The organism is Massilia agrisoli (assembly GCF_020831365.1).
GTDB lineage: Bacteria > Pseudomonadota > Gammaproteobacteria > Burkholderiales > Burkholderiaceae_D > Telluria_A > Telluria_A agrisoli.
This window is the reverse complement of sequence record NZ_JAJHPV010000013.1, coordinates 227,974-678,344: the sequence shown is the minus strand read 5'-3', so window position 1 is coordinate 678,344 and position 450,371 is coordinate 227,974. Positions and strand designations below refer to the sequence as shown.

The following is a 450,371-nucleotide window of genomic DNA, read 5'->3' as shown; positions in this document are numbered from 1 at the left end:
ATGGCCGATCGCCATGCGGGCTGATTCGGCGGAGGCGCGCAAGCGCTTGTCCGCCCTACCTACCGCCGGGGCTGCAGAATGGACGCCGCAACCGGATAACTTCCTACGAGAACAAGTCAAGCTGCCCGGTGGCGTTTCCGTTTTGCTTTCCGACGCTGGCGGGCACGACCAGCGGGCGGCGGAACCTGGACGTGTCGAGCTCAGCAAAACGCCCGCTCGTCAGGTTCATGCCCAGCCGCCTCACGGCTTTTTCAAAACGCTGCCGGATCAGGTCGGCCCAGACGCCTTCGCCGTGCATGCGCTGGCTGAAGTCGCTGTCGTAGTCTTTACCGCCGCGCATCTCGCGCACCCGGTTCATGACGCGCTGGGCACGGTCGGGAAAGTGCGCTTGCAGCCATTCCTGGAATAAGGGGTTGACCTCCCAGGGCAAGCGCAGCACTACGTAATGCGCACTGAGCGCGCCCGCTTCGCGCGCCGCCTCCAGCACGCGCTCCAGTTCAGGCTCGGTGACAAACGGGATGACCGGCGCCACGCTGACGCGCACCGGAATGCCGGCCTCAGCCAGCGTGCGGATCGTACGCAAGCGGCGTGCAGGCGCTGCCGCCCGCGGTTCGAGCGTGCGCGAAATCTCCGGGTCAAGGGTGGTCAGCGTAATGGCCGCGATCGCCTGGTTGCGCTCGGCCATTGGCGCGAGCAGGTCGATGTCGCGCTCGATCAACGAATTTTTGGTGATCATCGCCGCCGGGTGCTGGCACTCGTTCAGCACCTCCAGCACGCGACGTGTAATCTTGAACTCGCGCTCGCAGGGCTGGTAGGCGTCCGTGTTGACGCCAATTGCAATTGACTCCGGCACATACGACGGCCTGGATAGCTCGCGGCGCAGCAAGTCCGGCGCGTTGACCTTGGCGAAGATGCGGCTTTCGAAATCCAACCCCGGCGACAGCCCGAGGTAACTGTGGGTGGGACGCGCAAAGCAATAGATGCAGCCGTGCTCGCACCCGCGATACGGGTTTAACGAGACATTGAAGGGGATGTCTGGCGAGGCATTGCGGCTGAGGATGGTTTTTGCGAACTCGTCCGTAACGTGGGTCTTGAACGGTGCGGGCTCGCCGTCTTCATCCTCGTGCGTCCAGCCGTCGTCAAACGATTCCCGGCCGTTGACCTCGTACCGGCCCTGGATGTTCGAGACGGCGCCCCGCCCCTTGCGCGCCGCCAGCGGACGCGGAGGGAGCATGACGTGCTCTTCGCAATTTTCGTCGGGACCGCTCATCGAAACCTCGATACTGTACATTCATACAGTATTCTACGCCTGTGCCAATGTGTATTCAAGCGTGCGCGGAGAGTGTGGCGTATCGGTCCACAAAGGCGTCGAAACCGTCCAGGATCGGCTGGAAATGTTCAACATTGCCTTCGATTTGCATCAGGGCGTAAGCGGCCGCTTCCAGCGTCGACAGCTGGTCGGGCGCGTGCGCCTTGCGGATGCGGTACAGCGACGGCGGCGCCTGGGTAAGCGGAAGGCGGGGAATCTCCTGCAGCGGACGGTTCAGGTACAGCATCTTGCGGCTCTTGCGCCAGGTGCCGTCGAGCACCACCAGGCGCAGCCGCGCGGGGTCGAGGTGGCGCACCGTGTCGAACGAAGGCGGCGGCGCCATGCCAAGCGAACGCTCGCCGGGCAGGTTGGGATAGAGCAGCACAGGCTGCCTGCCGCCGCCGTGTAAAAGCGCGCGCAGCGCAGCGGCATCGAACACCTCGCCGGTCGCCATCGCGCTCCCGGGCAAGCTCAGGTGCAGCAGGCGCGCGCTTCCCTTGGCATTGGCCACCTCCAGCGGGTGCTGGAGGATGAGCACCTCAACGCGGGAGGCAACCGGCGCAGCCAGCTGGCAGATACAGGTTCTTGCAGGCCGCAGGCAGGCCGGGCACATCTGGCGTTTGGTCGGGGTAATATCGGGCATTGGTGTGGGCCGGCATGTCCGCCGGCGTGGCAGGTGCCCGGATTATATCAACCGCCCTGTGCGCCAGCTTCCTGCCGTTCCCTGACGGTTTTCAGCGCGCCGCTCCACGAAACGACTTCATCGAGCATCGCCGTTACCGACTTCTCGTGGTGCGCGCCGGGCTTGAAGGTGGTGTAGTTTTCGAAGTCTGAAAACAGCGACAGCATCACCTGCGAGCGCACGTCCGCAATCTTGATCTCGCCCATGACCAGTCTCAGGCTTTCGACCGCCCGCACCCCGCCCGCGCTGCCGTAGCCGACAAAGCCTGCGGCCTTGTTGTTCCACTCGGCAAACAGGAAGTCGATCGCGTTTTTCAGCGCGCCGGAAATGCCGTGGTTGTACTCCGGCGTGACAAAGACGAAGCCATCGTAAGACGCAATTTTTTCCGCCCATACCTTGGTATGCGGCTTGGAATACTGGCCCATGGAAGGCGGCACCGGCTCGTCGAGCAGGGGCAGGTTGAAATCCTGGATGTCGACCAGTTCGTAGGCGGCATCGTTGCGCAGGGTGGCAATTTCCATCACCCACTTCGCAACGTCCAGCGCCTTCCGGCCAGGCCGTGTGCTTCCGACAATCACTCCAATCCTGATCATGATCCCTCTCCTTTGGCACGCCTTGGTCGTTTGCCAAGTGTAGAAGAAACACGCCGTGCGGCGCGCCGCGTTGCCTCGTTTGCAGCGTTGCCAGACGAGCACTGCCAGGGTCGCAACAATTCGCCGTCAATTCGAAAAATATCGGAAATCCGTGCCTGAAATTATCAATCGTGTATTGCTCCGGGAAAATCGCATGCCTAGAATCATTACATTCCAATTGGCAATCCAATGCACCGGGAGCCTGAGATCGTTACCGCCACGCTTCGTTTTCGTCACGCCGCACGCAGGCTTGCAACAGTCGCCGTCACATGCTTCGCGCTGACGCCGCTTTTAGCAATCGAGCAAGAGCTTCCGCTGGATTACCGCCTTAATGAGCAGGTCATCATGGTGCCGGCCGGACCGCAGGGCGAGGCGCTGCTGCAGACCACGGTGTTCCGTCCCAACGGCGATGGTCCGTTCCCGCTGTTGATCATCAACCACGGCAAGGACCCGGGCGACCCGCGCAACCAGGCGCGCGACCGCTTCATCTTCATGGCCACGGCCTTCGTCAAGCGCGGCTACGCCGTGATGGTGCCGATGCGGCGCGGCTTCTCCAATTCCACCGGCGGCTATGTCGACCATGGCTGCGACATGCGCGCCAACGGCTACGGCCAGGCCAACGACATCAAGGCGGCCATCGCCTACGCGCGCACGCAGAAGTGGATCGACGACGAACGCATCGTGGTGGCGGGCCAGTCCTACGGCGGGCTGGCGACCGTGGCGCTGGGGACCGAAGCCATCGACGGCGTGCGCGGGCTGATCAACATCGCCGGCGGCCTGCGCGACGACGGCGCCGGCTGCGACTGGCGCGCGGAACTGGTCAATGCCTTCGCCAACTACGGCGCCAACAACAAGATCGCCAGCCTGTGGATGTATGGCTTTAACGATTCGCTGTTCGGGCCAAACCTGGCGGCGCGCATGCATGACGCGTTCGTGCGTTCCGGCGGACAGGCGCGCCTGATCGCCTTCGGCCCCTTCAAGCGCGATTCGCACGGAATGATCGCCAGCCGCGATGGTGAAAAAGTATGGTGGCCCGATACCGAGCGCTTCCTGCAGGAGATCGGCATGCCGACCGAGGAAGTATTCAGCATCCTCGACGCGCCAACGGTGCCGAAGACCGACTATGCGGCGGTCGATGATATCGAAGCTGTTCCCTACCTGACGGAGGCGGGACGCGCAGCGTATCGCGAGTACCTGGGCAAGATGACGCCGCGCGCGTTTGCGGTATCTTCCAACGGCGCGTGGTGCTGGGCCGAGGAAGGCGAGGCGCCCGAGAAGCGCGCGCTGGCCACTTGCGCCAAGACCAGCGGCCAGGATTGCAAGCTGTATTCAGTGGATGATTACGTGGTGTGGCAAGGGCCGCGTGTGCCGCCAGGCGGGATCGATGGCGGGCAGCTGGCGTCAACGGCGACCGGCGGCGCCGGGATTGGCGACGCCGACGACCAGGGGCCGCAGTAAGCTGCCAAGCCGGCGGCTGCTATCCGCCGAATACTTCGCCCCACTTTTGCAGCTGCTGCACGGTTGCGGTCACGCCGCCACACACGATGACCAGCACCTTGCTGTACTGGCCCAGCGACCTTGCCGCGTCATACGCCACCGCCAGCGAGGCGCCGCATGCCGGCTCCACCACCACCCGGTGATCATCCATGAACCTGAGGCAGGCCTGCACCGCCTCGGCATCCGACACCACAACGCTGCGCAACGGGTGCTGCTGCGCCAGCGCGAAGGCTTGTTCGGCCACCCTGCGCGCGCCAAGTGAGGTTGCGATGCTCGAAATGCCGGGCAGCTCGATGCGTTCGCCCGCCGCCAGCGACTGGGCAAACGAATCGGCGCCCACTGTCTCCACCGCCACCACCGGCACATCGCTCCAGCCATTGCGGCGCAGGCCTTCGACCACGCCGCACAGCAGTCCGCCGCCGCCTACCGACAGCAGCACCGCATCGGGCTTGAAGCGCGCCGCAGCTACTTCGTCGATCATGCTGGCATGCCCCTGCCAAAGGAGCGGGTCGTCAAACGGATGGATGAATGCGTCAGTACCAGTGACCATCGACTGCGCCAGCGCGTTCGCTTCCTGGAATGAGGCGCCATGCACGATCACCTGCGCATTCTCGCGGGCGATCAACTCCTTCGCGCGTTCGGTCGTGGTCTCGGGTACGACCACCACCACCGGCACACCCAGCCTGCGCCCCGCATAAGCGGCGGCGATGCCGGCGTTCCCGCCGGACGACGAGATAAAGCGCGTGGCGCCGCGCCGGACATACTCTTCGCATGCAAAGCCGATACCGCGGATCTTGAATGAGCCGGGCGGCTGCATGGCCTCCATTTTCAGCCAGACCGACTGGCCATCGCGGGCGGACATCGCGCCCGATTCGAATAACGGTGTGTGCAGGTGCAGCGGCATGGTTCAGGCGTATCTCGGAAGCTGGCCGCAATGGCGGCGCCGACTGCGTCAATAAAGCGCGCGGGCTCGTCGACGTACAGCGCCAGCATTGCCTGGCCGGGCCTGAAAGCATACCCGAAACGCTCGGCCTCGACCACGGCGCCGGCGCGCAGCGCGAGCAGCACGTTGGGCTTGTCGAACGCCGACACGACATAGGCGTCCGCACTGCTGGCCGCAAGCGGCGCGCACGTCGCCATGGGCAAATCATGCGGGTATTAACCAATTGGAAACATTACACTCCTTGCTGCTGCCAATTTGGCAACCACCCCGCGCAATATCAGGAAAATCAACGTGATACGGATTGCAAACTTGCGTCAATGCCAGAGCTTTCAAGTAAAATCCACTTTCCGCAATTTTGCATTTCGGACGCGCGACGTGCTTCCCTCACCGACATGACCCTGGCCGCAACTTCAGAAACGAACGCTTACGACCTGTCCACATGCGACAGGGAACCCATCCGCACTCCGGGCAGCATCCAGCCGCACGGTTTCGCGCTGACGCTGGCAGGCGACCTGGTCGTGCTGCAGGCGAGCGAGAACCTGGAGCAGCATGTCGGCATCGCCCCCACTGGCGCGCTAGGCCAGCCACTGGCGCGCGTGATCGGCGATGCGGCAGCCACGCTGCTGGCGACCGAGCTTGGCGCCACCCGCATCGCCGAACGCCCGCTGTACCTTGGTACCGTCTGCATCCACAACGCATGCTATTTCGACGTGCTGGCGCACCGCTATGACAGTGTGCTGATGCTCGAATTCGAAAGCGTCGAACGGCGCGCGTCGGCCGACTTCCGCAACCTCTACCCGCTGGTTGGCGAGTTCCTGCTCAAGCTGAACGACACCAATACCACCGAAGCGATGAGCGCCCTTGCCGCCGACGAAATCCGCGCAGTGACCGGCTACGGCCGCGTGATGGTCTATCACTTCGACCACGACGGCCACGGCCACGTGATCGCGGAGAGCCTGGCCGACGGCTACCACTCGTACTTTGGCCAGCGCTTCCCGGCAACCGACATTCCGCGCCAGGCCCGCGAGCTCTATACGCTCAACCGCATCCGCCTGATCCATGACGCCAACTACACGCCGGCGCGGCTTGTCCCGGCGCTTAACCCGGTCACTGGCGCCCCCAACGACCTGTCGTTTGCGGCACTGCGCAGCGTGTCGCCGGTCCACCTGCAGTACATGCGCAACATGAACACGCTGGCGTCGATGTCGGTGTCGCTGGTCGTCAAGGGCAAGCTGTGGGGACTGATCTCCTGCCATAACGAGACGCCCTGCCCGGTGGCCTTCGAACAGCGCACCGCCTGCGAGCAGCTGGGCCAGATCCTGGCGCTGTCGATCGAATCGCGCGAGGACGCCAACGAACTCGAGTTCCGGCTCGACCTGCGCCGCATCATGGTATCGATGCTGGGCGGCCTGACACAGGGCGCCAACTTCATCGACAACATGAGCAGCGTGTTCCCTGCCCTGCTCAAGTTCGAACGCGCGGGCGGCGTGGCGATCATCGTCGACGAGCACTTGCTGACGTACGGCGATACGCCGCCGGACGCCCAAATCCGCGAGCTGGTTGGCTGGCTGTCGACCAAGGCGCACGGCGACATTTTCCACACCGACCAGCTGTCCAAAGTGTACGCCCACGGCGCACAGATGACGCGCAACGCCAGCGGCATCCTTGCGCTGCCGATCTCGCGCATCCACAAGCACTATCTGATCTGGTTCAGGCCCGAGGTGATCCACACCATCGACTGGGCCGGCAACCCGCATGCGAAAGAAGGCGCCGGCCCGCTCGGCCAACTGACGCCGCGCACCAGTTTTTCAACCTGGCGCGAGACGATCCACGGCACCAGCATCCCATGGCATAACGGCGAACTGGAACTGGCGCTGGAATTTCGTACCGCCCTGCTGGGCATTGCGCTCGAACGTGCCGAGCAGATGGCCGAACTGGCCGAAGAGCTTGGCCGCGCAAACAAGGAACTCGAAGCGTTTTCGTACTCGGTATCGCACGACCTGCGCGCGCCGCTGCGCCACATCGTCGGCTTCTCCGACCTGCTGCTTGAATCGGCCGGCAACGACGACGTCGAAAAGCGCCACCGCTTCCTGAAGAACATCAAGGAATCGGCACGCCTGGCGGGCAAGCTGGTCGACGACCTGCTGAGCTTCTCGCAAATGGGCCGCGCGGCGCTGCGGCCAACCAACATCAGCATGAACGAGCTGGTACGCGGCTGCATCGAGAAGCTCGCGGGCGATACGCGCGGCCGCGACGTGCGCTGGGAAGTCGAAGACCTGCCCGAAGTGCGCGCCGACGCGACCTTCATCCAGCTTGCGCTGTACAACCTGATGGCCAACGCGGTGAAGTTCACCAGCCAGAAGGACAGCGCGGTGATCCGCATCAGCGCCGAGCGCCACGAACACGAGAACGTGTTCCACGTCGCCGACAACGGCGCAGGATTCAACATGGAGTACGTTCACAAGCTGTTCGGCGTGTTCCAGCGCCTGCACCGCATGGAGGACTTCCAGGGAACCGGCATCGGCCTGGCCAACGTGCGCCGCATCGTCGAGCGCCACGGCGGCCGTGTGTGGGCAAATTCGATACCCGGCGAAGGCGCCACTTTCTCGTTCAGCATTCCTAAAGAACTACCTGTTTAAGGCAAGACCATGTTAAAGCCCATCCTTCTGGTCGAAGACAATCCGAACGACCTCGAACTGACGCTGATTGCGCTTGAAAAAAGCCAGTTGGCCAATGAAGTGATTATTGTGCGCGACGGCGCCGACGCCCTCGACTACCTGATGTGCCGCGGCGAATACGCCAAGCGCCAGGCTGGCAACCCGGCCGTCGTGCTGCTCGACCTCAAGCTGCCGAAGGTCGACGGCCTTGAAGTGCTGCGCGAGATCCGCACCACCGCCGGCCTGAAAAGCACGCCAGTGGTCATGCTGACTTCGTCGAAAGAGGAGCAGGACCTGCTGCGCAGCTATGAGCTGGGCGTGAACGCATATGTCGTCAAGCCGGTCGACTTTACCGAATTTGTCCGCGCGATCGCGGACCTGGGCATCTTCTGGGCGGTGCTCAACGAACCGCCTCCTGGCTCCTACCGCTACACCAAGCCGCGCGATTAAGCGGGGCTGGAAGGCTGGTCCGCGGCCGCAAACTGCTGCCTGCGACGGCGCAGCAAGTGGCGGATGCGTGAACTCAGCACATCGGCGCTGTAAGGCTTCTGCAGCAGGTTCACGCCCGGATCGAGCTTGCCTTCGTGCGTCAGCACGCCTTCCGCATAGCCTGATGTGAACAGCACCTGCGCGCGCGGCAAGCGCGCCAGCACCGCTTCGCCCATTTCCAGCGCACTGACCTTGCCCGGCATGATCACGTCGGAGAACACCAGGTCCACCTGCGCGCCCGCATCAACCAGCGCGATCGCGCTTTCGGCGTCCTCCGCCTGCAGCACCTGGTAGCCAAGCGCGGACAGCAGTTCGAAGGTGCTGTTGCGTACGTCCGCTTCGTCCTCCACCACCAGGATCGTCTCGACGCCGCCGACCAGCGGCGCCGGCGGGCACTCCTCGTCAAGCACCGGCTCGGTCGCGCTCTTGAGCAGGAAAATCTTCACGCTGGTGCCCTCCCCTGGCTCGCTCTTGAGCAGGATCTCGCCGCCCGATTGCTTGACGAAGCCATACGCCATCGACAGCCCGAGGCCGGTGCCCTGGCCGGTCGGCTTGGTGGTGAAGAAAGGTTCAAAGGCGCGCTGCAGCACGCCCGGCGGCATGCCGCGGCCGGTGTCGGACACTTCGATCATCACGTAATCGGCATTGCCTACCTCGGACAGCTCGGGCGACCCGGCGCAGAGGTTGGCGGCGCGGATGGTCAGGGTGCCGCCGTCGATCATGGCGTCGCGCGCATTGATGGCCAGGTTCAGGATCACATTGGTCAGCTGGCTCGGATCGACCGTGGTGCTCCACAAGCCGGTCTGGATATCGGTGACGATGTTCGAGCGCGGGCCGAGCACGCGCCGCATCATCTCGTCCATGCCGTTCAAAACCGAGCCCGGATTGACCACTACCGCTTGCAGCGGCTGGCGCCGCGCGAACGCCAGCAAGTGCGCCGACAGCTTGGCGCCGCGTTCCACGCCAGCGAGGGCAATGTCGATGCGCGCGCGCGCGTTTTCGCTGACGCCGCCCAGCAGCTTTAGCAGCTGCAGGTTACCGCCGATGATCTGCAAGACGTTGTTGAAGTCATGGGCGACGCCGCCGGTCAGCTGGCCGATCGCTTCCATCTTCTGGGCCTGGTGCAGCGCGGACTGGCTGGCGGCCAGCTCCTCCTGGCTGCGGCGCAGCGAGACGAAGGCTTCGTCGCGCTGGCGGCGCGCGATGAACGCAGCGCTGTGATAGCGCACGCGCGCCATCAGCTCGCGCGGGTCGGGCCACTTGACCAGGTAGTCATTGGCCCCGGTGGCAAAGGCTTTCGCCTTGATGTCGGCATCCTCTTCGGAAGACAGCAGGATTACTGGCAGGTGTTCGGTATCGGGATTAGCGCGCAGCAGGGTAATGACGTCGAATCCATCGGTCCCCGGCATCCGCAGGTCGACCAGCACCACGGTGGCGTTCACTTCGCGGGCGAGTTCAACCGCGCACTCGGCGCGCGAGTCGTAACGCAGCGCGACGTCGGAGCATCCCTCAAGACAATGACCAATAAAGTCCTGCGCATAAGGTTGGTCGTCGATCAGCAGGATCGAGCAGGAACAAGATTCATCAATCATTGCAGTCTTATTTTCGAATTCGGTGCAACTTAATATTGTTGCACAATGTGAATTCTACATCACGGGAATTTTTCAAGTGCAAGCAATCGTGCGCGCGGCCAGCGCCATCCGGCGCCCATGTTGAATAACGCACAGACGGGGTCGGCTAGCAGGGCCAAAGTCAGCTTTCGAAACACAACTTGCCAAATTTCCAGGAGTAATCATGCGCACTAACTCGACTACGACCAAAGCAGGCAGCAAACAGATTCCCACCTCCACCGAGATGGACGCGATCGCTCTCTTGACGGAAGACCACGCAAAGGTCAAAGCGATGTTTGAACAATACGAGGGCCTGGGCGACCGCGCCCACGCCACCAAGCAAAAGCTGGCGATGCAGATTTGCACCGAACTGACCAAGCACGCCACCGCGGAAGAAGAAATTTTCTATCCGGCAGTGCGCGAAGCGAACAAGGACAACGAAGACCTGGTCGATGAAGCCACGGTGGAACACGCCTCCGCCAAGGACCTGATCGCGCAGATCATGTCGATGGATTCCAGCGACGAGCTGTTCGACGCGAAAGTGAAAGTGCTCGGCGAGCAGATCGAACACCACGTCGAGGAAGAAGAAGGCGAGATGTTCCCGAAAGCCCGCACGGCTGGCCTCGACCTGGTGGCCCTCGGCGAGGAAATCCAGGCGCGCAAAGACGAGATCGAGATTCCGCAGCGCATGAATTAAATTCCTGCAGCGCTAGCAAGGCAAAGCCAAGGCCACGCTGCATGCGTGGCTTTTTTTGGCCCGTCGTTCCGGCGCCGGCAATCACGCCAGCTCGACCAGCACCGGCTGGTGGTCGGGCCCGTCGATGGCGTCGCATACCGCCATCGCGCGAACCCGGTCGGCCAGGTCGGCACTGGCGAAGACGAAATCGAAAGTGAAGGGTTGGGGGTCCCGCACGCAAACAGTCGGCGCGTGCGCAACGCCAGCGTTAGCCACCTCCCACGCGTCGCAGAATGGGGCGACGCTGTCGCCGAACGGCGCCAGCATCAGGCCGTGGTCGCTGGAGCCCGGCACAAAGTTAAAGTCGCCCGCCAGCAGGACAGGCGCGGGCCGCGGCACCGGGCTGAACGGCCCGTCGCCAGCGCTGCCGCCTGGCATTGCGCGCGCCTGCAGGCTGGCCTCGAGGTGCAGATCGCGCAAGCGCTCAACCTGCGCGGTGCGCTGCGCTGGCGAGAAGTATTCGAGGTGGGTGGTCGCAAGCCGCAATGGACCGAGCGGCGTATCAAGCGTGGCCTCGAGCGCAATGCGCTGCATGCTCATCACGCCGGGGTGCGCGGGCCAGGGCAAGGCATGGCGAAATACCTGCCGTACCGGATAGCGCGAAAAAATCATGTTGCCGAACAAGCGGCGCCCGCCCCCATCTTCATCCAGCACATCGGTGGCCAGCCCCGCCACCGGCGTGTACCCGGGCAGGCGCTGGGCCAGGCCGGCGAACTGGTTGCGGCCGTCGCAGCCAGCCAGGTCGCTGAAGCCGCTGGAAACCTCCTGGAAACAGAGGACGTCGGCGTCGGCAATGCAGCGCAGGTCGGACACGACGCGGTCGAGGCTGCATGCCTGGCCAGGTCCGCGGCCGCGCTGGATGTTCCAGGTAATGAGTTTCATGCGCCGCCTCCGCCAGGTTATCTGCAAAAACGATAACCGAGCATCCTGCGGCAAGACTGACGCACATCAGCCAAACGCAAAAGGGGCCACATTGCTGTGGCCCCTTGCATATTCTGGCTCCCCGACCTGGACTCGAACCAGGGACCTGCGGATTAACAGTCCGTCGCTCTACCGACTGAGCTATCAGGGAAAAGAGGCCGCATTATAGCTGGCCTGTAGAAAATTGGCGAGAGTAAATCTGCAAAATATGCGAATCGGCTACACCTGGGCCGAGGTGCAATCTTGCATCGTATAATCAACCAGTGTCGAAACGAACCGAATCGGCAGTCTTAGCGAAGAGACAATAATGGACGACGCCATCCGGCGCATCTTGGGATCCAGGCACAGCCGTGACGCCGGAAGGTTTGGACCGGCAGTGCTGCTGGTGCTTGTCTTCATCATCGACTGGAACACCCCGCTTGGCTTCGCCGTGTGCATTGCCTATGCGCCGGCTGTCCTGCTGGCGGCGCTGACCCGCCAGCGCATCCACGTGGCCGCGGTCGCGCTGGCCGCCATGCTGCTGACACTGGCCGGCATTTTCCTCTCTCCCCCTGCCCTGCCCGGCACCCCGGGCATCTTCATCGTCGTCCACCGCGCCCTGGCATTGGCCGCCATCGCCACCAGCGCGTTGCTGGCGATCTTCGTGATCCGCCTGGTCAACCGGTTCGCCGCGGCCAACCGCATGCTCGACATGGCCAGCACCCTGGGCAAACTGGGCGGGTGGCGGGTCGACCTTGAGGCCGGGCAGGTGCACTGGTCGAATGAAGTGGCGCGCATCCACGGGGAGCCGGCGGGCTATTCGCCGAGCCTTGAGGAAGGAATCAATTACTATGCGCCCGAACACCAGGTTCTGATCCGGCAGCGCGTCGGCGCCTGCATCGAGCAGGGCACGCCCTTTGCGGAGGAGATGCAGATCGTCACCCGTGGCGGGGAGCGGCGCTGGGTGCGCTGCGTCGGCCGCGCCGTGCGCGACGAACGCGAAGCCATTATCGCGATCCAGGGCGCCTTCCAGGACATTGGCGAACACAAGTCCATCGAAACGCAATTGCGCCAGAGCCTGGCATCGTGGCACAGCCTGGCCGAAGCGATGCCGATGACAGTCTGGACCGCGAACGAGGACGGCACACTCGACTATTTCAACCAGTCGATGTCCGACTACTCCGGCCTGTCCCGGCAAGAACTTTTGCCCAACGGCTGGATGGAACTCGTCCACCCGGACGACGGCGCGGCCACGCTGGCCACCTGGCGGCGCGCGATGCAAGACCTGACGCCTTACGAAGCCCAGTTCCGGCTGCGGCGCCACGACGGCGCATACCGCTGGCACATCTCGCGTGCAGCCCATGTGCCCGACAGCGTGACCGGGGCGGCCAGATGGTATGGCAGCGCCGTCGATATCGACGACCAGATGCGCCTGCAACACGAGGCGCGCACCCTCGCCGACCGCCTGACCGCAACCATGGAAAGCGTCGGCGACGCCATTCTCGCCCTCGACAGCCAGTGGCGCGCGGTGTACATCAACCAGCATGCCGAGATCTTGCTCAACACCAAACGCGAAGAACTGATTGGCGAACACATCTGGTCAAAGTTCCCGGAAGCAGTCGGCTCGACCTTCGAAAAGGAATACCGCCGCTGCGTCGAACAGCAGGTCGCGGTGCGGTTCGAGGAGTATTTCGCGCCCTTGCAAAAGCACTTCGAGATCAACGCCTACCCGGCGCCGGATGGGCTGACGGTGTACTTCCGCGATATTACCCAGCAGCGCATGCTGGCCGAGCAGATGATCCAGGCGCAAAAACTGGAATCGCTGGGCCGACTGACGGGCGGCGTTGCCCATGACTTCAATAATTTGCTAACAGTTATCTTGGGCAATGCTGAGATGCTGGTCGAGCAGGCCGCACCCGGCGCGACCGAGCACGTGCTTGCGGAGATGATCTTCGACGCCGCCCAGCGCGGGGCCGCCATGACGCAGCGCCTGCTCGCCTTTGCGCGCAAGCAGGCGTTGGAACCGGCCCCATCCGACCTGAACCGCCTGGTCGCCAGCACCGACCGGCTGCTGCGCCATACCCTGGGGGGCCACATCGAGATCGAGATGCTGCAAGCCGGCGGCTTGTGGCTGACCCTGGTCGATCCGGGGCAACTCGAAAGCGCCCTGCTCAACCTGGCGATCAACGCCAGGGATGCGATGCCCGACGGCGGCCGCCTGACCATCGAAACCGGCAACGCCGACCTGGACGAGGCATACGCCAGCCAGCACAGCGGCGTGGCGCCGGGCGAGTACGTGATGCTGGCGGTAACGGACAGCGGCAACGGCATCGCGCCCGAACTGCTGGCGCGGGTATTCGAACCGTTCTATACGACCAAACAGATGGGCAAGGGAACCGGACTCGGCCTTGCAATGGTGTATGGTTTCGTCATGCAATCAAAAGGCCACATCGCCATCTACAGTGAGCTCGGGCATGGCACCACGGTGAAGATCTACCTGCCCCGGCTGGTCAATGCGGAGCTACCCGGCGCCCCTGCAAGTGCGGCTGAACTCGTCCAATGTGGCAGCAATCAACTCATCCTCCTGACCGAAGACGACGCCATGGTACGCGCTTACGCGCGCGGCCAGCTGCTTGAGCTGGGCTACCGCGTGATCGAAGCGGCCAGTGCCGCGGAAGCGCTTGAATTGCTGCACGAACAGGACGATATCGACCTCTTGCTCACCGACGTGGTCATGCCAGGCGGCATGAGCGGACGCCAGCTGGCCGACGCCGTCCAGGCCTTCCGGCCCACCCTGCCGATCCTGTTCACCTCGGGCTACACTGAAGGCGCGATGATTCATCATGGCAGGCTCGAGCCGGGAGTCATGCTGCTGAACAAACCCTACCGCCGCGCGGAACTTGCGCACAAGGTAGCGGCCGCCCTGGCCCCGGCCAGGATGGAGGCGCAATGAACGGGTGCCGCCTGCTGATACTGGACGACGACGAATCGATTGCGCGCACCGTCGCGCTGATCGCAGCGTCGGGCGGCGCGCAAAGCCGCATTTGCACCAGCGCCCACGAGTTCCTGGACCTGGCGGCCGCGTGGGAGCCGACCCACTTGTTCGTCGACCTGCAAATGCCCGATATGGACGGCTTGCAAGTGTTGAGCGAGCTGGCCAAACGCGGCTGCCGTGCCAGGATCATCATCAGCAGCGGGGTCGGCGCCCGGGTGCTGGAAGCTGCCGTGCTGTCCGCCAACGAACTCGGGCTCGATGTCTGCGGCATGTTGGCCAAGCCGTTCCGCCTGAACGAATTGCGCGCACTACTGTTCGAGGCCAATGGTGAGCCCACCAGGTTGGCGGAGGCCGCCAGGCCCTTGCCGGCGCCGGCATTCAAGCCAGGCGTTGCCGACCTGCAAACCGCGCTCGACCAGAAACACTTGTTTGTGGTCTACCAGCCCAAAATCCACTGCTCCACCGGCCGCCTGAGCGGGCTGGAAGCCCTGGTGCGCTGGCAGCATCCGGACCATGGCATTATCACGCCCGACCGCTTCATCCCCCTGGCCGAAGAAGCCGGACTGATCGACGCCATTACGCTTGCCGTGCTCAATGACGCCTTGCCGTGGTTTGCCAAGTGGTCGCTTGACTATGAGAAACTGGGTGAACTGACCCTGTCGATCAACATTTCCGCGCGCAGCCTGGGCCGGCCCGAACTGATCGATTCCATCGTCAACCTGTGTACGCACAGCGGGGTCAGCCCTTCAAAGCTGATCTTCGAACTGACCGAGACCGCCGCCATGGACGAACCGGTGGCGGCGCTGACCTTGCTTACCCGCCTGCGGGTGCACGGCTTCCTGCTGTCGCTCGACGACTTTGGCACCGGCTACTCGTCGATGCTGCAACTGGTACGCCTGCCGTTCTCGGAGCTGAAGATCGACCGTTCCTTCGTCGCCAGCGCGGCCACGTCGCAAGAGTCGCGCGCGGTGATCCGCTGCATTACCGACCTGGGCCGCAGCCTGGGGATGAAGACCACCGCGGAAGGCGTCGAAGACAGCGCTACCCACGCCTACCTGCAGGAAATTGGCTGCGACCTGGCGCAAGGCTATCTGTTCTCGCGCCCGCTGACGCCAATGTTGCTGGCGAACTGGATGGACAAGCACCTGGAGCGGTTTGGGGCGGACTAATGTGCCCGTCGTTCCCGCGCAGGCGGGAATCCATAGGGACGGCGTCGACGTTACAGCGTGCAACGCCATAGTGCCGCGGAAGTCTGGGTTCCCGCCTGCGCGGGAACGACGCGTTGTGGCCGCACATGCGCGCTTTACGGCCGCACATGCAAAAAAGGCCACGTTTTTCAACGTGGCCTTCTAAATTCTGGCTCCCCGACCTGGACTCGAACCAGGGACCTGCGGATTAACAGTCCGTCGCTCTACCGACTGAGCTATCAGGGAAAAGAGGCAACATTATGTACTTCTCAAGCAGCGCTGTCAATGCTTGGCATTTCCCGCACTCACCCTTCGTCGTACTTTCCGAAGCCTATCGGATCGTGCTTACGCCCAACCCGAAAGAAGCAAGAGTTTAGAGCACTTTCGCGATTGCGTCAATCACGCGATCAATATTTTTCGAGTTCAGCGCGGCGACGCAAATACGGCCGGTGTCGACTGCGTAGATCGAATGCTCCTTGCGCAGGTGCTCGACCTGTTCCTTGGTCAGGCCCGAGTACGAGAACATGCCAACCTGTTCCCGAACAAATTCAAAGTCCTTGCCCGGCGCTTTTTCTTTCAGCTTCTCGACGAATTCGTTGCGCATCTCGCGGATACGCACGCGCATGCCTTCGAGCTCCTGCTCCCACAGCGCGCGCAGTTCCGGCGTGGTCAGCACGGTGGCGACCACTTTGCCGCCGTGGATCTGCGGGCTCGAATAGTTGGTGCGCACGACGCGCTTGAGTTGCGACAGCACGCGGGCAGCTTCTTCGGCCGACGCGGCGACGACGCTCAGCGCGCCAACGCGTTCGCCGTACAGCGAGAACGACTTCGAGAACGAGTTCGACACCAGCAGCGGGCCGCCTGCGGCCGCAAAGCGCGACACCACGGCGCCGTCCTGGGCGATGCCCGCGCCGAAGCCCTGGTAGGCCATGTCGAGGAAAGGAATCAGGCCGCCTTCGGTAACCGCCTTGATCACGTCGCCCCACTGGTCGGCGGTGAGGTCCGCGCCGGTCGGGTTATGGCAGCAGGCGTGCAGCACGACCACCGAACCGCGCGGCATCGCGTGCAGCGACGCCATCATGCCGGCGAAGTTGACGCCGCGCGTGGCCGGATCGTAGTAGGTGTAGTTGTCGACGGTGAAGCCGGCGCCTTCGAACAGGGCGCGGTGGTTCTCCCAGCTTGGATCGCTGATGTAGACCTGCGCGCCCGGCGCAAAGCGCTCAAGGAAGTCGGCGCCGATTTTCAGCGCGCCGGTGCCGCCGATGGCTTGCACGGTGACCGCGCGCTTCTCTTGAATAATCGGGCTGTCGGCACCAAATACCAGCTCCTGAACCGCCTTGTCGTACGCAGCCAGTCCCTCGATCGGCAGATAGGTACGCGGCGCCAGTTGTTCCGCAAGCAGGGCTTCGGCCTTGCGTACGCACTCCAGCAGCGGCACTTTGCCGTTATCGTCATAATAGACGCCTACGCCCAGGTTGATTTTGCCTGGGTTGGTGTCGGCATTGAACGCCTCGGTGATACCCAAAATAGGGTCGCGCGGGGCCATGGCGATGGCGCTGAAGATACTGGCGGAAGCTGGTGAAGTCATCGTGATAAACTTGAGTGTCGGCTGGGTTGTATAGACAGCGGCCCTTATATTCATTGGGTCGCGAGCGGAGTCCCATTCTAACAAAGGTCTGATCGTATGGCAGAATTATCCGTCGCAACTACCCCGGAACCGACCGTCGTCACGTTCCCCGACTCCCCTTTCAAACTGCACCAGCCCTTCCCTCCGGCGGGCGACCAGCCGACCGCGATCGAGGGCCTGATCGAAGGGATCAACGACGGCCTGTCGTTCCAGACCCTGCTCGGCGTGACCGGCTCGGGCAAGACCTACACGATGGCCAACGTCATCGCGCGCGCCGGCCGTCCGGCGATCGTCTTTGCGCCGAACAAGACGCTGGCAGCGCAGCTGTATTCGGAGTTCCGCGAGTTCTTCCCGCAGAATGCGGTCGAATACTTCGTCAGCTACTACGACTACTACCAGCCGGAAGCCTACGTGCCGCAGCGCGACCTGTTCATCGAAAAGGACTCGTCGATCAACGAGCATATCGAGCAGATGCGCCTGTCGTGCACCAAGTCGCTGATGGAGCGGCGCGACGTGGTGATCGTGGCGACCGTATCGGCCATTTACGGTATCGGCAACCCGAACGAGTACCACCAGATGATCCTGACCTTGCGCGCCAAGGACAAGGTCGCGCAGCGCGACGTTATCGCGCGCCTGATCCAGATGCAGTACACGCGCAACGAAATGGACTTCGGCCGCGGCACCTTCCGCGTGCGCGGCGACACCATCGACATCTTCCCGGCGGAGCACGCCGAGCTGGCGATCCGCGTCGAGATGTTCGACGACGAAATCGAATCGCTGCAGCTGTTTGATCCGCTTACCGGGCGCGTGCGCCAGAAGATCCCGCGCTTTACCGTCTATCCGGGCTCGCACTATGTGACGCCGCGTTCGACGGTGCTGCGCGCCGTGGAAAGCATCAAGGCCGAACTGCGCGACCGCCTTGAGTTCTTCCGCAACGAGAACAAGCTGATTGAAGAACAGCGGCTCGAACAGCGCACCCGCTTCGACCTGGAGATGATGGCCGAAATCGGCTTCACCAAGGGCATCGAGAACTACTCGCGCCACCTGTCGGGCGCGATGCCGGGCGAGCCGCCCCCTACCCTGGTCGACTACCTGCCGAAGGACGCCATCATGTTCCTCGACGAGTCGCACGTGCTGGTCGGGCAGCTCAACGCGATGTACAACGGCGACCGTTCGCGCAAGACCAACCTGGTGGACTTCGGGTTCCGCCTGCCGTCGGCGCTGGACAACCGTCCGCTCAAGTTCGAAGAGTTCGAGGGCAAGATGCGGCAGACGATTTTCGTCTCCGCGACGCCGGCCGACTACGAAAAGACGCACGCCGACAACGTGGTGGAACAGGTGGTCCGGCCAACGGGCCTGGTCGACCCGCTGGTGATCGTCAAGCCCGCGCGCACCCAGGTCGACGACCTGATGTCGGAGATTAACGACCGCATCGCCAAGGACGAGCGCGTGCTGGTGACGACGCTGACCAAGCGCATGGCCGAGCAGTTGACGGAGTACCTGGGCGACCACGGCATCAAGGTGCGCTACCTGCACAGCGATATCGAGACGGTGGAAAGGGTCGAGATCTTGCGCGACCTGCGCCTTGGCACCTTCGATGTGCTGGTCGGGATCAACCTGCTGCGCGAGGGCCTCGACCTGCCGGAGGTGTCGCTGGTGGCGGTGCTGGACGCCGACAAGGAAGGCTTCCTGCGTTCCGAGCGAAGCCTGATCCAGACCATTGGTCGCGCGGCGCGTAACCTCAACGGCGTGGCGATCCTGTACGCCGACAAGATCACCGATTCGATGAAGATGGCGATCGACGAGACCGAGCGCCGCCGCGCCAAGCAGATCGCGTTCAACGAGGCCAACGGCATCACGCCGCGCGGCATCAAGAAGCAGATCAAGGAGCTGATCGACGGCGTCTACAGCCCGCAGCAGGCGCGCGAAACGCTCGACGCGGAAAAGGAAACCGCGAAGATCGAGTCGATGAGCGAGAAGCAGATCAGCAAGGAGATCAAGCGACTGGAGAAGCTGATGGTCGACCACGCGAAGAACCTCGAATTCGAGAAGGCGGCCCAGGTGCGCGACCAGCTGCATGTGCTCAAGCAGCAGGCCTTTGGTGCGCCGGGCACCGACAACATCGTGTCGATACTCGGCAAATAATCACGGCAGCTGGCGCGCGAAGATCTCCACGATCCGGCGCGCCAGTTCTTCGCGCCGGTACGGCTTGCTGAGCAGCTGGACGCCGGCATCGAGGCGTCCGCCGGTGGTCAGCGCATTGCGCGTATAGCCCGACGTGTACAGCACCCGCACACCAGGAAGCAGCTCCTTCGCCCTCTGCGCCAGCGCGGTACTCGACACCGGCCCCGGCATCACCACATCGGTGAACACCAGGTCCACCTGCACGCCGCCTTCGAGCATCGTGACGGCGCTTTGCCCGTCATGGGCGTGCAGCACCGTGTAGCCAAGCTCCTGCAACTGGCTGATCGCCGTTTCGCGAACCTCGTCGTCGTCCTCCACCACCAGGATTGTTTCGCCGCCGCCCACCAGGTCGCAGACCGGCGCGATTTCCGCTTCGGTCTCGGCCTTTTCGGAACGCGGCAAATGGATCACGACCGACGTGCCGCTGCCGGGCATGCTGAGCAGCTGGATGTGGCCGCCGCTTTGCTTCACGAAGCCGTAAGCCATGCTCAGCCCCAGCCCGGTACCCTTGCCGACCGGTTTGGTCGTGAAGAATGGCTCGAACGCCAATGCCTGGACTTCGGGACTCATGCCCGTACCGGTGTCGGACACGGTCAGCCTGACGTACTGGCCGGCTGCGAGGTCGGGCGCCGCGTCAGGCCCGTCGCCGCTGATCGTGCTGTTGTCGAGCGCGATGGTGACAGTGCCGCCTTCAGGCATCGCATCGCGCGCGTTGATGACCAGGTTGAGGATCACGTTTTCCAGCTGTCCCGGATCGACCAGGGTGTTCCACAGCCCGTCGTCCGCGCGGATCGCAAGCTGGACCGACTCGCCCAGCGCGCGGCGCAACAGGTCATCCATATTGACCATCACCCGGGTCAGGTCGAGCACCAGCGGCTGCAAAGGCTGGCGCCGCGCAAACGCCAGCAGTTGCGAAGAAAGCTTGGCGCCGCGGTCCACCGCCGATTGCATGCTGGCGAGGCGTTTCTGCAGGCGCTCGTCGCCTTTACAGAGTAGTTGCAACAGTTGAACATTACCGCCGATTACATGCAGCACGTTGTTGAAGTCGTGCGCGATACCGCCCGTCAGTTTTCCCACGGCTTCCAGCTTCTGGGCATGCTGGAGGGCCGCGCGGGCCTCGTCCAGCGCCTTGCCGCGCTCGACTTCCAGCCGCTCGGCCGCCTTGCGCAGGGAAATGTCGCGGATGAACGCACTGGCGGCATGCCCATTCGCCGTCGGCAGCCCGGCGATCGCCAGCTCAACGGGAATACCAAGGCCGCTCCTGTGCATGGCAGTCACTTCCATTACGTTGCGGATCAGGGTGGCGCCGCCGGACTCGGTAAAGCGCCGGAACCCGCGCTCGTGGGCGTCGCGCTCGGCGACGGGAATAATCAGCTCGGTCAACTGACGCCCGACCGCTTCAGCCGCGCTCCACCCGAACATGCTTTCGGCTTTTGCATTCCAGTCGGTGACATGGCCGGTGGAATCGACCGCGACAAACGCGTCGTGCGAATGGTCGAGGATGACCCTGATGCGTTGCTGCTCGGCGGCAAGTTGCCCGTTGGCGTCGCGCAGCGTGCTCTCATCCATCTTGGCGCGCGTGATATCGGTATGCGTGCCGATGGTGCGCAAAGGGCGCAGCTGCTCGTCGCGCGTGACGGCCATGGCGCGCGCCAGCATCCAGCGCCAGCTGCCGTCCTTGCAGCGCATCCGGAACTCGACGGAATAGAGGGAATCCGTGCTGCCGAGATAGCGGTCGAGTTCGGCCATCGCCGTTGCCTTGTCGTCCGGATGCAGCAAGCGCGCCCATTCATCGAGGTTATCGGCCAGCTCACTTTCCGCGTAGCCCAGCATTTCCTTCCAGCGCTTGGAATAGACCACGGCGTTGGTCTTGCAGTTCCAGTCCCAGACGCCGTCGCCGGCCCCTTCCAGCGCATATTTCCAGCGAAACTCGCTGTCACGCAGCTGGCCCGTCATTTCATTGGCCAGCCGCGCCGCGCGCCGCTGGCCGGACGCCAGCGCCCATACGAGCAGGCCGAGCAGCGCGCTCAGGGCGGTGCCGACCACGGCGATCACGCGTGGCTCGTCCGATTCGAGGCGCGTCTCGAAGGCAGGGGCTGAACGCAGGTCCATGGTCCACGGCCTGCCGCCGATCATCATGCTTTTGGTTGCACGAAACTGCGACGGCTGCGACTGGGACGCCAGCGGGTGCGACTGGAACAGCAGCGCGCCCTGGTCCACCTCGGTGCCGTCGTAGATCGACATGATCAGGTCCTTCGAGCGCTCGCCGCCGATTCCCGCCATCAGGTCGTTGATGCGGAATGGCGCGCCGACCCAGCCGATCAGGTTGCGGCGGCGCTCGTCGACGCTGGCGGTGCTGGCGCCGCGGCGGTAGACCGGGAGGTACATGACGGTGCCGGCCTGCACATCCTGGCCGTTCTCCTGGATCAGCCGCACCTTGGCCGATGCCGACTGCTGGCCGGTGTCGCGCGCACGCTCCATCGCCTTTCTGCGGTTCGGCTCGGTCAACATGTCGAAGCCGAGCGCGCGCAGGTTCAGTCCGCTGAACGGCTCGATATGTGAAATCAGCGAGTAGACTTCGCGCGGGCCGGCCGGATGGACACCGTAGGACAGGCCCTCGGTGCGGATGCTGGCGACATGCTGCTCGAGCTGGCCGGGGGCGACCAGCCGCACCACTGCCAGGCCCTGGATGCCGGGATACTTTTCATCCAGCCTCAGCGAGCGGACGAACAAGCGGAAGTCGTCACGGTCGACATCCATCGAGCCCAGCAGGAAAGCCACCACGCCGCGCTGTACCTGCGCGTACGTCTCCATCCGCACTTCGATGCGCCTGGCCGCCTGGCGCACCTGGAAATCGAACTCGCTTTGCCGGGCGCGCTGCAGCTGATGGATTGCAATGTCCCACGCGCTGTACGTCGCCGCGAGCGACAGCGCGAACACCGCGAGCCCCAGCATCAGGGGAACGTGCTTGCGCAGGAATCGGAGCGAAGGAGTCTCGTCAGTGCGGCGGCTGGCGGAAAGTGACATGAAGGAAGATCCTGGAATGATGCCGGTCAATTAAGTTTATGGACCGTTTAACATTGCAGTGTAACAAGAACAGCGGCGCGCACAAAAACAAGACGAAAAAAAAGCCCGCTGGTGCGGGCTTCGTTCCAATGTATTACCAATAATTTAATCGCGAACCAGAGCCCATGCTATCTGCGTGGTGCCCGGAAGTTTGGACGCCCATGCTATCTGCATGGTGCCTCCAATGTGTAAATCGACTAGCGTATCCGGAATTACAAGTCCCCGGTTCTTCAAGCCACGGCTCAAGGACATTACACCTGTCAGAGCCAGCAGCAAACCTGGAACGCGCTTGAACTTGTGAACAAACTCAACCGCTGAACGCAGTGTAGCACATCTTTTTGTGCGGCGCACAAATTATTTTAGGCTGCAGGCAGCGCACCGAAGATCAGCGACTGGTGCGCCGCCACCCCGGCCATGGCGCCATCGGCCACGGCCAGCGCCACGCTGCCGGCGATACGGGCGGCGTCACCGCAGCAAAACACGCCCGCCACGGTGCTGGCCTGGCGCGCGTCGGTGCGCACGTACATGCCCAGCGGTCCCTCCTCCAGGGCGCAGCCCAACGCTTCGGCCAGCGGGCTATTGTGAGTGCGGCTCATGACGAACAGGCCGGCCATCGGGAAGCTGCGGCCGTCGCGCAGCACCACGTCGGCCTTGCCCGCGATGCGCGCGACCGGCGTGCGCTCGACTGCCACACCGCGTTCGGCCAGCGCCGCCAGTTGCCCCTCGTCCGGCTCCAGCATCTCGTTGAGGAAGAGCGTCACCTTGCCCCAGTCCGGCAGCATCATCGCGTGGTGCAGCGACATCGGCCCTGTCGCCAGTACGCCGATGTCGCCCTGCTCCAGTTCATAACCGTGGCAGTACGGGCAGTGGAACACGCTGCTGCCCCACCGGTCGGCCAGGCCTTCAACAGGTGGCAGGACATCGACGACGCCCGTGGCCAGCACCAGGCGGCGCGCCTGGAATGCGTGGCCATCCTGCAGCGCCACATCGAAGCCGTCGCCGTTTGCCACGGCACTGGCGGCAGTCCCTTCCTGCCAGGTGACGTTTGGATAAGCCATTAGCTGCGACCTGCCTTCGGCTGCGATGGCGGAGGCCTCGCGGCCGTCCTGCGTCAGGAAGCCGTGCGAGTGGCTGGCGTAGCGGTTGCGGCGCTGGCCGGCGTCGATGACCAGCACGCGGCGGCGCGCACGCGCCAGCTGCATCGCCGCCGACAAGCCGGCGTAGCTGCCGCCGACGACAATCGCGTCGAACTCACTGCTTGTGTGACTCGTGTCCATGGATTTCTCCTTTGTGTTTTGCATACAGATGGTTGAACTGGCTGGACAGGTCGGCGAGCGTCACATCCTTGAAGCGCTCGATCAGCAAGGCCTCGGCTTCTTCAAAAGTGCTGGCGAGCGACTGGTTGACGACCTTCTCGACCAGGCAGCTGGGGTGATCGACCCGGTTCCCCATCGCGAACACCGTCGGCGAGCCGACAGCCTCGTAGATATCGCGCAGCGTGACCTTGCTCAGGTCGCAGGTGATGGACCAGCCGCCGCCATGCCCCTTGCCTGAGCTGACGTAGCCGCGTTCGCGCAGGCCGGCCAGCACGCGCCGCACCAGTACGGGATTGGTGCGCAGGTAACCCGACAGTTGTTCGGATGTCAGGGGCGCCTCGCTGTGCGCCATGTGCAGCAGCACGTGCAGGATGGATGAAAGTTTGCTGTCTCGTCTCATGTAACTAATGATAGTACATAATTGAGAACGGTGCTGGCGCGCGGCGAAAAAAAACGCACGTCGCTAGTTGATGCGGGGATGGCTGCTAAGCGTTGAAGCTGCCATATGCGGGGCGTTCGAAGTATGCGCCGATCAAGAGCGGCAGGCCCGAGGCCAGCACTGCGGCCAGGGGCATCTGCCACTGCGGTCGCTGGCGGTCATGGTCGTGAGGTGCACCTCGGTCGCCACTGACTGCTGCAGCCATCCATTAGCCATCGCCCTCGGCTTTGCTGTGCGAGGAGACGGTAAAGCCGATCAGGCGCGCGACCACCGCGGCAAGGTACATCAGGCCGACGAGCATCTCGACGCTGGCCAGTGCGCGGGCCTGCGATGTCAGTGGAATCACATCGCCGATGCCGGTGCTCGATAACAGCGCGAAGCTGAGGTAGTTCAGCTCAGTCCAGGTGCGCGCATCGGAGGCGTTGACCGCCGCGGCGAACGTCCCAGGGTGCATCGCTTGCAGCAGCACGAACAGGTGCGTGAAGGCCCAGGCCAGCAGGGTGAAGGTGGCGGCTGCGGCAAACAGCTCGTCGGGCGTGGTGCGCCGGTCTTCCATCATGTAGCCGACCAGGCTGAGGGCCGCGTAAAAGTAGAACAGCGCTTCGAGCGCGGACGACCACGGCAGCAGGTGTTCCATCCCGAAGAGCGTTTGAAGCGCCAGCAGGATGATGATCGGTACTGCGATGGAACCGCTGATCCACGCATGGCCCGGCGTGCGGCGCACCATCAGGACAGTCATTGACAGGACGAGAACGCCGAACGCATTGAACACGACCTGGCCACCGCGGGTATCTTCGATTACCGGGTACAGCAGCATGCCGCAGAGTTGGACGAGCAGCAACACAGCCGACGGATGGCGTTTTGTGTGCAGTAACAGGTTAAGCGTATTCATCTTGGCGTGTCAGGTGCTTATAGTGTTTTCACGAATTCGCGGATGCCGCCCAACAGCATCTCGACCGACATTGCCGTCAGGATCAACCCCATCAGGCGTTCGAAGGCCGTCATTACCTGCGGGCCAAGCGCCTCCTGCAGCTTTTCGGCGCTGAGGAAAACAGCAAGCCATACGACACCCACCGAAGCGAGTGCCGCGACGTTGACTGCGATCTCAGTCATGGTGTTTGCCGAAAACAGCAGCACGGTTGCAAGCGCCGACGGGCCGGCCAGCGCAGGGATCGCCAAGGGCACGATGAACGGTTCGCCGCCATCGGTTTTGCCGAGAACACCGTCCGGATGCGGAAAGATCATGCGGATCGCGATCAAGAGCAGGATGACGGCGCCCCCGATGCGCAATGCCACTTCGGACAAGTGCAGCGCGTTCAGGAAGTGCCGGCCGAAGAACATGAAGACTAGCAGGACAGCGAAGGCAATGGCGCACTCCCGCACCACAATACGCGCCCTTCTCGCTTTCTCGACCGGAGCCAGTGCACTAGCGAATAAAGGAACGTTGCCGAAGGGGTCGGTGACGAGGATGAGCAGAATGAAAGTTTGGAAAAAGCTTTGGGTCATGATGGAATTTTGGCAAGAGGTACCGAATGATAACGCTAACCAAGCGAGCTGGACGATAACAGTCGAGCATTGCGCGGCAACTGAATCTTGACTGATCGCAATATGCTCGGCCGCAACTGGTTCAACGTAGTCGCTTCGCACGGCTCAAACGGAGTCGGCTATGTCGGAGAAGCGCGCAATGACACTGAACACGCTTGCCATGGAATTGACAGGTTTAACCGGGAAGAACCGCCCTATTCGACTACGCATGTGGAACGAGAATGGTGTGCATGACGACTCGCTGCTGATCAGGCATGTCCGCGGTGTCGAAACCATGTGCGGCGGCCTCGAATACGTTCTGCTATGCGTTTCCACCAAAGCCGGGCTGCCGCTTAAACAATTCATAGCAAACGCTGTCGAGTTGCAGTTCGTAACAGATTCCGGCGGCTTGCGCGCCGTGTGCGGATTGGTCGCAAGCGCGGTGGAGGGCCAGAGCGATGGAGGTCTCGCGCTATATCAACTAGTCATCCGCGACGCTCTGTCGCTGATGGAGAAAACCTGCAACACCCGGGTTTTTCGGAATGCCAGCGAAGTCGATATCACGAATGTGATGCTCCGCGAATGGCGTGAAACCAACCCGATTGTCGCCCGCGCGTTCGATTTCGACCTGGTGCACTTGAAGCGTTACCCGCAGCGTGAGTTCACGATGCAGTACAACGAGTCGAACGCGGCATTCCTGCGGCGCCTGTGGAAACGACGCGGGATTGCATGGTTCATCAAACCGGGTATCGCTTCTGAGCGCGACAGCAGCGGCACCCCACTGCACACCTTGGTGCTGTTCGACGATCCCACATCGCTTGAGGAGAATGCGGCGGGCGAAATTCGCTATCACCGGGACGATGGTACTGAACAGCGCGACTCAATCACCGCGTGGCAAGCCGTGCGCAACCTGAGCCCAGGCAGCACCACGCGCCGCAGTTGGGACTATGCCCAGGCCTGGTCGATGGGCAGCGAACTGTTGAGCAACCAGGACCAGGGCCCGCTGGGAAACCAGTTCGCTTCGAGTCTTGACGACTACCTGATCGACCCTCCACACGCGGGCGACGACGGTAACGACTACCGCAGCCTGGGATCGCTCCGCATGCAACGCCATGAGTATGAAGCCAAATTTTTCCAGGGCGAAGGCAGCGACCGGCAAATGTGCTGCGGAGAGTGGAACACGATATCCGGACATCCAGAAATCGATTCCCACCCTGTAAAAGAGCGCCAGTTCGTCGTCACTGAACTACGCATTGAGGCAGCGAACAACCTGCCTAAAACACTGGATGAGCGCGTCCGGCGGTTATGTGACCTGAACCGTTGGGCCAGCGAAAGTGGGGCCCTCACTCACGCTAGTGAGGAACGAGGGGTTCGCTATTCCAATCGATTTACCTGCGTGCGACGTGGCATCCCTATCGTGCCCGCTTACGACCCGCGGATCGATCTGCCCCGCACGGACGTACTGACCGTGACCGTCGTCGGTCCTGAGAATGAAGAGATTTATTGTGATGCGTTCGGGCGTGTCAAAGTGCGCTTTCCGGCCTGCCGGGTGAATGACCACAAGCACGCGCACGGAGCAGGCGCGTCCAACAGTGACCGGGATTCCGCATGGATTCGTGTATCGAGCGGCTGGGCCAGCGGGCGGTATGGGACGGTATCCCTGCCCCGGGCGGGTGACGAGGTTGTCCTGGTGTTTCTCGGTGGGGATCCGGATAAACCTCTGATTATCGGCCGCGTGCATGGGGCGAAGACGATGCCGCCCTCCTTTAGCCATAGCAGCGCCCTTCCGGGCGACAAGTACCTATCCGGAATCAAGAGCAAGGAAGTGAATGGCCAACGTTCAAATCAACTGCGCATGGACGACACGCCCGGGCAGATCAGCGCACAGCTGGAAAGCGAACATGGTCACAGCCAGCTGAATCTTGGCTATCTGACTCATCCAAGGCGCAATGGCAAAGGTGAATCGCGTGGCGAGGGTGCAGAACTGCGCAGCGACAAGTCGGTGGCGATCCGCGGCGGAAAGGGTGTGCTCATCAGCGCGGATGCGCGCTTGCGCGCAGTCGGCCGCCAACTGGAGCGCGATGGATTGAACGGCCTCGCGGAGGCGCTAACGACCGTACAGCAGCAACTGGCCGAATTGGCTGAAACGCACAAGGTGGGAGGATCGGACGGCAAGCCCTTGTCGCAACTGGTCAGGGATGTAAAAGAGTGGGATGAGGGAGGCACTAACGGCGCAAAGCAGAGTGGGGACGATGGGCGGCCTGTCATCGCGATCGAGGCACCCGGCGGCATGCTGTTGGGGAGTCAGGCAAACGTATCTATTGGCGCGCAGACGCATGTCGACGTCGTCAGCATCGGCAACACTCAACTATCGACTGGCCGCAAGTTACTCATGCATGCAATGCAAAGCATCAGCCTGTTCGCACACAAGATGGGCATGAAATTTACCGCAGCCAGCGGCAAGGTGGAAATTCAAGCGCACGACGACAACATTGAACTCACGTCCGCCAAACGCATTGTACTTGTCGCGTCTGAAGAAATTGTGATCCAGGCGCCAAAGCTGACCATTGTCACGCAAGGAGCTCAAGCGGAGTACGCCGGCGGAAAGATCACCCATCAATGCGCCGGGGCCTACGCCGTTAAATCGGCAAACGTTGCGTTCACTGGCGGGGAAGACGGCAGTGTGCCGTCCTTAAGTTTACCGGAAAGCATTGCCAAGCACGATCAACGTGTACGTCTCACCGACTACAACACTGCAGCGCCACTCGCCAATCAGCGTTACCGGGCAACGCTCGAGGATGGTCAGGTAATCGAGGGCATTACGAATGCGGAAGGATTGACCGAGGTGTTTAACACGACTATTCCCTTCGGCAGCTACACAATTGAAGCAATTTTCGACTAAAACCCCACTGCACCTGCAGAAATTTTATCCGAGCGACCTATGGCAAATGAACCGCATTTCCCTGGATTCAAACTCCCAACCCATCCAACACTAAAAAAAAGCCGCGAGACGCAAGGCTTCTTCACGCCGGTTGAAGATCTCATTGCGCAAGTACACAGCGTTCTTCCAATGCGGGTGCTCCCGATTATATTCTTGCCGGGAATAATGGGCTCGAACCTGAGAATGACTGCCGAACGGCAAAAGCAGATGGGGAGGAAAGCAAATATCGCATGGCGACCGGACAGTATAGCGGAGGCGGAGAGACTCTTACGTGGCAATGCAGCAATGCGGCAGACACAGCTTGACCCTCAGACAACCGAGGTTGATGTGTACGATCCGTTGAGAAATCCCACAGGCGACGTCAACGAGACAGCAGATACGCGACACGACGTCATCAAAGTAAAACACAACCTGCCACTAGAAGTGGGAATAAATTCTCCACTCTTGATGGATGACCCGATCACAGCCAGGCCGCGCAAATCCAAAGCACAGAAGGCGCGCGAGCGCGGCTGGGGCGAAGTTTTCTACAAGAGCTATCAGACGATTCTGGAGATGTGCGAGCAGCGACTTAACACTGCGTTCTCGGGAGGGAAATTAGATAGTTGGTGGACGAATATAGTGAATGTGCCGCCAATCGAGTGGCAAGCGCACTCGCAACCAAACCTCTCTCCGCTGGACGAGTCGGCCCTACGAAAAGCTGTCACAAATTGCTGGTTTCCCGTGCATGCAATGGGATACAACTGGCTGGAGTCCAACCGGAGGTCAGGTATACGCGTGGCAGAACGAATCAACCATTTGATTCGACAGTATCAGGATCAAGGTTTTCGGTGCGAGAAGGTAATTATAGTCACCCACTCGATGGGGGGCTTGGTCGCACGCGCGTTAATTCATCCAAAAATCGGAAATATGAATGAGAAAGTCCTAGGGGTAGTGCACGGAGTCATGCCAGCGATTGGCGCTGGCGCTGCGTACAAACGAATGCGCTGTGGCTTTGAAGATCCTGGACTTGTTAGCTTATCTCCGATTGCGAGCGTAACAGCGAAAGTGCTGGGCAACTTCGGGCCCGAGGTCACGGCTGTACTTGGCAACGCACCTGGTGGGCTGGAGTTGCTCCCGAGCCAGGCGTATGGGAATAATTGGTTACGGGTAACGCACAGAGGGAAAACGCTCAAGAGTTTGCCAAAAAACGCAGACCCCTATGAGGAAATTTATAAATTACGCGGAAAATGGTTTGGGCTGCTCCGCGAGGAGTGGATAAACCCAGCAGAGACTGAGTTCGGCTCAAGCTTCGAAAACACCTGTGCGCACCTCGACCAGGCCAAAGCATTTCACAACGAAATTGCTTGCACGTATCACGATAATAGCTTTGCCCATTATGGCGCGGACCTAAAGCGAGCCGCTTGGCACAAAGTAGTCTGGGATATAGCGGGGGACGCAGAAATAGCCAACGTAGAAGCACTAAAGATTGTCTCTGACGACGGTCAGGGCAGCTTATGCCTCATCGCCCCGGGCGTCCAACCGTCTTCCTGCGCTGCTGGTCCGAAATTTATGGCCCGTATGCAAGGGCCGTGCGACGCGGGTGACCAGACGGTGCCGCTACACTCAGCCGAACATCAATTGCAGAGTGGGAAATTCAGGGGCGTCTTCAGGCAGTCGGGTTACGAACACCAAGACAGCTATAAGGATGATCGAGCACTACGATCGACCCTATATAGTTTGGTGCAGATTGCTCAAAGAATGACATGGGCCGAATGATGGGCACGAATAGCTCTTGTTTACACTATTTTTTCTCTGTCGTCACATCAACAGTATTCCTGTGCGCGTGTGACGCTACTCCCAAATCTTTGGAGAGGCCGTATATGACAGCATTTCCTTCACGACTACAAGCGCTGTTTAACGAGACGAAGACCGTCTGTTTCAGTCATTTCACCGTGGACATCCCCTCCAGCGCAACTTTGGTATATGGTCCTGCGAGTATTGAGGCCCCAATTCAATATTATCCCGGTGAGGCTTCCAAAATTGAACAGCATGTTGCCAATCAATTGGTCGCAATCGAAAAAGATAGAATGTTTTTCACAGAAAACGATTTTGGAAAGTTTCCGAAGTTTGGAAAAGTCATCAGCGGTCCAGCCGAGGGACATAGACTAGCTTTCGGCTCCAAGGATCAGGTTGGATACAATATCTATTCATTTTTTCCCGTTGGTGGAGACCTATTCGTTCAGAGTCTTAACGGTGTCCTTCACGAAGACGCGGCAATACGAGCCCTGACGTCGGTCGCGACCCATCTGCGACTGCGCGCTGACGACGAGATTCCGAGCGAAGCGGGTTCCTGCATCGACGGTGCTTTCATCCCGATTCCTTTAAAATATGAGAAAGTCACGCTTGGCGTACGTTTGCGAGAATTCCCTGACGTCCATTTTTCCATACAGGTTCACAAAAATCAGAACCGCATACCGGAGTTCAGCGATCTGGAAACACGACTAAAGGGGGCGGAACGAGATGGGGGAAGCTGGTATTCGCGCGTAAAATTCTTCCGCCGTGGCTCCCGTCAGATAGGCGATTGGAAAGGCTCCGAAGCTCTGGCATTGAAACCAGCACAAGAGGACCAAAAAGAAGCGCACGAGTTTCATTTCATTAGCCTCGGGGCTCCGAACGACCCGCTTCAACCGCAACTCGACATTCAGCTTGATACCGGCGCTAACGAGCGCCAAATGGGCGCGGTCAAGCCAAGTCTCACCGACGAGGAAGCTGTAGCGCTGTGGGACAAGCTTACTGGATCAATCCGTTTGCGACCAATTGGCGGCAAGGTGCCATCAAAAACCCCGTTGACAAGCGCCGTCGCTACCGGCGGGATCTGTCCCGAATCAGGGTGGTGGCAATGCGACGACGATGGAGTGATCGAGGCCGACCGGCGCAAGCGCGTCGTGGCCGGTGAGACCATGCCGCATGCAACCAAGCTTGGCGAGCAAGGCTTATGGCAGAAACTTAAGGGGAATCGGCCAACATATCAAGCAGCAACTGTATGGAAGTTGGCCGAATATGACGAAGCCCCTGTTCCGCCAGGGAGCGATCATGCCTGACATCGTCCGTTTAAACGATCCAACCACTCACGGCGGTACGGTCACTAATGTTTCGGCCACTCATTTCACCGTTGGCGGCATTCCAGTCGCCTGTGTCGGCGACACGTGCTCTTGTCCCGTACACGGCGTTGGCACCATCATCGAAGGCGATCCACATCACAAAATCGGCGGCATTCCGGTCGCTTATGATGGGCACAAGACAAGTTGCGGTGCGACCGTGAAATCGACTCTCACGAACTTCAAATGCGGCTAATCGAGGCCATCAGGCCGATCCCGAGACAGACGTAAAAAAGCCAGGGTGTCCTTCGCATCGCGAAAAACACCCTGGCTCATTTCAACCCAGCAGCTTACGCCTGCTTATCGAACTTCTTCAACCAAGCCGACAGCTGATGCGGGCGCAGGCCGTCGTAGTCTTCGAACGGCTGGTGAATCCACGGGTTGTGCGGCAGGTCTTCCAGGTAGTAATCCGGACGAATCGCCGACGTACCCTTGACCCAGATGACAGCGGATTTCACCTCAGTCACTTCCGTGAAATTTTCTTTCAGGTGCTTGGTGACCTTGTCCAGCGTAACGCCCGAGTCTGCCAGGTCATCGACCAGCAGGATCTTGCCCTTCAGCGGGCCCTTGGTCATCGTCATGTACTTGGCGATGTCCAGGTCGCCCTGCTTGGTGCCGGCTTCTTCACGGTACGAGCTGGTCGACAGGATCGCCAGCGGCACGTCGAAGATGCGCGAGAACACGTCGCCCGGGCGAACGCCGCCGCGCGCCAGGCACAGCACCTGGTCGAACTTCCAGCCCGATTCGTACACCTTGAGCGCCAGGCGCTCGATCAGGCGGTGGTACTCGTCCCAGGATACCCAGAGGTCTTTATCGGTCGATGGTGGGGTGGTCATGAAAGCTCCTCTTCTAATTATTATTCGAACGGGTGACGCAGGACGATGGTCTCTACGCGGTCAGGACCAGTCGATACCATATCGATCGGCACGCCGACCAGCTCTTCGATGCGCTTGATGTAAGCACGTGCGGCCGCCGGCAGTTCAGCCAGCGACTTGGCGCCAACCGTGCTCTCGGTCCAGCCGGCCATCTCTTCGTACACCGGCACGCAGCGCGCCGCGTCTTCAGCGCCAACCGGGAAGATGTCGACAGCGCGGCCGTCGATGGTGTAGCCGGTGCACAGCTTGAGCGACTCGAGGCCGTCCAGCACGTCCAGCTTGGTCAGGCACATGCCCGACACGCCGTTGATCTGCACCGAGCGGCGCAGCAGCGCGGCGTCGAACCAGCCGCAGCGGCGTGCGCGGCCAGTGACGGTGCCGAACTCGTGGCCGATGCGCGACAGGTGCTCGCCCACGCCTGCATCGGTTGGCAGCTCCGACGGGAACGGGCCGGAGCCGACGCGCGTCGTGTATGCCTTGGTGATGCCAAGGATGTAGTGCAGCATGCCTGGGCCAACGCCCGCGCCTGCGGCGGCGTTACCAGCCACGCAGTTCGACGAGGTGACGAACGGATAGGTGCCGTGGTCGACGTCGAGCAGCGAGCCCTGTGCGCCTTCGAACAGCAGGTTGCCACCGGCCTTGTGCGCCGCATACAGCGCGGACGATACGTCGCCGACCATCGGGCGCAGGCGCGGTACCAGCGCCATCGCGTCGTCGAAGGTCTTCTGGAAGTCGACTGCGTCGGCCTTCAGGTAGTTCGTCAGCACGAAGTTATGGTAGTCGAGGTTTTCGCGGAGCTTTTCGGCGAAGCGCTCTTCGTTGAGCATGTCGGCGATGCGGATCGCGCGGCGCGCCACCTTGTCTTCGTATGCAGGACCGATGCCCTTGCCGGTCGTGCCGATCTTGTTCACGCCGCGCGCCGCTTCGCGTGCGACGTCGATGGCGACGTGATACGGCAGGATCGCCGGGCAGGCTTCCGAGATCTTCAGGCGCGAGGCGACTTCAATGCCGGCCTTTTCGAGCTTGTCGATTTCACGCATTACGTCAGGTACCGACACCACCACACCGTTGCCGATGTAGCAGGCGACGCCTGCGCGCATGATGCCCGATGGGATCAGCTGCAGCGCGGTCTTCTGGCCGTCGATGACGAGCGTATGGCCCGCATTGTGGCCGCCCTGGAAGCGCACCACGCCTTGCGCGTTGTCCGTCAACCAGTCGACGATCTTACCTTTGCCCTCATCGCCCCACTGGGTACCGATGACAACGACGTTCTTTGCCACGTTTTTCTTTGACATCACACTTAACCTAAGTTTTTGAGAATCCAGTTACTGTCTTCGAGGACGAGTACGCGGTCGCACTCGAACTCGTCCTGCTCATCGTCATGACCCGGCATACTCTGGATCACAACCTCGCCTGCCTTGCGCAGTTGAGCGATTTGTTCGCGCAGCTCGGGGGCGTTGCCCCACGGTGCGCGGATGGAGTGTTTGCGCTCGGCGGTCGGCAAGAGCCGCGCCAGTTCGCGCAGGTCGAGCGAGAAGCCGGTGGCGGGACGGGCCCGGCCAAACGCTTCGCCGACATGGTCGTAGCGGCCGCCGCGCGCAACCGCGTTAGGCAGGCCGGGGACATACAGCGCGAACATCGCGCCGCTTTCGTATTGGTAGCCGCGCAGGTCGGCCAGGTCGATCGCCACTTCGGCGCGGCCCAGCGCACTGCCGGCCAGCGCCGCCAGTTCGGCCAGCGCCTTCGTCACGCCAGACAGCGCAGGCAGCACGTCGCGCGCACGCGTGAGCACGTCGATGTCGCCGTACAGGTTCGGCAGCGCCATCAGGGCGGCGCGCGTGGCTTCGCTGTAGTTGGCCGTGCGTTCGGCCAGGCCCGGGCAGTCCTTGGCGCGCAGCAGCGCCGACAGCGCCGCTTCGTCCTTTTTGGCGGCTTCGTCTTCCGCGATAATCGCGCGCAGCACGCCGACATGCGACATGTCGAGGCGTACATCGGGGAAGCCTGCCATGGCCAGCGACGCCAGCGCCAGTTCCTGGATCTCGGCGTCGGCTTCAAGTCCGGCGTGGCCGTAAATTTCGGCGCCGATCTGCAGCGGCTCGCGCGTCGCGTGCAGGCCAGACGGATGCGTGTGCAGCACGCTGCCCGCGTAGCACAGGCGCGTGACGGAATCGCGGTTCAGCAGGTGGGCGTCGATGCGCGCCACTTGCGTCGTCATGTCCGGGCGCAGGCCCAGCATGCGGCCCGACATCGGGTCGATCAGCTTGTAGGTGCGCTGCTCGGTGTCCTTGCCCGCGCCGGTCAGCAGCGACTCGACGTATTCAAGCAGCGGCGGCATCACGAGCTCGTATCCGTACAGGCGGAAGTTATCGAGCATCAGGCGACGCAGCTCCTCGATCTTGCGCGCTTCAGACGGCAAGACGTCGGCAATGTTTTCAGGCAAAAGCCAATTCGGCATGAGCAGGGACAATTTGGGAGATTATTAAAAGACGAACAACGCGCAGCATAAGGCGTGCGAAAAATAGCGCCGAATCGGTAATTTTACCCGAAATTGGGTGTATTGCGGGAGAAAACCGGTGTCGCTACTTGTCACTGTTGCAGCAAAAACGTCGTTCCCGCGAAGGCGGGAACCTATACCATCTAGCTAAGTATAGATTCCCGCGTGCGCGGGAACGACGTTAGTTGGATTACTTCGTGCCCGGATTACGGAAGTACTTGAAGAACTCCGAATTCGAGTCGATGACCATCACGTCGTTGCGGTCCTTGAAGCTGGCGCGGTAGGCTTCCAGCGAGCGGTAGAACTTGTAGAACTCAGGGTTCTTGCCGAAGGCCTGGGCGTAGATCTGCGATGCCTTGGCGTCGCCCTCACCCTTAATCTTCTCGGCTTCGCGGAACGCTTCAGCCAGGATCACGGTGCGCTGGCGGTCGGCGTCCGCGCGGATTTTCTCCGAGTCTGCCTGGCCGGTCGAACGCAGTTCATTGGCCACGCGGGCGCGCTCTGCCTTCATGCGCTCGTACACCGAGTTATTGATCTGCTCGACGTAATCGACGCGCTTGAGGCGCACGTCGACGATCTGCACGCCGATCTGCTTGGCCTCGGCCACAACCTTGGCCTGGATCGACTGCATTACCTTGCCACGCTCGCCGGAGATCACTTCACGCACGGTGCGCTTGGTGATCTCGTCGTTCAGCGCTGCCTTGACGATCTGCGACATGCGGTCACGCGCACGCGTTTCGTCGCCGCCGAAGCTGACGTAGTACAGGCGCGGCTCGGTGATGCGCCACTTGATGAAGGCATCGACCAGGATGTTCTTCTTCTCGGCCGTGATGAAGCGGTCGGCGTCAGGCGTGTCGAGCGTCAGGATGCGCTTGTCCAGGTACAGCACGTTCTGGAACGGCGGCGGCAGCTTGAAGTGCAGGCCAGGCTCGCTGATCACTTCACGCACTTCACCGAGTGCGAACACAATCGCGAAGCGGCGCTGGTCGACTACGAACACGGTCGACGACAGGATCATCAAGCCAATGAAGCCCGCGACAAAAATGGATACAAGGCGGTTCATTAACGGCTCTCCCGATCACGTGAAGATTCGCGACTACGGCTGTCGCGCTGGATTACCTGGTCAAGCGGCGCCGCAGCTTCCGCAGGAACCGGCATCGTTACCGGGCCGGACTTGCTGCCTACCGACGCCGCATTGCTCGCGCTTTGCGCGATCAGCTTGTCGAGCGGGAGGTACAGCAGGTTGCTGTTCGATTTAGCGTCGACCATCACTTTGCTTGCGCTGGTGAAGATCTGCTGCATGGTGTCGAGGTACAGGCGGTCGCGGGTTACGCCAGGCGCCTTCTGGTATTCAGCCAGCACCTGGTTGAAGCGCGACGCGTTACCGGTTGCGTTCTCGGTGACCATCGAACGGTACGCTTCGGCTTCCTGCAGCAGGCGCGAAGCGTTACCGCGGGCACGCGGGATCACGTCGTTGGCGTAGGCCTGGCCTTCGTTCTTGGCGCGTTCGCGGTCCTGCCCTGCCTTGACTGCGTCGTCGAAGGAGCTTTGTACCTGCTCCGGCGGCTGCACGCCCTGCATCGTCACGTTGGTGATGACGGCGCCCAGCGCATAGCGGTCGACGATCGTCTGCATCAGCATCTGGACGTCGTTGGCGACCTTCTCGCGGCCTTCGTACAAGACGAAGTCCATCTTGCTCTTGCCGACCACTTCGCGGATCGCCGTTTCGGCAACCTGGCGAACGGTTTCGTCCTGGTCGCGGTTGTTAAACAGCCAGTCGACCGGGTTTTTCAAGGTGTACTGCACGGCGAACTGGATGTCGATGATGTTCTCGTCATCGGTCAGCATCAGCGCTTCTTGCGGGCGCTTGTTCTTGACGTTCGAGCGGTAGCCGATTTCGGCGGTGCGCACCTGCGAGACGTTGACCGTCTCGTGGGCCTGGAACGGATACGGCCAGCGCCAGTTGAAACCGGCGCCGGTGGTGCGGCTCAGCTTACCGAAGGTGGTCACCACGCCGGCCTGGCCTTCCTGCACGATGAAGGCGCCGCTGGCGAGCCAGATGAAGAGGATGATGGCGGCGACCACGCCGGCAGTAGCGCCAGCGCCTTTCATATCGCCGCCGTAGCCCGGGCCGCCGTTATCGCCGCCGCCGCCCTTGTTCTTCTGGCCGAACAGGCGGTTCAGGCGCGCATTGAAGTCGCGCCACATCTGTTCGAGGTCGGGAGGGCCTTCGCCCGGGCGTTTGCCTTCCTGGGCTTTGTTGTCGCCTTCGGGCTTGCGGCCCCAGCGCGGGTCGTTCAGCGTCAGCTTGATGCCGGCGCGTTTAAGGATTGAGACAAGCATGCTATCGTGGTCCGACGTTGGTGGAGGTTAGAATACTTTCGGATTGAGGGCCGTCGGCCGTTTCGGCGTCAGGCATCTCAGGTCCGGCATCGTCCTGCTCTTTGTTTGCATATTGATAGGTCAGACCTGGCGCAGACTTGGCTGATTCGACGATCGCGTCGCGCAGCAAATCCAGGCCCGCGCCGCTTCTGGCGCTGATAAAAACGCGGCTGATCTTACCATATTCATCACGCTCGACCGCAGGCTCAAGCCTGGCTGCATCGATCTTGTTCCAGACCAGGATCTGGGGAATATGGTCGGCGCCGATTTCTTTCAGCACCAGGTTGACCTGTTCAATCTGTTCCATCCGCACCGGGCTGGCGCCGTCGACCACGTGCAGCAGCAGGTCGGCGTGGATGGTTTCTTCAAGCGTGGCGCGGAACGCGGCCACCAGCTGGTGCGGCAGCTCGCGTACGAAGCCGACCGTGTCGGAGATGACGACATTGCCCACTTCTTCGCCCAGGTAGACGCGGCGCGAGGTCGTGTCCAGCGTGGCGAACAGCTGGTTCGCGACATACACGCCCGCCTTGGTCATCGCGTTGAACAAGGTCGACTTGCCGGCGTTGGTGTAGCCGACCAAGGACACCGAGAAGGTGCCGGTGCGCCCGCGCGAACGGCGCTGGGTCTCGTGCTGCTTGCGCAGCTTGGCCAGGCGCGCGCGCAGGGCCTTGACGCGCTCGCCGATCAGGCGGCGGTCGGTCTCGAGCTGGGTCTCACCCGGGCCGCGCAGGCCGATACCGCCCTTCTGGCGTTCAAGGTGGGTCCAGCCGCGAATCAGGCGCGTGGACAGGTGCTGGAGCTGGGCCAGTTCGACCTGCAGCTTACCCTCGTGGCTCTGGGCGCGTTGCGCGAAGATGTCGAGGATCAGGCTGGTGCGGTCGAGCACCCGGACGTTCAGGCGCTTTTCGAGGTTGCGCTGCTGGGCAGGCGACAGCGCGTGATTGAAGATGACGATTTCGACCTGCTCGGCCACGCAGGCCTGCGCCACTTCGTCGGCCTTGCCGCTGCCGATGAAGTAGGCGGAGTCAGGGCTGGATCGCTTGGCGGTGATGGTCGTGATCGGCTCGGCGCCCGCCGAATGGGCGAGCAGCGCCAATTCTTCGAGGCTGGCGTCGAAATCGCCAGCGCCGAAGTCGACGCCGACTAAGGCCGCGCGCATTGGGTACCCGGGCAGAGGTCGGCGCGGCGCGAGACAGGCGTTTCGCCCATCTGCTTATTCAGCTTCGGAGTCAAGGTTGAGGTTGACAGCGCGTGCCGGTACGACGGTGGAAATTGCATGCTTGTAGACCATCTGGGTGACCGTGTTACGCAGCAGTACGACGTACTGGTCGAACGACTCGATGTGGCCTTGCAGCTTGATCCCGTTGACCAGGTAGATCGAGACTGGGACGTGCTCTTTGCGCAATGCATTGAGGAATGGGTCTTGTAACAATTGCCCTTTGTTGCTCATAAAAGCTCCGTGTGTTGTTGTAGTAAAGAATTGGAGGCGCCTAGCGCTTTTTTCAAGAGACACCATTCTATAAAAAAGCGAATGATGTCTCCAAGCTACTGTAAACGGTTTTGCCAGTTTGTGTCGGACGACCGGCGTTATTTCTGCGTTCGGGCAAAAGGATTCTTTCCGGTACGCAATTCAATCCGCAGCGGGGTGCCCACCAGGTTGAATGTGTCGCGGAAATGCTTTTCCAGGTAACGCTTGTACGGCTCGGTGATCGCTTCCAGCGAATTGCCGTGGATGACGATGATCGGCGGATTCTGGCCGCCCTGGTGCGCGTAGCGCATCTTCGGACGGGTCGATCCCTTGCGCTTCGGCTCCTGCTTCTCGACCGCCTCGATCAGGGCGCGGGTCAGGCGCGGCGTCGACAGGTCGGCGGTGGCGGCGGCATAGGCGGCGTCCACGGACTTCATCAGCGGGCCGATGCCGGTGGCCTTCAGCGCCGAGATAAAGTGCATCTTGGCGAACGACAGGAAGTCCAGCTTGCGGTCGAGGTCGATCTTGATCTCGTCGCGGTCGCTCGACTGCAGGCCGTCCCACTTGTTGACGGCGACCACCAGCGCGCGGCCCGACTCCAGGATGAAGCCCGCGATGTGGGCGTCCTGCTCCGAGATGTCCTGCTGCGCGTCGAGCAGCAGGATAACCACGTGGGCTTCCGAGATCGACTGCAAAGTTTTCACGACCGAGAACTTCTCGATCGCCTCAAACACCTTGCCGCGGCGGCGGATGCCGGCCGTGTCGATCAGGGTGTAGTGCCTGCCCTCGCGCTCGAACGGAATCTCGATCGAGTCGCGGGTGGTGCCCGGCATGTCGAACGCGATCACCCGCTGCTCGCCGATCAGGGTGTTCACCAGGGTCGACTTGCCCACGTTCGGGCGGCCCACGATGGCGATCTTGATGCCGCGTTCGGCCGGCTCGAGTTCTTCCTGGTCGGCCGGACGCTGCGCAAACGCCGCGTCGATGGCTTCTTCGACCAGGTCGGCCACGCCGTCGCCGTGGGCGGCGGAGATCACGTACGGGTCGCCCATGCCGAGTTCATAAAAGTCGGCCACCACGGAGGTGTACTTCATGCCCTCGGCCTTGTTCACCACCAGCATGACCTTGCGGCCAGACTTGCGCAGGAAGTCGGTGATGGTCTTGTCGTGCGGCGTCAGTCCCTGGCGGCCGTCGACGATGAACACCACGACGTCGGCTTCGGCCACGGCCTGCTTGGTCTGCAGCGCCATTTGATGGACGATGCCTTCCTTGGCTACGGGCTCGAAACCGCCGGTGTCGATGACCAGGAACGGACGCTCGCCGACGCGGCCTTCGCCGTAGTGGCGGTCGCGCGTCAGGCCTGGCAGGTCCGCTACCAGCGCATCGCGCGAGCGGGTGAGGCGATTGAATAAGGTCGATTTCCCGACGTTGGGTCGACCAACTAGTGCTATTACCGGCTTCATTTTATTCGACCGCGATTGCGGTCACGGTCCCAGATTGTGTTTGAAAAATCAGATTCGAGCCTGCGACCTGGGGAACCGAGATCACCGGGCTTCCGTCAGTTGCGGCACGTGCTAAAAAGCTGCCATCTTCCCGCGACAGGAAGTGGATGTAACCCTGGTAGTCGCCCACCGCCACGGCGCGGCCGTAGGAGATCGGCGTGGACAGGCGGCGGTAGCCGAGCTTGTCGTTCTTCCAGACGCTGGCGCCGCTTTCGCGGTCGAAGGCCGATACCGCGCCCTTGTCGTCGACGGCGAACACGAAGCGCTGGTCAACCGACACGCCCACCTCAGACGACAGTTCCTTGTTCCAGCGCGCCTGGCCGGTGGCGGCGTCGAAGCAGCCCACGCGGCCCTGGTACGCGGCGGCGCATACCTGGCCTTCGAACAGCACCGGCGTGCCGCCGATGTCGGTCACGCGTTCCAGTTCGGTGGCGCCGCGCGCCTCGCCGACCGCCACTTCCCAGCGCGGCGCGCCGGTCGCCAGCACCAGCGAAATCAGTTTGCCGCCCGGCTGGGCGATGATGACGTCCTTGTCCACCACGATCATGCCCGGCGCATTGCGCAGGGTAAGCGGCGGCGAGGTGCGCTGGACTGTCCATTTCTGCTCGCCGCTCCTGGCGTCCAGGCCGACGATGCGGTTGTCGATCGAGCGCACCACCACCACGCCCTGCCCTACCACTGGCGAGGACAGTACTTCGGACGATGCCTGGTACTTCCACATCGCCTTGCCGTCCATGTCGAATGCCAGCACGGTGCCCTTGTGGCCGCCGAACACCAGCATGTTGCCGTCCGAGCCCACACCCGCCGTCAGCGGGGTCTCGGACTTGACGCGCCACAGCTGGCGGCCGGTCGCCGATTCAACGCGCGCGATGGCGCCGTCGGCGCTGGCCGCGATCACCGTGTTGCCGACGATGGCGGGCGTGAAGACGAAGTCCTGCGCCTTGCCGATGTCGAGCTTCCATGCGGTGCGCACGGCCATCGAGCCTTTCAGCTCGACCAGCGGCGCCGGCTGGTTGCCCTTCGCCTTGGAAGCGAAAGGATTGATCGAATTGAGCGTGGAACAACCGGCCACCAGGGCCAGGACACCTGCACCGACAAGCTTCTGGGTAATACGCATATTCATATACCTTGTACTTTTTTGTTCATTGCCGCCAGAGGGCGCAAAGCCCGCGCGCACCCGCAGAGGGCACGCGCGGGCTGCCAGGACCGGGAATTACGCAGCCGCTTTCGGGGTCGCTACAGTACCGCCAATCGCTTCAAGCTTGAGCTGCACCAGCTGGCGAGCCGGGTCATTCTTTGCCATCGCGTCGAGTGCAGCCTGGTAGGCGCTGCGCGCCTCGGCCACCTTGTTCTGCGCTACCAGTACGTCGCCCTTGCGGTCGGCTACAGCCGAAGCGAACTGCGGCAGCACTTCGCCGCCCAGGGTCTTGAGCGCTTCATCGTACGCTTTTTCGTCCAGCAGCACGCCGGCCAGGCGCAGGCGCGCCACCGACTGGTACTCGTCGCTGCCATGCTCGACAACCCACTGCAGGCGCGCCTTGGCGGTCTTCATGTCGTTGGCGTCGAAGGCGCTCTTGGCCGCGGCCAGCGCGCTCATCTGCGCATACGCGCTGCGCGCGTACTTCGACTCGATATCGGCGGCGATGCGCTGTACCTTGGCGTTGTCCCTGGCGGCGAGCGACTTCTGCATTTCTTCGTACAGGCCCGATGCTTCGGCAGCGGTATTGCGCTGGTAGTAGTTCCAGTAGTTATACGCAGCGTAGCTACCCAGGACGATGATCGCCAGCCAGGTAATCAGGTTGCCAAACTTGTTCCAGAAAGCCTTCAGCGACGCTATCTGCTCTTGTTCTTCGAGATCGTATGCCATGTGTTTATAGGTATAGTGAGTGGATCAAAAATGGTATCAGCGCTGCTTATCAGTGATGATAATGCACGTGGTCGTGATCGTGGTCGTGGCCGCAGCCGACGATCTGGTCGACCAGGTAGTCGACCACTTCCAGGAACGGCACGGATGCCTGCTGCTGGTCCGCGTCGCCTTCGCGCAGCGCCTTGACGGCGGCCATTTCGTTGGCCAGTTCGTCCTCGCCGATGATGACCGCAAACGCAGCGCCGCTGCCGTCCGCCTTCTTCATCTGGCTCTTGAAGCTGCCCGCACCCGCGGCAGTGGCGCAATGTAGCACAACATCGAGGCCGGCATCGCGAATGCGCTCGGCCAAAATGAATGCCTGGGTCTGGGCCGCCTCGCCCTGGTGCACCATGTAGACGTCGCACAGCGCTGGCGCGGCAGGCTCGCCGGCCAGCTTCATCAGCTCGACCAGGCGCTCGATGCCCATCGCGAAACCGACCGCAGGGGTTGGCTTGCCGCCGAAGGTTTCGATCAGCGGGTCGTAACGGCCGCCGGCGCACACGGTGCCCTGCGCGCCCAGTTCGTCGGTAACCCATTCGAACACGGTGCGGTTGTAGTAGTCCAGGCCGCGCACCAGGCGCGGGTTGACCGTGTACTGGATGTTGTTGGCGTCAAGGATGCGCTTGACGCCTTCGAAGTGGGCGACCGATTCGCCTTCGAGGTAGTCGAGCAGCTTCGGCGCGTTGTTGACCAGGTCCTGCATCGCCGGGTTCTTGGTGTCGAGGATGCGCAGCGGGTTGGCGTGCAGGCGGCGCTTGGCTTCGGCGTCGAGCAGCGACTCGTTGGCTTCGAAATAGGCGATCAGGTCGGCGCGGTGGCGGTTGCGCTCGGCCGCGTCGCCGATCGAGTTCAGCTCGAGGCGGATGTTTTCCAGGCCCAGGTCATCCCACAGGCGGCGGCACAGCATGATCAGTTCGGCGTCGATGTCCGGGCCGGTGAAGCCGACCGCTTCAGCGCCGATCTGGAAGAACTGGCGGTAGCGGCCGCGCTGCGGACGCTCGTGGCGGAACATCGGGCCCTTGTACCACAGGCGCTTCGGGCCTTCGTAGACCAGGTTGTGCTCGACTACCGCGCGCACCACGCTGGCCGTGCCTTCAGGGCGCAGGGTCAGCGCGTCGCCGTTCATCGAATCGGTGAACGAGTACATTTCCTTTTCCACGATATCGGTCACGGCGCCGATGGCGCGCGCGAACAGCGCGGTGTCTTCGACGATCGGGGTGACGATCTTCTGGAAGCCATAGCTTTGCAGGACCGACTGGGCGGTGTTCTCGAACAGCTCCCACAGCGGCGCGTCGGCCGGCAGGATGTCGTTCATGCCCTTAACGGCAAGAAGTTTTTCGGGTTTAGACATTTATTCTTCCACAATCATTTTTCACGTCGTTCCCGCGGATGCGGGAACCCATACTCAGCATGGGTCCCCGCATTCGCGAGGACGACTTAACTTGATGCCGCGGTCTCGCGACCGTAATTCTTCTTTACATAATCGAGCACAATTTGCTGGAACTCCTCGACGATGCGCTCGCCGCGCAGGGTGGCAAACTTCTGGCCGTCGACGAAGACCGGCGCGGCCGGCGATTCGCCGGTGCCCGGCAGGCTGATGCCGATGTTGGCGTGCTTCGATTCGCCCGGGCCATTGACGATGCAGCCCATGACGGCCACGTTCATCGCTTCGACACCCGGATAGGTCTTTTTCCACTCCGGCATCTGCTCGCGCAGGTAGGTCTGGATGTTGTCGGCCAGTTCCTGGAACGTGGTCGAGGTGGTGCGGCCGCAGCCAGGGCAGGCAATCACCATCGGCGAGAATTTGCGCAGGCCCATGGTCTGCAGGATCTCCTGCGCCACCACGATTTCCTTGGTGCGGTCGCCGCCCGGTTCCGGGGTCAGCGAAATACGGATGGTGTCGCCGATGCCTTCCTGCAGCAGCACCGACAGCGCGGCCGTCGAGGCCACGATGCCCTTGCTGCCCATGCCCGCCTCGGTCAGGCCGAGGTGCAGCGGGTAGTCGCAGCGGCGCGCCAGTTCGCGGTACACCGCGATCAGGTCCTGCACGCCCGAGACCTTGCACGACAAGATGATCTTGTCGCGGCCCAGGCCCAGTTCTTCGGCACGCACCGCGTTCTCGATCGCGGAGGTGATCAAGGCTTCGTACATCACCGCCTGCGCGCTCCACGGCTCGGCGCGTTGGGCGTTTTCATCCATGATGCGGGCCAGCAGCGACTGGTCGAGGCTGCCCCAGTTGACGCCGATGCGCACCGGCTTGTCGTACTGTGCCGCCACTTCGATCATCTGCGCAAACTGGGTGTCGCGCTTGGCGCCCTGCCCCACGTTGCCCGGATTGATGCGGTACTTCGACAGCGCGCGCGCGCACTCGGGGAAGTCGCGCAGCAGGGTGTGGCCGTTGTAGTGGAAGTCGCCCACCAGCGGCACGTCGATTTCCATGCGGTCGAGCTGTTCGCGGATCAGCGGCACGGCGGCCGCCGCTTCCGGCTTGTCGACCGTGATGCGGACCATTTCGGAACCGGCGCGCGCCAGCTCCTTGACCTGGATCGCGGTGCCGATCACGTCTGCCGTATCGGTATTGGTCATCGACTGCACGACGACGGGCGCGTCGCCGCCGACCCAGATCTTGCGCTCGCCGTGCGATACCAGCACGGCGCGGCTGACGCGGCGGGCCATTGGACCGGAAGGAATTGCAGAATTCGAGAATGCCATGTTTTACTGAACTTTGACTCGTGAAATGGTGCTGCCCTGCAGTGCCGGCAGCGCAATCGGCGCGCCGCGCAAGGTGGCCGTGACGGCGTCAGGCTTGCCGACGATGACTGTGGATGGGCCGGAGATCTCGACGCTGGCCGTTTCGCCGGCCTTGACCATGCGGCGCACCAGCGCCTTGCCCTGGGCATCGCGTACTTCGACCCATGAATCTTCGCGCACGTTGAGCACCAGCGGATTGGCGCCGGCTGCAGCCACGGTGGCGGCAGGCGTTGCCGGCGCGGCGACCGCGGCTGGCGGCGGCGTACCGACACCCTGGACCGGGCCGGCAACGGCTGGCGTGGCTGGCGCCGCATCGGTTGCGGCGGCCGGCGGCGGTACCGAAATCAGCGGCACCGACGGGTCCTGCACCAGCGGGGTCGAAGGCGACAGGGCCGGAACAGGCTGGGTCAGCACGGCGGTTTCGCCAGCCGGCGCGTCGGCGCCGAACAGTTTGCCAGGCACCAGGCCCAGCTGCCATGCGCCGATGCCGGCGGCAGCCACCAGCAGCACCGCCAGGATCGGCACCAGCGGCAGCTTGCTGCGCTTGCCGTGGCTCGGGAAGCGCACTTCCGAGAACGTCGCCGGGCGCTCGCGGCGGATGCTGCCGGCGATGCCCGCCTCTGGCGCATCGAGGGCGATCTGGGCCACCAGCGGCGCCGGGTCGAGGCGGACCACCTTGGCGTAGGCGCGTACGAAACCGCGCACCACGGCCGGTCCCGGCAGCGCGGCGTAGTCGCCCGCTTCCAGCGCCACTACCTGGCGCACGGCCATCTTCAACTGGTCGGCAATCTGCTCGACCGACCAACCCATCGCTTCACGCGCGGCGGCCAGGGTTTTTCCCGGAACACCATGATTGTCTGCCGCCGGCTGGTCTACCCACTCTCCGCTCATTGTTTTTCCTGTCTCACTCATTAAATGCACCGCGCTGGTATTCTGCATATTCTGGCGACGCGGGGAACCGGCGCCGCAACTGCGCCACCATGCTCGCCTCGGACGACTTGTCGCCGAGCTTGCGGTCGATGCGGATCGCAAGCCACAGCGTTTCAGCCGGGAGGGTGTCTATTTTCGCAGCTTCTCGCAGGCGGTTTAGAAAAAATCCGGCACGCTGGATGTCGTGCCGCTCGAAATAGACTTGCGCCAGGTTGCCATTGGTGGCCGGCAGGTCGGCGTCGTAACGCAGCGCTTCGAGCAAATAGCGCTCCGCCGCGTCGAGCTTGCCGGCGCGCAGGCTGCACGAGCCGGCGTTCAGCAAGGCGTTGACCGGCGACTGGTAGGCCGGGTTCTTCAGCGCCGATTCAAACAGCGCGATGCCCTGCTCCGCCTTGCCGTTCTGGCACAGGAAGGAGCCGTAATTGTTGGCCAGCTCCGGGTTGCGCGGCGCCAGTTGCAGCGCGCGCTGGAAGCTCTGGCCGGCCAGCGCGGTTTCGCCCATCGCCGAATAGATCAGGGCGCGCACGCCGTGGGCGTCGGCTGAATCGGGGTCGGCCGCGATGGCCTTCTTGATTTCGTCCAGCGCCACTTCGTACTTGCGGTCCTGGTAGTAACCGATCGCCAGCTGCAGGCGGATATTGGCGCGCTTTTCTTCCAAGGTCTGGTCGGATGCGGTCTTCAGGTCGCCGCTGCTGGTGATGGCCGGGTTGCCGCTGCCGCCAGCGCAGGCGGACAAGGCCGCGGCCGCACACAGCGCCAGCGGAGCCAGCCATTGCCGCGCCGCAGCCGGCTTCAAGAAGGAATCTCCACGATACGCCCGAAGTTGGGCCCGAACTTCTGCTGGTATTCGGCCATTTTTTCCATCCGTTGCTGTACGCGGGTACGGTCCTGCACTTCGCCGGCCAGCTGGCCGCAGGCGGCGTCGATGTCGTCGCCGCGGGTCTTGCGGATCGTGGTCACGATGCCGGCATTCATCAGCACCTCCGAAAACGCCTTGATGCGCGGGTTCTTCGAGCGCAGCAGGCCCGATTCCGGGAACGGGTTGAACGGAATCAGGTTGAACTTGCACGACACACCGACCACCGGGTCGTTGACCAGCGCCACCAGTTCGCGCGCGTGCTCGTCAGTGTCATTGACGCCGTCGAGCATGCAGTATTCGAAGGTGACGAAGTCGCGCGGGGCGAATTCGAGGTAACGCTTGCACGCGGCCATCAGCTCGCGCAGCGGGTACTTTTTGTTCAGGGGCACCAGGCCGTCGCGCAGCGCATCGTTGGACGCGTGCAGCGACACCGCCAGCGCCACCGGCACTTCTTGCGACAGCTTGTCCATCATCGGCACCACGCCCGAGGTCGACAGGGTCACGCGGCGGCGCGACAGGCCGTAGGCGTTGTCGTCGAGCATCAGCTTGAGCGCGGTCGCGGTCGGCTCAAAGTTGAGCAGCGGCTCGCCCATGCCCATCATCACCACATTGGTGATCTGGCGCTCGCCCTTCGGGCCGGGCTCGATGCCCTTGGTCTTGCGCAGCTCGAACTCGGCCATCCACAGCTGGCCGATGATCTCGCCCACGGTCAGGTTGCGGTTGAAGCCCTGTTTGCCGGTCGAGCAGAAGCGGCAGTTGACGGCGCAGCCGGCCTGGGTCGAGATGCACAGGGTGCCGCGGTTTTCTTCCGGGATGAACACGGTTTCCACGGCATTGCCATTGCCCACGTCCACCAGCCACTTGCGGGTGCCATCGGTCGAGGTATGGTCGCTGATGATGCCAGGGGCGCGGATTTCGGCGCGCGTCTTGAGCTTGTCGCGCAGCGATTTGGCCAGGTCGGTCATGCTGTCGAAGTCGCTGGCGCCGAACTGGTGGATCCAGCGCTGCAATTGCTTGGCGCGGAACGGCTTCTCACCCAATTCGCCGCAATAAGCGACGAGTTGCGCGGGATCGAAGTCCAGCAGGTTGGTGAGTGTCGTCATTTTCATTTATTCCAAAAAACCGTTCCCGCGCGCGGGTGGTGCTGCGACAGGGAACGGCGAGGCAAAGCCCTTGTTACGAATTACTTCAGTTCTGGGAAGAAGTAGGCGATTTCTACTTTTGCAGCTTCAACAGCGTCCGAGCCGTGCACGGCGTTAGCGTCGATCGAATCGGCGAAATCGGCGCGGATGGTGCCCTTTTCAGCTTTCTTTGGATCGGTTGCGCCCATCAGGTCGCGGTGTGCCAGGACAGCGTTTTCGCCTTCCAGGGCCTGGATCATGACAGGGCCGGACACCATGAAGTCAACCAGGTCCTTGAAGAAGCCGCGCTCCTTGTGGGCTGCGTAGAAGCCTTCAGCCTGCTCGCGCGACAGCTGGGTCATGCGGGCGGCGACGATCTTCAGGCCAGCGTTTTCAAAACGGGTGTAGATCTGGCCGATGACGTTCTTGGCGACTGCGTCTGGTTTGATGATCGAGAGGGTGCGTTCGATTGCCATGTAAAACTCCAATAAAAAGAAAGGTTTAATAATGCGTTGTAAGACTTCAATCAACCTTTGATTTTACCATATTCCACCCCACTTGATGGATATTGCACGGCCGGGCCCAGCAGTGATAGAGTGGCGCCGGAAAAGCGCGCTGCACAAAGGCGATTGTCCGCCGATTCGCACAGCCGTGCTATGCTGTTCACATATTTTTACCTTATCCAACGACCGGAGGCCTTATGACCCCAATGATGCATAACAGTTACGACATGTCGGCAAGCGGCCAGGCGGTTCGCAACCGCGTGCTGCGCAACACCTATTGGCTGCTGGCGCTGTCGATGATCCCAACCATGCTGGGCGCCTTCGTCGGCGTCTCGCTGCAGGTACCGATTTTCAGCGGCTTCATGGGCTTCATGATCTTTATGGCCATCGCTTTTGGTTTCTTCTGGGCTATTGAAAAGAACAAGAACTCGGGCGTCGGCGTTGCACTCTTGCTCGGCTTCACCTTCTTCATGGGCCTGATGATGACCCCGTTGCTGACCCGCACCCTGGGTTACTCCAACGGCGGCCAGCTGATCATGACCGCGTTTGGCGGCACCGCCACCATCCTGGCAGTGATGGCGACTATCGCCTCGACCAGCAAGCGTGACTTCTCGATGATGGGCAAGTGGCTGACTGCCGGCGTGATCGTCGTGCTGCTGGCTGCGGTTGCCAACATCTTCCTGGGCATGCCTGCGCTGTCGATCGCGATTTCGGTGATGGTCATCGGCATCTTCTCCGCCTTCATCCTGTACGACGTGCAGCGCATCGTCAACGGCGGCGAAACCAACTACGTCACCGCAACCCTGGCGCTGTACCTGAACGTGTACAACATCTTCACCTCCCTGCTGCACCTGCTGGGCCTGGGCGGCAACAACGACTGATCGTTGCAAAAGCAATAAAAAACCGGCTTAGGCCGGTTTTTTTTGGCTATATCACCGTTCAGTGTGGAAGCGCTACACCCTCGTCGTTCCCGCGCACGCGGGAACCCATACTGAAGACGATCAGTAATAAAGCGATTCGACCTCCAGCGAATACATGGTATGGGTTCCCGCTTTCGCGGGAAGTCGGGTCCGCCAGTGACGGGCACGACGTGCTCAATTCCATACCTAACGGTGACATAGCCTTTTTTTGGCTGCGGCACCGCCGGGGCGCCTGGGACTACGGCCGCGCGGCGGCCTCGTCGACCAGCGCCAGCACCTCTTCCATCCTCACCGGCTTGACCAGGTGGCGGTCGAAGCCCGCCGCCAGCGCGCGCGCCTTGTCGTCAGGCTGGCCGTAGCCAGTGACCGCCACCAGCATCGCCCCTGCCGTCTCGGGCATCGCGCGCAGCTTGCGCGCCAGCGCGTAGCCGTCGATATCGGGCAGGCCGATGTCGAGGAACAGCAGCGCGGGACGGCAGCGCTGCGCCTCGTCAATTGCTTCAGACGCGTCATAGGAGACGGCAACCCGGTGGCCGACTGCTTCGAGCAGCATCGACAGGGTCTGCGCCGCATCCCGGTTGTCGTCGACCACCATCAGCTGCAAGCCGTCGCCCGCAGGCACGGCCTGGCCCTGGCGCGCCGATGCCGCCGGATCGGCCGCGGAGGCATCCACCAGCGGCAGGCGCACGGTGAAGCGGCTGCCCTTGCCGGGCCCGCCGCTTTCGGCCCACACCGCGCCGCCGTGCAGCTCCACCAGGCTCTTCACCAGCGCCAGCCCCAGCCCCAGGCCGCCCTGCGAGCGGTCGGGCGAGCGCTCGGCCTGGGTGAACAGGTCGAAGATGTAGGGCAACAGCGGCGCCGCGATGCCAATGCCGTTGTCCTCGACACGGATCTCGGCCTGCCCTTCCACCGCCCGCAGGCGCAAGGTGATGCGGCCATTGGCCGGGGTGTACTTGGCCGCGTTGTTGAGCAGGTTCGAAAACACCTGGATCAGGCGGGTACGGTCGCCCCGGATACCCAGGCTTTCCCCCGGTGCATCGATAGTGAAGTGATGGTGCTTGTCCTCCAGCAGCGAGTGCACCTGTTCGACCGCGTCGGCCACCAGGCTGCCCACGACCAGCGGTTCTTCCTGCAAGGTGACCAGCCCGCGCGTCACGCGCGAGACGTCCAGCAGGTCGTCGACCAGCTTGGTCATGTGCGCCACCTGGCGCCCGATGATGTTGCTGGTCTGGCGCACCCGGTGCTCGTCGAGCGCGGTCAGCTTGAGCAGTTCGGCGGCCGTGCTGATCGGCGCCAGCGGATTGCGCAGCTCGTGGGCCAGCATGGCCAGGAATTCGTCCTTGCGCCGGTTGGCCGCGCGCAGCTCGCTCTGCGCCGTTTCGATGGCGGTGACGTCGGTGTCGGTGCCGAACCATTGCACGATGGTGCCCGTGCTGTCGTGCAAGGGCGCGGCGCGGATGAAGTAGGTGCGGTACTCGCCCTGGGCCGAGCGGATGCGCGCCTTGACCTCGTAGGGCTCGCCGCTGGCGTGGCCGCGGGCCCGTTCGGCCACCAGCAGCGCCCGGTCGTCCGGGTGGATGAAGTCGAGCCAGCGGCCCTCTTCCAGCTGCTCGGGCGTCGAGCCGGTGTAGTCGAACCAGCGGTCGTTGTACCAGTGCAACTGGCCGCCGGCATCGGCCATCCAGGCCATGTGCGGGATGGTGTTGGCGAGGTCGCGCAGGCGTTGCTCGTTCTCGCGCAGCGCGCGGTTGGCCAGCACGGCGTCGGTCACGTCGCTGCCCTCGACAAAGATGCCCGACACCTGGCCCAGGTGGTCGCGGGTGGGCTGGTACACAAAATTGAGGTAGCGCTGCTCGACGGCGCCGTCGGACGAGCGCTTGAGCATGATCGGTATTTCACGGCCGATGAACGGTTCGCCGCTCGCGTACACCCGGTCGAGCAGGTCGAAGAACACCTGCCCTTCGACGTCGGGCAGTACCTCGCGCGCCGGCTTGCCGATGATGTCGCCGCGCTCGCCGATCAGCTCAAGGTAGGCTTCATTGGCGATCTCGAAGACATGGTTGGCGTCGCGCAGGACGGCGATGATGCCGGGCGCCTGGTAGAACAACTGGCGCAAGCGGTCGAGTTCGTGGAGGCGGTGGGTTTCGGCCAGCACCTGCTCGGTGGTTTCGGTACAGGCGCAGTACACGCCGGACACGTTGCCGGCCTCGTCGCGCATCGGCGCGTACGAGAAGGTGAACCAGGTCTGCTCCAGGAAGCCCTTGCGCAGCATCGCCAGCGGCAGGTTCTTGTGGTAGGTCGATTGCCCCGCCATCGCCAGTTCGATGATCGGATAGATGTCGTCCCAGATCTCGGACCAGATGTCGTGGAAGGGCCGTCCCATCGCGTCCGGGTGCTTGCCGCCGAGCACTTCGACGTAAGCGTCGTTGTACAGGAAGCTCAGCTGCGGCCCCCAGGCGACAAACATCGGGAACGAGGTGTTGAGCATCAGGCCGACCACCGCGGAGAGCGATTGCGGCCAGTGCGCGGGCGGACCGAGGGCCGAGCGCGACCAGTCGAGCGAGCGCATCAATGCACCAGTCTGGCCGCCCCCGGTCAGGAAAGCTGGCATCGGTGCAATATCTTCGCGCATCAGACAGAACCTTTTCTACTCTTCAAGTTGTTTGAGTATAAAGGATAGCTGCGCGGCGTGCCGCGCGCATGTTCAGCGACATCAGGCCAGGTCGAACACCGCCATCGATTCCACGTGCGACGTGTGCGGGAACATGTTGACCACGCCGGCCTTGCTCAGCACATAACCGGCCTCGTGCACCAGCACGCCGGCATCGCGCGCCAGCGTCGACGGGCTGCACGAGACGTAGACTATGCGCTTGGGCATCATTTCCGGGTGGCTGGCGCGCAGGCCGGCAAGCGCGGCCGACAAAGCGGCGGCGCCGTCGCGCGGCGGGTCGATCAGCATGCGGTCAAAACGGCCGAGGGCGACCAGGTCTGCCGTGGTCACGTCGAACAGGTTGCGCGTGAAGAAAGAGGTCTTTTCCGACAAGCCGTTGGCGCGGGCGTTGGCGAGCGCGCGCTCGGTCAGGGCCGTGCTGCCCTCGATGCCGACCACCTCGCGCGCCTGGGTCGCCAGCGGCAGGGTAAAGTTGCCGAGGCCGCAGAACAGGTCGGCCACGCGCTCGTCCGGCTGCACTTCCAGCAACAGCAAGGCCTTGTGCACCAGCACCCGGTTGATGTGGTGGTTGACCTGGGTGAAGTCGGTCGGCTTGAACGGCATCCGGACATTGAACTCAGGCAGGCTGTAGTACAGCTCCTTGCCGACCGGGTAAAACGGCGCGGCCGTGTCCGGCCCGCCCGGCTGCAGCCACCACTGGATATTCCATTTGTCGGCAAAAGCCTTCATCAGGGCTTCATCCTGCGCGCTCAGGGCCTCCATGTTACGCATCACCATGGCGGTGAGGTCTTCGCCGATCGCCACTTCGATCTGCGGCACCTTGTTGTAGATCGACATGGCCCCGATCAGCTCGCGCATCGGCACCAGCATGTCCGACACATGGGGCGGCAGCACATGGCACTCGGTGATGTCGGCAACAAACCCCGAGCCGCGCTCGTTGAATCCGACCAGCACCGTTTCGCGCTTGGCCACATAGCGCGCCGACAGGCGCGCGCGATAGCGGTAGCCCCAGGTCGGGCCGTACATCGGGCGCATGATGGTGCCGGCCTTGACCTTGCTGATGTGCCACAGGTTATCTTCCAGCACGCGCTGCTTGACGGCGACCTGGGCCGACGGCTCCAGGTGCTGCATCGAGCAGCCGCCGCAGACACCGAAGTGCGGGCAGCGCGGCTTGACCCGCATCGACGACTCGCGGTGCAGCACGGTCATGCGCCCGGCTTCCCAGTTTTTCTTTTTCTTGGTGGTCTCGAAGCTGACCCGCTCGCCCGGCAACGCGCCTTCGACAAAGATCACCTTGCCTGGCGAGCCGTCCTCATTGTCGAGGTGGCCGACGCCGCGCGCGTCCATGTCGAAGGATTTGATGTCGATGATCTTGTCTTGCATAGCGATGGGGAAGAAAAATGGGGTTGTTGTCGCAGCCAGGGGCGCCCACACCCCGAACGTCGTTCCCGCGAAGGCGGGAACCGGTCAGGCTGATGATTAACCCGGAAGCGATTGCATGACTGAGCTACCGATGCATGGATTCCCGTTTGCACGGGAATGACGCGCCTGCCGGGCGACTTAGCCGGTGCGCATCATAGCAAGGAATCGCGCACGACGCCACGGGCGGCCATGGCCCGCTTCAGCTTGACCAGCGCTTCCTGCTGGATCTGGCGCACCCGCTCGCGCGTCACGCCCATCTCCTCGGCCAGGGTTTCCAGGGTGGCCGGGTCGTCGTTGTCGAGCCCGAAACGGCGCATGATCACGATGCGCTGCTTGTCCGGCAGCCGGCTCAGCCAGTCGCGCACCAGCACCGTCATTTCATGGTGTTCGGCGCGCGAGTCGGGGCTGTCGTCGGCGTCGCCGGGCAGCATGTCCATCAGGCTGGACTGGGGATCGTTGTCGAGCGGGGCGTCGAGCGAGGTGGCGTGTTCGGACAGCGCCAGGATGTCCTGCACTTCCTCGACCGGGCGCCCGACCAGGTGGGCGATGTCCTCGGCGGTGGCGTCCTTGCCGTCGTGGTGCTGGGCTTCGAGGTGGTACTTGGCGCGCAGGATCTGGTTCAGTTCGCGCACCATGTGCACCGGCAGGCGCACCGTGCGGGCCTGGTTCATGATGGCGCGCTCGATGCTCTGGCGGATCCACCAGGTGGCGTAGGTGGAAAAGCGGAAGCCGCGCTCCGGCTCGAACTTGTCGATCGCGCGCATCAGGCCAATGTTGCCTTCCTCGATCATGTCGAGCAGCACCACGCCGCGGTTGATGTAGTGCTTGGCGATCGACACCACCAGCCGCAGGTTGTGCTCGATCATCGCCTGGCGCGCCTCGAAGTCGCCAGCCTTGGCCAGGGTGGCGAAATGGACTTCCTGGGGAGCGGTCAGCAGCGCCCGGGTGCCGATCTGGTTCAGGTAGTGCTGGGTGGTGTCGGTGGACAGCTCGGCGGCCAGCACCTTCTTGAGTTCGTCGACGGTTTCGATCACCACGCCCGCTTCGCCGGGGATGGCGGAGGGCTCGCCGCCCTCCTCGTCGTCGTCCATCGCCTCGTCCGGGAAATCATCCGGCGAGGGGTCGTCTTCAAGTTGGCGCGGCGAGTGGGACATTGGCTACTCTCCGTCAGGAGTGTTTAGCGGATCGGCAAGAACTTCGAGGGGTCGACCGGCTTACCTTGCTGGCGGATCTCGAAGTGCAGCTTCACCGAGTCGGCGTCGGAATCGCCCATTTCGGCGATGACCTGGCCCTTGTTCACGTTCTGGCCTTCCTTGACCACGATGCTGCGGTTGTGGGCGTAGGCGGACAGCAGGCTGTTGCTATGCTTAACAATGACGAGATTACCATATCCGCGGATGCCGCTGCCAGCATACATTACCTTTCCCGCGCCGGCAGCCATGACGTGCTGGCCCGCGCGGCCTGCGATGTCGATGCCCTTGTTCTTGCCTTCATCGAAAGTGGCGACGATGCGGCCGTCCGACGGCCACATCCACGACAGCTTTTCGTCGTCGGTGGCGGTGACGGTGGCGCCCGGCACGATGACAGGCGTGGCCGGCGCCGGTGCCGGCGCTGGAGCCGCGGCGATCGGCGCGGCCGGTTCGGGACGCTCCACAGGCTTCTGCTCGGCGCGGCCATTGCCGCCTTCGCTCTTTTGCGCGTCGGCCATGGCGGTCTCGGTGTACGGGCGCTTGTCGGCGCGCGGCGCGCTCTTGCGCGGCGCTGCCGGCTGGCGCGGTTCGGGCGTTGCGGCCGGCGCGGCCTGCGCCAGCTGCGCAGGCAGCGAGACGCGCAGCACCTGGCCGTACTTGATGTCGTTCGGGTCCTTCAGGTTGTTCCATACGACCAGGTCGCGGTAGTTCTGGCCGAAATCGAGCGCAATGCCCAGCAGGGTGTCGCCCTTCTGGACGGTGTAGTAGTTACGGTCTTCCTTGACTGGCTGGGGCGCGGGCGCTGCCGGGCGAACCTGGGCAGGCGGGGTGCGTTCGACTACCGGGGCCTTGCGGGTGGTGCTGGTACAGGCGGAAAGCAGCCCGATGGTGATGGACAGCAGTATATAGTGGGTTTTTTGTTTCATTCTCATATTCTGTAGGTCGACAATCATGGCATCAGGTCAGACGACGCCTGGGCGCAGCGGCACGAAGTGGCACGCTTCCAGCGTCTCGCTGGTCCATTCTGCCTTGCCAGTGCGGGTAATCAGTTGCAGGTGCTGGACCTGCGCGCCCACCGGGGCAACCAGGCGTCCGCCGATTGACAGTTGCTCAAGCAGCGCCTGAGGCACTGCAAGACCGGCAGCCGCGAGGATGATACCGTCGAACGGGGCAGCCTGCGGCAGGCCAAGCATACCATCTCCGTAGTGCAAGCGCAGGTTTGCTATGCGCAATGGCCGCAAATTGGACTTGGCGAGCTCATGCAGTGGCTTGATGCGCTCGATCGAGTACACATTGCGCGCCACGCAGGACAGTACCGCGGCCTGGTAGCCGCAGCCGGTGCCGATTTCCAGCACGTTGTTCAGTTGTCCACCATTGCGCATCACTTCGATCATGCGCGCAACGATGTACGGTTGGGAAATTGTCTGGTGGTGGCCGATCGGCAGCGAGGCGTCGATGTACGCCTGGGCCGACAGCGCCGGCTCGATAAAGCCGTGGCGCGGCACCGTGTTGAGCGCGCCCAGCACCAGCTGGTCCTGCACGCCCTGGCGCGCGACCCGCTGCACCATCTGGTTGCGGATGGCGTCGGAAATCATCATGTCGGCGCGCGGGGCGCTGGCGGGAACCGGCTGCAGGCGCTGGCCGAAACCCTGGGCCGCGGCGCCGGCCGACCGTGCAGGTGAAGGCGACGGCGAGAACGCCCCCTGCACGGCGGTGTGCGCAGCATTGCGGGTTGCCGTCTGCGGCGTCGCCACGCGGATCGGCTGGCTTGCCGGCAGGCTGCCCGGCTTGGCGTTGCCGCCCGTGACGGAAGACAGTGGCAAAGGGAAATTGCTGCGCTTATCGTTCATGCAAGTCCCTTGGCCAGCAAATCGAGCTGGAGCTTGTGGGTGAGGTCGATTTGCAAGGGCGTGATCGAGACCTGCCCCTGGGTGGTCGCGTGGAAGTCGGTGCCCTCGCCGGCGTCGCGGGTGGCGCCAGGCGGCCCGATCCAGAAGATCTCGCGCCCGCGCGGATCGTGCGCGCGGATCACTGGTTCGGCCTGGTGGCGGCGCCCGAGGCGGGTCGCCGCGATCGTGGTCAGCTGCTCATAGGGCAAATTCGGGATGTTGACGTTCAGTAGATAGGGCGACGGCAACTCGTCGAAGCGGCGCAGCACCAGGTCGCGCGCGACCCTGGCGGCCGAATCGATATGGGCCCAGCCGTATTCAACCTGCGAGAAGGCGATGGCCGGGATGCCGAACAGGAAGCCTTCCGTCGCGGCGGCGACGGTGCCGGAATACAGCGTGTCGTCGCCCATGTTCTGGCCGTTGTTGATGCCAGAGACAATCAGGTCGGGCCGGTAGTCGAGCATGCCGGTCAGCGCGATGTGCACGCAGTCGGTCGGCGTGCCGTTGACGAAATAGAATCCGTTGGCGGCCCGCGTCACCGACAGCGGACGGTCGAGGGACAGCGAGTTGGACGCGCCCGAGCGGTTGCTGTCGGGCGCCACCACCACAATATCGGCAACCGATGCGAGCGCATCGGCCAGTGCATTGATACCGGGGGCGAGATAGCCGTCGTCGTTACTGATTAGAATTCGCATCCCGCGATTTTACCTGAAGCAACGGTTCTGTCGTTCGTTCAGCTACAACATTTCCGTTGCCTCCCAACACTTACTCGGCAGCCACCGCCCTCCCCCCGGCAGCCTGGTTCAGGTGGGCGTCCAGCAAGGCCACTTCATCTTGCACGAACGACAGCAAGGCGTCCTTGTCGCCGTCGCGCGTGTAGACCTTGCGGATCATCGCCACCCCGCGCTTCCTGAGCGGATGGGCGACGCTGGGCCGCAGCACCGACTTGCGCAGGCTGTCGGCCAGCTCGCGCGCCTCGCCGTCGCTGCGGCTGTCGATCAGCTGCTGCAGCTGCTCCAGCTTTTCATCCAGCGACTGCATCAGGTGCTGACCGGCACTGTCGCGCTCCTGCGGTCCGGCCGGGGCGTAATGCAGCAGCCCATGCGACTCATGCGGACCGGACACCATGCCGCGCGGCGCCAGCTGGCGGTCGGCCGGATGGGCCACCGCTTCCTCCAGCCGGCGCGCGTCCAGGGTGTGCCCCTGCTCGCTGAGTGTTTTGGCCAGCATCTTTTTGCTGTACAAGGTCTGGGGACTGTCGGCCCCGTACATGCGCTCCTGGGTTTCGACCACGCGCTGCTGGAGCACGCAGGCCGCGTCGAGCTCGCCCTGCATGCCCAGGGTGGTGGCCAGGCTCAGCTGGATGCTGAGGGTTTCCGGGTGCTCGGAACCAAGGTTGCGCTCGCGGGTGCGGGCCAGTTCTTCCTGCAGCGCCCGCACCGCCGGGATATCGCCCAGCCCGGCCAGGATTTCGGCCAGCGTTTCGCGCGCCAGCACCGTGGCCGGATGGTCCGGCCCGGCATGGCGTTCCCGCGCGGCGACCACGCCCTGCTGGAGCTTTTTGGCGTTGGCCATATCGCCCAGGTCGGACAGCACGATGGCCAGTTGCTGGGCGCAGCGCAAGGTGTCCCCGTGCTCGTTGCCCAGCAGCCGCTGGCGGCCGTCGAGCACCAGTTCATACAGCATGCGCGCACGGCTGAACTCGCGCTGGCGCGCCAGGGTCTGCGCCTGCCCGGCATAGCTGTTGAGGGTCAGGATATGGTCGTTGCCGAAACGGTCTTCGCAGGTGCGCGTGATGCCCGCGTGCAGGTCGAGCGCCTGCGCGAACTCGCCCAGCTGGGCCAGGGTGGCGGCGAGGCCCGAGCGGGCGGCCAGCGTTTCCGGGTCGGCCTCGCCGAGCAGCCGGCTGCAGTCGCGCACCAGCAGCTCGTAGAGCTCGCGGGCGTCATCGAGCTTGCCGGAATCGCGCATCAGCGCGGCCAGCTTGGCGCAGCCCGAGCGCGTGTCCGGATGGTCGTTGCCCAGCATGCGCTGGCGGATCGACAGGCTTTCGTGGAAACAGGTACTGGCCTCCACTTCGCGGCCGTTGTCACGGTACAGGTCGCCCAGGCCCGCGAGGTCGCGCGCCAGCGGCAGCAAGGACGGGCCGGACAAGTTGTCGCCGGCTTGCGCACGCGCCGCCGAGATCGTGCGCAGCAGTTCGATTTCGCTGCGCGACTGCCACGGGAAACGGTCGTGCTCCATCCATCCGAGCAAGGTCTCGAAGGTGCGCTCCAGCGAGAAGCGGTCGGCGCCGTGGCCGCGGGTGTGCGACAGCGGCGCGCCGCCCGACATGGCGGCCGTTTGCTGCAGCTGGATCTCGTCCAGGTAGCTGTCGAGCGAGAGCTGCGACAGGCCGTACGACTGCGCCAGCAGCCGCTCGAGCACCGGCTGGTAGCCGGTGGTGCCGCGCACCGGATCGCCGCGGCGCCATTGCACGCGGCGCTCGCAGTCGGCACTGTCGACCAGCGCCGGCAGCGGATACACCATCAGCGGGCGCTGCGCTTCCTCGTGGCTGCAGCGGTACTCGATGGCGCGGTTGACCACGCCGGCCAATCCTTCGAGGCTGCGCTGGTTGGGGGTAAACAAGCCGACCAGCTTGCGCGGCAGCAGCGCGGTGCAGATGCTGACGGCGGCCGAGCGGCCGCTGCGCGCATCGATCAGCACATGGCGGAACTTGCTGGCCATGAAGTCGCCGAAGGTACGGAACAAGGCCGGGCAGGCGGCAAACAGGCTGTCCCAGTCCATCGCGTGGGCGCGTTCGCCATAGCTGTCGTCGAACCGCCCGGCGCGCATCAGGTACAGCGGCCGGCTTTCGTCGACCCGCTCGACATACAGTTCCCAGTCGATCGATTCAAGCACATGGCGGGCCAGCGCTTCATCGTCGGCGCCGCTGGTGCCGGCCAGCAGGCGCAGGTGGTCACGGCAGGCCTGGAAATATTCGAGCAAACCCAGCTTTTCTTCGCGCTGGTCGAAAAAATGGTGCAGTCCGGGCGATTCAGTATCCCAATCGATCATCAGCACGGGCACTGCGGCGTTCTGGCGCCCCGCCAGCAGTACGGCCATGTTCGACAGCGCAACGCTGCGCGCCGTTCCGCTCTCGAAGGAATAAAACGTGGTCACCTCGCCGGGAGCGGTTATCGGCGGAAGCGTAATTCGGTTGAGTTCCATTAGTGCTCCTCATATTTTTGGGAAAGTTATATCCGGAATGTCGCGCCATGCAGGTGGGACATCGGGGAGCACAAATTGGTTGCAATTATGGCTCGCCGGCATATGCTTTTTTTGATACTCGTAGTGCATGGCAATGCGATCCACGATTTTCTTTATGTCGGGGAGAAATTCCGGGTTGGCCATCAAGTCGCCGGTGGCCATCGTGAAGTTCGAAAAGTCGACATACATGTTCGACTCGGCCACCTGGGGCGGCAGGTGGCCGGGGTGCTTGGTCATGATGACCGGAATGATCAGCCGGCTCGGCAGCTCGTACCACTTGCTGCGCTCCTGCTCCAGCAGCTGCATGGCGGCAAATTCGCGCCGCGTGTAGGCATGCGATTCGTACTTCGGCGTATAAATCATGATCATCGCCACGCTCTCGCACATGGCGCGCGCGATGCGGCGGTCGATGTCGTCGCCCCCGCCCAGCTGCTCGGTATCGATGAACAGCTCGTTCTCATTGTCGAAGTAGGGTTCGAGATAGCAGCGGATCGCATCCGACAAGGCAGTCTTGAACCGGTTCATCAACTCATAGCGGCCATGGGCATAACTGAAGAAACAGCCATAACGGATCGCCATTGCAGCCTCCTCTTTCCATATTGCCAACGGGCGCGCTCCCATCCACGACTCTAACAAGCTCGACTTTTGTCACTTTGTGCACGCGCAAGCGCTCCGGAGGCGCCGGCGAGCCAGCGCCGACGCGCACAAATTGGGGCATAATCAAAAGCAAACGACCGTACTTTTTTTGCGAACCGACAACGGAGACAACATGAAAGCAGTGGTGTGCAAAGCGTGGGGAATGCCCGACAGCCTGGCCGTGGAAGAGTTGCCTGAGCTGGCGCCGGGACCGGGTGAAGTGGTGGTCGACGTCAGGGCCGCGGGGGTCAATTTCCCCGACGTGCTGATCGTGCAGGGCAAGTACCAGTTCAAGCCGGCGCTGCCGTTCACGCCGGGCAACGAGTTGTCGGGTGTGGTGCGCGCCGTCGGGCCGGACGTGGCCGGGTACGGCATCGGCGACAAGGTGATCGGGTTTATCCCGATCGGTGCGTTTGCGCAGCAGGCGCTGGTGCCGGCCAGGGCCTTGATGCCAATGCCGCCCGGGATGGACTTCGACACGGCCGCTGCGATTACCCTCACCTACGGAACCTCGCATCATGCCGTCGTCGACCGCGCCGGGCTGAAGGCGGGCGAAACGATGCTGGTGCTGGGCGCGGCGGGAGGGGTCGGGCTGGCCGCCATCGAGATCGGCAAGGCGCTGGGGGCCCGCGTGATCGCGGCCGCTTCGTCCGACGACAAGCTGGCGGTATGCCGTGAACATGGCGCCGACGCCACCATCAATTATTCCACCGAGGATTTGCGCGAGGCGATCAGGCTTGCCACCGGGGGCAAGGGACCGGATGTCATTTATGACCCGGTGGGCGGACAGTATGCAGAGCCGGCGTTCCGCTCGATTGCGTGGCGCGGGCGTTACCTGGTGGTGGGGTTTGCCAATGGCGAGATTCCGAAGCTGCCGCTGAACCTGGCGCTGCTCAAGGGCGCGTCGCTGGTGGGCGTGTTCTGGGGCGAGTTCGCCAAGCGCGAGCCGAAGGCGAACATGGCGGCGATGCGGCAGATGATGGGGTGGCTGGCCGAAGGCAAGATCAGGCCGCACATTTCAGGCAGGTACAGGCTGGAGGAAACGGCGCAGGCCTTGAATGACATGGCCGCGCGCAAGGTGACAGGCAAGATCGTGATCAACCCTTGACCCGTCGTTCCCGCGCAGGCGGGAACCCATGCCGAGTTTGCACAGTCGGCGTATGGGTTCCCGCCTTCGCGGGAACGACGTTATTTCGGCTTGAAGAACTCGATGACTTCGGCCTGCACCCGCGTACGCTTGAACGGCGGCAGGCTCTGCCACACCCTGCGCCCGTACGACTTGGTGATGATGCGCGGATCGCAAATCATCAGCACGCCACGGTCGGTCTCGTCGCGGATCAGGCGCCCCGCGCCCTGCTTCAGGTTGATGATCGCCTCCGGCAGCGTGTGGTGCATGAAGCCGTTCATCCCCTGCTTCTCCATCACGTCGATGCGCGCGGCCAGCACCGGGTCGTCGGGCGGCGCGAACGGCATCTTGTCGATGATGACCAGCGACAGCGCGTCGCCGCGCACGTCCACGCCTTCCCAGAAACTCTGGCTGCCCACCAGCACCGCATTGCCGGCAGTGCGGAAGGAATCGAGCAACTCGGTGCGCCCGCGCTCGCCCTGCACGAACAGCGGGAAGTCCAGCCCGCGCGCGGCAAACTCGGTGCGCAGCCTTTCAGCCACATGTTTCACCGCGCGAATTGTGGTGCACAGGAAGAAGGTGCGCCCGCCCGCCGCTTCGATGACCGGCAACGCGCAGTCGACCACCGCATCGGTATAGCCAAACGCGTTCGGCTCCGGCAGGCCGCTCGGCACGTACAGCAAGCCCTGCTGCTCGTAGTTGAACGGGCTCGGCCAGTTTTTTGCTTCTTCGCCCTCCAGCCCCATCTGGGCTGAGAAGTGCTTGAAGTCGTTCTTCACCGCCAGCGTCGCCGAGGTAAAGATCCAGCTGCGCGGCGTGCCTTCGCGCTGGTTCGAAAAGATCGGCGCGATCGACAGCGGCGTCTTGTGCAGCTGCAGCGAGGACGAAAACGCCTCGACCCACAGCACCGCCTGGTCGCCTTCGACGACCTTGCCTTTGGTCTCAGGCTTCCATGCATCCAGCCCGGCGGCCAGTTCCACTGCGCGCACCCGGCATTGCTCGATGCTCTCGGCGCGTGCCGCCTGGTCTTCCAGGACGTCGATCATTGCCGCAATCTGTTCCTTCAAGGTCTCAAGCGCCGGGAAAAAGCCGGACGACGGAACGATCTGGGCCAGCGCCATGCGCATGCTGTCTTGCGGGAAGGTCAGGCGCAGGTCGCGTGCCGCCTTTTCCACCGCGGTGACGACCTTGGCCCAGTCCGGCCCGCCGCGCGCATGCGCCAGGCCTTCGGCCAGCACGTCGCGGCACAGTTCCAGGATCTGCGAGGTCGACACGGTCTGGCCGAAGAACAAGGTGGCCGTATCGGGCAGCTGGTGCGCTTCGTCGAAGATGATGGTATTGGCCGACGGCAGCAGCTCGGCCACGCCGGTATCCTTCAATGCCACGTCGGCAAAGAACAGGTGGTGGTTGACCACGACCACGTCAGCCTGCTGCGCCTCGCGGCGCGCCTTCATCACGAAGCAGTCCTGGTAGTACTGGCACTCGGCGCCCATGCAGGTGTCGCGGGTCGAGGTGACCAGGTTCCAGATGGTGGCGTTCTCGGGCACCTTGGTCAGCTCGGCCTTGTCGCCGGAGCTGGTCATCTTGATGAAGCGCGAGATTTCACGCAGGTGGCCGACATCGTCGCGCGAGGTCATGCGCCCGTTGTTGAGCGTGCGTTCGAGGTGGTAGTGGCAGACGTAGTTCGAGCGGCCCTTGAGCAGCGCCACCGAGACCGGCGCGCGCAAGGCGGTGCGCACGGTCGGGATATCGCGCAGGAACAACTGGTCCTGCAGGTTCTTGGTGCCGGTCGAGACGATGGTCTTGCCGCCCCACAGCAGCGCGGGGACGAGGTAGGCGAAGGTCTTGCCGGTGCCGGTGCCCGCTTCGGCGATCAGGGTTTTCTGGTCGGCGATCGCCTGCGCGATCGACTTGGCCATCTCCGTCTGCGAGCGGCGCGGGCTGAACGCGCCGACCGAGGGCGCAAGCGGGCCGCCCGCGGAAAACAGGCGGTCGATCTCGGCGTCGTACTTGCCGGCCGGGGCGGCCTGGTCTGGCGCGCCTTCGGCAGGCAGCTCGCCGGGCGTGCCCGGGGCTGGTGTTTGCTCGGTCAAAGTGGGTGTCAGGTATTGCGAAGACAAATCAGGCCGGGACGTCCGGCACCAATTGCATTTTCAGCAGGGTGATATGGTCTTTCAGCTGCAGTTTACGCTTTTTCAGGCGGCGCAGCTGGAGCTGGTCGTTGTGGCCGTCGTCGGTCAGCTTGTTTATGACCGCGTCCAGGTCGCGATGTTCCACGTCGAGTTCGACGAGGCGGCGCTGGATTTCGTTTACGTCAGTCATTATCGCTTTCCCAACCTTGTTTCAGTGCTGCTAACAGGCGCCGTGCGGCGTGCATACAATTGGATACAAAAGTTTCGCGGAGGCAACCGTAACTGCTTGCAACTTTAGTGCTTCCCGGTGCATAGTTTAATCTACGACGACGTTGCCGCCAATACAGATCGAGCCGCGAGCTGCGATTGCAGTGCTAACGCAGCCAGGAAACAACTGACAACATGAGTTCATACAAGATCGAAGCGGGCACCGCGCAGCATATCGGCAGCCGGGCGCAGCAGAATGACCGCGCCGCCCTGTTCACTGGCGCGCGCGCGCCTGGCTATGTGCTGGCCGTGCTGGCCGATGGCCAGGCCGGCGGCCCGATCGCGCCCGAGCAGGTGCTGCACACGGCCAAACTGGTCTTCGACGAGTTCAAGCCGGGCGACAGCACCACCATCGAGCGCATGGCCGACCTGCTGCGCGCGATCGTGCACGAGACCCACCTGGTCATCAAGATGAATGGCGTCACCACCGGCACCGAACCGCTGGCCAGTTTTGTCGGCTTGCTGATCAGCCCGCAGGGACAGGCGGTGTGGGCCCACGTTGGCGACTCGCGCCTGTACCGCTTTGCCGCCGGCCAGTGCCGCGCACGCACCACTGACGCCAGCTATATCGAGCATCTGGTCGGCAATGACAAATTGTCCCCCGAGGCCGCCAAGATCCACCGCCAGTCGCCGCTGCTGCTCAACGTGCTGGGCAATATACACAAGGAGCCCTTCGTCACCATCGGCAGCCATGAAGGGCTGGCCGCGGACGATGCCTTCATGCTGTGCTCGGATGGGCTGTGGGCCTACTTCACCGACACTGAACTGGGCTCGGTGCTGAACAAGAACGCGCCGCGCCAGGCGTCCGAGATGCTGATCAACAAGGCGATCGAACGGGCCGACGGCAAGGGCGACAACTGCACCATGGCCATGATCAAGCTGGTGCGGCCACCGAAGGAAGTGCCCAACTACACCGTACAGAAGATGCGCCGGGCAATCTGAGGCATTTGCTCATCTGCGCAACATAGCAGGTTTGGATCAACCGGCCCCTGTCAGTTCGGGCGCCGGCGGACCTGCGCAAAATGATGTCGCTGAAGATTTTTGTCGACACCGCTCCGGACGTCCGCTTCATTCGCCGGATGCAAAGGGATATTACCGAACGCGGCCGCTCGGTCGATAGCATCATTGGCCAATACCTGGAAACAGTACGCCCGATGCACAAGCAATTCATCGAGCCGACCAAGCGCCACGCCGACGTCATTTTGCCGCACGGCGCAAATGGCCCGGCAGTCGATGTGATCACCACCAAGGTAGCGAGCGTCATCGGCAAGTTGAAGCGGGGTTAATCGGTAGCGACCCTGCCCTCAGCGCTTCGAGCCGGCAACCAGCACGGCGGCGCCAGCCACGATCGCGGCAATGCTCGCCCACAGCGGGATATTGACCTTCTTCTCTTCAGCTACTGACAGGTTGATCGGACCCAGGCTGGCTTTATGGGTCTCTTTGGTGAAGCTGAAGCCGCCCAGGCTTACGCCGAGCAGGCCTGCGACGATGAGCGCGATGCCGATCATTTTGGTGCTGTTCATTTTAGTTCCTTTATTTTTATGGATCGCCACCGCGGCGAATGGAACCCATCATGCTCTGCTGTTTGCATAAGTTCTGTACGCAACCGTACAGTCGAGCTGCCGCAGTATGGGAGACGCCAAGGACGAAAGTTTGACCGGGCTATGCGCGGTACCGAACTGATCTGCGCCGCTGGAACCTTGATAGTGGGTCACGGAACAAGTGCCGGGAACAACGGCCCTGTCCTGACATTTCCTTGCATATTCCATGCTAAGAAGTCAGAAATGTTCCAGTAGAGAGTATCGATATGCGCCTGGCACACGGCTACACAAGAGCAGTAAGGTTCTGTTCCGCCCGATGGCTGAACCCCTTTTCAACGCCCGCCGCGGTGATGGCGGCAACCAGGATGACGTCCTTGTTGTGGGCGTTCCAGGTACATGGATGGCCGTGCTGCATCCCGGGTATCGCAGCGTTTGTACAGAAGGTGTGCGGCGTCCGCTTGACGAGGATTGCCCAATCCTCCCGGCGCCCGGCGCTTGCCGGAAGTCCCAGTTTTTCTCCGCACCGCGCTCGGCCTGGCACCGGTCCGGCTCCGTCTACACGGTGCCGCGCCATCTGAACTCTATTGTCCCGCACATTGTCGTGCGGTCAGGCATTCGCTCTTAAAGCTTGCCAGGGTACCGCAGGCCTTATTGCAGGCCGACCCCAGCTCCGAATGATTCGAACAGCGTTCCCGGATACACAACTTACGTTCGATGCCGTTGCTACAGCTGCACACCAGCAGGCTTGCCGGAACGGTAACCGGTACTATTTTTTCGATTTGATTCAGCAAAACCTCTTTCTGCCGCTCCGGCAGCATCGCCAGTGCGCGATATCCGTCAAACAAGTCCAGGCGTGCCGATGGAGATGCATCGGCCAACTGCCTGAGCAAATCCAGCCTCTCACGCTCGGTTAGCGGCGATAGCAAGGACAGGGCCCGCAGTTTCGCTAGCCGCACCGACTCTTCCGCCGAGACGGCAGGGGATTTGTCCGCTGTTGCCAGCGGCGCAGCGCCCCGGCTTGTCAGTGCCGAACTGTCTGCAGTCATTGCTCGTGTCCCAGACGATTTCTCTGGCATGGTCGACGTCAGTAACGGCGCGGAAGCCTCCTGACGGCGGGAAGTTCCCTCTCCCCCACAGCCAACCAGCATCAGGGCCAGGAGCGACGCCTGGCAGGCATTAAGAACATGCCCGGCGCGCTTTGACAGACACCACCAGCATTCGAACCGATTCGCTTTCCGCATAATGGCAAGCTCCCATAGTGATGAAAGTTACTATTACTTTCATTAAAAGGCCGAATGTGTCGACGCGAAGTCATCCTGTAAGTCACTTCATTTTCGTACGGACGAGGAATCAAAAAAACACATCACGCTCTATTTGACTTCCGGCGAACGGCTATTAGAATCAGTATAAACCAAAAACCAAAAGGATAAATTGCAAGCCACCAAAAATTATACAAGTGCAGTTTTTACAGTGTGCATAATATTCCTAAACAGGAATCTCAATGCCAACTACGGGCACCGCCCGGACATCAGGCCTCTGGCTAATGCCGCGACCGGCTTTAGCAGGCATGATCGCCACGTTATATGCTGCGTCTACACAAGGCATTAACAACGCGCACATTAATAATGTGCGCGCGAAGAAATTTTTATTAATTAAATTATTAGCAAGCCGAAAGGAGGGTTATCCGATGTGACAAGCTAAAATCGTCTGACAATAAAATCTATTTATTGGGAGAACAAGATGAAAAACGCAGCGTTTTTAACCTTGGCCGCAGCGTTTGCGGCTTCGGCGGCGTGGGCCACCACAACCTACAATGGGGCGAATGCGCCCAGCGGGACCCATGTACAAAGTGGCACTCCGTCCTGCCAGGTCAACGGCTTCGTTGTGACCTGCAGCTCATATGACCTCGCTGGCGTCGGCAACACGAACGCGACCGCTGAGCTGTCGGCAACCTATAGTGGAACAGTGATGTGCAAAAATCCGGCAGGGAATATCGCTCCCGGCCAAACACAGAACCCGACGATCGCAACGTCAACAGGACAGTTAATGCCGAAAAACGGAAGGCTGACCGTACCGTCGCTGACTTCGGCAACCCAGGCGAGTATTGAATTAGCGTTGAGGCAAAATACCACTTGCCCGAACCAAAAATGGGAAAAATTGGTGCAATCAGGTTCCATCGCCCTTGTGGGATACACCTATACGCTCACCTTCGCAGGGTATAACGGGCCATATATCACAATTACCGACTAATAACGCAAGCGACATAAGCACAGCGCATTAGCCACAAAAAATGCCTTACTGCGTTTTGGCACCAATGGCGAAATGCGCTGCTTTAAGTTTCCATAAGCAAGCGTAGGCGGCTGGCTGAAAAGCTCCTATCACTGCAATAGATTCTCGCGTGTTGAAGCGATAACAACCCCGGCTGTTTTCAACCGTTCAACCCGCGCGCACTTCGTTCGCCTAAGGTATTACAAAGAACGAATAAAATAAACGGTCGACCCGCGCCAGCCTAGTCTTTCTCGGCCTCGCGTTCGGCCTGGCGTTTCGCGCGCTCGGCCTGGCGCCGTACCGACTCCTGGCGTTTCTTTTCGAAGCGCGCAGCATTCTCCGCGCGCTTGCCTGCTTCCGCGGCCTCTTTCTCAGCAATGCGCTTGAGCTTGGCCGCGTTGGCCGCCTCGCGGTTCACCTGCGCCGCAATCGGCTTTGGCGGCGGCGCCGGTTCTTCCACGCGCTCCGGCCGGGGATTGGCTGCGCGCTGCGCGGCCTCGGCCTCAAACTCTTTTTGCGCTTCCGCCAGTGCGCGGTCGCGCGCATTGGCCTTTTCGCGGCGCTGGAAAAGCTCGGCCTCGACTTCGACCGCGCGTACCACCGCCAGGCCTTCGCGACGCTTCTCGCGCGCCTTTTCAAGGCAGCTGTTGACGAAGAACTTTTTGTAGCAGGCTTGCTCGCTGGACGCGAATTCCGCCTCGATGGCGGCGCGGCGCTCCCTGGCCTCGGCCAGCTTGCGGTCCGCTTCCGCCAGCGACGTCGACGGCGGCGCAACGTGCTGCACATTCGGCGGCAGCAGCACGTAAGAACATGCGGAAAGGGCCGCGCACGCCAGCACCATGGCGGCGTTGCGAAGCGTTGGATATGCGAACGGAATTGCCATTGTTATTGTCCTTGTCGGGTCTGTCAGGCCAGTGCGTCGGCCGCGTCGCGCCGTTGTGCATCCATGTATTCGCGCGACTGCATCTCGATGATACGCGAGACCGTGCGATGGAACTCGTTTGCCATCTGCCCCTGCGTGTACAGCGCTTCGGGCTCGACCTCGGCCGACATCAGCAGCTTGACCTTGTGGTCGTAGAACACATCGATCAGCCAGGTGAAGCGGCGCGCCTCGGACGACTGCGACGCCGACATCGCCGGCACGCCAGACAGGATCACGGTATGGAAGCGGCTGGCGATCTCCAGGTAGTCGTTCTGCGAGCGCGGTCCGCCGCACAGGGTGTGGAAGTCAAACCAGATGATGCCGCCGGCCCGGCGCAGCGAACGGATCTCGCGATGCTCGATGTGGACGATCGGGTCTTCGTCGGCGGTCTCCGCCACGGCGGTGTAAGCGTCGCGCAGCGCCTTGTCGGCGGCCGCGCCCAGCGGCGTGTAGTAAGCCTGCACCTGCTCGAGCGCGCGCTTGCGGTAGTCGATGCCGGCGTCGACGTTCAGCACGTCGAGTTTTTCCTTGATCAGCGCGATGGTCGGCAGCATGCGGTCGCGGTGCAGCCCGTCCGGGTACAGCTTGTCCGGATCGTAGTTCGAGGTCATCACGAACGACACGCCGTTGTTGAACAGCGCCGTCAGCAGGTTATACAGGATCATCGCATCGGCGATGTCCGAGACGTGGAATTCGTCGAAGCAGATCAGGCGGTACTTTTTGGCGATGCGGCGCGCCACTTCGTCGAGCGGATCGGCCACGCCCTTGAGGTCATCGAGCTGGCGGTGCACGCCGCGCATGAATTCGTGGAAGTGCAGGCGCGTCTTGCGCACCACCGGCACCACCGAGTAAAAACTGTCCATCAAAAACGACTTGCCCCGTCCTACCCCGCCCCACAGGTACACGCCGCGCGGCACGTCCGGACGGTTGATCAGGCGCTTGAAGCTCGACGATCGCTGGGACTTGAAATGCACCCACTCTTCGTAGGCGAGCTGCAGGCGGTCAACCGCGCGCTGCTGCGCATCGTCAGGCTTGAAACCACGCTGGGACAGCGCGTGCTGGTAAAACTCTTGGACGTTCATGGGAGGGCGATACGAGGAGCCGGACAGGCGCGAAGCCCGCCCGGCGTGGTGCAGATTAGAAGTTCAGCGAACGCTTGTCGACTGCGAGCGCGGCTTCCTTGGTGGCTTCCGACAGCGATGGGTGTGCGTGGCAGATGCGCGCGATGTCTTCCGACGACGCACGGAACTCCATCGCGACCACGGCTTCCGAGATCAGCTCGGAGGCCATCGGCCCCACGATGTGGACGCCCAGGATTTCATCGGTCGTCGCATCGGCCAGGAACTTGACCATGCCCGAGGTGTCGCCCAGCGCGCGTGCGCGGCCGTTCGCCATGAACGGGAAGGTGCCGGCCTTGTAGGCCACGCCGTCCGCCTTTAGCTGTTGCTCGGTGCGGCCAACCCACGCGATTTCCGGCGAGGTGTAGATCACCCATGGAATCGTGTTGAAGTTGACGTGGCCGTGCTGGCCGGCGATACGCTCGGCGACCGCAACGCCCTCTTCTTCCGCCTTGTGCGCCAGCATCGGCCCGCGCACGACGTCGCCCACTGCCCAGACGTTCGGCAGGTTGGTCTTGCACTCGTCGTCGACGGCGATGAAGCCGCGCTCGTCGAGCGCCAGGCCAACCGATTCAGCACCGAGGCCGATGGTGTTCGGCACGCGGCCGATCGAGATGATCAGCTTGTCGAATACCGCGGTCTGCGCCGCGCCGGTCGCGTCGGCGTATTCCACGGTGACGTTGTTCTCGCCCTTGGTGATCGCGCCGATCTTGCAACCGAGGCTGATCTTCAGGCCCTGCTTGGTGAACAGCTTGTGCGCTTCCTTGGCGATCTGCTCGTCGACCGCGCCGAGGAAGGTCGGCAGGCCTTCGAGGACGGTAACGTCAGCGCCGACACGGCGCCATACGCTGCCCATCTCCAGGCCGATGACGCCTGCGCCGATCACGCCCAGTTTCGCTGGCACCGCATCGATGGCGAGTGCGCCTGTGTTCGACAGGATCAGCTTTTCGTCGAACTCCGCGCCCGGCAGCTGGCGTGCGTTGGAGCCGGTGGCGATGACGACGTGCTTGGCCTGCAGCGTTTCGGTGGCTGGACCGGTAACGTTGATGGTGTAGCCGCCGTCAGCAGCAGCGGCAAACGCGCCGCGGCCGTGGAAGAAGCTGACCTTGTTCTTCTTGAACAGGAACAGGATGCCGTCGTTGTTCTGCTTGACGATGGTCTCTTTACGCTTGAGCATCTGCGGCAGGTTCAGCGACAGGCCCGAGACTTCGATGCCGTGTTCCTTGAATGCGTGGCCGGCATGCTCGAAATGCTCGGACGACTGCAGCAGCGCCTTCGATGGGATGCAACCGACGTTGGTGCAGGTGCCGCCAGGAGCAGGACCGCCCTTGGCGTTGGCCCACTCGTCGACGCAGGCGACATTAAAGCCCAGCTGCGCAGCACGGATTGCGGCGATGTAGCCGCCAGGACCGCCGCCGATCACGACGACATCGAATTGTTTTGGAGTGCTCATTGATTATTCCTTGATTATTCTTCGGGGACGAAAATCCACAGCAGCAGGTAGATCACGAGGCCGAAACCGAACGAGATGGTGAACAGCGCAAAGACCAGGCGCCAGATCCAGGCATCCATGCCCGAAGCCTTGGCAAGGCCGCCGCAGACGCCACCGATCCAGCGATCGGTGCGCGAGCGGCGCAGGCGCGAAAACTCGTCGCCCAGGCTGCCGTTGCCGCTGGATGAATAGCCCGGCTTGTTCAGGTCGGCGGACGCCGACAGCAGCCTGGCCTTGGCCTGTTCGAATTCGGCATCGGTCAGTGCGCCGGCCTGGTGCAGTTCGTGCAAACGCTTGATTTCATCGGAGATGTTCACGTGCTACCTCGCTCAACGCAAATAGGGATTACCTGCTGAAGAACCGTCGTTCCCGCGAAGGCCTCGGCGGCCCCGCGGTAACCCATGCTGAGCTTTTCGTGACCGCGACATGTGCGATGCTGAACGCTGTGAATGGGTCCCCGCTTTCGCGGGGACGACGGGCTAACTGTGCTTACAGGTCCAGCAGCAGGCGCGATGGATCTTCCAGCGTTTCCTTCATCGTGACCAGGCCCAGGACGGCTTCGCGGCCGTCGATGATGCGGTGGTCGTACGACATCGCCAGGTAGTTCATCGGACGGACCACAACCTGGCCGTTTTCGACGACAGCGCGGTCCTTGGTCGCGTGAACGCCCAGGATGGCCGACTGCGGCGGGTTGATGATCGGGGTCGACAGCATCGAACCGAAGGTGCCGCCATTCGAGATCGAGAAGGTACCGCCGGTCAGGTCTTCCAGGGTCAGCTTGCCTTCTTTCGCCTTGGCGCCGAATTCACCGATCTTCTTTTCGATCTCGGCGATCGACATCTGGTCGGCGTTGCGCAGGATAGGCACTACCAGGCCGCGCGGCGAACCGACTGCGATACCGATGTCGAAGTAGCCGTGGTAGACGATGTCGTTCCCGTCTACCGATGCGTTGATGATCGGGTACTTCTTCAGTGCCGCGACCGCTGCCTTGACGAAGAAGGACATGAAGCCCAGCTTGACGCCGTGCTCTTTCTCGAACTTGTCCTTGTACTTGTTGCGCAGGTCGATGACCGGCTGCATATTGACTTCGTTGAAGGTGGTCAGGATCGCGTTGGTCGATTGCGACTGGATCAGGCGCTCGGCGATACGCGCGCGCAGGCGGCTCATTGGCACGCGCTCTTCCGGACGGTCGCCCAGGTTGGCTGGTGCTGGCGCTGCAACCTGCTGCAGTGCAGGCTTGGCTGCTGCGGCTGCCAGTGGCGCAGGCGCTGCAGGCTTGACGCCCGATGCTACCGCTGCCAGGGCGTCGCCCTTGGTGACGCGGCCGTCTTTGCCGCTGCCGGCAACGTCGGTGGCGCTCATGCTGTTATCGGCCAAAATCTTCGATGCCGCTGGCATTGCCACGCCGGCCATCGACTGCGATGCCGCTGGCGCCGCCGCAGCAGGAGCTGCCGCCGCTGCCGCTGCAGGCGCAGGTGCGTTTGATACTTCAATCGGGCTGACCTTGGCCGAGCCTTCGGTATCGATGATCGCGATGACTTCGCCCGCTACCACGGTGCCGCCGTCGCCCTTGATGATCTGGGTGATCACGCCCGATGCCGGCGCTGGCAGTTCAAGGACCACCTTGTCGGTTTCGATGTCGATCATGTTCTCGTCGCGGGTGACCGCTTCGCCGAGCTTCTTGTGCCATGCCAGCAGGGTAGCTTCAGCGACCGATTCCGACAGTTGTGGAACCTTGACTTCAATTTGTGCCATGTATAACTCCGTATTCTGTTTTTATGCGCCCGCCGCCCGGCGGGCACCTTGTCATCACTGTTTGTTCAACACAAAGCCCTTGAGCTTCGAGAATGCCGTTTCCAGCAGGTCCTTCTGCTGCGCGTAGTGCTTGTCGTAGTAACCGACTGCAGGCGCGGCCGAAGCTGGGCGTCCGGCATATGCAAGGCGCTGTCCCGACTCCATGTTCTCGAACAGGTTGTGCTGGATCTGGAACCATGCGCCCTGGTTTTGCGGCTCGTCCTGCGCCCATACCAGCTCGGTCGCGTTCGGGAACTTCTTCAGCTCCGCGGCGAACGACTTGTGCGGGAACGGATACAGCTGCTCGACACGGATGATGGCAGTGTCAGTCTGGCCGCGCGTCTTGCGTGCGTTGACCAAGTCGTAGTACACCTTGCCCGAGCAAGCCACAACGCGCTTGACCTTCTTGGCGTCGATCTTGTCGTCTGTCTCGCCGATCACGGTCTGGAAGCTGCCCTTGGCCAGTTCGGTCAGCGCCGAACCTGCGTCCTTGTTACGCAGCAGCGACTTTGGCGTCATGATGACCAGCGGCTTCCTGAACTGGCGCACCATCTGGCGGCGCAGCAGGTGGAAGATCTGGGCGGCGGTGGTCGGCTGCACCACTTGCATGTTGTTCTCTGCGCACAGCTGGAGGAAGCGCTCAGGACGCGCGGATGAGTGCTCAGGACCCTGGCCTTCGTAACCGTGCGGCAGCATCATGACCAGGCCGGAGGCGCGGCCCCACTTGACTTCGCCCGAGCTGATGAACTGGTCGATGACGACCTGCGCGCCGTTGGCGAAGTCGCCGAACTGCGCTTCCCAGATGGTCAGCGTGTTTGGTTCCGCGGTCGAATAGCCGTACTCGAATGCCAGCACCGCTTCTTCCGACAGCACCGAGTCGATGACGGTGAACGGCGCCTGGCTGTCCGATACGTTGCACAGCGGGACATAGGTACCTGCATCCCAGCGTTCGCGGTTCTGGTCGTGCAGCACGGCGTGACGGTGCACGAAGGTGCCGCGGCCGGCGTCCTGGCCGGTCAGGCGCACTGCGTAGCCCGATGCCACCAGCGATGCGTAGGCCAGGTGTTCGCCCATGCCCCAGTCGAGGTTGATGTCGCCATTGCCCATCGCGGCGCGGTCGCCCAGTACCTTCTCGACCAGCGAGTGCGGCTTGAAGCCTTCCGGCACGGTGGTGATGCGGCTTGCGAGGCGCTTCAGTTCCGTCATCGGCACCGCGGTGTCGGCGCTGTCGGTCCACTTCTTGTTCAGGAACGGCAGCCAGTCGACTGCGTACTTGTTCTTGAAGTCGGTAATGACAGGATCGACCGTGTGCTTGCCCGCGTCCATCGCGTCGCGGAAGGCGGCGACCATCTTGTCGCCTTCGTCCGCAGCGATGACGCCTTGCGCAACCAGCTTGTCCGCATACAGCTTGCGGGTGCCCGGGTGCTTGGCGATCTTCTTGTACATCAGCGGCTGGGTCAGTGCAGGCGTGTCCTGCTCGTTGTGGCCCAATTTGCGGTAGCAGATGATGTCGAGGACGACGTCCTTCTTGAACTGCATGCGGTAGTCGAGCGCGATCTGGGTCGCCAGCACGACGGCTTCAGGATCGTCGCCGTTGATGTGCAGGACCGGTGCTTCGATCATCTTGACGACGTCCGAGCAGTAGGTGGTCGAACGCGCGTCGCGCGGATCCGAAGTGGTGAAGCCGATCTGGTTGTTGATCACGATGTGCACCGTGCCGCCGGTGCCGTAGCCACGGGTCTGCGCAAGGTTCAGCGTTTCCATGACCACGCCCTGGCCGGCGAATGCAGCGTCGCCGTGCACCAGGATCGGCAGCACTTGCGCGCCTTCCTTGTCGCCGCGGCGGTCCATGCGCGCCTTGACCGAGCCTTCAACAACCGGGTTGACGATCTCGAGGTGCGATGGGTTGAATGCCAGCGACAGGTGGACCGGCCCACCGGCGGTCGAGATGTCGCTCGAGAAGCCCTGGTGGTACTTGACGTCGCCCGATGGCAGTTCGTCGCCGTGCTTGCCTTCGAATTCTTCGAACAGGTCCTGCGGCGATTTGCCCAGGGTATTAACCAGCACGTTCAGGCGGCCGCGGTGCGCCATGCCGATAACGATCTCCTGCACGCCCTTTTCGCCGGCGCGCTGGATGGTCTCGTCGATCGACGGGATAAACGATTCGGAGCCTTCGAGCGAGAAGCGCTTCTGGCCGACGTAGCGGGTGTGGAGATAGCGTTCCAGGCCTTCGGCCGCGGTCAGGCGGTCGAGGATGTGGCGCTTTTCGTCCTTGCCGAAGGCCGGGGTCGAGCGGATCGATTCGAGGCGTTCCTGCAGCCAGCGCTTTTCGGCCGGGTCGCTGATGTACATGAACTCAGCGCCGACCGAACGGCAGTAGGTGTCACGCAGGAAGTTGAGCAGGTCGCGCAGGGACGCGGTCTCTTGCCCGAAGTAGGTGTTGCTGATGTTGAAAACGGTGTCCAGGTCGGCGTCGGAGAAGCCGTAGAACGACGGCTCCAGCTCAGGGATAGGCGGACGTTCCTGGCGCATCAGCGGGTCGAGGTTGGCCCAGCGCGCGCCCAGGTAGCGGTAGGCAGCGATCATCTGGGTGACGGCGACGCGCTTGCGGCCCATCTCGACGTCGGTCGATGCGGTCACGACGCGGATCGGGCCCTGCTTGGCGCGTTCGGCGAACGACGCGATGACGGAAGCGTGCGCGACGTCAGGCTTGTTGGAACCATCGACCGCAGGCACATGCTGCATGGAGTCGAAGTAGGAGCGCCAGTTGTCTGGCACCGAGCCCGGGTTGTCGAGGTAGGCCTCGTACAACTCCTCTACGTAGGGCGCATTACCGCCGAACAAATAGGAGTTGGCGGTGTTTTCTTTCATCATCTTGCTCACCTTTCTTCGCGCTTCGCGAGGTTGGCGGGTTAATCTAACCTTCCGCGACACGGCCTGACCGTTTAGCGGATTGCACATCAAGTTGTGGGGAAGGACTTTAAAGCCGGAGTATTCTTTCCAGGGTGCGTCAGAATAGCACGCGATATTGTATCGCAACATCCCACAGGGAGAAAAAGTGTCCGGGAATGTTGCGATTTAGAAGGTTTGGTGAATGAACATTATCATTGCGATAATTTCCAGCTTGCGCCGGAATGGCGAGGAGGCCTGGCGCCAATGAGGCGTTGACGATCTAAATGAGAATCGTTATTATTCGCAATAACAATTCTTAATAATGATTCAATGCCCACTCCCTCCCCATCCGGCCTGCCCGGCGCCGGCCGCGCCGTCTGGCTCAAGACACTGCATCAATGGCACTGGATCAGCGCTTCGCTGTGCCTGCTCGGCATGCTGATGTTCAGCGTGACCGGCTTTACCCTCAACCACGCCACCCAGATCGAAGCGAAGCCACAGGTCAGTAACCGCAAGGCCACCCTGCCCGCGCCGCTGCAAGCGCGCATGGCCAGCAGTGCCGAACGACACGCCGACGGCAGCGCCCCGCTGCCCCCGGCGGTGGAAGGCTGGGTGCGCACCACCTTCGGCATCGACGTCGCAGGCATCGATGCCGAGTGGAGCCCTGAGGATGCCTACGTCCCGCTGCCGCGTCCCGGCGGCGATGCGTGGCTGCGCATCGGCATTGACGGCGCCGCCGAATACGAGCTTACCTCGCGCGGCGCGGTCTCCTGGCTGAACGACCTCCATAAAGGCCGCAATACCGGCCCGGTGTGGAGCTGGTTCATCGACATCTTCGCGATTGCCAGCCTGGTGTTCTCGGTCACTGGCTTCCTGATCCTCAAGCTACACGCCGCCAACCGCCCAGCCACCTGGCCGGTGGTCGGCTTCGGCATCGTCGCCCCCGTTCTGATCGCACTCCTATTCATCCACTAAACCTCGTCCAATGAAACTACAACACACGCTGGCCCTTACCCTTCCGATGCTCAGTAGCTGGGCGGTCGCGGCCGACCTCACCGTCAAATTCGAGATCCCGCAGCTCAACGTGGCCGAGTACCACCGTCCTTACGTCGCCATCTGGCTCGAGCGCGCGGACCAGACGATCGCTTCCAACCTGGCGGTCCTGTACGACGTCAAGAAGAAGGACAACGGCGGCACCAAGTGGGTCAAGGACCTGCGCACATGGTGGCGTAAGGCGGGCCGCGACCTCGAACTGCCGATGGACGGCGTCAGCGGCGCCACCCGCGCCACCGGTGTGCAGGCCATGAGCTTCGGTCCGGCGCGGACAGGGATCGACAAGCTGCCGGCAGGCGACTACAAGCTGGTCATCGAAGCCGCGCGCGAAGCGGGCGGGCGCGAGCTGGTACGCATTCCGTTCACGCTGCCGGCCAAGCCAGGCCAGGTATTGCGCGCAAGCGGCAAGGAAGAACTGGGCGCGGTCAGCCTCCAGGTCGGCAAATAAACGGAGCCACCAATGAACAACACGAAAAATATCTTGCTGGCCGCCGCACTGGCCACCCTGTCGCTTGGCGCGAGCGCACACCGCCCGTGGCTGATGCCTTCCCTGACCCAGGTCGACGGCAAGGAGCCGGTCGTGATCATCGACGGCGCCGTGTCGGAAGACCTGTTCGAGTACGACCACATGGCGCTCAAGATGGATGGCGCCGTGGTGACCGACCCCGATGGCAATGTGTCGCCAGCGCCGCAGGCCGCCAGCCTCAAGTCGCGCAGCAGTTTCGAACTCAGGCTGGCCAAGCCAGGCACCTGGAAAGTCAGCATGGCCAGCAAGAACCTGATGGCAAGCTGGAAGGAAGGCAGCGAGACCCGCCGCTGGCGCGGCCCGGAAGAAGCCTTCGCCAAGCAAGTGCCGGCCAACGCGCAGGAGCTCCAGACCACCATCACCCAGACGCGCATGGAGACCTTCATCACGTCGAACAAGCCAAGCACCGGTGCGCTCAAGCCTGCCGGCAGCGGACTTGAAATGGTGCCGGTCACGCACCCGAATGAACTGCGCGCCGGTGAAACCGCCAAATGGCGCTTTGTCCTCGACGGCAAGCCGCTGGCGAACTTCCCGTTCTCGCTGGTGCCGGGCGGCGTGCGCCATCGCGGCGTACTGGGCGAGATCCGCCTCGTCACCGATGCCAACGGCGAAGCCACCGTGCAGCTGCCAGCCGGCGGCATGTACTGGATGAGCGCAAGCTACCCGGCAGGCCTGGCCAAGGGCGAGTCGCCCAAAGGCCCGAACCCGCGCCGCTATTCGTACTCCGCGACGCTTGAAGTGCTGCCGGAATAAAGGTGCGCCGCGTTTTAGTACCGCTCACCCTCAGCGGGGGTGAGCCGCCCAAAGGCCGCATCGCCACCATCAGCGGCGCGTCGATGGGCACGACCTGGTCGGCGAAAGCGGTGCTGCCCGATGGATTCGATACCGCGCTGGCGCAGCGGCTCCAGCACGCGCTCGACGATGTCGTTGCGCAGATGAGCCATTGGGAAGCCACGTCGAACCTCGGCATCTACAACCGCTCGGCCGCAGGCAGCTGGCACCTGCTGCCGGAAGCGTTCGCGCGCGTGATGGACTACGCGTTGTGGGTACGCTCCGCAAGCGGGGGCGCCTACGATCCATGCGCCGGGGCGCTGGTGAACCTGTGGGGCTTTGGCGCCCGGCGTCGCTATGACCAGCCCGGATTCCAGGCGCCCTGCGATTCGGCGGTGCGCGCCGTGCAGGCCCGCGCCGATGGCGCAAGGGTGAGGTTCGACCCGGTGACGCGCCGCATGCTGCAGCCGGGCGCGGTGGAGCTCGACCTGTCCGCCGTGGCCAAAGGCTTCGCGGTGGACCAGCTGGCGCGCACGCTCGAAGCGAACGGCGTATGCGACTACCTCGCCGAAGCGGGCGGCGAATTGCGCGGCGCTGGCGTCAAGCCCGACGGCCAGCCCTGGTGGGTGGCGCTGGAGGGCGTTCCCGGCGAAGACAGCGGGGCGCCCGTGGTGGTCGCGCTGCACGGCCTGTCGGTCGCCACCTCGGGCGACTACCGGCGCCACTACAGCCATGGCGGCGTGCGCGCCTCGCACACCCTCGATCCGCGCACTGGCTACCCGATCGCCAACCGGATCGCCTCGGTCACCGTGATCGATCGCGAGTGCATGGCGGCCGATGCGCTGTCGACCGCGCTGTCTGTGCTTGGGCCCGGCGAAGGCCTGGCCTTCGCGGAACGGCACCAGCTGGCCGCGCGCTTCCTGCTGCGCGGGCCGAACCAGCTGGAAGAAATGACCTCAAGCGCGTTTCGCGCCATGCTGCAATGATCACCATCGATCCCGGACGCATCGCGGCCGCCGCCCTTCTCTTGTCCGCCTACGCGGGCATGTGCGCCGCCATCGTGCGTTCTGTGCGCCGCCGCAGCGCAGGCGCGACCGGCGGCGGCGACTGGCTGGTCGCCTACGCCAGCCAGACCGGCACCGGCGAATACCTGGCCGGCCAGACCGCCGCCACCTTGCGCGCTGCAGGACTGGCGGCAAGCAGCGCCAGCATCGATACGCTGGCGCCCGGGGTGCTGTCGAGCGGCCGCCGCATCCTGTTCATTGCCAGCACCTACGGCGAAGGCGATGCGCCTGACAGCGCCGCGCGCTTCGCCAGCAAGCTCGCCGCCGGCGGCTCGCGGCTCGACCAGCTGCACTACGCGGTGCTTGCGCTGGGCGACAGCAGCTACGCCAATTACTGCGGGTTTGGCCGCTGGCTCGACGAGACCCTGGCCTCGCGTGGCGCCCAGCCGCTGTTCGGGCGAATCGAGATCGACCGCGGCGCCGGCATCGAGGCCTGGCAGCACCAGCTCAGCCACCTGGCCGGCACCGCCGATGCTCCCGACTGGAGCGCCCCGCCGTTCCAGCCGTGGCGCATCCACGGCCGGCAGCTGCTCAATCCGGGCAGCGCCGGCGCGCCGGTGTACCTGCTGTCGCTCGCGCCTGCGGAGGGCGGCATGCCCGCCTGGGAGGCGGGCGACCTGGTGCAAGTCAGTCCGCCGTCCGACCCCGGCCAGCCGCGCGAGTATTCGATCGCCTCGATTCCGGGCGACGGCCGCCTTGAACTGCTGGTGCGCCTGCATGTCCACGCCGACGGCAGCCGCGGCGCGGCGTCGGGCTGGCTGTGCGAAGGCGCGGGCAGCGGCGACACCGTCGCCCTGCGCGTTCGCCAGCACAGCCGCTTCCGGCTTGGCGCCAACGCCGCAAGGCCCTTGATCTTGATCGGAAACGGCACCGGCATCGCGGGACTGCGCGCCCACCTGCGCGCCCGCATCGCCGCCGGTGACAAGCGCAACTGGCTGCTGTTCGGCGAGCGCAATGCCGCCAGCGACAATTTCTTCGGGGCCGAGATCGCCGGGTGGCATCGCGATGGGCTGGTCGCCCAGGCCGATTTGGCATTCTCACGCGATGGCGCCGGGCCACGCTACGTGCAGGACGCCCTGGCGTTGCGTGGCAGCCAGGTCCGCGCATGGGTAGCCCAGGGAGCAGCGATCTACGTATGCGGCAGCCTGCAAGGCATGGCCGCGGGCGTCCATGCCACCCTCACCGACCTGCTTGGCGCCGGCGCGCTGGAGCTTCTGGCCGCCGAAGGCCGCTACCAGCGCGACGTCTATTAAGCACAACATCCTGAATGATAACGATTCTCATTTACATATTCTGGATGTTTGATTACAATCCTGCCATCGCAAGCCATCAGTAGCCGCCCTCTTCAGAGTTCGCGCTGTTCAGTAGCCAGCGCCATATAACTCAAGAAAAGAACCCATGGCCACGATCAAAAGCCGCAAGCACGCGAACAGTTTCAACCTCCACATCAACGCAACCCTGGCCGCCATGCTGCTGCCGGTTGCAGCCCACGCCGGCAACCCGCCCGACAGCGCGCACCAGCACCCGAACCACGCCCGCGCGATGCCGGAAGTGACGGTCAACGGCGCCGCGGAAAACGACTTCAAGGCGGACAAGGCATCGTCGCCGAAGTACACCGAGGAGCTGGTCAACACCGCGCAGACCATCACCGTCATCAGGAAGGAACTGATCCAGCAGCAAGGCGCGGTGACCCTGACGGAAGCGCTGCGCAATACCCCGGGCGTCGGCACCTTCTTCCTCGGCGAGAACGGCAACACCACGACCGGCGACGCGATCTACATGCGCGGCTTCGACTCGTCGACCAGCATCTACGTCGACGGCGTACGCGACATCGGTTCGGTGTCGCGCGATGTGTTCAACATCGAACAGGTCGATGTGCTGAAAGGCCCGGCCGGCACCGACAATGGCCGCGCCGCGCCAACCGGCTCGGTCAACCTGGTCAGCAAGCAGGCGTCGGTGGAAGACGCCTTCAGCGGCACGGTCACGGCCGGCACCGGCAGCGTCAAGCGCGCCACCGCGGACGTCAACCGCGTCATCAACGCACAAAGCGGCACCGCCTTCCGCCTCAACGTGATGGCGCAAGACAGCGGCAACCCGGCCCGCGACATCGTCAACAACAAGCGCTGGGCGGTCGCGCCATCATTCGCCTTCGGCCTGAACGGCCGCACCCGCGCCTACCTGAACTTCCTGCACGTCGACCAGGACAATACCCCCGACGGCGGCGTGCCGACCATCGGCCTGCCGGGCTACAGCAGCCCTGACCCGAAGCGCCCGTTCCTGGCCAGCGCCGCGCCGGTCGACCCGAAAGGCTTCTACGGCTCCGCCACCGACTACGACAAGGTCAAGGCGGACATGCTGACCTTTAAGGTCGAGCACGACTTCGCACGCGGCGCGAGGTTGCAGAACACCTCCCGCTACGGAAAAACCGCACAGGACTACCTGCTGACCGCCTTCATGGGAAATACCGCCAACCTGGTGACGCCGGACCAGGCCAACCCGGCCGGCTGGACCCTGGCGCGCACGCTTCGCACGGTGAAGGACCAGTCCAATGAGATCCTGACCAACCAGACCGCGCTGACGCTCGACTTCGACACCGGCGCCGTCAGCCACACGGTGGTAGCCGGCCTTGAGCTGACCCGCGAAAAGCAGAAGACCTACGGCTACGATGGCCTCGGCTCGCTGGCGCCGGCACCGCTGTATGCGCCCGATCCGTTCCTGCCGGTCGCCGGGCTGAACCCGGTACGCAACGGCGTGCACTCCGACGCCAGGGTCGACACGCAAAGCCTGTATCTGTTCGACACCCTGCGTGTCGGCGACAAGTGGATCTTCAACGCCGGCGTGCGGGCGGACCATTTCGATATCGACTACAACAGCATGACGCTGTCGACAGCGCGCTCCCACCCTGCCCTGCCGGTTGGCACCCTGGTGGCGACGGCGCTCGACACGGCCGACACGCTGGTCAACGGCAAGGTATCGGCACTCTACAAGCCAACGCCGGAGAGCAGCGTGTACGCGCTGCTTGCGACTTCCAGGCAGCCGCCCGGTACCAACCTGGTGCTGTCGAATTCGGCCAACAGCGCTTCCAACCCGCGTTTCGAGCCGCAGGATTCGACCACCGCCGAAATTGGCGCCAAATGGGACCTGTTAAAGCGTAAGCTGTCGCTGTCCGCGGCGCTCTACCAGACCACCGTGAAGAAAGAAGTCGAACAGGACCCGGTCGACCTGCAGTACTACCAGACCGGCCGCAAGCGCGTACAGGGCGTGGAGATCGGCGTAACCGGCGAAGTGGCGCGCAACTGGCTGGCCAGCGCGGGCTATACCCGGATGGATACCGAAGTTGAAGTGGGCAAAGTGGTGACCGCCAGCGGCATCAACAACCTGAGCTACACGCCAAAGCAGGCCTTCACCGCGTGGACCTCGTACACCCTGCCGATTGGCCTAAAGCTGGGCGGCGGCGCGCGCTTCGTCGACAAGCTCCTGCGCGGCAGCGACGGCGCTGTCGGCACCCCGGCGTATGCCGATTCGTACTGGGTGTTCGATGCGATGGCGTCGTATAACCTGAGCAAGAACGTGGAACTCCAGCTGAACGTGTACAACCTTGGCGACGAGCAGTACATTGCTGCGATCAACAAGAGCGGCTACCGCTACACCCCAGGCGCGCCCCGTTCGGCCAGCCTGACCGCCAACATCCGCTTCTAGGAACCTGCCCCGCCATGATGCTCCACATCCCAGCCGTACTTACGCGCGACCAGGTCGCATCGATGCGCGCGCAGCTCGACCAGTCCGGCTGGGTGGACGGCCGCGCGACGGTGGGGCAGCAAGGCGCGCAGGTCAAGCGTAACCGCCAGCTGCCCGAAGCATCGCCGCTGTCGCGCGAGCTCGGGCAGCTGGTGCTGGCGGCACTGGCGGCGAACCCGATGTTCTTCGCGGCGGCCCTGCCGCTGCGCATCGTGCCGCCGCTGTTCAACCGCTACGGCGTGGGCGAGGAATATGGCGCCCACGTGGACGGTGCGGTCCGCCAGGTTCCCGGCACTCCCGTGCCACTGCGCACCGATGTGTCGGCCACCCTGTTTCTGTCCGAACCGGATGAGTACGATGGCGGCGAACTGACGGTGATGGATACCTACGGCGCGCACGAGGTCAAGCTGGCCGCGGGCGACCTGGTGGTGTACCCATCATCCAGCGTGCACAAGGTGGCGCCGGTCACGCGCGGGGACCGCATCTGCGCGTTCTTCTGGCTGCAAAGCATGGTGCGCGACGACGCCCGCCGGAGCATGCTGCTCGACCTCGACCAGAACATCCAACGCCTGCGCGCGCGCCTTGGCGACTGCGAAGAGCTGGTTGGGCTCACTTCGCACTACCACAACCTGCTGCGCCAATGGGCCGAGACCTGAGCCAGGCCCCGCGCCGCTTCACCTGGCGTTTCTTAGTGCGCGTGCGCGCCAGCGCCCGTGCTTGCGCCCTGTCCCGGCTGCGCCATGCCAGCCATGCGGCGGCACTCGTCGGCACAGCGGCGGCAAGCCTGCGCGCACTCCTGGCAGTGGGCCATCTGGTGCTTTGCGCATTCATCGGCGCAACTGTCGCACACGTCGGCGCACATCTGGCATACCGCCGCCGCAAACTCGCTGGAACGCGCCATGTAGGAGGCCGCCAGGCGGCAGATCTGGGCGCAGTCCATGTCCAGCGCAATGCAACGCGCCATCATCTTGACGTCCTGCTCTTGCAGGCAAGAGGCAGCGCAAAGGTCACAGGCATCCGCGCACGCATTGCACGCATCGATACAGGCTTGGTATTGTTGTTGTGCCACGTTATCACTCCTTATTGGATGGGATCGGTGACGCCCGACTGCCGCTTGGCCAACTAGCGTAAGTCGGCACCTTGCCTGCGCTTCTCAGCCGAACAGCTGCACTGGGCGAAATCTTTGCTCATTTACGGCAACACCCGGCATACATGTTGCTTCATAGGGATACTCGCGCCGGTCCAATCGCGTGCCGTTTAGATATGACCCGCGCACCACCGTTCGAGTTCGATGCATTTGCACCCGTCCGCGGCCGCGCTCTCTAGACATTTTCGTCTAGATCATTTATTCTAGGTTCATCCCTACTCCTGTCCCTGCCATGACCAGCCCTGCCAACGTACCGAAGCCAACCGCCTCCGAGCTGGAGATGCTGCGGCTGCTGTGGCAGCTTGGGCCGGCTACGGCGCGCCAGGTGCACGAGGCCGCAGTCGCCGTCCGCCCGGACATGGCGTATGCGAACGTGCTGCGCCTGCTGCAGATGATGCACACCAAGGGCCTGCTGCTGCGCGACGAGAGCCAGCGCGCCCATGTGTATTCGCCGGCACAGCCGCAGGACACCTGGCAAACCAGCCTGATCAAAGACCTTATCAACAAGGCGTTTGCCGGCTCCGGCAAGGACCTGATTCTTGCGGCGCTGCGTGGCGGCCATGTCAGCGAACGCGAACGGGCCGAGATCCAGGCCATCCTTGACCGCGACAAGTGAAGCCCAAGCCCGCGCCGCCGGCGCAGTCCCCCGATCCGCGTCCCCGCCCGCCGCACCAGCCCGCGCTGGAAGACTGCTGCCTGGGCGGTTGCTCGCCGTGCATTTTCGACCTGTACGAGGACGCCATGGAACGCTACCGCATCAAGCTGGCCGAATGGCAGTTGCGCCACCCTGGGCCCCGCGCGCACGACTGACTTGCGGTGTTGGCGCGTTTATTTACGATATGTAAAGATAACGCTATACAGTTCAGGCAGATGTTGCGGGGGAATCACATGTTCGACATGGAATATCCGTGGTGGGAATTTGTCGTGCGCGGCACGGTTGTCTACCTGGTGCTGCTGGTCATGGTGCGGGTGTCAGGGCGCCGTACGGTCGGGCAGTTCACGCCCTTCGACCTGCTGGTGGTCATGCTGCTGAGCGAATCGGTCTCCAACGCGCTCAACGGCGGCGACCAGTCGATTGGGGGCGGCCTGATCGTGGCCGCGGTGCTGGTGGCGCTGAACATGCTCATGGCGTTCCTGTCGTCGCACAGCGAGAAGATGTCGAAGGTGCTCGACGGTACCGCCGTACTGCTGGGCCGCGACGGCGCGCTGTACGAGGAAGTCATCAAAAAATGCCGCCTGTCCGACGAGGAAGTGCAGGAGTCGATGCGCGAATGCGATTGCAAGCTCGACGAGATGGAATACATGTTCCTCGAGGCCGACGGCCGCATCACGGTGCAGAAGAAGCGCACGTCCTGAGGCGCGCTGGCTCATCCAGGGAAATTTGCTACGGAAAAATGTAAGTCGGAAAGCGATCCACCCGCGCGCCGCCGCACCGGCTTCGGTGCTTAAATCAAGGCGCAGTTCATCTAACGGGTATCGCATGATCCGCACTTTGACACTAACCGGAGCAAAAAAAATGAAACGGTTTATCTCACTACTTGCGCTTGCGCTAGCAATGGTCGCCACCCCGGCCGCCTTCGCTGACACCTTGTACTATCGCGCCACCATGAGCGGTCCGGCGGAAGCTCCGCCGAATGCATCGCCTGGCTATGGCGTCGCCTTCTTCATCGTCGACGACGTCGCGCTCACGATGAGCATGAATGTCCCGTTCTTCGACCTGCTGGGCACTACCACCGCCGCGCACATCCACTGCTGCACGGCGGACCCGCTGATGGGCACGGCAGGTGTCGCCACCGCCACGCCGAGCTTTCCCGAGTTTCCGAGCGGGGTGACTACCGGACTGTACGAACGCACCTTCAGCCTGGCTGACGCATCGTTCTACAACCCGGCTTACATCACGGCAAATGGCGGCACCGTGGATGCGGCCCGCGCCGCACTGCTGAGCGGGCTGGCAAGCAACCAGGGCTATTTCAACATCCATACCTCCCAGTATCCCGGCGGCGAAATCCGCGGCTTCCTGGTGGCGGCGCCCATTCCTGAGCCGTCGACCTGGGGCATGCTGGTGCTCGGTATCGGGGCGCTTGGATTATGGGGCCGGCGCAGGCGCACCTAGACGGGCGCCTGGCGCTACACCGCGCCGCGTTGCCTTAGCAGCGCATCCCATGCCGGTATGGCTGCCTGCCAGAACTGGCTGACGCTTGCCGCCTGCATCGGTGGCAGGCCGAGGAAGGTGGCCGCTTGCCGCAGCACGGCCAGCGCCGCCTGCTCGTCGCCCGGGGTCACCGCCACGGCGCCGGTTTGCTTGGACAGCTTTTCGCCCTGCGCGTTGCGCACCACTGGCACGTGCAGGTAGCGCGGGGTGGGCACGCCCAGCAGCCGTTGCAGGTAGATCTGGCGCGCGGTCGAGTCGATCAGGTCGGTGCCACGCACAACGTCGGTGACGCGCTGGTCGGCGTCGTCGACGACCACGGCCAGCTGGTAGGCCCAGAAGCCGTCGGCGCGCTTGAGCACAAAGTCGCCCGATTCGCTGGCCAGGTGCTGGGTGACAGTGCCGGCAAAGCGGTCGGTGAACGAGATCGTCTCGCCTTCTTCGCCCGGGCCTGGGACGCGCACGCGCACACTGCGCGCGCTGCGCCCGGCCGCCAGGCCATCGCGGCAGGTGCCGGGGTAAATTGCCGAGCCGTCGGGTGCGAGGCCCAGGCGCGAATCGGCGATTTCGCGGCGGTTGCAGCCGCAGCCGAAGGTGTGGGCGGCGATGCTGTCGGCGGCCGCCTGGTACAGCGCCTTGCGCGCGCTTTGCCAGACCACCTCGCCGTCATGCTGCATGCCCAGCGCGGCGAGCACTTGCAGGATGCCTTCGGCGGCGCCAGGTACGGTGCGGCCTTCATCGATGTCTTCGATGCGCACCAGCCAGCGACCGTGGTGGGCGCGCGCATCCAGGTAGCTGGCGACCGCCGCCACCACCGAGCCGGCGTGTAGCGGCCCGGTCGGCGATGGGGCGAAGCGACCTGTGTAAGTGCTGTGCATCGTTGCTGCCCTGGTCGCCTGCGCCTTATTTGGCGCGCGCGCCGGCTTCGTGGTCCTTGATGGTTTTCGTGACCTTGTCGGCCACCTCGTTCGGCACGGCGATCGACAGCTGGTAATGCTGGATCTCGAATCCCTTGCCGCTCTTGCGGATCACCCCGCTTGCCTGGCACACGCCCATCTGCGTATCGAGCAGCTCGTCGAACCAGATGAATTGCTGGTCTTCGGACATGTAGACATTGCGCTTGGTGGCCTTGAAGGCCCACGCCGACTTGCGCTCGAAGAAGCGCTTGGCCCAGGCCTTGAACTGGTCGCGGTTCCACAGTTCGGTCTTGTCGGTGCCGATGTAGATCCCGTCCTTTGCCATCTTGTCGAAGTAGGCAAGGCGCGCGTTGGCGGCATCGTCATGCCACTCATCGATGAAGGCATTGACCTGGGCGCGCGTATCGGCAGGCGTAGCGGGCGCCGCAAAGGCGGACAAGGCAAGCAAGGCCATGCAGGCCGACAGAATAAAGTTCTTCATATTTTCCCGTGGTGGTGAGGCGCCGCGCGCCGGCAAAACTGCGCTGCCGATTGTACACAATGCAGGACGGCCGCCTGCACCCGTTTTTTGGCCGGCCCAATAAAAAAGGCTATGTCACCGTTAGGTATGGAATTGAGCACGTCGTGCCCGCCACTGGCGGATCCGACTTCCCGCGAAATCGGGAACCCATACTATGTATGCGCTGGAGGTCGAATCGCTTTATTACTGATCGTCTTCAGTATGGGTTCCCGCGTGCGCGGGAACGACGAGGGTGTAGCGCTTCCACACTTAACGGTGACATAGCCATAAAAAAAGGCTGCCGAAGCAGCCTTCCCTGATGCGCATGAAGCTTAGTTGTTGCAGCCCATGGTAGCGATGCGGTTATAAGCGGCCTTCGCTTTGACCAGACCATAACCATACTTGTCGTCACGGCCTGCAGCGCCGAGGTCCTGTGCGGACTTCGCCAGCGTGCTGCGGATCTGTGCAGCCGTGCAGCCTGGGAAGTAGCTCCACACCAGGCCCGCAACCGCTGCGACGTGCGGCGTTGCCATCGAGGTGCCGTTGAAGTAAGCGTAGTTGCCGACCTTGACCGACACCGTCGCAGCCTGGCCCAGCTGCCCCATCATGGCCGCGCCTTCAGCCTGCGATGCCGCCACCGAAGGGATCGTGGTGACCGTGGTGCCGAGGGTTGGATTCAGGCTACCCGCAACATTGTTGTACAGGATCGCGCCGACGCCGCCGCTCGCTTCGCAGTTCGCCACTTTCACGCCGAACGCCAGCCCGGCGCCGCGCGAAATCAGGCAGACCTTGCCCGCCATCGCCGGATCGATGGTGCCGCCGAAGCCGAAGTCGGCCACTGGCGCGGTAACGGTTGCACGTGGCGAGCCGGTGACCGAACCGACCGCATAGCTGGTCGCACCGACGGTCAGCGACGACACCAGCGCGGTGCCCATCGGAACGGTCGACAGCACGCGGACGCCTGGCGCCGACAGTTCAACTTTCGGGTTGTAGTTCGAGAAGGTCGCCCAGTTCTTGTCGCTGTCGAGCGCGCCGACCGAGACCACGCTCTGGTAGCCCGCTGGCCAGCGCGACGCGGTGGTGCCGGCGTTGCTCGAAGCGGCCACCGACAGGATTCCCTTGGCCGCCAGCGCGTCGAACGCGGCCTGCTCGGTGGCGCTAGGTTCAGGACCGCTCAGCGACATGCTGATGATGTTCGCGCCGGCGTCGCCGCACTTGTTGGCCGCGTCGGCCAGTTCGGACGAATAGGCCCAGCCGTCAGCGCCGAATACCTTGACGATATGCAGGCGCAGCTGGCGGCTCGGGATCACGCCGACGACGCCAACACCGCTGTTATTGACGGCGGCGATGGTGCCGGCCACGTGGGTGCCGTGGCTGTTCTCATCGGTATGCCACCAGCCGGTGCCTGGATCGTATTCGCCGGTGACGTTGCCGTTGTTGTTCAGGTCTTCGTGGTTGCGGTCGTAGCCCGAATCGATGATGCAGATCTTGCGGTTGCCGGCCTTGGAACCGCCGCTTGGCAGCTGGTCCGCTTCGGTCATGCCGATGCCGTAAGGGACGACCTGGCCGAGGTAGAAGTTTTTACCCGATGCAGGGTTGGCCGCCGCGCTTTGCTCGGTGCCGCTGGCGTACTCGGCGCTCATCTCCATTGTAGGAAGGTAGCGTGGCGGATCGATCTCGACATAGGACACGTTCTTGTCGGCGCGCAGGGTGTCGACTTGCTCTCCAGGCAATTCGACGGCCATGGCGTTCATGCCACGGATTTTGCGTTTGACGTTGCCGCGCGCGCGGATGACCGCGGCGCTGGCGTCGTTGTCGGCGCCGGCCTTGTAGCCGACGATGTAGCGGACCGGCGGCGCGGCGCTGGCCGCGCTGGAAGCCAGGCCGAGCACTGCGACGGAGCACAGCATTGCGAGGGTGCGTACTGGGAGTGCGGTAACTTTTTGCTTCATGTCTCTTTTTCCAATCTCGTTATAGGTATGAAGTAACTTGATGCGCGCCGGCCCGGCGGACACCCGATCAGCGTAGCGAGCTCAGCGCCAAACGATGCTAAGCGTGCCGAATGGCATCGTCAACAACATTTAGCGCGGTTTCCGATGATTTTTATGAAAGTTGATACGTCCGCAAAAAAGATTGACAGCAACGCCAAAACACGGCCTTTTCAATCAACCCGCCCCCTCTCGCCGGGAGTTGCCAAACTGATTTGATTGCCGACTATAATTGCGGGTCTACTTTATTGCTGAGTTAATGCGTACTCTCCATTTCTTGCCGCTGCTCGGACTGTTACTGGCCGCCGGCAGCGCCCTGGCCGAATGCGCGCCGCTGCGGCTCGGGTATGTCGACCAGCACCGGCCGCCGTATTTCCTCGGCAGCGGAAACGCCGAAGCCTCCCCTGCGGGCGCCGCCGTCGACCTGATCCGCGAGGCGGCAGCGGTTGCCGGCTGCAAGGTCATCACCATGCGCCTGCCGCCGGCGCGCCTGCGCAGTGCGTTGAAAGCCGGCGCCATCGATGTGATGTCGATGGAAGCGGTCGAGGCCGACAAAGGCCTGTACGCTTTGCCGCTGGATGCGGCCGGCAAGCTTGACGTCGCCAAGGCGCTGCGCGTGCATACGGTGGTCTTCGTGCGCGCCGGCGATACGGCACTGGGCAGCAACGATCCAGCGCGCGAGTTCGGCCAGCGCTGGCTCGGCAGCAATTACGCCGCGCCCCTGGTGGCGCAGTTGCGCAAGCAAGGCTTCCGGGTCGACGACGGCGCGCTGGACACCGAGCGCAATTTGGAAAAGCTGGTGCGCCACCGGATCGATGGGTACGCGATTTCCGTCGCCGCTCCCGGGGACATGGATAACTGGGTCGCGGCTAAATACGGCAATGCGGTCGTGCGGCTCGAACGGCCAATCCAGACCAACAATATCTGGCTTGCGATGAGCAAGGATTATCAGGCGCGCCATCCGGCGCAGGTCGCCGCGATGTGGGACTGGGTGGCGGAACATGGCCGCCAGCGGTTCGCGAAGCTGGTCAGGAAGTATGACAAGCACCTGTCGGCGGCGCCTGGCGGATAACAACATTTGCTTTGGGCGGCGCGGATTCGGCGGATGCGCCCTTTGGGCTTATCCGCCCTACTTGCTTATCCCGGCAATCCGTGAAGAACCAAAAAAAAAGCGAGCCGTAGCTCGCTTTTTTTTGGCCGCGCAATCGATTACTTGCGCTTGTCCATTGCTGGCACGTCGCGTGCCGGCGAACCGATGAACAGCTGGCGCGGACGGCCGATCTTCTGTTCCGGGTCGGCGATCATTTCGTTCCACTGGGCGATCCAGCCGATCGTGCGGGCCATCGCGAAGATGCCGGTGAACAGCGAGACAGGAATGCCCAGCGCCGATTGCACGATGCCCGAGTAGAAGTCGACGTTCGGGTACAGCTTGCGCGATACGAAGTATTCGTCTTCCAGCGCGATCTTTTCCAGCGCCATCGCCAGCTTGAACAGCGGGTCGTCCTGCAGGCCCAGCTCTTCCAGCACTTCGTGGCAGGTTTCGCGCATCAGCTTCGCACGTGGGTCGAAGTTCTTGTAGACGCGGTGACCGAAGCCCATCAGCTTGACGCCGGAGTTCTTGTCCTTCACCTTTTCGATGAACGCAGGGATGTTTTCGACGGTGCCGATTTCCTTCAGCATGTTCAGCGCCGCTTCGTTCGCGCCGCCGTGGGCAGGGCCCCACAGGCAGGCGATACCGGCTGCGATACAGGCGAACGGGTTCGCGCCCGACGAGCCGGCCAGGCGGACGGTCGAGGTCGATGCGTTCTGCTCGTGGTCTGCGTGCAGGATCAGGATGCGGTCAAGCGCGCGTACCAGCACGTCGTTGACGACGTACTCTTCGCACGGGTTGCCGAACATCATGCGCATGAAGTTGGCGCTGTACGACAGGTCGTTGCGTGGGTACACGAACGGCTGGCCGATCGAGTATTTGTAGGCCATCGCGACCAGGGTCGGCATCTTGGCGATCAGGCGGATTGCCGATACTTCGCGGTGGTGCGGGTCGTTGATGTCGAGCGAGTCGTGGTAGAACGAGGCCAGCGCGCCAACGGTGCCGACCAGGACCGACATCGGGTGCGCGTCGCGGCGGAAGCCGCGGAAGAAGAATTGCATCTGCTCGTGGACCATGGTGTGCTTGGTCACGGTGTCCGAGAACTTCTTGTTCTGTTCCGCGTTCGGCAGTTCGCCGTTCAGCAGCAGGTAGCAGGTTTCGAGGAAGTCGCAGTTGACCGCCAGCTGCTCGATCGGGTAGCCGCGGTACAGCAGCTCGCCCTTGTCGCCGTCGATGTAGGTGATCGACGAGTTGCAGGCGGCGGTCGACATGAAGCCAGGGTCGTAGGTGAACTTGCCGGTCTGGCCGTACAGCTTGCGGATGTCGATGACGTCCGGGCCTACCGTACCTTTGTAGATCGGCATGTCGATGGCGGGGCTGCCATCGGAAAACGACAGGGTGGCTTTGTTATCAGAGATGTTCATGGCACTTCCTTCTTGGGAGGTGAGTCTACAAAATAAAATATAACGAAACTTCTTCGCGTGCCGGCACGCTATGCCTGGCGCAGGCGCGCCAGCAGCGCGCGTACTTGCGGCAGGTCGAGCTCGCCTTCGGGTTCTTTCCGCGCCAGCAGCAGGTCCAGCAGCGGGTTGTCCGCCAGGTCCAGCAGCCGGGTCAGCGCATCGACGTCGTCGTCGCTGAGCGTTTCCTCATGGGCGTCGAGGAAGCGCGTGAGCACCAGGTCGTTCTCGAGCAGGCCGCGGCGGCTGCGCCAGCGCAGGCGGGCACGGTTGGCAGGATCTGATTGATGCGTTGTCACACTAGAGTCTGTCATTGGGTCAACACTATACTCCGCCCACCGGGATTCGGCAGTACGGTACTTCTACTGTATTGCTGAGCAACGTCGTTCCCGCGCAGGCGGGAACCCATAGGGCGCCAAACAGATTGGCTAAATATGGGTTCCCGCTTTCGCGGGAACGACGGCGGCGCATTTATACGGCGCGGCGCACCATCAGTTCCTTGATCTTGCCGATTGCCTTGTTCGGGTTCAGGCCCTTCGGGCAAACGTCGACGCAGTTCATGATCGAGTGGCAGCGGAACAGGCGGTACGGGTCTTCCAGGTTGTCCAGGCGCTCGCCGGTGGCTTCGTCGCGGCTGTCGGCGATGAAGCGGTAGGCTTGCAGCAGGCCGGCCGGGCCGACGAACTTGTCCGGGTTCCACCAGAACGATGGGCACGAGGTCGAGCAGCAGGCGCACAGGATGCACTCGTACAGGCCGTCGAGCTCTTCGCGCTCGGTCGGGGTCTGCAGGCGCTCTTTTTCCGGCGGAATCGAGTCGTTGATCAGGAACGGCTTGATCGAGTCGTATTGCTTGAAGAACTGGGTCATGTCGACGATCAGGTCGCGGATGACCGGCAGGCCAGGCAGCGGACGCAGCACGATCGGCTGGGTCAGCTCGTTCAGGTTGGTGGTGCAGGCCAGGCCGTTCTTGCCGTTGATGTTCATCGCGTCCGAACCGCAGACGCCTTCGCGGCACGAGCGGCGCAGGCTGAGCGTGTCGTCGACGTCCGACTTGATGCGCTGCAGTGCGTCGAGCAGCATCTTGTCGGTGTCTTGCAGTTCCACCGTGACGTCCTGCATGTACGGCTTGGTATCCTTGTCCGGATCGTAACGGTAGATCTTGAGTTGTACTGTGCGTGTCATGTTTGTTGCCTTAGAAAGTACGTGCTTTTGGCTTGAAGGTGTCGACCGTCAACGGCTTGGTGACCACGGCCTTGTACTCGAGGCGGTTGCCTTCCGAGTGCCACAAGGTGTGCTTCATCCACACTTCGTCATCGCGCTGCTGGTAGTCGCTGTGCGCGTGGGCGCCGCGCGATTCCTTGCGCGCCTGGGCCGAGACGATGGTCGCCTTGGCCGTTTCGATCAGGTTGTCCAGTTCGAGCGCTTCGACGCGCGCGGTGTTGAACACCTTCGACTTGTCCTTGAACGAGACGTGCTTGCGGCGCTCGTCCAGCACCATGATCTCTTTCACGCCCTGGGTCAGCAGTTCGTCGGTACGGAACACGCCGCAGTACTTCTGCATGGTGGCGCGGATGTCGTTGGCGACGCCCTGCACTTTTTCCGAGCCGGTCGAGGTTTCGAGGCGGTTCATGCGTTCCATCGCGAAGTCGGCTGCGTCTTTCGGCAGCGCCTTGTTCGAGCGCGCCTTCAGGTTCGACTGCACCACGTGGTTGCCGGCCGCGCGGCCGAATACCACCAGGTCGAGCAGCGAGTTGGTGCCGAGGCGGTTGGCGCCGTGCACCGACACGCAGGCGCATTCGCCGATCGCGTACAGGCCATTGACGATCTTCTGCGAACCGTCGCCGGCCGGCGTGACAACCTGGCCGTAGATGTTGGTCGGGATGCCGCCCATCTGGTAGTGGATCGTCGGCACGACAGGAATCGGTTCCTTGGTCGCGTCGACGTTGGCGAACTTGTGGCCGATCTCGAGGATCGACGGCAGGCGCTTGGCGATGGTTTCGGCGCCGATGTGGCGCAGGTCCAGCAGCACGTGGTCCTTGTTCGGACCGCAGCCGCGGCCTTCCTTGATTTCCTGGTCCATCGAGCGCGACACGAAGTCGCGCGGCGCCAGGTCTTTCAGGGTTGGCGCATAGCGCTCCATGAAGCGTTCGCCGTTGCTGTTGATGAGGATACCGCCCTCGCCGCGCACGCCTTCGGTGATCAATACGCCCGCGCCGGACACGCCGGTCGGGTGGAACTGCCAGAACTCCATGTCCTGCAGCGGCAGGCCGGCGCGCGCCGCCATGCCCATGCCGTCGCCGGTGTTGATGAAGGCGTTGGTCGATGCTGCAAAGATGCGGCCTGCGCCGCCGGTGGCGAAGATGGTGGTCTTCGCTTCCAGGATCATGCACTCGCCGGTTTCCATTTCAAGCGCAACCACGCCAACCACGTCGCCTTCAGCGTCGCGGATGATGTCGATTGCCATCCACTCGACGAAGAAGTGGGTGCGGGCGCGCACGTTGCGCTGGTACAGGGTGTGCAGCAGCGCGTGGCCGGTACGGTCAGCCGCCGCGCAGGCGCGCTGGACTGGCTTCTCGCCGAAGTTGGCGGTGTGGCCGCCGAACGGGCGCTGATAGATGGTGCCGTCCGGATTGCGGTCGAACGGCATGCCGAAGTGTTCCAGCTCGTAGACGACCTTTGGCGCTTCGCGGCACATGAATTCGATCGCATCCTGGTCGCCCAGGTAGTCGCCACCCTTGACGGTGTCGAACATGTGCCAGTACCAGTCGTCCTCGCTCATGTTGCCGAGGGAGGCGCCGATGCCGCCCTGCGCTGCCACGGTGTGCGAGCGGGTCGGGAAGACTTTCGACAGCACGGCCACGTTCAGGCCGGCTTCAGCCAGTTGCAGCGATGCGCGCATGCCGGAACCGCCGGCGCCGACGATAACCGCGTCGAAGCGGCGGGTAGGGATTGCAGTTTTAATTGCTGCCACGATTACACACTCCAGAGAATTTGAACGGCCCAGGCCGCGCAGGCAACCAGCCACAGGATGGTGGCGATTTGCAGTGCCAGGCGGATACCGACCGGCTTGACGTAGTCCATCCAGATGTCGCGCATGCCGACCCACGCGTGATAGAACAGCGCGGCAAAGGTCACCAGCGAGAACAGCTTGAACCACTGCTGGGCGAACAGGCCGGCCCAGCCTTCATAGGTGAAATTCTGGCCGGTCAGGAAAGTGACCAGCAGGATCACCGTGTAGACCGCCATGACGATCGCGGTCACGCGCTGCGCCATCCAGTCTTTCCAGCCGTAGCCGGCGCCGACGACGAGGCGCTTAGGTCCGACGTTATTCTTTGCCATCAAAATACTCCAAACAATTTAAGACCGGCGATTGCGGTCAGCACCAGGCTGACGGCGAGGACGCTGACAGCGGACTGGCGCGACGAATCTTTTTCGATACCAACGTGGAAATCCATGAACAGGTGGCGTACGCCGGCGCAGAAGTGGTGCATATAGCCCCAGATCAGGCCCAGCAGGACCAGCTTGGCAAGGGGATGTTCGAGGATGCCGGCGAAACGCGCGAACGTCATTTCGGAGCTGATCGACAGCTGCAGCAGGTACAGCACGAACGGCAGCAGCAGGAACATGACCGCGCCGCTGACGCGGTGCAGGATCGACACGTACGCCGACGGCGTCATGCGGTAATTCATCAAATCAGTAACATGGATATTACTGAATTGCGGCCGCTCTTTTCTTGGAACTTCTTTCACGGCTTCGGACATAACAAGACCTCCCCTTAAAACAAACTTAATAAGTAACCCGCAATTTTCGCCTATTTCCCTGACCGGACCAATATCTAAATACCAAGATGCGGTAAAAGCAACGAGAAAACCGGGTCAATCCCTGCCAATTTCTACATAACAACGTATCTTAACCGCAACGCATAAGGTCTGCAGCAAGGGTCCCTGGTTTGCCAATGCCGCCTGCCTGATCCGTCGTTCCCGCGCAGGCGGGAGCCCATGCAAGCCAGCCCTCACACACCGCATGGATTCCCGCCTGCGCGGGAATGACGGTAAGGGTGGCGGCTGCCGCCCCGCGCTTACGACAGATCATTCTGGTAGTGGTGGTTGGTGGTCAGGTACAGGCCACGGCGCAGCTCCACCGCCTTGTCTCCATAGGTGTACGACACCCGCTCGGCGCACAGCAGCGGCGTGCCTTCCAGCACATGCAGGTAGCCGGCCGCGGTGGCGTCGGCCGCGACGGCGCGAATCTTTTCAGTGGCGCGGATCATGCGCGTGCCAAATTCCGACTCGAACAGCCCATACATTGGACCCTTGTATTCAACCAGGCGTTCAGCGGTCAACCCCCTGAACAGCAGGCCAGGCAGCCACAGCTCTTCCAGGATGGTCGGCTCGCCCTCGAACGACTGCACGCGCTTGATGTACACCACCGCGTCGCCGCTCTTCATATCGAGCAGGCGCGCCACTTCCGCGGGCGCGCGCATGCGCTTGACTTCGATGATCTTGTTGTCGGGATGATGGGGCACGCCCTCGTCGGGCATCAGCCGCAGGAAGCGGAAATGGGCGCGCGCCTCGTGGTGGGTGGACACAAACGTGCCCTTGCCCTGGCGCCGCATGACCAGGTTTTCGGCCGCCAGCTCGTCAATCGCCTTGCGCACCGTGCCCTGGCTGACCTTGAAGCGGGCAGCCAGCTCGACTTCGCTGGGAATGAGTTCGCCCGGCTTCCACTCGCCCGATTGCAGGCTTTGGGTGATCAGGGCCTTGATCTGCTGGTACAGCGGACTGAAGGTGGGTGAACCGCCCGTTCCATTGCCGGCGCCGCCTGCGCCAGATGGGGCGCCATTGTTGTTCGAATTCGACGAGACAGGGTTCATAGACCAAGATTTCACCACAAAAGCACATGTCCGTCCAGCATTAAGGGGGCTACTATTCTGTCTTATATAAGACATAAGATATGAATTGACAGAACTACCCTGCCCGCCTACACTCGCGATCGATTCCGGCTTGCGCGCGCGTGGGCAACATAAACACGCCCTGCGCCTGGCCGGGTTGATGGTGCGCGCTTTTGGTATCATTGCACTTTTGCTGAACCGGCGTATCCTCAGCTTCGACCGTTTTCTTTCTCACTTTGGAGATTCACCATGGCTAAGACCCCAATGCGCGTTGCCGTCACCGGCGCCGCCGGCCAGATCGGCTATTCCCTGCTGTTCCGCATCGCCAACGGCGACATGCTGGGCAAGGACCAGCCGGTCATCCTGCAACTGCTGGAAATCGCTGACGAAAAAGCACAAAAAGCGCTGAAGGGCGTCATGATGGAAATCGATGACTGCGCATTCCCGCTGCTGGCCGGCATGACCGCCCACTCGGACCCGATGACCGCTTTCAAGGATGCGGACTTCGCCCTGCTGGTCGGCGCGCGTCCACGCGGCCCTGGCATGGAGCGCAAGGACCTGCTGGAAGCGAACGCACAGATCTTCACCGTGCAGGGCAAGGCGCTCGACGCCGTCGCTTCGCGCAACGTCAAGGTACTGGTGGTCGGCAACCCAGCCAACACCAACGCCTACATCGCCATGAAATCGGCGCCATCGCTGCCGGCCAAGAACTTCACCGCCATGCTGCGCCTGGACCACAACCGCGCCCTGTCGCAGGTTGCTGCCAAGACCGGCAAGCCGGTATCGTCGATCGAAAAGCTGGCAGTCTGGGGCAACCACTCGCCAACGATGTACGCCGACTACCGCTTCGCGACCATCGACGGCCAGTCGGTCAAGGACATGATCAACGACGACGCATGGAACCGCGACACCTTCCTGCCAACCGTCGGCAAGCGCGGCGCAGCGATCATCGAAGCGCGCGGCCTGTCGTCGGCAGCGTCGGCAGCCAATGCGGCGATCGACCACATGCACGACTGGCACCTCGGCACCAACGGCAAGTGGACCACGATGGGTATCCCGTCGGACGGTTCGTACGGCATCCCGCAGGACACCATGTTCGGTTTCCCTGTAACCGTTGAAAACGGCGAGTACAAGATCGTCCAGGGCCTGGCCATCGACGAGTTCTCGCAAGAGCGCATCAACCTCACGCTCAAGGAACTGACCGAAGAGCGCGAAGGCGTTGCCCACCTGCTGAAGGCTTAAGCTTAAACCTTAGCCCGCAACACCCGCATCGTCGTTCCCGCGCACGCGGGAACCTATGCTGAGCGGATTCAGTCAGCTCGGTATGGGTTCCCGCCTTCGCGGGAACGACGGCGAAGTAAGAGAAGAAATACCATGCATCCATCCGAGGTTTTATTCCAGGGTAAACGCCAGCCACTGCTGCTCCCGGCCTGCGACCATTATTGCGGCACCGAGAAGCTGATGCTCAAGTCGATGGCCCTGCAACAAGAGCTTGGCCCCCTGTTCGACATCACGTTCGACTGCGAAGACGGCGCCGCCGCCGGCGACGAGCCTGCGCACGCCCAGCTGGTCGTCCGCCTGCTCAATGACGAAGGCAACCGCCACAACCGCATCGGCGTGCGCGTGCACGACGTCTCCAGCCCGTTCTTTGAAGCCGACATCGCCGTGATCGTCGGCGGCGCCGCCGCGCGCCTGGCATACGTGGTGCTGCCAAAAGTCGACAGCACCGCCGACGTGATGCGCGCGATCGACCTGATCAACCAGCACGCCGCCAAGGCTGGCCGCACTGACCTGCCGGTGCACGTGCTGATCGAAACCCACGGCGCCCTGCGCGACGCCTACAACATCGCCGCCCTGCCCCAGGTGGAATGCCTGTCGTTCGGGATCATGGACTTCGTTTCGGCCCACTACGGCGCGATTCCCGGCGCCGCGATGCGTACGCCGGGCCAGTTCACCCACCCGCTGGTGGTGCGCGCCAAGCTGGAGATGGTTGCGGCATGTCATGCGCACGGCAAGGTCCCGTCGCATAATGTGACCACCGAAATCCGCGACACCGCCGTCGTGGCCAACGACGCCCAGCGCGCGGCCGCCGAATTCGGGTTCACCCGCATGTGGAGCATCCACCCTGACCAGATCAAGCCGATCATCAAGGCATTCACGCCCCGCCTGTCCGAGGTAAACGAAGCGACCAACATCCTGACCGAAGCGATCAACGCAAATTGGGGACCAATTGCGCAACACGGGCGCTTGCATGACCGAGCCAGCTACCGATACTATTGGACAGTTCTCCAGCGGGCCCGCCTCGCTGGACTCGGCCTGCCCGACGCAGCCGCCGCCCTTCTCGGCCAAGACCCTCACACGGAAGCTACCTGATGCCAAAACTTATTCGCGAACTGCTCGTTGCCTGCGGCCTGGCCCTCGCAACCGCCACCCTGTGCGTTCCTGCCATGGCCGCCGAACCGGCCAAAAAGCCGGTCAAGGCCAAGGCCAAGAAGGCCAAGGAAAAGCACCCGAAAGCCGTCGACGTCCTGCCCGATGAACCGGAACCGGACATCACCGACAGCACGACCACCGACTACGCCTGTGAACTGAATAACAAGGTCACGATCTACCACAATGACAATGATCCGGCCCACATCGCGCTGCGCTGGAAAAAGCGCCTGCACCGCCTTGACCGCGTCGGCACCACCACCGGCGCTCTGCGCTTCGAGAACGTGCGCTACGGCCTGGTGTGGATTGGCATTCCGTCCAAGGGCATGCTGCTCGACTCCAAGCTGAACCGCCAGCTGGCCAACGAATGCAAGAACGACGAGCAGGCTGCACAAGACCTGGTCGAGGCAGAAGAAGCAAAAACAACATCAGCGCAGTAAACCGTCGTACCGATCAAGCAATAACAAAATACCCCACTGAAGGAGAGGACATGTCCCGCAACACACTGAACACGCTCAAGGATTTCAAACTGTCGGCAGGCCAGAAAGGTAAGTTCTACTCGCTGCCGGCACTGGAGAAAAGCCTGGGCGTGAATATTTCGCGCCTGCCGGTGTCGATCCGTATCGTTCTCGAGTCCGTGCTGCGCAACTGCGACGGCAAAAAAGTGACCGAAGAACACGTCAAGCAATTGGCGAACTGGGCACCGACCGCAGACCGCACGGACGAAATTCCGTTCGTGGTCGCGCGCGTAGTGCTGCAGGACTTCACCGGCGTTCCACTGCTGGCCGACCTGGCCGCGATGCGCAACGTCGCCAGCAAGATGGGCCTGAACCCAAAGAACATCGAGCCGCTGGTGCCGGTGGACCTGGTGGTTGACCACTCCGTCACCATCGACCACTACCGCGAGCCAAAGGCGCTGGACCTGAACATGAAGCTGGAATTCGAGCGCAACAACGAGCGCTACCAGTTCATGAAGTGGGGCATGCAGGCATTCGACACCTTCGGCGTCGTGCCACCGGGCTTCGGCATCGTCCACCAGGTCAACCTCGAGTACCTGGCGCGCGGCGTGCACAAGGCAGAAGACGTGTTCTACCCTGACACCCTGGTCGGCACCGACTCGCACACCACCATGATCAACGGTATCGGCGTCGTCGGCTGGGGCGTGGGCGGCATCGAAGCGGAAGCGGGCATGCTGGGCCAGCCGGTCTACTTCCTGACCCCGGACGTCATCGGCGTCAACCTGACCGGCGCGCTGCGCGAAGGCTGCACCGCAACCGACCTGGTACTGACCATCACCGAAATGCTGCGCCGCGAAAAAGTGGTCGGCAAGTTCGTCGAATTCTTCGGCGCCGGCACCGAGACGCTGTCGCTGACCGACCGCGCCACCATCGCCAACATGGCGCCTGAATACGGCGCGACCATGGGCTTCTTCCCGGTTGACGACGCCACCGTCGAATACTTCGAAGGCACCGGCCGCACCCAGGACGAGATCACCGCGTTCCAGAACTACTTCAAGGCGCAGAACCTGTACGGCGTGCCGAAAGAAGGCGAAATCGACTACACCCGCGTGGTATCGCTCGACCTGTCGACCGTCACCCCGTCGCTGGCTGGTCCAAAGCGTCCGCAGGACCGTATCGAGATCGGCAACGTCAAGAACAACTTCATCGAACTGTTCTCGAAGCCGACCACCGAAAACGGCTTCAACAAGAACCCTGTTGAACTGACCACGCACTACACGACCAGCAACAACGTCAACGTGCGTAACGGCGACGTGCTTATCGCCGCGATCACCTCGTGCACCAACACCTCGAACCCGAGCGTGCTGCTGGCTGCCGGCCTGCTGGCCAAGAAGGCTGTCGAAGCCGGCCTGACCGTTGCCCCGCACATCAAGACCTCGCTGGCTCCTGGCTCGCGCGTCGTCACCGAGTACCTGACCGCTGCCGGCCTGCTGCCGTATCTGGAAAAGCTCGGCTTCGGCGTCACCGCTTACGGCTGCACGACCTGCATCGGCAACGCCGGCGACCTGACTCCTGAACTGAACCAGACCATCACCGAGAACGACATCGTCGCCTCGGCCGTCCTGTCGGGCAACCGTAACTTCGAAGCGCGTATTCACCCGAACATCCGCTCGAACTTCCTGGCCTCGCCACCGCTGGTCGTCGCATACGCGATCGCAGGCAACATGACGCGCGACCTGATGACCGAGCCAGTCGGCAAGGGCACGGGCGGCAAGGAGATCTACCTGGGCGACATCTGGCCAACTTCGAAAGAGATCGCTGCGCTGATGAAGTTCGCGATGAACTCGGAAGTCTTCAAGGCCAACTACGCGCAAGTCAAAGGCGCGCCAGGCAAGCTGTGGGAAAAGGTCTCGACGGTCAAGGGCCAGGTCTACAACTGGCCAGAGTCGACCTACATCGCGGAACCGCCGTTCTTCGCGGACTTCGAGATGACCCCGAAGGCGGCTGCGACCGGCATCTCCGGCGCGCGCGCACTGGGCGTGTTTGGCGACTCGATCACCACCGACCACATCTCGCCGGCAGGCTCGATCCAGGAAAGCGGCCCGGCGGGCAAGTGGCTGAAGGATCACGGCGTGATGAAGGCCGACTTCAACTCGTACGGCTCGCGCCGCGGCAACCACGAGATCATGATGCGCGGTACCTTCGCCAACGTGCGAATCAAGAACCGCATGATCCCTGCCAAGGCAGACGGCTCGGCGGTTGAAGGCGGTATCACGATTCACCAGCCAAGCGGCCAGCAAATGTCGATCTACGACGCAGCGATGAAGTACGTTGCTGACGGCGTGCCGACGATGGTGTTCGGCGGCGAAGAGTACGGCACCGGCTCGTCGCGCGACTGGGCTGCGAAAGGCACCCAGCTGCTGGGCGTGAAGGCAGTGATCACCCGCTCGTTCGAGCGCATCCACCGCTCGAACCTGGTCGGCATGGGCGTTCTGCCGCTGCAGTTCATCGGCGAAGACAGCGTACAGACCCTCGGCATCACCGGCGAAGAAACCTTCGACCTGAAAGGCCTGGAAGGCGAGATCAAGCCACAGCAACTGGCGACCCTCGTCATCCACCGCAAGAACGGCGACGTGCAAGAAGTGACCGTGCTGCTGCGTATCGACACCCCGATCGAAGTTGACTACTACAAGCACGGCGGCATCCTGCCGTTCGTCCTGCGCCAGCTGTTGGCACAGTAAGCACAACTACCCTTGCACCAGTGCAAGGATTAGTCCAAAAACGCCGGATTCGTCCGGCGTTTTTTTATCGTCGTTCCCGCGAAAGCGGGAACCCATGCTGAACACGCACCGGCCGCTGCAAGGTTGCGTAGGGCGGAAAAGCGCGCAGCGCGTCATCCGCCGAACACAATCCCATCTTGGAAACTTACCAACACCCTTAGGGCGGATAAGCGCAAAGCGCGCATCCGCCGCCCTTGCGCCAGCCCCGCCACCAGTAACAATCTGCACCATTCTTGCGCAGTGTTCATCCCCCCACCCCGAATCAACTACAATACGGAGATAAGGGTTTATCATTGTTCATAGATCAATCGAACCGTTCACTTCACTTACAAGAGACTCTTAGCGTTATGCGTCGACCATCCAAAGATCCATCGAACAAACTGTCGGCCGAAAGCCAGCGACTGGTCAGCATTTCCCAATCAATCGTCCAGGCCGGAAGCCGCCTGGAAGAACGTTTATTTGAACGTCAGCTCGATACCCAGCTTCAGAAACTCCTCAAGACCGGCCACCAGGACACCGTCGACTCGACCCTGAACGTGCTGTTCAAGGACGACCTCAACGCGTATGACGTGCTGATGGAAGGCGTCGAAGCGATCAGCGAATCGTCGACGATGACTGACATGGTCGACGGCGTCGAGACCACCTACCAGGCGCTGCTGGTCGCCGCGCCGGTGCTGGCATGGACCCGCTTCTCAATCGCCTCGGGCAGCATTCCGGGCGAGCTGCTGACGGTCCTGTCGGCCCACTTCGCCGCGCACCTGCTGGCGGACGGCACGCAGATGTCGATGGCCCCTACCCTGTTCGCGATCGACCAGTTGCCGCGCACGCACGCCGAAACGTATGCGATGACGCACAAGCTGGCGCAAGCCGCGCACAAAGGCACCAGCGTCAAGCCGCTGGCGCGCCCCGCCGACACCGCGCCGTTTTTGGCCGACACGCGCTACCTGCTGGTGGCAGTCGTCGCCCCGCTCGGCGCGCCGCTGTTCCGCTGGCAGGAAGCCCAGCACCTGAACAACTTCACCGCCGAACGCGAAGCCGCGCTGGAACAATGGCGCACGCAAGCTACGCCGACCATCGCGCGCCTGCTGCCAGGCTGCGGCATCGAGATGCTGCTGCCGGAAGCATATTACGTGGCGTGCCGCGAGGCTGACAAGCTGATTCGCCCGGTGTCGATCCGCGCTGCGGTTCATTACCTGACCAATACCTTGGGTGTGGAAGCATCGGACCTGCGCGCGGTGATCGCGGCGTTTGGCGAGGAGACCACCGACGGCCAGATCGACGAGTACCGCGTGTCGTTCACGATGCGGCAGGAAGCGGACGTCATTTACGGCATCGTGTGGCCGCTGTACGGGCAAGAGGACGAAGAAGGTACGCCGCTGGAAGGGCTGACGCATGCTGGGTTCGTGTCAGGTACGATCCAGCGTCCGATCGACGAGATCGTCGCGCACCTGAACGATTGTGGCATCACGCATATCAAGCGCCATAACGAGCGCTTCGTTGTGGAGTACTGCGATGATTGCGGTGCGCCGCTGTTTGCTGATCCGACCGGGGAACTGGTGCATGCAGAGATGCCGGAGGATGCGCCGCAGGGCGGCGAGCATTTTCACTAAATCGAACGCCCGAGTATCGGGCGGTTTCGAGAATGGTCCTCTGGTGGTGCGACTTAAGCTACCGAAGCCAATGTCGGCATTAGCCTCCAGTTTCGAAAGACTTCTCCAAGGCTAGTTCTTAGCATATTTCTCTTGGTTCGTGCCTAGTAACGCTCGAAGCAGAAGCGCGGAACGCATCGCGGCAGCACGTTGAACCCCGTCACCCTTCGCAGCGCTACCAAAATCACAGACGCCCTTCATTACGATTCGTTGACATTCATGTGAATTGAATTCGGCCGCTGCGTAAATTGCATATGCTTCCATTTCGAGCCCAAGCATTTTTCGATGCTGTGCCTTCACCTCTTGCATCACTGTCGCAGAGGCCACTACACTCAATCCCGACACAATGGGACCAAAATGAACTTTCCAAACTGAATCCGTGTCTTGCGGGTAATATTGCCGCGTGACGTCCTTCGAAAAATCAGCATTCAATGTTAATGCATGTAGATCAGTAATTAACGTCCGCGAACCCCGATAAGGTTCAGGCGCGGCAAGTAAATGCGGTCCTTCCGCAGAATCTTTAATTTTACCGCCCTGCCATTCCCAACTTTGGGTTGCGACAATGACATCGCCAAGTGAAATGTCATTTTCGAAGCCCGCGCAGATTCCGGTCATCGCGATCAACCGAGGATGGAATGCGCTAATGAACTTGTCGGCAAGTATCGCTGCAGCGGTTAGACCCATCTGCCATGAATACCCTGCAACGATACGCAATGACCTTCCCTCCACCAAAACTTCTCCCTCCCAGTACAGAGTTTTACCATCAAGTGACCGCGGGCCGCGCAGCTCGGGGAACACTTTAAGTATGGACGTAAACTCAGGATCTTCAAGCGCCGTAAGAATAACGACGTCCGCAGCGAGCTGTTCCGTAAACTCCGCGGACATAAAACGAACATGCTTGATAAAGTATGAGAGCGAATCGGCCCAAGCCTGATCAGTCGGGGAGTACTTAAGCAGAACCCATCCGTGTCTGTGGAGTAGCTTAGACGCCTTCGCGTAGAGATCCTCGACGCCAGAAATTCCTACAACATATCTCGGCCGGTGATACTCATCGTCGACAAAAAGCTGCTCCAGTAACAACATTCCCGCTGTGTCGTCCGCCACCTCACCGACTCGAATTGGGAGGCGAATATCCAATATCATCAAATCAAACGCCTGAGCAGCCAAGGCGCAACGCGCATCGACAAGGCTTGAGGCGGTATGTAATGTGAGTGAGTTTGTCGTGTCCGCTAAAGTTTGACGCAACACAGACGTAATTCGGTCACGCTTCGAAACATCGTCCTCAACTATTAAAATTTTCATGGCTCAGCCCGCGCTTTTCATCAAACTATCAATATCCATTTTCCAGTTATCATTGTCGGTTAGATAACGAATTAACCCTAGGAACTGGGGTCCAAATTCCAATGACAAAAGCCGCTGCAAAGTATCAATATCAACAACAGTCGAGCCTTCGCTCAATGCCTCGAATTGAGTGACGACAATCACTTGCGTGCCTTTCGCTACGAAACTCAGGTATCGAAAAACAGCCAAGCCACCTAGTCCTTGCGCGCCATCCGCACCCTCGTCATGATTCGGGATGGCCATATCCAGCAAGACCAAATCGAAACTAGATTTATCGATCTCATCAATTGCTCCCGATACTGACACCGCAACCCGCAGCAGTGCACACCAGGATTGCCTATTGACGAAATCAATTATTTTCTCGCGCTTAAACTCATCATCTTCAACTAAAAGTATGCGCTTCATAATGAATTCTCACCCTCATCAGCGGTAAAACCGAATCCCATCCAAATATCGACGGCGAAACGCCGCGACTCGGAAATCGAAAACTCAATATACCCCGGTCGATTACCCCTAGTTGCCAGCCACGCCAATTTAATCAGCCCGCTTCTCCCCTCACTTACAAGCGCACTACGATGCTCCGAGGACCTCATCTTTTCACGAACTTCCGACAAACGACGCTCAATCTCAGATATATCCCTTTCCACATTAATTTCGCTCGTCGCAGAAATATGCACGCTCCCGGAGTTGTTAGTGTCTTGTATCCATTCAAATATTAAATCCACTTTCGCATACGCGTCGAAACCAGAATGCTTGTAAACATTATCAAAAATAATAAACAGCGCATCCGTAACTCGACTAATGTTAGATCCGGAAAACGATAGATTTTGCGGTACAGCTAGAGGTGAAAACTCAATGACGAAATTCGGTCGGATTTTCTTGAAAAGCCGAGTTGCCAATTCCAAAATCTGACGTGCTGTCAACTTTGTGTCACTAACCGGATCGCTAGTTACTTCAAACCATTTTTTAACGGATCTTGTAGCTTCTTGGAGCGCTCGACCGCCTTCGTTGATAGCAGAAATAACTGTAGCGCGGTCGGTATCTGCTAAGCCACTAGTCCCGACCAATCGCCGCAGATCAACCAACAACGACTCACACCGGTTCAGGATCTTTACGTCAATCGCACTCGACACGTATTTCAACGAATCCTCAAGTGAGGTCTGAAAAGCTTTCCAAACGCGATCAAAGAACTCGTCAAAACTGCGCGCCGCCTCCCATTCATTATGGTACACATCCCACAGCGCTTTATGAAGTCCTGGAACAAACAGTCCCGCAGGTTTTGATTCCGTTTGAATCTGCAATAGATCGTTTCGGAAGTGTTCGACCAAGACATCAAATTCCGCTTGAAAGGCAGCGAGCGCTACCAAGTAGTTCTCGACGGCAACAGACGAAGACTTATGGAGTGCGGCGATCCAAAATTCCGACCTGGCGTCGCTCAAATTCGTTCCACTACCTAACAATTTTGACTGTTCTAATGGCGCTCGCAGATATCCCGCGAACGACCCGTGCCGAATTCGAAGACTAAGAAAATGGTCAAGGCCGTCATCCTCTTTCCAGAAACACTTCTTGAAAATCATTTTACCCATGCTAAAAATTGGATCCTTGAGATTCGCAATCAGTGTGGATCCAATTTCTGTTGGATTCTCGTAAATTTGCTGACGCACATTGCTTTCAATTTCTTCGATAGTCAATGCCATCTTCGTGGTGCGAGACTTCTTGGCGTGCAAGAACTCCTCTCGGTACGATTTAACAGCCCATCTCTTAATTCCCTCACGATCAACATTTATGCGTGAACTTTCAACATCACGCTCTGCCTTTCTAATATCCTGCAGCTGCAAAATTTCTACCGTTTCGCCGATGTACCGGTCGCTATAGTCTTTGTCGACGTCGAGTAAAGCGGAGCAGATCTCGATACGGAAGCGTTCTAACTGCTCGGTTGTTTTGAGTTGTCCAACTAGGCGCAAATTTTTCGGGAGAAGAATCTCGCGAAGAATAAATATAACCCGCGCATCATTCATAGAGTATTGGGATAAAATCATTACCACCCAGTCGTCTTTTAGTATCCCGAGCAATTTCTTGCAGGCGAATTCGAGGAGGAATCTTTTTCTCGACTCTCGATCTCCGAAGGACGTGAAATATAAACCAATAACCGTGTCAAGCATATCGAACCCACTGAAGTCATCCCACTCATCTCGGCCATCAAAAACGTCAGCAAACGGCAAAAATCCACTGCTTCCAGTAATGTTAATTGCGATCTGCACACAATATTTTAGGGTTTGAGCCTGATTCTTTTGCTGCACAAACGTGGCAATTAGAGCCAGATATGAACCATAAGAAACCGGGTGCTCGAAGCTCAATTGAGCATGATCAGGTGAGGATACGGTGTCAGTTATAAGCCGTAGGCTATGAGAACAATATTCTTCCTTCAGCCAAGGGCTTGGTTGATATATCACACTCCATGGGAGCATTTCGATGAGTGAGTGGAGGTCGGAAGTTCCGGTTGATCGAATGTTGCAGCTTGAATAGTAAAGCAGGTATGTCAAGTCTCCTGCGACCGGAAGGAATATCCCGTCAGCCCATGCTTGAGCAGATTGACTCCACGGGAGAAATCGAAATTTCGCGATCAATGTATGTAGCTGTTCGTAAGTGGAAATTAGCTCGGCCCGTTTTTCTTTAAACGGCAAAAGCGCTTCTAGCAAACTCATCTCTAAGGGACCAAAGTTTGTCGAATCCACGCCAATTTCGTCAGCCTTCGGACGGGATGCCAACGCAAGAATGCCTATAGCGTCAAGGTCCGGAGAGAACGCTGGATCGGTTTCGTTTAATGTCCTATCAGCAGTCCATTCCCGCCCTGGTGAAATTTGAGACGCTAGTACAGCTCCGAAGGTTTCGATGCGTATGTCACCCAACCCACGTAACGACTCAATACTCTGGAGAATTTGCGTGTAACCGTCTTTCGCGCCGCCCGATAGAAAATATCGAGGGAGGATGTTGAGTAGCCCCTCGTAGGAGTCTATTAGACTAAACCATGAGTTGATTCTTACGAAATCGCTCAAAGCTTCAAGACTCGAATTATCCGTGCCAGCCTTGACTGCAAGGAAATTTCGCATATCAGCGCGCTGCAAATTCTTAAGGCGGGCAGTCATACGCCTTTGAAAACCGCCGAGTGAAGTGTCCTCGTCGAACAAATCGATAAACACTTGCGCCAGAAAATCTGGTACCGAACCGTATCGTTTCGTGCGCAAAGCTGCATATTGCTCCAACGCCTCGTCATTGTCGAGCAAACTAAGAATGCCGATCTTGGCCTCAATTCCCCAAAGAGTTTCGCCAAATCTGATGAAATGATGCTCCACAACCTCTAACGCATCTAATAGCTCCGACTTATTTACGTGGAGTGTGAGCTGCCTAGCCATGGCGACATGCTCACCCAACGTCATTTTTTGACCGATGAGCTGAGAGCTAGACCATGAAATCTCCCGTTCCAAAGGAAGTGTAGCTAGCAATGGCGGTGGTGGTAATTTACTAAGGTGATCGGTTCTTGAATTGATTAACGTGTTGCGGCCGTGAGGCCGGATCCGCCTGATCTTTGAGAAAAGCTGAGTATAGCCAGCCGGACTTAATCGGCACCGGATTCGATCGACTTCGTCGAAGAAGCGACGGTCATTTTTTGCCGCGCTACGCAGCGCCACCAACATTGGATCACTCAATCTAATTTCCTAAGAAAAACTATCTGACATGCTAATCAGGGCCATACGGGAATCTTCAGGCCTTACTCTAGACACTCATCGCGTTGCCGCGAGCTGTCAGGCGACATTAATGTCGTGCAGTGCTTCCAGCATTGAGCGGACTTCGTCGCGTCATGGCCGCGATCACCCGCTCCGCAAACTCCGCCGAGTTACCGGAATGCCAACGCCAGACGACCACCAAGTCGTGATCCGGCGAGACCGTAATCGTATTGCTTCCAGCTCCCAGCGCTGCAAATGCATTCGACGGCAGCCCCGGCAGATTCTTCCCCTTCGTATTCAGCCACCACAGGTAGCCGTAATCCGGCCCGTGCTCGCTCGGCGTCAGCGCCGCCTTCACATACGACGGTTGCAGCAGCTGTTTGCCGCCCCACTGCCCGCCGCGCAGCCACAGGTAGCCAAAGCGCGCCATGTCCCATGAATTGATCCACATGCCGCCGCCCCAGCGCGTGCCACCGCTGACCGACGGCATGCGCTTGCCTTCATGCTCGACATAGCTGTTCGCATAAGGCACCCACTTCCACGACGACGACGCGCCGATCGGGTCCATCACCTCCTGCTGGAAGGCGTCAGGCATGCTTTTGTCCATCACGCGCAGCAGCGACAGCGCGAAGCGGTTGATGCGCACATCGTTGTATTCGTAGAAGCCGCCCGGCTGCTTCAGTTCGCGCGGCTTGCGCTCGCCCTTACCATAGTGCGCGGCGCCGATGAAGTCATCCTTCTTGCCCCACATCTCGCCCTGCCACTCTGACTCCTGCTGCAAGTGCATCTTCCACGTCACCGCTGCATTGCGCGGCGACGCATAGCCGCCGTCCTTGACGGTGGCTGCAACCGGCTGGTCGACTGAGGCGATGCGCCCGTCGCGAAGTGCGACGCCGGCCACGGTGGCCAGCATGCTCTTCGCCACTGAGTAGGTCGGGTCAACTGCGGAGGTATCGCCAAATTCCGCAACGACGTAGCCTTTGTAGATCACCACGCCGTTGGTCTTTGCGCGCCGCGTTGGCATTGAACCTAACAAGGAACCGAACACCTGCTCCTGGTCCGAGAGGTCAAGCGGACGTTCGGTCTCGTGCTGTTGTGCGTAGCTGACGGCTTCCGCCAGCTTGGCTGGATCCATGCCCAGTTCAGCAGGCGACTTCTTGGCCCATGTGCCGGCCGGCGGGAAGTAAGGAGTGGATTGCGCGAAGGCGCTGATCGCGGTCGATGCAGCAAGCGCAACGCACAGGCGCAGCGCGGTACGGCGGGATGAAATCATGTTCGGCCTTGAAAAGGTAAGGACTATGTCAATGCTGATGTTATACGTCGTTCCCGCGCAGGCGGGAACCCATAGAAGGCGTCACTTAGCGGTCGCGGTATGGGTTCCCGCCTGCGCGGGAACGACGAGCTACCACTGCGAGAACGGCAGGCGGATCAGGCTGGAGTTGTAATAGCGCGGGTCATCGGTAACTTCGTCACCAATCCACGACGGCTTGTCGAACTGCTGGTCTTCGGATTCGAGTTCCACCTCAGCGAACATCAAGCCCTGGTTCGCGCCGAGGAATTCATCCACCTCCCAGGTCAGCCCCGCGAACGGAATGCGGCGACGGTACTTTTCGATGATGGGCTTTTCGCACAGCTGATCGAGAAGCTCGTTGGCATCGGCCAGCGGAATCTCATACTCCCACTCGCCGCGCGTCGCCCCGCTACTGCGGCCCTTGATCGTCATGGTGGCGCGCTCGCCTTCGATGCGCACGCGCACCACGCGGTCCGGCTGCGACGACAGGTAGCCCTGGCGCAGCAACACAGGCTCGCCCAGGCTACGCCACTCGTCGCCCGCAAGCAGGAACTTGCGTTCGATTTCGACGCCCACGATCAGTCCAGCGATTGCAGGATCGGCTGCAGGATCGCCGCGCCCAGCTCGGAGCTGCGCGCGCCGTTCCAGCCGGTGTACGGGTCAGGCAGGTCAGCGTTGTCCTTGAACGGCATTTCCAGCGTCAGCGACAGGCACTTGAAGGTGTGGCCGATGTACTTGGAGGCGAGCGTCAGCAGCTCCTCGTTGTACTTGGAGGCGGCATACCCGTAGACGTTCTGGAAGTCCGGGCTGGCGGCCATGTACTGGTCCACAAAAGCCTTCTGGCGCGCCGCGCGTTCCGGCGTGAAGTCGGCCAGCATCTCGTTACCAGCCACGAAGTTGTACGGCAGCGCTTCGTCGCCGTGGATGTCGAAGAACATGTCGACGCCGGTTTCGTGGATCTTGTTTTTCACGCACAGCACTTCAGGGCTGCGCTCCAGGGTCGGGTTCATCCACTCGCGGTTCAGGTTTGCGCCGGCCGCGTTGGTGCGCAGGTTGCCGCGGGCCGAGCCGTCCGGGTTCATGTTCGGCACAATGTAGAACACCGCGCGCTGCAGCAGCTTGCGCGAGATCGGGTTGGCGTTGTCGAGCAGCGCGTCCATCATGCCTTCGACGAACCATTCGGCCATCGTCTCGCCAGGGTGCTGGCGCGCGATGACCCAGATCTTCTTTTCCGCAGCCGGGTTGCCGATGACGACCAGGTTCATGTCGCGGCCATCGACGGTGGTGCCGATGTCGTGCACGCGCGCGATCGGGTTTTCCGCCACTTCGCCCAGCAGGCGCAGGTGGCGCTCCCACGAATACGGCTCGAAGTAGGCGTAGTAGACGCTGTCAAGTTCAGGGGTGTGGGTGACGGTCATGACCTGGCCGTCGAAGGTGGTCGGCACGCGGAACCAGTTTTCGGTGTCGTAGCTGGCGCAGACCTTGTAGTCTTCGAAGCCCGGGGCGTAGGTCGCCTTGCCGGCATTCAGGAAGCGGATCGTGCACGGCTGGTTGCGCGCACCCTGCAGGCGGAAGTGGAACCACTGGTGGATGTCCGCGTGCGAGTCGCTGCGCAGGTTCAGGTCGATCTGGCTTGCGCTGTCCGCCTGCACCACCTCGATGGCGCCGGAGTCGAAATGCTGGCTGATTTTGATGGGCATGGCTGCGTCCTTTTGTTGAGCTTCAAAAGAACAGAATGATAACCCAGCCCCGCCCCGCTGTGGCTCCCTGCGGAGCCAGTCCGCGGGAGACGGCGCTTATTCGGCGTCGAGGTCGATCAGGTCTTTGCTGTATGCAACCATCATCTGGCGCATCAGTTCGACATTCGAGCGGTTCAGCAACACCATCAGGTCCGGGCCGCGGTCCAGCGCGAACTGCATGCGGATGGCGTCCGCAAACTGCTTGCAGTTGACCGTAAACGCGCGCGGGGTGTTGGGATTGTCCCAGTCATACTGTTCGATACGCGGCACCATGGCGGGCGGCGTCAGGCGCGGGTCCTGGTTGACCGGCAGGTGCTTGAGCAGCCAGAAAACGATCGATGCAGGCACGAAAATACAGGTTTCTTTCCCGCCCTGCGGCAGGAACTTGACCAGCAACAGGTTGCCGATCCGGTCGCACGACATGTTGAGGCTTTTTACTTCACGGATAACCGGGGTTTTCACGAAATCGTTTCCTTGTGGGATGAAAAAAGGCGCGACGATTCTACCGCATCCTTTCAGCGTTTTGGTGAATTGGAAAACAAAATGGGGAGCTTTCGCTCCCCACGGTTATTCCGCTGTTGATTGCTTAGCGGTTGCCGGACTTGCTGCCGCTGCGGCTGCCACTCTGGCTGCCGCTTTGCTTGCTGCCCGACTTGTTGTCGGACTGCTTGCTGCCCTGCTTGCCGCTTTGCTTGCTGTCGGACTGGCTGCTGTCCGATTGCTGGCCACCTTGCTTGTTGCCGCCTTGCTTGCTGCCCGAACTGGCGTTGGCGGACTGGCGATTTCCGTGGCTCATGCTGCCGGCACGGCGTGCTTCCTCGGAGGTGAACTCGTGTGCGGTTCCCTTCTGGTGTGCTGCCTTGCCGCCTTCGCTGGCGATTTCACGTTGGCGCTGCGGATCCATCGATGCAAATCCGCGGTTACTGGTGCCACTGCCCGACTGCTTGTTGCCCTGATTGTTTGTAGCCATGGTGAATCTCCTTAGACTGGAAAACCCCCGCCGATGCGTAGGGCCATTGCTCCGACCGCCGGCGGTATGCCGATGAGTAATCGAGCAAATCCATCATAGGCAGCGTTAACACAAGCAGGTATAGGAGAGCGGTGACAGACTTTGTAGGACTAGATGAGATAGAAATTGCGATTTAAAAAGAGAAAATTCCAGAGGTAAAACAGCTAGGAGCGAGTCCTACAGCCATGCGGACTGTGTGCCGATACGGCCATGCAATTTTTACGAGCATCATGGGAACCCTAGCAAGGCCGCGGCGGACTGGACGGTTAGCCACCTCCCCCGCCAAATGCGGTTACCTAATTGCTTCCCATACACTCGAAAGGAATCGACATGAACTCGAACCAACGCAGCCAGGGCAATAACCAATCGAATAACGGTGGCAACGAGAAATTTGAATCGTCGTCCCGCGGCGGCAAGAACGACGAGAGCAATGCACGCCAGGAGTCGCTGTCGCAGCAGTCCCAGCAATCTGCAAGCCAGCAGTCGGGCAAGCGCGACAGTGAAATGGGCAAGGACCGCCCACAGCAGAACCAAGAAGATCCATCGTGGGGCCGTGAGGGCAAGGCACAGCCGACCGGCGCTGACCAGATGGGCAATCCAGGCAACCGCCAGACGGGTCAGTCGGACTCGCAGCAGCAGGGCAAGCAGCAGCCAGGTTCGCAGCAGCAGGGTAACCAGCAGCAAGGTAACCAACAGCAAGGTAACCAACAGCAAGGTAACCAGCAGCAAGGCAAGCAGCAGGGTTCTCAGCAGCAGGGAATTCCGCGGCAAGGTTCTCAGCAGCAAGGCATGCCTAGCACCGACCGTACCGGGTCGCAGACTGGCAACCAGCAAGGCGCCAGCCCGCACAGTGGCCACATGGCTGCCGACCAGAAAATGGACGAGGACACGGGCCTGTCGAACACCGCCAATCGCCAGTCGGCGGAACATGAACAGGACAACCGCCAATCGCAGCAGAGCAATGTTGGCCGCCGCAGCGATATGACGGCTGACTAAATGTAGTTCGCGCGGAAAGCCCCGCTTTCCGCGCTCCAGCCCCCGGGAACGCATCATCCGGGAGCTAATAGCAGGCATCGCTTGTCCAATCCGTTATGGAACAGGACAAGCCCCGGCAAATCGAACGGCACGGCGTAGCGGCCGAGCTGTGGCAAATCGTTTCCGATTTTCGCTGGCGCATTCTCGCTTCCCTGCTTTTCCTCATCACCGCAAAAATTGCCACGGTTGCTGTACCGCTGGTGCTCAAACGCATCATCGACGCATTCGCCGCACCCGGCAAGCTGGCGATGCTCCCCATCTACTTGCTGGCTGGCTACGCCATCCTGCGTTTCCTCAGCACGCTGTTCAACGAGCTACGCGACCTGCTGTTCGCGCGCGTAACGCTGCGCACCGTCTCTGCGTACGCGCAGAAAATCTTTTCGCACCTGCACGCCCTCAGCCCCGCTTTCCACGCGCGGCGCCAGATTGGCGCCCTGCTGCCCGACATCGACCGGGGCACCAACGGCATCGCCTTCCTGCTCAACGTCGCGCTGTTCACCATCGTGCCCACGCTCATCGAAATTGGCCTGGTGCTGGCGGTCATGCTCGACCGCTACAGCCTGGGTTTTGCCGCCATCATCACGGTGATGTTCCTGCTGTATGCCGGTTTTACGCTGGTGTTTACCAACCGCCGCGTGATGTACCAGCGCCGCGTCAACAAGCTCGACTCAGGCGCGAAGGGCCAGCTGGCCGATAGCCTGATCAACTACGACACCATCAAGTACTTCGCCAACGAAAACATCGAGGCGGCCCGCTTCCACGACACCATGGGCAAGTGGCAGGAGGCCGGCATGGGCAACCAGAAGGCGCTGTTTACCCTGCACGTGGGGCAAAGCGCAGTGATCGGCGTGGGCGTTGGCGCCATCATGCTGCTGGCTGGCGATGCCGTGTGGCGCGGCGAAATGCGCGTGGGCGACCTGGTACTGATCAACGCCTACGCACTACAGGTTTGCCTGCCGCTCAACGCGCTCGGCTTCGTGTACCGCGAGGCACGTGACGCCTGGGTCAATGCTGAACGCCTGTTCGACCTGTTGCGGGAAAAGCCCGACATCAAAGACTCGCCGCGCCTGCCCCGCCTGCACGCCGACAAGGGCGAGGTCGTCTTTGATCGTGTCTCGTTCCACTATGACCCGGCCCGCCCGGTGCTGTCGGACGTCAGCTTTCGCATTCCACCTGGGAAGACCGTCGCCGTCGTGGGACGCAGCGGATCGGGCAAATCCACCCTCGCGCGGCTCTTGCTGCGGTTTTACGACCCGGTCAACGGCCGCATCCTGATCGACGGCGATGACATCAGCGAAGTAAGCCCCGGCAGCGTGCGCGAAGCCATCGGCGTGGTGCCGCAAGATACTGCCCTGTTCAACGACACCATCGGCTACAACATCGGATACGGCCGCATCGGCTGCTCGCGGGCCGACATCATTGCCGCCGCACAGGCCGCGCACATCCACGACCTCATCGATTCCCTGCCGGAAAAATACGACACCGAAGTCGGAGAGCGGGGCGTCAAGATTTCGGGCGGCGAAAAGCAGCGCATCGCCATCGCCCGCGCCATCCTGAAGGCGCCACCTATCCTGATTTTTGACGAAGCAACGTCAGCACTTGATTCAGATTCAGAGCACGCCATTCAGCAGGAACTGGAGCGCTTATCGCTGAATCGAACCACTCTCATCATCGCGCATCGGCTGTCCACGATTGTCGGTGCGCATTACATCCTGGTGATGGACAAGGGGCGCATTGTCGAGCGCGGCTCGCATCGCGAACTGTTGGAGCGCAACGGCATGTACGCACGCCTGTGGCTCTTGCAGCAGCGAATGGATGAGACCGGAGCAATGCAACGGGAAACGTCGTAGAGGTTAAAAACATGCACGCAACGCGAGAAATGTCCGAACAACCTGTCCCTGAGGTATCGGTCGTCATCCCCAGCTGCGGCAGGGTCGACTTGCTTGACCGCTGCCTGGACGCGATCATGCGCCAGACCCTGGAGGGCCGCCGTGTCGAAGTTATCGTGGTCGACGACAACCCGCGCCACAACACGCGCCAGCTCGTTGCCGTCTGGCGCGCCAGTGCCGGCGAGCGCGGGCCCGACCTGAAGTACTTGCCCAACAATGGGCCAGGCGGCCCGGCTGCCGTGCGCAACCTTGGCTGGCGCAGTGCCCGCGCCCCCATCGTGGCGTTTACCGAGGACGACACGGTGCCCTCTCCCAGCTGGCTCAAGCACGGCCTCGATGCATTCACCGACAACGTAGACGCAGTATCCGGCCGCGTCGAGATGCCGCCGACCGGCGCGCTCACCGATTACCAGCGCGAGGCGCGCCGCCTTGAGCAGGCAGAATTCGCCATTGCAAACTGTTTCTGCCGCAAGTCGATCCTGGAAAAGCTGGGCGGCTTCGATGAACGCTTCCACGCGGGCTGGCCGGAAGACTTCCACTTCAGGCTCATCAACATGCACGCCACCATCGCGAGCACGCAGCATGCGCTGGTTGTACGCCCGCTGCGGCCCGCGGCATGGGGCAGCAGCGTGTGGCAGCTAAAAAACCTTATTTTCGACGCGCTGCTCTTTAAAACGCACCCCCAGCTGTACCGGCAAAAAATCCGGGCCACGCCGGCCTGGGACCATTACGCCACGGTCGCAGCGCTGGCTACGTGTGCGGCCGGCATCGGCGCAGGCAGCACGGCGGTCGTCCTGCCCAGCGCCGCGACCTGGACGGTCATGACGGTACTGCTATGCCGCAAGCGATTGCGCGGCACGTCCCGCTCACCGTCCCATGTTGCGGAAATGATCGTCACATCCGCCCTGATCCCGCCCGCAGCCGTGTTCTGGCGCCTGGCGGGCGCCATCAGATTCCGCGTCCGGTTTACGTGAGGCTGCCATGTGCCCCTTGAAAATCCTTACCTGGAACACCCACGGCAGTTACCTGTATTACCTCAGCCAGGCGCCGCACGAGTTCTACGTGTTGTCCAAGCCTGGCCGTCCGGCCGGTTATGGGGGCCGCTGCGGTCCGATTCCGTGGGGGGCCAACGTGCACGACCTGCCCGCCGACCGCGTGCGTAGCCAGCAGTTCGACTGCATCGTGTTCCAGGATGACGACCAGTACGAAAAAGACCAGTACGAACTGCTGAGCGCAACCCAGCGCTCGCTGCCGCGCATCTACATCGAACACGACCCGCCGCGCGAGCATCCAACGGACACCATCCACCCCGTGGACGACCCCAACGTACTGCTGGTGCACGTTACCCACTTTAACAAGCTGATGTGGGACAACGGCAGCACGCCGACCACCGTGATCGAGCATGGCGTGCGGCTGCCGAAAGGCGTGGCTTACGGCGGCGAACTTGCGCGCGGCCTGTCGATCATCAACAACCTGCGCCAGCGCGGGCGACGGCTTGGCGCGGACATCTACACCCGCGCCAGCGAAACAGTGCCGCTCGACCTCATCGGCATGGACTCAAGTTCGATGGGCGGCGTAGGCGAAATCGCCCATCCCGACCTGCCTGCCTTTGCCGCGCGTTACCGCTTTCTGTTCAACCCGATCCGCTACACCAGCCTTGGCCTCTCCGTCATCGAAGCGATGATGATCGGCTTGCCGGTAGTCGCCCTTGCCACGACGGAAATGGTCACCGTCATCGAGAACGGCGAAAACGGCTTTATCGACACCAATGCCGAAGCGCTGAACATGTACATGCAAGAACTCGTGCGCAACCCGGCGCTCGCCCGGCACCTTGGCGCCAACGCGCAACGCCGCGCGCGCGAACGCTTTGGCATTGAGCGCTTCGCCGCGGACTGGAACGCCGCCTTCCGCCAGGTAGCCGGAATCGGCGCCCCCGGCCATGGTCCACGCCCCATCTAACCCGAGGAGCCCGCATGCCACTGGAACAAACAAATATGGCTGTGCGCGCACCCGGCCGGGGCGTCAGGCAGGTTGCGATCATCAGCGAACACGCCTCGCCGCTGGCTTCGCCGGGCAGCATTGACTGTGGCGGCCAGAACGTCTACGTGGCCAGCCTGGCGCGCGAACTGGCGCTGGCCGGCTACCTGGTCGACATCTTCACCCGGCGTGACGCCTTCGGACAAAAGCAGGTGGTGCGCTGGGGCGACAACATCAGGGTCATCCACGTACCGGCCGGTCCCGCGCATTACGTTCCCAAGGAACAGATGCTCCCCTACATGGATACCTTTTCTCGCTTCGTCACCCGCTTCGCGCGACGGCAAGCCCAGCTGTATGACATCGTGCACGCCAACTTCTTCATGTCGGGCATTGTTGCCAAACACCTCAAACAAGCGCTCGGCATCCCCTTCGTCATCACCTTCCACGCGTTGGGACATGTTCGGCGCATCGCGCAGGGCGCCGCCGATACCTTCCCGCCGGCACGCCTGCGCATCGAATATGACCTGATGCGCAACGCCGACTGCATCATCGCCGAATGCCCGCAGGACAAGCTCGACATGGAACGCCTGTATGGCGCCCCGAGTGACCGCATCGACATTGCACCCTGCGGCTTCGACCCGCAGGAACTATGGCCGGTGCCCGAACGGCACGCCCGCGCCCGGCTGGGCCTGTCGCACGAAAAGTTCATTGTGCTGCAACTTGGCCGCATGGTGCCGCGCAAGGGTGTCGATACCGTGATCCAGGGACTTGCGCTGCTGCGCCAGCGCCACGGCATCGATGCCGAGCTGCTCGTCGTCGGTGGCGAGGAGCAGCGGCGCGACGGCCGCGAGTCGCCAGAGCTGCTGCGCCTGCGCGCGCTGGCCGCTGAACTCGGTGTTGGCCACCACGTCAGGTTCACCGGCCGCAAAGACCGGTCCGAGCTGCGCTACTACTACAGTGCCGCAAATGTCTTTGTCACCACGCCCTGGTATGAGCCCTTCGGCATCACGCCGGTCGAAGCGATGGCATGCGCCCGCCCTGTCATTGGCGCGGAGGTCGGCGGCATCAAGAGCACCGTGGTCGATGGCGAGAGCGGCTTCCTGGTGCCCTCGCGTGACCCGCGGGCACTTGCCGAACGCCTCGCCGTACTGCACAACAATCCGGAACTCGCACAAGGCATGGGCGACGAAGGACTTCGCAGGGCATACCAGCACTACACCTGGCGCACAGTCGCGCGCAAGGCCGCCTCAATCTACGCAACCGTGGTCGAGGGCGCGGCCGTACTGCCCGTCCCGTCCTATTCCGAACTCTAGGAGCACGCATGCACAAACAAGAAGCCAACCCGCTCACCGGCAAGACGGTGTTCATTACCGGGGGAGCCAGCGGACTGGGCGCTGCGCTGGGCCAGGCGCTGGCAGAGGCCGGGGCCAATATTGTCATCGGCGACATCCGCCGGCACCTCGCCGAACAGGGCGCGGAGGCCCTGCGCGACCACGGCGTGCGCGCCCATTCGATCGGGTTTGATGTCGGCGATCCTGAGAGTTGCCGCCATGCTGTTGACGCCGTTGTGGCCGAGTTCGGCCGCCTCGATGTGCTTGTCAACAACGCTGGCACGGACGTCACCTTGCCGATGGAAGAGATGTCGAATGAGGACTGGCAACGCGTCATCAATACCAACCTCAGCGGACCATTCATGCTTGCCAGGCACGCCGCCGCCTACATGCGCAAGGCCGGGCACGGACACATCATCAACGTGGCCTCGACTGCCGCCAAGCGGGCATGGCCAAATGCCAGCGCCTACCACGCCAGCAAATGGGGACTGCTCGGCTTGTCGCACGCCATGCATGCGGAGCTGCGGCCGCACGCGATCAAGGTGACCGCCGTCATCGCCGGCGGCATGCGCACGCCCTTCCTGCTCGACCGCTTCCCCGACATCGATGTCGCCACACTGCAAGACCCGGCCAACGTCGCGCAGGCCATCAAATCGGTACTCCTGCTGCCACCGGAAACCGTGATCGCGGAAATTACCGTGTTGCCGATGCGCGAGAGTTCCTGGCCTTAGATGATGAAAGCCATCTTCCTCGACAAGGACGGCACACTGATCGACGACCTGCCGTACAACGTAGAGCAACGGCGCATCACCCTGTGCCCCGGCGTCGGGTCGGGGCTGCGGCTGCTTGCCCGGCTCGACTACAAACTGTTCGTCGTGTCCAACCAGGACGGCGTGGCGCATGGCTATTTCTGCGAACAGGATGTCGAAGGTGTCGCCCACCGGCTGACGGAACTGCTGTTTCGCGAACGGCTGAACCTCGAAGGCTTTTATTACTGCCCACATCACCCCGACGGCTCGGTCGCCGCTTACGCGCGAGAATGCAATTGCCGCAAGCCCAAGCCGGGCATGCTGCTGCAGGCCGCGCACGACCACGGTATCGACCTGCGCGCATCGTGGATGATCGGCGACATCCTGCATGACGTGGAGGCCGGCAACCGCGCCGGTTGCCGCACCCTGCTGATCGACAATGGCAACGAAACGGAGTGGCGGCTGGGTCCCAGGCGCATCCCGACCCGCATGGCTCCCGACCTGTACGCGGCGGCGGTGCTGATCGCGGAAGAAGACAAGGTGCCGCGATGACCAGCGCCGGCTGGCACGACGCCCGCAGCGTCCTCTGCGTGCGGCTCGACTCGCTTGGCGACGTGCTGATGTGCACGCCGGCGATACGGGCGATCAAACAGTCGCGCCCGGGCCGTTGCGTCACCCTGCTCAGCTCGCGCAGCGGCGCAGCCGCCGCCCCCTTCATCCCCGAGCTCGACGCCGTGCTCGAATACCCGGCGCCGTGGATGAAAAGCAGCGCGCCGCACCTGCCCGCTGTCGACATGGCGTTCATCGACACCCTCGCCGCGCGCCGCTTCGATGCAGCAGCGATCTTCACGTCGTATAGCCAGAGCGCGCTTCCGGCGGCGCTGGTGTGCTACCTCGCGGGCATTCCCCTGCGGCTTGCGCATTGCCGCGAGAACCCTTACCAGATGCTGTCCGACTGGCTGCCCGATCCGGAGCCGGAAAAACTGGTCAAGCACGAAGTTCGCCGCCAGCTCGACCTCGTCGCCTCGGTCGGCTGTACGGCGCCAGGCACCGGCTTGTCATTTGCGGTGCGCGACAACGACATCGAGTCGGTCCGCAACCGGCTTGCGGTGCGGGGAGTCAACGCTGCCAGGCAATGGGTCCTGCTCCACCCGGGCGCCAGCGCGCCATCGCGCCGCTATCCGCCCGAACAGTGGGCCTGCGTGATCCGCGACCTTGCCGGGCGTACCGGTCTTCCGATGGTGCTGACCGGCGACGCGGCCGAAGGCGCGCTCATCGAGCAGATCGCTGAAGCCAGCGGCGGAAACGCCATCTCACTGGCAGGGCTGCTCGATCTCGGCGAACTGGGCGCGGCCATCAAGCTGGCCAGCCTCGTCGTCTCGAATAACACCGGCCCGGCCCACCTCGCGGCGGCGGTCGGCACGCCGCTGGTCGACGTGTACGCGCTGACCAACCCGCAGCACACGCCGTGGCAAGCCGAATGCAGGGTGCTGTTCCACGATGTGCCTTGCCGGTTCTGCCAGAAAAGTGTTTGCCCGGAGGGGCACAATGACTGCCTGCGCGGCATTACGCCAGAACGGATCGTAGACGCCGCTTGTGGGCTGCTCGCGCTGAGTGCGCGGGAAACGTTGAGAACCTTGTTGAATCGCCCGGCAGAGTAAAGCCGGGGACTTTTTGTGTGCCAGGCCGGACCGCCGCAGGTGCGGCGTGCATCCGTCCTGGCCGGACTAGACGGTGAAGAAACGGTTAGAAGCGGTAGCCGACGCCCACCGATACCAGCGTCGGATCGACTTTGACCGCACTGATTTTTGCACCGGCAGCCATCACATCGCTGCGGATGTTCACACGCTTTACGTCGAGGTTGATGGACCACTGGTTGTCGATCTTGTAGTCGACGCCTGCCTGCAGTGCAAGCCCAACGCTGTTGCTTTCGAGGTCTCCGGTGCCGCCCAGCAGTTTCACGCTCGACAGCCGGGTGAAGTTGACACCCGCGCCGACATAAGGCGAGAACTGGTTGTCGGGCAGGAAATGGTACTGCGCCAGCAGGGTCGGTGGCAGGTGCTTGAAGGTGCCGATTGCTTTGCCGTCCAGGTAGACCGCATGCTTCTGCGGATAGGTCAGCACCAGTTCGGCGGCCACGTTGGGGGTGAAGAAATAGCTGATGTCGAGTTCGGGAATGGTACGGCTCTCGACGCTGATGCGGTCCGATGCGCCGATGCCGCCGACCGGAGCCGACTTATCGGCCGGGTTCAGGTGGGTGGCGCGGGCGCGGACCAGCCAGGAGCCTTCCTCGGCCTGCGCAGGCGCGCCTGCAAAAGCGAAACCAAGGGCTGCGAAAATAATTGCTGGGGTAATGCTCTTCATCGTGCTTCCTTCATCAGTTGTTGTTCGTCTGAGATGAAGGTTATTGTTTCGGCTCAACAATTTCTTTGATATGAATCAAAATTTTTCAATAGTGAAAAAATTCCGTATCATATCCAGCGTCCACAACCAGTTCACGCAAGCGGCAAACTGACCAGCACGCAGGTTCCCTGGCCATCCGCCCTCGGCTGCAGGTCGATCTTGCCGTGATGTTGGTTGACGATCTCTTTGACGATCGCCAGTCCAAGCCCGTGCCCTCCCGGCAGGGCTTCGGGTAAGCGGTAATAGGGGGTGAACAAGTGCGCCAACTCGCTCTCGGGAATGGTCGCGCCGTCATTGCACACAGACAGCAAGGCGACGCCCTGCCCCGCATCGAGCGCGACCTGGATGTCCCCGCGCGGGGCGCCGTGCAATGACGCGTTATCGATCAGGTTCTGCAACATGCGCTGCAGCTGGGACGGGTCGCCCCACACACAGCAGTCCTTTGGCGCATCGAGCCCGATGCTCTGGCCGCGGCGGTCGAGCAAAGGTTCCACGGTCGCGATGGCTTCGCAGCAGAGTTCGGTCATCGAGACGCGCTGCTGGTGGATCACGTCGGCCCCGGCGCTGATCCTTCCCAGCGCCAGCAGTTGCTCGGCCAGCTTGCTGGTGCGGCGCGCACCGGCCATGGCCGATTCCAGCGAGGCGCGCCGCTGCTCTTCGCTGCCGGCCGACATCGCGTTCTCCATGTGCAGTTGCACCGCGGCGATCGGGGTGCGGATTTCGTGCGCTGCCGCGTTCAGGAAGCGCTGTTCGCGCTCGAACGCCGCGCGTATGCGTTCCAACAATTGATTCAATTCAGTCACGATTGGCGCCAGTTCGAGCGGCGTTTCCGGTAGCTCGATCACGTCGAGCGATTCAGGCTCGCGCGCCGCGATGCGCGCCGCCAGCAAGGCCAGCGGTCGCATGTTGCGCATCAGGAGGAAGTTCATCGCCACCAGCATCAACAGCCCGCCTGCAACCAGCGGCGTCAGGATGGACATGCCGATGTCATGCGACATCTCCTGGCGCACTTCATCCTTTTCCGCCGTCAGTATCCAGATATCGCCGGAGCGCAGTCCGAATACCTGCCACAGCTCCCCTGCGATCGTATGCTCGGAAAACCCGGCCTTCAGCAAGGCAAGGCCGCCGTCGGGAGCCGAGTCCGACCTGGCAAGCAGCACGCCGTCATCGCGCCATACCTGGAACGCAATCTTGGTCTCGTAGCGATGGCCATAGTCCTCCGGCTCGTCGCTGGTGGTGGTTTCAAGTTCTGGCGGGAGTGCAATCACCAGGGGTTTGGAAATGGTCGCCGATGCGAACTGATGGGCAACCAGGGCTTCAAGCACGCGCGCCGACGTCGCCAGGCGCGCGCTGAACAGCTCGTCCGATTCATGCCGCGCAACACTATGCGCGCCAAAGCTGATGCCGCCGAAAATCACCAGCATGCACAGCAAGGTGGCAATCACCATGCGCCGCCGGCCGGAGTACAGGCGCGTACTCATGACGCGAGGTCGCCGATGCGGTAGCCGACGCCGCGGATGGTCTTGATGACGCCAGCAGCGATCTTTTTGCGCAAGTGGTGGACGTGGACGTCGATGGAATTGCTTTCCACCCCCTCGCCCCAGCCATACAGCGATTCTTCGAGTTGCGCGCGATTAAATACCCGCTGGGGGTTTTCGGCCAGCTGCAGCAACAGCAAAAATTCCAGCCGTTGCAGCTGGACAGGCTGGCCCTGCCAGCTCGCGCTCAGGCTCTCCGGGATGAGCGTGAGTTCGCCAAGGGTAACCTGGTTCACCTGGCGCCCATGACGCCGCCGCGCCAGCACGCGCAGGCGCGCCAGCAGCTCATCGAGTTCGAACGGTTTGACCAGGTAATCGTCGGCGCCCAGGTCGAGCCCGAGGATCCGGTCGCGGGTCGCGTCGCGCGCCGACAGGATCAGCACGGGCAAGGGCTTGCCCATGGCCCGCAAGGACTTCAGCACTTCGGTGCCGTCGAGCGCGGGCAGGCCCAGGTCAAGCACCATCAGCCCGAAGTCGTTATGCGCCAGCGCGGCAACCGCCGCGCGCCCGTCCGCCACATGCTCGACGGTATAGCCGGCCCGCCGGAGCGCCTCCAGCAAGCCGCTGGCGAGCAGCGGGTCGTCTTCTACGAGCAGTATTCTCAAATGGCGCCTTTCCTGACCCTGCGATTATTTACGCTTTGCCGCTATTTTGTCCAGCAACTGCGCAATCTCACCGCGCCGGCCCTCGTCCGCCAACTTGCGCGACGGCCGCGGCGGCGCCTGCAACGCCTTGTTCAGCACGCGCGTGGCCTCGTCATACTCACCCTTGCGGAACAGGTAGTCGCCATAAAAATAGTTCGGGTCGATGCCGTCCGGATTGATTGCCAGCCCCTTCTTCAGCAATTCCAGCGCCTTCTTGTCGTCGCCGAAACCGATCGGCCAGCCGGGCACCTGGTAGTACAGCGAACCGAGGCTGGTGTAGGCAGACCCGGACAGCGCTTCAGGATTGATGGCGATGGCCTGCTCGAGCGTCTTCTTGGCGTTCTTGACATTCGCCAGCGCCCCAAGACCGCCCTTGCTGCCCGCGTAGGTCGACTCGATGATCGCATACCAGATCAACACATCGGCACTGCGCGGATACTGGGCCGCCGTACGCTCGGCGTCAGCCAGCAGCCGCTCAAACTGCTGCTCCTGGGCTTCCTTCGGCGCCTTGTAGCGGACCTGCTCCCAGTTTTGCTGCAATCTTGCGACCTCATCCGGCACGCTGGCGAACGCGGCGCCCAGGGGAATCAGCGCGGCGGCCAGCAGCGCAAGGGCATAGCGGAAATACTTTTTCATGGTGAACCTCTCTTCAATAAATGGTTATCTCGGCAGGTGCTTGCGGATCACCTGCAATTGTTTGCGGATCGCGCCGTCGGGCAACGCGGGGACCAGCTTGTTAAGCAGCACGAAAAAGCTTTCCTTGCCGCCCAGCGTCTTCTGCCACGCATCGCCACCCAAAAATGCGACGAAGGCGGCGGCGACCGCTTCGGGGCTATCCTGCGCAGTGTTCAGCTCGTCATTCATCGCATTGACCGCGGCGCTGTTGATGCCGGTGCTGGTGGCGCGCGGGGCAAAATGGCGTACCTCGACGGCGGTGTCTGACAGCTCGCGCCGCAACGCCTGGGAAAACCCCTTAAGGCCGGACTTGCTGGCGCCGTAAGCGGCGAAACCCGGGAACCCGAGCAGGCCGAAGATCGATCCGACATTGACAACCTGTGCCGACGGCGCCTGTCGCAGCAGCGGCAGCAACTGACGGGTCAGCAACATCGGCGCCAGCAGGTTGGTGTCGACCATCGAACGGATAGCCTCGGGCGACTGGGTCTCAAAGCTGTGGAACTCGCTCACCCCGGCGTTGTTGACGAGCAGGTTCAGTCCGCCAGACTGGCGCGCGGCCGCCTCGACCGCGGCAAGTGTGCCCGGCTCGGCCAGGTCGCCGCAGACCAATTGCACCGGCACCTTCAACTCGGCGCGCAACAATTGCAGGGGCGCCGCCCTGCGCCCGACCAGGATCAGCGAATCGGACAGCGGCGCCAGCTGGCGCGCGATCGCTGCGCCGATGCCGCCGCCGGCGCCGGTAATCACCGCGCGGTAACGCGGACGCATGGTTTTACCCATGCCTGGCCACCCCGGCAAACAGCGCGTCGCCGCGCGGCAGGCTGCGGAATACGTCGCCGTACAAGCCGTACATCATCCGCGCCACATGCAGCACCGCGTGCTGGTCGTCGGGCGAGGTCAGGCGGTTGACCAGGGTTTCGAAAAACGCCACGTGTTCAAGGTCAAGGCTGCCATGCGAACTCAGGTAGGTGAACGCCTGCGGCGGCAGGCCCAGGGCGCCGCGCATCGTTTCCGCCGCATGGGTGGCCAGCGCAGTGCTGGTACCCTCCAGCACATGCACCATGCCAAAGAATCCGACCGGGTTGCAGCGATCCACCTGGTGGTAGGCGTAGGCGACCATCAGTTCGGTGCTGGCATGCGGGCGCGACTTGCGCACGGCCTCGGCATCGGCGCCGCAGGCCGCGATATCGGACAGGATCCACTCCTGGTGGCCGACCTCCTCGGAAATATATTCTGCGATCGCTTCGCGCAGCCACTCATGCTCGCTGCCGAGGCGGCTGCCGCACGCCATCAGCAGCGGAACAGTATGCTTGACGTGGTGGTAAGCCTGGGTGAGGAAGGCAATGTACTGGGAGGTGGTGACTTGGCCGCGCAGCGCATCCTGGATGATCGGGATGGCAAACAGTTGCTGGCGTTCCGCTTCTGATCCTGCCTGGAGGGTTCCAAAAAACTTCATGCGATGTGCTCCGTTGTGTCGTAAAGGGATGCGATCTGTTGCGCGTAATGCTGCTGGATAAGCTGGCGGCGCGGGCGGCCGTTGGCGGTGGCGTGGCCGTTGGCCGGCGTAAATGGGGCAACCAGGATCCAGCGTCGAATCTGTGCGTAATCGGGCAGGTCGCGGTTCGCCAGGCCGACCGCGGCGGCAATCTGTGCGGCATCGATGGCAGCAGTCGCAGGCACGATCAACGCGCTCAGGAACGGCATGCCGTCGCCGACGACCACCGCCTGGGCGACGGCGCCGGTGCCCAGCAGTGCCGTTTCGGGCCATTCGGGCGATACATTGCGGCCGAAGCCGGTAATCAGGATGTCCTTCTTGCGGCCTTCGATGTACAGGAAGCCATCAGCGTCGATATGGCCGAGGTCGCCAGTGGCGAGCCAGGCGTCGGGGGCCGGCGCCTCCCCAAGGTAATGCCCCAGGTTTCCGCGCACTTCGATTTCTCCGTCCCCGGCGATACGCACTGAGCGGTGCGGCAACACGCGCCCCACGCTGCCGATGCGCTCGGCGCCAGGCAGGTTCAGCGCGACAACTGAACTACACTCGGACAAGCCATAGCCTTCGAACACGGGCAAGCCGTGCATGCGTGCAAGCTCGATCAGGCGAGGCGGCGTGCGGGCCCCGCCCACCGCAACGAAACGCAAGCAGGCGAGGCGCGCATCGCCGGGTTTGGTGGCAGCAACCAGCGCCTGCAGCATCTGGGGCAACAAGATAATGCTCTGGGCCTGGTAGCGCTCGATCGCGGCCAGGCACACCTGCGGATCGAATCCGCTTGCCCCTTGCAACCCGGTTTCGGCCAGCGGTGGACAAATCATCGTCGCGCCACTCAGAAGCGCCGTGTAAGCGCCGGCAATATTCTCAAGAAGAACCGCAAACGGCAGCAAGCACAGGTGGCGTTTGATGCCCAGGCCGCTGACACCGCGGTGCAAGGCATGCGCCACCTCCCACTGCTGCTCGGAAGTAAGGCATACCCCCTTCGGCACCGAGGTTGTACCCGACGTAAACGTAATCTTTCGTGCGCCGGGCAGCGGCAGCGGCCCGCCGCGAGCGGGCGCCTCGCACAGCAGCAACCCGCCGCCATAATCGGTCATCGCGGAAAAGCCCAGCGCCGCGCCCTGCTGGGGTTGCGCGCAGAACAGCGCCGTGGCCCCGCTTTGGGCCAGCACATGCACCCACTGCGCAGGGGTAAAAAACAGCGGCAACGGCACCAGGGTCAAGCCGAGTTGCGCGGTTGCCAGGTCGACCGCCAGCCAGTCGGGACTGTTATCGGCAAGAATGGCCACGGCGCCGTGGGGATTGCGCCTGGTCGTCAGGGCGGTACGCACGCGCGCGATACGCTCCTGCAGCGCGTCGCGGTCGAACGTCTGAGTACCGTCGCTGGCTACCGGAAAGTCCGGTGAATAAGAACTAAGCAAGTTGTCCATAGCCGTAGCGGATGTCGCCAAACATCACCTTGGGTTGAGTGTCGTAATAGCTGCCCCAGCTGCGGCCGGCATCGGCCAGCCGGCCCGGATCGGCAACAGCCAGCACCTCCGGTTGCAGCCGCAGGCGGGTGAAGGAATTGAGCAAGCTGGCGGTTGCGGTGAAGGCGACCCAGCGCAAGCCGAGGCCGTGCAGCAGGCGGGTGGTGCTGACGATCAGCGCGCGCGCCGCGCCGGGGTGGGTGGACGCAAGGTTGCCCACTTCCACGATCTCATCACGTGGCACCGGGCGGCCGATGCGTGCGCCCAGCGCGACCTCGACGGGCGCATCCAGGTATTGCTCGAGGAAGTTCTCGCCGCTGGCGGCCAGCGTGTAGCCGAGGGCCGCGATCCACTCGCCGTGGCCGTCGCGGCAGCCGAGCAGCACGTCGCAGAAGTGGCTGACCTCGGCTCCGTAGGAGTCCATGAAAGCGCGGGCGATAAAGGATTCCAGGTCAGCGCGGCCAGTGTCACCGGCACAAAACTGCTCGACTTGAAACTCATTGCCGCGCCGCACGCGACCGGCGACCAGGGCGGGCTGAAAGGCAGGCAAGGCTAAGGTAGAAGTCACGGGCTATCGCTCTGTTCGTCAAGTTGGCTCGACTGTATGCAACGAACATTAGCCCCAGATTAACCGTGCCGGGCCGTGACAATCTTCCTTGGGCCCGAAGAGCGCGGGCCTCAGCAATAGTTTTACTGCTGATCCCATAAGACCCGACCAACGATTGCGTTCCTGCAAGTGGCCTCTCGCTTCTGAGTTGCACTATGAGACGTCCCATACAGCAGGAGCGCATCTTGAAACCTCCCATCGCGCTGGCCCTCGTGGCCACAATCACCAACCTCTCCCACGCGCAGCCCATCAATGCACCTGGCCGCCTGTCAGGAAGCTAGGCGGTCGAGCGATGGATCGGTCCGTCGAAGTTCGACCGAACCGCGCAGCAGCAGTATGACCTGCAGTACGTGGACGGTTACCTTGCGGGCGTTGCTGACGCGACCGAAGGAAAAGAATGGTGTGACACGCATAAGGTCAAAGCCCACGAAATCGACGCGTATCTAGTGTGGGCGCTAAAGGACATGCCGCCAGAACAGTTGCAGCGGACCGCAGCCGCCAAGCTGATGGTCGCTTTACTCGCCAAACGTTTTCCATGCACTGAAGGAATGCTATACCCGGTCGAATCCCCATATAAGAACGGTCGTCACAAGGGGGCGTTGATCGAACCTGCCCAAGCAAAGCGTTCGAACGTCCTGTCACGTCCCGGGTACTCCGGAGAGCCTGAAAAGTTCAAACCGTTTGAAGCTCACGATGGCATCGGCATGCGCAAAGGGATGGCGAAAGAGTCTGGGTCTGGCCGCTGAACAGAAAATGAAAAAGACCTACGTAGAAAATCTACGTAGGTCTTTGCTTTTAAAACAAATTCTTGGTCGGGGCGAGAAGATTCGAACTTCCGACCCCTTGCACCCCATGCAAGTACGCTACCAGGCTGCGCTACGCCCCGACGAGTTGCGAATTATATCAGAGCATTTTGGGTTTTTGACAGCCCCGGCGAGCCCCGCCGCCCTTGTCCGCCCCATGTTTGCGCAAACGCAAACCCAGCCGCCGGATGCACCCTTCGCCCTAACGAACGTCACGCGTTTTGCCATTCATATAATATTGTCAGCAACTCCTTATGGCTGGCAAATTCAACCAGCGCACCTTGCATGGAAATCCAAAACAGCGACCTCACGCGCTTCCTGTCCACCGGCGTCGCCGGCCTCGATACCATCCTCGGGGGCGGACTCACAAGCGACCGCTTGTTCCTCATCGAAGGGGAGCCGGGCACTGGCAAGACCACCCTCGCCCTCCAGTTCCTGCAAGAAGGCGTAAGGCGCGGCGAATCCGTCATCTACATCACGCTGGCCGAGACGCGCGTCGAACTTGAATCGGTGGCGCAGTCGCACGGCTGGTCGATGGATGGCATCCACGTAGAGGACATCATTCCGAGTGAGAACATCCTCCACCCGGACCAGCAGTTCACGATTTTCCATCCGTCCGAAATCGAGATGGGCATGACCACCCAGCGCATCCTCGATACCATCGAAAAGCACAAGCCGAGCCGTGTCGTACTCGACTCGCTGTCAGAACTCCAGCTGCTCGCGGAAAGCCCCTTGCGCTACCGCCGCCAGGTACTTGCACTCAAGCAGTACCTCGCCGGCAAAGGTTGCACTACCCTCTTCCTCGATGACCGCACGGCGCTGTCGGGCGACCTGCAGGTGCGCAGCGTGGCGCATGGCGTGATTACGCTCGAACTGATCAACCAATCCTACGGTTGCGAACGGCGCCGGGTGCGCGTGGTCAAGTACCGCGGCATCGCTTTCCGCGGCGGTTCGCACGACTATAAAATCGTCACCGGCGGCCTGGTCGTTTACCCACGCCTGGTCGCGGCGCAAACCCGCACCCAGGGCGAACACAAGCAACTCTCCAGCGGCATTGCCAAACTCGACGCGCTTACCGGCGGCGGCCTCAACGAGGGCACCAGCACGCTGATTTCCGGCCCGCCAGGCACCGGCAAGTCGTCGCTGTGCAGCCAGTACGTCTACGCAGCAACGCAGCGCGGCGAAAAGGCCGCCATGTTCCTGTTCGAGGAGGCCGAAGGCAACCTGCTGATCCGCTCCGAAGGCTTGGGCATCGACCTGAAGGGCGCGATCGAGGACGGCCTGCTGACCATCCAGCAGATCGATCCTGCCGAGCTGTCGCCCGGCGAATTCATGCACACCGTCGTGGGCGCCCAACGCGGCGGCGCGCGCATCATCGTCATCGATAGCCTGAACGGTTACCTGAAGGCGATGCCGGACGAACGTTTCCTCGCCACCCACCTGCACGAACTGCTCACCTACCTTGGCCAGCATGGGGTCGCCACCATCATCGTTGGCGGCCACCCATCGCCGGGCAACCCCGGCAGCGGATCGATCGACGCCAGCTATGTGGCCGACAGCATCATCATGCTGCGCTACTTCGAGGCGCGCGGAAAGGTGCGCCAGGCAATCTCGGTATTCAAGAAGCGGGTCGGACCGCATGAGCGCGCCATCCGGTTGTTCAGCATGGGCAGCGATGGCCTGCATGTCGGCGACGTGCTCGCCGACTTCCATGGCATCCTCACGGGCGCCCCATCGTTCGATGAAGAACAGTGCCAGTTGCTGTTCGGCGACGAGAGCGCATAGACCATGGAAAAGCGCGTACTCATCTATGCCCCGAGCGGGCAGGACGCTGCCTTGGCGTCGAAAATCCTCTCCATGGCAGGGGTCGATAACCTGATCGTCGCCACCGCCAACGACCTTGCCGAGCAACTGCTGGTCGGCGTCGGCGCGGTGCTGACCGTTGAGGAGGCCCTGCCGACTGGCGCCCTTCGCACCCTGGGCGAATTTGTCAAATGCCAGCCCAACTGGTCGGACCTGCCGATCGTGCTGCTGACCCACCGCGGCGCCGATTCTCCCGGCGTGCGCCAAGCGATCTCCAGCCTTGGCAACGTCACCCTGCTCGAACGCCCGGTCCGCACGCTCACCCTGATCACTTCGCTCCAGTCCGTGCTGCGCGCAAGGGACAAGCAATACCAGGTGCGCGAGACGGACCGCCGCAAGGATGAGTTCCTCGCCAGCCTGGGACACGAGCTGCGCAACCCGCTCGCTCCGATCCGCACCTCGATGGGCCTGCTCAAACACCAGTTCCCCGGGCAGCCCGCCGTGGCCAAGGTGAGCGATGTCGTCGAGCGCCAGGTCACCCACCTCACCCGCCTGGTGGACGACCTGCTCGATGTCGCGCGCATCAACAGCGGCAAGATCGCGCTCCAGCGCGCCAATACCACCTTCGCCTCCATCATCGGCCACGTGACCGAATTGTGCTCGACCGCTGCCGCGGCCAAGCGCGTCACCATCGACTACGACCTGCCGCAAGAAGAAGTGGTGCTGTATGCCGACTATGCGCGGGTGGTACAGATCGTCGCCAACATCCTGTCGAACGCCATCAAGTTCACGCCAGCGCAAGGCCGCATCGAAGTGCGCGCCTTCGTCGAGGACTGTAACCTCGAAATCCACGTCAGGGATTCAGGCATCGGGCTGGAACCGGCGGCGGTTGGACGCATCTTCGAGATGTTCGAGCAAAGCCGCCAGCCGACCGGCCAAATCGCCAGCGGCCTTGGCATCGGCCTGTCGCTGTCGCGCCAGTTCGCCGAGATGCACGGCGGGCGCGTCTGGGCCAGCAGCGAAGGCCTCGGCAAAGGCAGCGAATTTGTCGTTGCGCTGCCGGTCCTGCGCGACGGTTGCGTCGAGCATGCGCACGAGGACAACTCGACCATTGGCGAAGCGGACCATCGGCCAAAGGTGCTGGTCGTCGATGACAACCGCGATGCTGCCGACACGCTGCAGGCGCTGTTTGAAATGGAGAACTGCAATGTAGCCACCGCCTATGACGGTTTCGAGGCTGTCAGCGCGGCGCAGCGGTCGCGGCCCGACATGATCGTGATGGACCTGGGCATGCCGAGCATGGATGGCTACGAAGCGGCGCGCCTCATCCGCAGCCAGCCCGGTTCGCAGTCGATCCTGATGATCGCGCTCACCGGCTGGGGCCAGAGCGATGCGCGCCAGCGCACCTTCGAGGCCGGGTTCGACCACCACCTGATCAAGCCGGTCAACTTTGACGAGATCAAGAAGCTGGCCCATGGCCGCTTTTCAGGCAGCCACTAAGGCGACAGCCTTTAACGCCAGTCCCCGCGCAAGGCGCTCACCTGCTGGTACAGGTATTCCGGGCTGGCCTCCTGCGGCGGCACCGGAACGCCGACCGCCAGCGCCAGCCGCGAACGCGGTCCGCGCGTGAACGAGCGTTCAAACAGGTTGCCCGGATCGCGGGTCAGCAGGCTGCCCCACAGGCCGCGCAGCGCCATCGGTATCACCGGCACCGGGCTGCGTTCGATGATCTTGGCGATCCCGCCGCGGAACTCATTGATCTCGCCGGTCGAGGTCAGCTTCCCTTCCGGGAAAATGCAAACCAGCTCGCCATCGTGCAGCGCCTTGGCGATGTCCACGTAAGCCTTCTCCATCACCCACTGGTCTTCCTTTGCCGCTGCGATGGGAATCGCTTTCGCAGTGCGGAAGATCCAGCCCAGGATCGGCGTGTTGAAGATGCGGTGGTCCATCACGAAGCGGATCGGACGCGGGCTGGCAGCGCCAATCACAATCGCATCGACATAGCTGACATGGTTGCAGACTAAAACAGCAGGCCCCTCTTCGGGGATGCGCTCGACGTCGACGGTCGTCACGCGGTGGATCGTGTGGATCAGCAGCCAGGCGAGGAAGCGCATCAGGAATTCAGGCACCAGCGAGAAGATATACACCGCAACAAGGGCGTTCAGCAGCGCCGTGGCCAGGAACATCTCGAGAATCGTGAAACCCTGCGCATGCATCAGCATCGCCAGGCCGGCGGCGGCCACCATGAACAGCGCGTTCAGGATGTTCATGCCGCCAATCGTGCGCGACAGGTGTGCCGGGTCGCAGCGGGTCTGGATCAGCGCGAACAGCGGCACGATATAAAAGCCCCCAAACACGCCCAGCATCAGGATGTCGCCGAGGATGCGCAGTGAACCCGGCTGCGCCAGCAGGCCGGCCATGTCGACGGTCGTCGCGCCTGTGTAGCCAAGGCTCGCAAAATAGAGGTCGATCCCGAACAGCGACAGGCCGATCGAGCCAAACGGTACCAGCCCAATTTCCACCTTGTGTCCCGACAGCCGTTCGCACAGCAGCGAGCCGGCGCCGACACCCACCGAGAACACCGTCAGCAGCATGACGAACACGCTGTAGTCGCCATGCAGGTAGTCTTTGGCGAACACCGGGAACTGCGACAGCACCAGCGCGCCGTAGAACCAGAACCACGAATTACCCAGCATCGACAGGAACACCGTGCGGTTCTGGCGCGAGAACGCGATATTGCGCACCGATTCAGCCAGCGGATTGCGGCTGATTTTCAACCCCGGCACAGGTGCGGGCGAATGCGGTATGCGGTAGCTGGCCACCAGCCCAATGACGGCGAACAGCAGCGTGGCCCCTGCCACCAGTTCGATCCCGAACGGCTTTACCTGCACCATCGCGGCGCCCAGCACCTGCCCGAGCAAAATGCCGACAAAGGTTCCCATTTCCACCAGCCCGTTGCCGCCAACGAGTTCTTCCGGCTTCAGGTGCTGCGGCATGTACGCGTACTTCACGGGCCCGAACAGGGTCGAGTGCACGCCCATGCCGACCACCGCGGCAATCAGGATCCACAGGCTGTGCGTCATCCAGCCGATGCCGGCGACCAGCATGATGCCTATCTCGATCAGCTTGACGAAGCGCGCCAGCCGCCCCTTCTCGACCTTGTCCGCAATCTGGCCGGCAGTGGCCGAGAACACCACGTACGGAAGGATGAACAGGCCCGGGATCAGGCTGTTGAGCATGGCCGGCGCCATGTCGGTCCAGCTCAGCGCATCGTAGGTCAGCACCACCAGCAAGGCGGTCTTGAACACATTGTCGTTAAACGCGCCGAAGAACTGGGTCCAGAAAAACGGACCGAAACGGCGCTGCGTCAGTAGGGAGAACTGGCTCTGTTGTTTCATGACGATTGCTCGCTAGGTGAGGGTTGGCGCAGCAGCGCCTGGAACGCGTGCGGCACCCACGGGCGCGCCGCGAGCATGAAGCTCATCGCCTGCTTCTGGTCCAGCGGCACGCGCGCGTCAATCTGGTGCTGCTGGGCGATGTCGGCGGCGACCTGCTTAAGCCGTTCGATCAGCGCGGCGCTGGACTGCTTCGACAGCATCACGTTCACCAGGCCCAGTACCTCGCCCGCGCCGTCGAAGCGCGCATTCAGGTAGTCCGCCGCTGCCTCGCTGCGGAAGTAGGACTGGATCGGGCCGTTTGCAATCCAGCTGAAGGTCCGCGCGATCAGCAGCTTGACCCGGTTATTCGGCAGCAGTTCGAGGAAGCCGATTTTATCGAGGCGCAGCAGGCAGGCAGTGACCTGCGCTTCGCTCAGGGTGTAGGTGCGTACGATGTCGTCGAAGCCGATATGGTTCATCGCCGATACGGCAACCACCAGCAGCTGCGGATCGCCGATGATTTCCTTTTCCTGCGCGAGGGTCAGTTGCGCGACCAGCTTCGGGCCGCCCTGCGCCGCGTTCAGTTCATCGAAACCGATGCCCGCCGCGTCCAGGATCTGGTCCAGCCGCTGCAGGGTGAAATTCTTTTGAGAGAACATCCGTTTAACGCTCGCCTCCGACATCCCGATCCGCGCCGCCAGTTCGCCGTAGGTTATCCCGCGGCTTTTGAGCAGGCGCTTTAATGTGTCGACGAGTGTAATCGCTTGCGGCATGGGTGATTCCCGATAGTAATCTGGTAGCAGATACTAATACTTCTTAGCTGCAAAAGCGATACCAGAACATTGACCAAGCTCACCTAGTAGGGCGGATAAGGCAAAGCCGCATCCGCCGAATCGGCGCCACGGAGACGCCAACCCGGCGGATGCGGCTTCGCCTTATCCGCCCTACATGTGGAAAGTCGCTCTTTCCGGTTAGCTCAGCGACTCCAGCCTGATCCTCACCACCTGTCCCACCACCGTCGCGAGCTGCTCGATCTTCGCGATCGCGTCGTTGATGTTCTTCTCCTGCGTCTGGTGCGTCAGCATGACGATATCGAGGCGCGTCGCGTTCTCCGCCGGTTCCTTCTGCAACACCGCGTCGATCGAGATGCGCGCGTCCGCCAGGATGCGCGTCAGGTCGGCCATCACGCCCAGGCGGTTCTTGACGTACACGCGCAGGTAGTAGCTGGTGGTGATCTCGTCCATCGGCAGGATCGCCACGTCGGTCATCTGGTTCGGCTGGAACGCCAGGTGCGGCACGCGGTTGCCCGGGTCGGCCGTGGCCAGGCGCGTGATGTCGACCAGGTCGGCAATCACCGACGATGCGGTCGGCTCGGCTCCCGCGCCCTTGCCGTAGTAGAGCGATGCGCCGACAGCGTCAGCCTGCACCAGCACCGCGTTCATCGCGCCTTCGACATTGGCGATCAGGCGCTTGGCCGGAATCAGGGTCGGATGCACGCGCAGCTCGATGCCTTCAACGCCATTGATCACGGCGCGGCGGGTGATACCCAGCAGCTTGATGCGGTAGCCCAGCTGCTCGGCATAGCGGATATCGACCGCCTGCAGCTTGCTGATGCCCTCGACATAGGCCTTCTCGAACTGCACCGGAATGCCGAACGCGATCGCCGACATGATGGTCAGCTTGTGCGCGGCGTCCACGCCTTCGATGTCGAAGGTCGGATCGGCTTCGGCGTAGCCAAGGGCCTGCGCCTGCTTGAGCACCGTCTCGAAGTCGAGGCCCTTGTCGCGCATTTCGGACAGGATGAAATTGGTGGTGCCGTTGATGATGCCCGCCACCGATTCGATACGGTTTGCGGTCAGGCCTTCGCGCAGCGCCTTGATGATTGGGATGCCGCCCGCCACCGCCGCCTCGAACGCGACCATCACGCCCTTCTCCTGCGCGGCGGCGAAAATCTCGTTGCCGTGCAGCGCCAGCAGCGCCTTGTTTGCGGTGACCACGTGCTTGCCGTTGGCGATCGCCTTGAGCACCAGTTCGCGCGCGGTGTCGCAGCCGCCGATCAGTTCGACGACGATCTCGATGTCCGGGTCGTTGACGACCAGGTTGGCGTCGGTGACGACTTTCACGCCCTCGCCCACGATGCCTTCGGCGCGCGCGGTGTTACGCACGGCGACCATCGAAATCTCGATGGCGCGGCCGGCGCGGCGCCGGATCTCTTCGCTGTTACGCTGCAAGACGGTGTAGGTTCCGGCGCCGACGACGCCGAGGCCGATCAGGCCTACTTTGATGGGTTTCATATTCTTCGTATCAGATTAGAGGTCAGCCACGCCCGTGGCGACGGCGGTAGCCGTCCAGGAAGCGCGCAATGCGGCCGCAGGCGTCGCCAAGGTCGTCCGAGTTGGGCAGGAACACCAGCCGGAAGTGGTCCGGCGCGATCCAGTTAAAGCCCGTCCCCTGGACGATCAGCACTTTTTCCTCGGACAGCAGCTCGCAGGCGAACTGCTGGTCATCCGCAATCGGGTACATCACGGGGTCGAGGCGCGGGAACATGTACAGCGCAGCTTTTGGCTTGACGCAGGTAACGCCCGGAATATCGGTCAGCAGCTTGTGCGCGAGGTCGCGCTGCTTGAGCAGGCGCCCGCCAGGGCCGACCAGGTCATTGATGCTCTGGTAGCCGCCCAGCGCGGTCTGGATCGCGAACTGGCCCGGCGCATTGGCGCACAGGCGCATCGAGGCGAGCATGTTCAGCCCATCGATGTAGTCCTTGGCGTGGCGCTTCTCGCCCGACACCACCATCCAGCCGGCCCGGTAGCCGCACGAGCGGTAGTTCTTCGACAGGCCGTTCAGGGTGATGAACAGCACGTCGTCGGCCAGCGACGCCATCGAGATATGTTCTTCGCCGTCGTACAGGGTCTTGTCGTAGATTTCATCGGCCAGCACGATCAGCTGGTGCTGGCGCGCCAGCTCGATTATGTCGAGCAGGACCTCTTTCGGATACAGCGCGCCGGTTGGGTTGTTCGGGTTGATGACGACGATCGCCTTGGTGTTCGAGGTGATCTTGCGGCGCATGTCTTCGACGTCGGGCATCCAGCCGGCCTGCTCGTCGCAGACGTAGTGCACCGGGTTGCCGCCCGAAAGGCTGACCGCGGCGGTCCACAGCGGGTAGTCGGGCGCGGGCACCAGCACTTCGTCGCCGTTGTTCAGCAGGCCGTTCATCGCCATCACGATCAGCTCGGAGGCGCCGTTGCCGAGGTAGATGTCCTCGATCGTCACGCCCGCGATGTTCTTCTCCTGCGTGTAGTGCATCACCGCCTTGCGCGGCGCGAACATGCCTTTGGAGTCGGTATAGCCGGCCGCGCCGTGCATGTTGCGGATCATGTCGTGCACGATCTCGTCGGGCGGATCGAACCCGAACACGGCCAGGTTACCAATGTTCAGTTTGATGATCTTGTGGCCCTCCTCCTCCATCTGGCGGGCCTTTTCCATGGCTGGGCCACGAATTTCGTAGCAGACGTCGTCAAGCTTGTTCGATTTCAGGATCGGTCGCAAAATCATTCCCTGTTTGGTGGCGCGTATGTTGCAGTGCGAAAAATACCCATTCTGCCGAAAGCGCTCCATTTAATCAACTTATCGCGAAAATTAGCGCTTTATAACTGTTTGTGGCATGCTATGCCCCACGCAGGCAAAGCCCTGCAACAACCACGCGCCCTACCAATGAAGCTTCACGCCAGCACCACCAAACAATACCAGACCGTTACCGGCTATGACGATAGCGGGGTGGAAATCAACGCCGAGCATTTCGACTTCAGCCTGATCGTCATGCCGGAAACCGCGCCGCGCCCCTGGCCTGTGCCCGACTTCGAGAGCCTGGCCGCCGAACATTTCGAGCAGATCGAAGCCGACCAGCCCGACGTGGTCATCCTCGGCACCGGCGCGCGCCAGCGTTTCGTGCACCCGCGCCTGGTGGCCAGCCTGTCGGCGCGCCGCATCGGCGTCGAATGCATGGACAGCCAGGCCGCCTGCCGCACCTATAACATCCTGATGGGCGAAGGCCGCAAGGTCACGCTCGCCCTGATTATCGAGCGCTGAGCAGCCGACAACTTGATTGCGGGGCCAGCGCCCCCATATTTGCCAGGTTGTCCATATTGCCCTCCCCCTGCCGCGCTGATTGGGGGCACGAAAATCAGCGCCGACCATCTCAGGAGAGACCTGTGGCCGACAGCCCATCCGCAGCACCCGTAACGAACTTTTCCGCGCCGATGACCAGCGAAAAGACTTTCGAACTGGCGGGCCGCCCTGCCCGTTACACCGTGCTCTACTTCTACCCGAAGGACAATACCCCCGGCTGCACGACAGAAAGCATCAACTTCCGCGAGCTGTACCCGGAATTTGAAAAGGCGCAGACCGAAATTTACGGCATCAGCCGCGATTCGCTGCGCTCGCACGAAGGCTTCAAGTCCAAGCTGGGCCTGCCTTTTGAACTCATTTCCGACCCGGAAGAAGCGGTCTGCAACCAGTTCAATGTCATGAAGATGAAGAATATGTATGGTAAGCAAGTTCGCGGGGTCGAGCGCAGTACGTTTATCATTGACGCTAATGGTAATTTGGTGAAAGAATGGCGTGGCGTGAAGGTTCCAAATCACGCGGACGAGGTGCTGGAATTTGTACGTAGCCAGCCCTGACTCGCCCGGCTAATTTGTTGATCAACCTGCTGTACAACCTGATTGCACCAGCCCATTTTGAGTCAACGCTTTATACCGTTTGCATCATTCCAATCTGGCGGCCTGCCGGCCCGGTCATCTTCCGGGCTCGAACAGCGCCCACGTAATTCGCCCCAGCCGTTCTTCAACTACGCCGCCGCAGGCCTCGCTTGCGTGCACGCTGCTGGCTATCCCCGGACATTTTTAGATTGAGACACTGATGCCACTACCAAAAATACCAACCAAGCCGGCCACACTGCTGCCGGTCGCAGACTACCCGAAAGCGGAAGCTGGCAAAACCGGCGCGCGTGCCGTCGCCGCCGCCAAGCCGAAACTGGCCGCCGTGCCTGAGCCGGTCAATGACGAAGTGATCGCCAAGCCGGCCAAAGGCCGCAAGACCGCCCGCCTGCTGACCGCGCCAGCGGCGGCGCCAGCGGCCGCGCCTGCTGCTGTGCCGCAAGCTGCCGCGCCAGTGGCCAAGGCCGAGCCGGCCGTCAAGCCAGCGCGCGGCAAGGCCCGCCAGCCATCCGAAAACGAGCTGCCGCACCCGGCCAAGCACAAGCCGGTGGAAATGCCGGTCAAATCCACTGCCAGCCGCCTGGCGGACCAGACCGGCCTGACCAAGATGTTCGTGCTCGACACCAACGTGCTGATGCATGACCCGACATCGCTGTTCCGTTTCGAAGAGCACGACGTCTACCTGCCGATGATGACGCTGGAAGAGCTCGACGACCACAAGAAAGGCATGTCCGAAGTGGCGCGCAATGCACGCCAGGTGTCACGCACGCTGGACGCGCTGGTCGGCAGCATCGACGACGACGCCATCGAGGCGGGCATTCCGCTGGCCAAGCTGGGCAACAAGGACGCCAAGGGCCGCCTGTTCTTCCAGACCCGCCTGCAAGCCGGTCCTGGCCTGCCGGAAGGCCTGCCACAGGGCAAGGCCGACAACCAGATCCTCGGCGTGGTGCGCAACCTCGAAGCGGAACTGCCGGGCCGCGCCATCGTGCTGGTGTCGAAGGACATCAACATGCGCATCAAGGCGCGCGCGCTGGGCCTGCCTGCGGAAGACTACTTCAACGACCATGTGCTGGAAGACACCGACCTGCTGTATTCGGGCATCGTCCAGCTGCCGGACGATTTCTGGAACAAGCACGGCAAGGACATGGAGTCGTGGCAGGAGAACAAGAACGGCTACTCGGCCACGTTCTACCGCATGACCGGCCCGGTCATTCCCACGCTGCTGGTCAACCAGTTCGTGTTCCTCGAGCCGAAAAGCGGCGAAGCGCCGTTCTACGGCCAGGTCAAGCAGATCAACGGCAAGACCGCCGTCATCCAGACCCTGCGCGACTTCAGCCACAACAAGAACAACGTGTGGGGCGTCACTGCCCGCAACCGCGAGCAGAACTTTGCGCTGAACCTGTTGATGAATCCGGAATGCGACTTCGTCACCCTGCTCGGCCAGGCCGGTACCGGCAAGACCCTGCTGGCACTGGCCGCCGGCCTGGCGCAGGTGCTCGAGACCAAGCTGTACAACGAGATCATCGTCACCCGCGTCACCGTGCCGGTCGGCGAGGACATCGGCTTCCTGCCAGGTACCGAGGAAGAGAAGATGTCGCCGTGGATGGGCGCTTTCGACGATAACCTCGAAGTGCTGAACAAGTCCGATGGCGAAGGCGGCGAATGGGGCCGCGCGGCGACCCAGGACCTGATCCGTTCACGCATCAAGATCAAGTCGCTCAACTTCATGCGCGGGCGTACCTTCGTCAACAAGTTCCTGATCATCGACGAGGCGCAGAACCTGACGCCGAAGCAGATCAAGACCCTGGTCACCCGCGCCGGCCCTGGCACCAAGATCCTCTGCCTGGGTAATATCGCGCAGATCGACACGCCGTACCTGACCGAAGGCTCCAGCGGCCTGACCTACGTGGTCGACCGCTTCAAGGGCTGGTCGCACAGCGGCCACGTCACGCTGGCGCGCGGCGAGCGTTCACGCCTGGCGGACCACGCGAGCGAAGTGCTGTAAGACTTCAATCGCATAATAAAAAACCCTGTACACCGCGAGGTGTACAGGGTTTTTTTATGCGCGCAGCTTTATCAGCGCACTTCGCAGTCCACTGCTTCCGCCCTCTGGGGGGCGGCCGCGGCGTTGCCAGAAACGTCCGTGGTGTTGAAGACAGGCGGCGGCGTGAACTTCAGCCCTGGGTTGTTCGGCACGATGACCGGCGGCGCAACGTTACTGCGGACGAAACCAAACTGGCCGGCCGCGAAGTTTTGCGAACCGCCCGTGTTGGATAACACGATCAAGCCATCGATGACATGCACGTGCAGGCCTGGCGGCATCCCCGTTCCAGGCGTGGGCATGCTTGCAGGCCCCGCAGTTACGGGCGGCGCGCCGACATACTGCGCAACGAAGGTGGTGCCGCGGATACCGATGGTGGCAGTCGGCGTCTTCAGCGAGAACTTTTCCTTGTTGCGCTTGCCGAGCAGGCCGGTGACCGAACGCAGGCCGCCCTTGACCAGCTTGAAGCTGGCGCTGTCGGCGTCGGGCTTGGCCTCGTCGTAGGCGAACGCTTCGATCTTGAAGGTCGTCTCGGGCCGCAGCGTGACTTCGCTGTTGTCGATGAAGCGGATCTGCGCATAGGTGCCCTTCTCCGCCACCAGCGTGTCGCCCTGCTCCACTTCCGACTTGCGCGCCAGGATCTTGACCGAGCCGTCAGCTTTTTTCGCCAGCAGCGGGCCGCTCAGGTGGACGACTGTGCCGGCAACCTGGCCTGCCCACGTCAGCGCTGTCACCGCGACCATCGCGGAAAACAGCAGGACATTAATTACAGTACGTTTTTTTACGAGGGCTCTCATCTTTGGCTCCACTTGGTGGTTCTTTGTCGGCCAGGCGCGCCTGGTCGTCCTTGTCTTTTGCTTCGGTCTTCTTCTCTTCCGCTGGCTGGGTCGGAGGCGCTGGCGGCGCGGCCGCCGTCACGGACTGCTGACCAAGGCCAACCTGCTGCTGCAAGGTCGTCGCCAATGTGTTCTCGCCTGGCGTCTGGGTCGGTACCGGCCGGACCACGACGCAGCCAGGCGCCGTCGGATTCGCGACGCAGGACGACACCGTCGGCAGGATCGCGGAGCATTCCTGCAGGGTAGGACTGGCAACGCACTGCGCCAGCGTCGGCAGCACAACCGCGCAGCCCGGCGTCGATGGCGCAATCGTGCACTGGCTCAGCGAAGGCAACACCGACGAGCAGCCTGGCGTGCCAGGCGCTGTGACGCATTGGTCGATGGTCGGTCCCTGCGGCGTTGGATCGACCGGTGGCACGACCACCGGCGGCGTAACGACCGGCGGCACGGGTGGCGTCACCGGTGGCGTCACAGGGGGCGTTACCGGCGGCGTGACCGGCGGGGTCACCGGTGGGATGACCGGCGGGGTCACCGGCGGGGTAACCGGCGGGGTAACCGGCGGCTGCACCGGAGGTTGCACAGGCGGCCGAACCGGCGGTGCTGCGGTTTCGCTGGTGCTCACCTTGCCGGCCGGCGCCGTCACCGACCCGGTGTTCGTGACACGCTTGGCCTTGAGCGAAACATCCCCGGTGGTGGAGCTCACGGTGCCGGTCGCACTAATCTTGAGCACTGCATCGGCGCCCGCCTCTAGCGCGATACTGCCCGATTCCGATTCAACGCTGCCGTCGATCGTCATCGCGCCAGTGCTGGACAGGCGGACAGCGCCCGCACCTGACCGTACCCGCGCGCGCGCATCCGGCTCGAATGGATCGAATTGCGGGATGCTCAGCGTACCTGCGCTCTTGATGGTGATCGAATCGGTGCTGTCCGCGCTGGACTGCAGCACGCGGCCCAGTACCAGGTTGCCGGCCGAGCCAAAATGGAAGGCGCCGCTGCTGGCGCTGCCCGCAATCGCGTTGACTACGTTGGCCTGCCCCAGGTCGACCAGGCTGCCGCGCGCATCAAGCGACGGCGCGGTGATGATGCCATCGGCGCTTTGCGCTACCTCGTTGAACGATACAAGTGTCAATTGGGAGCTTGTCTTCAGCGCCCCGTTGATGTCCACGTTACCCTCGCCAGCATCGAGCACGACCTTGCCGGCGCCTTCGAGGTTGGCGGTGCCCACCACTGACAGCCGGCCCGACTGGCCATCGTTGCCGCCGATCGTCAGCGATCCTGAACTCAGCTTGCCCAGCTCCGTGTTGGACAGGCCGAGCATGCCCGTTTCGTCATAAGCGGTGCCGCCCAGCGAAATCATGGTGGCCGCGTTGTGCGGCATGATGGTGATATTCCCGGCGGCGCCGGCATCGAGTTCGCCGCCGAGAACCAGTTTGTCCGAGCGCGCGACGATCGAAGCGGACTTGATGGCGCTTGTCTCGATCACCTCGATGCCGCCGCTGGACACGCCATAGCGGCCAAGCACCGCGTGGCTGTCCGGATGGTGGGTCGACAGGTCGATAATGCCCTGGACGCGAATGCTGCCGCTCGTCTCCAGCACCAGGTTCGGCGTCTTGCCTGCCGCTGCCGTGTAGTTGGCGCCTACCGTGATATCACCGGAACTGGCGCTGCTGCCGATATTGATGCCGAAGCCCGTGATCTGGTTCAGCTCAGTGGGCGACAGCGTCAGTTCGCCGGTGGCCTTGGTGCTCGAAATACGCATGGGGCGATCGGCGGAGAACGGCGTGAACGACACGTTCGGGCGTGTGGCCAGGGTGCCGATGGTACCGTTAAGGACGATATTGTCGGTCTTGATGTCGATATAGCCGGTGCTGTCCAGCGACGCCCCGCCCGCGAGCGTAAAGCTGTTCCCGGCGCGGAAGTCGAGGTCGCCGCCGTTGGCCGAAATCGTGGCATTAACGCTGATCGCGTTGCCCGCCTCTGCCCGCAACGAGCCCGCACCCGACGCGATCGTTACCGCGCTGTTGAAGTCGATGTTATTGGTCGCCTGCAGGATCACCTTGGTCGTCGCGCTGTTGATCAGCGATGGCGCGATGCGAGTCGTCTGGTCGGGGTTTTTGCTGAATGTGTCGGCGTCGGAGAGCGGCTGGTCGCCGCCGGAATCGACGATGATGTTGAGCGGGTCGAGCAGCCAGGTACCGCTGTCGCCTTTGCCAGCACCGGCATCGACGCGCGCACCGCTCACGTCGAGGTAGTGGCCCGAGGTTTCGACCATGCCGCCGTTTCCGCCGGCCGATCCGCCGCGCGCGGAGATAGTGCCGAAAGCGCGGGTTGCGTCATCGGACCAGACGATCACCTTGCCGCCATTACCCGCGCCGCTTGCGTCTGCCCGAATGCTGGCGTCCTTGCCAACCCACGCCTGGCGCGCGTTCTGCACTGCCGGGTTCTTGCCCTGGAAGTCGCCGCCGACCAGCACCGTACCGCCGCCTTCGGCGCCGCTGGCGTCGATACGCGCGTCGCCGGTCAGCGCAACGCGCTGCCCCAGGACGCTGACATTGCCGCCCGTGCCCGCGCCAGTCGCGCTGGTGCTGCTGCCTGCTTCGAGCAGCGTGTCGCCGCTGGCCTTCAACACGATTTTGCCGTTCGCGCCGCGCACCGCGCTGTTGGCGTTGACGACGCCGCGCTGGCGTACCAGCGCGCCGTAGATACCAATTTTGCCGCCCTGCGATACCACCTGCCCCAGGTTGACCGCTTCGCCGGAAGGCGCGTCGACCACCACGCGCAGGTCGGGGTTGGCGCTGTCGACCAGCTGGACCGAGTGGCCCGCGGCCAGCACGACTTCGCCATTCGGCGCGTTGATGATGCCGCTGTTCTCCACGCTGGCCGCAATCAGGAACACCTTGCCGCCGTGCGGCGTGGTGATCGATCCCTGGTTCGAGACCTTGCCCGCCACCGCGCCGGCGCTGAAGTTGCGGCGCCCTGCCAGGAAGTCCGCGTCGGACAGGCCGAGGGTGGACGCCGTCAGGCCGTTCACGTCGATGCGCGCATCGCGTCCGAACATGACGCCATTCGGATTAAGCAGGAACACATGGCCGTTCGATTGCAGCGCGCCGAGGATCTGGCTGGGGTCCTGGCCGGTGATGCGGTTCAGTACCGCACTGTCCGCGTTCTGCTGTACGAAGCGGGTCACTTCGCCCGAACTCACCGAGAACGACTGCCAGTTGATGATCGCGTTCGGCGTGTTCGTAATCGTGAACACATTGCCCTGCTGGCCGAAGGTGGCCTGCCCGCTCACCACGGTCGGGAGAGTTGGCGCTGCCTGGGCGGCGCCGAAACAGCCCGCCACCAGCACGGTAATGAATTTGAGCTTCGTATTGTTGTTCATGGTCTGATCCTTACCTTAGTAGGCGATACCTACGCGGACGTGAAGCTTGTTACTGCTCGTGGTGTCGATAGCGCCCGGCCGCACCACATGGCCGTAGTCCAACTGCATATTCATGCTGGTTCCCATCGCGATACGCAGGCCAAGGCCGGCGCCGGCGATGGCCGTGCTCCTCAGCTCACCTGGCAGCTCCTTGTTACGCTCGCCGTAGGCGGCGTCATAGAACGCCACCGCGCGGCACTGCCAGCGGCTGTTGGTGCAAAAGCTCGGCGAATACAGCTCGAAGTTGGCGAAGGCTCCCGAGTCGGTCGACAGCGCGCGCTCGTCGAAACCGCGCACCGAGGCGTTGCCGCCGGCGCCGAACTGCTCGCCCGACACCAGCGCATCGTCGGTCCACTGGCCGTTGAGCAGCACGCGCAGCTGCCATTCCTGTGCGACCATGCGCGAATACGCGCCCGACACGCGCAGCATGGAATAACTATCGTCGGCGCCGGCGCGCGCGCGCTCGAAGTCGGCCCGCCCGCCGCGGCTGCCGCCGGGGATGTTCTGGACCGCCGCCAACGAGAAGCTGGCCTGCGCGGTCTCGCCCAGCGCCACATTGCCGAGCCAGGCCACGCTGGCCGGGCGGACGGTGACGTCGCTGCCGAAGTTCTGGCTGGCGAACAGCACGTCGTTCTTGTAAGCCTTGATGTCGAGGCCATACACCAGGCGCGGCTCCAGCGTGCCGCGGCGCGCCAGCACATGGTTGTAGCGGGCGCCGAAGGTCGCACCCTTGCCGCTGACGCCCAGGTCGAACAGGCCGGCGCTGACCACGCCCGAGTCCACGTTCGAGTAGCTGGCGAACAGGTCGACCGAGTCGCCCAGCGCGTACAAGGGAATGTGGTAACCAAGGCCGTACACGCTGACCTGGTCCGGCTTTTCGGCCGTGGTGGTGTACTGGAAGCTGCCCAAATGGTCGCGGCCCCACAGGTTAGCGTGCTGCAACACCACGCCGGCCTGCGTCTTGCCGGTCTGGCGGGTGCCGGAATTATCGAGGTTGAGCATGGCGCGCCACGCTTTTTCGTCGACCACGTTTAGGCTGGCGTCGACCACGTCGTCGCTCTCGCCGCTTTGCAGCTGCAGGTTGATCTTGCGCGACGGGTGCTCGTTGGCGAGCTTCAGGTTGGCCGAGACCTCGTCAAGGTTTGGCGTGGCGCCGCTGGCCAGCGCCGGCATGCTGCGCCTCACATTGGCCTCGTCGAACACCCTGTTGCCTCGGATCTTGACCTGGCCGATCTTCGGCTCCGTCACGTCCAGGCGCACCACGCCGCCGCCCAGTTCCTGCTCCGGCAGGTTCACCGTGACCACCTTGTAGCCGCGCGCATGGAAAGCCGCTTCCAGCGCCTCAAGCGCGCGCTGGACGTCGCCGAAGTCGCGGTTCCTGCCGCTGAACGGCGCCACCGCGGCGTCGACTTCGGACGCGGGCAACAGGCTGTTGCCGCTGACGGCAAAGCGGCTGATCTCGAAGCGGATGGGTGCTTCTGCCTCCTGCCCGGCAGCCCAGGCGGCACTGACGGCTGCTGCAAGGACCGAACCGGCAAACAGGCGCGCAAATCGTAAACTCATGTGGTGGCTCAAAAAAGGTGGGGTGGCCTTGGTCCGGACAAGCTCCGGCGAGACTTCTTCACCTTTCAGTTTATCTCCTTTATGTTGCAATGGAGAAAATTTCTGATGCCATGTACAACATCGTCCATCTAGCGCAAGACACGATGTTGCCCGCAAACAACATTATGTTGCCATCGATACTACTTTGTCTCGAAGTTGGTCACGCCGTCCCAGTCGGCGCCGGGCGGATTGAGCCGGAACTGTGCAATCCGGTCGAGGTAGAGGCGGTACAGGGGGCGGTCGGCCCGGCTTGCGCGCAGCGCCTCGATGGCGGCCTGCGCCGCGTCCCATTCGCGCGCGCGCATCGTGGCCAGTGCCTCGCTCCACTCGGCCAGTTCCTGCGCAAGCCCGGCGTCGACCGCATCGCGGTGGCCAACCGGCTCAAAAATGGCGACCGGCTCGTTCTTGCCCTTGACCCGCACGCGGTCAAGTTCGCGGTACAGGAATTCAGGGGCGGCGGCGCGCGTGGCCGCGCCCACCGCGATACCGGCGCCGTACACCTTGGTGATGCCTTCCAGCCGTGCGGCGAGGTTGACCGCATCGCCCATCACCGTGTATGCGCGGCGGATCTTCGAGCCCATGTCGCCAACGTGCATCAGGCCCGTGTTCACGCCGATCCCGATCTGCAGCGCGGGCCAGCCGCGGGCGCGGAATTCCTGGTCCAGCCGCGCCGCGCTGGCCTGCATCAGTAACGCGGTTGCCACCGCGCGGCTGGCGTGGTCCGGGAAGTGCACCGGCGCGCCCCAGAACGCCATCACCGCGTCGCCGATATATTTGTCGAGCGTGCCGCGGTGGCTGTCGCGGATGTCTTCCGACATCGCGGTCAGGTACAGGTTGATGTATTCGCGCAGCTCCTTCGGCGCCAGCCCTTCGGAGATGGTGGTAAAGCCGCGCACATCGACGAACATCACGCTCAGTTCGCGGCTGTCGCCATCCATGTTGTATTTGCCCGGATCGTCCGCCATCTCGGCCACCAGCTCGGGCGCGACGTACTCGCCGAACCGCGATACCAGCGCCTGCCCTTTGCGCACTTCGAAGAAGTAGCCCCACGCCACATTCACCACGAACAGCGCGAGGATCAGCAGCGTCACCGCGGCGCCGTTGAGCACGATGTCCTGGGAAGCGTACATCCAGTAGTTAAACAGCGCGGCGCCGGCCAGTGCGGCGCCGGCCAGCACGATCGACTTGAGCGGCGACAGCACGGCCAGCGCAAACGTCAGCGCCAGCCCGATGCCCAGCACCTGCAAGAACTCGACCGCCAGCGCAAAGTCGGGGCGCGACTTGAAGCGGCCGTCGAGGATCGACTTGATCAGGTTGGCGTGCACCTCGACACCCGGGTATTCGGCATTGACCGGGGTGACCCGGATATCCTTGAGCCCCGGCGCGGTGGTGCCGACCAGGACGATGGCGCCTTTGAGCACGGCCGGATCGGCAGCGCCGGTCAGGACATCGACGGCCGGCACGTAGCGGAAAGCGCCGCCTTCCGGCCCGCCCGTCCCGCGGAACTGCACCGTCGTCACCAGTCCGTAGCCGACCGGGATCGGAATCGCGCGCTGCGGCGTGAACATCACGATCTTGTCGAGGCCGCCGTTGTCCAGTTCGGCCTGCGACAGCGTATCGGCCGTCTCCTCGAAGTGCGGGAAGATGGCGCGCGCTTTCAGGTAGACGGCGGCGGTGGCCAGCGACAGCGACGGGTAGTAGCCGTCGCCGATCCGCTGCAGCAGCGTCGACGAGCGGATCACGCCGTCGGCGTCGGTCAGCGCGGTAAAGATGCCGGCGCCGCTCGCCGCCTGCTGCAGGCGCGCGATATTCGCTTCGTAGCCATCGGGTTCATAGGCCGCCACTTCGCGGCCGTTGAGCTGCGCGGCCGTGAATGCAGGCGCCGGCAGCATGCCCTTGGCCTGGCGCTCGGATACGCTATACCCCAGCACCACCGGCTGCCCTTCCATCGCCCTGGCGAACAGGCCGTCGTAATCCATGCGCGATTCGAGCGCAGCGAGCTGCGACTTCAGGCCGGGAACATCCTTCAGCTCCTCGCGCGACAGCTTTTCAAGCACCTTGTAGCCGGACGAATTGTCCGCCTCGGGGAACGAGATATCGAAGCCGACCGCGCCCACCTTGTAGTGCCTGGTGAGCCGGGTGACCAGGTCGGCCTGGATGTCGCGGCTCCACGGGAAGCGGCCTACCTGCGCCAGGCTCTTTTCGTCGATGTCGACGATGACGATGCGCGGGTCGAGCACCGGCTTTTCCACCCGCATGCGCAGGCCCGACAGGAAGCCGTCGAGGCGCTCGACCGCATCGCTGTCGAACAGCGCCCACACGTGCAGCACCGCCGCCAGCGTCAGCACCAGGCCGAGCGCCCAGCGCGCGCCGTACTTCGGCAGCCAGCGGCTGCGCAGGCGGCTCATGGCTTGTAACCCGGGATGCTCGCTTCGTCCACCTCGTCGATTTGCGACGGATCCATGTTCTTGTGCGCGAATGCCAGGTAGGTTTTGCTGCGCACGAAAATGTCGAACAGGTCGGGGTCGATATGCCCGTTCAGCGCGAATTTGCCAAGGATGTGCAGCGACTCCGACAGGCGCTTGCCCCTCTTGTAGGGACGGTCGCGCGCGGTCAGCGCTTCGAAAATGTCGGCGATCGCCATCACCCGGGCCTGCACCGACATCTGGTCGCGCGTCAGGCCGCGCGGGTAGCCTTTGCCGTCCATGCGTTCATGGTGGCCGCCGGCATATTCCGGCACGTTCTTCAGGTGCTTCGGCCAGGGCAGCGACTCGAGCATCCGGATCGTCACCGTGATGTGGTTGTTGATGATGTCACGCTCGCTGTCGAGCAGGGTGCCGAAGCGCACGCTCAGGTTCTCGACCTCGCCCGCGTCCAGCAAGTCGCGCCCGGCGCCGTCCGGCCCTGTGTAACGGTAGGCGGCGATGCGGCGCACCCGCTCCTGGTCGGCCGCAGCCATGCCCTCCCCGCCCACGTTCGCCGCGCGCAGGAAGTCGCGGTCGGCGCGCAGGGCAGCCTGTTCCTGCGCCAGGCGCGCGTCGATCGCGGCGTGGTCGGCGCCGGCAACGCACTTTTCTTTCAGCGCGCGGATCTCGCAGTCGCGCAGCAGCACCTCGAAGCGGGTATCGACCAGATGGATGCGGTCGAAAATGGTTTCCAGCTTGGTGCCCTTGTCGACGATGTGCACGGGTGTGGTTATTTTGCCGCAGTCGTGCAGCAGGCCGGCCAGCCACAGCTCCTTGCGGTCCGCGTCCGTCATGCGGAAACCTGCCATCGGGCCGCTGTCGGTGGCATGCACCGCTTCGGCCAGCATCATCGTCAGCTCCGGCACGAACTGGCAGTGGCGGCCGGTGTACGGCGACTTTTCGTCGATGCCGATGTTGATCAGGTTGACCAGCCCTTCCAGCAGTTCGCCCAGCTGCACGATCAGCTGGCCATTGGTGAGGGCCACCGCGGCCTGGGCTGCCAGCGCCTCGATGAAGCGCTGGTCGGTACCGGTGAACGGGCGGATCTCGCCGGTGTCCGGGTCCTTGGCGTTAATCAGCTGGAGCACGCCGACCAGCCCGCCTTCGTGGTCGAGCATCGGCACCGTCAGTATCGACTGGGTACGGTAGCCGAAGGCGGTATCGAAGGAGCGCATTGCCGAAAAATTGAAGCCGGTCGCCTGGTACACGTCCTCGATGTTGACCGGCTGGCCGCTGTGGGCAGCCCACGCGGCCACCGAGGCGTTGTTGGGGCGGCCCTCGCCGTCGGCCAGCGGCACCGCCGGCATCTCGACCAGGTTGCCGCTGATGCCGCCCTGGTACAGCCCGAGCGTGTCATTGAGCGAGATGGCAAACTCCAGGCTGCGGCGCTCGGCGCACGGGCGGTACAGGGTGCCGCCGTCGGCGTCGGTCAGGTGCTTGGCCACGCGCAGGATGCGGTCGAGCAGCGGGACGATATCCGGGCTGCTGCCGAGCGCAACACTCAATTCTGTCAGCTGGTCGAGCCGCTGCGCGATCTGTGTGTGGTTTAGCTCATGCATAGTCTCGACTGCCAGGAATTGTTTCGGGAGTGCTAAGGGCATGAAAAATAATTGCCCAGGTGGAACCTTGCAGTGTAGCGCTAGCGCAAGCGGCTGTACATCCCGGCGCGAAATTTAGGGCGGAGGCGTCCTAAAACAGCTATCATCGGTCTAAATTGCAACTTTATGCAAGGCGCGTACGCGCGCCTGGGCATCGCAGCCGACGGGACGGCCCGATCGGCGACATTTGCGAGACCGAAACATATCGGTCGGTTCTGTTCGGGAGTCCTACATGAAATTCCGCTTCTGGGGGGTGCGCGGTTCGATACCGTCGCCGGGTCCGCGTACTGTCAGGTATGGTGGCAACACGACGTGCATTGAAGTATGCACCGATGACGGCACCCTGATCATCCTCGACGGCGGCACCGGTCTGTTTGCCCTGGCCCAGAACCTGCTCACGCGCCTGCCCGTCCAGGCCAACATCTTCATCACGCACAGCCACTGGGACCACATCCACGGCCTGCCCTTCTTCGCGCCGCTGTTCATCCGCGGTAACCGCGTGCGCCTGCACGGCGCGGTCGACCCGGTCACCGGCAACGGCATCGAGCACGTGATGGGCGTGCAGCTGCAGAACAGCTACTTCCCGGTCAGCGAAACCCAGATGGACGCGACCATCGAATACCGCACCCTCACCGCCGGCATGCCGATCGGGGTGGGCGACGCGGTGGTCGGCAACGTCGTCATGAACCATCCGGTCACCAACCTGGGCTACCGCATCAGCTGCAATGGCAAATCGGTATTCTTCACCGGCGACCATGAGCCGTTCTACAACGAGTATCCTGAAGACGACCCGCGCCACGCCCCGCACCAGGCGTGGATGGAACAGCGCCAGCGCGAGATCGACCTGGCCATGCAGGACGTCGACGCCCTGATCATGGACTGTTCGTACACCATCGCCGAATACCCGGCCAAGCGCGGCTGGGGCCACGGCACCTTCGACGCGGCGCTGGCGACCGCCAAGCGGGTCGGCGCGCGCACGCTTTACTGCACCCACCATGAACCGACCCGCAGCGACGACGAGCTGGAGGCGGCCTTTGCCGACGCGCTTGCGCGCCACGCACCGCTGCCTGAAGGCCTGAACGTCGTCCTCGCTTACGAGGGCCTCGAAGTCGAAGTGACCGCGCGCGAAGCCGTCGTATAGGCGTCACGCCGCTTCGGCAGCCGAAAAAAAAGGCTCTGTCACCGTTAGGTATGGAATTGAGCACGTCGTGCCCGCCACTGGCGGACCCGACTTCCCGCGAAATCGGGAACCCATACTATGTATGCGCTGGAGGTCGAATCGCTTTATTACTGATCGTCTTCAGTATGGGTTCCCGCGTGCGCGGGAACGACGAGGGTGTAGCGCTTTCACACTTAACGGTGACATACCCAAAAAAAAACCGCCCGAAAGGGCGGTTTTCGTTTGCATCCGCAGACGCTTACATAATCTTCGTGCCGATCCACCACGCCACCGCCGCCATGAAGGCCGACGCCGGAATGGTGAAGACCCATGCCCAGACGATGTTGCCAGCCACGCCCCAGCGCACCGCCGACATCTTCTGCGACGCGCCCACGCCGACGATCGCGCCGGTGATGGTGTGGGTGGTCGATACCGGCACGCCCCAGAAGCTCGACATCAGCAAGGTGATCGCGCCGCCCGTTTCGGCGCAGAAGCCGCCGACCGGTTTGAGCTTGGTGATCTTCTGGCCCATGGTCTTGACGATGCGCCAGCCGCCGAACAGGGTACCGAAGCTGATCGCCGCGTAGCAGGCGATGATCGCCCAGCGCGGCGGCTCGGCTGCGTCGGCCGCCAGGTTGCCCGATGCGATCAGGAGCATCCAGATGATGCCCAGGGTCTTCTGCGCGTCGTTGCCGCCGTGGCCCAGGCTGTAGGCTGCCGCGGACGCCAGCTGCAGGCGGCGGAACCAGGTGTCGACCTTGCGCGGCGTCGATTTGACGAACAGCCAGGACACGATCAGCATGATGATCGAGCCGAGCGCGAAGCCGAGCATCGGCGCCACCACGATGAAGATCACCGTCTTGATCAGGCCACCGGCGATCAAGGCGCCGGTGCCCGCCTTGGCCACTGCAGCGCCAACCAGGCCGCCGATCAGCGCGTGCGAGGACGACGACGGAATGCCGTAGTACCAGGTGATCAGGTTCCAGACGATGGCCCCGACCAGGGCCCCGAATATGACGTAGTGGTCGACCACCATGGGGTCGATGGTCCCCTTGCCGATCGCGCTGGCGACCTTCAGGCCGACCACGAAAATGGCGATGAAGTTGAAGAAGGCTGCCATTGCGACCGCGGTCTGCGGCTTCAGGACACCGGTCGACACGACGGTGGCGATTGCATTCGCCGCGTCGTGGAAGCCGTTCATGAAGTCGAACACCAGTGCCAGCGCAATCAACATGCCAAGCACGTAAATGCTGATTTCTACATTACTCATGTTTTATCTTTTTCTCGGGACGTTGACGCGTCTTATGCGTTTTCGACGATGATGCCTTCGATGATGTTGGCCACGTCTTCGCAACGGTCGGTCACCGTCTCGAGGATTTCGTAGATCGCCTTCAGCTTGATCAGGTTGCGCACGTCCGGCTCGTCGCGGAACAGCTTGGACATCGCCGCGCGCATCACGTGGTCGGCGTCCGATTCCAGGCGGTCGATCTCTTCGCAGATGGCGACGATCTTGTGCGAGTTGTCCATGTTATGCAGCAGCCCGACCGCGGCCTGCACTTTTTCGCAGCATGCCAGCGACAGTTCGGCCAGGCGCTTGGCTTCCGGGGTGACCGCCTTCAGGTCGTACAGCGAGACGGTCTGGGCAGCGTCTTCCATCAGGTCGAGGATGTCGTCCATGCGGGTGATCAGCTTGTGGATGTCGTCGCGGTCGATCGGGGTGATGAAGGTCTTGTGCAGCATGTCGACGCAAGCGTAGGTGACCTTGTCGGCTTCCTTTTCGATCCCTTCGATCGCGTGGGTACGCATTTCGAGGTCGTCGAAGTTGGTCATCAGGCCGACCATTTCGTGTGCACCCTTCACGCACAATGCTGCGTGCTGGTTGAACAGGTCAAAGAACTTGCCCTCGGTGGGCATTAAACGTCCGAACATAGATTTCTCCGTTAAATCGTAGATGCTTCTCATGATGCCGCTGCGGCGGGCGGCTTGTGATAGTTTTAGTCGCCCTGGTAGAGGGCGAGGTTTCCGCTGTAGTTACCAAATTTGGTGTACTGGCCGATCCAGGTCAGGCGCACCGCGCCGATCGGGCCGTTACGCTGCTTGCCGATGATGATCTCGGCGGTGCCTTTATCGGGCGAATCCGGGTTGTAGACTTCGTCGCGGTACAGGAAGATGATGACGTCGGCGTCCTGCTCGATCGCGCCCGATTCGCGCAAGTCGGACATCACCGGACGCTTGTTGGGGCGCTGTTCCAGCGAGCGGTTCAGCTGCGACAGCGCGATCACCGGGCAGTGCAGCTCTTTGGCCAGGCCCTTCAGGCTTCGCGAAATCTCCGAGATCTCGGAGGCGCGGTTGTCGCCCTGGGTCGAGCCGGTCATCAGCTGCAGGTAGTCGACGATGATCAGGCCAAGCTTGCCGCACTGGCGCGACAGGCGGCGCGAGCGCGCGCGCATCTCGATCGGGTTCAGCGCCGGCGTCTCGTCGATGTAGAGCTGGGCCTCGTTCATTTTCTGGATCGCGTGCGTCAGGCGCGGCCAGTCTTCGTCGTTCAGGCGGCCGGTACGCAGGCGGTGCTGGTCAAGCTGGCCGACCGAGCCAAGCATACGCATGGCCAGCTGGGCGCCGCCCATCTCCATCGAGAAGATCGCCACCGGCAGGCCGGCTTCGATCGCGACGTTCTCGCCGATGTTGACCGAGAACGCGGTCTTGCCCATCGACGGACGGCCGGCGACGATCACCAGGTCGCCCGGCTGCAGCCCGGAGGTCATGCGGTCAAGGTCGATGAAGCCGGTCGGCACGCCGGTGATCTCGCTCTGGTTGTCGCGGCTGTACAGCTCGTCGATGCGCTCGACCACCTGGGTCAAGAGCGGCTGCACCGGCACCCAGCCGGCGCTGCCGCGCGAACCCTGTTCGGCGATCGCGAAGATCTTCGACTCGGCTTCGTCAAGCATCTGCTTGACTTCCTTGCCCTGCGGGTTGAACGCCTGGCCCTGGATTTCATCGGCCACGGTGATCAGCTTGCGCAGGATGCCGCGGTCGCGCACGATCTCGGCATAGCGGCGGATATTGGCCGCCGACGGCGTGTTCTGCGCCATCGCATTGAGGTACTGCAGCCCGCCCACTTCTTCGGCCTTGCCGATGGTGGTCAGGGCCTCGAACACGGTGATGACGTCGGCCGGGCGCGAGCCGTTGATCAGCTTGACGACCTGCTCGAAGATAATGCGGTGATCGTAACGGTAGAAGTCATCCGCATGCATCATGTCGGCAATGCGGTCGAACGCAGCGTTATCGCGCAACAAGCCACCGATGACAGATTGCTCTGCCTCGATCGAGTGCGGCGGGATGCGGAGGGATTCTAGTTGCGGATCGGAAGGGACATTCATGGCGCGCATTATACCTGCTTCGCATGAACAGGCTGCAAGAATTGGCCGGGTTCAGGCGATAAAAAAGCCGGGCAAGCCCGGCTTTTTATATGGTAGGAAAGGCATCAGCCTTCCCCGCCGTTTCTTACTGCTTAGGCAGCTTCGCCAACAACAGCGATCGTGATTTCAACAACCACGTCGGTGTGCAGCTGCACTGCTACTGGGTGTTCGCCAGTGGTCTTGAGCGGGCCGGTAGGCATGCGCACTTGCGCCTTTTCTACAGCGAAACCTTGCTTGGTCAGCGCTTCAGCGATGTCGAAGTTGGTAACCGAACCGAACAGACGGCCATCGACGCCCGCTTTTTGCGAGATCGAGATGGTCATGCCGTTCAGCTTGTCGCCCTGGGCCTGGGAAGCGGCCAGCTTTGCAGCTGCTGCTTTTTCCAGTTCGGCGCGCTTGACTTCGAATTCAGCAACAGCTGCAGCGGTAGCGCGGCGAGCCATACGTTGCGGGATCAGGAAGTTACGTGCGTAACCGTCTTTAACTTTGACCACGTCGCCCAGGTTGCCGACGTTAACAACTTTTTCCAACAGAATGATTTGCATAGTTCTCTCCAGTTATTCTGCCAGCGATTAAGCGTGGTGCAGATCGGTGTATGGCAGCAGCGCGAGGTAACGCGCGCGCTTGATGGCGGTGTCCACCTGGCGCTGGTAGTGCGCCTTGGTGCCGGTCAGGCGTGCTGGCATGATCTTGCCGTTTTCCTGGACGAAGTCTTTCAGCGTGTCGACGTCTTTGTAGTCGACCTGTTCAACGTTAGCTGCGGTGAAGCGGCAGAATTTCTTACGCTTGAACAGTGGGTTTTGCTGTTTACGCTTTTCTTTAAGCTTTGCTTTGTTCTTGTCGAATTTTTTACCGAATGCCATTTGAGGCTCCTGTATCTAAAATGTGCTCCGCTTAGGCGGTGGCACTGAAATCAATGATGTGAAACACCAGGCTTTTGCTATTGCGGTTCTTCTTGGCGAGGAAACCTGTGAACTGATGGACAGCGCCTAATTCCGCCTGGCTGAAGCGGCCTGAAATTTCGCCCGCGGCTAGCGCGGCAATTTCAAACTCGACCAGCCTGGCCACCCCTGCTTCCATCTGCTGCGAACTGTGCAGCAAGGTGGCGGACACGATCGGCACGCCGGCCGGGGTATAGCGCAATACGTCGCGCTCGCAAATCTGGGCTACTACCTGAAGTTGATTCACCTACGTGCAATCAAGTTCGCGTTCACGTTTTCCGTGCAAAGAATCAGGCCGCTGCGGCAGGCGCTGCTGCAGGAGCAGCTGCTGGCGCTTCAGCGCGGTGGCTCTTGGCTGCGTCTTCACGTTGTACCGACTTCATCATCGGCGACGGCGCGGTTTCAGCCTTCTTCATCTTAACGGTGAGGTGACGCAGCACGGCATCATTGAATTTGAACGCGGTTTCGAGTTCCACCAGGGTCTCGTTGTCGCATTCGATGTTCATGCAGATGTAGTGCGCTTTTGGCAGCTTCTGGATCGAGTAAGCCATCTGGCGACGGCCCCAGTCTTCGACGCGATGAATGTTACCGCCGCGTGCGGTGACGCTGGCCTTGTAACGTTCGATCATCGCCGGGACTTGCTCGCTTTGGTCCGGGTGGACGATAAAAACGATTTCATAATGACGCATGCATAACTCCTTAAGGACGTTTAAACAAATGCCCACCTCGGCGTCAAGACGAGTGTGGGAAGGGAAATAGCCGGCTATTATAAACCGTGAATGGTGGTAAGGGCAATCCCCTTGTTTGCGCAGGCCGGTGCACGTCAGGGCAGGAAGTCTTTGTCCAGCAGTTGCTCGACCGCGTATGGGCATGTAGTTGGGAAATCGGAAGCAGGTCGCCGGGTTTGGAGCGAAGCGGTTTCCACCGCGCGCGTATAGCGAGAGTCCATGTAACCCTGCAGCTCGCGCCTCAAGCTGGGACTATCCTCGATCCGATCGGCAATTTTGTTTCGCTGCTCATCGAGAGTCAACAGCCAGCTGCGCGACCTCCGCGGCGGCTGGAACTGGTGCTTTAGCAAATGAACCAGTACAAGTTCAACGCGACTGCGTAGCCCCCTGCGTTCATGTCGCACCATTCCCTCCAGTTCTTCCAGCAGGTTCTCGAGGTCCAACGATTCAAACTTGTGCGCACGCAGTAGCCCTATCTGGTTTTCCATCCACGCCACCAGGTCGTCCTCATACCCGGGTGCGGCGACCACCGGGGACGGAATTTTCGGGTCATTCATCACGCCTCCTGATCCTTTAGAGTGCTTTTCGCCCCGAAAATTCAACTTTTGCTTGCATTAGGCGAAATACTGTACAAAAATACAGGCTGATCATCCACCCAGCCCCGACCGCCATGCTTAAGCTCACACCCCGGCAAGAACAAATCCTTAACCTGATCAAGGACGCGATCGAAAACACGGGCTTCCCTCCGACCCGCGCCGAGATCGCCAATGAACTGGGTTTCAAGTCCGCCAACGCGGCCGAGGAACACCTGCAGGCACTGGCGCGCAAGGGCGCCATCGAAATTTCGCCCGGCACCTCGCGCGGCATCCGCCTGGTCGGCGCCAGTGCCGACACCCTGCCGGCCGTGCCTGCCGCGCTGATGATGGCGCTGCCGCTGGTCGGCCGCGTCGCCGCGGGCTCGCCCATCCTGGCGCAGGAACACGTCGAGGCGACCTACAGCGTCGACCCGGCCATGTTCTCGGCCAAGCCTGACTTCTTGCTGAAAGTGCGCGGCGAGTCGATGCGCGACGCCGGCATCATGGACGGCGACCTGCTGGCGGTAAAGAAGATCGACAGTGCGAAGAATGGCCAGATCGTCGTGGCCCGCCTGGGTCAGGAAGTCACGGTCAAGCGCTACAAGAAGACCGGCGACCTGATCGAGCTGTTCCCGGAAAATCCTGACTTCAAGGTGATCCGGGTCGATCCGTCGGAAGATGAGTTTGCGCTGGAAGGCCTGGCAGTTGGCCTGATGCGCAGCTGGCACTAAACAGTGCGGCGCCATTCCCGCGCGGCGGGAATGGCCGGCGTCAACCCGGGCTTACTTGCCCTTCGATGCCTTGATCATCTGGTTATACTCGCTCACATACTTGTCGGTGGCGTCGCGCCACACGGCAAAGTCGGCCAGCAGCAGTTTCGAGGACACCCGCGCCTCTTCCGCGAGGTTCGCATGCACCTGCGCCAGGTGCTTGGCCGCCTGTTCATGTTCATCCTTCGTCAGCAGGTCGGCGATGTCTTTCGGGATCAGCTTCGTCAACGGTGACGAGTCGTTCAGGTTCTGCACGAATGCGTTAAAGCATTCCTGCCACGCGCTCACCTTGGCGCCGACTGCTTCGATCTCATCGTTTTGTTTCGACATCGCAGGAATGCGCGGCGCGACGCAACGGTATTTACCCGACTTGAGTTCCGCGCCATCGTATTTCGAGGTCCAGTATTCGATGTCGGCGCGGCGCGCTTCGCGCCGCTTCATCATCTCCAGCGCACCGATTGCCGTCTTGTTGCCCTTGGCGGCCGATTTCTTGAACCAGGCCTCGGCCTTCGCCAGGTCGACCGCCCCCGCTTCGCCGTACAGGTGCATCTCGCCAAGGTGCAGCTGCGCCTCGGCATTGCCGGCATTTGCGAGTTTGGTGTAAGCCTGCATTGCCTGCGGATAGGCCTTCTTGGCGAACAGTGCATTGGCGTCGGCGATCGGATCCGCAAAAGCGGCGCCCGAGACCAGGAGGGAGAGGACGAACAGGTATTTCTTCATTGTCGCGCTTGGATGGTCGTAGATGATTCCAGATCATAACTGGAATTTCCACAACCATCCATCTGCATGGCGCCGTCTGGCTGGCGCCGCGCGGATTACACGCCAGGGCGTGGTGGTGGCGGCGGTGGTGGCGGCGCCGGTGGATTGGCCTGGGCCGGGCGTCCGGCGCGCTGGTGCATCTCAAGCTCAAGCTGCGCTTTCTGCATGTCTTTGCGGACGGCGGCTTGCTTGTTGGACTCGCTGGCAAATGCGACAGTCGCCTTCTCCCAAGCGCCGTGCTGCGCAACCAGCGCGCTGGCATTCGCCTGCTCCTTGTCGGCCACGCTGGCATACACGCGGTCCAGGTGGGCACGGGCCTGTTCGATCTCGGCGTCGCTCATCAGCTCGACGATGTCGCCGGGCACGCGCTTACCGGCGGGCATGGCATCGCCAAGGTTGGCGATGAAGCCGTTGTAGCAAGTGGCCCAGGCGTTGTAGGCCGAGTTGGTGGCGGCAATGTCGTTGTTGGACTTCGATATGGCCGGGATGACGGGACGCTCGCAGCGGTATTTGCCCGACGTCAGGTCGGCGCCGTCGTACTTTTCTGTCCAGTACGCGATATCGGCGCCGCGTTCGGCGCGGCGCGCGCTGCGCTTCAATGCCTTGTTCGCCTCTGCGACGCCGCCCGCTGCAGCCTGCGCAAACAAGGCATCGCCCTTTGCGCGGTCGGCCGGCACACCCTGGCCATACCAGTACATCTCGCCCAGGCGGAAACGCGCCTCGGCGTTACCGGCGGCGGCAAGCTTGCTGAACAACTGTAAGGCCTGCGGATAGGATTTTGTGGCCAGCGCCTTGTTGGCGTCGGCAAGGTCGTCCGCGAAGGCGGCGCCTGACACAGAGAGGGCAACAGCGAGAACAAGGGCACGCATGATCGTCTCCATCAAAAGTTGAACTCCTGATCATACGCCGCGTTTCGCGTTGTGGAACATCACCTAACAAAAATACTAGGTTGCCAAGTATTTACAGCGCGCCCTTGAAGTCGGCCAGCAGGTCTGCCGTGTCTTCGATGCCCACCGACACCCGGATCAGCGACTCGGCGATGCCCATGCTGGCGCGGCGCTCGGCGCCCATCTCGAAGAAGATCGTGTGCGCGACCGGGATCACCAGCGTGCGCGTGTCGCCCAGGTTGCTGGCCGAGACGGCGATCGTCATCCGGTCCAGGAAATCGAAGCAGTCGATGTTCTCTTTCAGTTCAAAGCTGAACAGCGAACCGTAAGACTTGAACAGTTCCGTGGCCACGCCATGCTGGGGATGCGACGCGAGGCCGGGATAGTAGACCGCGGCGACGCGCTCATCGGCTTCGAGCATCTGCGCCAGCGCCAGCGCATTGGCGCAGGTGCGCTCCATGCGCAGCGCCAGCGTCTCGGCGCCCACGGCGATGTGGTGGGCCGCTTCCGGCCCCAGCGAAGCGCCGAAGTCGCGCAGCGCTTTCGCACGCAGCTGCGCCAGCCCCCACTGCGCCGGTGCGGCGCGCTTGTAGTTGGCGGCGATGTTCGGATAGTTGTTCCAGTCGTAGGCGCCGGTAACGGTCAGGCTGCCGCCCAGCGCGTTGCCGTGGCCGCCGATCGACTTGGTCAGCGAGTTGACCACCAGGCCAGCGCCCACCGACTTCGGGCGGAACAGGTAAGGCGTGGTCATCGTATTGTCGACCACGTACAGGATGCCGCGCTCGGCGCACAGCTTGCCGATGCGGGCCAGGTCCGCCACCTGGGTGCGCGGGTTGGCGATGGTCTCGACGAACACCACGCGGGTGGCGGGTGTCAGCGCCGCTTCGACATTGGCCACCTCGGTCGCATCGACGAAATCGACCGCGACGCCCTGCCCTGCCACGGTCTGCCACAGGCTGTTGGTATTGCCGAACAAGAAGGACGACGACACTACGTGGTCTCCCGCTCGCAGCAGCGCCTGGAACACCGCCCCGATCGCGCCCATGCCGGTGGCGAAGCACAAGGTGCCGACACCATCTTCCATGCGGGTGATCTTGTCTTCCAGCGCCGCGATGGTCGGATTGCCCTGGCGGCCGTAGCGGAAGCCCGGTTCCTTGCCCTGGAAGACCGACGCCAGCTGGCGCGCATCGTTGTAGCCGAAGGTAACCGACGTGTGCACCGGCTTGTGCAGCGATCCGTGCTCGATCGCCTTGCGGCGGTCGCTGTGCAGGATGGTAGTGGTAAAGCCGTAGTTCTTCTTGTCGCTCATGATGGCTGGAGTGAAGCCCGGCGACGCTTGCGGCCGCCGGGATGCAACGCGTTTACTCGCTGGTCGCGAGGTTCAGGTTCAAGCGCGTGCGGGCCGCGTCCTCCTCGACAGCGGCCTTCGGGTTGTGGCGTGCGAACTCGAGGCGGTCGAGGTACTCGGGGGTCACGTCGCCGGTCACATACACGCCATCGAAGCACGAAGCCTCGAAGTTCTGCAGCGCCGGATTGACGTCCGAGATCGACCGCTTGAGCGCGTCGACATCCTGGTACACCAGGGCGTCGGCGGTGATCTCGCGGCAGATCTCTTCGTTGCTGCGGCCGTAGGCGATCAGTTCGTCGCGGGTCGGCATGTCGATGCCATACACGTTCGGGAACAGCACCGGTGGCGCGGCCGAAGCGAAGTACACATTGCGGGCGCCCGCTTCGCGCGCCATCTGGACGATTTCGCGGCTGGTGGTGCCGCGCACGATCGAGTCGTCCACCAGCAGCACGTTCTTGCCCTTGAATTCGGCAGTGATCGCGTTGAGCTTCTGGCGCACCGACTTGCGGCGGATCGCCTGTCCCGGCATCAGGAAGGTACGGCCGATGTAGCGGTTCTTGATGAAGCCTTCGCGGTACTCGACGCCGAGCTTGAGCGCCAGCTGGATGGCGGCCGGGCGCGACGAATCGGGAATCGGCATGACCACATCGATGTCGCCGGCCTTGAACCGGGCGCGCACCTTGTCGGCCAGGTACTCGCCCATCTTGAGGCGGGTAGCGTAGACCGAAGCGCCGTCGAGGATCGAGTCCGGGCGCGCCAGGTACACGTATTCGAACGCGCACGGGTTCAGCGACGGGTTGTCCGCGCACTGGCGCTCGTGCAGCTTGCCATCCATGTCGATGAACATCGCTTCGCCCGGCGCCACATCGCGCAGGAAGGTGAAGCCCATGCCTTCGAGCGCGACCGACTCGCTGGCGACCAGGTACTCGGTGCCGTTGTCGGTTTCGTTAATGCCGATGCACAGCGGGCGGATGCCGAACGGATCGCGGAAGGCCAGCAGGCCGTGGCCCGCGATCTGCGCCACCACGGCGTAGGCGCCACGCACGCGGCGGTGCACCGCGGCGACTGCCTTGAATACCGAATCAGGATCGAGCGCCAGGCCAGTGGTGCTTTCCTGGATTTCATGCGCCAGCACGTTAAGCAGCACTTCCGAATCGGAGTCGGTGTTGATGTGGCGGCGGTCATTGCGGAACATCTCGGACTTGAGCTGCTCCTGGTTGGTCAGGTTGCCGTTATGCGCCAGGGTGATGCCGAACGGCGCGTTGACGTAGAACGGCTGCGCTTCCTCTTCGCTCGACGAGCCGGCGGTCGGATAGCGGCAGTGGCCGATACCGGAATTGCCCTGCAGCGAACGCATGTTGCGCGTACGGAAAACGTCACGCACGAGGCCGTTGGCCTTGTGCATGGAGAACATGCTGCTGTGATTGGTTGCGATGCCCGCTGCGTCCTGGCCGCGGTGCTGCAAAAGCAGCAATGCGTCATACAACAGCTGGTTGACGGGGTTATTCGAGACGACGCCGACGATGCCACACATGGTGCGCTCCTAAGACTGGTACTGCTGGATTTTAAAGATATTCAAAACTTTACGTATTGTGCGAGTGTGCCTGGCAGGAAAGGCTTGATGGTACGCGCGCCGGTCTCGACCATTGGGCTGAGCAAGGCTTCCTTCCAGAAAGCCTGCTGGGGAATGGATGTCATCCCACACAATATGACGCCGGCCAACACAATCACAATACCCCGCGCCAGGCCGAACAGGCCACCCAGGCCGCGGTCGGCAATGGTCAGGCCGCCGGCCTTGACCAGCGCATCGACCGCCAGGGTGAACAGGCCCATCAGGATGCGCACGCCGAGGAACAGCGCCACGAACGCCACCATCAGGCGCACGGCTTCCCCGGGGATCATCGACGGCAGCATCGGCGCCAGCTGGGCGCCATACGCGTTGGCGACCACAAAGGCGGTCACCCAGCTGACCAGCGACAGGATTTCCTTCACCAGGCCGCGCATGGTGCTGATGACAACCGAGGCAACCAGCACGAACAATACTAAATAATCAAAAAGCGTCACGCCGCGCCGCTTCCGTCATCGACACGCACTTGCATCAGGCCGGAACCACGCTGCCGCCGAGGCCAAGCTTGCCCAGCCTGGCGCGGGTCTTGTCGGCTTCCTCGCGGCTTAGCGGGCCTACGCGCACGCGAATCAGTTCGCCCTCTTTGGCTTTCACCTTCTGGGTGTACGAATTGATGCCTTCGGCGCGCAGCTTGGCGCGCAATTCGTCGACCTTCTCCTGGCTGGCCAGGGATGCAACCTGCACCACGAACTTCTGGCCCGCCGCATCGGCCGGCTTGTCTTCGAGGATGGCAATCGCGCGGGCGGCGTCGGCCTTCACGGCAGGCTTTTCTTCCGCTTTTTTGGCCACCGCTTTTTCAACCGGCTTCTCCAGCGGCTTGGGCGGCGCCGCCGCCACCTTCGCTTCCGCCGGCTTGTCTTCCTTCGGCAGAATCTTCATCTCAGGTTTGGCCGGAGCGGCATCGACCCGCGCGACTTCCCGTCCGGCCGGGGCGGCGGGCGCGTCGACGATCTCTTCGCGCGCGTCGAGCGCATCGGCCGCATCGACAGCAGGCGCGGGCGCTTGGGCCACCGCCGGTGCGGGACGGTCTTTCGACGGGATACGGATATCGATATCGGACGACAGCGGCTTCGGCTCGGAATCGAGCAGCATCGGCAACCCGACCGCGACGGCCAGCGCCAGCGCGATGGCGCCTACCAGGCGGCGGCGCGCGCGCTTTTTCTCGGGGAGGATGGGGTCGGCGCCCGCTTTCGCGCGGGCGCGCCGCGGCGCTGGTGCACCGGCGCTGGACGCGCGCTTGGAACGCGCTTCGGCGCTGGCGACGTCGTCTGGCGAGGTATAAAAACCACTATCTTCAGCAGTGGTCTCTTGCTTGTTTTTACTGGAATTCGAGAACAAGCCCATGCGATTATTTGTCAGTGATTGAGGATTTTCGGGCTGCCATCACGCCGGCGACGGTGTAAAAGGAGCCAAAGACCACAATTCTATCATTCTCCCCGGCCCGACTCATCGCATTTGCAAACGCCTGGGCCGGGTCGGGGAAGGCGCTGACCGAATATTCGCCCTCCTTGGCGCTCGCCGGCCGCAGGGCCGCCAGCTTTTCCGCCAGCTTGCCCGACGACGCCGAGCGCGGCGACGGCAGGTCCGCCACGCACCAGTGGTCGACAAATTCCGCCATCGGCGCAATCACGCCGTCGATGTCCTTGTCTTCCATGATGCCGAACACCGCATAGGTAAACGGATGAAAGCCCATGTTGCCGAGGTTCTGGGCCAGCGCCGACGCCGCGTGCGGGTTGTGCGCCACGTCGAGGATCACGGTCGGGCGGCCCGGCAGCACCTGGAAGCGCCCCGGCAGCTCGACCAGCACCAGGCCGGTGCGCACTTCCTGCGCGCCCACCGGCAGTTCGAGGCGCAGCACTTCCAGTGCGGCCAGCGCGGCCGATGCGTTGAGCAGCTGGTTGGCGCCGCGCAGGCTCGGATAGCCCAGCGAATTGCGGCGCTGGTTGCGTCCGCCGTAGTTCCACTGCTGCTTGTCGCCCGAGTAGTTGAAGTCGCGCCCCAGCAGCCACAGGTCGGCGCCGATTTCTTCGGCATGCGCGACCAGGGAAGCCGGCGGTACCGGGTCGCTGCAGATCGCCGCTTTACCCGGGCGGAAGATGCCCGCCTTTTCAAAGCCGATCTTTTCGCGGGTGTCGCCCAGGTAGTCGGTGTGGTCGATGTCAACCGAGGTCACGATGGCGACGTCGGCGTCGATCACATTGACCGCGTCGAGGCGCCCGCCAAGGCCCACTTCCAGGATCGCGACATCGATGCCGGCCCCTGCCAGCAGGTGCATGATGGCCAGTGTGGTGAACTCGAAATACGTCAGCGGCACATCGCCGCGCTGCGCTTCGACCGCGTTGAAGCTGGCCACCAGGGCTTCGTCGGTGGCCAGCTCGCCGCCAATGCGGGCGCGCTCGTTAAAATCGAGGAAGTGCGGCTTGATGTACAGCCCCACCTTGTAGCCGGCGCGCAGCAGGATCGATTCGAGCATTGCGCAGGTCGAGCCCTTGCCGTTGGTGCCCGCGACCATGATCACCGGGCAGTCGAACTTGAGCCCCATACGTTCCTTGACCGCGCGAACCCGGTCCAGGCCCATGTCGATGTGGACTTCGGCGTGGCGCGACTCGAGCAGCGCTAACCAGGCAGGCAATGTGGTCGGGAGGTTTGGCATGGGATGTACTTCGGTGGCGACGCGCGCGCGATACCCGCGCGCGCGCCTGGGGGACGATGTTTATTCTGCGATGACTTCGACAGCCTGGCCCTGGAGCAGCGCGAGCAGGTGGGCGATTTCTTCACGCATCTGGCGGCGGTCGACGATCATGTCGACGGCGCCTTTGGTGACCAGGAACTCGGCGCGCTGGAAGCCTTCAGGCAGCTTCTCGCGCACGGTGTTCTCGATGACGCGCGGGCCGGCAAAGCCGATCAGCGCTTTCGGTTCGGCGATCACGACGTCGCCCATGAAGGCGAACGACGCGGACACGCCGCCCATGGTCGGATCGGTCAGCACGCTGATGAACGGCAGCTTCTTTTCCGACAGCTTGGTCAGCATCGAGGTGGTTTTCGCCATCTGCATCAGCGACAGCAAGCCTTCCTGCATGCGTGCGCCGCCGGTGGCGGTAATGCAGATGAACGGCACCTTCTGCTCAAGCGCGATCTGGGCGCCGCGCACGAAGCGTTCGCCGACCACGGAGCCCATCGAGCCACCCATGAATTCGAATTCGAAGCAGGCCACGACCACCGGCAGGCTCATGATGGAGCCGCCGAGGACGATCAGCGCATCGGTCTCGCCGGTCGCTTCCATCGCCGCCTTCAGGCGGTCAGGGTATTTTTTGCTGTCTTTGAACTTGAGCGTATCGACCGGCAGGGTTTCCTGGCCGATTTCGTAGCGGCCGCCCTCGTCAAGCAGCGCATCGAGGCGCTCGCGCGCGCGGATGCGCATGTGGTGGCTGCACTTCGGGCACACGTGAAGGTTCGATTCCAGGTCGGTGCGGTAGAGAACCGCTTCGCACGACGGACACTTTACCCAGAGGCCTTCCGGCATGGTTTTACGCGCAGCCGCATCGGAGCGCTGGATCCGCGGGGGCAGCAGTTTTTCTAACCAACTCATGTGTTCTCCTTCAACAGCGATCGTAAGTGGTCGGTAGTGTAGCCGTTTGGGATGCAGATGTCGAATTGTGCAATTCTGTCATCACCCTCAGCACAAGATGCTACCGGGGTCAATCGCGCGCAGGAACTGTTGTGTTTATTTTACCAAAATATGCGGATTCGATTATTTTTTCATTATCTCTTTGCCGCCCGGTGGTATATTTACTAGCATAATTAAATCGGATGGTCATGCGCGAGCGCAGGCAATCCTGTCATTAAATACACGACGCATATTCACACTCCGGGCACACGAACTTATTTCCACAGCTGATTACCCTGTGGGGAATTAAAAATCAAGCGTCCCGGGGTGTGTGATCCATCAGAGGCAACTTGCCCTGACACTGGCATTAGGGGGCCATGTGAACATTGTCGGCTGGCGCGGCGCGTCCCATCGGGACGACGCCGATGAGATAGCGCTGATCGCAAAGATGAGGCTGATACTCGCCAGCGCGACGTTACTAACTGTGATAATTGACCCAGACGGAATGGGCCAGCCCCATCCATTCACAGCGATCATCTTCTATTTATATACTGCGCAGAGTTTTGTTCTGTACATTCTCTCCGAAAGTAACGGCGCGGTACGCCAATCGAAACTGGTTCACTGGCTCGATGTTTTCTGGTTCACCCTGCTGCTCGCGTTAACAGGGCCGCTTTCCGGATTTTTCTTCCTCCTGTTTTTCGCTATTTCCACGGCTGCCTTCCGTTGGGGCTACGACGAGGGCGCCCGGGTGACACTGGCGTGCGCGGCGCTGTACACGCTGGCAGGCCTGAGCTCACCGAACCAACCGGTGCTCGCACAGGTAATGCTGCGCACCGCTTTCCTGCTTGGCCTCGGCTATATGGTGTCGCACTGGGCCAACGTACTGTTGACCCATAAACGCCAGATCGCCCTGCTGCGCGACGTCAGCCGCCTGTCGAACCCACGCTTTGGCGTCGATGAGACGATTAACTGTGTGCTCGAGCAAACGAGGGAGTTCTTTCAGGCAACAAGCTGCGTGATGATTACTCGCGACAACCAGGCCAATGGCTGGCGTATGCGGTCGGCCAGTTTCAACCCGGACCCATTTGCCACTGCCCAGTCGCTGCTCGACGACGAAGCTGCCGCCCCGCTGCTGTCGCTGCCCACCGGCTTCAGCGGGGTGTTTTGCGGTCCGCCCTTCGCCTGGCTGCCGTGGCCGGGACGGTTTCATACGCGAAGCGCAGTCTGCTCGCACTGGCAACGCTCGTCTGCGCAAGAAGGCCGCCGCCTGGCCGATCTGCTCGGCGCGCGCAGTTTTATCTGCGTGCCGATCCCGCTGCGCGGCGAAGAAGGACGTATTTACGTGATTGCGCCTGACGCCAGCCTTACCAAGGCCGACGCCAATTTCCTCGCACAAGTGTCCGCCCAGGCATTCCCGGTCATCGAGAATATCGAACTGCTCGACCGCATGGCTTCTGATGCAGCACGGCGCGAGCGCCAAAAGTTCTCGAACGACCTGCACGACACCACCATGCAGCCATATATCGGCCTGTCGCATGCGCTGCGGGGACTCATTGGCAGGACCACGCCTGACAACCCGCTGGCTGGGGAGCTGCGCCAGGTGGCCGACATGGCGGACAATTTCGTGCGCGACTTGCGCCATTTCGCCCGCACGATCAGCAATACCTCGCCCGGTGCAGTCGAGCCGGCGTTCGTGATGGCGCTGCGCGCGCATGCGGCGCAGGTCAAGGATTACTTCAACCTCGACATCGTGGTCAGTGCGCACGAGGCCATCGGCATCAACGACCGGCTTGGGGCCGAGGTATTCCAGCTGGTCAGCGAAGGCATGAGCAACATACGCCGCCATACGCTGGCGACCCGTGGCGCGGTGAAGATGTGCCGCAAGCATGGATGGCTTCACATCAGCATTGAGAACGAATGCCCATCCGGCCCGGCCGACCCGTTCGTGCCACGCTCCATCTCTGAACGGGCAGCCTCCCTGGGCGGTTATGCGTACGTCGGCAGCGGCAGCGACGGCGCCACCGCCGTGAACATTGACATCCCGGTGTAGTTCCGATGATGCCCGTGCCATCGAGCCCCATCAGCGTAATGCTGGTCGACGACCACAAGACCATGTTGTGGGGCCTTGAACGCCTGATCGGCGGCGAGCGCACCGGCATGCAGGTCGTCGCCTGCGCCAGCAACCGTGAGGAAGCGTTGGCGCAGGCGGCGCGCTTCTCTCCAAACGTGATCCTGCTCGATATCGACCTGAATGGCGATTGTTCGCTCGACTTCCTGCCGGCGCTGCTGGTTAGCGGGGTGTCGCGGGCACTGGTGTTCAGTGGCATGCGCGACCAGGCCACGCTCGACCGCGCGATCCTGGCCGGCGCCAGGGGCGTCTTGCGCAAGGACGCACCGGCAGAAGTGGTGCTGCGCGCCATCGAGAAAGTGCACCAGGGCGAACTCTGGATAGACCACGAAATGATGGCGCGCGTGTTCGGCGCGTTTACGAACCAGCGCGCCGCGACGAAAAAAAATCCTGAGCTTGAAAAGCTGGCCTCATTGACGGCGAAGGAACGCAAGATCGTCGATGCGATCATTGCCGGTAACGGCATGACCAACAAAGCCCTCGCCCAGAGCCTGTTCATTTCCGAGCACACCCTGCGCAACTACCTCGTGTCGATCTACAAAAAGCTCGGGGTGAACAACCGTCTCGAACTGTACGTCTACGCTGTAAGACACCATATCTCAGCTGTTGCCGGCTAAGCGCAGGACAGCTGCACTCCCTGATGCTGTGACACTTGTCACGGTTCACACCCCAAAAATCAGCACAAATGTCGCACCCAAAAAAGTGCGTTTGTGAGATGCCCCGTTTCGCGTCCGCGCCTACAGTTAGACATCAGCGCCGGAGTTGAACGCCGGACGAAATCCCGATCGATGTGTAGCAGAACCGTGGAAAGCCACCATGTACTTCCCCGATTTCCTGCCACCCGCGCTCGTCGATTTTTTGAATGGTAAGGCCGGGGGCTCCATGTATGAACACGCCCTTGCGTGGGCACTCGTGGCAGTCATCTGCGTCCTCGCGGTCATCGCGTTCACGTAGTGGCCCGGCCAGCGATCCGATCCAGCGCTGAAATTTAATAAACCATCCATCGACCTAAACCTGAAGGGAAAAATCATGAAATTCATCAAGAACTTTATGCAGGAAGAAGACGGCGTGACGGCAATCGAATATGGCCTGATTGCGGCGCTGATTGCCGTCGCGATCATTGTCACCGTAACCCAGGTCGGGGTCGACCTCAATTCGGTGTTCACGAAAGTATCGACCAAGCTGTCGGCCGCGGTCGCATCGGCACCTTAAGCCAGCCGAGCCCGGTGCTCATGCTTGCGCACCGGGCGTGCCGAAACCTGTGAGCCACATCATGCCGAATTTCATCCATATCGTCCAAGGCAATGTCGAGTTTTTCGGCAGTTACACGCTCGAATTTCATATCGCAATTCTGATGGCTATTATCGTTATGGCGACCACGTTCGATATTCGCGAACATCGCATACCAAACTGGCTGGTCGCACTCGGCCTGCTATTCGCCATCACGCACCATGTGCTATCGCCTTTCGGCCAGGGCGTTGCCTTCACCCTCTTCGGGCTGGCGGTTGGCATCGCCGCGCTGTTGCCGCTTTACGCGATGCGGACGATGGGCGCCGGCGACGTGAAGCTGATGGGAATGGTCGGGGCTTTCCTCGGCCCTGGGGCCGGATTCAGCGCGGTGCTGGCCACCATGATCGCGGGTGGCATCCTCGCACTCGCCGCCAGCGCCTACAAGCGCGCACTGCCGCAGCTGGTCGGCAACCTGCGCACCATGCTGATCCAACGGGACATCCGACGCATGGGCGGCGCCGGTTCAGAAGCGCTTCCCGCGCCGCCATCGGTCGGCAAACTGCCCTATGCGGTCGCCATCGCCGCAGGAACTGCCGTACAGATTTTCATGCTGCGTCCTTGACGCCTCCCTTTCCCATGGATGACACGGATATGCTGACCGAATCAAGAGCCGAACGTATGGAGACGTTTGCTGCGGCCGCCGCGGCAGCCGCCCCGTTCACACCGCGCCCGCCGCGCACGGTCAATGAAACCGGCCTGCCGTTCGTATTCCTGGTCGAGCTGGCGGTCAAGGTATTGTTCCTGCGCGGGCTCGTGCGGCTGGTCGAACTGGCCAGTCATCTGAAACTGAGCGTCAGCGTGCTCGACCCCATGATCACCTTCATGCGCGCCGAAAAGCTCTGCGAAGTCACCCGCATCGGCAGCACCGGCACCGACGCCGACATCTCCTACAAGCTGACCGATCTCGGACGCACCCGCGGCGTCGAATACCTGAACCGCTGCGGCTACGCAGGACCGGCCCCGGTGACGCTCGAAGCCTACAGCACCGAGATCCGCGCACGCAGCGTCGCGTCGATGCGCATATCGCGCGCCGCCATGCTGGCCGAGTTCGGCGACATCGTGGTTAGCGCCGGCGTGCTCGACCAGCTGGGCGCGGCGATGAACTCGGGCCGCGCCATGTTTATCCACGGTCCTGCAGGCAGCGGCAAAACCTACCTGGCCGAGCGCCTGGCCGGGCTGCTGTGCGGTGCGACCAGCGTCCCGCACGCCCTGTACGTTGGCGGCGAAGTCATCCAGATGTACGACCCGGTGGTGCACCGCGAACCCGAAGGCAGCGGCACGCCTGACGACGTGTTCCACAGCCGCCTGGCCAAGGATGCGCGCTGGATCGCCTGCCGCCGCCCCGCCGTGCTGACCGGCGGCGAACTGACGCTCGACATGCTCGACCTGAAGTTCGACGAGACCACCCGCTACTACCAGGCGCCGCCGCACCTGAAAGCCAACAATGGCATCTTCATCGTCGACGACCTTGGACGCCAGCGCTGCTCCCCGACCGACCTGCTGAACCGCTGGATCGTGCCGATGGACCGCAAGGTCGATTTCCTGTCGCTCCATACCGGGTACAAGTTCCAGGTGCCGTTCGACGTCATCGTCGTGTTCTCGTCAAACCTGCCGCCGGCGGAGCTGGGCGACGGCGCGTTCCTGCGCCGCATCGGCTACAAGATCCACGTCGGCCCGATGGTGGAGAACGACTATCGCAGCATCTTCATGCGCGCATGCGAGGCTTATGGCATCGCGTGGTGCGGCGAGACCTTCGACTACCTCGTGCGCGAACATCACCTGCGCGAGGACCGCCCCCTGCTGGCCTGCTATCCGCGCGACCTGCTGTCCCAGGTGCGCGACAAGGGCGCATACGAGGGCGAAGTCCCCCTGCTGACGCCTGCGTCGATCCGCTGGGCATGGAACAACTACTTTACCGGCGCCCAGCATACGGCGCCCGGCACCCCCGACCGCTCGTCGCAAACCCAAGGTGACTGAAATGAAGAACACACGTGGACTCATCATGCTCGCACTGGCACTGGTGCTCGCCGTCGGCGCCGTTTTCGCCGCGGCACGCTGGATTAACGCCAGGGCAACCGGCAACACCTCGAAGGCCGCGGTGGCGATGGTCGACATCGGCCTCGGCTCGCGCATCACGCCCGAGATGATCCGTATGGTGGACTGGCCGGCATCGGCCATGCCGCCGGGCGCCTTTACCGATCCGAAGCTGCTCGACTCGCGGGTCGCCCGTTCGACCATCCAGCGCGGCGAACCGATCATGGAAGCAAAACTCGCGCCGCCCGGCACGCAAGGCGGACTGTCGGCAGTCGTCGCAAACGGCAAGCGCGCGATGACGGTGCGCGTCAACGATGTGGTGGGCGTGGCAGGCTTTGCGCTGCCAGGCAATTTCGTCGACATTCTCGTCAACACCCAAGAGGAATCGGCCAGGAAGGATGGTGCGCGGGAGGTCTCGATTTCGAAGATCGTCCTCGAACGCATCCTGGTGCTGGCCATCGCGCAGGACCCGAACCGCGACGACACCAAGCCAAAAGTCGTCAATGCAGTGACGCTGGAACTGTCGCCGGAGCAGACCGAGAAGCTGGACCTCGCCCGCAGCGTCGGCACGCTGTCGCTGGTGCTGCGCAACCAGATCGACCCGGACCCCGTGAAGACCGACGGCGCTACCAAGAACGCGCTGCTCGGTGTCACACGTCCCGTTGTCCTGCGCCCCCGGCCTGTGGTGCGGAAGGTCACGATGATGCGTCCGGCCCACCAGGTCGATGTCATCAAGGGCCTTGAACGCACGGTCCAAAAATTCTAATAAAAACGGGAGAAGCGCGATGCGCACATTATTGACTCAGGCAGGAACCAAGGGCACGCTGGCGTTGCTGTTCATATGCGCCTGCGCCTTCGCAGCCGTCCCCGCCGCTGCAAAGGAAGCCCCGGCTAAAAGCCGGACCCGCCTGGCGGCCCAGCCTGCGCAGGCGGTGCCCTCGGGCGGCGCGGCCGTTCTCTCGCAACAGGTCGCCCTGGCCGAGGGCAAATCGACCGTGATGCGGCTGCCATTTCCGGCCACCCGCCTGTCAGTCGGCAATGCCAAGGTTGCCGACGTCATCCTGCTCAACCCGAGCGAAGTCTATATGCTCGGCAAAGCGGTCGGCACGACCAACCTGATCCTCTGGAACAAGGCCAACGAGGCAACCATTATCGATATCGCGGTGAGCCTCGATACGACCGGCCTGCATGCCCGTTTCGGGCAACTGCTGGCCGGGGAAAAAAACGTCACGATCACCGCTGCCGCCGACACGCTGGTGCTGTCTGGCGAAGTGTCCGATGCCGTCAAGCTCGACCAGATGCTTGCACTGGCCAACGCCTACGTCAAAAACAGTGGCGCCGCCGCGGGCGCTGCCGGGGACGATGCGGTCCAGGCCAAGGTGATCAACATGATGTCCGTGGCCGCGCCCCAGCAAGTGATGCTGGAGGTGAAGGTCGCCGAGATCTCCAAAACCCTCGTCGACCAGCTTGGGGTCAGCATGGGCGCCAGCCGGACCAACGGCAGCTGGACTTACAGCTTCCTGTCCAACCTACTGAGCAGCAACCCGAGCCTGCTCGATGCCTTCAACAGCAAAACCGGCAATTTCGTCACCATCGATGCGCAAAAGCGCAATGGCCTGATCAAGGTGCTGGCCGAGCCGACCATCATGGCGATCAGCGGGCAGGAGGCAAGCTTCCTGGCGGGCGGCAAAATCTTCATCCCGGTCAGCCAGACCAACAACAACGGCTTCCCGGTGATTACGCTCTCGGAAAAAGAGTTCGGCATTGCAGTCAAGTTCACCCCGACTGTCCTGGAAGGCGGAAGGATCAACCTGAAAGTGGCGCCGGAAGTGTCCGACCTGAACAAGGAAGGTATCGGCATTACCGCCACCGGCGTCAATGGCACCGCCATCCTGCCCTCGTTCACCACCCGGCGCGCCACGACCACCGTGCAGCTGTTCGATGGCCAGAGCTTCGCCATCGGCGGCCTGATCAAGAACAATGTCACTACCAACGTCAAGGCTTTCCCGCTGCTGGGCGAAGTGCCGGTGCTGGGCGCGCTGTTCCGCAGCAGCGACTTCCAGACCGACCGTTCGGAGCTGGTGTTCATCATTACCCCGCACCTGGTCAAGCCGCTGCCGCCCGATTACAAGCTGCCTACCGACGGATACACGGAACCGACCCGCTCGGAGTTCTTCCTGGGTGGGCAGATCGAGGGCAAGCCGCGTACCGACCTGATACAGGCCGGCGCCGTGCCGGCGCCGCCGCCATCCGGATTCGACCTGAAATAGGAGCCTGGCCATGCATACCAACCTGATTGCCCGCGCTGTACTCCTGGGCGCCGCATTGTCGGCAGCTGGCTGCGCCATGCCGCCAAACGAGCCTGCGCCGCCGCTGGGCGCCATCGTCAGCCTGACCATGGCGCAGCAGGTCATGAACCCGGCCGCCGGCATCAACCCCGACCCGGTTTCGGGCATCGACGGCAAGGCTGCCAAAAGCGGCTACGACGCCTACCAGAAGTCGTTCCGCGCGCCGGTGCCGCAGCAAAACGTATTCACCATCGGCGTCGCCGGCAACCGCTAGCAAGCACCATCATGGATACTCGCCTGATCGCCCTCCAGACGCCGCGCCGGCCAAGGCGCGAACGCGGCGTCATTGCGATTATCGTCGCGCTGTCGATTGCCGTACTGATCGGCTTTGGCGGCCTTGTCCTCGACCTGGGCCACCTGTTCGTCAACAAGACCGAACTGCAAAACGCCGCCGATGCGTGCGCCCTCGCCGCCGCCAATCAACTGGTGTGCGACACCAATGCAGGTCCCTGCCCTGCAGCTTTCCTGCAGGACGCGGAAGCGGCGGGGATGTATGTCGCTGGCCGCAACACCAGCGACTTCCAGAAAAAGGTTGTCGCAATCGAGGCGCAGGACGTCAAGTTCAACACGGCGATCGGCCCCAACGCTTCGTATCTGTCGCGCGCCGATGGCGCAAGCCCGGATTCCAAATTTGCCATGTGCAACACCCGCTCGGCGGCCATTCCGACCTGGCTAATGCAAGTGCTGAAAACCTTCCAGCCGACCACCGTGGCGGCCCAGGCGGTCGCGACCTTGGCGCCAGGACAGACCGCGTGCAATGCTTCGCCCATCGGTATCTGCTCGATCGATAAAACCCTGCCTGGCTATGGCTACGCAACCGGTCAATGGATCACGGCCAGGTTCAACCACGGCCAGAACGGCGATGATTCTCTCACCGGCAATTTCCGCTGGGTCGACTTCACGCCGAGCGCAGGCGGTACCAGCGAGGTCCGCGACCAATTGCTCGGCAATGGCACCGTGTGCGGCATTGCAGTCGGCGACAACGTGCGTGAAGAAGGTGTGAAACAGGGCGCCAAAAGCGCGTGGAATATGCGCTTCGGCATCAACCCACCTGGCGGCGCGTCCGACCTCGTTCCAACTGAAGTGGTGCCTGACAAAACCGGGTTTTCCTACCCAAGCAAGACGCCCCCTATCCCGGTGGGCACCAGCGCGTATGCCGATTACCGCCTTCAGCAAGCGGCGGCCAGTCCGTTCGACGACAAGCTGTACATCGGCGACAAGGTCAATGGCCAGCCTATCTCGTCGGCTGCTCACTTGGCGTACGGCGGCGAGCGCAGGCTGATTTCGGTGCCCGTCATCGAATGCGGCAAGTCGCCGGCGGAAGTAAAAATCCTCGACATGGCCTGTGTGCTCATGCTCAACCCCATGTCGAATGGCGCCACCGGTGACATTTACCTCGAGTGGCGCGGCTTGTCCAATGTTCCGGGAAGCGCTTGCCGTACTGCCGGTGTGCCAGGCGGCACCACCGGTCCCCTCGTTCCCACCCTGGTGCAATAGGAGGCAGCGTGAAAAACCACCACGCCCAGGCCGGCTCGGTCATTGTCGAATTCGCACTGGTGCTGACGCCGCTTCTAATCCTGGCTTTCGGCATCACCGAGTTCGGTCGCGCGATGTATCAATACAATGCGATCGCAAAGAGCGTGCGCGACAGTGCGCGCCATTTGTCGCAATACGCCCCCGGCGACGACCTGCGCAAGAACGAGGCGCGTGCACTGGTCGTTTGCGGCAAGCTCGCTTGCGGACCGGACGACAAGCCGCTGGTGCCAGGCCTGACCGCGAGCCATGTCTCGATCAGCGACCGGCTGTCAAGCGCCGACTACAACCAGCAATCCACCGGGCGCGGCACCCTTAACCTGGTACGGGTTGAGGTAAACGGCTTCGATTTCACCAGCATGGCGCCGGCGTTCGTGCCTGACGTAACGTTCGCACCGATTCACGTCACGATGATGCAAGTGCTATGAACGCTCGCCCATTCCGTCCGCTCAAGTACCAGCGCGGCGTCGCCGCGATCGAGTTCGCGCTGGTTGCCACGGTGTTCCTGACCCTGCTGTTTGGCATTATCGAGTTCAGCCGCATCACCTTCTACTGGAACGCGGCGACCGAAGCGACGCGCCTTGGCGCGCGCCTTGCCGTGGTGTGCGATATGGATGACGCCACCATCAAAAGCCGCATGACGGACCTGTTCCCAATTCTTAGCGCCGACAAGATCGATGTCGAGTACGAGCCAGGCGGCTGCCCCCCAACAACCTGCCGGCAAGTACGCGTGACGGTGGACGCACCGGGCGCCTTACCGACCTACATCCCTTTTTTTAATTTCAGCCCGGTCTTGCCGAAATTTTCGACCACACTGCCGCGCGAAAGCATGCGCAGTGCCTTTGGCAAGGCTGGCGAGGAAGTGGCAAACCCAGTGTGCATATGAGTTCCGGATCCAGAAGGCCACTATCGCAGCAAAAGAGGAGTTATCGTGAAAATCACCGTGGTATCCCGCAAAGACAAACAACTGCTCGAACTGGCGCGCCTGCTGCGCCAGCGCAGCGCCAACGACGAAGTCGAACTGGTATCGGGCACGCTCGATCGGCTGAACTTCGGCGCTTCGCAAGGGGCGCCCGACATCCTGCTGGTCGACGAGCCGCAAGGAAGCGACCTTGCGTTGCTGGAGCAGCTTGGCGCCAGCTATCCGCGCATGGCGACCATCCTGGTGGCCGAATCCCAGTCGCTTGCTTTCATGATGCAGGCAATGCGCGCGGGCGTGCGTGAGGTCTTGTTCACGGACACACTTGCTGACACGATGTTTGCGGCGGTCGACCGGATCGAAGAGAAACTCCAGCAGCACACCCATGCCAACGGCAAAGTCCTGGCCTTCGTGTCGTGCAAAGGCGGCAGCGGCGCCACTTTCCTGGCCACCAACCTTGGCTATGCACTGGCCGAATTGGGAGGCAAGCGCGTGGCGCTGATCGACCTGAACCTGCAGTTCGGCGATGCCTCGCTGTTCGTCGCGGACCACAAGCCGCTTGCCACGCTGGCAGACGTCGCGCTGCAGATGCACCGCCTCGACGCATCACTGCTCGCATCGAGCATGATGGCGATCACGCCGAACTTCTCGGTGCTGGCCGCACCGGACGACCCGGTTCATGCGGGCGACGTCAAGCCGGAACATATCGACGTGCTGCTCCGCCTGGCGCGCCGCCATTACGACTTCATCATCCTCGACGTAGGGCGCAGCCTCGACCCGGTCAGCGTGCGCGCGCTGGACCAGGCGGACACGATTTATCCTGTCCTTCAGACTACCCTGCCCTACATCCGCGACGGCAAGCGGCTGATCGAGGTTTTCCGCTCGCTGGGTTATCCGAAGGAGAAAATCCAGGTCATCGCGAACCGACACCAGAAGAAGGGAGACATCGGCCTGCGCGACCTGGAATCGGCCTGCGGCACGCCGGTTTTCATGTCGATCCCGAACCACTACGAAGCAGCGGCAGCCTCAGTCAACCAGGGCGTACCCGTCATCAAGTTGGCCAAGGGCAGCCCGATCGCAAAGTCCCTGAAGGGCTTCGCAATCGGGCTTGCCGGCAGCGCCATGAATGACAAGAAAGGCTGGATCTCCACACTGTTCAACAAGGCGCCGGCAAAGACGCCGGCCCCTGCGCCAGCAGCATCGACTGAAACCCGCGCACCCGCGCCATTTGGGGAGAAACAGCCATGGATGCAGAAATCGTGACCCTGCGGGATCGCCTTGCAACCACGGGCGCCCAGGGCGCAGCCCAGGCCCAGCGTTCGTTCGGCGATTCAGGCTACCAGCGGCTCAAGCACAACATCCACCAGGCGCTGCTCGACCGGGTTGACCTTGAAAGCCTGCAGAAGCTGTCCCAGGACCAGATCCGCGATGAGCTCAAGCTGCTCGTCGAGCACCTGCTCGACGAGGAAGTTGTCGCCATCAATGACGCTGAACGGCGCAACCTGACGCGCGATATCCAGAACGAGATGCTCGGCTTCGGCCCGCTCGAGCTGCTGCTGGCCGATCCGAGCGTATCGGACATCCTCGTCAATACCTGCAGCCAGGTGTACGTCGAACGGCGCGGCAAGCTGGAACTGACCGACGTCCGGTTCAGCGACGACGCCCACCTCATGAAGATCATCGACAAGATCGTCTCGCGCGTGGGCCGCCGCATCGACGAGTCCTGCCCGATGGTCGATGCGCGCCTGCCTGACGGATCGCGGGTCAACGCGATCATTCCGCCCCTGGCCATCGACGGGCCGATCATGTCGATCCGGCGCTTTTCGGCCGATCCGCTGCGCCTCGCCGACCTGGTGAACTTCAAGAGCATGACGAAGGCGATGGCGGACATCCTAGAAGGCTTGGGCAAGGCCGAAATCAACATCCTGATTTCGGGCGGCACCGGCAGCGGCAAGACCACGATGTTGAACGTCATATCGGGCTTCATCAGTCCCGAGGAGCGCATCGTGACAATCGAAGACGCCGCCGAACTCCAGCTGCAGCAGCCGCACGTGGTGCGTCTGGAGACGCGCCCGCCGAACATCGAAGGCCAGGGTGAAGTAACGCAGCGCGCGCTGGTGCGCAACGCGCTGCGCATGCGTCCCGACCGCATCATCCTCGGCGAGGTGCGTGGCGGCGAGGCGCTCGACATGCTGCAGGCGATGAACACCGGCCATGAAGGTTCGATGGCGACCATCCACGCCAACACGCCGCGCGACGCCCTCACCCGCCTGGAGAACATGATCAGCATGGCCGCCGCATCGCTGCCGACGAAGGCAATGCGCCAGCAGATCAGCTCCGCCATTGGCGTGGTGCTGCAGGTGTCGCGCCTGACCGACGGCAAGCGCAAGCTTATTTCGCTGCAGGAGATCACCGGCATGGAGGGCGACGTCATCACGATGCAGGAGATCTTCCTGTTCAAGCAGACCGGGCTTGGCGAGAACGGCGCGGTGCTCGGGCACTTCTGCGCCACCGGCGTGCGCCCGCGCTTTGTCGACCGCCTGCGCACCTATGGCGTCAGCGTGCCCGACAGCCTGTTCGATCCAACCCGCCAGTTTTCATAGGCCGCCATCATGGACTCGCTCTATTTCCTTTTTGCGACGCTGATCTTCGTCGCCGTTGTCCTGCTGGTCGAGGGCGCATACCTGGCGTGGAACTCGACCAAAGGCCCGGAAGCCGAACGGCTTACGCGCAGGGTGCGGGTGATGTCTGCCGCGCACAGCGGCAAGGCGGTGTCGATCACCAAGAAGCGGGTGCTCAGCTCAAGCCCCTTGTTGCTAAAGCTGCTGTCGGCGATGCCGCATGTGGCCGCGCTCGACCGCCTGTTGCTCCAGTCGGGAAAGGAATGGTCGGTGGCGAAATTCCTCGCCATTTCCCTTGGCTGCGCAGCCGCCGCGATCGCAGTGGGGACATGGTTCGCCTTTCCAATGCTGATCCAGTTGGTCGTTGCAGCGCTCGTTGCGCTGTTGCCTCTGCAACTGGTGGCCCGTGCACGAAGCAAGCGCATCCATCGCATCGAAGTGCAGCTACCGGATGCGCTCGACCTGATGAGCCGCGCGCTGCGCGCCGGCCACGCTTTCCCGACCGCGCTGAAGATGGTTGGCGACGAGATGAAGGATCCGCTCGCCGGCGAGTTCGCGATCGCCTTCGATGAGGTTAATTTCGGCGTGTCGATGCCCGATGCACTGATGAACCTGGCCAACCGGGTGCCAAGCACAGACCTGCGCTACTTCGTCATCGCGGTGCTGATCCAGCGCGACACCGGCGGCAACCTGTCGGAACTCCTCGACAGCATCGGCACGATCATCCGCGACCGCATCAAGCTGCTCGGACAGATAAGAGTGCTTTCAGCCGAAGGAAAAATGTCGGCGTGGGTACTGTCGCTGCTGCCATTCGGCGCTGCCGCGATGATACAGCTGACCAACCCGAAATTTCTGGAGGTGCTGTACACCGACCCGGCTGGGCAGAAGATGATCATGGTTGCGCTTTTCATGATGTTCATGGGCGTACTTGCAATGCGCAAGATCATCAAAATCCGCGTCTGAGAGAGCGCACCACAATTTAGGAGCAACTGCGATGTCAATCCTGGAAATCGGATTCCTGGCCTTCATCTTCTGCATTGTGTTTGGCTTCGCGTTGGCCGGACTGCGAATGGCCGGCACCACGCCGATCAAGGGCCGGCTGGACGCGGTCGGCGCCACTGTCGATACCGCCGCCACCGGGCCGTCACCGTGGATGACGCAGGTGGTGGAGTTGGCAAAGCCGATCGCCAAGCTGTCTTTGCCAGACGATGCGGCGGAAACCTCCGTCGTCCGCGCCCGCTTCATGAATGCAGGCTTCCGACATCCGTGGGCGCCGATCATTTTCTTCGCCGCGAAAACCTTCCTGTCGCTCGGGTTGCCGCTGGCTGTCTTTTTTGGACTAAGCATTTCGAGTTCGACCTTCGGCTCCAATTCACTGCTGATGTATGTACTGGGCGCCGCGGCGGTCGGCTACTACCTGCCGAACATCATCCTCAAAAACCTGACCCAGCGCCGCCAGCGCGAAATCTTCGAGAGCTTTCCCGACGCATTGGACCTGCTGACAGTGTGCGTGGAAGCCGGATTGGGCATGGATGCCGCACTGGCGCGCGTGGCCAACGAAATCGGCCTGAAGAGCCGGATTTTGAGCGACGAACTGAACTTGGTCACGCTAGAACTGCGCGCCGGCAGTACCAAGGAAAAAGCGCTGCGCGGGCTGGCCATGCGTACCGGCGTCGAGGACGTTGACGCCCTGGTGGCGATGCTGATCCAGGCCGAACGCTTCGGAACCAGTATCTCAGCCTCGCTGCGCGTGCAGTCCGAGCAGCTGCGCACCAAGCGCCGCCAGCGCGCCGAGGAACAAGCCGCCAAGATCGCGCTCAAGCTGCTGTTCCCGCTGATCTTCTTCATTTTCCCATCGCTGCTGGTGGTGCTGATGGGTCCTGCGTTTATCCAGATTTATCGTGTCCTGCTGCCGACGTTCAGCGGATCCAACTAAAAGGAAGCATCATGCTTAACCAGCCCATCGCATTGGCCCTTCTCGGCATATGCCTGCTGCCTTCGTGCGCGAGCCTGCCCGCCCCCGTCCAGATGATGTTCCAGCCCGCCGAGCAGGTTCGCCATTCGGGCAGCGACGTCGCGTCGAGCTACTACAGGCTTGGCCGCTATCACCAGGACCACGGCGACCTGGCCCTTGCGCTGACCGCGTACAACTACGCCATCGCGCGCAATCCCACGGGGGCAGAAGCGCGTATCGCCGCTGCCTTCATCCATGCGCAACAGGGCCGCTTGCCGCAGGCCCGCGCGATGCTGCTGGCCGTCTGCGAAGAATATCCGGCGCTGGTCCAGCCCCGCAACAACCTGGGCTATGTGTACTACCTGCAGGGAGAGTACGGCGCGGCGGCGGCCTCGTTCCGCCAGGTGCTTGCGATGGAACCGGCGAACGAACGCGCACGCAACAATCTTGCGCTGGCCGAAGGCGCAAACGTCCGGCACCTCGCCGTCAAGCCGGAAAGCGCCCCAACCCAGGCCGCCGCCGCGCCACCAGCCGCAGCGCCAGTGGCTGCGGCTCCCATCGAACCGGCCGCACCCGCGGGCGGCATGCAACTGGTGCGGCTGGCCTCCAACATGTATGAGCTGAAGATGGCGCCCTCGCAGGCCGCGCAGTCTGCCGCACCTGCGATCGCTGCGGCGAGTGCCGCCATTGCCGATGCCCGCACTACCCCGGATTCGCGGGTCGAGATCGCCAACGGCAATGGCGTCGCCGGCATGGCCAAGCGTTTCCGGCAAGCGCTCGCCAAGCGCGGCGTGGCCGTAACGCGGCTCACCAACGCCAGGCCATTCGGGCGGGCGCAAACCAGTATCGAATTCCGGCCCGGTTTCGAGCAGCAGGCGCGCAGCCTGCAGGCGACGCTGGGCGGCAAAGGCGTACTGCAACAGGCCGACAAGCTCCAGGCGCGCACCGACGTGCGCCTTGTGCTGGGCAAAGACGCTGACCTGGCGTTCTCCAATGAACCCGCCATGCACGCCGGCGCAATGCTGACTTCCGCCGTCACGCCACCCTCCACCAACAATTAACCGCATTATCAGGAGCGCACATGAAAAAAATAATTAACCGCGCGAGCGTCTGGTCGGGCATCTGCGTGATCGTTGGTTTGCTGAGCGCGTGCGGTGGCGGCGGCGATAGCAGCGGCCCATGCAAATCCCTTGACCCGAGCCGCGACCCCAGCCTGCCGTCGTGCACCTTCACTTCGCCGTCGACCGGCGGATCGGCGGCAGCCATCGCGCCCGTCGCGCTGGTGCTCACCGATGCGTCAGGAGCCGCAACGACCACCATCACCCCCAAGTCGCCGGGCGTCGCCAAAGCGATGGTCAAGGACGGCAGCGGTAATCCGCTTGCAGGAATCGCGGTGCGGTTTGTCAGCACCGATACCACTGCGGCCCTTGTGCCTGCGGCGGGCACTGCGCTGACCGACGCATCGGGCCTGGCAAGCGTTGGGGTTGCGGCAGGAACGCAAGCCGGGGCCTTTACGATTACCGCGACGGCCACCAAGGACGGCGCCAGCGCAAACGGCAGCGTGAGCTACACGGTAGGATTCCCGGTACTGACGATGAGCCCATTGACGATCGGCCCATCGCCGCTGGCCGCCGGCGGGACTGCCAGCCTGTCGGTCACCGTGCTGGACGGCGGATCGCCTTTTGCGCCCGCACAAACGGTCAGCTTTACCTCGCCTTGCGCAGCCGCTGGCAAGGCCACCATCAGCTCGCCGGTCAGCACCGTCGGCGGAGTCGCGTCGACCTCGTACATCGACAAAGGCTGCGGTGCGCCTGACATCGTTACCGCATCGACGACACTCGCTGGCGCAACCACCAGCCAGACCGGCACGGTCAACGTACAAAGCGCGGTGGCCGGGCAGCTTGCGTTCGTGTCCGCCCTGCCACAGAACATCTCGCTCAAAGGCACCGGCGGCGCCGGCCGCCAGGAGTCGTCGGTAGTAGTGTTCAAGCTGCGCGACAAGAACGGCAACCCGGTGTCGGGGAAGCAGATTGATTTTTCGCTGACCACCACCGTTGGCGGCCTCGATATCAACCCAAGGACTTCGACGACGGGCGCCGATGGCACCGCCAGTACCGTCGTCGCTGGCGGCACGGTCAACACGCCGGTTCGCGTGATTGCGACGGTCGCAGGCACCGCCATCACGTCGATGTCGGACCAGCTGGTGGTTTCCACCGGCGTCCCCGACCAGAACAGCTTCACCATCGCTACCGAGATCTACAATGTCGAAGGCGCCCACTACAGCGGGTGCCCGTCCCCGGTCGGCTCGAAAGTGACGGTCAGGCTGGCCGACCACTTCAACAACCCCGCCCCGGACGGAACCGCCGTCAGTTTCACGGCCGAAGGCGGAACAGTGGATGGTTCCTGCCTGACCGGACTGGAGTCCACCACCCTTACCGATGGAACGGTGGTGCTGCAAAAAGGCGTTCCCGGATCGTGTACCGTGCGCTTCTGCGCGGCCAACCCGCGTCCGGCGGACGGCCGGGTAACCATCCTGGCCTATGCACTTGGCGAGGAGAGCTTTGTCGACACCAAGGGCACCAACCTGTACTACGACGCGCCAATCGATCCGTTCCAGGACCTGGGCGAACCGTTCCGCAACGACCGCGCGATCACCAACCGTAACGCTAACGCCAATTGGGGCCTGGTCGACTCCAACTGGACCGTCAAGCCGGACCTGCTCAATCCCGACGGCGACCGCTGGTCGTCGGGGAACATGGCAAAGATCACCGGGGAAGTCTTCATCGACTCCAACAGCGACCGCGCCTGGAGCAGCACGGGCGACGGCGTGTACAACGGCGTCCTGAAACCAGTACCCGACGTGCGGCCACAAGTGACGCATGTGCGCGGCGCGATTGTGCAAGTGATGTCGACCAGCACGGCCGCGATCACGTCGCTCGGACCGCAAGCGATTGTCCTTAGCCATTGTGTGAACGGCACCCCGTTCGTCAACAACGCGGTGACCATGACAATCGCGATCCGCGACACTAACCCGACGATCTTCGCATTGAATAACCTGTCGGGGAATATCCTGCCTGCAGGCACCAAGGTTGAATTTTCCAGCTCGAACGGGACCATCCTGAGCGAGCGCTCTTACGTCGTGCCAAACACGAACAACCCGGCGCAGCAGGAATGGATCTATACGGTGATGATGCAGAGCGATGCGAGCCAGAGCACGCCGATGAGCTTGCCGCCGCTGTGGTGCTCCAACAGCGTCACCAGCGGGCTGCTGACGGTGAAGGTGACGACGCCGATGGGCGTCGTGACCACCCGCACTTATCCAGTGACGGATTGAACGGTAGGGCGGGCAAGCGCGCAGCGCGCACCCGCCGTTTTTACCTTGCGCTCAGCTGTCAAGCGCGCTGCGAATGCCCGCAACGAAGGACCGTACCGCCGCCACTGCCTGGTCCTTCGGCGTGTTCTCCAGCTCCTGGATGATGCGGCTGCCAATGACAACCGCATCGGCCACTTCCGCCACTGCCTTCGCCGTCGCGGCGTCGCGGATGCCGAAGCCGACGCCGATCGGCAGCTTGACGTGCTCGCGGATCGCGGCCACGCGGCGCGCCACGTCGGCGGTGTCGATGGAGCCGGCGCCGGTGACGCCCTTGAGCGAGACGTAATAGCTGAAGCCACTGCCCACCCGCGCCACCTGCGCGATGCGTTCAGGCGTCGAGGTCGGCGCCAGCAGGAAGATCAGGTCAAGCTCGTTGGCGCGCATCGCGGCCGCGAACTCTTCGCATTCTTCCGGCGGGTAGTCGACCACGATGGCGCCGTCGGCCCCCGCTTCTTTCGACGCGCGGATGAACGCGTCCGGCCCGATACGCTCGATCGGATTGGCGTAACCCATCAGGACCACCGGCGTATGCTGGTTGGTCTTGCGGAATTCACGCACGTAGTTAAAGACGTCGCCAAGCCCGATGTTGAACTTGAGCGCGCGCTCGCAGGCGCGCTGGATGACCGGGCCTTCGGCCATCGGGTCGGAGAACGGGACGCCCAGTTCAAGGACGTCGGCGCCGCCCTCGACCAGCGCGTGCATCAGCGGGACCGTCATTTCAGGACCCGGATCGCCTGCCGTGATGAAGGTCACCAGGCCGGTTTTGTTTTGCGCCGCAAGCGCGGCAAAGGTTGGTGCAATTCTGGACATGTACTTGTTCTTTCGTGGTTGAAGGTGTGAGGATGGATTAACTGAAGTCCAGCCCCATTTTTTCCGCCACGGTGTGCATGTCCTTGTCGCCCCGTCCCGACAGGTTCGCCAGCACCAGCTTATCCTTCGGCAGCGTCGCCGCCAGCTTGGCCGCATACGCCAGCGCGTGCGCCGATTCCAGCGCCGGGATGATGCCTTCGATGCGGCAGCAGTCGTGGAAGGCCTGCAGCGCCTCCTCGTCGCTCACCGACACGTACTGCGCGCGCGCCGAGTCCTTCAGCCACGCGTGTTCCGGGCCCACGCCCGGATAATCCAGGCCCGCCGAGATCGAATGGGTCTCGATGATCTGGCCATTCGTGTCCTGCAGCAGGTAGGTGCGGTTGCCGTGCAAGACGCCCGGGATGCCGGCGGTCAGCGAAGCGGCGTGCATGCCCGACTCGATCCCGAGGCCGGCCGCTTCCACGCCGACAAGCTGCACGTTCTTCTCGTCGATGTACGGGTAGAAGATACCCATCGCGTTCGAGCCGCCGCCAATGCAGGCGATGACGTAATCGGGCTGGCGCCCCGTCATCTCTGGCATCTGCACGCGGCATTCCTCGCCGATCACCGACTGGAAGTCGCGCACCATCATCGGGTACGGATGCGGGCCGGCGACCGTGCCGATGATGTAGAAGGTGTTTTCAATGTTGGTGACCCAGTCGCGCATCGCTTCGTTGAGCGCGTCCTTGAGGGTCTTGGAGCCCGATTCGACCGGCACCACGGTGGCGCCCAGGAGCTTCATGCGGTACACGTTCTGGGCCTGGCGGCGCACGTCCTCGCTGCCCATGTACACCACGCATTCGAGGCCGAAGCGCGCGCAGATGGTGGCGGTGGCCACGCCATGCTGGCCGGCGCCGGTTTCGGCGATGATGCGCTTTTTGCCCATGCGGCGCGCCAGCAGCGCCTGGCCGATCACGTTGTTGATCTTGTGCGCGCCGGTGTGGTTGAGGTCTTCGCGCTTGAAGAAAATCTGCGCGCCGCCCATCATTTCGGACCAGCGCTTGGCGTGGTAGATCGGCGACGGACGGCCGACGAAGTGCTTCAGCTCATAGCGGAATTCGTCAAGGAACTCGGGGTCGGCGCTGTAGCGCGCGTACGCTTCGCTCAGTTCGGCCAGCGCGTGGCTCAGCGTTTCGGCGACAAACGAGCCGCCGTACGGCCCAAAGTGGCCCTTGGCGTCAGGCAGCTGGTAGTCGGTAGTCTTGAACAGGTTCGCGGCGGGGCCGCGGTCAGGTGCTTCTTTCATGATGGTTTTCGCTTTCAGAGGTGGCGTCGGCTACCCGGACCGCCTGCACGAAGGCAGCGATCTTGTGGGCGTCCTTGATGCCCTTCTGCTGTTCGACACCACTGCTGATGTCGACCGCATAGGGGCGTACACGTACCACCGCGTCAGTCGCGTTTTGTACGCTCAAGCCACCACTCAAAACGACCCGAGGCGCGATGTCTTTTGGGACTATGGACCAATCGAAGACCTTTCCTGCGCCACCGTAGGCGTCCACGAAGGTATCGAGCAAAAGGCCCGAAAACAGCGGACTGGCGGCGCGGTATTCATTTTCGTATTCTAACAAATCGGCGCCGCGCGTGTCGGGCCGTACCCGGAACACCCGCAGGAAGGGCCGGTTGGCGCTGGCCGCCAGCGCCGCGCACTGCTGCGCTGTCTCGTCGCCATGGAACTGCAGTTGCGAAACCGGGGCAATATGCGTGACTGCCGCCACTTCCGCCGGGCTGGCGTTGACGAACAGGCCGACCGTGCTGACGAAAGGAGGCACCGCCGACATCATGGCGGCCGCCTGCGCCGCCGTGACGAAGCGCGGGCTTTTTGGGTAAAACACAAAGCCAAGGGCGTCGGCGCCAGCGCTGACCGCGGCCGCTACGTCTTCAGGGCGGGTAAGCCCGCAAATCTTGATGCGTGTGCGCTGCAAGGCAGCCTCCTTCAGGTCAGAACCAGCCGAGGGGCGAGCTGTCTTCCTGCGGCAGGCCCCACTTGGGATCGTACCCTACTTTGGCCAGGTACAGCCCGTCCGGCATGAAGGTCGGCGCGGCCATGTCGCGGTCGCCGCTCTCCAACACCTCGCGCATCCACGACACGGGCTGGCGGCCAATACCGACATACACCAGCGAGCCGACCAGGTTGCGTACCATATGGTGCAGGAAGGCGGCGGCGCACACGGTAAAGATAATGACGTCGCCGCGGCGTTCGATGCGCAGCTCGTTGAGCTTCTTGACCGGCGTCTTGGCCTGGCACTGCGACGAGCGGAATGCGGAGAAATCGTGGGTGCCGACCAGGCACTGCGCCGCTTCGCGCATCAGCTCGACGTCGATCGGCCGGAACACCCAGCCCGCGCGCCCCGCCAGCAGCGCCGAGCGGTTCGGGTTGTTGTACAAGACGTAGTAGTAGGTGCGCGAATGGGCCGAGAAGCGCGCGTGGAACTCGTGCTCCGGGTCGTGCGCGAGCTCCTTGGCCCAGCGGACCACGATCGAATCGGGCAGGAAGGCGTTCACGCCGCGCACCCAGGCATTGATGGGGCGCGACAGGCTGGTGTCGAAGTGGATCACCTGCTCGAGCGCGTGCACGCCGGCGTCGGTGCGGCCGGCACAGGTGGTCGGCAGCAGGGCGCGCGCAAATTCCGCGAGCGCCATCTCAAGCCGGTCCTGTACCGTATTCCTGTCGGGCTGCTTCTGGTAGCCGCTCCAGCTGCTACCGTCATACTGGACGCCGAGTGCTATCCGTTTCAGTTCGGGTCCTTCTGGCAAAGCATTCATTAACCCAGTTTCGTCCGCATCTCGTTAGCCTTGCCGACCTGCGTGGCGTTGCCGCCCTTGATGACTTCGTCGAGCAGTTCGCGCGCGCCTTCCTTGTCGCCGATTTCCTGGTACGCGATGGCCAGGTCGAGCTTGGTTTCCATTTCCATGTCGGCGGTGGACATGTCGTCGATGCCGTCGCCGGAATCGTCGAGGCGGTCGAGTTCACCCAGGTCCGGCAGCGCGGTGTCGTTGTTGTCGTGCGATTCGACCGGCGGCAGGTCGAGGTCGATGCCGGACATGTCGAACTGCGGCGCGGCCGGTGCGGCCACCGGCGCCTGCGGGGTTTCATCGAGCGGATCGAACGGCATGTCCGGCAGCGCGAATTCGTCCTTCAGCTGCAGGCTGTCGTCGCGCGAGCCGGTTTCCGAGGCCGGTACGGGCGGCGGCGTAGGCAGGTCGAAGTCCATCATGTCGAGGTCGAGCAGCGAGTCCGGACGGTTGTCGGCGGCAGGAGCCACGCTTGCAGGGACGGGCGGAACGTCGAAATCGGTAAGGTCGACCGTGCCGTAGTTCGGCGCCGCTTCGGCGGCCGGGGTGTCCTGGCCGAGGTCGAGGCTGATGTCGCTAAATGCCGTCGTCGGCGCCGGTACCGCGGTTGGTTCTTCCCTGGCCGGCGAGTCGAACGACATGTCGAAGTCCATGTCGAACTCCTGCGCCGCCGGCACCGGGGCCGGCGCTTCGTCGGCCAGCTTGTCTTCCGCCAGCTGGTCGTCGGCCGGACCGGACATGGCGATCGGTTCGGTTTGCGAGACAGGCTCGAAGGACAGGCCGCCGAGGTCGAAGTCAAGCGAGTGGTCTTCCGCCGGCGCTGCCGCTGCGTGCGCCGTCACCGGCGCCGGCACGTCGGCAGGTTTCTGCTCGTCCTGCGCATCGGCCAGGCCCAGGTCGAAGTCCATCGTCGGGCTGCTGCTTGCCTCGGCGTTCAATGCCTGGTCCAGTTCCTGCGACAGGATGGCCTGCTGGCCGCGCTCTTCCGCGCTTGGCGCAGGGGCCACTACCTCGCCGCTGGCGGCGCTGGCGTACAGCGGGTTCAGTGGATCAAGCGCCAGGCCAAGCGCCGCGGCCTGCGCCCAGTCATCGCCCTGCCCTTTGGTCATGCCATACATCTCGCTGGCCTGTGCTTCGAATGCACGCTGGTCCTTGCGGGCGGCGTAGATCTCGAGCAGCTTGAGGCGGACCGGATTGCGTTCCGGGTGGCTGCGCAGCGCTTCCTTGAGGATCTCCTCGGCTTGCGCGTCGCGGCCGTAGGCGATGTACACATCGGCTTCGGCGACCGGGTCGACTTCATTGGTATCGAGCTGGCTGGCGGAAGGCGCGAAGCTGGAGTTGAACACGCTGTTGTTGGTGTCCACGCTCTGGCCGCCGGCTTCGGCAAACATCGAATGGGCCTGGTCGGTCGGCGCGCCCAGGATCGACGGCTCGGTCGGACCCTGCTCGGCCACCTGCTTGCGGCGGCGCGAGGACGCGATGCCCACCAGCGCCAGCAGCAGCACGCCAAGGGCTGCCAGCACGTAGCTGATGTTATCCATGATCATGTCGGCGAACGACGGTTCCGCCGCCGGGGTGGCTTTCTTGACGACTGGCTTGGCCGGCTTCGGCGCAGGCGCCGCGGCCGGCGCAGCGTCGGCGGCAGCAACCGGGGCAGCTGCGGCCGCAACTGGCGGTACGGCTGCCGCAGTGGCCTCAACGCCAGCCTTGCTCTTGACCGTCATCAGCTGTTCAAGCTCGTTGACGTTACGTTCGAGTTCCTTGACGCGGGCAGTGGCTTCGGCCAGCGCCTTGTCCTTGGCGATGCGGTCTTCCTCGCTTGCCGCCGAGGTCTTGCCTTCGGCTGCATTGGCCTGGGCCGCGCGCGACAGCTGCAGCTTGTCCTTCGATTCGTTGACGGCGGTCGGGCGTTCCTCGACGCGCGCGGTGATCTTGCCAGCGGCGCTCTGCCCCGCATCCGGCGTCTTGGCCGGCGCGCTGGTGGCCACCTGGCCCGCGAGCTTGTTGCGGTAGGCGTTGAAGTCGGCAGCGTGCGCCACGACGACGCCGCGTGCTTCGCCTTCGCCGGTGCCGCGGATGGCGCTCGAATCAGGCACCGACAAGATGCGGCCCGACTTGAGGCGGTTCATGTTATTGCCGATGAAGGCGTCCGGATTGGCGCGGTACAGCGCGACCAGCATCATGTCGAGCGAGATGTCGACCGGCTTTACCTGGCTGGCGATTTCACCCAGCGTGTCGCCCGGCTTGACGCGGTATTCACTGACCGCCGACGCTGCGCGCTCGGCGCGCGGGGCCGGCTGCTGCGGAACCGGCGCCACAGGGCGCGGCGCAGGACGGTAGTCGGCGGCGGGTGCGGCGGCGGGTGCGGCGGCGGTAGCCGACGGCGCTGGCGTTGTGCGCGTGGCCGGCTGCGCGGCGTTCGACGGCGCCGCCACCTGTGCCGGCTGGGTCGTGCGCAATTCGGCAGGATCGAGCAGGAAGGTGTACTCGCGCACCAGGCGCCCGCTTTCCCAGCTCAGTTCGAGCAGCATGTCGACGAACGGTTCGTTCAGCGGCTGCGACGAGGTGATCTTGATGATCTGCCGGCCGCCGCGCTGTTCGATCGCGAAGCGAAGCGACAGCAGGGCCGGATTGAAGTCGATGTTCGCCAGGCGGAACGCATCGGGCGAGGCCAGCTTGGCGACAAGGCCGCTTGCTTCGTCACTTGATACGGACGTCAGTTCGATTTCGGCGCGCAGCGGCTGGCCGAGGGAGGACATGACGGTCAGCTTGCCAAGACCGGCGGCGTAAGCCGAAGAGGACAGCAACACGGCGCTGGCGACCGCGCCGGCCAGTGCCTTCATCGCGAATGAGACGATCTTTGGGCGATTGTTTACGTGCATAGTTGGCAGCATCAAGGTTAGCTAGGGGAAAAAGCGGTTTTCCCGGGAGTCTCAACATATCATCATGCCTTGGAGCATGCAAGCTTTTGGCCTGTAATGTGAGGCGCTACGCCCGTATAACGGGCGTTTTGATGCATTCTTTAGGCTGCCGTTAGCAATGCGACAAATGCAGTGCCGGGGCCGGCACTGCACTAATTGACAACTTACTTGTCAAGGATAATACGAAGCATGCGGCGCAGCGGTTCGGCCGCGCCCCACAGCAGCTGGTCGCCGACCGTGAAGGCCGACAGGTAGTCGCCGCCCATCGACATCTTGCGCAGGCGGCCGACCGGGATGGTCAGGCTGCCGGTCACCGCTGCCGGCGACAGGTCGCGCATCGATGCTTCGCGGGTGTTCGGCACCACCTTCACCCACTGGTTGTTGGCGGCGATGATGTCGTTGATCTCGTCGAGCGGGACATCCTTGGTCAGCTTGATGGTCAGCGCCTGCGAGTGGCAGCGCATCGCGCCGATACGCACGCACAGGCCATCGACTGGAATCTCCTTGCTGCCGAACGAAGCGCCGCGGCCGAGGATCTTGTTGGTCTCGGCGCCAGCCTTCCACTCTTCTTTCGACTGGCCATTGCCCAGGTCCTTGTCGATCCATGGGATCAGGTTGCCGGCCAGCGGCACGCCGAACTGTTTGGTTTCGTCGGCCGACATGCCATGCTGGGTGGCCAGCACGGCGCGATCGATCTCGAGGATGGCCGCGGCAGGGTTGTCCAGCAGCGGCTTGACGGCGCCGTTGATGGTGCCGAACTGGGTCAGCAGCTCGCGCATGTGCTGCGCGCCGCCGCCGGACGCCGCCTGGTAGGTCATCGACGTCATCCACTCGACCAGGCCGTGCTGGAACAGGCCGCCCAGGCCCATCAGCATGCACGACACGGTGCAGTTGCCGCCGACGTAGTTCTTCACGCCCTTGGTCATCGCGTTCTTGATGACGTCCAGGTTGACCGGGTCGAGCACGATGACCGCGTCATCGTTCATGCGCAGGGTCGATGCGGCGTCGATCCAGTAGCCGTTCCAGCCCGATGCGCGCAGCTTCGGGAAGACTTCGCTGGTGTAGTCGCCACCCTGGCACGAGATGATGATCTCGCACTTCGACAGCTCGGTAATGTCGCTTGCGTCCTTCAGGGTAGTTTCGTTCTTCGCCATCGCCGGGGCTTTGCCGCCCGCGTTCGAGGTCGTGAAGAATACCGGTTCGATGTGAGCGAAATCGCCCTCGTCCTGCATGCGCTGCATCAGGACCGAACCCACCATGCCGCGCCAGCCTACCAAGCCTACTAATTTCATTATCTTTCCTCGTTTATTTGAAAACTATCGCAACGCGTTGACCACTGCATTGCCCATCTCTTCGGTGCCGACCTTGGTGGTGCCCGCCTCGTAGATATCCGGCGTGCGCAGGCCCTGCGCCAGTACTTGCTTGACCGCGGCTTCGATGCGGTCGGCCTGCCCGGCCTTGTCCAGCGAGTAGCGCAGCATCATCGCGGCCGACAGGATGGTCGCCAGCGGATTGGCGATGCCCTTGCCCGCGATATCGGGCGCGGAACCGTGCGACGGCTCGTACAGGCCCTTGTTGTTCGCATCAAGCGAAGCCGATGGCAGCATGCCGATCGAACCGGTCAGCATCGCGGCGCAGTCGGACAAGATGTCGCCGAACATATTACCGGTCACGATGACGTCGAATTTTTTCGGCGCGCGCACCAGCTGCATCGCGGCGTTATCGACATACATGTGCTCCAGTTCGACGTCGCCGTATTCCTTGTGCACGTCGGTGACGATGTCGCGCCAGAACTGGAAGGTCTCGAGCACATTGGCTTTGTCGACGCTGGTCACGCGCTTGCCGCGCTTTTGCGCAGCCTGGAAAGCCACGTGGGCGATGCGGCGGATTTCCGACTCGGCGTAGCGCATGGTGTCGAAGCCTTCGCGCTCGCCCTTGAACGGGCCGTCAGGGCATTCGCGAACACCGCGCGGCTTGCCAAAGTAGATATCGCCGGTCAGCTCGCGGATGATCAGGATGTCGAGGCCGGACACCACTTCGGGTTTGAGTGTCGATGCGCCGGCAAGTTCCGGATACAGGATGGCCGGGCGCAGGTTGGCGAACAGGCCGAGTTCCTTGCGCAGGCCGAGGATGGCCTGCTCCGGGCGCAGCGCGCGCTCCAGCGTGTCGTACTTGTAGTCGCCGACGGCGCCGAACAGCACCGCGTCGGCGCTCTTGGCCAGCGCCAGCGTGGCGGGCGGCAGCGGATGACCGTGGGCCGCGTAGCCGGCGCCGCCGACTTCGGCCTGCTCCATCTCGAAGCTCTCGCCAAGCGCGTTCAGCACGCGCACTGCTTGCGCGGTGATCTCAGGGCCGATGCCGTCACCCGGCAGGATTGCTATTTTCATTGTGCTGTTCCTGTTCAGATGGCGTTGGCCAGCCATGGCTGGGCAGCCAGGTGGCGTTCCTCGAAGGCGCGGATCTCGTCGGCGTGGCGCAGGGTCAGGCCGATGTCGTCAAGGCCGTTCATCAGGCAGTATTTGCGGAAGGCGTCGATCTCGAACTTGTACGACAGGCTGCCGTCAAGGGTGCCGATGGTCTGCTTCTCAAGGTCGATCGCCAGGCGGAAGCCCGGGAAGGCCTTGACCTCGTTGAACAGGTGGTCGACCTGGCCCTCGGTCAGCACGATCGGCAGCAGGCCGGACTTGTAGCAGTTGTTGAAGAAGATGTCGGCGAAGCTGGGCGCGACGATGGCGCGGAAGCCATATTGGTCGAGCGCCCACGGCGCGTGTTCGCGCGAGGAGCCGCAGCCGAAGTTCTTGCGCGCCAGGAGGATGGACGCTCCCTGGTAGCGCGGCTGGTTCAGCACGAAGTCCGGGTTCAGCGGACGCGCACTGTTGTCCTTGCCCGGCTCGCCGTGGTCAAGGTAGCGCCATTCGTCAAACAGGTTAGGGCCAAAGCCGGTGCGGTGGATCGACTTCAGGAACTGCTTCGGGATGATGGCGTCCGTGTCGACATTGGCACGGTCGAGAGGGACTACCAGTCCTTCGTGTAAGGTAAATTTGTCCATATATCTCGCTAAACCCGTCGTTCCCGCGAAAGCCTCGGCGGCCCCGCGGGAACCCATACTGGGCCACTGGTCACGCGGCGTATGGGTTCCCGCCTGCGCGGGAACGACGGTGGTGTTTTATTTTCCGCCCGCGCCGGTGACGATCTGGCCGGCCCGCTGCACGTCGCGGCCTACGCCGGAAATGGTGTTGCAGCCGGTCAGGACGATGGCGATCAGGGACAGGGCGAATACTTTTTTCATGGTGTGGCTCTCAAAAATTAAATGGGTGTTTAGCGCAGTGCGCGTACATCGACGAAATGGCCGGCGATACCGGCCGCCGCCGCCATGGCGGGAGACACCAGGTGGGTGCGTCCGCCCTGCCCCTGCCGGCCCTCGAAATTGCGGTTCGAGGTGGAGGCGCAGCGCTCGCCCGGTTCTAACCGGTCGGCGTTCATTGCAAGGCACATCGAGCAGCCTGGCTCGCGCCATTCGAAGCCCGCGTCCTTGAAAATCTTGTCCAGGCCTTCGCGCTCGGCCTGTTCTTTCACCAGCCCCGAACCCGGCACCACCAGCGCGAGGCGCACGTTCGATGCGCGCTGCTTGCCGCGCACAACGGCAGCGGCGGCGCGCAGGTCTTCGATGCGCGAGTTGGTGCACGAGCCGATGAACACCTTGTCGATGCGGATGTCTTCGATCGGGGTGTTGGGCTTGAGGTTCATGTAGGTCAGCGCCTTTTCCATGGCGTCGCGGCGCACGGCGTCCTTTTCCTGGTCCGGGTCCGGCACGCGGCCATCGACCGAGGTGACCATCTCGGGCGAAGTGCCCCAGGTGACCTGCGGCCTGACTTCGGCGGCGTTGAGCGTCACGACCATGTCGAACTGCGCGCCCGGGTCCGAGTGCAGGGTGCGCCAGTAGGCGACCGCCTGGTCCCAGTGCGGGCCGGCCGGCGAATACGGACGGCCTTTGACGTAATCGATGGTGGTGTCGTCCACGGCGACCATGCCGGCGCGCGCGCCCGCTTCGATCGCCATGTTACAGATGGTCATGCGGCCTTCCATCGACAGCGCACGGATCGTCGAGCCGCCGAATTCGATGGCGTAGCCGGTGCCGCCCGCGGTGCCGATCTTGCCGATTACGGCCAGCACGATGTCCTTGGCGGTCACGCCGGCAGGCAGTGCGCCGTCGACCTGCACCAGCATCGATTTGGATTTCCGCGCCAGCAGCGTCTGGGTGGCCAGCACGTGCTCGACTTCCGAGGTGCCGATACCGTGGGCCAGGCAGCCAAAGGCGCCGTGGGTGGAAGTATGCGAGTCGCCGCAAACCACCGTCATGCCCGGCAGCGTCGCGCCCTGCTCCGGGCCGATCACGTGCACGATGCCCTGGCGGCGGTCGTTCATGTTGAAGTAGGTAAGCCCGTAGCTTTTGGCGTTGGCGTCCAGCGTTTCGACCTGCAGGCGCGAGGTCGGGTCGGCGATGCCGCCCTTGCGGTCGGTGGTCGGCACGTTGTGGTCGGCCACGGCCAGGTTGGCGGAAGTGCGCCACAGCTTGCGGTTGGCGGCGCGCAGGCCGTCGAAGGCCTGCGGGCTGGTCACTTCATGCACCAGGTGGCGGTCGATGTACAGGACCGTCGTGCCGTCTTCATCGGCACGCACGACGTGGGAATCCCAGAGTTTGTCGTAGAGCGTTTTTATCATGATGTGTGGTGTGGGGCGACGCATGAATCAAAGACCGAAAATGATTATGCCATATTTGTGCACTGCGGCAGCAAGAATGCCTTTTTTGAATATTATTTGCCAATCTCACCGCTTATGCAGATGAAATTTGCAAAACCACCTCTTTTTGCAAATAAAAAAAATGCCTGCTGAATTTCAGCAGGCATTTCGACATCCGTACGGCAATAACTTTTTTCGTTATGCAGCCATTTTTACGCTGCCGCGGCAGCCATCCATCAGGAACGACAGGCCGATCACCAGCACCAGGTCGCCCTCGGCCGAACGCGCGGTACCAGTGATGCCGTCGACCGACAGCGCGGTCATCGGCTTGATCACCAGGTCGGCGGTGCCGTCGACTGCTTCCACCGCGAGGATGTAAGGCTGCGGCGCGGCGACCACGATGCCGACCTTTTCCGAGCACAGCTCGTAGCCGAGCGAACCGGCCAGCGAACGCACCGGCAGCGGGCGTCCCTGGTCTTTCAGGACCGGTGCGCCGCCAACCTGCGCGAAGGTGTCCGGCAGTTCGACCACGCGCTGGACCACCGCCATCGGCAGCGCCAGCAGCGCGCCCGAGGTCGACACCAGCATGGTCGGGACGATCGACAGTTCGATCGGCAGGCGGATCGCAAACTTGGTGCCGTGGCCGAGCGAGGACTCGATGTGGATCGCGCCGCGGTTCTTTTCCACCGCGGTCTTGACCACGTCCATGCCGACGCCGCGGCCCGAGACCGACGACGCCACTTCCTTGGTCGAGAAGCCCGGCAGGAATACCAGCTGGTAGGCTTCTTCATCGCTTTGCGCGCCGTTCTCGTTGATCAGGCCCTTCTGGATCGCCTTCTTGCGCAGGCTGGCCGGGTCCATGCCCTTGCCGTCATCCTGCAGCACGATCATGACGCTGTTCGCTTCCTGCCATGCCTTGAGCGAGATGTAGGCCTTGGCCGGCTTGCCTGCTTTGAGCCGATCTTCCGGCGACTCGACGCCGTGGTCGAGCGCATTGCGCAGCATGTGCACCAGCGGGTCGTACAGGCTGTCGACCACGACGCGGTCGACTTCCGTCTCGGCGCCTTCGATGGTCAGCTCGACGTCCTTGCCGAGGTCCTTGGCCAGCTCGCGCACCAGGCGCGGGAATTTCTGGAACAGGCGGCCGACCGGCTGCATGCGGGTCGCCAGCGTGGCGCGCTGCAGTTCGGCGGAGTAGCGCGATGCGCGTTCCAGCGTTTCGGTCAGGGTCGCCATCAAGGTGGCGGCCGCGCCTTCGAACTTGAACTGCGACAGGCGCTCGAGCAGTACGGCGGCCTGGTTGGCGGCCTGCACCGATTCGCCCGCCACTTCCAGCAGCGCGTCGAGCTTTACCGCGTCGACGCGGATGCTGTCTTCCTTGGCCGGCGCGGAGGCGGCGCGGAATTCCTGCACCTTTTCTTCACGGCGGTCGACACCGTCCCAGGCCGGCTTGGCGGCGACTGCCGGCGCCGCTGCGGCCTCAGTCGCTGCCGGCGCGGCGGCCGGGGTGTGGGTGCCGGCCGGGGTCACGGCGACGTACATCGCTTCCCAGTCGAGGCCATCGGCGCTGGCGGCGGCAGGCGCAGCGGCGGCCACTGGCGCTGGCGCGGCAGCGGCTTTCGGCGCGGCGGGCGCGGACTGCGTCTTGCCTTCGATGGCGTCCACCAGGATGCGCTCCAGCGCGTCCGGCATCGACGCCAGCTGTTCGGCCGGGGTGCCGTTGTTCAGGTCCGTCAGCTGGTCGGCCACGAAGCCCGATGCCTGCAGCGCCGCTTCGATCGCGATCGGCGTCACCGGCGCCGCGCCGGTACGCAGCGCGTCGAACAGGTTTTCGGTCAGGTGGCACGCCGCGACCAGCGCAGGCAGGTTCATGAAGCCCGCGCCACCCTTAATCGTGTGGAACGAGCGGAACACCGCATTCAGCGTTTCCTTGTTGTTCGGATCGCGTTCGAGGCGGAGCAGGTGTTCTTCTACATTGACTGCAAGATCCATCGCCTCGACGACGAAATCCTTGAGCATATCGTCCATTAGAATCCCAGATCGGCAAGAAGGTCGTCTACGTTGTCCTGGTCAAGCGCGACGGACGGCGCCGACGGGCCAGACATCAGCGGAGCCGGCTTGGCGGCCAGCTTTTCGCGTACCGCCGGCGGCGCGTTGTCGCGCAGCAGCTCGGCCAGTTCCTGCTCGACCGACTTGGTGATCGTCACGACTTTCTTGATCAGCTGGCCGGTGATGTCCTGGAAGTCCTGGGCCATCATGATGTCGAGCAGGCGGGCTTTTTCCGCCTCGGTCGCTTCGGCCACTTGCTGGGCAAACTGGCGCGAATCGCCGGCCAGCGCCTTGAACTGCTCGATCGACAGCTTGCCCGCGAACAGGTCGTTCCAGCGGTTGTCCATTTCCTTGGCCTGCTTCGACAGCACGTCCTGGGCGGGCATGCCTTCGTCGAGGGTGTTGAGCACCTTGTTGGCGGCCTGTTCGGTCAGCGAAGCGACGTACTCGAGGCGGTCCTGGGCGTCGTTGATCTGGCTCGATGCCTCGGTCAGGGCTTTGTCGTAGCCAAGTTCACGCAGGGAATCGTGCAGCAGGCGGACGATGCCGCCGAGGCGTTCGTACATCGGGTTGTCGCCATGGTCGACTTCCTCGTTGGCGGCGCCGGCCGCAACCGGTGCGGCGGCAGGTTCGGCAACCGCGGCGGCGGGCACGGCGGCCAGCACCGGACGGGTCGAGGCGACCTGGTCGAACAGCGCCTCCATGTCATCTTCGTCGGCAGCGGCCGGGGCGGCGGCGGCAGGCGCGGCCACCGGTGCGCTACTGCGCTGCGAGGAAACCTCCTCGAATAGTGCGTCGAAATCGTCAGCGGCGTCGGTCATAATCCCTGCTTCTCCATTTGGTAGATGCGCAACGTCAGTTGCGTGGTGCGTGTCGGTGCGGTGCGATTGAGTCGGCAGAATTAATGATGCGCGGCAACATCGCGGGTTTACGCGAGTGTATCAGCGTGCTGTGCCGTGGTAAATGTCCAAGCGCAGCGCTGATCAATTTGCCACGGGAAACTTATTTGCTCGACAAGCAAAGTGTATGTTTACTGCCCGTTTCGTCGATTCTGCGTCTTCTTTTTGTCATCCTTGTATCGACAAGATCACAAATTAATTCACCAAAGCAATAATAACCAGCACCAGCCCCCGTGTTTGTTGTCGGAGTGGATATGGATGGGTTTGAGCAAGATCAACCATTTACGTTCTAACAAGTTGCAAAAGCCGGACTACAATAGAATTATGTGTGCTTGTGGGAGGACTCACCATGTACCGGAAAATTCTGATCACGACAGACGGCTCCTCGGTGTCGAAAGCCACCGCTTGCGCCGGAGTCAAGTTTGCGCAGCAGATGGGCGCCGAATTGCTGGCCCTGTATGTCGCACCGGAGTACCAGTACCCGGTGTATGTGGAGATCATTCCGCCGACCTACCCCAGCGAGGAGGAATACCTGGTCCAGATGCAAAAGGTTGGCGGAGAACACCTGCGCCCCATCCTGGAGGCGGCCGAGAAAAACGGCCTGCAGCACAGCGGCCTGGTGGCGTTTGCCGATTCGGCGGCGCAAAAGATTGTCGACGTGGCCGATGAGCAGGACTGCGACCTGATCTTCATGGGATCGCACGGGCGCAGCGGCTGGGGTCAGATATTGCTGGGAAGCGTGACGAATAAGGTGCTGTCGCATACGCAAAAGCCGGTCCTGGTCCATCGCCTGATCAAAGAACCGGCTGCCTAGTCACTGTGCATTGATTCAGTTGTAATTTGGCATTACTCTTGAATAACTGACGGACCAAGTTCGATATGCTTTGCCGGCCGCATGGCCGGTTCACCACCTGGGCGACACCCTATGATAAGAATTGTCATTGCTGACGATCACACCATCATGCGCGAAGGCCTCAAGCGCATCCTGGACGGCGCGCCGGATATCGACATCGTTGGCGAGGCAATTAACGGATTTGAAGTGCTGTCCCATGTGCGCCAGGGCGGGTTCGACCTGCTGCTGCTGGACCTGTCGATGCCCGGGCGCAGCGGTGTCGACCTGATCAGGCAGATCCGCAGCGAGGCCCCCAAGCTGGCGATCCTGATCCTGACCATGCATGAAGAAGAGCAGTACGCGGTGCGGGCCATCCGCGCCGGCGCGCAAGGCTACCTGACCAAGGAAAGCGCCGGCACCCAGCTGGTGGGCGCGATCCGCAAGGTGGCGTCGGGCCGCCCATATATCAGTACCGAAGTGGCCGAGCAACTGGCGCTCAACATCATGACGCCGAACGAGCAATTGCTGCACAAGCAGTTGTCCGACCGCGAATTTGAAGTGTTTTCCTCCCTCGTCAGCGGAAAATCGATCACCGAGATTGCCAACACCCTGCATCTCAGCGTCAAGACGGTCAGCACCCACAAGACGCGCATCATGCAGAAGATGGGCATGACGTCCTTGTCGGAAATGGTGCAATACGCCGTAGCGCACCGCCTTTTATCCCCCTTCAAATCGTGACAAGCGAAAGAGTTTTAGACAGCCTGCTGCGGTTTTTGTGCCACCTTTTGCTACAGCAAGTCAAAATCTCCTGATGCGCGTCAGAAGCGCCGCCCCCTCTTGGCGCGCACTGCTCCCCTATGAAACTGCCACAATGGCCGTAGGACGACTCCTACGATTCCCGTTCCTATCCTACGCCTAGATTCAGCGCTCGCTGATATCAATGCCGGACTCGTGTTGGCATACTAAATCTAACGATTTTGGCTTGCTTCCGGTTCATTTCCTCGGTACCGGCCTTGCCGGATCGCGCTGTCCTGGTCACGCTTGAAGCATCGGTCCGAAATATCACAGATCGTTGTTCCCCCTGTGATTGTCTACAGCTCTGAAACTTTTAGTCCTTCCTGGGAGATGAGCATGCTGTCAACGGATACGTCAGAATCACGCCCCACCACCACGTCGACCCTGCATTCCTCGCCTATGGAAGCAGGCCGTCAACGCCAGGGCCGGCTTTGGTCCAACCTGAAAGAAGTCTGCGACCTGCTTCACATCACGGCGGCGGTGTCTGTTAATACCGAGGAACTCCTGTTCCAGCACGTCCAGTTCAAGACCGGCCAGCGCGTGCATACCATCGGACAGGCTTTCGACACCCTGTATATCGTTAACTCCGGTTTCCTTAAAACCGTACTCATCGACGAGTTCGGCAACGAGCAGGTGCTCAGCTTCCCGATGAAGGGCGACATGCTCGGCGTCGACGGCATCCACACCCGCCACTACGCATCGGAAGCGGTAGCCCTGTCCGACTGCGACCTGATCTTGCTGCCTTTCAAAAAGCTGACGGCCCTGGGCCGCGTGCACATGGAGCTGGAAAACGTCATGTATGGCGTCATGAGCCGCGAGCTCGTCCGCGAGCAAGCCATGATCGGCATGCTGGGCGCCCTCAGCGCCGAGGCACGGGTTGCCCGCTTCCTGGTATCGCTCGCCGACCGCTTTGCGGCCATGGGCTACTCCAGCAAGCTGTTTAACCTGCGCATGACGCGCCACGAAATCGGCAGCTACCTGGGCCTGACCCTGGAAACGGTCAGCCGCACGCTGTCGGCCTTCAATGAAATCGGCCTCATCACTGTAGACCAGCGCACCATCGGCATCAAGGACGCCGAAGCGCTGAAAACCCTGCGCCGCCTGCCGCCGTCGCGCTCGCGTGCCAAGCAAAACCTTGCCGCCAAACAGAAGGCGGAGCAAGAGCAACCTGGTGATGGCCAGGTACTGACCGCGGCATAAACTGTCCCGGCAACACGCCAAGGCGGTCGATCGGGACAACCCCGGTCCTTCCGCCTTACGGCGAAGGCTTCGCGGGCACGTCCCTTACCACGACCCCGTTGTTGTCTTTCACTTTCTCACCGACCCGCAACCCCGGGTCGTTGTCATATCTGAAGGTCTTCACTTTTCCATCGGTATAGCGCAGTACCATTTCATAGCCGTGGGCGCCGCCGCCGGCCGGCACCGGCTTGAGCGCCTCCACCGTCGCGCAATTGGTGCAATAGCGAATCTCGCGCGGCGCATCCTGACGCGGCTTGTCCTGGGCGTGCGCAAAGAACGGCGCCAGCAGCGCCAGCACGGCTAATAATCCTGTTCGGTTCATGAGAATGCCTCCTGTCGGTTCAAGGTAAGCGCCCGCGCGCGCTGCGTCGGTGCGTCAGCGAACGAAATGCACGGCGTCGCCGGATGTGACAAAGATACGGTCGCCCGGTTCAGGCGCAATCGAAAAGCCGCCCGTGAACGCGCCGAACGACGGCAGGATCATGCGCCTGGCCCCCACCACGAAGCATGGCAGGCGCAGCGATTCAAAACGTGTGGCCAGCACAAACACCGGGTGGATATGGCCTGCCAGCGCATAGCCGGGCGTGTCGATGTCCGGATGGTGGCAGAACGAAAACGGCGCCAGCGTGTATGGCTCGTCCACCATCTCGATGCCAAGGCTGGCGGCCGGATCGCCGGCGTGGCGGTCGTGGTTGCCGCGCACAAGCGTCAATGCCAGCGCCGGATGGCGGCGGCGCCACTCCAGCATCCTGGTCAGCGTGGCCGGGGCGTGGGCGGCGCGCGCATGCAGGAAGTCGCCAAGGAAGACGATGTGCCTTACCTCGTGCGCCGCCATCAGCTCGTCGAGCGCGAGCAGGTTCTGGGTGGTGGTCCCGCGCGGCACAGGAATGCCCTGGGCGCGGAACGACGCCGCCTTGCCGAAGTGGATGTCGGCGATGACCAGGGTCTTCTGGCTCGGCCAGTACAGCGCCTTCTGCGCCAGCAGCAGCAGGAGTTCGCCGGCGACCAGCAGTTCGCGCGCGCTCATGGTTCGGCCGCCTTTTCAAGTTCGCGCAGGATGCGGCCGATCCGGTCCGACAGCTTCTCGGTCGTGAGCTTTTCGCGGAAGCGCTCGACCATCAGCGCGAAGCCGAACGGCGTGGCACGCCTGACCTCGCAGTAGGCGACCGCGCGCGCATGCAGTTCATTGAGCGTATCACGCAGGCGCGTCAGCTCCAGCTCCTGCTCCATCACCTCGCGCTGCGCCTGCGTCAGCAGCAGGTTGCCCGCGTCGTGTTTGCGGAACACCTCGAAAAACAGCGACGACGAGGCCTGGATCTGGCGCGTGCTTTTCGGCTGGCCGGGATAGCCCTGGAACACCAGCCCGGCGATGCGCGCCACTTCGCGGAAGCGCTGCTGCGCCAGCTGGGTCGCGTTCAGGCTGTCCAGCACGTCCTCCAGCAGCATCGTGGTGTCGAACAAGCCGACCTCGCGCCCCGTCGCCCCGGCAAACACCGCCTTCCAGTCCACCGGGTCGGGCGACAGCAGCTCGAAGCCGTAGTCGTTGATGGCGATCGAGAACGTGGCCGGCTGCACCTTGCCGATGCGGTAAGCGAACAGCGACGCCAGGCCCATGTGCACCGAGCGGCCAGCGAACGGATACATGAACAGGTGGTAGCCCTCGCGGCTCTTCATGCTTTCGACAACCAGCGTGTCGATCGTCGGAAGGGCCGACCAGCGCTGCTGGATCTCGATCAGCGGCTTGATCGCCTGCATTTCCGGCCCGTTGAATTGGCCCGCCTCGGCCAGGCGCAGCTGCTCGAGCGCGGCGTGCGCCAGTTCCGACGACATCGGCATCTTGGCCCCCATCCAGCGCGATACCGCGCCGCGGTTCTTGCCGGTGGCGCGCTTCACGAACGCTGTCATCTCATGCACCCGGATGAATTCGAGGACGCGGCCGCCGAACAAAAAGTGGTCGCCCGCCTTCAAGCGCGAGATGAACGATTCCTCCACAGTGCCGATGCGCCCGCCCGTCATGTACTTCACCTGCATCGACGAATCCGACACGATGGTGCCGATGCCCATGCGGTGCCGGCGACCCAGCGCCACATTCGGCACCCGGTAGACGCCATGCTCGTCGGGCACCACGCGCTGGTACTCAGGGTAAGCGATCAGGCTCTGGCCGCCGCGCGCGACAAAATCCAGCGCCCACTGCCACTCCTCTTCGGTCAGCGCGCGGTACGACCATGCGCTGCGCACCTCGTCGTACAGCGGCTTCGATTCAAAGCCCCCGCCCAGCGCGACGGTCACCAGGTGCTGCACCAGCACGTCGAGCGGCTTGTTGGGCACCAGCCGCGCTTCGATGCGGCGCGCCGCCACGGCCTGCTTGGCGCCCGCCGCCTCAAGGATTTCGAGGCTGTTGGTCGGCACCAGTGTCACCCGCGATACCCGGCCCGGCGCGTGGCCGCTGCGTCCGGCCCGCTGAAGCAGGCGCGCGATACCCTTCGCGCTGCCGATCTGCAGCACCCGCTCGACCGGCAAAAAGTCCACGCCGAGGTCGAGGCTGGCGGTGCAGATCACGGCTTTCAGCTCGCCCTTCTTCAATCCCAGCTCGACCCACTCTCGCACTTCGCGGTCCAGCGAGCCATGATGCAGCGCGATCAGGCCGGCCCAGTCTGGCCGCGCCTCCAGGATGTTCTGGTACCACAGCTCCGACTGCGAACGCGTATTGGTAAATACCAGCGTCGCATCGTAGTTCTCGATTTCGGCGATGACCGGCTTGAGCATCTGGATGCCGAGGTGGCCGCCCCACGGGAAGCGCGACACGTTTTCTGGAATCAGCGAATCGACGCGCAGTTCCTTGCGCATCTCGCCCTCGACCAGCACCCCCTTGCCCTCCCCGAGCAGGACCTCGCGCGCTTCGGCCAGGTTGCCCATCGTCGCCGACAGGCCCCAGACCACCAGCTCCGGCTGCCAGCGGCGCAACCGCGCCAGCGCCAGCTGCACCTGCACGCCGCGCTTGCTGCCCATCAGCTCATGCCATTCGTCGATGATGATCATGTCCAGCGATGCAAACTGCGCCGCCGCCTGCGCGTGGCTCAGGAGCAGGGACAGGCTTTCCGGGGTCGTGATGAGGGTGGTGGGCAAGCCCTTCGACTGGCGCGCGCGTTCGGCCGAGCTGGTGTCGCCGGTGCGCGCGCCGATCGTCCAGCCGGGGGCAAGGTCGGCCGCGCTTTCTTCCAGCGCGCGCTGGGTGTCGGCGGCCAATGCGCGCATGGGCGTAATCCACAACACCCGCAAGCCGCCCTTCTTCCGGCTGGCCGCGCGCATGCCGCGCTGGAGCGCGGCGAACCACACCGCGTAGGTTTTGCCCGCGCCCGTGTTCGCGTGCAGCAGGCCGGATTCGCCGGCCAGCGCCGCCTTCCACACCGCGCGCTGGAACGGGAAGACCTTCCAGCCGCGCGCCGTGAACCAGCCATCTACGGCCACCGCCGCCTGGCTCTTGCTCATGGCGCGCCGGCTGCAGCCAGCAGGCCCTTGAGGGTGTCCAGCGTGTCCGCATCTTCGACCGGCTTGTCGTCGCGCTTGCGCAGGATGCGCGGAAAGCGCACAGCGATGCCTGCCTTGTGCCTTGTCGACAGCGCGATGCCCTCGAAGCCGATCTCGAACACCATCGTCGGGCGGACTGACCGCACCGGGCCGAACTTCTCGATGGTGGTCTTGCGGATGGCGTTGTCCACGACCGCGATTTCAGCATCGGTCAGCCCGGAGTACGCCTTCGCGAACGGCACCAGCTTGCGCTCGCCCGTGGGGTCGGTATCCCACACGGCGAAGGTGTAGTCGGTGTACAGCGACGCGCGCCTGCCGTGCCCCGCCTGCGCATAGATCAGCACCGCGTCGATCGAGTACGGATCGACCTTCCACTTCCACCAGGTGCCGACATCCTTGGTGCGGCCCACCCCGTACTGCGCCTGCGCCGCCTTGAGCATCATGCCTTCCACGCCGCGGTTGCGCGACTCGGTGCGCAGCGCCGCCAGCTCGTCCCAGCCGGCCGCTTCGATCAACGGAGAGAGTTTCAGCTGTGGCTGCGCCGCTTCCGTCACCAGCGCTTCAAGCAGGTTGCGCCGTTCGTGCTGCGGCACGGCGCGCAAATCGACGCCCTTCTCTTCCAGCAGGTCGTAGCAAACCAGTACCGCCGGCAGCTCGGACAGCAGCTTGGCCGACAAGGTCTTGCGCCCGATACGCTTTTGCAGGTCGGCGAACGGCGCCGGTCCGTCGTTCGCACTCCAGATCAGCACTTCGCCATCGACCACCGTCCCTTCCGGCAGGCGCGCCGCGGCCAGCTCCGGAAAGCGTTCGGTAATCAGGTCTTCGCCGCGCGACCACAGGTAGTTCTGGCCGCCGCGCCGTACCAGCTGCGCGCGGATGCCGTCGTACTTCCACTCGGCTTGCCACTCCGACAGCTCGCCCAGCGCCGACGGCTCGCCCTGCAGCTGGTGGGCGAGGAAGAAAGGATAGGGCTGGCCGCCGCGCAGTTTGTGTTCGTCGTCGGACTGTTCCGCGATCAGCTGCAGGAAGCCGGCCGCGGTCGGGCGCACCGAACCGTCGGTCCAGCCCATCAGCCGCTGCGCGATCAGCTTGCTGTCGACGGCCGCAATGGCGGACAGCGCGCGTGTCACCAGGAGCTTCGACACGCCGACGCGGAAGCCTCCGCCGATCAGCTTCACCAGCAGGAAGCGCTCGCGCCAGTCAAGTTCGTCCCAGAAGCGGAACAGCGCGTCGCGGATGGTGGCCGGGTCGGCGCCGCGCAGGGGGCCGATCCGCTCCTGCATCCATTCGGCCAGGCCGACGTCGCTCTGCCTGGTGGGCGGCGGCAGGATGTGGGCGATGGTCTCGGCCATGTCGCCGACCGCGTTGTACGACTCGTCGAACAGCCACTCGTCCAGGCCCGCATACTCGATTGCGTACTGGCGCAACAGCTTGCTGGGCACCGCCTGGCGCGGCTTGCCGCCGGCGAGGAAGTACACCGCCCACGCCGCGTTTTCGGGCGCGGCGCTGCTGAAGTAGTTCTGGAGGGCGTCGAGCTTGCGGTTGGTGGCGGTAGTTTCGTCGAGCTCGGCATACAGGCGGGCGAATTCACGCATTCTCCACCCCGGCAATCACGGTGGTGGCGGTTTCCTCCGCCTCGTCGTCGCCGTATTCGGTATCGAAGCCGGCGGCGTCCAGGCCCTGCTGGCACAGCCAGCGCACCATGACGGAGATCGAACCGTGCGTGACGATCACCCGCTCCGCTTCGGTGGCGCGCACCGCCGTCATCAGCCCGGGCCAGTCTGCATGGTCGGACAGGATGAAGCCGCGGTCGACGCCGCGCCGCCGGCGGGCGCCGCGCAGCTGCATCCAGCCGCTGGCGAAAGCGTCGCTGTAGTCGCCAAAACGCTTCATCCATGGCGAGCCGGCCGCCGACGGCGGCGCGATCACGATGGCGCGCCTGAGCGCCTGCTTGTCGACGTCGGTCACCATCGCTGTCGGCGGCAGGTCGACGCCGCCCGCGCGGTACACCTTGTTCAATGGCTCGGCGGCGCCGTGGCAGACGATCGGCCCGATGCCAGGATCGAGCCCCGACAAAATGCGCTGCGCCTTGCCGAACGCGTAGGCGAACACCACGCTGCAGCGGCCCTCCTCGGCATTCTTGCGCCACCAGAGGTTGATGTCGTCGAAAATATCCTGCTGCGGCTGCCAGCGGTAGATCGGCAGCCCGAAGGTAGACTCGGTGATGAAGGTATCGCAACGCACCGGCTCGAACGGCGCGCAGGTGCGGTCCGGTTCCACCTTGTAGTCGCCCGACGCCACCCACACCTCGCCCTTGTGTTCCATGCGCACCTGTGCCGAGCCGAGCACATGGCCGGCCGGATGCAGCGAGACGGTGACGCCGTTGTGGACCACCGTGTCGCCGTATTCGATGCCGTCGATGTGGATGTCGCCCAGGCGCGACTTGAGGATATTGACGCCGCTGGCGCTCGACAGGTAGTGGCCGTGGCCCACGCGCGCGTGGTCGCCATGGGCGTGCGTGATCACGGCCCGGTCCACCGGCCGCCACGGGTCGATGTAGAACTGGCCCGGCACGCAGTACAAGCCCTCCTTGCGGACGACAACCATGTCACCCATATGCCTCCCCCGCCTTACGCCGGCGTGACGTATTCGGCCATGAAGGTGCGCGTGTCGCCGTCGGGGAAGACGATCGTGACCTCGTCGCCGGCGACCGATTCCACCGTGCCGACGTCATATTTCGGCACCTTGACCTTCGCGCCCGCCTCGAACACAGGACCGGCCGGCTCGGGCTCCGGCTCGTGGTCGAATTCATCGTCGCGGATTTCGTCCAGCACTACCGGCGGGTTGCGGCAGTTATCGCAGCGGCAGCACTTTTCGAAGCCTTCGACCTCGTCGCCAAAGTAATCGAGCAGCACCCTCCAGCGGCAAAAGCCGCTCACCGCATACGACACCATCTGCTCCAGCGCATCGCGGTCGCGCTCCTGCTTCAGCGCGTAGACTTCGGCCAGCTTGTCGAAGTCTTCCTGTTTCGGCTTGGCGGCGGTCGGCACGTATTCGAGGCGCCGGTTCTGGCGCAGCAGCTTGCCTTCCTTGAGCAGCTTCAGGCAGACCTTCAGTTTGCTCGCGTGGACTTCCTCATCGATATGGCTGATGCGCTCGAAGGTCACCGCGCCCTCCGCCGCCAGCTCCTGCACCGCCTCAAACAGCGCGCGCAGTTCCGCCGCGTGCGGGTAGTGCTTCGCCAGGAAGAACTGCTGCACGCGCTTGTCGTCCTGGAAGTACAGCAGCACGCACTCGGCATCCTTGCCGTCGCGGCCGGCGCGGCCCGATTCCTGGTAGTACGCTTCGAGGTTGGCGGGCACCTGCAGGTGGATCACGAAGCGCGTATCGCTTTTATCGATGCCCATGCCGAAGGCGTTGGTCGCGACCATCACGCGCCGCTCGCCGTCCATGAACATGTCCTGGTGGTCCTTGCGCTCCGAGGCCGGCAGTTTGCCGTGGTAGATGGTGACGTTCTCGCCGGCGTTTTCGAGGATCGTGTACATCTCCTCGGCCGCCTTGACGGTCGCGGCATATACAATGCCCACGCCCTCGGTCTGCTGCACCAGCTCCAGGGCCTTCTGGTACTTCTCGTCGGGATTGGTCACCTGGACCACGCTGTAGTGCAGGTTCGGCCGGTAGATGCCGGTGTTGATGATGTTGATGCGCGGGCGGCCCAGCTGCTTGCCGATGTCCGCGATCACCTCGTCGGTCGCGGTGGCGGTCAGCGCCAGCACAGGCGGATGGCCGAGGGCGTCGATCGAACCGGACAGGTCGAGGTAGGCCGGGCGGAAGTCGTGGCCCCATTTGGAGATGCAGTGGGCCTCGTCGATGACGACCAGCGACACCTGCACCGGCTTGAGCGTGGCCACGAACTCCGGCGTCGCCAGGCGCTCCGGCGTGCAGAACACGATGCGGTAGCGTCCGCTGCTGATGCCTTCCAGCGCGTCGTCTTCTTCCTCGCGCGACAGGCTGCTGTTGACCTGGGTGGCGCCAATGCCGAGCTCGACCAGCTTTTCAAGCTGGTCTTTCATCAGTGAGATCAAGGGAGAAACGACCAGCGTGGTGCCGGGGAAGATACGCGCGGGAATCTGGTAACACAGCGATTTACCGCTGCCGGTGGGCATGATCGCGAGGGTATCGAGGCCATCGAGCACGCTGTCGATCACCCGCCGCTGGCCGTCGCGCAAGCGCTCGATCCCGAACACATTGTGCAGGAGAGTAGTAATGGCATTGCGGCGTACCGCGCGTGCCCCGTTGTGCATCAGTTGTCGGTTATATGTCGTCATAAACCCAACTGTATTCTGCCGCAGGCGCGCTCACCATAGGACGCAACCTACAGCGGTCGTAGGAGCGCCCCTAGAGCCCCTCCCCGCCAATCATACAGGGTCGTTAGCCAAGCTCCTACAGACGCTCGGACAGTTGACCGATGGTTACTGCACAGTAAGAACACTAAGATGGAGCCATACAACTGATAAAGCAAAGAGGAGGACAGCATGACCAGATTCTTACCAATGACGTGGGCCGCCCTGCATGTTGCGCTGGCGACTGCCGCCACTGTACTGCTGTGCTCTACCGATGTACTGCAAGGCGCGCACGCCGCCCTGCTGATCCACTAAGACACTCAATCGCCGGTCGTGATCGGCAGGATCAGGCTGAACACCGAGCCGCATTCCGGCCCCGGGATGACCGACAGGCGCCCGCCGTGCGACTCTGCAAGCTGGCGCGAGATGTACAGGCCCAGGCCAAGGCCCTTGACGTCGCGGTTTCCAACGCCGCGCTCGAAAGGCTCGAAGATGCGGTGCAGTTCAGTTTCCGCAATACCCTTGCCCTGGTCGCTGACGTCCACCCGCACCTCGTCCCCTTCCAGGTGCACGCTGACTTCCACCGGCATGCCGCAACCGTAGCGCAAGGCGTTGGTCAGCAGGTTGACGATCACCTGCTCGATGCGGAACTCGTCCCACTGGCCGTGAACGGGATCGTGCGGCACCAGGGTCAGCGAACTGCCCGACCCGGCGACCTGGAGCGACAAGTCGCTGACGATACGTTCAAGCAAACCCATCAATTCAACCGGCGCGGGGCGGATCGACAAGGTGCCGCTGCGAATGCGCGACACGTCGAGCATGTCGTCGATCAGGCGGATCATCGCCTGGATCTGGCGCTCGTCGCGCGCGATCATCTTGTGCATCTGTTCCGGCCCGAACGCGGCCAGGTTGCCGCGCTTGAGCTGCAAGGTGCGCATCTGGGTTTCCAGGAACAAGGTGTTGAGCGGCGTGCGCAGCTCATGCGCGACCAGCGACATGAAGTCGTCGCGCATGCGCAGCGAACGCTCCAGTTCCAGCTGGGTAGCCGACAGTTCGGCCAGCAAAGTCTCCTGCTCCCTGCGGCTTTCCTCCAGCGCCGCCACCTGGCGCCGCGTTTCGTTGCGCTGCTGGTACAGGGCGACAAACACGTTGACCTTGCTGCGCACCGCATCCGGGTCGAGCGGCTTGTACATGAAGTCGACCGCGCCCGATTCGTAGCCCTTGAAGGCATAGTTCAGCTCGCGTCCTGCGGCGCTGACGAACACGATCGGGATATTGCGGGTGCGGTCGGTCCCGCGCATCAGCTCGGCCAGCTCGAAGCCGTTCATGCCTGGCATCTGGACGTCGAGGATGGCCAGCGCGAATTCGTGTTCGAGCAGCAGCGCCAGCGCTTCGTCGCCCGAACGCGCGTGGATCACCATGCGGTGCTCGTCGCGCAGCAAGGCGTCCAGCGCCTGTAAATTTTCCGCAAGATCGTCAACGATCAGGACTTTAGTGGGGTCGTGTGCCCTCATTTTTTCTCCAACAGCAACAGCAGGTCGCCAATGCCGGCCAGGTTCAACACCAGGTCGGGCGCCTGCATTTTTATCGCCAGCTCGGGCATGGTCGCCACTTGTGCCTCGGCGGGATCTTGCACGACGGTCAGGCCGCCGTACTCCTTGATGATGCGCATGCCAACGGCGCCGTCCTGGTTTGCGCCCGTCAACAGGACGGCGGCCAGGTGGGGACCGTAGGCCTCGGCGGCCGACGCCATCAGGACATCGATGGCTGGCCGCGCGAAATTGACCGGGGGTTCGCAACTCAGGGAGAACCTAAAATCTTTCTCAACCGATAGATGGTAACCTGAGCCGGCGAAATACACTGTTCCGGGAGAAATTTCTTCTTTGTCAGACGCCTCACGCGTGGGCAGCGCCATGCGCGGTGCGAACAGCTCTGCCAGCCGGCTGTCGCGGTGCTCGGGTACATGTAGCATGGCGACCACAGGCAGGGCGAATCCTTCTGGCAGCCGGGGCAACAAATTCAACAGTGCATCGACGCCGCCGGCCGAACCCGCGATGACGATGGCGTGGATATCGCGGCCTTCCAGCGCCGCGCCGAACCGCGCGGCGTTCATTGGCCCAGCTTCCTGTACAGCCGCTCGCGCTTGACCAGCGGTTCGAAGCGCTTTGCGTAGCCGGAAAATTCGATGCTTTCCTTGCTGCCCAGCGCCAGGAAACCGCGGTGGCACAGCGATTCGTGGAACAAGCCCAGCACCCGGTCCTGCAGCTTCTTGTTGAAATAAATCATCACATTGCGGCAAGAGATCAGCTGGGTCTCGGAAAACACGCTGTCGGTGGCCAGGCTGTGGTCGGCGAAGGTCACGTTGTCGACCAGCGAACGGTCGAACAGCGCGCCCTCGTAGGCGGCCGTGTAATAGTCCGAGAAGGCGGCCTTGCCGCCGGCCTGCTGGTAGTTCTCGGTGAACTTGCGCATGTCGCGCAGCGCAAACACGCCGCGCCGCGCCGCCTCCAGCGACTGCGGGTTGATATCGGTGGCGTAAATGATGGTGCGTTCGAGCAGTCCTTCTTCCTTGAGCAGGATCGCCATCGAATAGACTTCCTCGCCGGTGCTGCAGCCCGCAATCCACACTTTCAGCGACGGATAGGTGTGCAGGAAAGGCACCACGTGCTCGCGCAGCGCGGCGTAAAAGCTCGGGTCGCGAAACATCTCGGACACCGGGATCGTCAGGTACTGCAGCAGCTGCGAGAACGCCGCCGGGTCGTGCATCACGCGCGACTGCAGGCTCGAAACGGTGTCGCAGCCCATCTCGCGCATCCCGTGCAGCACGCGGCGCTTCTGCGAGGCGCCGGTATAGTCGCGGAAGTCGTAGTTATATTTGAGGTAGACCGCCTCCATCAGCAGCCTGACCTCGATGTCGATGTCCTTCGACGGCATCAGGTGCGCTCCAGGCTCGGCATCCACACCCGCAGCAGCGAATACAGGCGCGTCAGGTCGATCGGCTTGGCCAGGTAGTCGTTGGCGCCGGCGGCGATGCACTGCTCCTGGTCGTCCTTCATCGCCTTGGCGGTAACCGCGATGATCGGCAGGCGGTCGAAGCGGCCGTCGGCGCGGATGCGGCGCGTCGCTTCCAGCCCGTCCATCCCCGGCATCATGATGTCCATCAGGACCAGGTCGATGCCCGGCACCTCGTCCAGCTTGGACAAGGCCTCGAAGCCGTTGCGGCCGATCTCGACGATCGCGCCGCGCTGCTCCAGCGCGCTGGTCAGCGCGAACACGTTGCGCACGTCGTCGTCCACCAGCAGGATGGTGCGGCCTTCGAACACGCGGTCGCGGCTGCGCACGGTGCGCAGCATGCTCTGGCGCTCGCTCGACAGCTGCGACTCCACCCGGTGCAGGAACAGGGTCACTTCGTCGAGCAGGCGCTCGGGCGAACGGGCGCCCTTGATGATGATCGAACGCGAATACTTCATCAGGTCCGCTTCTTCGGTGCGGGTCAGGTTGCGGCCGGTGTACACGATCACCGGCGGGAACGAGCAGATGTCTTCGCGCGACATCTGTTCGAGCAGCTCGTTGCCCTGCATGTCGGGCAGCTTCAGGTCGATGATCATGCAGTCGAAGATCTCGCTGCGCAGCAGCGCCATCGCTTCCTGGCCCGAACCGACGGCGTCGATGTGCACGTCGTCGTCGGCGATCAGGGACACCACGCTCTCGCGCTGGCGCTCGTCGTCCTCGACCAGCAGGATACGCTTGATCTTCTGGGTGAACTTGTCTTCGAGCTTGCGGAACACCTGCTCCAGCTGCTCGCGCGTAGTCGGCTTGAGCGCGTAGCCAATCGCCCCGAGGTGCAGCGCTTCGCCGCCGTTATCCTGGCTCGACACAACGTGCACCGGGATGTGGCGCGTTTCCGGGCGTTCCTTCAGGGTCTGCAGCACCGACAGGCCGGAGCGGTCCGGCAGGCGCATGTCGAGCAGGATCGCATCGGGCGACTGTTCGGTCGCCAGGCGCAGGCCCTGCTCCGCGGTCAGCGCGACCATGCAGCGGTAGTCCATGTCGTGCGCCAGCTGGTAGAGGATGCGCGCAAACGCCGGGTCGTCCTCGATCACCAGCACCGTCCGTCCGCCTGCCGTTTGCGGCTGGTCGCGGTCGTCCGGGAAGGCTGGTTCGGGTGGCGCCGGTTCCGCTTCTGCCGCAGGCGGCAACGCGGTAACGGCTTCGGCGGCGGCCGGCGGCAGCGCCGGCGCTACCGGCGCCACCATCAGGTTGCGCGGCAGGCACAGGGTGAAGGTGCTGCCCACGCCAGGCTTGCTGGACACGGTCAGGGTGCCGCCCAGCAGGCCGGTCAGGTCGCGCGAAATCGACAGCCCGAGGCCAGTGCCGCCGAAGCGGCGGCTGGTGGTACCGTCGGCCTGGTGGAAGGCGTCGAAGATGCGTTCGTGCTGGTCTTGCGCAATGCCGATGCCCGAATCGGTGACGATGAAGCGCACCGTGCCATCGTCGGCGGCAGTCACCTTCAAGGACACTTCGCCGGCGTCGGTGAACTTCACCGCGTTCGACAGCAGGTTTTTCAGCACCTGTTCGAGGCGCTGGCGGTCGGTATGCAGCGTGCCGGGCACCGACTGGTCGATATCGACCCGGAACGCCAGCTTCTTCTGCATCGCCAGCGGCTCGAACACCATCGCCAGCGACTCCACCGTGCGGCGCAGCGGCACTTCTTCCGGCACCAGGTCAAGCTTGCCCGCTTCGACCTTCGAGATATCGAGGATGTCGTTGATCAGCTGGAGCAGGTCATTACCTGCCGAGTAGATGGTCTTGGCGAAGCGCACCTGCTCGTCGTTCAGGTTGCCCTGCGTGTTATCGGACAGCAGCTTGGCCAGGATCAGCGAGCTGTTAAGCGGCGTGCGCAGCTCGTGCGACATATTGGCCAGGAACTCCGACTTGTAGCGGCTGGCGCGTTCCAGCTCCTGCGCGCGGGCGCGCAGCTCGTCCTGCGCCAGCGTCAGCGCGGCGTTCTTCTGGTCGAGGTTCAGGGCCTGCTCGGCCAATTGATCGTTGGTTGTTTCGAGTTCGGCCTGCTGGTTTTCCAGGTTGGTCTGCGATTCTTCCAGCACGCGCGACTGCTCTTCGAGTTCCTCGTTGGCGGTGCGCAGTTCTTCCTGCTGCACCTGGAGTTCCTCGTTGAGCTGCTGGGTCTCGGCAAGCGCTTCCTGCAGGCGCTGGCGGTACTGCGCCGCCGCCACCGCCGCGCCGATGCTCTCGCCTGCCAGCTGCAAAAACTCGCCATCGCGCCGGCGCGCCTTGTGCAGGAAGCCGATCTCGATCACGCCATTGACCACGCCTTCGTTCGCAAACGGCACCACCAGCAGGTGGCGCGGTGCGCCCGAACCGAGGCCCGAGGTGACTTTGACATAGTCGCCCGGGACGTTGTCCAGGGTCAGGGTGCGGTTCTCGCTGGCGGCCTGGCCGACCAGGGTTTCGTGCCTGCCCAGTACCTGCTCGCGCTGCTCGCTCTCGCGGTCGAAACCATAGCTGGCTACGCGGCGCAGCGCGCCGCTGTCCTCGCGCACATACATGGCCGCCACCGCCCCGCCGAGGTAGCGCGTGACATATGCCAGCACCGAGCGCGCCAGCAGGCCGAGCGATTCCTGGCCGGCCGTCTGCACCGCCAGTTCGGTCTGGCCAGTGCGCAGCCAGGCCTGGCGCTGCATGGTTTCCGCGTGCGCCACCTGCTCTTCGAGCGCCGCGGTGTAGGTGCCCGACAGCCGCAGCAGTGCGCGCCGGCCGAACATCGCCAGCGCCCCCGCCACGATGGCCGAGAACAGCAGGTAGGCGCCGACCGACCAGTACACCACGGTGTAGGCGTCATCGTAGCGCTGCTGGCGCAGGCGCCGTTCGGTATTGACAAAGGTGTCGTATTCAGTCCGCACGCCGTCGGTGAGCACCTTGCCGCGCCCGCTGCGCACCGGTCCCACATAATCGCCGTTGGCGCGGCGCAGCGCGATCATTTCATCGGCAAACACGTACCACTGGCGCTGGGCCGACTCGACCCGGCGCAGCCGGTCCACCTGGGCCGGGCGCTCGGCCACCAGTTCCTTGAGCAAGACCAGGTCATCGGAAACGCGCGCCTTGGCCATCACATACGGCGCGAGGAAGCTTTCATCGCCCGAAATGAGGAAGCCGCGCAGGCCTGTTTCCATGTCCACGGACAGCTTGGCAGTCTCGTTGGCGTTGCTGATGACGCGCTGGGTATGTTCGACCAGGTTCAGTACGTGGACCAGATAAGCGGTGATGCCGACGAACACGGCAACGCTGAGGGCGCCGACAACGAGCGGCAGTGCAAAATTGCGGCTGAGGATGCGCCGGAACTGCGTGGTTTCGATGGTGCCTGGCATGGGGAACCCAATGATGAGAATCCCGGGAGTTTATCTCATCGTCAACATTTACGGCGCACACTTTGATGTTGCGCCCAATGCATCACGGCAACATCTTCGCCAGGTAGGGCGCGGTGCGGCTCCCCTTATGCGCCGCCACTTTGGCCGGCGGGCCGGCCACCACCACCTTGCCGCCGGCTTCCCCGGCGCCAGGGCCGATATCAATGACCCAGTCGCTGGCGGCCACTACACGCATGTTGTGCTCGACCAGAATCACGGTGTTGCCCGCCTCGACCAGTGAATCGAGCTGGGTGACCAGCTTTTCGACGTCGGCCGGGTGCAAGCCGGTGGTCGGCTCGTCCAGTATATAGAGCGTGTTGCCGCGCCCGGCGCGCTGCAGCTCGGTGGCCAGCTTGATGCGCTGGGCCTCGCCGCCGGACAGTTCGGTGGCGGGCTGCCCAAGCCGCAGGTAGCCCAGGCCCACTTCGCGCAGCACGTCCAGGGACCGCTTCACCGCCGCATCGGCGGCGAAGAACTCCGCCGCCGCGTCCACCGTCAGCTCCAGCACCTCGGCGATGTTCTTGCCGTTGTAAGTGATTTCCAGGGTCTTGGCGTTGTAGCGCGCACCCGAACAGGTCGGGCACGGCGCGTACACGCTTGGCAAAAACAGCAGTTCGACCATCACGAAGCCCTCGCCCGCGCAGTGCTCGCAGCGGCCCTTGGCCACATTGAACGAAAAGCGCCCGGCGTCGTAGCGCCGCGCGCGCGCCTGCCTGGTGCCCGCAAACAGCTTGCGCACATGGTCGAACAGCCCGGTGTAGGTGGCCAGGTTGGAGCGCGGCGTGCGCCCGATCGGCTTCTGGTCCACCCGCACCATGCGCTTGATGCCGGCCATGCCGTGCACGATGCGTCCCTCCAGGGGCGCGTCGGCCGCCGCTTCCAGCTCGCCGCCCTCCTCCGCCTCGGCCGGGATCTCGTGCCCCAGTTCGGCCGCCGCCAGTTCGACCAGCACCTGGCTGACCAGGCTCGATTTCCCGGACCCCGATACCCCGGTCACGCTGGTCATCACGCCTAGCGGGAACTGGGCGCTGAGCTGGTGCAGGTTGTTGCGGCTGACCCCTTCCAGCTTCAGCCAGTCCTTCGGCGCGCGCGGCATGCGCGCTTGCGGCGCTTTTTGTACGAACAGGTAGCGCCGGGTCTGCGAATCTTCGACCGTCTGCAGCCCTTGCGGCGGGCCGCTGTACAGCACCTGGCCACCCTGCTCGCCGGCGAACGGCCCGACGTCGACAATCCAGTCGGCGTGGCGGATCACGTCGAGCGAGTGCTCGACGACGAACAGCGAATTGCCCGACGCCTTGAGCTGCCCGAGCGCCGACAGCAGCGCTTCGGCGTCGGCCGGGTGCAGGCCGGCCGATGGTTCGTCGAGCACATACACCACGCCGAACAGGTTGGAGCGCACCTGGGTCGCCAGCCGGAGCCGCTGCAGCTCTCCCGGCGACAGGGTCGGCGTACTGCGTTCCAGCGACAGGTAACCGAGGCCCAAGTCGAGGAGCACGTCGAGCCGCGCGACCAGGTCGGCGGCGATGCGCTGCATGACGATCAGCTTTTCCGGATGTTCGGCCGCGGTTTTCGCATTCTTTTTCGCACTGCCGTCGGCATGCGGCCGCAGCAGGGTCGCCAGGCGTTCAAGCGGCATGCGCGAAATATCCGCGATGTCATGGCCCTCGAAGGTGACCGACAGCGATTCGGGCCGCAGGCGCTTGCCCTCGCACAGCGGACAGTCGGTGCTGACCATGTAGCGCGCCGCGCGCTTTTTCATCGACGCGCTTTCGGTGTTGGCAAAGGTTTGCAGCACATAGCGGCGCGCACCGGTAAATGTGCCCTGGTAGCTCGGCGTCTCCTTGCGCTTGAGCGCGCGTTTGGTCTCCTCCGGCGTGAAGCCGGCGTAGACCGGAACCGTCGGCTGTTCGTCGGTGAACAAGATCCAGTCGCGCGCTTTTTTTGGCAGCTCGCGCCACGGCGTATCGACGTCGTACCCGAGCGTGACGAGGATGTCGCGCAGGTTCTGGCCATGCCAGGCGGTCGGCCATGCGGCGACGGCGCGCTCGCGGATGGTCAGCGAGTCGTCCGGCACCATCGACTGCTCGGTCACTTCGTACACCCGTCCCAGGCCGTGGCACTGCGGGCAGGCGCCGTCCGGCGTATTTGGCGAAAACGCCTCGGCGTACAGCAGCTCCTGGCCGCGCGGGTAATCGCCGGCGCGCGAATACAGCATGCGCAGCGAATTGGACAAGGTGCTGACGCTGCCGACCGACGAACGGGCGGTCGGCGAACCGCGCTGCTGCTGCAGCGCGACCGCGGGCGGCAGGCCGTCGATGTGGTCGACCTCGGGCACCGGCATCTGGTGGAACAGGCGGCGCGCGTAGGGCGACACCGATTCGAGGTAGCGCCGCTGCGCTTCCGCGTACAGGGTGCCGAAGGCGAGCGAGGACTTGCCCGATCCTGACACGCCGGTAAACACGACCAGTGCATCACGCGGGATCTCGAGGCTGACGTTCTTCAGGTTGTGTTCGCGCGCGCCGCGCACCTGTACGAAGCCCGCATGCGGCTTGTTGTTTCTATCCATTGTCACCTCGGTACGGGAAGAATCTCCTGCTTCCCATTAGACCGGCAGCCGGGCCCGGCTACTGTACGGTGTCACACCTTTGGCGCGCACGGCGGGCGCAGGCATGAAAAAAGCCGCCGGGCTTGCGCCGGGCGGCTTGTAAGGAGCTGGCGCGCACAGGGCGCGCCAGGAATCCGTATTACTTGGTGGTGGTACGGGTACCAACAACTTCAACGGTCACGCGGCGGTTCTTTGCGCGGCCTTCCGAGGTGCTGTTGTCAGCAACTGGCTGGGTCTCGCCCTTGCCTTCGGTGTACACGCGGCTCTGGTCAACACCCTTCGACACGATGTAAGCCTTGACAGCTTCAGCGCGGCGCAGCGACAGCTTCTGGTTGTAAGCGTCGGTGCCGATCGAGTCGGTGTGGCCAACGGTAACCATCACTTCGGTGTTCATGCCTTGCAGCTTGTTCAGCAGGTCGTCCAGGGCAGCTTTGCCTTCTGGCTTGACGATGGCCTTGTCGAAGTCGAACAGCGCTTCAGCGGCGAACGATACTTTTTCCGAGGTTGGCACTGGTGCTGGCTCGGCTACTGGCGCTGGTGCCGGTGCAGCTTCGACCGGAGCCGGTGCTGGCGGAGCGACGTAGACAGGTGCTGGCGCAGGGTTGCCCAGCTTGTAGACCAGGCCGATCGAGTACAGGTCCGCCTTGCCGTTGTCCGACAGGAAGTCGCGGGTACGGACGCGCTCAGCTTCGAGGCGCAGCGACAGCTTCTGGCTCAGGCTCATCTCAGCGCCTACGCCGAAGTGCGGCTTCCACTTGCCTTCGTTGTGTTCAGCAGGCGCTGCTTCGTTGACGCGCGAACCGGTGAAGTCGGTGTCAGCCTTGACATAGCCCATACCAGCACGTGCGAACAGCATGAAGCGCTGCGACAGCGGCAGTTTGCCGATCAGGTCAGCGTTGATGCCGCGGATGCGCACGTCGCCGTTCAGGGTGCCGCCCTGGACGGTGCGGGTGCTGTAGGTGAAGTTGCCCATGTCGAAGTAGCCGCCTTCAACTGCCAGGTAGCGGTTGATGTGCTTACCAGCGAACAGCTTGAAGCCGACGTCTTTTTCGTCGCTCGACCATGCGTTCACGGTCTGGGTCGGGGTGGTTACCTGGCGGGCAGCAGCGCGGTCATCGATATGGACGCGCGAACGGCCGATCGAAGCGCCGATGTAGGCTGCGCTGTTGTTCCACGCTTCCAGGTTGCTGTCGGTGGTGATCATCGCGTCTGGTGCGGCCGGAGCCATCGAGCCGTCCTGGACCATCGTGGTGGTCTGCGCTGGCATTGCGTCAGGCGTCGCGGTCGTGGTGGTCTGGACTGCGGTGGTGCCGGTGCCCATGTCCGTGGTGGTCGTGGTCGTGGTGCTCTGCGCCAGTACTGCCTGGCTTGCCAGGATTGCAGCTGCCATTGCGGTCAGTTTGAACATGTTTTTAGCTGATTTCATATTTTTCTTTCGTGTTAGTGGGATGCGATATACCCGGTTGCTTAATTAGTGCAGGCTAGCGCAGTTGCGTAGCTGTGATGTCACTATTACCTAAGGCCAACAGGCACTCCGTACGGTATCGAACATAAGGGTTGAAGGTTTGATAAAAGTCGCAAAAATACAACACATTGCTAGCGTAAAGGCAGCGAATCCATCGCCAGCAGTTCGGCTTCCTGCTCCTTGCGCAGTGAAGCCATGTGGATCGCGTACTGCTCGAAGCGCTGGTCTTCCTCGGTTTCAGGCGTCCATGTCGGCACTGGGACGGTGTCGCCGGCCCCGTCGACCGCCACGAACACGATCAGGCAGCGGGTGGTGCGCTTGCGCGCGCCGGTGCGCGGGTCGGTGGCCGCGACGTCCACCGCGATGTGCATGCTGGAGGTCCCGGTATGCACCACGGTGGCTTTCACCTCCACCACCTGGCCGATGAAGACCGGCTTGTAAAAGCTGATGCCGCCGATGTAGACGGTGACGCAGTAATAGCCGCTCCAGCCGACCGCACAGGCGTAGCCGGCCTGGTCGATCCATTTCATGACGGCGCCGCCGTGCACCTTGCCGCCAAAATTGACGTCGGTCGGCTCGGCCAGGAAACGCAGTGTGATCTCGCGCGGGCGCGCAGCGGTGATGCCTTGGTTCGTCATGAAAAACTCCGGTGTCGGCTGGCTCTGGACTTGTCATTCAATCATACATGGCGCTTCAATAATACTGTTGTGTGTATCCTGCTGCAATCAGCAAATGGCAAACCCGGGGGGCGGCGGCGTGTGGTGGACAGAGAGTTGGATAACGATCCAGCAAGAATTTTCAGACCTGGGCGATGCCACGGCCATTACGCGCGTCGTGGTCCGGCTGCTGGTGGCCGTCGCCCTCGGCGCCATCCTCGGCTATGAGCGCGAGTCGATCGGGGCCTCGGCCGGGCTGCGTACCCACATGCTGGTATCGCTCGGCTCCGCGCTGTTCGTCCTGATCCCGCTGCAGGCGGGCATGTCCATCGCCGACGTCTCGCGCGTGCTGCAGGGAGTGACCGCAGGCGTGGGCTTTTTGGGCGCCGGCGCGATCCTGAAATCGCAGAAGGAAGGCGAGATCACCGGGCTGACGACAGCAGCGAGCGTATGGCTCACGGCCGCCGTCGGCATCGCGGCGGGGATGGGCCGCGAGGCCACCGCAGTGTTAAGTGCGCTACTGGCGCTGATCATCCTGTCGCTGCTGCGCCGCACAGAGAACAAGCGCAAGGGATAAGGCGCCGGCGGCGCGCTATTTTTCGACGGAGAAGACGAACTTCGACTGGGTCGCGTACTCCTGCCCCGGCCGCAAAATCGTGCTTGGGAAGTTCGGATGATTGGGCGCATCGGGGAAATGCTGCGGTTCCAGGCAGAACCCGCCCCGGTAATAGTAGTTCCAGCCTTTGCCGGTCAGGCTGCCGTCGAGGAAGTTGCCGCTGTAGAACTGCACGCCGGGTTCCTCCGTATGCATTTCCAGCACCCGCCCGGACAAGGGTTCGACCACGCGCGCCGCCAGCTGGCATGCCTTGCCGCGCTTGTTGAGCACGAAGTTGTGGTCGTAACCGCCGCCATACTCCAGTTGCTCGTCCTTTTCGCCGATACGCTCGCCAATCGCGCGGGGCGTGCGGAAATCGAACGGCGTGCCCGCCACCGGCTGCAGTGCGCCGGTCGGAACCAGGGTGCTGTCCACCGGCGTGAACGCATCGGCGTCGATCGTCAACAGGTGGCCGAGAATGTCGCCCTTGCCTGCCAGGTTGAAGTAGGCGTGCTGGGTCAGGTTGACCGCCGTGTCCTTGTCGGTAACCGCGTGGAAGCGCACCCACAGCTCGTTGGCGGCGCTAAGCTCGTAGACCACAGTCACGTCGAGATTGCCTGGATAGCCCTGCTCGCCATCGACACTGCGGTAGCTGAGGGTCAGGCCGACGCTGTCGCCGTGCTCGAACGGTTCCACGTTCCAGAACACGCGGTGGAAACCCATCGGCCCGCCGTGCAGGTGATTCTCGCCATTGTTGACGGGCAGCTGGATCAGCTTGCCGTCGAGGACGAACTGGCCCTTGGCAATGCGGTTGCCATGGCGGCCGATCAGCGCGCCGAAGTAAGGCGAGTCTTCCAGATAGGGCAAGACATTGTCGAAGCCCAGGTTGATGTCGGCAAACTTGCCGTCGCGGTCAGGAGTATGAATTTCCGTGATGACGCCGCCGAAGTCGCTGATCTTGACGACCAGGCCGTTGGGATTCATCAAGGTATATAAGGTGGCGCGCCTGCCGTCTGGCAGCGTGCCGAAGTCGCCCTGCTGAATGTTTGCTTGCACCGAGTTCCTCGCTTGTCGCCCATGATGTCTGTGTAGGTCGGGGAATGGTACACCAGCATCCCCGTTTCACCCGCTCCGCCACGTACCGAAACGCGCGGCCGGTCCCTCAGAAATTGTGCGCCAGGGTCAGGCGGACGCTGCGCGGTTCGACCGGATGGAAATGAACGTCCTCGACGCCGCCGGCCTCCTCGCCGCGCAAGCGCGAGCGATACAGGTAATCCACATCGCTGGCCTGGCGGTCCAGCAGGTTGAAGACGTCGAGCGAGATCCGTGTCGCCTTCGACACCGCGTAGCCTATCCTTCCATACAGCAGCGCCGTCGAACGCGACTTCACCGAGCCATCCTCGACCAGCGGCCGCGGACCGAAATACCTGGCCTGCACCCCGCCCGACCAGCGCCCCAGCCCGGTGACCGTGGCGCCGAACGAGGCCACCTTGCCAAGCGAGCCGGGAATGCGCGGTCCCGCCGGGTCAGGCTGGGTAAAGCGGGCCCGCGACACCGCCAGGTCGACGTCGAACAGCAGCCACGGCGCCGCAACGTAGTGGTTATTCCATTCGATGCCGCGCCGGCTGCTGGCCCGGCTCGCTTCGGTGTCGCCGACATCGCCAATGAACAGCAGCTCCGAATCGATATCCAGCCGCCACAGCGCCAGCGAACTTTGCAGCCCCGGGACGATTTCGGTGCGCGCGCCCAGCTCGATGCCGCGGGTGGCAACCAGGGGCGTGACCGGGTCCACCGCTTGGGCCACCCCGCGCGCATCGTTGCTGTGGAAGCCCTTGCCGGCATTGACGAACAGCTCGGTTTTGCTCCACGGCCCGAACACCAGCGACAGCTTGGGCGAGGCGATGCCGTCCGACGCCCTGCCCGGATTGCCGCCGATGCTGCTGTCGACGTCAAACCGGTAACGGTCGTAGCGCACCCCCGCCACGCTGCGAAATGCCGGCAGCCAGGCGATGGTGTTCTCGACGTACACGCCGGCGCTCGCTTCGGTCAGGCGGTCTTCGCGCACGGTGGCGCCGCGCGCGCGCTGCACGCTTTGGTACAGGCCCACCGGCGCGAGGCGGTCGGCGCGCGCCTGCAGGCCGACCTTGTTGCGCATCGCCAGCCCGTTCACGCTGCCCGTCCAGCTGTGGGCGGCGTTCAGTCCGGCCATGCGCCGCCGTTCGCTTTGGGTGAACTGGTCGCCGTCGTCCGGATTGTCGAGGAAGTAGGTGAAATTGCTGTACAGGTCCAGCGATGAGGCCACGGCGTAGGCATCGACCTCGGTCAGGCTGCCTGCGCCGCGCTTGCGCAGCGCCCACGACAGGCTGTAGCGCGACGAGGCGCCGCCGTCGCTGGCGTCGACGCCATCGAACCTGCCCAGCTGGCCGCCCTCGACTGCCCGCAGCGGCACCTGGTCGGTGGCCTTCCATGTGTTGCGGTAGGCCATGGCGGTAAGCGAGAAGCCGTCGCTGCTGCTGCCGTGCACGTAGCGCACCGTCGCGTTGTACTTGCGCAGGTCCTCCGGGGTTTGCCATGGCCCGCGGTTGCGGTGCACCTCAAGCCCGTACACCACGTTGCCGTCACGGGCGGCCACCGAGTCGGTCACCACCATCCGGCGGTAGCCGTTCTCGCCAATCGACACGGTGGCAGTGCCGTTGGGCAGCCTGTCGGCCAGCCGCATGCGCGCCGAGCCGGCCGACGAGAAGTCGCCCTCGCTGGCGAAGTACGGCCCTTTCTTGTATTCGATCCGCTGGACCAGTTCGGGGATCAGGAAACCCAGGTCGGTGTAGCCCTGGCCATGCGCATGCGAGCGCATGTTGACCGGCATGCCGTCGACATGGGTGGCGAAATCGGTGCCGTGGTCGAGGTTGAAGCCGCGCAGGAAGTACTGGTTGGCCTTACCGTCGCCGCTGTGCTGGGTAACGATCATGCCGGGGACGAATTCGAGCAGTTCGCCAGTGCGCAGCGCCGGCCGGTTGCGGATCAGGTCGGACGTGACCGTGCCTTCGCTTGCCGCGTCGGACGTGCCAACCGCGTTGTCGTAGTGCCCCACAACGGTCACTGAAGTTAACCTGGCCTCGCCTGGCTCGCCAGCGCCCGCGTAAGCGCTGGTCGCACAGAGCAGCGCAGCCACATACGGACAATGCTTTTTCGACATCATTTGTACCCCCCGTTTCACGTATTCGCTCGAACTTGTACGGCTGCCGCACGGGATTGGATTCGCTGCCGGCACTGGAAACATGCTTCGTTGCCATAACGCAATATCATGCGATTCGTGCTCTTGCGTTCGGCGTAAGCTCAACGTAAGCAAACTGTAAGAATCCTAGAACATTCTTGCAGAGCGATTTGCCATGCATATAAGAAACAGGAGGTAGCCCCGAGTAGCGAGCGTCGAGATTTATCGGTTTTGATCCATGTAAAACTAAAACACAGGAGACACACGATGAAGAAGAGCGATACCAAGACCCAGGACACCGTTTCAACCCGCCGCAAATTCATCGGCACGGCCGCGGGCACTGCCCTCGCGGTGCCGATGATTGCCACTGCCCAGACCCCGACCCAGTTGCGCTTCCAGAGCACCTGGCCGAGCAAGGACATCTTCCACGAGTACGCACTCGACTTCGCGAAGAAGGTCAACGACATGACCGGCGGCGACCTGAAGATCGAAGTACTCCCTGCCGGCGCGGTGGTTCCCGCCTTCGGCCTGCTCGACGCGGTATCGAAGGGAACGCTGGACGGCGGCCACGGCGTGATGGGCTACAACTACGGCAAGCAAAGCGCGATTGCGCTGTGGACCTCGGGCCCGGTGTTCGGCATGGACGCGAACATGGTCCTGGCCTGGCACAAGTACGGCGGCGGCAAGGAGCTGCTGGCCAAGCTGTACAACTCGATCGGCGCCAACGTTGTCTCCTACCTCACCGGCCCGATGCCGACCCAGCCGCTGGGCTGGTTCAAGAAGCCAATCACCAAGGTCGAAGACCTGAAGGGCACCAAGTTCCGCACCAACGGCCTGGCGATCGACCTGTTCACCGCGATGGGCGCGGCGGTCAACGCGCTGCCTGGCGGCGAGATCGTCCCGGCGATGGACCGCGGCCTGCTCGATGGCGCTGAATTCAACAACGCGACCTCCGACCGCATCCTCGGCTTCCCGGACGTTTCCAAGGTCTGCATGCTGCAAAGCTTCCACCAGATGTCGGAACAGTTCGAGATCTCGTTCAACAAGACCAAGTTCAACGCCCTGCCGGCCAAGATGCGCGCGATTATCGACAACGCCGTCGAAGCGTCGTCGGCGGACATGTCGTGGAAAGCGATCGACCGCTACTCCAAGGACTACCGCGACATGCAGGCCAAGGACGGCGTCAAGTTCTACAAAACCCCGGACTCGGTACTGCAGGCGCAGCTGGCGATCTGGGACGACGTGGTGAAGAAAAAGGGCGCGGACAACCCGCTGTTCCGCGAGGTGGAGGCATCGCAGCGCGCGTTCGCCGACCGCGCCATGAAGTGGGACATGGACACCAACGCCCCGCGGCGCATGGCGTACAACCATTACTTTGCGCGAAAGGCGGCGCCGAAGAAGGCGTAAGCCCGACAGGACATGTCCTGCACACCATCCAGCTCACCGGATGGTGTTTTTTTATCCGGGCCGCCGCCTTTGCTTCAGGAGCACCACATGCAGAACCTCTTATTTTTTGTCGACCGGGTGAGCAGCTGGGTCGGCCAGGTCTTTTCCTGGCTGATCGTCGCGCTCACTTTTCTTATTTCATGGGAGGTGTTCGCGCGCTATGTGCTGAACAGCCCCAATCCCTGGGCCTTCGACCTTATGATCATGGCCTACGGTACCGCCTTCATGATGGCCGGCGCTTATACCCTGGCCAAGAGCGGCCATGTACGCGGCGACGTGCTGTACGGTTTTTTCCCGCCCCGCCTGCAGGCCGGGCTCGACCTGGTGCTGTACATCGTCTTCTTCATTCCCGGCGTCGTCGCGCTGGTATGGGCAGGCTATACCTATGCCGCCGAATCGATGGCGATCAACGAACACTCGACGCTGACCGCCAACGGGCCGCCGCTGTACCCGTTCAAGATGGTCATTCCAATTTCCGGCGCGCTGCTGCTGTTGCAGGGCTTCGCTGAAATCATCCGCTGCATCGCCTGCCTGCGCGATGGCGCCTGGCCGCCGCGCGAACGCGACGTCGAGGAAGTCGATGTCGACCAGCTGCGCGAAATGGTGCACGTCAACGACACCGACGCCGCCACGCGTCCGGAGGGCCAGCGATGAAAAAGGAAATCTGGTTCGGGCTGTCCATCCTTGTTGCGCTGGTCATTATCCTGTTCGCCTTCATGCCGGCGCCTGCCGACATGACCAACGGCCACGTTGGCCTACTGATGCTGGCCCTGGTGGTCATCGCCATCATGCTCGGCTTCCCTACCGCGTTCACCCTGATGGGCATGGGAGTGATGTTCGCATTTTACGCCTTCTATACCCGCGACCCCGGACAGGCATGGCAGCAGACGCTGGACCTGATGGTGCAGCGCGCCTATTCGGTGATGGCCAACGACGTGCTGATCTCGATCCCGCTGTTCATCTTCATGGGCTACCTGGTCGAACGCGCCAACCTGATCGAACGGCTGTTCAAAAGCCTGCACATCGCGATGGCGCGGGTCCCGGGATCGCTGGCGGTGGCCACCATCGTCACCTGCGCGATCTTCGCCACCGCCACCGGCATCGTCGGCGCGGTGGTCACGCTGATGGGGTTGCTGGCGCTGCCGGCGATGCTCAAGGCCGGCTACAGCACCCAGCTGTCGGCTGGCGCCATCACGGCGGGCGGCTGCCTCGGCATCCTGATTCCGCCGTCGGTGCTGCTGATCGTGTATGGCGCCACCGCCGGTGTTTCGGTGGTCAAGCTGTATGCCGGCGCGCTGTTCCCGGGGATTATGCTGGCGGTGCTGTACATCGGCTATGTGCTGATCCTTGCCAAAGTGAAGCCGAGCGCGGCGCCGCCGCTGTCGGAAGAAGACCGCCGTGTCGAACTGCCTGAGCATGCCACCCGCATCCTCGCCGGCGGCCCGACCGGCGCGCTGCCTGGACTGCTTGGCGCCCTGACGGGAAAGCGCCCGGCCGGCGTACCGCAGCGCACTGTGCTGGGGCAGCTGTTCGTCGCCCTGCTGCCGGCGATCGCACTGGCGCTGTTCCTTGGCCTGGGCTACCGTGCATTTACCGGACCGGTTGACGCCCCGACCGAGATGGTCGAGATGGGCGCGGCGCAGGAAGTGCAGCCCGAGGCCAGCTACGAGGGCGGACTGCAAGAACCGCCTGTCGAAGGCGGGCTGGAAGAGCCGCCGGTGGAAGGCGGCCTGGCGGAACCGCCAGGCGCCGAAGCCCCTGCCGCCGCCGCGCCGATTCCCGCAACAGAGGCAAGCAGCGCGCCAGCCCAGCCGGCCTCGCAAACGGCGCCCCGGGCGTACTGGGTCGCGATGGCTGTGTGCGTCGCACTGGCCGCGGCCTTCTACGCCTACTTCAGCTTTGCCCGGCTGGAGATCTTCAAGATGCTGCTCGGCTCATTGTTCCCGCTGGCCTTCATGATTCTCGCGGTACTGGGCAGTATCGTGTTCGGGCTCGCCACCCCGACCGAAGCGGCGGCAATGGGCGCACTCGGCGGCATGGTGCTGGCGATCGCCTACCGGCGCTTCAACTTCGGCATGCTGAGGGAATCGGCCCACCTGGCGACCAAGACCAGCGCGATGGTGTGCTGGCTGTTCGTCGGATCGAGCATCTTCTCGGCCGCCTTCGCGCTGCTGGGCGGCCAGGAGATCATCAACGACTGGGTGCTGTCGATGGACCTGACGCCGGTGCAGTTCATGCTGCTGGCGCAAGTGATCATCTTCCTGCTTGGCTGGCCGCTGGAATGGACCGAGATCATCGTCATCTTCATGCCGATCTTCGTGCCGCTGCTGGCGCACTTCAACATCGACCCGCTGTTCTTCGGGCTGCTTGTCGCGATGAACCTGCAGACCGCGTTCCTGTCGCCGCCTGTTGCAATGTCCGCCTTCTATCTGAAGGGCGTGGCGCCGCCGCATGTGACGCTGAACCAGATCTTCATGGGCATGTTGCCGTTCATGGCGATTCAGGTGGTAGGCATCATCTTGCTGTACACCTTCCCGGCGATTGGCTTGTGGCTGCCGGAGCTGCTGTACAACTAATGGCCCGCAGGCGGGGTTGTCAACCGAAAAAAGGCACGCGCGTCGCGTGCCTTTTTCTTGTCACAAAGGACATGGCCGGGCTAGGGCTCGGTCATCTGGCGCATGCGCCGGCGCAGTTCGCGCTCACGCCTGTCCTCTTCCTTGCGGTCGTGCCGGATGGCCCGCCACAGCGACACCACCATCAGGACGATCACCAGCGTAAACGGCAGCGCAAACACGATGGTGGCCGTCTGCACCGCTTTCAAGCCGCCGGCCAGCAGCAGGCTGATGGCGATGCCGGCAACCAGCGTGCCCCACACCAGTTTGATCCGCCCCGGCGGATTCGGATTGCCGCCGGTGCTCATCATGCCAAGCACCAGCACCGCGGAGTCGCCCGAGGTAACGAAAAACACCAGTACCACCAGGGTCGCCGCGAACGACATGACAGCGCCGAACGGCATCACATCGAACATGGCGAACAGCGCCGTCGACACGTCGGCCTTGACCGCGTCGGCGATCGGAACGCCCTGCCAGATTTCCATGTACAACGCGCTGCCACCGAACACCGAAAACCAGACAAAGGCGGCCAGCGACGGCGCCATCATGGTGCCGAAAATGAACTCGCGGATGGTGCGCCCGCGCGAGACCCGCGCGATGAACAGGCCAACGAAAGGCGACCAGGAAATCCACCAGGCCCAGTAGAAGATGGTCCAGCCGCCGACCCATTTGCTATCGCGGAACGGGGTGGCGCGCAGGCTCATTCGCACCAGCTCGCTGAGGTAGCTGCCGAGCGTGTTGGTGAAAGTGTCGATGATCGCCACCGTCGGGCCGAGGATGAACACCGCTGCGGTCAGGGATACGGCAAGGCCCATGTTAAAGGTCGACAGGTACTTAATGCGCGCTCGACGCCGGTGACCGCCGAGATCATGAACAGCACCGCCGTCACCGCGATGATCGCCACCTGCGTGGGAGCGCTGACTTCAAGCCCGAACACGGCCTGGAAGCCGCTGTTGATCTGCAGTGCGCCCATGCCCAGCGACGCCGCCACCCCGAACGCGGTGGCGATGACCGCCAGTCCGTTGAATACACCCGCCATGCGCTGGACCGGCTTCCACGGCAGCGCGCTGGTGGATGTGCTGATCAGGGCGTCGCCCTGGCGGCGATACTGGAAGAAGGCGATCGCCAGCGCGACGACGCTGTACACGGCCCATGGATGAAGGCCCCAGTGGAAGAAGGCGTAGCGCATGCCGGCATTGGCCGCCTCCGGGGTGCCGGGGAGGACGCCGGGCGGGGCGTCGGCGTAATGCGAGATCGGCTCGGCCACGCCCCAGAACACCAGGCCGATACCCATGCCGGCCGCGAACAGCATGGCGAACCAGCTGCCCGCCGAGAATTCCGGTTCGTCGTCTTCGCCGCCAAGCTTCAGGTCGCCGTAGCGCGTGACGGCGACGAAGATCGCGAAGACCACCAGCCCCAGCACGATCCACAGGTACAACCAGCCGAAGTTGCGCGTGATGCTGGCCAGTGCGGTGTCGAATACGGACGCCATCGCCGCTGGCGCGAGTATTCCCCATAGCACGATAAGGAGGATGAAGCCTGCCGTTAAGATGAGTTGCATGTTGCCTCCTTATAGGCCGGCAAGCGCTGCGGGTGCGGCGCGGGCGAGCGCTAGCGATGTTAGCAAATTATCAGCAAAGTGCGACGCACCGGTTGCACGCAGGCGGGGGCAGGCGGATGTTCGATTACGATCGTGTGGCTTCCGCCCTACCGGACGATGCGGAAGCTATCCGCGAACCGGAGTCGATGCCAACTCGCCGACGACCGTGTTCCACTGCCTGACGCGGTAGCCGGTGACCAGCCCGTGAATCACATACGGGTCGGCCCTGGCGAACTTTTCCACCACTTCCGGCGACTCGGCCTGGAACATCAGCACCGCCATGTCGGCCGGGTCGGACAGCGCGCCGGCCACGACAATCTCGCCGCGCTGCTGCGCATCCCAGGCCAGTTTCAGGTGCTCGTTGCGGAATTCGCCGCGGCGTTCGAGGTAGTCAGGTGCCAGCTCGTACATCAACAGGTAGTGCATGCGTGGTCCTTTTAAAGGAAGCGGTCGAGGATCTTGCGGCTGTTCTTATCGATCGTGAACATATCGCGGATCAGGAAGTGGATGCCGTGGTTGTCGGCCACCAGCAGCGAGGTGGCGCCGATGCGGCGGATGTCTTCTTCGCCCTTGAGCAGGAATTCGGTCTGGCCACGGTCGGTCGCGACAGTCCATGTGCACGGCGTCGCGAAACTGGTGACGCCGACGATGCGCAGGATCTCTGGCATGAACTCGCGCCCTTCCAGTTCGTCATGCACCAGCTGGCGGATATCGTCCGGCAGCCCGGCCAACTCGTCGATCCATGCGACCTCCTTGCCGGTTGGCAGAACCATCGAGATGCCTTCATCAGGCGCCTGGATCGGGAAGGCGCGCACCGGCAGCACGCCCTGGTGCACCTGGCCGTCTTCTGCGGTCAGGACAAGCTTGCCGAAGCTGTTGCGGGTCAGTTGAAACGCCATCTTATTCCCCGTCCTTGTCGTCCATGTCCGTATCCACGTTGCGCGCCTGCGCTTCGTAGAGGCGGAAGTAAGCGCCTTCGCGCGCCATCAGTTCGTCGTGGCTGCCCTGCTCCACCACCACGCCCCGGTCCATGACCACCAGGCGGTCGGCGCGGTGCAAGGTCGACAGGCGGTGCGCAATCGCGATGGTGGTGCGGCCTTGTACCAGGTTGTCGAGCGCCTTCTGGATTTCCTTTTCGGTTTCCGAGTCGACCGACGACGTGGCTTCGTCCATGATCAGGATGCGCGGGTCGATCAGCAGCGCGCGCGCGATCGAGATGCGCTGGCGTTCGCCGCCCGACAGGCCCTGGCCGCGTTCGCCCACCATCGAGTCGTAACCCTGCGGCAGGCGCAGGATGAATTCGTGGGCGTGCGCGGCGCGCGCAGCGGCAATGATCTGCTGGCGCGTGGCGTTCGGTTTGCCGTAGGCGATGTTCTCGGCGATCGTGCCGAAGAACAGGAAAGGCTCCTGCAGCACCAGGCCGATATTGCTGCGGTATTCTGCGACCGGGAACGAACGGATATCCACGCCATCGAGCAAAATCGCGCCTTCGGATACGTCGTAGAAGCGGCAGATCAGGTTGACCAGCGTGCTCTTGCCCGAACCGCTGTGGCCAACCAGGCCGACGAATTCGCCGGCCTTGATATTGAGCGTCACGCCGCGGTTGACGGCGCGGTTACCGTAGCGGAAACCCACTTCGCGCAGGTCGATGCGGCCTTCCACCTTGTCCAGCTTGACCGGGTTGGCCGGTTCGGCCACGCTCGACACGTGGTCGAGGATGTCGAAGATGCGCTTGGCGGCGGACGCCGACTTCTGGGTCACCGACACGATGCGGCTCATCGAATCGAGCCTGCCATAGAAGCGCGTGCTGTAGGCGATGAAGGCGGACAGCACGCCGACGGTGATCTCGCCTTTCGACACCTGCCAGATGCCGAACACCCAGATCACCAGCAGGCCAAGCTCGGTCAGGAACGATACGGTCGGCGAGAACAGCGACCACACGCGATTGAGCTTGTCGTTGACGGCGAGGTTATGCTTGTTCGCTTCGCGGAAGCGAACCGCTTCGCGCTTTTCCTGGGCAAAGGCCTTGACCACGCGGATGCCGGGAATGGTATCGGCCAGCACGTTGGTCACCTCGCCCCACACGCGGTCGATCTTTTCAAAGCCGGTGCGCAGGCGGTCGCGCACCACATGGATCATCCAGGCGATGAACGGCAGCGGCACCAGGGTGATCACCGCCAGCCACGGGTTAATCGAGAACAGGATCACGCCTGTCATCGTGATCATCAACACGTCGGACACGAAGTCGAGCAGGTGCAGCGAGAGGAACACGCTGATCCGGTCGCTGCCGCTGCCGATGCGCGACATCAGGTCGCCGGTGCGTTTGCCGCCGAAGAATTCAAGCGACAGCTTGAGCAGGTGCTCATACGTGGTCGAGCGCAGGTCGGCCGCCACGCGCTCGGACACCAGCGCCAGCACATAGGTTTTGCCCCAGCCAAGCGCCCACGCCAGCACCGCCGACGCAAACAGGCCGCCCATGTACAGGATCACCAGGTCGTTGTCGATCTTCTGGCCGTTCTGGTAAGGGATCAGCACGTTGTCCATCAGCGGCATGGTCAGGTACGGCGGGATCATGTGCGCCGCGGTACTGGCCAGCATCAGGAAGAAGCCGAGCGCCAGCTGCCACTGGTAAGGCCGGGCGAAGCGCCACAGGCGGAACAGGGTCCAGGTCGACGGCGGCGTGTGCAGCACCTTGGTGCAGATCGGGCATTCTTCTTCGTCCGGCTCGAGCGGCGCCTTGCAGCTCGGGCAGGTGTTTTGTTCGGCGACCTTCACCGGCAGCCCGCTCAGGTGGCTGTCGAGCTGTTCGCGGAACTGGTCGACCACGCGGATCGCCTGCAGGTTCTTGCCAAGCGTGAAACGCCAGGCCGCCAGCCGGCCTTGCTTGTCTACTAACTCGAGATGGCCGACACCGGCGTGATCGTGGTGCAGCAGCGACAGTCCATCCCGGAAATGCCACTCGTTCCAGGTCGTTTCCCCTGCCCCGCGCGCCATCAAACGGCGGTTGGTGACGACCACCAGGCCTTCGCCAAAACGCAATCGCGTGTCGAGGTCAACCTCCAGGGCACTTAAAACGTTTTCCCCAGATGAAAGTTTTTTCTCGACCTCCGGTTGCCACTGTTCCGGGATAGACACCGGCGCTGGCGCGAGGATGGCGGTAGAAATAAGTTGTTCAGTTGTCATCGTATTGCATATTCCGGCTCAAGGCCACGCCTGGCAAGCAGGGGTTTTGGAAAATCGGGGAAGGCGGTTCCAGGCTTGCGTCATCTAGACTGTTAGCTCGGAAAACCAGACTGGCAGAATTTGGTTCAGCGCGGTAAGCTTCGTCTCTGGCAAGTATACAACATGATGCGGATCAAGAAGCTTCACTACAGGCTGTTAAACACCAAGAACAACAGCCTGTTATTAAGAAACAAACTACATGACTAAGAAGAAAGAAATCGAATTTCTCCGTGTGACGCATCTGCGCGGCCCGAATATCTGGACCTACCGCCCGGTGATCGAAGCCTGGCTCGATATCGGCGCGCTTGAGGACTTTCCATCGAACCTGCTGCCTGGCCTGTACGAACGCCTGGTGGCCCTTCTGCCCGGCCTGGTCGAGCACCGCTGCGGCGTCGGCGAACGCGGCGGCTTCCTGGAGCGCCTGCGCGAAGGCACGTGGTCCGGCCATATCCTCGAACACGTGGTACTTGAACTGCAAAACCTGGCCGGCATGCGCACCGGCTTCGGCAAGACGCGTTCGACCAGCAAGGTCGGCATCTACAAGATGGCCTTCCGCACCCGCCAGGAAAAGGTCGGCCGCGCCGCCCTGGTCGCGGGCCGCGACCTCCTGATGGCGGCGATCGAAGACAAGCCGTTCGACCTGGCCACCGTGGTGCGCGACCTGCAGGAGATGGTGGACGACTGCTGCCTCGGCCCGAGCACCGGCCACATCGTCGAAGCCGCCACCGACCGCCGCATCCCGTCGATCCGCCTCACCGAGGGCAACCTGGTCCAGCTTGGACACGGCGCCGCCCAGCGCCGCATCTGGACCGCCGAGACCGACCGCACCAGCGCGATCGCCGAAGGCATCTCCAGCGACAAGGACCTGACCAAGACGCTGCTCAAATCCTGCGGCCTGCCGGTACCGGAAGGCAGCCTGGTCCGCAGCGCCGAAGAAGCATGGGAAGAAGCGCAGGACATCGGCCTGCCGGTGGTGATCAAGCCGTATGACGGCAACCACGGACGCGGTGTATCGCTGAACCTGATGACCCAGGCCGACGTTGAAGCGGCCTATAACGTCGCCGCGCGCAAGGGCGGCAGCAAGAGCGTGATCGTCGAGCGCTTCGTCACCGGCGACGAGCACCGCCTGCTGGTCGTCGGCAAGCAGCTGGTCGCAGCGGCCAAGGGCGAGTCGCTGTGGGTTACCGGCGACGGCGTACTGAATATTATCGAGCTGTGCAACCGCGACATCAACATCGACCCGCGCCGCGGCGAGACCGAGGACCATCCGCTCGGCCTGATCAAGCCTGACGTCAGCGCGGAGATCATCCTCGAGCTGGCGCGCCAGGGCATGGACGCGCAGTCGGTGCCGCTGGCCGGCCAGAAGGTGCTGATCCAGCCTAACGGCAATGTCGCCATCGACGTCACCGACGATGTGCACCCTTCCGTGGCCGCTGCCGCAACCCTGGCTGCGCGCGTGGTCGGCCTCGACATCGCGGGCATCGACCTGGTGATGGAAGACATTTCGCGACCGCTGGAAGAACAAGGCGGCGCGATCATCGAAGTCAACGCAAGCCCCGGCCTGCTGGCGCACCTCAAGCCAGCTATCGGCAAGCCGCGCGAAATCGGCTCGGCCATCGTCGGCAACCTGTTCGCCCCTGACGAAACCGGCCGCATCCCGATCATCGGCGTGACCGGCACGCGCGACACCAGCCTGATCGCGCGCATGGTCGGCTGCATGCTGCGCCTGACCGGCGTGCACACCGGCGTGGTCAACGCCACTGGCCTGTACCTCGACGAGCGCAAGGTCAGCAGCGCCAACAGCATGACCTTCGACGCCGGCGAGCGCCTGCTGATCAACCGCACGGTGCAAGCCGCGGTGTTTGAAAGCGACGCGCGCATGATCCTGACCGAAGGCCTGGCGTACGACCGCTGCGCCGTCGGCGTCGTCACCGACATGGACGGCGTCGAATCGCTGGGCGAGTTCTACATTGAGGACATGGACGCGATGGCAAACGTCATCCGCGCGCAGGTCGATGTGATCATGTCGGACGGCGCCGCGGTGCTGAACGCCGCGATAACCGAAGTGGCGGAACTGGCCACGCTGTGCGATGGCGAAGTGATTTTCTATGCGGAAGACCACGCGCTGCCGGCGATCGCGGAGCATCGCGCCGGCGGGCACCGCGCAGTGTTTGCGCGCGACGGCGCCATCGTGCTGGCCGAAGGCAGCGACGAAACCGTGCTGCTGGCAGTCTCCGCGCTCAAGCCTGCGACCGCGGCTTCCCAGGGCGCAGTATTGGCGGCCGTGGCGTCCATCTGGGCGCTCGGCATGGAGCCAGGCCTGATCGCGGCCGGACTTCGCAACTTCGACGCCAGCCAGGCAGGCCATTAAACAACAGCGGGCCTGGCGGCTTGCCGCCTGCCCTGCGCCCGCCGCCGCGCCGACGCGCGCGCGGGCGAATCGACCACATTAGGATGACGGTTTATGGAAGTATCTCGCGTACGGGCCCTGCGTGGCCCTAACCTCTGGAGCCACCACACATCGGTGGAAGCGATCGTCGCATGCGACAGCAATGAACAGTCGCTGGCCAACCTGCCCGGCTTCGAAGCACGCCTGCGCGCACGCTTCCCCGCCATCACGCCGCTGCAGCCAAGCGGCCATGAAGACGTTATCCCGATGGCGCACGTGCTGGAAGTGGCCGCACTCGACCTGCAGGCTCAGGCAGGCTGCCCGGTCACCTTCAGCCGCACTACCGCGACGCTGGAGGCGGGCATTTACCAGGTGGTGGTCGAGTACTCGGAAGAAGCGGTTGGCCGCCGCGCGCTGGAACTGGCGCGTCAACTGTGCAGCGCCGCGCAGAACGACACGCCGTTCGACCTGGAAGCCGCGCTGACCGAACTGCGCGACCTGGACGAAGACGTACGCCTCGGCCCATCGACCGGCTCCATCGTCGATGCCGCGGCGGCGCGTAATATCCCGTTCCGCCGCCTGACCGAAGGCAGCCTGGTGATGTTCGGCTGGGGCAGCCGCCAGCGCCGCATCCAGGCCGCTGAAATCGACACCACCGGCGCGATTGCCGAGACCATCGCGCAGGACAAGGAACTGACCAAGAAGCTGCTGCATGCCGCCGGCGTGCCGGTGCCGATGGGCCGCGTCGTGAGCGACCCGGAAGATGCATGGAACGCCGCGCTTGAAATCGGCCTGCCGGTCGTGATCAAGCCGAAGGACGGCAACCAGGGAAAAGGCGTCACGGTCAATGTAACCACCCGCGAACAGCTCGCTGCTGGCTTTACGGCCGCCGCCGAGTTCCGCGACGACGTGATGGTGGAACGCTACCTGCCGGGTAACGACTTCCGCCTGCTCGTGATCGGCAACAAGCTGATCGCCGCGGCGCGCCGCGATCCGCCGCAAGTGGTCGGCGATGGCGCCCACACCGTGCGCGAACTGGTCGACCAGGTCAACCTCGACCCGCGCCGCGGCAACGGCCACTCCACGTCGCTGACCAAGATCCGCTTCGACGACATCGCGCTGGCCAGCCTTGCCAAACAGGGCCTGCAAGCCGATTCCGTACCGGCCAAGGGCCAGCGCGTCATTTTGCGCAACAACGCCAACCTGTCGACCGGCGGCGCCGCCACTGACGTGACCGACGACGTGCACCCGGACGTCGCGGAGCGCGCGATTGCCGCCGCCCACATGGTCGGCCTCGACATCTGCGGCGTCGACCTGGTGTGCGACAGCGTGCTAAAACCGATCGAAGAACAGAATGGCGGCATCGTTGAAGTGAACGCGGCTCCCGGCCTGCGCATGCACCTGTCGCCATCGTTCGGCAAGGGCCGCGCGGTGGGCGAAGCGATTGTGTCGACCATGTTCGCCGCCGGCGACGACGGCCGCATTCCGGTGGTGGCCGTCACCGGCACCAACGGCAAGACCACGACGGTTCGCCTGATCGCCCACCTCCTGACCGCAGGCGGCCTGCGCACCGGCATGACCAACACCGACGGCGTCTACATCGAAGGCCGGCGCATCGACAGCGGCGACTGCAGCGGCCCGCGCAGCGCGCGCAATGTGCTGATGCACCCGGACGTCGACGCGGCAGTGTTTGAAACCGCGCGCGGCGGCCTGCTGCGCGAGGGCCTGGCGTTTGACCGCTGCAAAGTCGCCGTGGTGACCAACATCGGTTCGGGCGACCACCTCGGCCTGAACTACATCACCACCCTGGAGGACCTGGCGGTGCTCAAGCGCGTGATCGTGCAGAACGTGGCTGACGACGGCGTGGCGGTGCTGAATGCGGCCGACCCGATCGTCGCCGCGATGGCGCACAACTGCCGCGGCAGCGTAACCTTCTTCGCGGCGGACGTGAACCATCCGGTCATGTCGACTCACCGCGCTCAGGGCAACCGCGTGGTGTACGTTGACGGCGGCATGCTGGTCGCGGCCGAAGGCAAGACGGTAAACCAGGTGGCGCTGTCGGAAGTGCCGATCACCCGCAACGGCACGGTCGGTTTCCAGGTTGAGAACGTGATGGCGTCGGTAGCGGCGGCGTGGGGCACCGGCGTGGAATGGGACAGCATCTGCGCAGGCCTGAAGTCGTTCGCCAACGAGAGCGATAACGCGCCCGGCCGCTTTAACGTATTCAGTTACCGCGGTGCGACCGTGATCGCCGACTATGGCCACAACCCGGACGCGATCCTCGCGCTGGTGCGCGCGGTCGACAGCATGCCCGCCAGGCGCCGCCTGGTTGTCATCAGCGGCGCGGGCGACCGGCGCGACGAAGACATCCGCCAGCAGACCGAGATCCTCGGCAACGCGTTCGACGACGTGCTGCTGTACCAGGATCAGTGCCAGCGCGGACGCGAAGACGGCGAAGTCTTGGCGCTGCTGCGCCAGGGCCTGGCCGGCGCCAGCCGCACCACCCACGTCGACGAGATCAACGGCGAATTCGTCGCCATCGACAAGGCGCTGGCGCGCCTGGCCGAAGGTGACCTGTGCCTGATCCTGATCGACCAGGTCGACGAGGCCCTGGCCCACATCGCAGGCCGCGTCGCGGCAGGCTGACCTTGTTCCACGCGGCGCGCAATGCGCCGCGTGCGTCGCTTTACTGCTCCCCTCGTTCGGTGCTAAGTTTGCAGGACGGAGGATCGCATGGAACACACCACCCCTGTTGCCGCCGATCCAGATTACCTCCTCTGGATCGAGCGCCAGTGCGCGTTTCTCCGCAACAAGCAGTTTGATGAACTGGACCTGGAGACGCTGGCCGAGGAGCTCGACGCGATGGGTGGCAATGAAAGGCGCGAACTGCAATCGCGGCTGGAAACGCTGATGATGAACTTGCTCAAGTGCCAGTTCCAGCCCGAGCCGAAGTCGCGCGCCTGGCTTGGCGCCGTGCGCGAGCAGCGCTCCGAGATTGGCCGCATCCTGGAGCAGAGCCCCAGCCTCGACGGTGTCATTGCCGAGTACGCAGACCACGTGTACAAGGCAGCGTTCGAACGCGCCGGCGCCGAGACGGGCATCCCGCGCGCAGCATTCCCTCAAGCAAATCCCTACACCAAAGAGCAGTTGCTCGATCCCGATTTCGTGCCTACCTGAGCCGTTTCAGCCCTGCGGGCTATGCGTCATAGGCGGACAGTACTTGTTCAGATTGTCGGGCAGGTGGTCCGGGCACACGCCGCACTGCTTGTTTCCCGGCACCGCATAGTCGATAAAGTTCGGATACGGCAGGTTCAGGCCTGCCATGATCGCGCGAAACTCCTCCACTGACTTGCCCTGCCCCAGCCGCGGATTGCGCGCTTTCTCCTGCGCGATCGACGACACGTGGCGGTTCTGGTAGTCGTGCGCCGGATACACCAGGGTATCGTCGGGCAGCGCGAACAACTTGCGGTGCACGCTGTCATACAGGGTATCGGAATCGCCATTCTGGAAGTCGGTGCGCCCGCAACCGTCGATCAGCAGCGCGTCGCCGGTGAACACGCGGTCGCCAACGAGGTAGGCGAAATGCCCGCTGGTGTGGCCGGGCGTGTGCAGCGGCCTGAGGATGATCCCGCCTACTTGCAGCGGCTGGCCTTCCTGCAGCGGCAGGTCGGCGCACGCAACGCCTTCCGGTGCCGGAGCGGCAATCTTGCAGCCGGTGCGCTTGCGCAGCTCCATCGCGCCCGTAATGTGGTCGGCGTGGACGTGGGTGTCGACGGTCCACGCAAGCTTCAAGCCAAGCCTGGCTAGCTCGGCCAGGTCGCGGTCCTGGGTGACGATCACAGGATCAATGAGGAGAGCCTCACCCGTTTCCTCGCTGCCCAGCAGGTAGGTGTAGGTGCTCGATATCGGTTCGAATAATTGACGGAAGATCATGGCTCGCATCCTCTCACAGGTGAGCATTACGGGTGTTTGATTTGCTTTGATTTGCTAAGTATTGGACATCGCTCGGCGGAACTCAACTTCCGCGCATCGTGTCAAATCGTCCAGATGGAGTACGTATGAACCAACTGACTAACCGCAATCCGCAAGGGCCGCCAGGCGCGACCGACTATCAGTCCGACTTCTTGGCCTGGGTGGAACGGCAGGCCGCTTTGATGCGCGCCGGACAATTTAGCGAACTCGACCGCGAACACCTGCTTGAGGAACTGGAGTCGATGGGGTCGAATGAACACCATGAATTGCGCAGCCGCCTGATTGTCCTTCTCGCCCACTTACTCAAGTGCAGGTACCAGCCGCAGCGGAAATGCCGCAGCTGGTTTTCGACCCTCAGCGAGCAGCGCGACCAGATTGCGCTCCGGCTCGAGCGCAGCCCGAGCCTTCGCCTGTATTTGGATCGCTACATCAACGCGGCATATCGCTCGGCAGTGAACCGCGCCTCCCTGGAAACCGGCCTGGCGAAATCAGTATTTCCAGCTACTTCGCCGTTTTCTCAGGGCGAAGTGCTGGACAACGATTTCATTCCATAATTACCACACATCAATAAAACGCGACTGTGCTTTATGCGCGCGACGTGGGACCGTAAAAATGCTACCGTCATCGCATGGAAAATTTATGAACCAGTTAATCGACAGCGAATCGCTCGGACCAGCCCAGCGCCCGCCGGATGAACCTCCTTACGAGGAGGATTTTGTCCTGTGGGCGGAGAGACAAACCTGCTTGCTACGCCATGGTCGTCGCGATGAGCTCGACCGGGAACACTTGATCGTGGAGTTACAAGAAATGGCCGGCAGTCAACGGAGGGGATTGCGCAGCCGTCTCATCGTCCTTCTGATTCACTTGCTGAAGTGCCAGCACCAGCCGCAGCGCAAGTCCTCGACCTGGATAGCCACGCTGAGCGAACAGCGGTCGCAAATAGGGCTTCAGTTGGAAGATAGCCCAAGTCTTGCCGCTCATGTGATGAGCTATGCTGATAAAGCTTACCCGTCCGCCGTTACGCGAGCATCTCTTGAAACCGGGCTGGACGAGAGTTCATTCCCCCCAGCTAATCCGTACACCCGCGACGAACTACTTGATTTGAAATTTATCCCCTGACCAGCCGGAAACTTCCTCAAACGTGGCCTTTTCGCGGATTCATTGTCGTCGAAAGCGGTAAAATGGCGGTCTTGACATTGCGCCGCGCCTTGTCCGCCTCACAACGAAGAAGAAATGACGACTGTCCCCTCCGAAATCAACGCTGCCGCAGCCAAGAACGGCCCGACTGAAAAACATACGCCAATGATGCATCGGCGTATTCTCCTATGATGAATTCCATCTTTGGCGAAAAGTTACGCATAAACCTGCACTGACCACTGTTGTAATCACCAGTATTGGTCAAATGGCTTTCATGTATCATGTCAACAGGTCGTTCGACTTAACAATATTACAACTTCATGTACACAATCCAGCCGGCAACCATCGCTAACGATCTGCACGTAAAGTTAGTAAGCGCGTTAGTAAGCTCGTCGCATTACTTATCAACATCTAGCGGTGCGTTTGTCCGGTTTAGTGACGAACTCGACACGCTTGGCAAAGTGGACGCGGTATCGCGGTCACTCCTCTTGGTGTTGCTCTACACAATGGCTGGCGATCGGGAGCGGTGCGAATATTATCTCGATAACGCACAGCGCCTTCACGCGGACAAAGACCATGTGGAATTGGCTCGCCTTACGATGCTCTTGAACCTTGGATACTTTTCTGAAGCGATACCGTTTATAAGCATGCTCCGTCCACCGCAGTTTGGGCTTCCGACATTGCTTATGCTCAAGCCGCCGTGTAACGGCGCGTTCCATACTCTGACATCACTGTTCGACCAGGCCGCTAAGATGAATCTTCTAAATGGACCCACTGAACCAGTTTCACTTCGTCCCGCCACGGCAATAATGGACGAATGGGGTGATACTGATGAGGACTACGCTGCGGCATTAGATATCGCAGGCGCAATCATGAGAGAGCATCGACTCGTCTTCGTTGACGACATCCAAGTCGAAACGGTCCTCCAGCCCGCTGATGGAAGCCCGAGCTATGTCAAGCTGTGCTACCAAGTCGATGTCGACCTCGACACGTCCATCGAGCTCACCTTGGAATATGCTGATCGGCTTGCACAATCCGGCAAGAAGATTCCCCCATCGTTAGTTTTCGAGTTTGAAGGGGCTAGGCATTGATGACACCAGACGAGCTGTGGCGCCACGCGCAACAATTGCCAGAGTCCACTGAGGCGGAGCGGCGCACCAAGATCTCGCGCAGCTATTACGCGTTGTTTTCCTATGCATGCGAGTTCAACGATGCGCTGTCTTCCGAGGGAAACCTTCTTCGAAAGGGCACGGGATGTCACAACCAATTGACCCAGAAACTGACAAACCCAACCGTTACGGATAGCACGCTTCAGTACCAGTCGCGCATCCTCGGAACGCAGCAGCAGATCGCACACGCGCTTCGCATTAAGGCTGACTACGACTTAGCGGTGCCAATCACAATCGCTGAAGTGAAAAAGTGTATGGCATGGGTTACAAAGGGCATGGCCGTACCCTCGCCCGCCGCGCAAAAGGCGGCGTAGCGACCGGGATTCTGATTCCCGTTGTCGGCGGCCCACCCCCAGCCGTCAACCCAACACAGCGGTAGAAAATAGGGGGGCATCCGATCAAGCCCGTGCCAGCCCCGACCGCGTATCGGACATATCCTCCAACGGCCGCACTCCTGCTTCCCCACCGCCCAAAAACTCTTCGAGGGGCAACAATGTACGTGCCACCACCCCCAATCTTGTACAAGTACTATCCGGTTGAATCTTGGCTGGCGGACCTGATCAAAGGTGAGTCGCTCCTGTTTTCCAGTCGCACGACGTTCAATGACCCTTACGACTCTCGATCTGTAACGGTTATTGACACTTCGGACGCTGGGCTCAAATGGCTGCTGGACAGCTTTCAGCGGCGCCTACCACATTGGCCGCCCGCGCTGCGACTCGCGAACGCAAAACAGGCGCATCGACGAATGGCGAAGCCGGACCGACCGGGAGCTCAGGACGAGGTGGCCGAGATGTTAGACCGTGTCGGCATATTGTCACTGACTGAGAACTGGGACGACATGCTCATGTGGTCGCACTACGGCGCGCAGCACAAGGGTATATGCATCGGGTTTCACACTAACAGCGGAGTGTTCCGAGGAGCAATGCCTGTCACGTACACGGAGGAATACCCGCTAATCAAGCGCCCGCAAGACGAAATACCCGTCGTTTTCGTGAAATCCCTATTCACGAAGGCCAAGTGCTGGGAGTACGAACGCGAGTGGCGGATTTTGAAGCGATTCATGTTACCTGGGGAAGCGGCAGCTCTTCGCCAAACAGCAGTAGGTCTGTCTGAAGAGGATCTTAACGAACTTTGCGACCAGAGGGGAGCAGGAATCTACACCTTTGACAATGCGGCCATCGCGAGCATTACCTTGGGCAGTCGCGCCCAGGACCACGCTCCAACTGTAATTAAGGCTTGCCTTGATGCGGGCATTGATGTCCCTGTCTACTGGGTCCAGCCACCTTCGCACAGTTACAAATTAGATCGACGTCTATGGTCCGAAAAGATCCGGAGAAATAAAATTTAGCCTCAATTCGGCACGAACTCTGCAATAACCGATTCGCTTTCACTGCATTTTGCCTGAGTCTCCCAACGTTAACTGGTGTATGCCGCCGCATGGTGTTTGTGCCGATCGGCCCACTCCCGTTGAGTTGAGTTGCCGTCCTTCAAGGCAAGCCACATTCCCATATGTTCCATCTGCCGGCCGTGGAAAAGCTGGGCAATGTCGACGGTGGTGCCAGCGATCGCGACGGATTCCACGTGACAACCATCTTCGTCGACGGCGCCGTACAGATCCAGAATTAGATCCTCGTCATACTCGTAACCGCTATATAGGAGCTGCCCGGCGACCTGTCGCATCGCACGCGCTGGTGAATTTGCGTTATCCATGGATGTATCCTCCAACCTTGGTGGAGTGGTCACGGTAGGATAATTTTAGGTCGCGCAGTGCGACATCGCTACCGGATTACGCGATGTCTTCACAAGCGACCATTCCTTTGCGAAATGTCAGCACCTGCTCAACAGTGGCCGGCATCATCTGCTGATGACCTACCGACGCGATCGCCAAACGGCTCTCCTAATCGACCTGTCCTTGAACTTCCGAGCGTCGCACGGCCATGCCGCCGCCGCGCGTGCGCTGGCGGAGTTCCGCATTCCGATTCACATTGCCCTGCGGGTTCTGAACCGCCCAGGCGGTCTGCGGCGCCGCCAATTTATGACGGTGGACGGTGCGAGGACCGCGCCAGCTCGGCCGGCTGGTCAGCCATGACCTGAACCGCCCACTCCTGCTTCACCACCGGCGAGTCCGGATCATCCTGATTGCCGACCCGCTCAAAGCCCTGAAACAGCATCTTGTCGCCGCGGATCATGACGACCTTCGCCCGCCACATGAGCGGCAGCAGCGGCTTTTGCACAGCATCGTCGCCGGCGCCATGCAGCTTCATGACCGGTACGTTCTCGATCAGGACGATGGTGAGATGGCCGACTATGCCGGAGTCTGCTCCGATTTCGCGGTCGCCGATCCGCTCGCCGCGGCGGCGCAGGCGTTTGACTGTGCTGTACATGGAGGCAGTATAGCCGCCGGTGAGCTACTAGCAGGGCCATCTGGACCGCGCAAAGCTGCAACAAGATCCTTGGCGGCCGCCTCGACCCGCTGCAGGTAAGCGAGCCGCGCAGCGCTGATCATCTCAAGCGGCGAGTTGTCAGCTGCGCCGTGCATGCGAACGGTAATGATGTCCATACAACCGCGTCCTTATTCGCTCGAGTCCGAATCCGAATCCTGCTGATACCATGCTCCGGCCTCGCCGTTAATATCTACCTGCTTGCGGGCGTAGTATTCGCGCCAACCGAGGGCTTGTTCGCGCCAGGCGCGGCAGCTGGTGGCGTTGGCGACTTGGGCAAGCGCGACGTCATCGAGCGGAATGCCGGCGGGTTCTCGGTCAGAATCGGCGGCGGGTCCGACAGCGTCACCTGACCAGGCGGCGTCGACGACGCGCAGGAAGCCAGCATTAACACCGAAGCGCTCAGTATCAAACGGCTGAATATAATTCGGAATATTCGTTTCAATTGTGACTCCCTGTACATAGATTTTCTGAATGCGGTCAACGTACTTGGTCTGGACCAGCACGTCGGTCTTCGCCTGCCGCTCGATGATTCGCACCGTCTGCGCAGCCTGCTTGCCGATGTAGTCGGCAAGGACGGCGACTGCCCGACGCGCCTCATGCACCCTACCGCCGCCGTATGCAACAATCACCAAAGCGGCCAGTGCCACCCATTTGGCCCAGACGGGCAGCACAATCCCCGACAGCCTGCCCAGCAGCGCGGTCATGCCAGTACCTCGAGCGCGCGCTGGGTCAGCGCAATTCGCTCGGCAAGCCCATGGCTGCCGCCGTTCACCGCCAGGCTCACCCGGTCGATCTTGCCAATGTCCGCCAGCAGGTTGAGCGACTTGCCCGTGCGATTCCCGTTGTCCCAGAACCATGCAAAGGCCAGACAGCCGACCGTAGGCTCGGCGACCTGGTCCGGGCAGGTCACCAGATCCAGCCCGAGCGCTTCGCCGCATGCCGTGTAGTTGTCTTTGCCGGTGAGCTGGCCAGGACCGCGGCCACGATAGCGCCAACCGTCGCCCGACTCGATCGATCCGTTACCCATGCGGTTCGCGTAGGCAACGTTCGCGATCATCTGCTGGTTCGCCGGGTGATGTACGGTGCGCGCGTACAGCGCAGCCATTTCCGGAGTGAAGCGGGTCACCTTCTTGTTGTTAAAGCACGCCATGAGGGTGCCGGGACTGTAGTTCAAATCCTCCGTCATCCGGGTCAGGCCTGCCGACTCGTGGACGACTTGGCCCAGGAACGCGGCCTGGCGCGCTGGGGTATTGATCGCGAAGCGGGCCATTGCGTTATTCAGGGCCTCGACGAATGCGTCGGCCCGCGCGCCGAGCCGCGGGGCAAGGGCAAGCAAATGTTGGCGGTTCATGGTGTTCCTTCAGGTTTTCCGCTAAAGCGGTCAATACGTGCAATGCCGGCGGCGAGGTAGCGTTCCAAGACGCGTGACCCGCCGTAGCCGGCAATCGTGATGCAGCCTGGCTGCAGCAGCAAAGGCAGTTCCTGCCAAGCGCATAGCGAATAGGTCACTAGGCCGGCTACCAGCGAACCACAGATGTCCTTCGCGATCTCGAGGGCGACGTTCTTGACGACGAAATCAGGATTTGCGATTTTCTGCAGCGTTGCAGCCGCGCCCCCGATAAATGACAGAGCGATGGCCACGGCCACGGCCGCCGGCGGAATCTTCGACAGGTCACTGGCGAACGTGGCGGTAGCCGCCCAGGCACTGGCGCTCCAGAAGCTGGCCAGCCATGCCCAGATAAATTTTTTCAGCTGCATACGATCGAGCATGTGGCGTCCTTTGAGCGCTGGTGAGCATCGAAGAACGCCACAGCCATGATGGTCACGGCGTTCCAGAGGTAGTACAGGAGCAGGCCAGTGGACCGCAAATTGAAGAACGCAACATATAGCTGCGCCACGTAACAGAACGCGAGCGCTGCCAGGATGAAATGGCGCTGGCGAAGCGCAACGCGCCAATGGAATCGGGCCGGCAGCAGGTCATTGATGACGCTGTCGAATAACGCTGCAACGCCGACCAGCATCAGCAGCCAAAGAAGTGCTGCGCCTTCCCGCGTTTCCGCCACTAGGTGCATAAGCGAGCGCGAGTCGGCCATCGCGACGTACCACGAGAGCAGCGCGCTGCCGCCCATATGCAACCGGAAAATGGCGCCGACCGGGCTGCACCTACCTGTGGGCGCCTGCTTCCTCTGCCTGCCGCCGCCGCTCATGGGTTAATCGCCATCAGCGCAGTTTCCCCGACGTGCGTCAGGTTGTTAAACACGTGACGCCCCGAAGCGTGCAGCACCGCGGCCGCGAACTCATAGCAGAAGAACTTGTCGTCCTGCTTCCAGTCCCGGCCGGGCGTTAGGCACAAGCCCAATGCTCCTGCCCAGTCGTACCGCGTTCGCTTCAGCACTTGTTCGCGGGCGAACGCAATGCCGGCATCTGCATTCGTGACCTGGTAGCAGGTTTCCTTAACCACGGTAGCGCCTCGAAGCGCCGCGCTGCGGTCGGTCTCGCGCACCCCGTAAATCATGTGTGCCTCGAACACCCGATCGCCGACGCTGACCATGCAGTGCGACGACAGCGCGAGAGAGAACCGGCTGCGCGGAACTGCCCAACGGATCAGCCAGGAGATTGGATTCCAGCGACGCCGCGTGAAGGTGACGTTTATCGTTTCCATTACAGCCCCAGTTGTGCGCGGGTTGCGGCGATAAAATCGTCCCATCCGCCGATTGCCGACGCGAGCTCTTCCGCTGTGGTTGCCTCGCGCATCTGCGCTTGACGCGCAAACCGGGCACTACGCATAGCTAGCTTGGCCGCATGGAACGCGTCGGCCCGGGCGATAATCTGGTCGGCTGCCCAAGCGTTCGTTTGAACCTCTCCCGTAGCGTTCTGCAGCGCATAATCCGAGACGTATTCGGATGCTGAACCACTGTAGCCGCTCACAACAAAGGAACGCGCCGCCGCTTCCGCGTCCGCGTATTCCTGAGTCCGCTGCCCGACAGCCGCTGTGTAGATCGAGTCCACGTCGGCATATGTCTTGGCAATAGCCGCGGCAATCGCGGCGGTGAGCTCCAGCGCTGCGCGGGCGCCAATCTCGGCCAGCTCTTCCGGCGTTGCGTCGCGGGTAACACCGTTATCTAAAACTTTTGTCATTGGCTCGAACTCCGGTTAAGCGTTGTAATGGCCGAAGACGCGGATGGTCCCCGCGACAATATTCCCGGTATTCGCAAGGATGCGGAACCCCGATACGATGGACGCCGCGATGTATCCGTACATTTCATCGCGACCAAGCCACCCAGGGGTGGCGGTATTCTGGCAAACGGTGCGTACATCGATTTTGGACAGTGTTGTGGCGTCGTTAACGTTATCGATCGTGACTGTGCCAGACATACCCCTCCCAGTTGCTAAGACATTGCCGGGCGACACCGGAACGGAGTTACCGGTTCCGGTAGTGACTGATCCTCCCAAGGCGGTTGTATATGAACCCGTCGTCGCGTCCGCTGCGCCAGCCACGGCGGCCCGAAGGGATACGAAAGAGTCGACCGAGGTTTTGATTCCCTGAAAATCGATCGTGTACTTATCGAAGCCAGAAGAGAACAGCGAGAGGAAATCGATATTGGCCACTGGCGTCCCAACTGTGACCGTCATCAGCTCTTCGACCGAGCCCCCCAAAGCCCGTCCGCTGGTACGTAAAATCGAGACACGTACGACCCCGCCGCCTTCGCCTACGACGTCCAGTGCATCACCTGGTGCGGCCTGATAGTTTTTGCCGCCTTGGACAATGATGTTTGCGTTATTGGTGATGATCGGTGCGCCATCGATCACAATTCGCCGGCGACGGCCCTGCCCGAGCGTAAATGCCGTGACAGCGACGGATCCGGTCATATGTCCGAAATTACCATTTACCCCATCGAGATTGACGGTGGCCGCGCTGACGACCGGATCAAACTCGAGTTCATTAATGATGCCGGTCCCGCTATGGATGGTCGTCAATGCCACCGTCCATGCCGCCCTTGTCGGAAACACTCCTGCCGTCGCGCTGCCGGTGCTAGTAACAAATACCGTCATCGCGCCCGTGCCGGCCGTGAAGGCTGTAAGTGTTCCACTCATCCAGTCGCGCGGGTCTGCAGTTGACGCGATCACGACTTGCTGGCCAACGCTGAAGGTCTTGCCGGTCTGTGCCAAGGTCAAGGATTTGCTGCCGGTGCCGACCCCGAGAGAAGTGGTCGATGTCGCAGCTGTGCTGGCGACAACGACGGCATTCGCAGCGGCCGTCTCTGCAAGCGCTCGTTCTTCGGCTGCACTGGCGGCGCTGGTCGCCGCCTGTATCGCATTGCTTAGCGCACTCTCCGCGACCGCAACAAGCTCGCCATTGAACTTTTCCGACATATGCGACCCGAACGCGTACGCCTTGGCGTTGTAGGTGCCTTCAGCACGATCGGCCAAGGCCGGGAACGGAGGTGTGTCCGTCATAGTCGGTACCGGTGTAATTGCCATCAGATATTTCCTTCGATCTTTAGATTGATAGACGTGGTTCCGGCGCTATCGGCACGGATGCTTCCAGAAACAAATCCGAGCGTGTTGAGGTACCCATAGCGCGGCAAGCCGCTTGCCTCGAACGGCACGGCCACTTCCATGATTTCGCCAAGGATGGCGTCGGCATACATCGCCTGGTCGGCATCGATCACCACGCTACAGTTAACATTCCGGCTACTGGTACGCTTGACGATCTCGTATGTGCCGTCAAGGTTATATTTACGGAACGTGTAGCTCTTGCGGTCAGACTCAGCGCCGTATTCCGCTCCGCCCCCGGTTCCATCCCCGATGAACTGGCGCCAGTCGCCTACCTTGATCGTCCCGATGGCGACGCGCTTCCCTGGGTCAGAAGAAACGGTGATCGTCACCTCAGCATCTGGCGCGAGCGGAATGTCGTCAAAAGACATTTGCACCGTCGGCACAAGTGGGGAGAACAGTAGTTCGTAGAATCCAGAAGCCTGGCTATACAAGTCGCCGCTCCAGGACCGAACCACAGCTCCGCCAGGCGAGTCTTTGACGGTGGCGCTGTACGTGGCGCCCTCCATGCCATAAACCGCTAGGCCGTTCAAAAACCCCGGTTGAAACACATACGTGATCGACCCGGTGGCCAACGCCTTCGTATTGGTGTAATCATCGAACGGCGCCATGCGATTCGTCGGCCGCACCCGGTACCAGTAAACCGAATCGACATCAGGCTTTTCGGTGCGTCCGGTATGGGCGAGCTTGCATCCCCAAACGGAATCGCCGTACGTGCGCTGATTGGCTGCCTCATAGGTCCCACCAGAAACCCACGCCACCTCACCCATTGCGACATCCGTTTCAGGGATCGTTGTCCCGGCTTTGAGCATGCTTGCGGTGATCTCGACGGGCACCATTACTCGTGCACTTGCTGTCATCACACCGCCTCCGAGCGCATGGCATTGCCGCCCTCTGTAACACTGTCGAACTGATCCGCAAGCTGGCTGGAGCTGCTCGCAATTTCTCCCGCCGCTTCAGCCGTTAGCTGAGCCGCTGACGTCAGGCGCTCCACCTGCTGGCGCAGCAAGCGCACTTCAGTCACAAGCGCATCCGCGTTCGCGACAGGGTTCGCAAGACGGGCCATCAGCGCCCGGTTATCCGCGGCCGGGATGATCCGTTCGCCCTCGTGCGCGAGAATCGGCATGGTCGCCGGTAGGTAATTCGTACCAACCGCGAAGCCGCGCAGCTTTTTCTTATACTCGTCGGACTGCATCATCATTTCCCGCGCGGACTGTACAGACATGCCGGCGCCAATAGCCTTGGTCCAGTACGCAACCCCGGCGGCATCGCCAGTGCGGCCAAGCAGCGACTGGTACAGCCCTTGGGCCTTCGCTTCTGGAGAATTCTTGATTGCATTCACGACAGCGGTGATCGATGCCCCATTCGCTACTTTGTCTTGGAAGAACTCCATCCCAGCCGCGTCCGGAGCACGGCCAAGGGCCGACTTGTAGGCGCCGTTAATGGCCGCGGCCGAACTTACAAGCTCGTTCTGTTGAGCAGCCAAAATGGCCGCGCGAACGCCTTCGATAGCCTGGATCATCGTCAGGCCGTTCGTGTCGATGCCTTTCAGAACATCGATCTCCGCCTGAGTCGTGCGAAGCATCTCTTCTATAGCACTCAGCGCCTTTTCGTCGACCGAAAGGGCGTTGTCGGCGACGCTGCCTAGGGCAGCAATATCGTTCTGCGTAATGTAGAAGTCGCGTGCGTACTCCTCGTAACTGGAGAACATGCTCGACGCGTCTTGGCTCAGCACGCTGAGAGCCTTCGAAAGACGATCAGCGTCAGGCAGTGCACCAGACTTCGCGGAGGACAGGGCAGCGCGGACCTGCGCCTGGGCGCGCTTCCGATCCGCCATTTCGTTACCCTGTATCGTCATGCTATCCAAGGTCGACCGGATCGCGTCGGACAGTGCCTTCTCCTTGGCAATGCGCGCGGTGAGAGTGTCAATGCTGCCCTGCGCAACGCGCTGCATTACAGCGAACGCGTCGTCCACACCGCCGAGCAGGCCGGCTGCCGACGAGCGCATTGCAGCTGCCTGGTCGATCACAGCGACCGTTTGGGTTTCAACCGCAGCTGCCGCTGCAGTTGTAGCGGGCACCAGAGCCGCAAACGCCTGGTTCATGCCGAGCAGCGCTGCCACCGCTGGTGCGCCGGCCTCGCCCAGCGCCGTATTCGCCTCCACCATGGCGCGGAACTCTTCGCGGGTAGTCGGTAGTGCCAACCCAACAGCGCCGAGCGCCTCACTCATCTGCTTGAGCGAGCTGGCCGACTTTTCCTGTTCGCTGTAGAAGCTATCGCGGTATGACGAAGCTGCAGCCGACAATGCGCCGATCCCGCCAGAGGCCTTGATCAATGCCGAAACTGCGCTGTCGCTGAGATCGCCGAAACCAACCAGGGTATCTCCCATCGCCTTCAGGGCTGCCTTTGTAGCGTTGATGTTGTCGACCACCGACGCGAGTTGTTCGATTGTTGCCCCTTCGCCCAGCCCGTCCAACATTGCGGTCGCCCATGTCGGCAAGCCAATTCCGTCCAGCGCCGTGCGGACCGAGCTAGTCAGGGCAGAAAGGTATTGCGCCTGACCGGCGCTGCCGTCGGCAAATTCCTTGGGCGCCCAGCGGCTGGTGCGCGTGTCTTGCCAGTTGACCACCTGCTGGCCCATCTTCTCGATAAGCAGCGCGCCCCATGCGCCGTCCTTGCTGGTGTCGTCAGCGAACGCCGTCGCGGCAGTGTAGCCTGCAGTCTTTCCGAAGGAGGTTGCGGTGCTGTCGAGAATCTTGACGATTCCGGACGCCAGCCCTGCCGTCATTTCCTCGGTGGCTTTCGATGCTACGGTTCCCTGGAAATTCAGCGACTCGGCGCGAATTGTGGTCACTCCATCTGCCGTCGCACGCGACGCGCCACCGGTGTGCAGCGTCCCGGACGTGTCCAGCTTCTTCCAGATCGCCACAGCTGCTGCGATACCGAGCGCGATCGGCGCCAGCGCGCCCACAATCATCCCTGCGCCGGACAAGCCTCCAGCCAGAGTCCCAGTGCCGACGAGCGAAGCGCCCGCCGTCAGGGACCCGCCCAGCGTCGTAGCGCCCGTCAGCCAGCCAGCGCCGGCGGCAATCGAGCCCGAAAGGCCGCCAGCGCCCAACATTCCGCCCGCGATCGACCCGACCGCGCTGCTGCCCGATGATCCGGCGGCCGCTTGCGCCATTGAAGGCATGAACGCGCTGGCCAAGGCGCCGGACACCGGAGCCATAATGCCTGAAATGGTCGGCTGCAGGATCAGCGTCTTGAACATGTTCTTCGCAGTGTCGCGAAGGTTCTCCAAGAACCCTTTGCCGCTTTCGAAGCCGCGCATCAGCGCGTCGGACAGGTTATGCTCGATGGAGTCGGCCATGCGCTTGGAGTCACTGATCATCTCGTCGTTCGCGCGCTTACCCGCCTCCAACCCTTCGCGCAAGCCGATTGCCGCTGCGCTTCGCTTCTTCGCGCTGATCAGCCGCTCGAGCGTTTCAACTGCCGCGATCTCCTTTTCGGTAACGGCGATTGAAGAGTACTGCGCACGTTGCCCTTCCAGGCGCGCCACCTCCAGCTCGGCGATTGCGCTCGTCGTCATGCCGAACGTGCGCGCGAGTTCTTCGTTCTTCGTCGCTTCTTCTACCGCGTCGTCAATCATTTTTGCCGCCGCTTCCTGTCGATCGCCAAGCAGCTTCTCCGCCTCTTCACGCGCCCGATTAGTAATCTTCTGGGCTTCGATCAATTTCAAGTTGACGTCCAGCTCGGCGATCCGTTGCTCATGCGCTGCTTTCTCGACCGGCGAGAGTTTGAGCTTGCCTGTGAGCAGCCGTTCAGTCAGGTCTGCCTGGAGCTTCTCGGCTTCGTTCAGTGGCGCCAGGCCGGCAAGCTCACGCTCAGTCTCGGCGACGCGACCCTTGATTGAGCTGGTGAGCGCCATATATGCTTCTTGCTGGCGTTGCACAGCTGCCGCAGCGGCCTTCGCAGCCGCCTCGCCCTTCAGGAAGGCGGCAGCTTTATCTGCAGCGGTCTTCGCCTCTGCTGCTCTGGTTTCTGCTGCGGCCTTGTCCGCAGAGGCTTTGGCCTGCGCGGCTGCCTTCGCTGAAGCGGTGCTCGCGATGAGGCTATCAATATCGTTCTGCTTACTCGCAATCTCCGCGTCCCACGCGCCCTCACTACCCCATAGCAACCATCCAAGCACTGGAACGGCGTCCTTGGCGTTTAGCTGGTAGTTCTTCAGTACCTCGAGTTCGCCTTTAAGGTTCCTCAGTTTGACTTCCGCGCTTGAGAACTCGTCCGTAAAGGCATGGGTCATCGCACCACCAATGCCAATCAACGCCGCGCTAAGCAAGCCAGACTCGACATATGCATTTGTCATCGCAGTTGCGATCTGGGTCAACGCAGGGAGCATGTCAGCGGCGATCTTGTTTTTGGCGCCCTCGACAGCAGTACCCATTTCTGCCATCGTGTCGTTGAATTCGTCCGCACGATCCGCCATCTCCTGCGTCATTCCGGAAAGCTCACTGCCACGGTCCACCATCTGGCGGATTTTTTCTCCGCCTTCAGACAGCAACGGCGCAGCAGATTCCCAGCTTTTGCCCAGCGCAGCAGCGCCAAGCGCAGCGCGCGTTTGCGGATCGTCGATCGCCGTGAAGACGTCGGCCAGCTGCTCGAAGGCTTCAAGCGGGTCCTTGGCAGTGATGCCGAGCTTTGCAAACCGCTCCGCATCCTTGCCCATTGCGACAGAAAGCTTATTAATCGAATCGGCAATACCCTCTAGGTCCCCGCCAGACTGCTGGGCAGCCAGCTTGAGACCTGAAAGGTTCGCCAGCGTGACGCCAGTTGTCTTGCTCAAGTCGTTGAGGTTGTCAGCGGCGTCGATCGAACCCTGGATCATTCCGATGAAAGCGCCGGCGCCGACACCGGCCACCGTGAGTTGGGCCAGGTCGGAGACTGTAGACTTGAGACCGCCGATGTGCGACTGGATAGCGGACATCTGGCTGCCAAGCTTTTGGAACGAGCTGTCATTGACCCTCTTGAGCGAAGCACCGACGCTGTCGATGTCCTTCTTCGACGAGGCCGCGCCGTCCACGCCAAGGGAGATGACTGCCCTTCCTGCTCTTGGTGTAAATGCCATGCGCGCCTTTCCTCGTTATCGCCGCTGCGCCCACTCGTCAAGCGAGGCGTGTTCCATCATTTGAATCAACCCGAACAGCCGCTCCTGGACCTTCGGGCGCCGGATGCCACGCATCCTCATGCATACTTCGACACCGGTGTAGTTCAGCCCCGCCGCACCCTGCACATCCCGCGTCCACTGCGTCTGAACCGCCAGCCAGAGATCGAAAGCTTCTTCGTTCTCTGGCCATAACCAGAACTCGTCGTCGTCAAGGACAACTTCTTCTTCGGCATACAGGCCGAGTGCAGCCAGGGCGGAGTTGATCTGGTCAACAGCGTTGGGACCGTTATCGTCCCGCAGCGTCAACTGGCCACGCGCCATCAGGCGCGCAGCCTCGATCAGTTTTTTGGTGCTGCGCCGACCGCCTTCAGGTATGCCTGGTAGCAAACGCTATGCAGGCCGGCATGCTCATTGAGCATTTCGTCGAAGTTCGAGACGCTGTATTCCATCTCTTTGCCCTCTTCGTCGAGCATGCCTTCCCAGCCTTCGGTCACGTTGAACAGGAAGTCCTTCACGGAGCCGTTCTTGTCCTTCAATTCCTTGTCGATCTGGGCTTGCGTCAGCCGCTTGCACTTGAGCTTGAAGCTGAAGTCGACGTCTTCGCCGGATTCGCCGGTGAGCTTGCCGCGCACGTCGACGGGGAGCTTGTTGCGTTTAACGAGTTTGAGTGCCATGCTTTTTTCTTTCGATATGAGAGGTGAAAAACACCGCCACCCTTACTGGGTGACGATCTTCCATTCGTCGTTGCCGGTGCCGGCTGCGGACGGCACGAACCGAACGTCGAAGCCGATCAGGCGCTTCCCGTTCAGCTCCGCCTTCTTCGGCGACAGCAGCTGGGCGGCCGGGGCGAAGATGATGATCTTGTTGCCGGCGGCTGTGCCAATCGTGAACGCCAGGCTCTGGGTGGTGTTGGCCTTCACGATGGACATCAGCGCAACTTCCTGCGTCGCGGTCAGCTCCAGCTCGATCGAGCCGGTCGATTCGCGATCGGTGATGTCGACGGTTTCGCTGCTGAGCATCGGGGTGAAATTCACCACGTTGCCGAAGTTCAGCTCAAGACCAGTGCTGGAGTAGACGGTGCCGCCCGTGATGGCGCCTGCGGCGTAAGTGCCGCCGAGCGTGATATCGATCACGTTGGCCTTGGTCATCGCAACCGGCTTCTTCCAAGGCGTGTAGGTCGCCGAGGTCGTTGCTTCGCTCACGCCGCCGTCGAGGCCGACGAACTCGAACTTGAGCAACGGGCGGTCGCCAACGCGTGCGGAGAGCGTGCAGTTACCCATAACACCGAGCAGCTTGTGGAGCACGCCGTCGTCGTAGTAATACTGGGTAAGGGTCTTCAGGGCAGCCGAAACCGGGCTGTATTCGACCCGCGCCGGCGTGGCCAGCACGCCCTCGCCAGCGGCGCAACCGAGCAGCAGCGCTCCCCAGGCCGGTGCGGTACCGGCGGTGCCCGAGCCTGCCAGTTCGACAGAGAAGCCCACCTTGACGCTGGCCGGGCCGACCAGCTGTTCGCTGCCGCCGAAGTAGCCGCGGATCAGGTTGCGGCCAATGTTTTGCGCGTCGAGCGGCGTGATGCTCATCTCGCTGACCAGGACAGCGTTGGCGGCACCGGTCGGCGCCGCGTCCACACCCGCAGTGGTTTCCGGCTTGGACGTAATGATGGTATTTTTGATGTAGCGTGGCATGACTTATTCCTCGGTAATGAGCTGGGTTTCCGCCTGTGCTTCAGCTGGTGGCTCGTTCGACACCCATCCGGCGTCAGTCCACTTCCACGAGCCGCCGCCAGGCAGAGGCGGGATTTCCGTCGGCACCGCGCCGTCCGGGGCAATTTGATCTTTATTCATGCATCAGTCCAATGTCAGGTTGCTGGTTCGGTGCTGTACGTTGTAGCTGAGGCGAACCCACCCGGTTCGCTTGGCTTCGGCTGTGTTTTCCGCCTCGACACCTGCAATCGCAATGTCGTCAACAAGCCCATTCAAGGTCGAGTCCTGTGCGAGCCGCTCGTAGACCCGTTTGAACACTGGGTCGACCGCGAGATCACCTTCATCCGACATGCTGCGCGAGTAGCACTCGACGTATACGCGCGTTGACCAGTCGATCGGCGCGCCGTGAATCGCACCGCTGTCGGGCAGCGCGCTCGCGAAGAAGACGTTGACCGCCTCGTCCTTCTGGTCGGGAACGTCGCGGACCCGCGCCCGATAGATCGCGTCGCACACTGCCGGGTCGGCATTGAGCGCTTGAACCACGGCCGCAACGATCTTTGAAAATGCTGTACTCATTGCGTGCGATCGACAATCAAAACGGTCAGGCCGGTGCCATCAGGCTCGGCCGCGGCAACCATATACGGCGTGCCGTCAATGTCGATTCGGGTATCGATCGGGTCGTTCGTAACGGCAGCCGAGGAAACCGTCACCGTGGGCCGGGAATCCGCTGCCCCGATACCAAGGGCGACGCCCTGGGCTGGATTGCGAAAGATGCCAGGCACATCCTCGCCGCCGATTAATACCCGTGCGTTGGCCAGGTGCTGGAGCACGCTGGCGTTCGCGAGGGCTTGGAAGGCGGCGAAGGACATGTCGAGCTTCGGTTAGCGGACGACGCCGTCGAGCAGCACGCGCGCGGTGGTGTCGCTGCCGCCTTTCGCCGCGGTCAGGCAGCCGACCAGGGCGTTGGTGCCAACCGTCACGGTGAGGCGGCGGTTGGTGTTGTCCCAGTAGATCTTGGCGCCCTGCGCGCCCACATCTGCCGTAAGCGCGGTGATATCGAATACGCCAGTGCGATCGATCTCGACCACTGCACCGCTTGCGGCATCGCCCGTGGCGACGCCGAACAACGCGCCGACCAGCACACCTTGGCCGCTGGTCACCGCGTACGGTGCGACGACGCTGAGTACGCCGCCCTTTTGCACTTTGTTTTTCATGTTCCTGTCCTGTCAGTTCGTTAAGGTTTGCGTTCTGGCTATGGCAGCTGGCGGGTTATACGCCTGCGCCCTTGTACAGGCCGCGGTGGTCGACAGCCTTGGCGGCGAAATCGAGGCGGCACTTCCAGGTGACACCATCCGTTTCGAAGCCGTTCTGGCTGTCGATGACCGGGCCTTCAGCGCCGTCCAGGTAGCAATACTCGACGGTGTCGATCTGGCTGTTGTTGCTGGCCAGGTACCATTCCTTGTCGCTGATGGCGTCCAGGATCGGTTCGACGATCGGCTCTACAGCCGTGCGGCCGCCAGCGCGGAATTCGTTCACGTCGCTCTGCTTGGCTGGGACGTAGTTCGAACTGGTCAGCTGGTATGCGTCCTGCTCCAGCGAGGCCGGTACCAGCAGGAAGTTCGGCGCCAGGTTCAGCTCTTCGCCTTGCAGACCTTTCTGCAGGCGCATGGCGGTGCGGCCGGATTTCAGAGCGCTCATCTGCAGCGCGGAACCAGCGCCGGTGCCGAGGTTGCCGTGGGTTGCGTGGAACAGCGCAACCGTGTCGCCCATTACCGGGTTGGCGGTTAGCTGGCTGTAGACCAGGCGGTTCTCCAGGCGGCTCGAGCTCGCGCCGAACGCGGTGACCATGCGCTCGAAGGCACGGAGGTCATCATTGATAATCGCCTGGCGGGTCAGTGCAATCATGCGGCCATAGGTCACCAGCGCATAGCTGGCGCCTGCGTCCTTCATGGTGCCGTACGTGAACTCGCCGTGCTCGTTGGTCTTGAGCAGGTCGGGCGCACCGGACAGCTGGACCACGCTGATGTTCTTGAAGTCAGGTGCATTCGGCGCGCGGCGGGCCCATTGGGTATAGGTGCCAACGTTTTCTTCGTATGCTGCACGCATACGCTTGTTCGCAACGTTCGCGAACAGCGAAGCGAAGTCGCTCGTGCTGTGCATGCCGGAGCGGTAGTGCAGCATTTCGGTCGCCAGGCGCATGCGGTCCATACCGCGGGTCTGTACGCCACGCGATTCGAGGAACTCGCGGCCAATCTCCAGCAAGCTCATGCCCCGATATTGGCGGCCGTTGTCGGTCAGCGCCGATGCGGCGTGGATGCGATGCATCATCGCTTCTTCGATGCCGGCAATGCGGATCTGGTGCTCATCGCTAGCAACCTCGATGCGCACGTTCTGGTGGCCACCGGCGGCAGAGGTACCGCGCGCCAGTTCTTCCAGGACGGCGGCGCGGGCGTGGTCGACGGAGTTGCCGCCGCGGATAAGGCCGGCGGCGAGCTGGCCCACACCGTGTCGGGTGCAGATTTCCGTGATGTCGGCGGCGCGGGCAGCGGCTTCAGTGGCAGCGGCAGCAGCGTCGGCTGCGGCGGCGGGTGCCGGGGCAGTAGGTGCCGCGGTGCGGGTTGCTTCGATTGGCGCGGCGTTCGGTGCGGCTGCGCCCGGTTGATGTTCAGCGGTTGGCATAGTGTTTCCCTGTGAATTTGAAATGGACTGGGCGGGCGCCCGGGTGGTGAACTCGCACGGCGCGCCGTTCGAGGGTTGCTGGCGCGTGCCGGCATCGGCGTCCGCACCAACGGTGACGAAGCTGATTTCGTTTGGCTGCCAGGCTACTGCGGTGTACAGCGGAATCGTGCCGCCGTCGTCGCGCTGGTGCGCGGGGGTAATCTGGTACTTCTTGACCGAATAGCCGAAGCTGATGGCGCGGATGATTCCCGCTTTGATATCCGCGACGATGCCAGCCATTTCCGGGCGGGTCGACAACTTGAGCGTGGCGCGGCCTTCGCCGTCCGCAATCGTTGCGCTAACTGCGATGCCGAGGATGGCAGCAACGCCACCATGCACGCGGTGCCCATCGAGGACCTGCACAGTGCCGGCGTCGAACCGCGACATGTCCACTGCCGCAGGCGTTACTTCCAGCGCCTCGTCGTAGTAGGTGTCGTTCCAGTAGTCGTAACGGCGAACGCTTGCGCCCGTGGTCCATACCACGTCGATCGTGTTGGCTGCTTCGTTATAGGTGGTCGGCACCAGCTCCGCGGCGCGGTTCATCGCCGGCATTTCGCGGGTACCTGCTTCGGATGCGCCTGCTTTCGGCGGAGTGGTTTTTGTCGTCATGCCCACATTGTGTGGAAATGACTGTCTCAATTCTCGGAAAATTGAGACGATTTTCAAGAGCCCGTTAAATCGTCATGCCGGACGCTTGATGAAGTGGATGGTACGGTAGTCAACACTCCCGTCAGCACAGACGAAACGGAAAGTGTACGAGTTCGCCGCACCGTCTGACTCGTCGAGGCCTGTGATCCATACGCACACTACCGTGCCCTGGATGAAGGCGTCGCCGTCGGGCTGAATGCCAACGCCGGTACCGCCAACTTCTTGCAGCGACGTGCCGGCCTCGTTTAACCAGGCCGCCAAATCCCAGCCGTAAAGCAGCCGTGCCGCCGGGGTCTTGAGGATCGTCGTTTTGCCGTCCTTGACGAAGAAGGTTTCGAGGTTCATGTCCGTGCTCCAGAATTATTGTTTGCGATCGCGGTGAACGCGGCGTTCGGGGTTGGCGCGCAGGGTCCGGCGTTCGGGGTTGGCGCGCAGGATCCGGCGCTCTGCGGGGCCGCGGTAAATCCGCGAGTCCGGGAGGTCGATAAGGATGGGCGCGGAAGTGCTGCTATAGCCGCTAAAGTTCTGCTGTGCCATCGCGCCAGCTGCGACGCGGTGTCGCTGCAATACCGCTGCAGCGCCGTTGGCGCCTACCTGGGCCGCGCCTTCGCCTGCCAGGCGGTGATGCTGCTTAGTCGCTGCGGTGGTGGTGGCATTCGCCTGGCTGCCGGTGCTGCCTGCGAGCATGTGCCGAACAGCTCCCAGCGTCGCGATGCTCGACGTGTTGGCCTGTGAAGTGGCGGGGCCGGTCGCGCGATGGTGCTGTGACACCGCTACCGCGGTGCTGGCGCCGGCCTGGCTCGACCCTGCGCCCGTCATCCGATGACGCTGGCCAACAGCCGCGACGCTCGACGCGTTGCCTTGTGAGGCAGTACTGCCGCCCATTTGGTGGCGCTGGTGCGTTGCACCCAGATTGGTTTCGTTCTGCTGCGCGGCCTGGGCGCCAATTAGCGCGTGGCGATTCGGCACGGCCGCGGCCGAATCGAACGCGCTGCCGTCAAACGCGCCGCTGTCGAAAGCGACGGCCACGCTACAGGGACTCTGCTAGTCGGAACAGCTCGCGCATTTCTTCAGGCGTCTTGCCCAAGCCGGCGCCGAGCTGCAGCGCAAGTTCGTTATCAGAATAGAAGCGCGGCGAGTGATGCCAGCCATCCTTCAACTCCTGGCTGTCGCTGGACGCCACCGCATCTTCGACCTGCTGCCGCAACCCGCTGGCATTCAACGCTTTTCGTATCTGCCACGCCGACACGTCGATGCGCTGCATCGGTGGAGCCTCATCCGAGATGGTCTCAGGCCCGTTACCCTCCCTCAGCCATTCAACATAGGAAGCATACTCGGCGGTGCGATCATCCTGGGGGACTTCGACACCATCTCTACGCAAGGTGCCGCTCGGTTCGGAAATGGTGTACATGGTTAATTGTCCGTTTCGATGTACAGACCAACAATGTCCTGCTCTACCGCCAGCGCTGTCGGGCCATTGTTGCGCCAAAACTGAGGTGCTAGCAGCTTGGTATCGGTCGGCAGGTTGGTGCTGATCGTACCTGATGCCATATGCCCGGTATTCAACCGGGTCACTTGCCAGCCCACTTCAGCAGAGGCCGGGGCAGAAAACAACGCCAGTTCATAGACATCGGCACTCAGCGTGTGGTCGGGGAAGTTGGGCCCAAGGTCGACTTTCGTAGCAACGCCCGATGCATCGTTGTGCATGATTTGCAGGTTGGCGTCGCCTGAGTCCGTACCTACACCGATGATGTTGATCAGGCTCGATGGGTCCACATTGGCGATCTTCGTCGTGACACCGGTCATGCCGACGAACGAGCGCGCACCTGCAACTGTCGCTTGATCGGAACAGCCGAAGCGATACACCGCGAGAAAACCCCCAACACCTACTGTATCGAGCAGGTAGCCCCGGCACCACTGCAGCGGAACCTGAAGCGATCCGCACGAGCTGCCTGCTGCTGCTGCGCTGACCGAGCCAATACGACGCAAGGAAGTGAGCAGACTCCCTCCTGCCACGTTGCGCTGGGTAGCGGTGGTGGTCGATGGGGCATGTGTGGTGCCGACCAGGGCGATACCAGTGTTGTTGCCAGATGGGGACCACAACATTACCTTGTTGCGCGCTAAAGAGGCTTGGAGAATTGCGCCCATGCCATCAGCCGCGCGATACGATGGCATGCCGTGGTTCGCCAACGTCCGCCCATGCAGCAAGATTTTGCCAGCAGCAGGTATGGCCAGCCCAGCAGTGCCAGCGGCGAATTCAAGGCCGCCCGAGTCTACTACATGGTTGGCATTCCAGTCGTCGCCGCCCACCTTGGCAGGATCAGAACTTGGACCTGCAGTGGATGTCTTCGCATGCTTCAACATGGCTTAGGTCGGCTGGTTCGATGTATAGACCAGGGGCGGGAAGTCCACCGGGTTGCCACTGGTGATCGCCTGATTACTGGTTTCGTCGGTAACCCACAGGACCTTGGCCGCGCCGTCGGTGAACGCGATGTGAAGATCAGGCGACCCAGCTGCCGACGCGGTCGCGTCCGCCGATTTGGCCGCAGTGGTCAGGGTGCGATTGCTGCCAGCTGATGCCAGCGTGAAGTCGCCCGACGCCATCGTGGCTTCGGCCAGCTTGTTTCCGGTCACGGTGGCATAGCTGTCCCCAGCTGCGTAGGCCGAAATCAACAGCATCTTGATTGCGCCATTTTTGATCGCGTTAAGCCCACCGTCTAAAACGTCGGCGTGAACGTGTTTTGCCATGATATTTTCCTTGTAAATTCGGGGCGCTCAGCCCATAAGTTCGGTCGGACGCTATTCGGACTTCCCGTCCGCGGGCGGCGTGGGGAGGTTCCCCTTCTGCATGAACAGCATTGTTTCGAGGATGCCTAATTGTTTCAACTTATCGAAGTCGGACTTCCACTCCGCCATAACGTCATCGGGGTTGTAGCCGCGCTGGCGCAACTTTTCGCTGAGTGTGGACAGGCCAGCTCCGATCTCCGCCTGGTCGGCCTTCACATCCTGTTCGGGATTGACGTAGTCCCACTTCGGCGGGCTGAAGTCGACTGATGTATCACGGCTCGTGATCTTCCCTGCAAGGAAGGCGGCTTCGATGAAGGCTGCATGGATCGGCACCAGCAGCTTCGGGATCAGCACCAGCCACTGCGTCTGCTGAACAGCGCGGCGGAAGTCCAGCAGGCGCACGCGCGCGCTGGAAAAGTTCACGCCACTCATGTCACCGGTCAGCATCTCGTACGGCACCCCGATGCCGGCTGCTATGAGATGAAGGTTGTACTTTACGTAATCTACGTACCCGGGCGCGGCCTTCGGCTCGACCACGGTGAAGTTCATCCCGGCCGGCATGCCGAAGATAGTGCCGCCACCCAGCTCGCCCAGGTCACGCGCGCCGGTTGCCTGCGCACCGCCGCCATCGCCGTGGGAAGCCGGATTTTCCATGGCGCTCATGTCGCCGCTGGCCAGCACGCTCAGGCGCGTCTCCAGGTTCTTGCGCGATAATTCGGCGTCCTCGTACAGCTGGAGGTCGCGCACCCTCGTGATGACCGGTGCAAAGCGCGTGAAGCCCCTGCCCTGCCCTGGGCGCTCCGCATTGAACAGGTGGATGATCTCCTTCGCCGGGACTCGCTTGCTCTGCGCCTTGCGCCCGCGCTTGGAGGACACGTCGCCGGGGTGCTGGTCCCACAGCCAGTAAGCAGCGACCGCGCCGAGCAGGTTGTATTCGATGCCCTGGACGATTTGATTGCCGTTGTAGGTGCCGTCCCGGGTATCGTCAAGCCAGTCGATTTCCAGCAATTGCAGCTGCAGCGGCACGGGCAGGTCGTCGGTGGGACGGCGCCAGCGCAGACGTACCATCACCTCGCCGTCCTGATCGATCGCGACACTGGCCGCTTTTGTCATGCCGAAGTAGTCGAGGCGGCCGTCCGCGTCGCAAACCTTGCTCCAGGCCGTGAACAGCGTGTTGATCGTTTCCTTTTCCCGACCGGTGGCGCGCGGCATGATGCCGGTGCCGACCGTAGCGGCGGCCAAGCCTTCCAGGCCGGCACGGATGTATGGTACGTTTTGCACCAGGGCGCGCGCTTTGATGCGCAGCGTGCGCGCGTCTTCCTGGTGATCGGCATTCGCGCTGGCGCCGGCGCGGCGCGGGCGCCATGGGTCACGCGGGCTGGCGGCCTCATATGCGCGGGCCAGCCGCTGCCGGTCGAAATAGCGAGCGATGCCCGCGCGCGGGCTGACCCAGCCGACGACCCGATCAAGAATGTTCGGCATCAGTCGCCCCTGGACGTGGTGAAGTTGAACCGGAATGTGGCCGGACCGCGGTTTGTCGCAGATGAGTTGACCACCCGCGAGACGTGGTTGCGCGCTTCGATCAGTGCGCCAGTCGATTGGTAGGTCATGCGCCGGCCGTCAAACTCCACCGACAAGGTGCCGGAGGCGATTGCGGCGTCTAGCGCGTCGAGGTCTTTGTGAGTGAGGGCCATGCCGCCAAGGGTAGCGACAAGACTGTCTCAATTCTCGGAAAACTGAGACGGTATTTTTTTCTCCCCGTCCTGCTTGATGATCCTGTACACGGTTGCGCGGCTGATATTGAGGCGCCGGGCGATTTCGGTGGCGTTGCGTCCGTTGAAGAGGACCAGCACTTCCCCAGCGATTCGCTCACGCTCAGCTATCGAGCGGCGCGGAATATAGGTCTCAATCCCGCTGAATTCCTTGCGCGTGCACTCCTTCATCTCGGACATCCGTTCCCGCATTTCCGGGAACTCGGAGACGATGTACTCGAAGATCGCGTCAACCAGGTCGGGGGTGAATAGCGATGGGGTCACCACTGCCTCCCTGATGGGCGGCGTGGCGTGTTCGTGGTGTGCGCGGGCTTCGGTGTTTGCCATGTGTCGGTTGGTTGCTGTTCTACTGGAGGAACTACGGGGTTTGCCAGCGTAGCGACGGGCGCGGCGGCGGCATCAGCGGTACCTGGCGCCGGTGGCTCCGCGAACAGGTCACGCGTCTGCGGGTCGACGAAGTCGCGCACCGACTTCCACTGCGCGGGCGTTTTCTTGTGCAGGCCAAGGTAGTGCGCCGCCGCTACGCTGTAGACCATCAGGTCGCCCGCCTCATTGCGATCGTTCTTCTTCTTTTCCCAGACCCGCACCTTGCGCCCGCGCTTGAACACGGTCACGCAGAATTCAGCGGTTAGCTGCTCGTAATACTCGGTGGGCAGGTCGGCAGGGAAATGGATGGCGCCCGGACCATTGGCGAGGTGGTAGCGCGCGGCGAGGTAATCCTTGGCGGTGTCAGTACCGATCAACCACAACTTGGCTCCATGGGGCACGCTCTTGCCCATCCAGTTGACGTCGACCAACGATGGCTTGGCGCTGAGGATAGGCTTGTTCAGGGTCGATGCGCCCTTGATCGCATACACGTGCCGGTGTTGGCGCGTCCGTGTGAAGTTATAGACATCGTGCGTATTGGCGCCGCCCGAGTCGATCAAGGTGGCTGAGATCGGCAGCATCCGGCCGCCGGCGTGCAGGTAGCGCGCGAGCAGCATCTCGTCGAGCCGGCCCCAGGTTGCCTGCTCGGTTGGCGGCGAGAAGATGATCTGGTAGTCGACGATCCACGCCTCGAGCCCTTCGCCCCAGCCGGTTACCTTCAGCTCCAAGCGATCAGGCTGCGTATCCACGGTCGCGGTGAGGATCAGCGCGCCCTTCGGCACCGTGCCGAGCTTGTACGGCTCAGCGCGCGCCTGCAGTTCGCTGGCCTTGGTCTGCTCTTTCTTGCGCTCCCACGAGCGCGCCAGGCGCGTGTTGTAGAACGTGATCATCAGTTCGTCACTGCCCTCGTCCAGCTTGGCCTTCGCCGCCTCATACTCGCGCAGCAGGCCCAGCCAGGAGAACCAGCCGTATGGCAGGAACATTCCGTTGATCGTGAAGCTTTCCGTCTCGCCGTCGCCGACTACGCCCTCCGACCAGGCGCCGCGCGCGAACATGCGCGTCTTGTCCGTTTCGTACATGCAGGCGCCGCACTCGCAGCACGGGTAGACCGCCTGGCCGGAGTCGTCCAGCTGCAGCCGTTCGAACACGAGCGGCTGAGCATGGCCGCAGTGCACGCAGTCGGCCAGCGCTTCATGCTGCGTGCCTTGCAGGTACAACGCCTCAATGATCGACGAGCCCTTGGTTTTCGGGGAGCTGGGGAAGTAGCTCTTGCGGTTGCGTTCGAAGGTGGTCTGGCGCGCCTCGGCCAGCGCGACCGGGTCGCCCTCCCCCTGCACGTTGCCTTCCGAACGGTCGACCTCATCGAACAGTACGTACCTAGCCGACAGTTCCGACAGGTTGGCAGCGGCGCCGGCGGTCACCACCGTCAGCGCGCCGCCGATGTATTCCTTGGTGTCGAGCGTGTTGATCGAATCGCGCGACCGCGGCGCGGCAACGCGCTCGGCCAACTCCGGTACCGCCTCAATGGTCTTGGCCACGCGCGCCGATGCACGCTTGGCCAGCTTCCCTGTCGGCAGGATCCACAGGAAGTTGGACGGCGACTGGTGCACGGTCGACCCGAACCAGTTCAGGCCCACCTGGGTCTTCAGCATCTGCGACGCGCCCATGACCGCCACGCGTTTGCACGGGTGGGCATTCGACAGCGCCCGCATGACCTGGCGCGCGTGCGGCGTGCGCGCACCGCGGTACTTGCCGTACTCGCTCGTGCCGGCGCTCTTCGGGATCACCATGTAACGCTCGGCCCACTCGTCCACGGTGAGGTTCGGGTCCGGCTCCAGGCCGCGCGCGAATGCCGGGCGGATGACTTCGGCAGCTGGCGCCAGTCCGATCATGCAGATACCTCGTCGACGGCCAGGCCCAGCTTAGCGCCCAACGAATGCGACATACTGTCGAGCAGGGCCCGGTGCTCGCGGTCGATCGCCACCTCGCACTCCTCGGCCGTCGATAAGGCCGCGACGTCAGCGGCGATACGGCGCGCACAGTTCGTCAACCCATCGCGCAGCGCGCGCGCAATCTCGAACAGCTGCGACTCGACGTCATCCTTCAGCAGGAACTTGCCGGCCATCTCCGCCTGTTTCATCTCGGCCAGCTGGGCCTCCGCCGCCTCGCGCCGGGCGCGGCTCGCGTCATAGCTAGGCACCTTGGTCAGCGGCTCCGCACCTCCCGCACCCGCCGGAGAAGCGGACGGCGCGCCATGGGCAATGCCGTCCTTGCGCTGGCCGTTGGCACGCGGCCTGGTGTGCTTCTGGTACAGGTGCGTCGCGTACTCCGGGTCGACCTTGCCATCGTCCACCGGGATCCCGCAGCGGGTGATGGCGTCGTACCCGGACTGGCGGGAGATGCCCAGCGTCTTGGCCCAGTCGGCGATAGTTGTCAGGTTCGGCATGTTTTTGTTGCTTGTAAGGTTATTTGTCAGGAAATACTTTTGGCACCCGCTAGTGCACTGACGGGGCCTGAATTACCCTTGCCAGCTACACCCCGGGAAGAACCTAACACCCGGGGGTGGGGTTGGTTAGCGCTTCGGCCCCGCGCGATCGCATCCTGGGGACGCGCCATTGTCCAAGGCAACAACTGGGTATTGCGATACTGGGTCGAGTCGCTGCTGATCGAACCACTGCGCCTCACGCAGAGCGCCGTCGCCACCGACACGCGGTGAGAGCAGCGCCTGGTTGCAGCCGCTGATGTAACGGACGAAGCCAGTCGCGACTCCTTCGAACCCGGTGATCTTGTCCTTGTACGTGCGTCCCAAATCGATCATTGCATCTTCTCCAAAATATGACGGCAGCCGGCCGACGCGGATAATTCTTGAACTCGTCACTTCAATCGTGCCGTTGCGATCGCCTTCTCTACCTCTGTGTGGAAGTGGCCGAAGAAGCTGTGCTCCGCGGCGGTCTGACCGACGTCGAAGAACTTGAGGCGCGGCTGGTACCGGACGGCGTCGACGAAGATGAACACCGGCCGGATGGCCGAGCCGTGCGCGAACCTGCGCTTCAGGTAGATGCCGGGTTGCAGCCCACGTGTCGCCTTCGGCAGCGCGAAGTAGGTGACGCCCTGTCGCGCGATCGTGCGCGCTGACCTGGCGCTGCCAGTGGCGCGGGACTCGAAGCCGGCGCCGCGCTGGAGCTTGAGCTGGGACAGAATCTGCACCACCTGGCTGCGCTTCACGTTGCCGTAACCATCCAGCTGCGCGCCCACGGCCGGAACCGCGTACCAGCCAGCAGGCAGCAGGCCAGCACGTTGGAGCATGCGCTCTGCACCCTTCTGGGCGCGCGAGCCGCCGTGGATCTGTGGACCGAGGAAGCGGTCCGCTGGCGTGCCCTTGCCGAACGCATCGTCCTTCACCCAGACGCGCGCCTCGAGGTTGCTCTTGGTCGCGCCCTTGGTGAACGTGCCGTTGAGAGCGAACGCAGTCGGCCTGTCGAACACGGAACGCATCTCGTCCTTGATCGCGCCCTGGGCATCCTTCATCGAGCGAGTCAGCGCCACGGCCGCGGCGAAGGTACCTTGCCGCCCCAGCTCCTCGATGCGGCGCGCCACGTCCGGAAAATTCGTCTTCACATTCAACTTCATCTTGTCTCCGTCCCTTGAGCAGGCTTTTCCGGGTTCTTTTCAAACCCTGCAACGCTGTAACCCGCATGAACACTCACTCTTGGCAGGGTATGTAGGGATGCAGGGTTGTTTCTAATGTGGTGATAGAAAAAATAAGCGTTCAAGCAGCCTCAAAAATTCGCGCATATGTGCGCAAAACCCGGCAAACCCTACCTACCCTGCTAAATCCCTCTGTTCATGCGGGTTTCAGCGTTGCAGGGTTTGTTTTCAACCCTGCTCAACCCTGCAATGCACCGTCCGCACGGATGTCGCCCAAGTCACGGAAACGTTCGATTTGCTGCTCGACCGAGTCCTTCTCATCCGGGTTCTTGATCTCGAAGATCATCCTGGTCGTCTTGCCCTTCTTCCCGACCGCCACGTTGCGCTTGACCTTGTGCTCCCGACTGGCGATCAGGCCGGCGAACTTGCACAGCGTCAGCGGCTTCTCCCCGCTCTTGTCGCACCAGCGGCGGTACATGATGTAGAGGTCTTCGGATAGGCACGAGCAGTACGGGGCCGCCAGGTAGCCGTCCTTCCATGCGCGGTGGAAGGACATCCAGCCGTTCAGACCGAACTCGATCACGCGTTCCTTCGCCAGCGTCATCGGCGGCTTCGTATGTTCGTTGAACCCATCCAGCGGGAACGTGAGCAGGAAGTGATAGAACGCTTCGATGCCGCCCTTGTCGATGGATGCAGACACCGCGTCATAGAATTCCTGCGCCTGTTTCTTTCGCGCCTCGATGACCATGAAGCGCCGGTCCTCCAGCTCGATCGGGATCGGCTGCGGCTCGTTCGACAGGAACACCGAGTTCATGTGGTTCCGCTCGTCGCGCTCCGGCAGGTTCTTCTGGTTGATGCTCATCGATTTGCCGGTGATCATGTACTTGAGCGTGCCGTTGTGGCTGTACTTGTCGTCGCGCGACAGCACCTCCTCGAACAGCACGAACAGCTTGCGCGAGCGCCAGGCAGTGAAGCTCGAGTCCAGCTGGTGCTGACTGGCCACGGTGCCGTACTCGCCGAAGATCGGGAGGATCACATCCTGGAAGAACAGGCTCTTGCCGGTCCCCTGCTTTTCGCCAAACATCAGCAGCGCGGTTTGCATCTTGGCGCCTGGGTGCTGGAGCGGATACGCCAGCCAGCGCAGAATCCACACGACGCAGTCGTCGACGTTGTCCTCAGCGCCGCACAGCGACTCAAGGAGTGCGAGGATCGGACCAAGCAGGTCAGCGTTCGATTTCGGCGTGAGCGGCCAGCCGAGGAAGATGTTCACGTGGCTGACCGGGTCGGCCTGCTGGGTCGGATCGAACACCAGGTTGCGTGCTTCGATGGTCTTGCGCAGCGAGTGTTCCTGCCATTTCGACGTCAGCTCGGCGGTGTAGTCGGCTCGCACCGCGCCCAGTGACATCACCTGCTGGCCAATCGCATCCCACACCGTCTCGGTCCCGCGAAGTAGCGTGAGGTTGTCGAGCATCTCGCCCAGCTTGCCGCCCCCGCCCCCGCCATCGACGGCGCGGCCGCCTATCAGGGTGGGGAGGGATTCGCGCGCGATCGTGCGCCGCTTCGGGTCCTTCTCCCAGCTGGCCGCCAGCTCTTTGCCAACCCATGCGGTGAATCCGGATTTCTTCAGCCGCTGCTTGCGCAAGGTGTCCCACACGTCCGTCGTCGGATAGATCAGGCAGAAGTGGTCGAGCAGCTTTTCGAGCGTGGGGATTCCCACACCCGCCGGGTCACCCTCAGCAGGAGGTGTCGGAGGCGCAGCCTCATCAAAGTGCGCCGGAATCTCGCCGCTGTCGAGCGACGTTCCCGCGATCGCGGGGGCCTGCGCCAATCCGGCCTGCACCTGGGCGCGCACTATGTCCAGCGACTCGGCCACGTGCAGGTCATTGAAATCGGTCAGCGCCGGGAGCGTGTCGTCCTTCTTCGTCTCGCGGCGCGCTGCAGTAAATATCGGCAGCACCACAGAGGCGTTTCCGACTTCCCCAGCTGCGGCGTTCGCCTTGGCCAAGCCCTTGCCGCCAGTAAGATAGTCGTCGTCAGCGAAGAACACCAAGCGGCTCGATGGGTACAGCTGGCGCAGCACGCGCGCGGCGCCGGCTAACCCGCCCGCATCGAACGCTACAAACACGGTCAGCCGGTGCTCGGTCGCCATGCGCAGCGTGAGGCAAGTCGCGTAGCCCTCACCGATGCCAATGTCGTCGCCATCGAGGGGCTCGTCGCCCAGCCGGCACGCCGCGCCGCTGCGGTCCATACCGCCGCTGAAGCGCTTTTCGCCATCGGCCTTGATCAGCTGCTTGCCCACCAATGCGGGAGGCTGAAGGTCGTAACGCACCATCGGGATGATGATCGCGCCATCGGCCTCGTAACGGCATGCCTCGGCTGCGACCTGCTTGCGCGCCAGGTATGGCGACTCCCCTCGCGGAGCAGCCATTCGCCACTGCGACACGGCACGCTTGCACGCAGCGAGTGCGCGAGCCTGGCGATCAGCCTCAGCCTTGGTGGCCCTTTCAGCACGCGCCGCAGCGTCAGCCGCCAGCTGCTCGGCAGAGACCGGTTCCGTCGGCTTGTCGAACTGGAAGCCACGATCCTTCGCCGCGGCGAACAGGCTGCCGATGCCAATCTTTCCGCCCTGCTTGAACGAGCGCCACGATGCCGCGGCTGCCTTTGCATCGAAGCGATCGGAATTTGCTCCCCATTCCAGCCACAGGTCGCGTGCGTCTTCGCCAAACTCGGCCTTGAGCGCCATGCCCATGCGGATCCACTCATCGCGGTCGTCCGGGGAAAGGAAGGACAGCGCGGTACGCGCCGTATCGAGGCTCGCAGGCGTCATTCGCCGCTCACCGCGCCGGCGCCGTACTGCGCGCGCTGGGTATTGGCGGCCTGACGCGCCTGGCTGATCGGGGACTTCCGCACCACGATGCCGAGCTCGGCGCATCGCCGTACGCGTTCCTCGTGTGACAGGTCGCCGCTGTTTGGGGTGGAATTTTTATTATTCATACGGTAGGTCTTTCGAGCGTCCTACGCACTTGCGCCCGGACGGCAGTAAATCTGGAACATCAAGGCCATCAGTTCCTTCATGGTCTTGTGCATTTCTTGTGCGATGTGTTCGAGGTCCGCACGCTCGCGGTTATCGATTTCGCCGTCCTTCGTGGCGAAGGAATAGGTTTTGGAAAGGTCGCCCAGCTTCACGTAAAGCTCGTGAAACTTGGCACCAAGCTCATCGCCATCGTGTTCGCCAACACCGGGCAGGTCCACGTAGACCCCACCAGTCGCGTGCGCGACCGCCTGCGCAAAGTGGCTTGTCCCCGAGTAGGACTGGATCAGCATCGCGGTGTCCACGCGCATGCCCTGACCCTTGACTTCGTACACACGTGCCTCCAGCGCGGACTTGTTCATTCCGAGCGTGGCCGCCGTCCCGTTCCACCCATGGACTTTGATCATTTCTTGATAAGCGGATAAGAATTCCACAGTGTTTCCTTCGAGTTCTAGGGTGTTACGGATGAGCTGACTTCGTTACGATTGCGGCACTTCTTCGCTGCATGCCGGAAATCAATTTCCTAAGTGCAATAATCTGGGCAAAAAAAATTTAGGAGACCTCATGGCTCGCAACTGTGGACGCAATATCAACCGGTGGGATCGAAACCGTGTCTTACGAAACGGTTTCACTCCTGCGTTTGTCGCCGCCGCTTTTCGCTGCGGCATCCTGATCGGTCTGGCGGCGGCGCTGCTGTTGGTGTGGACCTGGATCAACCGTCGAAACCTCCCCCAATGAACAACGCTCCCGGTGCAGGTCTAGCAGGCGCACGCCAATCGCCAGCGAGGGACGTTGCCCCCGCTTCCCATTTCGAAATGCATTGATCGTTGACTGGCTGCAGGGAACTAGATCGGCAAGCTCCTGCTCAGTCAGCCCCGTCTTTAGAATCTCACTGGTGATTTTTTGGGTGTCCATAAACACAGTATTACATACGTATTGTTAAAGCTCAATACCTTTGTAATTGAAATTATTATTACAATCGTGATATGAATACACTCCGAGAACGTCTTATCTGGGCAAGAGCGCGAAAGTCCGAGCGAGAGGAAGGCGAATTCACGCAAGCCGACTTAGCAGCGCGCGCGGGCGTCACTCAAGGCGCTATTGCGCACTTGGAGTCGGGCCGCACCCTAACATCGCGCAGCATCGCCGCGATCGCCGTTGCCCTCGGAGTGGATGCGGTCTGGTTGAGCACCGGTAAGGGAGATCCATTCGGGCGTGATATTGAGAGCGGCGCAGCCGGTGAAATCGCTGGGCTGACCACGCTGCTGCCAGGCGCAATGGCGGTGAGTACTGCTGACCCGGAAAATCCAGCGAGTGTACAGATTCAGAAAGTCGAGTTAAGACTTTCGGCAGGGATCACTGGTTTTCAAACCGAGCCCGACCGGCGTGACGGCGGGTCATGGAACCTTCCACGACGCTGGGTGGACAAGAACGGCTTCATCCCAGAGAAGCTCCTGGCAATCGATGTGAAAGGCGAGAGCATGGAGCCCTCGTTATACACGGGGGATGTGGTTGTAATCAACACCGCCGACACCAAGCCGGTTAATGGACAGGTGTATGCCGTCAACTATGAGGGTGAGGCGGTCATCAAACGATTAGTCCGCGATGGCGGTAACTGGTATCTGCATTCCGATAACGCCTCCCCGCGGTACCCCCGTCGCATGTGCAGAGGCAGCGAGTGCATTATCGTAGGCCGCGTGGTGCGTCGTGAAACCGACCAAATTTGACAGACTCGATTGAAGTCACTCTTAATTAAGGTTGAGGGCGTTCCGCTAGCCGTCGTCCAGGTGCAGCCCCATGAAGCCTGTGCTGGTGTTGGCGACGGAATCCTCATTGATCTGCAGACTCACTTTCCCACGCTTCCGATCATGCTCGTCGCACACGATGTGTCCCAACCCGATCAGATCAGGGTCTATGCCAAATTTGCGACTGCGCGTCTGTTGACTTCTCCCATACATGCCGAAGCACACCACTGGGAAAACCTACCTGCGCCAACGGTTCAACCAATGCCATTTTGAAATAATTGGGTAGATTTCCGGTAGGAATTATGGCGTAGACTTAGCTTTTTTATCGGAACCGCCAATATATGAAAACCATCATTAGCGCTGCACTCATCGCCGCCCTTCTGGCAGGTTGCAACTCGCCGAAGGACATCGTGCTGGGGCCCGAGCCCCTGAAACAAATGGCCGAGCAAGGTGATCAGTTCCGAAAGTTGACCGAAGATGAGCGAATGCTGCTCGTCGGCTATTTAGCCGCGCAGTCGATGCGTAGCGCCTTCACGAAGGAAACGTTGCCCAGCACAGGTAAAACAGTTGGCGAAGTTTTGAAAGAGGCAGGGGCGTGGCGGGAGAAAATGAAGGTCGAACAAGCCCGGGAGGCAAAACGTGAAGCCGAAGCCGCAGCACTTCAGGCCAAAGTGGCTGCTGAAGCCGCAAAAATCTCGCAGCAGCTTGCGACAATGGTGACGATCGCGGTCACGGGAAAAACGGTCCTACCCAAAAATTATGACGTTGGCCGTTATAGCGAATTGCTGATGGTGAAGTATGCGCTTGAGAACCGTTCAGAGAAGAAAATTAAGCAGATCAAAGGGGACGTCATTTTTACCGACGCGACAGGCGACGCGGTCGGCCAGCTGGGTGTCGAGTTCGATACAAACATGGAACCTGGTCAGACAGTCAAGACGGACACCGGAATTGGTTGGAAAGTTAACCGCTACAGTCGAGGGGACATTGAGAAGATTGCTGAGCGCGACTTCGAGAACATGAAGGGAAAGTTCGTGATCAGCTCAATCGCGTTCGCAGATGGATCGGTCCTCAGAACTCAAGAGTAACTGTCTCACGCCTGCCTCAGCTTTGTAGCCGAGGCATTTTTTTATCGAAAATAATTACAAACGTATTGTGCGGCCAAAATACTTATGTAATACTGATCCCCATCAAATTACTTTCGATGGGAGGTCAAGGTGCAAGATCGATCAACTCCAGGCATTATTGTTTATGGGCCAAGCGGCTGCGGGAAGACCACACACGCCGTAGCGCTCGCCGCACACTTTGGTAAGTCCCGCATCGTCGATGACTGGGCACCCGGAGGCCGCGTTGGCGATGACACGCTGGCCCTGACCAACTTCCCACACGCCGACAGCATTTCCTTCGTCGACGCGGCATCCGACGCGGGCATCAAGCTGTCGCCGCGCCGCGTCGTCGCGATTCGCTCCCTCAGCAAATCGATGTGAGGCGAGCATGAAATCCTTCCAGATCACCATTCGGACCGCCACCAGCTGGACGACGTACAGCGCCCTGGCCGCCACCAGCTGCGACGCCCTCCTGGATGCCGCCGATCTGTTCGGCGACGCGCCGTGCGGCATCACCGTGACCACGCGGGCATAGACGATGGCCACCGCAATCGACATTCGCGCCGCCATGAAACGTTGTGCCACGAAGGCGACGGAGGACTACCCAGCCGACATCCAAGGCCGCAGCGTCGCCTTTCTCGCCCGACTGACAGGCTCGCTGGAGCATCTGGGGGAGGCAGAACTGGCCGAGCTTCCGTGGTCGGTGACATGCACTGCACCCTACACCAGGCCGGAGTGACAAATGCATCGCATCTCGCCAGACCGCGCCGCGCTCGAAGTCGCCCACAGCAGGCTTTATGTGACGACCCCACTGGACGAGATGCTAAAGGACCCGACCCTCAAGATCATTCTGGAGGTCGTCGCCCGCCGGCACATGCAGCGCCGCGCCAGGGTGGATGTAAAGAAGCTGCAAGCCAACGATAACGATTAGGGAATCCCGATGAACTTTATGTTGAACAGCCCAGCGCTCCAGACCGCTGGCCAGATCCTGAACCAGCAATGCCACGGCGTCGCCGTCGCATCGGGCTGGTGGTCCAACCCGCAGTCGGGCGAGCGCATCCAGCGCAACACCGGCGAGCTGCTGATGCTCATCGTCTCCGAGGTTGCGGAAGGCATGGAAGGCCACCGCAAAAGCCTCAAGGACGACGCCCTGCCCCACCGCGACATGCTGGAAGTCGAGCTGGCGGACGCAGTCATCCGCATCTTCGACCTCGCCGGCAGCAAGGGCTATGACCTGGGCACGACGATCTCCGAAAAGCTGGCGTTCAACCTGAACCGCCCCGACCACAAGCCCGAAGCCCGCCTGGCTGAGGGCGGCAAGAAGTATTAGCCGCGGCCTATGAACACCTGGACGAACGTCAATGAGGCACTGCCTGATGCCGACCTCGCAGTGTTGATCGCCATGTCGGACGGCGACGTCTGGCTCGGCTATCTCGACGGCGAGATCTGGCGCGATGTCGGCGCTGATGTGATCGCCTGGGATCGCGTCACGCATTGGATGCATTTGCCGCCAGCGCCAGGCTCGATAGAAGAAGTCTAAAAACAACTCATCACCGAATAGGAGCCCCATATGATCAGGACCCTGAAGAGCTTCGGCCAGCGCCTCAGCAACGCCTTCGGCCGACTGACCGACCGCGCGCCGCAGTACACCGCGGCCGACTGCAACAACATTCACGTTTTGCTGATGCACCTCTGCGACTTCGACGAGAAGCTGTACCAGTGGGTGCTGCGCTGGATCGCCTACCCGTTGCGAAACCCGGGCGCGAAGATGGACATGGGCCTGGTCATCAACGGAGATCCGGGAACCGGCAAGAAGCTGTTCTTCCAGCAGGTGGTCGCGCAGCTCGTGCCCGACTCAGCGCGAATTATGTCGGCGGCCTCGCTGCAGCAGAGCCAGTTCTACCGCCGCGCCGAGGGCAAGCAGCTGATCGTGGTTGACGGCGTGTTCAACAAGGCCAATTCGTCCCGCCTCAAGCAGCTAATCTCGCCGAGCGCAGGCACCGTCATTGGCATGGCGCCATGGCGTGGTAATCGGAAGAATTTTGTTTTCCTGTCGAGTTCGTACGAGTTCCTTCCCGTCATCGAGAGCGACCCTCGGTTGTGCGTGGTCGAAGCGCCGCCACCACTCGCGCCCATTTTCTACATGGCCGTTGTGGAGGAGATCAAGAACGGCGGGGTCACGGCGTTCCGCGAGCACCTGCTCCGCCGCATCAACATGACTGGCTTCAACGAGCACACGCGCCCACCACTGACCTCTGTTGCCAGGGCGGAGGCCGCTTAGTGGAGCTTGAACGATATGAAAGGGAATCGCTGCGTGAGATCGTCGAAAGTGACGCTTACGCTGCGACGTTCCAGACCGTCGGCCAGTACCGCGCCGCGCTCTTGAAGCACATTAAAAATCGGTGCGCTGCAGATGCTGCCGCACTTCAAATAGCAACCCGCGGACCCGCGATGAGCACTCAGTCGCTCCCGCCGGAAAACTCGATCCGAACTGACCATGACCACGACAACCGTCAAGCTGCTTGACCTCATCGCCAAGGTGCCGATGGTGCGCACCGTACAGATAGCCGATCGCCTTGACATGCCTGTCGATCAGGCCGATAAGCTACTGCGCCAAAGCCTCCAGGCCGGCCATATCATTGAGCACGAGGTGGATGCCCCGAACAACCGTAAGGCGATGGCTTACGAGCTGAGCGCCCAGTACATGGCTGCAAACGCACTTGCACAGCCCGCAAAGCCTGTCGAGCCCTCCCATCAGCCGGTCGCGGTGGTCACTGACGACAGGACCACCCGTCCACAAACGAAGGTCGATCGCGCGATTGCATACGTGCGCGAAAACGGGCCTTCAACTTCCACGCAGTTACATGCTGAACTGGGCCTGGCCGAGGGTGTGCACGTTTCCAGCTATCTTGGGACAGCCGTCCGTGACGGGAGGATGCTCCGAGACGGGAACACCTGGTCGCTACCGGGCGCCGGCACAGTCGCACCAGCGGAGATACCCAAGTTCAGCACGATCCGCTCGGTGTCCTCTGTTTCCGAAAGCGCGTCACAGCAGTCCGGTGAGACGGCCAAGGCAGCGGCGCAAGCATCTAGCACGCCAGCCGCATTCCGCTGCGCGCTTTGGTCGGATGGCACGTTCGAGATTCAGCGTAACGGCGCGACGATCGCAAACCTGTTGCCGCATGAGCTCGACACCGTGATCGAAACACTCCATCGCGTGAGGGCTGCGTGAAGCAGTATGTAGGACGCTTCAGTTTAGCGAAGCAGTCAGAACCCTTGATCGCTCTCATTTCGGTGGAGTGGTGCTGAAGTCCATTCCGGTAACGCCTTTTACATACATCGACCGCCCATGTTCCACGAAACTGTAGGCAACACCAACGCCGTTCCACAATGTGGATTCGACGAATTCGTGCCCCGCGGCCTTCGCCGCTACAAAGTGTGCGTCAAGCTGCGCCAGGGCATTCTTGACAGTCATGACTGCGTTCACAAGACTACTCGGCCCCAATTCGTGCATCGGGATTTTCTCAATAAGCGCGATGATATCGGTGAGCTGCGAGGCATGGTACATAATTGCAGCCTCACACCTGAAGCGGTCAGCAGATTCTGGTGGAAGATGAAGAAGCATCTGGTTCTGGAATGCGCCCCAATCGCCTTCGCCCTTAACCATGTCTTTGAACGTTTTCACAACCCGGGACGCTTCTTCCAGCACGGCTCCAACTCTGGCCAGATGACGGCGCAGAGCAGTCTCGTCTGCAAACTGCATAAGGTCGCGCGCACTTTTGCTTTGTCTATCGGAAACGTAGATCGCTACGCCTACTGCGACAACGGAACCTATAGCCTGCGCCCAACCTGCCGCCTCTTCACTCCAGAGGGGGGTGTGCCGAATGGTAAGCACGATTCCCAGCAAAGCAACGGTCGTAATGACCCCAATAAAGGCCAGTTCAAGACCACGCGCAATTCGTTCCATCCTTCGACTCCGATTTTATCAAAGGAAAACATTACCACGTCTGTCGCGTGCAATGAATCAAGTTATGTGGCCCATGGAATAACGCGTTCCCCAACCCGCTGCGCCGGCTGCGGCCAACAACAGGGCTTTGCGCACCAGGAGCACTGCCGGTATCGCGGACTTTGCTTACAGACCCAAAGATTTCCGCGCACGAGTGCAAACAATTATGACCGCGAGGATATTGTTATGTGCTTCAAACAGCGTCTTGGCCTGGCTTTCGGCAAATGCTACACCCGGCTCCGAGTTCATCATCGACGCGTCAACGCGTACGGATTCAAATCCAGCGATCACCTGCCGGATCTCGCCAGCAGACGCCGCGAGGCGCGCAGCCGCACCATCGCTGAGCGGGGCAAAAGGGACGATTTCATCGATCTGCCAGAGGTGTATTTCGCGCAGCATGGCAAGCATTTGTTCGAAGTCTGCTGGATTCGGGTCCATGCCGGACGTGAACTGATGAAGTTTTTTATAGGCCTGGTGAATTTGATGCCGCGCCTCTCGAAGCCGTGGTCGCATTGCGACGGCATGGAGCTCAGCCGTGAGCGTTTGTTCTCGCGCGCGCGACCACGAGGACATGGATGCGAGGACCACTGTACCGATCAGAGCTCCTACCGTTCCCACTGCGGCCAGCAGCTCCGCATCCACGTGAGCGCGCGACACGTCCATCAGCAGCTTGACCAGTGCAGTCACTCCGTAAGCGATCACGACCCAAAGCACGACCAGGCCGGTGATCCGGTACGCATTCTTCAGCATCTTTCCCCCCATTCAAAGTGTTGCGATCCTAGCATGACGAGTACCGTCATCCAAAAGAACTACGACTTAAGTACTTACCGGAAAACCAAGTGAAACCGCTTTACCTCGACCTTCCTTCAGTAGCTGCCGCGGTTTCGCTCAGCGAACCGACCGTGCAGCGCCTGGTGCGCGACGGCCTTTTCCCGCAACCGCGAGAGCTGTCGGGCCGGCGCGTGGCCTGGCTCGTCAAAGAGCTCGAGGAGTGGGCTGACAGCCGCCCAGTTTCGTCGCAGCTTCCACCCTCAAACACTGGACATGACAACCGGCCTCACCGTCGACCAACGAACTAGCAGACGGGACCGAGTACGCGCTTGACCTGACTACATACGGCTGGACGTTCAAGTTATCACCCATATTTACTTGCTTTAGGAAATCGTTGCTGGCATGCTTAATTATTAATAATGTATCGGGAGTCGGGAATGGCGGCATCAATTGACTTTGAACCAGTGACGGGGCCGTATGCGTGGTTAGGGTGGATTTTGATTGCGGCAGCGCTTGCGATACCGCTATTGGCTGTGCTGAGTGGGAAGATGGACCCTGCCTCAGCGGGCGACTATACAGCTAGGGGTATTGGCTCGCTTCTCGGACTAGCCTTTATTGGATGGCTTATAACCCGGAAGAGGGGACCAAAAGCCAGAGCGAACGCACGTATCGCTATCGGCTTTGTATTGATTTCAGTTGTTATGTCGAACGTGGCTGGTGCGGCACACGAGCGCGAAGAAATGAAGGCATTCGTCTCTTATGCGCTAAAGATGCAGGCTCAACATACTTTGCAGGTTGCCGAATTGAACGCGAAATTTGAGAAGCTGCCCCTAGATCAGGTCCTAGCTACGGAGCACATCACCAGCCCTTCAGGCATCATGGCCAGCCAGCGTATTGTTGCGCAGCTGCGCGCTCTTGTCGCTGAGAGAGATGTCCAATTATCCAAATATCTGTCGGACGTACAAGATTACATCGCCCATTTAAAGTCGGAGAGCGGTAAGCGAGGCGCCCTCGAAAGCTTTAACGAAACCGTAGTAACGACGAAGGCGATGTATGCAAACCTTGCCCAAGTCCAGCTAGCCAGCGCTGATGCCATGGACGCGATATTGAAGTGGTGCGCCATCCAAGGCAAAACCATAGAGCACAAGGATGGTCAGCTGCTTTTCACCTCAACGGCGCAGCAAGCACAACTGCAAGCGCTCGTGACCAAACTGAGCGAAGCCGAAGCGGCGGAAGCTGCTGTAATCAAGGATGTCCAAGCGTGGCAAGTGGGCGCACTGAAAAAGCTGGAAGAAAACAAGGCTGCTGCAAACAGATATCTGTCGAATTAGTTCCATGATCTCCCAAGATTTGTGTAGATGCGCTTGCCAACCGAACGCCCGTCGCGCGCTTTACACCAACGCCAGCTGCTCCAAATGCGCGTCAAGCTTCGTGAGCCACTCGCGCCGCTCTTTGTCGTACCTGTGCAGGTTGTAAGTCCCGACACCTCCACTTGGCATGTGACCGATAACGGCCTCAGCAACGTCCTCAGCACAACCGAGCGCAGCGAGTTGCGTGCGCACCGTACGACGCAAATCGTGCGGCGCCCAATGCTGCACCGGAAGGCGCGGCCTGATCTGTTCCGGCCTGGTCGCTGAGTACGGCATGCTGGTCCAGACCGCGACCCCAATGGTTTTCTGCTCGACATAGGGGACCTTGCCACGTGATGCGAAGAGATACCCGCCCTCGCACACGGCCAGCCGGCGCCGGACAATCCGCTCCGCGCGTCCGACCAAAGGCACGCGGATGTCCGTTGCCTCATCTCGCCATCCGTTCTTTGTCTTCGCCTTCGGGATCGTCCACCACAAGCCGTCGCTTTCGTCCGTGACCTCAGTTGCGTGGATGGGCATGATCTCTCCACCACGGGCACCCGTCCACAGGTAGAGCGTGAGGGCATCCTCAACCGTGCGCGAAAAATTCGGCAGCCATGGGATCAACATCGCAAGTTCGCTCGTCGACAGCACCCGCTTGTTCGTGCCAACCTGTTCGCCCTGGCGCGTGCGACCGCGGCTACGTAGCTTCCCGCGCATGACCAGACGCCACCAATTGGGGGTGTTATCGCCGAGCCGGCCAGCGTCAAGGCCATAGTCCCAGGCCGCGCCCAGCTCGCGCCGCAGGTTCGATGCCACGACCGGAGTTTCGGCGTGCGACTGCAGCAGATCGAACGCCTGGGCACGCGTGAGCGTAGTTGGGTCGACCTCGGCAAGATCGCCAAGCATCGTGTCGAACAGCCGCCGCACCTCGGCCGCCCCCTTCGCCTTTCGGTTCCGCTCAATATGCCCTTGCAGGTACAGCTCGCACAGCGAGCGCACCGTCAGCGATCGCGCCGTCACCTGCTTGCGCGCCGCCTCCTCAGCCACTACGGCGCGCCGCGCGGCACGCTTCTCGGTAGCAGGATCCCGGCCGGCGCCGCGCGCGTCACGCAGGCGCTCCCACTCGACCACCGCGCCGTTGTACGACACCGCCGGCCAGGCCCCGATCTTTACCTGGCGCATTGCGCCGTCCGCATTCCGGTACCGGTATATCCATGCGCGCCCTGTCGTCGATGACTGGAAACGCAGTCCTGGGCATTCGGGAATGGTAAAGTGTCGTCCTGGCTCCAAGAGCTTTGCGGCGCGCGCGTCGAATGGCATGCGTGGGTCTTTGCGTAGGTTGTGCGTAGGTTTATGCCACCGATGGCAGGTGGCGGATATTGTAGCGTAGATTCCGTTTCGGAAACTTCGAAAACCTACGCAGAACTGTGAAGTTCTGCGATATCTTGTGATGTGTTGTGACCGGACGTGAACCGCAGGCGGGAAGCAATAAGACGATGGAAAACAAAGGGTTAGCAGAAGAAATGCCGCTGGATCAAAGACTTACCAAAGACGCTAAAAGCCCACACACGCCAATGATGCAGCAGTACCTGCGCATCAAGGCCGACTACCCGACCATGCTGGTCTTTTACCGCATGGGGGACTTCTACGAACTGTTCCACGAGGACGCCGAAAAAGCAGCACGCGTGCTCGGCATCACGCTGACCGCGCGCGGCGCGTCGAACGGCAACCCGATCAAGATGTGCGGCGTGCCTTTCCACTCGCTTGACGGCTACCTGGCCAAGCTGGTCAAGCTTGGCGAATCGTGCGCGATTTGCGAGCAGATCGGCGACCCGGCGACCAGCAAAGGTCCGGTCGAGCGCAAGGTGATGCGCGTTGTCACGCCAGGCACGCTGACCGATTCCGACCTGCTGCCCGAGAAATCGGAGCGCCCACTGCTTGCGGTGTGCATGATCAGCCAGCGCAAGGTCGTTACCACCGGCCTGGCATGGATGTCGCTGGCCAGCGGCGCGGTAAAGCTGATGGAATTCTCGGGCGATGCACGCACCGTCGGCGCCCGCCTGCAGCAGGAACTCGAACGCATCGCGCCAGCCGAGATCCTGTGCGCCGATGGCGCGGAGCTGTCGCCTGAACACGAGATCGCGCACACCCAGCGCGTGCCCGACTGGCACTTCGACGTCGTTGGCGGCCACAAGGCGCTGCTCGACCAGCTGGCCGTCGCCACCCTCACCGGTTTTGGCGCCGACGGCCTTGGCGCTGCCTTCGGCGCCGCTGGCGCGCTGCTGCGCTATGCCCAATCGACGCAGGGACGCGGCTTGCAGCACGTACGCAGCCTGTCGACCGAAACCGAAACTGAATTCATCGGCCTGGACGCCGCCACCCGCCGCAACCTGGAACTGACCGAAACCATCCGCGGCCAGGAATCGCCAACCTTGTTCTCGCTGCTGGACCACTGCCGCACGGCGATGGGCTCGCGCATGCTGCGCCACTGGCTGCACCATGCCCGCCGCGACCAGCATGTGGCGCGCTCGCGCCATGCCGCCATTGGCGCGCTGGCCGAGACGGACGCCAGCGGCGCGCTGTCGCAAACGCTGGCGCAGGTTCCCGACATCGAACGCATCACCACGCGCATCGCCCTCTTGACGGCGCGCCCGCGCGACCTGGCCAGCCTGCGCGATGGCCTGAAGCAGCTGCCGGCGCTGCGCCACGCCATGCAGCGCAGCTTTGCGGCCGGCGAAGAAAGCCTGCTCGCCACCATCCATAGCGCCATCGCGACGCCTGAAGCGTGCCTCGACCTGCTCCAGCGCGCCGTCGCCGAGGAACCGGCTGCGATGGTGCGCGATGGCGGCGTGTTCGCACGCGGCTTCGATGCGGAGCTGGATGAACTGCGCGGCCTGTCCGAGAACGCCGGCCAGTTCCTGGTGGACCTGGAAACACGCGAACGCGCACGCACCGGCATCGCCAACCTGCGCGTCGAGTACAACAAGGTGCATGGCTTCTACATCGAAGTGACGCACGGCCAGACCGACAAGGTGCCCGAAGATTACCGCCGCCGCCAAACCCTGAAGAACGCCGAGCGCTACATCACGCCGGAGCTGAAGGTATTCGAAGACAAGGCCTTGTCGGCGCAGGACAAGGCGCTGGTGCGCGAGAAGCTGCTGTACGACCAGTTGCTGGCCGACCTGGCGCCGCACATCGGCGTGCTGCAGACGATCTCGCAGGGCCTGGCCCAGCTCGACACGCTGACCGCGCTGGCCGTGCACGCCCTCCAGCACAACTGGGTAGTGCCGGTACTGGTGTCCGAGCCATGCCTCGATATTTGCGAAGGCCGCCACCCAGTGGTCGAAAACCAGATCGAACGCTTCATCGCGAACGACTGCCAGCTTAAGGACGAGCGCAGGCTGCTGCTGATCACCGGCCCGAACATGGGCGGTAAATCCACCTTCATGCGCCAGGTGGCCCTGATTACGCTGCTGGCCTACATCGGCAGCTATGTGCCTGCCACCAGCGCCACCATCGGCCCGATCGACCGCATCTTCACCCGCATCGGCGCGACCGATGACCTGGCCGGTGGGCGTTCGACCTTCATGGTCGAGATGACCGAGTCGGCGGCGATCCTGAATGGCGCGACCGAACACTCGCTGGTGCTGATGGATGAAGTGGGACGCGGCACCTCGACCTTCGACGGCCTTGCGCTGGCGTGGGCGATTGCGCGCCACCTGATCGAGACCAGCCGCAGCTTCACGCTGTTCGCCACCCACTACTTCGAGCTCACGCAGCTGCCTGATACCCACCCGACCGCGGCCAACGTGCACCTGTCGGCGGTTGAACACAAGGACAGCATCGTATTCCTGCATGCCGTGCAGGCAGGGCCCGCCTCGCAGAGTTACGGCCTGCAGGTAGCCCAGCTGGCGGGAGTGCCGCAGCCAGTCATCAAGGCTGCCCGCAAGCACCTTGCGCGGCTTGAATCGCAGGCGCTCGACCGCACCACGCAGCTCGACCTGTTTGCCCTGCCCTGCGTGGACCCGGAGGACGAACCGGCAGAAGCGGCGCCTGCGTCGGGCGAGCTGCTTGCTGCGCTCGACGGCATCGACCCGGACGCGCTGACGCCGCGCGAAGCGCTCGAACAGCTGTACCTGCTCAAGCGGTTGTCGGCACAATGATGCGGCGCGCGTCCTTTGCCGCGCTGGCCGCGGCCGCCTGCATGGCGGCCATGGCTGCATCGGCTGCAGCGCACGCGCCGAACGACGGGCACTCGTTCGGCGTGATTGGCCACAGCTTCGCCAAAGGCGGCGACGACGAACGCCTGAAGCAGTCAATCGAAGAATCGAGCGAGTCTGCGCTGGCGTTCGTGGTACTTACCGGGATCAAGGCGGCCAACGAGCCTTGCAGCGACAAGCTGTATCTGGAACGGCGCAAGCTGATATCGAACGCGCGGCGCCCGATGATCGTGATGCCTTCAGCAACCGACTGGAGCGGCTGCAAGAATTCGAACGGACGGACGGCGGCGATCGAGCGGCTGAACCGCGTGCGCGAGCTGTATTACGCCGAGCCGGAGTCGCTGGGGCGGCGCAAGATCGAGGTGACGCGCCAATCGGCCAATGCCAAGTTCCGCAGCTATGCCGAGAACATGTACTGGGTCGAAGGGAACGTGCTGTACGCGACCGTGAACATACCGGCCAATAACAACCACTATTTGCCCGAAGCTGGGCGCAACAGCGAGTTTGAAGACCGGCTGGTGGCGAACCGGTATTGGCTGAACCGTGTTTTCGCGCTGGCGCGGGCGAAGAAGCATGCTGCGGTGGTGCTGTTCTCCGAGGGCGATATCAAGCCACTGGTGCAGGAAAAGGGGCTGCGTGCCCTGCTGGGGCGTAACCGCAAGCCGCAGGATGGCTTCGACGCGCCGCGCAGGCAGGTGGCGCAGCTGGCGCGCAAGTTCCGGGGCAAGGTGCTGCTGGTCGATACGGTAGCGGCGCCAGGGAGCAAGGCGGAGCCGGTGATTGAGTGGCAGGAGAATATCGGCCATGTCAGCGCCGGCTCGCGCGCGCTGGAGGTGCATGTGTCGAAAGATGAAGACGTGCTGTTCACGCTGAAGAAGGCAGACGCCGAGGCTTGAAAACGGCGGATGACGCGCTACGCGCTCTTCCGCCCTACCTGGCCGCTGTCGTTGATTCGTAGGGCGGATAAGCGCGAAGCGCGCATCGGCTTACACCAGCATCCCTGCCACCGCACCGGCCACCATCGCGGCCAGTCCAGCCGCGACAATCAGCCCGTACCGCCTGCCGCCGCTCACAAAAGCCAGCACGCCCTTCGCACCAGCGCTCGACGCGAGCACCGCCACCACGCCCCAACGCGCCAGTTGTTCGCTGAGCCCTCCCGCCGCCGCCAGCTGCGCCACACTGGCTCCCGCGGCCTGCAGCTCCACCAGGCCGACCAGGGTTGCGGCAACAAGCACCCCTGCGCCTCCGGCAATCTCTCCCAGCCATGCCGATACCAGCAGCACCGCCGCGATCATCGCGGCGATCACCAGCGCATGACTGAGCCTGAATGAATGGGCCTCGGGCCGGTCGGGCATGAGCCGCCCGTTTCCCGGCCGCAGGCAGAGTAAGGAGACAAGCGCCAGCGCGCCCGCCGCGCCATACAGCGGCATCTCCATCGAGCGCAGCAACGCGGGCGATACCGCGCCAATTACGGCGGCCAACAGCAGCAGCGAGGCCAGGTTGGCCAGCAAGGCGGCGCCTGCAGCCGGCACCGGCAGCGCGGCATCGCCCTTGGCGTGCCGTCCAAAGCTGGCGACGGCAGCGGTGGACGAGGCAAACCCAGAAAAGAAACCGGCTATCGCCAGGCCCCAGCGCGGGCCGACGGCGCGCATCGCGATGTGGCCGAACATCCCGACCGCCATAACCAGCACGACGATGCGCCACACCGTCGTCAGCCGCAGCACGCCCCATGGGTCGACTGGCTCGCCAGGCAGCAGCGGCATCACCACCAGCGCGGCGGCGGCGAGCATCAGCGCATCCTGCAGTTCTTGTTCGCTGATCAGCTCCCGGCTGACCTGGTGCAGGCGCTGCTTGGCTTTGAGCAGGATCGCACACAGCACGCCCAGGGAGGCGGCGAGCGGCGCGTTGTGCAAGGCCAGCGCCGCCAGCGACAGGTTGACGACCAGCGCGATTTCGCCTGTCAGCCCGGGGTCTTTGTCAGCGGTCTTGAGATAGCCGGCGGTGGCCAGCGATCCGACGATGACAAGCGCCGCGATGAAGGCCGTGGCGCCGAGGCTGGCGGAGACGTAGCCCAGGATGCCGACCAGCGCGTGCGTCCGCGTGCCGGCCTTCGCCGTGCCAGGGTCGTGGCGGCGCTCCCGGATCACGCCGATCAGCAAGCCGACGCCAAGGGCTGTTACCAGGCCAGGCAAAAGGGTGTTCCAGTCCACGGCGTTCGCTTCCTGCGCACAGGGGCCAGCGGGCGGCATGCAGCCAGGCTGGCGGCCGGCGCGTATCGAATAATTCTGGTGACAAGGGCATCTCAGGACCGAGCGCCTTTTGCGGCGCAGGGCCGAGAGGGTGCGCGGTTATGGCACAGCGCGCCACAACCGCGGGGTATTGCTTAACGCGGACGATGCGCCGGGACCGGGGCTGGCCCCGGCCATGTCCCGGCACATGCGTCCGCGCCTGCGGCTTAGTGAATCGGACGGGTGCGGAACTCGTCGCCTTCGTCGCCTTCGTCTTCATCATCGCCGTGATGATGGCCGTGGGCGCCGTGCACGTGCTCGTGCTGGATCTCTTCTTCGGTTGCGGCGCGAACGTCGGTGACCGACAGTTCAAAGCGCAGCGCCATGCCGGCCAGCGGATGGTTACCGTCGAGGACGACCTTGTCGTCGGCGATTTCGGTGACGGTGAATACCATCGGCTCTTCGGCGCTTTCCGGATTGTCCGGCATGCCTTCGAACTGCATGCCTACTTCCAGCGGCTCTGGCAGGCGCTTGCGGTCTTCGATCTTGACCAGCTCAGGATCGTAGTCGCCGAATGCGTCGTCCGGTTCGATCTGGATGGTCGACGAGTAGCCGACTTCTTTGCCGTCGAGCTCTTCTTCGATCTTCGGCAGCGTGTTTTCGTAACCGCCGTGCAGGTACACCATCGGCTGGCGGCCGTCTTCGATCAGGTTGTTCTGTGCGTCCGACAGCTTGTAGTTAACCGTCACGACTGTGTTCTTGGCAATCTTCATCGTACTTCCTTTCAGTGTTGTCAGGCAGATTATACCTCTGGTGCTGGCTGCACCTGTTTCGTTGGTGGTTATAATGGCGCATGAAAAAAATACAGCTCCTCGGCGACATCACGCCCGCCCAGTTTTTGCGCGATTACTGGCACAAAAAACCGCTCCTGATCCGTAACGCGATCCCGGGCTTCAAGCCCCTGGTCAAACTGGAGACGCTGGCCGACATGGCCAAGCTGAACCATGTCGAGTCGCGCCTGATCACCAACTTCGACGGCAGCTGGGATATGCAGCACGGCCCCATAGAGGAACTGCCGGCGCAGGGCAGCGGCAAGTGGACCATGCTGGTCCAGGGCGTCAACCTGTATAACGCCGACGCCGACGCGCTGCTGCGCCAGTTCCGCTTCATCCCCGATGCGCGCCTCGACGACCTGATGATCAGCTATGCCACCGACGGCGGCGGGGTCGGCCCGCACTTCGATTCGTATGACGTGTTCCTGCTGCAGGCGCATGGCAAGCGCCGCTGGCGCATCGGCCCGCAGAAGGACCTGTCGCTGGTCGAAGGGCTGCCGCTGAAGATCCTGAATAACTTCAAGCCGCAGGAAGAATTCGTGCTCGAGCCGGGCGACATGCTGTACCTGCCGCCGCACTACGCGCACGATGGCATCGCCGAGGGCGAGTGCATGACCTACTCGATCGGCTTCCGCTCGCCTTCATACCAGGAACTGGGCGAGGCCTTCCTCCAGTTCATGGCCGATTCGATCGACCTGCCGGGCCGCTATGCCGACCCGGACCTGGACGTGGGCAAGCACCCGGCCGAGATCCCGAAGCACATGCTGTCGACGATCGCCGATGAGTTGAACAAGGTGCGCTTTACCGAGGACGACGTGACGATTTTCCTGGGCGAGCATTTGTCCGAGCCGAAGCACAATGTGTTCTTCAAGGGCCCTGCCAAGCCGCTGACGATGGGACGCTTCGCGGACTCCGCGGCCAAGCGTGGCGTGGCGCTGTCGCTCAAGACGCAGATGCTGTACCGCGGTAAAAACGTGTTCATCAATGGCGAGTCGTTCTCGGTGAGCCGGGCCGACAAGGCGGTGCTGGACGTGCTGGCCAACGAGCGCAGGCTCGATGGCGCGGCGCTGGCGGGCGCGTCGGACGACGTGATGGAGGCGCTGTACACCTGGTACCAGGATGGCTGGGTCGAACTAGCTTAGGGAGGCGGCATGGACTTGGACGAGTCGGGCGTATATCCGTTTGCGAGCCATGCGGAATTTGGCAATCACCTGCGTGCCTGCGTCGAACGGTCGGTGGCGACGCTGCACATGTTCGATCCTGACTTTTCCGTGTTTCCGCTGGGCGCGAGCGACGTCGATGCACTGCTGCGCGATTTCCTCCGGACCGGCGGACACGTGCGCCTTGCCATGCACCGCACCGGGCATATCGAGCGCAACTATCCGCGCTTCCTGCGCTTGCTCAAGGATTACAGCCACCGCATCGAGTGCCGCGTCACCGGGCGCAACCTGCACCAGCTGACCGACTCGTTCTGCATCGGAGACGAGGTGAACATCGTCCGGCGCTTCCACAGCGACCACATGCGCGGCGAGGCTGCGTTCAACATGCCACAATCTGCGGAAATCAGCGCAGAAAGGTTCAGGGGAATCTGGGCCGAGTCTCTCCCAGGACTACACGCGACGACTACTGGCTTGTAAGTTAGTTCCGCGCTTTTGCCAAATAATATTCGGCGCAGATCAAACAGATTGACAAGTTTGTTGTAATTGTGTCGTTTGACACAAAATGAAGCTTGATTTTTTGTTCAATCTTTCACTGAAGCATGATTGCGCTATTGCGAACTATGATATTTAGCTATAATATCGGGTTAGGAAGTTTCCGTTGTCTGTCAGGCACCATCACAGGTAATGAAAGCCTACGAGAATTTTCTAACGAGCGATAATTACCGGTAATTATTCATCGCAACAAGAGTAGTTTTAACTTTGAATTAATCTAAGGAAAACCCATGAAAAAATCTTTGCTGATCGTCTCCCTGCTGGCTGTTGCTCTGACCGCTTGCTCGAAAAAAGAAGAGACCGTAGTTACTCCAGCTGCTGAAGTAACCGCACCAGCTGCTGACGCTACCGCAGCTCCAGCTGACACCACCGTTGTTGCTCCTGCTGCTGACGCACCAGCTGCTGACGCTGCTGCTGCTGCTGCAACCGCCGCTTCGGCTGCTTCGACCGCTGCTGACGCTGCTGCTGCTGCTTCGACCGCTGCTTCGCAAGCTGCTTCGGTTGCTGCTGACGCTGCTAAGTAATCAGCATGATTTAAAAGAAACCGGCCTGCGGGTCGGTTTTTTTTCGCCTGAACATTTGCAAGACCCGCTGACGGCGCCTGTTAAATAGCCGGCAGGAAACACTTCCCGCGCCAATCCAATGCACTTGGGAATGTTCTTACGAAGTGTTACCAATTACAGGCTCATCGTTCCGTGCGGCGATGCACGCCGTCGATGCCGTTTTAGTACTCCCAAACAACTTCCGGGTCCGTTCCCGCGGACAGCCCCGGGGACGGACGCCCACCCATTACCCATCATTGACAGCACCCTGACCGGAGATTGTTCGGAACGGGAAAGCGATGCCGACTACGCGCCTGGCTTGAAAAATCCTAAGCCCACGCTGGGCGTGAAGGTGTTAGCCATGTCTCCCGACAGGTGTTACCGATGTCTCCCGACAGGTGTTAGCCATGTCTCCCGACAGGTGTTAGCCATGTCTCCCGACGACCGTTATCCGGCTCTACACTTGGGGCCTGCCCCGGGGACGGAGCCCGAAGTTTGAGACGCCGACGTTGTCGGGCACTTGCGCCGGTGATTGTATGAACGAAAAAAAACCGGCCAACGGCCGGTTTTTCTTTTTGCACTGAAGGCTTACTTGAGTTCTTCGCTCAGCAGCTTCAGGATCTTCGCGCCGGTCGGCGATGCTTCCGGCTTGCCGTCGTTGCCCTGCACCGTCACCATGCTGGTGCTGGCGCCCTGCTCGCTCTTGACCAGGATGCGGTAACGCTGCGCTTCCTTGGCCTTGTCGTCGTCCTTGCCGAAGCTGAGGAGCTTGCTCAGGAAACCTTGTTTCGATTCCGCGTCCGGGTCGACGTAGCGGACGAAGTAGACGCCTTGCACGCGGTCGCGGTCTTCCACCGTGAAGCCGACACGGTCGAGCGCCAGGCCCACACGGCGCCATGCGCGGTCGAAGCCTTCGTCGACTTCCACTGCGTCGCCAACCAGCTTGGCGTGCTGCGGCGCGACGACGGCGTTTTGCACCGCGGTCTCGGCTTGCTTGAGGTCAGGCGTACCCGACAGCTTGGCCATCAGCTTGCCGAGGAACTGGGCTTCGAGGCCCGGATCGTTCGGACGGCCGGTCCAGGTGGTGGTTTCCTTTTGCGTGCCAACAAACACTTCTTCCATGCCGCGGTGGCTGATGTAGATCTCGGTCGAGCCATCCGCCGCGCGCTCGAGGCGGGTGCGGAACTTGTCGCGCTCGCCGGTCGAGTACAGCGTCTTGAAGACCTTGCCCAGGGTGTCGCGAATAATCCCCTGCGGCATCTTGGCGTGGTTCTCTACCCAGTCGGTTTCCATCGTGCCCGCTGCCGTCGATTCGCTGACGACGGTGAAGCCATTGTCAGACCAGAACTGCTTGAGCTGCGGCCACAGCTGTTCAGGCGTCTGCTTGACGACCAGCCAGCGCTGGCTGCCGATGCGCTCGACGCGCATGTCGCCGGTGTTCAGTGGTGCAACTTGCTCGCCGCTCGCTGCCGGTGCGCCAGCTGCCGGCGCGCCGCGCTGCTGCTGGAAGCCCGAGGCGGTGGCGACGCCGCGGCCGTCAGGCACGGCGTAGCGGTTGTCTTTCTGGAGCTGGGTCAGGTCTGGCGGTACGTCCAGCGGCTGGGCTTTCTTGGCGCCGCGGTAGTCGACTTTGTCGGATTCGACCACCGAGTTGATCATGCCGCAGCCGGCCAGGCTGGCCATCAGCGCGGTAAGTACCAGGCCGCGGGTCGCGGATGTCGTCAAGGCGGAGCTAGTTGTCTTGCGAATAGTCATGTCGTAACTGGTTGAGAAGCTGGTGTCAGGGATGGTTCCGGCCCTTGCGGGTCAGGGCTGTGGAAGGACGCCCGCTTCGCGCATCGCAGCGCGGACGGTGTCGTGGCAATTGTCGGCGAGCGGCACCAGCGGCAGGCGTATGCCCGCTGGCATCATGCCCATTTCCGCCAGGGCCCATTTGACCGGGACCGGGTTCGGCTCGACGAAAAGCTTCTGGTGCAGCGGCATTACTTTGTTGTTGATCTCGACAGCGCGGGCGATGTCGCCCGCCATCGCCGCGACGCACAGCTCGTGCATGGCGCGCGGGGCGACGTTGGCGGTAACCGAGATGTTGCCGGCGCCGCCGCACAGCATCAGGGCCATGGCGGTCGGGTCGTCGCCGGAATACACGGCAAACGATGTCGGCACCATGCGCAGCAGTTCGAGGCCACGGCCGACGTTGCCGGTCGCGTCCTTGACGCCGACGATGTTCGGAATCGACGCGAGGCGCGCGATGGTTTCATTGGACATGTCCGCGACGGTACGGCCCGGCACGTTGTACAGGATCACCGGCAGGTCGACCGCTTCGGCGATCGCCTTGAAGTGGCGGTACATGCCTTCCTGGGTCGGGCGGTTGTAGTAAGGAACCACCTGCAGCGTCGCATCGGCGCCCGCCTGTTTGGCCGCTTCGGTCAGCTTGATGGCTTCGGCGGTTGAATTGCCGCCCGCGCCGGCGATGACAGGAATGCGCTTGGCCGCGTGCTCGACCGCGACGCGGATCAGTTCGCAGTGCTCTTCGACGCTGACCGTGGCGGACTCGCCAGTGGTGCCGACGATGACGATGCTGTCCGTGCCTTCGGCGATATGCCAGTCGATCAGCTTGCGCAGGCCGGGAATATCGAGGCTGCCATCATCGTGCATCGGGGTAACGATTGCTACTATGCTGCCCTTGATCATATAAATAGAAATATGCTGGTCAATAAAAGCCTGATTGTAGCGGATAGCCCGCACAATTGGTTCATTCTTGTCTAGATTTGCCGTTCAAATCGGCGCCGCGCCCCCGTCGAGCCGGGCGCGGGTCCATGTAAAGCCTGGCTTCGCCGCACACAGCCGCTGCACCATCGCCGGTTTTGGCCGCTCCACATACCCATCTTCATAGGCAATTGTTTTCAAGCCGTGCGCGCTTGCCATCGCCAGCAGCTCGCCGTGTTCGAGCAAGAACGCCGGGTTCGATGGCTTGCCGAAGGCTTCGTTGCCAAGCGCGAAAGTTTCGTAAATCAGCAGCCCATCGTCGCGCAGGCTCGCGGCCAGTTGCACAAACAGCGGACGGTGCAGGTAATTGGTGACGACGATGGCGGCAAAGCGGTCGGCCTCGAAGGGCCATGCCAGCGCCGGGTCTTCAAGGTCGAAGGCCAGGGTGGCGATGCCCTGCCCCGCGGCCCCGGCCAGTGCGGCAGGGTCGCGGTCGACCGCCAGCACGGGGTGGCCGAGCGCGGCAAAATGGCGCGCGTGGCGTCCGCTGCCGCAGGCCAGGTCAAGCACTTCGCCCGGCAGCGCCAGCGGCGCGCAGCGCGCAACCCAGGGAGAGACGGAGGCGGCGGCGTGGCTGTTCATCAGCTGTAGGCCAGGCCCATGGCTTCGCGCACGTCGCGCATGGTTTCCTGCGCCAGCTTGCGGGCGGCGTCGCAGCCGTCGGCGACGATGGCGCGCACCAGCGAGGGGTCGTCCAGGTACTGCTGGGCGCGCTCGTGCATCGGTTCCTGTTCCTTGATGATGGCGTCGATCACCGGCTGCTTGCATTCCAGGCAGCCGATGCCGGCCGTGGTGCAGCCTTTGACCACCCAGTCGCGGGTCGGCTCGTCGGAATAGACTTCGTGCAGTTGCCAGACCGGGCATTTGCGCGGATCGCCCGGGTCGGTGCGGCGGATGCGCGCCGGGTCGGTCGGCATCGTGCGGATCTTCTTGACGACCGAGTCCTTGTCCTCGCGCAGACCGATGGCGTTGCCGTAGCTCTTGGACATCTTGCGCCCGTCCAGGCCCGGCAGGCGCGAGGCCACCGTCAGCTTGGCTTGCGGTTCGACGAGGATCAGCTTGCGGCTGCCTTCAAGATAGCCGAACAGGCGCTCGCGGTCGATCATCGACAGGCTGTGCGCGTCGTTGAGCATGGCCTGGGCCTGCTCCAGCGCATCGTCCTTGCCTTCCTGCTGGTACTCGGTGCGCAATTCCATGTACAGGCGGGCGCGCTTGGTGCCGAGTTTCTTGACCGCTTCCATCGCCTTTTCTTCGAAGCCGCGTTCCTTGCCGTACAGGTGGTTAAAGCGGCGCGCGATCTCGCGCATCATTTCAATGTGCGGCACCTGGTCGTCGCCCACCGGCACTTCGCTGGCGCGGTAGATCAGCACGTCGGCCGCCTGCAGCAGCGGGTAGCCGAGGAAGCCATAGGTGGCCAAGTCCTTGTTCGACAGGTTGTCGATCTGGTCCTTGTAGGTCGGCACCCGCTCAAGCCAGCCGAGCGGCGTCGCCATCGACAGCAGCAAGTGCAGTTCGGCATGTTCAGGCACGCGCGACTGGATGAACAGGGTCGCCTGGGACGGGTCGACCCCGGCCGCCAGCCAGTCGACCAGCATTTCCCAGGTACTGCGCTCGATGATGCCCGGATCATCGTAATGGGTGGTCAGCGCGTGCCAGTCAGCCACGAAGAACAGGCAAGGCTGTTCGGACTGCATCTTGATCCAGTTCTTCAGCGCACCATGAAAGTGGCCAAGGTGCATGGTCCCAGTGGGACGCATGCCGGATACAACACGGTCGGGATACATAACAGGATTAGCCCAGGAGAAGTCTGAACGGGGCGACGAACAGGCTGAGCAGCTTGCCGGTCAGCGCGCCCATCGGCATGAACCAGTAGTCCATCAGTTTAAACACCAGCAGGCCGATCACGATAAACAGGCCGTAAGGTTCGATGCGCGCGTACTTATAGGCGAGCTTGTGCGGCAGGATGCTGGTCATGATGCGGCCGCCGTCGAGTGGCGGGATCGGCAGCATGTTGAACACGAACATCAAGATGTTCACGAATACGCCGGCCTGGGCCACCTTGTAGGGGAACGCTTCGGTTACGCCGAAGGCGGACATCAGCAGCGCGAAAATCGACCAGCCGAACGCCATGATGAAATTCGACATCGGACCGGCGAAGGCCACCCATGCCATCTGCTTTTTCGGGTTGCGCAGCTTGCCGAAATCGATAGGCACCGGCTTGGCGTAGCCGAACACAAATGGGGTGAAGATGTACATCAGCACCGGCAGTGCGATCGTGCCGATGGGATCGATGTGGCGGATCGGATTCATGCTCATGCGCCCTGCGGCGTAGGCGGTATTGTCCCCGAAATACTTTGCAGCATAGGCGTGCGCCGCTTCGTGCAAGGTGATGGCGAAGATCACCGGAATTGCGTAGACGGCGATCGCCTGGATAATTTCATTCATGGGTAGATTCTAACAGAGCGCGCCGGGGCGGCCGGCGGGCGGTGGGTGGAGGTGGGGCGCGCCCTTGCTAGACGCCAAACAGGGCGGGATTGCCGCGGCCGTGGCGGATCAGGACAGGTTCCGCGCCGGTCAGGTCGATCACGGTGGTCGGTTCGAGCGAGCAGGCGCCGCCGTCGATAATCAGGTCGAGCTGCTTTTCGATGCGCTCGCGAATGGTTTCCGCATCGTTGATCACTTCGCCGTCGTCGGGCAGGATCAGGGTGGTGCTGATCAAGGGCTGGCCCAGTTCCTCCAGCAGCGCGCTGGCAATGGCGTTTTCGGGCACGCGCAGGCCGATGGTCTTGCGCGATGGGTGCGACAGGCGGCGCGGCACCGCGCGCGTTGCCTCCAGGATCACCGTGAACGGACCCGGCGTGGTCGCCTTCAGCAGGCGGAACTGCTTGTTGTCCACGCGGGCATATTCGGCGATCTCGGACAGGTCGCGGCACAGCAGGGTCAGGTGGTGTTTCTCGTCGATGCCGCGGATGCGGCGCAATTTCTCCACCGCACTCTTGTCATCCAGGTGGCACACCAGCGCATAGCTGGAGTCGGTCGGGAGCGCAACAACGCCCCCGCCGTGGATGATCTGCGCAGCCTGCTTGATGAGGCGAAGCTGCGGGTTGTCAGGGTGTATCTGGAAAAATTGGCTCATATATCCCGGCTGCCGTTTATCGCAATTGCGACAGGGCCGCGATACGCTGCTCCATCGGTGGGTGGGTCGAGAACAGCGCGCCCCAGCCGCCGCCGCTGCCCGAGATACCGGAAGCGGCCATCGACTGCGGCAAGGCGCCCGGCTGCAGGCCGCCCAGGCGGGCCAGCGCGTGCTGCATCGGCACGGGCGAACCCATCAGCTTGGCGGAACCGGCGTCGGCGCGGAATTCGCGCTGGCGCGAGAACCATGCAACGATGATCGATGCCACCAGGCCAAAGATGATTTCACACACGAACACGGTGACCATGTAGCCGATGCCCGGGCCGCGGTCCGATTCGCCGCGCAGCAGCACCTTGTCGACGAAATAGCCGACCACGCGCGCCAGGAACACGACGAAGGTGTTGACCACGCCCTGGATCAGGGTCAGCGTGACCATGTCGCCATTGGCGATGTGCGCCACCTCGTGTCCCAGAACGGCTTCGACTTCCTCGCGGTTCATGCTTTGCAGCAGGCCGGTGGAGACGGCCACCAGCGCCGAGTTCTTGAAGGCGCCGGTGGCGAATGCGTTCGGCTCGCCGTCGTAGACGGCCACTTCAGGCATGCCGATGCCTGCGCGCTCGGACAGCTGGCGCACGGTGGCAACCAGCCACTGCTCGGTGGAGTTGGACGGGGTTTCGATCACGCGCGCGCCGGTCGACCACTTGGCCATCGGCTTACTGATCAGCAAGGAGAAGATCGATCCGGTGAAGCCCACAACTGCCGAGAACACCAGCAATTCGCCGACGTTGATGCCCGCTGCACTCACGCCGCGACCGATGCCGAGGATATTCAGCACCAGGGACAGCACCAGCAACACTGCAAGGTTGGTGGCAAGGAACAAAACGATGCGCTTCATGGAAAGCCTCCCGGCTTGGAATGTGATTGACAGGTCGCTAAGATAAGGGTGCTCAGGGGAAAATTCAAGTCGGGATTCTTAACGGGAGCTTAAGGCTGAATCCGGCGGATGCGCGCGGCGCGCTTGTTCGCCCTACGATCCACGGAACCGTAGGGCGGACAAGGGCAAAGCCCGCCTCCGCCGAATTGATCTAAAACCAGTCGTGCCAGACCGGCGTCAAATTGCCCGGTAACGGCGGCAGCTGCGCAAACTCGACCCGGTTCTCCCCCGGCGCATGGAAATCCGTCCCGCGCGAAGCAAGGAAACCATACCGCCGCGCCAATTCCGCGTAATGCGGATACTGATCCGGCGTATGACTGCCGGTAACGACCTCGATGGCCACGCCTCCGAGGTCCTTGAATTCGTCAAACAGCGCGCCTTCCGCTGTCGGGCTGATCTTGTACCGCCCCGGATGCGCAATCACGGCAATGCCGCCGGCAGCCTTGATCCACCCGACCGCCTGTTCCATGCTGGCCCAGCGATGCGGCACATACCCTGGCTTTCCTTCCGTCAGGTATTTACGGAACACGTCCGGCGTATTGTTGGCCACGCCGCACTCGACCAGGTAACGCGCGAAATGGGTGCGCGACATCAGGTCCGGGTTACCGACATATTTCAGCGCGCCTTCATAAGCGCCGGGAATGCCCGCTTTCTCGAGCTGCGCGGCAATTTCGCGTCCGCGCGAATCGCGCCCGCTGCGCGTGTCGGCCAGTCCCTGCACCAAGGTCGGGTTCTGCTCATCGACCTGCACGCCGACGATGTGGACGGTGGAATTAGCCCAGGTAATCGAAATCTCGACGCCTGGGACAAACCGCATCCCGAGCTCCTGCGCCGCGGCACGCGCCCGTGCAATGCCGCCCACTTCATCGTGGTCGGTCAGCGCCCACACATCGACCCCGGAACCGTGCGCGTACCGGGCCACGGCCTCGGGCGCAAGAACGCCGTCGGAGACGTTGGAATGGCAATGAAGATCTACTGTCAGCATACGGAAAACAAGCCTCGGATCAGGAACACGGTCGCGAAGGCCTCATTGTACGCCGACTAATGACGTTGCTCAGTGGCGAGAAACAAACAGCGGATCAGTCCCGCGTGACAAAATCCTCGATCATCCGCGCCAGCAGTTCGGGCTGGTCATGGTGCAGCATGTGGCCGGCGTCCGGCATCATGTGCGCGGTGACATTCGCAAGGTGCGACAGGCGGCGGTCGACTTCAGCCCGTGCCTGCTCCTTCGGCCCCATCCACTGCCACATATTGGTGTCCTCGGCCTCCACCCACATCACAGGTGCGGTGATCGCGCGCGAGCAGGCCAGCACTTCCTCGACATGATAAAGCAAGGGACTCGGCTTCTTGTGCTGCGGATCGCCAAGGATTTCCCATTCACCCGCCTCGTTCGGCGCCGACCAGTGCTGCGACAGGAAATCGGCGCGCTCATCCGGCAGGCGCGGATTGGTTTTCTGCAAGCGCGCCGCCACCGCCTGGCGGCTTGGGTAAGACTTCAACACCGGCGGCTCGCGCAGCTCGTCGAGCCATTTCGCATAACGCTTGGGCGAATCTTCCGGTTTGGTCGCAGGCAGCCCGAAGCCTTCCAGGTTGATCAGGCGGCGCACCCGGCCTGGCCGCACGCCGGCGTAAATGTTCACCACGTTGCCGCCCATGCTGTGACCCAGCAGGTTGACCGCCTCGCCCGGCGCGTAATGGTCGAGGATGGCGTCGAGGTCGGCCACGTAGTCGGCAAACCAGTAAGTGTCCGACTGGGTGCGTTGTGACAGGCCGAAGCCACGCCAGTCCGGCGCGATCACATGCCAGTCCTGCTGCAGGCAATCGACCACAAACTGGAACGAGGCCGACACGTCCATCCAGCCGTGCACCATGAACAGCTTGGGCGCCCCTTCCCTGCCCCAGTGGCGGATGTGGCTGCGCAGGCCGCGGATGGTCAGGAATTCGGAACGGGATGGTTTCATGCTTGCCTCAAAATAAAAGTACGACCGTTCGCATTATACGCTGCTGTTGATATTCCGGCTGCCGGCCCCATTTGTTCGCATTCGGCCGGCAAAGCGGCCTTGGGGCGTAAAATAGCGCCATCCCAACGTTTCCACTAAAACTACTATGGCCATCTTCCAGCTGGGCGAGCACGCTCCCGAGATCGACGCATCGGCTTTCGTTGCCGATTCCGCCAACCTGATCGGCAAGGTCACGCTCGAAGCCAACGCTTCGGTGTGGTTCGGCGTCACGATTCGCGGCGACAACGAACGCATTACCATCGGCGAGGACAGCAACGTGCAGGAAGGCACGGTCATGCATACCGACATGGGCTATCCGCTCAACATCGGCAAAGGCGTGACGATCGGCCACCAGGCGATGCTGCATGGCTGCACCGTCGGCGACGGCTCGCTGATCGGCATCCAGGCGGTGATCCTGAATGGCGCGAAGATCGGCAAGGGTTGCCTGGTCGGCGCCGGCGCCCTGGTTACCGAGGGCAAGGAATTCCCCGACTACTCGCTGATTATCGGCGCCCCCGCCAAAGCGGTGCGCACGCTCAGCGAAGAAGACGTCGCCCGCCTGCAGGCCAGCGCCGCCAGCTATGTGAAGCGCGGCCAGCTGTTCAAGGCAGAACTCAAAAGAATCGGATAAGACAATGACGACAGACAACAAAGACACCCTGCAAAGATTCATCTTCGAGAACGCCGCCGTGCGCGGCGAGTTCGTCGAAATTTCCGACACCTGGCGCGAAGTGCAGGCCCGCCACAGCTACCCGCCTGCGGTCAAGACGGTGCTGGGCGAGATGCTGGCCGCCGCTGCCCTGCTGTCGGCGAACCTGAAGTTCAACGGCGCGATCATCATGCAGATCCACGGCGATGGCCCGGTCAAGCTGATGGTCGTCGAATGCGACTCCGAACTGCGCCTGCGCGCCACCGCCAAGCTGGCCGAAGGCGCGCACGTGGCCGACGACGCCACCCTGACGTCGCTGCTGAACGCGACCGGCAAGGGCCGCTTCGTCATCACGCTCGACCCGATGGACAAGATGCCGGGCCAGCAGCCCTACCAGGGCATCGTGCCGCTCGACGGCGACGACATGGCAACCGTGATCGAAAACTACATGCTGCGTTCCGAGCAGCTCGACACGCGCCTGTGGATCGCGGCCGACGCCCATGTCTCGCGCGGCCTGCTGCTGCAAAAGCTGCCGCGCCACAGCGGCAAGGACGACCAGACCAAGCAGGCCAGTGAAGCGGAAGACCTCGAAACCTGGAACCGCGCGGTGATGCTGGCCTCGACCCTGAAGCAGGAAGAACTGCTGACGGCCGACATCCAGACCCTGATGAGCCGCCTGTTCTGGGAAGAGACGATCCGCGTGTTCGACCCGGCGCACCCGCGCTTCCACTGCAGCTGCACGCGTGAAAAGGTCGGCAACATGCTCAAGATGCTGGGCACCGACGAAGTCGAGGCGGCACTGGAAGACCTGGGCGCGCTCGAGATCAACTGCGACTTCTGCGGCAAGCACTATGCCTTCGACACGGTCGACTGCGCGCAGCTGTTCGCCACCGATACCCCGGTCGAAACGCTGATCCCGGCCGGCGATGTCAAGCACTGAGCTGCGCACCGCCCCGCGCGCGGCTTTCCCGCACTTTTGCGGGATCGCCACGCGCTGGATGGATAACGACGTCTACGGCCATGTGAACAACGTGGTGTACTACTCGTATTTCGATACCGCGGTGAACCAGTTCCTGATTGAACGCGGCGTGCTCGATATTCACAAAGGAGAAGTGGTGGGCTTCGTGGTGGATTCGGGCTGCTCCTACTTCAGCTCGCTCAGTTTTCCCGATACGGTCCACGCCGGTGTCCGCGTGGCCAGGCTTGGCAACACGAGCGTGCGCTACGAGATCGCGCTGTACCGCAACGACGATCCCCTGCCTTGCGCGGCCGGCCACTTCGTCCACGTCTACGTCGAGCGCTCCAGCAACCGCCCGGTTCCGATACCCGCACCGGTCCGCGAGGTGCTGCAAGTGCTCCTGCCACAAGCCTGAGGCAGGAGCGATCTGAAACGGAGCTTCTGCTGGTACCGGATCATGTAGCGTTTTTCGCACCTCTTCAAACAGTTGGCGTAAAGTTCAGTACTTCCAAGCCTGAAGATGTTTGATTATAGGAGCTTGTACAATGTCGCCAGCGCTCTACGGCCATCCGTTTTCCTCGTACACCCAGAAAGTTCTCATTGCGCTGTATGAAAACGGTACGCCGTTCGAATTCCGCCTTATCGGACCGGACACCCCGCAGCATGTTGAGGAATGGCTGCAGCGCTGGCCATTGCGCAAGTTCCCGCTTTTGGTGGACAAGGGACGCACCATTGTCGAGACCAGCATCATCATTGAGTACCTGCAGCTGGCGCACCCCGGCCCGGTACGCCTCCTGCCGGAAGACCCGATGGCCGCGCTTGAAGTGCGCTTCCTCGACCGCGCTTTCGATCTCCACGTAATGAGCCCGGTACAGCACGCGGTAAGCGGCACCATGACTGGCGACCCCGCCAAGCGGCACGATGGTCTCGCGTTCGCCACCGAAAAACTGGATCTCGCGTATGCGTGGCTGGATAAGGAGCTCGCCGGACGGACCTGGGCTGCTGGCGCGGACTTCACGCTGGCTGATTGTGCAGCTGCGCCGTCGCTGTTCTATGCGGATTGGACGCACCCGATTCCCGAGGCGTTTTCCGTCCTGCGCGCTTACCGATCACGCCTGCTTGACCGTCCGTCCTTCGCCCGGGCGGTCAACGAAGCGCGGCAGTACCGCTCACTCTTCCCATTGGGCGCGCCGGACCGGGATTAAGCGCCCGCCCGAAATATTTTTCGGGTTCCTGTCACAAGCTCGCTGGCGTGATCGTCTTATAGGGAGCGAAGGCACAACGGGTGCCTTCCTTCCTAACGAAAGGCCTATCATGTCCCACGTCGCCCGCCTCCCCTTCTACACCCTCGCCCCGACCAACCTGAAGGCGATGATCAACCTCTCCGCGTCAGTCAAAAAGAGCTCGCTGGGCGAAGCCCTGGTCGAACTGGTGAACCTGCGCGTCTCGCAGATCAACGGCTGCGGCGTCTGTGTCGACATGCACTGGCGCGACCTGATCAGGCAAGGCGCCGAGCCGCGCCACCTGAATGCCATCGCCGGCTGGCGCGAGGCGCCGTTCTTCAGCCCACGCGAACGCGCGGCGCTTGCCTGGGCCGAAGCTGTCAACGCGCTGCCACAGCGCGACGACACCGATGCGGCGTACGGCGAACTTGCCCAACATTTCAACCCGACCGAAATCGCAGAACTGAGCTACGCGGTGGCGGTCATCAAAGGCTGGAACGTGATTAACCTGAGCCTTCGCAACCAGATTCCCGAAGTGCCTGCGCCGGGCTTCTAAGCAGCGGGCGGTACACTGTCGAACATATCGATGCCAGCCATGACCAGCGAACCCACCACCGACGATATCCATGCCTTTGCCGCGCTTCGACCGCGCCTGTTCTCGATCGCGTACCGGATGCTCGGCACCCGCGCCGATGCGGAAGACGTGGTGCAGGATGCGTGGCTGCGCTGGCACGGGACCGAACAGGCCGCAGTCCAGTCGCCCGAGGCATGGCTGGTGACGGTCACGACGCGCCTGTCCCTCGACCGCCTGCGCACCCGCAAGGCGGAGCGCGAGGCCTACACCGGCTGGTGGCTGCCGGAGCCGCTGGTGGAACTGGACGAACACACGCCCGAGCGCGCGGCCGAACTGGCCAGCGACGTGTCGGTGGCGTTCATGTGGGTGCTGGAACGGCTGGCGCCGGAGGAACGCGCCGCCTTCCTGATGCGGCAGGTGTTCGACCAGGACTACGCCGACATCGCTGCGATGCTGAACAAATCCGAAGCCAGCTGCCGCCAGCTGGTGCACCGGGCGCAGGCGCGGGTGCAGCAAGAACGTCCACGCTTCAAGGTACCGAAGGATACGCACCGCGAACTGCTGGTGAAGTTCATGCAGGCCGCCGGTAAGGGCGACCGCGCGGCGATGAAGGCGATGATGTCGGACGATGTGCAGCTGGTGGCCGACGGCGGCGGCAAGGTCAACTCGTTCCAGCACATCTTGCGCGGTGCGGGCCGGGTCGCCGGCGTGTACTGGACGCTGGAAAACCAGAATCCTGCGCAGGTGGCTTACCGTTCCGCCCTGGTTAATGGCGAACCGGGGCTGCTGCGCTATGTCGGCGGCAAGATCGAATCGGCGCAGTCATTCATCATCGACGACGGCCGCATTGTTGCGGTGTTCGTCATGCGTAATCCGGACAAGCTGGCCGCCGTACCGCAATTCATTTAACTCGGGCGGCCTTACTTCGATCCGAGCGCCGCCAGCGCGGCCGCGGCGTCGCGATGTCCCTGGGCGGCGGCTTTGGCATACCAGGCCCGTGCTTCCTTCAGGTCCCTCGAACCGGCGACGCCGTATTCGAAGCACTGTGCCAGATAAAACTGGCCAGTCACGTCTCCCTGTTCCGCAGCCTTGCGATACCACGCTGCGGACAGCACGCCGTCCGCTGGCACGCCGCGTCCCTCGTCGTACATATCGCCAAGCGCGACCTGGGCAGGCGCCAGTCCCTGCTCGGCCGCCTTGCGCGTCCAGTGTTCTGCGTCGCTGGCGTTCTTGTCCACGCCTTGTCCACGGGTGTAGAAGGCACCAAGGTTGAACTGGGCGCTTGCGTGCCCCTGCTCGGCAGCTTTGCGCATCCATTGGGCGGCCTCGGTGTCGCTCCTGGCGATACCTTCGCCTGCCAGGTACATCAGGCCGAGGTTAAATTGCGCGCCGGGGTGCCCTTGGCGGGCTGCCTTCAGATACCAGCGCGCAGCTTCTGCGTCGTCGCGCGGCACGCCTCGTCCGTTTCGATAGACGATCCCGGCCTGGAACTGTCCCGCCATATCGCCACTCTCGGCCAGGGACAGAATCCGGGCCATGGCGGCCTCCACCTCCACGGCGCGGGCCCCGCGTGTACCGTTGACAATCCAGACGTACTGGATCGGCAGCCAGGACTGCACCGCCTTGCCGCCCACGATTGCGGGAAGAAACTGGCACTTTTTCAAGCCCGTGATCGTGGCTTCGTCGATCTTTTTGAATCCGCTCGATTTGATGAGCTTGGTGTCAGTTACCGCTCCGTCCACATCCACCAGGAAGTGAAGCGTGACGATGCCTTGCAGCTCCCCATGCCGTGCGCCATTCGGCCACTCGGGATTGGCACACGGTAGCGCGATTGCGCTGCGGTCGCCCGCTGCCGGTGCGGTGCGCTCATCCGCCATCACGGTTTGGGTCGCGGCAAAAACAGAGGCGGTCAGCAAGAACGCCAGGGAAATGGCTTTTCGTAGTCTCATCATGTTATCGATATATATATTTCCATAGGGAAATTATACGTTGACGGGTACGAATAGTGAACAGCCCCATTCCTGACGGCCGTTGCGGGCGCATCAGCGCCGCTGGTAACTGATGTGACGCTACAATGCTCCTTCCAGCCATGACCATTCTTCAGGATTACACGATGTCTCTTCCGGTTTCTTGCGGCACGCTCATCGTCAACGGCGCGGGCCAACTGCTGCTATGCCACGTTACAGGCACGGCCAAATGGGATATCCCAAAAGGAATGCAGGATCCCGGCGAGACGCCGATCGAAACAGCGATGCGCGAGTTGAAGGAAGAAGCCGGCCTGGCATTTGCCGAAAGCGAATTTGTCGACTTGGGCTGCTTCGACTACCGCAAGGACAAAAAGCTCCACCTGTTCCTGGTGCGCGCGCCAGCCGAACTTGATTGCCTGGACCATCTCGAATGCACCAGCTTCTTTCCGCACCAGGTGACAGGTGAGCCAACCCCGGAAGCCGATGGTTTCCGCTGGGCGTCGCGCGACGAGCTGGCCAAATTATGCTGGCCACGGATGGCCAAACGACTGGTGGCGATGGACTGGTAGGGCCACCAATAAAAAAGCAGCCCCATCGGGGCTGCTTTCGCATCGGGTGCGGTATCGGCCGCACCTTCGCTACAAAGTTAATTACTCAACAGGACCTGTGCGATCAGGCCGGTGGCCAGTGCCACCAGGGCGTAGTCATTGCCAGCCTGGACCCAGTGGTAGCCACGTGGCGGCGCGTACAGGCGGCGGCCGCGCCAGTCGCTGACCACATAACGCGACCCGCGGTAATGGTGCGCCAGGTACTCGCCGCGGCGCACACGGTAGTGCGAACCATGGTTGTAGCCGTAGTCGCGGCGCGCGTGTCCGCGGCGCGAGTGATCGTAACGGTCGTGGCGGTCGTACCGGCGGTCATGACCGTACTGCGCGCGCTGGTTGTGGTCGTAACGGTCGCCGCGGTAAGCGCGGTCGTTCTGCTCATATCGGTCATTGCGGTAGTCGCGTTCATACGATTGCGCGAATGCGGCACCGGAAGTGAAAGTAGCTGCAACCGCGGCGATGATGAGGGCTTTCGTGTTCATATGCGCTCCTGAGGTGAAGTGAAACCATTTGCCTGCCTGGGCTCCTGCAGACCATCGTCCCCAGGAGATGAGCTAGTACAGTTCCTTCGCCCATGTACGCATTACACCCCGTGCACATGTACAGTTCTACCGTTTACCAGTAAGAAGTGTTACGCGACGTATCTGCCGGGGGACGCGGCGGAGGCGCCCTGCGGGCTTGTCCGCCCTACGGGAGCGTGCTGCTGGCGAAAAAAAACCGCCGCGTGTTGAACGGGCGGTTTTCTTTGGAGTGCTCTGGTTGTCAGTGCGACAGTTTGCCTTCGCCTTTCGCCGGTGGCGGCGGAGGCGGCGGCGTCGCCGATTCGACAGGTTTGCCGTTTTTGCCGAGCACCTGGACGAAGATCTCGTTCTCTTTGATCATGCCCAGCTCAAAGCGCGCGCGTTCTTCAACCGCGCCGGTACCCGTCTTCAGGTCGGTGACCTCGGACTCCAGCTTGGCGTTGCGCGCCTTGCGGTCCGCTGCGCTCTGCTGCGCGGTGGCGACCTGGCTTTCGAGGTCGTACACGCGCAGCCAGCCGCCCTTACCCAGCCAAAGCGGGTACTGGATCAGGAGCAGCAGTGCTGCGAGGGCGAGCGTAATCAGGCGCATTGAGTGAGCAGCTGGCCGGCGCTAACCGGCCAGGCCTGTTCTTACTTCAGGTTGTAGAACGCGTCGCGGCCAGGATAGCTGGCGATGTCGCCCAGGTCTTCTTCGATGCGCAGCAGCTGGTTGTACTTGGCCATGCGGTCCGAACGCGACAGCGAGCCGGTCTTGATCTGCAGGGCGTTGGTGCCAACCGCGATGTCCGCGATGGTCGAGTCTTCGGTTTCGCCCGAACGGTGCGAGATCACGGCGGTGTAGCCGGCGCGCTTGGCCATCTCGATCGCTGCGAAGGTCTCGGTCAGGGTGCCGATCTGGTTGATCTTGATGAGGATCGAGTTGGCGATGCCCTTCGAGATGCCTTCCTTCAGGATCTTGGTGTTGGTGACGTACAGGTCGTCGCCGACCAGCTGCACCTTCTTGCCCAGTGCCTGGGTCAGGATCGCCCAGCCGTCCCAGTCGCCTTCAGCCATCGCGTCTTCGATCGAGATGATCGGGTACTTGTCGCACCAGGTCGCGAGCATGTTGGTGAATTCGGTCGCGGTGAGCGACAGGCCTTCGCCCGACAGTACGTACTTGCCGTCCTTGTGGAATTCGCTTGCTGCGCAGTCGAGGCCCAGCGCGATCTGCGTGCCTGGCTCATAGCCTGCTTCTTCGATCGCCTGCATGATCAGCTTGATCGCTTCTTCGTGGCTGCCGACGTTCGGCGCGAAACCGCCTTCGTCGCCGACCGACGTGGCCATGCCCTTCGCGTGCAGGATCTTCTTCAGCGTGTGGAACACTTCCGCGCCGTAGCGAACCGCTTCCTTGAAGCTTGGTGCGCCAACCGGGATGATCATGAATTCCTGGATGTCCAGGTTGTTGTCGGCGTGTGCGCCGCCGTTGATGACGTTCATCATCGGCACAGGCATCTGCATCGCGCCCGAACCGCCGAAGTAGCGGTACAGCGGCAGGCCGGCTTCTTCAGCGGCTGCCTTGGCCACGGCCATCGACACGGCCAGCATGGCGTTGGCGCCAAGGCGGCTCTTGTTCTCGGTGCCATCGAGGTCGATCAGGGTGCGGTCGAGGAAGGCTTGTTCGTTCGCGTCCAGGCCCATGATCGCTTCGGAGATCTCGGTGTTGATATTTTCGCAGGCCTGCAGCACGCCCTTGCCGAAGTAGCGCTTCATGTCGCCGTCGCGCAGTTCGATCGCTTCGCGCGAACCGGTCGAGGCGCCCGATGGGACAGCCGCGCGGCCCATGACGCCCGACTCCAGCAGCACGTCGCATTCCACGGTCGGATTGCCGCGCGAGTCAATGATCTCACGGCCGATAATATCAACGATAGCACTCATGTTTCAGTCTCCGGAAAGGTAAAAAATTCGTTGCGCGCAAACGCCGAACGCCCACATGGGGCGTTCGGGTACTAAGCATATTATTTACATCAATTGAAGCTAGTTTCGAGGAAGGCGGTCTTCTTGACCACGCGGTCGATGTCGACCAGGGTGGACAGCAGCTCCTTCATGCGTCCCAGCGGCACCGCGTTGGGGCCGTCCGACATCGCTTGCGCCGGATTCGGGTGGGTCTCCATGAACAGGCCCGCCACGCCGACGGCGACAGCAGCACGCGACAGCACCGGGATGTGTTCGCGCTGGCCGCCCGAGGACGTGCCCTGCCCGCCCGGCAGCTGCACCGAGTGGGTGGCGTCGAAGACGACCGGGCAGTTCGACTCGCGCATGATGGCGAGCGAACGCATGTCCGACACCAGGTTGTTGTAGCCGAACGAGGCGCCGCGCTCGCAGGCCATGAAGTTGTCTTCGTTCAGGCCAGCGTCGCGTGCTGCCGCGCGTGCCTTGTCGATCACGTTCTTCATGTCGCCGGGGGCCAGGAACTGGCCCTTCTTGATGTTGACCGGCAGGCCGGACTGCGCGCAGGCGACGATGAAGTCGGTCTGGCGGCACAGGAAGGCCGGGGTCTGCAGCACGTCAACCACGCTGGCGACCATCGGGATCTCTTCGACCGTGTGCACGTCGGTCAAAACCGGCACGCCGATCTCGCGCTTGACGTCGGCCAGGATCTCCAGGCCCTTCTCCATGCCAGGACCGCGGAAGGTTTTGCCCGACGAGCGGTTGGCCTTGTCGAAGGACGACTTGTAGATGAACGGGATGCCCAGCGCCGAAGTGATTTCCTTCAGGGTGCCGGCGGTATCCATCGCCATCTGGCGCGACTCGATCACGCAGGTGCCCGAGATCAGGAAGATCGGGTGCTCAAGGCCTACGTCGAAACCACATAGCTTCATGCTGCATCTCCTTGCAGGGCCGGGGCGCTGTTGGCGGCCTGGCTGTTAGCTGCCTGGTGCGCCAGCGCAGCCTTGATGAACGACGTGAACAGCGGATGGCCGGTACGCGGGGTCGACTTGAACTCCGGGTGGTACTGGACGCCCATGTACCACGGGTGCGCATTGTCGCCGCTGCGCGGCAGTTCCATGATTTCGCACAGGTCTTCGGTCGGGGTGCGCGCCGACACCACCAGGCCCGCCGCTTCAACGCGGCCCAGGTAGTGGTTGTTGGCTTCGTAGCGGTGGCGGTGGCGCTCGGTGACGACGCTGCCGTAGATTTCCGCCGCCAGCGTGCCCGGGTTGACCGCGCAGGTCTGCGCGCCAAGGCGCATGGTGCCGCCCAGGTCCGAATTCTCGTCGCGCTTTTCGACCTTGCCATCGTGGTTCTGCCACTCGTTGATGAGGGCGACGACCGGCTGGTCGGTCTCGGTATCGAACTCGGTGGAGTTGGCGTTGGTCAGGCCTGCCATGTGGCGGGCGTACTCGATCAGCGCAACCTGCATGCCGAGGCAGATGCCCAGGTAAGGGATCTTGTTTTCGCGTGCATAGCGCGCGGCCATGATCTTGCCTTCCACGCCGCGCTTGCCGAAGCCGCCCGGCACCAGGATCGCATCGTACTTGGCCAGGTGGTCGCAGCCGCGCGTTTCGATGTCTTCCGAGTCGAGGTATTCGATGTTGACGCGGCTTTCGGTGTGGATGCCGGCGTGGCGCAGCGCTTCGGTCAACGACTTGTAGGACTCGGTCAGGTCGACATACTTGCCGACCATGCCGATCATGACCGATGCCTTCGGGTGCTCGAGCGCGTGAATCAGCTTGGTCCATACCGACAGGTCGGCCGGCGGCGCTTCGATACCGAGCGCTTCGAGGATGATCTCGTCGAGGCCCTGGTCATGCAGCACTTGCGGCACTTTGTAGATGGTGTCGACGTCCCATACCGAAATCACGGCCTGCTCTTCGACGTTCGAGAACAGCGAGATCTTGGCGCGCTCGTCTTCAGGAATGCGGCGGTCCGCGCGGCACAGCAGCGCGTTTGGCGAGATGCCGATTTCGCGCAGCTTCTGTACGCTGTGCTGGGTAGGCTTGGTTTTCAGTTCGCCTGCCGATGCGATGTACGGCACCAGGGTCAGGTGGACGAATGCGGCCGACTTGCGGCCGGCGCGCAGCGACAGCTGGCGCGCCGCTTCCAGGAACGGCAGCGATTCGATGTCGCCCACGGTGCCGCCGATTTCCACCAGCGCGATGTCCACGCCTTCGGCGCCGCGGTAGATGTAGTCCTGGATTTCGTTGGTGATGTGCGGGATCACCTGCACGGTCTTGCCGAGGTACTCGCCGCGGCGTTCCTTGCGGATCACGGATTCGTAGATCTGGCCGGTGGTGAAGTTGTTCACCTTGCGCATGCGGGTGCTGATGAAGCGCTCGTAGTGGCCGAGGTCGAGGTCGGTCTCGGCCCCGTCGTCGGTCACGAATACTTCACCGTGCTGCATCGGGCTCATCGTACCCGGATCGACGTTGATGTACGGATCGAGCTTGAGCATGGTGACTTTGAGGCCACGCGATTCAAGGATCGCGGCGAGAGAGGCGGCGGCAATCCCCTTACCCAGGGAAGACACGACGCCACCAGTGACGAAGACAAATTTGGTCATTGCAGAATGGTGCCGAACGGCACGCGCGGGAAATTGAAATTATACCTTAAACCCGCCAATACTGCCGCAGAACAAGGTAAAAAACATCATCTTCGCGGTCTGTGTACATTCCTGCAATATGCGGCTTGACTGGGATCAGGTCAGCAGAGGCAAAACGCTGGCTAACGGCACGCCAAGCTCATATGATCGTCTCCTTTTACCTGCCGCGAGACGCCATGTCCCCCACCGATCGCTCCCCTGCCGCGCCTGGCCTCGACGAGGCGCCGCGCGCGTCCGTTGCCGCCAACGACAGCGCGCCGCAGCAGCAGACCCATCGATTCACGTTTACCGGCAGCGGGTCGGAGTACTTCCGGATCTGGATCGTCAACCTCTTCTTGTCCATGATCACCTTGGGAGTGTACTCGGCCTGGGCCAAAGTGCGCCGCATGCAGTATTTCGACCGCAACACCCAGCTTGCCGGCGCCAGCTTCGACTTCGACGGCGACCCCAAAGCCATCTTGCGCGGCCGGGTGCTGGCAGTTGTATTACTGGCCGCCTACCAGTACGCCTTCGGATTTTCCCTCGGCGTCGGGATCGCGGTGGTGCTGATGCTGCTGATGTTGCTGCCCTTCATGATGCGCGGCGCATTGCGCTTTCGGCTGAGGAACACCCGGTATCGCGGACTGCGTTTCAATTTCAGCGGCTCGGCGCCGGGCGCCTACTGCGCTTACCTGCCGCCCCTGATGTTATTCCTGACCCCGGCGGCGCTGCTGGCCGTCGACCCGAGCGGCAAGCTGGTGTTACCGGTCGTCGCCTTGTACCTGGTGTGGCCATTGATGCACGGCGCAATGAAGGGCTACCAGCACCGGCACCTGGAATTCGGATCGCAGCAGGCTTCCTACGACCTTCCCAAACGCAAGTTCTACAGGCCCTACTTCGCGGCATTGGGTATGGGAATCGCCGCCAGCCTGCTGGTCGCCGGACTGGTCTTTGCCATGGCGGCAGCCGGCAGCATGGGGGGCATCGGCGACATCGATAAATGGGTGCCGATGCTGGCAGTAGTGGCGATGATGTACGTGGTCTACCTGATCGCGGGCCCCTTCGTCCAGGTGCGCATTGCCAACATGGCGTGGTCGAACACCAGCTTCCCGGGAGTCAGCATTTCCTCGCACCTGAAGGCGCGCGGCTACCTGCGCCTGCAGACGGCCAACGCGGTGCTGACCCTGCTGACACTGGGCCTGTACCGGCCATTCGCCGTGGTGCGCGCCTACGAATACCGGCTCGCGCACACGACTGTGCAAACCGACAGCGGCTTTGAACACATCGCCGCCGGCATGACCCGATCCTCGCGTGCTGCTGGCAGCGATGGCGTGGCCGACTTCCTCGGCGTCGATCTTTCCTGGTAATCCTCATGATCTCAGCAAACTATTTCGACGGCCTCAGCGCGCGCCTGCACCTCGTCAACCTTGAGCTTGGCAACGGCATGATCGGGCTGGCTGGCGCGGACATCGTCAAGTCCTACCCGCTTAGTGAAGTCGCCATGGCCGAGCCGTTCGCCGGTGCGGCAAGCGTGCTTGACTTTGCCGATGGCGCCCGTTGTGAAATCGGCGACCCTGCTGCAAAAGCCGCCGTCGCAGCCGCACTCGGCTACCGCAAATCGCGTGTCGTGCGCTGGCAAGAGCGCTGGTACGGTGCACTGATCGCCGTTGTGCTGCTCACCGTGACCGTGCTTGCCGCGGTCAAATGGGGAATCCCGGCACTGGCTGAGCGGGCCGTGGCGGGCCTGCCCGTTTCGGTCGACAAGCAAGTCGGCGACACCGCCTTCAAGGCGCTGGAGGGCGGGTGGTTTGCCGAAAGCCGGCTGAGCGAACAGCGCATTGCCGAGGTACAGGAGGTATTCGATTCAGTGGCGCCGGCGGTATCGCGCGTACCGCTGCGCCTGGTTGTGATGAGCGCCGAGGACCTGCCGCCCAACGCGCTCGCCTTCCCCGATGGCAGGATCGTCATTACCGACAGCATGATCCTGCATATCCTCGGCGAAGAAAACCACTTCAGCGACGACAACTATGCCGCGCTGGCCGGCGTGCTGGCCCATGAAATCGGCCACATCGAAGGGCGCCACTCGATGCGCGCGCTGGCGCGGTCATCGCTGATGGCCGTGCTGTCGGCGGCACTGGTCGGCGACTTCAGCGCAGTCGTGGCCGGCGCTCCCGCGGTCTTGTTCGACATGGACTACTCGCGCGACATGGAGCGCAAAGCCGACGACTACGCGATCAATGTCCTCCTTGAACAGCAACTGCCGCCGGCGGCGCTGGCCGACCTGTTCGACACGCTGGACGAGGCGGCGCCCGGGCAAAGTTCACTGCCGCGCTGGATGCAGGAGGCCGGGCAATATCTCAGCAGCCATCCGGCCACCGAAGAGCGCAGCGCCTACCTCCGCAACGCCGGCAAGCGCGGCAAGCAGCAGTGAACAAGGAATTGCCACCTACCTGAGTGAAACAGCGAACAGACTTGCCACCCTCCAAAGTCCATGCTGGAATTTTTCCCACCATGGAGGCTGATATGTCCTATGAACAACGCGATGCCTACGGCATGTATGTCGACAAAGGCCACAAAGGCCCTGGTCCTGAACTGATGGGCGCCGAGACGCTGATCGGCAACCACGTCCACAACCTCAAGAACGAGCACCTTGGCGAGATCAAGGAGATCATGCTCGACATGCGCAGCGGCAAGGTCGCTTACGCCGTGATGTCGAGCGGCGGCGTGCTGTCGATCGGCGAAAAGCTGTTTGCGGTGCCGTGGGAAGCCCTGACGCTTGACACTGTGCACAAGCGCTTCACGATGGATGTCGATAAATCGCTTATCGAAAACGCTCCCGGCTTCGACACCGATCACTGGCCGGACATGGCCGAGCAGAAATGGGCCCACCAGATCCATAGCTATTACGGCACCCAGCACGCGCAATAAAACAACTCGCCTGCGGGGGCGGCGCGCCCGCCCTGCCCCCCGTGGCCTGGGTTTATCTTCTGCAAACGTGTGGCGGACGACGAGTAATTAGTGCTATAAATCACCATTGATTGCCCAAAGGCATTTAAAATCCCTCCTTGAATTCGCATCGGCGATGTTTTCAGGGGAAGCGGCAACATGGGATTTTTGGCAAACATTCAAATTGGCAAACGCCTGGCGATCGGCTTCACGCTGATCCTGGCAATGACGGCGGTCATCGCCACGGTGGGCATCTGGCGCCTTAACGAGGTCGCCGAATCGACCCGCGCGATGATGACGCAGCCGCTGACCAAAGAGCGCATGATCGTCGACTGGTACACCCAGATCTTTGGCGCCGTGCGCCGCACTGCCGCGATCGTCAAGAGCACCGATCCGGCGCTCGGGCCTTTCTTCAAGGAAGATGCCGCGGTGACCGCGAAAAGCGCCGCCGACCTGGTCAAGCAGATCGAACCTTTGATCGCCGGCGACGCCGAAAAAACCCTGTACGCCAAAATTATCGCCCAGCGCAAGCTCTACACCGCGGGGCGCGACGGCGCCATCAAGGCCAAGGCCGAAGGCAATACCGACGAAGCGACCCGGATTTTCGAGCAGGAATTTATGCCTGCTGCCAACGTCTATCAGGAATCGTTACGCGCGCTGGTCGCCATGCAGCGCAACAACATGGACACGACCGCCCGCTCCATCGATGAAACGGCGGCGTTCAGCACCACGCTCATCGCCGCCCTCGCCGCTGGCGCGGTCCTGCTCGGCGCACTGTGCTCCTGGCTGCTCACGGTTGGCATCGTCCGTCCGATCCGCGAAGCGGTGGCGCTGGCCGAGACGGTGGCCAGCGGCGACCTGACCCGCCAGATCGCGGTGTCGAGCACCGACGAAACCGGCGCCCTGCTGCGCGCACTGCGCCAGATGAACGACAGCCTGGTAGGCATCGTGTCGCAGGTACGCAGCGGCACCGACTCGATTTCCACCGCCTCGCGCGAAATCGCCGACGGCAACCTCGACCTGTCGGCGCGCACCGAACAGCAGGCCAGCGCGCTCGAAGAAACCGCCGCCTCGATGGAAGAACTGACCACCACGGTGCGCCAGAACGCCGACAACGCGCGCCAGGCCAACCAGCTGTCGCTGGCCGCGTCCGAGATCGCGGTACAGGGCGGCGCGGTGGTCGGCCAGGTCATCGCCACGATGGGCTCGATCAACGACTCGTCGCGCAAGATCGTCGACATCATCGGCGTCATCGACGGCATCGCGTTCCAGACCAATATCCTCGCGCTCAATGCGGCGGTGGAAGCGGCGCGCGCCGGCGAACAGGGGCGCGGCTTTGCGGTGGTGGCGTCGGAAGTGCGCACCCTGGCGCAGCGTTCGGCGGCGGCCGCCAAAGAGATCAAGGGCCTGATCGGCGACTCGGTTGAAAAAGTCGACGCCGGCACCGTGCTGGTGGACCGTGCGGGAACCACGATGGAGCAAGTGGTGGCCAGCATCCGCCGCGTGACCGACATCATGGCCGAGATCTCCAGCGCCAGCGCGGAGCAGACCGGCGGCATCGAGCAGGTCAACTCGGCGATCGGCCAGATGGACGAAGTGACCCAGCAGAACGCCGCGCTGGTCGAGGAAGCGGCGGCAGCGGCCGGCTCGATGCAGGAACAGGCGGGCCAGCTGGCGCAGGTGGTCAGCGTCTTCAAGCTTGACCGCGATACGGCGCCGGTAGCCAGGGCTGCGACGGCGCGCGCGCCGGTCGCACGCGCACCGGTGGCACGTCCGGCCGCCAGCAAGCCATCGATCGCGGCGCCAAAGCGCAAGCGCGATGCTGTAACGGCCGGCGACGACTGGGAACAGTTTTGACCTGACCGGCTGCCACGTCGTTCCCGCGAAGGCGGGAACCCATACTCCGTAAAGATCGATTAGCAGAAGTTGCGGCTGGCGGTGTCGAGCCGGCCGAGCAGGTGCGACATGTCGACCAGGCGCTTGGCCACCAGGTGCCTGACCTGCCCCTGGCTTTGCCAGATTCCGTACACGCCCAACAGCGGCGCCCCCAGCACCTCGCGCCGCTGCTGCTCCACCAGCGACGGCCATACGATCACATTGACATTCCCGGTCTCGTCTTCCAGCGTCACGAACAGCACGCCCTTGGCGGTTGCGGGGCGCTGGCGCACGGTAACCAGGCCGCAGGCGCGCGCCAGCTGGCCGTCCTGGTAATCGGCCAGCGTCGATGCGGGCATGAAGCGCTTTTCCAGCAGCTGCCGGCGCAGCAGCGCCAGCGGATGCCGCCCCAGGGTCAGGCCCTGCGAACGGTAGTCGCCGACGATCTGGTCGCCTTCGCTTGGCGCCGCCAGCTGCGGCGTGTCCTCGGCCAGCGAGGTAGGCCGCAGCAGGTCCTTGTCGGGCACCGCGCCCACCGCCTGCCACAGCGCCTGGCGCCGGTTGCCGGCCAGCGACTGGAGCGCGTTGGCGCCGGCCAGCACCTGCAGGTCGTGGCGGTCCAGCTGCGCGCGGCGCGCCAGGTCGCTAACGCTGGCAAACGGCCGGATCGCGCGCGCGTCTTCGATCCGCGCGGCCGCTTCCTTGCGCATGCCGCGCTGGAGCGACAGGCCAAGGCGCACCGCCGCTTGCGGCCGCTCCCCTGCCTGCGGTCCCGTTGCAGGCTCCAGCGTGCTGTCCCAGCCGCTGATGGCGATGTCCACCGGCCGCACTTCGATGCCGTGCCGCTGCGCGTCCTGCACCAGTTGCGAGGGGCTATAGAAGCCCATCGGCTGGCTGTTGAGCAGCGCGCACATGAAGGCCGCCGGTTCATGGCACTTGAGCCAGGAGCTGGCGTATGCCAGCAACGCGAAACTGGCGGCGTGCGATTCGGGGAAGCCGTATTCGCCGAAGCCCTGGATCTGGCTGAAGATCGATTCTGCAAACTCCCTTTCGTAGCCGCGTTCGAGCATGCCGCCGACGATCCGTTCATAGTATTTTTCCAGCCCGCCCTTGCGCTTCCACGCCGCCATGGCGCGCCGCAGCTGGTCCGCTTCGCCCGGCGTGAAGCCGGCCGCCAGCATCGCCACCTGCATCACCTGCTCCTGGAAAATCGGCACGCCCAGCGTGCGCTCCAGCGCGACCTTCATCTCGGGCTTGGGGTAGTTGACCGGCTCCAGTCCCTGCCTGCGCCGCAAATACGGGTGCACCATGCCGCCCTGGATCGGGCCCGGGCGCACCACCGCCACTTCGATCACCAGGTCGTAGAAGGTGCGCGGACGCATCCGCGGCAGCATGCTCATTTGCGCGCGCGATTCGATCTGGAAGACGCCGATGGTGTCCGCCGCGCAGATCATGTCGTAGGTGGCCGGGTCTTCGGCCGGGATGTCCTGCATCGAGAACACCATGCCGCGCTGCTGGCCCACCAGGTCGAGCGTGCGGCGCAGCGCCGACAGCATGCCCAGCGCGAGGATGTCGACCTTGAGCAGGCCGAGTTCTTCAAGGTCGTCCTTGTCCCACTGGATGACGCTGCGGTCGGCCATCGCCGCGTTCTCGATCGGGACGAGGCGCGACAGCTTGCCCTGTGCGATGACGAAGCCGCCGGGGTGCTGCGACAGGTGGCGCGGGAAGCCAAGCAGGCGCTGCGCCAGCGTGGCCCATTGCTGCGCCAGGCCGGACTCGGGATCGAGCCCGCTTTCGGCCAGCCGGTTGACCAGGTCTTCCTTGCTGTCGAACCAGTGGTGGTTCTTGGCGACCTTTTCGACGATCGCCAGGTCGATGCCGAGCGCCTTGCCGCTGTCGCGCAGCGCGCTCTTGGGCCGGTACGAGATCACCACCGCCGCCAGCGCGGCCCGCGCACGCCCGTACTTCTGGTAGATGTACTGGATGACTTCTTCGCGCCGCTGGTGTTCGAAGTCGACGTCGATGTCGGGCGGCTCGTTGCGTTCCTTCGAGATGAAGCGCTCGAACAGCAGGTTGCCGCGCGCCGGGTCGACCTCGGTGATGCCGAGGCAGTAGCAGACCGCACTGTTGGCCGCCGACCCCCGCCCCTGGCACAAAATGCCAACCGAGCGCGCATAGCGCACGATGTCATACACGGTCAGGAAGTAAGGCTCGTACTTCAATTGCCCGATCAGGTCGAGTTCATATTCGATCTGCGCCTGCACCCTGGCCGGTATCCCCTGCGGGAAGCGGTGGTGCGCGCCGATGTAGGTTTCGGCGCGCAGGTAGCCGGCGGCGGTTTGCCCGGGCGGCACCAGCTCGTCGGGATATTCGTAGCGCAGTTCGTCGAGCGAGAAGGTGCACAGCCGCGCGATGCGCAGCGTCTCGGCCAGCACTTCAGGCGCATAGATGTTCGCCAGCCGCAGCCGCGCGCGCAGGTGCTGCTCGGCGTTTTGCGACAGCGAGTAGCCGCATTCGGACACCGCCTTGCCAAGCCGGATCGCGCACAGGGTGTCGTGCATCGGCTTGCGCGAACGGACGTGCATGCAGACGTGGCCGACCGCGGTAATCGGCAGCCGGTGCTGCCATGCGACTTCTTCGATGGTGCTGCGGTGGGCGTCGTCGTAGGCGCGGTGCAGCAGGTTCAGCCCGACCCAGGCGCGCCCCGGGAAGGTGGACGCCATCCACGCGCATTGCCGGTGCAGGCGGTCGACGTCGGCCGCGTCATGTCCCGGATAGGATGGCAGCAGGATCGCCAGGCAGTCGGGCAGTCCCTTCAGGTGCGCCTGTTCCGGCGCGGGGTCGGCGAAATCGTGCGGCGTGATCAGGTAGCTGCCCTTTTCGCTGCGCGTGCGCGCCAGCGTGATCAGCTCGGACAGGTTGCCGTAGCCGTTGCGGTTCTGCGCCAGCACCACCAGCGACAGCGCCGGGCTGCCGTCGCGGTTCTGCAGATGGAAGTGCGCGCCGACCAGCAGCGGCAGTCCCTCGCGCTTGGCCACCGCGTGCGCCCGCACCACCCCGGCCAGCGAACATTCGTCGGTGATGGCCAGCGCCGAATAACCCAGCTGCACGGCGCGCGCGACCAGTTCCTCGGCATGCGAGGCGCCATGCAGGAAGGAGAAATTGGTCAGGCAGAACAGCTCGGCGTAGTCGGGCAGGCTCTGCGTCATCGGGACAGGAAACATGGAAATAATACTGTATAAAAAAACAGTATAAACCATGCACTGGCGAGCGACAAATCCCGATTGCGCCCTGCCGGCGCGCCTCTAGCATGCCTCGGCGACACCCTGTGGCTGCACGCAGCTATATTTACGCTGTTGTCACCTAGCCACACTTTCCTAGGTGATAAGTGTTTAGAATGAATTTTTTCGTTTCCGGAGACTGCCGCGTGTTCAAACTCACCACCCTTCGCCGTTCGGTCCTCACCAGCCTGTACGGCAGTGTCGCCCTGGCCGCACTTGCCCCAACCGCCTTTGCCCAGGCTACGGCAGCGCCGCAGGCCCAGTCCAGCGACGTGGTGCCCACCGTCAGCATCGTCGGTTCGCGCCGCGCCGCCACCACGTCGGCCACCGAAACCGCCGTCCCGGTCGACTTCATCCCAATGACCAAGCTCGCCGAACAAGGCAGCCAGTTCGACCTCGCGCAGACCCTGACCTACATTTCGCCATCGTTCAACTCGACCCGCCAGACCGGCGCGGACGGCGCCGACCTGGTCGATTCGGCCGCGCTGCGCGGCCTCGGCTCGGACCAGACCCTGGTACTCATGAACGGCAAGCGCCGCCACAGCACCTCGCTGGTGAACATCTTCGGCGCGCGCAACCGCGGCAACACCGGTACCGACATGAACGCGATCCCGCTGCTGGCGGTGAAGAACATCCAGGTGCTGCGCGACGGCGCGGCAGCGCAGTACGGCTCCGACGCCATCGCCGGCGTGATCAACGTCGAACTGAAAAAATCGCTCGGCTGCGAAACCGTATTCGGCGTCGGCCAGTATTCCAAGGGCGACGGCGAGAACCTGCTGGCCTCCGGCTACTGCGGCGTGCCGATCGCTGGCGGCGTGGTCGGCATCACTGCCGAATACCTCGACCGCGACCGCTCCAACCGCGCCGATCCTGGCAGCCTGCGCACAATTGGCGACTCCAAGGTCGAAAACCAGACCGTCTACCTGAATGGCGAAATTCCTGCCGGCCCGGGCAAGGTGTACTTCACCGCCGGACTGCAGAAACGCGACGCTTCGTCGGCCGCCTTCGGCCGCGGCCCGGACCAGATCCCGACCCGCAATGCGCAGGCGATGTACCCGAACGGCTTCGCGCCATACATCGACGCGATCATCGACGACCAGTACGGCACCCTCGGCTACCGCACCAACCTGGGCGACTGGACTGCCGACCTGTCGCAGACCTACGGCTACAACAAGATGCACTACACGATCCGCAATACGCTCAACGCGTCGATCGCCAATGCAGACCTGCTGGCCGGCGGCCCCGGCAAGAGCGCGTCCGAGTTTGACGCCGGCGGCTTCTCGGCCGAGCAGATGACCACCAACGTGGACGTGGCGCGCTTCTACCCAGGCATCATGAGTGGCCTGAACCTGGCGTTCGGCGCCGAGTACCGCACCGAAAACTACCAGATCTTCGCCGGCGAGCCAGGCTCCTACATCGACGCCGACGGCCCAGGCTTCGGCGGCGACCCAGGCAGCCAGGGGTTCCCTGGCTTCCGCCCGGCCGACGTGACCGACCGTGACCGCCACAGCGTGGCCGCCTATGTCGACGTCGAAACCGACGTGACCGACCGCCTGAAGGTACTGAGCGCAGTGCGTTACGAGAAGTTCAGCGACTTCGGCAGCAGCGTCACCGGCAAGCTGGCCGCCGCCTACAAGCTCACCGACGCCTTCCTGCTGCGCGGCTCGGCCAGCACCGGCTTCCGCGCACCTTCTCTGCAGCAGGCGTACTTCTCCTCGACCTTCACCGAGTTCGTCAACGGCCGTCCGATCGACTCGGTGTTCGCGCCGAACGGCGGCGCCGTGGCCAATGCCATCGGCATTCCAAAGCTGAAGGAAGAAGAATCGACCAGCTTCACCCTGGGCGCGACCTGGACGCCAACCCAGTCGACGTCGGTAACGGCCGACCTGTACCGCATCGCCATCGACGACCGCATCGTGTTCTCGGGCCGCTTCGACGCGGATAACTTCGCGCCGATCGTTCCGCTGCTGAACACCCTCGGCGTCGGCGCCGCGCAGTTCTTCGTCAACTCGATCGACACCAAGACCCAGGGCCTGGACCTGACGGTGTCGCACCGCGCCGACGTTGGACCAGGCAAGCTGAATACCTTCCTCGCCATGAACCTCAGCAAAACCGAAGTCACCGCGGTGCACGCACCTGCGGTGTTCAGCGGTTACGAGGACGTGCTGCTGTCCGAGCGCGAGCGCCTGTTCATCGAGCAGGGCGGCCCGCGCCGCAAGGCCACGCTGGCGTTCGAATACCTGCTCGGCAAAGTCGGCACCGAATTCAAGATCATCCACTTTGGTCCGCAAACCCTGGGCACGTGGTCGGGCAGCGAATCGGTACCGAACCAGCACTACAAGGCAAAGACCTCGGCAGACCTGAGCTTCACCTACAACCTCAGCGAGAAGACCAAGCTGACGGTTGGCGGCGCGAACATCTTCAACGTCAAGCCAACGGTGCAGGACGAGAACGAAACCGACAATGGCTTCAAGTACGAGTCGGTGCAGTTCGGCCTGAATGGCGCATCCTACTTCGCGCGCCTGTGGCACAAGTTCTAAGCGTCCACGCGTGACGACGGCGCCCTCTGCCAACCGGCACAGGGCGCCGTTTTTCCATCCAGGGCCCGCATAAATACACCGCAACGCCGCGCTAGCCTGCCTTGTTCGCCTGAGATACACTTGCGCGCTACGCCATTTACCCAGCCGGATATGAAACCTACATTCCTCGCCTACGCCCTTCCCTTGTTCCTGCTCGCGGCCGCCCCTGCCGCGCGCGCCGATGTCGATTACCAGCTGCGCATCAGCGACGCCGCCCAGCACCTGGCCGAAGTGCGCGCCACCTTCCCGGCGGTGACCGGCGCCACGCTCGACGTCCAGATGCCTAACTGGCGCACCGGCCGCTACCAGATCCTCAATCTCGCCAACGGCGTGCGTACCTTCAAGGCCGTCAACGCCAAAGGCGAAGCGCTGCCGGTGGCAAAGACCGACAAGGGCACGTGGCAGGTCCAGACCAGGCCGGGCGACGCGGTCACCGTCAGCTACGAGGTATACGCCAACGTACTGGGCGAACGCACCCGCCACATCGACGACACCCATGCCTACCTCGACGCCAGCGGCGTGTTCGTCTACGCGCAGCCGTTCCGCAATGAGCCGGTGAAGGTCAAGCTGGACGTGCCGGCCAACTGGCAATCGCGCTCGGGCATGGACGCGGGCGCATGCGGCCACTGCTTCGTCGCGCCGAACTACGACGTGCTGGTCGACTCGCCGATTGAAACCGGCATCCATGAATTCCACACGACGACGGTCGACGGCCGTACGATCGAAGTGGCCATCTGGGGCCGTGGTAACTACGACGGCAAGAAGATGACCGAAGACCTGAAGAAGATCGTCATCGAAGGCGGCAAGCTGTATGGCGGCAAGTGGCCGTTCCAGCGCTACCTGTTCATCGTCCACGCCACCGACGGCGCCGGCGGCGCGACCGAGCACCTGAACTCCACCGTGATCCAGCGCCCACGCTGGATGTTCGCCAAGCGCAAGGACTACCTCGGCTTCCTGCGCACCGCCGCGCACGAGTTCTTCCACACCTGGAACGTCAAGGCCTACCGTCCGAAGGAGATGGTCCCTTACGAATACCAGAAGGAGAACTACAACCCGCTGCTGTGGATCGCCGAAGGCCACACCTCGTATTTCGATGAAATGATCGTGCTGCGCGCAGGCCTGCAGAAGCGCGAGGAATTCATGGAGGAATACGCCAAGACCATCGAAGACTACCTGCACCAGCCGGGCCGCTTCCACCAGAGCGCCGCCGAGTCGAGCTTCGACGAATGGATCGCGGTTGGCGGCGAGCGCGCGCGCAACGCATCGGTGAACATCTACTCGAAGGGCCAGGTACTGGGCCTGATGATGGACATCGAGCTGCGCCGCCAGACCAAGGGCGCCAAAGGCCTCGAAGACGTGCACCGCGTTTTGTTCGACAAGCACTCGGTGGCACAGGGAGGCTACGATCCGGTTGCGGTCAAGGCTGCGCTGCGCCAGGTCAGCGGCAGCGACTGGAGCGGCTGGTGGAGCCAGTACGTCGACGGCACCGCCGAGATCCCGTTCGCTGATTTGCTCAAGACGGTCGGCATGCAGTACATGATCGACGTGCCGAAGGACGAAGAACAGAAGGAAGAATGGTGGGCCGGGTGGAAGATGCGCGAAGGTAGCGACCCGGCGGTGGTGACTGAAGTCGAGCGTGACAGCCCGGCATGGAAGGCGGGCATCGTGTCCGGCGACGTGCTGGTGGCGGTCAACGGCCTGAAGGTATCGGCCAAGGACCTGTCGGAGAAGCTGTACCTGTCGAAGACGGCGCCGTTCAAGCTGCACATGTTCCGCCGCGACGAACTGCGCGAAGTCCAGCTCACTCCTGTGCTGCAGCCCAAGGGCAAAGCCAAGGTGAAGGCGCTGGACAAGCCGACCGCCGGGCAGAAGGCCCTGAACGAAGCCTGGCTGGGAATGCCGTGGCCGAAGGAAGAAGCAAAGAAGAAGTAAGCAGTACCACAACGTAGGGCGGACAAGCGAAGCGCCTCCGCCGAATTAGCGTCAACGCGACGCAAACATTCGGCGGATGCGCTTCGCTTATCCGCCCTACGCCTTTGTCAGACTGCGGGACGGCGCACGCTCACACTCCCCCACGGTTCGGACCGCGCCTTGATGTAATGCCTGACCACGTACCCCCAGGGCAGCACCAGCGGCACCAGCACGATCCCCATCCCGGTTGCAAACAGCGTTTCGGCCGCATACGCGTCGAGCCCCGGCCCCATCCACATCGGCACGGCAAACGCCACCACCCAGATGACCTTCCACACCAGCTCGAAAATAAGCACCGGCAGCATCTGCAGCGGATAGCGCAATCCCAGCAACGACACCAGCGCCAGCCCGCCAAGCAGCGACCAGATGACGGTGTTCGCGTTAGCGTCAATCGTCGGCGGCGAGATGATCAGGGGCCAGATGTTCAACCCGAGGCCGACGGCGATCAACAGGTACATCGCCCTTAACAGGTAAAGCCTTACTGTGCTGACTTCAGACATGGCAAACTCCTTTGACGGTTGATTGGACTGCTGTTCCTATTCGACTTCCTTCAAGATCTTTTCCACCACCGCGAGACGCGCCTTGACGTCGCCCAGCGTCGCGTTCATCGCCGCCAGCGTCGCTGCCGTTTCAGCCTGCGCCGCTGCCGCCTGTTCCGCTACCTGGCGGTAAGCCTCGTCGCTGGCAAGGCGCGCCTTGGCCTGCTGGATCGCGGCGTAGTACTTCATGCCGAAGATGATCAGCGCGGTCGCCAGCGGCAGGAAGAGCGTCAACAAATACACGTGTTCGGCCATTTCGTTCTCTATTTTTCAAGGTTGGTTGTCAGGGTCTTCACGGCTTCTGCGATCGCTTCGGGCGTGAGCTCGATATTGAAACGGTTGACTTCAAAGTAGTTGAGCGCCTTGCCATCGTCCGACACTTCGAGCTGGCTGGTCACCAGGCCGGCACTTTCAAGCTTTTGCAGGTGCAGGTGCAGCAGCGGACGGCTGATGCCGATCTCCCGCGCCAGCTGGCTGACGTAATTGCGCCCGCCAGAGGCCAGCGACGCGATGATCCGCAGCCGGTGGGGACTGGACAGGGCCGACAACATCGCCAGCAGCTGGTCTCCTTCTAATGAATGGTTTTTCGCTTTCACGTGTAAACAATAACTGACACATGAAAGCAAGTCAACCGCCGGCTCGCTTGCGAACCAAAAACCTGATTGGATAGGATTGCCTTGCCTAGTTCCGGCGGAACTCGACACTCACGCTCAGGCCGCCGAGCCGTTCGGACTGTCCGAGCACCAGCTTTGCGCCATGCCGGTCGGCGATCGCCTTGACGATGGCCATGCCGATGCCGCTGCCGCCCGCTTCGCTGCCGGCGATGCGGTAGAAGCGGTCGAACACCCTGTCGCGCTCTTCCACCGGAATGCCAGGGCCGCTGTCTTCGACAGTAAGGGTGGCGCCGTTATCGCTCGCGCGCACTTCCACATCGACCTTGCCGGCGGCCGGCGTGTACTTGATCGCGTTGTCGACCAGGTTGCGCATCAGGATCGCGAGCGCGTCGGGCTGGCCCTGGATGCTGGCGTCGTCGGCCCTTTCGAGTCCGAGGTCGATTCCCTTGGCCTGTGCAGGGCCGGCCAGGTCACCCAGCGTGCGGCGCGCCAGGTCGGCCAGCGGCACATGCTGCAGCTTGATGCCGCTGGCGGCACTGGCTTCCTGCCGAGCCAGCACGAGCAGCTGCTCGACCAGGCGCGTGGCGCGATCGATGCCAGCAGTAAGGCGTCCCACGGCGACGCCGCGTGCTTCCTCGTTATCGGCACGTTCCAGGCTTTGGGCCTGCAGCTTGAGCGCCGCCAGCGGCGTGCGCAGCTCATGGGCCGCGTCGGCCACGAAATGCTGCTGGGCGTCGAAAGCCGTCCTCACGCGACCGAACAGCAGGTTCAATTCCTGCACCAGGGGCAGTACTTCGTCAGGCAGCCCGGACTCCGACACCGGCGACAGGTCGTCCGCCTGGCGCGCCGCGACCTGTTTGCGCACGCGCGCTACGGGTTCGAGCGAGCCGCTGACCACCCACCAGACGACCAGCATCAGGATCGGCATCATCACTGCGATCGGGCCCACGGTGCGCAGCGCCAGGTTGCCGGCGATCTTGCGCCGAACCGCCATATCCTGCGCCACCTGGACAGTCTGGTTGCGGGTCTGGACCGAGAAGATGCGGTAAGTGGTGCCGTTCGCCTTGACGTTGGAGAAGCCGAGCACCGCGTGCTGCGGCAGGCGTGCGCGCGAGAAGGTGCGGAACACCTGCACGCCGTCGGGCGTCCAGACCTGCACCATCAGGTCGTTGTTTTCGGCGCCGGCTTCGACCGATTCGCGTGCTTCGCTGCTCGACAGCGGTGCACCGGAACGCAGCGACAGCGCCATCTGCTGCATGTGATAGTCGAAGATCTCGTCGGCGTCGCGCAACGAGGTGCGGTAGGCGATCGAGGCCTGCGCCAGGGTGGCGATCGAAATGGCGGCCAGCAGGAACCACAGCAAGCGGCCGCGCAGCGAGTGGGATACCTTCATTGTTTCGGGACCATGTAGCCGACCCCGCGCACGTTCTGGATCAGTTCACTGCCCAGCTTCTTGCGCAGGCCGTGGATGTAGACTTCAACCGCATTGCTGCTCACTTCATCGCGCCAGCTATACAGCTTTTCTTCGAGCTGCGGCCGCGACAGCACCACGCCGGGCCGCGCGATCAGCGCTTCGAGCACGGCCCATTCGCGCGCCGACAAGGTGACCATGGCGCCGTCGACCTGCACTTCGCGGGTGGCGGGATTGATGCTGATGTTCTTGTACTCGAAAACCGGTTCGCCGCGGCCGGCGGAGCGGCGCAGCAAGGCGCGAATGCGCGCCAGCAGTTCATCGAGGTCGTAGGGTTTGAGGACGTAGTCGTCGGCGCCGGCGTCGAGGCCGGCGATGCGCTGTTCGACCGAGTCGCGCGCGGTGGCCACCAGCACCGGGGTCTGGTCTTTGCGTGCGCGCATCGAGCGCAGCACTTCAATGCCGTCCTTGCGCGGCAGGCCAAGGTCCAGCAGCACGAGGTCGTAGGCCTGCGATTGCAGCAGCGCGGTGTCCGCCATCTCGCCATCCTTGACCCAGTCGACGGCGTAGTGCTCGGCCCTTAACAGGTCGAGCACTACTTCGCCGATCATCGTATCGTCTTCCACCAGCAGTAGCCGCATCACTTCCCCGTTTCTCGATTAATGCGGTGGACGACTCACGAACTTACCCGATCCGCACAGGAATGAAGATTTTGTCACTCCCGCGCTGAATCAGCAAGGCGACAGACTTCGTCGACTTGCCCACCACGTCGCGCACCTGGGCGACCGAGCTTACCGGACGTCCATTTACCGACAGCAGTACGTCACCCGGTTGCACGCCCGCATTGGCGGCGGCGCCTCCGGTGTCTTCAATGACCAGCCCGGAAGCGATACCGGACTGGCGCTTTTCGATCGGCTCTAGCGGACGCAGCGACAGGCCAAGTTTGCTGCCCGCATCAAGCGTCTCGACCGCTTCCGGTTGGGCGGCGGCGACCTTGTCGCTGGCGTTGCCGAGCTTGGCCGGGATCTGGACGATCTTGCCATCGCGCCAGACGTCGAGCGTGACCCGGTCGCCCGGCTTGGACGTGCTCATCAGGGCCGGCAGGTCGCCCGAGGCAATGATCGGCTGGCCGTTGAGCTTGCGGATCACGTCGCCGGACTTGAGGCCGGCCTTGTCGGCCGCGCCGCCCGGCTCGACGTTCGACACCAGCGCGCCTTCCGGCGACGCCAGGTTGAACGAATCGGCAAAGGCCTGGTTCACTTCCTGGATCGACACGCCCAGCTTGGCGTGCTGCACCTTGCCGGTCGTCACGATCTGGTCCTTGATGCGGTAAGCCACATCGATTGGGATCGCAAACGACAGGCCCTGGTAGCCGCCGGTCTGGCTGTAGATCTGCGAATTGATGCCGATGACTTCGCCGCGCGTGTTGAACAGCGGGCCGCCCGAATTGCCCGGGTTGACGGCCACGTCGGTCTGGATGAACGGCACATTGCCTTCGTCGATCGAGCGGCCTTTCGCGCTGACCACGCCGGCGGTAACGCTGCTTTCCAGGCCGAACGGCGAGCCGATTGCCAGCACCCACTCGCCCACTTTCAGGTCGGTCGATTTACCGATCGGCACGACCGGCAGGTTCCTGGCCTCGATCTTGAGGACAGCCACGTCGGTCTTCGGATCGGAGCCGAGCACCTTGGCGCGGTATTCGCGCCGGTCCTGCAGCTTGACCGTGACTTCGGAAGCGTCGCGCACCACGTGCGCGTTGGTCAGGATGACACCGTCCGGGCTGATAATGAACCCGGAACCGGCGCCAAAAACGGGAACGTCGCGCTGGCCGCGCTGCGCGCGCGGGTCCTGGAAGCGACGGAAGAATTCGAAGAATGGATCGTTTTCATGACCGCGCGGCAGGCGTGCATTCGGCCCCGCGCTGGTCTTGGTGCTGCCTGTCACCTGGATGTTGACGACCGCCGGCCCCATGCGCGCGACAATCTGCGTGAAGTCCGGCAACACGACGCCGGCTGCAACCTGGGTCGGCGCGCCGACAGCGGCCGGCAGCGCGGGCGCGGCCAGGGTTGCGGGAGCGCTGACGGCGCCGGAGGCTACCGCATTGTTGTGATTGACTGTAATCGCACCAACCGCTCCGCCGATGACGCCTGCGGCGGCAAGGGCAAGGGTGAGTCGCTTAGCGCTGATGGCAGTAGTGGCACCTACGTTTTGCATTTAACGTACTCCTGGATTGAAAAGGTTTACCGATGGGTTCAGTGTGCAGCACCAGACTTAATGCTTCCTTAAAGCTGGTTGTAGAAAGGGGCACCCCAACTGCGAGCGCCCCCCTTTCCTACATGGTTCCTGCTGTGATTACGCAGCCTGGCGTTGCTCCAGTGCCTGCACATTTTCACCGCTGCCGATGGCGTCGCCACCGCCGATGGCGATCTTGCGCGGCTTCAGCGCTTCAGGCACTTCGCGCACCAGTTCAATGGTCAGCATGCCGTTATCGAACGATGCCGTGGTGACCTTGACGTGGTTGGCCAGCTGGAAGCGCTGTTCGAAATCGCGTGCCGCGATGCCGCGGTGCAGGTAGGTGCGCTGGGTGTCATCCTTCTGCTTGCGGCCGGTGACGTGCAAGGTGTCACGCTCGGCAACGATCTCGACTTCCGAACGGTCGAAGCCGGCAAGCGCCATCACGATGCGGTACTTGTCTTCGCTGACCAGTTCGATGTTGTATGGAGGATAGCTAGGCTGGGCGTCGGCGCGCTGCTCAAGCAGCTGGGCCAGGCGGTCAAAGCCGATAGCGGAACGATAGAGAGGGGTAAGGTCAAAAGTACGCATGATAAATATCCTTGTAAAGTTAAGCGATAAGTTGACGGACCTCCGTTGAGCATCCGTTGCTCCCCATCTAATGGCAGCGCTCGCCATTTCAAGGGTAAAAAAAATATGATTTTTGAGGCCGCCTGCCAAAAAAAATTTTGCGTGGCGGGCGCGCCGCGCACGGCAGGGACTGCGGGATGCGGCGCGCATCGATGGTGTATGCTTCTTCCATGACTACAGATACCGATATCCAGCTGAGCGGACCGTTCAAGGCCGTGGACAGCACCGGCCGTTCCCATGACGTCAAGGGCATTCGCATCTTCGACGAGGGCTACGGAATCATTGACGTGTACGTTGATTTCGCCGCGCCGGTCGAGCCGGGCTTGTACAAGGACAAGGTACTGGCCGGCAAGGTAATCGACCAGTTGCGCACCCTGGGCTACAAGGGCCCGGACTTCGGCCCCAGCGATCCTGGCTTGCAGGACCGCAAGCTGATCGTGCTGGAAGCGCCGGAAGAATTCAGCGCGTTTGCCAAGAGCAAAGGCTGGAAAAACCTGGCTGAGGAATTCGACGAGGAGTAGGAATTCCTGGCGATGCCAGCTGCGTACAGGAGCGGCGCGTAGGGCGGATAAGCAAAGCGCATCCGCCGAAGGCCGGAATCTCGTTAGCGCCATTCATCCGACGGCGGACGCGCTTCGCTTGTCCGCCCTACCAAACCAGCCACCGGTGATTCCACCGCGACGCGTCAAGCAAACAAGCCATGCAAGTACCAGCGCGGCTCGGCGTCCTCTGACATGCCGGCAATGCGCTCGCGGTACACCCAGTAATGCGCATGGTCCTGTCCCTCGGCGATGAAATAATCGCGCGCATGCGCCTGGCTCCACCACCCTGCTTCGATGCGTTCCGGTGTCGACGCCATCTTCAATGGCGAACCATAAAACGGACGGTGGTTGCGCATCAGCAGCGCGATCGGTTTGGCCAGCAGCCACACCGGGCGCGGCAGGCTGAGCACATCGGGCGGCATCTGTGCGTCCAGCGCCGCCTGGCGGATCTTTTTCTGCACAGGCACCCAGGCATTGGCCAGTTCGGGCCGGTAGTCGGCCTGCGGCGCCGCCTGCAGCACGTTATCGGGGCCCAGCCGCGCGACCAGCAGTTCAAGCATGCGCAACTGGTCTTCCTCGCTGCCGCCCGGTTCGGGAAACAGCGACTCGCTCGGCGGCGCCATCGGCTGCACCTGCAGCGCTTCAAGGCACAGGCCGATCACGTGCGCTTCCAGCACCTGCTTGCCCAGCCTCTCCTTCAGCAGCCGCACCAGGTGCTCATCGCGCCATGTGGGTTCGGCCAAGACGATTTCGATGACGGTGGGGGGGCGCGCCACCCTTCCGCGCTCGTGTTCAAGCTGCAAGGTGATGCGCTCGACGGCGAGCTGGCGCGCGCACAGCCAGCCGGTCAGCTGCAGCAGCAAACGATGGGCGCCGAACAGCAGCGCCTCGGCATTCTCGACCCGGTCGAACAGTTCAAGATGGGCGCGGAATGTGGTGGGCGCCTCGATCCAGTCAAACAGTTCGGGTGTCATGCCGTAGGCGGCATCGAGCATGTCGAGCAGCGCACGGCCGCAGCGGCGCTGCAGGCCGGGTCGCGGCAGGCGCCGCATGTCGCCCAGGCTGAAGCAGCCGATGCCTTCGATCCAGGATGCAAACGGACGCGCCGGCGGCAGCAAAGTGCATGGCAGGCGGTCGAGCCGGCGCACCAGCGAGGGCATGCCAAGCGCCCTGCCGCCCCGGTGGCGCGCCAGCAGCCAGGCGCCGCGTGCGGTAGGCGCGCAACTGAGCACCGCGCTGAACCCAAGCGCGCGCATGTTGGCGCGGATGCGCTGGCACAGCGCGCGGATGCCGCCGAACAGGCGCAGGCTGGCGCCGATGTCGATCAGCAGCGTCGATTCTTCAGCTTGCGCTACCAGCGGAGTGTACTGCAGCAGCGCCATCGCGACCGCATGCAGGGCCTCGGCTTCGCGCTCGGCCGTGCGCTCGTACAGGCGTGCTTCGGGCAACAGCATAAGCACGCCGCCGCGCCGCATGCCCGGCTGCACTCCGGCCGCGCGCGCCAGCGGCGAGACGGCCAGCACACGCTCCTGCTCCAGGACAACGCTGCCGGCGTCGTCACTGGACCAGTTCGGGCAGAAGACCTCGAGCGGTAGCTGGGGCAGGTAGAGGCCGATCCAAAGGCGCATGGCGTTGCAGTAAAGAAGGTGTAAGTGGGAGGAACAGCGGCGCGTCACGCTGCGGCCCCCGGCGTTTGACGAAACCGATTTCCATGCCGCCCGCGGCCGGGCGCAGGCTGAGGCGCAGCGGTGCGGGCGATGCGTCCTGGCTGGCAGCGAGCGGCCGCAGCATGAAGAACAGGGTTTCGCCGCTTTGTGCGGCCAGGTTAAGGCGGCGCAGCGCTTCACCGCGCGCATGGCTGTGCCAGAACAGCAGCGCACCGCAGCTACCGCTGCGCAATACCTGTTCGGCCGCCCACAGCGCGTCGGCACTGCGGCTGGTACGCACCCACAGCAGTTGGGATGGTTTGATGCCCAGGGCGGCCAGCGCCAGCGCCTGGGGCGGGTGTGGCGGTTGCAGCAGCACAATGCGGCGCCGGGCCACCGTTTGCAGCGAGGGCCGCAGCAGGCGCAGTTCACCGATACCTGCTTGCTGGAGCAATAATTCGTTGAGCGTGCCGGTTGGCCAGCCCCCGCCCGGCAGTTGCGCGGACAGCGTGGGATGGCCGGTATCGACGCAGCGGGTGCTTGAATGCGCCAGTTGTGAAGCCAGCCATAATGAAGGATGCAAAGCTTCTGGCGCGGCAATAGTATGTAGAGAAGTCATGGTCAAACCGCCAAAGTACTGTATGAATATACAGTACTATTCGAAGGCTGGTTTGGCAAGGCCTATCTTTTTGCGGCGCGCTCTTGACTTTGGATTCAGGCGCTGCCAGCCCGGCGGTGGCGGGAAAAGAAGTCGAGCAGGAGCTTGCTGGAGACGGGCCCGGGCCCTGAATTGAACACCAGGCTGTCGTCGCCGCCGCTCCAGGCGTGCTTGAGCTCCGAAATTTGCACGACCCGCAGCAGGAGTTTGCGCTGCAGCCGGATGTCGCGCAAGCGGTAGGCAAACGTGCGGCTGGTGCGTTCCCGGCTGGTGATGTCAACCGTTGTGCCTGCCGGCACGCGATTAAGCAGCAGCGCCTGTTGTTCGAGATGGGACTGGTTAACCGGGCGAACCACCCGGTCGGATTCGCCATGCAGCAAGATGGTCGGCATTGCCGGAAAGCCTGGCTGCCGGTCCAGCACTTCCAGGATCGCTGGCCCCGCACGCCGTGCATCGCCATGGAGCATTACTTTGACGGCTGCGACAGCGCCGCGCGCGGCGCCAAACAGCGGCGAGGAATGCACGCCCACTGCGGCTATCAGGCCGGGATGGTTGAGCGCGACTATATGCGCCATGGCGCCGCCGGCTGAAAAACCGCAGATATAGATGCGTGACCGGTCGATCGGATGCGACGCGGTGACTGTATTGACGATCCCGACGATCAGCCCGACGTCGCCGCCGCCCTCCTGGGTCGCACGGTCATACCATTTCCAGCAAGCCTGGGGATGGCTCGCCTTGGACTGCTGCGGATAGACGACTGCATAACCCTGCTTTTCAGCAATCAGGTTCATTCGCGTGCCCTGGGCAAACGCATTCGCGTTCTGGTCGCAGCCGTGCAGCATGATTACCAGCGGAATGCCCTGCGGCGGAACGGCAGGCGGCATGTACAGCCAGTACTGCATCGTGCGCAGCACGCCGTGGGCGCCGAGGCCGGTGTAATGACCGCTGAGCCATTGACCGGCCAGGCCGCCGCCGGCGGGCGCGCCGCTGACGGTTTTCGACCGCGTCTTGCGCACAGCGGGCGCGGCGGCATTCTTGGATTTAACTTTTGGAACAGCCAGCAGCGTCTTTACCGCGCGAGCGGTCGTACGCTGCTGTTTCTTCGCGTTGCGCAGCAGGCTGCGCAACCACGGCTGTACCAGTTTTACCATCGAAGCCTTGATAGTACAGGCAGGCGCGCGAGCAAGGTCGCGGCGAGCGAGCGGGTGGGAATAGGTTTGCCCAGTGGGCCGGCGTTGTTGCAGCGTGCGCTAATGAACATCATGTAATGCCTCCAAGTTTTCATTAGAGTAGCAATCAGGAAATACGCGCTCTGTGCGTTATCGCTCATATGGGCAGAAACACAACAATCTCGCGCGCGCCGATCGCTTCCGCACGATTGACACAAATCAAAAGCAGCACCCTCCTACAACTTACGCTAGACAAGGTGAGGAGACGACTCACTTCAGAATCCCATCCTTTGGCAGGGTGGACATTCACGACATCTAACGGGAGAAAACAGATGAGCTACGCAGATCGCGACAAGTACGGCATCTATAAAAGCAGCTCCGGCCCCGGCCCAGCGCTGATGGGTGCCGACACCCTCATCGGTGACAGTGTAGTCAATGGACAGGAAGAAAATCTGGGCGACATCAAGGAAATCATGCTTGATATGCGCTCCGGGCAGGTTGCATACGCCGTGCTGTCGTTCGGGGGCTTCCTCGGCATGGGCGAAAAACTGTTCGCCGTACCCTGGCAAGCGCTGCATCTTGATACCGTCAACAAGCGATTCGTACTGAATGTGGATAAGGAAAGGCTCTCCAACGCGCCCGGCTTCGACCCCGACCGTTGGCCTGACATGAGCGATGTGGGCTGGGCCAACCAGATCCATACCTTCTATGGAACCGACCAGACAGTAGGCGGAATAGGCGAGGCCTGGCATCCGGGCATGACCTCCACCTCGACTGGTGCAGGCACCAGGGTCAAGCACTAGAGCATGATGGGAGCGGCGCAGCGCTCAAAGCCAAGGCTTCCCCCAGCTTTTGGCCGGCGCTGCGTCGACTCTCACTTTCGGCCAGCTCACTTTCGGTCAGCTCACTTCGGGTCAGCTCACTTTCGGCCTGCTCACTTTCTGCCAAGTGAGTGGCGCTCTTAAGCGTGCTACCAGACGTAGGGAGGACCAGCGCGTAGCGCGTTATCCGCCATGGCTGCGTCAACGTAATGCCTGCACTGGCGGCCGACGCATGTCGTGCTTCCCTCCTGCGCCCGTGCTCCCGTTTAGCGCTGCATCGACTCCCACACCTTCTGCAAGCGCTTTGCCGATACCGGCATCGGCGTGCGAAGTTCCTGCGCGTACAGCGACACGCGCAACTCCTCCAGCATCCAGCGGAACTCCACCATTTTTGGATCCGTGTTCTTGCCGGCCAGCCTGTCCTTCGCCGCGCGCAGGAAATGGCTGGCGGACTGGTTCCACTCCGCCATCAGGCGCGTATCACGGGCCGGGTCGGCGCGTAGCTTCTCGAGCCGCACGTTGATCGCCTTCAGGTAGCGCGGGAAATGCGCCAGCTGTGCGTAATCAGTCTCGGCAACGAAGCGCTTGTGTACCAGGCCTTGCAACTGTCCCTGGATATCCGCCGCGACTTGCTGCTGGACGTTCTGCAATTTCTTCGGCAGGCCGTGATACTCGGCCAGCACCTGCCCGACAAGGCGCGCGATCTCATTCACCAGCAAGCCCAGCCGAGACTTGCCCTCTTCCTTGCGCTTGTTAAACGATGCCGCGTCGGTCGGCAGCGGGTCTTGAAGGCAGGCGATATCGATGGCCTTCTGGATGATCTGGTCGCGCAACTCCTCCTGCGACCCTAGCGCCATGAACTGCATGCCCATCTGCTGCATGCCCGGAATATTCTTTTCCGCAAATTTCAGCTGCTCACGGAACTGCAGCGCGAACAGGCGGCGCAAACCGATGCGATGCGTACGCGCGGCAACAGCCGGATCATCGAACACTTCCAGGTCGCAATGCGTGCCCTTGTCGACCAGCGCGGGGAAGCCGATCAGCGTCAGCTTGCCCTGCACGATTTCCAACAGCTCAGGCAGCTCGCTAAAGCTCCAGCTTGTCAGGCCAGTGTGCTGGCTGACCGCGGGCGCGGACACTGCAGCCTCCGGTGCGGCTTTGCCACCTTTGCCCGGGGCGGCCGCCTTGGCCGCAAGTGGTGCGCTTTGCTTTCCGCCGGACAGCTGTTGGATGGAAGCAGCCGACAGTGGCGCAGCCTGTGCTTTGCCTTCCGCCATCTTCTGGAAGCTCTCGCGCGCCAGGCGTCCGAACTCGTCCTGCAGGGCCGACAGGTTGCGGCCCATCTCCAGCTGGCGGCCATGCTCGTCGACCACCTTGAAGTTCATGAAGTGGTGGGCTGGCAGCGTCTCAACCTTGAAGTCGGTCGTCAGCACCGCAATGCCGGTCTGGGCGCGGATGTCGGCGATGATCGCGTCCACCAGGTCGCCCCGGCCGAATTTGCCCGCTTCCTGGACGCGCTCGCAGAAGCGCGCCGCGTAGTCAGGCAGCGGCACGCAATGGCGGCGCAGTTTCTGCGGCAGCGATTTGAGCAGCAGGTGCACCTTCTCCTTCAGCATGCCCGGCACCAGCCAACCGGCGCGCTCGCGCGGCAGCTGGTTGAGCGCAAACAGCGGCACCGACAAGGTCACGCCATCGCGCAGGCTGCCTGGCTCGAAGTGGTAGGCAAGCTGCATCTCGATGCCGGTCACCGCCATCGTCTTCGGGAACAGCTCCGTCGTGACGCCGGCCGCTTCGTGCCGCATCAGTTCTTCGCGGTTCAGGAACAGCAGCTTCGGATTGTCGAAGGTCGCATCCTTGTGCCACTTTTCAAAGCCTGCGCCATTGACCACATCGAGCGGAATGATCTTCTCGTAGAATGCCGCGATCAGGTGGTCATCGACCAGCACATCGAGGCGGCGCGACTTGTGTTCGAGGTTCTCGATCTCGCGGATCAGCTTCTGGTTGTGGGCAAAGAACGGCGCACGCGTGTCGTAATCGCCGGCCACCAGGCCGTCGCGGATGAAGATCTCGCGCGCCTCGGCCGGGTTCTTCTGGCCGTAATTGATGCGGCGCTGGCTGTACACCGTCAGGCCGTACAGCGTGGCCTTCTCCGACGCGGTTACCTGCGCCGATCGCTTTTCCCAGCGCGGCTCGCCCCACGACTTCTTCAGCAGGTGGCTGCCGACCCGCTCCACCCACTCGGGCTGGATCTGCGCCACGCAGCGCGCATACAGGCGCGTGGTTTCGACCAGTTCGGCCGCCATCACCCACTTGCCTGGCTTTTTCAGCAGCGACGATCCCGGCCAGATGTGGAACTTGATCCCGCGTGCGCCCAGATAGGCGCCGCCCGGTTCGTCCTCGGCCTTGAAGCCTACGTTACCCAGCAGGCCAGTCAGCAGCGCGGTATGCAGGTTCTCGTAAGTGGCCGGTGCATCGTTCAGGCGCCAGCCCTGCTCGCGCACGATCGTCAGCAGCTGCGAATGCACATCGCGCCACTCGCGCAGGCGGACCTGCGACAGGAAATTGCTGCGGCAGGATTCCTGCAGCAGGCGGTTCGACTTCTTATGTTCGATCGCCTGCTCGAACCAGTTCCAGATTTTTATAAAGGACAGGAACTCGGACTTCTCGTCGGCGAATTTTTTGTGCGCTTCGTCGGCGGCCTGCTGGTATTCCATCGGGCGGTCGCGCGGGTCCTGCACCGACAATGCGGACGCCACGATCAGCATCTCGGTCAGGCAGGCGTTATCCAGCGCGGCGAGGATCATGCGGCCTACGCGCGGATCGAGCGGCAGCTTGGCCAGCTTGTGGCCAAGTGGCGTCAGCTGGTTCGCCTCGTCGACGGCGCCGACTTCCTGCAGCAGCTGGTAGCCATCGGCGATGGCGCGGCCCTGCGGCGGCTCGATGAACGGGAAGGTCTCGACGTCCGTCAGGTGCAGCGACTTCATGCGCAGGATGACCGCCGCCAGCGAGGAACGCAGGATCTCCGGCTCGGTAAATTTTGGCCGCTGCAGGAAGTCGTCTTCCTCGTACAGCCGGATGCAGACGCCGTCGGCCACGCGGCCGCATCGGCCCGCGCGCTGGTTGGCCGCCGATTGCGCAATCGGCTCGACCTGCAGCTGTTCGACCTTGTTGCGGAAGCTGTAGCGCTTGACGCGCGCAAGGCCTGCGTCCACGACGAAGCGGATGCCAGGCACGGTCAGCGAGGTCTCGGCCACGTTGGTAGCCAGGACGATGCGGCGCGCATTGGTAATCTTGAAGACGCGGTCCTGCTCCTCGACCGACAGGCGGGCGAACAGCGGCAAAATCTCCACGTGCGGCGGATGGTGCTTGCGCAGCGCCTCGGCGCAATCGCGGATCTCGCGCTCGCCGGGCAGGAACACCAGCACGTCGCCCGAACCGATGCGGCTCAATTCGTCGACCGCGTCGATGACGCCGTCCATCAAATCGCGCTTTTCACGCGCTGCCTGCGCCTTTGGCTGCGGCTTGCCCTCGGGCGCGCCGGCCGTTACCGGATCGCGGTCTATTGGCCGGTAGCGCACTTCCACCTTGTACAGGCGGCCTGACACCTCGATCACCGGCGCCGGTTTGCCCGGCTGGCCGAAGTGGCGCGAGAAGCGGTCCGCGTCGATGGTCGCCGACGTGATGATGACCTTCAGGTCAGGACGGCGCGGCAGCAGCTGCTTCAGGTAGCCAAGCAGGAAGTCGATGTTCAGGCTGCGTTCGTGCGCCTCGTCGATGATGATCGTGTCGTACGCCTTGAGCAGCGGGTCGGTCTGGGTTTCGGCCAGCAGGATACCGTCGGTCATCAGCTTGACCGATGCGCCTTTTGACAGCGTATCGTTGAAACGGACTTTAAAGCCCACATGCTCGCCCAGCGGCGAGCCGAGTTCCTGCGCGATGCGTTTGGCGGTCGACGAGGCCGCGATCCTGCGCGGCTGGGTGTGGCCGATCAGGCCTTTCTGGCCGCGGCCTAGTTCAAGGCAGATCTTCGGCAGCTGGGTGGTCTTGCCCGAACCGGTTTCGCCCGACACGATGATCACCTGGTTTTCCGTCAGCGCCTTGGCGATGTCGCTACGGCGACCGGAGACCGGCAGGTCTTCGGGGAAGGTAATCGGCGGAAGCGGATTGCGCACCACCTCACGCGGCGCAGCACGCTCACGCGCCGCGCGCTCGCCCTGCTGCTGCGGCTTGCGCTCGCCCTGCTGCTGCGGCTTGCGCTCGCCCGCTACCCGCTTGGGACGCGGCTGTCCCGGGCGCTGATCGTGCGCACCTGCCGCACCTTGACCGGCGGGGTTACGAGGTTGCTGCGCCTTTGCTGCGGGTACTTCGGGCTTGTTACTCTGTTCTGACATCGTTTTTTGCATGAATTTGGCGCGCAAGTCGCGCAGCGAATTATAATGCGGCAAATGGAAAACCCTACCCAATTCGTCCAATGGCTGCGCTCAGTCGCGCCATACATCCACGCTTTCCGTGGCAAGACCTTCGTGGTCGCGTTTCCGGGCGAACTAGTCGCCGCCGGCGCACTGTCCGTGCTGGCGCAAGACCTGTCGCTGCTGGTCGCACTCGGGATCCGGGTCGTCATCGTCTACGGCTCGCGTCCGCAGGTGGCCGAGCAGCTCGCGCTGCGTAACGTCGAAGGCCGCTTCCACAACGGCATCCGCATCACCGATACAGCCGCACTCGAATGCGCGAAAGAGGCCGCGGGCGAACTGCGCCTGGATATCGAAGCCGCGTTCAGCCAGGGCCTGCCAAATACGCCGATGGCGCACGCGTCGATCCGCATCATCTCAGGTAACTTCGTCACCGCGCGTCCGCTTGGCGTGATCGATGGCGTCGACCTCGAACTGACCGGCATCACCCGCAAGGTCGACGCCGAACGAATCCACGCGATCCTCGGCACCGACAGCCTGGTGCTGCTCTCCCCGCTCGGCTTCTCGCCAACCGGTGAAGCGTTCAACCTGACGATGGAAGACGTCGCCGTCTCCGCCGCCATCGCGCTGCACGCCGACAAAATCGTCTTCATCACCGAAACGGCGATGATGCTCGATGAGGGCGGCGCCGAAATTCGCGAACTGTCGTCGCACCAGGCAGAAGCCGTGCTCCAAGCCGGCTTCCTGGCGACCGACTCGTCGTTCTACCTGCAGCATGCGATCAAGGCGTGCAACAGCGGCGTACCGCGCGCGCACATCGTGCCGTTCGAGATGGACGGTTCGGCGCTGCTCGAACTGTTCACCCACGACGGCGTGGGCACCATGATCAGCCACGAGAACCTCGAAAGCCTGCGAAAGGCCACAATTGAGGACGTCGGCGGAATTATCAAGCTGATTGAACCACTGGAAGCGGACGGCACCCTCGTCAAGCGCGGCCGCGAGCTGATCGAACGCGAAATCGACCAGTTCTCGGTCATTGAGCACGACGGCGTGATCTTCGGCTGCGCGGCGCTGTATCCGTTCCCGGAAGAAAAAATGGCTGAAATGGCATGCCTGACCGTCAACCCCGAAGTGCAGACCCAGGGCGACGGCGAGCGCATCCTGCGCCACATGGAGAACCGCGCGCGTGCCGCCGGACTCAAACAACTCTTCGTCCTGACCACCCGTACCTCGCACTGGTTCCAGAAGCGCGGCTTCAAGCCCGCGACCGTCGATGCGCTGCCAAAAGACCGCCAGCGCATGTATAACTGGCAACGCAAGTCCCAGGTCCTGGTCAAATCTTTATAATCGTACTTTCACACACGCATCAGGAGCAGAAATGGCCCGCACCGTCCATTGCATTAAACTCAACAAAGAAGCCGAAGGGCTGGATTTCCCGCCGTATCCTGGCGAACTGGGCAAGAAAATTTACCAATCGGTATCGAAGGAAGCCTGGGCGGCCTGGCTGAAGCACCAGACCATGCTGGTCAATGAGAACCGGCTGAACCTGGCTGACCAGCGCGCGCGCAAGTACCTGGCGACGCAGATGGAGAAGCATTTCTTCGGCGAAGGCGCCGATGCGGCGGCGGGTTACGTTCCGCCGGCGGAGTAAATTCCCGAGAGAACTGTAGGGCGGATAAGCGAAGCGCATCCGCCGCGTTGAAGCTTGAATTCGGCGGATGCGCTTCGCTTATCCGCCCTACGTTTCGAGCAATCGGGTCACATCGCCTTGCACTGGCGTAACTCACAACGCGCCATGAAGGTCTTGCCCTCCTGGCACATCATGCGGTAAACCTCCACCGGCCCTTCCGGCGTCACCAGACCAGCGCCCATCCCACCGGTGCATCCCTTTTGCTTTGCCATCTTCTCGACCGTCGCCGACGAACGGCCCGGCACGAACGGCACGCGCTCGATCGGCGCGCCATTGGCGTCGACCAGCGGGGCGGCAGCAACAACCCTGGCTGCGGCAACCGGCCTCTCAGCCACCTGCTCGCCTTTGAACATCGAACATCCGCTGGCAAGCAGCGCGCACACGGTCAGCACATACAGCTTCATGGATCCCCCGGGTTGTCTGGGCCGGTTATGCCCGTTCAGAAGGTCAGTTTCTTGACGCCTTCGCTGGTGCCGAGCAGGCACACATTTGCGCCGCGCTGGGCGAACAGCCCGACCGCCACGACACCGACGATCTGGTTGATCCGGGTTTCCAGCGCCACCGGATCGGTAATCTGCAGGCCTGCCACGTCGATCAGCTCGCCACCGTTGTCGGTGATGAACGCTTCGTCCGTGCCCGGCTTGGTGCGCAGGCGTGGCTGGCCGCCCAGTTCCGCCAGCTTGCGCATGACGGCGTTGCGCGCCATCGGCAGCACTTCCACCGGCAGGGCGAACTTGCCCAGCACCTCGACCAGCTTCGAGCCGTCGGCGATGCAGACGAACTGCTTCGACACCGAAGCGACAATCTTTTCGCGCGTCAGCGCAGCGCCGCCGCCCTTGATCATCGCGCCGGCGGCGTTAATTTCATCGGCGCCGTCGATGTACACGGCAATCGACGGCACGTCGTTCAGGTCGAACACCTCGATGCCATGGCCGCGCAGGCGCGCAGCGGTGGCTTCGGACGAGGCTACCGTGCCCTTGATGCGGTCCTTGATCCTGGCCAGTTCATCGATAAAGAAATTGGCGGTCGAGCCGGTGCCAACGCCGATGATTTCGCCGTCCACCACGTATTCGATGGCGGCACGCGCCACTGCTTGTTTGAGTTCGTCTTGAGTCATGATATGCGTAAAAATGAGGAATACGCCATTTTAACGGATCGCGCTGCCGCCACGGCAACAAAGACGCAGCGCAGAGAACGTGCTGGTTGGCAATAAGCGAGGCGGACTTGGGGACAGAATGGTCGGTGCGACAGTTTTCAGGGAAGCCGACATGACCGATACCAAGACAGTCCTCGTAGTTGACGATAGCCGCGTTTCGCGTTTGATGCCGCATCATGCCGCATCAATTTATCTTGAGCAAACACGTCGAAAGTCCTTGGGCAGCAGCGCTTACCCAACGTGGATGGACGCGGGCTTGCGCTGCGTGTATCGTTCGCCCACGATCAACTGTGCCCCCCTATGCGCTACCGCTGCTCGAAGACCTTGTTGTTGTCGATGCTGGCAACCTTGCTCCGCACCGCGTTAGCAGTATCCCTCGCCGTCGCGCAGGAGGCCGCCGCGTCGATCTTCCGGACACCTGCCGAGACGATCACCCGGGGCCCGTGCAAACTACTGAAATTTGAGCCTGCGCGCCGCCGGCCCAGTGTCGGTTATTACCCTCGTCGGCGAAGTCGCACATGTCACGCTCGACACGCTTGGCGAAGCGGGCAAGCCGCGCGGCTAACCAACCTTGAGGGCGTGACGAACGAACCGTATAAGCTGCTAGAGGCGGATCAGCCGGCGCGGCAGGTTCGACCGGTCGGACGGATCGGCCAGGAACCCTGCGAGCACATTCTCGAACAAGGCGCGGTTGTCCGCATAACGCGGCTGCCGCATGGTGCGCGGCGAGCGCAAGTGCCTGAGCACGAAATAGTCGGCCAGCAGGTCGCCCTGCGCTTCCATGTTGAAGTCGGCGAGCGTTTTGCCGGGCGCGAGTTCATAGCGGTAGCCGAGACCGATGCGGATCGCTCCGCGCAAGCGCACCGGATAACCCAGCTGGTGCTGCCACACGTGCACCATCTCGTGCATGAACCAGTGCCTGGCATGGTCGTCGCCGCGCGAGAAATCACTCAGGCAGCAAGAGCGGTGAAAGTAGATACTGCCGTTGGGGGACATTGCGCAGTTGCGCGGCTGGAGCCCGAATGGAAGGTAGCGGCGGCCGAAGATGCGCACCCGCGTGTAATCGATGGCGTCGCCAAAGATGGTCGAGGCCATGCGAACCTCGCCCTCCGTCAACGGACGGTGAGGCCGCGCCGCCGGACGTGCTGCCGGCGTGATGAGTATGTGCGGCGGTTCATGTGCCATCCGCCCATTCTAGCGCGGCGCGTGGTTTGCACGCGCCGCGTTCATTTGCGTTAGCGCAGGGCGGCGGCCGCGCGGGCCAGCTCGGTTATGTGCGCCCAGTTGCCTGCCTTGATCGCGTCTTTCGGCGTCAGCCACGAACCGCCCACGCAGGCGACGTTTTTGCATGCCAAAAACTGCGGGGCGGTATCGATCGAAATGCCGCCGGTCGGGCAAAAGGTCACGTCAGGCAGCGGGCCACCGATCGCGTTGAGCATGCCGACACCGCCGGCCGGCACCGCCGGGAACAGCTTCAGCTGGCGGAAGCCCGCTTCGCGCGCAGCCATCACTTCCGACGGCGTCATCACGCCAGGCAGCAGTGGCAGTCCGCTCTTGCGCGACGCTTCGATCAGCGCAGGCGTCAGGCCAGGCGACACGCCGAACACCGCGCCCGCATCGCGTGCGGCGGCAAATTCATCGCCCTGGGTCAGCGTGCCGACGCCGACGATTGCGCCCGGCACCTGGGCCATCGCACGGATCGCGCCCAGGCCATGCTCGGTGCGCAGCGTCACTTCCAGCACCCGGATGCCGCCGGCGACCAGCGCTTCGGCCAGTGGCACCGCGTGGTCAGGATCGTCGATGGCGATTACCGGGATTACGCTCGCCGAGCGCATGATGTCGAGTAGGGTCATGGTCATTTTGGATTTTTGATCAAAAAGTCTTCATCGGATCCCGGCACCGTGTTGCCGATGTCGGCGCCTTCATGCACGTTGAGGGTACTTGGAATGGGCGCCGGCAGCGGGAACGTCGCCGCGCCCTCCTCTGCCGGGCTGGTGGTACTGCGGAACATCGCAAACAGCTCGCGGCCCATGCCGACCTGGCACGAGCCCAGGTTAGCCGTGGCTTGCGTACGCGCGGCCCAGACTTCGGCCGGCACCAGCGCCTCCAGCGTGCCGGTACCGGCGTCAAGGCGGATGATGTCGCCGTCGCGCACCAGGCCAAGCGGGCCGCCGGCCAGGATCTCAGGCGACACGTGGATGGCAGCAGGCACTTTGCCGGACGCGCCGGACATGCGGCCGTCGGTCACCAGCGCCACCTTGCGGCCTGCATCCTGCAAGTTTGCCAGCGCCGGGGTCAGCGCGTGCAGTTCCGGCATGCCGTTGGCGCGCGGGCCCTGGAAGCGCAGCACCGCCACGAAATCGCGGTCCAGGCGGCCCGCTTTGTATGCGTGCATAAAGTCTTCCTGCGAATCGAAGGTCAGCGCGGGCGCTTCCACCACGCGGTGCTCGATCTTCACCGCCGACACCTTCATCACCGCGCGGCCGAGGTTACCGTCGACCAGCACCATGCCGCCGTCAGGCGAGAACGGTGCGCTGGCAGGACGCAGCACGCTGTCGTCGCCGGTGATCTCAGGAGCCGGCTTCCAGACCACCTGTTCGCCGTCCAGGAACGGCTCGGTGCAGTGGGCGCGCAGGCCTTTGCCGAGGATGGTGGTGACGTCGTCGTGCAGCAGGCCGGCGTCAAGCAGTTCGCGGATCACGAAGCCGGTGCCGCCAGCGGCGTGGAAGTGGTTCACGTCGGCGTCGCCGTTCGGGTAGATCCGGGTCAGCATCGGGATGACCGCCGACAGCTCGTTGAAGTCGTTCCAGTCAATCACGATGCCAGCTGCGCGCGCGATCGCCACCAGGTGCAGCGTGTGGTTGGTCGAACCGCCGGTGGCCAGCAGGCCGATGATGGCGTTGACCATGCACTTCTCGTCGACCACGTGGCCGACCGGCGTGTAGCTACCCTGCTCGCTGATGGCGACAGCGCGCTGGGCGGCGGCTGCGGTCAGCGCGTCGCGCAGCGGCGTGCCTGGCGTGATGAAGGCGGCGCCCGGCATGTGCAGGCCCATGATCTCCATCAGCATCTGGTTGCTGTTGGCGGTGCCGTAGAAGGTACAGGTGCCGGCGCTGTGGTACGAGGCCGCTTCGTTCTCCAGCAGCTCCTCGCGCGTGGCCTTGCCCTGCGCGTACAGCTGGCGGATGCGCGCTTTCTCTTTGTTCGAGATACCGGTCGTCATCGGGCCGGCCGGTACGAACACCGCAGGCAGGTGGCCGAAGTGCAGCGCGCCGATCAGCAGGCCCGGCACGATTTTGTCGCACACGCCCAGGTACAGCGCCGAGTCGAACATATTGTGGGACAGCGCCACCGCGGTCGCCATTGCGATCGCATCGCGCGAGAACAGCGACAGCTCCATGCCCGGCTGGCCCTGGGTCACGCCGTCGCACATCGCAGGCACGCCGCCGGCGAACTGCGCGACCGCGTCGGCCTTGCGCACCGCGTCCTTGATAATCGCCGGGAACGACTCGAACGGCTGGTGCGCCGACAGCATGTCGTTGTACGAGGAGACGATGGCGACCGATGGCTTCTTGAATTCCTTGAGCTTCAGCTTGTCGTTGGCCGGGAAGGCAGCAAAGCCATGCGCCAGGTTCGTGCACGACAGCGCGCCGCGCTGCACGCCGCGCATGCGCGCCGCTTCGAGGTGCGCCAGGTACGCCGTACGTGAAGGTTTGCTGCGCTTGATGATCCGCTGCGTTACCGCGTCAACTACAGGATGCAAGGCCATGGTCGTTCCTTTTGAATTGATTTTATGAAATTTTACTACAAAACGGCGGCGGATGGCTATTCGGCAGTTTTCCCGCTTTTCCACAGCACACCGAGGTGCGTAGGGCGGATAAGCGTTCGCGCGCATCCGCCAGCGCCGTGTTGGCGCTTGCACCGGCGGGTGCGCGCTGCGCGCTTACCCGCCCTACGCCGCCCTTTGGAAAATCGCTTTTGTAGTGAATTTACGTATTCATCATGTATTATTCGATAATCTTACGCGCTATGCGCGACTGTCTTCCAACCTGTCCAACGTACGAGATCCATGCGCCAGCCATCCCTCACCCACACCGCCAGCTTCCAGGCCCTTGAAACCCACGCCGTCGAGGCAGAAGACTGGCAATTGCGCGGCCTGTTTGCCGCAGACGCCGAGCGCTTTCCGAAGCTGACCGTCGATGCCGCCGGCCTGTTCTTAGACTATTCAAAAAACCGGCTTGACGGGCGCACGCTTGAACTGCTGGTTGACCTAGCCCGCGAGCGCGGGCTCGAGGCGCGCCGCGACGCCATGTTCGCCGGCGAGAAGATCAACCTGACAGAAGGCCGCGCCGTGCTGCATACCGCGCTGCGCGCGCCGCGCACGGCCAAGCTGTCGGTCGACGGCCAGGACGTCATCGCTGACGTGCACGCAGTGCTCGACCGCGTGCGCGCCTTTTCCGACACCGTCCGCGCGGGCACCTGGCTGGGCTACACCGGCAAGCCGATCACCGACATCGTCAACATCGGCATCGGCGGTTCGGACCTCGGCCCCAAGATGATCTGCCTGGCGCTGCGCCAGTATGCGCACCCCCGCCTGGCCATGCACTTCGTCTCCAACGTCGACGGCCATGACATCGACGCCGCGCTGTCGAAAGTGAACCCGGAGACGACACTGTTCATCATCGCGTCCAAAACCTTCACCACTGCCGAAACCATGATGAACGCGCAGACCGCGCGTGCATGGTTCCTGCAGCACGCAAAGGAATCGGAACTGTCGCGCCACTTCGTCGCCGTATCGACCAACACCGAAGCGATCAAGGCCTTCGGCATCGACCCGGCCAACATGTTCCCGTTCTGGGACTGGGTCGGCGGCCGTTATTCGGTATGGTCGGCGATCGGCCTGCCGGTTGCGCTGGCGGTCGGCTTCGGCTATTTCAGCGACCTGCTGGCCGGCGCGCACGCGATGGACCTGCACTTCAAGGAAGCGCCGCTGGACAAGAACATGCCGGTGCTGCTTGGCCTGGTCGGTTTCTGGAACCGCCAGTTCCTCGGCTGCCCGTCGGTGTCGATCGCGCCCTACCACCAGGACCTGAATCGCTTCCCGGCCTACCTGCAGCAGCTTGAAATGGAAAGCAACGGCAAGCGCGTCACCCGCGACGGCGAGCCGCTTGACGTGCCGACCTGCCCGGTCGTCTGGGGCGACTGCGGCACCAACGGCCAGCATGCCTACTTCCAGCTGCTCCATCAGGGCACCGATGTTACGCCTATCGACTTCATCGCAGCGCTGCGCCCTGCGCACGACTACGAGAACCATCACGCTGCGCTGCTGGCCAACTGCTTCGCGCAGTCGGAAGCCTTCATGAAGGGTAAAACGCTGGACGAAGTGCGCGCCGACCTGCAGCAGCAAGGCCTGCCGCTGGCCGAAGTGGAGCGCCTGGCGCCGCACAAGACCTTCCCTGGCAACCGCCCGAGCAATACCATCCTGATGGAGTACCTCAACCCGTACACGCTGGGCGCCCTGGTTGCGCTGTACGAGCACAAAACGTTTGTGCAGGGCGTGCTGTGGGATGTGAACAGCTTCGACCAGTGGGGCGTGGAGCTTGGCAAGGTACTGGCCAGGAATATCGAGGCGGAGCTCACCGGCGAAGCCAAACCAGAGCGGCACGACAGCTCGACCAACGGCCTGATTGCGATGGCCAAGGCAGCGACCTGATATGACGACCATAATCGCTGACGACATCAAGGTCGCCTACGACGCGCCAATGCATACTGGCGAGTGCCCGATCTGGCATCCGGCCGAATCATGCCTCTACTGGGTCGACATCGGCGGCTTCACGATCCACCGCCTCAATCCTTCGACCGGCACGCACGACGAATGGCGCATGCCAAGCGAGCCGTCGACGCTCGCGCTGAACGCCACCGGCGGCCTTGTCGTGGCGATGCGCACGGGGTTCTACACCTTCAATCCGCAAGACGGCAGCATTGCCGAGATCGCGCCGGCGCCGTACGACATGACCACCACACGGTTTAACGACGGCCGCGTCGATCCGGCTGGCCGGTTCTGGGTCGGCACGATCTATGAACCGCGCGACCAGCAGGCCGCGCAGATGTTCTGCCTCGAAAAAGGCAAAATCCAGCTCAAATGGTCGGGCGGGATGACGGTCTCGAACGGCCTCGCCTTCTCGCTCGATGCGACCTCGATGTACCACGCCGACACCACCACCCACCGCGTCGACCGCTACCAGTTCGACAGCGCGACCGGCGCCGTCTCGCATCCATCGCGCTTCCAGCAGTTTTCGACCGATAAGACCCGCAACTACGGCGGCCGTCCGGACGGCGCGGCGGTCGACAGCGAAGGCGCCTACTGGGTCGCGATGATCGAAGGTGCGCGCCTGCTGCGCTTTTCGGCCGACGGTGAACTGCTCAATGAACTGAACCTCCCGGTCCGCTGCCCGACCATGATGGCTTTCGGCGGCGACGACATGCGAACACTGTTTATCACCAGCCTTGGCAACCGTCCCGCCGAGGAAATCGCGCAGTTCCCACTAACCGGCCGCCTGTTATCGTTGCGCGTCGATGTCGCAGGCCGCGTAGAGAATGCATACCAGCCATGACAAAATCAAACCTTTCCCTCCGCATGCTGGCAGCCGCCAGTGCCCTGTGCCTCACCGCGCACGCCAACGCAGCAACTGAAAGCCATAAAGGCATCTGCGCTTTCATCCAGCAGGAAGACGCGCACCTCGCCGCCCAGGTCGAAGGCCGCACCGGCGCGCCGCCGGACAGGTTTGTCGGCAAGGGAGGCAAAGGTTCGACCTACCGCTTCGAGGGCCGCGACGCGCAGATCGACTACCGCGTGACACCCGATGGCAAGCCGTGGGTCGTCAGTTCCATCATGGAGCGTTCCCACATTGCCGCGCGCGGATGGTCGCAGGAGAGCGTGGCACAGCGACTCAACCTGCCGCAGCCATTGCCTGCAAGGCTGGAGCTGACCTGCGAAAACCGCACCCTGTACATCGCCAGCACCGGAGGGCGGATCGACTCGATGTCGCTGGCGGCGAAAGACGAGTGATTTGTTGCGGGTCGATAATGTAGTAGATTTACTTGCCAAGCAGATATTGGTGTAGTAAATTTACATAAATACTGCGCCAACCTGCTTTTGCGTGCGCCAGCGCAGGCTTGAACGCTGCATCACCTTCCCTCGGCATCTACTTTCTGCGATCAAATACTATGGCTCTTTCCGATTTCGACCTCGTTCTCTTTGGCGGCAGCGGCGATCTGGCGATGCGCAAGCTGCTGCCGGCAATGTACTCCCGCGACGTATGCAATGACCTCCCGCCGACCGCGCGCATCATCTGCGTCGGCCGCCATGAGTGGTCGCAGGATGAGTTCATGGCCGCAGTCGAGAGCACGTCGAAGCCGCACCTGAAGCATGTCGATGAAACGGTGTGGGCCAGGTTCACCGCGCGTATCGCCTACGTGTCGCTCAATGCGACCGAAGCGTCGACCTACGGCCCGCTGGTTGAGGCGCTGCGCACCGATGAGGCGCTGACCCGCGTCTACTACCTCGCCACGCCGCCGAACCTGTTCGCGCGCATCTGCGACAACCTCGCCGCCACCGGGCTGGCGACGCAAAACTCGCGCGTGGTGCTGGAAAAGCCGCTCGGCCGCGACCTCGCCAGCGCCAAGCAGATCAACGCCGACGTGGGCAAGGTGTTCGCCGAAAACCAGATCTACCGGATCGACCACTACCTGGGCAAGGAGACCGTGCAGAACCTGCTGGCCCTGCGCTTCGGGAACATCCTGTTCGAGCCGCTGTGGCGCCGCGAATGGATTTCGGACGTCCAGATCACCATCGCCGAGAAGATCGGCGTGGGGAACCGCATGGGCTACTACGACACGTCGGGCGCGCTGCGCGACATGCTGCAAAACCACCTCCTGCAGCTGCTGTGTATCGTCGCGATGGAGCCGCCGACCTCGATCGCGCCAGACGCCGTGCGCGACGCCAAGCTGCAGGTCCTGCGTTCGCTCAAGCGCTTCACCCCGACCACGCTGTCGCAGAACATCGTGCGCGGCCAGTACCGCGCCGGCCATGTCGATGGCACCGCGGTGCCGAGCTACCGCGACGAACCGGACGCGCCGCAGCAGTCGCGCACCGAGACCTTCGTCGCGCTGAAAGCCGAAATCGATACCTGGCGCTGGGCCGGCGTGCCGTTCTACCTGCGCACCGGTAAGCGCATGGCCGACCGCCTGGCCGAAATCGTGGTGCGCTTCAAGCCGATCCCGCATTCGATCTTCAACCAGCCGACCAACAGCTTCCAGCCAAACAGCCTGGTCATCCGCCTGCAGCCTGATGAAGGCCTGCGCATGAACCTGATGGCCAAGACGCCTGGCGACGGCATGCGCCTGAAGCAGGCCGAACTCGAACTCGATTTCAAGGAGCAGTTCAAGGCGCCGCGCATGGAGGCCTATGAACGCCTGCTGCTTGACGTCCTGCGCGGCCAGCTGACCCTGTTCATGCGCGGCGACGAGCTCGAAGCCGCATGGGAATGGGTCGAGCCGATCCTGAACCACTGGGAGCAGGAAGACAGCATGCCGGTGCCTTATACCGCCGGCACCTGGGGCCCGGCGGCATCGTCGGCGCTGATCGGCCGCGACGGACTGCAGTGGCGCGAAGAAGCGTTACCAGAGGACTAAACAGCGATGCTGCTCGATTCAATCCGCACCCAGCTAGACTCGCTTTCGCGCTCCGAGCGCAAGGTGGCGCTGGCGGTGCTCGACAACCCTGGCGGCACCGTCAGCCAGAACATCACCGCGCTGGCCAAGGCCGCGCAGGTATCCGAGCCGACGGTGGTGCGCTTTTGCCGTACGCTTGGCTACGACGGCTGGCACGAGTTCAAGCTGAAGCTGGCGCAGGGCCTGGCCCTCGCCCTGCCCGGCGCGAACGAGCAGCCGGCCCAGGACGACCTGGCCGCGGACCTGGTCAACAAGATCTGCAGCCGCTCGATCAACACCCTGCTCGACCTGCGCAACAACCTCAATCCGGAAGCGATCCAGCGCGCGCTGGACATCCTCTCGCGCGCCAACAAGATCGAGTTCTACGGCCAGGGCACATCGGGCATTGTCGCGACCGACGCGCAGCACAAGTTCTTCCGTTCGGGCGTGCCGACGGTGGCCTACGCCGACCCGGCCATCCACAGCATCGCCGCTTCGCTGCTGCATGCGGGCGACGCCGTGGTGGCGATCTCCCAGCGCGGCAACAACTCGGCGCTGGTACGTTCGGCCAAGCTGGCGCGCCGCGGCGGCGCCGACGTGATCGTGCTGGCGCCTTCGGGCACGCCGCTGGCCGACATGGCCACCGTGCTGATCCCGATCGACCTCGTTTTCAACATCGACCCGTACACGCCGATCTCGGCGCGCCTGGCCTACCTGGTGGTGATCGATGTACTGGCCGTCGGCCTGGCGCTGCAGCGCGGACCGGAATTCCGCCGCAAGATGCAGAACGCCCAGAAGGCGCTGCAGGAGTTCGACATGCAGTTCGACTCGTTCATCGGCTAAAATCGACGGTTTCGACTGTCGATACAAGCCGCCATGCACACCACTCCAGAACGCAGCACCCGTCCCGACTACTCCCTGCTCACCCGCCAGGTGGCCAGCATCCTCGAAGGCGAACGTGACCTGACCGCGAACGCCGCGCAGTTTTCGGCCTTCGTGTACGACACCATCGCGAACCTGAACTGGGCCGGCTTTTACCTGACGGTGCCGGCAAAAAAAGGCGATGGCCATGACCTGCTGGTCGGCCCGTTCCAGGGCAAGGTGGCTTGCGCGCGCATTCCTTTCGGGCGCGGCGTCTGCGGCGCCAGCGCGCAGGAGCGCCGCACGATCCTGGTGCCGGACGTGCATGCATTCCCCGGCCACATCGCCTGCGATTCGGCGTCGAACGCCGAGATCGTGATCCCGCTCGTCAAGGACGGCAAACTGATTGGTGTGTTCGACATCGACAGCCCGGTCCTGGACCGCTTTTCGGAAGAAGACCAGGCGGGCCTGGAAGCGATGGTGGCGGCCTTCCTCGACGCGACCGACTGCGCATAAAGGCGCACCGGTCGAGGGTGGTTGTACAATAGCGGCTGATTTTCTTCACAATTGGCCCGCCATGAATCAACTCGAACAACTCAAGCAATTTACCAAGGTTGTCGCCGACACCGGCGACTTCCAGTCGATCAAGCAGTACACCCCGCTCGACGCCACCACCAATCCTTCGCTGATCCTGAAGGCAGTCCAGAAGCCGGAATACCGTCCGCTGCTCGACAAGGCCGTGCAGGACAACCCTGGCCTGTCGATCGACGAAGTGGTCGACCGCCTGCTGATCGCCTTCGGCACCGAAATCCTGAAGTTCGTTCCTGGCCGCGTGTCGACCGAGATCGACGCAGCCCTGTCGTTCGATACCGAAGCCACCGTGGCCAAGGGCCGCGAGCTGATCGCCCTGTACGAAGCGGCTGGCGTGTCGCGCGAACGCGTGCTGATCAAGATCGCTTCGACCTGGGAAGGCATCCGCGCGTCGGAGATCCTGGAAAAGGAAGGCATCCGCACCAACATGACCCTGCTGTTCTCGCTGTGCCAGGCCATCGCCTGCGCCGAAGCGGGCTCGCAGCTGATCTCGCCGTTCGTCGGCCGCATCTACGACTGGTACAAGAAGTCGACCGGCCAGGAGTACACCGGCGCGGATGATCCTGGCGTGCAGTCGGTCAAGCGCATCTACAACTACTACCGCAAGTTCGGCTACAAGACCGAAGTGATGGGCGCGAGCTTCCGCAATACCTCGCAGATCCTTGAACTGGCCGGTTGCGACCTGCTGACCATCAGCCCGGACCTGCTGCAAAAGCTGGCCGATACCGAAGGCGCGGTCGAGCGCAAGCTGAGCGCCGATGCGGCGTCGGTGGACGTGGAGAAACTGTCGGTCGACGAAAAGACCTTCCGCTTCATGCTGAACGAAGACGCGATGGCTACCGAGAAGCTGGCCGAAGGCATTCGCGCGTTCTGCGTGGACTCGGCCAAGCTCAAGCAGATGATCGCCGGGATGCGTTAAACAGGCCTCACCATCAACAACGTCGTTCCCGCGAACGCGGGAATCCATACCTGGCGCATAACGGTTATGCCGCATGGATTCCCGCCTTCGCGGGAATGACGATCAGGTCCCCGGGACAACCAAAAAACCGCGACGTAAAGCGCAGGAGCGTGTAGTCTTACCAATACTGATTATTTAACCACTCGGAGGCATTCGAGGTGCGTATCGACGATCTGCTCCCCCACCTTCACCAGGTCGAACGATTGCGGCTCAAGCAGCCATGCCCGCAACAGGCCGTCGACCAGCGCGTGCAGGCCCAGTGCCACCACTTCCGGGTTCACGTCGGGTTTTAACAAGCCATGCTCGACGCCGATCCTGATCCTTCCTTCGCACGTCGCCATCCACCGGGCCTTCCACTCCGCACGCCGCCGGCGCACCGCATTCATCTCCTCCACCAGTTCCATCTTGATGGTCGCGATTTCAAACGCGCGCCGCGCCCTCTGGTCCTCCACCGTCAGCCGGAACACGCACACGATGTATTCGTGCAGGTCGGCCAGCGGGTCGTCCGGGCACTGCTTCTCCAGCAGGTAGAACGCCGACTCCAGCGGCATCTTCGCCCGCTCCATCAGCGCGTTGAACAACGCAGCCTTGTCCTCGAAATGCCAGTAGATCGCCCCGCGCGTCAGTCCTGCAGCGGTGGCGATGTGTTGCAGCGTCGTGTGCGCGACACCCTGGGTGACGAACAGTTGTTCGGCCGCGTCCAGGATGCTGTCGCGGGTCGCGAGCGCGTCTTCCTTAGTCTTGCGAACCATGGGTACTCCAAATTTTAGGGGTGGCAGACATTAAACATACATTCATGATAGTATATTCCAAAATCTCGAAGCCCGGTTACGGCTGAACAAATAAATCAAAAGTATCTTTGTTTACGCCGCGCTCTTTTTAAGGATGCACACGCATGCGCCACACCCAGCCTTTCCCACCCTCCCTGAAGCGGATTACCCTCTGCACCATTGCCGCCTTGACACTATTGTCAGCCTGCGGCGACAAGGACGCAGCGCCTGCCGCCGGCGGCGGCAACCGCCCGCCTCCTGAAGTCGGCGTCATCGTCACCAAATTCCAGCCGGTCGCGCTGCAAACCGAACTGCCGGGCCGGGTCGAGCCGGTCCGCGTGGCCCAGGTGCGCGCGCGCGTCAACGGCGTTGTGCTCAAGCGTGAATTCACCGAAGGCAGCGAAGTCAAGGCCGGCCAGGTCCTGTTCCGCATCGACCCTGCGCCTTACCAGGCAGCGCTCAACAGCGCCCGCGCATCGCTGGGCAAGGCGCAAGCCAACCTGACCCAGGCCAGCACCCAGGCCGAACGCTACAAGCCGCTGGTGGAAGCCAATGCCGTCAGCAAGCAGGAATACGTCAACGTGGTGGCGGCCCAGAAGCAGGCCGAAGCCGATGTCGCCGCCGCCCGCGCGTCGCTGCAGGTCGCCCAGATCAACTCCGGCTACGCCAATGTGGCCGCGCCGATCTCCGGGCGCATCGGCCGCGCGCTGGTGACGGAAGGCGCGCTGGTATCGGCCGCCGAAGCGACCCAGCTCGCCGTCATCCAGCAGACCAGCACCGTGTATGTCAACTTCACCCAGTCCGCCTCCGAACTGCAGCGCCTGCGCAAGACCGCTGGCAGCAAGGTCGGCGCCAGCGGCGCCGTGCCGGTCACCGTGCTGCTCGATGACGGCTCCGAGCTGCCGCAAAAGGGCAAGCTGCTGTTCTCCGACGTGACCGTCGACCCGACGTCGGGCCAGGTGACGCTGCGCGCGCTGGTGCCGAACCCCGACAATTCCCTGCTGCCTGGCCAGTACGTGCGCGTGCGCCTGTCGCAGGCCGAGCTGCCGGCCGGGATCCTGGTGCCGCAACAGGCGGTCACCCGTGGCACCCAAGGCGACACAGTGATTGTCGTGGGCGCCGACGGCAAGCCTGCACCGCGCCCGGTCAAGATCGGTTCCCAGCAAGCTGGCAACTGGATCGTCCTCGATGGCCTGAAGGAAGGCGAGAAAGTCGTCGTCGACGGCTTCCAGAAAATGATGGTGCCTGGCGCCCCGGTCAAACCAGTGCCGTTCCAGGCGCAGGCATCAGGCGTCGCCGCAGCCGCAGCCCCCGCCGCCAGCCGCTAATCGAAACAGGAATAATTCATGGCTCGTTTTTTTATTGACCGCCCCATTTTTGCGTGGGTGATCGCCCTGTTCATCATGGTGATCGGTGCGGTGGCAATTACCCAATTGCCGATTGCCCAATACCCGGCCGTCGCGCCGCCATCGATTGTCGTCAACGCCGCCTACCCTGGCGCGTCCGCGCAAACGCTGGAGGACAGCGTCATCAGCGTGATCGAACGCGAGATGAACGGCTCCCCCGGCCTGATCTACATGGAATCCGTCAGCCAGGCTAACGGCACCGGTTCGATCACGCTGACTTTTGAAACCGGCACCGACCCGGCACTGGCGCAGGTCGACGTGCAGAACCGCCTTGGCCGCGCCACCCCGCGCCTGCCGCAGGCCGTGGTACAGCAGGGTGTGCGGGTCGACCAGGCCCGCTCCAACTTCCTGATGTTCACCATCCTGTCGTCGGACGATCCGAAGTGGGACCCGATCGCGCTGGGCGACTACGCCTCGCGCACCGTGCTGCCTGAAATCCAGCGCATCCCCGGCGTCGGACAAGCGCAGCTGTTCGGCACCGAAAAGGCCATGCGCATCTGGATCGATCCGGCCAAGCTGGTTGGCTACAACCTGTCGCCGGCCGACGTCAATAGCGCGATCCGCTCGCAGAACGCGCAAGTCGCTTCCGGCACCATCGGCGACCTGCCGAACATCGGCGGCACCGCGATCACGGCCACGGTGGTCGTCTCTGGCCAGCTGAGCACCATCGAACAGTTCGGCAACATCGTCCTGCGCGCGAATCCGGACGGTTCGACCGTTCGCCTGAAGGATGTGGCGCGCATTGAAATCGGCGGCCAGAGCTACGCCACCTCGGCGCGCCTGAACGGCAAGCCGTCGACCGGCATCGGCGTCCAGCTGTCGGCAACCGGTAACGCGCTCGAAACCGCGCAGCTGGTCCGCCAGCGCATGGACGAACTGGCGCCCTACTTCCCGCCCGGGACCAAGTACTTCATCCCTTACGACAGCTCGCGCTTCATCGACATCTCGATCAAGCAGGTTGTAACGACCCTGGTTGAAGCGGTGATCCTGGTGTTCCTGGTGATGTACCTGTTCCTGCAGAACTTCCGCTACACGATCATCCCGACCATCGTGGTTCCGGTGGCGCTGCTTGGTTCCCTCGGCACGCTGCTCGCGCTGGGCTTCTCGATCAACGTGCTGACCATGTTCGGCATGGTTCTGGTGATCGGTATCGTCGTCGACGATGCGATCGTGGTGGTTGAAAACGTCGAACGCATCATGAGCGAGGAAGGCCTGCCGCCGCTGGAGGCGACACGCAAGGCGATGGGCCAGATCTCCGGCGCGATTATCGGCGTCACCGTGGTGCTGATCTCCGTGTTCGTGCCACTGGCGTTCTTCGCGGGCGCGGTCGGCAACATCTACCGCCAGTTCTCGGCGGTGATGGTGTCGTCGATCTTCTTCTCCGCGTTCATGGCGCTGTCGCTCACGCCGGCCCTGTGCGCACACCTGCTCAAGCCTGTCGAAGCTGGCCACCACCACGCGAAGACCGGTTTCTTCGGCTGGTTCAACCGCGGCTTTTCCAAGACCGCCAAGAACTACGAAGGCTGGGTTGCGCGCATCCTGCGCCGCACCGGCCGCGCACTGGTTGTGTTCACCGCGCTGATCGCCGTGGTGGCGCTGTTCTTCATGCGCATGCCGTCTTCGTTCCTGCCGAACGAAGACCAGGGCTCGATCATCGCCAACTTCCAGCTGCCGCCTGGCGCGACGCTGGAACGCACCGGCGCCGCCCTGAAGCAAGCGGAGGACTTCATCCTCAAGCAGCCGGAAGTGGCAAGCATGGTCGGCGTCCAGGGCTTCAGTTTCTCGGGCCAGGGCCAGAACATGGCGCTCGGCTTCATCACGCTCAAACCTTGGGACGAGCGCGGCGAAGGCCAGGGCGCGGCAGACCTCGCCGGCCGCATCACCGGACAGCTGTCCAAAATACGCGACGCATTCATCTTTGCCGTCAGCCCGCCTCCGATTCCGGAACTGGGCCGCGGCACCGGCTTCTCGTTCCGCCTGCAAGACCGTGGCGGCAACGGCCGCGAAGCGCTGCTGGCGGCGCGTAACCAGCTGCTCGGCCTGGCCTCGCAAAGCAAGGTGCTGGCCGGCGTGCGCCCGGAAGGCCTGGAAGACGCGCCGCAGGTAGAACTGCAGATTGACCGCGACAAGGCCAACGCCCTCGGCGTGACCTTCGACGCGATCAACACCGCGATTTCGACCTCGCTCGGCTCGGCGTACGTCAACGACTTCCCGAATGCTGGCCGCCTGCAGCGCGTGGTGGTCCAGGCCGATGCGCCGTCGCGCATGCAGCCGGACGACCTGCTCAAGCTGAACGCGACCAACAACAAGGGCCAGCAAGTGCCGCTGTCGGCATTTGCCTCCACCAAGTGGATCACCGGTCCGATGCAGACGGTGCGCTACAACGGCTACCCGACCATCCGCATCTCCGGCGACGCGGCCCCTGGCCACAGTACCGGTGAAGCGCTGGACGAAATGGAGCGCCTCGCGGGCCAGCTGCCGCAAGGCTTCGCCTTCGAATGGACCGGCCAGTCGCGCGAAGAAAAGCTGTCCGGCTCGACCGTGGGCATCCTGCTCGCGTTCGCACTGCTGGCGGTGTTCCTGTCGCTGGCCGCCCTGTACGAAAGCTGGTCGATCCCGGTCGCCGTGCTGCTGGTGGTACCGCTCGGCGTGCTGGGCTCCCTGATCGCGGCATCGCTGCGCGGCCTGGAAAACGACGTGTACTTCAAGGTCGGCCTGATTACGATTATCGGCCTGGGCGCGAAGAACGCCGTCTTGATTATCGAATTTGCCAAAGACCTGCAGGCCAGGGGCAAGCCGCTGGTGGAAGCGGCGCTTGAAGCGGCCCACCTGCGCTTCCGCCCGATCATCATGACCTCGCTCGCCTTCATCCTCGGCGTGCTGCCGCTGGTGATCGCAACGGGCGCTGGTTCGGCCAGCCAGCGCGCCATTGGTACCGGCGTGATGGGCGGGATGATCTTCGCGACGGCACTGGGCGTGTTCTTTGTGCCGGTGTTCTTCGTCGTGATACGAAAACTATTTGCCGGCAGCGAACGCCAGCGCAAGAAGTACGCGCATGAAGACGGCGCTCCGCCAGCAGCAATCGAGGTAAAACATGCTTAAACGATTCACACGAACCGCAACACCGCTGGCACTCGCAATGGCGCTGGCGGGCTGCATGTCGCTCGCGCCAAAGTACGAGCGCCCGGCGGCGCCGGTGGCAGCAAGCTTCCCGGAACTGGCGCCGAGCGCCGCCACCGGCGCCGCTGCCTCCTCCATCGCATGGCAGCAGTTCTTCGCCGATGCCCGCCTGAAGCAATTGATCGAACTGGCGCTGGCCAATAACCGCGACCTGCGCGTGGCCATCCTGAACATCGAGCAGGCGCGCGCGCAGTACCAGATCCGCCGCGCCGACACCCTGCCCACGGTGGGCCTGGGCGTCAGCGGCAACCGCGTGACCGAGCGCGAGGACAGCATCCGCAGCACCTACTCCGCCGGGCTGGCCGTGTCGGCCTTCGAGCTCGACCTGTTCGGCCGCGTGCGCAACCTGTCGCAGGCGGCGCTGGCGCAGTTCCTCGCCACCGAAGAAGCGCGCAAGGCGACGCATATCAGCCTGGTGGCGTCGGTCGCCAACGCCTACCTGCAATTGCTGGCCGATGAAGAACTGCTAGCGTTGACGCAGAAAACGCTGGACGCGCGCCTCGAGTCGCTCAAGCTGGTCCAGCTCAAGTATGACAATGGCGTGGTATCCAAGCTCGACCTCCAGCAGTCGCTGTCGCTGGTCGACAGCGCCCGCGTCACGCTGGCGCAGCAACAGCGCCTGCGCGCGCAGGACACCAACCTGCTGACTCTGCTGGTCGGGCAAACGATCCCGGAAACGCTGGCGCCTGGCGCCACGCTTGCCGGGACGACGCTGAGCGAACTGCCGGCCGGCCTGCCTTCGGACCTGCTGGCGGTACGTCCCGACATACGCGCGGCCGAGCAGCAGCTGATTGCGGCCAACGCCAATATCGGCGCCGCGCGCGCCAACTTCTTCCCGCGCATTTCGCTGACGGGCAGCGCGGGCAGCGTGAGTTCGGAGCTGAGCGGCCTGTTCAAGAGCGGATCGTTCGGCTGGTCGTTTGCGCCGCAGATGGTGCTGCCGATCTTCGACTATGGCCGCAACAGCGCCACGCTGGGCAGCGCCAAGGCAGGCCGCGATATTGCTGTGGCCCAGTACGAGAAGGCGATCCAGACGGCGTTCCGCGAAGTGGCGGACGGGCTGGCGGGACAGGCAACGTTCAGCGAGCAGTTGCGCGCGCAAAGGGCGGTGGCGGCGGCGGAAGCCGAGCGCTTCAACCTGTCGGACCTGCGTTACCGCAGCGGCGCGGCCAGCTATCTTGACTTGCTCGACGCGCAGCGCTCGCTGTTCGCGGCGCAGCAGGCGGCGGTGCAGGCGAATTTGCAGCGCTTGCAGAACCAGGTGACCTTGTATCGCGTGTTGGGTGGTGGCTGGACCGACGTCCAATAACGAATTCGGCGGATGCGCTTTGCTTATCCGCCCTACGAGTCCGGCAAATCGTAGGGCGGATAAGCCGAAGGCGCATCCGCCGTTCTGCTATAAGAACATCTGCTGCAGGTCGTTCAGGAATCGCATTCCCAGCCCGGTCGGCTTGATCAGCTTGTGATCGCGGTAGATCAGCCCCTTCGCTTCGGCGGCATTGAGCTGCTTTTCAATCGCATTGATCCCCATCCCCGTCCGTTCCCCGAACAGGTTCGGTTCAAAACCGCCGGTCAGCCTGAGCGCGTTGAGCATGAACTCAAATCCCATATCCTCGCGCGCGATCTCGTATTCTTCCTGGACCGGGTTGCCCTTCAGCACAGCTTCCATGAACGACTTCGGCTGCTTGAAGCGCGCTTGCCGTAATACCCGGTGCGGGAACGAGATCTTCGAGTGCGCCCCTGCGCCGATACCCAGGTAGTCGCCAAACTCCCAGTAATTCAGGTTATGCCGCGCCTTGCGGCCTGGCTGCGCGTACGCGGACACCTCGTAGTGCTCGTACCCTGCGGCCGGCATCGCCTGCGCGATCATGTCCTGCATGTCGGCGCTGGCGTCATCGTCGGGCAGCACCGGCGGGTATTTGGCGAACACCGTGTTCGGCTCCATCGTCAGGTGGTACAGCGACAGGTGCGGCGGCGCGAACGACAGCGCCGTGTCGAGGTCCTGCCTGGCCTCGGCCAGCGTCTGCGTCGGCAGCGCGTACATCAGGTCGAGGTTGAAGTTGTCGAAATTGGCGTGCGCGATCTCGACCGCGCGGCGCGCTTCGCCGTCGTCATGGATGCGCCCCAGCGCCTTCAGGTGCTGGGCATTGAAGCTCTGGATGCCGATCGACAGCCGGTTGATGCCGCTCTCGCGGTACGACCTGAACTTTTCGGCCTCGAAGGTGCCGGGGTTGGCCTCCATCGTGATCTCGCAGTCGCCGTCGAGCGGCAGCAGCGAGCGCAGGTCCGACATCAGCCGGTCCAGCCCCTTGGCCGACATCAGGCTCGGCGTGCCGCCGCCGATGAAGATGGTGTAGATCTTGCGGCCCCAGATCAGCGGCAGCGACTGTTCGAGGTCGAGCCGGACAGCGGCCAGGTATTCTTCTTCCGGCAGCTCGCCCTTCGCCTCGTGCGAGTTGAAGTCGCAGTAAGGACACTTGCGCACGCACCACGGGTAGTGGATGTACAGCGACAGCGGCGGCAGCGCGGCCAGGTTCAGCGCGCCGGGCTGCAGGTACTGCAGCGCGCTGGCGGCCGGTGAGCGTGGCGCGGGCGGTGCATCGCCGCTGACGACTTTAATCGGGATCATTTCAGTTTCTCTACCAGTGCGCGCAAGGCCTGGCCGCGGTGCGACAAGGCGTTTTTCTCGGCCGGCGCCAGTTCGGCCGTGCACTTGCCCAGCGCCGGAATCCAGAAGTGCGGGTCGTAGCCAAAACCGCCATTGCCGCGCGCTTCGGCGACGATTTCGCCGGCCCACACGCCGTCGGCGATCACCGGCTGGGGATCGTCCGCGTGGCGCACGTAGACCAGCACGCAGTAATAGTAAGCGGACTTGTCGGCGTGCTGAGCCAGGTCGGCGATGAGCTTTTCGTTATTGCGGGCGTCCGACTTCGGCTCGCCGGCATAGCGCGCCGACCACACGCCGGGCGCACCGCCCAGCGCGTTGACGCAGACGCCGGAGTCGTCCGCCAGCGCCGGCAAGCCGGTCAGGCGCGACGCGTGGCGCGCTTTTTCAAGCGCGTTTTCGACGAAGGTGGCGTGCGGTTCCTCGGCTTCGGGGACGTTGAATTCGCCCTGCGCGTGCAGGGTGAAGCCGATCGGGCCGAGGATTTCGCTGAATTCTTTGAGTTTGCCCGCGTTATTGGACGCGAGGACGAGGCGTTGGGTCATGGGGATGGGTGAATATGGGGCGAAGGCGCTCATTTTAACTTGAACGCGCCCCACCCATCACTCGTCCTCGTCGTCTTCGAGCTTGTCGAAGCACGCCAGTGCCGCTTTGCTCAGGCCGTCGACCACGAAGGGATCGTCATGGACGAACCTGGTCGCATCGACCAGCATGCGCAGCTTGCTCACGCGGTCGCCGAGCGCCAGGGCCTGCGCCAGCGCGGGTGCGTCCTCCTGGCCGGCCTGTTCGATCGCACTGGTCACCGGCGCCGGGAATTCCCACAGCTCGGCGATCCGGGCCGACAGGATGCGCCCTTGCGCAAACAGCTCGTCGATGAATTCGTCCGACTGCGGCACTGCCTCTTCGGTGTACATCTGGTCGATCAGGCGGAACGCGACAACGATGCCGACGTTGGCCATCAGGCCGGCGAGGTAAGCCTCGAACGCATTCGCGCGCATCGATGGCGCCAGCAGGCTGGCCGCCTGCGCGCATTTTTCCGACTGGCGCCAGATCAGGGGCGCAGTGCGCTTGGCGAGCACGCCGTTCTGCATGCTGATGATCGGGCGGAAAGCGACGCGCGCGAGCAGCATGCGCATGCCGTTCTGCCCCAGCAGCATGATCGCGCCTTCGATCGTATCGATCGGCGGGCTGGCGTTGTAGCGGGGACGGTAGCAGGGCCGGTTGGCTTCGCGGTAGACCTCGGCCACCAGCACCACGTCCTGCGAGAGCTGGCGCGACAGCTCGGCCGCATTCATATCGTCGTCGCGCAGGGTGCGCATCAGTTGCGGGATAATCGCCGGCACCCGCGGCACCAGCGCGGCGCCGGCAACCGGCGACTGCGCCAGGCGCGTCAGCTCGTCGATGATCTGCTTTTCGACCTCGGCGCTGGCCTGCTGGGGTCCGGCCGCAGCAAGCCAGCGGTAGAACACCGCATCGACTTCCGCCCCGCTGGCCGGTTCGCCTGCGCTTCCGACCGGCGCCGCCTTTGCGGCGGGGGCTGGCGCTGCCTTCGCTTCGTCGCCGCCCAACAATTTACCTAACCAGCCCATGTCACACCTCTTTCCCTCGGGAAATTTTTTACGTCTTTGATTCTACACTCCCCTGCGCCGCGCTTAAACAGCTTTGTGGGGTTTTTCGCATGGCGGATGGCAAGCGTGCGCCGAAAACCGGCAGATCGGTGTTACATCGACAACATCGGCCAACACAAATTAACCACCATGAACAAGCAAGCGCCGGTAAGGGGTGCGGCCGAACTCGTCGCCCACTTGCCCCACTCCCATATTGAAGAGAATTTTATCTACCGCGGCATGTGCGACGCGTCGGCCGCCGCCGCGCTCGACGAGCACCACTTTGTCGTCGCCAACGACGAGCGCAACCAGCTCAAGGTCTACCGGCGCGGCAGCGCCGATCCGGTCGACATGGTCGACCTTGCGCCCTTCCTGGGCACGAAGCAGCACAAGGAGTCCGACCTTGAAGGCGCGGCTACGATAGGCAACAGGATCTACTGGATTTCTTCACATGGCCGCAACAGCAAGGGCGAAGAGCAGGAGCGGCGTTACCGTTTTTTTGCGACCGAGGCGCACAAGCGCAAGCCGTGGGTCGAGCCGGTCGGCAAGCCATACACGGGAATGCTCGATGACCTGATCGCCGCCGGGGAACTGAAACCGTACAAGCTGGCCGAGGCGGCGGCACGCAGTCCGAAATCGGATGGCGCTTTCAATATCGAGGGCTTATCGGCCACGCCTGAAGGCGACCTGTTGATCGGCATGCGCAATCCTGCGCCGCGCGGGAAGGCGCTGCTCGTCCACCTGCGCAACCCCGCCGAGGTGATTGAAGGGGCAAAGGCGCAGTTCGGGCAGGTGACGGAGCTGGACCTGGGCGGGCGGGCCATCCGCAGCATTGAACTGGTGGGACTGGCGTACATGATCGTGGCAGGGCCGACCGGCAAGGTGGGCGACTTTGCGTTGTACCGGTGGTCAGGCGACGCCGGTGAAGCACCCGTGGAGCTGGGCCACGTGGACTTTCGGGAGGCGCGGCCGGAAGCGCTGTTTGCGATTCCGGGGACGCATATGGTGCAGATACTCAGTGACGACGGCGGGGACCATTGCAAGGACATCCCGGAGGACGACCAGACGTTCCAGAGCGTGGTGGTCAGGCTCTAGGACGGCGGATGCGCGCTTGCGCGCTTATCCGCCGTTTTCTCAGACCAGCCCGAGCGATTTCTTTTGCAGCAGCACCAGGTCATTGATACCCGCGTGCGCCAGGTCGAGCAGGCGGTTCATGCCGTCACGGTCGAAGGCCGCGCCTTCGGCGGTGCCCTGCACTTCAATGAAGTGGCCCGCATCCGTCATCACCACGTTCATATCGGTGTCGCAGCCCGAGTCCTCAACATAGTCGAGGTCGAGCACCGGCATGCCCTTGTACACGCCGACCGAAATCGCGGCGACGAAATGCCTGACCGGCACCGCGCCGATGTCGCCGCGCGCCACCAGCTTCGAGAACGCGTCATAGGCCGCCACCATCGCGCCGGTAATCGATGCGGTACGCGTGCCGCCATCGGCCTGGATCACGTCGCAGTCGATGTTCAGGGTGCGCTCGCCGAACGCCTCCAGGTCGAACGCCGCGCGCAGCGAGCGGCCGATCAGGCGCTGGATTTCCTGCGTGCGGCCCGACTGCTTGCCGCGCGCCGCTTCACGGTCCATGCGCGTGTGGGTCGAACGCGGCAGCATGCCGTATTCCGCCGTCATCCAGCCCTGCCCTTTCCCCTTCAGGAAGCCGGGCACCTTGTCTTCGATGCTGGCGGTGCAGATCACCTTGGTGTCGCCGCATTCGATCAGCACCGAACCCTCGGCGTGCTTGGTGTACTCGCGCGTCAGGAGGATGTTGCGCAGCTGGTCGGTGGCGCGGCCGCTGGGGCGGGATTCAAATGTCATGTTGGGCCTTTACTTGAGTATTTGGGATGATTTTTCTATCGCGCCGCGAATCTCGGCAATCGCTTTTTCGATCTCGTCGTCGCTGAAGGCGTCCACTTCCTGCACCGCTTCCGGTTCGGGCATGGCCATGATCGTGGTGCTCACGGCGTTCTCGGGCAGCATCATAGTCGAGATCATGGAGTCGTCGGCGTCAAAACCTGGCCCGTCGGCCGAGCCTTGCCACATGATGGCCAGCGCAGTGGTGTTGTCGCTCCCCTTGCCGCCAATCTCGGTCGCCATCGCGATCATGTCCGGCACCGCGCGCACCACCGTCTGCGTCGACAGCCGGTGGGTGATTTCTTCATCGGGCAGCATCGACCACAAGCCGTCCGAGCACAGCATCACCACGTCGCCCGGCTGCAGGCTGGCCGGGCGCGAGACGTCGACCCGTGGCGCCGACGAGGCGCCGAGGCAGTTATACAGCTTGTTGCGGTCGGGATGGGTGGCGCGCTCGGACGGATCGGCCAGGCCCTTGGCGATCAGGTGCTCGACATGCGAGTGGTCGCGCGTGCGGCCGAGGATCTGGCCGCGGCGCAGCCAGTACAGGCGCGAGTCGCCGCAATGCGCCCAGATCGCGCTGTTATGCTGGATCAGGCAGGCGACCACCGTGGTGCGCGGCGTGTCGGGCAGGTTGTTGGCCGCGCTGTAGGCGTGGATCTCCTGGTGCGCGGCGACCAGCGCTTCTTCCAGGAAGCGCTCGGGCTTCCTGACGTAAGGCGTGGCGTGCTTCTGGAACAGCGCCGACATTATGCGCAGCGTGATCGACGATGCGACTTCGCCGTGCAAATGCCCGCCCATGCCGTCGGCCAGCACCAGCAGCAGCGCGTCGCGCGTGAAGCTGTAGCCCATGCGGTCCTGGTTGATCTTGCGCCCGCCGATCTGGCTTTCCTGGTACACCGAAAATTGCATGGCTTCTCCTTAGCCCTTGCCGGTCGATTTCTTGCGGCCGATGCCGCCGAGCCGCCCGACCAGTCCGCGCAATGCGTCGATCGGTCCCGATGGTTCCGCCGCTGCCGGCGCGGGCATCGGCGACTGCAGCTCCTTCTGGACGGCGAACACGCTCTGCGGCCTGGCCAGCGGATCGAGTTCAAGGCACCAGCGCACCAGGTTGACCAGCTGCGGCGAGAAGTCGGTCAGCTTGGCGAACTGGTTTTCCATCCTGTCTTCGGCGCGGCGCTGGTCGGCCGGCTGCGGCGGCGAGCCGGCCATGCAGGCGAAGATGCTGGCGCCGATGCTGTAAATATCCGACCACGGCCCCAGGGTCGCGGTCCTCGAATACAGGTCGGGCGGCGCGAAGCCGGGCGTGTACATCGGCGTCAGCTTGGGCACGTCCTTGTTGATCGTCTGGCGCGCGGCGCCGAAATCGAGCAGGATCGGCGTGCCGTCGGTACGCAGGTAGATATTGGCCGGCTTCATATCCAGGTGCAGCAGCTTGTTGGCGTGGACCTCGCGCAGGCCGCCGCACACCCCGGTAAATATCTGGCGGATCGACGCTTCGCCCAGCCTGCTGCCGCGCGCGTTCAGGCGCGCGATGTGCTCCTGCAGCGACTGCCCCGACTCGTAGCCCATCACCATATAGACAGTCTCGTTGGCCCTGAAAAAATTCAAGACCCGCACCACGTTGGGGTGGGAGATCAGCGCCAGCGCGCGGCCTTCTTCGAAAAAGCACTTGAGGCCGATGCGGAAGACAGGCAGGTTGGGAGGGGAAATGACAGGGACCAGCTCGCCGGGCTGGCGTAAAGCAAGGGCGCTGGGGAGATATTCCTTGATGGCGACTGCACTGCCATCGGCGTCATACGCCAGGTAAACAATACTGAACCCGCCGGACGCAATTTTCTTTACAATGCGATATCCGGCAATTTCCATCCCTTCCGGCAAGGGTGCGTTATTTTGTGCAGCCATAGAGTTCCTTGCTTAACACGGCGATTGTGTGGATAAATCACTGCTTTGTAAAGAAAAGATAAAAAACGGGGACTCCATTGAGCATTTCAAGCATGACAGGATACGCGGTCGCTACCAGTGAATGCGCCGCAGGCACGCTGACGATCGAAATCAAGAGCGTCAACTCGCGCTTCCTTGACCTTCAATTCCGCATCAACGACGAACTGCGCGCCCTCGAGCCTGACCTGCGCGCCGCGATCATGGGCGCCATCACCCGCGGCAAGGTCGAAGCGCGCCTGTCGTTCGGCCGCAAGGTCGCGGGCGGCTCGCAAGTGCTCAACGCCTCGCTGCTGGCGGACCTGGCGCGGCTGCAATCGGAAGTGGGCCAGCACTTTGCGTCGGCCCCGCAGATGACGGTGGCCGAACTGCTGCGCTGGCCGGGCGTCATCGAAGAAGCCCAGGTTGGACAGGAATCGCTGCAGGCGGACGTCGCCGCGCTCACGACCAGGACGGTCGCCGCCTTCGTCGACAGCCGCCGCCGCGAAGGCGCCGCGCTGGAAGCGATGCTGGTGTCGCGCATCGACGCCATGGATGCCATCGTCAAGCGCATCACTCCCCTGATTCCGCAAGTGATCTCGCAGTTCCAGCAGAAAGCAGTCGAGCGCATGCAAGATGCGCTGGGCATGGCGGGCCATGGCAACCCCTCGACCCTGACGCGCCAGGAAGTGTTCGAGCGCATCCGCCAGGAAGTGACCTTATACGGCATCCGTATTGACGTGTCCGAAGAACTGTCACGCCTGTCGGCCCACCTGACCGAGACCCGACACATCCTGAAAAAAGGCGGCCAGGTCGGCAAGCGCCTTGACTTCATGATGCAGGAGCTGAACCGCGAAGCCAATACCCTGGGCGCGAAAGCGTCGGTGAAGGAACTGGCCGATGCGTCGATGGAGCTGAAGCTGCTGATCGAGCAGATGCGCGAGCAGGTGCAGAACCTCGAATAAGGGGTCGTTCCCGCGAACGCGGGAACCTACAGATCAGCGGCCAAGATGCGCGGTATGGCTTACAGCGGGGCCGCCGAGGCTTACGGGGAATGACGGAATCGCTCAACATTTGACCAGCGGCAAAAAGATCATCGTAGCAATCCGGCGGAAACGGTATACTAGGCATTAACCCCTGGAATACTCAAAGGATCCCCCATGCAAGCTTCCCCCGGCTTCTCCGGCAGCCTGTTCGTGGTCGCAGCGCCTTCCGGCGCCGGCAAATCCACCCTGGTCAATGCGCTGCTGGCGCAGGAGCCAGGCATCAAGCTGTCGATCTCGACCACGACCCGCCCGCCCCGCCCGGGCGAAGTGGATGGCCGCGAGTACCATTTCACCACCGCCGACGACTTCATCGAGCGCACCGCGCGCGACGAGTTCCTCGAATGGGCTGAAGTGCATGGCAACTACTACGGCACCTCGCGCCTGATGGTCGAAAAGGATATGAAAGCGGGCACCGACATCCTGCTGGAAATCGACTGGCAGGGCGCGCGCCAGGTGCGCAAGCAGTTCCCGGACGCGGCCGGCATCTTCATCTTGCCGCCGTCGATCGCCGCCCTCGAGGAGCGCCTGCACAAGCGCGGCACCGACGAACCGCACATCATCACCCGCCGTTTGCTGGCGGCCGGGGGCGAGATCGCTCACGCTCCCGAGTTCGAGTATGTTATTATCAATGAAGAGTTCAACGTCGCCCTGGCAGAGATAAGCGCGATCGTCAAAGCCACCCGCAGCCGATTTGCCCAGCAAGCGGCCCGCAACGCCTCGCTGTTTGCCCAACTGGGCATCCACGCGCAGCAAGCGTGACACGGCAAGCACACCCCCGTACAGACCGAATCACAGGAGTTATCATGGCCCGCATTACTATTGAAGATTGCTTGAAAAATATCCCTAACCGCTTCCAGCTGACCCTGGCCGCGACCTATCGCGCTCGTCAGTTGTTGCAAGGCCACACTCCGAAGGTCGATGCCAAGGACAAGCCAACCGTCGTCGCGCTGCGTGAAATCGCTGCCGGCAAAGTCGGCCTGGAAATGCTGAAGAAGGTCCCAATGTAAGTCGCTGGGCGTGCCTGGACATCGTCAACCGCCATCCTGTTATCCACTCATCATTTTCGCGGCTGATTGAACTTGCGTATGAGCCTGACTACACCGGATTCGACACAAACCAGTACGCCCACTACCCGGGCTTCACGCCCGGGGTCCAAGCAGCATGAACCTGCAGCGCCAGCCCCCGCGCCCGGCGTTGCATCGGTTTCCCAGCTGTCGGCCAAACTGGCCGAATACCTCAGCCCCTCCGAACTGAAGAAGGTCAAGGAAGCTTATCGTTTTTCCGACGAGATGCACCTCGGCCAGGTCCGCAAGTCGGGCGAACCCTACATCTCCCATCCGATCGCCGTCGCTGAAATCTGCGCCGACTGGAAGCTCGACGTCCAGGCCATCATGGCCGCGCTGCTGCACGACGTGATGGAAGACCAGGACGTCAAGAAGGACGAACTGATCGAGCGCTTCGGCGCACCGGTCGCCTCGCTGGTCGACGGCCTGTCGAAGCTTGAAAAAATCGAATTCCAGAGCCTGATCGAGGCGCAGGCGGAAAACTTCCGCAAGATGCTGCTGGCGATGGCGTCGGACGTGCGCGTCATCCTGATCAAGCTGGCCGACCGCCTGCACAACATGCGCACGCTCGAGCACATGACCGCGGCCAAGAAGCGCCGCATCGCCGCCGAGACCATGGAAGTGTATGTGCCGATCGCCCACCGCCTCGGCCTGAACAACATCTACCGCGAGCTGCAGGACCTGGCGTTCTCGCACCTGTACCCGCTGCGCTATCGCACCCTCGCGAAAGCGGTCAAGGCGGCGCGCGGCAACCGCCGCGAAGTGGTCAAGAAGATCCTCGAATCGGTCAAGAACACGCTGGCCGGCGCGGGCATCCAGGCCGAAGTCTACGGCCGCGAAAAGACCCTGTACGGCATCTACAAAAAAATGCGCAACAAGCACCTGTCGTTCTCGCAGGTGCTGGACGTGTACGGCTTCCGCGTGGTGGTCGACAATTTCGCCAACTGTTATGTGGCGCTGGGCACGCTGCACGGCCTGTACAAGCCGATGCCGGGCAAGTTCAAGGACTACATCGCGATCCGCAAACTGAATGGCTACCAGTCGCTGCACACCACCCTGATCGGCCCTTACGGCACCCCGGTCGAGTTCCAGATCCGCACCCAGGAAATGCACCGCACCGCCGAATCGGGCGTGGCGGCGCACTGGCTGTACAAGACCGGCGACTCGAACATGTCGGACCTGCAGCAGAAGACCCACGCCTGGCTGCAGTCGCTGCTCGACATCCAGCAGCAGACCGGCGACTCGGCCGAGTTCCTGGAACACGTCAAGGTCGACCTGTTCCCTGACTCGGTGTACGTGTTCACGCCGAAGTCGAAGATCATCGCGCTGCCGCGCGGCGCCACCGCGCTCGATTTCGCCTATACCATCCACACCGGCATCGGCGATCACACGGTCTCGGTCAAGATCAATAACGAGCCCGCGGCCCTGCGCACCGAACTGCGCAACGGCGACATCGTCGAAATCGAGACCGACCCGGATTCGCAGCCTAGCCCGACCTGGCTGGCGTTCGTCCGCACCGGCAAGGCGCGCTCCGCGATCCGCCACCACCTGCGCACGATTAACCTGACCGAGTCGGTGGAACTGGGCCAGGAGCTGCTGGCGCAGGCGCTGACGCAACTGAATATCAACCCAGACCTGCCCGACCCGACCATCGAGAAGCTGCTCAACGAGTCGTCGGCCAAGTCGATGGAAGAACTGTATGCCGACATCGGCATCGGCAAGCGCGTCGCCGCGCTGGTGGCGCGCCACATCTTTGGCCTGATCGATGAATTTACCGGCATGCAGCCGGCCTCCAGCGCCGGCGCTTCGGAACTGGAGCCGGTAACGATCTACGGCAGCGAAGGCGTGTCGGTCCAGCTGGCCGCGTGCTGCCTGCCCATCCCGGGTGACCAGGTCATGGGCCAGCTGCGCCGCGACCAGGGGCTGGTGGTGCACACCACCGACTGCGTGCCGGCCAAGCGCCTGCGCGCCAAGGAACCGGACCGCTGGATTCCAGTCCAGTGGGGCACCGAACTGAACCGCCGCTTCGATTGCCGCATCCGCCTGTTGATCAACAACGAAAAAGGCATCCTGGCGCGCGTGGCGGCCGAAATCGGCGAGTCCGATGCGAACATCACTTACGTGGGGATGGACGAGGACGACGAACACGTGATGACGCAGCTGCGCTTCACGATCCAGGTAAAGGACCGCGTCCACCTGGCCCACCTGATCCGCAACCTGCGCCGCGTTACCGGCGTCAACCGGGTCGAACGCGAGCGGCCGTAAGCCGCCCTGCTTCGCTTTACCTCAGCGCGAGGATACGGTCGAAGGCGTCGCAGGCGCCTGCGCAAGCCTCGGCCACCTCTTGTTCGGTGCGCACGTTCTCTTTCAACGCCAGCATGAAGCTGCGCCAGCGCGGGCCTGGCCCGGCGTCGTCGCCGCGCAGGTAGGCCAGCGGATGCGGCGCCAGCCGCGCTGACAGGCGCTGGTACAGCACCGCACCGCCCAGCTGCGAACCTTCGGCCACATAGGCGACGCCCCAGCGGTAGGCGGGGCTGGCGTCGGCAGGCCATGGCGCTTGTTCGGGCGGCGTGGGGGCGTGCCCGCGCGGGACCGACGGGTCCTGCAGGTCGGCGTCGATCAGCGGCACGCGCCGCAGCGGCGCCATCGCGTCGCGCGGGCCGGCTCCGCTTGCGAGCCAGTCCTCGATCGGCGCAAGCCAGGTGCGCAACATGCGCAAGTGGCTCGCGTAATCGTCCAGGCCTGGCGACTCTCCGGCCAGCGGAAGGCCGCTATCGAGCAGCGTATGGCGGTCGGCAGTAGCGGCGCGCAGCGCGGCCAAAGCGCCGGCCTGCCGGGTGATCGTATCGTTCATGGTTCAGGAATAGTGGATTGTCGGGGGCCCGGCTATACGGTCACCTTGTGGTGCATGCGCCGCAATCCCAGCCATACGACGGCGACCATTAGCGGCATCAGCGCGCCGGTCGCGATATCGGGATTGACCGGCCAGCCTGCCGCCTTCATCGCCTTTCCCGCATAGCTGAGCAAGCCGACTGAATAGTACGAGATTGCCACGACCGACAACCCTTCGACCGCCTGCTGCAGTCGCAACTGCTGCGCCGCGCGGGTGTTCAGCGATTCGAGGATCCGGCGGTTTTGCTGCTCCTGCACGATGCCCACGCGGGTGCGCAGCAGGTCGTTGGTGCGGGCAATCCGCTCGGCCAGCGCTTCCTGGCGGCGCACGGTGGCCTCGCAGGTATTCATCGCAGGGGCCAGGCGCCGGTCCATGAATTCGCGGATGGTCGGAACTCCCTCGATACGGCTTTCGGCCAGTTCGTCGATGCGCGCTTGCACCAGCCTGTAGTAAGCCTTCGATGCTGCGAAGCGGTAGCTGTTCTCGAGCGCCAGCTTTTCCATGCGTGCGGCCAGCCCCGTGATCATTTGCAGCAGCCCGCGCTCATCGTTTGGCTCGCCACCGGCCATGGCGTCGATCGAGTCGGTCATGCCGGACGCCAGCCGGACCAGTTCGGCCTCGATCGCGTTCAGTACAGGCGCTGCCTGCTGCGCATGCGGCAGCCCAAGCATGGCCATCATGCGGTAGGTCTCTACCTCCAGTACGCGCTGCACCAGGCGGCCGGCTTGCTGGTACTGCATGCCCATATCCTGGATCACCACCCGCCCGAAGCCATCCGGCGCGATCGCAAAGTCGGTCCACACGCGCGCCCGGCCCTGGCTATCGCTGCCGGCGAGCAGGTTGCCGCCGAAAGCCGCGCGCATGTCGGCAAGGCTGGCGCCATCGGGCAGTAGCGATACATGGGTCGCGACCATCAGGCGCCCGCCCAGCAGCTGCAGCCACTTTTGCGGCACGTGGCGCAGCGGCACCTGCGCGAACGCCTGCGCCAGCGGCGGCGCCTGGTCCCGGCTCTCGGCGAAGGTGTAGGTCGCGAACTCGGTGTGCGCCTCCCATTGCAGCCGGAAGCTGCCGAAATCGTGGAAAAAATAGCGCGCCCCGGCGGCCGGCCCGGCCATCCCGAATTCCTGGCACAGCGAGACGAGCAGCGCGTGGTGTTCGCCGCCGTCCTCGATACCGGCGCGGCCACTGTCGCGCAGGTACACGGCAAGATGGGTCAGGGTCTCGGGTCCGGACAGCCGCAGCGATGGGCGGGAATGGACTTCCGCTGCAAGCGGAGTACGCAGCGCATGGTTGAGGTTCGGATAAGCGATCGGCATCGACAGGTCAGGTAGTTTCAAATCAGTCCTCGATCGGGCGCGGGTATTCGACCGCCAGGATTTCGAGTTCATCCGCGCCGAGCGGCGTTTGCAGCGTGATGGTGTCGCCTTCGCGCGCCTTGGTCAGCGCGCGCGCAACCGGCGAGACCCAGCTGATCTTGCCGTTCAGCGGATCAAGTTCGTCGATACCGACAATGGTGACCTTATGCTCTTCGCCAGCCCCGTTCAGGTAGGTGACGGTGGCGCCGAAGAACACCTGGTCGTTCCCGTAATGGACGCTGGGGTCGACCACGGCGGCCGAATCCATGCGCTTGGTCAGGAAGCGGATGCGGCGGTCGATTTCGCGCAGGCGCTTTTTGCCGTAGATGTAGTCGCCGTTTTCCGAGCGGTCGCCGTTCGACGCGGCCCAGTGGACCACGCGCACGACTTCCGGCCGGTCGACGTCGATCAGCTGCAGCAGTTCGTCCTTGATGCGCTGGTAGCCGGCCGGCGTGATGTAGTTCTTCGCACCGGCGGGGATGGCCTGCGCAAGGGCGAGCGCTTCCTCATCGTCGTCGTTGTCAGTCTCTTTTACAAATGCTTTGTTCATCAGCCTATTGTAACGGCCCGGCCACCTTTATGCGTTGGCCAGCCGCGCGGCCTGCGCAGGTTCGCGCGCCCCGACCTTCGCCATCGCTGGCGCCCGGCGGCCGGGCGCGCTGGCGACCAGCCGGAACGAATCAACCAGCTCGGCCAGTTTCACCGATTGCTCCTGCATCCGCGCCGCTGCCGCAGCTGCTTCCTCCACCACATGGCCATTTTGCTGGGTAATTTCGTCCATCTGGGTAATCGCGTGGTTGACCTGTTCGATGCCAGCGCTCTGTTCCTTGCTGGCGACGGTGATGTCGTTCATGTAGCCGGCCACTTGCTGTACCGAGGTAACAATCGCCGACATCGTCCTGCCGGCCGCGTCGACCAGGGTGCTGCCGGTTTCAACCTGCTCGACCGAGTCAGTAATCAGGGTTTTGATTTCCTTGGCGGCGGCCGCGGATCGCTGGGCCAGATTGCGCACTTCGCTCGCCACCACGGCGAAGCCGCGACCCTGCTCGCCGGCGCGCGCAGCCTCGACGGCGGCGTTCAGCGCAAGGATATTGGTCTGGAAAGCGATGCCGTCGATGACGCTGATAATGTCGACGATTTTGCGGGAGCTGTCGCGGATCGATCCCATCGTGCCAACCACCTGGCTGACCGCCTCGCCGCCCTCGACAGCCGTGTCCGACGCCGCTGCCACCAGGCGGTTCGCCTCTGCCGCGTTTTCGGCATTCTGCCGGACGGTGCCGGTCAGCTGCGTCATCGAGGATGCGGTTTCTTCCAGCGAGCCGGCCTGTGCTTCGGTGCGTGCGGACAAGTCGGCATTGCCGCTGGCAATCTCGCGCGCCCCGCGCCCGACCACATCGGTGACCTCCTTGATCTGGCCCACCAGCAACTTGACATTGGTCTGCAGCACCCGCAGCGCCTGCAGCACACTGGCCAGTTCGTCATTGCCGCTCACCTCGATTTTCCCGGACAAGTCGCCCGCGCTCATGCGCTCAATATCGCGCTTGGCACGGGCCAGTGGCGCAACGGTAACGCGATGGAGCAAGGCGCCGCTGGCAAGGCAGCCAGCCAGGCCAAGGACCGACAGGCCAACTGCCAGGCTGTGCGTGCTGGCGCCGGCATCGATAGCGAGCATCAACTGGATGAGGAAGAGCAGCGACAGCGCGCCGGTAGTCGCAACGATCTTGCCGCGGATTGAAATGCCGCTCCAGAAATCGATGCGGCGCAGGACAGTACGTTGCACAACCGAGCCCTCGGCAATCTCGATGCTGCGGCTGCCGTTCCGGACCGCGCGGTAGGCCTCTTCTGCCGCAGCCACCTGAGCCCGGCTTGGCTTGACACGCACCGAGGTATACCCGACCATCTTGCCGTTTTCAATCAGCGGCGCAGCGTTAGCCTCGACCCAGTAGAAGTCACCGTTCTTGCAGCGGTTCTTTACCAGCCCGGTCCATGCCTTCCCGCTACGGATGGTCCGCCAGAAATCCGCGAACGCCTCGGCTGGCATATCCGGATGGCGCACGATATTCTGCGGCGCGCCGATCAGCTCGTGTTCGGAGAAACCACTGATGCTAATAAAATCGGCGTTAACGTAAGTTATGTTTCCCTGCAGGTCGGTTTTAGAAACGACTGTCTGGGTATCCTCGAGAATATATTCGACGTTGGTGACGGGCAGATTGGTGCGCATAGATATCCTGCAAAATAGTAATTAACAATCAGTAAAAATTGGCGAGCGCATGGTAGCACCAAACCTCCGCCGAAAAAACGTAAGCCTCGGATTATTAAGGGATTGTCCGCATAAAAGCGACACTGGCCGGTCAAAAACGTTTAGCTTTATTTATCATCTGTATATATTGCCGACCAATCTAATAAGCGCCATTTATAACCATATAAACGCGCTTGATCGGCAGATTTAACAATCTTAAGCAAGGCCATGAACCCAGCCTTTGACGTATCATTCACCGGTCCTCTCAACCTGCCAAGCCGATGAGCCAGAATCCCAGCACCCTCGCCGATGCGCTGCAAAGTTTCGCGGCAAATACCCCGGGTCTCGTCTACCAGTTCGCGCTGCATCCCGGCGGCAGCGTGTCGTTCCCCTACCTGAGCGACGGCTGCGCGGCCCTGCTTGGCGTGCACGCCGGCGAGCTGCAGGAGATGCCGGAACGCTTCCTCCAGCTGATCCTGCCGCAGGACCGCAAAGGCTACATCGATTCGATGAATGCCTCGGCCAGCGGGCTGTCGGTGTGGAACTGGGAGGGCCGGATCTTCATCGACGCGTGGAACGACGAGAAGTGGGTCAACCTGCGCGCCACCCCGCACGTGCTGGCCGAAGAACCTGGCACCGTGCAGTGGGACGGCATCATGAGCAACATCACGGCCAGCAAGCTGGAACAGGAGCAGACGGCGCTGTCGCGCGCCCGCCTGGCCGAGCTGACCGCCCACATCGAGCAGGTGAAAGAAGAGGAACGCACCCGCATCGCGCGCGAGATCCACGATGACCTGGGCGGCAACCTCACCGCCATCAAGATGGCGCTGGCCATGCTGGCCAAGCGCCTGCCGCCCGGCCAGCCCGAGCTTGCCGACAAGGCCGCCTACGTCGACTCGCTGGTCGACCGCACCATCGACGCCATCCACCGCATTGCCCTCGACCTGCGCCCGTCGATACTCGACTTTGGCATTGTTGCCGCGCTCGAATGGCAGGTCGGCGAATTCGAAAAGCAGATGGGCATCCGCTGCACCTTCAGCTGCGACGACAAGGACATCGAGCTGGCTAGCGACCATGCCGCGGCCTTGTTCCGTATCTTCCAGGAAGCGCTGACCAATATCGCCAAGCATGCGCGCGCCAGCACGGTGACGGTCAGCCTGCAGCGCCGCCGCCATGAGGTGGTGCTGGCCATCGCCGACAACGGCGTCGGCATCGCGCCCGCCGACCGCCTGAAGCCGCAATCGTTCGGCCTGCGTGGCATGAATGAGCGCGCCAAGGCGCTTGGCGGCACGATGGCCTTGTCGCAGGCGCGCGGAGGTGGCACGATAGTAACTATTAAGACCAAAGAACGCCAGCCACACGCTAAATGAGCCAAAAAGCAACTATCCGGGTATTCATCGCCGACGACCATGCCATTGTCCGCGAAGGCCTCAAGCAGATCCTGGCCGACTCGCCTGACATCATCGTCGCCGGGGAATCGGAGAACGGGCTCGACGCCATCAAACTGTTCCGTAAATCCAAGTGCCATGTGATGCTTCTCGACATCTCCATGCCGGACAAGAGCGGCATCGATGTGCTCAAGCAGGTCAAGAAGGAACACCCCGAGATGGCGGTGCTGATGCTGTCCATGCACCGCGAGGACCAGTACGCGATCCGCTCGCTGAAGGCCGGCGCGGCGGGCTACCTGACCAAGCAAAGCGCGCCGAAGGAACTGGTGACCGCGATCCGCCAGGTCGCCTCGGGCCAGAAATACGTCAGCGCGGCGCTGGCGCAGGAACTTGCCGCCCAGGTCGGCGAAGACCACGCCACCGCCTTGCACGACACCTTGTCGGACCGCGAGTACCAGACCTTGACGATGATTGCATCGGGTAAGACGGTCAGCGCGATCGCCGAGGAACTGTCGCTGTCGGTCAAGACCATCAGCGAATACCGCGCGCGCCTGCTGGTAAAAATGAAACTGAAGAACAGTGCCGAACTCACCCACTACGCGATCAAGAACCAGTTGATCGAATAGTTTTCCAGGCGCATATATTAATGCCGAGAAGTAAGGGTGTTTACCCGTCTTTATCGGCGCGATGACAAGTTGGAAACGGGATTATCATTCCTATCATCCAACCGACCCTGCATCGCATCTTCATGTCCACGCCTCCAGTCCAGAATCCCGCCGATATTGCCCGCGAGGCTTTCCGCCGTCTCGCGACGCGCCGCATTGCCCCGACGCCGGAGGCTTACCGCGAAATTTACAACGACATCGCCGGCATTATCGAGCCGAAAACATCAGGCGGCGCGGGCGCCGAAACGGCGCTGGCCGAGTTCACGGCCAGGCTGAGCGACACCCAGGGCGAGGTCGGCGAAGCCGGCCGCAGGCTCGACCGCACCCTGAAGGCGCGCGACTGGGACGGCTTTGCCCGCGGCCTGACGCAGCTGCTGGACAAGCAGCTGAAAAAGCCGGGCCCATTCGAGCTGGCCGTGCTGGCCGACGAGCCCGAGGCGCGGCTGCTGCGCGACCTGCTCAGCCGCACGCTGGTGTTTGCGGTGGCGTCGCTGCTGGCCGGCTCCCCCAACCTGGTTTCCGAGGCCGAATCGCTGGGCGCGGCGGTCAAGACGGCCCACAACGAAGCGGCGCTGAACGAGATCGCGCTGCGCCTGAAACAGCTGTGCTACCAGATCGAAATCCGCAGCGGCGACGTGGCCGAGCAGCAGGAACTCCTGCTGCGCCTGTTCCGCCTGCTGCTCGAAAATGTCACCGAACTGCTGGACGAGGACAGCTGGCTGCGCGGCCAGGTGGAGATGGTGCAGGCGCTGATTTCCGGCCCGCTGGACCAGCGCGCGCTGGAAGACGCGATGCGCAGCATGAAGGAAGTCATTTACAAGCAGGGCCAGCTCAAGCACAGCCTGTCGGACGTCAAGCTGACGGTCAAGAACATGATGATGACCTTCATCGACCGCCTTGGCTCGGTCGCCGCCACCACCGGCGACTTCCATGAAAAGATCGGCGGCTACTCCGAACAGATCAGCCAGGCGACGAATATCGCAGAACTCAACTCGGTGCTCGACAATGTGCTGCGCGAAACCCGCGCGGTACAGGCCGAGGCGCTGAAGTCACGCGACCGGATGGTGGCCGCGCGCCAGGAAATGAACTACGCCGAGCAGCGCATCCATGCACTGGAAGAACAGCTGCGCCACATGAGCGAGCTGGTGCGCGAAGACCAGCTGACGGGCAGCCTGAACCGCCGCGGCCTGGACGACGTGTTCGAGCGCGAAACCGCGCGCGCCGACCGCCGCGGCACCCCGCTGTGCGTCGCCGTGCTCGACCTGGATGATTTCAAGCGCCTGAACGATACCTACGGCCACATCGCGGGCGACGGCGCACTGAAGCATTTGGTGCAGATCGTCAAGAACACCCTGCGCTCGATGGATGTGATCGCACGTTTCGGCGGCGAGGAGTTCTTGATCCTGCTGCCGGAAACCACGGTGGAAGCGGCGGCGCAGACCATGACGCGGCTGCAGCGTGAGCTGACCCGCCATTTCTTCATGCATGAGAACGAGAAGATCCTGATCACGTTCTCGGCCGGCGTGGCGCTGCGGCTGCCGAATGAGGAACAGGAGGCGCTGATGAACCGTGCCGACCGGGCGATGTACGAGGCCAAGCAGGCGGGCAAGAACCGGGTGGTGGTGGCGGAATAGCGGCAGAACTTTGATATGAAAAGGACGGCGATGCCGTCCTTTTTTGGTTTACGCAATTCGGCGGAGGCGGCCCTTCGGGCCTTGTCCGCCCTACTTTTCCAGGTGAATCATGCGTGGCGCGCCCAGCGGTTCCAATTTGTTTTCATATTGTCTTTCATGGCCGATAACAAAGCTGGAATTTCTGCTGCCGCATCAGCCCTAAATTTAATTTATTTCACCCTAAAGTTTCCAATTTCGCTGTCGTCTAGCGGGGCGACTTGAGGAAATTTGAGGGCAAAAAAATGAAATAAATAGTGTTTTTCTCCATCAACTTTTTCAGGGAGCCACCGTTACCTGATTCAACTGCGGTGTGATCGCTTCAAAACACAGAAGCGCACCAAGGTGAACAGCGGCACGTCGCCCACCCCTGAATTACTAGTTGTACCAGTCTGGAGAAATACCATGGCATCGACCATCAACACCAACACCGCCTCCCTGAACTCGCAGCGTAACCTGAGCACCTCCCAGAGCTCGCTGGCTACCTCGCTGCAGCGCCTGTCTTCCGGCCTGCGCATCAACAGCGCTAAAGACGACGCAGCTGGCCTGGCAATTTCGGACCGCATGACCAGCCAGATCAACGGCCTGAACCAGGCAGCCCGTAACGCCAACGACGGCATCTCGCTGGCCCAGACGGCTGAAGGCGGCCTGGCGACGGCAACCGACCTGCTGCAGCGTATGCGTACCCTGTCGGTACAGGCAGCGAACGGCACCAACTCGGCATCGGACCGCGCTTCGGTTCAGCAGGAAGTCTCCCAGCTGCAACAGGAACTGAACCGCGTTGCTAACACCACCCAGTTCAACGGCCAGAACGTCCTCGACGGCACCCTCAACAACGCCCAGTTCCAGGTCGGCGCCAACGCCAACCAGACGATCAACTTCTCGATCGGCAGCGCCCAGGCTTCGGCAATCGGCAACAACACGCTGGCTAAAAACACCGGCGGCGTTATGGTCGATGCAACGGCCACCGCAACCATGGCAACCAGCGGCGCAACCGCTAACATGATGTCGGCAAACGGCGTCTCGGCCGGCACCCTCGACATCCAAGGCAATGGCGCTTCGACCTCGGTCACGATCTCCGATGGCGACTCGGGCAAGGTCATCGCTGATGCAGTCAACGCTGCTGCTGGCCTGACTGGCGTCACTGCCAGCGCGACCACCCAGGCCACGCTGAGCGGCTTCGTCGCCGGCGGCGTATCGCTGACCCTGCAGGGCGCGCCGAAAGCCGACGGCTCGGCAAACCCGATCACGGTTGGCGCCACGCTCTCGAACAGCAAAGATGTTGGCGCCTTGGCAAAAGCAATCAACGACCAGACTGGTTCGACCGGCATCACCGCTGTTGCCGACCTGTCGACCGGCGAGATCAAGCTGACCCAGGACAAGGGCTACGACATCGGCGTGCGTAACAACGATGCAACCACCAACAACGCGATCACCGTAACCGGCGCGGCCGCTACCGAAGGTGGTTCGGCGGTTGCCCAGACCCTGGCCGCTGATACCGAGCAGACCACGGTCGGCGCGAAAATCTCGTTCAGCTCGTCGACCGCCTTTACGGTAACCGGCGACTCGGCTGGCGTTCTGGATGACACCACCGTCAAGGGCAGCGCCCTGTCGTCGGTATCGTCGATCGACGTGACCGCCATGACCAACGGCATCCCAAGCGGCGCTAACGATGCACTGAAGGTGATCGATGCAGCCCTGGCCAACATCAGCAACGCTCGTGCGTCGCTGGGTGCGGTTCAGAACCGTTTCACCAACACCATCAGCAACCTGCAAGCAACGTCGGAAAACCTGAGCAGCGCACGTAGCCGCATCCAGGACACCGACTTCGCAGCGGAAACGGCCAACCTGACCCGCGGCCAGATCCTCCAGCAGGCAGGTACCGCGATGCTGGCGCAAGCTAACTCGCTGCCTAACGGCGTACTGTCCCTGCTGCGTGGTTAATCAGTAATCCCATCGTAGCTTGATGCACTCCCCGGTCGGTTTTCACCGTCCGGGGAATTTTTCGTTGAGGAGATCGCCATGCAAGTCCAGCCATTTGGCGGTATGACGCCAAAAACCGAACCCTACGACCGCCAGGCAGCGCCGGTCAGTGCGCCGGCGGCGCCGCCGGTGAAGTTTGAAACGCGCAATCCAGTTGCCGCTGTCGATGCCGAGCCAGCCCAGGCCGAAGTCGCCGACGCGCTCAAGACCATTAACAAGACCGTGCAGGCGATGTCGCCGAGCCTGGAATTTTCCATCGATGCCGACAGCAAGCGCACGGTCGTCAAAGTGGTCGATATGGACACCAAGGAAGTGATCCGCCAGATGCCGAGCGTGGAAGCGCTGGAAATCGCCAAGGCGCTTGACCGCCTGCAAGGCTTGCTGATAAGGCAAAAAGCCTGACAGATATGCCGAACACCCGAACTGGCAGGGAATATACCCTCTAAAGTCGGGTTAAACCCTGCCGATAATAATTTACATTATTGTTTTCCGCAGGAGGCGCAGTGGCCATCTCATCACCCGGCATCGGTTCTAATCTCGACGTCAACAGCATCGTCAGCCAGCTCATGGCAGTCGAAGCGCAGCCGTTGAATACGCTTGCCAAGAAGGAAGCCGCCTACCTCGCGAAAGTTTCCGCTTTCGGCACGCTCAAGGGCGCCCTCAGTACCTTCCAGAGCGCGCTCGATGCGCTCAAGCTGCCTGCCAAGTTCCAGGGCGTGAATGCGACCGCGTCCGACGCCACCATCCTGAGCGGCTCGGCTACCAACAAGGCCGTTGCCGGTTCGTACACGGTCGACGTCACCAAGCTGGCGCAGGCGCAAACCATTGCGACGGCGGGCCAGGCCACCAGCACCGCCCCAATCGGCGACGGCGCCAAGACCACCCTGACCTTCCAGTTCGGCACGATCACCGGCGGCAAGCTGCAAAACGGCGTCTATGTCAATGATCCCGCCGCGGTGCCGCCCGACCCGGCGTTTGCCCAGGACGCGACCCAGACTGGCGGCAGTGTCGTCATCGACAGCAGCAACAACTCGCTGCAAGGCATCCGCGATGCGGTCAACAAGGCAAACCTTGGCGTGACTGCCACCATCGTTTCCGACGGCAGCGGCAACCCCCACCACCTGGTGATGACCTCGAACGCGACCGGCGCAACCTCGAGCATGAAGATTTCGGTCGAGCGCGACGCCGCCGCGCCGGTGGGCGATACCGCGCTGGCCGACCTGCTGGCCTACGATCCGGCCGGCGCCCAGAAAATGACCCAAAGCACCGCCGCCCAGGATACGGCGCTGACCGTCAACGGCATCGCCGTTACCGCGCGCAACAAGTCGGTGAGCGAGGCGATCCAGGGCGTGACCCTGACGATCAACAAGATCGGCACCACCACCGTCAACGTGTCGCGCGACACCGCCGCAATCCAGAACGGCGTGTCCTCGCTGGTCAAGGCTTACAACGACCTCGACAAGACGATCAAGACCTTGACCGCGTACGACCCGGCCACCAGGAGCGGCGGCGCCCTGCTGGGCGACGCGTCGGTACGCAACATCCAGGCGCAGGTGCGCTCGATGCTGGGCGAGACCCTCAGCGGCGCCGGCGGCGCGCTCAACAACCTGACCCAGATCGGGGTGACCTTCCAGCGCGACGGCTCGATGGCGCTCGACTCGGCCAAGCTGACCAAGGCGATCGACACCAGCTTCAACGACCTGGCCGGGCTGTTCGCCTCGATCGGCACCTCGACCGACAGCCTGGTCAAGTTCATCGGTTCCAGTTCGCTCACCAAGCCAGGCTCAGGCGCGCTGCACGTCAGCGCCCTGGCTACCCGCGGCCAGGTCAGCGGCAGCGACCCGGCCGGGCTGACCATCACCGCCGGCGCCAACGACCTGCTGAACATGAGCGTCGACGGCATCAGCACCAGCCTGACCCTGGCGCCCAACACCTACACCGCCACGTCGCTTGCCGCCTACCTGCAGACGACGATCAACGGCGCTTCCGAATTCAAGGCGGCGGGGGTGACGGTGGCGGTCAGCGCCGATGTCGACGGCAAGCTGACGATCATGTCGAACCGCTACGGCTCGGCGTCGAAAGTGGACGTCAGCGGCAGCGCCGCGGCCGGCCTGCTGGGTACCCAGACCGACACCGATGGCGTCGATGTGGCCGGCACCATCGACGGCGTCCCTGCCACCGGTTCCGGCCAGCTGCTCACGGCCGGCGTCGGCTCCACCCTGTCGGGCCTGAAGATCGAAATTACTGGCGGACCGGTGCCAGCGGACCGGGGCACCGTCAGCTTCTCGCAGGGCTATGCCGACATCCTGACCAAGCTGGTCGAGAACTTCACCGGGGCGTCGGGCCTGATCAACGGCCAGACCAACAGCCTGCAGAACAGCATCAAGGACATCGGCAAGTCGCGCGATGCGATGAACCTGAAACTGACGGGGATCGAAAAACGCCTGCGTGCGCAATTTAATGCGCTGGACGCAACAATCGCCCGCATGACAACGACAAGCAATTATTTAACGCAACAATTGGCTCAACTGAGTTCGTTGTCATCCAGCTAAGCAGCGGATAACACAGCATTTGGAAGGAATACTATGTTCGGATCAATGAAAAGCGGCGCGAATGCCTACGCCAAGGTCGGTGTTGAAACCGGCGTGATGGCGGCCAGCCCTCACAAACTGATCGTCATGCTGTACGACGGCGCCCTGACGGCCGTGCGCAACGGGCTGACTCATATGAAGGCGGGCAACATCCCGGAAAAAGGCGCGGCGATTTCGAAAGCGATCCAGATCATCGAAAACGGCCTGCGCGCCAGCCTGGACCGCGAAGTCGGCGGCCAGATCGCCGAAGGGCTCGATTCGCTGTACGAATACATGGGCCGCCGCCTGCTGACGGCCAACCTGAACAACCAGCCGGAAGTGCTGGAAGAAGTGCTGCGCCTGCTGACCGAACTGCGCGACGCGTGGAACGCCATTGGCGCCACGCCGCCCCCGGCTGCCGAGCAGTCCAACGCCCCTGTCCTTGCGAGTGCCTGACATGATGACCAGCCAAGAAGTGTTATCGATGTATGAATCGATGGTCGGCCTGACCGAACAGATGGTGCTTGCCGCCAGCAGCAGCGACTGGGACCGCCTGGTCGAACTGGAAACCCGCTGCGCCGGCTGCGTCGAAGCGCTGCGCCAGAACGAAGCGGCGATCGCGCTGAACGCCGACAGCCGCCTGCGCAAAGTCGAATACATCAAGCGCCTGCTCGCCGACGACCGCAAGATCCGCGACCTGACCATGCCATGGATGGCCCAGCTGTCCGCCCTGATCAGCAACACCGGAACCCAGCGCCGCCTGTCCAGCACCTACGGCGCGGTGTAAGGACCGCGAGGTCCGCCGATGGAGCGCATGAGCGTCAAGGGGGTCGACCGGATCGCCCCGGCCATCCCGGCGCTGCCGGTGGGCGATGCGCGCCAGGAAGCATTTGAACGGGCGCTCCAGACCCAGGTGGGCCGGTCGATGCCGGTCGCCGTGCTGGCCCGGCTGGCCGACGGCAGTTTCCTGGTCCGCGTGGCCGAGCAGAACGCCCGCATGGCGCTGCCCCCCGGCACCCAGCCCGGCACCGAACTGCCGATGACCCTGGTCAGCACCCATCCCCGTCCCGCCTTCCAGCAAGCCGGCGCCGGGCAACTGATCCACCCCACCCTCGTCCACCAGGAACTGCCCGACCTGCGCGCGCCCGGCGCTGCCGCGCTCGCCGCATTCAAGGCCCAGCTCGCCCCAGGCGCCGAACAGCAAGGGGCGGACGCGCGCAACGCCCACGTGTCGCTCAGCGACGCCGGGCGCACCATCGCGCGTATCCTGGCAGCCGGGCAAGGCCCCGCTGGGGAAGCGGCCGCGATCAGGTCGGCGACGCCGCTTGGTCTCGCGGGGACGCCGGAACCGGCGCGGCTGGCCCAGGCGCTGCAAGGCGCGCTGGCCCAGAGCGGGCTGTTCTACGAATCGCACGTGGCCGAATGGGCCGAGGGCAAGCGCCCGCTGCCGGAGCTGCTGCGCGAACCGCAGATGCAGCGTTCGCTCGCCGACGGCGTGGCGAAGGGCATGGCGGCCGAGACCGATCCGGCCGCGGCCCAGCTCATCAGCCAGCAACTGGCCGCGCATGAAAATGGCCGCATCACCTGGCAAGGCCAGGTCTGGCCGGGCCAGGACATGCAATGGGAAATCCACAAGGATGCGCCGGAAGGCGGCGGGCGCGCGCCGGATGACCTTGAGCCGGGCTGGCGCAGCGGCTTGCGCCTGCGCTTTGCCGGGCTGGGCGACATTGCCGCCACTGTCGTGATCGCAGGCGACCAGCTGCACATCCAGCTGAAGGCGGACTCGGACGAAACGCGGTCGCTGCTGCGGGCCCGCTCGGGCGAACTGGCGGCCGCGCTGGGCGCCGCCGGCAGCCCGCTGGCCTCGCTCGACATCCAGCATGCGCGGGACCACGGCAATGGCTGACCTTCCCGCCACGCAGAAGCAGCAGAGCGCGGTTGCGCTGGCCTACCAGGGCGGCGACGCCGCGCCCAAGGTCGTGGCCAAAGGCAAAGGCTTGCTCGCTGGCGAAATCATCAAACGGGCGGGAGAAGCCGGCGTCTTCGTGCACGAATCGAAAGAACTGGTCGCCCTGCTCATGCAAATCGACCTCGACCGGCAGATTCCGCCGCAGCTGTACCGCGCGATTGCGGAACTGCTGGCATGGCTATATCATATTGAATCTGGGAAAATTTCCGGGGACGCCCGACCAGCGCCACCCGATACTGCCCGGCTCATCGACACACCATAAGAACAGTGGCAGACAAAAATGCAAGAATCCAACGGTCTTGAGCTCGACAACTGGCATGACTACCGCGTGCATTCGCGCAAGGAAATCCTTACGCTGCTACGCAATATCGGCGAAAAGAACCAGCTGGTCACCATGCAGATCCGCGGCCAGGCCGACACCTGCGTCACCTCGGTGCTGGCAGTCGACGCCGACAGCGGCACGGTCTACCTCGACTGCTCGATCAACAACGAGCAAAACCGCCGCATTGCCGCGGCCGAGCGCATCGCGTTTGAAACCTCGCTCGACAAGATCCGCATCCTGTTCGTTGCCGAGCAAGGCGTGCAAACGGCCAGCCACGGCGGCAACCCTGCTTTCAAGATGGCCCTGCCGGACTCGATGATCCGGCTGCAGCGGCGCGAGTACTACCGCATGCCGACCCCGGTCAGCAATCCGGTACGCGCGGTCGTCCCGATGCCGTTCGAGCTCGGCGGCGGCAGCAACATCTTCCCGCTGGCGGACATCAGCTGCGGCGGCATCGCCATCCTCGACAACAAGCTCCTGCTCGGCAACACGATCGGCAACACCTACGAAGGCTGCAAGATCGAGCTGCCCGAGATTGGCACGGTGACGACGACGCTGCGGATCCGCAACTCGCTCGACCTGACGCTGCTCAACAGCAAAAGCAACCGCCGGCTTGGCTGCGAGTTCATCGACATCTCGCGCGGCAACCTCGCCAACATCCAGCGCTACATCACCAAGCTCGAGCGCGAACGCAACGCCCGCCTCGCCGGCCTCGGCTAAAAATCCCCCACACAATATCCCAAACCGGGGTCAGACCCCGATTTTGGAAACAAGTGCAAAAAACAGCTTGGAGTCCGTCCCCGCGACAGACCCCGGGTGTTCAGCCGAATATCCCAAACCGGGGTCAGACCCCGATTTTGGAAACAAGTGCAAAAAAACAGCTCGAATTGCCGAATTCGGGGTCAGACCACAGGTTTTTTGGAATATTCCAAAAAACCTGTGGTCTGACCCCGAATTTGCACAAAGCCGGTGGTCTGACCCCGAATTTGGTAACGTTGCAGACCTTATACTTGCATGTTCATGATCTCGTGGTAAGCCGAGACCAGCTTGTTGCGCACCTGGACCGTGGCTTGGAAGTTGATGCTCGATTTTTGCATCGCAATCATCACGTCCGACAGGCTGACGCTGTCGTCACCCATCGAGAACGCCTTGCCCATCTCGCTGGCCCTGGTCTGCGTCGCGCTGACCTGGTCGAGCGAACTCTTGAGCGCGTCGGCGAAGTTGACCTTGGCCGCAGGGGCTTCGCCGCCAGCCCCTACCGGCGCAACGGGCGCACCGGCAGGCTTGGTGGCCGCCGCTTTCAGCTGGGCCATCATCGCCTGGATCCGGTCGGCCCCTATCGATGCTACGTCCATGTTGTTTTCTCCGATTTCATGCATTGGCGGGCTGCAACGATGCGCCCGCGCGCGGGTACAATGTGCGTACACGCTTCTCTCAGGCTGCCAGAATAGCAGTGCCAGAGAGGCATTTCAGGCCGAGGAAAGGCCTAATCCACCCCCTGTTCCCCCGTTTGATTGTTGCCGTACACCAGCATAATCCTGCTTAAGCCCCATTCCTCGCAGGTCTGGGTACCCTTATTACCTCGGATACCAACATGGCAGCAGCAACAGCGGATGAACTTGTAGATAGCCCGGAATCGAAGCCGACCTTCCTACAGACACAAATGGGCAAGAATTTCTTGCTCGGCGCTGCCATTGCGTCTGTGCTGGCGATCATGGCCGCAATCTGGTTGTGGAGCCAGCAGCCCGATTACAAGGTGCTGTTCTCTAACTTCTCCGACCGCGACGGCGGCGCCATCACCGCGTCGCTCGACCAGATGGCGATCCCTTACAAGTTTTCCGAAGGCGGCAGCGCGATCCTGGTGCCGTCCGAGCATGTGCATGATGCGCGCCTGAAGCTGGCGTCGCAGGGCCTGCCGAAAGGCGGCAACGTCGGCTTCGAGCTGATGGAGAACCAGAAGCTGGGCGTGTCGCAGTTCCATGAACAGGTTAACTACCAGCGCTCGCTCGAAGGCGAACTGGCGCGCTCGATCGAGTCGCTGGCCGCAGTCAGCTCGGCGCGCGTGCACCTGGCCCTGCCGAAGCCGTCGGTCTTCGTGCGCGAGCAGCAGAAGCCTACCGCCTCGGTGCTGCTGAACCTCCAGCAGGGCCGCGTCCTCGACATCGCCCAGGTGTCGGCCATCGTCCACCTGGTCGCCTCAAGCGTGCCTGAACTGCCGGTGTCGAACGTGACCGTGGTCGACCAGGCCGGCAACCTGCTGTCCGAGAATGGCAAGCCGGCCGGCGGCGCCAAGCAGCTCGACCCGAACCAGCTGAAGTACGTCACCGAGATCCAGCAGCGCATCATCAAGCAGGTCGAGTCGCTGATCACCCCACTGGTCGGCCAGGGCAATGTGCGCGCCGAGGCGACCGCCGATATCGACTTCGCCCAGGTCGATACCGCCGCCGAAAGCTACAAGCCGAATTCGCCGCCGGAAGCGTCGGCGATCCGCAGCCAGCAGGTGTCGGAAGCGAATGGTCCCGGCGGCGGCAACGCTTCCGGCGTGCCGGGCGCGCTGTCGAACCAGCCTCCTGGCGCCGCAACCGCCCCCCTCGATGGCGCGGCCGGCGCACCTGGCGCACCGCCTAATGCCGGCCCGACCCGCAAGGATTCGACCACCAATTACGAAGTCGACAAGACCGTGCGCTACGAGCAGCGGCCGATGGGCGGCATCAAGCGCCTGACCGTCGGCGTGCTGGTAAACTACCGCCGCATCGTCGATGCGAAGACCGGCAAGGTCACCGTCAAGGCCCTCACCGCGGCCGAAGTCGCGCAGATCAATGACCTGGTCAAGGAAGCGATGGGCTACTCGCAGGCGCGCGGCGATACGCTCAACGTCACCAATGCGCCGTTCGACGGCGTCGACAAGCCGGCCACGCCGGAAGCGCAGCTGGACTGGTGGAAGGACCCGGCCAACCTGCCGCTGGCGAAAGAGCTGGGCCGCTACCTGCTGCTGGCGCTGGTGCTGGGCTTCCTGTACTTCCGCCTGCTGCGCCCCTTGTTGCGCCCGGTGCTGCGCAGGTTCGACGAGATTACCGAGGTTCCGCCGCTGCCGGCGGAATCGGAAATGACCAAGGAAGAAGCGGTGCAGGCAGAAGTCCAGCGCATCCAGCTGGAAGAGGCAGAGACGAATATCGCGCGCGGCTACCGCGAAAACCTGGCCATGGCGAAGACGCTGGCCAAGGACGATCCGCGCGTCGTGGCGAACGTAGTGAAAGCATGGGTAGGCGCAAATGAATGATAACGGCATCCACAAAGCAGCGATCCTGATGCTCGCCATCGGCGAGGAGGAAGCTGCCGAGGTGATGAAATTCCTCGGCCCGCGCGAGGTGCTCAAGCTGGGCGCCGCGATGGCGACCATGAAGAGCGTGCAGCATGAGCAGGTGGTGTCGGTGCTGGACTCGTTCCGCGAGCAGACCGAACTCAATTCGACCGTGGGCCTCGATTCGGACGAATACATCCGCCAGGTGCTGACCAAGGCGCTGGGCGACGACAAGGCGACCGTGCTGTTGTCGCGCATTTTGGGCGGCAAGGACGCGTCGGGCATCGAGAGCCTGAAGTGGATGGATGCGTCGTCAGTGTCTGAACTGATCCGCAACGAGCACCCACAGATCATCGCGACCATCCTGGTCCACCTCGAGCGCGACCAGGCCTGCGAGATCCTCGGTAACTTCACCGACCGCCTGCGCAATGACGTGGTGCTGCGCATCGCCACGCTGGACGGCGTGCAGCCGGCCGCGCTGCGCGAGCTGAATGACGTGCTGACCAAGCTCCTGTCGGGTAACGAGAACATCAAGAAGTCGTCGCTGGGCGGCGTGCGCGCCGCGGCCGAGATCCTCAACTTCATGAGCGGCGACCAGGAAAGCTCGGTCATGGACAACATCAAGAACTACGACAACGACATGGCCCAGAAGATCATGGACGAGATGTTCGTGTTCGATAACATCATCGACATCGACGACCGCGGCATCCAGCTGCTGCTGCGCGAGGTTCAGTCCGAGATGCTGATCATCGCGCTCAAGGGCGCGTCGCAGGACCTGCGCGAGAAGATCTTCCGCAATATGTCGCAGCGCGCCAGCGAGATGATGCGCGAAGACCTCGAGTCCAAAGGGCCGGTGCGCCTGTCGGAGGTTGAGTCGCAGCAGAAGCAGATCCTGCAGATCGTGCGCCGCCTTGCCGACGAAGGCCAGATCGTCCTGGGCGGCAAGGGCGAGGATTCGTTCATCTGATGGCTACCATTCCAAAAGAGATGCAGACCGCTTACCAGCGCTGGGAGATGAATTCCTTCGACCCGCGCCCTGCCGCCACGCCGGCCGCCGCGCAACCGGAAACGGTCAGCATCGACCCCGCCTACGCGCTGCCGACTGTCGAGGAACTGGCCGAGATCCGCGAACAGGCGCGCGCGGAAGGCTACGACGAAGGCCACGCCGCCGGCTATGCCGACGCGCTGGCGATCGGCCGCGCCGAAGCGGCCACCGAACTTGAGCATGTGAAGGCGCTGGCCCTCACCTTCGGCACGGCGCTGTCGCAGGCCGACGAAAACATCGCCGCCGACGTGCTGGAGCTGGCGCTGCACCTTGCGAAAGGCATGCTGCGCACCGCGCTCGAGGTCAAGCCCGAACTGGTGATCCCGGTGGTGCGCGAAGCGATCGAATACCTGCCGGTGCTGCAACAGCCGGCCATCCTGATGCTGAACCCCGACGACATCGGCCTGGTGCGCGACGCCATCGGCGAAGAGCTCGACAAAGGCGGCTGGCGCGTGGTGGAAGACGCCCAGATCGCGCGCGGCGGCTGCAAGATCGACACCGCCAGCAACCAGATCGACGCGCAGGCCGCGTCGCGCTGGCAGCGGCTGTCTCAGTCGCTCGGCAAGAACGTGGAGTGGCTGGCCTGATGACATCGCAGCCCGACCGCCACACCGCGCGCTGGCGCGCTTACCTGCGCGACTGCGACGCGCTGGTGGGCTTTGTCGAACCGATGCAGGTATGCGGCCGGGTCACGCGCGTGGCCGGCCTGGTGATGGAGTGCGTCGGCCTGCGCCTGGCGGTCGGCAGCGCTTGCACGATTCCCCTTCCGAGCGGCGCCCGCGTCGAAGCCGAAGTGGTCGGCTTCGAGGGCGACCGCCTGTTCCTGATGCCGCAGAGCGATGTCGAAGGCATCGTGCCGGGTACCCGCGTGTTCCCGGTTGAAGCCTCGGTGCCGCGCCCGGGCAGCGTTCCGCATCCGCGCCGCCGCCCGAGCGACCGCGCGCGCCACCTGCCGGTCGGCGAAAAGCTGCTTGGCCGCGTGGTCGATGGCGCCGGGCGCCCGCTCGACGGGCTTGGCCCGCTGGGCACCGACGAAGTCGCGCCGATCAACGCGCGCCCGGTCAACCCGCTCGACCGCGCACCAATCACCGAAACGCTGGACGTGGGCGTCCGTGCGATCAACTCGATGCTGACCGTAGGCCGCGGCCAGCGCCTTGGCCTGTTCGCCGGTACCGGCGTCGGCAAGTCGGTGCTGCTCGGGATGATCGCCCGCTACACCACCGCCGACGTGATCGTGGTGGGCCTGATCGGCGAGCGCGGCCGCGAAGTGAAGGAATTCATCGAACAGATCCTCGGGCCGGAAGGCCGCGCGCGCTCCGCGGTGGTCGCGGCGCCGGCCGACAGCCCGCCGCTCATGCGCCTCCAGGGCGCGGCGTATGCGACGGCGATTGCCGAGCATTTCCGCGACCAGGGCAAGAATGTCATGCTGATCATGGATTCGCTGACCCGCTATGCGATGGCGCAGCGCGAGATCGCGCTGGCCATTGGCGAGCCGCCGGCAACCAAGGGGTATCCGCCGTCGGTGTTCGCCAAGCTGCCGGTGCTGGTTGAACGCGCCGGCAATGGCCTTGAAGGCGGCGGCTCGATTACCGCCTTCTACACCGTGCTGTCCGAGGGCGACGACCAGCAGGACCCGATCGCCGATGCGGCGCGCGGCATCCTCGACGGCCACATCGTGCTGAACCGCCACCTGGCCGAGGCCGGGCACTATCCGGCGATCGACATCGAGCAGTCGATCAGCCGCGCGATGCACACCATTACCAGCCACGAGCACCAGATGAAGGCGCGCCGCCTCAAGCAGCTGTATTCGCGCTACGAGCGTTCGCGCGACCTGATCAGCGTGGGCGCCTATGCTTCGGGCAGCGACCCGGTGCTGGACCAGGCCATTACCCTGCACGACAAGATCGAGTCCTTCCTGTGCCAGGAAATCCACGAAAACACCGGCATGCAGCAGAGTTTGGGCCAACTTACCTCTCTGTTCGAATGATTGGGGTGCGCGGGCCGCACCTATAATCTGATCCATCATGCCCAAATCCTCAGCCCTGGACACCCTGATCGAGATCGCACAGCGCGAGACCGACGACGCCGCCAAGCGCCTTGGCGCGGCGTTGAAGGCGGTCGAAGAAGCCGAAGCCAAGCTGCAGATGCTGCTGGGGTACCGCGACGACTACGCGAACCGCTTCGAGCAGGCCCAGATGGCAGGCATCACCCCGATGGCGCACCGGAACTTTGTGGCCTTCGTGGACAAGCTGGACAACGCCATCAACGGCCAGCGCGAAGTCATCAAGCATGCCGAGTACAAGAGCGGCATCGAGAAGACGGCGTGGCAGGCAAGTGAACGCAAGCGCCTGTCGTACCGCACGCTGAACGAGCGCGCGGCGGCCGAAGCGCTGCGCATCGAGAACAAGCGCGACCAGAAAGCGATGGACGAACACGCGGCACGGCAGGCGCATTTCAAGCGCTGACCCATAACGAACGGACTGACAGTATCATGCAAACCCAGAACCTCTTGCCCCAGCTCTCAAGCGCCAGCCCGGCGCCAGCGCGCCAGAATGCCCAGGCCCAGGCCGACAATGGCGGCGCCCAGTTCAGCCAGGCCCTGTCGCGCGAGATCACGCAGCGCCAGAACGCTGCCCCTGCGCCGCAAGCCAGGCCCGCCGCCCAGCCGAAGCCGGCCGAAAAAGCCGCCGCGGCCAAGCAGGAGCCTGGCCGTCCGGCGCAAGCCGAGACCGCGCGCCAGGCCGCTGCGAAACCGGACAGCAAGGACAAGGCATCGACCGCTTCATCGACCGCTGCCAGGGACGGCGCCGAGAAGGCGGAAGATGCGGCCGCACGCGCATCCGAACTGCCAGTGACGGACATGCTGGCGCTGGTGGCGAGCTTCAACCAGCTGCAGGCGGCGCCAAAAGACCTGGCGCCGGCTCCTGTGGCTACCGGCGGCGCGGAAGCGGCCGGCGTCGAGGCCAGCGCCGCGCTGCCGATCGACCTGGCCGCCCAGTTTGCACAAGGCGCCGCACCGGCGCTGGGCGAACAGCCCGTCGCCGACGGCGCGGCCACTAGCGCAGTGCGCCCGTCAGCGGACGTGGCGCCAGACGTCCCCGCCGCCGCCACCCAGCCGGACGCGGAAGTCGATACGTCCGCATTCGCCAAGCTGCTGACGCAGGAACGCGCCGAGCCGGCGGTACTCAAGGATGCCCAGGCCGCCACGGCGCCATTGACCGGCCCGGTACAGCAAGCCTCGCTGAACATTGCGCAGGCCGCGGCGGGCGTGGCCACCGACCGCATCGCAGCGCGGGTGGGCACGCCGGCATGGGATAACCAGGTGGGCCAGAAGATCGTGTTCATGCTGGCCGGGCAGGAGCAGAGCGCTACCCTGACCCTGAACCCGCCCGACATGGGCCCGCTGCAAGTGGTGCTGAGCGTGACTAACGACCAGGCCACCGTGGCGTTCTCGGCCAACCAGCTGGAAGTTCGCCAGGCGCTCGAAAACGCCATGCCGAAGCTGCGTGAAATGATGAGCGAGAGCGGTATCGCGCTGGGCAACGCGACGGTCGACGCCGGCACGCCGGACCAGCGCCAGGCCCAGGGCGAGCAGGCGGGCCGCAGCGGCCCGGGTGCGCGTCTGGGCACGGCAGGCGGCGCGGTGGATGTTGCCGAGCACCAGCCGGGACGCCCGATGAACAGCCGCGGCTTGCCGGGGATGGTTGACACATTTGCATGACCTGGACACGGCAGGCCTGCTGGCCTGCCCTCCCCCGCAGCAGGCAAGCCTTGAGGTGGCCATTCTTAGTGCCTCTTTTCAATGAATTCGCCTGCGCGTTTATTCCCGATAATGACATAATGACGGCGTGAATCACAAAAGCCGGTTGAGTTCCCTTGAAAGCAAAAGACAAAATGAAAGCTGATCCGAAAGCAGATGCGGCAGCGGTTCCAAAATCTTCTCCGAAGAAGCTGATTATCATCATTGCCGTCGCTGCCCTGGCCCTGGTGGCCGGCGGCGGCGCTGCCTGGTATTTCTTGCAGGGCGACGCTGGCGCCAAGCAGGAGAAGGAAGTCAAGCTTGCTGAACCCCCGGTGTATGTTCCGCTCGAAAAATTCGTCGTGAACCTGCAGCCTGAAGACGGCGAGCAATATCTTCAGATTCAGTTTACCCTGCAAGTACCGACGCTCGAACAGGTTGAAGTGATCAAGGCCAACATGCCGAAGATCCAGAGCCGCGTGCTGCTGCTGCTGTCGGCCAAGCGCGCGTCGGAACTGTCCACGCCGGAAGGCAAGCGCCAGCTGTCGAGCGAAATCATCGCCTCGGTCAACGAGCCATTCGTCGACAAGGGCCAGCCGCAACTGGTGTCCGACGTGTTGTACACCAGCTTTATTATTCAGTAACAGTCAGCAGACCATGGCCGATAATTTCCTCTCACAGGAAGAAGTCGATGCCCTTCTGAAGGGCGTCAACGGCGATCAGGACGACGCCGATGCGCCTGAGGAAACCTCAGGAGTACGTACCTATAACCTTGCGACCCAGGAACGCATCGTTCGCGGCCGCATGCCTACGCTCGAGATTATCAACGAGCGTTTCGCGCGCTTGCTGCGCGTGGGCCTGTTCAACTTCATCCGCCGCAGCGCCGAGGTATCGGTCGGCTCGGTGCGCGTGTCGAAGTACAGCGAATTCATCCGCAACCTGGTGGTGCCGACCAACCTGAACCTGGTGCACATGAAGCCGCTGCGCGGCACCGGCCTGATCGTGTTCGATCCGGGCCTGGTGTTCCTGCTGGTGGACAACCTGTTCGGCGGTGACGGGCGCTTCCACACCCGCGTCGAGGGCCGCGACTTTACCCAGACCGAGCAGCGCATCATCCTGCGCATCCTCGACATCGTGTTCGAGGCCTATACCAAGTCGTGGGAACCGGTCTACCCGGTCGAGTTTGAATATATTCGTTCAGAAATGAACACCCAGTTTGCCAACATCGCCACACCGAACGAGGTGGTGGTGTCGTCGACGTTTACGGTCGAGCTTGGCTCGGTCAGCGGCCAGATCCACATCTGCATGCCCTACTCGATGATCGAACCGATCCGCGACACCCTGACCTCCAGCCTGCAAGGCGAGGCGCTGGAAATCGACAAGCGCTGGATCCGCCTGATGACCCAGCAGATCCAGATCGCCGAAGTGGAACTGGTCGCCACCCTCGGGCACGGCCGCGCCTCGTTCGACGAGATACTGAACATGAAGGTCGGCGACATTATCCCGCTCAACGTTGCCGAACAGATCGAGGCGACGGTGGACGGCGTGCCGGTGATGGAATGCACGTATGGCGTGCTTAACGGCCAGTACGCGCTCAAGGTCGAGAAGCTGCTGGCCAATTCAGAGAACTTGAAGTAAAGCGAGCCCGGCGCGCACTGCGCCGGCATGGAAACACAGGAGAGCAACATGTCCGATAATCAAGACGACCAGAGCATGGACGACGACTGGGGTGCCGCCATTGCCGAGCAGGCAAAAGCGGAAGCCGAAGCGCTCGAAAAGCAGCAAGCGGCCACGGCCGCCGTGTTCAAGGACTTCTCGAACAAGGGCGCCAAGAACGACACGCCGAACGATATCGACTTCATCCTCGACATCCCGGTACAGCTGACCGTTGAACTCGGCCGCACCAAGATCGCCATCAAGAACCTGCTGCAACTGGCGCAAGGTTCCGTGGTCGAGCTCGATGGCCTGGCGGGCGAACCGATGGACGTGCTGGTCAACGGCTGCCTGATCGCCCAGGGCGAAGTGGTGGTGGTGAACGATAAATTCGGTATTCGCCTGACGGACATCATCACGCCGTCCGAACGGATTCGAAAACTCAACAAATGACGGCGCGCCTGCTTCCCGCAGCCGCGCTGCTGTGCTGCTTTGCCGCGCCGGTGCTCGCCGCTGCGGCCACCGCTCCCGCCGCTAGCCCTGCCGTTACTGCCGCCACTACTCCCGTTGCTCCCGCTGTTAATCCAGCAGTCGCGCCTGCGGTGACGCCGCCTGCCGCCAACGCTCCTGCCGTAACCACGCCTGCCGATGCGACTGCTCCGGCTGCGGATGCCGCGCCCACCGCGCCCGCCCCCGCCGAGACGCAGTTCGTCACGCCGCGCCCGGCGCAGCCGACAGCGCCGGCCGCCGCGGCCGTGGCCCAGCCAACCGGCTCGGCCGCTGGCAGCCTGATGCAAACCACGTTTGCCCTGCTGCTGGTGCTCGGCCTGCTGGCCGCGCTCGCCTGGTTCCTGAAACGCTACGGCCCGAAAGCGGCTGGCGGCAGCGCCAACCTGCGCATGGTCGGCGCGCTCAACCTTGGCGGCCGGGAACGCATCATGGTGGTCGAAGTCGGCGACCAATGGATCGTGGTCGGCGCCTCGCCGGGCCGGGTTAACGCGCTGGCGACGATGCCCAAGCAACACAGCGTCGACACGCCCCCGTCGATGCAGCCCGGCCTGCCGATGGCGGGCGGCTTTTCCGACTGGCTCAAACAGACGATAGACAAACGCAATGCAAAGTAAGCAGCACCTGTTCCCCAGCGCATCGACCGCGCTCAAGTGCCTGCTGGTGGTGGGCGTGATCGCCCTGCCGCTGGCTGCCCTCGCCCAGGGCATCCCGGCCTTCACCAGCAAACCTGCGCCGGGCGGCGGCACCGCGTATTCGCTGCCGGTGCAAACGCTGCTGCTGATGACGGCGCTGTCCTTCCTGCCGGCAGTGCTGCTGATGATGACCAGCTTTACCCGCATCATCATCGTGCTGTCGCTGCTGCGCCAGGCGCTGGGCACCCAAAGCGCCCCGCCCAACCAGGTGATGGTCGGGCTGGCGCTGTTCCTGACCCTGTTCGTGATGGGCCCGGTGTTCGACAAAATCTATGTCGACGCCTACCAGCCGCTGCAGAACAACCAGATCCAGATGGGCGAAGCGATGGACCGCGCCGTCGCGCCGCTCAAGACCTTCATGATCAAGCAGACGCGCCAGGCCGACCTCGCCATGTTCGTCAAAATCTCGCGCAGCCCGGCGCTGCAGGGGCCGGAAGACATTCCGCTGCGCGTGCTGATTCCGGCCTTCGTCACCAGTGAGCTCAAGACCGCGTTCCAGATTGGCTTCGCGATCTTCATCCCGTTCCTGATCATCGACATGGTGGTTGCCAGCGTGCTGATGTCGATGGGTATGATGATGATGTCGCCCGCGGTCATCGCGCTGCCGTTCAAGCTGATGCTGTTCGTACTGGTGGACGGATGGCAACTGCTGCTCGGTTCGCTGTCGCAAAGTTTCTACTAGGAGCTACGCTGATGACCCCAGAAAGCGTCATGACGATGGGCCGCACGGCGATGGAAGTCACCCTGATGGTGGCGGCGCCGATGCTGCTCGTCGCGCTGATCATTGGCCTGATCGTCAGCATTTTCCAGGCCGCCACCCAGATCAACGAAGCGACGCTCTCGTTCATCCCCAAGCTGGTCGGGATTTTTGTCGCGCTGGTCCTAGCCGGCCCGTGGATGCTGGCCGTCATGCTCGACTACATGCGCGGCGTGTTCACCGGGATACCGGGACTGATCGGCTGATGCAAGCGGGCCGTTTCGCGGGAAAAGCGCGATGATCACGCTCACATCCGGCGAAATGAACACCTGGATCGCGGCCCTGCTATGGCCGTTGACGCGCATCCTCGCGCTGATCGCCTCCGCCCCCCTGTTCGGCAACACCAGCGTCCCTGGCCGCGTCAAGGTCGCGCTCGGCGTGATGCTGGCGCTCATCATGGCCCCGGCGATCCCCGCCGCCCCCGCGGTGGACCCGATCTCGTGGGCCGGTCTGTTGATCCTGATCCAGGAAATGCTGATCGGCCTCGCGATGGGATTTGCGATGCGCATTGTCTTTGCCGCAATTGAAATGGCCGGTGAAGTTGCCAGCCTGACGATGGGCCTGGGATTCGCGAGTTTCTTCGACCCCCTGACGCAAGGGCGCTCCTCTGCGGTCAGCCAGTTCCTCGCGCTGGTCGCGACGATGGCCTTCCTCGCGGTCAACGCCCACCTGGTCCTGCTCGAAGCGCTCGCCGAAAGTTTCTTCACGCTACCGATCTCCGCCTCGCCGATCTCGGTAGGCGCCCCCTACGAGATGGTGCGCTGGGGCGCGCGGATATTCAGTGCCGGGTTACAGCTATCGCTACCGATCGTCGCCGCCCTGCTCATCACCAACATCGCCCTTGGCATCCTTACGCGCGCCGCCCCGCAGCTCAACATTTTCGGCATCGGCTTCCCGATCTCGCTTGGCGTGGGGCTGCTGGTCATCAGTATCGTGCTGCCCTACCTCGGCGGGCCGATCCAGAACCTGTTCAACCAGGGCATCGAAGCCAGCCGGCTGATTCCGCGGACGGCGGCCGAAAGAGTGGCGCCGGTGGCGCCCGTGCTGAGGCCATAACAGCGTCCCAAAAAATCGCGCGCACAACTTCGGGGTCAGACCACCGACTTTTTGGAACATTTCCCAAATCGGGGTCAGACCACCGGTTTTTTGGAACATTTCCCAAATCGGGGTCAGACCACCGGTTTTTTGGAATATTCCCCAATCGGAGTCAGACGACCATCAAAGACAAGATGCCTCTCGCTGATCTCAAGTGCGGCGACAGAAGCTAGGTGGGGAGACACCCCGGCCCAGCAAGCAACGCGCATGCTCCAAGAACGGTACGGTTGCCATCGCGTAGTTGCCATTGGTCGCATGTCGGAGCGACGCAATGGTCTCTGCAGAAATTTCGTCGTCGAAAAGTTGGCGGTAAACGGCCTGCCGCTCGCAGGGCTCGGCGCCCAGCCGACTATACAGCTCATGCGGCGTTACCAATGGGTCTATGCAACCTTCGGCGTTTGCGCGATAACTCGACCAGTGATACTCGTCCGGCCGCGTAACCATTCCCGCCCGCACCGGGTTCAGCTCGATGTAGCGCTGGCATGTCAACAAGTATGGCTCGCCCTCAACAAGACACGACCGAAACCGTCCTTCCCACAATGTCCCGGTACGTCGGTAACGTCGATTAATGTATTGCGCAAAGCGTTGACCAAGGGCTTTCATCAGGATGGACGGCGAACTGATGTCCTCGGCGGAAACAAGCAGATGGACATGATTGGTCATCAGCACGTACGCGTGTATTGAGCAGTCCACCGCCGTGGAAGCTTCACGAAGCATGCTGAGGTATACCCGATAATCGACCTCTGCGATAAAGCATGCGTTGCGATTATTTCCCCTTTGGATGATGTGCAAAGGTACACCAGATAAAACAAGTCGTGCGCGCCTTCCCATGGCCCCTCCTTCAAACCACGCCACATTAGCCGCGGCTGACGTTTGCAGTCTCAAGATGGATCAATCGAACATGGTTTTGAGCTGATAGAGCCGTGGTCATCGCGACCAACCACCCGGACGGAACTGGGAATATTCCAACAAACCGGTGGTCTGACCCCGATTGTGGAAACGTTCCAACAAACCGGTGGTCTGACCCCGATTGTGGAAACGTTCCAGATTAGCGGTGGTCTGACCCCGATTTTGAGAACGGATTTTTTAGCCGATGTAATTGAACAGCGACAGCCCGGCCAGCGATTTGAAGGACATCTGCGAGGCTTCCAGTGTCATCTTTTGTTGCTGGAACAGGGAGATGGTCTTGACCATGTCGAGGTCTTGCAGGTCCGATAGCGCGGCGGTGTACTGGATGTTGCGGTCTTCGCCGGCGCCGTCGAGATAGTCGAGCTCCTTCAGGCTGGAGCCGACACCGGCTCGTACCGCCAGTACATTTTCCAGCGCGGCGTCGAGGTTGTCGTGCGCCATGTTCAGGCCGTTCGAGAGCGCGGCTTGTTTGCTGCCGTTGGCCGGCAGCCCGAGCGTGTCGATCAGCTGGCTGAGCGTGGTGAAGATCGATTGCTTTTCGCTGGGCTTGACGTTGAAGACGTCGCCGTCGGCAGGCGCGCCCGCAATGTCGAATACCACGCCTTCAAAGCTGATCTGCTTGCCGCTTTCGAACGGCACATCCAGCGCTACCGGCGGCGGCACCGGAACTTCGCTGGCGCGCGAGAGGTCAGTCACAGTGTAGGTCGTCTGCGGCGGCGTGCCGCTTACCGTGAATGCGATCTCGTAGTCGTGCCCGGTAATGGCCGCGGCGTTTGAAATCGTGCCCGACGAGATCACACCGGCGCCCTTGTTGCCGCTCGCGGCGGAGGTTTGGAAGGTGCCATTGCCGGTCGGGATGTTTTCAAAGACCGAGCTGCCCGAATCGCTGATGGCAAGGTGGCGCGACGAAGCGACCTGCAGTTTGCGGATGCCCTGGTCGCCGTGGTAGGCGGCGCCGCCTTCCACCAGCGAGAACGGGGCCGAGCCGGTGCTGTAGCCGGAGAACAGGTAGCCGCCCACTCCGTCGGCCGTGTTCGCCACGCCAAGCAGGTCGTTGAGGCGTCCCTTGAGTTCGATGGCGAGCGCCTGGCGGTCGGCCGGCAGCAAGGTGCCGTTGCCGGCGTTGACGGTCAGGGTCTTGACGTCCTGGATCAGCAAGGTGGTGCTGGCCAGTGCCTGCTCGACTTGCGCGAGCGAGGAGCGGGCGTTCTGGCGGTTGGTGGCATATTGGGTGTTGACCGATTGCGATTGCGTCACTTCCAGCGCGCGCGCCGACGCAACCGGGTCGTCCGACGGCGTAAGGATGCGGCGGTTGGTCGACAGTTGCATCTGGGTGCGCGCGATCCCGCTTTGCAGCGTGCCCAGCTGGTTGGTGCCCGTTTCGAACATGGTACTTGTACTGATGCGCATGGTAACTCCGAGCGTGCGTTTAACGTAGCGACAGCAGCGTGTCGAACAGGGTGCTGGCGATCTGCATCACTTTTCCGGCGGCCTGGTAGGCTTGCTGGTATTTGAGCAGGTTGGTGGCTTCTTCATCCAGGTTGACGCCCGATACTTCCTGTTGCGAGGCGCGCACCTGGCCCAGAAGTGCCTCTCCGGCCTCGCCGTTGACCTGGACTTCGCGGGTCTTGTTGCCGATGAAGCTGACCAGCTCGGCATAGGCGGACTGGTAGGTGGCCCTGCCCCCGTCGAGGATGTTCTTGGTCTGCAGGTTGCCGAGCGCGTGGGCGTTGCGGTTGTCGGACGCGCCGTTGGTGTTGGCGCTGATCGTGAATGTGTCGCCGTCGGCAGGCTTGCCGGTAAAGCTGACATTCACGCCGCCAATGTTGTAGCTGTCGCCCGCCTTGAACAAGATCGGGTCGGTGCCGACCACGAAGGGTTGCGGGGCGCCGCCGTTGGAGCTGACGTACACGGTCGAGCCGGCAGGGAAGCCCTGTACTTCGCCGGAGGCCTCATCGAACGTCAGCGTCAGCGGCAGGGTCGGCGCGCCCGTGAGGTATTCACTGGAAATCGATCCTTCGCTGATCCTGGCCGTGCCTTTGTTGGTCAGCGGGTTGTTGGTGACCACCGGAGCCCCGGCGGCGACGCGCGCGATGTCCTTGATGGCGACGTTGAAGTTGGCGGCGCCGCCAATGGTCGGCCGCACGACGAAGAAGTCGCCTTCGCTAGCCGGATTGGTAATGTCGAACGCGATGCCGTCGATGACCTGTGGCTCGGTTTGCGGGAATGGGTCGATCTCGACTGGCGTTCCGCCCGACGTGGTCGACACCCAGTACGAGCCGTTGCGGTATTCCACCTTGTAGTCGCTGCGGGTCAGCTGGGTCGAGTCGACCACCGTCGCCTTCACCTGCGGCGCGTTGGCTGGGTTGCTGACCGGAGTGTTGTTGAGGCTGGCGCCGACGACGGCCTCGCCGATGGTAAAGAAGTTGCCGCCCATCTCGGACTTGCTGTCCTGCCCCAGCTTGTGCTGCGCATTGAAGGTTTCGGCGATGCCGATCGCAATGCGGCCGAGCGAGTTTTGCGCCCGGTCGAGGGTATTGGTGCGGAATTCGAGCAGTCCGCCCAGCGCGCCGCCCGGCAGCGAACTGTCGGACAGCACAGTCATCTTGGTGCCGGTCATGTAGCCGACCTGGACGCGGGTCAGGTCGGTTGGCGACGTGGCAACCGCCAGCTGGAACGGCTTCGAGCCGACGACCAGCGGCATCCCGACGCCGATCGAGACCGTGACGCTGTTGTTGGCGCCCGGCGTGACGTTCGCCTTGATTTCCTTGTTCAGTTCGAGCACGAGCTGGTCGCGCGCGTCCATCAGGTCGTTCGGCTTGGAATTGCCGTTGGCCAAGGTGAACTTGCCGATCTGTTCGTTCAGCTCGGCGATCTGGGTGGCGTAGGAATTGATGAGCGTGACTTTGGTGGTGACTTGCGAATTGACGCCGTCGCGGATTTCCTGCAGCCGGCCGTCGAGCGACTGGAAGCGCGAGGCCAGCGATTCGGCATTCGACAGGACGGCCTGGCGCGCGGCAGTCGAACTTGGATTGGCGGCAAGGTCTTGCAGGCCGGCGAAGAAGTTTTGTAGTGCTGGCGACAGGCCGGCCGTGGTGTCGGCAAGCAGGTTGTCGATCTGGCTGATCTGGCTGTTATAGGCTTCCAGCGAGCTGAGCGAGGACTGGGCGTTGCGGACCTGGGTGTTCAAGAACGCATCGGAATAGCGCTTGATGTCGGCGACCTGGGTGCCGCTGCCGACGAAGCCGTAGCCGAAGTCCTGGGCGATCGCGGAAGATTGCACCACCGTCTGGCGGCTGTAACCGGCCACATTGGCGTTGGAAATGTTGTGGCCAGTCGTGGACAGCCCGACTTGCGCCGCGAACAGTCCGCTTTTGCCGATACTGAGGAGATTTCCAGCCATGGTGTCAGTTGCTTTCCATTGTTTAATCTATATAACGGCACCCGCAGCGAAAACTTGACTTGCATAAACAGCAAGCCGACCCCGAAGTGTCTTGCTTATGCCAGCGAATGCTTGATGATCCGCGTCAGTTTTGCCGCGTACATCGGGTCCGTTGCGTAGCCTGCGCGCTGCAGGCCTTGGGCAAAGCCACTGGCGTCCGTCGCGTTCGCCAGCACCTTTTCATAGCGCGGGTTGTGCGTGATGAGCTTGGCGTAGTCCTTGAAACTGTCGGCATAGCTGTCGTACGCACGGAATTTTTCTACTTTGGTGCGCGGTACGCCGTTGACGTATTCCGTGGTCACGGCGGTCGCTACCTTGCCTTTCCAGCCCGGCCCGGCCTTGATGCCGAACAGGTTGTGGCTGGTGCTGCCGTCGGGGTTCTTGATCTCGCGCTTGCCCCAGCCGGTCTCGAGCGCCGCCTGGCCAAGCATGAACTTGGCCGGGATGCCGGTGGCCCGGCTGGCTTCGTCCGCGTGGCTGGCCAGCTTGTCCTGGAAGTTGCGCACGTGCGTTGCCTGGCTGCGTCCGCTTGCGGTCACGCCTGGATTGGCCGCAACTGCCGATGCGAACGGTGTCTGGGCGCCCTTCTGGGCCGCCGGCATCGCTGCCGCTTGCTGCATCAGCGCGGCCGCGTCGAAGGCGGGCGGCATCGCATTGATGCCGTGGGCTGGCGCGCCTTGTTCGCCGCCAATGGCCATCGCTTGCGCGTTCACTTGCTGGGTCGACAGCTGGCGGATCAGCATGTCGGCCAGGCCGACGCCGCGCTTGGCCAGGTTCTGGCTCAGCTGCTGGTCGAGCATCGTGGTGAAGGTCTTGGTCTGCTGGTTGTCCGTCATGCCCTCTTGCGGCGTGGCTTCGCGGGCGCTCTTGAGCATCATGTTGATGAACATGGCTTCGAACTGGGTCGCGGCCGTTTTGAGCGCTTCCGGCGAGCCGGCCTTGGCCGACTGCTTGAGCTGCCCGAGCCCTTTGGTATCGAGCGCGAGCTTGCTGGTCAGGTCTTGGGTCGGGATCGCCATGGCCTTGCCTTAAATGATCTCAAGCTCGGCGCGCAGCGAACCGGCAGCCTTCAATGCCTGCAGGATCGCCAGCAGGTCTTGCGGGGTGGCGCCGATGGCGTTCATCGCCTTGACCACTTCGGACAGCGAGGCGCCGCCCTTGACCATGATCACCTTGCCCGGCTCCTTCTTGATCTCGACGCTGGGGTTTTGCGTGACCACCGTCTGGCCGCCAGAGAGCGGGTTCGGCTGGCTGACCTGGGTGTCCATGCCCACGCTGACCGACAGGTTGCCGTGCGAAATGGCGCAGCTGTCGAGGGTCACGGCCTGGTTCATCACCACCGAACCGGTGCGCGCGTTCATGATGACCTTGGCGGCGACCTTGGCCGGGTTCACTTCCAGTCCTTCGAGGATGCCGATGAAGGACACCCGCTGGTCGCTCGACGATGGCGACATCACGCGCACGACGCGCCCATCGAGCGCCGTGGCAATGCCCGGGCCGAAGTGGTTGTTGATCGCCTCGACCATGCGGCTGACCGTCTGGAAGTCGGTTTCCTTCAGTTCGAGGCGGATCTGGTTGTTTTCGCCGAGGTTGGAGGCGACTGCGCGTTCCACGGTCGCGCCGCCGGAAATCTTGCCGACCGCGAGGTGGTTGACCTGGACTTGCGCACCGCCAGCGGCCGCGCCCACGCCGCCGACCAGCACGTTACCCTGCGCCATGCCGTAGATCTGGCCGTCCGCGCCTTTCAGCGGAGTCATCAACAGCGTGCCGCCGCGCAGGCTCTTGGCGTTGCCGATCGACGATACGGTGATATCCATGGTCTGGCCAGGCTGGGCAAATGCCGGCAGCGAAGCGGTGACGGTGACGGCAGCCACGTTCTTGAGCTGCAGGTTGGTGCCCGGCGGCAGGCTCACGCCCATCTGCTGCAGCATCGACACGATCGACTGCACGGTAAACGGGGTCTGGGTAGTCTGGTCGCCGGTGCCGTCAAGGCCGACGACAATGCCGTAGCCCATCAGCTGGTTCTGGCGGACGCCGGCGATGGTGGCCAGGTCCTTGATGCGGTCGGCGTGGGCCAGTTGCGGCAGCAGCATGGCGGCGCACAGGCCGATGGCGGAGAGAATTTTATGCATGGTCTTACCCAATCAGAACGGCAGCAGCGACAGGAAGAAGCGCGAGGCCATGGCCGTCACTTCCGCGCGGTCGATCTTGCTGTTGGTACGGTATTCGACGCGCGCATCGGCGACCTGGGTCGAGGACACCATGTTGCCGGTCGTGATCGTGTCGGGGCTGACCATGCCGGAGAAGCGGATGAACTCGGTTCCCTTGTTCATCGCGATCTGCTTTTCGCCGGCCACGATCAGGTTACCGTTGGGCAGCACTTCGGTGACAGTCACGGCGATGGTGCCGCTGAAGGTGTTGCTTGCGCTCTGCTTGTCGGAGTCGCTGAACTTGGTCGCGGCATCGGTCGCGACACCCGCGCCCAGCGTACTGCGCAGCACGCCAGGGGCGGTGAAGCTGACCGCGCCGGTCTTGTCGCCCGAGCTGGCGCCTGCCTTGACGGCCGAGGTGCGCTCGATGATGTTGATCGTCAACAGGTCGCCAATGTGGCGGGCGCGGCGGTCTTCGAAGACCGGGCGGTAGGTCGCGGTCTGGAAAATGGCGCCGTTGTTCGATGCTGGCAGGTCCGACGGGATCGGGCGCGCGCTGGTCGGCACCTGCACGATCGAGGTCGGGGTGGCGGCGCAGCCGGCCAGCGCCAGCGCTGCGAGGAGGATGATTGCCTTCATGTCGATTCTCCGGCCCGGCTTAGAGCTGGGCAAGCTTTGCCAGCATCTGGTCGGACGTGGTGATGGCCTTGCTGTTGATTTCGTAGGCACGCTGGGTCTGGATCATGTTGACCATTTCCTCGACCACATTGACGTTCGAGGTTTCGACATAGCCTTGCATCAGGGTGCCGGCGCCGTTGGTGCCAGGTGTGTTGGTGTTCGGGTTGCCGGATGCGCCGGTTTCCACGTACAGGTTCTCGCCCTTCGACTCCAGGCCGGCCGGGTTGACGAAGGTGGAGAGCTGCAGGGTGCCGATCTGCGACGGGCCGGCCACGCCAGGCAAGGTGACGGACACGGTGCCGTCACGGCCTACCGTCAGCGACTGCGCATTGGCAGGAACCGTAATCGCAGGTTGGACGACGTAGCCGGACGATGTCACCAGCTGGCCGTTGGAATCGGACTGGAACGAGCCGTCGCGGGTGTAGGCGGCGGTGCCGTCCGGCAGCAGTACCTGGAAAAAGCCCGGCCCGTTGACCATGACGTCTTTCGAGTTGCCGGTTTGCTGGGGATTGCCCTGGGTGTGGATGCGTTCGATCGCGACGGTGCGCACACCGGTACCGACCTGCTGGCCCGATGGCAGCGCGGTTTGCTGCGAGGACTGGGCGCCCGGCTGGCGGACATTCTGGTACAGCAGGTCTTCGAACACCGCGCGCGAGCGCTTGAAGCCGTTGGTGCTGACGTTGGCCAGGTTGTTGGTGATGACGTCGAGGTTAGTCTGCTGCGCTTCGAGGCCGGTTTTCGCGATAAAAAGGGAACGGATCATTTTCTTCTCCTGTTTCGGCTGCCGACGAAATCGACCAAGCCTTGCACAATAGAATCATTATCCGTCCCGCCCTATCAATTCAAAGCGAGGATCTGGGTAGCTTTCGCGGCGTTATTCTCGGCATTCTTCAGCAGGCTCATTTGTGTTTCGAACGAGCGCGCCAGCGAAATCATGGTCACCATCGATTCGACCGGGCTGACATTGCTGCCTTCCAGCGCCCCGCCCGCCACCACCACCCTCGGGTCGCTCGGCGCCGCGCTGCCGTCCTTCATGCGGAACATGCCGTCGTCGCCGCGCACCAGGTCCTGCTCGTTCGGGTTGACCAGCTTGATGCGGCCAAGCACCGTCGGCGCGCCCGGCTTGGTGGTGTTGGCAATGGTCGAAATGGTACCGTCGCCGCCGATCGTCACCGTCACTTCGGGCGGGATGGTGATCGTGCCGCCGTCGCCCTGCACGGCCTGGCCCTTGGCGGTTTGCAACAGGCCGTTTTCATTCATCTGCAGGCCGCCGGCGCGGGTGTAGGCTTCGCTGCCGTCGGCCATCTGCACCGCGATCCAGCCCTTGCCTTTCACCGCCACGTCGAGGTCGCGCCCGGTCAGCTGCAGCGGGCCGGACGAGAAGTCCGAGCCGACTGTCGAATTGACCACGAAGGCGCGCGTCGGCAGGCCGTCGGCGACCACCGGCACGGCGCGGAACGAGTCGAGCTGGGCGCGAAAGCCCGTGGTGGTGACGTTGGCGAGGTTGTTCGACGTTGTCGCCTGTTGCTCGAGGATGTGTTTTGCGCCGCTGGCGGCGGTGTAAATCAAACGGTCCATGATCACCTCTTTCCGTCGTTCCCGCGGATGCGGGAACCTATGCTGATTCAGCATGGATTCCCGCGTTCGCGGGAACGACGTTTAATTTACGACGTGGGAATTAACGATTAACGCAGGTTCACCAGGGTCTGCAGCACCGAGTCCTGGGTCTTGATGGTCTGCGCATTGGCCTGGTAGACGCGCTGCGCGGTGATCATGTTGACCAGTTCCGCGGTCAGGTCGACGTTCGAATTTTCGACCGCCGACGCCTGCAGCACGCCCAGGCTGCCAGTGGTCGGCGCGCCAGTCAGCGGCGCACCGGACATCGACGATTCGGCCCAGGCATTGTTACCCAGCGGCGTCAGGCCGTTCGGGTTGGCAAAGTTGGACAGCACGATCTGGCCCAGCGCCGCGGTCTTGCCGTTGCTGTACTGGCCCAGGATGATGCCGTCGGCGCCTGCGCTAAAGCGCTGCAGCTGGCCGGCGGTGTAGCCGTCCTGGATGATTTTCTTTTCGCTGGTCTGGGTGCCGTACTGGGTCGAGCGGTTGAAGTTGAGCTCCATCGGCAAAGGACTGGCCGCGCCGGTGGCCGGGAAGATCGGCACATTGATGGCAAACGGCGTCGTGGTGGTCAGGCCGCCGTTGCTGTCGAACGTCAGCTCGCCGATCTTGGTCGGGCCCACGCTGACCGCGTCGGCGATGGCCTGGTCGACGTCTTCCGGCGTGTTGCCGGCCACGCCAGCGGCGGTGGTACCCGCCGTGGTGATCTTGGTCTGGTCGGCCGCAGTTGCGCCGGCGGTGCCGGCAGCGGCCGACACCATCGCCGATGCGGCGTTGGCATAGGCCAGCAAGGCGCTGTCGATGTTCGCCTGCACCGGCGGCGTTGCCAGGGTAGCGGTCGTCCAGGCGTCGCGGGCATTGTTGACGGCCGTGAAGGCGCCGCCCGTGCCTTGCGAGGCGGTGGCGACCTTCAGGTTGCCGGTTTCAACGCCGTTGTTGGCGACGTACACGTCCCATTTGCCTGCCGCAGTCTTGACGTAGAACGTCGACAACACGTGGGCATTGCCCAAGGTGTCGAACACGTCGATCGGGATCTGCTTGTTGTAGCTTTCCGGATCGTCGACCCTGAACGGCGTGTTCTTTGGCGGCTGGCTGCGCGAATCGAGGTTCAGCTCGATATCGATCTCGCTGGTGGCCACCGGGGTCAGGTCGCCCGCGTTGATCTGGATCGGGGCCGGTGCGCCGGCCAGGATGGTGCCGTTGGGGCCGGCCTGGTAGCCGGTCAGCTTGGCGCCCTGGGCATTGATCATGAAACCGCCCTTGTCGAGCTGGAACTGGCCGTTGCGCGAATATTGGGTCGTGCCGTTGACCACGGTGCGGAAGAAGCCGGCGCCGTTGATGGCGATGTCGAGCGGGTTGTTGGACGCTTCGATATTACCCTGGGTGAACTGCTGGGCGATGTTGGCGACCTTGACGCCGATACCGGCGGTGTTGCCGGTCACGCCGTTCAGCGACGCGGCATACACATCGGCAAACTGGGCTTGCGAACCCTTGAAGCCGACCGTGCTGGCGTTGGCGATGTTGTTGCCGATAACGTCGAGCGATTTTGCAGCGCCGTTCAAGCCGCTAAGACCTTGTTGAAAAGACATAGTGTTCTCCTGAGAATTGGTGGGTAGCGGCTTAAAGGATTTGCTTGATATCGGCCATGGACACGACGCCCTTGGTCGGCAGGTTCAGCTTGACGCCGTCCTTGGCATTGGTGGTGACGCTGGCCACGCTGTCGAAGGACAGGGTGCGCGCATCGTCGAGTTCTTCGCCGCCGCGGGTGGCGACGACACGGATCAGGTATTCGCCGTTCTTCAGGGTGACCGGCTTGCCGTCGGCGCCCAGGTTCTGCGGATCGAGCACGCCGTCCCAAGCAACCGGGATCACCCCGGCGTCGTTCTTGCCAAGCTTGATGGTCTCGATGTCCTTGCCGGTGGTCGGGTCGGTAATGATCAGGTCGACCTGGTCGGCCGCGCTGTCGAGTTCGACGCCGAGGATGGACTTGCCGTCCACCAGCTGCACGCGGTCGCCTTCGACCAGCACGCCGTGGCCGATCATGTTGGCGGCCTGCAGCGCTTCGCCCGATTGGTAGCTGGCCTTCAGCGACTCCAGCGTGGTGTTCAGCTTGTTGACGCCGGTAACGGTCGACAGCTGGGCCAGCTGGCTGGTGATCTGGGCGTTGTCGAGCGGGTTGAGCGGGTCCTGGTTTTTCAGCTGGGTCACCAGCAGGGTCATGAACTTGTCGGTTGCTTCCTCGACGCTGCCGGTGGCGGCCGGTTTCTTGGTGGGGTTGACCGCGTTGAGCAGGTCGTTCGAGATGGTTGTCATGGTGGCTTCTTATTGGTTACTGACCGAGCGTCAGTGTCTTGAGCAGCAGGGATTTGGCGGCGTTCATGGTTTCGACGTTGGTCTGGTAGGAACGCGAGGCCGACAGCATGTTGACCATCTCGTCGACCACGTTTACGTTCGGCATCGAGACATAGCCTTTTTCATCGGCAGCGGGGTGTTTCGGGTCATACACTTGTTTCAGCGGGGATGCGTCCTCGATCACCTGCTGCACCTTGACCCCGGTGCCGCCGCCTGCGGTAGGCACCGCTTCAAAGACGACCTGCTTGGCGCGGTAGGCTTCGCCAGTGGCGCTGGTGGCGCTGTCGGCGTTGGCCAGGTTGCTGGCGACCGTGTTCAGGCGCTGGGCCTGGGCGCTCATGGCAGAACCGGAAACATTGAAGATATTAAACAGCGACATGATTATTGACCTCCCTGGATGGCCGCCATCAGGCCGCGGATCTGCGAATTGATCAGGCTGATGCCAGCCTCGTAGCGGATCGCGTTGTCGGTGAACTGGTTGCGCTCGACGTCCATGTCGACGGTATTGCCGTCGACCGCGCCCTGCACCGTGCCGCGGTACTGTACCGGGGTGCCGTTCGGCAGGATGTCCGGGTTGCCGGCGGCCCCGCCCATATGGTTGGGCGCGGTTGCCTTGAGCACGCCGGCTGGCGGCGTGGTGCGCGCCAGCGCGCCCTGCAGGGCGGCGGTGAAGTCGATATCGCGCGCCTTGTAGTTAGGCGTGTCCGCGTTCGCAATGTTCGATGCGAGCAACTGCTGCCGCTGGGAGCGCAGGCTCAGCGCCGTCTCGTTGAACCGCAGGTAATCGTCGAGTTTGCCAATCATGTCAGGCTCCATCTGTCCGTTGCCGGCCGGTTTGGCGCAACGGTCTTGTTATGACAGGATCGATAGTACGTCCGGGCAACACCAGTCAATCGATGGATAAGGGCATGCAAAAGGGGGCTATTCAAGGATTCACGCGGGCCCGCCGCGCCATAAGATGCTCTCATTCCACAGGGCCGAGCCAATGAAATCCACGCTACTCACCGTATTACTGCTGGCTTCGCCGCTAGCACTGGCGCAACAGCCGGCGCCGGCGCGCCAGGACCTGGGCGCCGTGCGCCAGGTGGTCGAGCACTACCTGAAGGCGCAGACCGCCGGCCTGACCGGCAAGGTGGGCATCAATGTCGGCAAGATCGACCAGCGCATGAGCCTGGCCGCCTGCCCGTCCCCTGAAGCATTCCAGCAACCGGGCGCCCGCGCCTGGGGCAAGACCACCGTGGGCGTGCGCTGTGCGTCGCCAGCGGCATGGACCGTGTATATTCAGGCCCAGGTGAGCGTGGTGGGCGAGTATGTTGCCGCCGCCGTGCCTTTGGTGCAAGGCAAGGAAATCGACAAGTCGCAGCTGGCCATCGTCAGCGGTGATATCGCCGCCCTGCCCAATGGCGTGGTGACAGATATCGGGCAGGCGATCGGGCGCACCAGCACGGTATCGCTGGCGTCCGGCGCGCCGCTGCGGCTCGACATGTTGCGCAGCAAACCTGTGGTGCAGCAAGGGCAGCTGGTCAAGGTAGTGTCACGCGGCAATGGTTTCAGCGTTTCGGCCGAAGCACGCGCGCTTGGCACGGCAGCCGACGGCCAGGTGGTGCAGGCCCGTACGCCAGCCGGCGCCATCATCAGCGGCCTTGCCCGGGCCGGCGGCCAGGTCGAGGTGGCGTTCTGAATAGGGGTCCCGATTTCTCCGGTTTGGCTAAAGTTTACTGGTAAAGCGCCGTAACATACGCATACCCGAAGGAGTTTGAGCTCCGCCAGAGAAGGACGATGCTGTGAAAATCAACGATACACTTAAAAACAACACTTCCCTGCCAGTGTCCAACGCGCCCGCTTCCGGCGCCAAGGGTGCCGACAAGGCAGCGCCGATGTCCACGCCAGCGGCAACGGACAATGTGCGCCTGTCTTCGCAGGGACAAGCCCTGGCCAGCGTGGCCGGCAGCGGCGCTGTGTTCGACACCAAAAAAGTCGAACGCATCAAGCTCGCCATCGCGGACGGCCAGTTCCAGGTAAATTCGGAAAAAGTAGCGGACGGCTTGCTGGAAACAGTGCGCGACCTGCTGCATTCCCGCAAACGATAAAACACCAATGGCAAGCCCGCTCGATACCCTGCACGACGAACAACAACTGGTTTCTTCCCTGCTCGACCTGATGAAACAGGAACAGCAGTGCCTGATCGACGCGGACATTGAGGGCCTCAACGCCATCACGCCGCGCAAGGCGGAACGGATGAACGAGCTGGCAGTGCTTGCCAACCAGCGCCACCAGGCGCTCGCCGCAGCCGGATTCGCGGCCGAAGAGACGGGCATGCAGGACTGGGTGGCGCACGCCGCCAACAGCAGCGCCAGCGATGCCTGGAGCCAGCTGCTTGCACTGACCCGCGACGCCAAGGAAGTAAACCGCGTCAATGGCATGCTCATCAACAAGCAGATGACGCACAACCAGAACCTGATCAACGCCATGCGCCAGCCAGCCAACGCCGGCGATGCGGCAGTCTACGGCCCGACTGGCCAGGCCACACCGGGCGGCCCATCGCGCCGCTTTGTCGTCGGCTAAACGCCCGGCCCGCATGGTCCACGGCCGTTGATGCGGCCGTTTTGCTTTCCATGCCCCGTGCGGTTTGAGATATCTCAACAAAACCGTTGATTCGATTGAATCGCGGTTTACTTACCCTACCGATATGTGTGACGATTGCTGATGAGTTCGGCAGTCATGGACTCACCAATTCTCACTCCGCACGCTTCCCGCCCCTCCGCCGGGCCGGCCGATTTGCCATGCCGGTCACGTTGAAATGTCCAGAATTTAACAATTCATTGTCATTATCGCTAGTAGGTTTCCGCTCGTACAAGCTTGATTTCAAAGCAGAAAACGAAAATCGTTTTATCCCGAAGCGGTATAGGCAAATACGTTGAGTATTCGCCCAAATGACACATTTTCCAACTATTCAATGTTTACTTACGGTCATCAAATGTGTGAGGATGTTCCCGTTGAGTTCGCGAATTTCAGCGGTGCAGCGCTTTCCGGCACAGACGACCTCGGCGACCAGAATAAAAACCCTCACACTCGGAGAACTAAATGAACTGGAATCATTTGCTAAAAGCAGGGGTGTCAATCGTTGCAATCGCGGCGTGTTTCTCAGCACAAGCCGCGTCAAATGGCGTCACCGTCAGCATCACGCCGGAAAAGAGTTCGCTCAACAAGGACGAGGACGTTTTCGTCCGCGTCACCATCACCAACACCTCGTCGACGCCGCAATACATCCTGAAATGGCACACGCCGTTCGCAGGGGTCGAGGAAGCGCTGTTTGAAGTCACGCGCGACGGCGCGCCGGTGCCCTACCTGGGCGCGCACTACAAGCGCCCTGCCCCGACCGCCAAGGATTACTACCTGCTCAAGCCGGGCGCATCGCATACGGCCAAGGTGGAACTGTCCGAAATCTATGACATGAGCGTGACGGGCGACTACTCGATCCGCTACCACTCGGCGTCGATGGACCTGTTCTCGAGCGGGCAGCCGGGTGCCGCCAAGACCGCCGCACGCGGCGTGGACGAGATCGAATCGGCGCCGGTGGGCCTGTGGATCGACGGCCGCCTCGCGCGCGGCACCGTGGTCGGCAGCCCGTTCGAACTGCAGAAGGCGCCGAGCCAGCCAGGCACGATGTCGCTCGGCTTTACCAACTGCACGGCGTCGCAGCAGTCGACCATCACGTCCGCCATCAGCGCCGCCAAGACGATGACCAATGACAGCGTGAACTACCTGGCCGGGGGCAGCGCCGGCGCCCGCTACACCAAGTGGTTCGGGGCGTACACCTCGGCGCGCTACGCCACCGTCAAGGCGAACTTCACCGCCATCAAGGACGGCTTCGACAACAAGCCGGTCGTGGTGGACTGCAAGTGCAAGCAGAACTATTACGCCTACGTGTATCCAACCCAGCCATACAAGATCTACGTCTGCAAGGCATTCTGGACCGCGCCGATGACGGGCACGGATTCCAAGGGCGGCACCTTGATTCACGAGATGAGCCACTTTAACGCAGTAGCAGGAACCGAGGACTGGGTCTATGGCCAGTCGGGCGCAGCCAGCCTGGCGATCAGCGATCCAGCCAAGGCAATCGACAACGCAGATAGTCACGAATACTTTGGCGAAAATACGCCAGCGTTGTAAGCAGTACTGGGCAAACGGAAAAGCCTGACGAAGGCCGGCAGAGATGCCGGCCTTTTTCTTGGCTCTGTCACCGTTAGGTATGGAATTGAGCACGTCGTGCCCGCCACTGGCGGACCCGACTTCCCGCGAAAGCGGGAACCCATACCATGTATGCGCTGGAGGTCGAATCGCTTTATTACTGATCGTCTTCAGTATGGGTTCCCGCGTGCGCGGGAACGACGAGGGTGTAGCGCTTCCACACTTAACGGTGACATAGCCTTTCTCTTGGCTCTGTCACCGTTAGGCATGGAATTGAGCACGTCGTGCCCGCCACTGGCGGACCCGACTTCCCGCGAAAGCGGGAACCCATACTATGTATGCGCTGGAGGTCGAATCGCTTTATTACTGATCGTCTTCAGTATGGGTTCCCGCGTGCGCGGGAACGACGAGGGTGTAGCGCTTCCACACTTAACGGTGACATAGCCTTTTTCTTTGGTGTTACTTGCGGAAGATGAAGCTGACCGGCATCACCGGAAGCGCCTGCGGGGCGTCCAGGTGCGCGAGATCGGTGACGAAGCTGCCGGGGAAGGTCAGCTTGTAGGTGTGCCCCCCTGCCAGGAAGTCATAGCTGGGGGTAATGTCGATGCTGTTGGTTTTTTTGGCGCCGGGCCTGAGCTCGAGATAATCGTCTTTGGTGATCGGGCCGCGCTTGACCTTGCGGCCGATGTACGCGATTTGCTTGCCCGTGCTGGCGTCGCGAATGTCGAATACCGGCGCGATCAGTTCGTCGTCCTCGTACAGCGCCTTGGGGACATAGACTGGCTGGGCGCCGCGGTTCTCGACGGCCAGCCGCACGATCACCTTGCCGCCGGCCGTCTCAACGCGTACCTGTTCACTCACGCTCTGCATTGTCTTGCCTCCGGCGCCAGCCATGGCAGTGGCGCTCATCAGCGCCAGCGTGGCGAAAATTAAGGATTTCACGGGCGTTCCCTCCTTCAACGGGTTCCGGCGAACGACGACATGATCGTCACCGCCACCCGGCGGTTGCGCGTACGCCCTTCCGGCGTGTCGTTCAGCGCGATCGGGACGTTGGCGGCGTGCCCGACGGCCGTCAGGCGTCCCGCCGGCATGCCGCTGTCGATGAACAAGCGTACCACGCTGCTGGCGCGCGCGGCGGACAGCTCCCAGTTCGATGGGAAGACCGAATTGCTGATCGGCGCGGAGTCGGTGTGCCCTTCCACCTGGACTTCATGGCTGTCCTCGGCAAGCAGCTGGGCAATGGCGTGCAGCGGCTGGCGCGCTTCGGAGGTGATGGTTGCCTCGCCGGGCGCAAACAAGGCACTGGCGTTGATGTCGACCGTGACGCCGCGCCCGGTCTGGGTAATGCTGACCTTGCCCGCCTTGACCAGCGGCGACAGCGTGTTGTCGAGCTTTTTCGCCAGCAGGCTGAGGCGGGATTGCTCGCGCCGCAAGGCCTCGAGCTTGCGCCGCGCGGCGATGTTGTCCATCGGGATCAAGGGTTCGATGGCGGCGCTGCCCGGGTTGGCCTTCTCCTTGCGCCCGAAGGCGTCACCCAGAGAGTCGGAGAACACCCGGTACTTGCCTTCGTTGACGACGGAGATCGCGTACATCACGACGAAAAAGGCGAACAGCAAGGTAATGAAGTCGGCGTACGAGATCAGCCACCGTTCGTGGTTTTCGTTGTCTTCTTCGTATTTCTTGCGCGCCATTGCCGGGATCAGGGACGCGACAGCAGGCTGGCCACGCGCTCTTCCACCACGCGCGAGTGGTCGCCGCTGGCGATGTCGTGGAAGACTTCGGTGAGGATCTCGTATTGCGTCACGGTCTCGGCGACGATGCCCTTGAGCTTGTTGCCGATCGGGTAGAAGAACAGGTTGGCCAGGCCAACGCCGTACACGGTGGACACGAATGCGACCGCGATGCCGCTGCCGAGCCGCGATGGATCGCTGAGGTTTTCCATCACGTGGATCAGGCCCAGCACGGCGCCCAGGATGCCGATGGTCGGCGCATAGCCGGCCGCCGATTCCCAGATCTTCGCCGCCTGGCGCTGGCTGCATTCGTAGGCGGTCAGTTCGATCTCGAGGATGCCGCGCAGCTTGTCCGGATGGATGCCGTCGATCACCAGGCGCAGGCCTTTCTGGATGAACTTGTCATTGGTGCCCTGCATGTACTGTTCGAGCGACAGCAGGCCGTCGCGGCGCGCGTGCGAACTCCATGCGGTGATTTCACGGGCCAGCGAAATGCGCCGGCTTGGCGGCGGCCGGAACACCCAGCGCAGCATGCGCACGCCGCGCAGGAAGGTGGCCGATTCGTTTTGCAGCAGCACGGCGCCGAAGGTGCCGACGACCACAATGGAAAACGCCGCCGGCTGCACCAGCGAGGCGAACTTGCCGCCGTCCATGCTGTGGCCGAGCAGCAGCCCGGCCAGCGCGATCACAACACCGACTATGCTGGCCCAGTCCACGCCTGCTCCCGTAGTGCCGCACGCAACCGCGACACCGCCTGGGTGTGCAGCTGCGAAACGCGCGATTCAGATACGCCCATGACGGCGCCGATTTCCTTCAGGTTCAATTCTTCTTCGTAGTACAGGCCCATCAGGATCTTTTCGCGCGGCGGCAGGCCGTCGATCGCGTCGATCACCGCCTGGCGGAAGTCGCCTTCCATCAATGCCGCAAGCGGGTCGGCGTCATCGACCGCATAACGGTCGAGGAAGCTGTCGCTGCCGTCTTCGGAATGAAAATCTTCGTAGTAGACCAGCTGGTGGCCGCCGCCGTCGGACAGCATGTCCTGGTAGTCGGCCAGCGACATCTTGAGGTATTTCGCCACTTCCGATTCGGTCGGCGGCTGGCCCAGCTTTTGCTGGAGGGTGGCCATCGCGGTTTCGATCTTGCGCATGTTCTGGCGCATCGAACGGGGCAGCCAGTCGCTGTTGCGCAGCTCGTCGAGCATGGCCCCGCGGATGCGTAGCACCGCGTAGGTCTCGAACTGGGCGCCGTGGGTTTCTTCGTAGCGGCTGATGGCGTCCAGCAGGCCGATCATGCCGGCCTGCACGAGGTCATCGACTTCCACACTCGGCGGCAGCTTGGCCTTCATGTGGTGGGCGAGACGCTTTACCAACGGCATATGCTCCGTCAGTAAATGGTTCTTGTCCGCTTTGCCTTTGACCGTGTACATGTTCAATGTGTGTTTTAAGCGCCCAGTTGGGTAGTGCCGCCAGTACGGCCGAGTTGTGGCATGCCAGGCAGCGCGAAGCGGCCCGCCAGGCGGCGGAACGCGACCGACGCGCCTGCCAACGGGAACGCATCGACTACCGATCGGCCCAGGCGCGCTGCGCGGTGCAGGTGCTCGTCGGCGGGCACGGATCCCATCGACGTCAGCTGCACTGCCAGGTAGCGGCTTGCCGCGGTTGCCATATTATCGTATACCACCTTCGCTTCTGTCTCAGAAGCATTGGTTACAAGAATCCCGAATGGGCGGCGGCCATATTGCTGGGACAGACGCTTGATCAATGAGTAGGCATTGGTGATCGATGCGGCGCTGGTCGAGACCTGCACCACGATCTCGGACGCGGCCATGACCGGCAGCGGCAAGCTGTCGTCGTCGGCCAGTTCGCCGTCCACCATTACGATGCCCGATTGCTTGACCAGCACCTCGAAAGTCTTGGCCATGCGGCGCGCGTCGTCGGCGTCGTAGCGGCCACCGTGCAACATGCCGACCACGCCAAAGCCTTGCGGCGCCTGGTGGATCACCTGGTTCAGCGCGCACTCCTGGCGCGCCACCGACAGCAGGCTGGGCGCGCCGTCGATGCCAAGCCGGCGGGCAATGCCCTGGCCGCGCTCGCACGCGTCCACCAGCAGCACGTCGCTGCCGGCGTGGGCCAGCGAGGCGCCAAGGTTGACCAGCATGGCGCCCTTGTCGTCTTGCGGCGTGGCGGACAGGAAGGTGACGATGCGCGGCTTCGGTCCCGCCAGCATCCTGCGCAGGCCTTCGGCCTGGTCGAAATCGAAGTTAGCCAAGGTGCACCTCGCGCAGCGTACGGTCGTTGCGCGCGGTGCTGGCCGCGGCCATCAGCAGCGGCAGCTCGGCATCGGAGAATTGGGTGGCGACGGCGTCGCGCTTCGTACGGAAGGCGCGGTCGACCAGCATGCCGCGGTCGGCCAGGTGCAGGTCTTCCGGCACGCGCTGGCCGTTGGAGATATAGAACAGGTTCAGCTTCTGGCGGATGATGACGTCGAGCACGTTGCCGATCGACGCTGCTTCATCCAGCTTGGTCATGATGCAGCCGGCCAGCCCGCTGCCCTGGTAGGCGCGCACCACTTCGTTCAGGGTTTCGTTGGTCGAGGTGGCGTTCAGGCACAGCAGGCGCTTCACGTCGGCGCCGCTGCCGGACAGCATGGCCACCTGCTCGGCCACGTTCTGGTCGCGCTGCGACACGCCGACGGTGTCGATCAGCACGGTGTGCTTGTTGCGTAGTTCCTTCAGGGCGATGCGCAGGTCCGCTTCGTCCTTTACCGAGTGCACCATCACGCCGAGGATCTTGCCGTAGATGCGCAGTTGTTCGTGGGCGCCGATACGGTAGGCGTCGGTGGTGATCAGGGCCAGCTTTTCCGGGCCGTGGCGCATCACGCAACGGGCCGCCAGCTTGGCGGTGGTGGTGGTCTTGCCGACGCCGGTCGGACCGACCAGCGCAAACACGCCGCCCTTTTCCAGGATCTCGTCTTCGTTCTCGAGGGTGGCCAGGTTGCGGTTCAGCACCGTCTTGATCCAGCGAAGGCTTTCTGCCGAGTCTTTACCGGCAGGCAGTTTTTCAATCAGGTAGCGCGACAGGCTGGCCGAGAAACCGGCCGCCAGCATTTCGCGCAGCACGCCGGCCTTTTGCGGCTCGCGCTGGGCGGTGGCGCCCCAGGCGATTTCGGCCAGCTGGGTTTCCATCTGGCCGCGCATCGCGCGGATCTCTTCCATCATGCCGCTCATTTCGGCGGCAGCGCTGTCCTTGGCATGGGCGATGGCCGCTTGCATCAGCGACGACATCTGGGCCATGTCGAAGGCAGGCGCCTGTGGCGCGGCGTGCGGCACGTACGGGTCTTGCGGCGCGGCGGCGCGGCGGTTGACGACAGGCTCGGCGGGCATCTGCAGGCTCGGGCGTGGCTGGGCCATTTCCGTGTCCGGCGCGGGAGCGGCAACCGAGGCGGCGTCGTCGCTGGCCAGGGCCAGGATTTCAACCACGCCGTCCACCGGACGGTTCGAGAGGATAACGGCGTCGGGCCCGAGGGCATCGCGTACCTTGCGCAGTGCCTCGCGTGACGTAGCGGCGGTGAATTTCTTGACGTTCATTTTGCTCAACTCCCGGATACCTGCTTCACGTGCCGCCACATGGCGCACATTGTCGATCTCATAGGAGTCATTATTGACGATGCTCTGAAGAAACCATCGGGGGAAAAGGCGGGGAAATGGGGGTTATTTCAACGCCGTCCGCATCGTCGTTCCCGCGCATGCGGGAATCCATGGTGTGCTTGCTGAGCATGGATTCCCGCTTTCGCGGGAACGACGGGGGGGGAACATTAACCTGGTACGCCCACCAGGCTGGTCACCTTGATGGTTTTGGTTTCCGGCACTTCGTTGTGCGACAGCACCTTCAACTGAGGCAATGCGCGGCGCAGGAAGCGCGACAGCAATGGACGCAGCGGTCCCGGCACCAGCAGCACCGGCGTCAGTCCCAGCGCCTCCTGCTGCTGCGCTGCGGCGCCAGCCTGCTGGGCGATGGTGTCGGCCAGCCCCGGCTCGATGCCGCTGCCGTCGCCGCCCGCCCCCATGGCCTGCATCAGCAAGCGCTCAAGGCGGTTATCCAGGGTCATCACGGCCAGCTCGTTAGTGCCCGGGAACAGTTGCTGGACGATTGCACGGCCCAGCGCGATGCGCACCAGCGCGGTCAGTTCGTTCGGGTCCTGCGTCTGCACGGCGTATTCGGCGAGGGTTTCGATGATCGAGCGCATGTCGCGGATATGCACGCCTTCGACCAGCAGGTTCTGCAGCACTTTCTGCAGGGTCGACAGCGACACCAGCTTTGGCACCAGGTCCTCCACCAGCTTTGGCGATTCCTTGCCAAGGTGGTCGAGCAAGGCCTGCACTTCGCCCCGGCCCAGCAGTTCCGACGCATGGGTGGTGATCAGGTGGTTCATGTGCGTGGCAACAACGGTACCGGCGTCGACCACGGTGTAGCCCATGCTCTGCGCTTCGTCGCGCAGGCCGGCGTCGATCCAGGTGGCGGGCAGGCCGAACGCCGGGTCGGTGGTGACCAACCCTGGCAGGTTGCCGGTCGCCATGCCCGGGTTGATCGCGAGGAACTGGCCGTTCAGCGCTTCGCCGCTGCCCACTTCCACGCCCTTGAGCGTGATGCGGTAAGCCGATGGCTTCAATTCCAGGTTGTCGCGGATGTGCACCGGCGGCGCCAGGAAACCAACTTCCTGGGCGAACTTTTTGCGGATGCCTTTGATGCGCTTGAGCAGCTCGCCATTCTGGCTCTTGTCGACCAACGGAATCAGGCGGTAGCCCACTTCGAGGCCGAGGGTGTCGACCGGCATGATGTCCTGCCAGGTCGCCTCTTCCTGCTCCGGCGCTGCGGTTGGCGAGGTCGCCGCCGCGGCGGCAGCGGCCACCTCTTCCGCCTTGGGAGCCCTGTCGCGCCTGGCCACCAGGTAGCCAGCGCCGCCGAGCATTGCCGCCAGCATCAGGAACACCAGGTTAGGCATGCCAGGGATCAGGCCCATGCCGCCGACGATGACGGCAGTGATGTACAGCACTTCAGGCTTGGCGAACAGCTGGCGCACCAGCTGGGTGCCGACGTCCTGGTCGCTGGCCACGCGCGAAACCACGATACCGGCCGCGGTCGAGATGATCAAGGATGGAATCTGCGCTACCAGGCCGTCACCGATGGCCAGCAGCGTGTAGGTCTTGGCGGCGTCGCCGAAGGCCATGTCGTGCTGCATGATACCGACCAGCAGGCCGCCGATCACGTTAATGACGGTAACCATGATGCCGGCGACAGCGTCGCCGCGAACATACTTCGAGGCACCGTCCATCGCGCCGTAGAACTCGGCTTCCTGCGCCACTTCGGTACGGCGGCGGCGTGCTTCGTCTTCCGCAATCAGGCCGGCATTGAGGTCGGCGTCGATCGCCATCTGCTTGCCCGGCATCGCGTCCAGGGCGAAGCGCGCGCCCACTTCGGCGATACGGCCGGCGCCCTTGGTGACGACGGTAAAGTTAATGATGGTCAGGATGATAAAGACGATGATGCCGACGGCGTAGTTACCGCCGATCAGGAAGTGGCCGAAAGCCTCGATCACCTTGCCGGCCGCGGCGGCGCCCGTGTGGCCTTCGGTCAGCACAACGCGCGTCGATGCCACATTCAGCGACAGGCGCAGCATGGTCGATACCAGCAGGATCGCCGGGAAAGCCATGAAATCGAGCGGCTTGACCGTGTACAGACTGGTCAGCAGGACGATGACCGACAGCGCGATGTTGAAGCTGAAGAACAGGTCCAGCACGAATGCCGGCAGCGGCAGGATCATCATCCCGAGCAGCATGACGATGAGGACCGGCGCGGCCAGCGAGGTGGCGCCGCCCTTCATGTTGGGCATCCAGGCTGGAAGTTTCATGCTGTTCATCGAGGTGCTCCGTTATTCGTATCTGGTTTCTTTTGCGATGCCGGGTCGTGCGGATCGAGCTCTGGCGGTACCGGCAGCTTGCCCGGACGGTCAGGATGCTTGCCGTCGCCCTTCTTGAAGGCACGCAGCTGGAACACGTAGGCCAGCACTTCGGCAACCGCCGAGTACAGCGCTTCCGGGATCTCGTCGCCGATTTCCGTGTGCTTGTGCAGCGCACGGGCCAGTGCCGGCGCTTCCAGCATGGCCACATTGTTTTCCTTGGCCAATTCGCGGATGCGGGCCGCGATCACGTCGGCGCCCTTGGCCACCACGCGCGGCGCGCCGCGTGCGCCGTCGCTGTATTTCAGCGCCACCGCATAGTGGGTCGGGTTGGTGACCACTACGTCGGCGGTCGGCACCGCATCCATCATGCGGCGCTGGGCCATCTCGCGCTGCAGCTGACGGATCTTGCCCTTGATCTGGGGGTTGCCGTCCGATTCCTTCGATTCCTGGATGACTTCCTGGCGCGTCATCTTCAACTTGTCGTTGTAGTGCCACATCTGGTACGGGCCGTCGATGGCGGCAACCAGGCCGAGTCCGCCGACGATGAACAGGAATGCCGAGCCCATCAGGTCCACCAGGTGGGCGCTGGCCGAACGCACTTCCTCGACGGCCAGGCCGAACACGGCGTCTTTCTGGTTGACGACAACGAGGTAAGCGACCGCACCGACCACAACGGTCTTGGCGATCGCCTTGAACAGCTCGACGAGGGCATTCTTGGAGAACATGTTGCCGATACCCTTGATCGGGTTCAGCTTGCCGAAGTTCGGCATGAAAGCCTTGCTGGAAAACAGCCAGCCGCCGATCAGCAGCGGCGACGCCAGCGCAACCAGCATGATGGCAAGCGCCAATGGCAGGCAGGCCAGCATGACCTGGGCGATGTCGGAGGCCACGCGCTCGATCAGCAGGGTCGGGTTATAGATTTGTTCGCGGGTGAGCGCCAGGCCCGACACCATGCTGGCGTTGAGCTGGCGCACCAGGCCGCCGCCAGTCATCCACAGGCCGGCGCCGGCGGTCATCAATACGGTAAAGGTTGCCAATTCGCGCGATCGGGGCACGTCGCCTTCTTCACGGGCCTGCTCCAATCGCCTGGCTGACGCGGGTTCGGTCTTTTCTGCGTCGCTTTCGTCGGACATCGTCACTCCTGCTGGCTTCTCGCCTGAAGGTCACATTATTCGCGATATTGCTTCAGGACAATCGGATGAACAGGGCCGCAAAGTCCGGTCATATCGACGCTAGCGCCGCGCCTTAATTGTCAAAAACGCAATGTGCATTCATGACTATGCACAAGGGCAAGGTTGCTCAAGCGCAGCAAAATGGGGAATGGTGCAACGACCTGGAGGATGCACGATGACAAACCGTAACCGATCTCCCCTCGCCTGCGCGGCGTTCGTGGCATTGGCTTGCTCATGCAATGCGATGGCGCAGACCCGCTCCGAAGTCGAGGCAGCCAAAAACGCCCTCGACCTCAAGCTGTACCAGGCCACCACCGATGCGCTGGTCGCGCAGCGCGAAGCGGAAATCCGCAAGGCGACCGCCGAAGCCGAGCGCGCCGAGTTGCTGGCGCGCCTGCCGCCGGCCGAATCGAAAGCGCTGGCGGGAACGGTCAACAGCGAAGCCTTCGGCGCGGCCGGCCTGGTGCGCGCCTTCGACCTGGCGCAGGCGCTGTCCAGCGATGTCTGTACGGCCCTGCCGGCCGAGCGCAAGGCCACCATTTACGAACCGGCGGCAACGCAGGGCGTCGTCAGCGCGAGGCTGGTGAGCGACGGCATCAAACACATCAGCGACGACCTGTCACGCCAGAACGACGCGCTGCAGAAGTTCATCGACCAGCACACGCCGCCTGTCGCCAGGACCTTGTCGCTGGTCGGGCTGGCCGCGGTGCCGGCGACGATCAAGGCAGTGGCCGACATCTCGGCGCTGTTCCGCTCGAATGCGGCGGTGGCGTCGACCAGCTATGGCGACGATGCGCGGGCGATGTTCATCACCTCGCTGGCGCAAGCCTGCCCCGACAAGATCGTCGGCCTGGGCTCCGGCTACATGGGCGAATTCGACCCTTCGCAATACGACAAGCTGATGGCCAAGGTGCGCGCGCTGGTCGGCCTGCGCTCCGCCTACGGGGCGCGCGTGGCGATCGTGCAGAAAATGGCTGACAGCGCGAAGGGCGAGGCGAAGAAGGATTATTCAGCGGTGGCGAGTGCTGCCGTTGCGGTGTTGAAGACCGTCGACGCCTTCATCGATTCGCTGAAGGTGGGCGAGGCCAGCGACAAGAGTCCCCTGTTTAATGCCGGGCGCTACCTGGCCTATGGCGAACGTACCCGTGGCGCGCTGGTGCTGGACTTCAACCTGCGCCTCGAAGGCATGACCGTCATGAAGCACAACCTGTTCACCGGCCAGCACCTGCGCTTGTCGGGCGTGGCGCTGCTCTGGTACCGCATTTATGAAGCGAACGGCATGCTGCGCCTTGCGAATTCGGTGCGCAAGATCAGCGCGCCGGTCGACGTCGATTTGCGCGGCAAGGATGTCGGCGGACAGTTTTGGGATACGCCTTCGCGCTAGCTGTCGCTTCACTCCGTTGCTGGCCCCGGGCAGTTGAAGATTTCCGGCTCCCACCTTGGGCGCAGCGCCATGCGCGTCCCGTTGATTTGCAAGTCGCTGACGGCCGGCGCAACCACCTTGTAGCGGCCGTCGATGAACGCCTGGCGCAGCGAGGCGCAGGCAGCCAGGCTGGAAGGCAGCGTTCCCACCGCCCGCCACTGTCCAGGCTCGGCCTCGGCCACCACCACCACATTCGGAGCCGGTAACGCACCGAGCATGACGATTTCCGGCTTTCCGTCGGATGTCAGGTCCAGCAGAACGATGTCGCACTCCCCTTGTTCCCCGCGCAGGCAGGCCGGATACGGAGAGCCCTTCAGCAAATTCAAGTCCGTGTTCAGGAACGATGCCGGCAACCGGCTTCCTTTCGGCCACACCCGCGCGCTCGCACTGAGCCTGATTGGCGCGGGCCGCTCCAGGAATTCCTCCGGCTGCGGCCTCGGCCAGCTTGATTTCTGCACCTCCGCAATCCGGGCGCGCAGCGCCGGCGCATCCTTTCCCTCGAAATTGACACGGAGACTTTCAAGCGCCGCCTGTCCATAGCGCTCGCCCTCGAAACGCAGGTAGGCGACATCGAACTTGTCCACGGCGACCTTGCCAGAGGCGAGCCGCGCCACCTGGCTTGCAACCGACAGCCGGGCCGGGTCGCCCACTGGCGAGAACAGCAGTAAAAGCATGGCCACAACGACAAACGCATTCGCAATGTTGGTCCTGGAGATAATTCCAGGGCGCGCAACGGGCAGCGCCGCCCAGGCGTAGCCAAGGGCATAAACCGAAGCAACGATGAGGCAGGAAACCGCCACGATCCGGCTTGTGGTCCAGCCATAGTCGCCCACGCGAAGTGCCAGCGCATAGGCGGCAATCACGACGATCGGCACCAGCAGCATGCCGGCGGCGCGCACGCTGGCCTGGATGACCCGCGCTACCGCCACCTCAGGCGAGCCGTCCTGGTAAGCCGCATTGATCAGCACAACCAGCAGCGCCGCGGCGCCAAGCAACACCGCCGTGGCGCTACGGGTCGCCCACAGCGGTTCAAGACCCGTGAATGGCAAGCTGAGCAGGAAGCCGCCGATAACCAGCACGGCGACCGGGAGAATCCAGGACATCAACACCAGCAGCAAGGTGCGAATGCCGCGCACGATGGCGGGGCGCACATCGGTGATGTGCATCGCGCACGAAAAAGCCACGGCAATCACGGGAATGACGAACCAGGACTGCCGTAGCAGCTCGCGCAAGAAGCCCAGCTTAATGAGCTGGAACAGCTCGCCCCCGAGCAATAACACCAGCCACACCACCCCGACAAACAGGCAGCTCAACGCCAGCTGAACGAATTGCTTCCATGCGGTTTCAAAATACGCAGGATACGAGGCAATCCGGCGCTTTTCGGAGGCGGCCGCCATCACCAGCGACTGGGCGATAAAAAATCCGAACGCCGAGACAACAATGAGTTGGCCCGAGGGATGGAAAGCCCCCTGCGCCATGTGCGGGGCGGGCGTGCCCATCGTGCGCCAGCCATCGTGAACGCCGAGCGCAGCGGTGATGGTGGCGGCCACCGCCATCCAGGCCAACAGCGGGCGCCGCGCCAGCGCGCCCAGGCCGGCGATGCCAATGACCGGGACAATCAGCCACGCCAGCAACAGCGGCCCTGCCACCAGAGCGTTGGTCGCTGGCCACGAGCGCGCCTGGATTGACCGGTACAACAAGCAAAGCACCAGCCCTTGTAACAGCCCGATGGCGAGCCGTGCCACGACGATGTTGGACGAGCGGGTCGCGGGTAGCGGCCAATTGACGGCGACATCGGATGCTGACATGCAATCTCCTTTTAATCGGACATCGGGCGGCGCACGCTTGTGACAATCAGCGACATTAGCCCATGCACTTGTTGTAACAAAACGGATTTACGAAGTTTTAATTCTCACCATTTTGCACACAAATGTCTCATTAGTTAAATCACCATAAATATTAACTTGGTTTAAACATTTCTTTTTGGAATTACCGTATATTCCGTCCCCTTGACCCGTGCCGCCCGGAAATCTTGCTTCCTCGGAGCAATTCTTCCGCTTTTGGCAAGGGTACTGCCCGTGCTCAACGGTTGCAACTTTACACACCAAAAATCCGCAGCATGCATATCAAAAGCTCAACAATCCAGCTCCGCCAGGGAATCTATATTCTTCGCCATCCAGCCGGCGGCATGGCGCCGATCTCGGTGACGCGCGCGCCCGGCGGGGTCGGCAAGCTTGACATGCTCGCCACCGCTGGTACCGAGGGCGCGGTCTTGCGCAACGGATCGGACTGCATCGTCCTGCACGTGCGCGATGCGGCCGTTGAGATGCTGGTCACTGCATTCCTCCCCCGCGAGGGCGCGCCCGTGCCGGCGCTGAGGATAGACCAAGTGGGACTCGAACCAGCTCCCGGCGCGTTGCCGCTGCCGGCATCTGCGCCGCCACAGCCGGCAGTGCCCGGCGCCGGCGGCCGCATCCAGATCAGCGACAAGGGCATCTCGGTCATCGGCCACATCGAGCGCACCGGCGATGTGGTGGCGTCGAACGGCCAGCGGCTGGGCGATCCGTCGACCTCGTTACGCCTCGAAGGCTTCCAGGTCATGTGGCCGGACCGTCCGGCGGGCGTTGACCTCGCTTACGGCATCGCCGTGGAAGGCATGGGCGCCACGCCAGTGGTCCAGACCGGAAAGTTCTGCGGCACGCGCGGCAAAGCCCTGCGCATTACCGAAGTGAGCTTCGCGCTGGTCGGTCCACAAGCGACCCAGTTCAGGCTTGAAGGCACGGCCCACTTCACCGGCGGCTTCCAGATGCCGCTGGTGTCGGGCATGGCGGCCAGCGGCCCGAGCGGCCTGGAACACCTGACCGCACTCACGCTGCGGGTGCTTGCGGCGACGCCTGCGGCAACAGCGGCAAATCCATGGGACGAGTCGCCGAAAACCAAAGTATTCAAGTCGAAAGCCCCGGCCGCAGTGAAGCCGGCGGCCAGAAAGGTTGCTGGTAGCACTACAGCAAAAGTGAAGCAAACGAAGTAATTACTTCAACCATCATCGTCCCTGAGGGACAGCCTGTTCCTGGAACCGGCTTTAGCAAGGAGAAATATCAATGTATGAACAGGCATCAGGTGCCGTAGTCACGGCACTCCAAGGCAGCTCGGCTGCGGTTTTTAACAGCGCCACAATCGCTTCGATCCTGTCACTGACGACCGGAAGCGGCGATAGCGCGGTCGGCATTGACAAAGTCATCAGCCTCGGCGGCGCGGTCAACGTGGCAGCAGGTACTGAAATTGCAATGATCCAAAGCAACCCGATGGGCGTCACCACCCTGAACGCGCCGTCTGCCGCGCCAGTGGTCATCTTCCAGGGCGGCGGCGTTAACGCCACCTTTGCCAACGGCCAGGGCACGGCGAACGCCGGCGTGGTTGAGCGCGTTGTCGTTGGCACCGCAGCGGCTGACAAAATCATCATCGCCGACAACGTCAACACCCAGGTCATCGTCGGCGACGGCGACACCGTGGTCGGCGGCGCAGGCGCGGACACGATTGTTGCCGGCGTCGGCGACACCACGGTCCAGGGCGGAACCGGTTACACCATTGTCTCGCTGACTGGTTCGGATGCTGATTACACGGTGACCACGACCGCCGGCGGCCAGGCTGTCATCACCGGCGCCAACGGCACCACCACCCTCGATGGCGTTCAGTTCGTACAACTGAGTGGCGGCGACGCACTGGTCATCGCCAGCAACGCACAAGAGGCAGCCGTTGCAGCCCTGTACGAAGCCACGTTTGGCCGCGCAGCAGACGCTAATGGACTGGACTTCTGGTTCGACCGGGCAAATGCCGGCACCAGCCTGGACGCCATCGCCGAGGGCTTCCTTGGAAGCGCGGAGTACAAGGCCCTGGGTTCGGTGACCGACGCGGCATTCGTCAACAACGTGTATGTCAACACCTTCGGCAAAGCGGCAAGCGCAGCTGAGCTGGCGCTGTGGACCACCAAACTGGCATCCGGCGTGGCGGACCGGGCTGACGTGCTGACCGACGTTACCAACCGGGTTGCGGCTGACCTGGCGGACAACACCGAAGTCGAGTTCATTGGATCGGTAACGATCATCACCACGATCATCTAAGCAGCTAGTCTATGAATCACCCAAAGGGGGCGCATGCCCCCTTTTTCCTGCCCCTGTGCTCGCCGCGTTTGCGCGACGACGCACTCCTGAATAGTGCCATTCAACATCTGGAATCTGGCCAGTACGCCGACGCGCTTATTTCCGTCGAAAACGTCTGCCGCCGCTTCCCCACCAATAGTATTCCCGCGATTTTGCGTGCAAAGATTTTGCAGGCATGTCGTCCCGAACTCAGTTCCAAGGCCTGGTATCGCGCCTGGTGCTGCGACCCCGAGAACGCCGTCTTGCAAGATGTAATGCTGCGAGCCTGGCTTGGTTCCGGCGCGCGCTCCAGCGTGGCCGAGCTAGGCCCTGCCTTTTTGCCTGCGCGCTGCCAGGGCGGCACGCACGGCCCCCTGGTCGAGCTGCTGCGCGCGGCTGGCGTCCACAGCGTTGGCGCCTGCTGGAAGGCCGGTGAGGCAATCGAAGCCATGATTTTCGCACCGCCTGACGCGCCCCGTGCGCGGCTGATCCTGTCCGACGGCAGTGCCCGCTACGAATACGAGGCGCCTGCCGGCGGCGTTCGTTTTCGCCTGCCCTGCCCGCGCCAGGATGCAGTCTGGTCGCTCGCATTCTTTGCAGCGGGCGCCGCCGCGCCGGAACTGCTGCGCGGCTCACCGCTGGTGTTCGCGCCCACGCAAGCCGCACCTGCGGCGCCCGAAGCGATACGGCCGGTCTCCATCGTGATCCCGGTCTACCGCGACATGCGCCTGGTGCAGGCCTGCATCAACAGCGTGTTGGCTACGCTGCCCGGCAATCTCACCCGGGCCGAGATTGTCGTCATCGACGACGCCAGCCCGGAGCCGGCGCTGTCGGCGTGGCTGGACCAGCTTGCCGCGGCCGGGCGAATTACGCTGCTGCGCAACCAGTTCAACCTCGGCTTCATCGAAACCGTGAACCGCGGCATGCGCCACCACCGCGGCCATGACGTGCTGCTGCTCAACGCCGACACCCTGGTGCACGGCGACTGGATCGACCGCCTCAAGACGGCGCTGCACAGCGCGCCCGACATCGCTTCGGTCACCCCATGGTCCAACAATGGCGAGATCAGCAGTTTCCCGACAATCGCCACCGCCACGCCGGCGCCAACTGCAGCGCAGCTGGCTCAGATCGACACCATTGCGGCGCAATTGCGCGCCGCCGGCGCGACAGCCGATGTCGCATTACCGTCCTGCTGCGGCTTCACCATGCTGATCCGCCGCGATGTGCTCGACCAGATCGGCATGCTCGACGGTGTTGCGCTGGTGCGCGGCTACGGCGAGGAAGTCGACTGGTGCCTGCGCGCAAGCGCGGCTGGCTACCGCCACCTGAACGCCACCGGCGTGTTTGTCGCGCATGCCGGCACGGTTTCGTTCCGTTTTGAAAAGACCCTGCGCGTGCGCCAGAACCGCCAGGTGCTCGCGGCGCGCTACCCGCACTACCATCCGGAGTACCACGCCTTTATCAGCGACGACCCGCTCACCGCGGCGCGCTCGGCGCTGCGTGAAGCACTGGTGCAGGCCGGATCGGCATGGCTGGAAACATCGCTCAGGCTGTTGGGCGGCGACGCCGACCTGGCACGCACCCTGCCCGCGCCGATTGCCGGCAGCTGTACCCGCATCGCGGTGTGGCAGCACCGCATCGAAGCGCCCGGCAACGCCAAGGTCCTGCAGCTGGCCCGCCTGCTCGCCAGCCGCGGCGCCGATGTTCCACCGCTGCGCCTGCTGGTGATTGGCGATGCGTCGGAAGCGTTGTGGCGTACCGGCGTCGTGGACGTGGTTCCCGCGACGGTCTGGCAAGAGTCGAGCCTGTTCTCCGACGCTACCCTGCTCGGCCTGGCCGGTTGCAGCGTGCTGCTCAGCGAACGGGACAGTAGCGTTGCGCCCGGCATCGAACATGTCACCCTGGACGACGGGTTCGAGCCGCAGGCATGGCTGGCAACCCGCTGGGCCCCGAAGCGGCGTCCTGCCCCCACACCTCAGAAGAAAACAGCATCTGCATGAAATCAGAATCCCCGCTCAAACTTCGCGCGAAGACGCCTGCGCGTCTACCTGTCATGCGCTGGCAAGGCGCCATCGAAGGCGTGCATCGCGGCCACATTTACGGATGGGCCGTTGATACCCTCAATCCGGGTTCCAGAGTGGTACTGGAGGTGTACCGCGACGATGATGTGATTGGGTGCGTGTTCGCCGATATAGCGCGGACCGATCTCGCCGAAGCATTTGGCGCCGCCGCAGGAGGGCCGCTGGCCGACACCTGCCACGGTTTTATCGCGGACCTTGGCAGCAATGCAGATGAGCTTGGCGGCGTGCTGACTGTACGGGTCGCCAACACAGGCATTGCGCTGCCAGAAAATATCAATTTTTCGCCATCCAACAAGCCTCCGGTCTCCGCAACGAGCAATGTGTTCGGCGACGGCGGCCTGAACCTGCATGGCTGGGCATTCAACGGCGCCGACGAAACGCGCTCACTCGTCGTGAAAGCGTTCGTGGGCCACACCCAGGTGGCCGAAACAACTGCCGACCTTGAGCACCCTGCCATGCGCTCCTACGCGGTAGGCAAGCATGGTTTTACGCTCAACCTGCCACTGGCGCTGGCCGACGGACGCGTGCACAGCGTCCGCGTGGTGGACGCGACGGGCCATCCCCTCAACGGCAGCCCGGTGACAGTCTGCTGCTTCGGCAACGGCGCCAGGGCCGTGTTGCCGGACGAACGGCCGCCACTGCTCGACGATGTTGTGGACAGCTACGAACGATATCTCCCCCGTAGCCTCGGCATGGGCCAGTACGCTCAATGGTCGCGCATGTTTGAGCCGGCCGCAGCGGCATCCGGGCAATCCACGCTGAAGGCTGGATTGATCGTCACCGGGGACGCCACTGCGCAAGCCATCGAAGCTACCTGCGCCAGCGTAAGGGCCCAGGCCGGCGCGTCTGTCCAGCTCTTCAGTTCCGTCGCCAAAGGCAGGAAACCAACAACCTTTTCCACGCTTCTGCAAGCAGCGCTGGACGCCGGATGCGAGGTGATCGGCTGCGTACGGGCTGGCGATACCTTGCCGCCGCACGCGCTGGCAACTGCGCTTGAGGGGTTTGCGGAACCGGCAGCACAACTGGTCTACACGGACAGCGAGCACAACGGCCAACCCTGGTTCAAGCCGGCGTGGAACCCGGAGTACGCGCTGGCAAGCGACTATCCGCTCGACCTTCTGCTGATACGCAGCAGCGTGCTGGCCGCGTACGCAGAACAAAACGAACTCCCCGCCGACCAGGCAAGCCTCGCATGGCAAATGCTGGCGGCGGTATGGCCACAAGGCGCCGACGCGGTGATCCACGTGCCGCGCGTGCTTTACCAGTGCAACTCCGCGCTCGGCACGGCGGAAATGCAGGCCCGGACCGACGCCGCGCAAAGGGCATTGGCAATCGCTGAACCTGCGGCAACGCTGACGCGATCGGGCCACGCGGACACGGCCCTGTTCCAGCCGCGCCGCGTGCAGCGCCGCCTGAGCAAGCGCGAGCGCAGCAAAACGGTCAGCCTGGTGATTCCGACGCGCGACCGCGTCGAACTGCTGGAGCGTTGTATCAGCACCATAGCGCGGCACACGGACTGGCCCAACCTTGAAATCATCGTCATCGACAATGGCTCGAGCGAGGCAAAGACAAAAACCTATTTCCGCAAAATTGCAAAGTCGGGCGTGCGCGTGCTGCCTATGCCGGGTCCGTTCAATTATGCCGACCTGAACAACCGCGCGGTGGACGCGGCAAGCGGCGAGATTATCGGCCTCATCAACAACGACATCGAAGCCCTGCATGATGGCTGGCTGGACGAACTTGTTGGCCAGCTGATGCGGCCAGGCGTCGGCGCCGTCGGCGCAAAACTGCTGTGGCCCAATGGCATGGTCCAGCACGGCGGCGTGCTGCTGGGTGTCGGCAATGTGGCGGGCCATTTCGGCAACCGCCTGGCGGACGCTGACTGGGGCGACCACGGCCGTAACCAGCTGGTGCAGCGGGTTAGCGGTGTGACCGCTGCCTGCCTGTTGCTGCGCAAGAAAGATTTTATCGCCGTCGGCGGCATGGACCCGGTCGCCTTCCCGGTGGCGTTCAACGACGTCGACCTGTGCCTGAAGCTGCGCGCGGCCGGCAAGGCCATCGTCTGGACCCCGCACGCGACACTGCTGCATGCCGAATCGGCCAGCCGCGGACACGAGGATACGCCGCAGAAGCGCGCGCGCGCCCAGCGCGAGCTCGACCAGTTGCGCCAGCGCTGGGGGGAAGTCCTGCTGCGTGACCCGGCATACCACCCGAGCCTGAACCTCGATGCCCACAGCCATGCTTTCGGCGGACTGGCGTTGCCCCCGCGCGACCGCAGTCCACGCGGCGGATCGCTGCCAAAGGTGAAAAAATGACCGCCTACTTCGCCGTTCCCGCCGACGCGAGAAGCCATGCCGGACAAGCCAAACCAGTGCACGCTCCAGCACAGGCCGGACCGACAGCGCCGCGGCGGCTGTTGCACGTAGGGTGTGGCCCGGCCAACAAGGACCGTCTTCCGGCGTGTTTCCATACGGAGGGCTGGCGCGAAATCCGTTTCGACATCAACCCGGCCGTTCAGCCGCACATTGTCGGCAGCATCACCGACATGCGCATGATCCCCGACGGGAGCATCGACGCCATCTGGTCATCGCACAACCTGGAACACCTGAACGCATTTGAGGTACCGGTTGCCCTGGCCGAGTTCAAGCGTGTACTGAAGGATGACGGATTCATCCTGGTCACCCTGCCCGACCTGCGCGCGGTAGCGCGCCAGATCGTCAACGACAAGCTGGACCAGCCGCTATACATCTCCAAAGCGGGCCCGATCTCGGCGCTGGACGTGGTATTCGGCCACCAGGCATCCATCGCCGCCGGCAACCATTACATGGCCCACCGCACTGGCTTTACTGCCAGCAGCCTGGGCCAGGTGATGATCGACGCAGGCTTCGCCGAAGTGCGCGTCCACGAGGGCAGCCGTCTTGACCTGTGGGCGATCGCGACGATGCCCGGCACCAGCGACGGGGTATTCGACGAACTGGCGAGCGTGATGAAATGAACGTACTTTTCATCCATCAGAATTTCCCCGGCCAATTCGTGCATCTGGCAGCCCACCTTGCCAAGGAAAAACGAAACAAGGTCGTGGCGCTGACTGTGCATGACAACCCGCCGATCAAAGGTGTGGCGGTACGCGAGTACACGATGCTGCGCCCGTCCGCGCCGGAGACCCATCCAATGCTGCGCGATCAGGAAGCGAGCATGCTGCATGCCGAGGCCTGCGCCGCGGCGGCCCTGCAGCTCAAACGCGAGGGCTTCACGCCTGACGTGATCGTGGCCCATCCTGGCTGGGGCGAAGCGCTTTTCCTGAAGGACGTGTTCCCGCACGCCAAGCTGGTGCTTTACTGCGAGTACTACTACGCAGCAGAGGGCCAGGACGTGGGGTTCGACCCCGAGGTTCCACCGCTGACGTTCGCCCAGCGCTGCCGCTTGCGCATGAAAAATTCGACCAACCTGCTCAGCATGGAAATTGCGGACGCCGCCATTTCGCCGACCGAGTGGCAGAAGAGTACGTATCCGGCGTGGGCGCAGGAAAAGATTACCGTCATCCATGACGGCATCGACCTGGAGAAGCTGAAGTTCAATCCGAAAGCCCGCATTACGCTGGCCGCGAACGGCAGCAAGCCATCATTCACTTTCAAGCCGGGTGACGAAGTGCTGAGCTACGTGGCACGCAACCTCGAGCCGGTACGCGGGTTCCAGGTGTTCATGCGCACGTTGCCGGAAGTGCTGCGCAGGCGACCGGACGCGCATGCGATCGTCGTGGGTGGCGATGGCGTCAGTTACGGCCACCAGGCGCCGGGCGGCGTCAGCTGGAAAGAGCACCTGCTGGCCGAAGTGGGCGACCAGCTGGACATGAACCGCGTGCATTTTGTGGGCAAGGTGCCGTATCAGAGCTACCTCGACCTGCTGAGTATCAGCCGGGTGCATGCGTATTGGACGACGCCGTTTGTGTTGTCGTGGTCGTTCCTGGAAGCGGCGCTGAGCGGATTGCCGGTTATGGCCTCGGATACGGCGCCGGTACGCGAGTTCTCCGACCTACTCAGCATTAATACCGCGGGGTTCTTTGAAAAAGATGCCTTTGCAGAGCATCTCAGCGAAGAACTCAGGAGACCTGCGAAGCGCGCCTGCGTAATACAGGCGGAAGCACTCAGCCTTTCCAATTGCTTGCAGCACCAGCTTCGATTGCTTCGGATGTAAGAAATACGGATGAAACATTTTTCTGATATGGAGTTGAATTAGTGTACAGCCCAACCAAAACAAGAGCAACGAAGAACTCAGAGCCGGCCGCTGTCGCCGAGCAGGCTAGTTCCGCGCAGCAGCCCGCAACCCAGGTAATTTACCCGTTCGAGGTTTCACACGAGCTACGCACGGCGACCGATTATCGCGCGCTGTCGTCAGACAAAAAGTTCATCCGGAAGCTGATCGGGGAAGTGTCGGCGCTAATAGCCCGAAACAATATCGAAGTATTCTCGTTCGATGTGTTTGATACTGCCCTAATGCGCAACAAGCATTCGGAGGCGAGACGTTTCTATACGGTTTCAGAAAATTTCGCGCGCAAAAACGAAGGTAAGTTCTCGGTTGAAGATGCACTGGTCGCGCGGGCCCTTGCTGCGCGCGCAGCATACACCTTTGCTACACCCGCACCTGACGGAACTTGCGAAGGCAGTCTCGCGCTTATCTCTTCGCTGACCTGCTCGCAGTTAGGTGTCCCTGCAATGTCAGGCGACTATGTGAAAACCGAGTTTGCGTTCGAAAAAGAGCATTTGACGGTCAACCCGATGATCGTTGAAATAATCCGCGCATTCCCTTCTGTGAAGTGCATATTCCTTTCAGACATGTACCTCGAATCTCCGCTAATCAAGCGGCTTTTGCAGAACGGGTACGGAAAAAGCATCAGCGTTCTTTCGTCTGCAGATGGTCGCGGGAGCAAGCGCTGTGGCGGGCTCTATGGCATTGCCGCGGACCAGCTGGGCCTCCCGGGTGAACGCATCCTCCACTTTGGCGACAGTTTAGAAAGCGACTACCGCCAAGCGAAACGCAACGGGTGGAATGCGTTTTATTTGCCGATCTCCGACACCGAGCGCGCTGAGCGCCTCAAATGCCACGAATCTCTAACAACAAGCCTCACCTACGATGGCGTTGCCCTGAGCGGTCTCCTGCGCTTTAACTGCTGAAATTATGGTTACTTCAAAAAAAATTAAAAAGGTCGTAGGGCCAAAAGACCCTCACCACACCAATGTTGCGGCCGCGTTTAATCGAGCCGAGTTCGAGGCGTTCGGGGCTCGTGTTTTGGCACCTATCATGTCGGAGTTCCTCGGCCGTTTGCACGCCACTGTCCTTGCTGCGTCCTATCAGGGAATACCCTCACTGTTCTGCCACCGTGCTGGGCTGCGTATCCTGCATCTTTACACATGCTGGCTGGCGGCACGCAATGAAACCTTGCCAGCGCATGTCGCCACGATTAAGACCTCACGTATCTCGGCACTAAAAGCCGGCTTCGCCCGTGCGCCTGAGCTTTCGATCACTGGTATCGGCATGCACCTGCCCGGACTAGATCTTCATGCGGTCGCATCCATCCTGCTCGATGGAAAACTGACTGAGAAAAAGGGCAGGCTCGCCCCCATGCCGCTACATGAATTCATGAAAACCGACCACGAGGTTGCGCTCCAGATCGGAACCCACCTTAAAGATCAGTCCACATTGATGGCCAGGTATCTAAAAGAACTATCTGGCGGCTCTAAGCGCATGCTACTCATCGACTCAGGTTGGGCTGGCACTTCCCAGCTCGTCCTGGAACACGCATTCCCGGAATATACATTCGAGGGCGTGTATTTTGGAACCATTGGCAGGGCGAACATTCTGGGACATACTCCCGGAAAAATGCACGGCTTGATGTTCAACAGCGAGGGCTTCCAGTACAACCGTGAAGCGCCGGAAACCGCCTTCGTGTTGCACCGGCATCTTATCGAGAGCCTGTTTGAACCAGGGCTCCCGTCCGTAACCCATATCACCAAACGCGATATCGCAGGTCCCCATACCCTTCCCGAGGCGGAACTGCTCGAGCGTCCATCGTGCGCATGGGACGAGATGTACAGCGTAGTGTTGAAAGCCGTCGTAGAAGCTGCCTCAACAGGCCCAGCGCTACGCGCGAAGCAATACGAACATGCTCTGGCGGCGATTACCGAAGTTCTAGTGTTCCCGACGCCGGATTCAGCCCTCATCGCATCCGGTAAATTCCGCTCTAACGATCTCGGCCGTGAGGGCGGCGTCGACCCGCTAATCGAGCCGATTCAGCGATTTGAAGGCGATTGCGTCGAATGCCGGATCAACGATGCGCTTTGGCCGGCAGGCCAGGCAGCGCTCGAACACAAAAATCCGGCGATGCGTCGGCTCGCCCAGGAAAAGCTCCTTATGAAATCTGCGACGGACGAAAAACCGGCAGACTACTTTGTGGCGTCAACGGATGCACAAAAGAGTGTTGTTCAGAAAGATGACGTGGCGATCATAACGCGCACCAAGAACAGGCCGACGCTGTTACGCCGTGCTGCGGAGAGTGTGGCTAGCCAGTCATACAAGGATCTTGAGTGGGTGATTGTCAACGATGGCGGCGAGTTGGATGACGTACTCTCTGTAGTGAGAAATAGCATGGCGGATCCGAGCAGGATAACGATCTGTCATAACCATCGCAGTCTTGGCATGGAAGGGGCCTCAAATGCAGGTATCGGGTGCTCAGCCAGCACGTGGTTGGTCATTCACGATGACGATGACTCGTGGCACACCGATTTCCTGAAGACAACAACCAATTTCCTCAAAGCCAATAGCGCCGTGTATAAAGGCGTTATTACCGGAACCGTCCTCGTGTCGGAAGAGATCATCGGCGACACGGTAATCGAGCACTCGCGCCATCCTTATCAGGAATGGGTTAAAACGGTCCACCTCGCCGAAATGGCGACGGGCAACTTCTTCGCACCGATCGCTTTTGTCTTTAGCCGCCATGTATATGAACGAGTTGGCGGATATGACCATAAACTTCCCGTCCTGGGCGACTGGGACTTCAACTTACGCTTCCTGCTAGAAGCCGACATCGGCGTTATAAGCGCACCGTTGGCATACTACCACCATCGGAATGTCGGTAGCGCTGGTGCGTACAGTAATTCGGTAGTAGGGGGAATCGAAAAGCATCTAATGTACAACTCGATTGTACGAAACAAGTACATCCGCGAGTCGGCCAGCAATCCCAAACTCTCGGCCCTTGCAAACTTGGTTAACAGCGGCTACCTGCAGCTCGATACGAGGGGGCGGCTCGACCATGTTCGATCGTTGGCTGAACAGGCAATATATTCCGGGAGCGCAACTCAGATCGCAAGGAATAACGCATATTCGTCCAATGACTTGGATGAACGTTGGGTAATGATGTGCGCGCTAGCCACGAAGCTCTCTGCCGCGACAAACGAGGAAGTGTGCGTCGAACAACTCTTTAGGAACTATCAAACGAACGGCTTAGCGTCGCTTGGGAAAATAGACTTGGTGACCCCGCCTGACTTCGACGACGCAGCCTATCTGGGTCGCTATCCTGATATCGCTCACAGTGTCGCAATGGGAAACTTTAAATCGGGTTATCTCCACTTTGTCCATCATGGGCAGCACGAAGGACGCTTGCGACCCAAGAAATAATCCACAAGGCGTGAATTTTCCGGTGGCACTAACATAGAGAAATAAGCTTCTGTCGATGGCATGATCTATTAGCGCCGTCCCGATCCGACAATTTGGATCTAATCAAATATTAACTTGTATAAATATGACGAATCATAAACGGCCTGTCGTTGGCGTGTTTGGCACCAACGGAACTTTAAGCCGCGCGCTCTCCCAGCCCCAAACATCGTTAAAACTGGCAGGAGACAACACCGGAAATTTAGTCTACCAGTATGCTGCCGACCTGAATATTACAGATCCCAAGCTTTACTTTTCCCAGGCCGAAAGCAATGATCTGGACGTAATAAAGGATTCGATCGACGTACTACATATTCCCGCAGCTAACCAGCTTAATCCCAATTTTGACCTCGCAGGATGGGCACATATTGTTAATTACATAGCCAAGCCGGTATTTATCGCTGGCCTAGGCCTCCAATGTGAGCTCTCTGAAGACGAAATAGTGCTGACTGAAGGAACAGTTCGATTCATCGATGCCCTGAAACGGCATGCCCCGCTCATCGGAGTGCGGGGCCGGGCAACGCAACGCCTCCTGGAACGTCACGGTGTGGAAAACGTTGTAGTCACTGGCTGCCCGTCCAACTTCATTAACCGCTCGATTGACGGATCGACCATATCGGCAGCATTGGCACGCGCAGCAGACTTAACGCATCCGAAAGTCGATTTCTATCCCGGCACTCTGTCAAATCATCGCTCTACGGAAGCAAAACTGCGCGATCTGGTAAGCGGCTTTGACTGTCGCTACGTTTTGCAGACGAATCCAAATCTCTTCAACTTTATCGACGGAGATCGCGATAACCAAAAAACACTCGACTACCTTGCGTGGGAACGGGCTGCGTTATCTCCATCGATGTCGCAGCAGGACTATAACGACTGCTATTCAAAAAACGGATCATACTACTTCTCAGCCGCAGCCTGGATAGACTCCGCTTCACGACGCGACCTTGGAATCGGGATGCGTATGCACGGCGTAGTCGCGACTATTCAAGGTGGCGGGGCTGGGGTTTGCGTTGTATCCGATGGCCGCATTCAGGAACTCGTCAATACGATGGCCTATCCTCACGTTTCCCTTGATGACGTCAATACAGCGACATCCCTTCGCGAGGTGCTCGATAAGGTGAAATTTAATGCAGCTCGTTATGATGCTCAGCGTTCTAGCTTGTTTGAGCTCTATCGTCGCGCCGCGATGGCGTGTGGTGTCGCTGTCAATGAACGGTGGTCGTGAGGGAAGATTTTGGCAGCCGCGTCTGGAGGTAGAGTCCGCATATCTGATCTTACTAATGGATAAGTCTCGAAATGAAAAACTCGATTAGCGTCAAGGTAAATAAGTGCGGCAACCGGATAACCTACGAATATGAAGTAACGGGAGAATGGTGCGAAGCCTTTAATATTGATGAAATCCAGGGGTGGTTTGCAACTGCTGGATGTGGCGTTCGCGATTTCTTCATCGAATACGATGAAAATATCGAAAGCGTCCCCGACTCAATCGCAGTTATCCCATTTCTTTGCAACGTGCTTCCGATCTCATGGGTATATGACGCTGAGATTATCGCATCCGAAGTGGATGAGGATTTCTATAACAGCATTACAGGTTTTAAACGTGGCTATATAGGAATGTATCCGGATGCTGACCTCAGAGGTTCATTAACACCCGGTCGCCTCATTACTAATCGACTGTCGCCAGTCTCCCAAGGCTCGTTATTATTTTTTTCTGGTGGGGTTGACGCAAACTTCACCTTGCTTTCGACCTTGGAAAAGCGACCTCTCTTAGTTACCCTTTGGGGGGCCGATATTTACTTTTCGAATATCAAGGAATGGGAAGTGGTCTCCGATCAGAACAGGGCTGTCGCGAGGACGCTCGGACTTCAGTACGCGCCCGTCAAAAGCAGCTTCCGGTTCTTTATCAACTATCGTGTACTGGACGAAAAATTCGCCCGCCCAAATCAGGCGTCTAGTTGGTGGCACGGTTTCCAACACGGGATTGGCCTGATAGGACACTCAGCACCGCTTGCATGGAAGCGCAGCTTGCGCGAAATATACATCGCGTCGAGCTACTCGATAAAAGACGACCAAAATACGAAGTGTGCGTCCTGGCCTACGATCGACCAATTTTTACGTTTCTCTGACTGCATGGTTTCGCATCACGACTTTCGCTATACTCGGCAAGCCAAGTTACGGGAAATCTGCAATATGTCGGAGTGTCTGAATGTTCCAGTCACCCTGCGCGTTTGCTGGCAACCCGGTCACGCCACCAATTGCGGCAAGTGCGAAAAATGCCTCCGGACCATGTTCGGTGTGCTCGCCGAGAGTCGAGATCCTCAACGTTTTGGGTTTAGTACCGAACCGAAGCTATTAGTAGAGATCGCAGAACTTCTCAAAGCCAAGAAAGTTCGGCCGACAAAATTTTGGACGGAAATCGTCGAGAAATTGTCGGAAACTCCTTTATCAACGGAGAGTCATGTACGTGCGCTTATTGAGTCACACTATGAAGCGAAAGAACTGGGGAAATTGATATGAGCCTGAACAGGCTGCCTGGACGGCAGCCTGTCACTTCCGATGATAACACGCGACGATCGCAATTCATACCTACCCGATCGAAGTTCAACGGTATCGCCTTATCGGCTACTGCGAATGCAATATCAACAGCGCTGTGAACTACTCAATAGCCAAGTCGAAAACTCATTCCCAACCTCGGGATGGCTTTGAGCAAGATCAACTGTCGCCTGGAGAAATCCCAGCTTGCTGCCACAATCGTACCTTTTTCCTTGATAGCGGTAAGCGAAGACCTTCTCGCGTCTTAGCAACATCGATATGCCATCAGTGAGTTGAATCTCGCCGCCAACTCCGCGGGTCTGCTTCGCTAATTCAGCGAAAATTCCCGGCGTGAGAATATACCGACCAGCGACAGCAAGTGTTGTGGGCGCCAGTCCCGGTTTCGGCTTTTCCACGATACCAGATACGTCAGTCATAGTGCTATCAATCTCCGCACCGGATACAATACCGTAGCGCTGCGTGTGCTCGGGCGGCACGTCCTGCACCGCTAGTATGCTGGTACGCCAGTCTTTATATCGTTCGACCATCTGTGTCATCACTGGAGGGGTCCCGACCATGAGGTCATCCGCTAGCAGTAACGCAAATGGCTCCTCTCCTACCAGGCCCTGTGCGCAAAGTACAGCGTGACCCAGTCCAAGTGCCCTAGACTGTCGAACATATACACAGCTCATATCCTCAGGCGCAATGGAGCGCGCTAATTCAAGCAGTTCGAGTTTACCAGCAGCCTCGAGTTCACTCTCCAGTTCGTAGGCCGTATCAAAGTGATCTTCCACACTCCTCTTTGTGCGACCGGTAACAAAAATCATTTGCCGAATTCCAGCGGTGTACGCCTCTTCCACGGCGTATTGAATCAGCGGCTTGTCAACAACGGCGAGCATTTCTTTTGGCGCCGCCTTCGTCGCAGGTAGAAATCTAGTGCCCAAGCCAGCGATCGGGAACACGGCTTTGCGAATCGGAGTATTGATCATTAAATTAATTTTTTGAATTGATAACTGTCGAAAGCAACTGACAAAAGGATCAGTTTGAACCTTTAGCAATTCGTCGATTCGGATCTATTTGAACGGAGTGTTGTTTCGCCTAATTTATTGCTTTACAAGCATTAAGCGGAGAATCGAATTAATGCAATTCTACAAGAATCAATCCCGTATATCCATATCTAAATTATAACGATCAGAACTTATTGTTTTACAAAGGTCTTTTTAAAATGGACAACATTTGCATCGTAAAATAAATTGACAATCTTCTCCAAAGCTTTTACCTAAGGATTACAGTAATCGTATAAGAAACTCGCAGAACCGTAGCTGGAGTGTTAAATCTGTAAAGGTATTCCGTTTCGAGTATCGAAAAATGAATTTACACCTGAAGCAACAATGTGACAAAACATTTTCAAGCCCATTTTTCTTTCGTTGAAGTCCTCCCGAAAGCACTTACCAATACCCAGGGCGCGATTTCGCAGCATGCCGCGCCGGAGACGTGGCTCAGCAAAGCTTCCTGCCCTACGACGGCAGGTGCGTCATCCCTACTTCTTGCCCGAGCCGTTCGTCTCAATGCGGGCTAATGCAGCGATGATCGTGCGGTCGTCCAGTATTTCTCGGCCAGGGTCCCCGCGACGTCGTTCCTCCCAGTCTAGGTTGGCATAGATGCGATTTCCTGCCTTATGTTGAGGGTGGTGTTCGCTAACCCAGCCTAAAGCAGCCAGGATGATGTGGTGCAGCTGGCGCAATATCGCCTGCTCGTCAACCAGAGCGTCCGCCAGATCGGCGGATCGATATGGACGATTTAGATGTGGCGTTCTGCGAACAAGTGTTGCTTTGGGATGGTCAGGTAACGTGATGAAGTGCTTAGCCCCACGGATTGAGCAGTGGCACGCCCATTTCAGCAAAATCGGCAGTATTGCGTGTTACGACGGTCATTCCATGTACCAAGGCGGTGGCGGCAATAAGTGCGTCACGGACCGGGCGGACATTCGGCACGTGCAGTCCAGCAGCACGTCGCGCAACGGCAACGTCTATAGACAATGTTCGGCTCGCGAACGTTGGCAACACGTGCTGCTCAAGCCAGTTTCGAAGGACGCCGCCCTGCACAGCATCACGGCGCTCGACGATCAGGGTGCCGATTTCGATTTCTTCGACCGTGATTACTGAAATGTAGAGGCTGCTGCTCGACACGCGATCGGCCCACCGTACCACGTTCGGATCCGCCTTTCCGGCTCGTACCTTCCGGATCTCAGAAACGACGTTGGTATCGAGAAGGTAGTTCATCCAAGGTCGGCGGGGACCGCCACGTCACCTGCGCGCCCGAGTGGGAGATCAACCTCTGCTGCCTCTGGCATTGCCAGTAGATCAGCTATCTGGTCGGTCCGGGTCAGCCGCCGATATTCGTCAATGGACAAAAGCACGTGTGCGGGACGGCCGCGGTCGGTGATAAAAACCGGTCCTTTGTCGGCCGCTTTTTTCGCCTCGCTCGTGTTCTGGTTAAACTCCCGGCTGCTCAGCGTAGTTGTTACACTCATTCGCCCCCCGTCGTAGCAACGTTCCTACACTGCTTTATTTTAGCAGAATGGGGCTTCCTCCCACCCGGGCTCACGCAAACAGTTCATGGCGCGCCGCCTGGCTGATCGCCACGGTCGCCGGATGGCTCAAGCGCCGCTCGGTCGTGATCGCATACACTTGTTCCACCAGGGCCTCGGCCCGCCCCACCTCGATCACCCCATACTGCCGGCATACTTGCTCCGCAATGACATCCGGCGCGAAGAACAGCCCGGCGCCCGACTGGCCGAAGGTTTTCATCATGGCGCTGTCGTCGAACTCGCCGACCACGCGCGGATGCAGCTCGTGGGTGCCCAGCCACTGCTGCAGCCGATGGTAAATCGCGAAATCCTCGCCCGGCAACAAAAGCGGAGCGCCGTCCAGACAGGCGGGAAATTCCCCTTTCAGGGTGGCCGCCAGCGCCGCCGTGGCAAACACCGTCATGCCGCTCTCTCCCAGCAGATGGTTGTAGCCGCGCACGCTCAGGTGTGCGGGAATAGGCCGGTCGGCAATGATCATGTCGAGCCGGTGCACCGCAAGGTCGGCCAGCAGGCTGTCCAGCCGGCCTTCGCGGCACACCAGGTACAGCGGCTCAGGCAAGCTGAGCGCGGGTTCGACCAGCCGGCATGCGATCAGCTTCGACACCGAATCGGCGAAGCCGAGCCGGAAACTGCTCGCCGCCCGCGACTGGTCACGCACCACTTCGAGCAAGGCGTCTTCGCGGCTGAAAATGTCGTCGGCATAGGCCAGGATGCGCCGCCCGCTGTCGCTCAGCTCCAGGTTGCGCCCGCTGCGACGGAACAATTCCACCCCCAGGGTCGCGGCAAACTCGCTCAGCTGGCCCGAGATGGTCTGGGGCGTCACGTGCAATTGCCGGGCGGCGCGCGCGATGCTGCCGCTCTTGGCAACGATCCAGAAATAGCGCAGGTGCTTGAAGTTGAGCGTTGCCATAGATTCGCAGTTTTTTTCGATGAATCGCTCAAGTATATTCGATTTGTACGAAGTATTGCCGCGCCGTTATGATGACCTGACATTGATTATTGAAGGAGATGACCATGGACGGGGCAGCGTCGATGAACGGATTAGACACCATTGCGACCGGCCCGATGTGGGCAGGCTTTATTTTCTTTGTGCTGGTCATGCTGGCACTCGACCTGTTCGTTTTTGGCGGCAACAAGGCCCACAAGGTCAAGGTGAAGGAAGCGGCGATCTGGTCCGCCGTCTGGGTCGGCCTGGCGATGCTGTTCAACGCCGGCCTGTGGTGGTACCTGAACGGCACGGCCGGGCCGGAAATCGCCGACCAGAAAGCGCTGGAGTTTTTCTCGGGCTACCTGATCGAGAAGGCGCTGTCGGTTGACAATGTATTCGTGTTCCTGCTGATCTTCACCGCCTTTCAGGTGCCCCAGCAGTACCAGCGCCGCGTGTTGCTCTACGGCGTGCTGGGCGCGATCGTCATGCGCGCCATCATGATCATGGCCGGCGCCTGGGTGGTCAGCGAATTTAGCTGGGTGCTGTATGTATTCGGCGCCTTCCTGCTCATTACCGGCATGCGCATGCTCGTCGCGGTGGACGCCAAGCCTGATGTGGAAAACAACCCTGTGCTGAAGATTGCCCGGCGTTACCTGCGGGTGGCCGAAGGCGATCACGGCGAGCGCTTTATCGTGGTCAAGAACGGCGTGCGCTACGTTACGCCGCTGTTCCTCGTGCTGTTGCTGATCGAAGCGACCGACCTGGTGTTCGCCGTCGATTCGATCCCGGCGATTTTCGCCATCACCCAAGACCCGTTCATCGTGTTCACGTCGAACCTGTTTGCCATTCTGGGCCTACGGGCCTTGTATTTCCTGCTGGTGGATGTGGCGGACCGCTTCCACCTGCTCAAGTACGGCCTGGCGATGGTATTGGTGTTCATCGGCGCCAAGATGTTGATCATGCCGTGGTACCACATGCCGGTGCAGGCCTCGCTGACAGTGGTGGCCGTGCTGATCGCGTCGAGCTGCATCGCCAGCGTGTGGGTGACCCGCAAGAAGAAATAAGCAGGAGGGCCCGCCTGGCGGGCCCTCAATTTTTTTCGTACAAGATGTTCTAGATTGGAGACGTATGCGCAGCTACCACCCAGACAGCCCCGACGCCGCGGGCCGTATCCTTGCCCTGACGATGATCGTCGACGGCAAGCTTGCAGTATCGGAAATCGCCGCCATGGACAGCAGCAAAATCCTCGACCATATCGACCTGGACCTGCCGGGCTTCCAGCGCATGTTGCAGGAGCTGTGCGACGACCTGCTGTCGTCGCGCCCAGCCGACGCCATCCAGCTGGACGACGCCCTGCTCGACCGGGTGCTGGCAGAGATCGCGCACCCGGATTTGCGGCGCCGTCTATTGCAAGCCATGTGGCACATTGCCGATGCGGACGATTGGCTGGCCGACGCCGAGGCGGTGTTGCTGACGCGGGCCAGCAACGCATGGTCGGCCGAGCGCAACTTCGCCGGCGCGACTGCACGATCAGCGTGAACGCTTCGCTTCCGCCTGTTTCACAGCCTGGTCGATGGCGCCGAAGATCGACTTCCCGGCAGCATCGAGCATCTCGATCTTGATCGTGTCGCCAAACAGCATGAATGGCGTGCTCGCCACGCCATCGGCGATCATCTCCAGGCAGCGCTTTTCGGCGATGCACGAATAGCCGCGGCTGGCATCCTTGTTCGACACCGTGCCGGAGCCGACAATGCTGCCGGCGCGCGCGTTGCGCGTCTTGCACAGGTGGGCGATCAATTGCGGGAAATTGAATACCATGTCGACACCGGCTTGCGGCTGGCCGACCAGCTTGCCGTTCCAGGTCGAACGCAGCGGCAAATGCACCTTGCCACCTTTCCACGCATCGCCCAGTTCGTCCGGGGTGACTGCCACCGGCGAAAAGCTCGACGCCGGTTTCGACTGCAGGAAGCCGAAACCTTTTGCCAGCTCCGGCGGAATCAGGTTGCGCAGCGAGACGTCGTTCACCAGCATCAGCAGCCTGATCTGCTGGTGCGCCTCGTCGGCGGTTGCACCCATCGGCACATCGCCCGTAATCACGGCCACTTCGGCCTCGAAGTCGATGCCCCACTCTTCGTGCGCCAGCACGATGTCGTCCATCGGCCCGATGAAGTCGTCGCTGCCGCCCTGGTACATCAGCGGATCTTCCCAGAACGATTCGGGCATCTCGGCATTGCGCGCCTTGCGCACCAGCTCGACGTGATTGACGTAGGCCGAACCATCCGCCCACTGGTAGGCGCGCGGCAGCGGCGCCATGCACCTGGCCGGGTCGAAGTCGAAGCTGCGGCGGCTGCGGCCACTGTTCAAGAGCGTCGACAGCTCGTTCAGCTGGGGCGCGATGAAGGCCCAGTCGTCGAGCGCCGCCTGCATGGTCGGGGCGATGCCGTCGGCAAGGTGGGCGGTTTTCAGGTCGCGCGAGACGACAGCAAGCTGGCCGTCGCGCGAACCATCGTTGATGGTGGCGAGTTTCATAGGGTCGGTAAAATTTAAGGGACGAGCAGGTCGAGCTGCGCTTGCTCCAGGAAGCACCATTCGCCTTCGGCCAGCCCGAGCGATTCGAGCGTCAGGCCGCCGATGGCCGAACGGTGCAGCGCGCTGCAGTGGTTGCCGGCGGCGGCGAGCATGCGCTTGACCTGGTGGTACTTGCCTTGTTCGAGAACGATTTCGAGCAGATTGTCGCCGCGCTGCACGCACGACAGCGCCGCCAGCGGCGCCGGTTCGTCATGCAGCTGCACGCCCGACAGCAGTTGGTCGACCAGCTCCGGCGTCACCGGATCGTGCGTGCTTGCCTGGTAGATTTTCGGGATGTGCCGCTTCGGCGACGACTGCGCATGGATAAACGGGCCGTCGTCGGACATCAACAGCATGCCGGTCGTGTCGTGGTCGAGGCGGCCTACCGGCTGCACGTCGCGCCAGGTGAACTGCTCGGGCAGCAGGGTCAGCACGCCAGGATGATGGCTCGGCTTGCGCGAACATTCGAAGTTGGCCGGCTTGTATAGCGCGATGTACACGTGCTGGCGGTATTTCCACTCTTCGCCGAACACCTCGAGCACGAGGCCGTCGGTCTCGACCGTGGTCTTGTAGCTGTCTTGGATGTCGCCGTTGATCGACACGTCGCCGTCTTCGATCAGGGCGCGGCAGTACTTGCGGGTGCCGAAGCCTTGCGATTGCAGGATGCGGTCCAGGGATAATTTGCTCATGGGCGAGACTTTAACAGAACGCCAGAGTGCTCGGAAGCGCGCCGTGGGCGGTGCTACGGGGAAAGTTCATTGTTTTTGAGAATTTGAGTCGGCGCAAGCGACACGTTTGAGGAAGATCAAGCGTGCCCGGTTTGGGGTTGTTACACTGAAACATCTTTAGGAATCGGCTGAATGATTCTGGTAAAAATACCTAGCTCGTCCTTAAGGCAAACGCTAAGCCGGCAACGTAAAAAGGGGAAACAGCATGAGCGTCAAACAAGATTCTGAGCCGGATTTCAGCACCTCCCGGGACCTTGCCAATGCAAGCTGCGCTGTCGAGCCCTGCGTGGACGAGCAATCCGCGCTCTGCCGTGCCGCCCACATTGCCGCCAAATTCGTCATCGAACGCTGGCAGGACGGCAGCCGCCGGCACTGCGCCAACCTGAGCTTGCCCCACAGCCAGTCGGTCCGGGCCCGCTGGTATGCCAAAACCCATCAAGGGCTGCAAGACTGGATCGCGCGCGGCGGCTTTTCGCAGCCAGTCGACGCCCACGATGCCGCGTCCCTGAAAGGCGCGGGGGCGACACGCCCGATCTTGTACCGCGTCAGTGACGAGAAAGAGCGCTGCGCGCGCACCTGCGTGGGCTGAGGACCAATCGTCTTGTTGAGAATGCCGAAAAAATGAAAACGACGGCATTGCGCCGCCGTTTCCAAGTCCCTTCACAGGACGCACTACGAGGAATTAGAATTCTCTCAGTACCGCATTACAGAATGCAGCGGTAGTTCGCTTCAATCGAAATGATGCCAACACGGTGATTTGGTAATAGCGTCCCCCTTAGAATGAACTACAGGTCTAAATATAGAACACCTGCCTGAACATTCAAGGAAAATATTTGTCGGAAAATTAGCGCAACTGCGGAAGATTTCCCGGGCCCATAGCCTTGACCGCACCTTCCCCCACCGCGGCACCGAATTTCTTCAGCACCCGCTCAGGCAATCCCTCGTGGGCGGTGTAGTCCACAATATCCTCGACCTTGACGATGTCGCGCGCCACACTGTCCACCGTGCCGAAGCCGTCGGCCAGGCCCATCTCGACGGCTTTCGCGCCGCTCCAGTAGAGGCCGGAGAAGGTGTCCGGCGTTTCCTTCAGGCGCTTGCCGCGGCCGGCGCGCACCACGCTGATGAATTGCTGGTGGATTTCATTGAGCATCGCCTGGGCGTGCGCCTTGTGTTTTTCCGATTGCGGGCTGAATGGATCGAGGAAGCCCTTGTTCTCGCCAGCCGTCATCAGGCGCCGCTCGACGCCCAGCTTTTCCATCGTGCCGGTAAAGCCAAAACCGTCCATCAGTACGCCAACCGAGCCCACAATGCTGGCTTTGTTCACGAAAATGCGGTCCGCCGCCGCGGCGATGTAGTAGCCGCCCGAAGCGCACATTTCATCCACCACCACATACAGCTGCTTGGTCGGATAACCGCGGCGCAGGCGCTTGATTTCATCCACGATGATGCCGGCCTGGACCGGGCTGCCGCCCGGGCTGTTGATGCGCAAGACCACCGCGACCGAGCCATTGTCGGAAAACGCCTTGTTCAGCGAAGGCACCACGTTGTCGGCGGCGCCGCTGCCTTCTTCTTCGATGTTGCCCTCAATTTCGATCAACGCTGTGTGGCGGCCCAGCGCCTCGGCGTCGTCGCCAGGGAAATTCAGGTCAAAAAAGATCCACAGCCCGACCACCGCAATGCCGATCATCAGCAAGCGGAAGAAGATATGCCAGCGCCGCGCCGCGCGCTGTTCCTTCAATGTGGCGAACATCAGCTTTTCCAGCGTCTCGCGCTCCCAGTTGGAGCTGATCTCGCGCGGCGTCCTGCGGCTGTCGGGTTGGTGGCTAGTGGTCTCGTTCATACTCGCTTATGGTTCGCACTTCACGTCGCTTGCGGCGGCCGGATGAATTCATCCGGCTGCCAGTAAATCTTGTCGTCCAGCTCACGCACGGCGATCGGGCGCAGCCGACCTCCCTTGCACGGGCCGCCGGCGCACAGCCCGCTGTCGGGAACATAGATCGCCCCGTGGGTCGCGCACATCAGGTACAGGCCGCTCGATTCGAAAAACTCGCCTTCCGCCCAATCCAGCTCGATAGGAACATGGGCGCAGCGGTTCAGGTAGGCATGGGGCTTGCCGTCGTAGCGCACCACAAACCCGGTGGCGGGGTCGCCAAACGCCAGCACGGGAAAACGCACGCCCTTGCCGCCTTCGGCCACGGCGTCCGACGCGCAGATGAATACCTCGTTCGAAGCGCCCCCCATCAGGCGTTCTCTGCCAGCCACTGGTGCAATTCGCCGACCGTGCTCGCCGAATACAGCGGCGAGCAGGCGTGCAGCTGGTCGACCGGATGGGCGCCATACTGTACCGCAATCCCGGCAGCGCCAGCGTTATTGGCCATAAGCAAGTCGTGCGTGGTGTCGCCGATCATAACGGTGCGGCGCAGGTCCTGGCCCAATTCCCTTGTCAATTCCTGCAACATTGCAGGATGCGGCTTGGAAAATGTCTCGTCGGCGCAACGGGTTGCGTCGAACAAGGACAGCAGGCCCACGGCGTTCAGGGCGCGGTTCAGCCCTACCCGGCTCTTTCCGGTGGCCACGGCGAGGAAGTAGGCCTGCTGCGACAGCTCGGTCAGCATTTCGCGAACGCCGTCGAACAGCACCAGATCATGGTCTTTTGACAGGAAATGGTAGCGATATCGCTCCACCATGCGCGGATACCAGGCGGGGTCGATGCCAGGCATGACGGCCTGCATCGCCTCGAACAGGCCGAGGCCGATCACGTGCGACGCCGCTTCGTCGTTGGGCACCGGCAAGCCGAGGTCTTTTGCCGCTGCCTGGATACATTTGACGATGGTGGCGGTGCTGTCCATCAGCGTGCCGTCCCAATCGAAGACGATCAGATCAAATTGCTTTCTTGCCATGTTCTCCAGCCACTGATGGCGGCCGGCTCCTGTCCAGGTATTTGGTCGGTGGACCGGGTGGGTCCACCAATGAGGTTGATTTAGCGCTTCGCGGTGGTCTGCGGTTTTCCCAAGCTTACCAAGAAACGCTCACATTCCGCCGGTAAAGGTGCATTGACCGTCATCGGCTTGCCGGTTTCCGGATGCGTAAAGGTGATCTGGTGCGCATGAAGGAACATCCGCTTGAGCGCGCCGCGGGTGTCGTCGGCCTTGAGCAAGGCGCGGTTGAGGGCGAAATCGCCGTATTTATCATCGCCAAGGATGGGAAAGCCAGACGATGCGAGGTGAACGCGAATCTGGTGGGTACGCCCGGTTTTCAGTTCGGCTTCCAGCAAGGCAAACTTGTTCCACTTGCGAAGCAGGCCGAACACCGTATGCGACTCCATGCCGCCCGCCTGCACGCAGACGCGGCGCTCGCCTTCCGCTGTGGTGTATTTATGCAGCGGCAGCTTGATATGCTGGCGCGCATTCTGCCAGTCGCCCGCCACCATGGTCAGGTAGCGCTTGTCGGTGAGACCGTCGCGCATCTGCTCATGCAGGTTGGTCAGCGCTGACCTTTTCTTGGCCAACAGCAGCAGGCCCGAAGTTTCGCGGTCCAGGCGGTGTACCAGTTCAAGGAACTTGGCGTCCGGACGGGCCGCGCGCAGCTGTTCGATGACGCCGTAGGACACGCCCGAGCCGCCGTGCACGGCCACGCCGCACGGCTTATCG

The 450,371-nt window shown here is 62.7% G+C and carries 418 protein-coding genes, 3 tRNA genes and 1 pseudogene (1 of these 422 running past the window's edge); 173 read left to right on the top strand and 249 right to left on the bottom strand.

Features of this window, described 5'->3' with window-relative positions:
* Positions 1 to 103: 103 nt before the first annotated feature.
* From LMJ30_RS12025 to LMJ30_RS12015, 3 genes are all read right to left on the bottom strand, one after another.
* Positions 104 to 1,234, bottom strand: a complete 1,131-nt coding sequence (locus LMJ30_RS12025) for a PA0069 family radical SAM protein (protein WP_229432581.1) — start codon at positions 1,232 to 1,234, stop codon at positions 104 to 106.
* A gap of 91 nt (positions 1,235 to 1,325) precedes the next feature.
* Positions 1,326 to 1,952, bottom strand: a complete 627-nt coding sequence (locus LMJ30_RS12020; protein WP_229432580.1) for a tRNA-uridine aminocarboxypropyltransferase — start codon at positions 1,950 to 1,952, stop codon at positions 1,326 to 1,328.
* A 47-nt stretch (positions 1,953 to 1,999) separates the two neighbouring features.
* Positions 2,000 to 2,584: an NADPH-dependent FMN reductase gene (locus LMJ30_RS12015; protein ID WP_229432579.1), complete on the bottom strand. Its 585-nt coding sequence runs from the start codon at positions 2,582 to 2,584 to the stop codon at positions 2,000 to 2,002.
* Between the two features lie 228 nt (positions 2,585 to 2,812).
* Between LMJ30_RS12015 and LMJ30_RS12010 the strand changes: the two genes are divergently transcribed.
* On the top strand, positions 2,813 to 4,081 hold the full coding sequence (locus tag LMJ30_RS12010; RefSeq protein WP_229432578.1) for an alpha/beta hydrolase family protein: 1,269 nt from the start codon (positions 2,813 to 2,815) through the stop codon (positions 4,079 to 4,081).
* A gap of 19 nt (positions 4,082 to 4,100) precedes the next feature.
* On the opposite strand, the gene LMJ30_RS12005 is transcribed toward LMJ30_RS12010, so the two are convergent.
* Both LMJ30_RS12005 and LMJ30_RS12000 read right to left on the bottom strand, forming a co-directional pair.
* The gene (locus LMJ30_RS12005) at positions 4,101 to 5,024 is read right to left on the bottom strand and encodes a pyridoxal-phosphate dependent enzyme (protein WP_229432577.1); all 924 of its coding nucleotides are present in this window, start codon (positions 5,022 to 5,024) and stop codon (positions 4,101 to 4,103) included.
* The gene (locus LMJ30_RS12000) at positions 4,949 to 5,260 is read right to left on the bottom strand and encodes a hypothetical protein (protein WP_229432576.1); all 312 of its coding nucleotides are present in this window, start codon (positions 5,258 to 5,260) and stop codon (positions 4,949 to 4,951) included. Before LMJ30_RS12000 ends, LMJ30_RS12005 begins: the two co-directional genes overlap by 76 nt.
* Positions 5,261 to 5,455: 195 nt before the next feature.
* Between LMJ30_RS12000 and LMJ30_RS11995 the strand changes: the two genes are divergently transcribed.
* Both LMJ30_RS11995 and LMJ30_RS11990 read left to right on the top strand, forming a co-directional pair.
* A complete protein-coding gene (locus tag LMJ30_RS11995; protein ID WP_229432575.1) occupies positions 5,456 to 7,702 on the top strand; it encodes an ATP-binding protein in 2,247 nt (748 codons plus the stop codon).
* A 9-nt stretch (positions 7,703 to 7,711) separates the two neighbouring features.
* A complete protein-coding gene (locus tag LMJ30_RS11990) occupies positions 7,712 to 8,170 on the top strand; it encodes a response regulator (RefSeq protein ID WP_229432574.1) in 459 nt (152 codons plus the stop codon).
* On the opposite strand, the gene LMJ30_RS11985 is transcribed toward LMJ30_RS11990, so the two are convergent.
* Complete coding sequence (locus LMJ30_RS11985) at positions 8,167 to 9,801, bottom strand: response regulator (RefSeq protein WP_229432573.1); 1,635 nt, start codon at positions 9,799 to 9,801, stop codon at positions 8,167 to 8,169. The two genes, LMJ30_RS11990 and LMJ30_RS11985, sit on opposite strands and share 4 nt — an antisense overlap.
* Before the next feature lie 202 nt (positions 9,802 to 10,003).
* On the opposite strand from LMJ30_RS11985, the gene LMJ30_RS11980 reads away from it, so the two are divergent.
* Positions 10,004 to 10,516 (top strand): hemerythrin domain-containing protein, encoded by a 513-nt coding sequence (locus tag LMJ30_RS11980; RefSeq protein ID WP_229432572.1) that lies wholly within the window; start codon positions 10,004 to 10,006, stop codon positions 10,514 to 10,516.
* Positions 10,517 to 10,597: 81 nt separating this feature from the next.
* Here the strand turns inward: LMJ30_RS11980 and LMJ30_RS11975 are convergent, their stop codons facing one another.
* Positions 10,598 to 11,437 carry an endonuclease/exonuclease/phosphatase family protein gene (locus LMJ30_RS11975; RefSeq protein WP_229432571.1) on the bottom strand — a complete coding sequence of 280 codons (840 nt, stop codon included), beginning with the start codon at positions 11,435 to 11,437 and terminating at the stop codon, positions 10,598 to 10,600.
* A gap of 114 nt (positions 11,438 to 11,551) precedes the next feature.
* A tRNA-Asn gene (locus tag LMJ30_RS11970) sits at positions 11,552 to 11,627 on the bottom strand.
* Between the two features lie 156 nt (positions 11,628 to 11,783).
* Here LMJ30_RS11970 and LMJ30_RS11965 point away from each other — a divergent pair.
* Positions 11,784 to 14,408, top strand: coding sequence for a PAS domain S-box protein (locus LMJ30_RS11965; RefSeq protein ID WP_229432570.1), 2,625 nt, complete (start codon positions 11,784 to 11,786; stop codon positions 14,406 to 14,408).
* On the top strand, positions 14,405 to 15,619 hold the full coding sequence (locus LMJ30_RS11960) for an EAL domain-containing response regulator (RefSeq protein ID WP_229432569.1): 1,215 nt from the start codon (positions 14,405 to 14,407) through the stop codon (positions 15,617 to 15,619). The genes LMJ30_RS11965 and LMJ30_RS11960 overlap by 4 nt, the downstream gene beginning before the upstream one ends.
* A gap of 188 nt (positions 15,620 to 15,807) precedes the next feature.
* On the opposite strand, the gene LMJ30_RS11955 is transcribed toward LMJ30_RS11960, so the two are convergent.
* Positions 15,808 to 15,883, bottom strand: a tRNA-Asn gene (locus tag LMJ30_RS11955).
* 127 nt (positions 15,884 to 16,010) lie between these two features.
* Entirely contained in the window at positions 16,011 to 17,225 is a 1,215-nt protein-coding gene (locus tag LMJ30_RS11950; RefSeq protein WP_229432568.1) for an amino acid aminotransferase, read from the bottom strand.
* A 96-nt stretch (positions 17,226 to 17,321) separates the two neighbouring features.
* Here LMJ30_RS11950 and uvrB point away from each other — a divergent pair, with 96 nt between their 5' ends.
* A complete protein-coding gene (gene uvrB / locus LMJ30_RS11945) occupies positions 17,322 to 19,409 on the top strand; it encodes an excinuclease ABC subunit UvrB (RefSeq protein WP_229432567.1) in 2,088 nt (695 codons plus the stop codon).
* On the opposite strand, the gene LMJ30_RS11940 is transcribed toward uvrB, so the two are convergent.
* The 5 genes from LMJ30_RS11940 to LMJ30_RS11920 all read right to left on the bottom strand — a co-directional run bounded on the left by LMJ30_RS11940 (position 19,410) and on the right by LMJ30_RS11920 (position 25,775).
* Positions 19,410 to 22,475 carry a CHASE domain-containing protein gene (locus tag LMJ30_RS11940; protein ID WP_229432566.1) on the bottom strand — a complete coding sequence of 1,022 codons (3,066 nt, stop codon included), beginning with the start codon at positions 22,473 to 22,475 and terminating at the stop codon, positions 19,410 to 19,412.
* A 398-nt stretch (positions 22,476 to 22,873) separates the two neighbouring features.
* Positions 22,874 to 23,791 carry an NAD(P)/FAD-dependent oxidoreductase gene (locus LMJ30_RS11935; RefSeq protein ID WP_229432565.1) on the bottom strand — a complete coding sequence of 306 codons (918 nt, stop codon included), beginning with the start codon at positions 23,789 to 23,791 and terminating at the stop codon, positions 22,874 to 22,876.
* On the bottom strand, positions 23,766 to 24,230 hold the full coding sequence (locus LMJ30_RS11930; protein ID WP_229432564.1) for an RrF2 family transcriptional regulator: 465 nt from the start codon (positions 24,228 to 24,230) through the stop codon (positions 23,766 to 23,768). Before LMJ30_RS11930 ends, LMJ30_RS11935 begins: the two co-directional genes overlap by 26 nt.
* A gap of 247 nt (positions 24,231 to 24,477) precedes the next feature.
* On the bottom strand, positions 24,478 to 25,161 hold the full coding sequence (locus LMJ30_RS11925) for an ion channel (protein ID WP_229432563.1): 684 nt from the start codon (positions 25,159 to 25,161) through the stop codon (positions 24,478 to 24,480).
* 17 nt (positions 25,162 to 25,178) lie between these two features.
* Positions 25,179 to 25,775, bottom strand: coding sequence for a MarC family protein (locus tag LMJ30_RS11920; protein WP_229432562.1), 597 nt, complete (start codon positions 25,773 to 25,775; stop codon positions 25,179 to 25,181).
* A gap of 178 nt (positions 25,776 to 25,953) precedes the next feature.
* Here LMJ30_RS11920 and LMJ30_RS11915 point away from each other — a divergent pair, with 178 nt between their 5' ends.
* From LMJ30_RS11915 to LMJ30_RS11900, 4 genes are all read left to right on the top strand, one after another.
* A complete protein-coding gene (locus LMJ30_RS11915; RefSeq protein ID WP_229432561.1) occupies positions 25,954 to 28,695 on the top strand; it encodes a type VI secretion system Vgr family protein in 2,742 nt (913 codons plus the stop codon).
* A 39-nt stretch (positions 28,696 to 28,734) separates the two neighbouring features.
* A complete protein-coding gene (locus tag LMJ30_RS11910) occupies positions 28,735 to 30,489 on the top strand; it encodes an esterase/lipase family protein (RefSeq protein WP_229432560.1) in 1,755 nt (584 codons plus the stop codon).
* Between the two features lie 104 nt (positions 30,490 to 30,593).
* Complete coding sequence (locus LMJ30_RS11905) at positions 30,594 to 31,814, top strand: T6SS immunity protein Tli4 family protein (RefSeq protein WP_229432559.1); 1,221 nt, start codon at positions 30,594 to 30,596, stop codon at positions 31,812 to 31,814.
* Entirely contained in the window at positions 31,807 to 32,067 is a 261-nt protein-coding gene (locus tag LMJ30_RS11900; RefSeq protein WP_229432558.1) for a PAAR domain-containing protein, read from the top strand. Before LMJ30_RS11905 ends, LMJ30_RS11900 begins: the two co-directional genes overlap by 8 nt.
* Positions 32,068 to 32,161: 94 nt before the next feature.
* Here LMJ30_RS11900 and LMJ30_RS11895 read toward each other — a convergent pair whose 3' ends face one another.
* The 16 genes from LMJ30_RS11895 to ndk all read right to left on the bottom strand — a co-directional run bounded on the left by LMJ30_RS11895 (position 32,162) and on the right by ndk (position 48,635).
* On the bottom strand, positions 32,162 to 32,707 hold the full coding sequence (locus LMJ30_RS11895; RefSeq protein WP_229432557.1) for a phosphoribosyltransferase: 546 nt from the start codon (positions 32,705 to 32,707) through the stop codon (positions 32,162 to 32,164).
* Positions 32,708 to 32,727: 20 nt separating this feature from the next.
* Positions 32,728 to 34,041 (bottom strand): adenylosuccinate synthase, encoded by a 1,314-nt coding sequence (locus LMJ30_RS11890; RefSeq protein WP_229432556.1) that lies wholly within the window; start codon positions 34,039 to 34,041, stop codon positions 32,728 to 32,730.
* 5 nt (positions 34,042 to 34,046) lie between these two features.
* The gene (locus LMJ30_RS11885) at positions 34,047 to 35,201 is read right to left on the bottom strand and encodes an ATP phosphoribosyltransferase regulatory subunit (RefSeq protein ID WP_229432555.1); all 1,155 of its coding nucleotides are present in this window, start codon (positions 35,199 to 35,201) and stop codon (positions 34,047 to 34,049) included.
* Between the two features lie 229 nt (positions 35,202 to 35,430).
* Positions 35,431 to 36,303, bottom strand: coding sequence for a protease modulator HflC (gene hflC, locus LMJ30_RS11880; RefSeq protein ID WP_229432554.1), 873 nt, complete (start codon positions 36,301 to 36,303; stop codon positions 35,431 to 35,433).
* Positions 36,303 to 37,583 (bottom strand): FtsH protease activity modulator HflK, encoded by a 1,281-nt coding sequence (hflK, locus tag LMJ30_RS11875; RefSeq protein WP_229432553.1) that lies wholly within the window; start codon positions 37,581 to 37,583, stop codon positions 36,303 to 36,305. The genes hflC and hflK overlap by 1 nt, the downstream gene beginning before the upstream one ends.
* Before the next feature lies 1 nt (position 37,584).
* Positions 37,585 to 38,781, bottom strand: coding sequence for a GTPase HflX (hflX, locus tag LMJ30_RS11870; RefSeq protein ID WP_229432552.1), 1,197 nt, complete (start codon positions 38,779 to 38,781; stop codon positions 37,585 to 37,587).
* A 54-nt stretch (positions 38,782 to 38,835) separates the two neighbouring features.
* Positions 38,836 to 39,072 carry an RNA chaperone Hfq gene (gene hfq / locus LMJ30_RS11865; RefSeq protein ID WP_026354376.1) on the bottom strand — a complete coding sequence of 79 codons (237 nt, stop codon included), beginning with the start codon at positions 39,070 to 39,072 and terminating at the stop codon, positions 38,836 to 38,838.
* 137 nt (positions 39,073 to 39,209) lie between these two features.
* Positions 39,210 to 40,553 (bottom strand): ribosome biogenesis GTPase Der, encoded by a 1,344-nt coding sequence (gene der / locus LMJ30_RS11860; protein ID WP_229432551.1) that lies wholly within the window; start codon positions 40,551 to 40,553, stop codon positions 39,210 to 39,212.
* Position 40,554: 1 nt separating this feature from the next.
* Positions 40,555 to 41,709, bottom strand: a complete 1,155-nt coding sequence (gene bamB / locus LMJ30_RS11855; protein ID WP_229432550.1) for an outer membrane protein assembly factor BamB — start codon at positions 41,707 to 41,709, stop codon at positions 40,555 to 40,557.
* 96 nt (positions 41,710 to 41,805) lie between these two features.
* Entirely contained in the window at positions 41,806 to 42,459 is a 654-nt protein-coding gene (locus tag LMJ30_RS11850) for a YfgM family protein (protein WP_229432549.1), read from the bottom strand.
* Positions 42,460 to 42,508: 49 nt separating this feature from the next.
* Positions 42,509 to 43,849 carry a histidine--tRNA ligase gene (gene hisS / locus LMJ30_RS11845; protein WP_229432548.1) on the bottom strand — a complete coding sequence of 447 codons (1,341 nt, stop codon included), beginning with the start codon at positions 43,847 to 43,849 and terminating at the stop codon, positions 42,509 to 42,511.
* A gap of 86 nt (positions 43,850 to 43,935) precedes the next feature.
* Positions 43,936 to 45,210: a flavodoxin-dependent (E)-4-hydroxy-3-methylbut-2-enyl-diphosphate synthase gene (gene ispG, locus LMJ30_RS11840; protein WP_229432547.1), complete on the bottom strand. Its 1,275-nt coding sequence runs from the start codon at positions 45,208 to 45,210 to the stop codon at positions 43,936 to 43,938.
* Between the two features lie 3 nt (positions 45,211 to 45,213).
* Entirely contained in the window at positions 45,214 to 46,140 is a 927-nt protein-coding gene (locus LMJ30_RS11835; protein WP_229432546.1) for a helix-turn-helix domain-containing protein, read from the bottom strand.
* Positions 46,141 to 46,153: 13 nt separating this feature from the next.
* Positions 46,154 to 46,975 carry a type IV pilus biogenesis/stability protein PilW gene (pilW, locus tag LMJ30_RS11830; RefSeq protein ID WP_229432545.1) on the bottom strand — a complete coding sequence of 274 codons (822 nt, stop codon included), beginning with the start codon at positions 46,973 to 46,975 and terminating at the stop codon, positions 46,154 to 46,156.
* Entirely contained in the window at positions 46,972 to 48,141 is a 1,170-nt protein-coding gene (rlmN, locus tag LMJ30_RS11825; protein ID WP_229432544.1) for a dual-specificity RNA methyltransferase RlmN, read from the bottom strand. The genes pilW and rlmN overlap by 4 nt, the downstream gene beginning before the upstream one ends.
* An 80-nt stretch (positions 48,142 to 48,221) precedes the next feature.
* Entirely contained in the window at positions 48,222 to 48,635 is a 414-nt protein-coding gene (gene ndk / locus LMJ30_RS11820; RefSeq protein ID WP_229432543.1) for a nucleoside-diphosphate kinase, read from the bottom strand.
* Between the two features lie 224 nt (positions 48,636 to 48,859).
* On the opposite strand from ndk, the gene LMJ30_RS11815 reads away from it, so the two are divergent.
* Positions 48,860 to 49,543 carry a Bax inhibitor-1/YccA family protein gene (locus tag LMJ30_RS11815; protein ID WP_371873001.1) on the top strand — a complete coding sequence of 228 codons (684 nt, stop codon included), beginning with the start codon at positions 48,860 to 48,862 and terminating at the stop codon, positions 49,541 to 49,543.
* A gap of 277 nt (positions 49,544 to 49,820) precedes the next feature.
* Here LMJ30_RS11815 and LMJ30_RS11810 read toward each other — a convergent pair whose 3' ends face one another.
* The 8 genes from LMJ30_RS11810 to LMJ30_RS11775 form a co-directional block, all read right to left on the bottom strand.
* Positions 49,821 to 52,214: a hybrid sensor histidine kinase/response regulator gene (locus LMJ30_RS11810; RefSeq protein WP_229432542.1), complete on the bottom strand. Its 2,394-nt coding sequence runs from the start codon at positions 52,212 to 52,214 to the stop codon at positions 49,821 to 49,823.
* Between the two features lie 81 nt (positions 52,215 to 52,295).
* The gene (gene rlmD / locus LMJ30_RS11805) at positions 52,296 to 53,636 is read right to left on the bottom strand and encodes a 23S rRNA (uracil(1939)-C(5))-methyltransferase RlmD (RefSeq protein ID WP_229432541.1); all 1,341 of its coding nucleotides are present in this window, start codon (positions 53,634 to 53,636) and stop codon (positions 52,296 to 52,298) included.
* A gap of 191 nt (positions 53,637 to 53,827) precedes the next feature.
* Positions 53,828 to 54,766 carry an RNA polymerase sigma factor RpoS gene (gene rpoS / locus LMJ30_RS11800; protein ID WP_371873016.1) on the bottom strand — a complete coding sequence of 313 codons (939 nt, stop codon included), beginning with the start codon at positions 54,764 to 54,766 and terminating at the stop codon, positions 53,828 to 53,830.
* A gap of 86 nt (positions 54,767 to 54,852) precedes the next feature.
* The gene (locus tag LMJ30_RS11795; RefSeq protein WP_229432539.1) at positions 54,853 to 55,791 is read right to left on the bottom strand and encodes a peptidoglycan DD-metalloendopeptidase family protein; all 939 of its coding nucleotides are present in this window, start codon (positions 55,789 to 55,791) and stop codon (positions 54,853 to 54,855) included.
* Between the two features lie 36 nt (positions 55,792 to 55,827).
* Positions 55,828 to 56,715, bottom strand: a complete 888-nt coding sequence (locus LMJ30_RS11790; protein WP_229432538.1) for a protein-L-isoaspartate(D-aspartate) O-methyltransferase — start codon at positions 56,713 to 56,715, stop codon at positions 55,828 to 55,830.
* Positions 56,712 to 57,449: a 5'/3'-nucleotidase SurE gene (gene surE / locus LMJ30_RS11785; protein WP_229432537.1), complete on the bottom strand. Its 738-nt coding sequence runs from the start codon at positions 57,447 to 57,449 to the stop codon at positions 56,712 to 56,714. The genes LMJ30_RS11790 and surE overlap by 4 nt, the downstream gene beginning before the upstream one ends.
* Positions 57,450 to 57,519: 70 nt before the next feature.
* Positions 57,520 to 59,964 carry a tetratricopeptide repeat protein gene (locus LMJ30_RS11780; RefSeq protein WP_229432536.1) on the bottom strand — a complete coding sequence of 815 codons (2,445 nt, stop codon included), beginning with the start codon at positions 59,962 to 59,964 and terminating at the stop codon, positions 57,520 to 57,522.
* A gap of 9 nt (positions 59,965 to 59,973) precedes the next feature.
* Positions 59,974 to 60,582: a toll/interleukin-1 receptor domain-containing protein gene (locus LMJ30_RS11775; RefSeq protein ID WP_229432535.1), complete on the bottom strand. Its 609-nt coding sequence runs from the start codon at positions 60,580 to 60,582 to the stop codon at positions 59,974 to 59,976.
* Positions 60,583 to 60,772: 190 nt separating this feature from the next.
* Here LMJ30_RS11775 and LMJ30_RS11770 point away from each other — a divergent pair, with 190 nt between their 5' ends.
* Positions 60,773 to 61,747, top strand: coding sequence for an NADPH:quinone oxidoreductase family protein (locus tag LMJ30_RS11770; RefSeq protein ID WP_229432534.1), 975 nt, complete (start codon positions 60,773 to 60,775; stop codon positions 61,745 to 61,747).
* Between the two features lie 80 nt (positions 61,748 to 61,827).
* On the opposite strand, the gene yoaA is transcribed toward LMJ30_RS11770, so the two are convergent.
* Complete coding sequence (gene yoaA, locus LMJ30_RS11765; protein ID WP_371873000.1) at positions 61,828 to 63,858, bottom strand: DNA repair helicase YoaA; 2,031 nt, start codon at positions 63,856 to 63,858, stop codon at positions 61,828 to 61,830.
* A gap of 28 nt (positions 63,859 to 63,886) precedes the next feature.
* Positions 63,887 to 64,087: a YdcH family protein gene (locus tag LMJ30_RS11760; protein ID WP_229432533.1), complete on the bottom strand. Its 201-nt coding sequence runs from the start codon at positions 64,085 to 64,087 to the stop codon at positions 63,887 to 63,889.
* A 212-nt stretch (positions 64,088 to 64,299) separates the two neighbouring features.
* Between LMJ30_RS11760 and LMJ30_RS11755 the strand changes: the two genes are divergently transcribed.
* A complete protein-coding gene (locus tag LMJ30_RS11755; RefSeq protein WP_229432532.1) occupies positions 64,300 to 65,106 on the top strand; it encodes a PP2C family protein-serine/threonine phosphatase in 807 nt (268 codons plus the stop codon).
* 80 nt (positions 65,107 to 65,186) lie between these two features.
* A complete protein-coding gene (locus tag LMJ30_RS11750; protein ID WP_229432531.1) occupies positions 65,187 to 65,450 on the top strand; it encodes a nucleoside/nucleotide kinase family protein in 264 nt (87 codons plus the stop codon).
* Positions 65,451 to 65,468: 18 nt separating this feature from the next.
* On the opposite strand, the gene LMJ30_RS11745 is transcribed toward LMJ30_RS11750, so the two are convergent.
* Complete coding sequence (locus tag LMJ30_RS11745; RefSeq protein WP_229432530.1) at positions 65,469 to 65,687, bottom strand: hypothetical protein; 219 nt, start codon at positions 65,685 to 65,687, stop codon at positions 65,469 to 65,471.
* Positions 65,688 to 66,286: 599 nt separating this feature from the next.
* Entirely contained in the window at positions 66,287 to 66,751 is a 465-nt protein-coding gene (locus LMJ30_RS11740) for a hypothetical protein (RefSeq protein WP_229432529.1), read from the bottom strand.
* A gap of 694 nt (positions 66,752 to 67,445) precedes the next feature.
* On the opposite strand from LMJ30_RS11740, the gene LMJ30_RS11735 reads away from it, so the two are divergent.
* Entirely contained in the window at positions 67,446 to 67,955 is a 510-nt protein-coding gene (locus LMJ30_RS11735; protein ID WP_229432528.1) for a hypothetical protein, read from the top strand.
* Positions 67,956 to 68,214: 259 nt separating this feature from the next.
* Here LMJ30_RS11735 and LMJ30_RS11730 read toward each other — a convergent pair whose 3' ends face one another.
* From LMJ30_RS11730 to LMJ30_RS11705, 6 genes are all read right to left on the bottom strand, one after another.
* Entirely contained in the window at positions 68,215 to 68,856 is a 642-nt protein-coding gene (locus LMJ30_RS11730; RefSeq protein ID WP_229432527.1) for a hypothetical protein, read from the bottom strand.
* Between the two features lie 23 nt (positions 68,857 to 68,879).
* Positions 68,880 to 69,977: a cell division protein ZapE gene (gene zapE, locus LMJ30_RS11725; RefSeq protein ID WP_229432526.1), complete on the bottom strand. Its 1,098-nt coding sequence runs from the start codon at positions 69,975 to 69,977 to the stop codon at positions 68,880 to 68,882.
* 55 nt (positions 69,978 to 70,032) lie between these two features.
* Positions 70,033 to 71,466, bottom strand: a complete 1,434-nt coding sequence (gene lpdA / locus LMJ30_RS11720) for a dihydrolipoyl dehydrogenase (RefSeq protein ID WP_229432525.1) — start codon at positions 71,464 to 71,466, stop codon at positions 70,033 to 70,035.
* A 14-nt stretch (positions 71,467 to 71,480) separates the two neighbouring features.
* Positions 71,481 to 71,822, bottom strand: a complete 342-nt coding sequence (locus LMJ30_RS11715; protein WP_229432524.1) for a PspC domain-containing protein — start codon at positions 71,820 to 71,822, stop codon at positions 71,481 to 71,483.
* A gap of 172 nt (positions 71,823 to 71,994) precedes the next feature.
* A complete protein-coding gene (odhB, locus tag LMJ30_RS11710) occupies positions 71,995 to 73,260 on the bottom strand; it encodes a 2-oxoglutarate dehydrogenase complex dihydrolipoyllysine-residue succinyltransferase (protein ID WP_229432523.1) in 1,266 nt (421 codons plus the stop codon).
* Positions 73,261 to 73,314: 54 nt separating this feature from the next.
* A complete protein-coding gene (locus LMJ30_RS11705; RefSeq protein WP_229432522.1) occupies positions 73,315 to 76,173 on the bottom strand; it encodes a 2-oxoglutarate dehydrogenase E1 component in 2,859 nt (952 codons plus the stop codon).
* 348 nt (positions 76,174 to 76,521) lie between these two features.
* Between LMJ30_RS11705 and LMJ30_RS11700 the strand changes: the two genes are divergently transcribed.
* The 7 genes from LMJ30_RS11700 to LMJ30_RS11670 all read left to right on the top strand — a co-directional run bounded on the left by LMJ30_RS11700 (position 76,522) and on the right by LMJ30_RS11670 (position 83,999).
* A complete protein-coding gene (locus tag LMJ30_RS11700) occupies positions 76,522 to 77,166 on the top strand; it encodes a PepSY-associated TM helix domain-containing protein (RefSeq protein ID WP_229432521.1) in 645 nt (214 codons plus the stop codon).
* 10 nt (positions 77,167 to 77,176) lie between these two features.
* A complete protein-coding gene (locus LMJ30_RS11695; protein ID WP_229432520.1) occupies positions 77,177 to 77,692 on the top strand; it encodes a DUF2271 domain-containing protein in 516 nt (171 codons plus the stop codon).
* Between the two features lie 12 nt (positions 77,693 to 77,704).
* Positions 77,705 to 78,523, top strand: coding sequence for a DUF4198 domain-containing protein (locus tag LMJ30_RS11690; RefSeq protein ID WP_229432519.1), 819 nt, complete (start codon positions 77,705 to 77,707; stop codon positions 78,521 to 78,523).
* 2 nt (positions 78,524 to 78,525) lie between these two features.
* Positions 78,526 to 79,527 carry an FAD:protein FMN transferase gene (locus tag LMJ30_RS11685; RefSeq protein ID WP_229432518.1) on the top strand — a complete coding sequence of 334 codons (1,002 nt, stop codon included), beginning with the start codon at positions 78,526 to 78,528 and terminating at the stop codon, positions 79,525 to 79,527.
* Positions 79,524 to 80,858, top strand: coding sequence for a sulfite reductase subunit alpha (locus LMJ30_RS11680; RefSeq protein ID WP_229432517.1), 1,335 nt, complete (start codon positions 79,524 to 79,526; stop codon positions 80,856 to 80,858). The genes LMJ30_RS11685 and LMJ30_RS11680 overlap by 4 nt, the downstream gene beginning before the upstream one ends.
* A 145-nt stretch (positions 80,859 to 81,003) precedes the next feature.
* Entirely contained in the window at positions 81,004 to 83,304 is a 2,301-nt protein-coding gene (locus LMJ30_RS11675; protein WP_229432516.1) for a catecholate siderophore receptor Fiu, read from the top strand.
* 14 nt (positions 83,305 to 83,318) lie between these two features.
* Entirely contained in the window at positions 83,319 to 83,999 is a 681-nt protein-coding gene (locus LMJ30_RS11670) for a Fe2+-dependent dioxygenase (RefSeq protein WP_229432515.1), read from the top strand.
* A gap of 32 nt (positions 84,000 to 84,031) precedes the next feature.
* On the opposite strand, the gene LMJ30_RS11665 is transcribed toward LMJ30_RS11670, so the two are convergent.
* Complete coding sequence (locus LMJ30_RS11665; protein ID WP_229432514.1) at positions 84,032 to 84,412, bottom strand: four-helix bundle copper-binding protein; 381 nt, start codon at positions 84,410 to 84,412, stop codon at positions 84,032 to 84,034.
* Positions 84,413 to 84,722: 310 nt separating this feature from the next.
* Here LMJ30_RS11665 and LMJ30_RS11660 point away from each other — a divergent pair, with 310 nt between their 5' ends.
* From LMJ30_RS11660 to LMJ30_RS11645, 4 genes are all read left to right on the top strand, one after another.
* The gene (locus tag LMJ30_RS11660; RefSeq protein ID WP_229432513.1) at positions 84,723 to 85,106 is read left to right on the top strand and encodes a BlaI/MecI/CopY family transcriptional regulator; all 384 of its coding nucleotides are present in this window, start codon (positions 84,723 to 84,725) and stop codon (positions 85,104 to 85,106) included.
* The gene (locus tag LMJ30_RS11655; RefSeq protein WP_229432512.1) at positions 85,103 to 85,300 is read left to right on the top strand and encodes an oxidoreductase-like domain-containing protein; all 198 of its coding nucleotides are present in this window, start codon (positions 85,103 to 85,105) and stop codon (positions 85,298 to 85,300) included. Before LMJ30_RS11660 ends, LMJ30_RS11655 begins: the two co-directional genes overlap by 4 nt.
* Before the next feature lie 78 nt (positions 85,301 to 85,378).
* Positions 85,379 to 85,846 carry a DUF421 domain-containing protein gene (locus LMJ30_RS11650; protein ID WP_229432511.1) on the top strand — a complete coding sequence of 156 codons (468 nt, stop codon included), beginning with the start codon at positions 85,379 to 85,381 and terminating at the stop codon, positions 85,844 to 85,846.
* 160 nt (positions 85,847 to 86,006) lie between these two features.
* Positions 86,007 to 86,603, top strand: coding sequence for a CHRD domain-containing protein (locus LMJ30_RS11645; protein WP_229432510.1), 597 nt, complete (start codon positions 86,007 to 86,009; stop codon positions 86,601 to 86,603).
* 14 nt (positions 86,604 to 86,617) lie between these two features.
* Here the strand turns inward: LMJ30_RS11645 and gluQRS are convergent, their stop codons facing one another.
* The 3 genes from gluQRS to LMJ30_RS11630 all read right to left on the bottom strand — a co-directional run bounded on the left by gluQRS (position 86,618) and on the right by LMJ30_RS11630 (position 90,007).
* The gene (gene gluQRS, locus LMJ30_RS11640) at positions 86,618 to 87,517 is read right to left on the bottom strand and encodes a tRNA glutamyl-Q(34) synthetase GluQRS (protein WP_229432509.1); all 900 of its coding nucleotides are present in this window, start codon (positions 87,515 to 87,517) and stop codon (positions 86,618 to 86,620) included.
* A 25-nt stretch (positions 87,518 to 87,542) separates the two neighbouring features.
* Entirely contained in the window at positions 87,543 to 88,037 is a 495-nt protein-coding gene (locus LMJ30_RS11635) for a nuclear transport factor 2 family protein (protein WP_229432508.1), read from the bottom strand.
* 350 nt (positions 88,038 to 88,387) lie between these two features.
* The gene (locus LMJ30_RS11630; RefSeq protein WP_229432507.1) at positions 88,388 to 90,007 is read right to left on the bottom strand and encodes a S8 family serine peptidase; all 1,620 of its coding nucleotides are present in this window, start codon (positions 90,005 to 90,007) and stop codon (positions 88,388 to 88,390) included.
* Between the two features lie 295 nt (positions 90,008 to 90,302).
* Between LMJ30_RS11630 and LMJ30_RS11625 the strand changes: the two genes are divergently transcribed.
* Complete coding sequence (locus LMJ30_RS11625) at positions 90,303 to 91,115, top strand: transporter substrate-binding domain-containing protein (protein ID WP_229432506.1); 813 nt, start codon at positions 90,303 to 90,305, stop codon at positions 91,113 to 91,115.
* Between the two features lie 137 nt (positions 91,116 to 91,252).
* Here LMJ30_RS11625 and LMJ30_RS11620 read toward each other — a convergent pair whose 3' ends face one another.
* The 7 genes from LMJ30_RS11620 to LMJ30_RS11590 form a co-directional block, all read right to left on the bottom strand.
* Positions 91,253 to 92,557 (bottom strand): citrate synthase, encoded by a 1,305-nt coding sequence (locus LMJ30_RS11620; RefSeq protein ID WP_229432505.1) that lies wholly within the window; start codon positions 92,555 to 92,557, stop codon positions 91,253 to 91,255.
* Between the two features lie 68 nt (positions 92,558 to 92,625).
* Positions 92,626 to 92,907: an FAD assembly factor SdhE gene (locus LMJ30_RS11615; RefSeq protein ID WP_229432504.1), complete on the bottom strand. Its 282-nt coding sequence runs from the start codon at positions 92,905 to 92,907 to the stop codon at positions 92,626 to 92,628.
* A gap of 157 nt (positions 92,908 to 93,064) precedes the next feature.
* On the bottom strand, positions 93,065 to 93,775 hold the full coding sequence (locus tag LMJ30_RS11610; protein WP_131428470.1) for a succinate dehydrogenase iron-sulfur subunit: 711 nt from the start codon (positions 93,773 to 93,775) through the stop codon (positions 93,065 to 93,067).
* A gap of 10 nt (positions 93,776 to 93,785) precedes the next feature.
* Entirely contained in the window at positions 93,786 to 95,564 is a 1,779-nt protein-coding gene (gene sdhA, locus LMJ30_RS11605; protein ID WP_229432503.1) for a succinate dehydrogenase flavoprotein subunit, read from the bottom strand.
* Between the two features lie 2 nt (positions 95,565 to 95,566).
* The gene (gene sdhD, locus LMJ30_RS11600) at positions 95,567 to 95,932 is read right to left on the bottom strand and encodes a succinate dehydrogenase, hydrophobic membrane anchor protein (protein ID WP_229432502.1); all 366 of its coding nucleotides are present in this window, start codon (positions 95,930 to 95,932) and stop codon (positions 95,567 to 95,569) included.
* Positions 95,932 to 96,354, bottom strand: coding sequence for a succinate dehydrogenase, cytochrome b556 subunit (sdhC, locus tag LMJ30_RS11595; protein ID WP_229432501.1), 423 nt, complete (start codon positions 96,352 to 96,354; stop codon positions 95,932 to 95,934). The genes sdhD and sdhC overlap by 1 nt, the downstream gene beginning before the upstream one ends.
* A 317-nt stretch (positions 96,355 to 96,671) precedes the next feature.
* Positions 96,672 to 97,466, bottom strand: a complete 795-nt coding sequence (locus LMJ30_RS11590) for a GntR family transcriptional regulator (RefSeq protein WP_229432500.1) — start codon at positions 97,464 to 97,466, stop codon at positions 96,672 to 96,674.
* Positions 97,467 to 97,733: 267 nt separating this feature from the next.
* On the opposite strand from LMJ30_RS11590, the gene LMJ30_RS11585 reads away from it, so the two are divergent.
* From LMJ30_RS11585 to LMJ30_RS11565, 5 genes are all read left to right on the top strand, one after another.
* Positions 97,734 to 98,726, top strand: coding sequence for a malate dehydrogenase (locus LMJ30_RS11585; RefSeq protein WP_229432499.1), 993 nt, complete (start codon positions 97,734 to 97,736; stop codon positions 98,724 to 98,726).
* A 132-nt stretch (positions 98,727 to 98,858) separates the two neighbouring features.
* Positions 98,859 to 99,857, top strand: coding sequence for an HpcH/HpaI aldolase/citrate lyase family protein (locus tag LMJ30_RS11580; protein WP_229432498.1), 999 nt, complete (start codon positions 98,859 to 98,861; stop codon positions 99,855 to 99,857).
* Entirely contained in the window at positions 99,857 to 100,354 is a 498-nt protein-coding gene (locus tag LMJ30_RS11575) for an MliC family protein (protein WP_229432497.1), read from the top strand. Before LMJ30_RS11580 ends, LMJ30_RS11575 begins: the two co-directional genes overlap by 1 nt.
* A gap of 50 nt (positions 100,355 to 100,404) precedes the next feature.
* Complete coding sequence (gene acnA, locus LMJ30_RS11570) at positions 100,405 to 103,113, top strand: aconitate hydratase AcnA (protein ID WP_229432496.1); 2,709 nt, start codon at positions 100,405 to 100,407, stop codon at positions 103,111 to 103,113.
* A 386-nt stretch (positions 103,114 to 103,499) separates the two neighbouring features.
* Entirely contained in the window at positions 103,500 to 104,762 is a 1,263-nt protein-coding gene (locus tag LMJ30_RS11565; RefSeq protein ID WP_229432495.1) for a DUF2863 family protein, read from the top strand.
* Positions 104,763 to 104,873: 111 nt separating this feature from the next.
* On the opposite strand, the gene LMJ30_RS11560 is transcribed toward LMJ30_RS11565, so the two are convergent.
* The 8 genes from LMJ30_RS11560 to LMJ30_RS11525 all read right to left on the bottom strand — a co-directional run bounded on the left by LMJ30_RS11560 (position 104,874) and on the right by LMJ30_RS11525 (position 113,867).
* A complete protein-coding gene (locus LMJ30_RS11560; RefSeq protein WP_229432494.1) occupies positions 104,874 to 106,103 on the bottom strand; it encodes a phosphorylase family protein in 1,230 nt (409 codons plus the stop codon).
* Between the two features lie 3 nt (positions 106,104 to 106,106).
* Positions 106,107 to 106,547 (bottom strand): response regulator, encoded by a 441-nt coding sequence (locus LMJ30_RS11555; RefSeq protein ID WP_229432493.1) that lies wholly within the window; start codon positions 106,545 to 106,547, stop codon positions 106,107 to 106,109.
* A complete protein-coding gene (locus LMJ30_RS11550) occupies positions 106,544 to 109,849 on the bottom strand; it encodes a hypothetical protein (RefSeq protein WP_229432492.1) in 3,306 nt (1,101 codons plus the stop codon). The genes LMJ30_RS11555 and LMJ30_RS11550 overlap by 4 nt, the downstream gene beginning before the upstream one ends.
* A 106-nt stretch (positions 109,850 to 109,955) precedes the next feature.
* On the bottom strand, positions 109,956 to 111,140 hold the full coding sequence (locus LMJ30_RS11545; protein WP_229432491.1) for a serine hydrolase domain-containing protein: 1,185 nt from the start codon (positions 111,138 to 111,140) through the stop codon (positions 109,956 to 109,958).
* A 129-nt stretch (positions 111,141 to 111,269) separates the two neighbouring features.
* Positions 111,270 to 111,734 carry a CYTH domain-containing protein gene (locus LMJ30_RS11540; protein WP_229432490.1) on the bottom strand — a complete coding sequence of 155 codons (465 nt, stop codon included), beginning with the start codon at positions 111,732 to 111,734 and terminating at the stop codon, positions 111,270 to 111,272.
* Between the two features lie 2 nt (positions 111,735 to 111,736).
* A complete protein-coding gene (locus tag LMJ30_RS11535) occupies positions 111,737 to 112,858 on the bottom strand; it encodes a M14 family metallopeptidase (protein ID WP_229432489.1) in 1,122 nt (373 codons plus the stop codon).
* A 96-nt stretch (positions 112,859 to 112,954) separates the two neighbouring features.
* Complete coding sequence (locus LMJ30_RS11530; protein WP_229432488.1) at positions 112,955 to 113,359, bottom strand: hypothetical protein; 405 nt, start codon at positions 113,357 to 113,359, stop codon at positions 112,955 to 112,957.
* 124 nt (positions 113,360 to 113,483) lie between these two features.
* The gene (locus LMJ30_RS11525) at positions 113,484 to 113,867 is read right to left on the bottom strand and encodes a KGG domain-containing protein (protein WP_229432487.1); all 384 of its coding nucleotides are present in this window, start codon (positions 113,865 to 113,867) and stop codon (positions 113,484 to 113,486) included.
* Positions 113,868 to 114,236: 369 nt separating this feature from the next.
* On the opposite strand from LMJ30_RS11525, the gene LMJ30_RS11520 reads away from it, so the two are divergent.
* The 8 genes from LMJ30_RS11520 (at position 114,237) to LMJ30_RS11485 (ending at position 122,548) form a co-directional block, all read left to right on the top strand.
* Complete coding sequence (locus LMJ30_RS11520; RefSeq protein ID WP_229432486.1) at positions 114,237 to 114,902, top strand: hypothetical protein; 666 nt, start codon at positions 114,237 to 114,239, stop codon at positions 114,900 to 114,902.
* 95 nt (positions 114,903 to 114,997) lie between these two features.
* Positions 114,998 to 116,791, top strand: coding sequence for an ABCB family ABC transporter ATP-binding protein/permease (locus tag LMJ30_RS11515; protein WP_229432485.1), 1,794 nt, complete (start codon positions 114,998 to 115,000; stop codon positions 116,789 to 116,791).
* Positions 116,792 to 116,802: 11 nt separating this feature from the next.
* Entirely contained in the window at positions 116,803 to 117,804 is a 1,002-nt protein-coding gene (locus LMJ30_RS11510; RefSeq protein WP_229432484.1) for a glycosyltransferase family 2 protein, read from the top strand.
* 7 nt (positions 117,805 to 117,811) lie between these two features.
* Positions 117,812 to 118,789, top strand: a complete 978-nt coding sequence (locus LMJ30_RS11505) for a glycosyltransferase (RefSeq protein WP_229432483.1) — start codon at positions 117,812 to 117,814, stop codon at positions 118,787 to 118,789.
* 14 nt (positions 118,790 to 118,803) lie between these two features.
* Positions 118,804 to 120,120: a glycosyltransferase gene (locus tag LMJ30_RS11500; protein ID WP_229432482.1), complete on the top strand. Its 1,317-nt coding sequence runs from the start codon at positions 118,804 to 118,806 to the stop codon at positions 120,118 to 120,120.
* 8 nt (positions 120,121 to 120,128) lie between these two features.
* A complete protein-coding gene (locus LMJ30_RS11495) occupies positions 120,129 to 120,869 on the top strand; it encodes an SDR family oxidoreductase (RefSeq protein ID WP_229432481.1) in 741 nt (246 codons plus the stop codon).
* On the top strand, positions 120,870 to 121,439 hold the full coding sequence (locus LMJ30_RS11490) for a D-glycero-alpha-D-manno-heptose-1,7-bisphosphate 7-phosphatase (protein ID WP_307729297.1): 570 nt from the start codon (positions 120,870 to 120,872) through the stop codon (positions 121,437 to 121,439).
* A complete protein-coding gene (locus LMJ30_RS11485) occupies positions 121,436 to 122,548 on the top strand; it encodes a glycosyltransferase family 9 protein (protein ID WP_229432480.1) in 1,113 nt (370 codons plus the stop codon). The genes LMJ30_RS11490 and LMJ30_RS11485 overlap by 4 nt, the downstream gene beginning before the upstream one ends.
* Before the next feature lie 85 nt (positions 122,549 to 122,633).
* Here the strand turns inward: LMJ30_RS11485 and LMJ30_RS11480 are convergent, their stop codons facing one another.
* The 8 genes from LMJ30_RS11480 to LMJ30_RS11445 form a co-directional block, all read right to left on the bottom strand.
* Positions 122,634 to 123,251: an OmpW/AlkL family protein gene (locus tag LMJ30_RS11480; RefSeq protein ID WP_229432479.1), complete on the bottom strand. Its 618-nt coding sequence runs from the start codon at positions 123,249 to 123,251 to the stop codon at positions 122,634 to 122,636.
* Positions 123,252 to 123,382: 131 nt separating this feature from the next.
* Positions 123,383 to 124,771 (bottom strand): sensor histidine kinase, encoded by a 1,389-nt coding sequence (locus tag LMJ30_RS11475; RefSeq protein ID WP_229432478.1) that lies wholly within the window; start codon positions 124,769 to 124,771, stop codon positions 123,383 to 123,385.
* Positions 124,768 to 125,433 carry a response regulator transcription factor gene (locus LMJ30_RS11470; protein ID WP_229432477.1) on the bottom strand — a complete coding sequence of 222 codons (666 nt, stop codon included), beginning with the start codon at positions 125,431 to 125,433 and terminating at the stop codon, positions 124,768 to 124,770. The genes LMJ30_RS11475 and LMJ30_RS11470 overlap by 4 nt, the downstream gene beginning before the upstream one ends.
* Positions 125,434 to 125,457: 24 nt before the next feature.
* Complete coding sequence (locus LMJ30_RS11465; protein WP_229432476.1) at positions 125,458 to 126,108, bottom strand: tetratricopeptide repeat protein; 651 nt, start codon at positions 126,106 to 126,108, stop codon at positions 125,458 to 125,460.
* A gap of 24 nt (positions 126,109 to 126,132) precedes the next feature.
* The gene (locus LMJ30_RS11460; RefSeq protein ID WP_229432475.1) at positions 126,133 to 126,915 is read right to left on the bottom strand and encodes an SDR family oxidoreductase; all 783 of its coding nucleotides are present in this window, start codon (positions 126,913 to 126,915) and stop codon (positions 126,133 to 126,135) included.
* Between the two features lie 4 nt (positions 126,916 to 126,919).
* A complete protein-coding gene (locus tag LMJ30_RS11455; RefSeq protein ID WP_229432474.1) occupies positions 126,920 to 127,603 on the bottom strand; it encodes an iron-containing redox enzyme family protein in 684 nt (227 codons plus the stop codon).
* Positions 127,600 to 129,066 carry an AMP-binding protein gene (locus tag LMJ30_RS11450; RefSeq protein ID WP_229432473.1) on the bottom strand — a complete coding sequence of 489 codons (1,467 nt, stop codon included), beginning with the start codon at positions 129,064 to 129,066 and terminating at the stop codon, positions 127,600 to 127,602. Before LMJ30_RS11450 ends, LMJ30_RS11455 begins: the two co-directional genes overlap by 4 nt.
* On the bottom strand, positions 129,050 to 129,619 hold the full coding sequence (locus tag LMJ30_RS11445; protein ID WP_371873014.1) for a thermostable hemolysin: 570 nt from the start codon (positions 129,617 to 129,619) through the stop codon (positions 129,050 to 129,052). The genes LMJ30_RS11450 and LMJ30_RS11445 overlap by 17 nt, the downstream gene beginning before the upstream one ends.
* Before the next feature lie 389 nt (positions 129,620 to 130,008).
* On the opposite strand from LMJ30_RS11445, the gene LMJ30_RS11440 reads away from it, so the two are divergent.
* The gene (locus LMJ30_RS11440; RefSeq protein ID WP_371873013.1) at positions 130,009 to 130,458 is read left to right on the top strand and encodes a Rap1a/Tai family immunity protein; all 450 of its coding nucleotides are present in this window, start codon (positions 130,009 to 130,011) and stop codon (positions 130,456 to 130,458) included.
* 63 nt (positions 130,459 to 130,521) lie between these two features.
* Here the strand turns inward: LMJ30_RS11440 and LMJ30_RS11435 are convergent.
* Positions 130,522 to 130,598, bottom strand: a tRNA-Pro gene (locus LMJ30_RS11435).
* Between the two features lie 202 nt (positions 130,599 to 130,800).
* On the opposite strand from LMJ30_RS11435, the gene LMJ30_RS11430 reads away from it, so the two are divergent.
* Together LMJ30_RS11430 and LMJ30_RS11425 are read left to right on the top strand one after the other, a co-directional pair.
* Positions 130,801 to 132,300 (top strand): ATPase domain-containing protein, encoded by a 1,500-nt coding sequence (locus LMJ30_RS11430; RefSeq protein ID WP_229432470.1) that lies wholly within the window; start codon positions 130,801 to 130,803, stop codon positions 132,298 to 132,300.
* A 3-nt stretch (positions 132,301 to 132,303) separates the two neighbouring features.
* Positions 132,304 to 133,818 carry a hybrid sensor histidine kinase/response regulator gene (locus LMJ30_RS11425; RefSeq protein WP_229432469.1) on the top strand — a complete coding sequence of 505 codons (1,515 nt, stop codon included), beginning with the start codon at positions 132,304 to 132,306 and terminating at the stop codon, positions 133,816 to 133,818.
* Between the two features lie 11 nt (positions 133,819 to 133,829).
* Here the strand turns inward: LMJ30_RS11425 and LMJ30_RS11420 are convergent, their stop codons facing one another.
* From LMJ30_RS11420 to LMJ30_RS11405, 4 genes are all read right to left on the bottom strand, one after another.
* Complete coding sequence (locus LMJ30_RS11420; RefSeq protein WP_229432468.1) at positions 133,830 to 135,716, bottom strand: MFS transporter; 1,887 nt, start codon at positions 135,714 to 135,716, stop codon at positions 133,830 to 133,832.
* The gene (locus LMJ30_RS11415; RefSeq protein ID WP_229432467.1) at positions 135,713 to 136,468 is read right to left on the bottom strand and encodes a helix-turn-helix domain-containing protein; all 756 of its coding nucleotides are present in this window, start codon (positions 136,466 to 136,468) and stop codon (positions 135,713 to 135,715) included. The genes LMJ30_RS11420 and LMJ30_RS11415 overlap by 4 nt, the downstream gene beginning before the upstream one ends.
* A gap of 198 nt (positions 136,469 to 136,666) precedes the next feature.
* Positions 136,667 to 137,989 carry a homoserine dehydrogenase gene (locus tag LMJ30_RS11410; RefSeq protein ID WP_229432466.1) on the bottom strand — a complete coding sequence of 441 codons (1,323 nt, stop codon included), beginning with the start codon at positions 137,987 to 137,989 and terminating at the stop codon, positions 136,667 to 136,669.
* Between the two features lie 22 nt (positions 137,990 to 138,011).
* Positions 138,012 to 139,241: a pyridoxal phosphate-dependent aminotransferase gene (locus LMJ30_RS11405; RefSeq protein WP_229433003.1), complete on the bottom strand. Its 1,230-nt coding sequence runs from the start codon at positions 139,239 to 139,241 to the stop codon at positions 138,012 to 138,014.
* A 165-nt stretch (positions 139,242 to 139,406) separates the two neighbouring features.
* Between LMJ30_RS11405 and LMJ30_RS11400 the strand changes: the two genes are divergently transcribed.
* From LMJ30_RS11400 to LMJ30_RS11390, 3 genes are all read left to right on the top strand, one after another.
* Complete coding sequence (locus LMJ30_RS11400; protein ID WP_229432465.1) at positions 139,407 to 139,781, top strand: Mth938-like domain-containing protein; 375 nt, start codon at positions 139,407 to 139,409, stop codon at positions 139,779 to 139,781.
* 122 nt (positions 139,782 to 139,903) lie between these two features.
* On the top strand, positions 139,904 to 140,374 hold the full coding sequence (locus tag LMJ30_RS11395) for a peroxiredoxin (protein ID WP_371872998.1): 471 nt from the start codon (positions 139,904 to 139,906) through the stop codon (positions 140,372 to 140,374).
* Between the two features lie 238 nt (positions 140,375 to 140,612).
* Positions 140,613 to 142,415 (top strand): PhoH family protein, encoded by a 1,803-nt coding sequence (locus LMJ30_RS11390; RefSeq protein ID WP_229432464.1) that lies wholly within the window; start codon positions 140,613 to 140,615, stop codon positions 142,413 to 142,415.
* 71 nt (positions 142,416 to 142,486) lie between these two features.
* On the opposite strand, the gene LMJ30_RS11385 is transcribed toward LMJ30_RS11390, so the two are convergent.
* From LMJ30_RS11385 to LMJ30_RS11365, 5 genes are all read right to left on the bottom strand, one after another.
* A complete protein-coding gene (locus tag LMJ30_RS11385) occupies positions 142,487 to 143,248 on the bottom strand; it encodes a FecR family protein (RefSeq protein ID WP_229432463.1) in 762 nt (253 codons plus the stop codon).
* Positions 143,214 to 146,669 carry a two-partner secretion domain-containing protein gene (locus LMJ30_RS11380; protein WP_229432462.1) on the bottom strand — a complete coding sequence of 1,152 codons (3,456 nt, stop codon included), beginning with the start codon at positions 146,667 to 146,669 and terminating at the stop codon, positions 143,214 to 143,216. Before LMJ30_RS11380 ends, LMJ30_RS11385 begins: the two co-directional genes overlap by 35 nt.
* Positions 146,670 to 146,684: 15 nt before the next feature.
* On the bottom strand, positions 146,685 to 148,271 hold the full coding sequence (locus LMJ30_RS11375; RefSeq protein ID WP_229432461.1) for a ShlB/FhaC/HecB family hemolysin secretion/activation protein: 1,587 nt from the start codon (positions 148,269 to 148,271) through the stop codon (positions 146,685 to 146,687).
* Positions 148,272 to 148,450: 179 nt separating this feature from the next.
* Positions 148,451 to 150,718 carry a CHASE2 domain-containing protein gene (locus LMJ30_RS11370; RefSeq protein ID WP_229432460.1) on the bottom strand — a complete coding sequence of 756 codons (2,268 nt, stop codon included), beginning with the start codon at positions 150,716 to 150,718 and terminating at the stop codon, positions 148,451 to 148,453.
* Positions 150,715 to 152,334, bottom strand: a complete 1,620-nt coding sequence (locus LMJ30_RS11365) for an HD family phosphohydrolase (protein WP_229433001.1) — start codon at positions 152,332 to 152,334, stop codon at positions 150,715 to 150,717. The genes LMJ30_RS11370 and LMJ30_RS11365 overlap by 4 nt, the downstream gene beginning before the upstream one ends.
* Before the next feature lie 271 nt (positions 152,335 to 152,605).
* Between LMJ30_RS11365 and LMJ30_RS11360 the strand changes: the two genes are divergently transcribed.
* A complete protein-coding gene (locus LMJ30_RS11360) occupies positions 152,606 to 153,514 on the top strand; it encodes an MBL fold metallo-hydrolase (protein ID WP_229432459.1) in 909 nt (302 codons plus the stop codon).
* Between the two features lie 277 nt (positions 153,515 to 153,791).
* Here the strand turns inward: LMJ30_RS11360 and LMJ30_RS11355 are convergent, their stop codons facing one another.
* The 8 genes from LMJ30_RS11355 to LMJ30_RS11320 form a co-directional block, all read right to left on the bottom strand.
* Positions 153,792 to 154,802, bottom strand: a complete 1,011-nt coding sequence (locus LMJ30_RS11355; RefSeq protein WP_229432458.1) for an inorganic phosphate transporter — start codon at positions 154,800 to 154,802, stop codon at positions 153,792 to 153,794.
* Positions 154,803 to 154,834: 32 nt separating this feature from the next.
* Positions 154,835 to 155,461, bottom strand: a complete 627-nt coding sequence (locus LMJ30_RS11350) for a DUF47 domain-containing protein (RefSeq protein WP_223469006.1) — start codon at positions 155,459 to 155,461, stop codon at positions 154,835 to 154,837.
* 65 nt (positions 155,462 to 155,526) lie between these two features.
* On the bottom strand, positions 155,527 to 156,912 hold the full coding sequence (locus LMJ30_RS11345; RefSeq protein ID WP_229432457.1) for a replicative DNA helicase: 1,386 nt from the start codon (positions 156,910 to 156,912) through the stop codon (positions 155,527 to 155,529).
* 131 nt (positions 156,913 to 157,043) lie between these two features.
* Positions 157,044 to 157,496, bottom strand: a complete 453-nt coding sequence (gene rplI, locus LMJ30_RS11340; protein ID WP_229432456.1) for a 50S ribosomal protein L9 — start codon at positions 157,494 to 157,496, stop codon at positions 157,044 to 157,046.
* Between the two features lie 27 nt (positions 157,497 to 157,523).
* Positions 157,524 to 157,814: a 30S ribosomal protein S18 gene (gene rpsR, locus LMJ30_RS11335; protein WP_119812411.1), complete on the bottom strand. Its 291-nt coding sequence runs from the start codon at positions 157,812 to 157,814 to the stop codon at positions 157,524 to 157,526.
* A 31-nt stretch (positions 157,815 to 157,845) separates the two neighbouring features.
* Entirely contained in the window at positions 157,846 to 158,139 is a 294-nt protein-coding gene (gene priB, locus LMJ30_RS11330; RefSeq protein WP_131427246.1) for a primosomal replication protein N, read from the bottom strand.
* A gap of 43 nt (positions 158,140 to 158,182) precedes the next feature.
* Positions 158,183 to 158,581, bottom strand: a complete 399-nt coding sequence (gene rpsF / locus LMJ30_RS11325) for a 30S ribosomal protein S6 (RefSeq protein WP_229432455.1) — start codon at positions 158,579 to 158,581, stop codon at positions 158,183 to 158,185.
* Positions 158,582 to 158,715: 134 nt separating this feature from the next.
* Positions 158,716 to 159,177, bottom strand: coding sequence for a DUF29 domain-containing protein (locus LMJ30_RS11320; protein WP_229432454.1), 462 nt, complete (start codon positions 159,175 to 159,177; stop codon positions 158,716 to 158,718).
* A gap of 113 nt (positions 159,178 to 159,290) precedes the next feature.
* On the opposite strand from LMJ30_RS11320, the gene lexA reads away from it, so the two are divergent.
* Positions 159,291 to 159,926 (top strand): transcriptional repressor LexA, encoded by a 636-nt coding sequence (gene lexA, locus LMJ30_RS11315; protein WP_229432453.1) that lies wholly within the window; start codon positions 159,291 to 159,293, stop codon positions 159,924 to 159,926.
* 51 nt (positions 159,927 to 159,977) lie between these two features.
* Here the strand turns inward: lexA and LMJ30_RS11310 are convergent, their stop codons facing one another.
* From LMJ30_RS11310 to accD, 8 genes are all read right to left on the bottom strand, one after another.
* Positions 159,978 to 160,685 (bottom strand): SEL1-like repeat protein, encoded by a 708-nt coding sequence (locus LMJ30_RS11310; protein WP_229432452.1) that lies wholly within the window; start codon positions 160,683 to 160,685, stop codon positions 159,978 to 159,980.
* 95 nt (positions 160,686 to 160,780) lie between these two features.
* Positions 160,781 to 161,593: an SEL1-like repeat protein gene (locus tag LMJ30_RS11305; protein ID WP_229432451.1), complete on the bottom strand. Its 813-nt coding sequence runs from the start codon at positions 161,591 to 161,593 to the stop codon at positions 160,781 to 160,783.
* Between the two features lie 91 nt (positions 161,594 to 161,684).
* Positions 161,685 to 162,920 (bottom strand): cystathionine gamma-synthase family protein, encoded by a 1,236-nt coding sequence (locus tag LMJ30_RS11300; protein ID WP_229432450.1) that lies wholly within the window; start codon positions 162,918 to 162,920, stop codon positions 161,685 to 161,687.
* Between the two features lie 52 nt (positions 162,921 to 162,972).
* The gene (purF, locus tag LMJ30_RS11295; protein ID WP_229432449.1) at positions 162,973 to 164,493 is read right to left on the bottom strand and encodes an amidophosphoribosyltransferase; all 1,521 of its coding nucleotides are present in this window, start codon (positions 164,491 to 164,493) and stop codon (positions 162,973 to 162,975) included.
* Positions 164,494 to 164,534: 41 nt separating this feature from the next.
* Entirely contained in the window at positions 164,535 to 165,023 is a 489-nt protein-coding gene (locus tag LMJ30_RS11290; protein WP_229432448.1) for a CvpA family protein, read from the bottom strand.
* 34 nt (positions 165,024 to 165,057) lie between these two features.
* Positions 165,058 to 165,930 (bottom strand): SPOR domain-containing protein, encoded by an 873-nt coding sequence (locus LMJ30_RS11285; RefSeq protein ID WP_229432447.1) that lies wholly within the window; start codon positions 165,928 to 165,930, stop codon positions 165,058 to 165,060.
* A gap of 4 nt (positions 165,931 to 165,934) precedes the next feature.
* Positions 165,935 to 167,239, bottom strand: coding sequence for a bifunctional tetrahydrofolate synthase/dihydrofolate synthase (gene folC, locus LMJ30_RS11280; RefSeq protein ID WP_229432446.1), 1,305 nt, complete (start codon positions 167,237 to 167,239; stop codon positions 165,935 to 165,937).
* A gap of 60 nt (positions 167,240 to 167,299) precedes the next feature.
* Positions 167,300 to 168,175 carry an acetyl-CoA carboxylase, carboxyltransferase subunit beta gene (gene accD, locus LMJ30_RS11275; protein WP_229432445.1) on the bottom strand — a complete coding sequence of 292 codons (876 nt, stop codon included), beginning with the start codon at positions 168,173 to 168,175 and terminating at the stop codon, positions 167,300 to 167,302.
* A 397-nt stretch (positions 168,176 to 168,572) separates the two neighbouring features.
* On the opposite strand from accD, the gene LMJ30_RS21765 reads away from it, so the two are divergent.
* From LMJ30_RS21765 to LMJ30_RS11190, 17 genes are all read left to right on the top strand, one after another.
* A complete protein-coding gene (locus LMJ30_RS21765) occupies positions 168,573 to 170,243 on the top strand; it encodes a sensor histidine kinase (protein ID WP_229432444.1) in 1,671 nt (556 codons plus the stop codon).
* 8 nt (positions 170,244 to 170,251) lie between these two features.
* Complete coding sequence (locus LMJ30_RS11265) at positions 170,252 to 170,938, top strand: LuxR C-terminal-related transcriptional regulator (protein ID WP_371873012.1); 687 nt, start codon at positions 170,252 to 170,254, stop codon at positions 170,936 to 170,938.
* Between the two features lie 412 nt (positions 170,939 to 171,350).
* Positions 171,351 to 171,533, top strand: a complete 183-nt coding sequence (locus LMJ30_RS11260) for a Flp family type IVb pilin (RefSeq protein ID WP_229432442.1) — start codon at positions 171,351 to 171,353, stop codon at positions 171,531 to 171,533.
* 61 nt (positions 171,534 to 171,594) lie between these two features.
* Complete coding sequence (locus tag LMJ30_RS11255) at positions 171,595 to 172,173, top strand: A24 family peptidase (RefSeq protein WP_229432441.1); 579 nt, start codon at positions 171,595 to 171,597, stop codon at positions 172,171 to 172,173.
* A 56-nt stretch (positions 172,174 to 172,229) separates the two neighbouring features.
* Entirely contained in the window at positions 172,230 to 173,588 is a 1,359-nt protein-coding gene (locus tag LMJ30_RS11250; RefSeq protein ID WP_229432440.1) for a DUF8689 domain-containing protein, read from the top strand.
* Between the two features lies 1 nt (position 173,589).
* Positions 173,590 to 174,411, top strand: coding sequence for a Flp pilus assembly protein CpaB (gene cpaB, locus LMJ30_RS11245; RefSeq protein ID WP_229432439.1), 822 nt, complete (start codon positions 173,590 to 173,592; stop codon positions 174,409 to 174,411).
* Between the two features lie 19 nt (positions 174,412 to 174,430).
* Entirely contained in the window at positions 174,431 to 175,915 is a 1,485-nt protein-coding gene (locus LMJ30_RS11240) for a type II and III secretion system protein family protein (RefSeq protein WP_229432438.1), read from the top strand.
* Between the two features lie 10 nt (positions 175,916 to 175,925).
* The gene (locus LMJ30_RS11235; protein WP_229432437.1) at positions 175,926 to 176,207 is read left to right on the top strand and encodes a pilus assembly protein; all 282 of its coding nucleotides are present in this window, start codon (positions 175,926 to 175,928) and stop codon (positions 176,205 to 176,207) included.
* A gap of 11 nt (positions 176,208 to 176,218) precedes the next feature.
* Positions 176,219 to 177,490 (top strand): pilus assembly protein TadG-related protein, encoded by a 1,272-nt coding sequence (locus LMJ30_RS11230; protein WP_229432436.1) that lies wholly within the window; start codon positions 176,219 to 176,221, stop codon positions 177,488 to 177,490.
* 8 nt (positions 177,491 to 177,498) lie between these two features.
* A complete protein-coding gene (locus LMJ30_RS11225; RefSeq protein ID WP_229432435.1) occupies positions 177,499 to 177,954 on the top strand; it encodes a TadE/TadG family type IV pilus assembly protein in 456 nt (151 codons plus the stop codon).
* Positions 177,951 to 178,412 carry a TadE/TadG family type IV pilus assembly protein gene (locus tag LMJ30_RS11220; protein ID WP_229432434.1) on the top strand — a complete coding sequence of 154 codons (462 nt, stop codon included), beginning with the start codon at positions 177,951 to 177,953 and terminating at the stop codon, positions 178,410 to 178,412. Before LMJ30_RS11225 ends, LMJ30_RS11220 begins: the two co-directional genes overlap by 4 nt.
* Positions 178,413 to 178,457: 45 nt before the next feature.
* Positions 178,458 to 179,708 (top strand): CpaE/TadZ family protein, encoded by a 1,251-nt coding sequence (locus LMJ30_RS11215; protein WP_229432433.1) that lies wholly within the window; start codon positions 178,458 to 178,460, stop codon positions 179,706 to 179,708.
* Positions 179,690 to 181,048: a TadA family conjugal transfer-associated ATPase gene (locus LMJ30_RS11210; RefSeq protein ID WP_229432432.1), complete on the top strand. Its 1,359-nt coding sequence runs from the start codon at positions 179,690 to 179,692 to the stop codon at positions 181,046 to 181,048. Before LMJ30_RS11215 ends, LMJ30_RS11210 begins: the two co-directional genes overlap by 19 nt.
* Positions 181,049 to 181,057: 9 nt before the next feature.
* Positions 181,058 to 182,029, top strand: a complete 972-nt coding sequence (locus LMJ30_RS11205; protein ID WP_229432431.1) for a type II secretion system F family protein — start codon at positions 181,058 to 181,060, stop codon at positions 182,027 to 182,029.
* A gap of 31 nt (positions 182,030 to 182,060) precedes the next feature.
* Positions 182,061 to 183,002: a type II secretion system F family protein gene (locus LMJ30_RS11200; protein ID WP_229432430.1), complete on the top strand. Its 942-nt coding sequence runs from the start codon at positions 182,061 to 182,063 to the stop codon at positions 183,000 to 183,002.
* An 11-nt stretch (positions 183,003 to 183,013) separates the two neighbouring features.
* Entirely contained in the window at positions 183,014 to 184,081 is a 1,068-nt protein-coding gene (locus LMJ30_RS11195; RefSeq protein WP_229432429.1) for a LytR C-terminal domain-containing protein, read from the top strand.
* A 20-nt stretch (positions 184,082 to 184,101) separates the two neighbouring features.
* Complete coding sequence (locus tag LMJ30_RS11190; protein WP_229432428.1) at positions 184,102 to 186,354, top strand: Ig-like domain-containing protein; 2,253 nt, start codon at positions 184,102 to 184,104, stop codon at positions 186,352 to 186,354.
* A 51-nt stretch (positions 186,355 to 186,405) separates the two neighbouring features.
* On the opposite strand, the gene trpA is transcribed toward LMJ30_RS11190, so the two are convergent.
* From trpA to LMJ30_RS11130, 12 genes are all read right to left on the bottom strand, one after another.
* Positions 186,406 to 187,203, bottom strand: coding sequence for a tryptophan synthase subunit alpha (trpA, locus tag LMJ30_RS11185; RefSeq protein ID WP_229432427.1), 798 nt, complete (start codon positions 187,201 to 187,203; stop codon positions 186,406 to 186,408).
* A gap of 37 nt (positions 187,204 to 187,240) precedes the next feature.
* Positions 187,241 to 188,488: a tryptophan synthase subunit beta gene (trpB, locus tag LMJ30_RS11180; RefSeq protein WP_229432426.1), complete on the bottom strand. Its 1,248-nt coding sequence runs from the start codon at positions 188,486 to 188,488 to the stop codon at positions 187,241 to 187,243.
* Positions 188,472 to 189,233, bottom strand: coding sequence for a phosphoribosylanthranilate isomerase (locus LMJ30_RS11175; protein WP_371873011.1), 762 nt, complete (start codon positions 189,231 to 189,233; stop codon positions 188,472 to 188,474). Before LMJ30_RS11175 ends, trpB begins: the two co-directional genes overlap by 17 nt.
* Positions 189,181 to 190,005, bottom strand: coding sequence for a tRNA pseudouridine(38-40) synthase TruA (truA, locus tag LMJ30_RS11170; protein ID WP_229432424.1), 825 nt, complete (start codon positions 190,003 to 190,005; stop codon positions 189,181 to 189,183). The genes LMJ30_RS11175 and truA overlap by 53 nt, the downstream gene beginning before the upstream one ends.
* Positions 190,005 to 192,917 carry a FimV/HubP family polar landmark protein gene (locus LMJ30_RS11165; protein ID WP_229432423.1) on the bottom strand — a complete coding sequence of 971 codons (2,913 nt, stop codon included), beginning with the start codon at positions 192,915 to 192,917 and terminating at the stop codon, positions 190,005 to 190,007. The genes truA and LMJ30_RS11165 overlap by 1 nt, the downstream gene beginning before the upstream one ends.
* Before the next feature lie 203 nt (positions 192,918 to 193,120).
* Positions 193,121 to 194,248, bottom strand: coding sequence for an aspartate-semialdehyde dehydrogenase (gene asd, locus LMJ30_RS11160; protein WP_229432422.1), 1,128 nt, complete (start codon positions 194,246 to 194,248; stop codon positions 193,121 to 193,123).
* A 24-nt stretch (positions 194,249 to 194,272) separates the two neighbouring features.
* The gene (leuB, locus tag LMJ30_RS11155) at positions 194,273 to 195,343 is read right to left on the bottom strand and encodes a 3-isopropylmalate dehydrogenase (RefSeq protein ID WP_229432421.1); all 1,071 of its coding nucleotides are present in this window, start codon (positions 195,341 to 195,343) and stop codon (positions 194,273 to 194,275) included.
* Between the two features lie 14 nt (positions 195,344 to 195,357).
* The gene (leuD, locus tag LMJ30_RS11150) at positions 195,358 to 196,005 is read right to left on the bottom strand and encodes a 3-isopropylmalate dehydratase small subunit (RefSeq protein WP_229432420.1); all 648 of its coding nucleotides are present in this window, start codon (positions 196,003 to 196,005) and stop codon (positions 195,358 to 195,360) included.
* A gap of 117 nt (positions 196,006 to 196,122) precedes the next feature.
* Positions 196,123 to 196,245 (bottom strand): entericidin A/B family lipoprotein, encoded by a 123-nt coding sequence (locus tag LMJ30_RS11145; protein WP_169467272.1) that lies wholly within the window; start codon positions 196,243 to 196,245, stop codon positions 196,123 to 196,125.
* A 29-nt stretch (positions 196,246 to 196,274) separates the two neighbouring features.
* Positions 196,275 to 197,678, bottom strand: coding sequence for a 3-isopropylmalate dehydratase large subunit (gene leuC, locus LMJ30_RS11140; RefSeq protein WP_229432419.1), 1,404 nt, complete (start codon positions 197,676 to 197,678; stop codon positions 196,275 to 196,277).
* A gap of 216 nt (positions 197,679 to 197,894) precedes the next feature.
* Complete coding sequence (locus LMJ30_RS11135) at positions 197,895 to 199,724, bottom strand: chemotaxis protein CheA (protein ID WP_229432418.1); 1,830 nt, start codon at positions 199,722 to 199,724, stop codon at positions 197,895 to 197,897.
* The gene (locus LMJ30_RS11130) at positions 199,724 to 200,566 is read right to left on the bottom strand and encodes a protein phosphatase CheZ (protein ID WP_229432417.1); all 843 of its coding nucleotides are present in this window, start codon (positions 200,564 to 200,566) and stop codon (positions 199,724 to 199,726) included. The genes LMJ30_RS11135 and LMJ30_RS11130 overlap by 1 nt, the downstream gene beginning before the upstream one ends.
* Positions 200,567 to 200,993: 427 nt before the next feature.
* On the opposite strand from LMJ30_RS11130, the gene LMJ30_RS11125 reads away from it, so the two are divergent.
* From LMJ30_RS11125 to LMJ30_RS11115, 3 genes are all read left to right on the top strand, one after another.
* Positions 200,994 to 201,458: a universal stress protein gene (locus LMJ30_RS11125; RefSeq protein WP_229432416.1), complete on the top strand. Its 465-nt coding sequence runs from the start codon at positions 200,994 to 200,996 to the stop codon at positions 201,456 to 201,458.
* A gap of 111 nt (positions 201,459 to 201,569) precedes the next feature.
* Positions 201,570 to 202,214 carry a response regulator gene (locus LMJ30_RS11120; RefSeq protein WP_229432415.1) on the top strand — a complete coding sequence of 215 codons (645 nt, stop codon included), beginning with the start codon at positions 201,570 to 201,572 and terminating at the stop codon, positions 202,212 to 202,214.
* 456 nt (positions 202,215 to 202,670) lie between these two features.
* On the top strand, positions 202,671 to 203,471 hold the full coding sequence (locus tag LMJ30_RS11115; RefSeq protein ID WP_229433000.1) for a Crp/Fnr family transcriptional regulator: 801 nt from the start codon (positions 202,671 to 202,673) through the stop codon (positions 203,469 to 203,471).
* Between the two features lie 55 nt (positions 203,472 to 203,526).
* Here the strand turns inward: LMJ30_RS11115 and LMJ30_RS11110 are convergent, their stop codons facing one another.
* Genes LMJ30_RS11110 through LMJ30_RS11085 form a run of 6 tightly spaced genes read right to left on the bottom strand, consistent with a single transcriptional unit; the run spans position 203,527 to position 211,342 of the window.
* Positions 203,527 to 203,832 (bottom strand): hypothetical protein, encoded by a 306-nt coding sequence (locus tag LMJ30_RS11110; protein ID WP_229432414.1) that lies wholly within the window; start codon positions 203,830 to 203,832, stop codon positions 203,527 to 203,529.
* A gap of 54 nt (positions 203,833 to 203,886) precedes the next feature.
* Positions 203,887 to 204,537, bottom strand: a complete 651-nt coding sequence (gene pdeM, locus LMJ30_RS11105) for a ligase-associated DNA damage response endonuclease PdeM (protein ID WP_229432413.1) — start codon at positions 204,535 to 204,537, stop codon at positions 203,887 to 203,889.
* The gene (locus tag LMJ30_RS11100) at positions 204,534 to 206,999 is read right to left on the bottom strand and encodes a ligase-associated DNA damage response DEXH box helicase (RefSeq protein ID WP_229432412.1); all 2,466 of its coding nucleotides are present in this window, start codon (positions 206,997 to 206,999) and stop codon (positions 204,534 to 204,536) included. The genes pdeM and LMJ30_RS11100 overlap by 4 nt, the downstream gene beginning before the upstream one ends.
* On the bottom strand, positions 206,996 to 208,633 hold the full coding sequence (locus LMJ30_RS11095) for an ATP-dependent DNA ligase (RefSeq protein ID WP_229432411.1): 1,638 nt from the start codon (positions 208,631 to 208,633) through the stop codon (positions 206,996 to 206,998). The genes LMJ30_RS11100 and LMJ30_RS11095 overlap by 4 nt, the downstream gene beginning before the upstream one ends.
* Positions 208,626 to 209,654: a ligase-associated DNA damage response exonuclease gene (locus tag LMJ30_RS11090; protein WP_229432410.1), complete on the bottom strand. Its 1,029-nt coding sequence runs from the start codon at positions 209,652 to 209,654 to the stop codon at positions 208,626 to 208,628. The genes LMJ30_RS11095 and LMJ30_RS11090 overlap by 8 nt, the downstream gene beginning before the upstream one ends.
* Before the next feature lie 14 nt (positions 209,655 to 209,668).
* The gene (locus LMJ30_RS11085) at positions 209,669 to 211,342 is read right to left on the bottom strand and encodes a RecQ family ATP-dependent DNA helicase (RefSeq protein ID WP_229432409.1); all 1,674 of its coding nucleotides are present in this window, start codon (positions 211,340 to 211,342) and stop codon (positions 209,669 to 209,671) included.
* Between the two features lie 231 nt (positions 211,343 to 211,573).
* On the opposite strand from LMJ30_RS11085, the gene LMJ30_RS21670 reads away from it, so the two are divergent.
* A complete protein-coding gene (locus LMJ30_RS21670) occupies positions 211,574 to 211,696 on the top strand; it encodes a hypothetical protein (protein ID WP_267869624.1) in 123 nt (40 codons plus the stop codon).
* A gap of 5 nt (positions 211,697 to 211,701) precedes the next feature.
* Here LMJ30_RS21670 and LMJ30_RS11080 read toward each other — a convergent pair whose 3' ends face one another.
* The 7 genes from LMJ30_RS11080 to LMJ30_RS11050 form a co-directional block, all read right to left on the bottom strand.
* The gene (locus LMJ30_RS11080; RefSeq protein WP_229432408.1) at positions 211,702 to 212,895 is read right to left on the bottom strand and encodes a hybrid sensor histidine kinase/response regulator; all 1,194 of its coding nucleotides are present in this window, start codon (positions 212,893 to 212,895) and stop codon (positions 211,702 to 211,704) included.
* Positions 212,892 to 213,494 carry a chemotaxis protein CheB gene (locus tag LMJ30_RS11075; RefSeq protein ID WP_229432407.1) on the bottom strand — a complete coding sequence of 201 codons (603 nt, stop codon included), beginning with the start codon at positions 213,492 to 213,494 and terminating at the stop codon, positions 212,892 to 212,894. The genes LMJ30_RS11080 and LMJ30_RS11075 overlap by 4 nt, the downstream gene beginning before the upstream one ends.
* Entirely contained in the window at positions 213,491 to 214,315 is an 825-nt protein-coding gene (locus LMJ30_RS11070; protein ID WP_229432406.1) for a CheR family methyltransferase, read from the bottom strand. The genes LMJ30_RS11075 and LMJ30_RS11070 overlap by 4 nt, the downstream gene beginning before the upstream one ends.
* Positions 214,315 to 217,770 (bottom strand): response regulator, encoded by a 3,456-nt coding sequence (locus LMJ30_RS11065; RefSeq protein ID WP_229432405.1) that lies wholly within the window; start codon positions 217,768 to 217,770, stop codon positions 214,315 to 214,317. Before LMJ30_RS11065 ends, LMJ30_RS11070 begins: the two co-directional genes overlap by 1 nt.
* Before the next feature lie 82 nt (positions 217,771 to 217,852).
* A complete protein-coding gene (gene uvrA, locus LMJ30_RS11060; RefSeq protein WP_229432404.1) occupies positions 217,853 to 220,375 on the bottom strand; it encodes an excinuclease ABC subunit UvrA in 2,523 nt (840 codons plus the stop codon).
* Between the two features lie 178 nt (positions 220,376 to 220,553).
* Positions 220,554 to 221,840 carry an OmpA family protein gene (locus LMJ30_RS11055; RefSeq protein WP_307729296.1) on the bottom strand — a complete coding sequence of 429 codons (1,287 nt, stop codon included), beginning with the start codon at positions 221,838 to 221,840 and terminating at the stop codon, positions 220,554 to 220,556.
* 170 nt (positions 221,841 to 222,010) lie between these two features.
* Positions 222,011 to 222,517, bottom strand: a complete 507-nt coding sequence (locus LMJ30_RS11050) for an acyl-CoA thioesterase (RefSeq protein ID WP_229432403.1) — start codon at positions 222,515 to 222,517, stop codon at positions 222,011 to 222,013.
* A 94-nt stretch (positions 222,518 to 222,611) separates the two neighbouring features.
* Between LMJ30_RS11050 and LMJ30_RS11045 the strand changes: the two genes are divergently transcribed.
* Positions 222,612 to 223,112 (top strand): MgtC/SapB family protein, encoded by a 501-nt coding sequence (locus LMJ30_RS11045; RefSeq protein ID WP_229432402.1) that lies wholly within the window; start codon positions 222,612 to 222,614, stop codon positions 223,110 to 223,112.
* 15 nt (positions 223,113 to 223,127) lie between these two features.
* On the opposite strand, the gene LMJ30_RS11040 is transcribed toward LMJ30_RS11045, so the two are convergent.
* Complete coding sequence (locus tag LMJ30_RS11040; RefSeq protein WP_229432401.1) at positions 223,128 to 224,186, bottom strand: aldose epimerase family protein; 1,059 nt, start codon at positions 224,184 to 224,186, stop codon at positions 223,128 to 223,130.
* Between the two features lie 106 nt (positions 224,187 to 224,292).
* Complete coding sequence (locus tag LMJ30_RS11035) at positions 224,293 to 226,329, bottom strand: TonB-dependent receptor (protein ID WP_229432400.1); 2,037 nt, start codon at positions 226,327 to 226,329, stop codon at positions 224,293 to 224,295.
* A gap of 282 nt (positions 226,330 to 226,611) precedes the next feature.
* On the opposite strand from LMJ30_RS11035, the gene LMJ30_RS11030 reads away from it, so the two are divergent.
* From LMJ30_RS11030 to LMJ30_RS11020, 3 genes are all read left to right on the top strand, one after another.
* A complete protein-coding gene (locus tag LMJ30_RS11030) occupies positions 226,612 to 227,751 on the top strand; it encodes a TRAP transporter substrate-binding protein (protein WP_229432399.1) in 1,140 nt (379 codons plus the stop codon).
* 87 nt (positions 227,752 to 227,838) lie between these two features.
* The gene (locus LMJ30_RS11025; protein ID WP_229432398.1) at positions 227,839 to 228,444 is read left to right on the top strand and encodes a TRAP transporter small permease subunit; all 606 of its coding nucleotides are present in this window, start codon (positions 227,839 to 227,841) and stop codon (positions 228,442 to 228,444) included.
* Complete coding sequence (locus tag LMJ30_RS11020) at positions 228,441 to 230,366, top strand: TRAP transporter large permease (protein WP_229432397.1); 1,926 nt, start codon at positions 228,441 to 228,443, stop codon at positions 230,364 to 230,366. The genes LMJ30_RS11025 and LMJ30_RS11020 overlap by 4 nt, the downstream gene beginning before the upstream one ends.
* An 80-nt stretch (positions 230,367 to 230,446) precedes the next feature.
* On the opposite strand, the pseudogene LMJ30_RS11015 reads toward LMJ30_RS11020, so the two are convergent.
* From LMJ30_RS11015 to LMJ30_RS11000, 4 genes and pseudogenes are all read right to left on the bottom strand, one after another.
* Positions 230,447 to 231,963: pseudogene (locus LMJ30_RS11015) on the bottom strand (BCCT family transporter).
* A gap of 165 nt (positions 231,964 to 232,128) precedes the next feature.
* Positions 232,129 to 232,428: a YciI-like protein gene (locus tag LMJ30_RS11010; RefSeq protein ID WP_229432396.1), complete on the bottom strand. Its 300-nt coding sequence runs from the start codon at positions 232,426 to 232,428 to the stop codon at positions 232,129 to 232,131.
* A gap of 11 nt (positions 232,429 to 232,439) precedes the next feature.
* Complete coding sequence (locus LMJ30_RS11005) at positions 232,440 to 232,901, bottom strand: cyanophycin metabolism-associated DUF1854 family protein (protein ID WP_229432395.1); 462 nt, start codon at positions 232,899 to 232,901, stop codon at positions 232,440 to 232,442.
* Position 232,902: 1 nt separating this feature from the next.
* On the bottom strand, positions 232,903 to 235,185 hold the full coding sequence (locus tag LMJ30_RS11000; protein ID WP_371872997.1) for a cyanophycin metabolism-associated ABC transporter: 2,283 nt from the start codon (positions 235,183 to 235,185) through the stop codon (positions 232,903 to 232,905).
* Positions 235,186 to 235,423: 238 nt separating this feature from the next.
* On the opposite strand from LMJ30_RS11000, the gene LMJ30_RS10995 reads away from it, so the two are divergent.
* From LMJ30_RS10995 to LMJ30_RS10985, 3 genes are all read left to right on the top strand, one after another.
* A complete protein-coding gene (locus LMJ30_RS10995) occupies positions 235,424 to 237,595 on the top strand; it encodes a cyanophycin synthetase (protein WP_229432394.1) in 2,172 nt (723 codons plus the stop codon).
* A 93-nt stretch (positions 237,596 to 237,688) separates the two neighbouring features.
* Positions 237,689 to 240,259 carry a cyanophycin synthetase gene (cphA, locus tag LMJ30_RS10990; RefSeq protein WP_229432393.1) on the top strand — a complete coding sequence of 857 codons (2,571 nt, stop codon included), beginning with the start codon at positions 237,689 to 237,691 and terminating at the stop codon, positions 240,257 to 240,259.
* Between the two features lie 87 nt (positions 240,260 to 240,346).
* Positions 240,347 to 240,790, top strand: a complete 444-nt coding sequence (locus tag LMJ30_RS10985; RefSeq protein ID WP_229432392.1) for a DUF29 domain-containing protein — start codon at positions 240,347 to 240,349, stop codon at positions 240,788 to 240,790.
* 6 nt (positions 240,791 to 240,796) lie between these two features.
* On the opposite strand, the gene LMJ30_RS10980 is transcribed toward LMJ30_RS10985, so the two are convergent.
* The gene (locus tag LMJ30_RS10980; RefSeq protein ID WP_229432391.1) at positions 240,797 to 241,546 is read right to left on the bottom strand and encodes an MBL fold metallo-hydrolase; all 750 of its coding nucleotides are present in this window, start codon (positions 241,544 to 241,546) and stop codon (positions 240,797 to 240,799) included.
* Positions 241,547 to 241,671: 125 nt separating this feature from the next.
* On the opposite strand from LMJ30_RS10980, the gene LMJ30_RS10975 reads away from it, so the two are divergent.
* The 5 genes from LMJ30_RS10975 (at position 241,672) to LMJ30_RS10955 (ending at position 245,239) form a co-directional block, all read left to right on the top strand.
* The gene (locus LMJ30_RS10975; protein ID WP_229432390.1) at positions 241,672 to 242,139 is read left to right on the top strand and encodes a DUF29 domain-containing protein; all 468 of its coding nucleotides are present in this window, start codon (positions 241,672 to 241,674) and stop codon (positions 242,137 to 242,139) included.
* 85 nt (positions 242,140 to 242,224) lie between these two features.
* Positions 242,225 to 242,704, top strand: coding sequence for a DUF29 domain-containing protein (locus LMJ30_RS10970; protein ID WP_229432389.1), 480 nt, complete (start codon positions 242,225 to 242,227; stop codon positions 242,702 to 242,704).
* Between the two features lie 338 nt (positions 242,705 to 243,042).
* Complete coding sequence (locus tag LMJ30_RS10965; RefSeq protein ID WP_229432388.1) at positions 243,043 to 243,813, top strand: hypothetical protein; 771 nt, start codon at positions 243,043 to 243,045, stop codon at positions 243,811 to 243,813.
* Complete coding sequence (locus tag LMJ30_RS10960) at positions 243,813 to 244,205, top strand: hypothetical protein (protein WP_229432387.1); 393 nt, start codon at positions 243,813 to 243,815, stop codon at positions 244,203 to 244,205. The genes LMJ30_RS10965 and LMJ30_RS10960 overlap by 1 nt, the downstream gene beginning before the upstream one ends.
* Before the next feature lie 179 nt (positions 244,206 to 244,384).
* A complete protein-coding gene (locus LMJ30_RS10955) occupies positions 244,385 to 245,239 on the top strand; it encodes a DUF2971 domain-containing protein (RefSeq protein ID WP_229432386.1) in 855 nt (284 codons plus the stop codon).
* Positions 245,240 to 245,307: 68 nt separating this feature from the next.
* Here the strand turns inward: LMJ30_RS10955 and LMJ30_RS10950 are convergent, their stop codons facing one another.
* The 35 genes from LMJ30_RS10950 to LMJ30_RS10780 form a co-directional block, all read right to left on the bottom strand.
* A complete protein-coding gene (locus tag LMJ30_RS10950; RefSeq protein WP_229432385.1) occupies positions 245,308 to 245,601 on the bottom strand; it encodes a hypothetical protein in 294 nt (97 codons plus the stop codon).
* Positions 245,602 to 245,924: 323 nt separating this feature from the next.
* Positions 245,925 to 246,275: a hypothetical protein gene (locus tag LMJ30_RS10945; protein WP_229432384.1), complete on the bottom strand. Its 351-nt coding sequence runs from the start codon at positions 246,273 to 246,275 to the stop codon at positions 245,925 to 245,927.
* A 188-nt stretch (positions 246,276 to 246,463) separates the two neighbouring features.
* Positions 246,464 to 247,039 carry a hypothetical protein gene (locus LMJ30_RS10940; protein ID WP_229432383.1) on the bottom strand — a complete coding sequence of 192 codons (576 nt, stop codon included), beginning with the start codon at positions 247,037 to 247,039 and terminating at the stop codon, positions 246,464 to 246,466.
* A complete protein-coding gene (locus LMJ30_RS10935) occupies positions 247,036 to 247,686 on the bottom strand; it encodes a glycoside hydrolase family 19 protein (RefSeq protein ID WP_229432382.1) in 651 nt (216 codons plus the stop codon). Before LMJ30_RS10935 ends, LMJ30_RS10940 begins: the two co-directional genes overlap by 4 nt.
* Entirely contained in the window at positions 247,683 to 248,105 is a 423-nt protein-coding gene (locus LMJ30_RS10930; RefSeq protein ID WP_229432381.1) for a phage holin family protein, read from the bottom strand. The genes LMJ30_RS10935 and LMJ30_RS10930 overlap by 4 nt, the downstream gene beginning before the upstream one ends.
* Entirely contained in the window at positions 248,084 to 248,542 is a 459-nt protein-coding gene (locus LMJ30_RS10925) for a hypothetical protein (RefSeq protein ID WP_229432380.1), read from the bottom strand. The genes LMJ30_RS10930 and LMJ30_RS10925 overlap by 22 nt, the downstream gene beginning before the upstream one ends.
* A complete protein-coding gene (locus LMJ30_RS10920; RefSeq protein WP_229432379.1) occupies positions 248,539 to 248,997 on the bottom strand; it encodes a hypothetical protein in 459 nt (152 codons plus the stop codon). The genes LMJ30_RS10925 and LMJ30_RS10920 overlap by 4 nt, the downstream gene beginning before the upstream one ends.
* The gene (locus LMJ30_RS10915) at positions 248,997 to 249,473 is read right to left on the bottom strand and encodes a hypothetical protein (RefSeq protein WP_229432378.1); all 477 of its coding nucleotides are present in this window, start codon (positions 249,471 to 249,473) and stop codon (positions 248,997 to 248,999) included. Before LMJ30_RS10915 ends, LMJ30_RS10920 begins: the two co-directional genes overlap by 1 nt.
* Before the next feature lie 15 nt (positions 249,474 to 249,488).
* On the bottom strand, positions 249,489 to 250,817 hold the full coding sequence (locus LMJ30_RS10910; protein ID WP_229432377.1) for a hypothetical protein: 1,329 nt from the start codon (positions 250,815 to 250,817) through the stop codon (positions 249,489 to 249,491).
* The gene (locus tag LMJ30_RS10905; RefSeq protein WP_229432376.1) at positions 250,817 to 251,752 is read right to left on the bottom strand and encodes a hypothetical protein; all 936 of its coding nucleotides are present in this window, start codon (positions 251,750 to 251,752) and stop codon (positions 250,817 to 250,819) included. Before LMJ30_RS10905 ends, LMJ30_RS10910 begins: the two co-directional genes overlap by 1 nt.
* Positions 251,752 to 256,014, bottom strand: a complete 4,263-nt coding sequence (locus LMJ30_RS10900; protein ID WP_229432375.1) for a DUF4214 domain-containing protein — start codon at positions 256,012 to 256,014, stop codon at positions 251,752 to 251,754. Before LMJ30_RS10900 ends, LMJ30_RS10905 begins: the two co-directional genes overlap by 1 nt.
* A gap of 15 nt (positions 256,015 to 256,029) precedes the next feature.
* On the bottom strand, positions 256,030 to 256,374 hold the full coding sequence (locus tag LMJ30_RS10895) for a DUF1799 domain-containing protein (RefSeq protein WP_229432374.1): 345 nt from the start codon (positions 256,372 to 256,374) through the stop codon (positions 256,030 to 256,032).
* A 17-nt stretch (positions 256,375 to 256,391) separates the two neighbouring features.
* Entirely contained in the window at positions 256,392 to 256,727 is a 336-nt protein-coding gene (locus tag LMJ30_RS10890; protein WP_229432373.1) for a hypothetical protein, read from the bottom strand.
* Between the two features lie 42 nt (positions 256,728 to 256,769).
* Positions 256,770 to 257,738, bottom strand: coding sequence for a phage tail tube protein (locus LMJ30_RS10885; RefSeq protein ID WP_229432372.1), 969 nt, complete (start codon positions 257,736 to 257,738; stop codon positions 256,770 to 256,772).
* Between the two features lie 3 nt (positions 257,739 to 257,741).
* The gene (locus tag LMJ30_RS10880; RefSeq protein WP_229432371.1) at positions 257,742 to 257,897 is read right to left on the bottom strand and encodes a hypothetical protein; all 156 of its coding nucleotides are present in this window, start codon (positions 257,895 to 257,897) and stop codon (positions 257,742 to 257,744) included.
* A gap of 3 nt (positions 257,898 to 257,900) precedes the next feature.
* Entirely contained in the window at positions 257,901 to 258,332 is a 432-nt protein-coding gene (locus LMJ30_RS10875; RefSeq protein WP_229432370.1) for a hypothetical protein, read from the bottom strand.
* A complete protein-coding gene (locus LMJ30_RS10870; RefSeq protein ID WP_229432369.1) occupies positions 258,329 to 258,625 on the bottom strand; it encodes a head-tail joining protein in 297 nt (98 codons plus the stop codon). The genes LMJ30_RS10875 and LMJ30_RS10870 overlap by 4 nt, the downstream gene beginning before the upstream one ends.
* A 12-nt stretch (positions 258,626 to 258,637) precedes the next feature.
* On the bottom strand, positions 258,638 to 258,970 hold the full coding sequence (locus tag LMJ30_RS10865) for a DUF2190 family protein (protein ID WP_229432368.1): 333 nt from the start codon (positions 258,968 to 258,970) through the stop codon (positions 258,638 to 258,640).
* 55 nt (positions 258,971 to 259,025) lie between these two features.
* Entirely contained in the window at positions 259,026 to 261,083 is a 2,058-nt protein-coding gene (locus tag LMJ30_RS10860; protein WP_229432367.1) for a prohead protease/major capsid protein fusion protein, read from the bottom strand.
* A gap of 72 nt (positions 261,084 to 261,155) precedes the next feature.
* Positions 261,156 to 261,467: a phage fiber-tail adaptor protein gene (locus tag LMJ30_RS10855; RefSeq protein WP_229432366.1), complete on the bottom strand. Its 312-nt coding sequence runs from the start codon at positions 261,465 to 261,467 to the stop codon at positions 261,156 to 261,158.
* A 15-nt stretch (positions 261,468 to 261,482) separates the two neighbouring features.
* Complete coding sequence (locus LMJ30_RS10850; RefSeq protein ID WP_229432365.1) at positions 261,483 to 262,151, bottom strand: hypothetical protein; 669 nt, start codon at positions 262,149 to 262,151, stop codon at positions 261,483 to 261,485.
* Position 262,152: 1 nt separating this feature from the next.
* Positions 262,153 to 262,533, bottom strand: coding sequence for a hypothetical protein (locus LMJ30_RS10845; protein WP_229432364.1), 381 nt, complete (start codon positions 262,531 to 262,533; stop codon positions 262,153 to 262,155).
* A 2-nt stretch (positions 262,534 to 262,535) separates the two neighbouring features.
* Positions 262,536 to 263,486, bottom strand: coding sequence for a hypothetical protein (locus LMJ30_RS10840; RefSeq protein ID WP_229432363.1), 951 nt, complete (start codon positions 263,484 to 263,486; stop codon positions 262,536 to 262,538).
* Positions 263,487 to 263,489: 3 nt separating this feature from the next.
* Positions 263,490 to 263,870 (bottom strand): hypothetical protein, encoded by a 381-nt coding sequence (locus LMJ30_RS10835; RefSeq protein WP_229432362.1) that lies wholly within the window; start codon positions 263,868 to 263,870, stop codon positions 263,490 to 263,492.
* A 51-nt stretch (positions 263,871 to 263,921) separates the two neighbouring features.
* Positions 263,922 to 265,391, bottom strand: coding sequence for a phage portal protein (locus LMJ30_RS10830; protein WP_229432361.1), 1,470 nt, complete (start codon positions 265,389 to 265,391; stop codon positions 263,922 to 263,924).
* Complete coding sequence (locus tag LMJ30_RS10825) at positions 265,391 to 265,603, bottom strand: phage head-tail joining protein (protein ID WP_229432360.1); 213 nt, start codon at positions 265,601 to 265,603, stop codon at positions 265,391 to 265,393. The genes LMJ30_RS10830 and LMJ30_RS10825 overlap by 1 nt, the downstream gene beginning before the upstream one ends.
* A 27-nt stretch (positions 265,604 to 265,630) precedes the next feature.
* Positions 265,631 to 265,945: a Mor transcription activator family protein gene (locus LMJ30_RS10820; protein WP_229432359.1), complete on the bottom strand. Its 315-nt coding sequence runs from the start codon at positions 265,943 to 265,945 to the stop codon at positions 265,631 to 265,633.
* Complete coding sequence (locus tag LMJ30_RS10815) at positions 265,942 to 267,939, bottom strand: phage terminase large subunit family protein (RefSeq protein WP_229432358.1); 1,998 nt, start codon at positions 267,937 to 267,939, stop codon at positions 265,942 to 265,944. The genes LMJ30_RS10820 and LMJ30_RS10815 overlap by 4 nt, the downstream gene beginning before the upstream one ends.
* A complete protein-coding gene (locus LMJ30_RS10810; protein ID WP_229432357.1) occupies positions 267,936 to 268,493 on the bottom strand; it encodes a hypothetical protein in 558 nt (185 codons plus the stop codon). Before LMJ30_RS10810 ends, LMJ30_RS10815 begins: the two co-directional genes overlap by 4 nt.
* A 126-nt stretch (positions 268,494 to 268,619) precedes the next feature.
* Positions 268,620 to 268,865 carry a hypothetical protein gene (locus tag LMJ30_RS10805; RefSeq protein ID WP_229432356.1) on the bottom strand — a complete coding sequence of 82 codons (246 nt, stop codon included), beginning with the start codon at positions 268,863 to 268,865 and terminating at the stop codon, positions 268,620 to 268,622.
* A 56-nt stretch (positions 268,866 to 268,921) separates the two neighbouring features.
* On the bottom strand, positions 268,922 to 269,677 hold the full coding sequence (locus LMJ30_RS10800) for a hypothetical protein (RefSeq protein ID WP_229432355.1): 756 nt from the start codon (positions 269,675 to 269,677) through the stop codon (positions 268,922 to 268,924).
* A 256-nt stretch (positions 269,678 to 269,933) separates the two neighbouring features.
* On the bottom strand, positions 269,934 to 272,522 hold the full coding sequence (locus LMJ30_RS10795) for a PriCT-2 domain-containing protein (RefSeq protein ID WP_229432354.1): 2,589 nt from the start codon (positions 272,520 to 272,522) through the stop codon (positions 269,934 to 269,936).
* Positions 272,519 to 272,689 (bottom strand): hypothetical protein, encoded by a 171-nt coding sequence (locus LMJ30_RS10790; RefSeq protein WP_229432353.1) that lies wholly within the window; start codon positions 272,687 to 272,689, stop codon positions 272,519 to 272,521. The genes LMJ30_RS10795 and LMJ30_RS10790 overlap by 4 nt, the downstream gene beginning before the upstream one ends.
* Positions 272,690 to 272,710: 21 nt before the next feature.
* On the bottom strand, positions 272,711 to 273,160 hold the full coding sequence (locus LMJ30_RS10785; RefSeq protein WP_229432352.1) for a YmfL family putative regulatory protein: 450 nt from the start codon (positions 273,158 to 273,160) through the stop codon (positions 272,711 to 272,713).
* Between the two features lie 181 nt (positions 273,161 to 273,341).
* On the bottom strand, positions 273,342 to 273,641 hold the full coding sequence (locus LMJ30_RS10780; protein ID WP_229432351.1) for a helix-turn-helix domain-containing protein: 300 nt from the start codon (positions 273,639 to 273,641) through the stop codon (positions 273,342 to 273,344).
* A 71-nt stretch (positions 273,642 to 273,712) separates the two neighbouring features.
* On the opposite strand from LMJ30_RS10780, the gene LMJ30_RS10775 reads away from it, so the two are divergent.
* The 10 genes from LMJ30_RS10775 to LMJ30_RS10730 all read left to right on the top strand — a co-directional run bounded on the left by LMJ30_RS10775 (position 273,713) and on the right by LMJ30_RS10730 (position 278,806).
* Positions 273,713 to 274,453, top strand: coding sequence for an XRE family transcriptional regulator (locus tag LMJ30_RS10775; RefSeq protein ID WP_229432350.1), 741 nt, complete (start codon positions 273,713 to 273,715; stop codon positions 274,451 to 274,453).
* A 359-nt stretch (positions 274,454 to 274,812) separates the two neighbouring features.
* On the top strand, positions 274,813 to 275,556 hold the full coding sequence (locus tag LMJ30_RS10770) for a hypothetical protein (RefSeq protein ID WP_229432349.1): 744 nt from the start codon (positions 274,813 to 274,815) through the stop codon (positions 275,554 to 275,556).
* 129 nt (positions 275,557 to 275,685) lie between these two features.
* Positions 275,686 to 275,955, top strand: a complete 270-nt coding sequence (locus LMJ30_RS10765) for an AAA family ATPase (protein ID WP_229432348.1) — start codon at positions 275,686 to 275,688, stop codon at positions 275,953 to 275,955.
* Positions 275,956 to 275,962: 7 nt separating this feature from the next.
* On the top strand, positions 275,963 to 276,109 hold the full coding sequence (locus LMJ30_RS10760) for a hypothetical protein (RefSeq protein ID WP_229432347.1): 147 nt from the start codon (positions 275,963 to 275,965) through the stop codon (positions 276,107 to 276,109).
* 3 nt (positions 276,110 to 276,112) lie between these two features.
* On the top strand, positions 276,113 to 276,313 hold the full coding sequence (locus tag LMJ30_RS10755) for a hypothetical protein (protein WP_229432346.1): 201 nt from the start codon (positions 276,113 to 276,115) through the stop codon (positions 276,311 to 276,313).
* A 3-nt stretch (positions 276,314 to 276,316) separates the two neighbouring features.
* Positions 276,317 to 276,505: a hypothetical protein gene (locus tag LMJ30_RS10750; RefSeq protein ID WP_229432345.1), complete on the top strand. Its 189-nt coding sequence runs from the start codon at positions 276,317 to 276,319 to the stop codon at positions 276,503 to 276,505.
* Positions 276,506 to 276,514: 9 nt separating this feature from the next.
* Complete coding sequence (locus tag LMJ30_RS10745) at positions 276,515 to 276,904, top strand: nucleoside triphosphate pyrophosphohydrolase family protein (protein WP_229432344.1); 390 nt, start codon at positions 276,515 to 276,517, stop codon at positions 276,902 to 276,904.
* A 9-nt stretch (positions 276,905 to 276,913) separates the two neighbouring features.
* Positions 276,914 to 277,114 carry a DUF551 domain-containing protein gene (locus LMJ30_RS10740; RefSeq protein ID WP_229432343.1) on the top strand — a complete coding sequence of 67 codons (201 nt, stop codon included), beginning with the start codon at positions 276,914 to 276,916 and terminating at the stop codon, positions 277,112 to 277,114.
* A 30-nt stretch (positions 277,115 to 277,144) separates the two neighbouring features.
* On the top strand, positions 277,145 to 277,855 hold the full coding sequence (locus LMJ30_RS10735) for a primase-helicase family protein (protein WP_229432342.1): 711 nt from the start codon (positions 277,145 to 277,147) through the stop codon (positions 277,853 to 277,855).
* Between the two features lie 216 nt (positions 277,856 to 278,071).
* The gene (locus LMJ30_RS10730; RefSeq protein ID WP_229432341.1) at positions 278,072 to 278,806 is read left to right on the top strand and encodes a hypothetical protein; all 735 of its coding nucleotides are present in this window, start codon (positions 278,072 to 278,074) and stop codon (positions 278,804 to 278,806) included.
* Between the two features lie 54 nt (positions 278,807 to 278,860).
* On the opposite strand, the gene LMJ30_RS10725 is transcribed toward LMJ30_RS10730, so the two are convergent.
* Positions 278,861 to 279,541: a hypothetical protein gene (locus LMJ30_RS10725; RefSeq protein WP_229432340.1), complete on the bottom strand. Its 681-nt coding sequence runs from the start codon at positions 279,539 to 279,541 to the stop codon at positions 278,861 to 278,863.
* A gap of 165 nt (positions 279,542 to 279,706) precedes the next feature.
* A complete protein-coding gene (locus tag LMJ30_RS10720; protein ID WP_229432339.1) occupies positions 279,707 to 280,330 on the bottom strand; it encodes a hypothetical protein in 624 nt (207 codons plus the stop codon).
* Between the two features lie 89 nt (positions 280,331 to 280,419).
* Here LMJ30_RS10720 and LMJ30_RS10715 point away from each other — a divergent pair, with 89 nt between their 5' ends.
* Both LMJ30_RS10715 and LMJ30_RS10710 read left to right on the top strand, forming a co-directional pair.
* Entirely contained in the window at positions 280,420 to 280,659 is a 240-nt protein-coding gene (locus LMJ30_RS10715) for a helix-turn-helix transcriptional regulator (protein ID WP_371872996.1), read from the top strand.
* Between the two features lie 129 nt (positions 280,660 to 280,788).
* A complete protein-coding gene (locus LMJ30_RS10710; protein ID WP_229432338.1) occupies positions 280,789 to 281,682 on the top strand; it encodes a hypothetical protein in 894 nt (297 codons plus the stop codon).
* 60 nt (positions 281,683 to 281,742) lie between these two features.
* On the opposite strand, the gene LMJ30_RS10705 is transcribed toward LMJ30_RS10710, so the two are convergent.
* Positions 281,743 to 283,023 carry a tyrosine-type recombinase/integrase gene (locus tag LMJ30_RS10705; RefSeq protein ID WP_229432337.1) on the bottom strand — a complete coding sequence of 427 codons (1,281 nt, stop codon included), beginning with the start codon at positions 283,021 to 283,023 and terminating at the stop codon, positions 281,743 to 281,745.
* Between the two features lie 203 nt (positions 283,024 to 283,226).
* Here LMJ30_RS10705 and mutS point away from each other — a divergent pair, with 203 nt between their 5' ends.
* Together mutS and LMJ30_RS10695 are read left to right on the top strand one after the other, a co-directional pair.
* Positions 283,227 to 285,866, top strand: a complete 2,640-nt coding sequence (gene mutS, locus LMJ30_RS10700; RefSeq protein WP_229432336.1) for a DNA mismatch repair protein MutS — start codon at positions 283,227 to 283,229, stop codon at positions 285,864 to 285,866.
* Complete coding sequence (locus tag LMJ30_RS10695) at positions 285,863 to 286,819, top strand: hypothetical protein (protein WP_229432335.1); 957 nt, start codon at positions 285,863 to 285,865, stop codon at positions 286,817 to 286,819. The genes mutS and LMJ30_RS10695 overlap by 4 nt, the downstream gene beginning before the upstream one ends.
* 90 nt (positions 286,820 to 286,909) lie before the next feature.
* Here LMJ30_RS10695 and LMJ30_RS10690 read toward each other — a convergent pair whose 3' ends face one another.
* The gene (locus LMJ30_RS10690) at positions 286,910 to 288,133 is read right to left on the bottom strand and encodes an MgtC/SapB family protein (RefSeq protein WP_229432334.1); all 1,224 of its coding nucleotides are present in this window, start codon (positions 288,131 to 288,133) and stop codon (positions 286,910 to 286,912) included.
* Between the two features lie 245 nt (positions 288,134 to 288,378).
* Positions 288,379 to 288,924 (bottom strand): FKBP-type peptidyl-prolyl cis-trans isomerase, encoded by a 546-nt coding sequence (locus LMJ30_RS10685; RefSeq protein ID WP_229432333.1) that lies wholly within the window; start codon positions 288,922 to 288,924, stop codon positions 288,379 to 288,381.
* 80 nt (positions 288,925 to 289,004) lie between these two features.
* Between LMJ30_RS10685 and LMJ30_RS10680 the strand changes: the two genes are divergently transcribed.
* The 3 genes from LMJ30_RS10680 to LMJ30_RS10670 all read left to right on the top strand — a co-directional run bounded on the left by LMJ30_RS10680 (position 289,005) and on the right by LMJ30_RS10670 (position 291,308).
* The gene (locus LMJ30_RS10680) at positions 289,005 to 290,126 is read left to right on the top strand and encodes a cupin domain-containing protein (protein ID WP_229432332.1); all 1,122 of its coding nucleotides are present in this window, start codon (positions 289,005 to 289,007) and stop codon (positions 290,124 to 290,126) included.
* Positions 290,127 to 290,135: 9 nt separating this feature from the next.
* Complete coding sequence (locus tag LMJ30_RS10675) at positions 290,136 to 290,621, top strand: DUF7931 domain-containing protein (protein WP_229432331.1); 486 nt, start codon at positions 290,136 to 290,138, stop codon at positions 290,619 to 290,621.
* Between the two features lie 447 nt (positions 290,622 to 291,068).
* Positions 291,069 to 291,308 (top strand): hypothetical protein, encoded by a 240-nt coding sequence (locus tag LMJ30_RS10670; protein ID WP_229432330.1) that lies wholly within the window; start codon positions 291,069 to 291,071, stop codon positions 291,306 to 291,308.
* Between the two features lie 518 nt (positions 291,309 to 291,826).
* On the opposite strand, the gene bamC is transcribed toward LMJ30_RS10670, so the two are convergent.
* The 9 genes from bamC to LMJ30_RS10625 all read right to left on the bottom strand — a co-directional run bounded on the left by bamC (position 291,827) and on the right by LMJ30_RS10625 (position 300,035).
* The gene (gene bamC / locus LMJ30_RS10665; RefSeq protein WP_229432329.1) at positions 291,827 to 292,993 is read right to left on the bottom strand and encodes an NlpB/DapX family lipoprotein; all 1,167 of its coding nucleotides are present in this window, start codon (positions 292,991 to 292,993) and stop codon (positions 291,827 to 291,829) included.
* Positions 292,994 to 293,044: 51 nt separating this feature from the next.
* Complete coding sequence (gene dapA, locus LMJ30_RS10660) at positions 293,045 to 293,929, bottom strand: 4-hydroxy-tetrahydrodipicolinate synthase (RefSeq protein ID WP_229432328.1); 885 nt, start codon at positions 293,927 to 293,929, stop codon at positions 293,045 to 293,047.
* 84 nt (positions 293,930 to 294,013) lie between these two features.
* Positions 294,014 to 294,586, bottom strand: coding sequence for a class I SAM-dependent methyltransferase (locus LMJ30_RS10655; protein ID WP_229432327.1), 573 nt, complete (start codon positions 294,584 to 294,586; stop codon positions 294,014 to 294,016).
* Complete coding sequence (locus LMJ30_RS10650; protein WP_229432326.1) at positions 294,586 to 295,788, bottom strand: tryptophan--tRNA ligase; 1,203 nt, start codon at positions 295,786 to 295,788, stop codon at positions 294,586 to 294,588. The genes LMJ30_RS10655 and LMJ30_RS10650 overlap by 1 nt, the downstream gene beginning before the upstream one ends.
* A gap of 7 nt (positions 295,789 to 295,795) precedes the next feature.
* Positions 295,796 to 296,449, bottom strand: coding sequence for a site-2 protease family protein (locus tag LMJ30_RS10645; protein ID WP_229432325.1), 654 nt, complete (start codon positions 296,447 to 296,449; stop codon positions 295,796 to 295,798).
* Positions 296,450 to 296,516: 67 nt separating this feature from the next.
* Complete coding sequence (locus LMJ30_RS10640) at positions 296,517 to 297,140, bottom strand: L-threonylcarbamoyladenylate synthase (RefSeq protein ID WP_229432324.1); 624 nt, start codon at positions 297,138 to 297,140, stop codon at positions 296,517 to 296,519.
* A 16-nt stretch (positions 297,141 to 297,156) separates the two neighbouring features.
* Positions 297,157 to 298,035, bottom strand: coding sequence for a protease HtpX (htpX, locus tag LMJ30_RS10635; RefSeq protein ID WP_229432323.1), 879 nt, complete (start codon positions 298,033 to 298,035; stop codon positions 297,157 to 297,159).
* A gap of 190 nt (positions 298,036 to 298,225) precedes the next feature.
* Positions 298,226 to 299,059 (bottom strand): 3',5'-nucleoside bisphosphate phosphatase, encoded by an 834-nt coding sequence (locus LMJ30_RS10630; RefSeq protein ID WP_229432322.1) that lies wholly within the window; start codon positions 299,057 to 299,059, stop codon positions 298,226 to 298,228.
* Between the two features lie 94 nt (positions 299,060 to 299,153).
* On the bottom strand, positions 299,154 to 300,035 hold the full coding sequence (locus LMJ30_RS10625) for an alpha/beta fold hydrolase (protein ID WP_229432321.1): 882 nt from the start codon (positions 300,033 to 300,035) through the stop codon (positions 299,154 to 299,156).
* Between the two features lie 145 nt (positions 300,036 to 300,180).
* On the opposite strand from LMJ30_RS10625, the gene LMJ30_RS10620 reads away from it, so the two are divergent.
* From LMJ30_RS10620 to LMJ30_RS10595, 6 genes are all read left to right on the top strand, one after another.
* Positions 300,181 to 300,705 (top strand): gamma carbonic anhydrase family protein, encoded by a 525-nt coding sequence (locus tag LMJ30_RS10620; protein WP_229432320.1) that lies wholly within the window; start codon positions 300,181 to 300,183, stop codon positions 300,703 to 300,705.
* Between the two features lie 4 nt (positions 300,706 to 300,709).
* Positions 300,710 to 301,663, top strand: coding sequence for an Hsp33 family molecular chaperone HslO (gene hslO, locus LMJ30_RS10615; RefSeq protein ID WP_229432319.1), 954 nt, complete (start codon positions 300,710 to 300,712; stop codon positions 301,661 to 301,663).
* Complete coding sequence (locus LMJ30_RS10610) at positions 301,650 to 302,096, top strand: acyl-CoA thioesterase (protein ID WP_229432318.1); 447 nt, start codon at positions 301,650 to 301,652, stop codon at positions 302,094 to 302,096. The genes hslO and LMJ30_RS10610 overlap by 14 nt, the downstream gene beginning before the upstream one ends.
* Before the next feature lie 130 nt (positions 302,097 to 302,226).
* A complete protein-coding gene (locus LMJ30_RS10605; protein WP_229432317.1) occupies positions 302,227 to 302,886 on the top strand; it encodes a glutathione S-transferase family protein in 660 nt (219 codons plus the stop codon).
* A 109-nt stretch (positions 302,887 to 302,995) separates the two neighbouring features.
* Entirely contained in the window at positions 302,996 to 303,460 is a 465-nt protein-coding gene (locus LMJ30_RS10600) for a carboxymuconolactone decarboxylase family protein (RefSeq protein WP_229432316.1), read from the top strand.
* Positions 303,461 to 303,475: 15 nt separating this feature from the next.
* Positions 303,476 to 304,387 carry an RNA polymerase sigma-70 factor gene (locus LMJ30_RS10595; protein WP_371873010.1) on the top strand — a complete coding sequence of 304 codons (912 nt, stop codon included), beginning with the start codon at positions 303,476 to 303,478 and terminating at the stop codon, positions 304,385 to 304,387.
* Positions 304,388 to 304,398: 11 nt separating this feature from the next.
* On the opposite strand, the gene LMJ30_RS10590 is transcribed toward LMJ30_RS10595, so the two are convergent.
* Complete coding sequence (locus tag LMJ30_RS10590) at positions 304,399 to 305,430, bottom strand: TonB family protein (RefSeq protein WP_229432314.1); 1,032 nt, start codon at positions 305,428 to 305,430, stop codon at positions 304,399 to 304,401.
* Positions 305,431 to 305,567: 137 nt separating this feature from the next.
* On the opposite strand from LMJ30_RS10590, the gene LMJ30_RS10585 reads away from it, so the two are divergent.
* Entirely contained in the window at positions 305,568 to 306,014 is a 447-nt protein-coding gene (locus LMJ30_RS10585) for an NUDIX hydrolase (RefSeq protein ID WP_229432313.1), read from the top strand.
* Between the two features lie 77 nt (positions 306,015 to 306,091).
* Here the strand turns inward: LMJ30_RS10585 and LMJ30_RS10580 are convergent, their stop codons facing one another.
* The 5 genes from LMJ30_RS10580 to pyrG all read right to left on the bottom strand — a co-directional run bounded on the left by LMJ30_RS10580 (position 306,092) and on the right by pyrG (position 311,111).
* Positions 306,092 to 306,532, bottom strand: coding sequence for an RcnB family protein (locus tag LMJ30_RS10580; protein WP_229432312.1), 441 nt, complete (start codon positions 306,530 to 306,532; stop codon positions 306,092 to 306,094).
* Positions 306,533 to 306,812: 280 nt separating this feature from the next.
* The gene (gene ftsB, locus LMJ30_RS10575; protein WP_229432311.1) at positions 306,813 to 307,160 is read right to left on the bottom strand and encodes a cell division protein FtsB; all 348 of its coding nucleotides are present in this window, start codon (positions 307,158 to 307,160) and stop codon (positions 306,813 to 306,815) included.
* 41 nt (positions 307,161 to 307,201) lie between these two features.
* Positions 307,202 to 308,485, bottom strand: coding sequence for a phosphopyruvate hydratase (gene eno / locus LMJ30_RS10570; protein ID WP_229432310.1), 1,284 nt, complete (start codon positions 308,483 to 308,485; stop codon positions 307,202 to 307,204).
* 89 nt (positions 308,486 to 308,574) lie between these two features.
* Positions 308,575 to 309,429 (bottom strand): 3-deoxy-8-phosphooctulonate synthase, encoded by an 855-nt coding sequence (gene kdsA, locus LMJ30_RS10565; RefSeq protein ID WP_229432309.1) that lies wholly within the window; start codon positions 309,427 to 309,429, stop codon positions 308,575 to 308,577.
* Complete coding sequence (pyrG, locus tag LMJ30_RS10560; protein ID WP_229432308.1) at positions 309,426 to 311,111, bottom strand: CTP synthase; 1,686 nt, start codon at positions 311,109 to 311,111, stop codon at positions 309,426 to 309,428. The genes kdsA and pyrG overlap by 4 nt, the downstream gene beginning before the upstream one ends.
* Positions 311,112 to 311,326: 215 nt before the next feature.
* Here pyrG and LMJ30_RS10555 point away from each other — a divergent pair, with 215 nt between their 5' ends.
* The 4 genes from LMJ30_RS10555 (at position 311,327) to LMJ30_RS10540 (ending at position 315,932) form a co-directional block, all read left to right on the top strand.
* Positions 311,327 to 312,496: a YjgN family protein gene (locus LMJ30_RS10555; protein ID WP_229432307.1), complete on the top strand. Its 1,170-nt coding sequence runs from the start codon at positions 311,327 to 311,329 to the stop codon at positions 312,494 to 312,496.
* Positions 312,497 to 312,501: 5 nt separating this feature from the next.
* Positions 312,502 to 313,560: a M48 family metallopeptidase gene (locus LMJ30_RS10550; RefSeq protein ID WP_229432306.1), complete on the top strand. Its 1,059-nt coding sequence runs from the start codon at positions 312,502 to 312,504 to the stop codon at positions 313,558 to 313,560.
* A 92-nt stretch (positions 313,561 to 313,652) separates the two neighbouring features.
* Positions 313,653 to 314,057 (top strand): PRC-barrel domain-containing protein, encoded by a 405-nt coding sequence (locus tag LMJ30_RS10545; RefSeq protein WP_229432305.1) that lies wholly within the window; start codon positions 313,653 to 313,655, stop codon positions 314,055 to 314,057.
* A 177-nt stretch (positions 314,058 to 314,234) separates the two neighbouring features.
* On the top strand, positions 314,235 to 315,932 hold the full coding sequence (locus LMJ30_RS10540; protein WP_229432304.1) for a methyl-accepting chemotaxis protein: 1,698 nt from the start codon (positions 314,235 to 314,237) through the stop codon (positions 315,930 to 315,932).
* Positions 315,933 to 315,991: 59 nt separating this feature from the next.
* Here the strand turns inward: LMJ30_RS10540 and LMJ30_RS10535 are convergent, their stop codons facing one another.
* A complete protein-coding gene (locus tag LMJ30_RS10535; RefSeq protein WP_229432303.1) occupies positions 315,992 to 319,174 on the bottom strand; it encodes an error-prone DNA polymerase in 3,183 nt (1,060 codons plus the stop codon).
* A 203-nt stretch (positions 319,175 to 319,377) separates the two neighbouring features.
* Between LMJ30_RS10535 and LMJ30_RS10530 the strand changes: the two genes are divergently transcribed.
* Positions 319,378 to 321,771 carry a TonB-dependent receptor plug domain-containing protein gene (locus tag LMJ30_RS10530; RefSeq protein ID WP_229432302.1) on the top strand — a complete coding sequence of 798 codons (2,394 nt, stop codon included), beginning with the start codon at positions 319,378 to 319,380 and terminating at the stop codon, positions 321,769 to 321,771.
* A 150-nt stretch (positions 321,772 to 321,921) separates the two neighbouring features.
* A complete protein-coding gene (locus tag LMJ30_RS10525) occupies positions 321,922 to 323,742 on the top strand; it encodes a M61 family metallopeptidase (protein WP_229432301.1) in 1,821 nt (606 codons plus the stop codon).
* 107 nt (positions 323,743 to 323,849) lie between these two features.
* Here LMJ30_RS10525 and LMJ30_RS10520 read toward each other — a convergent pair whose 3' ends face one another.
* The 7 genes from LMJ30_RS10520 to LMJ30_RS10490 form a co-directional block, all read right to left on the bottom strand.
* Entirely contained in the window at positions 323,850 to 324,281 is a 432-nt protein-coding gene (locus tag LMJ30_RS10520; RefSeq protein WP_229432300.1) for a protein kinase family protein, read from the bottom strand.
* A 36-nt stretch (positions 324,282 to 324,317) separates the two neighbouring features.
* Positions 324,318 to 324,575, bottom strand: a complete 258-nt coding sequence (locus tag LMJ30_RS10515; RefSeq protein ID WP_229432299.1) for a hypothetical protein — start codon at positions 324,573 to 324,575, stop codon at positions 324,318 to 324,320.
* An 8-nt stretch (positions 324,576 to 324,583) separates the two neighbouring features.
* Positions 324,584 to 324,916, bottom strand: a complete 333-nt coding sequence (locus tag LMJ30_RS10510; protein ID WP_229432298.1) for an ArsR/SmtB family transcription factor — start codon at positions 324,914 to 324,916, stop codon at positions 324,584 to 324,586.
* A gap of 85 nt (positions 324,917 to 325,001) precedes the next feature.
* Positions 325,002 to 326,327: an ATP-binding protein gene (locus tag LMJ30_RS10505; RefSeq protein ID WP_229432297.1), complete on the bottom strand. Its 1,326-nt coding sequence runs from the start codon at positions 326,325 to 326,327 to the stop codon at positions 325,002 to 325,004.
* Positions 326,324 to 326,986, bottom strand: coding sequence for a response regulator (locus LMJ30_RS10500; RefSeq protein WP_229432296.1), 663 nt, complete (start codon positions 326,984 to 326,986; stop codon positions 326,324 to 326,326). The genes LMJ30_RS10505 and LMJ30_RS10500 overlap by 4 nt, the downstream gene beginning before the upstream one ends.
* Before the next feature lie 43 nt (positions 326,987 to 327,029).
* Positions 327,030 to 328,559, bottom strand: coding sequence for a DegQ family serine endoprotease (locus tag LMJ30_RS10495; protein ID WP_229432295.1), 1,530 nt, complete (start codon positions 328,557 to 328,559; stop codon positions 327,030 to 327,032).
* Between the two features lie 138 nt (positions 328,560 to 328,697).
* Positions 328,698 to 329,168: an Hsp20 family protein gene (locus tag LMJ30_RS10490; protein WP_229432294.1), complete on the bottom strand. Its 471-nt coding sequence runs from the start codon at positions 329,166 to 329,168 to the stop codon at positions 328,698 to 328,700.
* Positions 329,169 to 329,377: 209 nt separating this feature from the next.
* Here LMJ30_RS10490 and LMJ30_RS10485 point away from each other — a divergent pair, with 209 nt between their 5' ends.
* The gene (locus LMJ30_RS10485) at positions 329,378 to 329,728 is read left to right on the top strand and encodes a hypothetical protein (protein WP_229432293.1); all 351 of its coding nucleotides are present in this window, start codon (positions 329,378 to 329,380) and stop codon (positions 329,726 to 329,728) included.
* Positions 329,729 to 329,892: 164 nt separating this feature from the next.
* Here LMJ30_RS10485 and LMJ30_RS10480 read toward each other — a convergent pair whose 3' ends face one another.
* The 3 genes from LMJ30_RS10480 to LMJ30_RS10470 form a co-directional block, all read right to left on the bottom strand.
* On the bottom strand, positions 329,893 to 331,377 hold the full coding sequence (locus LMJ30_RS10480; RefSeq protein WP_229432292.1) for a Y-family DNA polymerase: 1,485 nt from the start codon (positions 331,375 to 331,377) through the stop codon (positions 329,893 to 329,895).
* Positions 331,307 to 332,014, bottom strand: coding sequence for a translesion DNA synthesis-associated protein ImuA (imuA, locus tag LMJ30_RS10475; protein ID WP_229432291.1), 708 nt, complete (start codon positions 332,012 to 332,014; stop codon positions 331,307 to 331,309). Before imuA ends, LMJ30_RS10480 begins: the two co-directional genes overlap by 71 nt.
* A gap of 95 nt (positions 332,015 to 332,109) precedes the next feature.
* Positions 332,110 to 333,204 carry an extracellular catalytic domain type 1 short-chain-length polyhydroxyalkanoate depolymerase gene (locus LMJ30_RS10470; RefSeq protein ID WP_229432290.1) on the bottom strand — a complete coding sequence of 365 codons (1,095 nt, stop codon included), beginning with the start codon at positions 333,202 to 333,204 and terminating at the stop codon, positions 332,110 to 332,112.
* Positions 333,205 to 333,554: 350 nt separating this feature from the next.
* Between LMJ30_RS10470 and LMJ30_RS10465 the strand changes: the two genes are divergently transcribed.
* Positions 333,555 to 334,025, top strand: a complete 471-nt coding sequence (locus tag LMJ30_RS10465; RefSeq protein WP_229432289.1) for a PRC-barrel domain-containing protein — start codon at positions 333,555 to 333,557, stop codon at positions 334,023 to 334,025.
* Between the two features lie 284 nt (positions 334,026 to 334,309).
* Here LMJ30_RS10465 and hrpA read toward each other — a convergent pair whose 3' ends face one another.
* On the bottom strand, positions 334,310 to 338,434 hold the full coding sequence (gene hrpA / locus LMJ30_RS10460) for an ATP-dependent RNA helicase HrpA (protein WP_229432288.1): 4,125 nt from the start codon (positions 338,432 to 338,434) through the stop codon (positions 334,310 to 334,312).
* A 54-nt stretch (positions 338,435 to 338,488) separates the two neighbouring features.
* Between hrpA and argA the strand changes: the two genes are divergently transcribed.
* Both argA and LMJ30_RS10450 read left to right on the top strand, forming a co-directional pair.
* A complete protein-coding gene (argA, locus tag LMJ30_RS10455; RefSeq protein WP_229432287.1) occupies positions 338,489 to 339,799 on the top strand; it encodes an amino-acid N-acetyltransferase in 1,311 nt (436 codons plus the stop codon).
* Between the two features lie 31 nt (positions 339,800 to 339,830).
* Positions 339,831 to 340,103 carry an oxidative damage protection protein gene (locus tag LMJ30_RS10450; protein ID WP_229432286.1) on the top strand — a complete coding sequence of 91 codons (273 nt, stop codon included), beginning with the start codon at positions 339,831 to 339,833 and terminating at the stop codon, positions 340,101 to 340,103.
* 107 nt (positions 340,104 to 340,210) lie between these two features.
* Here LMJ30_RS10450 and LMJ30_RS10445 read toward each other — a convergent pair whose 3' ends face one another.
* The 5 genes from LMJ30_RS10445 to edd all read right to left on the bottom strand — a co-directional run bounded on the left by LMJ30_RS10445 (position 340,211) and on the right by edd (position 345,067).
* Positions 340,211 to 340,546 carry a hypothetical protein gene (locus LMJ30_RS10445; protein WP_229432285.1) on the bottom strand — a complete coding sequence of 112 codons (336 nt, stop codon included), beginning with the start codon at positions 340,544 to 340,546 and terminating at the stop codon, positions 340,211 to 340,213.
* Positions 340,547 to 340,581: 35 nt separating this feature from the next.
* On the bottom strand, positions 340,582 to 341,259 hold the full coding sequence (gene rpiA, locus LMJ30_RS10440; protein ID WP_229432284.1) for a ribose-5-phosphate isomerase RpiA: 678 nt from the start codon (positions 341,257 to 341,259) through the stop codon (positions 340,582 to 340,584).
* 642 nt (positions 341,260 to 341,901) lie between these two features.
* Positions 341,902 to 342,393, bottom strand: coding sequence for a Rhs element Vgr protein (locus tag LMJ30_RS10435; protein WP_229432283.1), 492 nt, complete (start codon positions 342,391 to 342,393; stop codon positions 341,902 to 341,904).
* Positions 342,394 to 342,533: 140 nt separating this feature from the next.
* Positions 342,534 to 343,157: a bifunctional 4-hydroxy-2-oxoglutarate aldolase/2-dehydro-3-deoxy-phosphogluconate aldolase gene (eda, locus tag LMJ30_RS10430; RefSeq protein WP_229432282.1), complete on the bottom strand. Its 624-nt coding sequence runs from the start codon at positions 343,155 to 343,157 to the stop codon at positions 342,534 to 342,536.
* Complete coding sequence (gene edd, locus LMJ30_RS10425; RefSeq protein WP_229432281.1) at positions 343,154 to 345,067, bottom strand: phosphogluconate dehydratase; 1,914 nt, start codon at positions 345,065 to 345,067, stop codon at positions 343,154 to 343,156. Before edd ends, eda begins: the two co-directional genes overlap by 4 nt.
* A 300-nt stretch (positions 345,068 to 345,367) precedes the next feature.
* On the opposite strand from edd, the gene pgi reads away from it, so the two are divergent.
* The 7 genes from pgi (at position 345,368) to tal (ending at position 352,381) form a co-directional block, all read left to right on the top strand.
* Positions 345,368 to 347,011 (top strand): glucose-6-phosphate isomerase, encoded by a 1,644-nt coding sequence (pgi, locus tag LMJ30_RS10420; RefSeq protein WP_229432280.1) that lies wholly within the window; start codon positions 345,368 to 345,370, stop codon positions 347,009 to 347,011.
* A 1-nt stretch (position 347,012) separates the two neighbouring features.
* Positions 347,013 to 347,912 carry an SMP-30/gluconolactonase/LRE family protein gene (locus LMJ30_RS10415; RefSeq protein WP_229432279.1) on the top strand — a complete coding sequence of 300 codons (900 nt, stop codon included), beginning with the start codon at positions 347,013 to 347,015 and terminating at the stop codon, positions 347,910 to 347,912.
* Entirely contained in the window at positions 347,909 to 348,367 is a 459-nt protein-coding gene (locus LMJ30_RS10410; RefSeq protein ID WP_229432278.1) for a hypothetical protein, read from the top strand. Before LMJ30_RS10415 ends, LMJ30_RS10410 begins: the two co-directional genes overlap by 4 nt.
* Positions 348,368 to 348,525: 158 nt before the next feature.
* Complete coding sequence (gene zwf / locus LMJ30_RS10405; RefSeq protein WP_229432277.1) at positions 348,526 to 349,992, top strand: glucose-6-phosphate dehydrogenase; 1,467 nt, start codon at positions 348,526 to 348,528, stop codon at positions 349,990 to 349,992.
* Positions 349,993 to 349,998: 6 nt separating this feature from the next.
* Positions 349,999 to 350,853, top strand: a complete 855-nt coding sequence (locus LMJ30_RS10400) for an SIS domain-containing protein (protein WP_131429445.1) — start codon at positions 349,999 to 350,001, stop codon at positions 350,851 to 350,853.
* Positions 350,854 to 350,886: 33 nt separating this feature from the next.
* Positions 350,887 to 351,387 carry a free L-methionine (R)-S-oxide reductase MsrC gene (gene msrC / locus LMJ30_RS10395; RefSeq protein WP_229432276.1) on the top strand — a complete coding sequence of 167 codons (501 nt, stop codon included), beginning with the start codon at positions 350,887 to 350,889 and terminating at the stop codon, positions 351,385 to 351,387.
* Between the two features lie 61 nt (positions 351,388 to 351,448).
* On the top strand, positions 351,449 to 352,381 hold the full coding sequence (tal, locus tag LMJ30_RS10390; RefSeq protein WP_229432275.1) for a transaldolase: 933 nt from the start codon (positions 351,449 to 351,451) through the stop codon (positions 352,379 to 352,381).
* Between the two features lie 170 nt (positions 352,382 to 352,551).
* On the opposite strand, the gene LMJ30_RS10385 is transcribed toward tal, so the two are convergent.
* Entirely contained in the window at positions 352,552 to 353,172 is a 621-nt protein-coding gene (locus LMJ30_RS10385) for a TetR family transcriptional regulator (RefSeq protein WP_229432274.1), read from the bottom strand.
* Between the two features lie 143 nt (positions 353,173 to 353,315).
* Here LMJ30_RS10385 and LMJ30_RS10380 point away from each other — a divergent pair, with 143 nt between their 5' ends.
* Genes LMJ30_RS10380 through LMJ30_RS10370 form a run of 3 tightly spaced genes read left to right on the top strand, consistent with a single transcriptional unit; the run spans position 353,316 to position 359,085 of the window.
* The gene (locus tag LMJ30_RS10380) at positions 353,316 to 354,518 is read left to right on the top strand and encodes an efflux RND transporter periplasmic adaptor subunit (RefSeq protein WP_229432273.1); all 1,203 of its coding nucleotides are present in this window, start codon (positions 353,316 to 353,318) and stop codon (positions 354,516 to 354,518) included.
* A gap of 18 nt (positions 354,519 to 354,536) precedes the next feature.
* Positions 354,537 to 357,698: an efflux RND transporter permease subunit gene (locus tag LMJ30_RS10375; protein ID WP_229432272.1), complete on the top strand. Its 3,162-nt coding sequence runs from the start codon at positions 354,537 to 354,539 to the stop codon at positions 357,696 to 357,698.
* Complete coding sequence (locus tag LMJ30_RS10370) at positions 357,691 to 359,085, top strand: efflux transporter outer membrane subunit (RefSeq protein WP_229432271.1); 1,395 nt, start codon at positions 357,691 to 357,693, stop codon at positions 359,083 to 359,085. The genes LMJ30_RS10375 and LMJ30_RS10370 overlap by 8 nt, the downstream gene beginning before the upstream one ends.
* A gap of 87 nt (positions 359,086 to 359,172) precedes the next feature.
* On the opposite strand, the gene hemW is transcribed toward LMJ30_RS10370, so the two are convergent.
* Genes hemW through LMJ30_RS10355 form a run of 3 tightly spaced genes read right to left on the bottom strand, consistent with a single transcriptional unit; the run spans position 359,173 to position 362,030 of the window.
* A complete protein-coding gene (gene hemW / locus LMJ30_RS10365; protein ID WP_229432270.1) occupies positions 359,173 to 360,405 on the bottom strand; it encodes a radical SAM family heme chaperone HemW in 1,233 nt (410 codons plus the stop codon).
* Complete coding sequence (gene rdgB / locus LMJ30_RS10360) at positions 360,402 to 360,986, bottom strand: RdgB/HAM1 family non-canonical purine NTP pyrophosphatase (RefSeq protein ID WP_229432269.1); 585 nt, start codon at positions 360,984 to 360,986, stop codon at positions 360,402 to 360,404. The genes hemW and rdgB overlap by 4 nt, the downstream gene beginning before the upstream one ends.
* 57 nt (positions 360,987 to 361,043) lie before the next feature.
* Entirely contained in the window at positions 361,044 to 362,030 is a 987-nt protein-coding gene (locus LMJ30_RS10355) for an HDOD domain-containing protein (protein WP_229432268.1), read from the bottom strand.
* Positions 362,031 to 362,198: 168 nt separating this feature from the next.
* On the opposite strand from LMJ30_RS10355, the gene LMJ30_RS10350 reads away from it, so the two are divergent.
* Complete coding sequence (locus LMJ30_RS10350; RefSeq protein WP_229432267.1) at positions 362,199 to 363,143, top strand: DUF3616 domain-containing protein; 945 nt, start codon at positions 362,199 to 362,201, stop codon at positions 363,141 to 363,143.
* Positions 363,144 to 363,182: 39 nt separating this feature from the next.
* On the opposite strand, the gene rph is transcribed toward LMJ30_RS10350, so the two are convergent.
* Genes rph through LMJ30_RS10335 form a run of 3 tightly spaced genes read right to left on the bottom strand, consistent with a single transcriptional unit; the run spans position 363,183 to position 365,855 of the window.
* Positions 363,183 to 363,914 (bottom strand): ribonuclease PH, encoded by a 732-nt coding sequence (gene rph, locus LMJ30_RS10345; RefSeq protein WP_229432266.1) that lies wholly within the window; start codon positions 363,912 to 363,914, stop codon positions 363,183 to 363,185.
* Positions 363,915 to 363,923: 9 nt separating this feature from the next.
* Positions 363,924 to 364,862 (bottom strand): PP2C family protein-serine/threonine phosphatase, encoded by a 939-nt coding sequence (locus LMJ30_RS10340; protein WP_229432265.1) that lies wholly within the window; start codon positions 364,860 to 364,862, stop codon positions 363,924 to 363,926.
* A gap of 9 nt (positions 364,863 to 364,871) precedes the next feature.
* Entirely contained in the window at positions 364,872 to 365,855 is a 984-nt protein-coding gene (locus LMJ30_RS10335) for a serine/threonine protein kinase (protein WP_229432264.1), read from the bottom strand.
* Between the two features lie 92 nt (positions 365,856 to 365,947).
* Here LMJ30_RS10335 and LMJ30_RS10330 point away from each other — a divergent pair, with 92 nt between their 5' ends.
* From LMJ30_RS10330 to LMJ30_RS10315, 4 genes are all read left to right on the top strand, one after another.
* Complete coding sequence (locus tag LMJ30_RS10330; RefSeq protein ID WP_229432263.1) at positions 365,948 to 366,835, top strand: YicC/YloC family endoribonuclease; 888 nt, start codon at positions 365,948 to 365,950, stop codon at positions 366,833 to 366,835.
* A 195-nt stretch (positions 366,836 to 367,030) separates the two neighbouring features.
* Positions 367,031 to 367,675 carry a guanylate kinase gene (gene gmk / locus LMJ30_RS10325; protein WP_229432262.1) on the top strand — a complete coding sequence of 215 codons (645 nt, stop codon included), beginning with the start codon at positions 367,031 to 367,033 and terminating at the stop codon, positions 367,673 to 367,675.
* 44 nt (positions 367,676 to 367,719) lie between these two features.
* Positions 367,720 to 367,923, top strand: coding sequence for a DNA-directed RNA polymerase subunit omega (rpoZ, locus tag LMJ30_RS10320; RefSeq protein ID WP_223469484.1), 204 nt, complete (start codon positions 367,720 to 367,722; stop codon positions 367,921 to 367,923).
* Between the two features lie 78 nt (positions 367,924 to 368,001).
* Positions 368,002 to 370,245 carry a RelA/SpoT family protein gene (locus LMJ30_RS10315; RefSeq protein ID WP_229432261.1) on the top strand — a complete coding sequence of 748 codons (2,244 nt, stop codon included), beginning with the start codon at positions 368,002 to 368,004 and terminating at the stop codon, positions 370,243 to 370,245.
* 16 nt (positions 370,246 to 370,261) lie between these two features.
* Here the strand turns inward: LMJ30_RS10315 and LMJ30_RS10310 are convergent, their stop codons facing one another.
* Genes LMJ30_RS10310 through LMJ30_RS10295 form a run of 4 tightly spaced genes read right to left on the bottom strand, consistent with a single transcriptional unit; the run spans position 370,262 to position 374,449 of the window.
* A complete protein-coding gene (locus LMJ30_RS10310) occupies positions 370,262 to 370,834 on the bottom strand; it encodes a biliverdin-producing heme oxygenase (protein ID WP_229432260.1) in 573 nt (190 codons plus the stop codon).
* 32 nt (positions 370,835 to 370,866) lie between these two features.
* The gene (locus LMJ30_RS10305) at positions 370,867 to 372,189 is read right to left on the bottom strand and encodes a DUF3422 family protein (RefSeq protein ID WP_229432996.1); all 1,323 of its coding nucleotides are present in this window, start codon (positions 372,187 to 372,189) and stop codon (positions 370,867 to 370,869) included.
* A gap of 22 nt (positions 372,190 to 372,211) precedes the next feature.
* A complete protein-coding gene (gene greB / locus LMJ30_RS10300) occupies positions 372,212 to 372,778 on the bottom strand; it encodes a transcription elongation factor GreB (protein WP_229432259.1) in 567 nt (188 codons plus the stop codon).
* Between the two features lie 27 nt (positions 372,779 to 372,805).
* Positions 372,806 to 374,449 (bottom strand): methyl-accepting chemotaxis protein, encoded by a 1,644-nt coding sequence (locus LMJ30_RS10295; RefSeq protein ID WP_229432258.1) that lies wholly within the window; start codon positions 374,447 to 374,449, stop codon positions 372,806 to 372,808.
* A gap of 299 nt (positions 374,450 to 374,748) precedes the next feature.
* Here LMJ30_RS10295 and LMJ30_RS10290 point away from each other — a divergent pair, with 299 nt between their 5' ends.
* The 11 genes from LMJ30_RS10290 (at position 374,749) to LMJ30_RS10240 (ending at position 385,754) form a co-directional block, all read left to right on the top strand.
* Positions 374,749 to 375,837 carry a sensor histidine kinase gene (locus LMJ30_RS10290; RefSeq protein WP_229432257.1) on the top strand — a complete coding sequence of 363 codons (1,089 nt, stop codon included), beginning with the start codon at positions 374,749 to 374,751 and terminating at the stop codon, positions 375,835 to 375,837.
* Positions 375,834 to 376,481 carry a response regulator gene (locus LMJ30_RS10285; RefSeq protein ID WP_229432256.1) on the top strand — a complete coding sequence of 216 codons (648 nt, stop codon included), beginning with the start codon at positions 375,834 to 375,836 and terminating at the stop codon, positions 376,479 to 376,481. The genes LMJ30_RS10290 and LMJ30_RS10285 overlap by 4 nt, the downstream gene beginning before the upstream one ends.
* A 122-nt stretch (positions 376,482 to 376,603) precedes the next feature.
* Positions 376,604 to 378,154, top strand: coding sequence for a GGDEF domain-containing protein (locus tag LMJ30_RS10280; protein WP_229432255.1), 1,551 nt, complete (start codon positions 376,604 to 376,606; stop codon positions 378,152 to 378,154).
* 441 nt (positions 378,155 to 378,595) lie between these two features.
* Positions 378,596 to 380,134, top strand: coding sequence for a flagellin N-terminal helical domain-containing protein (locus tag LMJ30_RS10275; protein WP_229432254.1), 1,539 nt, complete (start codon positions 378,596 to 378,598; stop codon positions 380,132 to 380,134).
* A 78-nt stretch (positions 380,135 to 380,212) separates the two neighbouring features.
* On the top strand, positions 380,213 to 380,575 hold the full coding sequence (locus LMJ30_RS10270; RefSeq protein ID WP_229432253.1) for a flagellar protein FlaG: 363 nt from the start codon (positions 380,213 to 380,215) through the stop codon (positions 380,573 to 380,575).
* 101 nt (positions 380,576 to 380,676) lie between these two features.
* Complete coding sequence (gene fliD, locus LMJ30_RS10265) at positions 380,677 to 382,725, top strand: flagellar filament capping protein FliD (RefSeq protein WP_229432252.1); 2,049 nt, start codon at positions 380,677 to 380,679, stop codon at positions 382,723 to 382,725.
* Between the two features lie 33 nt (positions 382,726 to 382,758).
* Positions 382,759 to 383,199, top strand: a complete 441-nt coding sequence (gene fliS, locus LMJ30_RS10260) for a flagellar export chaperone FliS (RefSeq protein ID WP_229432251.1) — start codon at positions 382,759 to 382,761, stop codon at positions 383,197 to 383,199.
* Position 383,200: 1 nt separating this feature from the next.
* Positions 383,201 to 383,530 (top strand): flagellar protein FliT, encoded by a 330-nt coding sequence (locus LMJ30_RS10255; protein ID WP_229432250.1) that lies wholly within the window; start codon positions 383,201 to 383,203, stop codon positions 383,528 to 383,530.
* A 27-nt stretch (positions 383,531 to 383,557) separates the two neighbouring features.
* Positions 383,558 to 384,649, top strand: a complete 1,092-nt coding sequence (locus LMJ30_RS10250) for a flagellar hook-length control protein FliK (protein WP_229432249.1) — start codon at positions 383,558 to 383,560, stop codon at positions 384,647 to 384,649.
* Positions 384,642 to 384,974 (top strand): EscU/YscU/HrcU family type III secretion system export apparatus switch protein, encoded by a 333-nt coding sequence (locus tag LMJ30_RS10245; RefSeq protein WP_229432248.1) that lies wholly within the window; start codon positions 384,642 to 384,644, stop codon positions 384,972 to 384,974. Before LMJ30_RS10250 ends, LMJ30_RS10245 begins: the two co-directional genes overlap by 8 nt.
* Positions 384,975 to 384,992: 18 nt before the next feature.
* Complete coding sequence (locus tag LMJ30_RS10240) at positions 384,993 to 385,754, top strand: flagellar brake protein (protein WP_229432247.1); 762 nt, start codon at positions 384,993 to 384,995, stop codon at positions 385,752 to 385,754.
* A gap of 284 nt (positions 385,755 to 386,038) precedes the next feature.
* Here LMJ30_RS10240 and fliE read toward each other — a convergent pair whose 3' ends face one another.
* Positions 386,039 to 386,389 carry a flagellar hook-basal body complex protein FliE gene (gene fliE / locus LMJ30_RS10235; protein ID WP_229432246.1) on the bottom strand — a complete coding sequence of 117 codons (351 nt, stop codon included), beginning with the start codon at positions 386,387 to 386,389 and terminating at the stop codon, positions 386,039 to 386,041.
* 239 nt (positions 386,390 to 386,628) lie between these two features.
* Here fliE and fliF point away from each other — a divergent pair, with 239 nt between their 5' ends.
* The 13 genes from fliF to fliR all read left to right on the top strand — a co-directional run bounded on the left by fliF (position 386,629) and on the right by fliR (position 397,787).
* The gene (gene fliF, locus LMJ30_RS10230) at positions 386,629 to 388,314 is read left to right on the top strand and encodes a flagellar basal-body MS-ring/collar protein FliF (RefSeq protein WP_229432245.1); all 1,686 of its coding nucleotides are present in this window, start codon (positions 386,629 to 386,631) and stop codon (positions 388,312 to 388,314) included.
* Positions 388,307 to 389,302: a flagellar motor switch protein FliG gene (gene fliG, locus LMJ30_RS10225; protein ID WP_229432244.1), complete on the top strand. Its 996-nt coding sequence runs from the start codon at positions 388,307 to 388,309 to the stop codon at positions 389,300 to 389,302. Before fliF ends, fliG begins: the two co-directional genes overlap by 8 nt.
* Entirely contained in the window at positions 389,302 to 389,967 is a 666-nt protein-coding gene (locus tag LMJ30_RS10220; protein WP_229432243.1) for a flagellar assembly protein FliH, read from the top strand. Before fliG ends, LMJ30_RS10220 begins: the two co-directional genes overlap by 1 nt.
* On the top strand, positions 389,967 to 391,367 hold the full coding sequence (gene fliI / locus LMJ30_RS10215; protein ID WP_307729293.1) for a flagellar protein export ATPase FliI: 1,401 nt from the start codon (positions 389,967 to 389,969) through the stop codon (positions 391,365 to 391,367). The genes LMJ30_RS10220 and fliI overlap by 1 nt, the downstream gene beginning before the upstream one ends.
* Positions 391,368 to 391,404: 37 nt before the next feature.
* Positions 391,405 to 391,845 (top strand): flagellar export protein FliJ, encoded by a 441-nt coding sequence (gene fliJ, locus LMJ30_RS10210; RefSeq protein WP_229432242.1) that lies wholly within the window; start codon positions 391,405 to 391,407, stop codon positions 391,843 to 391,845.
* Positions 391,846 to 391,871: 26 nt separating this feature from the next.
* The gene (locus LMJ30_RS10205) at positions 391,872 to 393,101 is read left to right on the top strand and encodes a flagellar hook-length control protein FliK (protein WP_229432241.1); all 1,230 of its coding nucleotides are present in this window, start codon (positions 391,872 to 391,874) and stop codon (positions 393,099 to 393,101) included.
* A 173-nt stretch (positions 393,102 to 393,274) separates the two neighbouring features.
* Complete coding sequence (gene fliL, locus LMJ30_RS10200; RefSeq protein WP_229432240.1) at positions 393,275 to 393,763, top strand: flagellar basal body-associated protein FliL; 489 nt, start codon at positions 393,275 to 393,277, stop codon at positions 393,761 to 393,763.
* A gap of 13 nt (positions 393,764 to 393,776) precedes the next feature.
* Positions 393,777 to 394,757, top strand: coding sequence for a flagellar motor switch protein FliM (gene fliM, locus LMJ30_RS10195; RefSeq protein WP_229432239.1), 981 nt, complete (start codon positions 393,777 to 393,779; stop codon positions 394,755 to 394,757).
* A 48-nt stretch (positions 394,758 to 394,805) separates the two neighbouring features.
* Positions 394,806 to 395,225 (top strand): flagellar motor switch protein FliN, encoded by a 420-nt coding sequence (fliN, locus tag LMJ30_RS10190; RefSeq protein ID WP_131429483.1) that lies wholly within the window; start codon positions 394,806 to 394,808, stop codon positions 395,223 to 395,225.
* Complete coding sequence (gene fliO / locus LMJ30_RS10185) at positions 395,222 to 395,896, top strand: flagellar biosynthetic protein FliO (RefSeq protein ID WP_229432238.1); 675 nt, start codon at positions 395,222 to 395,224, stop codon at positions 395,894 to 395,896. The genes fliN and fliO overlap by 4 nt, the downstream gene beginning before the upstream one ends.
* Complete coding sequence (fliP, locus tag LMJ30_RS10180) at positions 395,886 to 396,656, top strand: flagellar type III secretion system pore protein FliP (RefSeq protein ID WP_229432237.1); 771 nt, start codon at positions 395,886 to 395,888, stop codon at positions 396,654 to 396,656. Before fliO ends, fliP begins: the two co-directional genes overlap by 11 nt.
* Before the next feature lie 11 nt (positions 396,657 to 396,667).
* Positions 396,668 to 396,937: a flagellar biosynthesis protein FliQ gene (gene fliQ / locus LMJ30_RS10175; protein WP_229432236.1), complete on the top strand. Its 270-nt coding sequence runs from the start codon at positions 396,668 to 396,670 to the stop codon at positions 396,935 to 396,937.
* Positions 396,938 to 396,968: 31 nt separating this feature from the next.
* A complete protein-coding gene (fliR, locus tag LMJ30_RS10170) occupies positions 396,969 to 397,787 on the top strand; it encodes a flagellar biosynthetic protein FliR (protein WP_229432235.1) in 819 nt (272 codons plus the stop codon).
* Positions 397,788 to 397,976: 189 nt separating this feature from the next.
* On the opposite strand, the gene LMJ30_RS10165 is transcribed toward fliR, so the two are convergent.
* The 12 genes from LMJ30_RS10165 to flgB all read right to left on the bottom strand — a co-directional run bounded on the left by LMJ30_RS10165 (position 397,977) and on the right by flgB (position 409,778).
* Positions 397,977 to 398,657 (bottom strand): transposase, encoded by a 681-nt coding sequence (locus LMJ30_RS10165; protein ID WP_229432234.1) that lies wholly within the window; start codon positions 398,655 to 398,657, stop codon positions 397,977 to 397,979.
* Between the two features lie 255 nt (positions 398,658 to 398,912).
* Positions 398,913 to 400,145, bottom strand: a complete 1,233-nt coding sequence (gene flgL, locus LMJ30_RS10160) for a flagellar hook-associated protein FlgL (protein ID WP_229432233.1) — start codon at positions 400,143 to 400,145, stop codon at positions 398,913 to 398,915.
* A 19-nt stretch (positions 400,146 to 400,164) separates the two neighbouring features.
* Positions 400,165 to 402,138 carry a flagellar hook-associated protein FlgK gene (gene flgK / locus LMJ30_RS10155; RefSeq protein WP_229432232.1) on the bottom strand — a complete coding sequence of 658 codons (1,974 nt, stop codon included), beginning with the start codon at positions 402,136 to 402,138 and terminating at the stop codon, positions 400,165 to 400,167.
* A 95-nt stretch (positions 402,139 to 402,233) separates the two neighbouring features.
* Positions 402,234 to 403,196: a flagellar assembly peptidoglycan hydrolase FlgJ gene (flgJ, locus tag LMJ30_RS10150; protein WP_229432231.1), complete on the bottom strand. Its 963-nt coding sequence runs from the start codon at positions 403,194 to 403,196 to the stop codon at positions 402,234 to 402,236.
* 9 nt (positions 403,197 to 403,205) lie between these two features.
* On the bottom strand, positions 403,206 to 404,309 hold the full coding sequence (locus LMJ30_RS10145; protein ID WP_229432230.1) for a flagellar basal body P-ring protein FlgI: 1,104 nt from the start codon (positions 404,307 to 404,309) through the stop codon (positions 403,206 to 403,208).
* A 12-nt stretch (positions 404,310 to 404,321) separates the two neighbouring features.
* A complete protein-coding gene (locus tag LMJ30_RS10140) occupies positions 404,322 to 404,966 on the bottom strand; it encodes a flagellar basal body L-ring protein FlgH (protein WP_229432229.1) in 645 nt (214 codons plus the stop codon).
* A 19-nt stretch (positions 404,967 to 404,985) separates the two neighbouring features.
* Positions 404,986 to 405,768, bottom strand: a complete 783-nt coding sequence (gene flgG / locus LMJ30_RS10135; RefSeq protein WP_229432228.1) for a flagellar basal-body rod protein FlgG — start codon at positions 405,766 to 405,768, stop codon at positions 404,986 to 404,988.
* Between the two features lie 74 nt (positions 405,769 to 405,842).
* On the bottom strand, positions 405,843 to 406,583 hold the full coding sequence (gene flgF, locus LMJ30_RS10130; protein ID WP_229432227.1) for a flagellar basal-body rod protein FlgF: 741 nt from the start codon (positions 406,581 to 406,583) through the stop codon (positions 405,843 to 405,845).
* 107 nt (positions 406,584 to 406,690) lie between these two features.
* Positions 406,691 to 408,211 carry a flagellar hook protein FlgE gene (locus tag LMJ30_RS10125; protein ID WP_229432226.1) on the bottom strand — a complete coding sequence of 507 codons (1,521 nt, stop codon included), beginning with the start codon at positions 408,209 to 408,211 and terminating at the stop codon, positions 406,691 to 406,693.
* 31 nt (positions 408,212 to 408,242) lie between these two features.
* Positions 408,243 to 408,935, bottom strand: a complete 693-nt coding sequence (locus tag LMJ30_RS10120) for a flagellar hook assembly protein FlgD (protein WP_229432225.1) — start codon at positions 408,933 to 408,935, stop codon at positions 408,243 to 408,245.
* 16 nt (positions 408,936 to 408,951) lie between these two features.
* Complete coding sequence (flgC, locus tag LMJ30_RS10115) at positions 408,952 to 409,353, bottom strand: flagellar basal body rod protein FlgC (protein ID WP_229432224.1); 402 nt, start codon at positions 409,351 to 409,353, stop codon at positions 408,952 to 408,954.
* A 2-nt stretch (positions 409,354 to 409,355) separates the two neighbouring features.
* Complete coding sequence (flgB, locus tag LMJ30_RS10110) at positions 409,356 to 409,778, bottom strand: flagellar basal body rod protein FlgB (protein WP_229432223.1); 423 nt, start codon at positions 409,776 to 409,778, stop codon at positions 409,356 to 409,358.
* Between the two features lie 181 nt (positions 409,779 to 409,959).
* Here flgB and flgA point away from each other — a divergent pair, with 181 nt between their 5' ends.
* From flgA to LMJ30_RS10090, 4 genes are all read left to right on the top strand, one after another.
* Positions 409,960 to 410,655 carry a flagellar basal body P-ring formation chaperone FlgA gene (gene flgA, locus LMJ30_RS10105; RefSeq protein WP_229432222.1) on the top strand — a complete coding sequence of 232 codons (696 nt, stop codon included), beginning with the start codon at positions 409,960 to 409,962 and terminating at the stop codon, positions 410,653 to 410,655.
* 103 nt (positions 410,656 to 410,758) lie between these two features.
* Positions 410,759 to 411,064 (top strand): flagellar biosynthesis anti-sigma factor FlgM, encoded by a 306-nt coding sequence (flgM, locus tag LMJ30_RS10100; RefSeq protein WP_229432221.1) that lies wholly within the window; start codon positions 410,759 to 410,761, stop codon positions 411,062 to 411,064.
* Between the two features lie 7 nt (positions 411,065 to 411,071).
* Positions 411,072 to 411,539, top strand: a complete 468-nt coding sequence (locus LMJ30_RS10095) for a flagella synthesis protein FlgN (RefSeq protein ID WP_229432220.1) — start codon at positions 411,072 to 411,074, stop codon at positions 411,537 to 411,539.
* 519 nt (positions 411,540 to 412,058) lie between these two features.
* Positions 412,059 to 413,147, top strand: a complete 1,089-nt coding sequence (locus tag LMJ30_RS10090) for a M35 family metalloendopeptidase (RefSeq protein WP_229432219.1) — start codon at positions 412,059 to 412,061, stop codon at positions 413,145 to 413,147.
* Between the two features lie 477 nt (positions 413,148 to 413,624).
* Here the strand turns inward: LMJ30_RS10090 and LMJ30_RS10085 are convergent, their stop codons facing one another.
* From LMJ30_RS10085 to flhB, 8 genes are all read right to left on the bottom strand, one after another.
* A complete protein-coding gene (locus LMJ30_RS10085; RefSeq protein ID WP_229432218.1) occupies positions 413,625 to 414,107 on the bottom strand; it encodes a hypothetical protein in 483 nt (160 codons plus the stop codon).
* A gap of 14 nt (positions 414,108 to 414,121) precedes the next feature.
* The gene (gene motD, locus LMJ30_RS10080) at positions 414,122 to 414,856 is read right to left on the bottom strand and encodes a flagellar motor protein MotD (RefSeq protein WP_229432217.1); all 735 of its coding nucleotides are present in this window, start codon (positions 414,854 to 414,856) and stop codon (positions 414,122 to 414,124) included.
* Between the two features lie 8 nt (positions 414,857 to 414,864).
* Positions 414,865 to 415,611 carry a flagellar motor protein gene (locus LMJ30_RS10075; RefSeq protein ID WP_229432216.1) on the bottom strand — a complete coding sequence of 249 codons (747 nt, stop codon included), beginning with the start codon at positions 415,609 to 415,611 and terminating at the stop codon, positions 414,865 to 414,867.
* The gene (locus LMJ30_RS10070; RefSeq protein ID WP_229432215.1) at positions 415,593 to 416,321 is read right to left on the bottom strand and encodes an RNA polymerase sigma factor FliA; all 729 of its coding nucleotides are present in this window, start codon (positions 416,319 to 416,321) and stop codon (positions 415,593 to 415,595) included. Before LMJ30_RS10070 ends, LMJ30_RS10075 begins: the two co-directional genes overlap by 19 nt.
* A gap of 14 nt (positions 416,322 to 416,335) precedes the next feature.
* The gene (locus LMJ30_RS10065) at positions 416,336 to 417,163 is read right to left on the bottom strand and encodes a MinD/ParA family ATP-binding protein (protein ID WP_229432214.1); all 828 of its coding nucleotides are present in this window, start codon (positions 417,161 to 417,163) and stop codon (positions 416,336 to 416,338) included.
* Complete coding sequence (gene flhF / locus LMJ30_RS10060; protein ID WP_229432213.1) at positions 417,156 to 418,481, bottom strand: flagellar biosynthesis GTPase FlhF; 1,326 nt, start codon at positions 418,479 to 418,481, stop codon at positions 417,156 to 417,158. The genes LMJ30_RS10065 and flhF overlap by 8 nt, the downstream gene beginning before the upstream one ends.
* A 227-nt stretch (positions 418,482 to 418,708) precedes the next feature.
* The gene (flhA, locus tag LMJ30_RS10055; protein WP_229432212.1) at positions 418,709 to 420,811 is read right to left on the bottom strand and encodes a flagellar biosynthesis protein FlhA; all 2,103 of its coding nucleotides are present in this window, start codon (positions 420,809 to 420,811) and stop codon (positions 418,709 to 418,711) included.
* Entirely contained in the window at positions 420,808 to 421,986 is a 1,179-nt protein-coding gene (flhB, locus tag LMJ30_RS10050) for a flagellar biosynthesis protein FlhB (RefSeq protein ID WP_229432211.1), read from the bottom strand. Before flhB ends, flhA begins: the two co-directional genes overlap by 4 nt.
* Positions 421,987 to 422,200: 214 nt before the next feature.
* Here flhB and LMJ30_RS10045 point away from each other — a divergent pair, with 214 nt between their 5' ends.
* On the top strand, positions 422,201 to 423,409 hold the full coding sequence (locus tag LMJ30_RS10045) for a hypothetical protein (protein WP_229432210.1): 1,209 nt from the start codon (positions 422,201 to 422,203) through the stop codon (positions 423,407 to 423,409).
* Between the two features lie 8 nt (positions 423,410 to 423,417).
* Here the strand turns inward: LMJ30_RS10045 and LMJ30_RS10040 are convergent, their stop codons facing one another.
* Positions 423,418 to 425,256 (bottom strand): DUF4153 domain-containing protein, encoded by a 1,839-nt coding sequence (locus LMJ30_RS10040; protein ID WP_229432209.1) that lies wholly within the window; start codon positions 425,254 to 425,256, stop codon positions 423,418 to 423,420.
* Between the two features lie 311 nt (positions 425,257 to 425,567).
* Here LMJ30_RS10040 and LMJ30_RS10035 point away from each other — a divergent pair, with 311 nt between their 5' ends.
* The 10 genes from LMJ30_RS10035 to LMJ30_RS09990 all read left to right on the top strand — a co-directional run bounded on the left by LMJ30_RS10035 (position 425,568) and on the right by LMJ30_RS09990 (position 439,892).
* Positions 425,568 to 426,479, top strand: a complete 912-nt coding sequence (locus LMJ30_RS10035; RefSeq protein ID WP_229432208.1) for a hypothetical protein — start codon at positions 425,568 to 425,570, stop codon at positions 426,477 to 426,479.
* Positions 426,480 to 426,735: 256 nt separating this feature from the next.
* Entirely contained in the window at positions 426,736 to 427,569 is an 834-nt protein-coding gene (locus LMJ30_RS10030) for a DUF4214 domain-containing protein (RefSeq protein WP_229432207.1), read from the top strand.
* Positions 427,570 to 427,862: 293 nt separating this feature from the next.
* Positions 427,863 to 429,587, top strand: a complete 1,725-nt coding sequence (locus LMJ30_RS10025) for a glycosyltransferase family 2 protein (protein ID WP_229432206.1) — start codon at positions 427,863 to 427,865, stop codon at positions 429,585 to 429,587.
* Entirely contained in the window at positions 429,584 to 431,983 is a 2,400-nt protein-coding gene (locus tag LMJ30_RS10020; RefSeq protein WP_229432205.1) for a glycosyltransferase family 2 protein, read from the top strand. Before LMJ30_RS10025 ends, LMJ30_RS10020 begins: the two co-directional genes overlap by 4 nt.
* Entirely contained in the window at positions 431,980 to 432,663 is a 684-nt protein-coding gene (locus LMJ30_RS10015; RefSeq protein ID WP_229432204.1) for a class I SAM-dependent methyltransferase, read from the top strand. The genes LMJ30_RS10020 and LMJ30_RS10015 overlap by 4 nt, the downstream gene beginning before the upstream one ends.
* Positions 432,594 to 433,862 (top strand): glycosyltransferase, encoded by a 1,269-nt coding sequence (locus LMJ30_RS10010; protein WP_229432203.1) that lies wholly within the window; start codon positions 432,594 to 432,596, stop codon positions 433,860 to 433,862. Before LMJ30_RS10015 ends, LMJ30_RS10010 begins: the two co-directional genes overlap by 70 nt.
* Before the next feature lie 41 nt (positions 433,863 to 433,903).
* Entirely contained in the window at positions 433,904 to 434,839 is a 936-nt protein-coding gene (locus LMJ30_RS10005) for a hypothetical protein (protein ID WP_229432202.1), read from the top strand.
* Between the two features lie 4 nt (positions 434,840 to 434,843).
* Complete coding sequence (locus LMJ30_RS10000; RefSeq protein WP_229432201.1) at positions 434,844 to 437,339, top strand: glycosyltransferase family 2 protein; 2,496 nt, start codon at positions 434,844 to 434,846, stop codon at positions 437,337 to 437,339.
* Between the two features lie 124 nt (positions 437,340 to 437,463).
* The gene (locus tag LMJ30_RS09995) at positions 437,464 to 438,600 is read left to right on the top strand and encodes a polysaccharide pyruvyl transferase family protein (protein WP_229432200.1); all 1,137 of its coding nucleotides are present in this window, start codon (positions 437,464 to 437,466) and stop codon (positions 438,598 to 438,600) included.
* A gap of 71 nt (positions 438,601 to 438,671) precedes the next feature.
* The gene (locus LMJ30_RS09990; protein WP_229432199.1) at positions 438,672 to 439,892 is read left to right on the top strand and encodes a hypothetical protein; all 1,221 of its coding nucleotides are present in this window, start codon (positions 438,672 to 438,674) and stop codon (positions 439,890 to 439,892) included.
* A gap of 122 nt (positions 439,893 to 440,014) precedes the next feature.
* On the opposite strand, the gene galU is transcribed toward LMJ30_RS09990, so the two are convergent.
* The 4 genes from galU to nhaR form a co-directional block, all read right to left on the bottom strand.
* On the bottom strand, positions 440,015 to 440,896 hold the full coding sequence (gene galU / locus LMJ30_RS09985) for a UTP--glucose-1-phosphate uridylyltransferase GalU (protein WP_229432994.1): 882 nt from the start codon (positions 440,894 to 440,896) through the stop codon (positions 440,015 to 440,017).
* An 873-nt stretch (positions 440,897 to 441,769) separates the two neighbouring features.
* Positions 441,770 to 442,189 (bottom strand): type II toxin-antitoxin system VapC family toxin, encoded by a 420-nt coding sequence (locus LMJ30_RS09980; protein WP_229432198.1) that lies wholly within the window; start codon positions 442,187 to 442,189, stop codon positions 441,770 to 441,772.
* Positions 442,186 to 442,440, bottom strand: a complete 255-nt coding sequence (locus LMJ30_RS09975; protein ID WP_229432197.1) for a type II toxin-antitoxin system Phd/YefM family antitoxin — start codon at positions 442,438 to 442,440, stop codon at positions 442,186 to 442,188. Before LMJ30_RS09975 ends, LMJ30_RS09980 begins: the two co-directional genes overlap by 4 nt.
* Before the next feature lie 70 nt (positions 442,441 to 442,510).
* On the bottom strand, positions 442,511 to 443,407 hold the full coding sequence (gene nhaR, locus LMJ30_RS09970; protein WP_229432196.1) for a transcriptional activator NhaR: 897 nt from the start codon (positions 443,405 to 443,407) through the stop codon (positions 442,511 to 442,513).
* Positions 443,408 to 443,529: 122 nt separating this feature from the next.
* Here nhaR and LMJ30_RS09965 point away from each other — a divergent pair, with 122 nt between their 5' ends.
* Complete coding sequence (locus LMJ30_RS09965; RefSeq protein WP_229432993.1) at positions 443,530 to 444,489, top strand: TerC family protein; 960 nt, start codon at positions 443,530 to 443,532, stop codon at positions 444,487 to 444,489.
* Between the two features lie 64 nt (positions 444,490 to 444,553).
* Positions 444,554 to 444,964, top strand: a complete 411-nt coding sequence (locus tag LMJ30_RS09960; protein WP_229432195.1) for a TerB family tellurite resistance protein — start codon at positions 444,554 to 444,556, stop codon at positions 444,962 to 444,964.
* Here LMJ30_RS09960 and LMJ30_RS09955 read toward each other — a convergent pair.
* Positions 444,956 to 445,954 carry a fumarylacetoacetate hydrolase family protein gene (locus LMJ30_RS09955; RefSeq protein WP_229432194.1) on the bottom strand — a complete coding sequence of 333 codons (999 nt, stop codon included), beginning with the start codon at positions 445,952 to 445,954 and terminating at the stop codon, positions 444,956 to 444,958. The two genes, LMJ30_RS09960 and LMJ30_RS09955, sit on opposite strands and share 9 nt — an antisense overlap.
* A gap of 14 nt (positions 445,955 to 445,968) precedes the next feature.
* Positions 445,969 to 446,682: a pseudouridine synthase gene (locus LMJ30_RS09950; RefSeq protein ID WP_229432193.1), complete on the bottom strand. Its 714-nt coding sequence runs from the start codon at positions 446,680 to 446,682 to the stop codon at positions 445,969 to 445,971.
* A 244-nt stretch (positions 446,683 to 446,926) separates the two neighbouring features.
* Between LMJ30_RS09950 and LMJ30_RS09945 the strand changes: the two genes are divergently transcribed.
* The gene (locus tag LMJ30_RS09945) at positions 446,927 to 447,310 is read left to right on the top strand and encodes a hypothetical protein (RefSeq protein WP_229432192.1); all 384 of its coding nucleotides are present in this window, start codon (positions 446,927 to 446,929) and stop codon (positions 447,308 to 447,310) included.
* 255 nt (positions 447,311 to 447,565) lie between these two features.
* On the opposite strand, the gene LMJ30_RS09940 is transcribed toward LMJ30_RS09945, so the two are convergent.
* From LMJ30_RS09940 to LMJ30_RS09925, 4 genes are all read right to left on the bottom strand, one after another.
* Positions 447,566 to 448,561 (bottom strand): S49 family peptidase, encoded by a 996-nt coding sequence (locus LMJ30_RS09940; RefSeq protein WP_229432191.1) that lies wholly within the window; start codon positions 448,559 to 448,561, stop codon positions 447,566 to 447,568.
* Between the two features lie 20 nt (positions 448,562 to 448,581).
* Positions 448,582 to 448,962, bottom strand: coding sequence for a Rieske (2Fe-2S) protein (locus LMJ30_RS09935; RefSeq protein WP_229432190.1), 381 nt, complete (start codon positions 448,960 to 448,962; stop codon positions 448,582 to 448,584).
* Complete coding sequence (locus LMJ30_RS09930; RefSeq protein ID WP_229432189.1) at positions 448,962 to 449,621, bottom strand: HAD-IA family hydrolase; 660 nt, start codon at positions 449,619 to 449,621, stop codon at positions 448,962 to 448,964. Before LMJ30_RS09930 ends, LMJ30_RS09935 begins: the two co-directional genes overlap by 1 nt.
* A gap of 80 nt (positions 449,622 to 449,701) precedes the next feature.
* Positions 449,702 to 450,371, bottom strand: the 3' portion of a protein-coding gene (locus LMJ30_RS09925; protein ID WP_229432188.1) for an RluA family pseudouridine synthase. The gene runs 335 nt beyond the window's last position; 670 of the gene's 1,005 nt are visible here — the last part of the coding sequence; its start codon lies beyond the right edge, outside the window; it ends in the stop codon at positions 449,702 to 449,704.

What these genes read in the sequence shown, in the direction of transcription:
- hflX (WP_229432552.1), bottom strand. Translation starts at nt 38,781, where the DNA reads ATGCGCGCGGCCTTAGTCGGCGTCGACTTCGGCGCTGGCGATTTCGAC.
- fliQ (WP_229432236.1), top strand. Translation starts at nt 396,668, where the DNA reads ATGACCCCAGAAAGCGTCATGACGATGGGCCGCACGGCGATGGAAGTC.
- tal (WP_229432275.1), top strand. Translation starts at nt 351,449, where the DNA reads ATGAATCAACTCGAACAACTCAAGCAATTTACCAAGGTTGTCGCCGAC.
- LMJ30_RS11990 (WP_229432574.1), top strand. Translation starts at nt 7,712, where the DNA reads ATGTTAAAGCCCATCCTTCTGGTCGAAGACAATCCGAACGACCTCGAA.
- LMJ30_RS10355 (WP_229432268.1), bottom strand. Translation starts at nt 362,030, where the DNA reads ATGGGCTGGTTAGGTAAATTGTTGGGCGGCGACGAAGCGAAGGCAGCG.
- LMJ30_RS10735 (WP_229432342.1), top strand. Translation starts at nt 277,145, where the DNA reads ATGATCAGGACCCTGAAGAGCTTCGGCCAGCGCCTCAGCAACGCCTTC.
- LMJ30_RS10500 (WP_229432296.1), bottom strand. Translation starts at nt 326,986, where the DNA reads ATGCGGCTACTGCTGGTGGAAGACGATACGATGATCGGCGAAGTAGTG.
- LMJ30_RS11410 (WP_229432466.1), bottom strand. Translation starts at nt 137,989, where the DNA reads ATGAAACCCATCAAAGTAGGCCTGATCGGCCTCGGCGTCGTCGGCGCC.
- odhB (WP_229432523.1), bottom strand. Translation starts at nt 73,260, where the DNA reads ATGGCACAAATTGAAGTCAAGGTTCCACAACTGTCGGAATCGGTCGCT.
- LMJ30_RS10330 (WP_229432263.1), top strand. Translation starts at nt 365,948, where the DNA reads ATGACAGGATACGCGGTCGCTACCAGTGAATGCGCCGCAGGCACGCTG.
- LMJ30_RS10240 (WP_229432247.1), top strand. Translation starts at nt 384,993, where the DNA reads ATGCAAGAATCCAACGGTCTTGAGCTCGACAACTGGCATGACTACCGC.
- LMJ30_RS10590 (WP_229432314.1), bottom strand. Translation starts at nt 305,430, where the DNA reads ATGATGAGACTACGAAAAGCCATTTCCCTGGCGTTCTTGCTGACCGCC.
- LMJ30_RS10540 (WP_229432304.1), top strand. Translation starts at nt 314,235, where the DNA reads ATGGGATTTTTGGCAAACATTCAAATTGGCAAACGCCTGGCGATCGGC.
- der (WP_229432551.1), bottom strand. Translation starts at nt 40,553, where the DNA reads ATGAAGCCGGTAATAGCACTAGTTGGTCGACCCAACGTCGGGAAATCG.
- LMJ30_RS10255 (WP_229432250.1), top strand. Translation starts at nt 383,201, where the DNA reads ATGATGACCAGCCAAGAAGTGTTATCGATGTATGAATCGATGGTCGGC.
- LMJ30_RS12015 (WP_229432579.1), bottom strand. Translation starts at nt 2,584, where the DNA reads ATGATCAGGATTGGAGTGATTGTCGGAAGCACACGGCCTGGCCGGAAG.
- LMJ30_RS11480 (WP_229432479.1), bottom strand. Translation starts at nt 123,251, where the DNA reads ATGAAGAGCATTACCCCAGCAATTATTTTCGCAGCCCTTGGTTTCGCT.
- LMJ30_RS11560 (WP_229432494.1), bottom strand. Translation starts at nt 106,103, where the DNA reads ATGAAAATTTTAATAGTTGAGGACGATGTTTCGAAGCGTGACCGAATT.
- fliO (WP_229432238.1), top strand. Translation starts at nt 395,222, where the DNA reads ATGACGGCGCGCCTGCTTCCCGCAGCCGCGCTGCTGTGCTGCTTTGCC.
- LMJ30_RS10280 (WP_229432255.1), top strand. Translation starts at nt 376,604, where the DNA reads ATGTCCACGCCTCCAGTCCAGAATCCCGCCGATATTGCCCGCGAGGCT.
- LMJ30_RS11590 (WP_229432500.1), bottom strand. Translation starts at nt 97,466, where the DNA reads ATGAACCCTGTCTCGTCGAATTCGAACAACAATGGCGCCCCATCTGGC.
- LMJ30_RS10930 (WP_229432381.1), bottom strand. Translation starts at nt 248,105, where the DNA reads ATGCTCGATCGTATGCAGCTGAAAAAATTTATCTGGGCATGGCTGGCC.
- flgJ (WP_229432231.1), bottom strand. Translation starts at nt 403,196, where the DNA reads ATGGCGATCCCGACCCAAGACCTGACCAGCAAGCTCGCGCTCGATACC.
- trpA (WP_229432427.1), bottom strand. Translation starts at nt 187,203, where the DNA reads ATGTCCAGAATTGCACCAACCTTTGCCGCGCTTGCGGCGCAAAACAAA.
- gluQRS (WP_229432509.1), bottom strand. Translation starts at nt 87,517, where the DNA reads ATGCACAGCACTTACACAGGTCGCTTCGCCCCATCGCCGACCGGGCCG.
- LMJ30_RS11360 (WP_229432459.1), top strand. Translation starts at nt 152,606, where the DNA reads ATGAAATTCCGCTTCTGGGGGGTGCGCGGTTCGATACCGTCGCCGGGT.
- flgK (WP_229432232.1), bottom strand. Translation starts at nt 402,138, where the DNA reads ATGGCTGGAAATCTCCTCAGTATCGGCAAAAGCGGACTGTTCGCGGCG.
- LMJ30_RS10140 (WP_229432229.1), bottom strand. Translation starts at nt 404,966, where the DNA reads ATGAAGGCAATCATCCTCCTCGCAGCGCTGGCGCTGGCCGGCTGCGCC.
- LMJ30_RS10755 (WP_229432346.1), top strand. Translation starts at nt 276,113, where the DNA reads ATGGCCACCGCAATCGACATTCGCGCCGCCATGAAACGTTGTGCCACG.
- LMJ30_RS10095 (WP_229432220.1), top strand. Translation starts at nt 411,072, where the DNA reads ATGGCAAGCCCGCTCGATACCCTGCACGACGAACAACAACTGGTTTCT.
- LMJ30_RS11110 (WP_229432414.1), bottom strand. Translation starts at nt 203,832, where the DNA reads ATGAACCGAACAGGATTATTAGCCGTGCTGGCGCTGCTGGCGCCGTTC.
- LMJ30_RS10470 (WP_229432290.1), bottom strand. Translation starts at nt 333,204, where the DNA reads ATGGTAAAACTGGTACAGCCGTGGTTGCGCAGCCTGCTGCGCAACGCG.
- LMJ30_RS10970 (WP_229432389.1), top strand. Translation starts at nt 242,225, where the DNA reads ATGAACCAGTTAATCGACAGCGAATCGCTCGGACCAGCCCAGCGCCCG.
- LMJ30_RS11370 (WP_229432460.1), bottom strand. Translation starts at nt 150,718, where the DNA reads ATGAGCCGCCTGCGCAGCCGCTGGCTGCCGAAGTACGGCGCGCGCTGG.
- gmk (WP_229432262.1), top strand. Translation starts at nt 367,031, where the DNA reads ATGCAAGCTTCCCCCGGCTTCTCCGGCAGCCTGTTCGTGGTCGCAGCG.
- purF (WP_229432449.1), bottom strand. Translation starts at nt 164,493, where the DNA reads ATGTGTGGCATCGTCGGCGTCGTCTCGAATAACCCCGTCAACCAGCTG.
- LMJ30_RS11920 (WP_229432562.1), bottom strand. Translation starts at nt 25,775, where the DNA reads ATGACCCAAAGCTTTTTCCAAACTTTCATTCTGCTCATCCTCGTCACC.
- LMJ30_RS10310 (WP_229432260.1), bottom strand. Translation starts at nt 370,834, where the DNA reads ATGAACGATACGATCACCCGGCAGGCCGGCGCTTTGGCCGCGCTGCGC.
- LMJ30_RS10955 (WP_229432386.1), top strand. Translation starts at nt 244,385, where the DNA reads ATGTACGTGCCACCACCCCCAATCTTGTACAAGTACTATCCGGTTGAA.
- LMJ30_RS10770 (WP_229432349.1), top strand. Translation starts at nt 274,813, where the DNA reads ATGAAAACCATCATTAGCGCTGCACTCATCGCCGCCCTTCTGGCAGGT.
- LMJ30_RS10620 (WP_229432320.1), top strand. Translation starts at nt 300,181, where the DNA reads ATGGCCATCTTCCAGCTGGGCGAGCACGCTCCCGAGATCGACGCATCG.
- LMJ30_RS11695 (WP_229432520.1), top strand. Translation starts at nt 77,177, where the DNA reads ATGAAACTACAACACACGCTGGCCCTTACCCTTCCGATGCTCAGTAGC.
- LMJ30_RS10795 (WP_229432354.1), bottom strand. Translation starts at nt 272,522, where the DNA reads ATGACGCCTGCGAGCCTCGATACGGCGCGTACCGCGCTGTCCTTCCTT.
- LMJ30_RS11650 (WP_229432511.1), top strand. Translation starts at nt 85,379, where the DNA reads ATGTTCGACATGGAATATCCGTGGTGGGAATTTGTCGTGCGCGGCACG.
- LMJ30_RS09950 (WP_229432193.1), bottom strand. Translation starts at nt 446,682, where the DNA reads ATGAGCAAATTATCCCTGGACCGCATCCTGCAATCGCAAGGCTTCGGC.
- LMJ30_RS11195 (WP_229432429.1), top strand. Translation starts at nt 183,014, where the DNA reads ATGCTTAACCAGCCCATCGCATTGGCCCTTCTCGGCATATGCCTGCTG.
- LMJ30_RS11080 (WP_229432408.1), bottom strand. Translation starts at nt 212,895, where the DNA reads ATGAGGGCACACGACCCCACTAAAGTCCTGATCGTTGACGATCTTGCG.
- pgi (WP_229432280.1), top strand. Translation starts at nt 345,368, where the DNA reads ATGCGCCAGCCATCCCTCACCCACACCGCCAGCTTCCAGGCCCTTGAA.
- LMJ30_RS11035 (WP_229432400.1), bottom strand. Translation starts at nt 226,329, where the DNA reads ATGATGTCGAAAAAGCATTGTCCGTATGTGGCTGCGCTGCTCTGTGCG.
- LMJ30_RS11485 (WP_229432480.1), top strand. Translation starts at nt 121,436, where the DNA reads ATGACCAGCGCCGGCTGGCACGACGCCCGCAGCGTCCTCTGCGTGCGG.
- LMJ30_RS11980 (WP_229432572.1), top strand. Translation starts at nt 10,004, where the DNA reads ATGCGCACTAACTCGACTACGACCAAAGCAGGCAGCAAACAGATTCCC.
- LMJ30_RS10125 (WP_229432226.1), bottom strand. Translation starts at nt 408,211, where the DNA reads ATGTCTTTTCAACAAGGTCTTAGCGGCTTGAACGGCGCTGCAAAATCG.
- LMJ30_RS10965 (WP_229432388.1), top strand. Translation starts at nt 243,043, where the DNA reads ATGTACACAATCCAGCCGGCAACCATCGCTAACGATCTGCACGTAAAG.
- LMJ30_RS11620 (WP_229432505.1), bottom strand. Translation starts at nt 92,557, where the DNA reads ATGAACATCTCTGATAACAAAGCCACCCTGTCGTTTTCCGATGGCAGC.
- LMJ30_RS10605 (WP_229432317.1), top strand. Translation starts at nt 302,227, where the DNA reads ATGTCGCCAGCGCTCTACGGCCATCCGTTTTCCTCGTACACCCAGAAA.
- rph (WP_229432266.1), bottom strand. Translation starts at nt 363,914, where the DNA reads ATGACATTTGAATCCCGCCCCAGCGGCCGCGCCACCGACCAGCTGCGC.
- LMJ30_RS10685 (WP_229432333.1), bottom strand. Translation starts at nt 288,924, where the DNA reads ATGAAGATTGCCAAGAACACAGTCGTGACGGTTAACTACAAGCTGTCG.
- argA (WP_229432287.1), top strand. Translation starts at nt 338,489, where the DNA reads ATGGAAAACCCTACCCAATTCGTCCAATGGCTGCGCTCAGTCGCGCCA.
- LMJ30_RS10335 (WP_229432264.1), bottom strand. Translation starts at nt 365,855, where the DNA reads ATGGCTGCACAAAATAACGCACCCTTGCCGGAAGGGATGGAAATTGCC.
- flhA (WP_229432212.1), bottom strand. Translation starts at nt 420,811, where the DNA reads ATGAACAGCATGAAACTTCCAGCCTGGATGCCCAACATGAAGGGCGGC.
- LMJ30_RS10315 (WP_229432261.1), top strand. Translation starts at nt 368,002, where the DNA reads ATGAGCCTGACTACACCGGATTCGACACAAACCAGTACGCCCACTACC.
- rplI (WP_229432456.1), bottom strand. Translation starts at nt 157,496, where the DNA reads ATGCAAATCATTCTGTTGGAAAAAGTTGTTAACGTCGGCAACCTGGGC.
- LMJ30_RS10220 (WP_229432243.1), top strand. Translation starts at nt 389,302, where the DNA reads ATGGCTACCATTCCAAAAGAGATGCAGACCGCTTACCAGCGCTGGGAG.
- fliN (WP_131429483.1), top strand. Translation starts at nt 394,806, where the DNA reads ATGTCCGATAATCAAGACGACCAGAGCATGGACGACGACTGGGGTGCC.
- LMJ30_RS10090 (WP_229432219.1), top strand. Translation starts at nt 412,059, where the DNA reads ATGAACTGGAATCATTTGCTAAAAGCAGGGGTGTCAATCGTTGCAATC.
- accD (WP_229432445.1), bottom strand. Translation starts at nt 168,175, where the DNA reads ATGAGTTGGTTAGAAAAACTGCTGCCCCCGCGGATCCAGCGCTCCGAT.
- LMJ30_RS10535 (WP_229432303.1), bottom strand. Translation starts at nt 319,174, where the DNA reads ATGTTTCCTGTCCCGATGACGCAGAGCCTGCCCGACTACGCCGAGCTG.
- LMJ30_RS09955 (WP_229432194.1), bottom strand. Translation starts at nt 445,954, where the DNA reads ATGAAACTCGCCACCATCAACGATGGTTCGCGCGACGGCCAGCTTGCT.
- LMJ30_RS10710 (WP_229432338.1), top strand. Translation starts at nt 280,789, where the DNA reads ATGGCGGCATCAATTGACTTTGAACCAGTGACGGGGCCGTATGCGTGG.
- LMJ30_RS11995 (WP_229432575.1), top strand. Translation starts at nt 5,456, where the DNA reads ATGACCCTGGCCGCAACTTCAGAAACGAACGCTTACGACCTGTCCACA.
- bamC (WP_229432329.1), bottom strand. Translation starts at nt 292,993, where the DNA reads ATGACTATTCGCAAGACAACTAGCTCCGCCTTGACGACATCCGCGACC.
- LMJ30_RS12000 (WP_229432576.1), bottom strand. Translation starts at nt 5,260, where the DNA reads ATGGCGACGTGCGCGCCGCTTGCGGCCAGCAGTGCGGACGCCTATGTC.
- LMJ30_RS10945 (WP_229432384.1), bottom strand. Translation starts at nt 246,275, where the DNA reads ATGTACAGCACAGTCAAACGCCTGCGCCGCCGCGGCGAGCGGATCGGC.
- LMJ30_RS10450 (WP_229432286.1), top strand. Translation starts at nt 339,831, where the DNA reads ATGGCCCGCACCGTCCATTGCATTAAACTCAACAAAGAAGCCGAAGGG.
- fliF (WP_229432245.1), top strand. Translation starts at nt 386,629, where the DNA reads ATGGCAGCAGCAACAGCGGATGAACTTGTAGATAGCCCGGAATCGAAG.
- leuB (WP_229432421.1), bottom strand. Translation starts at nt 195,343, where the DNA reads ATGAAAATAGCAATCCTGCCGGGTGACGGCATCGGCCCTGAGATCACC.
- LMJ30_RS10580 (WP_229432312.1), bottom strand. Translation starts at nt 306,532, where the DNA reads ATGAACACGAAAGCCCTCATCATCGCCGCGGTTGCAGCTACTTTCACT.
- LMJ30_RS11755 (WP_229432532.1), top strand. Translation starts at nt 64,300, where the DNA reads ATGAGTTCATACAAGATCGAAGCGGGCACCGCGCAGCATATCGGCAGC.
- LMJ30_RS11555 (WP_229432493.1), bottom strand. Translation starts at nt 106,547, where the DNA reads ATGAAGCGCATACTTTTAGTTGAAGATGATGAGTTTAAGCGCGAGAAA.
- LMJ30_RS10645 (WP_229432325.1), bottom strand. Translation starts at nt 296,449, where the DNA reads ATGAATGAAATTATCCAGGCGATCGCCGTCTACGCAATTCCGGTGATC.
- LMJ30_RS12025 (WP_229432581.1), bottom strand. Translation starts at nt 1,234, where the DNA reads ATGCTCCCTCCGCGTCCGCTGGCGGCGCGCAAGGGGCGGGGCGCCGTC.
- LMJ30_RS10650 (WP_229432326.1), bottom strand. Translation starts at nt 295,788, where the DNA reads ATGTATCCCGACCGTGTTGTATCCGGCATGCGTCCCACTGGGACCATG.
- LMJ30_RS11675 (WP_229432516.1), top strand. Translation starts at nt 81,004, where the DNA reads ATGGCCACGATCAAAAGCCGCAAGCACGCGAACAGTTTCAACCTCCAC.
- LMJ30_RS10900 (WP_229432375.1), bottom strand. Translation starts at nt 256,014, where the DNA reads ATGGCATTTACACCAAGAGCAGGAAGGGCAGTCATCTCCCTTGGCGTG.
- LMJ30_RS10145 (WP_229432230.1), bottom strand. Translation starts at nt 404,309, where the DNA reads ATGCATAAAATTCTCTCCGCCATCGGCCTGTGCGCCGCCATGCTGCTG.
- LMJ30_RS10895 (WP_229432374.1), bottom strand. Translation starts at nt 256,374, where the DNA reads ATGGCGCGTGGCCAGTTGACGCTGCGGGACGATAACGGTCCCAACGCT.
- LMJ30_RS10020 (WP_229432205.1), top strand. Translation starts at nt 429,584, where the DNA reads ATGAAATCAGAATCCCCGCTCAAACTTCGCGCGAAGACGCCTGCGCGT.
- LMJ30_RS10630 (WP_229432322.1), bottom strand. Translation starts at nt 299,059, where the DNA reads ATGCTGACAGTAGATCTTCATTGCCATTCCAACGTCTCCGACGGCGTT.
- LMJ30_RS11680 (WP_229432517.1), top strand. Translation starts at nt 79,524, where the DNA reads ATGATCACCATCGATCCCGGACGCATCGCGGCCGCCGCCCTTCTCTTG.
- LMJ30_RS10860 (WP_229432367.1), bottom strand. Translation starts at nt 261,083, where the DNA reads ATGACGACAAAAACCACTCCGCCGAAAGCAGGCGCATCCGAAGCAGGT.
- LMJ30_RS11320 (WP_229432454.1), bottom strand. Translation starts at nt 159,177, where the DNA reads ATGAATGACCCGAAAATTCCGTCCCCGGTGGTCGCCGCACCCGGGTAT.
- rlmN (WP_229432544.1), bottom strand. Translation starts at nt 48,141, where the DNA reads ATGACGACACTCACCAACCTGCTGGACTTCGATCCCGCGCAACTCGTC.
- LMJ30_RS09995 (WP_229432200.1), top strand. Translation starts at nt 437,464, where the DNA reads ATGACGAATCATAAACGGCCTGTCGTTGGCGTGTTTGGCACCAACGGA.
- LMJ30_RS10370 (WP_229432271.1), top strand. Translation starts at nt 357,691, where the DNA reads ATGCTTAAACGATTCACACGAACCGCAACACCGCTGGCACTCGCAATG.
- LMJ30_RS11660 (WP_229432513.1), top strand. Translation starts at nt 84,723, where the DNA reads ATGACCAGCCCTGCCAACGTACCGAAGCCAACCGCCTCCGAGCTGGAG.
- LMJ30_RS11200 (WP_229432430.1), top strand. Translation starts at nt 182,061, where the DNA reads ATGTCAATCCTGGAAATCGGATTCCTGGCCTTCATCTTCTGCATTGTG.
- fliI (WP_307729293.1), top strand. Translation starts at nt 389,967, where the DNA reads ATGACATCGCAGCCCGACCGCCACACCGCGCGCTGGCGCGCTTACCTG.
- LMJ30_RS11770 (WP_229432534.1), top strand. Translation starts at nt 60,773, where the DNA reads ATGAAAGCAGTGGTGTGCAAAGCGTGGGGAATGCCCGACAGCCTGGCC.
- msrC (WP_229432276.1), top strand. Translation starts at nt 350,887, where the DNA reads ATGCACACCACTCCAGAACGCAGCACCCGTCCCGACTACTCCCTGCTC.
- LMJ30_RS12005 (WP_229432577.1), bottom strand. Translation starts at nt 5,024, where the DNA reads ATGCCGCTGCACCTGCACACACCGTTATTCGAATCGGGCGCGATGTCC.
- sdhD (WP_229432502.1), bottom strand. Translation starts at nt 95,932, where the DNA reads ATGGCAAAGAATAACGTCGGACCTAAGCGCCTCGTCGTCGGCGCCGGC.
- LMJ30_RS09940 (WP_229432191.1), bottom strand. Translation starts at nt 448,561, where the DNA reads ATGAACGAGACCACTAGCCACCAACCCGACAGCCGCAGGACGCCGCGC.
- LMJ30_RS11070 (WP_229432406.1), bottom strand. Translation starts at nt 214,315, where the DNA reads ATGCCGTCGAAGGACATCGACATCGAGGTCAGGCTGCTGATGGAGGCG.
- fliR (WP_229432235.1), top strand. Translation starts at nt 396,969, where the DNA reads ATGATCACGCTCACATCCGGCGAAATGAACACCTGGATCGCGGCCCTG.
- htpX (WP_229432323.1), bottom strand. Translation starts at nt 298,035, where the DNA reads ATGAAGCGCATCGTTTTGTTCCTTGCCACCAACCTTGCAGTGTTGCTG.
- LMJ30_RS10830 (WP_229432361.1), bottom strand. Translation starts at nt 265,391, where the DNA reads ATGCCGAACATTCTTGATCGGGTCGTCGGCTGGGTCAGCCCGCGCGCG.
- LMJ30_RS10780 (WP_229432351.1), bottom strand. Translation starts at nt 273,641, where the DNA reads ATGGACACCCAAAAAATCACCAGTGAGATTCTAAAGACGGGGCTGACT.
- hslO (WP_229432319.1), top strand. Translation starts at nt 300,710, where the DNA reads ATGACGACAGACAACAAAGACACCCTGCAAAGATTCATCTTCGAGAAC.
- LMJ30_RS10825 (WP_229432360.1), bottom strand. Translation starts at nt 265,603, where the DNA reads ATGGCCCTCACTCACAAAGACCTCGACGCGCTAGACGCCGCAATCGCC.
- LMJ30_RS10205 (WP_229432241.1), top strand. Translation starts at nt 391,872, where the DNA reads ATGCAAACCCAGAACCTCTTGCCCCAGCTCTCAAGCGCCAGCCCGGCG.
- rdgB (WP_229432269.1), bottom strand. Translation starts at nt 360,986, where the DNA reads ATGACCCAACGCCTCGTCCTCGCGTCCAATAACGCGGGCAAACTCAAA.
- rlmD (WP_229432541.1), bottom strand. Translation starts at nt 53,636, where the DNA reads ATGCAAGACAAGATCATCGACATCAAATCCTTCGACATGGACGCGCGC.
- LMJ30_RS11615 (WP_229432504.1), bottom strand. Translation starts at nt 92,907, where the DNA reads ATGACAGACTCTAGTGTGACAACGCATCAATCAGATCCTGCCAACCGT.
- LMJ30_RS11505 (WP_229432483.1), top strand. Translation starts at nt 117,812, where the DNA reads ATGTGCCCCTTGAAAATCCTTACCTGGAACACCCACGGCAGTTACCTG.
- LMJ30_RS10840 (WP_229432363.1), bottom strand. Translation starts at nt 263,486, where the DNA reads ATGTTGAAGCATGCGAAGACATCCACTGCAGGTCCAAGTTCTGATCCT.
- mutS (WP_229432336.1), top strand. Translation starts at nt 283,227, where the DNA reads ATGCCGCTGGATCAAAGACTTACCAAAGACGCTAAAAGCCCACACACG.
- zapE (WP_229432526.1), bottom strand. Translation starts at nt 69,977, where the DNA reads ATGAACGTCCAAGAGTTTTACCAGCACGCGCTGTCCCAGCGTGGTTTC.
- LMJ30_RS11670 (WP_229432515.1), top strand. Translation starts at nt 83,319, where the DNA reads ATGATGCTCCACATCCCAGCCGTACTTACGCGCGACCAGGTCGCATCG.
- LMJ30_RS11250 (WP_229432440.1), top strand. Translation starts at nt 172,230, where the DNA reads ATGGAGACGTTTGCTGCGGCCGCCGCGGCAGCCGCCCCGTTCACACCG.
- LMJ30_RS11205 (WP_229432431.1), top strand. Translation starts at nt 181,058, where the DNA reads ATGGACTCGCTCTATTTCCTTTTTGCGACGCTGATCTTCGTCGCCGTT.
- surE (WP_229432537.1), bottom strand. Translation starts at nt 57,449, where the DNA reads ATGCGAATTCTAATCAGTAACGACGACGGCTATCTCGCCCCCGGTATC.
- cpaB (WP_229432439.1), top strand. Translation starts at nt 173,590, where the DNA reads ATGAAGAACACACGTGGACTCATCATGCTCGCACTGGCACTGGTGCTC.
- uvrA (WP_229432404.1), bottom strand. Translation starts at nt 220,375, where the DNA reads ATGGATAGAAACAACAAGCCGCATGCGGGCTTCGTACAGGTGCGCGGC.
- LMJ30_RS11690 (WP_229432519.1), top strand. Translation starts at nt 77,705, where the DNA reads ATGAACAACACGAAAAATATCTTGCTGGCCGCCGCACTGGCCACCCTG.
- LMJ30_RS10490 (WP_229432294.1), bottom strand. Translation starts at nt 329,168, where the DNA reads ATGCGTACTTTTGACCTTACCCCTCTCTATCGTTCCGCTATCGGCTTT.
- LMJ30_RS11135 (WP_229432418.1), bottom strand. Translation starts at nt 199,724, where the DNA reads ATGGACGATATGCTCAAGGATTTCGTCGTCGAGGCGATGGATCTTGCA.
- LMJ30_RS11535 (WP_229432489.1), bottom strand. Translation starts at nt 112,858, where the DNA reads ATGCCCATCAAAATCAGCCAGCATTTCGACTCCGGCGCCATCGAGGTG.
- LMJ30_RS11525 (WP_229432487.1), bottom strand. Translation starts at nt 113,867, where the DNA reads ATGGCTACAAACAATCAGGGCAACAAGCAGTCGGGCAGTGGCACCAGT.
- LMJ30_RS11305 (WP_229432451.1), bottom strand. Translation starts at nt 161,593, where the DNA reads ATGCGTGCCCTTGTTCTCGCTGTTGCCCTCTCTGTGTCAGGCGCCGCC.
- LMJ30_RS11385 (WP_229432463.1), bottom strand. Translation starts at nt 143,248, where the DNA reads ATGAGAGCCCTCGTAAAAAAACGTACTGTAATTAATGTCCTGCTGTTT.
- LMJ30_RS11915 (WP_229432561.1), top strand. Translation starts at nt 25,954, where the DNA reads ATGACACTGAACACGCTTGCCATGGAATTGACAGGTTTAACCGGGAAG.
- LMJ30_RS11130 (WP_229432417.1), bottom strand. Translation starts at nt 200,566, where the DNA reads ATGACCGACGCCGCTGACGATTTCGACGCACTATTCGAGGAGGTTTCC.
- LMJ30_RS11510 (WP_229432484.1), top strand. Translation starts at nt 116,803, where the DNA reads ATGCACGCAACGCGAGAAATGTCCGAACAACCTGTCCCTGAGGTATCG.
- LMJ30_RS11065 (WP_229432405.1), bottom strand. Translation starts at nt 217,770, where the DNA reads ATGCCAGGCACCATCGAAACCACGCAGTTCCGGCGCATCCTCAGCCGC.
- LMJ30_RS11415 (WP_229432467.1), bottom strand. Translation starts at nt 136,468, where the DNA reads ATGCCGCAAGCGATTACACTCGTCGACACATTAAAGCGCCTGCTCAAA.
- LMJ30_RS10695 (WP_229432335.1), top strand. Translation starts at nt 285,863, where the DNA reads ATGATGCGGCGCGCGTCCTTTGCCGCGCTGGCCGCGGCCGCCTGCATG.
- LMJ30_RS11095 (WP_229432411.1), bottom strand. Translation starts at nt 208,633, where the DNA reads ATGCGTGAATTCGCCCGCCTGTATGCCGAGCTCGACGAAACTACCGCC.
- LMJ30_RS10985 (WP_229432392.1), top strand. Translation starts at nt 240,347, where the DNA reads ATGGAACACACCACCCCTGTTGCCGCCGATCCAGATTACCTCCTCTGG.
- LMJ30_RS11400 (WP_229432465.1), top strand. Translation starts at nt 139,407, where the DNA reads ATGAAGCTTCACGCCAGCACCACCAAACAATACCAGACCGTTACCGGC.
- LMJ30_RS10525 (WP_229432301.1), top strand. Translation starts at nt 321,922, where the DNA reads ATGAAACCTACATTCCTCGCCTACGCCCTTCCCTTGTTCCTGCTCGCG.
- fliS (WP_229432251.1), top strand. Translation starts at nt 382,759, where the DNA reads ATGTTCGGATCAATGAAAAGCGGCGCGAATGCCTACGCCAAGGTCGGT.
- flgF (WP_229432227.1), bottom strand. Translation starts at nt 406,583, where the DNA reads ATGGACCGTTTGATTTACACCGCCGCCAGCGGCGCAAAACACATCCTC.
- flgB (WP_229432223.1), bottom strand. Translation starts at nt 409,778, where the DNA reads ATGATTGGCAAACTCGACGATTACCTGCGGTTCAACGAGACGGCGCTG.
- LMJ30_RS10505 (WP_229432297.1), bottom strand. Translation starts at nt 326,327, where the DNA reads ATGAAGGTATCCCACTCGCTGCGCGGCCGCTTGCTGTGGTTCCTGCTG.
- truA (WP_229432424.1), bottom strand. Translation starts at nt 190,005, where the DNA reads ATGAATGCTTTGCCAGAAGGACCCGAACTGAAACGGATAGCACTCGGC.
- LMJ30_RS11255 (WP_229432441.1), top strand. Translation starts at nt 171,595, where the DNA reads ATGCCGAATTTCATCCATATCGTCCAAGGCAATGTCGAGTTTTTCGGC.
- zwf (WP_229432277.1), top strand. Translation starts at nt 348,526, where the DNA reads ATGGCTCTTTCCGATTTCGACCTCGTTCTCTTTGGCGGCAGCGGCGAT.
- LMJ30_RS11815 (WP_371873001.1), top strand. Translation starts at nt 48,860, where the DNA reads ATGACCCCAATGATGCATAACAGTTACGACATGTCGGCAAGCGGCCAG.
- LMJ30_RS09990 (WP_229432199.1), top strand. Translation starts at nt 438,672, where the DNA reads ATGAAAAACTCGATTAGCGTCAAGGTAAATAAGTGCGGCAACCGGATA.
- LMJ30_RS11425 (WP_229432469.1), top strand. Translation starts at nt 132,304, where the DNA reads ATGGAAAAGCGCGTACTCATCTATGCCCCGAGCGGGCAGGACGCTGCC.
- LMJ30_RS10385 (WP_229432274.1), bottom strand. Translation starts at nt 353,172, where the DNA reads ATGGTTCGCAAGACTAAGGAAGACGCGCTCGCGACCCGCGACAGCATC.
- bamB (WP_229432550.1), bottom strand. Translation starts at nt 41,709, where the DNA reads ATGCGTATTACCCAGAAGCTTGTCGGTGCAGGTGTCCTGGCCCTGGTG.
- fliE (WP_229432246.1), bottom strand. Translation starts at nt 386,389, where the DNA reads ATGGACGTAGCATCGATAGGGGCCGACCGGATCCAGGCGATGATGGCC.
- LMJ30_RS10305 (WP_229432996.1), bottom strand. Translation starts at nt 372,189, where the DNA reads ATGCCGATCGCTTATCCGAACCTCAACCATGCGCTGCGTACTCCGCTT.
- hflC (WP_229432554.1), bottom strand. Translation starts at nt 36,303, where the DNA reads ATGAACCGCCTTGTATCCATTTTTGTCGCGGGCTTCATTGGCTTGATG.
- LMJ30_RS11420 (WP_229432468.1), bottom strand. Translation starts at nt 135,716, where the DNA reads ATGAAACAACAGAGCCAGTTCTCCCTACTGACGCAGCGCCGTTTCGGT.
- LMJ30_RS10340 (WP_229432265.1), bottom strand. Translation starts at nt 364,862, where the DNA reads ATGCAATTTTCGGTGTACCAGGAAAGCCAGATCGGCGGGCGCAAGATC.
- LMJ30_RS10025 (WP_229432206.1), top strand. Translation starts at nt 427,863, where the DNA reads ATGCTGCGAGCCTGGCTTGGTTCCGGCGCGCGCTCCAGCGTGGCCGAG.
- folC (WP_229432446.1), bottom strand. Translation starts at nt 167,239, where the DNA reads ATGCCAAACCTCCCGACCACATTGCCTGCCTGGTTAGCGCTGCTCGAG.
- LMJ30_RS11985 (WP_229432573.1), bottom strand. Translation starts at nt 9,801, where the DNA reads ATGATTGATGAATCTTGTTCCTGCTCGATCCTGCTGATCGACGACCAA.
- hrpA (WP_229432288.1), bottom strand. Translation starts at nt 338,434, where the DNA reads ATGTCAGAACAGAGTAACAAGCCCGAAGTACCCGCAGCAAAGGCGCAG.
- flgG (WP_229432228.1), bottom strand. Translation starts at nt 405,768, where the DNA reads ATGATCCGTTCCCTTTTTATCGCGAAAACCGGCCTCGAAGCGCAGCAG.
- LMJ30_RS09965 (WP_229432993.1), top strand. Translation starts at nt 443,530, where the DNA reads ATGAACGGATTAGACACCATTGCGACCGGCCCGATGTGGGCAGGCTTT.
- LMJ30_RS11810 (WP_229432542.1), bottom strand. Translation starts at nt 52,214, where the DNA reads ATGCGCGAAGATATTGCACCGATGCCAGCTTTCCTGACCGGGGGCGGC.
- flhF (WP_229432213.1), bottom strand. Translation starts at nt 418,481, where the DNA reads ATGAACGTCAAGAAATTCACCGCCGCTACGTCACGCGAGGCACTGCGC.
- LMJ30_RS11375 (WP_229432461.1), bottom strand. Translation starts at nt 148,271, where the DNA reads ATGAGTTTACGATTTGCGCGCCTGTTTGCCGGTTCGGTCCTTGCAGCA.
- LMJ30_RS11265 (WP_371873012.1), top strand. Translation starts at nt 170,252, where the DNA reads ATGCCCGTGCCATCGAGCCCCATCAGCGTAATGCTGGTCGACGACCAC.
- LMJ30_RS10380 (WP_229432273.1), top strand. Translation starts at nt 353,316, where the DNA reads ATGCGCCACACCCAGCCTTTCCCACCCTCCCTGAAGCGGATTACCCTC.
- LMJ30_RS11005 (WP_229432395.1), bottom strand. Translation starts at nt 232,901, where the DNA reads ATGGCGTTTCAACTGACCCGCAACAGCTTCGGCAAGCTTGTCCTGACC.
- LMJ30_RS09960 (WP_229432195.1), top strand. Translation starts at nt 444,554, where the DNA reads ATGCGCAGCTACCACCCAGACAGCCCCGACGCCGCGGGCCGTATCCTT.
- LMJ30_RS11380 (WP_229432462.1), bottom strand. Translation starts at nt 146,669, where the DNA reads ATGAACAACAATACGAAGCTCAAATTCATTACCGTGCTGGTGGCGGGC.
- fliG (WP_229432244.1), top strand. Translation starts at nt 388,307, where the DNA reads ATGAATGATAACGGCATCCACAAAGCAGCGATCCTGATGCTCGCCATC.
- LMJ30_RS10550 (WP_229432306.1), top strand. Translation starts at nt 312,502, where the DNA reads ATGATCTCAGCAAACTATTTCGACGGCCTCAGCGCGCGCCTGCACCTC.
- fliL (WP_229432240.1), top strand. Translation starts at nt 393,275, where the DNA reads ATGAAAGCTGATCCGAAAGCAGATGCGGCAGCGGTTCCAAAATCTTCT.
- LMJ30_RS11055 (WP_307729296.1), bottom strand. Translation starts at nt 221,840, where the DNA reads ATGAAATCAGCTAAAAACATGTTCAAACTGACCGCAATGGCAGCTGCA.
- LMJ30_RS11465 (WP_229432476.1), bottom strand. Translation starts at nt 126,108, where the DNA reads ATGAAAAAGTATTTCCGCTATGCCCTTGCGCTGCTGGCCGCCGCGCTG.
- LMJ30_RS10910 (WP_229432377.1), bottom strand. Translation starts at nt 250,817, where the DNA reads ATGGCAATTACACCGGTACCGACTATGACGGACACACCTCCGTTCCCG.
- LMJ30_RS10610 (WP_229432318.1), top strand. Translation starts at nt 301,650, where the DNA reads ATGTCAAGCACTGAGCTGCGCACCGCCCCGCGCGCGGCTTTCCCGCAC.
- LMJ30_RS10625 (WP_229432321.1), bottom strand. Translation starts at nt 300,035, where the DNA reads ATGAAACCATCCCGTTCCGAATTCCTGACCATCCGCGGCCTGCGCAGC.
- LMJ30_RS11025 (WP_229432398.1), top strand. Translation starts at nt 227,839, where the DNA reads ATGCAGAACCTCTTATTTTTTGTCGACCGGGTGAGCAGCTGGGTCGGC.
- LMJ30_RS11835 (WP_229432546.1), bottom strand. Translation starts at nt 46,140, where the DNA reads ATGAGCGGAGAGTGGGTAGACCAGCCGGCGGCAGACAATCATGGTGTT.
- LMJ30_RS11230 (WP_229432436.1), top strand. Translation starts at nt 176,219, where the DNA reads ATGGATACTCGCCTGATCGCCCTCCAGACGCCGCGCCGGCCAAGGCGC.
- ispG (WP_229432547.1), bottom strand. Translation starts at nt 45,210, where the DNA reads ATGGCATTCTCGAATTCTGCAATTCCTTCCGGTCCAATGGCCCGCCGC.
- LMJ30_RS10905 (WP_229432376.1), bottom strand. Translation starts at nt 251,752, where the DNA reads ATGACAGCAAGTGCACGAGTAATGGTGCCCGTCGAGATCACCGCAAGC.
- fliJ (WP_229432242.1), top strand. Translation starts at nt 391,405, where the DNA reads ATGCCCAAATCCTCAGCCCTGGACACCCTGATCGAGATCGCACAGCGC.
- galU (WP_229432994.1), bottom strand. Translation starts at nt 440,896, where the DNA reads ATGATCAATACTCCGATTCGCAAAGCCGTGTTCCCGATCGCTGGCTTG.
- eno (WP_229432310.1), bottom strand. Translation starts at nt 308,485, where the DNA reads ATGAGTGCTATCGTTGATATTATCGGCCGTGAGATCATTGACTCGCGC.
- LMJ30_RS11565 (WP_229432495.1), top strand. Translation starts at nt 103,500, where the DNA reads ATGCGTCGACCATCCAAAGATCCATCGAACAAACTGTCGGCCGAAAGC.
- LMJ30_RS10865 (WP_229432368.1), bottom strand. Translation starts at nt 258,970, where the DNA reads ATGAAAAACAAAGTGCAAAAGGGCGGCGTACTCAGCGTCGTCGCACCG.
- LMJ30_RS11050 (WP_229432403.1), bottom strand. Translation starts at nt 222,517, where the DNA reads ATGACGAACCAAGGCATCACCGCTGCGCGCCCGCGCGAGATCACACTG.
- rpoZ (WP_223469484.1), top strand. Translation starts at nt 367,720, where the DNA reads ATGGCCCGCATTACTATTGAAGATTGCTTGAAAAATATCCCTAACCGC.
- LMJ30_RS11940 (WP_229432566.1), bottom strand. Translation starts at nt 22,475, where the DNA reads ATGTCACTTTCCGCCAGCCGCCGCACTGACGAGACTCCTTCGCTCCGA.
- LMJ30_RS12010 (WP_229432578.1), top strand. Translation starts at nt 2,813, where the DNA reads ATGCACCGGGAGCCTGAGATCGTTACCGCCACGCTTCGTTTTCGTCAC.
- LMJ30_RS10165 (WP_229432234.1), bottom strand. Translation starts at nt 398,657, where the DNA reads ATGGGAAGGCGCGCACGACTTGTTTTATCTGGTGTACCTTTGCACATC.
- LMJ30_RS10810 (WP_229432357.1), bottom strand. Translation starts at nt 268,493, where the DNA reads ATGCCGAACCTGACAACTATCGCCGACTGGGCCAAGACGCTGGGCATC.
- LMJ30_RS12020 (WP_229432580.1), bottom strand. Translation starts at nt 1,952, where the DNA reads ATGCCCGATATTACCCCGACCAAACGCCAGATGTGCCCGGCCTGCCTG.
- LMJ30_RS10790 (WP_229432353.1), bottom strand. Translation starts at nt 272,689, where the DNA reads ATGAATAATAAAAATTCCACCCCAAACAGCGGCGACCTGTCACACGAG.
- LMJ30_RS11010 (WP_229432396.1), bottom strand. Translation starts at nt 232,428, where the DNA reads ATGCACTACCTGTTGATGTACGAGCTGGCACCTGACTACCTCGAACGC.
- LMJ30_RS11975 (WP_229432571.1), bottom strand. Translation starts at nt 11,437, where the DNA reads ATGAAACTCATTACCTGGAACATCCAGCGCGGCCGCGGACCTGGCCAG.
- asd (WP_229432422.1), bottom strand. Translation starts at nt 194,248, where the DNA reads ATGAAATTAGTAGGCTTGGTAGGCTGGCGCGGCATGGTGGGTTCGGTC.
- LMJ30_RS10120 (WP_229432225.1), bottom strand. Translation starts at nt 408,935, where the DNA reads ATGACAACCATCTCGAACGACCTGCTCAACGCGGTCAACCCCACCAAG.
- LMJ30_RS10410 (WP_229432278.1), top strand. Translation starts at nt 347,909, where the DNA reads ATGACAAAATCAAACCTTTCCCTCCGCATGCTGGCAGCCGCCAGTGCC.
- LMJ30_RS11610 (WP_131428470.1), bottom strand. Translation starts at nt 93,775, where the DNA reads ATGACACGCACAGTACAACTCAAGATCTACCGTTACGATCCGGACAAG.
- LMJ30_RS11090 (WP_229432410.1), bottom strand. Translation starts at nt 209,654, where the DNA reads ATGGGTGACATGGTTGTCGTCCGCAAGGAGGGCTTGTACTGCGTGCCG.
- LMJ30_RS10680 (WP_229432332.1), top strand. Translation starts at nt 289,005, where the DNA reads ATGAAAAAAATACAGCTCCTCGGCGACATCACGCCCGCCCAGTTTTTG.
- LMJ30_RS11490 (WP_307729297.1), top strand. Translation starts at nt 120,870, where the DNA reads ATGATGAAAGCCATCTTCCTCGACAAGGACGGCACACTGATCGACGAC.
- sdhC (WP_229432501.1), bottom strand. Translation starts at nt 96,354, where the DNA reads ATGTCCGAAGCCGTGAAAGAAGTTCCAAGAAAAGAGCGGCCGCAATTC.
- edd (WP_229432281.1), bottom strand. Translation starts at nt 345,067, where the DNA reads ATGGCCTTGCATCCTGTAGTTGACGCGGTAACGCAGCGGATCATCAAG.
- flgC (WP_229432224.1), bottom strand. Translation starts at nt 409,353, where the DNA reads ATGTCGCTGTTTAATATCTTCAATGTTTCCGGTTCTGCCATGAGCGCC.
- LMJ30_RS10925 (WP_229432380.1), bottom strand. Translation starts at nt 248,542, where the DNA reads ATGAGCGGCGGCGGCAGGCAGAGGAAGCAGGCGCCCACAGGTAGGTGC.
- LMJ30_RS10995 (WP_229432394.1), top strand. Translation starts at nt 235,424, where the DNA reads ATGACTAAGAAGAAAGAAATCGAATTTCTCCGTGTGACGCATCTGCGC.
- LMJ30_RS10270 (WP_229432253.1), top strand. Translation starts at nt 380,213, where the DNA reads ATGCAAGTCCAGCCATTTGGCGGTATGACGCCAAAAACCGAACCCTAC.
- LMJ30_RS11165 (WP_229432423.1), bottom strand. Translation starts at nt 192,917, where the DNA reads ATGCACGTAAACAATCGCCCAAAGATCGTCTCATTCGCGATGAAGGCA.
- LMJ30_RS10730 (WP_229432341.1), top strand. Translation starts at nt 278,072, where the DNA reads ATGACCACGACAACCGTCAAGCTGCTTGACCTCATCGCCAAGGTGCCG.
- LMJ30_RS10750 (WP_229432345.1), top strand. Translation starts at nt 276,317, where the DNA reads ATGCATCGCATCTCGCCAGACCGCGCCGCGCTCGAAGTCGCCCACAGC.
- LMJ30_RS11900 (WP_229432558.1), top strand. Translation starts at nt 31,807, where the DNA reads ATGCCTGACATCGTCCGTTTAAACGATCCAACCACTCACGGCGGTACG.
- ftsB (WP_229432311.1), bottom strand. Translation starts at nt 307,160, where the DNA reads ATGCGCCTGATTACGCTCGCCCTCGCAGCACTGCTGCTCCTGATCCAG.
- LMJ30_RS10295 (WP_229432258.1), bottom strand. Translation starts at nt 374,449, where the DNA reads ATGCGCACCAATCTGCCCGTCACCAACGTCGAATATATTCTCGAGGAT.
- LMJ30_RS11960 (WP_229432569.1), top strand. Translation starts at nt 14,405, where the DNA reads ATGAACGGGTGCCGCCTGCTGATACTGGACGACGACGAATCGATTGCG.
- LMJ30_RS09935 (WP_229432190.1), bottom strand. Translation starts at nt 448,962, where the DNA reads ATGGGGGGCGCTTCGAACGAGGTATTCATCTGCGCGTCGGACGCCGTG.
- LMJ30_RS11020 (WP_229432397.1), top strand. Translation starts at nt 228,441, where the DNA reads ATGAAAAAGGAAATCTGGTTCGGGCTGTCCATCCTTGTTGCGCTGGTC.
- LMJ30_RS11895 (WP_229432557.1), bottom strand. Translation starts at nt 32,707, where the DNA reads ATGACCACCCCACCATCGACCGATAAAGACCTCTGGGTATCCTGGGAC.
- LMJ30_RS11310 (WP_229432452.1), bottom strand. Translation starts at nt 160,685, where the DNA reads ATGAAGAAATACCTGTTCGTCCTCTCCCTCCTGGTCTCGGGCGCCGCT.
- LMJ30_RS11790 (WP_229432538.1), bottom strand. Translation starts at nt 56,715, where the DNA reads ATGAACGATAAGCGCAGCAATTTCCCTTTGCCACTGTCTTCCGTCACG.
- LMJ30_RS10800 (WP_229432355.1), bottom strand. Translation starts at nt 269,677, where the DNA reads ATGAAGTTGAATGTGAAGACGAATTTTCCGGACGTGGCGCGCCGCATC.
- imuA (WP_229432291.1), bottom strand. Translation starts at nt 332,014, where the DNA reads ATGACTTCTCTACATACTATTGCCGCGCCAGAAGCTTTGCATCCTTCA.
- LMJ30_RS11745 (WP_229432530.1), bottom strand. Translation starts at nt 65,687, where the DNA reads ATGAACAGCACCAAAATGATCGGCATCGCGCTCATCGTCGCAGGCCTG.
- LMJ30_RS10845 (WP_229432364.1), bottom strand. Translation starts at nt 262,533, where the DNA reads ATGTACACCATTTCCGAACCGAGCGGCACCTTGCGTAGAGATGGTGTC.
- LMJ30_RS11220 (WP_229432434.1), top strand. Translation starts at nt 177,951, where the DNA reads ATGAACGCTCGCCCATTCCGTCCGCTCAAGTACCAGCGCGGCGTCGCC.
- LMJ30_RS10815 (WP_229432358.1), bottom strand. Translation starts at nt 267,939, where the DNA reads ATGATCGGACTGGCGCCAGCTGCCGAAGTCATCCGCCCGGCATTCGCG.
- rpoS (WP_371873016.1), bottom strand. Translation starts at nt 54,766, where the DNA reads ATGGACGACGACGAGGAGGGCGGCGAGCCCTCCGCCATCCCCGGCGAA.
- LMJ30_RS10835 (WP_229432362.1), bottom strand. Translation starts at nt 263,870, where the DNA reads ATGGCAAAACACGTTCACGCCGACGTTTTAGACGGTGGGCTTAACGCG.
- LMJ30_RS10855 (WP_229432366.1), bottom strand. Translation starts at nt 261,467, where the DNA reads ATGAACCTCGAAACCTTCTTCGTCAAGGACGGCAAAACGACGATCCTC.
- hisS (WP_229432548.1), bottom strand. Translation starts at nt 43,849, where the DNA reads ATGTCTAAACCCGAAAAACTTCTTGCCGTTAAGGGCATGAACGACATC.
- LMJ30_RS11705 (WP_229432522.1), bottom strand. Translation starts at nt 76,173, where the DNA reads ATGATGAAAGAAAACACCGCCAACTCCTATTTGTTCGGCGGTAATGCG.
- LMJ30_RS10720 (WP_229432339.1), bottom strand. Translation starts at nt 280,330, where the DNA reads ATGCTGAAGAATGCGTACCGGATCACCGGCCTGGTCGTGCTTTGGGTC.
- LMJ30_RS11925 (WP_229432563.1), bottom strand. Translation starts at nt 25,161, where the DNA reads ATGAATACGCTTAACCTGTTACTGCACACAAAACGCCATCCGTCGGCT.
- LMJ30_RS10245 (WP_229432248.1), top strand. Translation starts at nt 384,642, where the DNA reads ATGGCTGACCTTCCCGCCACGCAGAAGCAGCAGAGCGCGGTTGCGCTG.
- LMJ30_RS10875 (WP_229432370.1), bottom strand. Translation starts at nt 258,332, where the DNA reads ATGAGTACAGCATTTTCAAAGATCGTTGCGGCCGTGGTTCAAGCGCTC.
- LMJ30_RS11075 (WP_229432407.1), bottom strand. Translation starts at nt 213,494, where the DNA reads ATGAACGCCGCGCGGTTCGGCGCGGCGCTGGAAGGCCGCGATATCCAC.
- LMJ30_RS11950 (WP_229432568.1), bottom strand. Translation starts at nt 17,225, where the DNA reads ATGACTTCACCAGCTTCCGCCAGTATCTTCAGCGCCATCGCCATGGCC.
- LMJ30_RS11475 (WP_229432478.1), bottom strand. Translation starts at nt 124,771, where the DNA reads ATGAGTACGCGCCTGTACTCCGGCCGGCGGCGCATGGTGATTGCCACC.
- LMJ30_RS10045 (WP_229432210.1), top strand. Translation starts at nt 422,201, where the DNA reads ATGACAAACCGTAACCGATCTCCCCTCGCCTGCGCGGCGTTCGTGGCA.
- LMJ30_RS10040 (WP_229432209.1), bottom strand. Translation starts at nt 425,256, where the DNA reads ATGTCAGCATCCGATGTCGCCGTCAATTGGCCGCTACCCGCGACCCGC.
- dapA (WP_229432328.1), bottom strand. Translation starts at nt 293,929, where the DNA reads ATGATCAAGGGCAGCATAGTAGCAATCGTTACCCCGATGCACGATGAT.
- LMJ30_RS10705 (WP_229432337.1), bottom strand. Translation starts at nt 283,023, where the DNA reads ATGCCATTCGACGCGCGCGCCGCAAAGCTCTTGGAGCCAGGACGACAC.
- LMJ30_RS10375 (WP_229432272.1), top strand. Translation starts at nt 354,537, where the DNA reads ATGGCTCGTTTTTTTATTGACCGCCCCATTTTTGCGTGGGTGATCGCC.
- LMJ30_RS11965 (WP_229432570.1), top strand. Translation starts at nt 11,784, where the DNA reads ATGGACGACGCCATCCGGCGCATCTTGGGATCCAGGCACAGCCGTGAC.
- LMJ30_RS11935 (WP_229432565.1), bottom strand. Translation starts at nt 23,791, where the DNA reads ATGGACACGAGTCACACAAGCAGTGAGTTCGACGCGATTGTCGTCGGC.
- LMJ30_RS11515 (WP_229432485.1), top strand. Translation starts at nt 114,998, where the DNA reads ATGGAACAGGACAAGCCCCGGCAAATCGAACGGCACGGCGTAGCGGCC.
- LMJ30_RS10885 (WP_229432372.1), bottom strand. Translation starts at nt 257,738, where the DNA reads ATGCCACGCTACATCAAAAATACCATCATTACGTCCAAGCCGGAAACC.
- trpB (WP_229432426.1), bottom strand. Translation starts at nt 188,488, where the DNA reads ATGAAAGAAGCACCTGACCGCGGCCCCGCCGCGAACCTGTTCAAGACT.
- LMJ30_RS11125 (WP_229432416.1), top strand. Translation starts at nt 200,994, where the DNA reads ATGTACCGGAAAATTCTGATCACGACAGACGGCTCCTCGGTGTCGAAA.
- pdeM (WP_229432413.1), bottom strand. Translation starts at nt 204,537, where the DNA reads ATGAGCGCGCGCGAACTGCTGGTCGCCGGCGAACTCCTGCTGCTGCTG.
- LMJ30_RS10975 (WP_229432390.1), top strand. Translation starts at nt 241,672, where the DNA reads ATGAACCAACTGACTAACCGCAATCCGCAAGGGCCGCCAGGCGCGACC.
- LMJ30_RS11355 (WP_229432458.1), bottom strand. Translation starts at nt 154,802, where the DNA reads ATGAGTAATGTAGAAATCAGCATTTACGTGCTTGGCATGTTGATTGCG.
- LMJ30_RS11760 (WP_229432533.1), bottom strand. Translation starts at nt 64,087, where the DNA reads ATGACTGACGTAAACGAAATCCAGCGCCGCCTCGTCGAACTCGACGTG.
- LMJ30_RS11775 (WP_229432535.1), bottom strand. Translation starts at nt 60,582, where the DNA reads ATGGCGATCCGTTATGGCTGTTTCTTCAGTTATGCCCATGGCCGCTAT.
- LMJ30_RS11630 (WP_229432507.1), bottom strand. Translation starts at nt 90,007, where the DNA reads ATGAAGCAAAAAGTTACCGCACTCCCAGTACGCACCCTCGCAATGCTG.
- LMJ30_RS09945 (WP_229432192.1), top strand. Translation starts at nt 446,927, where the DNA reads ATGAGCGTCAAACAAGATTCTGAGCCGGATTTCAGCACCTCCCGGGAC.
- LMJ30_RS11460 (WP_229432475.1), bottom strand. Translation starts at nt 126,915, where the DNA reads ATGCGTCCGCGTTACCGCGCGGTGATTACCGGCGCCGGCGGCGGCATC.
- rpsF (WP_229432455.1), bottom strand. Translation starts at nt 158,581, where the DNA reads ATGCGTCATTATGAAATCGTTTTTATCGTCCACCCGGACCAAAGCGAG.
- LMJ30_RS11100 (WP_229432412.1), bottom strand. Translation starts at nt 206,999, where the DNA reads ATGAGCAAGAGCCAGGCGGCGGTGGCCGTAGATGGCTGGTTCACGGCG.
- LMJ30_RS10545 (WP_229432305.1), top strand. Translation starts at nt 313,653, where the DNA reads ATGTCCTATGAACAACGCGATGCCTACGGCATGTATGTCGACAAAGGC.
- LMJ30_RS10445 (WP_229432285.1), bottom strand. Translation starts at nt 340,546, where the DNA reads ATGAAGCTGTATGTGCTGACCGTGTGCGCGCTGCTTGCCAGCGGATGT.
- LMJ30_RS10485 (WP_229432293.1), top strand. Translation starts at nt 329,378, where the DNA reads ATGACTACAGATACCGATATCCAGCTGAGCGGACCGTTCAAGGCCGTG.
- LMJ30_RS11910 (WP_229432560.1), top strand. Translation starts at nt 28,735, where the DNA reads ATGGCAAATGAACCGCATTTCCCTGGATTCAAACTCCCAACCCATCCA.
- LMJ30_RS10465 (WP_229432289.1), top strand. Translation starts at nt 333,555, where the DNA reads ATGAGCTACGCAGATCGCGACAAGTACGGCATCTATAAAAGCAGCTCC.
- leuD (WP_229432420.1), bottom strand. Translation starts at nt 196,005, where the DNA reads ATGGACAAATTTACCTTACACGAAGGACTGGTAGTCCCTCTCGACCGT.
- cphA (WP_229432393.1), top strand. Translation starts at nt 237,689, where the DNA reads ATGGAAGTATCTCGCGTACGGGCCCTGCGTGGCCCTAACCTCTGGAGC.
- LMJ30_RS11345 (WP_229432457.1), bottom strand. Translation starts at nt 156,912, where the DNA reads ATGAATGTCCCTTCCGATCCGCAACTAGAATCCCTCCGCATCCCGCCG.
- hemW (WP_229432270.1), bottom strand. Translation starts at nt 360,405, where the DNA reads ATGATCCCGATTAAAGTCGTCAGCGGCGATGCACCGCCCGCGCCACGC.
- LMJ30_RS21670 (WP_267869624.1), top strand. Translation starts at nt 211,574, where the DNA reads ATGACCAGATTCTTACCAATGACGTGGGCCGCCCTGCATGTTGCGCTG.
- LMJ30_RS11930 (WP_229432564.1), bottom strand. Translation starts at nt 24,230, where the DNA reads ATGAGACGAGACAGCAAACTTTCATCCATCCTGCACGTGCTGCTGCAC.
- LMJ30_RS09980 (WP_229432198.1), bottom strand. Translation starts at nt 442,189, where the DNA reads ATGAACTACCTTCTCGATACCAACGTCGTTTCTGAGATCCGGAAGGTA.
- uvrB (WP_229432567.1), top strand. Translation starts at nt 17,322, where the DNA reads ATGGCAGAATTATCCGTCGCAACTACCCCGGAACCGACCGTCGTCACG.
- LMJ30_RS11885 (WP_229432555.1), bottom strand. Translation starts at nt 35,201, where the DNA reads ATGCCGAATTGGCTTTTGCCTGAAAACATTGCCGACGTCTTGCCGTCT.
- LMJ30_RS11190 (WP_229432428.1), top strand. Translation starts at nt 184,102, where the DNA reads ATGAAAAAAATAATTAACCGCGCGAGCGTCTGGTCGGGCATCTGCGTG.
- LMJ30_RS10870 (WP_229432369.1), bottom strand. Translation starts at nt 258,625, where the DNA reads ATGTCCTTCGCCGCCTTCCAAGCCCTCGCGAACGCCAGCGTGCTCCAG.
- LMJ30_RS10935 (WP_229432382.1), bottom strand. Translation starts at nt 247,686, where the DNA reads ATGAACCGCCAACATTTGCTTGCCCTTGCCCCGCGGCTCGGCGCGCGG.
- LMJ30_RS10585 (WP_229432313.1), top strand. Translation starts at nt 305,568, where the DNA reads ATGACCATTCTTCAGGATTACACGATGTCTCTTCCGGTTTCTTGCGGC.
- LMJ30_RS10480 (WP_229432292.1), bottom strand. Translation starts at nt 331,377, where the DNA reads ATGCGCCTTTGGATCGGCCTCTACCTGCCCCAGCTACCGCTCGAGGTC.
- motD (WP_229432217.1), bottom strand. Translation starts at nt 414,856, where the DNA reads ATGGCGCGCAAGAAATACGAAGAAGACAACGAAAACCACGAACGGTGG.
- LMJ30_RS11455 (WP_229432474.1), bottom strand. Translation starts at nt 127,603, where the DNA reads ATGAAGTTTTTTGGAACCCTCCAGGCAGGATCAGAAGCGGAACGCCAG.
- LMJ30_RS11000 (WP_371872997.1), bottom strand. Translation starts at nt 235,185, where the DNA reads ATGACAACTGAACAACTTATTTCTACCGCCATCCTCGCGCCAGCGCCG.
- LMJ30_RS10035 (WP_229432208.1), top strand. Translation starts at nt 425,568, where the DNA reads ATGCATATCAAAAGCTCAACAATCCAGCTCCGCCAGGGAATCTATATT.
- hfq (WP_026354376.1), bottom strand. Translation starts at nt 39,072, where the DNA reads ATGAGCAACAAAGGGCAATTGTTACAAGACCCATTCCTCAATGCATTG.
- LMJ30_RS10745 (WP_229432344.1), top strand. Translation starts at nt 276,515, where the DNA reads ATGAACTTTATGTTGAACAGCCCAGCGCTCCAGACCGCTGGCCAGATC.
- LMJ30_RS11145 (WP_169467272.1), bottom strand. Translation starts at nt 196,245, where the DNA reads ATGAAAAAAGTATTCGCCCTGTCCCTGATCGCCATCGTCCTGACCGGC.
- LMJ30_RS11850 (WP_229432549.1), bottom strand. Translation starts at nt 42,459, where the DNA reads ATGGCATACGATCTCGAAGAACAAGAGCAGATAGCGTCGCTGAAGGCT.
- kdsA (WP_229432309.1), bottom strand. Translation starts at nt 309,429, where the DNA reads ATGAAGCTATGTGGTTTCGACGTAGGCCTTGAGCACCCGATCTTCCTG.
- LMJ30_RS10400 (WP_131429445.1), top strand. Translation starts at nt 349,999, where the DNA reads ATGCTGCTCGATTCAATCCGCACCCAGCTAGACTCGCTTTCGCGCTCC.
- LMJ30_RS11260 (WP_229432442.1), top strand. Translation starts at nt 171,351, where the DNA reads ATGAAATTCATCAAGAACTTTATGCAGGAAGAAGACGGCGTGACGGCA.
- flgL (WP_229432233.1), bottom strand. Translation starts at nt 400,145, where the DNA reads ATGCGCATCAGTACAAGTACCATGTTCGAAACGGGCACCAACCAGCTG.
- LMJ30_RS10435 (WP_229432283.1), bottom strand. Translation starts at nt 342,393, where the DNA reads ATGGCCTCGACCATCTTTGGCGACGCCATCGATTACACGCGGGTGCGC.
- leuC (WP_229432419.1), bottom strand. Translation starts at nt 197,678, where the DNA reads ATGATAAAAACGCTCTACGACAAACTCTGGGATTCCCACGTCGTGCGT.
- LMJ30_RS09975 (WP_229432197.1), bottom strand. Translation starts at nt 442,440, where the DNA reads ATGAGTGTAACAACTACGCTGAGCAGCCGGGAGTTTAACCAGAACACG.
- LMJ30_RS10760 (WP_229432347.1), top strand. Translation starts at nt 275,963, where the DNA reads ATGAAATCCTTCCAGATCACCATTCGGACCGCCACCAGCTGGACGACG.
- LMJ30_RS10655 (WP_229432327.1), bottom strand. Translation starts at nt 294,586, where the DNA reads ATGAACAGCCACGCCGCCGCCTCCGTCTCTCCCTGGGTTGCGCGCTGC.
- LMJ30_RS11575 (WP_229432497.1), top strand. Translation starts at nt 99,857, where the DNA reads ATGCCAAAACTTATTCGCGAACTGCTCGTTGCCTGCGGCCTGGCCCTC.
- LMJ30_RS11210 (WP_229432432.1), top strand. Translation starts at nt 179,690, where the DNA reads ATGGATGCAGAAATCGTGACCCTGCGGGATCGCCTTGCAACCACGGGC.
- LMJ30_RS10775 (WP_229432350.1), top strand. Translation starts at nt 273,713, where the DNA reads ATGAATACACTCCGAGAACGTCTTATCTGGGCAAGAGCGCGAAAGTCC.
- LMJ30_RS11545 (WP_229432491.1), bottom strand. Translation starts at nt 111,140, where the DNA reads ATGATTTCATCCCGCCGTACCGCGCTGCGCCTGTGCGTTGCGCTTGCT.
- LMJ30_RS11750 (WP_229432531.1), top strand. Translation starts at nt 65,187, where the DNA reads ATGATGTCGCTGAAGATTTTTGTCGACACCGCTCCGGACGTCCGCTTC.
- rpiA (WP_229432284.1), bottom strand. Translation starts at nt 341,259, where the DNA reads ATGACTCAAGACGAACTCAAACAAGCAGTGGCGCGTGCCGCCATCGAA.
- LMJ30_RS10030 (WP_229432207.1), top strand. Translation starts at nt 426,736, where the DNA reads ATGATCCAAAGCAACCCGATGGGCGTCACCACCCTGAACGCGCCGTCT.
- LMJ30_RS11430 (WP_229432470.1), top strand. Translation starts at nt 130,801, where the DNA reads ATGGAAATCCAAAACAGCGACCTCACGCGCTTCCTGTCCACCGGCGTC.
- LMJ30_RS11365 (WP_229433001.1), bottom strand. Translation starts at nt 152,334, where the DNA reads ATGCATGAGCTAAACCACACACAGATCGCGCAGCGGCTCGACCAGCTG.
- LMJ30_RS10495 (WP_229432295.1), bottom strand. Translation starts at nt 328,559, where the DNA reads ATGCAAAACGTAGGTGCCACTACTGCCATCAGCGCTAAGCGACTCACC.
- LMJ30_RS10640 (WP_229432324.1), bottom strand. Translation starts at nt 297,140, where the DNA reads ATGAGCCAATTTTTCCAGATACACCCTGACAACCCGCAGCTTCGCCTC.
- LMJ30_RS11700 (WP_229432521.1), top strand. Translation starts at nt 76,522, where the DNA reads ATGCCCACTCCCTCCCCATCCGGCCTGCCCGGCGCCGGCCGCGCCGTC.
- eda (WP_229432282.1), bottom strand. Translation starts at nt 343,157, where the DNA reads ATGACCATGACCCTACTCGACATCATGCGCTCGGCGAGCGTAATCCCG.
- LMJ30_RS11300 (WP_229432450.1), bottom strand. Translation starts at nt 162,920, where the DNA reads ATGAGCGACAAGAAGAACTACGGCTTTACCACTACCATCCTGCACAGC.
- LMJ30_RS10275 (WP_229432254.1), top strand. Translation starts at nt 378,596, where the DNA reads ATGGCATCGACCATCAACACCAACACCGCCTCCCTGAACTCGCAGCGT.
- LMJ30_RS10675 (WP_229432331.1), top strand. Translation starts at nt 290,136, where the DNA reads ATGGACTTGGACGAGTCGGGCGTATATCCGTTTGCGAGCCATGCGGAA.
- rpsR (WP_119812411.1), bottom strand. Translation starts at nt 157,814, where the DNA reads ATGGCATTCGGTAAAAAATTCGACAAGAACAAAGCAAAGCTTAAAGAA.
- LMJ30_RS11240 (WP_229432438.1), top strand. Translation starts at nt 174,431, where the DNA reads ATGCGCACATTATTGACTCAGGCAGGAACCAAGGGCACGCTGGCGTTG.
- flhB (WP_229432211.1), bottom strand. Translation starts at nt 421,986, where the DNA reads ATGTCCGACGAAAGCGACGCAGAAAAGACCGAACCCGCGTCAGCCAGG.
- LMJ30_RS10600 (WP_229432316.1), top strand. Translation starts at nt 302,996, where the DNA reads ATGTCCCACGTCGCCCGCCTCCCCTTCTACACCCTCGCCCCGACCAAC.
- lexA (WP_229432453.1), top strand. Translation starts at nt 159,291, where the DNA reads ATGCTTAAGCTCACACCCCGGCAAGAACAAATCCTTAACCTGATCAAG.
- nhaR (WP_229432196.1), bottom strand. Translation starts at nt 443,407, where the DNA reads ATGGCAACGCTCAACTTCAAGCACCTGCGCTATTTCTGGATCGTTGCC.
- LMJ30_RS10890 (WP_229432373.1), bottom strand. Translation starts at nt 256,727, where the DNA reads ATGGCACTCAAACTCGTTAAACGCAACAAGCTCCCCGTCGACGTGCGC.
- acnA (WP_229432496.1), top strand. Translation starts at nt 100,405, where the DNA reads ATGTCCCGCAACACACTGAACACGCTCAAGGATTTCAAACTGTCGGCA.
- LMJ30_RS09930 (WP_229432189.1), bottom strand. Translation starts at nt 449,621, where the DNA reads ATGGCAAGAAAGCAATTTGATCTGATCGTCTTCGATTGGGACGGCACG.
- LMJ30_RS10950 (WP_229432385.1), bottom strand. Translation starts at nt 245,601, where the DNA reads ATGGATAACGCAAATTCACCAGCGCGTGCGATGCGACAGGTCGCCGGG.
- LMJ30_RS10290 (WP_229432257.1), top strand. Translation starts at nt 374,749, where the DNA reads ATGAGCCAGAATCCCAGCACCCTCGCCGATGCGCTGCAAAGTTTCGCG.
- LMJ30_RS11635 (WP_229432508.1), bottom strand. Translation starts at nt 88,037, where the DNA reads ATGAAGAACTTTATTCTGTCGGCCTGCATGGCCTTGCTTGCCTTGTCC.
- hflK (WP_229432553.1), bottom strand. Translation starts at nt 37,583, where the DNA reads ATGCTTGTCTCAATCCTTAAACGCGCCGGCATCAAGCTGACGCTGAAC.
- LMJ30_RS10555 (WP_229432307.1), top strand. Translation starts at nt 311,327, where the DNA reads ATGTCCCCCACCGATCGCTCCCCTGCCGCGCCTGGCCTCGACGAGGCG.
- LMJ30_RS10415 (WP_229432279.1), top strand. Translation starts at nt 347,013, where the DNA reads ATGACGACCATAATCGCTGACGACATCAAGGTCGCCTACGACGCGCCA.
- lpdA (WP_229432525.1), bottom strand. Translation starts at nt 71,466, where the DNA reads ATGAGCACTCCAAAACAATTCGATGTCGTCGTGATCGGCGGCGGTCCT.
- LMJ30_RS10250 (WP_229432249.1), top strand. Translation starts at nt 383,558, where the DNA reads ATGAGCGTCAAGGGGGTCGACCGGATCGCCCCGGCCATCCCGGCGCTG.
- LMJ30_RS11235 (WP_229432437.1), top strand. Translation starts at nt 175,926, where the DNA reads ATGCATACCAACCTGATTGCCCGCGCTGTACTCCTGGGCGCCGCATTG.
- LMJ30_RS11735 (WP_229432528.1), top strand. Translation starts at nt 67,446, where the DNA reads ATGAAAAACGCAGCGTTTTTAACCTTGGCCGCAGCGTTTGCGGCTTCG.
- LMJ30_RS11795 (WP_229432539.1), bottom strand. Translation starts at nt 55,791, where the DNA reads ATGAAACAAAAAACCCACTATATACTGCTGTCCATCACCATCGGGCTG.
- LMJ30_RS10980 (WP_229432391.1), bottom strand. Translation starts at nt 241,546, where the DNA reads ATGATCTTCCGTCAATTATTCGAACCGATATCGAGCACCTACACCTAC.
- LMJ30_RS11285 (WP_229432447.1), bottom strand. Translation starts at nt 165,930, where the DNA reads ATGGGCTTGTTCTCGAATTCCAGTAAAAACAAGCAAGAGACCACTGCT.
- LMJ30_RS11350 (WP_223469006.1), bottom strand. Translation starts at nt 155,461, where the DNA reads ATGTTCGGACGTTTAATGCCCACCGAGGGCAAGTTCTTTGACCTGTTC.
- LMJ30_RS10880 (WP_229432371.1), bottom strand. Translation starts at nt 257,897, where the DNA reads ATGAATAAAGATCAAATTGCCCCGGACGGCGCGGTGCCGACGGAAATC.
- LMJ30_RS11120 (WP_229432415.1), top strand. Translation starts at nt 201,570, where the DNA reads ATGATAAGAATTGTCATTGCTGACGATCACACCATCATGCGCGAAGGC.
- LMJ30_RS11780 (WP_229432536.1), bottom strand. Translation starts at nt 59,964, where the DNA reads ATGGAACTCAACCGAATTACGCTTCCGCCGATAACCGCTCCCGGCGAG.
- LMJ30_RS10350 (WP_229432267.1), top strand. Translation starts at nt 362,199, where the DNA reads ATGAACAAGCAAGCGCCGGTAAGGGGTGCGGCCGAACTCGTCGCCCAC.
- pyrG (WP_229432308.1), bottom strand. Translation starts at nt 311,111, where the DNA reads ATGACCAAATTTGTCTTCGTCACTGGTGGCGTCGTGTCTTCCCTGGGT.
- LMJ30_RS10725 (WP_229432340.1), bottom strand. Translation starts at nt 279,541, where the DNA reads ATGGAACGAATTGCGCGTGGTCTTGAACTGGCCTTTATTGGGGTCATT.
- LMJ30_RS10740 (WP_229432343.1), top strand. Translation starts at nt 276,914, where the DNA reads ATGAACACCTGGACGAACGTCAATGAGGCACTGCCTGATGCCGACCTC.
- LMJ30_RS11115 (WP_229433000.1), top strand. Translation starts at nt 202,671, where the DNA reads ATGGAAGCAGGCCGTCAACGCCAGGGCCGGCTTTGGTCCAACCTGAAA.
- LMJ30_RS11085 (WP_229432409.1), bottom strand. Translation starts at nt 211,342, where the DNA reads ATGCACAACGGGGCACGCGCGGTACGCCGCAATGCCATTACTACTCTC.
- LMJ30_RS11585 (WP_229432499.1), top strand. Translation starts at nt 97,734, where the DNA reads ATGGCTAAGACCCCAATGCGCGTTGCCGTCACCGGCGCCGCCGGCCAG.
- greB (WP_229432259.1), bottom strand. Translation starts at nt 372,778, where the DNA reads ATGAACAAAGCATTTGTAAAAGAGACTGACAACGACGACGATGAGGAA.
- LMJ30_RS10070 (WP_229432215.1), bottom strand. Translation starts at nt 416,321, where the DNA reads ATGTACACGGTCAAAGGCAAAGCGGACAAGAACCATTTACTGACGGAG.
- LMJ30_RS11500 (WP_229432482.1), top strand. Translation starts at nt 118,804, where the DNA reads ATGCCACTGGAACAAACAAATATGGCTGTGCGCGCACCCGGCCGGGGC.
- flgA (WP_229432222.1), top strand. Translation starts at nt 409,960, where the DNA reads ATGAAATCCACGCTACTCACCGTATTACTGCTGGCTTCGCCGCTAGCA.
- LMJ30_RS10920 (WP_229432379.1), bottom strand. Translation starts at nt 248,997, where the DNA reads ATGGAAACGATAAACGTCACCTTCACGCGGCGTCGCTGGAATCCAATC.
- LMJ30_RS10915 (WP_229432378.1), bottom strand. Translation starts at nt 249,473, where the DNA reads ATGACAAAAGTTTTAGATAACGGTGTTACCCGCGACGCAACGCCGGAA.
- LMJ30_RS10960 (WP_229432387.1), top strand. Translation starts at nt 243,813, where the DNA reads ATGACACCAGACGAGCTGTGGCGCCACGCGCAACAATTGCCAGAGTCC.
- LMJ30_RS11390 (WP_229432464.1), top strand. Translation starts at nt 140,613, where the DNA reads ATGCCACTACCAAAAATACCAACCAAGCCGGCCACACTGCTGCCGGTC.
- LMJ30_RS10940 (WP_229432383.1), bottom strand. Translation starts at nt 247,039, where the DNA reads ATGACCGCGCTGCTGGGCAGGCTGTCGGGGATTGTGCTGCCCGTCTGG.
- LMJ30_RS10015 (WP_229432204.1), top strand. Translation starts at nt 431,980, where the DNA reads ATGACCGCCTACTTCGCCGTTCCCGCCGACGCGAGAAGCCATGCCGGA.
- LMJ30_RS10805 (WP_229432356.1), bottom strand. Translation starts at nt 268,865, where the DNA reads ATGATCGATTTGGGACGCACGTACAAGGACAAGATCACCGGGTTCGAA.
- fliM (WP_229432239.1), top strand. Translation starts at nt 393,777, where the DNA reads ATGGCCGATAATTTCCTCTCACAGGAAGAAGTCGATGCCCTTCTGAAG.
- LMJ30_RS11030 (WP_229432399.1), top strand. Translation starts at nt 226,612, where the DNA reads ATGAAGAAGAGCGATACCAAGACCCAGGACACCGTTTCAACCCGCCGC.
- LMJ30_RS11520 (WP_229432486.1), top strand. Translation starts at nt 114,237, where the DNA reads ATGAACTCGAACCAACGCAGCCAGGGCAATAACCAATCGAATAACGGT.
- LMJ30_RS11495 (WP_229432481.1), top strand. Translation starts at nt 120,129, where the DNA reads ATGCACAAACAAGAAGCCAACCCGCTCACCGGCAAGACGGTGTTCATT.
- LMJ30_RS10520 (WP_229432300.1), bottom strand. Translation starts at nt 324,281, where the DNA reads ATGTCTGAAGTCAGCACAGTAAGGCTTTACCTGTTAAGGGCGATGTAC.
- LMJ30_RS11730 (WP_229432527.1), bottom strand. Translation starts at nt 68,856, where the DNA reads ATGGCAATTCCGTTCGCATATCCAACGCTTCGCAACGCCGCCATGGTG.
- LMJ30_RS11045 (WP_229432402.1), top strand. Translation starts at nt 222,612, where the DNA reads ATGGCAAACCCGGGGGGCGGCGGCGTGTGGTGGACAGAGAGTTGGATA.
- LMJ30_RS11450 (WP_229432473.1), bottom strand. Translation starts at nt 129,066, where the DNA reads ATGGACAACTTGCTTAGTTCTTATTCACCGGACTTTCCGGTAGCCAGC.
- LMJ30_RS11905 (WP_229432559.1), top strand. Translation starts at nt 30,594, where the DNA reads ATGACAGCATTTCCTTCACGACTACAAGCGCTGTTTAACGAGACGAAG.
- LMJ30_RS11645 (WP_229432510.1), top strand. Translation starts at nt 86,007, where the DNA reads ATGAAACGGTTTATCTCACTACTTGCGCTTGCGCTAGCAATGGTCGCC.
- ndk (WP_229432543.1), bottom strand. Translation starts at nt 48,635, where the DNA reads ATGGCAATCGAACGCACCCTCTCGATCATCAAACCAGACGCAGTCGCC.
- LMJ30_RS10285 (WP_229432256.1), top strand. Translation starts at nt 375,834, where the DNA reads ATGAGCCAAAAAGCAACTATCCGGGTATTCATCGCCGACGACCATGCC.
- LMJ30_RS10515 (WP_229432299.1), bottom strand. Translation starts at nt 324,575, where the DNA reads ATGGCCGAACACGTGTATTTGTTGACGCTCTTCCTGCCGCTGGCGACC.
- LMJ30_RS10000 (WP_229432201.1), top strand. Translation starts at nt 434,844, where the DNA reads ATGGTTACTTCAAAAAAAATTAAAAAGGTCGTAGGGCCAAAAGACCCT.
- LMJ30_RS11890 (WP_229432556.1), bottom strand. Translation starts at nt 34,041, where the DNA reads ATGTCAAAGAAAAACGTGGCAAAGAACGTCGTTGTCATCGGTACCCAG.
- LMJ30_RS11740 (WP_229432529.1), bottom strand. Translation starts at nt 66,751, where the DNA reads ATGACTGCAGACAGTTCGGCACTGACAAGCCGGGGCGCTGCGCCGCTG.
- LMJ30_RS11580 (WP_229432498.1), top strand. Translation starts at nt 98,859, where the DNA reads ATGCATCCATCCGAGGTTTTATTCCAGGGTAAACGCCAGCCACTGCTG.
- LMJ30_RS11625 (WP_229432506.1), top strand. Translation starts at nt 90,303, where the DNA reads ATGCGTACTCTCCATTTCTTGCCGCTGCTCGGACTGTTACTGGCCGCC.
- fliP (WP_229432237.1), top strand. Translation starts at nt 395,886, where the DNA reads ATGCAAAGTAAGCAGCACCTGTTCCCCAGCGCATCGACCGCGCTCAAG.